The sequence below is a fragment of the Paenibacillus flagellatus genome, from assembly GCF_003217775.1.
GTDB classification, from domain to species: Bacteria; Bacillota; Bacilli; order Paenibacillales; family NBRC-103111; genus Paenibacillus_AB; species Paenibacillus_AB flagellatus.
Map to the genome: position 1 here is coordinate 1 of NZ_QJVJ01000004.1, position 461,373 is coordinate 461,373.

Here is a 461,373-nt window from a genome sequence, read left to right on the forward strand (position 1 = left end):
AGGGGGGAGTTATCCCCATGTGGATATTGGTTTCAAAATTTCGCTGGTCCCACTCCCACTTATTCACAGTTGTTGATCCGCTCCTGGATGATCGCCACCGCATTCTTATGCGCTTTCGAAATTCAGGTTGAAATTTTCTTATAAAAAGTGAAACCGTTGTCGAGGCTATTCGTAGAACAAGACGTAAGGCAAATTTTATAGGCACTAACAGGAGGGTAATGGGAATGAAAAAATGGATGCTGGTACTGATGGCTTGCCTGGTCGTCGTCGCTTTCAGCTCGCCGGAGCAAGCGGACGCGAAGCCGAAATCCGGCGGTTATAAGTCCGGCAGCAAGAGCTATTCGCCGACGACCCCGAATGACGGCGTGTCGAAAACCGATCCGGGCAAGACGACGTCGAATACGTCGACGCCGGCTACGGCGGGTACGAAAACCGGCGGATTTCTCGGCGGCGGCGGCGGTTTCATGAAAGGCTTGATGCTCGGCGGCTTGGCCGGCATGCTGTTCGGCGGTCTGTTCGGCGGTATGGGCTTCTTCGGCAATCTGCTCGGTCTGCTCGTGAACGTGATGGCGATCTTCCTCGTAATCGTGCTCGTCCGCTCCATCTACGTCTACTTCCGCGACCGCAATAAGATGAAGAAGAGATTCCAAGAATGATACTGAACGAACAAGAAATCATCAACGCGATTTGCGTCCATATGGCGGAGCGCAAAGGCGTTCAGCCGACGCAGGTCAACGTCCAGCTCGAGTGGGACGAAAATCTCGGGTTCTCCGCGGAAGTCGTGATCGACGGACGCTCGCAATATTTGGTCGAGGCGAACATGCTGGAGGCGATCGAGCGGTATGTGCTGAACACGTACAACCGCCGCGTCTTCCGAAGCGATTTGGAGCTCGATGTGGAAGACGAAATGTTTTGCGTTGTCAAAGAGTAAGCCGACAAGCGGCTCCTCTGCAAGAAGAACGTTCCGGAAGGCATGATCCGGGACGTTCTTTTTTTTGCCGCGCTCGCCGGCAGCGTCCGTCCGCATGCATGAACAAGACCCGGTTGGGAACAGTAACCTTAGCAACCGGAAAAAGGAGGCGACATGCCGGATGGCACGCGATTTACCGATCGGCAACGGCAACATCCATATCAATTTCGACAGCGGCTATCGGATCCGCGACATCTACTACCCTTACGTCGGCTTGGAAAACCATTCGCCCGAGCTCGTCTCCCGCTTCGGCGTTTATTGCGACGATCGCTTTCAATGGCTGGACGATCCCGCCTTCGCCCAGACCAAGTCGTATTGGGACGACACGCTCATTACGAACGTCGAGTGCGAGCATGCCGGGCTCGGCCTTTCGCTGCGCATCCAGGACGGCGTCGATTCGGAGAGCGACGCGATGTTCCGCAAGCTGACGGTGCGCAACCGGCAAAACCGCGAGCGGACGGTCAAGCTCTATTTTCATCTCAACCTGAACCTATACGGTTCGGCGTTCGGGGATACCGTCTACTACGATCCGGACTTGAAGTCGTTGGTGTTCTACAAGGGCGCCCGCTACATCTCGCTTTCGGGCCGCCAAGACGACGCCGGCGAAACGGGATTGTCCGGATACGCGGCGGGACAAAAAGGAATTCGCGGCCTGGAAGGCACATGGCGGGACGCCGAAGACGGGGCGCTCGGCGGCAACCCGATCTCGCAGGGGGCGATCGACGGCGTGGCCGAGCTTGTCCTGAAGGTGCCCGCGAACGGCGAGGCGAACGGCTGGTTTTGGCTCTGCTTCGGAACAAGCGTGAAGGATATCGTCCGGCTGGAGGCCGAGGTGCGGAGCGCCTCGCCCGTCGCCCTGTTCAAGCGGACGTACGACTACTGGCGGGGGTGGATCGCCGGCGACAAGCATACGTTCGAGCAAATCGAACCGGACCTCGTCTCCTTGTACAAGACGAGCCTGCTCGTGCTGCGAACCAACTTCGACAACCGGGGAGCCGTCATGGCCGCGAACGATTCGGACATTTTGAAGTTCGCCAAAGACACGTACTCGTACATGTGGCCGCGCGACGGCGCCTTGATCGCGCATTCGCTCGACCGCGCCGGGTTTCACCGGTATTCGCGCAAATTTTTTGATTTTTGCATCAGCTCGCTTTCGACCGAAGGGTTCCTCATGCACAAGTACAATGCGGACGGATCCGCCGGCTCCAGCTGGCACCCGTGGGTCAATGCGGCCGGAGAGAAGCAGTTTCCGATCCAGGAGGACGAGACGGCGCTCGTCGTATTCGCGCTGTGGCACCATCACCGGTTGGCGGGGACGACGGCCGATTCGCGCGACGATTACGACAAGCTCGTCGTACCCGCGGCGAGCTTCCTGCTGCAATACCGCGACGCATCGGGCTTGCCGCTCCCTTCCTACGATTTATGGGAGGAGCGATACGGCGTGCTGGCGTTTACCGTCTCCACCGTATACGCCGGCCTGCTCGCCGCCGCCGACTTTGCCGACACGCACGGCGACCGGCTTCGCCGCGAGCTGTACCGGGACGCCGCAGGCAAGATGAAGGAAGCCGTCGAAGCGCAAATGTATTGCGGCGACCGGCAGCGGTTCGTCCGGGCCTTGTATTGGAACGCGGACACCCGGTCGTACGAGCGCGACTATGCGATCGATGCGAGCATGTACGCCCTGTTCGACTTCGAGCTGTTCGCCGCGGACGATCCGCGCATCGAACGAACGATGCGGGAGATGAAGGAGAAGCTGTGGGTGCGCACCGACATCGGCGGCATGGCCCGTTACGAGAACGACTATTACCACCAGGTGAGCCGGGATATCGCGAACGTGCCGGGCAACCCATGGTTCATCTGCACGCTATGGTATGCGGAGTGGCTCATCGCCCGGGCCAAGACGGAGGACGAGCTGAACGAGCCGCTCGAGCTGATCCGCTGGGCGCGCCGACGGGCGCTGCCGACCGGCATCATGGCCGAGCAGATCGATCCGTATACGGGAGCTCCCCTTTCCGTTTCACCGTTGACTTGGTCCCACGCCTCGTTCATCAAGGTGCTCCAGGAGTACGACGCGAAACGGACCGCGCTGCGGGGCGGCGGCGGGTACAAGGAGTCGGAGCGGACGAAGAGCGACCGGGAGCTGCTCGTCACGTCGGGAACGGGAGGCGAAGCCCCATGAAGGCGATTGTCGCGAAACAAGTCAAAACGAAGCCGGAGCTTGCGCTGACCGACGTGCCGGAGCCGAAGCTCGGCCATCCCGGCGAAGCGCTTGTCCGGGTGCTCGCCGTCGGGCTCGACGGGACGGACCGGGAAATTTTGCAGCACGGATACGGCGAACCGCCGGAAGGCGAGACGGATTTGATTATCGGACACGAATCGCTAGGAGTCGTATTGGAAGCCGGCGCGGAGTCCGGGCTCGCCCCCGGCGATCTGGTCACCGCCCTCGTTCGCCGGCCGTGCCACGATCCGACGTGCGTCAACTGCCGCAACGGCCGGGCCGATTACTGCGAAAGCGGCCATTATACGGAGCGAGGCATCAAGGGCGCGAACGGCTTCCTGTGCGAAGCCTACAAGGAAGACGCCCGCTACTTGGTCAAAATCCCGCCCGAATGCGCGCCGTACGGCATGCTCGTCGAGCCTCAGAGCATCGTCGAGAAAGTATGGGACGAGGCGCAGCACATTCAGCAGCGGCTCGTCTGGGAGCCGAAAACGGCGCTCGTGCTCGGCTCCGGCCCGCTCGGTCTGCTCGCCGCCCTGACGTGCCGGACGCTCGGCCTCGAGACGTTCGTCTGGTCAAAGTCGCCGAACGACAGCTTGCCGGCGCAGCTCGTCCGCCGGATCGGCGCGTCCTACCGCCCGGCTTCGGACGACCCGTCCGATACGCTGACGTCGTTCGTCCGCTCGACGGGAAGACGCATCGACCTCATCATCGAATGTACGGGCTACAGCCCGCTCGCCTTCGAGGCGATCGAGACGCTCGGGCCGAACGGCGTCCTGGCGCTGCTCGGCGTCACGCCGGGCTCGAGGGAAATCCGGATCGGGGCCGATCTGTTGAGCCGCGAACTCGTGCTCGAGAACAAATGCGTCATCGGCTCGGTGAACGCCTCGCGCAAACATTTCGAGACGGCGATTTACCGGCTTCAGCGGATGGAACGGGCGTACCCCGGCATTTTCGAATCGATTTTGACCGAACGGGTGACACTCGACGAGCTTCCTTCCTTCGACTTCGCCTCGACGCGGATCAAAGCCGTTGTCGACGTCGTCCACCCGTCCGGATGGCCGGACGCAGGCTGCGAGCACGCGGGGGGCACCGGTACGGGCATCAAATACAGCTTCTCGGTATGACCGCAACCGTCCGATGACGGAAACGCACGCCCCGGTGGCGTGCGTTTTTCGCGTTTGCCGTCGGCGTCATTGCAGGCCGAGGCAGGTCAGCACGATCGCTTGCTGCACGACGAGCAAATGGCTCTTGAACGAATAGCCGACGAAGCGATCCGAATCGATCGCGTCCGCCGACACCTCCTCTCCCCGGAAAAACGGCGGGCACGGGTTCAAAATCGCCCCTCGCTTCGCCGCCTTCATCCGTTCCAGCGTCACTTGATAGTTGGCGACGTATTCGGGCGTGCGGTACGCTTCCGGAAGCGAATCGGTGAGCACGACGTCGCTCTCCGCCAAAGCGTCCTCCAGCTCCGTGCGGAACGCGTAATTGCGATCGTTCCCCCTCAGCTCGTTTCCGCGCTCGCAAACATGAATGAACCGGAGATTCAACACTTTCGCGGCACTCGCCCACGATCGGGCGATATTGCCGGCCGGGCCGATAAACGTGTAGACGAGCTCCCGGTAATCGGGCCGCAAGCGGCGGATCGCGTACAGATCGGACAATATTTCGCAAGGATGGCTTTGCGACGTCATCGCATTGATGACCGGAATCGGAGCGCCGCACGCCAGCTCCTCCACGATCGCGTGATCGGGATGCCGGACGACGACGCCGTCGGCCCAATTCGCCAAGTACGCGAGCGCGTCGCCGGGCTTCTCCCTCTTCTCCAGCGTTTCCGGAGGAAACAGCACGCAATCTCCTCCCAGCTCCCGGATGCCCTTCTCGAACGTCGTTCTCGTCCTCAAGCTCGACGCGGGGAAGAACAGAACGAACGTTTTACCGGCGAGCTCCCGCTCCTTTCTCCCGCTACTCAGCCGGTCGGCCGTCTCGAACAGATCCGTTACGAAATCCTCGGAAAGATCGCTTATATCCAGCACATTCATTTGTCGGCCCCCTTCCTTTTTCACTGTTAGATTTGAATAAATATTCATTTCTTTGAATGTTTATTACTATACTCGCCTATCCGGTCTCCCTCAACCTCTTTTTTGCGGCGCGGCGCCGGTTCTCTCCGCTTCGTTTCTCGACTCTCGCAACTATTTGCCGAAACCGTCGTCTGATAGTATGCGAGACTTCCGCTCAGAAAGAGGTTGAGAGATGAAAGGGACGAAATGGATCGCCGCGCTGCTCGTCTCGGCGACGCTGCTGACCGCGCCGGCTGCCGCCTATGCCGCCGCGAACAAAACGACGAAGTACCGCGTCTACCAGAACGAAACGGCGGTCGCCGAGTTTTCCGACCTGAAGCAGGCGATCGCCCGCGCGCAATGGTACGAGGACAGCTACGTCGAAGATATCGGCACCCGGCAGTGGGTATGGAACAACTTCCCCCGCTTCAAGCTGTATCAATACGACGTATCGCTGCCGGATTGGGAGTTCGATACGCTCGAGGAGGCGAAGGCGGTCGGCCGCTACTACGGGCATGCCGCCATCCGGGACATGCAGTCGACCGGGTGGGTATGGAACAATTACCCGAAATACCGGCTCTATCAAGGAGACATCACGCTCGACCGGTGGGAGTTCGCGGAGCTGAAGGACGCGATTGCCGAAGCGGCTTATTATTTGAACGCCCACGTCATCGACCTGTCTACGAACCGGTGGGTCTGGGACAACATTCCGGTGGCGGAAAAAGAACAGCGCCGGCAAGGCGAACGCATTTACAACGTGTACCAGAACGGAACCACGCAGGACGGCTGGTCGTTCGCCTATTTGGAGGACGCCGTCAACGAAGCGTTGAAATGGTCCAACTCGATTGTCGTCGACTCGTCGAACGGCGGCAAAACGGTGTACGCCAACGAAAAACGGTATAAAGTGTATCAGAACGACACGTTGATCAACGAATTCGTCGGCATCGACGAAGCGATCGCTTATGCGCAATGGTTTTTACATATCGCCATCAAGCTCGACGGCAAAGAAATATGGAATAATTACCCTTATTACCAAGTGTATCAAAGCAATGAGCCGGTCGCGGAATTCAAGACGATCGCCGAGGCGCTGCAATATGCGCAGTGGTACAAAAACATTTCCATCCGCACGTACCACGGCGAGCGGATCTGGAACAATTCGCGCAAGCTGCTGTTCTGGGGCTGGAACGGTTCGTCGGCGGCCGACACGATCAAGAAGCAGGCGCAGACGACCGTCGGCCTCGACATCGACTCCCCGACCTGGTTCCAGCTGGCGGACGCCTCCGGCAACTTGAAGGACATGTCGAGCAAGGAATCGGTCGCCTGGCTCAAAAGCCAAGGCTACGCCGTTCATCCGCTCGTGAACAACCAATTCGATTCGGCGCTTACGACGCAGTTTCTCGCCAACCCGGCCGCGCAGACGACGTTCATCCAATCGCTCGTGGGCAAGGCGAGCGCCCTCGGCGTCGACGGGCTGAACATCGACTTCGAAAATTTGTCGGGCAAAGACCGCGCCGCCTTCACGGCATTCATCCGCTCGCTGACCGAGGCGGCCCATGCGAAGCAGCTGCTCGTCTCCGTCGACCTCCCTCGCGGCAGCGTGAAGTGGAACCATCAGACGGCGTTCGATCACGAGCAGCTCGGCGCCATCGTCGATTACGTCATCACGATGACGTATGACCAGCATTATTCCGGAAGCGAGAAGCCCGGCTCGGTATCCGGCCTGTCTTGGGCCGAGGAGGGCGTCAAAGAGTTTCTCCAATACGGCATTCCCCGGGACAAGCTGCTGATGGGCATCCCGTATTACGTCCGGGAATGGAAAATCAATGCGGCTACGGGAGCGCTCGAAAGCAACCGCGCCGTCTACATGAAGGACATCCCGGCGCTCATCGCCGCGAAGAAGGCGGTTTCGACGTGGGACGCCCAGTTCCAGCAATACAAGGTCGAGTACGAGGAAGCCGGGTACAAGTACGTGTTCTGGATGGAGTCCGCGGAGACGGTCCAAGCGCGCGTCGAGATCGCCAAGAAGTACGACTTGGCGGGTGTGGCGATGTGGAGGCTCGGCTTCGAGACGACGGACGTCTGGAACGCCATTTTGCCGAAGAAGTGAGGAAACGGAGAAGCGATCGCGCCGGTGCGGTCGCTTTTTTTTGGCCGGACCTTGTCGTAACAATGGCGTACCCGCCATGCGGAATCGCTGTATAATCGAGCTAGTAGAATAAACCGAGGAGGTATTGCCCATGTATGTCTGTCGACCGGCGACCCGAGACGATTTTCCGATCGTCGCCGCCTTTCCGCAATCCGAGGACGAGCTGTTCTTCATGTTTCCTTCCGCCGATTACCCCCTTAGGGCCGAACAGCTGGAAGCGAACGCCCGCGATCGGCTGTTCCCTACGGTCGTAACCGACGACGCCGGAGCCGTGGCGGGGTATGCGAACATTTACGGCTATACGGAAGGGAGCCATTGCTCGCTCGGCAACGTTATCGTGTCGCCCGACCATCGGGGCCGGGGAGCGGCTCGCTTCCTGATCGAGACGATGATCGCGAAGGCGCGCGACGAGCTGCGCGTCCCCCGTCTCGTACTGACTTGCCATCACCCGAATACGCGGGGGATGCTGTTTTACGACAAGCTCGGCTTCAAGCCGTTCGGCCTGAAGAAGATCACGAACCGCCGCGGAGACGTTATCGTGGGCATTTTGTTCGAAATGCATTTGCACGAACGCATCTAGGCTCGGGAGGCCGGGCGACGCTTCTGCGAATATTTTTCCTGCCGTTGACCGAATGCTATTCGGGGATGGAACGAATGATCCAATCGCAGGAGGATAACCCACATGATCTTGTCAGGAGCCCGAACCGCCTTGCTCGCCCTGCTGCTTGCGGGGTGTCAAAGCGTACCCGCCTTGGCCGCGCCGGAGAGCGCGCCGCCCAAATCGGTCATCGAGCCGAACCGCGTCGCCTCGGTCCAATCGCTGGAGCGAGCCGCCGACGAAATCGTCTTCGGCCGGTTCGACAGCGCCGACCGCGAGCAGGAGACGGGCCGTAAAGTGAGAGGCGGACGGCTCGTCAATTTCGTCCAGACGCTCCATGTGAAGACGACGCTCAAAGGAAAGCCCGAACGGCTGCTCCGGGTCGTCACGACCGGCATCGAGCCGCTCCCCGACGTAACCCATCCGCTCAATTCGACTTATCCCGGGCCGTTGTTCGAGGGCGAATACGTCTGTTTTTTGAAGAAGCTGAAGGGAACGGACTACTACGCGCTCGTCGGCGGCTGGCAGGGCGTCTACCCGGTCGAGGAAGGCAAAACGTACGCGTTCGAGGAAGCCGGCTTCCGCGAGCTGGCCGGGTTGTCGCTGGACGATCTCGCGAAGAAGCTGAAACGGCAATAGCAAGACGGAGGGCGACCCGGCGTGGTCGCCCTTCGCTTATGGTGCGGACGCTTGGGCGAGGCGTCTTTTTCTATATGCGGTCGTCCTTCCATACCGGAAACAAGCCCGTCGCTTTCGTCCCGACGTCGCAAGTCGACGTTTGCGATCGTAGATGTCTCCGTTGAAAATAAAGGCGATAAAGAGGCTTCGATTTCTTCGCTTATGCAAGTTTCCATGATCGACGGCGACGGATTCAAATACAATGTAAATGTTGTCGTTGAAGGAACGAAAGGCAGCTTCGACGGAAAGGTCGCTGCCGGACGCAGTTTGCGGGGTGAAGTTGGTTTCGAGGTACCGCAGACCGCCAAATCGTTGGAATTTATTTTTAGCGATCCGTTCAAAAAAGGCGAGTTGATTTGGAAAGCCAAGTAATAAAAATGCGTCTGTCCTCCGGGACAAGACGCATTTTTATTACTCGCCGAGCAGCTCCTCCAGCTCTTCCGGGTCATCGGTCGGCGACAGACAAGCGAAGTTTTCGCAAACGTACGCGGTCGGACGGCCGCCGATGGCCGCTTTGTCCCGGACGAGCGGAATCGTCTCGCGCACACGATCGCCGCGTTCCCCGTTCGGGACGAGGATGACGACGGCGTTCGGCATGAAGCGGCTTCGGACCGACTCGAGCATCCGCCGCGCGACCGGATGGTCGGGATCTCCCGCGATGACGATCTCCGTCGGAGGCGAGACGGCGAAGTCGAGCGCCGTCAGCAGCATCGCGTGTCCGCTCGGATACCGTTCGGCCGCGCCGGCGAACGCCTGCAGCAGTTCGTCCGCTTTTTGCGCAAGCTCCGCGTCGTATACGTATTTGGCCAGACGCTGCAAGTTATAGGCCGCCACCGAATTGCCGGACGGCATCGCCCCGTCGTACGTTTCCTTCATCCGCGCGAGCAGCTGCTCCGCATCTTGCCCGTAGAAGAACAGCCCTCCCCGCTCCTCGTCCCAGAACAGACGAAGCATGTCGCGAGCCAGCGACGTAGCCTTGCGCAAATAGTCCGGCTCGAACGTCGCCTCGTACAGCTCGATCAGTCCCCACAGCAGGTACGCATAATCGTCCGCATAGCCGGGGAACGCCGCTTCCCCGTCCCGGTATCGCGCCAGCAGCCGTCCGTCTTCCCGGCGAAGCTTCGTCCATAGGAACGATTCGGCCTTGGCGGCCGCTTCCGCATAGGCGGGGTGACCGAGAACTTTCGCCCCTTTGGCCAGCGCCGCGATCATCAGCCCGTTCCACGAGGTCAATATTTTGTCGTCCTTGTGCGGCCGTACGCGCTTCTCCCGGTACGCGAACAGCTTCTCCCTCCACGCCTTTCGCTTGACGTTCAGCTCCGCGGCGGACATCCCTTTTCGCACCGCGAACGTTTCCGGCACTTGGCCGATCAAATTCGGGATGCTGTGCCCTTCGAAATTGCCTTCCTCCGTAATGTCGTACAGCTCGCAAAACAGCTCGCCGTCGTCGACGCCCAGCGCCTCCGCCACTTCGTCCGGCTTCCAGACGTAAAACTTTCCTTCGACCCCCTCGGAGTCGGCGTCTTCGGCGGAATAAAATCCGCCTTCCGGATCGGTCATATCCCGCAGCACGTAAGCGAAAATATGTTCCGCGACTTCGGCGTACAGCGGCTTCTCCGTCGCCTGGTACGCTTCCGTATAGGCGATCGCGAGCAGCGCGTTGTCGTACAGCATTTTTTCGAAATGGGGGACGAGCCACTTGTCGTCGGTCGAATACCGGGCGAAGCCGAAGCCGATATGGTCGTACAGCCCGCCGCGGTACATCCCGTCGAGAGACCGTTCGACCATTTCGAGCGCGCGCGTTTCCCCCGTCCGCTTATAGTAACGGAGCAGCAGCGACAAATTGTGGGCGGACGGAAACTTGGGCGCGGAGCCGAAGCCGCCGAACGTTTCGTCGTACAGCTGCGCGTACTGCCTGTAGGCGCGATCGAGCGACTCCGCATTCAGCTCGCCGTCGAGGTTGGACAGCAGCTGCCGCTTCGTCTCTTCGACGATTTGCTCGCCGATCTCTTCGATCTTGTCGCGCTCGTCGCGCCATTTTTCCGCCAGCTGCGGCAGCAGGTCCATCAAGCCGTAGCGGCCGTACTTGCGCGTTTTCGGAAAATACGTCCCGGCGAAAAACGGCTTCTTGTCGGGCGTCAATATGACCGTAAGCGGCCAGCCGCCTTGTCCCGTCATCGACTGGCAGACGGACATGTACAGATGGTCGACGTCGGGCCGTTCCTCCCGATCCACCTTGACCGATACGAAATGCTCGTTCAAGAGAGCCGCGACTTCTTCGTCCTCGAACGATTCGCGCTCCATGACGTGGCACCAATGGCAGGTTGACGTAAGCCGCACCTTTCATCCAGCTAGGAATAGCCTATGGACAAAAATACCGGCTTACTCTCCCTTGCCGCTTTGTTGAAGGCTTCTTCTCCCCAAGGAAACCAGTTCACCGGATTAAATGCGTGTTGCAGCAGGTACGGCGATTTTTCTATAATCAGTCTGTTTGCCTTCCGATCCTTGTTTTCAACAAACTCTCTCATGGTCGATTTCATCTCCTTACCTTTTTTCAACTCAAGTGTACCCTTATTTTTACAAAAATAATAGAGCCGTAATTTTCAGCTTTTTCCGGTTCTTGAGGTTTGAATGGATCGAAAAGCCCGTTGGATTTTCGATTGCGTTTCCTGATAGCTTCGTTACTCGGATTGTTTTGGTAAACCACGGTTCGCATCTCCATATCGGCGCATGCCGTCGTGATTTCGCACGGCTTTCGCCTTCGAAGCATAAAAGTCGTTTGGGGTTTTGGGGAATTAACCTGGCGGGCATGTGGTGCTATAATAGTAGGGCAAATCTACTACATAAAGGGGCAAGATACAGAATGAATTACGTTACGAGTGGTCTTTTCGTAATCTCCGTGATCGCATACGTGGCGGGTGCGGTCATCTTGGGTATCATCAAGGCCGTCATGTTCTTCTCCGGCAAGTCCGTATTCACTCCAAAAAAAAATGCCAGACGGTTCTTGGGATATGGGCTGGCGGTGATCGTGGTTCTCGCTTTGATCCGTATGCTCGTGGTGCTGGTTTAGGGCAACGAAATATACCCCTGTGCGCTAGATATGGCGGCAGGGGTTCATTATTGTTTCACCAATTCTATATTACCACAGAACACGACGTTCAAAATTTGATGGCCGCGGCAAATGGCGAAGACGCGCTTTTCACGCCGCGCATAATCTCGCGGAACCGCAGTAGCTCCAGCCGGTCGCGCTCAATGGGAAGGATCGACGTCCGGGCCGCCGGTGACGAGCAAGCCGTCGCTTCCCTCGCACCGACGGCGGACATCGTCCTCGCCCAAGTTGAACGGGACGACAAGCGGGAGCGCCCCCGCTCTCCGCACGCCGTCGGCAGCCGTGCCGATTCAGCGAAACGCTCTGTTCTCCTCGAGATTGGCGTCTTCGACGATTAACGGCTTCCAGGCTCGCCCCTTCGTCCGCGCCGAACGTGCGCAAGAATGCCGTCCGTCGTATACCACGGGTCGTCCCTGCCGATTGGCAGCTTCACGCGCTCGCCAGTCGATGCCGATTTGTATAGGGCCGTAATGACCTCAATCACTCTTCGCGCCTCGGCACCGTCGACATCCGGGCTGCTTCCTTCCTCGATTGCCCGGAGCAGATCGCCGATGCAGGCCGCATGTCCCTTCGGTCCGTCCCCGATCTCGTCCGCCATCCGTGCCAGCTCGCGGACGCCCTCCTCATCGGGCACCATATGGCCGCGTTCGTCTTCCCTCACCGCGTGAAAGGAAAGCGGAATGCCGACCGCTCTGGTCGCCCCGGACAGCTTCAACGACACTTCCGTTTGAACCGAGTTCGCCGTACACGTCACTTGCCCGAGCGCCCCGCTGCGGAACCGGATCGTCGCCGCCGCGAAATCTTCCACCTCGATGCCGCGGCCGAACGTGTCCATCTCCGCAAGGACGCTTTCCGCGTCGCCAAGCAGCCAGACGAAGATGTCGAGCGGATGAATCGCCTGATTCATCATGACGCCTCCGCTCTGCTTCTCCCACGTCCCTCTCCACGCCGCCTCGTAATACGATTCGCCGCGCCAATACAGCCCGTTCATTTGGGCAAACCGGATGTCGCCCAACAAGCGGTTGTCCAGCATATGCTTGAGCTGGCGGTAATCCCGCCGGAACCTCCCCTGCAGCGAAACGCCCAAGGCGAGACCGCGCGCTTCCGCTTCCCCGATCATTTCGTCGCAATCCGCCAGCGACGGCGCGAACGGTTTTTCGCACAGCACGTGCTTGCCGGCCCGAAGCGCGTCCAGCACCGGCTCCTTATGGGCGAACGGGGGCGTGCATACCGAGACGATATCGATATCGTCTCTCGCGAGCAGCTCCCGCATGCTGCCGCAGACGTCGACGCCGCCGCCCATCCATCGAACGAGCTCGTCGGCGCTTTCCCGCCGCACATCATAAACCGCCCTTACGTCGCACCGCTCCGGAAACGCCCGGTAGCCGTTCACATGCGCGCGCGATATCGCGCCGCAGCCGATAATGCCGATTCCCTTTTGGTTCATTCCGGACCCTCGCTTAGTATAAAATCGACCAGAGCGGGCCCTTCGCATTCAAGCGCCCGTCTCCATGCGGCCGCCGCCTCCGGCCGGTCCGACGCTCGAAAGCCTTTTACCCCATAAGCTTCCGCCAGCTTGACGAAATCGGGACTGGACCGTTCCTTCCGGCCGTTCCGATTGAGCACGACCATTTTGATCGCAATGCGGTGAATGGCGCAGACGGCCATCTCCTGCGCGCACATTTGCATGCCCGCATCGTCGCATACGGCGACGACCGGCCGATCCGGGTACGCCATCAGCGCACCGATGGCGGCGGGAAGGCCGAAGCCCTTCACGTCCGCACCGAAAGGAGAAAGGACCGAGCGGGGACTTCCCAACGGAACCGCCCGCGCGATTCGGCTTCGCAGCGTCGCGTCTTCCGTCGTCACGATGGCGTTCGCCGGAATCGTCTCCCGCAGCAGCTCGACGATCGAGTCCGCCGTCAGCTTGTCGTGTTCGGAAGCCTGTTCGGGGCGTCCTCTCTTCGGCTCGGCCGGATGGCCCAGCCAGTCCGGAACGCGGCAATCCCGCAGCTCGCGGGCGGCTTCGGCCAGCAGCCTGCTCAGCTCCCCATAGCCGCGATACGCGATAGGGCCCATTCGAACGGATGCCGAGGAATCCGTATCCCAATGGACGATCGGCGTTCCGGCCGGCGGCGGCTCTCCTTCGAGCCAGAACCGTTCGTCGGGCCCTACACCGACCACGACAAGAGCATCGCAACGGCGCACGGCGTCGTCGAAGGCGGATTGGCCGTATGAACCGCCGCTTCCCGAAGACAAGTCCCGGTCCGCCGGAACGGAGCCGGCACCCGCCTCCGTCGTCGCGACCGGCATCCCCGTTTGCTCCACGAGCGCGAGCAGCTCCCGGTGGGCGTCCCCCAGCACGACGCCTCCTCCTGCCAGGAGAAGCGGCCTTTTCGCGGAAGCCAGCACTCGCCGCGCCGTTTCCCAGCGATCTGCGCTTCTTTCCGTCTTGATCTCCCAATCCGCCAAGCCCGCTTGCTCCCCGTAGCGAAATACCGTTCGATGCGACGAAACGTCTTTCGGCAGATCGATCAGGACGGGGCCCTTCCGGCCGCTGACGGCAAGCCGGAACGCTTTGCGGACGATGCCGGGAATATCGCCCGCACGGGTTACGTAAAAGCTGTGCTTCGTGATCGGCAGCGTCATGCCGATGATGTCCGCTTCCTGAAAAGCGTCGGTCCCCCGGCTCGTCAACGCGACGTTGCCCGTCACGACGACGAGAGGAACCCCGTCCTTGTAAGCGGCCGCGATTCCCGTGACGAGATTGGTCGCGCCGGGGCCGGAGGTCGCGATGCAAACGCCGACCTTGCCGGAAGCCCGGGCATAGCCGTCGGCCGCATGAATCGCCCCCTGCTCGTGCCGGGCGAGCATATGACGCAGTCCCGCAAAATCGTAAAAAGCGTCGTACACGTACAAGACGGCTCCTCCCGGATAGCCGAACACGCATTCCGTCCCTTCCAGCAGCAGGCAGCGAAGCAAAGCTTCGGCCCCCGATACGGGATCGGGCCGAAGCAGCTTCTCCCGCAGCCGTTCATCCGTAAGCGCTCCTCCGGCGGCCATGTCTCTCTCCCCCTATCGTTACGTCTCAAAACGGAATCAGGACCCGATCGTCCGCCGCCTGTCTCGCCCGCAGGCACGCTTCCGTCACGTAAAACGAATCTTCGGCCGAAATTGAGTACGGCGCTTCCGGATTCGCGATATGGTCCATAAATTCGGCGAACATGTCCCGCCTTGGCGCAAGCGGAAGCGGCCGTTCGCCTTCGCCGTCCCCGAAGTCCGCCAGCACGCCCCGAGGTCCGATCTCGATCGTCCCTTTCGTCCCGACGATGCGCAGCCGATCGTCGCTGGCGGCCGAGGCGCCGTCCGGGCGCAAATAATCGATGCTGACCGTCCCGAACACGTCGCCCGTCATGACGAACAGGCACTGCGCGGTCAGCTCCAGCTCCCCGTGCCCGCGGTTGTGCTCGCTCGAATGCGCGGCGTATACGGAAGCGAACCGCTCCCGGCTGAACCAGTACAGCCAGTCGATCGCGTGGCTGCCGACCCACGGGATCGTCCCGCCGTAGGTCACCCTGCTCCGATACGGTGCGCCTCTTTCGTTCAAACGGTACGACTTCTGGGCTTGCAGCAGACGGATGCGGCCGATGGCCCCCCGATCGACAGCCGCCTTGGCCGCCTCAAAAGCGGGTATATACCGGTACGCCAGCATAGCCGACAACCGTTTCCCCGATCGGGCGTACGCCTCCTTCAGCCGCTCCAAATCGGCAAAAGTCGTCGCTGCCGGCTTCTCGACGAAGACGTGGCAGCCGAGATGAAGCGCTTCGGCCGCTACTTTGGCGTGATCGCCGAAATGACAGGCGACGACGGCAATGTCCGGCTTCTCCCGATCGAGCATTTCCCGATAATCCCCGTACTCGATTGGGTTATGCCCGGAGTTTGCGGCCAGGCGGGCCAACGGTCCGATCGTCTCTCCCGGCGAGCCCGGCGCGATGCCGGCCAGCTCCCCGCTCCCGCGCGTCTTCAATCCGTTAATCGTATAGTACGCGTGTCCCGTGCAGCCGATGATACACACTTTCAATGGAACCGTCCCCTTCCCGTTTGCGGATCGACCTGCCGGTTTCCGTGACGAGCGGTCCTTCCCATTGTAAGACGGCCGGGAAACGGCGATAAACGGGGCAAAGTAGACTTTTTATAGGCCACTTTTAGCCGGAATAAGAACGTCCCAGTAAAAAACGGATTTGTCTTATCGAACGGGAACCTTTCCACTGCTAGTATGAGAATAACGACATTGAAAGCGAAGGAGACTGCATATGAACAAACAGACGTTGACGCTCGGCCCCGAATGCGCCGACGCGACGGGCGACGCGCATCTCGCCATCCAAAGCGCCGTCGATTACCTTTCGTATATCGGCGGCGGAACGTTGACGCTGCAGGAAGGCGTGTACGAGCTCGGCACCACTCTCCATCTTCGGTCGAACATCCGATTGGAGGGCATCCCCGGCCGAACGATCCTGCGCAAAGCGGACGAAATCGTCTCGCCGTTGGCCGCCGACGCGGATTTGCACGAGCGCCGGGTCACCGTGGCTCATCCGGAGAAGTTTCGGATCGGGCAGACGGTCACCGTAAGGAAGGCGGCGGCAAGCATGGACTTCGGCGATACCGTCGCGACTATCGTCGGCACGGAGGGCAACGTTCTGTATTTGGACCGGGACATGTTCGCCACCGTCTTTATGGCGCAGGAAGGCATCGTCACGACGAATTGCTCGGTTATTAGCGGCTACGATTGCGAGAACGTCTCGATCCGGCATTTGACGATCGACGGCAACAAGGCGAACAACGCGGTGACGAACGGCTGCCGCAACGCCGGCATTTTCCTGTTCAACGCGCGCCGCTCGGTTATCGCCGATTGCACGGTCCGCGACTACAACGGGGACGGCATCAGCTATCAAGGCGGGGAAGATATCGAGGTCGTCCGCTGCGTATGCCGCGATAACGGAGGGAAAGGCGTTCATCCCGGAAGCGGCACGAAGCGCACACGCATCCTCGAATGCCGCTTCGTCGGAAACGGATTGGACGGCATCTTTTTATGCTGGAGGGTGCAGGACGGGCTGGTCGAGGGCTGCGTATCGGAACGCAACGCGCAAAGCGGGCTCTCGATCGGGCATAAGGATACGAACAACGTCATTCGCGGCAATCGATTCGCGGATAACGGCTATTACGGCATCTTTTTCCGCAACGAACCGGACCCGATGGGGGCAAACGATAACAAGATCGAGAACAACGTCATCACGGACAACGGCTCGGAGACGATGGGGTATGTCGGCATACGTATCCGGGGCTTCACGCGAAACGCGGAGCTGACGGGGAACCGGATCGAATTCGTGAAGCTGCCTCCCGACCGTACGATCGGCATTTGCCTGGAGGAGCATGTCGGGCCTGTCCGGATGGAGAACAACACGTTCGTCGGCTGCCGCAAGGAAACGCACTCGCATTGGATGATCGAGACCGAGGCGAACTTGGCCGAGTAAACGAAAAACGAATCGTCGGACTCCCGAACGGGTGGATCCGGCGATTCGTCTTTTTCAGTCGTGGCTTCAAATAAAATACGTTTCCCGCAGCGTCGACACTTCCAGTACGCCAACGATATCGTCCTCGGAGTTGCGGACCGGTACGTACACGCTTTCGCCTACCGGCCGCTTCCTGCGCGTCGGCAAGCCCGAGAACGCCCGGCGTATTTCCGCACCCAGCACGATAATGTCCGGCCCCTCGATCGGAAGCGCCTTCCCCGCGACCAGCACTTCGCCCTTGTCCGGATCGTCCGGACGGCGAACCCATACGGCCGCGATCGCCCCGCTCGAAGGATCGATCCGCTCCGTCAGCAGCAGCGTCCGCTTCACGGCGTTATAAGGGATCTCCTCGAAGTCGAGCTCGTCGCCGTTGGGGTAAGCGCGGTACTTCGGCGGGAGCGCCTCCTCGATCCAGTCTCCGCTAAGAAACAGCGCCCCGATCCTGGCGATTTCCATCAATCCGTACGATTGCGCCATCGTCCCATCTCCTCCCTACCCGATTCGGTCCCAAAGCTTGCCCGTGAATTCGAGGTAATTCTCGGGAGAACGCCCCTTGTGAAGATCGGACGGCGACGCATCGCTCAGCTTCTCGTTCGTCCATTCGTACGGCGGCGTATCGACAAGCGCGGGCCGCTCCGGCCAATCGAACGTACGGTCTCCGTCCAGCATCGAGCCGACGAGCTTCGTCATCTCGATCCGGCTTTCCTCCCCGTTCCGCTTGATCCATCGCTCCATGCATTCGGTCGCCTGCATCGCGTTGCGCAGCACCTTGAGCCGGATGGACGGAATCGGTCCTTCGATGCCGAACAGCCGGTCTCCGGGGTAGAACATCGTCGTTTTGCCGTTGTCGGCAGGCGTATGCTCCCAGGCGGGTCCCCAATCGACGTTGTTCCAATAGACGAAGCCGTCCACTCCCCGGGCGACGCAGGAAAGCGGGGTGATCGCCGTCCCGAGCAGGTTGTCGTCGATCGGCTGCGCTCCCAAGTAAATCCATACCGTACAACCGTTTCGGCGCAAATGCGTCAGCCCTTGCGGGTACCAGGAGAAGATGCTCCGGTTCACGACCCACAGGGCGATCATCTCGGCGTATTTCTCGTAGTGCAAGCCGTAACACCAGCTCGAATCGGTGCGGAACACGAAGCGGGCGCCGTCTTTCCGGTTCAGGACGTCCCGGACCATTCCGTAGTAGATGTCGTTGATTTTCTCGTCCCACACGAACCGCGTTTCATCCCCGTCGTACGGGAACAGCTTGTACCGCTTCTTGTGGTTCAAGAACAGCTCGAACGTCGTCGAAAGCCACCCCCGCTCCGTAAAATGGCGGTGAAACTGCTCGAAGATCGTCCGGAATTCCGTCTCGTAGCCTTTTAATCCGAAGTTCGCGTAATCCGCGGGCCAGTGAAAATTGTGAGGCAAGTACATGTACGGAATCGGAATCGGACCTCTCTTGCTGCCCTTGAAAGCCGAGCCGTCGAGATAAGGCCCGAAATGCTCGTCGAACAACGACCAGTCCTTGACGCGAATCGATTTTCCTTTCCCTTCCAGTACGGGGGCGAAGCTCTCCGGTATTTGCCCCGAATGCTGATAAGGCAAGTTGTGGAAGACGGCCCGGTGCTCGTGCGACATCCGGTAAAACTGTTTTTCGACCTCGAAGTACGATCCGTCGCGATACCGCTCCTCCCGCCCGTTCAAATAAGCGAATCGAGAGGAAATCGTATCCGCGTAATTGTTCAAATCGGCCGTAATCGTCGATTCGTTCGGGACGATCGTCGGCAGCGCCCGGAGCGATACGGTATGGCGATCGACTTCGGCGCCCTTGCGTACGATTACGGAGCCGCGGTACTCGCCGGGACCGATATCGGACGGCACGAACAAGTCGACCCATATGGTTGCAAAAGCCTGATCCGGCACCCCGTTCCGGCCAACAACCTCCGAAAGCCGCCGCTCCTCTTTCCCTTCCTTCATCCATGGGACCAAAGCGTCGGGGAAATACCGCCCCTTGATCGAATGGTACCATTGGACGAACAGCGTATATTCCTCCGCGGCGATATCCCCGCCGTCTCCCTGCAGCGGTTCCGCCCGTACGTCGATGTCGTCCGCCTCGCCCGGTTCAGCGCTCACGACGATTTGAAACGACACGTAAGCGTTGCGCGGCGAAATCAGACGGAGCGGCTCGTCCCCCGCCCGTTGCCGCGGCTCGGCTTCCGCTTCCAGCACGGTGCCGCTTCGCGGACAAATCCGGATCATGTCGTGCACAAGCCAACTATGTTTCATCGGCGCCCCTCCCCATCACTCGGTTCGAAACCCATTGTAGCAACCCGCTCCGGCCGTCGCCATTAGGGATCTTTGACGTTTACTTAGGCATTCGGATAGTGATGCGGCCGCATACGAAAAAACGCTTCGCGCGCTCGTAAGCGGCAAAGCGTCATCGTATCGCCGGGAGGGACGCGGCTCGTTCCGGGACAAGACGCCCGGACGGCGTTACGCGTCTCCGCTGCCCAAGTTCAGCTGCCAATGGATGCCGAACTTGTCCGTCAATTTCGCGTACAGCTTGCTCCAAAACGTTTCCTGCAGCTCCAGCTCCACCTTCCCGCCGTCGGTCAGCTTCGCGTAGACGGAACGAAGCTCCTCCTCGCTATCGGTGGCAAACACGAGGCTGATGTTGTTGCCCTCCACGAACGGCATACCCGGGAAGGTGTCCGAGAACATGACGTTGCTGCCGCCGATCGAAAGCCGGGCGTGCATGACCAACGGCTTCGCCTCCTCCGGCAGCGGGAAGTTCGGATTGGGCGGCGTGTCGCCGAACGTCATGATGTTCGGCTGCTCCGTTCCGAATACTTGCGCGTAATACAGGACGGCTTCGCGGCAATTTCCGTTGAAGTTGATATAAACGCCCACCGACATGTTCAACAGCTCCTTTGTCCATCACTATTTTGGGGATAATCGATCTTGTTCGCTTCAAGTGTAGCATGTCGGTATGTCATAATCAAAATCGTGGAGAATCCGTTCGGATTCAAGCTTGAAGATGACGCCGCGTCATGCTTTATAGTAGAGGAACGGGACGAGTGCCCAGGCGCAAAGGGGATGAAGGATGAAACGAACATGGAAAGTCGGGGAGCTGGCCCGGATGGCGGGGCTTACGATCCGAACGCTGCGCTATTACGATCAGATCGGCTTGTACTCGCCGTCCGGTCATTCCGCCTCCGGCCACAGGCTATATACGGAATCCGACGTCGAGCGGCTGCACCGCATATTGTCGCTGAAGGAGCTCGGCTTGTCGCTGGACGAAATCCGCGACGTCATGACCGGCGATCGGGTCGGCCTGTCCGATCTGATCGCGATGCAGATCGACCGGCTGAAGGAGCAGATCCGCAGACAGCAGAAGCTGCTCCGGGAATTGGAGCGTGCCTCGAGCCTGATGCGGAGCAGCCGGTCGCTGACCGCCGAGGACTTGACGAGCTTATTGGGGGCGATGCGGATGAACCACGAGCGGTTTATCGCCGAGCGTCGGACGAGCTGGGAACGGCATCTCGACCGTCTCGGCGATTATCTCGACGAGGATCATCCCGACGATCCGTCTCGCGGCGAGGATTAGCCTGCGGAAGCCGGCCGATTACCCTTCCCGGGTCGCCGATCCGATCGTACGCTCATACGTGATGTAATCTACATTGACCGGCTCAAGCGACTGTTGGCGCAGCGCGCGGTTGATCTGCCCGCGATGGTACTGTCCGTGAAGCGCCACTTGCAGCAGGATGTCGCGGACCGACGTCCGGAACGGGACACCGCTCATATTGCGGTACGTGACGATTTCGTCCAGACGCTGCTCGGTCAGGCGGGCTACATAGGCATCGTAGCCGTCGGCGTTATTGCGGGCAAGCTTCTTCAGCTCGGTCAAATCCGCCTCATCCGCCCAGAGGACGAAGCCGGAGCTGTCGTTCCCTTCCAACCGGGTCAGCCAAACCCGTTCGGCGATCAGAACGTGGCGAAACAGCTTCGCGTTTTCCGAATCGGCCGGGCTCTGCCGGTCGAGCGCGGTCAAAATGGTTTCGTCGGCCCATCGCATATGGCCGAACAGGCGGCGAATCGTTTCCATCGCTACCACTCCGTTTCCTGTTTGTTCTGCGAATATCCGTTCCAAAACGGCGGATTTCGAACAGCGCGGATTGCCGTCCCTCTTCCGCCGTTTTGGATATGATCCCATATTCGGAGCGTGTACGCAAGACGTCGGTCGCGAATCGTCTCGATTTCCCGGATCTTGTCCTCGATATCGCCGCCCTCACGCATGTCGGTCGTCCGTCCTAATGAACGACGTCAGTACGGAACCGAAACTCCCGTATACCTCACGATGCAGCCGTAACGTTCGCCCGACGCGACGCAGAGGCAATCCGCTTCACGATCGTACGCCAGCCGGGAAATGTAATGAATGCTCGCCCATTCCGTCTCTGCGTCGCGCAGCTCGATATTGTCCTTGACGACTCGCGGCCGTCCCAGATCGACGAAGCCGCCATCGCGGGAGAAATGGAACAGATGGCCGGCATCGTCTTCGCCGCCGTACACGCCCAGCACGTCGTCGTCACCGCGCTTGACGAAGCTCCGCAGCATTCCGGTGGAATGCAGCCGGCCGTACGCGGTCGCCTTGACGAGATCGGGCGTCAGCGCGAACAGCATGCCGTCCGACGTTCCCGCTACGACGGTCCCGTCCTGCAGAACGGCCCCACCGGTTACGGTTGCCTTGAACGCTCTCCCCCGGATGGAAGGAGCGTGGACCGTAAGCTTCGCGGATCGCATTGCGGCCATATCGTACACGAGCAGCTCGTCGTCCCGGGCGGACAGCAGCACGCGGCCGTCGTCCAGCTTCACCAATTCCGCCTCGGCCGATTCCAGACGAATATCCGGCAGCTTGCGCAGGAGGCCTCGTGCGGTGTCGCATACGTAAACGCTTCCGTTGCCGTCGCTCGCGAGCAGCCCGCTTCCGCCCAGCGATACGTGCAGTCTCGCAAGCCCGCTCCCGGCGGGAATCGCCGTGCGGATGCCGTCCGCACCCGAAGCGGGGTCGACGAGCAGGACGGCTCCGTCGGCCGCGAGCACGGCGATCGTGCCGTCGCCGACGTCCGCGCACGATACCGGCCCCGACGGCTCGTAGACGACCGAGAGGGTGCGCGGCCGTTCCTCGGCATAGTCGGACACGATCCAATACGTACGGTCTTGGCCGGCGACGGCGCAGACGAAGCCATTCGCCGCGCGGACGTAGCGGACCGCCGTATCTTTCCAATCCATATGGCGGTGAAGCGGCAGCGTACGCGTCGTCTTCGCGCGGATGTGCATGTAAGCCGCGCCGCCGACACCGTTCCAGTCCGGCTCGTTGTACGGCTTGAGCGGTGCGGGCGGCGCTTCCGGGCCCGGCGGCTGCAGCTTCTTCACGTCGACGGCCAGCACGTAAGGGGAAAACTCGCCGCAGACGTCGACCATGTGCAGCCAGCCGTCGTCGTCGAATATCATTTCGCATATGTACTGCGAATCTTTCCCTTGCGGCGAGACGATTCCGAGATTTTCCGGCTCGCCTCCGTTCAGAATATCCCACCGCACAAGCCGGATCGGACAATAATCGTCGTACGTCTTTAATCCGTAATACAGCACGAAGTTGTCGTCCGCCGCCAGTCCCCCGATTCCGTACGGATTGACCGGCACATGATCGCGGAGATGGATGGGGCCGTGCCTCGTTATTTCCAACGTTTCCGGATGCAGCTCGATCATCTCCCCGTCCAAATTGTCGACCATAAACAGCGTGCCCTGCGGGGAGCGAAGGGCGAAAATGAACTGTCTCCGATGCTTCGTCCCGTGCGGCGACGCGAAGCTCGCCTTCAAATCGTCGATCTCGTCCCGCTCGGGATCGTACCGCCATAGTCCGCCCGTGTAGGAGCTGCCGTAAAGGCGTCCCCTGTCGTCCTTCACAAGCCGGCATGAGGAAAATTCGGACACCTTGCCGTAATCCTTCACTTCGTTTGTCTCCAGATCGAGACGATAGAAATGTCCTCTCATATAACCGAGAAAATAATAATAGCGCGGGTCGTTCCCCAGCAAGCCGCCGTAAATGCTTTCCCTCGGAACGGGAATCCCCCTTACTTGAACGTCGTTCGTGTCGGGGTCGACGATCATCAGGATGGAGCCGGGGTAGCCTTCCCAGAAGTCCTCGTAATGCTGCTCGAACATCCACTGCTTATGTCCGGGAGCGGGAGCCGTGTTGTGCGTCGCCATGATGAGCCGGCCGTCCGGCAAAAAGTCGATGCTCGTATGAATTTTGCTCGGCGGCATTTGCCGCGGATGAACGATCCAAACGTCGGCCACGTCGAAGAGGAGGCGCAGCCCGCCCGTTTTCGGATCGTACTCGTACAGCAGCGCCGTCAGCGGCTTTTCGTTTTCGCCGCATACGCTGATGAAGAAACGGCCGTCGGGCGACCGCACGAAGTCCCACACCGCATTGTGTCCCGCCGCGTTAGGCAGTTGGGTGAAGCGGGTATGCCGTTCCGGTATGCCCGCCTGCAAATTAGGTATCATGTCCGTTCCCCTTTCGCATCGTATCGAAGGCTTGCGCTCTCCTCTCCGCATCGAACCGTTCGAGAGCGTGATGCTAAGATGAGTCTAGCTTTGCGTACGAGGATCGTCAATCCTTTTTTCTCCATATGTAAGTTATATTCACGTATATGAATAAATGCCAAAAATACGTCATTTCCGACATAATCGGACAGCCCGTACGCGTACGATACGAAAGGGAACGATTGAACCCGACACGGACAACGGAGGGGAACCCGCTTGAACATGGCTCCGATTCGAAAACGCAACATGGTCGTCGTCGTCGTCACGCTCGCCGAATTGAAGCGGTCGTTCCTGATCGACCTGATCGGCGGCACCGTCTGCTACGTCTTGCTTCGGCGCGCGCTCCATCACGAATCGATCGCCGTGCTGGGCAGTATGGCCGGTCCCCTCGCGATCAAGATGGCGCTACGGCTGTCCAAGCGGGCTCCCGGCCGCAAAGCCCCCGTATTCGTCGGCTCCGCCCGCAAGGAATCGGGTTTATCCTAACCCTCTTATTCGCGAGCGAACAAAAGAAAAACGGCCTCCGGAAAGGGAGACCGCGCTTATGGGAAACGGATGACCGTATATTGACGTTTTACGAAGGCGAGCTCTGCTCGGCTTGGCATTCCTCGCAAACCCCGTACACCTCGAAACGATGATTGACGATTTTGAACGACGAGGGCAGCCCGAGCGAGTGCTCCATCGGGCAATAGTCGAACGTCAGCGTCTTCTCGCAGTTGACGCAGATGAGATGGTGATGATGATGGTCCAGACAGCTTCCCTTGAACTTCAGCCCGCCGTCCATGAAATAAAACTGCTCGAGCGCCCCCATCTCGCTTAACAGACGCAAATTGCGGTACACGGTATCGAAGCTGACGCCGGGGTACTCGACGGTCATTTGCTCGTAGACGTCTTTGGGGGACAAGTACCCTTCGCTCTTCGCGAAAATGTCGGCCAACGTCCGGCGCTGCTCCGTAATTCTCCAGCCGTTGCTGGCCATAATATCGATCATTTGCTTAACGCGGTTATGGTCCGTCATGTCGGCATAGTCCTTTCGCTTGTCGCTTTCCCTCATAGTGCCTCAAATGAAGTCCGGCTGTCAAGACGACCGCGCGGGACAGGGCGCTCCGCCCGGGCAACCTTACGCCCCCCTTCGCTGTGAGGATGGGCCGAGCCCCCGTCTACGTCCATCAATGCCCGCCTGTCGGGGCGAGTCCGATCCGCTCGACCAGCTTCCGGCTTTCCTCGTTCAATCCGATCAGGTCGATGCGTTTTCGAGCTTGTCCGTATTTCGCGGCTACTTTGGCGATCGCCTTGACAGCGGATTGATCCCGGACGTGGGAGCCGGAAAAATCGATCCGTACCGTGTCGGGATCGTTCGCGACGTCGAACCGTTCGACGAATTGGTGGACGGTTCCGAAAAACAGCTGTCCGCTGATCGCGTACATTTTGACCCCTTCCGCCGAAACGGAGCTTTCCGCGCGAATCGAGGCCATGTTCCAGGCGAAAATAATCGCACTCAGGACGACGCCGGCGATAACGCCTTTCGACAAATCGTGCGTAGCGACGACGATCGCGACGGTTACGATCATGACGAACGCGTCGCCGCGCGGAATGCGCTTCAGGTCGCGAAGCGAGCCCCAATCGAACGTCCCGATCGAAACCATGAACATGACGCCGACGAGCGCGGCCATCGGAATACGCTTCACGACGTCGCCCAGAACAAGAATGAGAAACAGCAAAAACGCGCCGGCCACGAACGTCGACAGCCGCGTGCGTCCCCCCGACTTCACGTTGATGACCGATTGCCCGATCATCGCGCAGCCGGCCATGCCGCCGAAGAAGCCCGTGACGACGTTGGCGATGCCCTGCCCCTTCACCTCTTTGTTTTTATCGCTCCCGGTGTCGGTCATTTCATCGACGATCGTCGCCGTCAAGAGCGACTCCATAATGCCGACGAGCGCCAGCGAGAACGAGTACGGCAGCACGATCCAAAGCGTCTCCAGCGTAAACGGCACTTGCGGCAAATGAAAGACCGGCAGCGAGCTGGAAATTCGGCCCATATCGCCTACCGTCTTGACGTCGAAGCCGAAGCCGATCGCGACGGCGGACACGATCAGAATGGCGGCCAGCGCCGACGGGAACGCCTTCGTGAAGCGCGGCAGTACGTAAATGATCGCCAGCGTCAATGCGACCAAGCCGTACATCGGCCAGCCTTCTCCGACAAAGTGCGGCAGCTGCGCCATAAAGATGAGGATGGCCAGCGCGTTCACGAAGCCCGTCATGACCGAATGCGGCACGAACGTAATCAGCCTCCCGATCCGCATGACGCCCATCAGCACCTGCAGAACGCCCGTGACGACGGTCGCGGCGAATAAATATTCGACGCCGTGCTGCCGGACGAGCGTAACCATGACGAGAGCCATCGCCCCCGTCGCCGCCGAAATCATCGCGGGCCTTCCGCCGAAAAACGAAATCAGAATGGCGATGCAGACCGATGCGTACAGCCCGACCATCGGATCGACGCCGGCGATAATCGAGAAGGCGATCGCTTCCGGGATCAAAGCCAACGCTACCGTCATCCCGGATAGGATGTCGGCTCTTGCGCCCGAACCCGATACCTTCCATGTTGCTCCTATCAAAACCGAAACTCCTCCCAGCACTCCAAATTGGTGACTTTCCACTTTCAGAAAAGTCGGGGCCGATATTCGCAGCATGCATTATACACGAAAACCGGCAGCGTCGCCGATTCGGAAAACGGCCGTGGAAACGGTTAAAAGCCCAAAATGCTCGTCATTTCTTGCCGTATCGCAGTCATTCGTCCGGACTTCCGGAATGATCGGACCGCTTTTGCAAAGTTCAACTTACTGCAACGTTAAAAAACCGCAACGCGAACGTTGCGGTTGAACGAAGTGCCTCCCAAAGCCGAAAAACGTCAAGCGGCGCTCGTCTTTCGTTTGCCGATCCAAGCGTGGAGCGCGGAAGCGGCCACGAGCCCGACCGCCGTACCCGTCAACGGTGCAACCGGCAGCGCCATGAACGCGTGCGCTTTCAGATGGCCGTGATCCTGCACGGCGATTCCGGTCGCGGTGACGGCGAAAATCGCCAGAAGCACGATCAGCCAATACGACCATTTCATAGCCGGGTGAACGGCGGGCGCTTCGTTTTTCCAGCGAAGCCGGCGGATAACGAGAACCGTCAAGACAAGCAGCTCGAGTCCGATGCAGCCGGCGGAAAGAAAGAGCTGCAGCACCAAACTGCTCGGCGGCAGCCCCGGAGCCAGCCACTGCAGCGCCGCGACCGTGTACGGATACATCAACCCGCCCTTATGCGTGAAGCCGTCGAGAAACAGATGGCTGTACATGCCGATCGCGATCGAGAGCAGCAGCACGATCCACGCTTTCGCGCCCGATACGGTCCAGCCTTGGGCGGCGTACCGGTACAGCAAGCCGTTGAACGGAGCCGGCGTATGCAGAGCCATCGCCGGCAGCACGAGCCGATGAAACGCGAACGCGATCAGGACGGACGCCGGAAGGCCGATCGTCAGCATGCCGAGCGGCGAATGGCCGAAGTCGGTGTCGGTCGGGCGCAGCATGACGAAATTTTGCAAATCGGGCGCGATCGTCCCGATGACGAGACCGGTTTTATTGAAACGTTTCGGAAACAGCTTGTCGAGCACGACCGCCGTAATCGGATGCGCGGGCGTATACGGCATGGGGCACCTCCCGGAGATCAATGGAGCGTGTCGGTTTATGATACATATTGTATCCGACCGCATCATCGCTGTCAAATCTCCTGCCCCCGACCTCTCGCTCGGCCGTCCTGCAAAGGTCGCGTCGTTATACGGTCAATACGACCGGTCCGTTCTTCGTCGCGACGACCGTATGCTCGAACTGCGCGACGAGGCTGCGGTCCGGCGTCCGGATCGTCCAACCGTCTTCCTCCTCGACGATATATTCGGCGCCGGTCGAGACGAACGTTTCGATCGCGAGCGCGATCCCGTTTTTGAGCAGCCGGGCGTCCCGCTTGTCTTCGTAATTCAAAATGTCGGCGGGGCCCTCGTGAAGCCTGCGGCCGATGCCGTGTCCCGCCAAGTTGCGGATGACCGTAAAGCCGTCCGCGCGGGCGTTGCGCTCGATCGCCTTGCCGATCCGGTTCAGCTTTGCCCCGCCTTTCGCTTCGGCGATCCCCGCCTCCAACGCCTTCCGGGAGCTTTCCACGAGCTTGCGCTTCAGCGCCGTCTCTTCTTCGGGGCCGTCCACGACCGTCGTCGCCCCGGTATCGGCATAATAGCCGTTCAGCTCGGCGGAGACGTCCACGTTGACCATGTCGCCCGCACGAATTTTGCGCCTCCCCGGAATGCCGTGAGCGGCCACGTCGTTAATGCTGATGCACGTCGCCCCCGGAAATCCGTATTCCTTTCTCGGCGCCGGCGTCGCTCCGTGCTCGCGAAGCACCGCTTCCCCGATCGCGTCGAGCTCCGCGGTCGTCATGCCGGGCACGATCGATCGAATCATCGTATCCCGGGCCAACGCCACGATGCGGCCGATTCGCCGCATGCCTTCCCAATCTTGTTCGTTTTCCACCGTCATTTTGAATTCCTCCTCGTTAAACGTTATCGGTTGTCAGCAGCTGCCGCGCTTGCGAAAAAGCCGGTACCCTTTGCGTAACAAATTGAGCAGCGCGTGCGGAATCGGTATCGGAAACCGGTACAAAATCGGTTTGTACAGCATGTAATACGATTTTTTCAAATCGTCCCACATCGAGCAATATTCGTCCTTCAAAAAATCCGATACGTCCACGACGACGCCGCGGCCGTCGATCATCATCACGTTTTTGCCGTGGACGTCGTGCGGATTCAGCCCTTTGCCGCGGGCGTACTCGAGCGCCTCGTCGATATCGCGGATGACCCGCTCCGGTATCCGGATTCCTCTGCGCAGGCATTCGTACAGCGTGACGCCCGTCAGCCGTTTCAGGATGAGAAACGTCTCTCCCGAATCGTAGCATTCCGAGTAGGCCGGATGCCGGCCGAGCCGCCGGTACACCTCGATCTCGTCCCGCAAGCCGGGACGCCCTTCGGCGTATACCTTGACGACGCGTTCCCGTTCGTCCGGATGCGCGACGACCGCCGCATAGTTGCCGGCACCGATTAGACGCCACGGCTTCGGCACCGAGACGACTTCGACCGGGTCGCGAGGATTCGTGCTGCGGATTTCGAGCGCAGGCAGCAGCTCGGTTCGTACCCGCTCCGCGAACGACGGCATCGTTCGATCCCTCCCCCGTATCGTTCCGGTTGGTGCGCCGGAATGTTTTTTAATGATTTTCTAATAATCGGGCCGCATCGCTTGCCCCCGTAGGGATTGCCCGCCTCCTGGCAGATGCCGCCAACGAATCGTCTGGTATACTGGATTTCGGGTGGCCACCCCAAACCAGAATCGATCAGGAGGCACTAATGTTCGCACTACGGAAAGTGAAATGGTACAAGCCCGCCATATGCGCGGCTGTTGCGCTTACGATAGCATTATCCGGCAATCTCGGGTTCGCGTCAATGACGGCTCATGCCGAAACCGTTTCCGTCGCGTCGACTCGCGCCGACCGAATCATTTCCACCGGCTTGAAATATAAAGGAACGCCTTACCGTTTCGGAGCGCCGGCTGGACGTACCGACGTATTCGACTGCTCTTCGTTCGTTCAATATTTGTACAAAAAACAAGGCGTCTCGCTGCCGCGGGTTTCTCGCGATCAAGCGAAAAAAGGCTCCTACGTATCCAAGAGCAATCTCCGCAAAGGCGATCTTCTCTTCTTCTGGACGAGCAAATCGGGACGCGGCAAAGTAGGCCATGTCGCGATCTACATGGGCAACGGCAAAATGCTGCACACGTACAAAAAAGGAATCGGCGTCACGGTATCGAGCGTCAATTCCTCGTACTGGAAGTCGCACTATATTACCGCTCGTCGCGTCCTGTAAGTCTAAGCGAAGGCCGTGACGAATCCGTACGCATGCGAAGACCTTTCCGGCCTCGGAAAGGTCTTTTCGTCATGTCGGCGCCGGAAGCTCGTCGATCGGAAGCGTCACCGATACGATCGTGCCGACGCCCGGACGGCTGCGGATATCGATCGTTCCGCCGTGACGATTGACGATGCTTTTGGCGATCGACAGCCCGAGGCCGAATCCGCCGGTTTGGCGCGTTCTCGCCTGATCGACCCGGTAAAACCGGTCGAAGACGTGACGTTTCTCGTTTTCGCCTAACCCGACTCCCCGGTCGACGACTTCGAACCGGACCGATTCCGGCTCCGGCTTGATCCGGATTGTGACGGGCTTCGAGCTGTATTTGATCGCGTTGTCGAGCAAAATGAGCAGAAGCTGTCTCAGCTTTTGCGGATCTCCCGTCATCGGCACCGAATCCGCCGGGCTTTCGACCGCGACGTCGCGATGAAAGCCGACCTCCATATGTTTCGCCGCCGAACGGATCAGCTTCACGAGATCGATCCCCTCCGGCTTCAAGCTTTCCGCCCGTTCCGAATCGGCCAGCTGCATGAGCGAGCCGACCAGTCCTTTCAACCGGTTCGTTTCGGACAAAATCGATTCGACCGCCTCCTCGCGCAGCTCCGAATCGTCGAGTCCCCACCGCTTCAAAATGCTTGCATAGCTTTCGATTATCGTGAGAGGCGTCCGCAGCTCGTGCGACGCGTCGGCGACGAACCGCTTTTGCTTCGCCGCCAGCTCCTCGAGCCGTTCGATCATTTCGTTGAACGTGACGCCGAGCTTGCCGAGCTCGTCGGCTTTGGCCGTAAATTCGCCGTCCAGCTTCCGAAACGTGCCGCTCTGCTGAATCAGCTGCATCGTCGTATACAGCTGGCGAATCGGTTGAAACATAAAGCGGGAATAAAAAAAGCTGCCGATCGCCGACAGCACGACGGCGCCGACCGACGTCACGACGAGCGCGGACGTCAGCACGTCCATGTAATCGTTCCACCGGTGCAGCTCGCGGCCGATTTCGAGAACGCCGACTTGACCGTTCTTCGTCAAGATGGGCACGTCCACGTACAAAAACCGGATGCGATCGATCCGCTTGATCGCAAAGTACGGACGGTCGATGACGATCGGCGGCTTGCGCGCCACCTCGTTGCCGTCGTACAGCAGCTGCAGCTTGACTTTGCCGTCCATGCCGACGATCCGGATCATTTCGTCGCTGGTCAAATATTCCTCGAGCAGCTTCGGGCTTTTCCAATTTTGCGGTTCGACCACTTTGCGGTTTTCGAGTATCGTCCGGGCTTTGCCGAGCATAAGCTCCTTCTCGCTTTTCGTCGTTATGTTCACGACGAACCAATACAAGAACGTGTTGAACAGCACGAGGATGAAAACGAGCCACACCGACGACAGCACCATGAGACGTACGCGCAGGCTCATGACGGTTTATCGTCGGCGGCCGCGTCTTTCAAGTAATAGCCGACTCCGCGGCTTGTTTGGATCAGCTTCGTTTTGGCGCCTTCGTCGATTTTTTGACGCAAGTACCGTACGTACACGTCGACGAGATTCGTATCTCCGGCGAAGTCGTAACCCCATACGTCGGACAAAATTTGCTCTCTCGATAGGACGGTTCCGGCGTGCTTCATAAAGTAAAGCAGCAGCTCGTATTCCCGGGGCGTGAGCTCGATCGGCTCGCCGGCCCGCTGGACCGAGCGGGCCTTTTCGTCCAGCTCCAAATCGGCCACCCGGTATACGCGCTCTCCGCCGTCCTGGCGTTGGCGCGTCGTGCGGATCAAGCCGCGGATACGGGCCATCAGCTCCTCGATGGCGAACGGCTTCGTCACGTAATCGTTGGCGCCGAGGTCCAGTCCGCTTACTTTGTCCGTCACCGTATCCCGGGCCGTCAGCAAGAGGATCGGCACCGTCTTGTTCGACTCGCGGATTCGCTCCAGCACTTCGAGCCCCGTTAAACCGGGCAGCATAATGTTGAGCAGAATGATGTCCCAGCCGCCGTCCAGCGCCAGCTTCAGCCCTTCCGGGCCGGTCGTCGCCAGCGTAACGTCGTACTGCTCGTGACGCAGCTCCAGCTCCAGCACTCGGGCGATTTTGCGTTCGTCCTCGACGAGCAACACTTTTCCGCTCATAGTTCCTCCAACGGGAATAAGTAGGCTCCCCGTCCAAGGGGGATACCGCTATTATTCACCGGCGGAGTGGAACTTATTTCGGGAAGAGCTCTGTCGGGGGGTTACGAACGTTTCGCGGAAGCGGCGGCGCAAAGAAGCATCCAAGCCCCTCCGATCGCGTATCCGGCCACAATGTCGCTAGGGTAATGCACACCCAAGTAGACGCGGCTTACGCCGATCGATACGATAAGCGCAATGCCGACGACGGCGGCGGTCCACGCCGCGCCTTTGCGCCGCTTGCGCCAATGACGGTACAGGAGAAGGGCGATCAAGCCGTAAAACGACGCCGCCATGAGCGCATTGCCGCTCGGGAAGCTGTAGCCGAGCGCCTCGATCATCGGCTCGGACGGACGCGGACGTTCGAAGACGTTTTTCAACCCGCGGTACAAGCCGTACGCCACGGTGAGGTTGACGACGAGCAAAAGCGGCTCGAGCCGTTTCTTGAATGCGAACGCGAACAGCGCGGCGAAGGCGACGAGCAGGACGGCGAACACCGGCGAGGAGACGAGCGGCGACATCGCCTTGAACAGCGGCGTGAGCGCGTCCGAGCGCATCGCGCGAATCGGGTCGCCGAGCGCCTCGTCCAGAGCCGTCGGGCCGTCCTTGCGCATCGTTGCGGCCAGCGCGGCGAATACGAGCAGCAGGACGGCGGCGCCGATCGCGTATGTTCCTTTACCCTTCATGTTGGTCCAACACCTTTCCTTCGAACGGCTAATCCTTTTCAAACCTATGCTATCACAGAATGGCGGCGAAAGGTAGAAGCGATGCGGGTGGATATCGTTTGCTCCGATGTTGTAGAATAGAAGGGATACCGATACGAAAGAAGGACTGTCGCGCATGTTTTATGCCAACGATTGGAAAGATTACGAATTGATCGACACCGGGGACGGGGACAAGCTGGAGCGTTGGGGCGACGTCGTCCTGCGAAGACCGGACCCGCAAATCATATGGCCGATCCGCAAGGAGACGGGTGCCTGGAAGCAGGCGGCCGCCCATTACCACCGCAGCTCGTCGGGCGGCGGGCAATGGGAGGTAAAGCGTCAGCTGCCCGAGCGATGGGTGATCGGCTACGACAAGCTGTCGTTTTACATAAAACCGACCGGCTTCAAGCATACGGGTCTGTTCCCCGAGCAAGCCGTCAACTGGCGCTGGATGATGGACAAAATCGCTTCGGCCGGACGACCGGTGAAAGTGTTGAACCTGTTCGCCTACACCGGGGGCGCGACCGTCGCCTGCGCCTCGGCCGGCGCCGAAGTATGCCACGTCGACGCTTCTAAGGGGGTCGTGCAGTGGGCGAAGGAAAACGTGCAGCTGTCGGGTCTCGGCCAGCGCCCCGTCCGTTTCATCACCGACGACGTCTTCAAGTTCGTCCAGCGCGAGGAGCGCCGGGGCAACCGGTACGACGCCATCATCATGGACCCGCCCTCGTACGGACGCGGACCGAACGGCGAGACGTGGAAGCTGGAGACGAACCTGTATCCGTTCGTCGAGTTTTGTGCCGGCATTTTGACGGACAAGCCGCTTTTTTTCTTGATCAACTCGTACACGACAGGCTTGTCCCCGACGGTCATGCACAACATTTTGGCGATGACGGTCGGCCGCAAATTCGGCGGCAAAATCACGTGCGGCGAAATCGGGCTGCCGATTACGTCGTCCAAGCTGTTTTTGCCCGCAGGCATTTTGAGCCGCTGGGAAAGCGAATAAACGGTCCGCTCGGCGGACGCGAAAAAAGCGCAGGGAGCCCGTCTCTCTGCGCTTTCGTTTATTTCGTAGGGCAAGCGATCTTCGGATCAATTCGCGACTTTGCCGAGCAAGTAGACGAGCAGCTGCTGGTTGTGCGACGAGATCCGGTCGAGCTGGGAGTGAATGAACTCGTTGCGGATATCGACGCCGCGTCCGCACTCGGCTTTCCCTTTCTCCGTCGGGATGACCCAGACGATGCGGCGGTCCTTCTCGTCGCGCTGCCGGACGATCAGCTCGTTTTTCTCCATCCGGTCGAGCAGCGTCGTCACGGCGGCGGGCGTCGTATTCAGATGCTCGAGCAAATCCGACGGCTTCATCCGATCTTGCGTGAGCAGCACCTCCAGCACGTTCAGCTGACCTTCCGTCAACGTGGGTGCAAGCTGCGTCTCCATATGCGTTTTCAAGTCTTTGCTGATTTTGCTCCACAATTTGGCGAATTCTTTGGAATACATGAGGGACCTCCTAAGAGCTTTGCGAGAGCAAAGCTTGCTTCGAAAGGATACGCTTGAGCTTTGCGTAAGCAAAGCTTGCTTCGAAAGGATACGCTTGACTTCCGTCCGTTTCTTCCTGTTGATCCTATTATATCATTCGCCCATGTCGGATAAAAGGTTAATACTATTAATATTTTGCAACAGAAAACGGGAAAACGTTTAACGTTCTGCTAGCTTTCTACATATACTGCACTATACGATGCGGAACTTGACGAACAGGACCCGATCGAAGGAGGATGAACCGGATGGATCAAGCGCTCAAGGCGGAAATCGTGAAGAAAGCGTTGACCGAAGGCATAATAAACGACCCACAGTGGCTTCATAGGCTGGATGAGCCTATGCCTGTGTGGGCCGTTATCGAAATGCTCGTCAAGTTGCTCGAGAAGCTGGATCCGCCGTACGAAACGTACGACTGACCGCGATTATACCGGCGTCGGACGTTTCACGACGGCCGTTACGAGATCACCTTTGGCGAGCGGAATGACCGATTTGCCCGGCGACTTCCGGTCCTCGATCGACGCTTCCTCGGTCGAAAACGTATGCTGTGCGCCGCTTTTCATAATCGCGGTCAGCTGGAAGGCGTGCTTGACGAACAGCGCGTCCTGCAGCGCCGTTCCGTTCGGCTTCACCCGCTTGCCTTCCTTGAACTCGAACGTAATGATCCCTTTGCCGCCCCTTCCTTGCACGGGGTAGTCGAGAAGCAGCGAGCTTTTGGCGTAGCCGAGATCGGAGATGACCAGTATTTCGCCTTCCTCGCCTTCCACCCATGCGGCGGCGACGACTTCGTCCTCGTCGCGGAGCGAGATGCCCCGGACGCCGGCGGCGGCACGCCCCATCGGATTGACTTCCATTTCCTTGAAGCGGATGCTCATCCCGAGCCGAGTGACGATCAAAATCTCCTTCGTGTTGTCGCTCAGCGCGACTTCGACGACCTCGTCCTGCTCGGCCAGCTTGATCGCGACGATGCCTCCGGTCCGGTTCGTATAATACTCCTTCAGCTCCGTCCGCTTCACCTGTCCGCGCTTCGTCACGAAGACGAGCGATTTCCCGGGCTCGTCGAACGATTTGACCGGGATGACGGAGACGATCCGGTCTTCTTTGGCGATCGGGATGACGTTGACGATGGCCGTCCCGTTTTCTTTCCATTTGTATTCCGGCACTTGATGGACCGGCAATACGAAGGACAGCCCCTTTTGCGTACAGATGAGCAGGTTGTCGATCGTGTTCACTTCGAGAATGTGGCGGATGTAGTCGCCTTCCTTGACTCCCGAGCTTTCGATCTCGCCGCCGGAGCGGGTGTACGACATCATGCTCGTCCGCTTCAGGTAACCGTCGTTCGACAGCGTAACGAGGACGTCCTCCGGCGTCACCATCACTTCGAGGTTCACCTTCAGCTCCTCGACTTCCTCCTGGATGTCGGACCGGCGATCGATGCCGAACCGGCCGGCGATCTCCGTCATCTCCGTCTTGATAACGCCCATCAGCTTCCGCTCGCTCGACAAGATGCCGCGCAAGTAGTCGATCGTCTTGCGGATTTCCTTCAGCTCTTTCTCCAGCGTCGTAATTTCAAGGTTCGTCAGCCGGTACAGCTGCAGCGTCAAAATCGCGTCGGCTTGACGTTCCGTAAAGCCGAATTTGTCGATCAAGTTTTGCTGCGCATCTTGGCGGTTTTTCGACGCCCGGATCGTTTCGATGACCTGATCGAGGATGCTGAGCGCTTTGACGAGCCCTTCCAAAATGTGCGCCCGGTCTTCCGCCTTCTCCAGCTCGAACTGCGAGCGGCGCGTGACGACTTCCTTCTGGTGGTCGACGTAAGCGGACAGCATTTCCTTCAGCCCGAGCTGCCGCGGCGTTTTGTTGACGATTGCCACCATGTTGAAGCTGTAGGCGACCTGCAGATCGGTTTTTTTCAGCAAATACGTCAAAATGCCTTGGGCGTCCGCTTCCTTCTTCAGCTCGATGACGATCCGCAAGCCGTTCCGCCCGCTCTCGTCGCGAACCTCGGCGATGCCTTCGACCTTCTTCTCGATCCGGATCGTCTCGATCGACGTGACGAGCTTCGATTTGACGACTTGGTAAGGAATTTCGGTAATGACGATTTGCTGACGTCCGCCCTTCATCTCTTCGATCGCCGTTTTGGCGCGGATGTAGATGCGGCCTTTGCCCGTCCGGTACGCCTCCTTGATTCCTTCCGAGCCCATGATGATGCCGCCCGTCGGGAAATCCGGACCTTTGATAACCTGCATCAGCTCTTCGAGCGAGATGTCCGCGTTGTCGATCAGCGCGACGCAGGCGTCGATGACTTCGCGCAAGTTATGCGTCGGAATTTCCGTGGCGAAGCCGGAGCTGATGCCGCTTACGCCGTTGACGAGCAAGTTCGGATAGCGCGAAGGAAGCACGACCGGCTCCTTCGTCGTGTTGTCGAAGTTGTCCTTGAACTGGACGGTCCGCTTCTCGATGTCGCGCAGCAGCTCCATCGCGATCGACGACAGCCGCGCTTCCGTATACCGCATCGCGGCCGCCGGATCGTCGTCCATCGAGCCCCAGTTGCCGTGGCCGTCGACGAGCATGTGCGCCATTTTCCACGGCTGGGCCATCCGCACCATGCCTTCGTAGATCGAGGCGTCGCCGTGCGGATGATAATTGCCCATAACGTCGCCGACTGTCTTCGCGGACTTCCTATACGGCTTGTCCGGCGTGTTGCCCGCCTCGTACATGGCGTACAAAATGCGCCGCTGCACCGGCTTCAAGCCGTCGCGGACGTCGGGAATGGCGCGGTCCTGAATAATATATTTCGAATAGCGGCCGAATCGGTCGCCTACCACTTCTTCCAAAAACGCGGGAGAATATTGCTCCGGTACGCTCAAGTGTGACTTCACCTCGAATCGAAATTTAGCGCATGTCCCATACGCTTGTAAATAAGGTACATTCGCACGCTATTTCGACGATGCAGCCCCGTTTCGCGTCGCATAACGTACAAATGTACCTTATTTTGCGGCGGCGGCGCCGCGCCGCGTTACTCCGCGTACTCCGTAAAATCGACGTTCTCGATAATCCATCGCTTCCGCGGGTCGACTTTATCGCCCATCAGCGTGGAGACGCGACGCTCCGCTTTGGCGGCGTCCTCGATCTGAACTTGGAGCAGCGTCCGCGACTCGGGGTCCATCGTCGTTTCCCACAGCTGGTCCGGATTCATCTCGCCGAGCCCCTTGTACCGCTGCAGCTCGACCGATTTGCCCAGCTCCTTCATGACGGCGCCGAGCTGCTCGTCGGAGAACGCATACTTCGTCACCGAGTTTTTCCCGGCTTTTTTCGTCACCTTGTACAGCGGCGGCTGGGCGATATAGACCCGGCCCGCGTCGATCAGCGGCTTCATGTACCGGTAGAAGAACGTCAGCAGCAGCACCTGAATATGCGCGCCGTCCGTGTCGGCGTCGGTCATGATGATCACTTTGCCGTAGTTGATTTCCTCCAGCTCGAATTCGGAGCCGACGCCGGCGCCGATCGCCGCGATTATCGCCTTGTACTCGTCGTTTTTCAAAATGTCGCCGAGCTTCGCCTTCTCCGGGTTCATCGGCTTGCCCTTGAGCGGCAGTATCGCCTGATGGCGCGAGTCGCGGCCCTGCTTCGCCGAGCCGCCGGCGGAATCGCCTTCCACGATGAACAGCTCGTTGCGCATATAGTCTTTCGACTGCGCCGGAGTCAGCTTGCCGCCCAGGTTCGAGCTTTCGCTCTTGCCCTTCTTGCCGTTACGCACTTCCTCGCGCGCCTTCCGGGCCGCCTCGCGGGCTTTCGCCGACTGCACCGCCTTCTTCAGCAGCAGCTGGGCGACTTGCGGGTTTTCCTCCAGGAAAACCGCCATCTTCTCGGAGACGACCGCATCGACGGCGCTCCGCGCCGAGGCGCTGCCGAGCTGGTCTTTCGTCTGGCCGACGAATTCGACCTCGCCCATCTTGATGTTGATGACGATCATCATGCCTTCGCGCAAATCGACGCCCTCGAGATTTTTCTCTTTCTCCTTCAAGAGCCCCGCCTTGCGGGCATATTCGTTCATCACGCGGGTGTAAGCGGTTTTAAACCCCGTCTCGTGCGTGCCTCCGCCCCGCGTCGGGATCGAGTTGACGAACGAAGCGATCGTCTCCGTATAGCCGTCGTTGTACTGGAACGCCACTTCCACCTCGATGTCGTCTTTCTCGGCGACGAAATGGATGACGTCGTGCAGCACGTTTTTGTCCTCGTTCAAAAACTGGACGAACTGCTTCGCGCCGCCCTCGTATTCGAACGTCTCCTCGTTGCCCGACCGCTCGTCCTTCAGCGTCACCTTCAGCCCCGAATTCAGGAAGGCGATTTCCTGAAGACGCTCCGCCAGCGTGTCGTAATTGATCGTCGTACCGCTCTGGAAGACGCGCTTGTCCGGCTTGAACGTAATTTGCGATCCCGTCCGGTTCGTGTTGCCGAGCACCTCGAGACCGGTTACCGGCTCGCCGACGTGCTCCTTGCCGTCCTTGTCGACCCAATATTCGAACCGCTGCCGGTGCGTCTTGCCGTCTCGCCATATTTCCACCTCGAGCCATTCGGACAGCGCATTCGTGACGGATGCGCCTACGCCGTGCAAGCCGCCGGACTTCTTGTACCCCGCTCCGCCGAACTTGCCGCCGGCGTGCAGCACGGTGAAGACGACCTGAGGCGTCGGAACGCCCGTCTTGTGCATGCCGGTCGGAATGCCGCGGCCGTTGTCGCGCACCGTAACCGATTGATCTTTATGTATGATGACGTCGATTTTCGTGCAATATTTCGCCAGATGCTCGTCCACCGCGTTGTCGACGATTTCCCATACGAGGTGGTGGAGGCCCGAGGCGCTCGTGCTGCCGATGTACATGCCCGGCCGCTTGCGAACCGCCGTCAGCCCTTCGAGAACCTGAATGTCGTCCGCTCCGTAATCCGAGCCGGCTTCCGGCGAGGCCGGCGCGGCCGATTTTTGCTTGCCGTCGGGAGATTTGCCGCCGGCGGCCGTCCTGGCGCTGCCCGTCGGGCCGGCCGATTTTTTGCCGTCCGCAGCCGCGTGCTCCGCAAACAAGTCCAACTGCTCTGTCAATCCGCGTCCCCCTGTTCCGTGACAATGTTGTAACAACTATTATGCATTATACTCAAAGCGGATCGCTTTTACCATGCCCCCGTCGAGAAAAGCGCGATTCGGCCGCCTCCGTCAATTCAAAATGTCTTTTCGGGTGAACGCCCAAAACGACGCGATCAGCGAGGCGATCCCCCAAGCGGACAAGACGGCGAGCGAAAATCCGAGAGTCATCCCTTCGATCGGCGGTAGCCGCCCGGCCAAATAATCGGTCAGCGACAAGTTGACCATGAACAAATATTTCGCCGTCTGCCAAGACGAAACCATGTTCGTCAAAATGCTCCCGGCGATCAGGACGGCCAGCATGATCCCCATACCCGCCGCCGTGCTGCGGACGAGCACCGAAACCATGATCGACATGAGCCCGACGATGAGCGCGGCGAACCAGATGAGGCCGAGCTGCATGAGCAGGTACAGCCAAGCGGGAACCGGGTGAACGTAGGCCATGTCGACCTCCGCTCCGACGATTTTGAAGCCCGTAAACATCGGCAAGTCCCAGCCTCCGTAACCGAACACGAGACCGGATATCAAATACGCGAGCGCCGTCGTCGCGAACACCGTCAGCGAGATGTAAAAAACGAGCGCGATATATTTGCTCGCTAGCACTTTCCATCGTCGCACCGGCCTCGTCAGCAGCAGCTTGATCGTCCCCGACGAATGCTCGGACGAAACGAGGTCGGAGCCGATGACCATGACCATGAGCGGGATGAACAGGCCGATCGCGTTCGCCATGAACGTGGACGTGAACGTGACGCCGTTCGGCGCCTTCGGGTCGACGTTTTTGTCCAAATAAAATTGCAGCACCTTGACCTGCACCCGCATATATTTTTTCCATTCCTCGGGCACCCGGTTGCTGCTCAGCCGGTTCGTATAGTCGCGGATTTGCTGCTGCGTCTCGAGGCGCCAGTCTTGGGTGCCGAACTGCTTCTTGTTGTTTTGCGCCACCTTCATCTGCGCGTACGTGAACATCGGGATAAGCGCGGCGAGAATGAGCAGAATGACGAAAAACCGCTTCTTCTTCCATATTTTGACCGTTTCGTTATGAACCAACGGATAGAGGCCGACGTTATTCAATTTTTTCACCCTCCGTCACGCGCAGGAACAGCTCTTCCAGCGTCGGATTCGTAATCTGGATCGCGTAAACGCGAATCCGCTCGGCGACCATGCGCTCGTTCAGCTCCGGGATGCGCGCCTCGTCCATCTGCACCGTCACGGCCCGGCCGGGTGCCGACGCGTTCGTCTCGTCACCCGCCAAGCCGAGGGCGGCCGTTTCGAGCAGCTGCACGCCTTCCGTCTCGGCCAGCAGCGCCTTCGCCCGCTCGACGGGCTCGGCGTGCCAGACGACCGTGCTGCCCGCCTGCCGCAGAAGCTCGTCCACCTCGCCGACGGCGATGACGCTGCCGTGGCTGATGATCGCCACCCGATCGCACATTTGTTGAATTTCGCTGAGCAGATGGCTCGAGACGAACAAGCTCAGCCCTTCCGACGCCAGCCGCTTGATGAAATCGCGCATCTCCTTGATCCCTTGCGGGTCGAGCCCGTTCGTAGGCTCGTCCAGGATGAGCAGGCTCGGGCTGCCGAGCAGCGCCTGGGCGATGCCGAGCCGCTGGCGCATGCCGAGCGAGTACGTCTTCACCTTGTCGCCGATCCGCTGGCCGAGTCCGACGATATCCGTCACTTCGCGGATGCGCTCCGCGCCGACGCCGGGAAGCATGCGCGCGAAATGCTCGAGGTTTTCCAGACCGGTCATGTACGGGTACAGCTCCGGGTTTTCGACGATGCAGCCGACTTGGCGAAGCGCCTCGGTCGGCTGCTTGCGGATGTCGTAGCCGCCCAGCTCGATCGTCCCTTCGGTCGGCTTGATCAAGCCGACGAGCATCCGGATCGTCGTCGTTTTGCCGGAGCCGTTCGGCCCGAGAAACCCGAATATTTCGCCGCGCTTCACTTGGAACGAAATGCCTTTGATGATCAGCCGGTCTTTGATGCGTTTCTTCAATTGATGAACGGACAATACGATTGACGAGTCTCGGGTCATCGGGGCTCCCTCCGTTTATTCAAGCGCCTGAACGACGCGGTCTGCAATCCGGACATACCCTTCCTGATTCGGGTGGAAATGATCGCTGTACATATATTTCGCGAATTGGAGCTGGAACAGGTCGAACGTCGGGACGTACACCATGTTCGGGAACCGGTTGGCCACGTCGAACGCCCGGTCGTTCCATTCCTGGACGTGGACGGACGCGGGGCGCATTTCCGGAAGGTCGTAGAACGGATTGTACACGCCGACATAGACGATCTTCGCCTTCGGGTTCAGCTGGGCGAGCCTCGTCAATATTTGCTCCAGCCGATTCATCGGCTCCGGCAGCCGCTCGCGCACTTTGTTCGCGTCCAGCTCGTTCGTTTGGCTGTTCATGACGTCTTGTCCGACGGCGAACAAATCGTTGCCGCCGATCGTCAGCAGGACGACGTCCGCCTTCTCGATGCCGTACGGGACCCCGTTCGCTTTTTGCAAATCGTTCAGCAGCTGGTCCGTTTTGTAGCCGTTGATGCCGTAATTGCCGATCAGGTTCACCTGCTTTTTCGTCACGGCCGCCAGCTTCTCCCTGACGTTCTGCACGTATCCTTTGCCGCTGACGTCCCCGGTGCCGACGGTAAGCGAGTCGCCGAGCGCCACGATGTCGATCGTCGTCTTGTTCTCCTCTTCCGGCTGTGCGGGACTCGCCGTTCCTTCGTACGGGGCCGGCTTCGGATTGATGACGTCGTTGACGGCATAGACGAGTCCGCCGATCCACAGCGCCGTCGTCAGCAGCGCGGCGGTGCCGATCGTGATCCACAATGTTCGCGTCGAGTTCAAGTTGGTCCCTCCCCTTAATCGCCACGCTTTTAGAGTAAAGGTTCCGACCGCAATTTGCAAATGTTGGCCGGCTTCCCGTCCCGACGCAAAAAAACCTCTCCGGCAAGGGCCGAAAAGGCTTTGTTCAATGGGCCGCGTCCGGAGCGGCGCTCATTTGTATTTCTTGATATTGAAATTCGCTTCGAGCAGCGCCCAGTTTTGCGGGAAGCGTTGTCCGAGCACCCAATAGCTGATGCCGCGCAGGCCGTACTCCTTGATCAGGTCGAACTTCGCCTGCATGCTGCGCGCATCCTCGAACCAGACGATGTGCTGCCTTCCGTCGTTGTCGTAATACCGGAAGAACGGCGCTTGGGCCGTATAATCGTACTGGATGTACGCACCGACGTCGCGGGCGAGGTTGACCGCGGCTTTCGGGCTGAGCGTCGGCGCGAATTTGCCGCCGGGCGTGTACGGCAGCGTCCAGTTGTAGCCGTACAGCGGCGCCCCCATCATGATTTTGCCGCGCGGGATGACGGTTACGGCGAAATCGAGCACGCGCCGCACTTGGGGAATCGGCGCCACGGCCATCGGCGGCCCTCCCGACCATCCCCATTCGTACGTCATGATGATGACGAAGTCGACGATGCGCCCGTGCGCGGCGTAATCGTGCGCCTCGTACCAGGAGCCCGCCTGCGTCGCGCTCGCCTTCGGCGCGAGAGCGGTCGAGACGAGCTTGTTCTCCGCGTGAACCCGTGCGGTGATGTCCCGCAAAAACGCATTGTACTTTTCCCGGTCGGCCGGAAAGACGTGCTCGAAATCGATGTTGAGCGCGTAAAAGTTTTTGGCGCGCATCGTCGCGAGCACATTGTCGATCAGCTTGCTTCGCGTGTCCGGGTTGTCGAATACGGCGCGCGCCGTTTCCGCCGAAAACGTGCCGCTTTCGAAATTTGTAATGACCATCATCGGCACCGCGTTCGTCCCCCGGATCGCCGCCAGCGCCGCTTCGTCGTTCGGCGGCTGAAGCGTGCCGTCCCTTCGCACGATATATTGGAACAAGCTGAAATAGGTCAAAAATTCGGCCGTTTCGTTCACGATCGTACGGTCCGTCTCCGCATTGGCCGGCTGCAAGTAACCGTTCGTCTCGATCGTGCGCTTCGCCCCCTGGCGGGGAATTCGCAATCGCTGGCCGACGTACAGCTGGGACGGGTTCGCGATATTGTTCGCCCTCGCGATCTCGTCGACCGGAATGCCGTAGCGCCGCGATATCGACCAGAGCGATTCGCCTGGCGCGACGACGTGAACCGACTCGCTCGTCGGGATGACCAACGCTTGGCCGACCGCGAGCCGGGTCGGCTCGTCGATCTCGTTGACGCGCACGATATCGTCCACGGAAACGCCGTACCGTCGCGCGATCGCCCATAACGACTCGCCGGGATTGACCACTTCGATTTGCATAGTTCTCCTCCTCCGAAATTGCGGACGTTCGCGTTCGGCCGCAAGTTTCCGCTCTATTCCAATGGCTATTCGGAGGCCGGCCGCTATTTGCCTGTCCCGCGAAAAAAAGTCGCCGAACGCGAAAAAACGGCACCTCTTCACGGGAAGAGATGCCGTCTGAACAGGTGCCGTCCGGCCGATCGCCGGCGTCCCGGACTTTCGTTATACCGCTTCGCTCAAAAACTTGTACTGCGCCTCGACGAGGCCGAAGTAAATGCCGCCGCGGCGCATCAGCTCGTCGTGCGTTCCTTCCTCCATGATGGAGCCGTGATCCAGCACGACGATTTTGTCGGCGTTGCGGATCGTGGACAGCCGGTGGGCGATAATGAACGACGTCCGGCCGACCAAGAGCGTCTTGAGCGCCTCTTGGATTTTCAGCTCGGTCTCGGTATCGATGCTCGCCGTCGCCTCGTCGAGAATCAGGATGCGCGGGTTGGCGAGCAGCGCTCGGGCGAACGAGATCAGCTGACGCTGTCCCATCGACAGCACGTTCCCCCGCTCCTCCACCTGCGTGTCATACCCGTCGGGCAGCTTGCTGATGAAGTCGTGGGCATGGACCGCTTTGGCCGCGGCCTCGACCTCCTGATCGGTCGCTTCGAGCCGGCCGAACCGGATGTTGTCGCGAATCGAGCCCGAGAAGATGAACGTATCCTGCAGCACGATGCCGACTTGCGAGCGCAAGCTTTGCAGCGTCACGTCGCGTATATCGTAGCCGTCCACGAGGACGCGCCCTTCGACCGGATCGTAGAACCGGCACAGCAAATTGATGATCGTGCTTTTGCCCGAGCCGGTATGGCCGACAAGCGCGATCGATTGTCCGGCCTTCGCCTCGAGCTCGATGCCCTTCAGCGCCGGACGCCCCGCCTCGTATTCGAACACGATCCGTTCGAAGCGGACGTTGCCCTCGATAAGCGGCATCGTCTCCGGCTTCTCCCGTTCGCCGACCGTCGGCTTCTCGTCCAAAAACTCGAAAATGCGCTCCGAGGAAGCCATCGCCACGAGCAGCTGCTGGTACATTTGCCCGAGCCGGTTGATCGGCTCCCAGAAGTTGCCGATATAGTTCGCGAACGCGACGAGCATCCCGATCGTCAGCTCTTTCGACTCGATCAAGTGGGAGCCGTACCAGAACAAGATGCACGTGCCGATCGCCCCGGTCAATTCGATGATCGGGTTGAACGTCTGGTTGAGCATCGACGCTTTGTCCCACGACTTTTTGTTCACTTGGTTCATGTCGTTGAAATAGTTGATGTTTTCCTTCTCCTGCGTGAACGCCTGCGTCACGCGGATGCCTTGGATGCACTCCGACAAGTGGGAGTTGATCCGCGACTGCTTCACCCGTACGTCCTGCCACGCCCGGCGCATCCGCGTCCGAAGCGAGGTCGAGACGATGAACATGAGCGGCACCGTCAAGATGATGGCGAGCCCGAGCTTCGGGCTGAGCGAGAGCAGGATGACGACGATCCCGATCAGCTGTACGATGTCGATCATCAGGTTGACGACGCCGTGCGTCAGCAGCTCCTGCAGCGAGTTGACGTCGTTCGTCACGCGGACGAGGACGGACCCCGCCGGACGTTTGTCGAAGAACCGGAACGACAGCTGCTGAATATGACTGAAGAGATGATAGCGCAAGTCGTAAATGACTTTTTGCCCGATGACGTTGACGGAACGGATCCGGTAATTGTTGACGAGCCACTGTACGATATACAGCGCCAGCATCGTGCAAGCGAGAATCATCAGCTGGTTGCCGTCGCCGTTGAAAATCGCCTGGTCGATCGCCAAGCTGATCAAGTACGGTACGGCGAGCTTCGTAATCGTGCCGAGAATCATCGTGACGAGAATGATCGGCAGCAGCTCCTTGCGGTAAGGCTTCAAGTAGGAGCCCATTCGCTTCAGCTGGTTCCAGTCGAACTTCTTCTCCATCTTGTCGTCGTCTTGATAGACGAACCGCTCGCGCAGGCGGGCTTTGGCGTCGGACTGCGCTTGGGCTCCGCCGCGCTCCTGCGTATGGCTCTGCGCGGGATCTTCCTTGGACCGGCTCAATTGGCCACCCTCCGTTCTTCCGTTTGCTTCGCAAAATCGGGATGATCCGAATATTGGATTTTGTACGTTTCGAAATACGGCCCCGGCTGCTTCAGCAGCTGCTCGTGCGTACCGCGCTGAGCGATGCGGCCGCCGTCGAGCACGATAATTTCGTCCGCCTGCTTGAGCGACGAGATCCGGTGCGCGATAATGAACGTCGTCCGCCCTTTCATCAGCTCGCGGAAGCCGGCTTGGATCTCGTGCTCGGTTTCCATGTCGACGGCGCTCGTGGCGTCGTCGAGAATTAATATTTTCGGATCTTTGATCAGCGCGCGGGCGATCGCGATCCGCTGCTTTTGACCGCCGGAAAGCCCCATACCCCGTTCGCCGACGATCGTGTCGTACCCGAGCGGCAGCTCCATGATGAAGTCGTGCGCTTTCGCGAGCTTGGCGGCGCGGAAAATTTCCTCGTCCGTCACGTCCTTGCGCCCGTATGCGATATTGTTGCGGATCGTCGACGAGAACAGGAACGTCTCCTGGAAGACGAGCGCGATTTGCTTGCGCAAGCTTTCGATCGTGATGTCGCGAATGTCCCGTCCGTCCAGCAAAATGCGGCCTTCTTTAATATTGTAGGCGCGCAGCAGCAGCTGGATGACGGTCGACTTGCCGGCTCCCGTTCCGCCGAGCAGACCGATGACCGAGCCTGCCGGAGCGTCGAGATGGAAGTCGATGAGCGCCGGCTGCTTCTCGGGATACGCGAACGTCACGTGCTCGAAACGAACGCCTCCTTTCACCTGCTCCGGTTGAAGCGCGATCGCTCCATCCTTGTCCTTTACATGTACGTATTGGTTCAATATTTCCAAAACCCGCTCGCCCGACGCCTTCGACTGCGTATAGTTGTTAATATGGAAGCCGATGTCGCGCATCGGGGCGATGATGTACCAGATGAAGCTGAAGAACGCGACCAGCTCGCCGAGCGTCATCGAGCCATTGATGACGAACATGCCGCCGGCCGTCAGCAAAATGACGACGCAAACCGAGGACAGCAGCTCGAGGATCGGGAAAAATCTCGCCCACGTATGGGCCAAATTGATATGGCTTCCTTTATATTCTTCGCTCCGCAGCGCGAACTTCTTCACCTCGTGCGGCTCGCGCGCGAACGATTTGACCGTGCGAACGCCCGTAATGTTTTCCTGCACCGCGGTCGTCAAGTTGCTGACCGCCTGGCGGATCGAGCGGAACTCGGGATGAATCCGCTTCTCGAGACGTAGCGCCGTGAAGACGAGGAAAGGCATCGTGACGAACGTAATGAGCGTCAGCTTCCAGTTCATCGTCAGCATCATGATCGCCCCGAACGTAAACATGAGAAACACGTTCAAAATTTGCGCGAAGCCGAATCCGATAAACTGCCGGATCGCTTCCAAATCCGCGGTCAGCCTCGACATGAGGTCGCCCGTCTTGGCCCGGTCGTAATATTGGAAAGACAAGTACTGCAGCTTCTCGTACAGCGCGTTGCGCAGCGTGAAGGCGATCCGGTTGCCGAGCCTTCCTCCGGCGAACCCGTGACAAAACGCGAACGACGCTTTGACCGCGACGACCCCGACGACGAGCAGCGCTAGATAGGGCACCCATTCGAATTGTTCCTTCTTGATGACGTTGTCGATCAGGAAGCGGAGCAGGTGCGGGTACACGAGCCCCAGTGCGGTGGAACACATCAAACAGACGATCGAGATGAAGAGCAAGTACCGGTCTTTCCAGTAAAACTGCTTCAACTGCTTTAAAACGTTCATTTTCGCCCTCCTAGCCGGCTGCTTTCCAATTTCTTAATGAATCTTAACACCATACCCTGGTTCGAGCAATCGACCGAACCCGAAGAAACGATCAATATCCCCCTTATACCCACAAAATGAATCGAAAACGGAACGGAATCCATAAGATTCTTCCGTTTCATCGCCTTAACCGTCTATGGATGCGTTTTCACGAAACTTGTGAAAATTGGGTGACAATCCCCCGTACGACCGTCAAAAACTGCCTGTCCCCCCTCCCGATAAATGGAAATATACCGGGCTTACCGCCCGGTTTAGACGCTCATTCCGCGATCGCCCGCAATCGTTGCGCAACGATCTCAAATCGGTATCGGTTGTCGAAAAAAAGACGCCTTCGACCGATGCGAAGACGTCCTTCCGTTAGCGATTCACGCTTCATTCGCGAGGGACTGCAGCCGCGTGCGCGTCCGGACGAAGCCGTCCACGTCGACTTTCATTTCGAGCGCCGCCAGCATCCCTTCCGCATGCTCCTCGAGCAGCTCGGCCAATCGGCGGTGAACCGATTCGGCCCGCTCCCGGAATTGGCCGGCGTATTCGGCCTCGAACGCGGTTCCGTGCCGATCGACAAACTCGGCGATGACCGGCGTGAGCACCTTCTCAACCGCCTCGCGAAGCTGGCCTTTGCCCGGGCCCTCGAAAAACTGCTTGCCGTTCTTGTAAAAGCCGGCCAGCCACTTCTCGTCGGCGGCCGCTTCGATCGACTCGGCTACGGCGGGCGTCCGGAACGGGGCGGGCTCGTAGGCGCCCCCTTCGAACCCTTCGAGCAGCGCGGCGATCCGCTGTCGCTTCTCGTCGTGCCGCTTTGCGGCAAGCCGGTTCAACGCGTTCTCGATGCGCAGCGTCGTGGCGTACAGCTCCTGCGACAAATCGTAGGAGACGAGCCGAAGCAGCTCGAACCACGCCGCCCGCATCGAGCTGCGGATTGAGCCGGCGTCTTCGCGAAGCGCAGCCGGGTTGAACGCGTACTGGAACAGCTCGCCGAACCGGTACGTCAGCCGCTGCTTCACGTAGTAAAGCAGCTCCTGAATTTCCTTCCCCGCTTCCCGCTCCTCGGACGACGTATCGACGTCGCGCAGCAGCTCCTCCGCTTTCGCGCGGGACTCCCGGACTTGCGTCATTTTTCGGCTGCGCGCTTCTTCCCCTTCCTTGGCTCCCGCAATCCACCGGTTCAACAGCGACAGTGAACGCTCCAGCTCCTGATCGGCCGATCGGACGGCGATCCCGGCCAGTTCGCCGACGGCGAAGCGGACGAACTCCTTTTCGAAGCGCACGATGCCGCTTCCTTTGGCGACGGCTTCGTCCCGGCGCATTTTGCCTTCGAGCGCCATCAGGCTCGACACCGGATAAATGCGCGGATTGCGGATGCCGTAGCGAAGAAGATTGTCGGCCACGTGTCCGACGACGCCGTTCAGCTCCTCCTCGCTTGCGGCCAAATCGGCCGCGTTGACGAGGAAAAACATTTTATCGAGCTCGAAGCTGTCCTTCACCCGGCCGAGCTGGAGCAAAAATTCCCTGTCCGCCTGGGAGAACGCATGGTTGTAATAAGTGACGAACAAGACGGCGTCGGCGTTCTTGATATAGTTGAAGGCGACGCCGGTATGCCGGGCGTTGATCGAGTCCGCTCCCGGCGTATCGACCAAAATCATGCCCTGCTCGGTCAGCGGGCAGGCGTAATACAGCTCGATATATTCGACGAAGCACGATTTGCTCTCCTCGGCGACGTAGTCGCGGAACAAGTCGAGATCGACGCGAAGCTGCTCGCCGAGCGCCCCTTTCGCTTCGCCCCATCCTTTGCGGACGGCTTGCAAAAACGTATAATGCGGCTTCCCGTTCGGACCGACCCGGTCCGGCGACAGCCGGTTGATTTCGGCAAGCGCCGCTTCCATATCGGACGCTTGCGTGCCGAGCGCGTTCAAGGAGTAAAGAACGTCGTCGCGGATCGCTTCCGCCGACTTCATCTTCACCTTGACCGCGCCATGCGGCCAGTCGTCCGTCGGCGGCATGATCTTGTTGATCGCCGCCGTCGTCGGGTTCGGCGATACGGGGAGCACCGGCTCGCCCATGAGCGCGTTGGCGAACGACGACTTGCCCGCGCTGAACGCGCCGAATAAGGCGATCGTGAACCGGCTCTGCTCGAGCCGCTCGGCCTTCTCGCGCATCGAGCGGACGACCGATTGCATCGACGGAATCGGATCGAGCAGCGCGTACGCTTCCTTCAGCTTCGACGCCGTCCGCGCCATCGTCGCACGGAATCCTCCCGGCGCGTTCGCGTCGGCGCCGGATTCCGTCTCGGGCCGTGCGCCCGTTCCGGCGCGGTCGAGCGACAGCTGCCACCGCGACGACGTCTCGCCGGCGCCGGTTTCCGGTCGATAAACGGGGCTCGGCGTGTCGTCCCCTTTGAACGATCGAGGATCGGGAAGCGGTCCTTCGACGGACGGACCGTCGATGACGGCCTCCGCCAGCAGCTTTTCGATCCGCTCCCGCTCTTCGCGCTCGATCGCCTGAAGCCGTCGATACGCGGTCAGCCGCTCCTCCAGCCCGCGCCGCTCCTCTTCAAGCCCCGCCGCTTCGCGTTCCGCTTCCGCGGCAGAGCGCCGGACGATCTCGTCGATCCATTCGAACGCCGTTCGGCGGAAGACGCTTTTCGTCTCGGCGGCGATATGCTTCGAGTAATTGAGCGTGTATTCGTTCGAAGCGATCGCCCCGGCCTGCACCTGGTCGGCCAGCCAATCCGCCCCGACCGCGTTCCGCGCTTCCGCAAGGGCTGAATCGATCGCCGCCGCGTCCAAGCCGTACCGCTCCCCGGCTTGCAGCAGCATGGCGCGCATATGCCAGACGATGCCCGCTTCCACCTTCTCCGTGTAATCGGCGGCGAAATCCGATAGTCGGCTCTCGATTTCTTTCGCCGTCGCGGACGCCCGGGAGAAGAAGCCGACCTTGAAGCCGGGCTTGCGGCTTTGCAAATAATGGTGGGCTTTATCTCGCGTCGTCGCCGGCGTCACGTTGGCGTTGTCGAGCAATTGGGACGCTTCCTTGCGGAGGTCGGTCCGCAGCTTCTCGCCGGCTTGCCGGAGCTCGCCGATGCGCGCTAGGATCGCCTCGTACCGTTCCGGAAGCCGTTCCTCACCGTCCCGCTCGATTTGCGCCCGCAAGGACGCCTTCTCGTCCTCGTTCCGTTCGGCCAGCCATTCGCCGTGCTGGCCGATGACATGGCGCAGCGACTTCGCCAAGCTGTCGCGCCGAAGCGGCTCCGCCCGCTCGGTCAGCCGGCCGATCAGCCAGACGAGCTTCTCCCATTCGTCGTTCCGGTCGTCCGGCCGCTTCACCGACGTGAACAGCAAGCCGTCCGGCTCGATATGCCAGCTCTCGAACGAACGGACGACGCTTTCCCGGTACGCCTCGAACGGCAGCTCGCCCTCCCGGTGCTTGTCGATCATGTTGACGATCAGGTAAAGCGGCTTGCCCCATTCTTTCAGCTGCTTCGTAAACGCGAAGTTGATCTCCGACTGGACATGGTTGTAGTCCATGACGTAAAAGACGACGTCGGCCATATGAAGCGCCGATTCGGTCGCCGTTCGGTGCGCGTCGTCGGTTGAGTCGATGCCCGGCGTATCGAGCAGCGTCGCCTTGTCGCCGAGCAGCGGAATCGGATAGCGGATGTGCACCGATTCGATCGCCTCGCCGTTTTTGCAATAGGCGTCCAGTTCGTCCAAAAGCACTTCGACGAGCTCCGGCCCGCCGTCCGCCGGCCCCGCCTTCTTGACGACGGCGCCCGCCTCCCCGTTGCGAATCGTCACGACGTTCGCGCTGGTCGGGATCGGACTCGACGGCAGCAGCCGATGCCCGCACAATTTATTGATCAAGCTCGATTTGCCCGCCGAGAAATGTCCGCAAAAGGCGATATGCAAAGCCGGCTCGGACGCCTTCCCGGCCAGCTGCCTCAGTTTCTCCGCATGTTTCTTGTCGCCGGCCTCCGCCATTCGGCGGGCGACCGTTTCGATCGTCTCCCCCGCTTGCGTCGTTCCCCGGATGTCTACAGCATTCATGACTTCGCTCTCCCCAGCTCTGTTGAAAAATGTCCGATATAAAAGAAAAAAACCGAATTTCTCCGGTTTCTAGTGTATCACAAATTCATTTTCAGGTATAAATATTTCGAACACTTCCCCGTGCTGCAAAATCGTAATGTCTTTGTCCTTCACTTTCATGACGACGACGTCCGGTTTCGTGCGCATCCGGTCGATATAGTGCTCCGGAACGTCCCCGGACTCGCTGACCGTGACGCCCTCGATTTCCTTTTCTTCGTTCTCGGCGAGCGGGGTGCGGAGCACCTCCTCGTAAATGTCGGAAAACAATTCGAAATCGTTCGTATAGACCGCGATGCATTTCATGCCGGTTCCCACCTTCGATTATTGGCTGTTGTTGCTTTACTTGTTAGATTTCCTCTTTATGGGCATTTTCATACGCCGTTTTCCTTCCGGACATCGATCGACCAGCGGACACGCGCTGCATTGCGGGTTTTGCGCCTTGCAATGGTACCTGCCGAAAAAAATGAGCCGATGATGCGTGATCGTCCATTCGTCGCGCGGTACCTGCTTCATCAGCTTGTGCTCGACCTGCAGCACCGTATCGTCCGGGCCGGCCAAGCCGAGCCGCTTGGAGACGCGCTCCACGTGCGTGTCGACGGCGATCGCCGGTACGCCGAACGCGTTCGAGACGACGACGTTGGCCGTCTTGCGCCCGACGCCGGGCAGCTCGACGAGCTCCTCGTGCTTTTCCGGCACTTGCCCTCCGTGCTTGTCCAACAGAAGACGGCACAAGCTTTGGATGTTTTTCGCCTTGTTGCGGAACAGCCCGATGCGGCGAATGTCCTGCTCGAGCTCTTCGAGCGGCACCGCCAAGTAATCGTCCGGCGTTTTGTATTTGCGAAACAGATCGACGGTTACTTTGTTGACGGTCTCGTCCGTGCATTGGGCCGACAGCAGCACCGCGATCGTCAGCTCGAACGGGTTCGAGTGGTTCAGCTCGCAATGGGCGTCGGGAAACATGCCGGCGATCGTGTCGAGGATGTGCCGTACTTTTTTGCTCGTCATCCGTCATGCACCTCGCTAAAGGATCGTTGCCGTTTCGCCGCCAAGGTTCGATTATACGCTAAAAAACGCCGCCGGCGCAAGCGGTGCTTGCGGCCGGCGACGCGTACCAACCGAACGTAGGCCGGATGACGTTACGGCTTGGCGATTTCCACGATTTTATCGTTGATCAAATAGACGGTAACGACGTTGCCGCTGACGAGCGCGGTCGGCGCGATCAGCTGCGTGCCTTGGTGGATATACGCTTTGTCGTGCAGCGGGTACGCCAGCTTGTCGTTGACGGTGCGGCGCATCAGGTTCAGCACCTTGGTCGACGCATCGTACGATTGGACCGTGCGCTGCTCGCCCGGGATGATGAGGACGGTCGTGTTGCCCGACGTATCCTTCACCATCTCGACGCGGTCGTCCGGCTTCACCGACGCGAGCGACGGCAAGACGGTCGAGCCGTTACGCACGGAGACGTTCGTTCCGGTCTCGAACACGCGGGAAACGTTCGTATAATCCGTAACGGTCACCCGATTCGCCACCGCATCGACGCCCGTCACTTTGCCCCGGACGGCATCGAGTACCTGGACGCTCTCGATCGATTTGCCCATGAACGTAATTTGCAGCGGCTCGTCGACCGCAATGTCGTTCGTGCTGACCGGCTGCCCGTTCCGGTGTACCGGCAAGCCGGACAACGAATACGAGGACGTGTTGCCGGCCAAATCTTTCACCGTAATCCGGCTGTTCGACGCATCCTTCGATATCGTATGGACGAGCTGCGTCTCGCGGACGGATACCCCGACGACCGTCTGCTGCGTACCGTCGAAGAAGCCTCGCACGTAATCGCCCGTGCGCAGGTCGGTCAGCTTGGCCGACGGCAGGCTGTATTTATCGACGGACGTGTAGCTCAGCGTTTTGTACGTCTGGTAGCCGCCGGTCGGCGTCTTGATCGTCAATTCTCCGGTCGTCGTGCTGACGCTCGTCACGGTTCCTTCCATACGCGTCGCGATTTGAACCGACAGCAGCGTGCTTTCCGATGCGACGACGTTGACGCGCTTGCCCTTGACGAAGTTCGACTGAAAGTTGGCGAGCGTCAGCTCGGTGTTGTCATACAGGAACCGGGTTTTGTCGGTGACGAGATAGCTTTTCGGGTTGCCGAGCTCGTCCTTCACAAGCAAAATTTTGCTGTCGGCGATATACGTTTCGATCGTCGCCAGCGTGAAGTTTTGGATGCTCCGGCTTTGTACCGTCACTTTGTCGATTTTGTTCTGGTTGATTTCCAGCTTCAGCTGGTCGCCCGGCATCAAGTCGCGGATGGAGCCGAACGAGCCGTCTCCCATCACAACGAGCACGCGGTCGGACGCTTTGTACGACGCCAGCTCGTCGCCGGACTTTTGAATCGTAACGATCGTCTTGTCGTCGCTGAGCGAAAGAAGCTTCCCTTCGTCGCGCTTCTCGACAAGCTGCTGTACGACTTCCACTTTCACGACCTTGCTTTTCTTCACTTCGACGCGCACGATGTCGCCTTCGAACAAATTCGCGGGATCGAAATAGTTGTCGCCCTGCCAGAAAACGGACTTGTCGGTCACTTTGAACGCTTCCTCGGCGCCGGTCTGCCGGTCTTTCACTTTGACGGTCAAATTGACGGGGTCGAACGACAGGAACGCCGCGTCCACCGTCTTGTTGATCGGCATTTCCTTGACGACGATTTGCGAAATTTTCGCGTCTTGAATGAGCGCGTGCTTTTTCAGCTCGACGACGGAATCTTCCTGCAGCGAGCCCAAGCTTAAGCCGGCGCCGTTCAAGTCCCGCACCGATACGTTCGAAGCGAGGTCGTATGTATAATATTTGCCGTCCACCTCGATCGAGGCGGTCAATTCGTTCATATCGACGCTGACGAGCTTCCCTTCGACTCCGGTCATCGGAATTTCGTCGTTCGTCACTTCGATCAAATAGGCGGTACCCTGCTGATGCAGGACGTACACCTCGTTGTACAGCTTTACGTCGGAAGGCGTCAGCCGCGTCGTATCGTTTTTGTACGTGTAGAACGAAGCGTTCGTATGAAGCGTCACGTCTTTCGTCAAGCCGTTCTTGTCGCGAATCGTCAGCTTGGAGCCGTCGATCGCCATTACCGTGCCGACCAGCGCGCGGTCGGACAAGTTCGGCGAATATTTCTCGGCCCGGCTTAGGAACGTCGCCATCTGAGCCCGCGTCACGCCGTCGGCCGGCCGGAACGTATTGTCCTCGAACCCTTGGACGATGCCGAGCGATACCGCTTCGTTGACGTAGCCGGCGTTGCCGGACGAAATTTTATCGTTGTCGGCGAATGTGCCGGGGAATTCCGCTTTGGCGATCGCGTCCTGCTTTTTGCCGATGGCGCGCACGACGATTTTGGCAACCCACTCGCGCGGCGCTTCCTTCGTTCCCCACTTGGAGGCGGCGGCGTCATATTCCTCTTGAAGATCGATCAGCCCTTGATCGATCGCATACGCGATATAAGGCCGCGCGTCGCTTCTCACGTCGCTCCACGGAAGCGAAATCGTCGCTTTGTTCTCGAGCGCTTTGCTCTCGAGCCCCATCATCCGGATCGCCATAATGATGACGTCCTGCTGGCTCACTTTGCTATCCGGGTTATACCGGCCCATATCGTCGCCTTGGACGATGCCTTCAAGCAGCAGCTTGGAAATATGCTTGACGGCCCAATGGCTCGACGGTACGTCCGGGAAGCTGAGCTTGACATTGGCGGACGACGAAGCGTTCGTCGTCCCCGTCGTCGTGCTGCCTCCCGATACTTCCGCATAAGCGGGTGCCGCCAGCACCATCGACGATACGAGCGAGTAGGCGACGGCCATTGTTAACGTTTTTTTCATGTTGCGTTTCATCCCGTTTCTCCCTCCGCATTGTTTCCCATGATTGTCCTGTCGAAGCGCCGCTTCAGTTCCGTTTGATCGGATGCGGGAGGCTTACGTGGCCCATCAGGCTTTCGGTTTGCTTGCCTTCGACGAGCACGTCGATCGACTGCACTTCGGCGAACTGGAACAGCGACTTGCGGATCGACTCGACGAGCAGCTGTTCCCCCGGAGAACCGAGCCGTCCTTCGGCGGCGATCGCGAGATCGACGACGACTTGGCCGTCCTTGAACGCGGCCGAACGGTAATCGATCCCCTTGCTGAGCGACGACAACGAGGCGTCCGGCGACGTCTTCAGCGCGTTCAGCGCCGCTTTGTACTTATCGGAATCGCTCGCAAACGTTATCGTCGCTTCGCGCTCGATCAGCTTGTCGAGATTGTCGTCGGCGTAATACGTTTTGATCGTAAGCTGCTTGGCAGCAGGGGCACCGTCGTTCGGCTTCGCGCCATGCGTCGTGCCGGACGGCGCCGGATCGGTTTTCGTCTTCGCGTTGGCGCAGCCGGTTAACGCCAGGGCGACGGCGACGCCAACAACAATATGCTTGTAACCGAAACTTCGCTTCATCGAATCACTCCTAAGAACTTTGCCGTAGGCAAAGTTTACTACGAAAGCATACGCTGAACTTTGCCGAAGGCAAAGTTTACTTCGTAAGCCTAAGCCGAGCTTTGCCTAAGGCAACGGCTCGGCATATACCGGACCGATGCATCCGTTTATTTCGCGGGCGTGCCGGACTTCGCCGGCGCTTCCCCCGCCGGAATATCGGCCACTTTGACCGTCGACGCGCCGGCTGCTCCCGTCGCCGTTTCTTTGCTCGGCTGCTGTTCGTCTTTTCCGCTTTTCGCCTCTTGCTTGCTAATCGCAGCATCCTTTTTTGCGACCGATCCGCCGATCCGGAGCTGCTCTTTGATTCCCGCGACGATCGCGGCGGCGACCCGATCCTGGAACTCGTCCGTATACATGGCGGCCTCGTCGATCGCATTGGACAAATATCCGACTTCGAGCAGAACGGCAGGCATCGTCGTCTCACGGGTCACTTTCAGACTCGACTCCCGCACGTTGCGATCCGGAAACCCGGTCGCTTCGACCAGCCAACGATGCATCCGCTTGGCGAACGCTTCGCTGTCCTCGCGGGTATAGTACGTTTCCGTCCCCCGAATCGACGGATTATACGAGTTGCCGTGAATCGACACGAACAAGTCGGCGTTGCTGCCGTTGGCCAGCGCCACCCGCTCGTCGAGCGTCGGATACGTGTCGTCCGTACGCGTCATGATCGTCTTGATGGCGGGCTCCTGTTGCAGCAGCTTGTACACTTTATTCGCCATCGGGAGCGTAAAATCCTTTTCCGGACGCGAATTTATCGATTTCGCGCCGGGGTCCTTGCCGCCATGACCGGCGTCGATGACGACCTTGTACGTCTTGGCGTCGAACCGGACCGCCCATTGGTGCGCCGATTTCGTTTCCGTCAATTGGTAATCGGAGTTTTGCTTCATGTCGAGCACGATCCGGACGGTGGACGGCGAATCCGAGTATAGGGCGTACCGGATTTTTTCGACGTATGGATGATCGACGGTCATTTCGCCGACTTGCCCAGGTTTTCCCGGCTTGGCGAAAGCGCCGAGCGCCGTTCCGGGCAAGTCGATAACGATCCGGTACGGATCGGACAGCTCGAACGCCGTCGCTTTGACGTCCGCGCTCGTCTGGATGACGATTTGCCCGCCCGACGCCTCGAGCTTCGTAAGTGTCGGCACTCCGCCTTCGCTCGCGTTCGCGCCGGGCTGGCTCCCCGTTCCCGGCTTCGCCGCCCCTCCGTTCCCGGGCGTGGACGGCTTCGAGTCGGGCTTCGTTTCGCCGCCGTTATTGGCCACGGTTTCCGACTCCTGCGCCTTCATGACCATTTTGACGGACCGAGTCGAGTCGTCCCAGCCGACCGTATGGCCGAGCTGCTCGGCAATAAACCGGATCGGCACGAACGTGAAGTCCCCGACGAGCGCCGGCGCTTCTTCGAGCACTTCCTTTTTGCCGTCGACCGTCGCGGATTTGTCGCCGATCTTCATCTCGATCGTTTTCCCGCCGAATACGACCTTGACCCGCTGCTCCTTCTCGAACCATTCCACTTTCGCGCCCAGCCCCTCCGATACGATACGGACCGGCACGATCGTAACGCCTTGGCCGATAATTTGCGGCGGCACTTCGGGATTCAGCTTCCTCTCGTTCAAAAACAGCTGGATCGGGCCGTCCGCGGCGAAAGCTTGGACCGGCGCCAGCAGCATCAAGGCGACCAACAGGGCGGGCAGCAACCATTTTACGTACTTCATCGTTCACCTCTGAGCTTCATTCGATTTCATAACCGTTCGGGCAAATCCGGCAACGCCTCTCCCGCTCTATGAAAATGCGCCGCGATCGGACAAAGGTTGCATAGATTTGCCAGCATCAGACATAGGGTTAGACGATGAAAAACGGTCAAAAGTTGCGATTAAAATACAAATTATTCTATCATTCCGACAAAAAAACGAGAATCGGGCCGATAGAGCCCGATAGAATGCGAACGCTCCCGATTAAGCCGCAAATGCCCCGTTTTCGCCGTACCCGTCCAAGCTTGCTCGGACAAAAAGAAAAACCGCCCGGAACCGGGCTGCGATATGGTTCGCGTGCTGTAGCAGCTGTCGTTGGAGGAGCTGAAGGTCGCCGAAGACGCTGATCCGCATGCTGCGGAGCGTTTAATCGATGAACGTTTAGCCGGATATCGGTTTCCATTGGATTCGGACAGGTTTCGGGCTTTCCGTGGAAAAGAAAAAGGACCAGCTCATCCGGATTTTAAGGTGGAAGCCGTCCACCGTCGTGAAACGTAAACCGATTCGCAGCTGACAAAAAAACCGCAACGGGAACGTCCCGTGCGGTTTTTCGCTTCCTTCCTCCGGCTTCGATCAGCCGAGGCGGGCGGCGTGCTTCGCCTCATAAGCGGAGATCAAATCTTCATGCTGCAGCGTCAGGCCGATGTCGTCGAGACCGAGCAGCAAAAATTGGCGGCGGTGTTCGTCCAAATCGAATGCGATGTGAAGGCCTTGGCCGTCCTTAATCGTCTTGTTCTCCAAATCCACGGTCAGCTTGTAGCCTTCGTTCGCGGCCGTGCGCTGGAACAGCTCCTCCACCTGCTCCTCGCTCAGCTTGATCGGCAAAATGCCGTTTTTGAAGCAGTTATTATAGAAAATGTCGGCGAACGACGGCGCAATGACGACTTTGAAGCCGTAGTCCATAATCGCCCACGGAGCATGCTCGCGGGACGAGCCGCAGCCGAAGTTGGCGCGGGAAATGAGCACCGATGCGCCTTGGTAGCGCGCCTTGTTCATTTCGAATTCCGGATTGACGTCGCCCTTCTCGTCGAAGCGCCATTCATAGAACAGAAACTGGCCGAAGCCGGTCCGTTCGATTCGTTTCAAAAATTGCTTCGGAATAATCGCGTCCGTATCGACGTTAACCCGGTCCACCGGAGCTACGAGACCGGTATGCTGTTTGAATGCTTCCATCGGTTATCCTCTCCTTATCGGCTCCGCGGTTACACGCCCGCTTCGACTTTGAATTTCCAATCGCGCACGTCCACGAAATGTCCTTTGATGGCCGCGGCCGCCGCCATCGCCGGCGAGACCAGATGCGTCCGACCTCCGCGTCCTTGGCGTCCTTCGAAGTTCCGGTTCGAGGTGGAGGCGCAGCGCTGTCCCGGGCTCAATACGTCCGGATTCATCGCGAGACACATGCTGCAGCCCGCGTCGCGCCATTCGAAGCCCGCTTCGGTGAAAATTTTGTCGAGCCCTTCCTTCTCCGCCTGCAGCTTGACGCGGCCGGAGCCCGGAACGACGATCGCGTTCACGTGGGAAGCGACTTTGTAGCCTTTCGCAACCGCGGCGGCGGCGCGCAAATCTTCGATCCGGCCGTTCGTACACGAGCCGATGAAGACGACGTCCACTGTCAGGTCGGTCATCGGCGTCCCCGGCGTCAAGCCCATATATTCGATCGCCTTTTCGGCCGCTTTCCGTTCGTTTTCCGTCGCGAAGCTTTTCGGATCCGGCACGCGCGCCGTCACGTCGGTACCCATGCCCGGGCTCGTTCCCCAAGTCACTTGCGGGATGAGCGATTCGGCGTCGAATTCGACGACCGTATCGAACGTCGCGCCTTCGTCGGTGACGAGCTGCTTCCACGTTTCGACCGCCCGGTCGAACGCTTCGCCTTGCGGCACGTAGTCGCGTCCGCGCAAGTAGTCGAACGTCGTCTGGTCGGGAGCGATCATGCCCGCTCTGGCACCCGCTTCGATCGACATGTTGCAGACGGTCATCCGTTCTTCCATCGACAAATTGCGAATCGCTTCGCCCGTATATTCGATGACGTAGCCCGTTGCGAAATCGGTACCGTATTTGGCGATAATGCCGAGAATCAAGTCTTTCGCCGTAATGCCCGTCTTCAGCTTGCCGACGACGCGCACTTCCATCGTTTTCGGCTTCGCTTGCTGCAAGCATTGGGTCGCGAGCACGTGCTCCACTTCGCTCGTCCCGATGCCGAAGGCGAGCGCGCCGAACGCGCCGTGCGTCGAGGTGTGGCTATCGCCGCAGACGATCGTTTTGCCCGGATGGGTCAAGCCGACCTCCGGCCCCATGACGTGAACGACGCCTTGGTCGACATGGTTCAAGTCGAACAGCGTGACGCCGAAATCGGCGCAGTTTTTCGACAGCGTGTCGATTTGCTGCTTCGAAATCGGGTCCGCGATGTTGAACCGGTCTTTCGTCGGTACGTTATGGTCCATCGTCGCAAACGTCAAATCCGGCCTGCGCACTTTCCGGTTCGCGAGACGCAGCCCCTCGAACGCCTGGGGAGAGGTCACTTCGTGCACCAGATGAAGGTCGATATAAATAATGCTAGGCTTGCCTTCCTCCTGATGGATGACGTGATTGTCCCAAATTTTTTCGAACATCGTTTTCTTAGCCATAGGGTTCACCTCGTTACGTTCTTTGTACCGATCATACCACGGTCATCATCATTGCTCCAAGATATAATAGCTATAGCCTCGATAGGAAAAAACAATAGCCAATCACCTCGGCGATGCCCGACAATCCCTACCTTAACACAGTTCGATTCCCGAATCACCCGGTACGTTGCGGAAAAATCTTCGAGACTATCAACCAAATTTTGCCCCATCGTGAAAACCGCATAGATCCAACTAGATTCGGCCTGCATTTACTATAGCAATCCTTTGACGAAAAGAGGTGGATCTTCCATGAGTCGCGTACGCATACCCGCCCAACCCGATCTCGTCTTGATCGCTTGGATTCGCAACCCGCTCGTTCCCGGCTCCCGCCGTACGATAACGGCTGTTCGCGTTATCGGCAGCGCACGGCCGTGCGTCGATTTGCTCCGGCCGGGCAGACGGCTTTCCGCCGCGCTGCGCTGCTTGAGGCGCAACGGCTTCGTCGTCGTGGTCAGCGAAAGAACGTCGAACGTCAGCGGATTCGTGCTTCTGAAACGAAGCTGATGACGGTCGGGAAGGACGATTGCCGCATTTGCGACAATCGTCCCCCTACATAGGAACGGTATTGCACCCCGCTTCGGGTTTATCGCGAAACGGGACGGATCGGTCCCCCTGTCGGATTGCCCAGACGCAGGAGGAAAACGGGGGATCGCTGTCGAATTACCCCACTTTACGCGTGGTATGTCGTACTTTGGATACAGAGGTGAGAGCGTTATGAAGAAACGGACAGTGCTGGCGCTGTCGGCTTTTATTACGATCGGGGCTAGTTTTACGGCGGGCGTCTACGCTCAAGACGTCATTCAAAAGGTGGAGGCGTACTTGCGACCCGATTTCAAGGTCGTCTTGAACGGGCAGCAGGTGAATTTGAACGCCCCTCCTCTCGTGTACGACAACAGCTCTTATCTTCCGTTGAAGCTTGTCGGACAGCTGCTGGGGGCACAGGTGAACTGGGACAGCCAAAGTCAAACGATCCATATTGTCAATCGGATCTATAGCGAACAGGCCGAAACTCCGGAGGAAATTACGGACGAGGTTACGATGATAACGCCTCGTGTGGAGACAGTCAAATATTTGGGCAGAACTTATACGCTCTTGAAAATTTATGATAACAAGTGGACGACTTTGTATCGATTGAGCGACGCCCGGAAGATGGGTATCGATACGAAAGGACTTCGTTTGTCTAAGGAGAAGTATACGGAGGATATATATGTTAGCGAAGAAGAGCTGAAAAAAGCTTGGAAGGAGACGCCCGAGCCCTCCTATACATACGACTATACAAGCCCGGTTCCGATGGGTCAAATTTCAGATTTAAAAGTTATTGATGCTTTGAACGATTTCGCCAAATCAGTTTCCAAATATAAAATAGGTGACAAAGAGTATTACACCGAACCGATCCTTATGGAACCTGCTGAAAAGGTTAATCAGTTTTATTATTGGTGTCGGGTCAATGGGAAATTTTCCAAATATGTGATTACGCTGATTCCGTTCTCTGAGCTTCACGGAGGTCGGTTAGACCCCAACGGTGTTCAATACTTACCGAACGGGTATACTTATAAGCAACTTGAACCCGACGATCCCGAATATTATTCGTATTAAGCGAGGACTTGCCATGGAATTCAGGCAGCTGCTGTACGCCATCCAAATCGCCGCCGAAAAAAACTTTTCGCGGGCGGCCGAAAAGCTCCACATCGCCCAGCCTTCGCTCAGCCAGCAGCTGTCCAAGCTGGAAAAGGAGCTGGGCGTCCTGCTGTTCCACCGCAACACGAACTCGGTCGAGCTGACGCACGCCGGAGCCGTCTTCGTCGACAAGGCGCAAAAAATCGTCGACATGGTCGGCGAAATCCGCCAGGAGATGGACGACATTTCGCAATTGCGCAAAGGGAAGCTGATCATCGGCAGTATGCCGATTACCGGCGCCCATATGCTCCCGCTCGTCCTCCCCGTTTTCCGGCAGCGGTACCCCGATATCGAAATCGTGCTGATCGAAGAGACGTCCGCCAACTTGACGCAGCTGACGGCCGACGGCCGGACCGACCTCAGCCTGCTGTCGCTGCCGCTTCACGAGCAGTCGCTCGAATACGACGTGCTCGTGGAGGAGGAAATCCGGCTGGCGGTTCCTCCCGATCATCCGTTCGCATCGATGGCGTCGGGCGACGGGACCGTCGATTTGGCCCGCTTCGAACGGGAGCCGTTCGTCGTACTCAAGAAAGGCCAGGGCTTGCGCCAAACGGCGATCGACTTATGCCTTGCCGCCGGCTTCGCGCCCCGCATCGCCTTCGAGAGCAGCAACATCGAGACGGTCCAGTCGCTCGTGGCGGCCGGCATGGGCGTCGCCTTCGTGCCCGCCATGGTCGAGCGGGGCAAATGGAGCGAGAACGCCCCCGTCTACTTGTCCATCGCAAGCCGGCCGACGCGGACGCTCGTCATCGCGAGAAGAAAAGGCCGGTACGTGTCGAAGGCGGCGGAGGCGTTCATATCCACGGCGAGAGAACTGATCGGGCGGACACGGATAGAGAGAGGACCGGGATCGGATGGATGAATTGACGTTTTTGGGGACGGGCGATTCGATGGGAGTGCCGCGGGTATATTGCGACTGCGCCGTTTGTACGGAAGCGCGGTCGACCGGCCGGAACCGGCGATTCCGCTCGTCGGCCATACTCGATACGACCGACGGTCCGCTGCTCATCGATTGCGGTCCAGACTGGGTCGCGCAGATGGAGGCGATCGGCAGACGTTCGCTGGAAAACGCCCTCGTCACTCACCCTCACCACGACCATATCGCCGGGCTGCCGGAATGGCTCGACGCGTGCCGATGGACGAAAAGCAAAGGATCCGTGTACGCGCCGGCCGTCGTGTTCGATACGATCCGCCGGCAATATCCGTGGCTCGAACGGAAGCTGACGTTCGTCGCGAACGACGGCGGGATGCGGTTCGGCGGCTGGACGATCGTCCCCTGGGAAGTGTGTCACGGGAAAAACGGCACCTCATTCGCCTACCGGTTCGAAAAAGACGGATATGCCTGGGCGTACTGTTCCGACGCGATTCGGCTGTCCGAGCAACAAAAAAAGCCGCTTCACGGCTTGAACATGCTTGTGCTTGGCACCAATTTTTACAAAGAGGACGCTCCGCTCGACACGCGGTCCGTCTACGACATGACGGAGGCGTTCGACCTGATCCGGGAAACGAAGCCGAAGCGCGCGTTGTTTACGCATATGTCGCACGGCGTCGACGTCGATGCCGGCTACCCGCTGCCCGACGGCGTCGAATTGGCGGTGCAAGGCTTGAAAGTGCGTCTCGGCTGATCCGGCCGCTCGTCAGCCTTCGGTCCCGCTGCGGCGCTCGTAACGGTACCGGTGAACGACGTTCCGCCAGGCGAGATCGTGGCGCTCCAACGCTTTGACAAGCAGCTCCGCCGAGGCGATGTTCGTCGCGACCGGAATGCACTGTACGTCGCATAGGCGAAGCAGAGCCGTAACGTCCGGCTCGTGGGCGAGGGCAACGAGCGGATCGCGCAGGAAGATGACCGCGTCCATTTCGTTTTGGGCGACGAGCGCCCCGATTTGCTGATCGCCGCCGAGCGGCCCCGATTTCAGCCTCACGACGGGCAGCTTCGCTTCTTCGGCGATTTTTTGCCCCGTCGTACCGGTTGCAAACAACGTATGCGAGGCAAACACCTTTTCGTAAGCGATGACGAGGTTGACCAATTCCTCTTTCTTCACATCGTGCGCGATCAAGGCGATGTTCATGCGATCGGCTCCCTTCGTTAATCGTCATTTTATGTTATATTTTATAACAATCATTTAACCCTTGCTTGAATGATACAGCCAAATCGCCAGAAAATCAATACTGTATGTCATGTTTTCTAACACATAAATGATTTATTTTTTATGAATTCGCTTACACGTTAACATATCTGACACAAAATAAGGCCATCCCTCGTGGGACAGCCCTATTTGTATGCCGGTATAACGGAATAGAAGAAGTACGTTCAGTTCGTGCGATCCAGAAGCTTCGCGTTGTCGGCAAAGATTGCCCGTTTCGTCTCGTCTGGCAAGTCGACCATGTCGACGATCGCGTGCGTGCTTTTCAAGCAGTACAGCGGATGCTGCGAGCCGTAAACGATTTTGCCGGCGGGGACGTGCCGCAGCAGCTCCTCAAGCACGAACACTTTGTCCTTTAAACCCGACGTGTCGAAAAAGAGCCGGGGCAATTCGTTCGCTTCCGCTTCGAGCGCGACGATTTCCGCGAAACGGATATTGAGTACGACGATATCCAGGTTCGGACGGCTCCGGACGAACCGCCGCAGCGATTCGACGTCGAGCGGCTTCGGCTTGATCAAATAATCGAGCCGCTCGTCCTCCATCCGTTTCGTCACGAACAGCGGAAGCCCGAACTCCTGCAGCGCGTCGCACAGCTCCGATACCGGCTCGTCGTTCAAATCGTAATCGTGGTAGGTCGGATAAACGCGCACGCCGCGAATATCGAACCGCTTCAAGCCGTCCTCGATATCGCGCCGCCATCCCGGCAGCGTCGGGTTGACCGTCAGCACGTGCTTGTATTCCGTTCCTCCGATCAAAGCGTGGAGCTCCTCGTCGCCTTCGAACGGGTCGTTGTAAAAAATACTGTTCAACGAGGCGACGTACCCGCCCGAAATGCCGTTGGTCCGATGCACGTGCCGGAGATCGTCAAGCGTGTTTTTGCGTATTTTCCGAAATGGCCAATGGCCGAGCAGGGCGTTCACGTCCGTACTCATCCCGTTCCCCCTCCTATGCGCATGCAAAACGCCGGTTCAGCCGATTTTCAAGCTGCGGTCGAACAGTTCCAGCGCGTTTTTGTAATAGATCCGTTCCTTCTGCTCGGCGGTCAAATCCGCTTCCTCCACCTGACCGTAATTGACCAGGTACGTAATCGGCATGTCGGAGCCGAATACGATCCGGTCGACGCCCACCCGCTCGACCGCATAGTCGACGTCGTCGCGGCGGAACGGCGAGCCGGAAAAATCGTGCCAGACGTTGCGGCAATCCCGCACCGCCCGGATTCCGTGGTAGCAGTTGCCTCCGAAATGGGCCATCAATATTTTCGCGTTCGGGTACAGCCGCGCCAGATTGGCGACGTGCACGCCCGTCGTCTCGAATTCGAGCTGATCGACCGCCTTGTGAAACGCATGGATCAGAATCGGGATGTTGTAGTCGATGCACGCTTCCACGACGGGAAAAACCCGCGGATCGTCGCAAAACGTGGCGACCCACAGCTTCATGCCGCTCATCCCGTACTCCTCCACGCCCTTCTTCAATACGTCGAGCGCGTTGGAATGGGCCGGATTGACGTAGCAGTACCCTTCCACCATACCCGGCTGCTCCTTCATGAAGCGCGCGACGTCGGCATTCAGCTCCGCGACTTCCGCCTCGTCCGGATAGTGCGACTTCAAGCCGGACACGTGCAGCTTCGATATGCCGAACAGGTCGCACGCCCGCAGCAGTTCCCTTGTGCTTTCCCCATATTGCCCGCCCCAAATGTGCGTATGCGCGTCAATAATCATCGTCGTCCCCGCTTTCCTTTCCGCCTCGGCGGCCTCCTGGCCGACCGGTCATACGGCCGTTTCCCGGCAAGCTTGCTCGAGCCGCTCGAGCGCTTCCGCGATATCGGCGTCTTTGTGACTGTAATTGACATAGGAGATATTGTACAGCGACACGCCGTTCCGATACGCCGCCCGGAAAAAGCGGTCCCTGACGGCCGGATCGGCCCCCTCCTGCAACGTGAATGCGGGACAAGGGGCATAGCCCTTCAAACGAATGGGAAGGCCCGCGGCCGACAATCGTTCGTTCAAGCCGCCCCACAGCTTCTCTCCTTGCCGCCATAGATGCCCGACGACGTCTTGTTCCCGGTAAATCCGAATTGTCGCTCTGGACGCCGCAAGCGAAAGCGTTTCGCCCCCGAATGTGCTGGAAATGACCGCTCCGCCGCGATCGCATGCGGCCATCACTTCCTTCGAGCCCATATAGGCGGACAGCGGCATGCCGTTGGCGATTCCTTTGCTGAAGACGGCCATATCGGGCACGACGCCGAAATAGTGCTGGACGCCGCCTATCGCGATCCGGAAGCCGGTCACGATTTCGTCGTATACGAGGAGCGCGCCGTGCTTGCGCGTCAATTCGCGGAGAGCCGGGTAGAACGACGCTCCCTTCTCCATCTCGGCGTAATCGGCCGCGACGACGACGGCGGCGATCTCGGAGCCGCAATCGTCGAACCATCGCTCCACCGAGCCGATATCGTTCCAGCCCACGGCGTGGTGCAGCCCGCTGACGGCGGCGGGAACGCCCTTCGGACTTCCCGTCGCCCGCTGCCCCGGCAGCGACGGACCGCCTCCGGCCAGCGCATTGAGCCAGCCGTTGTACCCGACCTGCACGATGCGGTCGCGTCCCGTGTACGTGCGGGCGATCCGGATCGCCGCGGCGAGCGCTTCCCCGCCCGTCTTCAAAAACCGCACCCGTTCGGCGCACGGAACGAGCTCGCCCAACAGCTCCGCCACTTCGGCTTCGAGCGGATGCGGTTGGCCGAACACGATTCCGTTGTCCAGCTGGCGCCGGATCGCCTCGTCCACTTCCGGGAACCGGTAGCCGAGCGTAATCGGGCCGAGCCCGTTGCGAAAATCGATATATTCGTTGCCGTCCGCATCCCATACGCGGCAGCCGTCGCCCCTTACGATAACGGCCGGCTCTTCCGGCAGCAGCGACGGCGCCTTCGAGCATGTGCTCGATCCCCACGGAATCGCCTGCTCGAGACGTTCGTGCCATTGGCCCGATATTGTCATGGAAAGTTCTCCCCCATTCCGAATATACATGTCCCCGACCTGTCTATATCAAACCATATCCGGTTCCGGTTCGCAAGTACCGGATACGGCGGGTACGCAACCGGATACGCGGCTTTTCGACGCATTACCGCAGTCTAACGGGAGCTATCGCCGATTACGCCAAAAAAAAGAACGCCCGCTTATAGCGGACGCTCTTCCGAGCCGTACAGCTCCGGGCGCCGGTCCGCGAAAACCGGAATCGTCGACCGGACTTTATCCACGACGGCCAAGTCGATGGTCGCGGTCAAGATCCGCTCCGACTCGTCGCCCTCCGCGACGATTTCCCCCCACGGATCGATGACCATCGAATGGCCGAAAAACGACGTCGTACCGCTCGTCCCGACCCGGTTGCACGCGACGACGAACATTTGGTTCTCGATCGCTCTCGCCGTCAGCAGCGTCCGCCAATGATGCAGCCGCGGATGCGGCCATTCGGCGGGCACGATCAGCAGCTTCGCGCCTCCGAGCGCCAGACGGCGCGTCAGCTCCGGGAACCGGATGTCGTAGCAAATCATCATGCCCGCCGGCACGCCGCCGATATCGAGCCGTCCGACCCGCTCGCCCGCCGTCAAATATTTTTCCTCGTCCATCAGCCGGAACAGGTGGATCTTCGAGTAGTCCCCGATTTCGTTCCCTTCCCGGTCGAAGGCGAAAATCGTATTACGCACCGCCTCCCCGGACAGCTCCGCGACGGAGCCCGCGACGACGTTCACGCCGTGCTTCCGGCAAAAGCCGGATACGAACGCCTTCGTCCGCTCCCCGTCCCGGTCGGCGATGTCGCGGATGCGGTCCAGCGCGTAGCCGGTGTTCCACATTTCCGGAAAAACGATCAAATCCGGCTTGCGCTCGGCGGCCGCCGCCTTCTCCAGCAGCTCGGCCAGCTTGGCGAAATTGCGCTCGGGCTCCCCGATCGCGATATCCATTTGCAATAACGCTATATTCATCGTGCTGTCGGTCATCGTTCGTTCCAACCTCCGTTCGTCTGTTCCTCTTCCATATTAGACGAACGGACGGCGCTCGGCAACCGGCCGCCAAACGACGCTTTCGAAAAAGGATTGGAAAAACGGTCGATCGGCGGGTATAATCAAACTATTCGTCAAGTCTACCATTCGGAGTGAAATACGATGCATTTGCCAACCCATACGACTTCCGCCTTCCCGATCGAAGCGGCCGACCGGCTGAAACGGCTGCCGACGCAGTTTTTCGCCACGCTCGTCGGCAAAGCGAACGCGCGCATCGCCCAAGGGCACGATGTGATCAACCTCGGACAAGGCAATCCCGACCAGCCGACTCCCGCCCATATCGTGGCGGCGCTGCAGGAGGCGGCCCCGAACCCGCTCTATCACAAATACCCGCCGTTCAGCGGCTTCGGCTTCTTGAAGGAAGCGATCGCGAAGCGGTATTTCGACGACTACGGCGTCAAGCTCGATCCGGAAAAGGAGGTTGCCATTCTGTTCGGCGGCAAAACGGGCCTCGTCGAAGTGAGCCAATGCCTGCTGAACGCGGGCGACGTCTGCCTCGTCCCCGACCCGGGCTATCCCGATTATTGGTCCGGCGTCGAGCTGGCCGGCGCCGACATGGTGTTCATGCCTCTGCTGGAGGGCAACGCCTTTCTTCCCGATTATTCCGCCTTGTCGCCCGGCGACGTGAAGCGGGCGAAGCTGATGTTCATCAATTATCCGAACAATCCGACCGCGGCGACCGCCCCCGCATCGTTCTACGACGATACGATCCGCTTCGCCGCGGACAACGGCATCGTCGTGGCGAGCGACTTCGCTTACGGCGCGATCGGCTTCGACGGCAAACGGCCGGTCAGCTTCCTCGAACGGCCGGGGGCCAAAGAAGTCGGCGTCGAGTTTTACACGATGTCGAAAACGTACAACATGGCCGGCTGGCGCGTCGGATTCGCGCTCGGCAACGCCGACGTCGTCCGGTTGATCAATTTGATCCAGGACCACTATTACGTCAGTCTGTTCGGCGGCATCCAAGCGGCGGCGGCCGCCGCGCTGACCGGCCCTCAAGATTGCGTGCGCGAGCTGACCTCCATGTACGAAAGCCGCCGCGACGCGCTGTTCGGCGCACTGTCCCGCATCGGCTGGGAAGCGACGCCGTCGGCCGGCTCGTTCTTCGCCTGGCTGCCGGTGCCGAAGCGATATACGTCTGCCGAATTCGCCGACCTGCTGCTGAACGAGGCGAACGTCGTCGTCGCGCCCGGCATCGGCTTCGGCACAAGCGGCGAAGGCTACGTGCGGCTCGGGCTGCTCTCGTCGGAGCAGCGGCTGACGGAAGCCGTCGAGCGGATCGGCAAGCTGAACTTGTTCGGGTGAACGAGCCGACTCGAACAATTCCGCTTGCGCATACAAACAGAATGGCAGCCCGGCGTCCCGCCGGGCTGTTTTTTCGTCTCTCCCTCCGTCTCTACCCCCGATAAACCCGCGCCAATCCGGCCTGCTGTAAAGAAGTGCAGATGCGGAACAAAACTGCCGATGGACGATGAAAGCGTTTTATATTACCTTATACGGCGATGGGGCCCCATCCGCAACGCACTCGCATTTCCATTTACGGAAGGAAGGTGAATCGAATTTGAAACGCGTCCTGCCGGCGACCGCTCCGGCGAAAAGGACCGCGCGCGGCTCGCCCCTTGCGGCATCGATGCGCAAGCATTGGGACTTGTACGCGCTCTTGCTGCCGGTCGTCGTTTACTTCATCCTCTTTCACTACGTCCCGATGTACGGCGTCCAGATCGCGTTCAAGGAATTCGTCGCTTCCAAAGGAATCGGCGGCAGTCCGTGGGTCGGCTTCCAACATTTCGAACGTTTCTTCGACGGCTATTACTTTTGGCGGCTGATCCGGAATACGCTCGGCATCGGCCTGTACGAACTGGCCGTAGGCTTTCCCGTTCCGATCGCGCTGGCTTTGCTCATGAACGAGATCGGCTCGAAACGGTTCAAGAAAACGGTCCAAACCGTCACGTATGCCCCGCATTTCCTGTCGACCGTCGTTTTGGTCGGCATGCTGTTCATTTTTTTGTCGCCCCGTTACGGCATCGTCAATACGATGATCGAATGGTTCGGCGGCGAGAGGATCGCGTTCTTGACCGAGCCGGACTGGTTCAAAACGGTATACGTCCTGTCCGGCGTCTGGCAGCAAATGGGCTGGAGCTCGATCATTTATTTGGCCGCACTGACCGGCATCGATCCGCAGCTGCACGAAGCGGCCAAGGTCGACGGGGCGAGTCGGTTGCGGCGCATATGGCATATCAATTTGCCGGGCATTCGGCCGACGATCGTCATTCTCCTCATTTTGAACGCGGGAGCGATTTTGGCGGTCGGCTTCGAAAAAGTATTTTTGATGCAGAACAGCCTCAACATGGAATCGTCGGACGTCATCTCGACCTACGTGTACCGCAGCGGCATTCTGGAAGCGCAGTACGGCTTTTCCGCCGCCGTCGGCCTGTTCAATTCGCTGATCAATTTCGTCCTGCTCGTTACCGTCAACTTCGTTGCGCGAAAGGCGGGTGAAACGAGCTTATGGTAAAGCAATCGTTCGGCGACAAACTGTTCGGTTTCGTCGTGCACGCGCTGCTCGTCCTCGTGCTGATCGCGGTGCTGTACCCGCTTCTGTTCGTCGCCGTCGCCTCGATCAGCGACCCGGGCAAAGTCGTAAACGGCGAAATTTGGTTGTGGCCGGAGGACATCACGTTTCGCGGATACGAGAAGGTGTTCCGAAACGGCGATATTTTGAACGGCTACGCGAACACGATCGTATACACGCTGCTCGGGACCGCCGTCAATCTGGTTTTGACCGTATGCGCCGCTTATCCTCTTTCGCGCAAGGAGCTGTACGGACGCGGCGTCGTTACCGCCTTGTTCGTCTTCACGATGTTTTTCAGCGGCGGACTGATCCCGACATACTTGCTCGTCAAAAAGCTCGGCATGGTGAACACGATGTGGGCGCTCATTATCCCGAACGCCGTGGCCGTTTGGAATATCGTCATCATGCGGACGTTTTTCCAGCAATCCGTGCCGGCTGAAATTCAGGAGTCGGCCTACATGGACGGCTGCTCGAACGTCCAGACGCTGCTGCGCATCGTACTCCCGCTGTCGCTCCCCATCCTCGCCGTCATGACACTGTTTTACAGCGTCGCCCATTGGAACTCGTTTTTCGGCGCGCTCATCTATTTGACCGACCGCGACAAGTACCCGCTGCAGCTCATCCTGCGCGAAATATTGATCCAAAGCAATATGAAGGATATGGTCGAAACGAGCGAAGAATCGCTTGCCAAAAGCGTCATGGAAGCCGAATCGATCAAATACGCCGTGATCATTATCGCCAACCTGCCCGTCCTGATGCTGTATCCGTTTCTTCAGCGCTATTTTGTCAAAGGACTTGTCATCGGCGCGGTAAAAGGATGATCGTACGCGGACGGCGATCCGAATCCAAAGGAGGTCCGATCATGAAATGGAAGTCTTCTTGCGCCGCGACGCTGTCGCTGGCCCTGTCGCTCGGCTCGCTCGCCGCCTGCTCCGGCGGCGGCTCCCCGGAGGACGGGAACCCCGGAAAAACGGGCTTTAACGCATCCGGCATGCCGATCGTTCCCGAAACAATCAGCTTGAAGATGATCGCGGGCAAAGCGCCGACGACCGCCCCCGACTGGAACGCGACGATGCTGTGGCAGGAATACGAAAAAATGACGAACATCCATGTCGATTGGGAAATGGTTCCGACCGACAACTTGGCGGAGAAGCGCAACATCATGCTGGCCGGCGGCGATTATCCCGACGCGTTCTTCACCGCGGGAATTCCGCTGCCGGATTTGCTCAAATACGGTTCGCAGGGCGTATTCGTCAAGCTGAACGATTTGATCGACAAGTACGCGCCGAACTTCAAAAAGCTGCTCGATCAATATCCCGAGGTGCGCAAAGGGCTGACGATGCCCGACGGCAACATCTATTCGTTCCCGACCGTTTACGACCCGAAGTTCACGTCGGTACTGGCCGGCGGCAAGCTATGGATCAAGAAAGAATGGCTCGACAAGCTCGGCTTGCAGGAACCGCAAACGACCGAACAGTTTTACGAGATGCTGAAGGCGTTTAAGGAGAAAGATCCGAACGGAAACGGCCAGCCGGACGAAATTCCGCTGCAAAGCGTCGGCTTGCCGAACTTGATCCTTTATTTCAAGGGCGCATGGGGGCTCGGCACGCGGGGGTCCCGTCACGCCAACGTCGACGTCGACGCCGAAGGCAAGCTGAGATTCATTCCGGCCGATCCGCAATACAAAGAGATGCTGCAATATTTGCACAAGCTGTACGCCGAGAAGCTGATCTCGGAAGATCTATTCACGATCCAGGCCAATCAATATTACGCCACGGGCGCCAAAGGCTTGTACGGAGCCACGTTCACGACGAGCCCTTACACGCTGATGAACCAGACGGGCTACATCGGCGCCGGCGCGTTGAAAGGGCCGCGGGGCGAGCAGTTGTATTCGGCCATCGGCTCTCCGCTTGCGGTACCGGGAGCGTTCGTCATTACCGACAAAAATAAACATCCCGAAGCGACCGTCCGCTGGATGGACTATTTGTACGGCGAAGAAGGCAGCAAAATGTTTTTCATGGGCTTCGAAGGCAAGTCGTACGAGACGGCTCCTTCCGGCGAGCTGCAGTACACGAAGGAAATTACGGCCAACCCGAACGGCTTGACGTTCGAGCAGGCGCTCGTGAAGTACGTCGTATGGCCGGGCGGCGGGTATCCGAACATGGTGCAGCAAAAGTTTTTCAAAGGCGCCGAATCGCTGCCGGAGTCGGTCCAAACGGCGGAAAAGTTCGCGAAGCACATACCGAAGGAACTTTGGCCCGCCTTCTCCTACACGGCGGAGGAAAACCAGCGGATGGCCGCGCTGAACGCGGACATTACGACGTACGTCACGGAAATGAACGCCAAGTTCGTTTCGGGCAAAGCATCGTTTACGGAGTGGGACGGCTACCTCGATACGTTGAAAAAAATGAAGCTGGACGAATATATGGCCATTTATCAAGCCGCTTACGACCGGTACAAAAAATAATCGCCGCCCGCCGTCGGTGAAACCGGCCGGACGACGTTACGAAGCTTCGGCGAATCGGCGGTCTGTTCGGGAGGAGGGATGCGGTTGATCCGAAGCCAACGCTTTTACCATTTCTTGTTCTCCTACATTTTGCTTGTCGTCCTGCTTCTTGTCGCCGTAAGCGGCGTCGTGCACCGAAATTTTTTCGACACATTGCGCGGCGAAGTGGAGGAATCGACCGTAGCGTCACTCGCCCAATTTCGCGATGCCGTCGATTTGCGCATGCTCGAGATGAACCGGCTCGCCTCCCAGCTGTCCGCCAATCCGCTCTTGACCCCGTATGCGGCGGCGGACGGCGGGTACGGCCCGCTGCAGGCGGTCGCCGAGCTGAAGCAGTACTTGTCCACGAACCTGTTCATCGAAGACGTCGTGCTGTATTACAAATCGTCCGGCGTACCGAAGCTGTATGCGGCAAGCGGTACGTACGACGCCGACTTGTTCTTCGACAGCATTTACCGGTACCGCGATTGGAGCAAAGCCGACTTTCTGAGTACGGCCGGGACGTTAACGGCTCCGTTGATGAGACCGGTCGAGCCGGTCACGTTCAATCGGGTCGCGGAGCAGCGGTACGCCACGTATATGGCGCCGATACCGCTGAATGCGGAAATGCCGTACGGCGTCGCCCTGTTCCTCATCCGCGAGGAAGCGCTGGCGGGCGTCGCGCGGGGGGTGCTGACCGAAACGGACGGGTTTTTGTTCGTCATGAACGGGCGCGGAGAAGTCGTCTTCCGCCAGGCGAACGGCGTGCGGGAGCGAACGGGAGAACGGCTTCTCGAAGCGATTCGCGGCATGCCCGGACAATCGGGTGCCGGCAAAGCGACGGCGGACGGGCGCGACTATTCGCTGCTCAAGCTCCGGTCGGACGTACGGGACTGGTCGTATGCGGTCGCCCTGCCCTCGGATCAATGGATGAGCAAAGTGGACGATACCCGATCGATCTTCAATACGACCGTGGCGGCCGTCTTCCTGATCGGGGTCGCCGTCGCGATTTTGTTCTCGATCCGGCATTACCGGCCGCTGCACCGTCTGGCCGGCATCGTCAAAGAACGGCACCGGTCGGAGTCGCTCGGCGACACGCGCGACGAATTCGACTTCATCTCGCGCGCCGTCGGCCAAATGGCCGAGGAGAAGGAGAGCTTGCTGCATCGGCTGCGCAGCCAAAGCAGGGCGCTGTCGGAACAAGTGCTCGGTTCGCTGATCAAAGGGAAGTGGAAGACGAGGCAGGAGATCGACGACATGCTGCAATTTTCCAACTTGCGTCTCGATCTCCCTCACTATGCGGTCATGCTGCTCATGATCGACGATTACGCCACCTTCCGGCGGCAAAATTCCGGCCATATGCAGGAGCTGCTCACTTACGGCTTGATCAAGGCGGTCGAGGAGCTCTCCGCGGAGGCGGGAAGCGGATTCGGCGTCGAATTGATCGACGGGCGCAGCATCGTCTTTCTGGTCAATTTGAACGAAGGGTTCGATGATCCGGACGTGCTGCGGGAGCTGGCCGAAAAGGCAAGAGCCTTCTTCAAGCAATATTTTCGCTTGACCGTCACGATCGGCCTCGGCGGCATTTACGACGATATCGCCTCCATCCCGCGTTCGTACATGGAAGCGAGCCACGCCGCCCGCCACCGTTTCGTGAAAGGGTGCGACCAAGTGTTTGCTTTTCCCGACATCGCTCCGAGATCGGCGGGACAGTACGCCTACCCCGTCGATCGGATCGACCAGCTCGTGAAAGCGATCAAGCAAGGCGACGGCAGGCAGCTGGAGTCGGCCGTTCGCGGCTCGTTCGGCCATATCGTCGAGTCGGACGTATCGGTGGAAGCGGCGGAATGCATTTGCTTCGATATCGTCAACAGCATCATGAAGACGTTGATCGAGCTCGAAATCGAGGTGGACGACCGGCTCGGCGAGACGCTACAGCAGCTGTTCGTTCCGCGCTGCGAAACGATCGAGGAGCTGGAGCATCTCGTGATCGGCATTTGCCTCAACGTATGCAAATACGTCGAAAGCCAAAAAGAAAGCAAAAACGTCCTGCTGCTTGAAGCGATGAAAGCTTACGTCGATCAGCATTACCGAGAGCATTCGCTCGACCTGGAATCGATCGCCGGACGGTTCGGGCTTTCCCCCTCCTATGCGACCCGCTTCTTCAAAAATCAGACCGGCTGCTCGCTGATGCGCCATATCGATTCGAAGCGCATGGAGGAAGCGAAGCGGCTGTTGAAAACGACGGAGATGACGCTGAGGGAAATCATGACTGAAGTCGGTTACGTGGACTCGACGAACTTTATCCGGAAGTTCAAAAAAGCCGAAGGCGTGACGCCGATTCAATACCGCAATTTGGCCCGAAACGGTACGGCGTGATGCCGATTGCGACGTGTACGGCGCGATGTTCTTTACAAACGCCATCCCTCGTGGTATCCTAATCAGTAACAATTTCCGTAACGAAACGTAGTGACGGGACCAGTAGGAAAGAGCCCACGCGCCCAGAGAGTAAATTTCATCGGCTGCGAAAATTTACCGCGATGGCTTTGCCGAACCCACCCCCGAACGGTCAACGACGAGTTGAACAGCCCCCTGCTGTTATCAGGGACAACGAGGGATGACGTCCGCCGACCGGGCTCATCCGAATTAAGGTGGTACCGCGAAAGCCGGACTTTCGTCCTTACTGGACGAGAGTCTTTTTGTTTTTTTCGTTCATTACGTTGAAGCAGGGATGGGATCGTCATGAACCAGACAATCGTGGTCAAAATCGGCAGCAGCTCGCTCACCTCCGACGAGGGCGGGCTGAACCGGTCCAAAATCGACTATTTCGCCGGCGAGCTGTCCCGGCTCCAGGACGAGGGCTGCGACGTCGTGCTCGTCACCTCGGGCGCCGTCGCGGCGGGCTTCCGCCAAATCGGCTATCCGAAGCGGCCGAAAGCGCTCCACGAGAAGCAGGCGTCCGCCGCCGTCGGGCAGGCGCTGCTCATGCAATGCTATAACGAGGCGTTCGCCAAGCACGGCCGGACGGTCGCGCAAATTTTGCTTACGCGATCGGATTTCGCCAACCGCAAGCGGATCCATAACGCGCTCATGACGATGCAGGAGCTGATCCGTCACCGGGTCATTCCGATCATCAACGAGAACGACACCGTCGCGGTCGACGAGCTGAAGTTCGGCGACAACGACTCGCTGTCGGCGCTCGTCGCGAACTTGCTGAAGGCGAGCAAGCTCGTCATCGTCACCGACACCGACGGCTTGTATACCGAGGATCCGCGCAAAAACAGCAGCGCGAGCCGGATCGACCGCGTCATCGAAATCAGCGAGGACATTTATCGCATCGCCGGCGGCTCCGGCTCGTCGGTCGGCACCGGCGGCATGCGCTCCAAGATCGAAGCGGCGCGCATCGCCACGAGCGGCGGCGTACCGGTATTCGTCGGGAAGGCGAACGAGCCGGCGGACATCGTACGCGCCGCGCAAGGCGACGGAAAAGGCACCTACTTCGATACGAGCTCGCACACGCTATCCACGAAAAAGCAATGGATCGGCTTCCACTCCGATCCGCAAGGAAAAGTCCGGGTCGACGCCGGTGCGGAACGCGCGCTCGTCGACGGAGGCAAGAGCCTGCTTCCCGCGGGCGTCACCGAAGTCGAGGGCGACTTCCATCCCGGCGACGTCGTCGAGGTGGCCGACGCGTCCGGCCGGACGCTCGGAAGAGGCGTCGTCAATTACGCCTCGTGGCAGCTCAAAGCGGTGGCCGGACTGTCCACCGAGGAAGTGCGCAGACGTGTCGACGTGACGAGAATCGAAGTCGTCCATCGCGACGAGTGGATCGTCTTCGCCGGGAGGTGAGAGTATGCGACAATCGAATACGCTCGTTCCGACGCTGCGGGACGACCCGTCCGATGCGGAAACGGCGAGCCACCGCTACATGATTCGAGCCGGCCTGATCCGTCCGCTCGTTTCCGGCGTTTACTCGTACTTGCCGCTCGGCTATCGGGCGCTTCGCAACGTGGAGCGGATCATCCGGGAGGAAATGGAGAAAGCCGGCGCGATCGAGCTGCTTCTCCCCTCGCTTCACCCGGCCGAGCTGTGGCAGGAAAGCGGACGATGGGACGAATACGGCCCCGAGCTGATGCGGCTCGCCGACCGGCACGGCCGCGCCTTCGCGCTTGGCGCCACGCACGAGGAAGCGATCACGGCGCTCGTCCGCGACGAAGTGAAATCGTACAAGAAGCTGCCGCTGACGCTGTACCAGTTTCAGACGAAGTTTCGCGACGAGCGGCGTCCAAGGTTCGGCTTGCTGCGCGGGCGCGAATTTCTGATGAAGGACGCTTACTCGTTCGATGCGACGCCGGAAGGGCTCGACGCGAGCTACAAGCGGATGTACGACGCGTACGAAGCCGCTCTCGCCCGCTGCGGCTTGACGTTCCGGGCCGTCGAAGCCGATTCCGGCTCGATCGGCGGTACGGACACCCACGAGTTCGTCGCGCTGTCCGCCGTCGGCGAGGATACGATCGCGCAATGCGCCGGCTGCGGCTACGCCGCCAACGTGGAGCTGGCCGAATCGGCGCCGGAAGCGGCCGCACCGGATACGGCCTCGAGCGCTCCGGCCGGCGACCGCTTCCCTGGAGGGGCGATCGTCGAAACGCCGGGCGTCCGTTCGATCGCGCAGCTGTCCGCTTTTCTCGGCATCGAGCCGAAGCGGATCGTCAAGTCGATCGCCCTGCTTGCCGACGGCAAGCCGGTCGTGGCGCTCGTCCGCGGCGACCGGGAGCTGAACGAGACGAAGGCGAAGCGGCTGCTCGCGGCGGCAAACGTCGAGATGATGCCGGAAGCGGATATCGCCGGCAAGCTCGGCTCCGCGGCCGGCTTCATCGGCCCGGTCGGACTGAAAGCCGGCGTCGCGATCGTCGCCGACGAGGAGGTGCGCGGCATGGGCGGCGCCGTCGTCGGAGCGAACGAGCCCGGCCGTCACCGGGTCGGCGTCGCGGCGGACCGGGATTTCCGGGTCGACCGGTACGGCGATTTGCGCACGGCGGCGCCCGGGGACGGCTGCCGGCGCTGCGGAGGCGAGTTCCGCTTTCACAAAGGGATCGAGGTCGGCCACGTGTTCAAGCTCGGGACGAAATACAGCGAGCCGATGCGCGCGACGTTTCTCGACGAAACCGGCAAGCCGCGTCCGTATTGGATGGGCTGCTACGGGATCGGCGTCTCCCGCCTTCTCGCGGCGATCGTCGAGCAGCACCACGACGAAGCCGGCATCGTCTGGCCGGCCGAGGTGGCGCCGTACCGCGTCCATCTCATCCAAGCGAGCGCCCGCGATGCGGCCCAGACGGAGCTCGCCGAACGGCTGTACGCCGGGCTGCGGCAGACCGGCATTTCCGTCCTGTACGACGACCGGGACGAGCGTGCCGGCGTCAAATTCGCGGACGCCGACCTGCTCGGCCTGCCGCTTCGCGTCACGGTCGGCAAGCGGGCGGCCGACGGCGTCGTGGAATGCAAGCCGCGAACCGCGGCGGAGCCGTTCGAGCTGGAGGCGCCGGAGCTGGCGGCCTATGTTCGCGAACGTCTTTTCCGGTAACTCGCGATAGTCTATCACGAAGATCATCCCGAAATCGAATGGGATCAGGAGGAATCGAACATGAGCGAAGTTCGCGATAAAACGTTGCGGGCGAAAGCCGCAACCCGCGCGATGAACCGTCTGACGACGGAGCAAAAAAACGAAGCGCTGCTCGCGATGGCGGACGCCTTGATCGCCCGGAGCGCATCCATCATCGAAGCGAACGCGATCGACTTGGAGCGGGGCCGGGCAAACGGAACGTCCGCCTCCCTGCTCGACCGTCTGGCCTTGAACGGCCAACGCATCGAGGCGATCGCCGAAGGGCTCCGCCAAATCGTCGAGCTGGACGATCCGACGGGCCGGATCGTCGAGGAGACGACGCGGCCGAACGGCCTGCATATCCGCAAAATCAGCGTGCCGATCGGCGTCGTCGGCATCGTCTACGAGGCCCGTCCGAACGTCACCGTCGACGCGGCCGGGCTGTGCCTGAAAACCGGCAACGCCGTCGTCCTGCGCGGCGGCTCCGCCGCGCTCGAGTCGAACCGCCGCATCGTCGCGGTCATGCACGAAGCGCTGGCGCGCACGTCGCTGCCGCCCGAAGCCCTGCAGCTGATTGAAAGCTCCGACCGGTCGTCGGTCGACGAGATGCTGAAGCTGAACGGCCTGCTCGACGTCATCATCCCGCGCGGCGGACGTTCCCTTATCCAGAACGTCGTCCAAAACGCGACGGTGCCGGTCATCGAGACGGGCGAAGGCATTTGCCATACGTATCTCGACGATGAAGCCGATCCGGCCAAAGCCGAGCCGATCGTCATCAACGCCAAAGTGCAGCGTCCTTCGGTCTGCAACTCGATGGAGACGCTGCTCGTGCACGAGCGGTACGCCGGCGCCCACTTGGCCGATCTCGCCGCCAAGCTGCGCGATCTCGGCGTCGAGCTGCGCGGCTGCGCGAAAAGCCGTACGCTCGTTCCGTGGATGGGCGAAGCGACCGAGGACGATTGGCGCACCGAATACAACGACTTGATCTTGTCCGTCAAAACGGTGAGCGGCTTGGACGAAGCGCTCGACCATATCCGCGAATACGGCACGCTGCATTCGGAGTGCATCGTAACCGAGCATGCCGGACGGGCCGAGACGTTTTTGCAAGAAGTGGACGCCGCCGCCGTTTATCATAACGCCTCCACCCGGTTTACCGACGGCTTCGAATTCGGCTACGGCGCGGAGATCGGGATCAGCACGCAGAAGCTGCATGCGCGCGGACCGATGGGCCTCCCCGCTCTGACGTCGACGAAATACGTCGTGCACGGCAGCGGACAAATTCGCGGGTAAACCGCTCGGAAGGGGGATACGGACATGGACCACGCCACATTGGATAAACGCATCGTCTTCGTCGGAGCCGGTTCGATGGCCGAGGCGATACTCCGCGGCTTGATCGAACGGCGTATCGCCGATCCCGACCGGATCGTCGCCGTGAACCGGCAGGACGAAGCGCGGCTCGCCGACCTGCGGGACAAATACGGCATCCGCACCGCGCGGATGCCCGAGCAGCGCGACCGGTACATCCGCGAAGCGGACGTCGTCGTTCTCAGCATGAAGCCGAAGGACGCGCCGTCCGGCATCGCCGACATTCGCCGGCTGCTCCGCCCGGATCAGCTGATCGTCTCGGTCATCGCCGGTCTGTCGATCGCGACGATCGAGCGGCTGCTCGGCGGGCCGTACCCGGTCGTTCGCACGATGCCGAACACGTCCAGCACGATCGGTCTCGGCGCGACCGGCATCAGCTTCTCCGCAGCCGTTTCCGCCGGCCAGCGGGAAACGGGCTTGGCGCTGTTCCGCGCCATCGGCGAAGTGTGCGCCGTGGACGAAGAACGGCTCGACATCGTCACCGGCGTATCCGGCAGCGGCCCGGCCTACATCTATTACGTCATGGAAGCGATGATCGCCGCCGGCGTCGAGGGCGGCTTGTCCGAGGAGGAAGCGCGGCAGCTGACGGTCCAAACCGTACTGGGCGCCGCGCAAATGGTCAAAACTACGAACGAGTCGCCGAAGGAGCTTCGACGCAAAGTAACGTCGCCGAACGGCACGACGCAAGCCGCCATCGAGCTGATGGAGGCGAACCGCGTCGGCGAAGCCGTCTCCCGCGCCGTTCTGCGTGCGGCCGAGCGGGCCCGCGAGATGGGGGCGGCGATGGCCGAGCAATCTTTATCGCATGGAAAGCAGGTGTAACGTCTTGAACTCGTATTGTGTCGCCACATACCGTTGTTATGACGATAAAGCGGATTTTCACAAAAAAGCGCAGTCGATCGCCGTCGGACTGACGGTCGGCAGCTGGACGGACTTGCCCGCCGCCAAGCAAAAGGAAATGGAAAAGCATCTCGGCCAAGTGCTGTCCGTCGACGTGACCGAGCCGCCGGGCGGCGGCGAATCGGCGGAAGGCGGAACCGGCCGGTACGCGGACATCCGGATCGCCTACCCGGACGCCAACTTCAGCGCGGACATCCCCGCCCTGCTCGTCACCGTCTTCGGCAAGCTGTCGATGGACGGCAAGATCAAGCTGATCGATCTTCATTTCTCGCCTTCGTTCATGAGCCGTTTCGCCGGGCCGAAGTACGGCATCGAAGGCGTACGCGACCTGCTCGGCGTCCATGACCGGCCGCTGCTCATGAGCATTTTCAAGTCGGTCATCGGCCACGATCTGGACGAGCTGACCCGGCAGTTTTACGGCCAAGCGGCCGGCGGCGTCGATTTGATCAAGGATGACGAAATATTGTTCGAAAACCCGCTTACCCCGATCGAAAAACGGGTGGAGGCGTGCATGGAAGCGGCGCGGCGCGCCAAAGCCGAGACGGGCCAGCAGCTGCTGTACGCCGTCAACGTGACCGGCCCCGCCTCGAAGCTGGCCGACCAAGCGAAGCGGGCGATCGGCGCCGGGGCGAACGCGCTCCTGTTCAACGTGCTCGCCTACGGCTTCGATACGCTTCGCGAGCTGAGCGCCGATCCGGACATCCGCGTCCCGATCGCCGCCCATCCCGCGCTGGCCGGCGCCTTGTACCCGTCGCCGCATTACGGCATCGCCGCCTCCGTGCTGCTCGGCAAGCTGATGCGGCTCGCCGGCGCCGATCTCGTCCTGTTCCCTTCGCCGTACGGCTCCGTCGTCATGCCGAAGGAGGAAAACATGGCGATTCGCCACGCCCTCGTCACCGACCGGCTGGAAGCCGACTACGGCTACCGGGCTCCCGGTGACGACGGCGCCGTCCCCGTCTCCCCGCTTCGCGCGAGCTTCCCGGTCCCTTCCGCGGGCATTCACCCGGGACTCGTCCCGTGGATCGTCCGCGACTTCGGGACGGACGTCGTCGTGAATGCGGGCGGCGGCGTCCACGGCCATCCGATGGGAGCCGCGGCCGGCGGCCGGGCGTTCCGCCAGGCGATCGACGCCGTCGCGGCCGGCATCCCGCTCGAGGAGTACGGCAAATCGCACGCCGAGCTGGGTGCGGCCGTCGAACGGTGGGGGGCCAAATCATGAGGCGCCCCGTCGTTTTCTGCGACTTCGACGGCACGATCACGATGAGCGACAATATCGTCGCCATCATGCGGCATTTCGATCCGCCGGGCTGGCGCGAGCTCGTCGACGGCGTCGTCGACGGGTCGCTCAGCATCCGGGAAGGCGTCGGCCGCATGTTCGAGCTGCTCCCCGCCTCCCGCAAGGACGAGGTGGCGCAGTACGTCTTCGACACCGCCGGCATCCGGGCCGGCTTCGCGGAGCTGCTCGACTACTGCAAGACGCACGGGATCGAATTTCTCGTGACGAGCGGGGGAATCGACTTTTTCCTGCTGCCGCTGCTCGAGCCGTTTCCGATTCCGCGGGAAAACATTTACTGCAACGCCAGCGACTTTACCGGCGAGCGGATCCGCATCGTTTGGCCGAACCGGTGCGACGAGCATTGCACGAACGATTGCGGCATGTGCAAGACGACGGTCATCCGACGGTACCCGAAGGAGGACTATTTCCGGATTTTGATCGGGGATAGCGTAACCGACTTCGAAGGCGCGAAGCTGGCCGATCTCGTCTTCGCCCGGTCGCACCTGATCGCGAAATGCGAGGAGCTCGGCGTCGAATACGTACCGTACGAGACGTTCCACGACGTCATTCGCCATCTTCATACGCTCGAACAAGGAGGCGTCACCCCATGAACGAAACAATCTACACGCTGGAGCAGCGCCAGGACGCCTTTGCCCGGCTGAAGGATATCAAGACGGAGCTGGCTGCGCGCGGCTGGTTCCCGGCGACGAGCGGCAACTTGTCCGTCCGGGTCGGCGATTTCGCCCCCGACCGTTTCGCCTTCGCGATTACGTCGAGCGGAAAAGACAAATCGAAGCATTCGCCCGAGGACTACTTGATCGTCGACGGCCAAGGCCGCCCGACCGAGCCGACGAAGCTGAAGCCATCGGCGGAGACGCTCATTCATTGCGAAATTTACCGGCTGACCGGCTGCGGCGCCGTGTTCCACGTCCATACCGTGTTCAACAACATCGTCTCCGAGCTGTACGCGGATCGGGGCAGCGTGCCGATCGAGCGGGTCGAGCTGATCAAGGCGTTCAACATTTGGGACGAGGACGCGTCGATCGAAGTGCCCGTCCTGCCGAATTACGCCGACATCCCGAAAATCGCGGCGCTCGTCGAAGGCCGCCTCAATCCGGCCGTGCCGGGCATCGTGCTCCGCAATCACGGCATCTACGCATGGGGCGCCAACGTCTTCGAAGCGAAGCGGCATTTGGAGGCGTTCGAGTTTTTGTTCGAGTACGTCTACCGGTGGAAAATGATACAAAAATAACGCGAAAGGCGGCCCCGACAACGGGCCGCTTTTCGCTTGTTGCGTCGCGTCAAGAACGATCCACTTTACCGACGCCCAGCGCATGGTTGCGTTCGAGTATCGTTCGCACTTGCTCGAATTCCGAACCGATGCACCGGACGAGCAGGACGACTTCCGCCGCCGGTTTTCCGGCCTTCTTGCGGGGAAGCCGCCGCGCGTTCAAGAGCACGTCGAGTCCGAGGCCGAGCAGGAAACCGCCGAAAAAACCGATCAGCCCCCATATGATCGGCCCCCAACGGAGCGCGAAGCCGAAGCTCGCGCCGAGTACGGCGAAGACGGTGCCGAGAACCGCACCGCCGTCGAACAGGCTGATGCCGTCCGATCGATGCAGCGTATCGAACAGCGGCTGAGCGCCTAGCGACTGCTCGAGCGGTACCGCCATCATCCGCTCGCGATCGACGCCCAATTCCTCCAGCTCGCTCAGCGCGAGATCCACATATAACGAGTGCTCGAAAGCCGACAGCACGTACACGTCGTTTCCTCCCCCGATTCATAGCGGCATATCGAACGATTCGGACTGGTATTCGTTGCGCAGATGCTGGGCTTGCTCCCTACGGAACAAATTGTTGTACTCGACGGCCGTTACATACGATTCGTAAATCGCGTATCCGTAAAGCGAAGGCAGGAACAGCGCCCATTCCGCATCGATCACCGCGGTCGCCTCCCGAAACGAGCCGGTCATCGTGTAATAGAACGCCTCGAGAAAATGCGACATGACGACTTGAATGATCGTCCAGCACAGCAGCAAAAATCCGGTCGGAATCAAATGAAGATACAGATGGCCGAGCCCCGGCATGAGCATCGACCAAGCGACCGCCAAAAGCGGATTTCGCTTGTCCAAAAAATTGATCGAATACGCGCCGATTTCGAGCGATTGGATCGGCGATCCGGCACGCCGTCCGAGCCGGGTCAGCTTGTTCGTCTCGATCGTCAGCCGGTAGCTGTCCCATATCGAATGGATATAGACGGCGATATACAGCAGGAGCCACCGTTTGTTCAACGACGTGCGCGCCAAATCGAATTGCCCCGTGAACGAATACACCATCGCCTCGTTCAATTTCGAAAACGTATTGATGACGACTTCCCACAGGAGCAGCATGTAGCCCTTCAAATATTTGCCGAGCATCAGATGGCCGAAGCCGGGAAACGCCGCCGACCACCACGCGACGATCAGCGGGTTGCGCAGATGCATATAGTTCATGTTGAACGAGGTCAGATGGGATAAATACCTGCGGGGCAAATCGTTTTTCGATTGATGTTGGTTCATGAGTGGCTCCGTTCACCCGCCGTCTATGAAATGGCAGTCCGTCAAGCCGACTAGCCGGACATCATGCCGACCTGTGCGGTTGCTAGATTTGGTTATAGGGTTCGCCGCCGGGCCCGGTTTTATCCGAAAAACGCCGGAACGAACGGAAAAAGGGACCCTCATCGGGTCCCTCTGAACTTCTGCGTATATTCCCGAGCCTGCTCCGGCGTTTGCACGCGGTTCCGGCTCCATTCGAGCAATATCCGGTCGATGTATCGGAAGTTGATGACGCCCGCGAATACGGCCTCCTTCAAGGCGAACCGGATGAGCTCTTCCGGATGCTTGTCGCGGTCGAGCCATTGCGTGATCGTCTCGCACTCCATCGGCGTAAGCGGTCGGGCGAATTCCTTCTCGAATACGGTGAACATGTCGTCGGCATCCGGCTTCGCCGGCGCCGGCCGCTCTTTCTTCGCCGCTTGGGCGGCGGCCGCGTTCTGGCGCGACTCTTCGAGCCATGCCGCCGCCAGCTTCCGGTACATCGGCATCAGGTTGTACCGCTCGCCCATGACGCCCGTCACCGGGTCGGTATCCTCGTCGATTTGCAGCAGATCGTCCTTCATCAGACGCTGCAGCGCCCGGATCACCTGCTCGGGGGGCGCCGACATGCGGCTCTGCAGCTCTTCCGGCGTCGGAAACTCCTTGCCTTCTTTCTCCTTGAACGCGAGCAGCTGGATGAGCAGCATCGCTTCCGTATCGGACAGCTTCATCGCCTTGTACAGACGCAGCAGCAGGGCGGGAACGGATACGCCGCCTTCCCGCATCGCCGCCGCCACGCCGCGCTCGATCCGGCTCCAGTCTTCCCCTTTCGCCATCCGCCAGCCTCCTCTATCCGTTTACGGGTATAACCGGTACAGCAGCCGCGGGAACGGAATCGTCTCCCGTACGTGATCGAGTCCGCAAATCCAGGCGACCGTCCGCTCGAGCCCGAGGCCGAAGCCGGAATGCGGCACCGTCCCGTATCGGCGCAAATCCAAATACCATTTGTACGCTTCGTCGCCGAGCTCGTGCTCGCGGAACCGGTCCGCCATCAGCTCGGGATCGTCGATCCGTTCGCTGCCTCCGATAATTTCCCCGTACCCTTCGGGGGCGATCAGATCGGCGCACAGCACGACCTCCGGACGGTCCGGGTGCGGCTTCATATAGAACGCTTTAATCGCCGTCGGGTAATGCGTGATGAACACGGGCTTGTCGAACTGCTGCGCGATTTCCGTCTCGTGCGGCGCGCCGAAATCTTCGCCCCACTCGATCGCGTGCCCTCTTTCCTTCAGAAGGGCAATGGCGTCGTCATAGGTGATGCGCGGAAACGGAGCGAGCACGTTTTCCAGCTTCGAGACGTCCCGGCCGAGCGTCTCGAGCTCCCGGCGGCAATGCGTCAGCACCGATTGCACGACGTGGGAGACGAATTTCTCCTGAACGGCCAAGCTTTGCTCGTGATCGACGAACGCCATCTCCGGCTCGATCATCCAAAATTCGATCAGATGCCGGCGCGTCTTCGACTTCTCGGCGCGGAACGTCGGCCCGAACGAATACACCTTGCCGAGCGCCATCGCCGCCGCTTCCATGTACAGCTGGCCGCTCTGGGTCAAGTACGCGTCCTCGTCGAAATATTTCGTATGGAACAAGTTCGTCGTCCCTTCGCACGACGAAGGAGTCAAGATCGGCGGGTCGACCAAATAAAACCCGTTATCGTCGAAAAATTGCTGAACGGCGCGAATGATTTGCGCCCGCACGACCATGACGGCCCGCTGGCGCGGCGAACGGAGCCACAGATGGCGGTGGTCCATCAAAAAGTCGACGCCGTGCTCCTTGGGCGTAATCGGGTAATCGACGGCGATTTGGATAATGTCCGCCGCCGTCACGTTCAGCTCGAAGCCGCTTTGGCTGCGGGCGTCCTCCCGCACCGTGCCGGTCACGTACAGCGAGCTTTCCTGCGTCAGCCTGGACGCCGCTTCCCAGACGTCCTCCGGCACTTCGCTTTTGACGACGACGCCCTGTACGAAGCCGGTGCCGTCGCGCAGCTGCAAAAACTGGATTTTGCCGCTGGACCGTTTATTGTACAGCCAGCAGCCGATGCGCACCGTTTTCCCCACGTGGCTTTTCAATTCTCGAATCGTGACAAGCTCCATTCTCATTCCTCCGTCCATTCGTCATGGTGCCGCCGTTCAAGTCGACGGCTGCAGCGCAGCTCGGGACGCCTCGAACGTATCGCGCGCGATCATGAGCTCCTCGTTCGTCGGCACGACCCATACGCCGATCGCCGAATCGTCCGCCGAGATGCGGCGGTCGCCGCCGCCCGGACGCGCATTCGCCGCTTCGTCCAGCTTCACGCCGAAAAACGTCAAATTGTCGCATACCGTCTTGCGCAGCAGGGCGCTGTTCTCGCCGACGCCGGCGGTGAAGACGAGCGCGTCGAACCCGTTCATGGCGGCTGCATAGGCGCCGATATATTTGCGTAACCGGTATTCGTACATGTCGAACGCGAGCTTCGCGTTGCGATCGCCCTGTTCCGCCGCCTCGACGATTTCGCGCATGTCGCCGAGTCCCCCGGATACGGCGAACAAGCCGCTATGCTTATTCAGCATCGAATTGACCTCGTTCAGCGACAAATCCTCCTTGTCCATCGCGAACGGCACGATCGCCGGATCGATATCGCCGCTTCTCGTCCCCATCATGAGCCCTTCGAGCGGCGTCATCCCCATGCTCGTATCGTACGACCGTCCGTGCAGGATGGCGGTGACGCTCGCTCCGTTGCCGATATGGCACGAGATCATCTTCAGCTCGGAAAGCGGCCTGCCGATCAGCTCGGCGGCCCTTCCGCTGACGTATTGATGGGACGTGCCGTGGAAGCCGTACCGCCGGACGCGATGCTTTCGATAGAAAACGCCGGGTATGGGGTACAGAAACGCCTTCGGCGGCATCGTCTGGTGAAACGCCGTGTCGAACACCGCCACCTGCGGGACGTCCGGCAAATTCGCCTCGACGGCGAGTATGCCCGTGAGCGCCCCGGGATTGTGCAGCGGCGCCAAGTCGAACAAACGTTTGATTTCCCGTTTTACCTCTTCGTCGACCCGGACGGAGCCCGAGAACGTCTCGCCGCCATGGACGACGCGATGACCGACCGCGTGCACCTGCTCCATCGATTCGAGGACGCCTTCCTTCGGGTGGACGAGAATGCGCAGCACTTTGCGGATCGCCGCCGTATGATCCAATATTTCGCTCACTTCGCGAATTTCCTGCTTGCCGGCCGGCTCGTGCGTCAGCATCGCCGTTTCCATGCCGATCCGCTCCACCTTGCCCTTGGCAAGCACCGTTTCGTGCGTCATGTCGAACAGCTGATATTTCAGCGACGAGCTGCCCGCATTGATGACGAGCACGTTCATAGCCGGTCACCGTCCTTGTCGTAGCGGAAAAAGCCTTCTCCCGATTTGACGCCCAAATGTCCCGCCCGCACCATCTGCTTCAGTAAAAACGACGGGCGGTATTTCAAGTCGCCGTATTCCCGGAACATCCGGTCCATCGCCGCGAGAACGGCGTCGAGGCCGAACCGGTCGGCCATCTCGAGCGGACCGTAGCGGAAATCGTAGCCGATCCGCATCGCCGTATCGATATCTTCTGCGGATGCGACTCCTTCCGACAGCGTATGCAGCGCTTCATTGATCAGCGTACAGATGAGCCGCGTCGTGACGAAGCCGGGCGATTCGTACACCATGATGCCTTTCTTCTGAATCGTCTGCTCGACGAAGGCGCGCACCGTCTCGTACGTTTCGACGGACGTTCGAAGCCCCCGGACGATCTCGACGAGCGGCACTTTGCCGACCGGGTACAAAAAATGCAAGCCGATAACGCGCTCCGGCCGCTTCGTCTCCCCCGCCAGCTCGGTCAAGCTGAGCGTCGACGTATTGCTCGCGATGATCGTCCCGTCCGGCAGTACCGCGTCCAGCTTGCGGAAAACGTCTTTTTTCGTCTCCAAATGCTCGGTGACGGTTTCGACGATCATTTCGCAATCGGACAGCTGCTCGTACGCGTACGTTTTATGAATTTTGCCCAAGATGAGCTTCTTCTCGGCTTCCGTAATATCCCACTTTTCAAGCCGCTTGCCGAGGCTGATTTCGATCATCGCCCAAGCGTGCTCCAGTTGGTCCGGGCTTCGCTCCAGCAGCAGGACGTCGATTCCTTTGGAAGCGAGCATTTCCGCGATGCCTTGTCCCATCGTACCGGCGCCGATGACGCCGACCTTTGAAATTTGCACGGCCCCTTCTCCCCCCGATTCTCGATGCGCGACCTTTTACCGCTTCCGTACCTAAATCGATCATACACCGAAAGGAAAAAGATTTCATCCGCCGACACAAAAAAGTACCGATTCGCCGCCGGTCGCGCATGCTTCTCGAAAAAAACAAAAAACTTCAGCGTAAAACGCTGAAGTTTCGTCGCATCGGAAGGAATCGGCGTCATGCGGACGTCTTTTCCTCTTTCGCGTTTGCCAGTAGTATGCGAAATTGCTCGCCGGACAATACTTCCTCGCGGATCAGGATGTCCAGCGACTGCTCGAACACGTACCGGAATCGCTCCAGAAGCTCCCGCGTACGGCCGTGCAGCTCGTCCAAAATCGCCGCATTTTCCTTCATGAGCTCTTCCTTCGTCACCATCTGGCGATCGATAATGCCGAGTCCCGTCAAACCGGAATCCATCATCGTCCGAACGAGGTGCAGCGCCTGGTCGAAGTCGTTGCGCGAGCCGGTGCTGCGGCCGCCGTAGAACATTTCCTCGGCGACGGCGCCTCCGAGCGCGATCATGATCTGCTGCTCGAGCTCGGTACGCGTATACAGGTACTGGTCCTGCTGCGGGTTATGCCGCACGTAGCCGAGCGCCTGGCCGCGCGGGCTGAGCGACACCATCGACACCGAGCCGGGCTTGACGTTCTCCGCCGCGATGGCGTGTCCGAGCTCGTGCAGCGCGACGCGCTTGCGCTCCTCCATCGTCGACTCGCGGTCCGTCTTCTCGCCCATCATCACCTTGTCGATGGCGAGCGAGAAGTGACGCTGGCCGATCGACGTCTCGCCGTCGCGCATCGCGTAGATCGCCGCCTCGTTCATGACGCTCTCGAGCTGGGCGCCGGAAAAGCCGAACGTCTCGCTTGCCACCCGCTCCAAGCTCGCGTCTTCGGAAACCGGCTTGTTTTTGGCGTGAATTTGCAAAATGTGCATCCGCCCTTTTTTGTCCGGCAAGTCCACCTGGATATGCCGGTCGAACCGTCCCGGGCGAAGCAGGGCGCTGTCCAGCATCTCCTTCCGGTTCGTGGCCGCCACCATCAAAATGCGCGGCGTGTTCGCCGTATGGATGCCGTCCATCTCGGTCAGCAGCTGGTTCAGCGTCTGGTCGTATTCGCGATGCTGGCCGCCGTCGCGCTTGCCGCCGATGACGTCGATCTCGTCGATGAAAATTATCGCCGAATCTTTGCCTTCCTTCGCCGCACGAGTACGCGCTTCCTTAAACAGGTCCCGGACGCGGCTCGCGCCGACGCCGACGTACATTTCCACGAACTCGCTGCCCGAGGCGGACACGAATACCGAATTCGTATAATGCGCCGCGGCCTTCGCCATAAGCGTCTTCCCCGTTCCCGGAGGACCGGTCAGCAAAATGCCCTTCAACGGCCGAATGCCGAACTTGCTGATTTCCTCGTGCTTGATCAAAAAGTCCAGCGCTTCCTTCAGCTCGTTTTTCGCCCGGTCCTGGCCGCCGATGTCGTCGAACGTCAAATACGTCGGCGTTCGGCTTTTGCTTTTGCGCTCCGAGGAAGCGGCGCCCATACTATCCCGCATCCGCGTAACATAGAATAGAGAGAACAAAATAACGCCGGCCAATACGATCGGAACGACGTTCACGCCCATGAACACCAAAAAGGCGAGCAGCACGGGCACGAACCCGATCAGCATTTCTTTCCCGAGCTTACTCATTCGGCCACACCCCCATCTGCCGCGGCTTGCGGGGAAGCTGCAAAAACTTGTCGTGCTGGCCGTCCGTCAAGTGAACGTATACGTACGTATCGTCCATTTCGGTCGAGACCGACAGGCCCGGATACGTTCCTTTCTTCGCTTCGAGTGCGGCCGGTATCGCCGCGTACCGTTTGCTTTCCATCGCTTCCGCCACCTCGAACAAGGCGTTGGACCACCAGCGGTCCAGCTCCGGCGTGCTCGAATCGCGGACGATCAGCTCGACGTCGCGGTCGCCGATAATCGAGCCGCCTTGGTCGACGATCGATTTGTAAATTTCCCGGATGTTGGCGTCCGGCTTCGGTGTCAGCTCGACGGTTACCGCATCGCCGCCGATGCTCACTTGCGACTGCTCGATGCCCGGCTGCTCCGCGACGATGCGGGACAACGGGTTTTCCATAGCCAAACTATCATATAAGAACCATCCTCCGAACAACACGGCCGAAGAGACGATAACGCTCGTTAAAACAGGCAAGAGACGCAACTTCACGTGACGTCCCCCTTTCTAAACGTGTAATTTGATAGATCCGATCGATATATTCAAAGTATATCACAATAGCTATACGAATGCCGATGCAATGTGTGGAAACGTGCTTTTGCCGGAGCGAAAAAGGATTCGTTCGCCGTGTTTTCCGGGACATTGGCGCATGAAAAAAGGGAATCGCCGACCGGACGTCGAATGGCAGCTTGCTGGAAGATCGTAGGAACCGCCAATTTGATCGGGGAGGAAATGAACGTGGGAGCTCGATTTTTGAAAGTAGCCGTCGTCTATTTTTTGATCGGGGTCGTTCTCGGACTGGCGATGGGCATCGCCAATGCGTTCCAGTACACGTCGGCCCATGCGCACATCAATTTGCTCGGATGGGCGTCGCTCGCGCTTTGCGGCGTCATTTACACGCTTTATCCGGAGGCCGGGCGGGCGAAGCTCGCCGTCGTGCAGTTTTGGCTGCATAACGTCGGCTTGCCGGTGCTTGTGGTAAGCATGCTCTTTTTCGCGAACGGCATGGAAGCGGCGGGCATTCCTTGTGCGGCGATCGGGGGGTTGCTCGTCATCGCGTCGGTCATCCTGCTCGTCGTGAACGTGTTCGCGCGGGTGCAGCCGAAGTAACGTCGGCGAGCACGTCAAAATGACCGGCAGGCGATTCTTCGCCCGACCGGTCTTCTTTGCTTACTTATGCTTGCTCAGCCTCCACGTATCGAGTTCTTCGCCGTTATCGAACCGATAGTAGCCGTAATAGTACCGCTCGCCGTCGTCCTCCCGGCGCTTGTACAGCACTTCCCACAAGTACGTCCCGTTCAGTACCCCGGGGAGCGCCCGAAGCACTTCGTTGGCCGGATTTTGCCCGGTTACTTTCCGCTTCGCCTCGTCTTCCGAAATGCCCGCATCGGCGTACTCCATATGCGCTTCGCCGCCGTCCACCCACGCGATCGCGTCCTTGCCTTCGGCGTCTTTTCCGAAGGCGATCATATACGCTTTTTCGCCGACGAAGCTTTCGACGCGGTCGACCGACTTCATGTACGTGCTGGACGTGACGGTCGCGATCGCCGCGCTGCGCATGTCCCATTCCTCGTTATGGATCGTCCGGTAAAAGATGACGAGGGCGACGACCGACGCGACGAGCACCGCCGCCGCGCCCAGCGCAATCTTCTTCCACATGTCCCGGATTCTCCTTTCCTTGAATACGCGGGTCCGGTTCAATCGCGGCCGATCAGGTTTTCGAAGCGCGCCTGCGCCTCGTATTTGATCCGTTCTTCGTCAAGCGTCAGGCATTCGCCGTCTTTGACGAGCTGTTTGCCGTCGACGAACACGTCGGTAACGTCTTTGGCGGAGGCGGAATAGACGATGTGGGATATATAGTCGGATTTCGGTAAAAAATGAGCTTGATCGATATCGAGCGCGATGAAGTCCGCTTTGCTTCCGGCTTCGAGCGTGCCGACGCCGTCGAGCCAGATCGAGCGGGCGCCGTTCGCCGTCCCGAGCTTGAGCGCTTCCCGCGCCGGCACGGCCAGCGGATCGCCGCTGACGCCCTTATGGATGAGCGCGGCGAGACGCATCTCCTCGAACATGTCCAAATTGTTGTTGCTTGCGGCGCTGTCCGTGCCGAGCGAGACGAGGACGCCCGCCTTGAGCAGGTCCGGCACGCGCGCGACGCCGCTCGCCAGCTTCAAGTTGCTGCCCGGGTTATGCGATACGCGCACGTCGTGAGCGCGCAGCGTCTCGATTTCGGCGTCGGTCAGATGAACGGCGTGCGCGACGAGGCACGGCCGGGAGAAAACGCCGAGCTTCGCGAGATGGTCGACCGGCCGAAGGCCGTACTGCTTCTCGTTCTCGAGCACCTCGAACAGCGTTTCGGACATGTGCGTATGCATCGGCAGGTTCAGCTCGTGCGCCGCCTCGACGAACTTCTCGATGAAGTCGGGCGGGCACGTGTACGGCGCATGCGGCGACATCATCGTCGTGATGCGGCCGTCGGCTTGGCCGTGCCAATCGCGGGCGAACTGGATCGCCTCGCGGCGCTTCATCTCCTGCACGTCGGGCGGGCAATGGCCGATCGCACCGCGCGTCAGGCAGCCGCGCATGCCGGATTGCTCGACGGCGCGTGCCACCTCGTCCATATGGTCGTACATGTCGACGAACGCCGTCGTCCCGCCTTTGAGCATTTCGAGAATGGACAGGAGCGTCCCCCATCGGACGTCTTCGCCGGTAAATTTCGCTTCGTTCGGCCACATCTTCTCCTGCAGCCATACTTGCAGCGCGAGGTCGTCGCCGTAGCCGCGCAGCAGCGACATCGCGGCGTGCCCGTGGGTATTGACCAGTCCGGGCATGTACAGCTTCCGGGCACCGTCGACGATGTCGTCGAACGTTTCGGACGGGTCGGGAGCTTGTTCGCCGATATAAGCGATCTTGTCGTTTTCGATAATCATATTGCCTCGAACGATCGGCGCTTCGTCGGTTGCGGTGACGAATACGCCGTTTCGGATCAACGTCTTTGCCATGTGCGCGATCAGCCTTTCGATTTAAGAATAAGAACGGCTCCGTTTCTTTACGTTACCAATGTACCTCGACCGCCCGTCAAAATCAAGCGAGTCCGGCCGTTTCGTCGAATCGAGCAACAAAACGTCGAATGCGTGATTGCTTTTCCCCTTCCGGATATGATAATTTTAATTTTGTGTTAAGAAAGACCATTCTGCATTTCAACTCGCATTGGGGGTTATCGGCTTGATGATTTTCAATAAAAAGGGCGAGATCGACTTCTTGAATCTCCTCATCCAGAGCGCGGAGAATACGTTGAAGGGCGCGCAAATGTTCCGCAGCGCCATGATGGGGGACAAGCCTCCGGCCACTTACTACGACTCGCTCAAGGAAATCGAGAACGTCGGCGACTCGTTCACGCACGAAATTTTCAAAGGCTTGAACAAAGTGTTCATCACGCCGCTCGACCGGGAAGACATCATGGAGCTGGCCGTACGGCTGGACGACGTCCTTGACGGGATCGAAGCGTCGATCGCGCGATTCGACTACCTCAACATCGCGTTTACGAACCAATATATGAAAGACTTCTCCGAAGTGCTCGTGTCGTCCTGCGAACATCTTCTCGCCGCCTTCAAGCTGCTCGCCAAAAAGAAATATATCCAAATCCAAGAGCACACCGTACATATCAACAGCTTGGAGAACGAAGGCGACCGGCTGATGCGCGAAGGCATTCGCGAAATTTTCACAAGCCCCACCGATCCTTACCACGATTTCAAGCTGAAGGAGCTATACGAACGGCTCGAACAAACGACGGACTGCTGCGAGGACGTCGCGGATATTTTGGACAGTGTCGTGCTTCGCTACGCTTAATCCACCGGTTAGGAGACCATCATGCTTACTCTGATCATCTTTATCGTCTTCTTGGCGCTGTTGTTCGATTTCATCAACGGCTTCCACGATACGGCGAACGCGATCGCCACTTCGATCTCGACGAGGGCGATGTCCCCCCGCTTCGCGGTTTTGTACGCGGCGGTGCTCAATTTCGTCGGCGCCATCCTCTCGTCGGAGGTAGCGAAAACCGTCGGCGGCAAAATCGCCAACCCGGCGCAAATCGACAACGGCATCCAGGTCGTCATCGCCGCCCTGATCGCGGCCATCTTCTGGAATTTGCTCACCTGGTATTACGGTATTCCGTCGTCGTCCTCCCATACGTTGATCGGCGCCTTGGCCGGTGCCGTTATCGCCGGAGCGGGAACCGATTCGCTCAATTGGGGCGGCTTTCTGCAAATCATCTACATTTTGATTTTGTCCCCCATCATCGCGTTCGCGGTCGGTTTTCTCGTCATGGGCATTATCAAGTATGCCATTTTGCTCGGGGGCAACCGTTCCCGCTCGAAGCTGAACCGGGTGTTTCGCTCGTTCCAGATCGTCTCCGCCGGCCTGCTGTCGTTTTCCCACGGAGGCAACGACGCGCAGAAGGCGATGGGCATCATCGTCTTCGCCCTCGTCGCCGGGGAGTATCAGACGGGGCTGGACGTTCCGTTATGGGTAAAAATTTCGGCTGCGGCGGCGATGGGTCTCGGCACCTCGATCGGCGGCTGGAAAATCATTAAGACCGTCAGCAAAAAGATTATGAAAATCGAGCCGGTCAACGGATTCGCGTCCGACTTGACGTCCTCGATCATTATTCAGACGTCGACACATATCGGACAACCTTTGTCCACGACGCACGTCATTACGTCGTCGATCATCGGTACCGGCAGCGTCATCCGCTTCAAGGACGTCAAATGGGGTACGGTCGGTCGGATGGTCATCACTTGGATCATTACGATCCCGATCAGTATGGTGCTCGCTTTCTTGCTGTACAAGCTCATATTCGATTTGTTCTGAAAAACGAAGCAGGCTGTCCATCGGTCGTCTCAGACCGGCGGGCAGCCTTTTTCGTCTTGTCGGCCCTTCAGGTGCGCAGACCGTTTTCGGCCGGCGCCACCGTTTTGGTACGAAAGACGGCAAGCGACAGTCCTATGGCCGACAGCTCCAGCACGAGGTGGCTGAACCCGTAGCTGACAAAGGGAAGCGGAATCCCGACGATCGGCACGGCTCCCAAAGACATGAGCAGGTTGTACCCGGTCTGGATGCCGAGCAAGGCGGCCGCCGCGGTCACGAGCAGCCGGCCGTATCCGTCCCGGATTCGTCGGGCAGAACGGATCATCCACCAGCACAACAAAGCGAAGCCGCCCGCCAAAGCGATACCGGCCGCCCAGCCGAAACTATAGACCAAATAAGCGAATATGTAATCCCCGTGGATGTCCGGTACATTCGGCACCGGTACGGCAAACCCGTTTCCGAACCAGCCTGCGGCTCGAATCGACTTTTCCAGCTGGACGTTCATGTAGCCTGCGCCAAGCGGGTCCCGGTCGGGATAAAGAAACGCCGTCAGCCGGGTCAACCAATCGGCTCGATTCGGGAGAGCGACCGCAAGCATGAAGGCCGGGAAAAGCAGCGTTTGTCCGATCGCCTTCCACCGGCTTTTCGTTGCCGCCGCGCACAGAATCGTATAGACGGTCAAATACAAAGCCAAGCAGGGCAGCCGGGACAAGCCGGCGAATAAGAGCGTGGGCACGACCACCAGCGCGATTCCGGTCGTCGTCCAAAACCTCGGCTTGTCCCGCCATTCCATCAACAAACCCGCCGCCGCGACCAAGAGCAGGTAGGTGGCGAACCAAGCCCAATCGACCCCGAAGCTTCCGAACGCGAAGTAGGAAGGGCTTCCGTTTACCGTCACCCCGAACGGACGGCATACGATCAATCCGCCCACCGCCAACGCATAAATCGCCCAGGAATAGGACGACAGCTTCCGATAAGGAAGAAAGGAAAGCGTCAACAGGAGAGCGAAGCCTACGATAACGGAAACGAACTTGTGGGAAAACAGACTGTCTACGAGCTCCGGACGGTTATAGCGCATGCTGAGTCCGACCGCGTAGATGGCGAACAAACCGAACCCGGTAATCGCCGAAACGGCGGCGAGCAACCCTCCGTTCATTCGGGGTCGATGAATGCGATGCATCTGTTTGCCGATGTCGACAGGGTCCCCCATACAGGCGATCGCGTGACGAATCGCCTCGTCCCGGCTGTCGCCGAATGCCTCCCGCTCCGCCACAAGCTCTTCGATATGGCCTTCGAGCTCCCGGCGAATGTCGTCGTGCATCGCTTTCGCCTTGATTTGCGAGCAGACGGCTTGCAGAAAGCCTCTGACCGATTCATGATCGCGGATCATGTCCTTCCCTCCCTCAATACAAGGTCAACCGCGTTCCGGAACTCGGACCACTCCCGTTTTTTCTCCTTCAGGAGGCTCCGCCCGTCGTCGGTAATCCGGTAATATTTGCGCTTCCGGCCATTGGCCTCGCTCCAATACGCCTCCACCCAGCCCTCTGCTTCCATGGCGTGCAAGATCGGATACAACGTGCCCTCCTTCAAGGCGAACGCCCCTCCGGACTTTCGCTCGAGCTCCTTCAGCATCTCGTAGCCGTACAGGTCGCCGCGATTCAACAACGACAGCAGCATCGTTCCCGTGCTTCCTTTCAACAGCTCTTTGTTCAAGTCCATCCTCCTTCCATGATATAATACCTAGAATAACTATGCATAGGATTACTATGTATAAGAATAACCGATTGCGTTCCTTTTGTCCAATCCGCGATTGACTTTGTTCTCAGCCGTTATATTATAATAAATGTACGTTATAACGGACGTCAGTTTTTGAATTTCCGATTGTCCGCCCTTTACCATTATCTGATAACGAGGGATCGCTTATGAACGAAACATGGCGCGAAGCTCGCCCGGCGAGACGTGCGGATACGTTCGGGCAAGGCATCAGAGACTGCGTACCGACGCTGCTCGGGTATGCGAGCATCGGGTTCGCTTTCGGCATCGTAGGCGTCTCGTCCGGCCTCTCGATGCTCGAAGTCGCCTTGCTGTCCGTTCTCGTCTACGCCGGATCGGCCCAGTTTATTTTTTGCGCCCTTCTGGCCGCGGGGAGCCCGGCATCGGCCATCATTTTGACCACTTTCGTCGTGAACCTGAGACATTTCCTGCTCAGCCTGACCGTTGCGCCTTACTTGACGCACTATTCGCTGCTTCAAAACGTCGGCTTCGGCAGTTTGCTCACCGACGAAACGTTCGGCGTGGCGGCCAGCCGGATCGCGGAGCAAGGCCGTTTAAGCGACAGATGGATGAACGGCCTGAACGTGACCGCCTACCTGTCCTGGATCGCCTCCTGCACGCTGGGTGCGGTATTCGGCCATTGGATCGCCGAGCCCGAACGGTTCGGGCTCGATTTCGCGCTCGTCGCAATGTTCGCCGCCCTGCTCGTGCTTCAGCTCCAAAGCGTGGAGAAATCCAAGTGGACGCATTGGTTGTCCGTCGTACTTTACATGGTCATCGCCATGATCGTGTTCAGCCTGTTCGTACCGTCGTACGTCGCCGTGCTGCTGTCGACGGTCGTCGTCGCGACCATCGGGGCGGTGACCGAACGATGAATACGACCTTATCGATGATCGGGCTGATTGCGGGATGCGCATTCGTAACGCTTTTGCCTCGCGTCCTTCCCTTTTTGCTCGTCCGCACCGTCCGGCTGCCGCCTTTCGTGCTGAAGTGGCTGTCCTACATTCCGGTCTGCATTTTGACCGCGCTCGTCGTCGAGAGTGCGCTTCTCGAATCGGGACAAGGGACGGTTGCGATCGACTGGACGGTCGTCGTCGTCTTGATCCCGACTTTTCTCACGGCGATTCGCACGAAAAGCTTATCCGCGACTGTCGTCGTCGGGGCGATTGGCATGGCGGCAGCCCGCATGTTGCTCTGAGCGCTTCTCCTTCAATCGACGTCCGCTCCGACGATGCCGTCCAGCCGACTCGCCAGCACGGCCGGCGGAACGGTCCGCAGCATCCAATTCCGGACGGCGATGGCGATTCCGTTCTCCAGCTGCATCAGCTTGCCCATTCGTCGCGACTGCTTGACGATCGCGGTCGTGCGCGGGATCCGGGCCCGCTCGTACGCTTGCAGCGCTTTGGCGACGTCCGCCGTTTCCGGCCGCAGGCTTCGCGCCAGCACGATCGCGTCCTCGAGCGCTTGCGCGCCGCCTTGCCCCAAGTTCGGCATCATCGGGTGCGCCGCGTCGCCGAGCAGCGTCGCACGGCCGTACGACCAACGGGTCAGCGGCTTTCGATCGAACAGGTCGTGCGCCAATATGGCCGATTCCGCGGTCGCGTCGATAACGGCCCGGACCGGCTCATACCAGCCGCGAAAGTGGCGCTGTGCCGCTTCCTTGCGCTCCTTCGGCGACAGCCGGTCACCCGGCGGCGCGTTAATGGCGGCAAACCAAAAGACGCGCCCGCCGCCGAGGTGGGAAAAGCCGAACCTTCGGCCCGGGCCCAGCGCTTCGAAGCCTCCGCCGTCCTCGACGGCGTATCGTTCGTCGGCGTATTCGCATAGGCCGCGCAGCGCGGTAAATCCGCCGTACCGGAGCGGCTCCGGCCCGACGAGCCGTTCCCTCGCCGCCGACCGGACGCCGTCCGCTCCGACGAGCACGTGGCCCTCTACGCGCGTGCCGTCATGGAACAATGCGGCAACCGTCCGCGCATCCTGCTCGATCGCCGCAAGCTCCTTTTCCGTCCGGACCTCGCTTCCGCCCGCCTCCGCCCAACGCCGAAGCAAAATCGAACGCAGCTCCGCCCGGTGAATCAAGTAGCTGTGCGTCCCGTACCGGGCCGCTTGCCGCAAGGCCGGCAGCTCGACGAGCAGCTTGCCGTCCCATGTACGGATTTCGGCTTTGCCGACGGCGGCTCCCCGCTCGGCTACGGCTTCCGCCGCGCCGAGCTTCGCCAGCGCCTTCATCGCGTTGGCCGCCAAGACGATGCCGGCCCCGTTGTCCGCCGAGACGGACGCTTTGTCGAACACGTCGACGTCCCAGCCGGCCTCCCGCAACGCGATCGCCGCGCTCAAGCCGCCGATCCCAGCACCGATGACAATCGCTTTTCGCCTCATCCCGTTCCCTCCATTGGAAAAAAAACGGCGGGGAACGAATCCCCGCCGCGCTTCCGGTTTATAAATAGTAGGCGAGACTTTGCAGCTCGGTCGTAAAGTCCGCATGATGGACGCGAATCTCGCTCGGCACCTTGATGATGACCGGAGCGAAGTTCAGTATCGCCTCCACGCCCGCTTCGACGAACTGGTTGGCGACGACCTGCGCTTCGAACGCCGGCACCGTAATGATGCCGATGCGCACCTTCAGCTCCCGGATCGTCTCGACGAGAGCGGACATCGGCAGAACGGTCAAATTGTTGATCTGTACCCCGATTTTTTCCGGGGAGCTGTCGAATACGGCGACGATTTTCATATTGTCGCGAAGATACGCGTTATAATTGCACAACGCCCTTCCCAGGTTGCCGGCGCCGACGAGAGCGACCGGGATAAGCTGGTCGAGCTTCAAGATTTGCCGAATTTTTTCGATCAAGTAGCCGACGTCGTATCCGATTCCCTTCTTGCCGAACTCGCCGAAGTAAGCCAAATCTTTGCGAATTTGCGCCGGATTCAAGTCGAGCTTTTGTCCCAAGTCCTGCGACGATACCATCTGTACGTTGCGACGGCTCAATTCGTTCAAAAAGCGCAAATAAACCGGAAGGCGGCGAACGACCGCCTCGGAAATTTTCGGCGTCTTCATCCGTTCTCCCCTCCCATCCAATCGGAAATTCGCGATACGAGATGCTGCGTGCTCAAATGCTCGATTTTCGGTCCGGGCAGCGAATACAGGAAGTTGCGTCCGTACGACGTTTCCAGCACCCGCGTATCGTAAATGACGACGACGCCGCGGTCCTGCGCCGTCCGAACGAGACGCCCGAACCCTTGCTTGAACCGGATGACCGCCTGCGGCACCGACAGCGCGGTAAACGGATTGAGGTTGCTTTTCTTCAGCTGCTCGCTCTTCGCCTCGACGAGCGGATGGTTCGGAGGCTGGAACGGCAGGCGGACGATCGCGAGACAGGTGAGCGCCTCGCCCGGAATGTCGACGCCCTCCCAGAAGCTGCTCGTCCCGAGCAGGACGCTTGCCGACTGCGACCGGAACAAGCGGATCAGCTTGCTCCGGTTGCCGCTGTCGACGCCCTGTCCGAGCACTTGGATCGCGTGCGGCTTCAGCTTCTCCTTCAGCTCGGGATGAATTTGCTTGAGCATCCGATGCGATGTAAACAGGACGAGCATCCGGCCTTTCGTCTCGACGGCGACGTCGGCGAGCGAGCCGACCAGCGCATCGATGAAGGCGGCGTCGGCCGTCGCTCCTTTGACGCTCGGGAAATCTCTCGGAATGAGCACGAGCGCCTGCCGCCGGTATTGAAACGGCGACGGCAGCTGTACCGTCTTCACCTTCGTCTCGTCGGAAATCGGCTGCAAGCCGAGCTGCGCCGCGCTGTATTGGAACGACTTGTTCACCGTAAGCGTAGCCGAAGTCAAGACGACGCTGTCCTTCGTATCGAAGAAAAACTGCTTCAGCAGCTGGCTGACGTCGAGCGGGACGGCGAACAGCTGCACCGATTTGCTCTTGTAAAACGGCGACGCCTCGATCCAGTAGACGTAGTTCGGATCGGACATGCGCAGGAAGAAGCGCAAAATGTCGCGCTGGCGGACGAGCTGCTTCACCGATCCCGACAAGTCGGTCAGCACGCTGCTCGTCGTGAATTCGTCCGATTCCTCCTTCAGCTCGGAGACGAGCCGTTCCAGCTTTTTCGCGATTTCGGACGTTTCCAGATAGATGTTCTCCTCGATGACGAGCAGCGGCTCCCAATGCTTCGGAAGCGATTCCGGCTTCAGCCGCAGCACGTACTGCCCGCTTTCGCCGCCCGCCGCGTCGTTCCGTTCGGAGACGAGCAGGTACAGCAGCTCGGTCAGCTTATCCCATTCTTCCTTGATCCGGACGATGCGCGGATATACCGATTCGATCGTTTCGTTCCATTCCGACGCCTTCTCCTCCGCGCCCCGGTCGAGCCGGAATTGAAGCGAAGGAAGCTGGCCGGTCTTGGCGTCCTTATACATCCACAGCAGCGTATTCAGCATGGACGCATAGTGCAAATCCATGCCCAAATGCTTGCTGGCCACTTCCTCGAAATGGTGCGCCTCGTCGATGACAAGCTGCTTGTAGGCCGGCAGCAGCCGGTTCTCCGCTTGAATATCGGTGAACAGCAGCGAGTGGTTCGTAATGACGACGTCGGCGATGTTCGCTTCGTGGCGGGCCCGGTGATAAAAACATTTTTTATACCAAGGACACATCCGGTTCAAGCACGAATCCGTATCGCTCGCCACCGTGCTCCAAAATTCGGCTCCGCGGTTCGCGAAGTACAGCTCCTCGTCGTCCCCGTGCTCCGTCTCGCTCAGCCAGACGACCATTTGGGCGGCCGTAACGCGATCGTCCTTTTCGCTGGCGAAGTCGCGGTTGTACAGCTTTTGCTCGAATTTGCGCAAGCATAAGTAATGGCTTCGTCCCTTCAGAACGGCCGCCCGAAACGGAACGGGGAATATGTCCTGCAGCAGCGGAACGTCGCGCTGCCGCAGCTGCTCCTGCAAATTGATCGTGTGCGTGCTGACGATCACCTTTTTATTTTCCTTGACCCCGTGATACAGCGACGGAATCAGGTAGCCGAGCGATTTGCCCGTACCGGTCCCCGCTTCGACCATCAAGTGCCGGTCGGACGCGAACGAGGCTTCGACTTCCCGGATCATTTGCTCCTGCGCTTCGCGCTCCTCGAAGATGTCGAACTTCTCGCGCAAATTTTGCTTGATCTTCCCGTAAAACGGCTCGAAGGCGCCGATCCCGCTATCCGCTTCCCCGTCCTCGTCCTCGCGCGCCGGCTTCTCCTGCTCCCAATCGTTCACGTTCAGCACGTATTGGCGAAAATACCGATGCGTGTCGGGATCGAGTCCGACGTCGATCTCTTTGCGCAGCCGCATCTCCTGCAAAAACCAGCCGAGATCGCCCGGATCGTTCTCGAACAGCTGCGCCAGCTTTTGTACGGTCAACAGGGGCAGCGAATCGAACCGTTCGAGGCAGCGAAGCCAGACGAGCGCCGTCGCCTCGGCGTCGCTATCCGCCTGGTGGGGGCGATCGTGTTCGATGCCGAACGCTTGCGTCACCATCGACAGCTGAAGGCTCGTCAAGGTCGGGAACAGCATGCGCAGCACGGGTATCGTATCGAGCACGCGTCCGTCGAACGGCAAATAACCGCTCTTCTCGCACGCGTAGCGCAAAAACATATGATCGAAGCCGGCGTTGTGCGCGACTAGCGCACTGTCGGCCAGAAGCGGAAGCATGTCGGACAAGACGTCCTCGATGGCCGGCGCTTCCGCCACCATCTCGTCGGTAATGCCCGTCAGCTGCACGATAAATTCGGGAATCGGTTTGCTCGGCTTGACGAGGGAGGCGAAACGCCGGGTAATCGTTCCTTCTTCTATAACAACAAGACCAACCTGTATGATATCATCCGAAGGTTGGTCTCCCGTTGTTTCAAAATCGATAACCGCATATTTCATCCGGTGTCGTTCCATCCCTTCTTCGCGATTCCTTCTTAGCATACCAAATTCGAAACCGAAAAGGGAAGGGAAGAATGAAAACCGTTTAATGGATAAATCCTTGTCCGGCCCCCGTGTCGCCGTTGTGGGACATGCAGATGCCCATATTGATCATCGGCTCGACGCACGTCGGATCGGCCATGTAGGCGAGCTTGAACAGCTGCTGCGCCTGCTCCAGATTGGCGTTTTTCGCTTGAATGCATCCCATTGCGTTGAAGGAGATGGCCTTCATCTGCGCATGGTCGGTCAACGAGGTAATAAACCGGAAATGACGGTACGCTTCCGCATCGTTGCCTTTGCGCATATGGCCCATCGCCAAGTAAAGCCGTCCGAGCATGAAGTCGGGATGCTGCTTGACGACCTTCTCGAACTCGCGAATCGCATTGTCGTACATAAGCAGTTGAAAATAGCCTTGCCCTTTCTTGAACGACTCCGACGATAAGCTCGTCTCCGGCGGCTGCCCGGACAAATCGGCGGGAAACCCGTTCCAGTCGATGCCTTTCGGAACCGTCTCGAGAAACCGGGACATTTTCTCCTCGAAATTCAGCCACTCCTCGATGAACGAATCGCTCATCGTTTTCAACACTTCCAGCTTCTTGTGCAGATCCTGCTTCCTCATGACGTCCGCCGACGGATATTGCTTGATACATTCGTCCAGCACGTCGTGCATCGAGGCGAACAACTGTTTCAACATGACCTGATCCCACCTTAGCTGAGAAATCGCGGTGCTGTATAGACGAGCGGGCTTATAAAATGGTGGAATGCGTCTCGACGTTGACCGTGTCGATGACCCGGTTGTCGGCACCCATGATGGCGATACGCGGCTTGTGAGCCTTCGCCTCTTCGTGCGTCATCATGGCATAAGAGATGATAATGACGGTATCCCCGGGATGGACGAGCCGGGCGGCCGCGCCGTTCAGGCAAATGACGCCGGACCCTCTCGGCCCCGGAATGACGTACGTTTCGAGACGGGCTCCGTTGTTATTATCTACAACTTGCACTTTTTCATTAGGCAAAATCTCGACCAAATCCATCAGATCTTCGTCGATCGTAATGCTGCCGACGTAATTCAAGTTCGCTTCCGTGACGGTCGCGCGGTGAATTTTCGATTTCATCATCGTCAAAAACATGCGAATCCCTCCTCAGGCGAAAAATAGCCGATTGTCGATCAGACGGGTTTGGCCGAACTTGACGGCCAAGGCGACCAAAATCGGCTTGCCGCCGTTCCACTCGTCAAGCGATAAGACGGGCTCCATGTCCGGGTACGTGCGAATGTCGACATAATCGATTCGGGCCAGCGGCGCCGATTCGATCGTTTCCCGAATTCGCCGGTGCAATCCCTCGATCGTCATTCCTTCTTCCGCGACCCACCGTTCGACGTTCCGGAGCGATTGCGACAGGACGAGCGCCTGCCGGCGCTCCTCCTCGCTCAAGTAGACGTTGCGCGAGCTCATCGCCAAGCCGTCCGGCTCGCGCAGCGTCTCGCAGCGGACGATGCGCACCGGCATGTTCAAGTCCGCGACGAACCGCTCGATGACGGCGACCTGCTGCGCATCCTTCATGCCGAAGTACGCCCGGTCCGGCTGAACGATGTTGAACAGCTTCGTCACGACGGTCGCGACGCCTTCGAAATGACCGGGGCGCGACGCCCCGCACAGCACGTCCGTAAGGTCCCGGACGACGACGGTCGTTTTCGTCGGCGACGGATACATCTCGGCAACGCTCGGCACGAAGACGAAATCGGCTCCCGCTTCCGCGGCAAGCCGCGCATCGCGCTCGGGATCCCGAGGGTATTTGTCGAAATCTTCGTTTTGCCCGAATTGGAGCGGATTGACGAAAATGCTGATGACGACGATGTCGTTTTCTTCCCGCGCTTTCCGGATCAGACTCAGATGCCCTTCGTGCATATAGCCGAGCGTCGGCATAAAGCCGACCGTCGACTGCGGCTTCGTCCGCTCGATGTCTCGCCGCGCCTGCCGCAGCTTCTCTCGCAATTCTTGAATCGTCCCGACGATTTCCATGCTCATTCTCCTCTCCCCTTCGAACGACGCTTCATTCGCCGTCGACACGGCCGCCGTACAAATGGCCGGCGATTTCCAGGTCGGCGTGGAACGTATGCTCCTGCGCCGGGAAGCTGCGGCTTTTCACTTCTTTGACATATTGAGCGATGCCGTTACGTATAGCGTCCCCAATGTTCGCATACGTCTTGACGAACTTTTTGGGAACGACGGGCGACGCGTATTGAAGCAAATCGTGAAAGACGAGCACTTGGCCGTCGCAATGCGGACCGGCGCCGATGCCGATCGTCGGAATCGCAAGCTCCTTCGTAATCTGCTGCGACAGCTCGTCGGTGACGAGCTCCAGCACGACGGCGAACGCGCCCGCTTGCTCCAGCGCTTTCGCGTCGTCCAGCAGCTTTCGCGCCGAAGCGGAATTCTTCCCCTGCACCTTGTAGCCGCCGATTTGGTACACCGACTGGGGCGTCAGCCCGATATGTCCCATGACGGGAACGCCCGCCTTGACGATCGCTTCGACCGTCGGGGCGATTTCCGCGCCGCCTTCCAGCTTCACCGCCTTGGCCAGCCCTTCCCGCATCAAGCGGCCGACGCCGGCCAGCGTCGCGTCGATCGAGCCGTGATACGTCATGAACGGCATGTCGGAGACGACGAGCGGCACGGTAACGGCACGGGTGACCGCCTTCGTATGATAAATCATGTCGTCCAGCGTAACCGGAAGCGTCGATTCGTGTCCGGCTACGACGTTGCCCAGCGAATCGCCGACGAGGATGACATCGACGCCCGCCTCTTCGGCCAGCTTCGCCGACGGATAGTCGTAGGCGGTCATCATCGAGATCGGTTCGCCTTTCGCTTTCATCGCTTTCATTCGGGTCGTGCTCATTTTTTTCGGTTCCATCGTTCCCACCCGCTTTCGTTTGGTACCTGCGAACCGGAGAACGCAACAAAGCCCTTTCGGCCGAGTCGCCAAAAGGGCTTGACATGCAACGGAAACGAATCGTCAGATTCCTTTCTGTCTCGGTCCTTTCAGGCTCAGAGCAGAATTTCGTCGATTTGCGTACTTGCTTGCGGTCGTGCGTTCCGAGTGCAGTTCCTCGTAGGATACCGCCTCTACGCATGATTATACCAGATCGTACGCGCAAGCTGTATCTTTTTTCATCCTATTCCGCGGAGTACAGCTTCACGATCGCGCCGTCCGGTTGGCGGACGAGCAGCGCTCCCATCTCGTCGATCGACTCGGCGACGCCCTCGACGTCGCCTTTCGGCGTTCGCGCCCGAATCGGGCGCCCGATCGAAATCGTCTGCGCCTCCCAGGCGCTCCGGATCGGCTCGAACCCTTCCGCGTGGTACAGCTCGTACAGCGCCTCGAACTGCTCGAGAAACGTCCGGATCAGCTCGGCCCGGCTCCATTCGCGGCCCGACGCAATCCGCAGCGACGTGGCGACGGAGCGTAGCTCGTCCGGATAATCGTCCTTTTCCAGGTTGACGCTTACCCCCACGCCGGCGATAACGTACCGGAGCCGTTCGTCTTCGGCGTTCGATTCGAGGAGAATCCCGCTAATTTTTTTCCCTTCCACCAGCAAATCGTTCGGCCATTTGATCGCGACCGGCACGTCCGGTCCGAGCTTCCGCACGGTTCGGCAAAGGGCGACGGCGACGAGTAGCGTCAGCTGCGGGGTGAAATGGATCGGAATTTGCGGCCGCAGGACGAGGCTCATCCAGACGCCTTTTCCTTTCGGCGAATGCCAGCGGCGTCCCATCCGGCCGCGTCCCGCCGTCTGCTGCTCGGCGAGCACGAGCGTCCCCTCGGCGGCTCCCTGCTCGGCCAGCTTGTGGGCGATCGTCTGGGTCGATTCGACGGCGTCGAACAGCTTGATCGACCGCCCCATCGACCGCGTCCGCAAGGCGGCCAGCAGCTCGGCGGCATTCAGCCGGTCCGGTACGCCGATCAGCCGATACCCTTTGCGCGGCACCGCCTCGAACGTATAGCCGCGCTCGCGCAAGCTGCGAATATGTTTCCATACCGCCGTCCGGCTGCACTCGAGCAGCTCGCTCAGCTGCTCGCCGGAGACGTATTCGTTCGGCCGTTGTTCGAAGTAGGCCAGTATGCGTTGTTCCATCAGTTCGTTTCCCGCTTTGCTCTTGATTTCGCTTCGTTCAGCAGCACGTCCCGATCGTTCGGGAGCCGCCGCAAAGCCGCTTCCGTCAGCAGCTCGTACAGCAGCCGGCCGAGCCACGGTCCGGCGGGCTTGTCCAGCGCCCCGGTCAAGTCGGTTCCGTTCACGGCCAGCTCGGCGATCCGGTCGACGGGGACGCGCTCCAGCTCGGCGGCCCCTTCGGCGGCGAGACGTCGAAGCCCGTCGTCGCCCATCATCTCGACACGCCAGCCGGCTAGCCGCAGCCATTCCCGGACGACCGGCCTGCCGAATTCGACCGCGCCGAGCGCCACCGTCTCGAATACGGACGGCTCCGCTTCGACTCCGGTACGGCTGTCCCCGCCGTCCGCGCGGCTGCGCATCCATTCGTCGGCTCGCAGCAGCCGGTATACGGCGTCGGACTTTTTGCCGGCGAACTTCAGCCGCTTCATCGCCTCGCGCGCTTGCTCCGCTTCGCATTCCATCAGGATGAAGAGCCCGGCCCAACGGAGCGCGGCGCCGTCCAGCTTGGCCAGCGCCGATCGCTCCGTCGCCTCCGGGGCCCGTTCCCAGCGGGCAAGAGGCCATTCGACGGGCTCCTTGAAATGCCGCGGAAGCCCGCTCTCGACGAGCAGCGCTACGGCCCGGTCCGGCGATCGTCCCTCGATCATCCTGTCCAGCTCGGCCGTCACCCGCTCCGTCGCCACGTGCTCGAGCAGCGGGGCGTGGCGGACGAGCGCCCGCCACGTGCCGTCCTCCAGCTCGAAGCCGTATTCGCAGGCGAATCGGATCCCGCGCAGCATCCGGAGCGCATCTTCGCGGAACCGCTCCATCGGGTCGCCTACGCAGCGGACGATCCCTTTGTCCAGATCGTCCCGTCCGCCGAACGGATCGATGCACGAGCCGTCGGGCCCTTGCGCCATCGCATTGATCGTAAAGTCTCGCCGGCGCAAATCTTCATCGAGGTCGGAAATGAACTCGACTTCCTTCGGCCGGCGAAATTGTTCGTATTCGGACTCTTTGCGGTACGTCGTCACCTCGAACGTATGCGTCTCCATAATGACCGTCACGGTACCGTGCGCGAGCCCTGTCGGCGCGGTTCGCGGGAACAGCCGGACGACGTCCTGCGGCAGCGCCGACGTGGCGATATCGATATCCTTGAGCGGCCGGCCGAGCAGACGGTCGCGCACGCATCCTCCGACGAACACCGCCTCGTACCCGGCTTCCTCCAGCCGCCGCAGCACTTGGATCCCTTCCTGTATCATTATCGATTCCGACATATCGTTCGACTCCGTATCGTTATCCGCGGAATCGGCGGCTTAAGCTTGGCAAATCGCGCTAAAGTCGATTTCCGGAACTTGCCTGCCGAGCACCCGGTAATAAATTTGCTCGTATTGCGCCGTTATCAAATCGTTGCAAAACGTTTTGGTCGCGCGCTCCAGACAAGCCGTCACGAACCGGTCGTACAGCTCCCGATCGGTCAGCAGCCGGACGACGTAGTCCGCCATTTGCCGCGTGTCGCCCGTCGGCGCCAAAAACCCGGTTTCGCCATGCGTGATCAGCTCCGGGATGCCGCCCGCGTTCGAGCCGACCGTCGGGACGCCGCACGCCATCGCTTCCAGCGCAACGAGCCCGAAGCTTTCCTTCTCGGAAGGGAGCAGCATGACGTCGGCGAGCGAAATGACTTGGGCGACGTCGTCCTGCTTGCCGGCGAAAATGACCCGCTCGGTCAGTCCCATCTCCTTCACCTTGCAAATCGTCTTCGACAGCTCCGGACCTTCGCCAACGAACAACAGGCGCGACGGCACCTTCTCGCTCACCTTCGCAAACACGTCGACGACGTCGCTTACCCGCTTCACCGGGCGGAAGTTCGAAATATGGATGAGCAGCTTCTCCTCCGGCTTCGCAAAATCCCGGCGCAGCTGCGTCACCTCGCGCGGATAGTACACCCGTTTGTCCACGAAATTGTAGGCGAGGTCGATCGGCTTGTCGATCGCGAGCAGCTCGCGCGTCTCGCGGATCAAATCCTGCGACACGGCCGTGACCGCATCGCTCCGATCGATGGCGAGCCGGATCAGATCGCTCAGCGATTCATCCTGGCCGAGCACCGTAATGTCCGTGCCGTGAAGCGTCGTAATGACTTTCAGCTGGCTTCCGACCATCTCCTTGGCCAAAAACGCGCACACCGCATGCGGCACCGCATAATGGACATGGAGCAGGTCGAGATTTTCCATTTTGGCCACTTGCGCCATTTTGCTCGCGAGCGACAAGTCGTACGGCGGATATTTGAACACGTAATAGTCGTTCACTTCGACTTCGTGATAAAAAATGTTTTTATGAAACTTCCCCAGCCGGAACGGAACGCTATGCGTAATGAAATGCACCTCGTGGCCTTTTTCCGCGAGCAGCTTGCCGAGCTCGGTCGCAACGACGCCGGATCCGCCAAGCGACGGGTAACACGTAATCCCGATTTTCAGACGGTCGACTTCCATAACGTTCCTCCTCTCCTCACGTTCCTAAGATAAGTCCGTATCCCATTGTATTCCGGTGTTCAGGAAAATAGGTTGACGACGATCGGCAGCTTGGACACGAACCCTTCGGCGTAGCCAACCGCCCGCTTTTGCCCGAGCAGCCGGTCTCTCGCTTCGACCCGTTCCAGATAGCCTTGGTTCAGCGGCGTCGCCACATACCCGTTCCCGCCCGAAGCCGGATTGAACTGGCTTTGGTACGCCTCGAGCGAAGCGGTCTTGAGCGCGTACGATTCCGTCACATCCACCAGGACGTCCGGCTCGTAAACGTCGTTAATGAAATAAAAGAAAAGCTGCTCGACGGCGACGGGCTCCGTATCGGGCAAATACCGGCGAAGCTTCGCGTTGAACGCCGCCTCCTGCACGAGGTGGCTGCAGGCAACATGATCGGGATGCCGGTCCTGCCAATAAGGTGCGAATACGATTCGCGGCCGGTGCTTGCGTATGGCCAGCGTAACGGCGTCCACGTGCTCCTTCGTCATATACAGCCCGCGGTCGGGCAGTCCCAGGTTCGTCCGGACGGCGAGCCCGAGCAAGCGCGACGCCTCGTCGGCCTCCGCGCTGCGCGTCTCGACCGTACCGTTGGACGACATCTCCGCTCTCGTCAAATCGCATATGCCGACGCGGACCCCGGCCGCCGTATGCTTGGCGATCGTGCCGCCCATCCCGATCTCGGCGTCGTCCGGATGAGCGCCGAATATGAGAATATCGAGGTTGTCCGTCATGTTACATCACACCCGGCTTATATTTGTGCACCAGCTCGCGCCAGCCGAACTCTCCCCGGTCCAGCGAACGGACGAGCAGCTCCGCGGTCGCCACGTTCGTCGCCACCGGAATGCCCTGCACGTCGCACAGACGGAGCAGCGCGATAATGTCCGGCTCGTGCGGCTGGGCCATCAACGGATCGCGCAAAAAGATGACCAGATCCATCTGGTCTTGGGCGACGAGCGCTCCGATCTGCTGATCGCCTCCGAGCGGGCCGGACATAAACCGGTGCACCTGAAGCGACGTCGCCTCCATGATTCGGGTACCCGTCGTGCCCGTCGCGTACAATTGGTGATGCTTGAACACTTGCTCGTAGGCGATGGCGAAATTGACCATCTCTTCTTTTTTGCGATCGTGCGCGATCAACGCGATATTCATCGGGGTTCCCTCCACTGTGCGCTTTTGTCCGACGACCGGACGTTCAATCGATGAAATGCTCGAATCCGTAGACGATGCCGTGAAGCTCCATCGCTTTATGTATCGCCAGGTTGACCCCCGGCATGTACCCCGCGCGGTCGTACGAATCGTGGCGGATTTTGAGCGTTTGTCCGAAGCCGCCGAAGACGACTTCCTGTTGGGCGAAGACGCCCGGAAGACGGACGCTGTGGATGCGGAAGCCGTTGTAATAGCCGCCTCGCGCTCCTTCGATCGTCTCGTGCTCGTTCGGATTGCCTTGGCGGAGCTCCTGACGGTTTTGCGCGATGAGCTCGGCCGTTTTGATCGACGTGCCCGACGGCGCGTCCAGCTTCTGGTCGCCGTGGTATTCGATAATTTCGACGTGCGGCATATGTTTGGCGGCTTGGGCCGCGAATCGCATCATGAGGATGGCGCCGATCGAGAAGTTCGGGGCGATGATGCCGCCGATGCCGTTTTCTTTGCACAGCTTGTCCAGCTCTTCGATGTCGCCGGGACCGAATCCGGTCGTCCCGAGAATGGGCCGGACGCGGTGCCGGATCGCGATGCGGGCGTTGGCCATGACGGATTGAGGCGTCGTGAAATCGACCAGGACGTGGGCGTCCGCGCCTTCCAGCGCCGTCTCGAGATCCGTCGAGACCGTTACTCCGCAGCGCTCCGTGCCGACCAGCAAGCCGGCGTCGATCCCGCCGCTCGATCTCGCTACGGCGGCCACGAGGCGAAGTCCGGGATCGGCCAGCACCATCTTGACGACTTCGCGCCCCATCTTCCCGCTCGCTCCGGCTACGGCTACATGTATGATTTCGTTCATCGATCGTTCTCTCCTTTACGGTCTAAGGCTGCAAATAAGCTTTCCATTTCAGTCGGTATTCGTCCGCCATCCTGCTCGCCTCGGGGCTGTTCGGGTCGAGCTTCAACGCTTCCTTGGCGGCCTGCACGGCCGGTCCGTATTCCCGCAGCTCGCCGTATGCGGCGGCAAGCAGCAAGTACGCCTCCGAGGAAAGCGGGTCGAGCGCGATCGCGTCCTTCAGCAGCGCCACCGATAAGTGCGCCCGTTCGGTGCCGTCCAAATGCTTCTCGGCCTCCTGGACGAGCCGCTTCGATTCCAGCGTATCGACGTGGAACCGGTACGTCTCGTCGTCCGGCCTCAGCCGAAGCGCCCGTCTGGCGTGTTCGATCGCTTTGCCGAGACGGTTGCTTCTCGCATACGTAATCGACAGCTTGTAATGATAATCCGCATTGTCCGGATCCAGCTGAACGGCTTGCTCGAACCAGTCGATCGCCCGTTCAAAGTCGGAATCCAGTATCGAAGCATACGCCTTTTTGATTTCGTACTCGCCGTCCATCCCGTTCCTCCTTTGCGGGGAAGAGCGCGTCACACGTCGGAATCGTCTTCCCGGGCATGCGAACATGGCTTACGCTTTAGAAACAAAGCCTCGCCATTCGATGGTACAGCATATGTCGTCTAGCCGTTTTCGGTGTCCTTTTTCGTCCAACGGTTCGCGTCGCGGGTTTGGAATTTGTGCATGACCGCGTCGTGGGCTTTGCCCAAGTCGATGCCGAGCGAGTTGGCGAAGCATACCGTGATGAACAAAATATCGCCTAGCTCCATCTCGATCGAGTTGTCGGCTTCGTCCGGCTTTTTCGGCTTCGGGCCGAACCGGTGGTTCACTTCCCGCGCCAGCTCCCCGACTTCCTCGGACATGCGGGCCAGCATCGCCAGCGGGCTGAAGTATCCTTCTTTGAACTGGGAGATGTAGGCGTCCACTTCTTTTTGAATATCCTGTATCGATTTATTTGACATGTGGCACCCCTTTCGCATTCGGTCCGGCTGTCCGTTCTACTCTACAGAATAACGCAAAAGGCGGGATGAAAACAAATCCTTTTTTGCGGTCGCCCGTTTCAGACGAAACGATATAGCATACCGGCTCTTTTGCACAGACTATACGTATGGACGCATGACCGATACCTTATCACGTCCCAAGCAAGAACGGAGGAAACGATATGATCAAACCGATGGCGGAAGCGCTTCGCTCCTGGCTCCCGGTCGCGCTCGGCACGGCCGTTTACGCGTTCGGGCTCCATTACTTCGTCATCCCGAACGAATTGATGGAGGGCGGCTTGACGGGCATTTCGCTGCTGCTCAACTACGCGTTCGATTTTCCGGTATCGTATACGACGCTGCTGTTGAACGTTCCGCTGTTCGTCGTCGGTTGGAGAACGATCGGACGCACGGCCATGGTGCTTACGATTTTCGGAACGGTGATGCTCAGCTTTTGTTTATGGGCGATGGAGCTCGCGATTCATCGGGGCTGGATCGTGCCGTTCCGTTCGGAGCACGATTTCTTTTTGGCGACGTTGTACGCCGGCGTCACGATCGGCACCGGACTCGGCATCGTATTCCGGTTCGGCGGGACGACCGGCGGCACGGACATCGTCGCCCGCCTGCTCAACAAGACGAAAGGATGGAGCATGGGGCAGATCATTTTGTTCGTGGACGTGCTCGTCATCGGCTCTTCGCTGCTGTACATCCCGAAGGAAAAGGTGCTGTACACGCTCGTCGCCGTCTTCGTCGCTTCGAAAGCGATCGACTTCATCACCGAGGGCTCTTACGCCGCCGTCGCCTTTACGATTATGTCCGAGAAAGGAGAGGAGCTGGCCCGTACGATTACGCGCGAAATGGATCGCGGCGTCACGCTGTTTCCGGCCAAGGGCGCTTTTTCGAACGCCGACAAAACCGTCGTCTACAGCGTCGTGTCGCGCAACGAAACGCGCAAGCTGAAAACGATCGTCAAGCGGGTCGATCCGTACGCGTTTATGATCCTGTCGGACGTTCACGACGTGCTCGGAGAAGGCTTCCGAAGCCATTGACCGGCGGCCGCGCCGTCGAAGCGGCAGGAAAGACAAAAACACGGAGCGTTAGCTCCGTGCCGCTGCAACCGACTCACCTGAAACTGCCGCGCTCGAACCGGAAAATGCGCCAAGCCGCGAATCCGAGCACCGCCACGATAATCGAGCCGATGCCGAATACCCACGTGTACGGGAGCGGCCGTTCGACCATGACGGCGTACGCCGCCTTCTCGTGACGGCCGAACAAATCGTCGATCGCCTGCTCCATATGCTCGACGCCGCTGCCCGCCTGCTTCGGGTCAAGCTCCGGCTGCGACAGCTGCGACCGCATGAACGTGAACAGCGAGTCCATCTTCTCCACGTCCGACGGCTGCTTGCTGATCAGCAGCGAAGGCCGGATCATGTCGTATCGGCCGTACAGCTGCTGCAGACGTCCCGCCGCCTCCTGCTTGCTGCGCAGCTGGATCGCTTGTCCGAGCTGGTGGACGTTTTCTTTCATTCCTTTATAATATTGAAGCCACATCGGCTGATGATCGTGCGTCAAAGCGTCGGTGGCGAGCCGGATTTTCGCCGCAGCCGCCTGTGCATCCTCCCGGGTCACGCGAACGGACTGTAACGTACGCTTCGCTTGGACGACCGATTCCGAAAGCGCGCTTACGCCTTCGACCGTCGCCATCCCTTCGAATCGGATTTCCGTCAGCTTGCCCCCGATCTCGTCAAGCTTGTCCCGCGCCTTCTCGATCTCGCCTTCCATGACGTACCGGTACATTTGGTCGGCCGTATCGTTCAGCCGCTCCACTTGCCGGAGCTGCTCCGGCGAAGCCTCCTTGACGGCGGCCGGTTTGTCTTGACCGCACCCCGCGAGCAGCGCGACGGCGATCGCCACCGCAAAGCAAGCCGCCCCCATCCGCTTTGTCCCGAATACGAGCATCGGACATCCCCCCTCGTCATCATCTTATGGGGGGATGTCCGATTTTAGACCAGCGTATGACGAGCGCGACGAGCGCCGTGCTGACCAAGGTCAGCGTCCACGTGAACAGCTCAATGGCGGCCAGATCGTCCAAGAGCACGTCCCGCAGCCACGGGTAGATAAGCGCGTGATAATCGAGCCAATCGTTCAGAAGCAGGGCGAGCAGCGTGAAAACCAGGGGAGCGGCCCGGACGCGAAACCTCCCGATGAAGAGCAGCGCCTCCACCGCCATCCCAAGGTGGGAGGCGATGAGCATCCATTCCTCCCATACGAGCCGCTCTCCTTGGGCGGCGACGGCCGCGTTCATCGCAACGGCCCATACGCCGTATTTGACCGACGATACCGCGCCCAGCGCGGCAATCCACCCCGCCGCTGCCGAGCCGGCCGCACGCGGCGCAAACAGCAGTAACCCAAGCGATACCGTGAACCAGAGGCTGGCCGTCGGACTGTCGGGAACGAACAGGACGAGCCAAGGCGGCATCCGCGTCACCGTTTCGACGATTTGATCCCAATACCAGACGTACCCGTAAATCGTCCCGAGCACGTTGACGACGAACAGGGCGAGCAAAAACGACCGGTTGAACAGACATTCGCGGCTAAACCAATACCATAACGACAAACCCGCTCCCCCTTCTCGCGACTTCGGCCTTCGCCGGGTCGGCTTCAAAAAAAACCTGACCGGCGTATGCGGTCAGGCTTCGTTCGGATCTTGCGATTATTGCTTCTTCTGCTTCGCCAGCCAGTCGGCCAGCGTATCGATATCGGCCGCGGAAAGACCTTTCTGGATGTTGGCGTCATACTGGGCGGTCATCCCCGGCGGCTTGCCGTTCTTGATGATGTTCAAAATTTCTTCCTTGCTGTGCTTGTCGCCGATGCCGCGCAGAGCCGGCATGCCGCTTACGCCCTTCAAATCTTTGGCGTGGCAGCTGACGCAAGTCGCTTTTTGATAAATCTGATAGCCCGGATCGTCCTGAGCGACGATTTGGGCCGCGCCCGCAGGCTTCTGCGCGCCGCCGCCTTCGCCTCCGGCTTTCTTCGCCGCTTCGGCTTCCTGCTCGCGCTTGATATGCTCCGGAATGATGTTTTTGTCCGTCAGCTCTTTCTGATAGTGCATCCAAGAGACGACCGTCAAGTGGATGCAGGCGATCAGGGACAGAAACATCAAGCTGGACGCGATCGGACGTTTGTAAAACCGTCTTTCTTTCCCCGTATCGAGGAAAGGAGCGAGCATGAGCGCCCCGAAGAAAATGCCGGGAAATACGATCGAACCCATGAAGATTTTGAACGTATTGCCCGAAACGTACGGGTATTTCAAAAATTGGTACAAGAAGAGGAAGTACCAGTCCGGCATCGGAATGAAGCCGGTGTTGAGCGGATCCGCCGGATAGCCGAGCGGGGCCGGTTCCTGCATGACGAGCACGAGGACGCCGACAAGCACGACTGCGCCGACCATCCATTCCTTCAGCAGGAAGTTCGGGACGAACGCTTCCGACTTGCCCGGATAGGCCGAATAATCGGGCGGAATCATCGCATTTCTTTTGCGAACGCGGGAATCCCCGACGTAGACCACTTTTTCTTTAGAATCATGACCGTGTGCCACGCATTTGTCCTCCCTTCGATTATAGCGGTCCGGAAATGCCCTGCTTGCGGATCATGAAGAAGTGTCCGGCCAGCAGTGCAAGTAGAGCCCCCGGCAGGAAGAACACGTGCAGCGCGAAGAAGCGGGTCAACGTCTGGGCGCCTACGATCTCGCCGCCTTGCAGGAACGTGCGGATATAATCCCCGATGACCGGAATCGACGCCGCGATTCCGATGCCGACCTTCGTCGCGAAATACGCCTTGTTATCCCACGGCAGCAAGTAGCCCGTGAAGCCGAGACCGAGCATGACGAAGAAAATCAGCATCCCGACGACCCAGTTCATTTCGCGAGGGGCCTTGTACGAACCCGTGAAAAAGACGCGCAGCGTATGTAGGAACATCATGACGATGACCAAGCTGGCTCCCCAGTGGTGCATCCCGCGCACGATGACGCCGAAGGCGACCTTATGCTGCAAATAGTCTACGCTCGTGTAGGCGTTGATAATATCGGGAACGTAATACATCGTCAGGAACATGCCCGACAAAATTTGGATGACGACCAGGAAGAAGGTCAGTCCCCCGAAGCAGTATACGAACGCCGAGAAATGGTGCGCCGGGTTGACGTGCTCCGGAACTTCGTGATCCGCTACGTCTCTCCATAAAGGAGTGATGTCAAGACGTTCGTCAATCCAGTTATACATGCTTTTGAACATTTGATCGAAACGCCTCCTTATTTCGTGACGTGTTGGTTCGGTTGCACTTTGCCGAGATAAACGAAACCGTTCTCCAGCTTGACCTTATACTCGTCGAGCGGAGCCGGCGCGACCGCCATGTTTTTGCCGTCCTTCGTATAATGCGCTTCGTGGCAAGGACAGAAAAATTGGTTCGGATATCTGGGATCGGCGTTCCAGTTGACCGTGCAGCCCAGATGCTTGCATACCGGCGACAAAGCGTAAATGTCTCCTTTGTCGTCTTTCATGATCCACGCTTCCAGCTCGATGTCGCTCTCGTACCAGCCGTCGACTTGATGGATCTGGAATTTGAACGATTTCGGCTCGTTCGTGATCTTGCTTTCTTCCACAACCTTTACGAACGTGCCTTCGCCGGACGGCTGCAACATCGGATCGACGGCAAAACGGATCATCGGGATCGTGATGCCCGCCGCCATGAATGCGCCCGTACCGCCGAGGGTATACGATAAAAATTGACGGCGGGACATTTCGCGCCGCGTAATCGGTTTTTCGGAAGAGTGCTTGTTGTGAGCGTCATGCATTCGTCTTCTACCCCCTTTTATGCCATTTATCGTTACGCCGTAATACGACATTTCTTTGCACAACACACTAGGACATAAATATAATAGCCTACGTCATGTAGACCGTCAAGAACGGAGCCCGAGCAAATCCGAGCCGTTCCGAAACGTTGAAGGCAACATTTAACGAAATTGTCACAAGTTCGTCTCGAACTTATCCTTCGCAATTTTTCGCCCGATCATACGCCCGCTTGGCTTACGTTTCGCTCGATTCGCTCGGTTTCGCCGCTCCCGCCTGCCACATCGCCTGTACGTCCCGGTTGACGGCTTGGCGGAATGCCGCGGCATCCAATACCGTTCCGTCCGGCGCCTCGGGGCACAGCAGCAAATCGGCGTCGGGGATGCGGGCGGCGGCCGCCGACGGATGGCCGGTAATGACGATCACGTAACGGAATCCCGCCGCCTTCAATTTGCAGCATACCGCGTTGACCGCATCCGCTCCGTGCGGCCCTTCGATATAATGAAACGCCGGATACGTGACGATTCTTCCTTTAAACGGTCCTTCCACGCAATCCATCACGTCTCTCAAATATTCGAGCTCCTGCGTCGCCTCCCAAGGCTGCTCGAAGCCCGACAATCCCGTGACCGGCAGCAGGCACGTATCCAAATACGGCTTCAGCCCTTCCCAGGCGGATCGTTCGATGTCGCTGAATTTCAAGCTTGTCCTCTCCTTCGTCGCGAATGTTCCGTCCCTAACTTTACCCCTTTCCGGGGAGCGGAGTCAACCGGACGGTAAGGTGGAGCGAGCCGCAGCCGGCCAAACGACAAAAAGAAAGACGGTTGAACGCGGTTCACCGTCTTTCGGTCGACGTACCCGGGAGTACGATCACGAATGAAGCTCCTTCCACTGCTGCGCGAGGGCGATGAACGTCTGTTCGTCCCCCCTCGCCAGGGCGCTGTCGATTTCCCGGTAAAGCGTCTGTTCTTTTTGTTTGCGAATCGCTTCGTCCCATACCATTTCCGCGAAAAGTCCCAACATGGCCGCATAACCGGAAACGTCCATTTTTTCCAAAGGGCACCCCTCCCCGTCCAGAAAAGCCGGTGGCCGAAAAGCGGATGGCGCGCTTCATCCGTCAAGCGCCGCCTTCCCGGAATTCCGCTCTTTTGCGCACGTAGCTTTCCATCGTTCGTTTCATTCGCTGCAAATCCTGCTCCGTCAATTCCCGGACCACCCTCGCGGGCGAGCCGAGCGAAAGCGTATAGCCGGGAATCGACTTGTTTTCCGTGACGAGAGATCCCGCCCCTATTAAAGCATATTCACCGATGTCCGCACCGTTAAGTACGATAGCCCCCATGCCGATTAATGTGCCGCTGCCTATCGTGCAGCCGTGAATGATCGCACCGTGGCCGACCGATACTTCGTCGCCGACGAGAAGCGGCTGATCCGCGTTCACGTGCCCGATGCAGCCGTCCTGGATGTTCGTCCGGGCCCCGATGCGAATCGGCGCCAAGTCTCCTCTCAGCACGGCGTTGTACCAGATCGAGCATTGCTCTCCGATCGTCACGTCTCCGATCAGCTGGACGCCCGGCGCCACGAAGACGCTCGGATGTACCGACGGATACGACTCTTTGTACTTGTGCAGCATACGTCTCACTCCGTTCCCCGTATCGATTTGGAAATGGAGCGATTGTATCAGGGGAACGGCGCGTTGTCAAACGCGACCGGGATCGTCTCCTCGTCGGAGACGTACGTCCCGGCGATCACGCTCTCGCCCATCTTCGTCACGATAACCGTCTTCCCCGCCCGCTCGTCCTCTCCGATCCGGATCAGGCCGAGATGCATCATCATCTGCAGCACCCTCGCGTCGAAAATCGATTCGGGCGTATCGTAGTAGAACGGGCGAATGAGCCGGACGAGCGCGTTGCCGAGCGACTCGGCGCTCACCCAATCCGTTGCGAGCTTCCCGATCCAGAAGACGAGCGACTGCAGGTTCGGGATCGGTCCTTTGTACAGCTTGAGCCAAAACCGGTACACCTGCGCCAAATCTTCGCGCCGGCCCTCCAGCACCGTCTGCTCCCCTTTGTCGGTAAGGGCGAGACGTCCGGGCTGCTCCGTCAGCAAGTCCTGATAGTAGCAGTAATCGTAGATGAGCGAAAACCGGCTCGGCAAATCGCGAAATTTTCGCCCGTACCCGAAACGCCATCCCCCTTTCGGCACCGGCTCCTCCTTGACCGACAGCCGGTCGAGCAGCTGCTGCAAATGCCGCTTGTGGATCGACCCGTCCGACGTCAAGGCGACCTCCTGGTGGTACATATAATGAAGAACGTGGTAGACGTCGTCGACGATCAGCCGCTGCTCGTCGCGATAAACGGACGGCTCGTCGGCGTATTCGAGCTCCCGCCCGAACGAACGGGCGAGCGTGTCCGTGAACCGCTTCTTCAAATCTTGCGGCAGCTGGAACAAATATTTCGTATTTTGCGAGTATCCGTTGAACAGCCATCCCCGGTGCTTGAAGCCGGATATCATGTCGCGCGGATTCCGCGTCCCCGCCCCTTCTCCGAAATTCGACTGCTGCGCGCGGGCGAGAAGCTCCTCCAAGCTGAACAAATCGCGCCGCTCGAAGACGAGCGAATTGAGAAAACGGATGTCCTCGGTCGACAAGTCCCCGACTTGACGCTCGAACACCTCCCTCCGGTTCACGCGAGACAAGATCGACTGGATCAGCTCGTTTTTGGAATGACCGTTGCACTCGCACTCGTACGTATGGGCGATGTTGCTCAACTGTTGAATGTCGGCGTAGCAAAGCATGTCGGCCAAATTCATAGCGTTCCTCCGAATGGGTACTTACTACCCATTATCGCTGTTTTTGCGAAAAATAAACGCCGGTTGGAAAATTTCGCCGGTCGCCGTTCCACCCTTCGCAGCAGCGCGATCGAACGCAAAAAAAGAGCTCCGGAGAGCTCTTCGCAAGGCATATCGGTTCTAGTCAGGCGGGGAGATGGGACGTGCAATTGTACAGCGGGCACAGCCACCCGTCGTTTGTCCGTTCCAAAATGCTGACGGACGTATTGCGGAGCAGGCCGTCCGGCATGCGCGGCCCGAGCAGCCGTTCCATCACGACGCCGATGAAGGCGCCGTGCGAGACGACGAGCAGCCGCCTGCCTTCGAACTCGCGCAGCAGCTTCTCGATGCAGGCGTAGCCGCGCGCGAACAGCAGCTCGTCGCTCTCGACGCCGTGATCGAGCTCCTTCCAGTCCGGCCCCCAGGCGGCGATCCGCTCCTCCAGCGTCGTTCCGTCCAGCCGGCCGTGCGTCCGTTCGCGCAGTCCGGCTTCGAGCCGAACCGGGCCGATGCCGGCCGCTTCGGCCACGATGTCGGCGGTTTCCCGCGCCCGCGCCAGATCGCTGCTCGCGATCGCGTCCCACCGCTCCCGACGCAGCCGTTCGGCAAGCCGTACCGCCTGCCATCGTCCCGCTTCATTTAATGGAATGTCGTTTTGGCCCTGCAGCCTCCCCGTTACGTTCCAGTCGGTCGTCCCGTGGCGAATCAAGCCGATTGTCGTCATCGTCGATGCCCTCCCAAAAAAAGACCTCGCGCGGAGGTCTTCGGTTTCGTTATGCTTTTGTCCTCGACAGCCAGTTCATGATCAATATCGTCCCCGTCAATCCGAGCAGCGAGACGACGACCATATAGTCGGGGACGCTCCGGATCGGCCCCATCGTCACCATGTACGGGTCTTTCAAGCTGGCGGTCATCGTCGATACGGGGAGCGGCTTCGACTTGCCGGAACCGGCCTGCGCATCCGCCGAGACGCTCGCTACCGGCTTCAAGCCGTACTTGGGCGTTGCATCCTCCGAACCGCCTCCGACGCCCATGATCGACAGGACGAAGCCGAAGACGAACAGCGTCATGCAAAACGCCACGACGGCGGTCAAGTTTCTTCTCATTTTATAGGAGAACGCGTACAATCGCTGCGGGATCGGGATGCGCCACGATTCGTCGGCGTAAATGCGCTGCATCACCTGATGCGACACCGGCTTGTAGCCGATGGGACGTTCGGCCGTACCGACCGTATCGCGGATCAAGGCGGTGCTTTCCGCCCAAATCTCGAATTCCTCGCGGCACGCTTCGCACTGCCCGATATGTTCGTCGACGGCCCGGCGCCGCTCGTCGTCTTCGGGCAAATCCCAGTAGGCACCCAGCCATTCTTGAACGTCGTCGCATTTCATCGCTGATTCATCCCTTCGTACTCTTTAAAGATAGGCTCCATGTACGGTTCCAGCTGCATTTTTACGCTCGCGCGAGCCCGGAACAGCAGCGATTTCACCGAGCTGACCGTCTGGCCCAATATGTTGGCGATTTCCTGATAGTCGAGCTGGTCGTATTCGCGCAAAATAAGCGCAGAGCGCTGCTTCTCCGGCAAATTGTTGATGGCGTCGCGCACCATCGTCACTTTCTCGTTGCGCAAAATCGTCTGCTCCGGCGTATGCTCGCTGGAAGCGGCGAACGACATCGCCCCGTTCTCCTCCAACGAGACGTTGACGTTTTTATTTTTACGGAGCTCGCTGAGCACCGTGTTGCGGGCGATCGTATACAGCCAAGTCGAGAACGACGCTTCGACCTCGCGGAAGGAATGGAGGCTGCGGTAAGCCTTGTAAAACGTCTCGGAACAAAGGTCTTCGGCCATCGCTTCCATACGGGCGCTTTTCAGCATATGGAAAATGAACGAGAGAATTTTGCGCTCATAACGCCGCATCAATTCCTCGTAATATTGCACGTTGCCGTCCTTGATTTCCCGAATGAGCTGGGAATCGGTCATTACAAGCGCCCCTCCTCGCGTTCCGAGTGACGCTCCCTGCCGCTAGTCTACTTCCTTTTACTATGACGGGAGCAAAAAGTTGCGCACCATCCGCAAAAAAGTACAGGATGATTCGATACGCTTTAAGCTATAACAGTTCTGCAAATACTAGGAAAAATCCTTCTTTTTTTCGACACGAAATCGGATTTGTTGCCATTCGATCAGCCGGATCCCGTTCCGAACGCAAAAAAAAGACCACCGAAACCGGTGGCTGCACAAAGTGCGATATTTTCGGATAGGAGTGGAGAGAAACCATACTGTACTTTTATTATATGTATCCGTTTTCATGTTGTCAATACTTTTTTTGAAAACGGTTTCTCATCGATATTCGGTTGTCGGTCGATCATCTCTCCATTAGACGAATAAAGCGCCGAAACGGTTTCATCGTTTCGACGCTTTTTCGAAAAATTTTTCGGCTACTGCCGCACTTCGTACCGATGGCGCTTGAGCAGCTCGATCGCCGCCTCCAGATCGGTTTCGTTGCGGAACGACAACCGCAGGACGCCCGGCACGTCGGCCCGGCTCTCGATAATATGGATGTTGCTCAAATTGATCCGGCTGTTGCCGAGCAGCGTGGCGATTTGTCCGATGATGCCAGGATGGTCCGGCACGTCGACATAGACGTCGTAGATCGACGTGATGACGCCTTTGCGCCGCTCCGGCAGCTGGCTGCGAAACGCTCCCGCCCGCTTGAACTCGCGGACGATGCCGTCCCCGTCGCTTCGCTCCAGCATATCGGCGAACTTGGCGATCTCGGCGTTCCAGTCCCGCAGCAGTGCGAGGACGACTTCGCGGTTGTTGAGCAGAATATCCCGCCACATATCGGGGTGGCTGGACGCGATTCTCGTAATGTCGCGAAAGCCGCCGGCCGCCAAGCTTTGGTACAGCCCGTCGCGCTCGTTGTAGCCGGCGACCTGGTTGACGAGAGCGACCGCGATGACATGGGGCAGGTGGCTGATCGCGCCGACGATTTCGTCGTGCCGGTCCGCATCGACGCGCACGATGTGCGCTCTCGTATGGCGCAGCAGCTCCACGAGCCGGTCGTACGCCTCCGCGGGAGTCGCATCGTCGGGCGTCAGGACGTAATACGCGTTCTCGTACAAGTGCGAGCTGGCCGCCTCGACGCCCGACCTCTCCGAGCCCGCCATCGGATGACCGCCGATGAAATGGACGTACGGCACCGCCTTGCTTCTCGCATACTTCGTAATCGAGCTTTTCGTGCTGCCGACGTCGGTCACGATGCAGCCCGGCTTCAGCTTGCATCGGAGCAGCTTGTCCAAGTAAGGCTCCAAGCTTCCGACCGGCGTGCAGAGGAAGATGAAATCGGCGTCCTCCGCCACCTCCTGCATCGAGGTGCTCGCTTCGTCCACGACGCCGCGCTTCAAATATTTTTCGACTTGGGCCGGATTGTTGGAATGGCCGGCGACGCGGATGCCCGGCTTCCCTTTGAAGCAAAGCGCCAACGAGCCGCCCATCAATCCGACGCCGAATATGGCGACTTTGATCATTCGATTCACTCTTTACGGGTTAGATTAGGCTTGCACCGCCACCTCGTCCAGCACTCGCTCGAGCGCCTCCACGAACTTGGCGTTTTGCTCGGCGCTGCCGACGGTGACGCGGATTTTCGTCGGAAAATCGAGCGCGTGTCCGCCGCGCACGATCAATCCTTTGCGCAGCAGCCCTTCGAACACTTCCTTGGCCGGACGCTTCACGTCGACCATGATGAAATTGCCGTGGGCCGGATAGTAGGACAAGCCGAGACGATCGAATTCGCCGGTCAAGTAGGCGATTCCTTTCGCGTTCTGCTCGCGGCAGTAGGCGATGAACTCGCCGTCCTGCAGCGCCGCCTTGGCGGCCGCTTGGGCGAAGCGGCTCGTATTGAACGGCTCGCGCACCTGATTGATCGAATGAATGACGTCCGGGTGGCCGACCCCGTAGCCGATCCGCAACGAGGCGAGGCCGTAAATTTTCGAGAACGTGCGCAGCGTGATGACGTTTTTGTACTGCGGGAGCAGCTCGATGCCGTCCGGGAAGTCGGCGGAGTCGGTATACTCGATATACGCCTCGTCGAGCACGACGAGCACATGCGGCGGCACTTGGCGGAGGAAATCGTTCAGCTCCGCGCGGGTGACCATCGTGCCGGTCGGGTTGTTCGGGTTGCATACCCAGACGATTTTCGTCCGCTCGTTGATTTTCGCGAGCATCGCCGGCAAGTCGTGCTTGCCGTCCTTGAGCGGCACCTCGACGGAGACGGCCCCTTCGATTTCGCAGTTATGCTTGTATTGCGGAAACGTATGGCTTGCCATAACCGTTTCGTCGCCTTTGACAAGATAGGCGCGGGCGATCATGAGAATGACTTCGTCGGAGCCGGCGCCGAAGATGATCTGGTTCGGCTGGACGCCGAGCGAGGCGGCCAGCGCCGCGGTCAGCTCGACGGCTCCGCCGTCCGGATACAGGCTTGTCGATTCGACTTCCGCTTTGATCGCTTCTTTCGCCTTCGGAGAGCATCCGAACGGGTTTTCGTTCGAAGCGAGCTTGATGACTTCGGTCAAGCCCAATTCGCGCTTCACTTCTTCGATCGGTTTGCCCGGCTGGTAAACCGGCAGATGGACAATATTCGATTTCGGCTGCACGGAATTCACCTCTATAAAGGATGGGATGGACTGCGAACGTCGGAACGCTTGACGATCGTTACAGCAGTAAAGCGTCGATACGTTTCTCGAATAAAGCCGTCTTGCGCCCTTGCGCGCGGATTTCCGCGAGGGAGGCGGCCATATAAACAGTATTGTATCGCATTTGCACCCGGCTTTCCAGAAAAAAAAGAACCGGTCCGCCTGGACGGCCCGATTCCTGGCGCAAAAAAACGGAACCGGTCACGCTCCGCCGCCCCGGCTCCACGATTCGATTTCGGCGCACAGCGAGCGATCCGACTCGAGTCCCGCCCAATACAGCTTCAGCTCCCGGTTCAGACGGTAGAGCTCCTCCGCGCCGATGCCGAGCTCGGTGAAGAGGCGGAACCCCGGTATCGTCTCGCGGAACAGCGAGAAGCGGGACGGCCGGTACATCGTCTCCTCCCCTACCCACTCCGCCGCCTGCCGAAGCGCCGGCAGGCTGTACGTTTGCCGGCGGACGAACGTCTGCGCCTGCTTCGCAGTCAAATAGTCGAGAAGACGGGCGGCCGCCTCCTTCTCCTTCGGGTTCGACTGGCGGTTGACCGCGAGTCCGATCGCAAGCAGCAGCGACATCGGCTTGCCGAAATGAGGAACGGGCGCGACGTCGAACGGGACCGATTCGTTCTGCAAATAATTCAAATAAAAAAAGCTGGTGACGATCATCGACGCCTTGCCCTTCGCCAGCATCCTCTCCGGCTCGCCCGCGGGCACGCCCTCGGACAGGAGCGACAGGTCGCGCTTGATGTCGCGCACGGTCCGCAGCGTCTCCATCATCCGCGTCCCGTCTAGCCGGAACGAGCCGTCGGCGCGCCGCTCGAACGTCGCCTCCGACTGAAGCAGCAGCAGCGGCCACCGGTTCGCCGAGTCGAGGTCGAACAAAAAGCCGACTCGCTCGTTCGGAACCGCCAGCCGTTGGGCCGTCCGGATCAAATCGCGCCACGTCCAGCTGCTGTCCGGCTCGGAGACGCCCTTCTCCGCAAAATGAGCCCGATTGTAGGCGAGCAGCAGCGGCGAGAAGATGAACGGCTGGAGGAGCTGAAGGCCGTCGGAGGCAAACGCGTCGGATAAAAACGAATACAGCTCCGGATTGCGCGGGAGCGGTTCCAGCCAGTCTCGGCCGCCGCTCTCCAGACAATCGCGGAAATCGGTATAATTCATCATGACGGCGTCGAGGAGACCGCCTCCGAAGTATTGGCCTATATAATGAAAGCTCGAGCTCGTCATCGGGACGGGCTGTACCCGGATATGCGGGTTCGCCTCCTGAAACATGTCGATCAACTGCAGCAGGCTCGCTTCCCCGATGACGGAGGAGTGGAAGCCGAACTTGATCGTCGTGACGGAGCTTCGCTCCGGTGCGACCACTTTGTTGCCGACGCGCGGAATTTTTTCGATGCAGCCTTCCGCGACGAGTATATCCAGTCCTTTCCGTACGGACTGGTTGCTCAGCTCGAACTGTTCGGCCAGCGCTTTCTCCGACGGAAGAAACTCGCCGGCGCGTCTTTGACCCGCGGCGATCTCGTCGCGAAGCCGGCCGACCATGGCGTTCAGACGCTCGCGCGGGCTTTTGCGGCTTTTGGATGCATTCATGCGATACCCTCTTTTGCAGTCGATACGAACAGTACTATTATAGCAACCGGCCGACACGGCCTGTCAACCGTTGGAAGCTTGCTTTCGGCCGGAGAGCGGCGCTGCGCTTCCGGTCCGCGATATCCGTTCGATCGCGAATAAGTCCCGGGGGCGGCCCCCGGGACTTATTCGGACTTCTCCGACGGGGCGGCGGTGCGCTCGATCCGCGATCGCGCCCCCGCCCGTCCGCTCAATCAGATGACGATGTTGCCTTCGCTATGCTTGATCGTTACGTCCTCGGCGGGAAGCGACGAACGGTCGACGCCTTCCTCGATGATCGACGATAGGACCAAATAATTCGCGCCTCCGAACCCGCCGTTGGCGGCGACGTATTTGCCCCCCTTGAACCGGGAGCGGTACGCCCTCAGCTTATGGCTGCCGTTCTCGATATGGAAATGCGCCGTTTCGGCGTCCGCCGCAACGCTCGTCACGTCTCCGAACGTCCAATCGATGACGTTGCCGGCCGCCGTGCTTTTCAGAAACGCCTTCTCGCCGTTCGTCCCGCTGAACACCGCTCCCCCGTCGACCGTAATCGACTGGTTCGGCGTATTCGGCGCGTTGTTCACGTCGCCCGTCTTATCCCACGCGCCCGTAAACACGAATCCGCAGTTGATCAAGCCGCCGCCCTGCATGACGATCTCCCGCGTGCCGACCCGCACTTTCCCCGTCGTCGGCGACGATCCCTTGAACCAGGTGTTGATCAGCGTCAGCTTGTTGATGCTGCCCAGGTTGACGTCCTCGACGTTCGTGAACTCGCTGTTTACAATCGTCAGCTCCCCGTTGCTCGGCGTATAACCGACCGCCGTCGTCCCGGTCCGGATCGGACGCGCGATCTCGTAGCCGTTCAGCATGCCGAACGAGCAGCTGTCGATGATGTTCCGCCGCTTCGCGCGCGACGACCCTTTGCTGATCGTGATCATTTCCTGCGCCGTACAGCCTCTCATCTGCAGCCCGTCCATATTGACCCAGATCGAGCCCGAGTTCGCCATCTTCGCTCCCGGCTTCGTATACGTCACGACCGCATGGCAGTCTTCCAGCGTCAGATCGGTCAATCGCTTGTTCGCCACGATCCGCGATGCGATATGCTTTTTCACCGTAATCCGCTTCGCGCTGTCCCCCCAGGTCGTGCCGCTGTTCGCGAACGACAGCAGGCCGGAATTGCCGATATACGTCAAGTCGTGCTCGAATTGGCCGTGCGTAACGAACGGGCCGTATTCGTCTCCGTCACCGTGGCAGTTCTCGACCATGCAGTACGCCGCGCACGTAAAATCGTTCAGGTGGCGGGCGTTGCTCGTGTTGCAATCTTTGACGTGCCCGTACAGCACGTTGATTTGCTGCGTCAAGTACCCCGTTCCGCCCCAGTCGCGTTCCTCCGGATTCATCAGCTGGCACCGCTCCGTCAAGAAATGCGTATTGTACCGGCGCATGACGACCGGCCAGAACACCTTCGTCGCGTTAATGCCCGTCGCGTCGCATTCCACCGCGTATTCGAACGCCACCGGGTTCGATCCGATCATGTCCCAGTCCGGCGTCGGACGCGTGCTCGTTCCGTTGACCGGCACCGGCACGCCGACGAAGCTCATGTTCCGGACGTGACAGCGGAACGCCGGCTCGATCTTCGTATACGTCACCATGCGGCCCGCCGCCAGCTGCCAGCCGGACTTGTAGTTGAACCGCACGTGCGTCCCGTCGAACACCTCCGTCACCTTTACCAAGTAGTCGAGCTCCCGCTGCGCGCCGCCGCCCGGGTTGTTTTTGATTTGCGCATGCCACCAGCTGCCGATCTCGAATACAGACGAATCGCTTACCTCGAAAATGTCCGAATATTCCTCCACGTTCGCCGACAGCGTCACCGCCTGCACGACGCCCGTCTTCGTCCCTTGGAAAAACAGCACGGCGCCGAACGGGTTGTCGATCGTATTGCGCTCGATGCCTTCCGTCGTGACGGTATGGCCGAGAAAATCGACTTCGATGTCGCTGCGATGAAAGACGTGTCGCTTCGTAAAGTTCAAATCCGAATGCGCCTCGACCCGACGGATCGACGGATCGCCCACGAGCGCGTCGAGCGCCGCGTCCGCCGGCTGGGCCGGACCGAACAGGCCGAACCAGCGGAAATCCCCCACTCCGTTATGGACGACTTCGTACCGGCCGGCGGAACCGCCCGCGGCGTGCACCGTCCCGCCGTTGTCCGGCTTCGTGCTGGCCGCGTTCCAGCGGACGAGCTTGCCGCCTCCGTCGCCGATAGCGTTGTATCCGCTTACAAATATATGCTGCCCGTCCGCCAGCTTCGATGCGTTCAGGGAGAGCAGCTCGCCGACGTTGGCCACTTGCATCACTTCGCCCGCCTTGTTCGGATTGACATTCGATTCGGCCGCCCAAGCCAGCTTGGACGATAGCGCGGAGCCGGCCAGCGCCGCGCCGCCGATGCCCAACGTGCGAAGCACGTTTCTTCTGCTCATCGATTCCTTGTTTGCGCTTTCAGGTTTGTCCGTTTTGCTTTTTTCGTTTTCGCGGTCCATCGGATCACGGCTCCTTCGTTAGGTTGGATAAGAGAAGCTACTGCGGTCGATTAACGTCTGGCGCCCCTTTCTGATTTAAACCTGATTTGATTATCACGATGAAATTGTATGATTTTGCCCCGTTTCAGGTTTAAATCTAGTTTGTTTTTTATTATATCCTCCTTTCGGAAAAGCCGTCAACGACGCATTGCGAAAATTCGCCACCTGTACGGTCCATTTTGAAACGCGTATTTTTTAACCGAATGGGCAGGACGCCAAAAAGGCCACCCCGCGGTCACATCCGGACCGTCGGGATAGCCCCCTGCACATACGTTATGATTTGCCGTTACCCTCGCAGCTGGCGGACGAACTCCCGCACCTGCACCAAACCGTCCGAGCGCGACGATTCCGACAGCAGGAGCGGCGTCGCCTCCTCGATTTTGCGCACGATCGCGCTGCCGACGACGACGCCGTCGCACGATTGAGAGAAATGCTTGAACTGCTCGCCGGTCGAAATGCCGAAGCCGATCGCGATCGGCAATTCGGTCGAACGGCGTACCGTCGCGAGAAAATCGTCGATGCCGGCGAAAAAGTCGGAACGCATCCCGGTTACGCCGAGCGAAGAAACGCAGTAGATGAAGCCGGACGCCGTCGAGACGATTTTCGCGATCCGGTCCTCGGACGTCGGCGCGACGAGCGGGATGAGATGAACGTTGAACCGATCGGATAAGTCCTTGACCGGACCGTTCTCCTCGAACGGCAAATCCGGGATGATGACGCCGCTGATGTCGTGCTCGACGAGCAGCTCGAAAAAAGTCTCCAGTCCGATGCGAAGCACCGGATTGTAATACGTGAACAGGATGAACGGCAGGTTGACGTTATGCTCGCGCGCCTGCTTGGCGATCTTCATGCAGTCGAGAATCGTGATCCGATGCTGCAAGGCGCGCTCGGACGCCCGCTGGATGACCGGGCCGTCGGCCAGCGGATCGGAGTACGGAACCCCGAGCTCGACGATGTCGGCACCGGCCAGCTCCAGCTCGCGGAGCAGTGACAGCGAAACGTCGGGAGTCGGATCGCCCATCGTAATGTACGGGATGAGCGCGGTGCGCCCTTGCGCTTTCAGCTCGGCGAATTTCGCGTCAATGCGATTCATGCGCGCCACCTCCCAAGTAGCTCATGATCGATTCGACGTCTTTGTCGCCGCGTCCGGACAAGCTGACGACGATGATTTGATCCTTGCCCATCGTCGGCGCCACTTTGAGCGTATGCGCGACCGCGTGCGAGCTTTCGAGAGCGGCGATGATGCCTTCCGTCCGGCTGAGCAGTTGCAGCGCGTCGAGCGCTTCCTTGTCCGTGATCGGCACGTATTCGGCGCGTCCGCTGTCCTTCAAGTACGAATGCTCCGGTCCGATGCCCGGATAGTCGAGTCCCGCCGAAATCGAATGCGCCGGCATCACTTGGCCGTACTCGTCCTGCAGCACGTAGCTGAGCGAGCCTTGGAAGACGCCCGGGCTTCCCTTCGTCATCGTGGCGGCATGCTCCTCCGTATCGACGCCTCGTCCGGCCGCTTCAACGCCGATGAGCCGAACGTTCTCGTCGTCCACGAACGGGTAGAAAATGCCCATCGCGTTGCTTCCGCCGCCGACGCAGGCGATGACCGCATCGGGAAGACGCCCTTCCTTCTCGACAATTTGCGCGCGCGCCTCGTCGCCGATAATGCGCTGGAAGTCGCGAACCATCATCGGATACGGATGCGGTCCCGTTACCGACCCGAGAATATAAAACGTGTCGTGCACGTTGCTCACCCAGTAGCGGAGCGTTTCGTTGCAAGCGTCCTTGAGCGTCCGCGTCCCCGACATGACCGGCACGACCTCGGCGCCGAGCAGGTTCATCCGGAATACGTTCAGCTGCTGGCGCTTCGTGTCCTCCTCGCCCATGAACACTTTGCACTCCATCCCGAGCAGGGCGGCGATCGTGGCCGTGGCGACGCCGTGCTGGCCGGCTCCCGTCTCGGCGATCACTTTCTTCTTGCCCATCCGCTTGGCCAGCACCGCTTGTCCGATCGTGTTGTTGATTTTGTGCGCGCCCGTATGGTTCAGATCTTCGCGTTTCAAATAAATTTTCGCCCCGCCGAGGTGCTCCGTCAGCCGCTCGGCGTAATAAAGCCGAGACGGTCTTCCGGCATATTCGTTCAGCAGCGTCCGCACCTCGCTAATGAAGTCCGGGTCCTGCGAATAGCGGCGATACGCTTCGTCGAGCTCGATCAGCGCGTTCATTAATGTTTCCGGCACGTAGCGGCCCCCGAAGGTGCCGAACCGTCCGTGTTCGTCAGGCACTTGCATGCGACTCATGACGTTTCACCCTTTCGACAAAAGCTGTTATTTTCCCGACGTCCTTCGTCCCGTCCGTCTCCACCCCGCTCGATACGTCGACGCCGTCCGGCCCGTACGCTTCGATCAGCGAAGCGATGTTGTCCGGATTCAGCCCGCCCGCCACGAGCAGCGGGATGCCTTGGCGCCGCGCCCAAGCCTGGTAAGCCGGAATCCGGCTCCAATCGAACGCGACGCCCGTACCGCCGCCCGCCGTGTCCAGCAGCATGCCGTCGATGCGGCCCGCATACGGCTCCAGCGCAAGCGCGGCTTCCGCTTCGGCGTCGCCCCCGGACGAGCCGTCGCCCGTCACCGAAAATACGCGGTAGACGCGCACCCCGAACGCTTCCTTCACCCGGCGGCAAAAGTCGGGCGATTCCGAGCCGTGCAGCTGCACGATATCGAGCGGCGCGTCCCGCAGCGTCTCCTCGAGCTGCTCCAAGGTCGGGTTCACGAAAACGCCGACCGTAAAGGGAACCGCCTGTCCTCTCTCCCGCCGTTCGCGAACGAGCCGCGTCAGCTCGCCCGCCTGCTTCGGCGTCACCTGCCGCTTGCTTTTGGCGAAGAGGAAGCCGATATGGTCGATCGGCAGGTGGAGGATGGCGGACAGCGTCTCCGCGTCCTTCAATCCGCATATTTTGACCGTCGTCATCTTACTTCGCACCCCTCGCGGGCAGCGGGCCCATCAGCTCGTTCACCGCGTTCTCGATGACGGGCTTGCGCATGAACGTCTCGCCGACGAGCACGGCGCGCGCGCCGATCGATTCCAGGTACCCGATCTCGTCCGCCGTCGAGATCCCGCTCTCGCTGACGACCGTAATGCCGGCCGGAATATGGCGGATAAGCTCCTCCGTCGTCTTCAAATCGGTGACGAACGTGTGCAGGTTCCGGTTGTTGATGCCGATCAGCGTCGTGCCGAGCGTAAGCGCCCGCTCCAATTCGTCCCGGTCGTGCACTTCCACGAGAACGTCGAGCCCCAAATCGCGGGCCGTGGCGATATGGTCGCGCATCTCCGACGTCGTGAGAATGGCGGCGATCAGCAAAATCGCGTCCGCTCCAATCAAGCGGGCCTCGACGATTTGCCGGGCGTCGATCGTGAAATCTTTGCGCAAAATCGGCACGTTCACCGCTTGCCGCACCGCGCTCAAATAATCGTTGGCGCCCTGGAAATAGTCGACGTCCGTCAAAACCGAGATGCAATCCGTCCCGGCCGCTTCGTACGAGCGGGCGATGGCGACCGGATCGAAATCGGCGCGGATCAGTCCCTTCGACGGAGACGCCTTCTTCACTTCCGCGATCAACCCCATGCTCCGCTTGCGCTCCTGCGCGATCGCCCGCTCGAAGCCGAGACACGGGGGCAGCCCGGCGATCCGCTTCTCCGCCTCCGCCAGCGGCAATGCCGCCTTCAACCGTTCGACTTCCGTCCGTTTCGTCGCTACGATTTTATCTAGAAACATGGCTGAATTCTCCCGTTACGCGAACTAGCTGCTCCAGCTTCTCCGCCGCCTTGCCGGAGTCGATGACCGCTGCCGCTAATTTTACACCTTCCTGAAGCGTGGAGCAACGTCCCGTTACATAAAAGCACGCTCCCGCATTCGCCAGCACGATATCCCGGCAAGCGCCGGATGCGCCTCCGTAGACGGCGCGGATGATGTCCGCGTTCGTCTTGGCGTCGCCGCCGACGACGTCGCTCATCGGATACGCGCGCAGGCCGAGATCGTCCGGCGACAGGTCGAACGTCCGGATCGAGCCGTCCTTCAGCTCCGTCGCTTTCGTCGGCGCGGAGATGCTGATTTCGTCCAGCCCGTCGTAGCTCGCCACGACGAGTCCGCGCTTGATGCCGAGCGAGCCGAGCACCTCGGCGATCAGCTCCGTCCGGTTCCGGTCGAAAATGCCGAGCAGCTGGCGGTCGGCCCCGGCCGGATTCGTCAGCGGGCCGAGCAGGTTGAACACGGTGCGGATGCCGATCTCCCGGCGCGGGACGGCGGCGTGCTTCATCGACGGATGGTGCGCCTGGGCGAACATGAAGCAGATGCCGATCTTCTCGAGACAAGCCGACGCTTCGTCCGCGCTCAGCCCGATATGGACGCCGAGCGCCTCGAGCACGTCGGCGCTGCCGCTCTTGCTCGACATCGCCCGGTTGCCGTGCTTCGCCACGCGAATGCCGCCCGCCGCGGCGACGATCGCCGACGCCGTCGAGATATTGAACGTGTCGGCGCCGTCCCCTCCGGTACCGCACGTGTCGAGCAGATTGGCGCGCTCCGCCCGGACCGCGTTCGCCTTCCCGCGCATCGTCTCGGCGAAGCCGCCGATTTCGTCGGCCGTCTCGCCCTTCATCCGCAGCGCCGTCACGAGGCTGCCGATTTGCGCGGGCGTCGCCTCGCCCTCCATGATGACGTCCATCGCCGCCTTCGCCTCGTCGCGGGTCAAGTGCGCGCCGCCGACGACTTTGGCGATCGCCTGTTGAATCGTCATGCCGTTTGCCATCGTCCGTTCCCCTCCCGATTGCTGTTTCGCGCTTCGTCCGGTCGTCCGACTCAGTAATAATCCTGATTTGTCACGACCGGCTCCTTCGATTGGCCGAATATCGCCTCCGCCATGCGGACCGACTTCAGCATCCCCATCGCCTTGTTGACCGTTTCCTTGTACTCCATCTCCGGGACGGAATCCCACACGATCCCCGCCCCCGCCTGCACGTACGCGCGGCCGTGCTTGAAGATGAGCGTGCGGATCGTAATGCACGTGTTCAGGTTGCCGGAAAAGCCGAGGTACCCGATCGCTCCCGCGTAAGCGCCGCGCGCCTCGCGTTCGAGCTCGGCGATAATTTCCATCGCCCGCAGCTTCGGCGCTCCGGATACCGTGCCGGCCGGCAGGCACGAGACGAACGCGTCGAAGAAATCCTTGTCCTCCCGCAGCTTGCCGGAGACGTTCGAGACGATGTGCATGACGTGCGAATACCGTTCGATTTCCATGAACATGTCGCACTTCACGGAGCCGAATTCGGCGACACGGCCGATGTCGTTGCGCCCCAGGTCGACGAGCATGAGATGCTCCGCCCGCTCCTTCTCGTCGGCGAGCAGCTCCTTCTCGAGCGCCGCGTCCTCCTCCGCCGTCTTCCCTCTCGGCCGCGTGCCCGCGATCGGCCGGGTTTCGACACGGCCGCCGTCCACCTTGACGAGCGCTTCGGGCGACGTGCCGACGATAACCTCGTCGTCCATTTTCAAGTAGTACATGTAGGGCGACGGATTCATCGTGCGCAGGACGCGATAGACGTACAGCGGCGATATGTCGGTTTCGATATGGAACCGCTGCGACAGCACCACCTGGAAAATGTCGCCGGCACGGATATACTCCTTCGCCTTCTCGACGTTGCCGATGTACTGCTCCTTCGTCAGGTTGGAGTGCACCTCGCCGAGCTCCACGTCGGCGGGAATCGGATTTTGCCTCGTCCGCTGCGGCACCGGCTGCTGCATCCGCTCGATCGTGGCGTCGATCTTGGCGCACGTTTTCTCGTACGCCTCGGCGATTTGCGCGTCGGTCGCGTGCTTCTCGATGTGGACGTTGCCGATCACCTTCACCTGCTGCTTGAAATGGTCGAACACAATGACCTGATCGCAGAACATGAATTCGATATCGCTCATGTTCATATCGTCATGGCGGTGAGCCGGCAGCTTCTCGTAATGCTGCAGCAGATCGTAGCCGAAAAATCCGATCGCCCCGCCCGTAAACGGCGGAAAGTCCGGCAGCGCGGGGCTCGAGTAGCTGCGCAGCAGCCCTTTCAGCGTTTCGAGCGGCTTGTCGTCGACCGTCCGGCGGACGCCGTTCAGCTCGATTTCCATTTGCCCGTGCTTGCCCTTCACCATCAGAAACGGGTCGGTGCCGATGAACGAATATCTCGCCCATTTCGCGCCGCCCTCGACGCTTTCCAGCAGAAACGCGCGCGCATCGTTATAGAAATGCTGGAATACGCGGATCGGCGTCTCCGTATCGGCCAGCAAATGGCGCACGACCGGGATCAGGTTGTAGGTGCGGGCGAGGCGAATCACTTCTTTCAGTTCGGGCGTATACATCGTCATCTCTCCTCCGTAGATGGACTCGGGCAATAAAAAAACCTCTACCGAAGTAGAGGTTCGTCGTTTGCGGTTTGCAGTGATGCATCGAACATTCGTGCAAAAGCATACATAAAAATGCGGCGCATGCGTAAAAAAGACGCAACAACCGAATTGATATGGGCTCTTCACGACTCCGCTCCACTCTGCTCTCCGAACTCCAAGCTCGCTCTACTCGTCTCTCCGCTCCGGCTTCTACGCCTTCGCGCTCATCCGGTCGCTCCCGACCGGCTTTCCTATACTATACCAGAGCGCGGAAGCCGGAGTCAACCTCCAAATAAAGAAGCTCCGTTCGGCGCAGCGGCGCTTCCCGGAACCCTCTTCCTACCGAATCTCGATAAAGTAGGCGATATCATGCCATAAACGAAAGCTTCGTTACGCCCGGCTCGTCTCGGACAAGTCCGGACGCAGCTTCTTCGCGTCGTTCAAGTAGACGTGGTGAATTTCGTGCTGCGCCTTCTCCGTATTGACCGACACCATGAGCCGGATGCATCTCGGCAAGCCGCCCGGCACCGGAATTTCGAGCGCGCACATGAGCGGCACGAGCTCCCAGCCCGGCATTTGCCGGATCGCCTTCGCCGGAAACGCCGCGTCCAAATCTTGCGTCACGGTGACGAAGACGTGCGCGATATCTTCCGGCTTCACGTTGTTCTCGGCCACGATCGCCCCGAGCATCTCGATCGTCGCGTTCAGGATTTCCGCTTCTTCATTGCGCTCCACCGTGATGGCTCCGCGTATTCCCCTTACGACCATGTCGGCTCAAGCCTCCCCTTTCAATCGATCCACGATTTCCCTAACCCATTCGGACGGAACGTTCGGATTGATCTCCACCTGCCCGATCGCCGTCGGGACGATGAACACCATTTTGCCTTCCTTGAACTTCTTGTCGTGCATCATGGCGGACATGATCGCATCCGTATCGAAATGGGCGGGGATGCGTACGGGCAGCCCGAACTGCCGCAATATGCGCTCCGTCTCCTCCGCGATCGAAGGCGGATTGCCGAGCTTGGCCGACAGCAGCGCCGCGCCGACCATGCCGATGGCGATCGCTTCGCCGTGATGCAGCTCGTCGTAGCCGGCGACCGCTTCGAGCGCGTGCCCGATCGTGTGCCCCAGATTGAGGACGGCGCGCAGGCCGCCTTCCTTCTCGTCCGCGGAGACGACCTTCGCCTTCACGCCGCAGCCGATATAAAGCGCGTGCTCCAGCGCGGCCGAATCGAGCGCGAGCAGCCTGCTTGCGTTCGCGTCGCACCATTCGACGAACTCGCGGTCCATGATGAAGCCTTCCTTGACAAGCTCCGACAGCCCTTCGCGGACGACCCGGTCCGGCAGCGACTTCAGCGTCGCGATGTCGTACAGGACGAATTCCGGCTGATGGAACGCGCCGATGACGTTTTTGGCGAGCCGGTGGTTGACCGCCACCTTGCCGCCGACGCTGCTGTCGTGCGCGAGAATCGTCGTCGGAATTTGCACGAAGCGGACGCCGCGCATGTAGCTGGCGGCGACGAAGCCGGCCAAGTCGCCCACGACGCCTCCGCCGAGCGCGATAACGGCCGAATTGCGGTCGAGGCCGGCTTCCAGCGCAACCGTGATGATCTCTTCCATCACCGACAGCGACTTCGACTTCTCGCCGGGCGCGACGACGGCGTTCGCGACCCGATAGCCGTCCGCTTCGAGCAGCTCCGTCACCTTCGTCAAGTAATGCTTCGCGACGTTCTCGTCCGTAACGACAAGCAGGGGCGATTTGACGCCGATGCCGTGCTTCGCGAGCGTTGCCGCCAAACCGTCCAAAATGCCTTCGCCGATATAGATCGGATACGATCGCTCCCCGAGATCGACTTTCAGCTCTCGCATATTAATACCGCCCCACTTGAGCGAGGTAATTGTCGTAGTTGGCGCGAATTTCCTCCATCGAATCGCCGCCGAACTTCTCCATGAACGCTCGCGCCACTTCCCAAGCGACGACGTTCTCCATAATGACGCCGGCCGCCGGCACCGCGCACGTATCGGACCGCTCCACCTGGGCGGAGAACGCCTCCTTCGTGTCGATATCCACGCTCGCGAGCGGCTTATACAGCGTCGAGATCGGCTTCATGACGCCCCGGACGACGATCGGCTCGCCCGTCGTCATGCCGCCCTCGAAGCCGCCCGCGCGGTTCGAGCCGCGTCGGAAGCCGTGTCCTTCCTCATATAAAATCTCGTCATGCACCTTCGAGCCCCTGCGCTCGGCCGCCTCGAAGCCGATGCCGAATTCGACGCCCTTGAACGCCTGAATCGACACGACCGCCTGCGCGATCCGCCCGTCCAGCTTGCGGTCCCATTGCACATGGCTGCCGAGGCCGACCGGCACGCCTTCGACGATAACTTCGACGATGCCGCCGAGCGTATCGCCGTCCGCCTTCGCCTGGTCGATCGCGGCGATCATGAGCGCCTCCGCTTCCTTGTCGACGACGCGGACCGGCGACTCCTCCGTAATGCGGATCAAGTCGTCGATCGGCAGCTCCTGGCGCTTCGCCACGATTTCGCCGATGCGGATCACTTGGCCTGCGATCTTGATCCCGAACTGGGCCAAAAACTGGCGGGCGATCGCGCCGACCGCGACGCGAACCGTCGTTTCCCGCGCGCTCGAGCGCTCGAGAATGTTGCGCAGGTCGCGCTGGTTGTATTTCAGACCGCCGTTCAAATCGGCGTGACCCGGACGCGGCCGGTTGACGCGGCGCTTGCCCTCGCTGCCTTCCTCGACGTCCTCGATGCTCATGACGGTCGTCCAAGCTTTCCAATCTTTGTTCTCCACCACGAGCGCGACCGGGGCGCCTGTCGTCTTCCCGTGGCGAACTCCGCCGACGAGCTGCGCCGTATCCTTCTCGATCTGCATCCGCTTGCCGCGGCCGTGGCCCTTCTGGCGGCGCGCCAGCTGCTCGTTGATCGGTTCGCCGGTAAGCGGCAAATTGCTCGGCAGCCCTTCGACGATCGCCGTCAGCTGCGGGCCGTGCGTTTCTCCTGCTGTCAAATATCTCATGAACGGTTGTCCCCTTTCGTCCCATCCCATACATCGCAAGCGCCGATTCACGCTTTAGCGCTTTTATGTACCGAATTTCCTTTGCTAATTATAGTATAGACCCCCGGGTTTGACAAGAAAATGAACGGCCGTATCGATCGCTCATCCGCGCCGCGGCGCGCTTTCGCCCCCGTGCGGGACGTTGCTTTCTTCTATTGTAACGAGGCGAATCGGATAAATGAAATCGTATTTTTCAAGGATTGCCATAGAAACAATCTATATCATCGGAAAAATTGTGGAAATTCGAGAGGGAGAGGAGGGCGAAATAACATACAAAAAAGCCCGTCCCCCGAGGGACGAGCTTCCTAAATCATCCGTTCACCGACCGCGGAACGATCCGCGAAGGCTCCGACGGCTTCTGATCGTTCATCATGCCCATCACCTGCATCGAATCGATGCCGAGAATTTGCGCGCACTCCTGGATTGTGATAAATCCGCGCCGGTATGCCGTAATGACCTTTCGTTTATCCATTCGGGAAAGTACCTCCAACATTTCGGATGGCCGTACATCCCTTAGTATAGGAATATATGGAAGCGGTTATACATGAGCGGCCCGTTTTCGATAGATGAACGTGTCGGCCGGCTCGAATTCGTACTGCCCCGGCGAGAAAATTTGCTCCGTGCTGCCGACGAACAGCAGCCCGCCCGGCTTCAGCGCGCGGCTGAATTTGTGATACAGCTGATGCTTCGCTTCCTCGGTAAAATAAATCATGACGTTGCGGCAGACGATCAGATCGAACTGCGTGTCGAACGGGTCGTTCAACAAGTTTTGCTTCGAGAAGCGGACATGTTTTTTGAGCGAATCGACGACCGAGAACGTCATCTCTTTTTGCGTAAAATATTTTTTGACGTAAGCGGGCGGCACGTCGCGCAGCGAGCGGTCCGGGTAGACGGCCCGCCGCGCCTTCTCGAGCGCGCCTTCGTCGATGTCGGTCGCGAACAGCTGGGACGACTCGAGCAAGCCGAGCTCGGCCAAAATCATCGCCAGCGTATACGGCTCTTCGCCGGTCGAGCAGGCGGCGCTCCATACTTTGAGCCGGCGCGAGGCGCGGGCCAGCTCCGGAAGGAAGCGGCTCTCCAATAGCTCCCACCGGTTCGGGTTGCGCCAAAACTCGGACACGTTGATCGTCATCCGGTCCAAAAATTCGTAGTACAGCTCCTTGTCTTTCGCCATCGCGTCGAAAAACGCGGTGAACGACGAATACCCTTTTTTCGTATACAGCGTCGTCAGGCGCCGTTTCATTTGCGCTTCCTTATATTGCGCCAAGTCGATCGCCGAATAGTCTTTCACCTTTTTGACGAACGCCAAAAAATCTTTGTCCTCCACCCGAGTCACTCCCCAAGTCGCATTCCCCGGCAGCGGGCGGGACACGTACGAACAAGCCGTCGTCCCGTTCCGTCTTCAGGATAGTCGGGACAAAAAAATAATCCCGTATGCTCTTTATTTCCATGCATACGGGACATTTTCCTTCTTGGGAAGCGAGGATTTTGTCGAATGATCGATCAAATCCATTGCTGGACCGTTTTCGTATAGTCAAGCAGCTCGTGCGGCTCGAAAAAAATGTTGATTTCGCGCACCGCATTTTCCGGGGAGTCGGAGCCGTGGATGATGTTGCGGTTCGTATGGACGGCGAAATCGCCGCGGATCGTACCGGGCTGGGCTTCGAGCGTATTCGTCTTGCCCATCATGATGCGCGACAGCGCGATGACTTGATCGCCCTGCCAAACCATCGCGAATACCGGACCGGACGTGATGAAGTTCATCAGATCGTCGTAATACGGGCGACCGTGGTGCTCCGCGTAATGCGCGGCCGCTTTTTCCTTGGATACCATCATCAGCTTGCTCGCGATCAACGTAAACCCTTTGCGCTCGAAGCGGCGCACCACCTCGCCGATCAATCCGCGCTGGACGCCGTCCGGCTTGATCATCAGAAACGTTCTCTCCATGCTATCCCCTCCGCTTGATCAAAATGTATCAACCATTGTCGACCGATCGCGTCGTTTCCATACGCCGCGGACGGGCGGCTCGCGCCGACGGACGTCAATACGAACGGTCGCCTAAAAAATGCGCGATCTGGATCAAATCCCGCTTCGCGCGAATGTCCGGCAGTCCGGACAGCGCCGCGATCGCCCGGTCGATATACCGCGACGACAGCCTGTCCGCCGCCTCGATGTACGGCCCGTTCCGGATGATCCGGAGAAACGGCGAAACGTCCGTCTGCCCGTCGACGAGCCGGATGCGCTCGATTTCCGCGAGCAGCTCGTCCCGGACGAGCGGATCCCGCAGCGCGTACAGGACGGGCAGCGTCAAGTTGCCCTGGCGGATATCGCTGCCCGGCGGCTTGCCGAGCTCCTTCTCCGTCCCCGTCAAATCGAGAATGTCGTCGCGAATTTGGAACGCCATCCCGGCGTTGTAGCCGAAGGCGTACAGTCTGTCGCAGATGTCCTCCGGCGCTTCGGCCGCGACGGCGCCGAGCTGGCAGCTGATCGCGATGAGCAGCGCCGTCTTCCGCTTGATGCGTAGCAAGTAATGGCGCAGCGTCTGATCGGTCCGGAAAAAAAAGCGGACCTGCTCCATCTCGCCGATGCTCAACTCCACCAGCGCATTGGACAAAATTTGATGAATGCGCGGGTCGGACAGCTGCGTCGCCACCATCAACGCTTTCGCGAATATATAGTCGCCCGTATACATGGCGATCCGGTTGTCCCACTTCGACTTGACGGTCAGCTGCCCGCGGCGCATGTCGGCGTCGTCGATGACGTCGTCGTGGACGAGCGACGCCATGTGGATCAGCTCGAGCGGCACCGCGATATGCTTGATGCGCTGCAGGTCGTAACGGCCGAATTGGGCGGCGAGCAGCACGAACACCGGCCGAATGCGCTTCCCCCCCGCCTTCAGCAGATGCAGCGACGTCTCCTCCAGCATCGCGTGGTCGGTATGTATGCTTTCCTCGAGCTCCCGCTCGACGAAAGCGATATCTTTTCTCATTCGGGCATAAATGTCCAATAGTTTCATTCGGTCACCTGGTTACGGAATTGTCGGCCCACATATGAAGCGGGGCCGGTTCGGGCAGCAGTCCCATTTCCTCCGCGTAACGGAAATACAAGCTGAGCCCTCTGCGCTGATCGGGACCGAAGTCGTGGCTCAAGTTGCGGAAGTAGCCGCGCCAATACGCCTCCGTGCCTCCGATGACGCCCTGCGCCTTCCGGACGATCGGGTCCGGATCGCGCAAGCCGGCCGCCTTGCTCTCGAGAAACGCCTCGTGCACGGCCGCCACCAGCTCGGGATAAGCGCGGATCGTCTCCTTGCGGACGGCCCATACGGCGAACGTCATCCACTCGCCGGTATAACGCTGCCACAAGCCGCCCATGTCGGACACCTCGTACGGATGCTCCCGCCAGCTGGCGCGTATGGCATCGTCCCCGATCAACAGCGCCGCGTCCGCGTGTTTCATCATTGTATCCAAAGACGGAGCGGCGTACACGTAGTTCGGCGTCACGCCGACGAACTTGCCGAGCACGATTTTCAGCAAATTGACCGTCGTCGCCGACGTCGTCGGCAGCATGACCGTGGCGCCGTCCAGCTCCGAGAGCGGTTTTTTGTGAAACAGCAGCAGCGAATTGACGTTGCCGTAGGCGCTGACGGACAGTTCCGGATACAGCTCGTACCGATCGTGCGATTCCGCGTACGCGAACGAGGAAATCGCTCCCATGTCGACCTCTCCGGCCAGCATCGCCTTGTTCAGTCCGGTCGGCACCTGCTCGATCCATTCGAGCCGGGAGCCGAACCGTTCGTGCGGAAAATGATGGTAGATCGGCCACACGTTCGTATAATGGATTTTCCCGATGCGTATCCGCGAATCCTGCTGCATGTCAAGCATCTCCCCATCGTCGAAACAATTCGTTATCGATTCCCATGTAGTCCAACACTTTGCCAACCATGAAGTCTACCAGCTCGTCCATCGTCTGCGGCTTTTGGTAGTAAGCCGGCATGGCGGGGACGATGCCGACGCCGAGCTTCGCGAGCTTCAGCATGTTCTCGAGATGGATGGCGTGAAGCGGCGTCTCCCGCGGAACGAGAATAAGCTTGCGTCGCTCCTTCAGCATGACGTCGGCCGCCCGCTCGAGCAAGTTGCCGGAAGCGCCGTGCGCGATGCCGGACAGCGTACCCATGCTGCACGGCACGATCGCCATGCCGGCGGTGCGGAACGACCCGCTCGCGATCGCGGCGCCGATGTCGTTGATCGGATAATAACGCGGCTTCGTCTCGAACCGGGCGAACCGCTCCTCGATCGTCCTCTGACGATGCGCGGCGTCCCAGCCGAGCTCCTCGTGCAGCACGCGCCAGCCGGCGTCCGTCACGACGAGGTGGACGGGCAGCCTGCGCGCGAGCAGCTCCTCGCACAGCCGGACGCCGTAAACGGCGCCGCTCGCTCCGGTGAGCCCGACGACCCAGCCCGCGCTCCCGCTCGTCACCATACGTAACGCACCACCAGATCGATGAATGTGAAACAAAACACAACCACGCTCAAAACGCCGTTCATCGTGAAGAACGCCGTGTTCAAGCGGGACAAGTCGTTCGGCGACACGATGATATGCTCATAAAACATAATGGCGTACGCGACGATGAGACCGGCGAAGTACCACCAGCTCAGATCGGTAAGGAGAAACAGGCTCATGAGGCCGATCGCCGTCATGACGTGAAAAAGCCGGGCCAACAGCAAAGCCCGTCCGATGCCGAACCGGCTCGGGATCGAATGCAGCCCTTCCTTGCGGTCGTAGTCGGCGTCCTGGCACGCGTATATAACGTCGAAGCCGGCCGTCCAAAACGCCACGCTGACGTAAAGCACGAGCGAAGTCGTATCGACGGTTCCGGTAATCGCCACCCAGCCGCCGAGCGGCGCCAACGCGATCGTAAGACCGAGGATGAGGTGACACGTCCACGTGAACCGTTTCGTGTACGAATAAAAGACGGTCATAAAGACGGCGATCGGCAGCAGCTTCATCGCGAGCGGGCTCAGGTTGGCCGTCGCCACGAAGAGCAGCACGAACGAGATAATGATAAATAAGAGCACTTCGCCCGCCGACAGCAGCCCCGCCGGGATAGCCCGGTTGGCGGTGCGCGGGTTTTTCAGGTCGATCGCCTTGTCGATCAGCCTGTTGAGCCCCATGGCCGCGCTGCGCGCTCCGACCATGGCGACCACGATCCAGCCGATTTGCCCCCAAGTGGGCAGCTCGCCGAACCGGACGACCGAGCCGAGCAGCGCGCCCATGAAAGCGAACGGCAGCGCGAATATCGTATGCTCGAACTTGATCATTTCCAAAAAGATTTTGGCCTTACTCCACATCGCGCGTCTCCCCCTGCTGTCCTTTGGAACCGATATGCAGCGCGGCGACGCCGCCCGCAAACGTGTGTACGCGAACGTCCGTCAGCCCGACATCGCGGAAGATGGCGGCCAATTGCCGATGGTCCGGAAAATGAACGAGCGACTCGGGGAGCCACTTGTACTGCTCGTACCGTTTGGCGACGAATTTGCCGATCAACGGCAAAATGCGTTGAAAATAAAAATAAAAAATCGATTTGAACGGCTGCCAAGTCGGCTTCGACATTTCCAACGATACGACCAGCCCCCCGGGCTTGACGACGCGCCGCATTTCCTGCAGCACCTTCACCAGGTCCGGCACGTTGCGCAGCGCGAAGCCGATCGTGGCGTAGTCGAACGTATCGTCGTCGAACGGCAGCTCCATCGCGTTGCCGTGCACGAGCCGAATTTGCTTGTCCATGCCGAGCTTGGCGACTTTGCGTTCGCCGAACTCCAGCATGTTGCGGCTGAAATCGAGCCCGACCACTTCGCCCGTCCGGCTCGCCTCCGCCAGCGCGATCGTCCAATCGCACGTGCCGCAGGCGACGTCCAACGCCTTCGCGCCGGGCTTGACGGCCATCTGGCGCATCGTGAACTGCCGCCACGCCTTATGCCGGCGGAAGCTGATCAGATCGTTCATCACGTCGTACTTATGCGCGATGCTCTCGAATACGGAGTGCACGAACCGTTCTTTGCTCGTCTTCATTTCCACTTACGGTTCACCTCACACTTCTTCCAACGCCCTCGGGGCGCTTATCGCGCGCAGGAACGGCTCCCCGATCTGGTACAGCTCGGCCACCAGCTTCTCGGAGTCGAACTGGCGGATCTTGTCCGACAGCGTCTTGAACTGCGACTCGAGCATTTGGAACAGCGTCGCCTTGACGTTGTATTTATGAAGCAGCGCGCGCAGCTTGCCGGGATCCGTATCCTCGTTCTGCAGCTGGCGGCGCTCTTCCTTCGTACCGATTTGCAGCAAATGCCAAAACGCCCATCCGGAGCGAAAATCGCGATCCCGCTCGATGCGGCGCAGTTCGTCCAGCAGCACTTCGCAGCGCGTATATCCGTTGAGCATATCGTCCCAGCTGTTCGGCTTCATGCCTTCGAGCGCCCGGGAGAACGACAGATACAGCTGCGTCTTGATGCTGACGGAATATTGCATGTAATCGTCCGCGGTCATCTTCCATTGGCGCATCCGCGTATACAGGTTCATCTTCAGCCGGTTCACTTCGCAAATCGCCGTCGCCATCTGGCGGGTCATCTCCACTTGTCCGGCCTGCGCGAGCAAATGGTAAAACCGGCTGCTGAAATAGTCGCCGGCCAGCACCTTCAGCTGCCGCGACCGGGCCTCCGCCTTTTCCTTCCGTTCGTTCGTCACCGATACGAGATCATGCGTATCGAGGCCGAGCTGGGCGAGCGATACGACGAGGGCGAACAGCTCGCTCTGCTCGATGAAGGTCGAGCTTTTATGCAGAAACGTATACAAAAGCTGGGTGCGGAAATTGGGGAAGTCCGGAAGCTCGGTATGATTCCGGATCATATCATAGTCGGTATAAGGTTTTGCCGCCTCCGCAATCGAGTTACTGTTCATACATGCCTCCGTACCGCCGACAAGCGTCAATGTGCGTTAGTCCGATTAAAATCTAAACCATTATATCATAACCGGAACTCCCGCGCACATTTCTATTGTACATCTTCGTTAACGATGCCGGTCAAGCCACTTGTGGGTATAAGTTAGGCTAAAATGTGAACTCAAGAAATGCTCTTTCGAACTTTTCCGCTCGTCGACCCCTGCCGCGGAGCCCGAGAGATCGGTCCGCTTCGCGTCCATCGCGAGCAGCAGCTGCGTACCCGACGCCGCTCCTTCCGGCGTCTCCAAGACGCGGACGAGCAGCTGTCCGACGTTTTTCGTGCCGGAAAATCCGAGCCGGGCCAGTTCGTACAAATCGTCGTAGATCGATTCGGGCGGCGCGCCGCCCGGCTTCGCCTTCAAGTCGACGGACAAGATCGAATCGTTCCATTCCACGTGCGCGATATCGAGATGGAGGACGGGCCGGACGAGCACGTCGACCAGATTGCGGTCGGTCAATGTGACGGCCGTATCGGCGCGAAAGACGGGCGCGTCCGTCCCGCCCGGCCGCAGCGAGCCGTCCAGCTTCGGCACGAGCGACAGCGCCGAGGCGATTCCGACGGAGACTAGCGAGGCGATCATCAACCGGTACCACGATTTCACGACCAATCCCTCCCGAGGCAGCTCTTACCTCATTGTACAAAACAAAAAGGCAAGCTATGCCTGCCTTTTCGCGTCCAAGGAACCGGAATCGTCATTCGTCCGTGTCGACGGTGCCGTATCGCGTCATGACGGTCGCTTTGCCGCGAATTTTGACCGCGGACGTATGCTCCGTGAATTGGGCGATCATCACTTCGCCTTTGTCGAGCTTCTCCGTATGGTGAAACCGCGTATCGTGACCGCGGGTCAGCCCGATGACGTGAACGCCGTTCTCCTTCGCTTTGATGACGAAATAATCGCCCTGAACCGTGCCGTTTTCCGTGGCCATTCCTGTTCATCCTCTCCCGATCCCGCTCCCGCGCGGGTATGTAAACCGTTTGATCCTAATGATGCGGGAAAAAGGGACGGTTGTCAAATGGGGCGGGACACGCCGCCTCATTCCATGATGCCGTCGCCGACGATGGAGACGACGGGCGTCACGCGGATGTCCGCTTCGGCGAACGTTTCGCTCCAACGGTCCTCCACCTTCTTCCACTCGCGGTACTGATACGCTCTCGCGTACAGACCGAGACCGATCGGATCGACCCGATTCGTCTGCAGCTTCCGGACCAAGCTCGCAAATTGCTTGCCAAGCTCGTCCCGCACCATGGTCTCGAGCGACTTGGCGTTTTTTTTGATTTCGAAACGAAACATTCGTTCCGAAACGGCGACGTTCATATCCAGCCGGATATCGAAGACGAACCTGCCTTCCCGTACGGACGTTCGGACGCGCACCTTCCCTTTTTTGACGAAAAAGCTGACCCGGTTTTTCATCAGCCGCTCGTTCGGCGTATCGACCGGGATCGGCAGCGTAAGCGACATTTCATGCTGCAGCCCGCGCCGCAGCAATTGCAGCAAAGTCGATTCCTGGATGCCTAGAGAGGTAACGTACCGGCCGCGGTCGTCGAGCAAAGCCGTCCCTTTTACTTCGATCTCCCGGCGTTTGACCATCTCGGTGACGGAAGCCGTCATCCCTTTATCGTGCATTTGCCGGTGGAACTCCTGCAGCGTCGTCTTCACCGTAATGTTGCGCCGGCTCGCCGTATCGGTCAGCTTGACGAGATGGAGCGACAAGCGCGGCTTGTTCTCGGGGTAATACCCGATAATATCCGATACTTTGCCGTCGACGGCGATCACTCTCGCGTTCACCGTCATCTTCGCGTCACGGTACATGACGTCGAGCATTTGAAACCAATCCGGATGCTGCAGCACCCGTTTGCCGATCAGCACCTCCTGAATTTTGCCGCCCTTCGTCAACGCCGTCACCATCGCGTCGAACCGGCCGCGGGCTTGGCGGATCGTCGTCGATTTCACGCCGAACTCTTCCGTTTTGCGCTTCGCCTCCTTGCTGAATACCGGGCTTGACATGTAGACGATCGGCTCGTCATGCTCATCCAGGTCGATCCCCATCATGAGCGCGATCGTAATGTCTTCGAGCTCCGTCCGATCGTAGCAGCCCGCCGTCGCCGCTACAATCGTCGCGAGCGCGGCGGCTAGCCGGACCCATCGTTTGACCGTCTGCATGACCGCTCTCCTTTCCGACGGCCCGTTCAAGCCGTCTCTCCACCCGGTCCGCTCCTTCGGAATAGCCCGAATATTACCCAAAGGAGCACCGGCAAGCCGTAGGCGACGATGATGCCGACGATGGACCACAGGTTCTGCATGGCGACCAGATGGGTGAATTGAGGGAAGTAAAACCAGGATACCGCAATCGCGACGACGATCGTGAAGGCCAGATGCAGACTGTGGTCCTCGCGCCCCGTCAGCTGGCTCGTGCAGAACGCCGCGAACAGAAGCAGCGGCAGCCAAGTCGTCGAGAAGATGAACAGATAGAACGCCAAAAAGACGATGTCGAACCGTTCCAAAAAGCGAAACTCGATCACTTTCAGCAAGCTGAGCGTCGGCCACGTATATTCCGTAATTTCGTCCGGGCTGAAAAACAAGTTGCAGACGACCGTCACAAACACGAAGACGAGCATCGACAGCGTGTTGGCGATCACGATACCGACTCCGGCACGCTCCTTGCGGTTGAGAAAGGGATATAGAAAAAAACTCAATTCAAAGCCGAGAAACGACAAAACCGTCGATCGGGCCGTTACGAAGACGCGCAGCCACCCTTCCTTCAGGACGGGCAGCATGTGCAGCCAATGGGCGTTCGGCAGCGTGGCGAGCAGGACGAACGGCGAACCCGCCGCCAGAAAAAAAACGAGCTCCGAGTATCGTCCCAATATCCGGACGCCGCTGCGGGCGATGATGTAGCCCGGGATGAAAAACAGGATGAGAATGACGGAAGGCGGCGTTTGCGATAAAATCCATACGCGCGTAATCGAAATGGCCGTCGCGATGGTCGTCGTAAAGCCGAGAATCAAGTACAGCGCCATGACGATCGTCATCGCTTTGCCCGCGATTTTGCCGAACCGGTTCGTCACGAGATCGAGCAGCGTGCCGTCCGGATGCCGCTTCATTACGTTGACGATGGTCAGGCTGGCGGCTACGGCGATCCCCCACCCAATCAAGATCGAGATCCACCCGTCCGTCCCCGCCTTTTCCGCCAAGTCGCGCGGCATCGTCAATACGCCGATCCCTACTTGGATTCCATGGATGATCAGGATATACTGCATGAGCGTAATTTCGTTGAAGCCGTACTTTTTCATCGGGAACCGCCTCCCGGTTCGTAGGAGCCGCTTCTGTCCCGCTGCTTCGCCCTCGTCTCGGCCGGACGGCGCTTCATCTGCCAGAGGGGCAGCCGGATGAGCATATCTTTCCAATCCGCGAGCCGGACGGGCGCGAACGGGCTGCCGTAAGGGGTACCGAGCGATTCGAGCGCGATCAGATGGCCGATCAACGTCATTAAGCCGACCGCGATGCCGACAATGCCGAACATCGAGGCGACGATCATCATCGGGAAGCGGAGCAGTCGAATCGCCGAAGCCATGTCGTAGCTCGGCAAAATGAACGAAGCGATGGCGGTCGAAGCGACGATGATGACCATCATGTTGCTGACGATGCCCGCCTGTACGGCCGCTTGGCCGATAACGATGCCGCCGACGATGCCGACCGTCTGCCCGATCGGCGTCGGCAGCCGGATGCCGGCTTCGCGCAGCATCTCCAGCGTAATTTCCATGACGAGCGCTTCGATGATCGGCGGGAACGGCACCCGTTCCCGCGATTCGCCGAGCGAAATGAGCAGGTCGAGCGGAATGATCTCGTAATTGAACGAGATGACCGCGATGTAGACGGCGGGCAGCATAATCGCCACGATGAAGCCGAGGAAACGAAGCAGCCGCAAAAACGAAGCGATCAGCCAGCGCGTGCCGTAGTCGTCGACGCTTTGAAAAAACGAGCTGAACGTAACCGGACCGATCAGCACGCTCGGCGAGCGGTCGACTATCATGGCGATCCGGCCCTGCAGCAGGTGCGAGGAGGCGGCGTCCGGACGCTCGGTCGAGATGAACTGCGGGAACGGGGAGTACGGGTTGTCCTCGATATATTCCGCCAGCTCGCCGGAGCTCAAGATGGCGTCCACGTCGATGCCGCCGATGCGGGTTTCCAGCTCGCGCAGCACTTCGGCGTTGACGACGTCGGCGACGTACAGGATCGACACCTTCGCTCTTCCGCGCAGACCGACGTTCATTTCCTTGATTTTCAGCTCGCGGTTCGGGATGTAGCGGCGGATGAGCGCCACGTTCTGGCTCCCCGTCTCTACGAACCCTTGGTGGGCGCCCTTCAGCGACGCCTCCAGCTGCGGATCCTCAATCGCCCGCTGCGGCCACCCTTGCGTGCAAATCAAATAAGCTTCGCGCATCCCGTCGACGAACAAGACGCTGTATCCGTCGAACAAGGCGGCTTCGATCGCGGGCCAGTCCCGCCGTTTCGTGATCGGGCCTGCCGTAACGGGCAGCTCGCCGGACTCCTTTGTTTCTTCGAGGAGCGGCGTCATGACGTTGTCGTTGACCGATTTTTTGTCGACGAGCCCTTCCATGTAGACGAGCGCCGCCTGCTTTCCGGTTTTGCGGATGACGAGACGGCGTACGATCAGATCGGGCGTCATGCTGAACAAGGCGAGCAAATCCGCCAAATTGTCGTTCAAGCGCCGGCCGAGCGGCGACCGCATGATCGCCTTTTCCTCCCGCACCGTCGGTACCGATGCCGATCCTCGAAGCCATTGGAGCCATTTGTTCATGCGCGTCTCCCGTCCCTATCGTAATCTTCCTGAAATTAGGGTGAAGATCGGGGCCGTACTCTATGCGGAGCCGGCGCTTCCATATCGTTCCTGCCCATAAAGACGAAAAAGGAGCCGCCCCGCCTCGGGACGGCTCCCATCGTTCGTATGAAAAGGGGGAGGCTAATAGCCTCCATAATTGCAGCCGCAAGCGCCGCACTCGCATTGAATCCACTTGCAGCGGTAACAGATCAGGTGAGTGCGCGTCGTAATGTATTTCCGGCAGCGCCAGCAGTTGTCCGATCGATGGTTTTGTTTCAACCGCACCGCTTGTTCGGCCACCAGCCGGGCCGTCGTCTCCCGCTGAATCCGCTTTCGTCTCCGCTCCTCCTCGTGCCGGCGCTCCTCCTCCATCATGCGAGGCTTGTCCCCCCGGGCAAGCTCGGCCGCCATCGCCCTCACTCTCTCCACGGCAATGCCGAACGTAATGCCGAGCGTTACGGAGAACGATCCGTCATCCAGCTCCCGGATCCGGTATTTCGTGACGAAGCCGATCGGACGCAAGTCCGCCTTTTTGGCGCTCGCCGCGTAGTAATCGGCTTCTCTCGGCAGCTCGAACGACCCGAGCCCGTCGAGATGAGCGTAGGTGGCCGCATCCGTCTTGCCGGAGCGGCTCCATCTGCCGATCGACGCTTCCTGCAAGTAGCGGACGGGCGGCTTCGACGGGAACGAACGGCTGTATGTATCCAACGTGATCACTTTGTATTCGAGTTCTTTGCGGATCGACTCCGTGACCATGCGCTCCTGCCTGCGGATGGCCTCGGCGCGCTTTCGGTCCTCCTCCGCATCCTGCTTCATTCTGGGCGCCAAGGCGCAATCGAAGCATTTCGCCACCTTGGACGGCGTGTCGATCCGTTTTCCGCAGACGATACAAGTATACATCGGCTTCCTCCCCGAACGTTCTCGTGATGATCGATCGTCCGCGCGCCGAAGCGGGCAAGCAAAAGCCGCTTCCCTCGGACGCAGTAAATCTGCGTCGAGCAAGCGGCTTCGCCTTGACGATATGAAATCGGAGTAACAGGATTTGAACCTGCGACCTCACCCACCCCAAGGGTGCGCGCTACCAGGCTGCGCTATACCCCGATATGCGACGGCAATGAAATGCTGTCCGGCACGAGCAAACGGTTGTCCGGCGCGGATTACGCTCCTCCGCCTGCCCGCTTTTTCTCGGCGAACTTTATAATAACACGCGCGCGTCCCCCTTGCAAGTGTTTGAGACGCATCCCGGAAATATTTAGGACGGGAGCGAACGAGGCGGACGCGGGGCGAAACCGATGCGCAGCCCGCCCCGCCGCTCCCGCGCCGTCAGTCGCCGTACCCGTTCGGGTGACGGCTGTGCCATTGCCATGCCGTCTCGATAATCGTCGACAAGTCGTCATATCGCGGCTGCCAACCGAGCACGGCGCGCGCCTTCTCCGACGAAGCGATGAGGACGGCGGGGTCTCCGGCACGGCGCGGGGACACGGCCGCCGGAATCGGATGACCCGTTACGCCGCGGGCCAAATCGATCACCTGCTTCACGGAGAAGCCCGTGCCGTTGCCCAAATTGAATATGTCGCTGGCGCCGCCCGCACGCAGGTGCTTCAGCGCCAGCCAATGCGCGTTGGCCAAGTCCATGACGTGGATATAGTCCCGGATACACGTGCCGTCCTCGGTCGGGTAGTCGTCGCCGTAGATGCCGATGTGCTCGCGCTGACCGAGCGGGACTTGCAAAATGATCGGAATAAGATGGCTTTCCGGCTTGTGGTCTTCGCCGATCGAGCCGTCCGGATGCGCGCCGCACGCGTTGAAGTATCGCAGCGAGACGAACTTCAAGCCGTAGGCGCGTTCGCACCAGCGGAACATATTTTCCATCGCGAGCTTCGTTTCGCCGTACGGGCTTTCCGGACGAGTCGGAGCCGTTTCCAAAATCGGCACGCTTTCCGGCTCGCCGTACGTGGCCGCGGTCGAGGAGAAGACGATTTTGTCGACGCCGTTCGCCGTCATCGCCCGCACGAGCGAATGGGTGCCGAACAAGTTGTTGTCATAGTAGTCCAGCGGCTGCTGAACGCTTTCGCCGACCAGGGAGCTTGCCGCGAAATGGATGACCGCTTCGATCTCGTTGTCGCGGAAAACGCCGTTCAGAAAGGCGCCGTCGCGAATATCCCCCTCGTAAAAGCGGGCGTCGGGCGAAACCGCCGAGCGGTGCCCCGTTCTCAAATTGTCGACGACGACGACCCGCTCCCCTTGCGCCAACAGCTCGGCGACCGTGTGGCTGCCGATATAGCCGGCTCCGCCGGTTACTAGAATAGCCATGCCCGCTTTCCTCCTTCTATTGTGTTATACGTCCAGCTCTTTCGCCCCGTCGCCGATCTCGCATACGTAAAACGACGGCACGAGTCCCGTCTTCGCCGTATAGCGCTCGGCCACGAGACGCTGGAACGACTCGACCGCCTCGTCGCGGACGACGCTCACGCTGCAGCCGCCGAACCCGGCCCCGGTCATCCGGGTGCCGATGCAGCCGTCGATCGCGCTCGCCTCCTCGAACAGCGTATCGAGCTCGAATCCGGTCACTTCGTACAGATCGCGCAGCGACTCGTGGGACGCTTTCATCAGCTCGCCGAACGTGACGAGGTCGCCCCGCTCCAGACTGGCGCGAGCCTTCAAGACGCGGTCGTCCTCCGTCACGACGTGCTCGACCCGGCTGCGGATGACCGGATCGGCGACGGCGTCCTTCGCCGCCTCCCACTGCTCGAGCGACAGCTCTCCCAAGCTTGCGAGCGAGGGGATTTTTTCCTTCAACAATTGTAGCCCGTCCTCGCACTGTTGTCTACGCTCATTGTATTTCGAATCGGCGAGTCCCCGCCGCTTGTTCGTGTTCGTGATGACGAGCTTGCAGCCCTCGATGCGGAACGGGACGTACTGGTAGTCGAGCGTGTCGCATTTCAGCATGACCGCGTGGTCCTTCTTGCCCATCCCGACGGCGAATTGATCCATGATGCCGCAATTGACGCCGACGAACCGGTTCTCCGCGCGCTGCGACAGCTTGACGAGCTCGAGCGTCGGCAGCTCCACGCCGGCGACGGATGTGAAGGCGAGCGCCGTAGCCAGCTCGATCGAGGCCGACGATGACAAGCCCGCTCCGTTCGGAACGTTGCCGTAGTAAAGCACGTCGGCGCCCCGGTAGCGGCTCGCGTACGAGCCGCCGTCCAGCTTCAGCAGCTCCGACAGGACGCCTTTCGGATAATTGGCCCAATCGTCCTCTTTGCGGTACGATACGTCCGCCGCCGGCGTATCGGCTTCCGCCTCGAATTGAAGCGAGCGGAATCGGTATTGTCCGTCCGTGCGCGGCTTGATCAGCGCGTACGTGCCGAACGTCAGCGCCGCCGGGAACACGTAGCCCCCGTTGTAATCCGTATGCTCGCCGATCAGATTGACCCGGCCCGGGGCGAAAAAGACGCGCACCCCCTCGGCGCTTCCGAACTTCTCGGCGAATTGCCGCTTCAATCGGGTTAAGTCCACCGTTAGTGCCGTCATTGCAATCTCCCTTCCTTTCGCAAAAAGCGCTCGTACGCTTCGCGCATTTTCGGCGCCGTCTCCTCGACCGCCATCGGATTGGCCGCCGCCCAGGCGCCCATCTCCGAGGAGGCGTACCATTTGATTTTGTCTTTATCGCGCAGCGGCGGATAAAACTCGATATGGAAATGGTAAAACGGCTCGACGTCGTCTCCGTTGACCGGGCGCTGATGGATGACCATCATGTACGGGAACAGCCGGTCGAACAATTGGTCCATCGCCCCCGTCGTATCTTTCAACATTTCGGCGAGCGACCGTTTCTCCGCTTCGGTGAAGTCGGTAATCGCGGTCAGATGGCGTTTGCTGACGATGAAGACGCCGTACGGGAAGTCGGTGAAATACGGCAAGTAGCAAAGAAAATGTTCGTTCTCGATGACGATCCGCTTCGCGAATTCGACTTCATTCCGGTTCATGTCGCACAGCAGGCATGTGCCGTTCTCCGCATGGTGGATGCGGCAGCTTTCCAGCTCGGTTTTGATTTTGAGCGGCATTTGCGAGTACGCGTAAATTTGCCCGTGCGGGTGGGGCATCGTCACGCCGCATTCCTCGCCGCGGTTTTCGAAAATCATGACGTATTGATGGTGCGGGTCTTTCTCCAGCTCGGCAAACCGTTCCGTCCATAGGTCGATCACTTTGCCGATGTGATCGACCGACAGCTCCGGCAGCGTCTTTTCGTGATCCGGCGAGTAAAGAACGACCTCGCATTTGCCGAACGATTTCTCCGCCTTGTATAGCGACGTCTCGACCGGATCGGGCTCGGGCGGATTCGGGCTCAGCGCGGGAAAATCGTTCTCGTACAGATGAACGTCGTATTCGTCCGGCACTTTGCCGGAGCCGGGGCAAAACGGGCAGTAGCCTTTCGGCATATGCGGGCGGTTTTGCCGGTTCGAGGCGACCATGACCCAGTCGCGTAGCAAAGGGTTGAAGCGCAATTCTGCCATGCTGCATCCTCCTGGCCGTATTCGGCCGATACTTTGTTAATTATTTTAATAAAGTCGTTTGATTTTATCTTACTCTTTCCGATTCGCAAACACAACTATAATTTCGCATGTTTATATGTGCCGCATGCAATCGGCTGGTTTCGATTGCGTTCGGACCCTTAATTAGATATTCTAATAAAGATACGAAATTGAGACGAAGGACGGAAACCCGATGACGAAGCCGCTGATCGGCAGCTTTCAATTGATGAAATCGTTGAACCGCTCGCTCGTGCTGACGACGATCCGCAGCGCCGGACCGATTTCCCGTGCGGAGATCGCCAAACGGACCGCTTTGACGCCGCCGACGGTGACCAATATCGTGAACGAGCTGATCGAGGAGAAATTCGTCGTCGAGAGCGAAATCGGGGCGTCGAGCGGCGGGCGGAAGCCGATCCTGCTCAAGCTGAACGCGCAGGCGTTCTCGATCGTCGGCGTCGACGTCGGCGTCGGCGCGATCAAGACGATGCTGACCGATCTGGACGCGAACGTCATCGGCGAATCCCGCCGCCCCCTCCCTCCCCGTCCGGACGCGGAGACGTTCCTGGACGAGCTGAAGCGGGCGGTCGCCGAACGGATCGGGGAAGCCGGGCCGGATCGTCCCGTCGTCGGCATCGGCGTCGGCATGCACGGCCTCGTCAATCCGGAGGAGGGCGTCTCCGTCTTCGCCCCGAACTTGCACTTGCGGCAGCTGCCGATTCGGGATTCGCTCGAGGAGGCGTTCAGCCTCCCCGTCTACGTGGAGAACGACGTCGTCGCCATGGCGCTCGGAGAGCAATGGTTCGGCGGCGGTCGGGAGACGGACCACTTCATCTGCGTCAATATCGGTGTCGGGGTCGGCGCGGGCATCGTGCTGAACCGGACCCTCTTCCGCGGAAGCAGCTACTCGGCCGGCGAGCTCGGGCATACGACCGTCGATCTGAACGGCCCCCGCTGCAGCTGCGGCAATTACGGCTGCCTGCAGACGCTCGTGTCCGGACCGGCGATCGCCGAATGGGTGCAGAACGAAATCGCGCTCGGCCGGCGCAGCTCGCTTGAGCCGGGTGAAGCCGGCAGCCTGGGGGCGATTACCGGAGAGCGCGTTTACGAGGCGGCGCTCGCCGGCGACGAGCTGGCGCTCGAGGCGTTCCGCAAGGCGGGAAGGCTGCTCGGCATCGGCTTGACGAACATGATCCATACGATCAACCCGCAAAAAATCATTTTGGGCGGAGGCGTCGCGCAGGCGGGCCCGCTTCTGACCGAGCCGCTCGCGGAGACGGTTCGGGCGCGGGCGCTGGAATCGTCGGTGCGCCACCTGACCATCGAGACGTCCCGGCTCGGCGACCGGGCGACGGCGATCGGCGCGGTGACGATCGTCCTCTCCCGCTTGTTCGCGCAGCCGCATTTGGGTGCCGAAGGCGCGGCGCGGTGAAGCGTGGTGCGTTGAAGGTGTGGTGAAGGTGGCGGAGGTGTTGGTGGAAAAGGAAAGTTCTAGCAATGCCCCTCGCTTCTCTAAATTCCAAGTAGAATTAGACGCCCCGGGTCGGCGCGTGTTATAATCCGGATATGACGAAGAACGTCCTTCTCCCGCCTAGGGGTAAGGACGTTTTTTAGTTTTATGGCGAGGAGTGGGTCCGTTATGGATTTCGAACAAGCGCATGCCGCCTTTGTCGATCGTCATCTGTCGAAGCGTACCGGCGAACGTAAAGGCCGGCTGCTCCGCGGGCATTCATTTGCCGAAACGCTGTTTCTCCGCAATGTCTGGTGGCCCTTGTTCGGCACGCTGGACCACCTTCATCCCGAGTACGAAATATACGACTGGAACCGCAAGTCGCAGTTTCTCGACTTCGCGTTCCTCCCCGCTTACGGCCGGTTCGGTCTCGAGATCGACGGCTTTCAGAGCCATGTAAAGGAAATGGATCGCGACAAATTCAGCTACTCGCTGAATCGGGACACGTTCTTGACGGGAATGGGCTGGAACATGCTCCATTTCTCGTTCGACGACGTGCAGCAGCGCCCCGAAGTATGCCGCATGCTGCTCCAGCTGGCGCTAGGTCCCTGTCTGATGCGCGGTCCTGCCGTTCGGGCGGCCGACATTGCGGAAAAGGAGGTGCTTCGTTTGGCTTGGAGCTTGGGCCGGGCGATACGGCCAAAAGACGTGAGGGACCGGCTGGAGATCAACTTTCGCACCGCGCGTAAATGGCTCCGCGGCTTGACGGCTAAAGGGCTCTTGAATCCCGTTGCCGGCGGACGGGGCGTCCGGCACTACGAGTTGGCGGAAGGTACGCGTTCGTGGGAGGCGCTCATTTAGATGAGATAGGGGGGGCACCGGGGGGTCGCAGGGCGGCGGCGCCCAGGATTCCCCATGAGGCGCCGGTGCAGCAGTGCGATCCGGCGGCGCTCGGGCTTTTTCGGGCGTTCCAACGGCACTCTCTCGCGGAAATCAACTTGTTAGCATCAAAAGCGGCTCCCTCTCCGCCCCTTCCGATTGGATATTATCCAGCAGAATCATCCTTGAGGAAGCCTTTCGGGCTTTCTATTGGATTCCGTCCAACAGATAATGCCTGGAACGGACGATTCGGCGCTAGACATAGCCGATCTATTGGATGAAATCCAATCGGGGCATTCTTTGTCGCCCCATCCTTGCAATCTGCTGGATGTTTTCCAATTGAAGTGTCAGGTCGGGCTGTACATCCTCTCCAAGCCGATCAAACTGCCCGAACATTTCCCGATAGAGAGACACACTCGCCCCCCGCGAACCCGCGTCATCTCTTCCACATGTGGCTGACCACCGTCCTGTGACGTCGAACACCGCGCTGGGAGCTTCGCGCTGAGCAGAAACTTACCGTTTTCGCTCCCGCGAGCCCCCCCATATCCGCCTCGATACGCCGCCGGCACACGGACCCCGATTTGGCCGTGCACCATCCGGCAAAATAAAAAGTGCCTGCGCGATCGGACAGGCACTTCGGAGAAAGCGGTACATATATCCGGTTAAAGGACGGCGGAACCCGTTATTGCGCGCATACGTCGCGCAGCTGCTTGCCCGGCTTGAACGCGGGCACCTTGCTGGCCGGGATGTCGATTTCTTCGCCCGTCTGCGGATTGCGTCCTTTGCGAGCGGAACGTTCACGAACTTCAAAGTTACCGAATCCGACAAGCTGCACTTTGTCGCCGCTTTGCAGCGCTTCCGTAATCGCGTCGAAGACGGCGTCTACCGTTTTCGTAATGTCCTTTTTGGACAAGTCGGTCGTCTCCGCCACTTTGGCGATCAACTCCGATTTATTCATGCCATTCACCTCCCCCCACGAGCGTTTGCCGTTATTCTCTGTGTTCACCGTTTCGCGGGAAAATATACATGCCCGGCGCGCAAAATGTTGCCGGAAGCGGGAAATCGTCATCCTTCCGCCGCGCGGGCGACCGGTCGCCCGTCCGCAGACGAAAAAGCACCTCCTGCGAGGTGCTTTCCGATAGCGGCCGATCCGCCGCCGAACCCACGTTACAAAATGATCGCGATCAAGCCGCCCGACCCTTCGTTGATAATGCGGCCGAGCGTTTCCTGCAGCTTGTAGCGCGCGTTGTCCGGCATCATGGCGAGCTTGCCTTGAATTCCCTCGCGTACGATCGAGTGCAGCGAGCGGCCAAAAATGTCCGACTCCCATATCTTTAGCGGGTTTTCCTCGAAGTCCTGCATCAAGTAGCGGACGAGCTCCTCGCTTTGCTTCTCCGTGCCGATGATCGGAGCGAACTCCGACTCGACGTCGACGCGGATCATATGGATCGAAGGCGCGGTCGCCTTCAGCCGGACGCCGAAGCGGGAGCCTTGGCGGATCAGCTCGGGCTCGTCGAGCGACATGTCCTCGAGACTCGGAGGCGCGATGCCGTAGCCGGTCGTCTTGACCATCTCGAGCGATTCGGCGAACCGGTCGTATTCGCGTTTCGCATGCGTAAATTCCTGCATGAGCTGGAGCAGATGGTCTTTGCCGCGAATTTCGACGCCGACCACTTCCATCAATATTTTATCGTACAGCTCATCCGGCGCGTACAGGTCGATCTCGGCGACGCCCTGGCCCATGTCCATGCCGGCGAGTGCGGCCCGCTCGATAAATTCGTAGCTGTCGAACGCGCCGACGACGCGATCGACGTCGCGCAGACGGCGAATGTCCTTCACCGTGTTGCGGACGGAATTTTCGAAGTGCGACCGGAGCCAGTGGCTTTCGTCCAGCACCATGACCCAGCTCGGCAGGTTGACGTTCACTTCGTGAACCGGGAACTCGTACAGCACTTCGCGCATCACTTGCAAAATATCGTCTTCCGTCATCGAGGCGACGCTCGTCGCCATGACCGGGATATCGTATTTGGCGGCCAGCTCGTTGCGGAGCTCGATCGTTTCCGGCGCCGTCGGCTTGATCGAGTTGACGATCAAGATGAACGGCTTGCCGACTTCCTTCAGCTCGTTGATGACCCGCTCTTCCGCTTCCACGTAGGAGGAGCGCGGAATTTCCGCGATCGAGCCGTCGGTCGTCACGACCACCCCGAGCGTCGAATGCTCTTGAATCACTTTGCGCGTGCCGATCTCGGCCGCTTCCTGGAACGGAATCGGCTCGTCGAACCACGGCGTCGTAATCATGCGCGGACCGTTCTCGTCTTCGTACCCTTTCGCCCCTTGCACCGCGTACCCGACGCAATCGACGACGCGAACGTTGACGTTCAGCCCTTCCGCGACGTTCAGCCGCACGGCGTTGTTCGGCACGAACTTCGGCTCCGTCGTCATGATGGTCCGCCCGGCGGCGCTTTGCGGCAGCTCGTCGGTGGCCCGGACCCGTTCGGCTTCGTTTTGGATGTTCGGCAGCACCAGCGTTTCCATGAACCGTTTGATAAACGTAGATTTCCCCGTCCGGACCGCGCCGACGACTCCCAGGTAGATGTCTCCCCCCGTGCGTTCCGCGATGTCCTTAAAGATATCCACTTTCTCCAATGAGATCCCCTCCCAACAGGATGATGAACGAAGCAGATGTCGCAATCGGATTGTTGACGGCGCCGGCCGCAGACTTCACTCGCAGTGCGACGATACTCGTACATGCTTTGGACTAGTAAAAATATATGTACTAGGATTCGGATTATGACAGAGCTTTTTCGAATTTTGAAATCGAATCCGGACTCGCAATCTATCGATCTACCAATCCGTCGCTTCCGCCACCCCACAGACCAATATATGTCGCCCGCGGCGCACATATTCGGGCGGCTTCGAAAGGACGCGAAAAAGACGCTTCCCGGGGGAAGCGCCTTTCAATACGAATGAAGATACGGCTCTTGCCTATTCCGTCGGAATCGACGTTATTTTCGCCCCGGTGGCACGCGATGGACCGTAATCGCGTACGCGGTCGACGTACCGTCCGTCGCCGTGACGACGACTTCGATCGGATTGGCTCCGATCGCGAGCTTGATGTCCCGCGACGATTGCCCGCTCGCGACCGGCTCGCCGTTCACCGTCACCGTCGCTTGGCCGTCCGCGGCGATCGGGCTTACCCGGATTTTCGGCACGCCGGCGAATACGTCGACCGTATACGCGGTCCGCTCCGGGGAAAAGGAAGGCGCAAGCGTCCCGTCGCTAAGCGCGAGCCCGCTCAAGCGGGAGTCGGCCGTCCGTCTAACCGTGACGGTGTAGGATTTCGCTTGGCCGTTCTGGGCGACGCTCCGCACCTCGATCGGATTGTCGCCCACCTGCAGCGGTACGGGAGCCGACGGCCGGCCGCTTTCCGTCTCGACCCCGTTGACGGTCAGCTTGACGAACGGCTCCGCCGCCGTCGGCGTGATGCGGACCGCGTAGACGTCGTGCGTCACGCTCGCCCGATAATCGGAGACGTCCGGCGAGAAGGCGGGCTCGATCGAAGCCTCGCCCACCGCCAAGCTTTGCAATTGCGGGTTTTGCGACGGATTGACGATCAAGTACGGGCGGAACCCGGCATCGGCGTATTCTTTGGCGCGAAGTCGGACGACCGTATTCTTCGTGCCCGGATCGGTCAGCCGGAACGTCGCTTTACGGTCTCCGTCCATCCGGGATCGCACGAACCCGGTCACATCGACGGCGTACCATCCGGCGGATGAAACGGTGACCGTGCCTAACGGTACCGAGCCCGCTTTCGGCCGGTTGTTCCAATCGATCGTCGACTCGCTCCAGCTCGCTTGGGCATACCCGTCCACCGCCAACGTAACGGGCTTCATCAGCGCCTCGTCCACGTAAAACACCAATTTCGCCTCGTTCACCGCAGAACCCGCGAAGCTTCCGAAATCGGCCTTCATAAAGGCGATCCGATCCCCTCCGCCGAGCGAGCCGGGAATGTCGGCGACCTCAAGCAGCGGCGCGGCCCCGAACCGCTCGGTCGGACGCGTCTCGAACACGTGCGCGTCCTCCGTCATCGGGAACACGTTGACCGCCGGCTCGGCGCGGATGACCGTAACCGTATAGACGGTCACGGCGCCGTCGCGCTCCGTCACCTCGACGACGACGGGATTGCTGCCGACCGCGAGCGGTATGGCGGCGGAAGCGGAGCCGCTCGCGACCGGCGAACCGTTCACCGTAATCGCGGCGACGGGCGAGGCTGCCGTCGGCGTCACCGTTACGGCCTCGTCGGCATGGCCGGCCTGGACGGTGTACGTCGTCGCATGACGGACGAAAGGCTGATTCCAGGTTCCGACGTTAAGGGCGAGCCCCGTCAAGCCGGCACCTTCGTCCGGGTACACGGTGGCGGCCGGCGGCCGGTCGTACGCCTTCGCCCAGTAATGCCCCGGCGCATCGATGCTTCGCGGCATGAACCCGACCTGCCGCCCTGCGGCGATCGGTTCCGAGCTGGCCGTCGCCACGCCGTCCGGGTTCGTCGCGACCGTGACGAACTTGCCGCCGGAATAGGTGAACCGGCCGCCGACGGTCGCGGACGGAACGGCTTGACCCGTCGCGTAGTCGGCCACCTTCAGCGTAACGGTCGCACCGGTTCCGTTGTAAGCGACTTTCATGCCGTTCACGACGATCGGCGTGAGTGAAGTCGTCCCCGTTCGGGCCGATGCTTCGGCCGAAGCGGGACCGACGTTGCCCCGCACGTCGACCGCGGCGACCTTATAATAGTACGTCGTGTCGGCGAGAAGTCCCGTGTCGAGGAACGACACGCTTCTCGTCGTGCCGGCCAGATTGGACGGACTCGGCGCGAAGCCGCTCGTCGTGCTGCGATAAATGTTGTACCGGTCCACTTCCGTATTGTCGGACGCCATGCCGAACCGGATCGAGATTTGCTGATAATCGATCGCCGACGCGACCGGGGCGCGGCTGACCGCCGACGGCGGCACCGCATCCGGCGGCGGGCTCCACAGCGTCGCTTCCGGTCCCCAATAAGAAGGAAGCGCCCGGTACGAATCGTAATGATGAACGGCAACGCCGCCGAACGACGGGCTGCCTCCGAACGCCGCATACACTTTATCCAGCTCCCGCTCCATCTCCGTTCGTCCTTTTTGCCGGAACGTGACGGTGTACGGGTCGGCCGTGTTGGCAACGTCGAGCGTCTCGACGCCGACGACGACCGAGTTCGGCTTGCCGATCGACGCCGCATAATCGATTTCGCCTTGGGCGCTGGCGATAATGCCGTTCGAGCCGTCGGCGGCGTCCCGGTAGTCCATGATCGAGATATAATCGCTAATATCTTGAACATGCTCGGACAGCGGCTTCACCGCGCCGTTCCAATCGACGGCGCTCGTCGTAGGCGAGGTGTCGTACCATCTCGGGATCGCGGGACCGATGGCGAGTCTCGTGCCGGATACGTTCCGTCTTTGCATCAGTTTGCTCAAGCCGTCCAAGTACTCTTTTTGCAAAAATTGGTCGGGGCTCTTGAAATCGGGCGAAATGTACGGCTCGATATCGACGTTTACCCCATCGAAACCGGCCTCGGGCGCCGAAGAAAGATTGAAGTTGATGATTTTCTCCACTTCGCGCGTCGCCCTGTCGTGATAGCGCGCGTACGCCCCCAAGTACGGCGGAGACGTGCCTCCCGCGATCAGCGCATGCACCTGGTAGCCGTTCGCATGCGCCCAGGTGAGGAAATCCCGTGCCTTGTCGGGCTTGTCCTCCAAAATGTCGATCCCGTCGTATCCGCCCACGGCGATGTAAAGCGTCGTTACCGGCTCCGAGCCGAACGTGGCCGTATCTTTCGCGAAGGCGTCCAATACCGTTCTCGAACCGGGGTTCAAATACAAATTGTACGCGGCCGGCTCCCATATCCACATCGCCCGGTCTTGGCGCGGGACGACGACCGGCTCGCTCGTGCCGTTCCCCGTCTTCGCATACGTCGTCATGCTGAGTCCGGTATTGCCGAACGTGTCGGTCGCCTTCGCTTCGATGGCGACCGTCTTGTCGCCGAGCCCGGCGCTGTTCCACGGCGTTTCGTACTCCGTGCCGTTCCATGACGCCGTCTGCCACGGCCCTCCGCCGATCCGGACTTGTACGGCGCTCATCGGATTCGGGCTGTCGATCGCCACCCGTACGGGCACGACGCCGCTGACGGCGGCGCCGTCCGCCGGGCTCGTCACCGTCACGCGCGGCTTGCGGGAAGGGGCATGATCGACGCGAAGCGTGACCGGATCCGACCAGACGCCCGAGCGCGTCGCCGTATCCGACCCTTTCGCCCGCAGCACGACCTCCCCTTCCCCGCCGTACTGAGCCGTATTCAGCTCGTACGTCCAAGTGCCCGTCCGGTCGCCGTCCGGGTCGTTCGTCACGACGTCCGCCTGCCTTAACCCGTCGATGACGAGCTTGACGTCGTACAAGCCGGCGTACGTGCCGGATATCGTGACCGTTCCGCCCGTCACGGTCGTCCCGTTCGCCGGGGATTCGATCGTGATGACGGACGCGGCTTGAACGGGCTTCGGCCCGATCGCGGCACCCGTACCGGTCAGCAGCATGGCGGCGATGGCGATCAACGCCGATCGCGGGGGCCTTTTGCCGATCGTCCACATACATGCATCGCTCCTTCTCCTCGAATCGTTCGATTCACGTAACCGCTTACAAAAGATTGAACGCGTTCACTCGTTATCGTAGCAAAATTGCTCTATACTGGGTATGAACGATGTGCTGTCAAGATGAACGATCTGATTATATTGCCGGGAGGGATCGAATGGCGCCGGAAGCCGACCGCGTGCCGCAGGCGGATGTTCTTCATGCGGACTACGCGCACCATTACAAGCCTTTCGAAACGTCGAGAAGGAAGCTGAACTACTACTATTTTCGACTGCAGGTGGAGGGGCAATGCCAGGCGTACGTCAATGGGGAAATCGTCGCGGTTCATCCGGGAGATCTGCTGCTGTACCGGCCGGGGGACACGGCGTTTATCCGGTTCGAGCGGACGCCGGAGCAGCCGCTGGGAAAAGCGTTGATCAGCGGAAACTATTATATGTCGTGCAGGGGGGCGTGGCTCGACGAATGGTGGGACTGTTCGCCCAAGCCGACGAAGATCAACATACCGCTTGGCGAAAGCGTCCTCTCGATCTTCAAGGAAATCGTGCAGGAACAGCGGAGAATGAAGGAGAAAGATGCGGCGATATCGGACTACTTGCTGCGCGTCTTCTGTCTGTCGATCGGAAGGACGATCGGGGAGCTGCAGGAGCGCGGCCGATCCACGCCGCCGCTCGTTCACCGGATGAAGCAGTTCATCATGGAAAACGCCGCCTCCCCTTTCCGGCTCGAGGATGTGGCCAAGCATGCGGGCATCAGCGTGCCGAGGGCCGTGGCGCTGTTCAAGTCCGCCTGCAATCAGACGATTATGCAGTACGCCCTGGAAGTGCGTCTGTCCATCGCGTGCGACCGCATCAAATTTACGATGACGAACTTGGAGAAGATCGCCGAATCGACCGGCTTCGGCAGCTATACGTACTTTCACCGCGTGTTCCGCTCCCGATTCGGCATATCGCCCAAGCAGTACCGCGAACGGCAGTAACCGGCGCGGCATCGCTTTCCGGCGGACCGGCCGACGGACGGGCAATCGCGTCATGGGGCCGTAGCTTTCGGCTCGTTGTCGATCCAATAATACGGGAACGACTTGACGGGGACGTACGGCGCGCTTTCGACGAGCAGCTCGCGCAAATCGGTTTGGGCGTCGGCCGACTTCATCCCTTTGCGCTCCATCGCTTGCATAATTTCGGGCGCATAGTCGATCGCCACCGTACCGTTGCGGTCCACGAGGAAGCCCAAATATTGGCGCGAATAGGGACTCTCCTGCTGCTCCAGCTTTTTGCCGAGCTTGGCGAAATCGAGCCGGTACACGTTGGTGCCCGCAGGTTCGCCTTTCGGAATGTCGCCGCCGCGGGACGATTTGTACTCGTCGACCCATTTCTGGATATCGCCCGTTTTCTGATAGGCGGCCACGTCGAGCAGCTTCACCTCGGGCTTCGTCTCGGCGTGAACGAGCACGAACATGGACGAGCCGCCGTTCTCGAAGGCGATTCCGGGCATTTGCCCGAGATACGGTCCCTGCGTCAGCTTCTTCAAGTCGAGCACGTACTTCTCGTAAACCGGCGTCGACATCTCCGAGTTTTTGATCGGGAGAACGCCGTTTTTTTCTTTATATTGATCGACCGCGTTTTGCACGAGCAAGATGCTCTCTTTTGCGGTGATCTGGTTTTCTTTGCGCATTTCCTTCGGATACATGCAGCCGGCCATAACCGGAAGAAGCGCCGTCAAGGCGATCGCGCCCGCGATTCGCCCGAGCGCCCGTCTGCGGACCCGGCTTCGATGGGTGGTCAATCGATTCGTCCTCCTTCCGTTCCTGCGCAGCTGTCAGACGCTACAGCCAATCGTCTTCCCGCTGCTTCGCCAATTGGGCGCGCACCGCCGCCTTGAGCGGATCTTCGGGCACGGAAACGACGCAGCTCCCGATCGCTCTCGCCTGGCACGCCAACCGGACCCGCTCGTCGATCATGCTGCCGAGCTTCCGCACCTCGTTGTCCCCGGGAGCGGACAGCCCCGCCCCGTCGTCCTCCACCGTCACTTTGCACATGAGACACGAAGCGTTCCCGCCGCAGCGCGTGCGGATATGGACACGCGCTTTGCGCGACGCGTCCAGCACCGTCATGCCCGGCTTGACCCGAACGGTTTTGTCGTCGGGCAAAAAACGAATGTCAACGCTCATCCGTCGTCTCCTCCCGTTCGTCCGGCAGCGGCAGCAGCTCCCGCAGCTTCGAGACGGCGTCCGGTCCGATCCGATTGCTCGCCAGCAGCGCGAGCAGCGAAGGCCGATGAAGGCTCATATCCGTTCGCATCGCCGCCGCGATCGGCTCATACCGGTCCGGCCGGTCCCGGAGCACGTTGAACAGCAGCTCATGGGCGAGCGGCATGAAGCGGACCGGCACGCCGCCGATCGAACCCGATCTCGCAAAGCGGGACAGAACGTCTACGACGCGCACCTCGTATTCGGACTGCTTTACGCGCACGCTCAAGCTTCCGACGAGCTCGACCTGCACGCCTTCGATCTCATAGTGGCTGAGCAGGGAGCCGTACATGCCCGTCTTGCTGTACGCCTGCTCGTCCAAGGAAAAGGACTGAAGCCGCGCATGCGCGTCCTTGGCGCCGGAAGCGTCGACGTACACGTCCAAATCGCGCGGCACGGCGTCGAGCGCGACACCCTGGAGCAGCGCGCCGCAGCTTCCTCCGACGAGCCATACGGCCGGGCAATCGGCGAGAAGCCCGCCCATGACGGCCAGCGCCCGCGTAACCGGCACGGGAACGTTAGCCGTCAACGGCTCAAAAGTAAGGCTTGTTGCGAACGGCAATCGTTCCATCGGCTATCACCTTCGCTTGGCATCCGAGCCGGTACCCTTGTGCCAGCTCCTCGTCGTCCAGCCCGTCCAACTCCGCATCGGTCGGTTCGTTCAACAGCTCCATCCCTTCGCTGACGAGACAGCGGCAGCGGGAGCATGTCCCCCGCGTGCACGAGAATCCCCAATCGACGTCCGCCTTCAACGCCAGCTCCAGAATCGTCCATCCGGTTTCGGCTTGCGCCGCCGCCCGTTTCGTTCGGCCAATCAATTCGATCAACGCGGTTCCCTCCGTCACCTATAGTATCGACACTAGCATGTATACGACGGACACCAGCAAAATGACGAACGCGACGACCGACAGTACGCCGCGTATGACGCCCTTCGTCTTGATTCGGGCGAACGTGATCACGAACGAAGCCAAAATCATCAGCCCCATTCCGATAAACGACGCCCACATTTTATCCATGCTGCTCAAGTTCCATCACCCTATGGATTAGTTCTATCGCCCCTGATTATAGCATTCCGGTATCCGTTTGTGAAATCGGACGATAGAATAGGGCGGCGGCACGCTAGCGGCGGCGGCGGAGCTTGCCGGCGGCGAAGAGCAGCAAGGGCAGAAACAAGCCGAACGTCATCGAATAGGGCGTCCACATGCGCGACGCGAACACGTCGAAATATTGCCGGTTCGGGACGAACACGATCGCCATATTGAAGACGATCATCGCCAGCGGCCAGACGATCGGCCGATACTGTTTCAGCTTCAGCAGCTCCGCCAGCCCGTAGGCCGTGGCGAAAAAGCCGACGGTCGTCTTGACGTATACGGTAATGAACCAGGCGAACGCCATGACGGCTTCGATCCGTTCGAAGAAATGGCCGACCCTTATTTTTTGCGCCAGCGCATAGCTCGGGTACGCGTACATCGCCGCGAGCGCGGGACCGATGACGAGCACGGCGAAGGCCGTCAGCAGAGCAAGCACCGCGATGCCCGCCAGCATTCCCGTCAACAGCGCTTTGCCCGCTTGATCGCGGCGATCGACGAACGGAAGCAGGCTGACCAAAATAACGGTTTCCATCAGCACGCCGAAATATTTCATATTCCCGGTCCAGATCGGAAGCAAGCCTTCCCCGGCGACCGGACGAATGTTCGCGACGTCGAGCTGCGGCCAGACGAACAAGAGGAGCGTCGCAAACAGGACGATAAACCATGGCAGCAGCAGCTCGCATAAGCGGACGATCGTCTCGATGCCGTATCGGACTCCGACGACCATCGCGATGAGGAACAAGAGGATGATCGATTCGATCGGCGTGCGGGGGATGATCTGCGTCGTCAAAAAATCCCCGATCTCCATCGTCATCAGCGCCGTGTCCACAAAAAAATAAGAAACGAAGAGCGCGCCGGCCGCCGTCCCGAGCCAGGAGCCGAATACGCTGCGGCAGAGGCGGACCAACGTCGCCTCCGGGTACCGCTTCGTCAGTGCCATATAGAGCCAGGCGAGCAGCAGCGCTTCCGGCCAGCCCAGCACCGCCCCGAGCCAGGCGTCCTGCTTCGCCTCGCTTGCGAGCCATGACGGCACGTACAGCATCGCGTCCCCGACGACGAACAAAAAGACGACGAACGCGTATTGTCGGGCGCTTATCCTTTGCGTTATTCCCATTGTTCCAACACCTGACCTCTTGGATCGATTCGATGACCGGATCGTTTGCGGCGAACGGACCGCGCCTCGTTCGGCTACTTCATGCTCCCGTAAATCCAATCGCTCAGCGGCTTGTATACGTAGGCGATCCAGTCGAGCGGATTCGGAATGTCGGCCTGCATCGCCTGCGCCATGCTTAACCCGGTTCCGAACAGAAGCAGGAAGGCGAAAAACGCCGCATCCTTTTTCAGCTCGTTCCTCCAAAGCGACGGCAGCTCGAACGCGGCGATCGCGGCGGCGATCAGCAAGATGGCTAGTAGCGGCCACATGGACGAATGCCTCCTCCTACTTCATTTCCTGAATGAACGATTTGCCGATTTTCCCCGACCTCCGCAGCTTGACGTCGACCTTGGTCGATACGGAGACGGTCGGATACACCTTCTCCCAGTTCGGCTTCATCTTTTTCCATTCCTTGGGACGATCGCGATAAAGGGTTTGGCCGAAGCCGAATATGTCCGACTTGTATGTGTCGCGGGCCGCCTTCACGGCCATATCCACAGCATGCTTGATCGACTGCTCCGCCTTCCGTTCCAGCTCGTAGATCGACCGGGTCTTCGACAAGTCGATCCGGCATTCCACATCGCCTACGTTTCCTTCCGCCCATATCTCGACGATCATTTCCGGTTTGCCTCCGGCAACGCTTCCCGTCAACTTCGTCCTGCTGCGGATCGTTTCGATCGCGACTTGTCCGCCGCTCTCGCACGGAAGAACGGATACCGTCCCCTCCACGTCGTTCACGATGTAGTTATAGCCCGCGCTTTCCTCCTCGTTCAGCCAGCCGACCAGCCGGTCGTTACGGAATACGCCCAGCTTGCCGAATTTCAAATACGTGTCGGGCAGCGTCATCTTGATGTTGTCCGTCGTTTTCCCTTTCGACGGTTCGCCGGATATCGTGACGCCCTGCAGGACCGGCTCTACGCCTTCTCGAATGAGGTCGTCGACGAAATGATCCAGATGGACGCCGATCGCCGGCGCCCAATATTGCTGAGCCGTCTCCAGCGTCTTGAACAGCTTGTTCGCCGGAATCGGCTCGAGCGGGGACAGCACGTTCATCACTTCGTTCGCCCGGACCTCCTTCGTGACCAGCACGTAAAAATCCGGGCGAAATTGATAATCCCGCAAAAAAACGTCCAGCACGTCGCGCACCCCGTCCCGGGCCACCGATTCGCCGATCACGAGCGCGCGAATGTGCGAGAAGTACATTTCCCGGGGAGAGATGGTCGTCAGCTTGCGCATCGCTTTCATGACCGATTCCGCCCGCATCTCGAACGTATTGACGGTCGCCGACTGCCTGCCTCCGCCCATCGGCGATATCGCGCCGGCATTGGCCGCCTGCAAAGTAAGGAGATAGACTTCGTCGACTTTGTCGATGCCTACGCCGGTGATGATCTGAATTTCGTTGATCTCTTTGCGGCTCCAGCAGCCGGATAAGAGAGCCAGCGCCAAGATGGAAAGAAGCAGCGCTGTCCGTTTTGGCGGCATGCGTCAATCACCCGTCTTTCTGGATCGGTTCGGCTGCGGCGGATCCGGCTCGGGAGGCGGCGTCCGTTCCCGCACGACGTTGTCCCCGCCGATCCGGTTCGGCCGGGTGCTCATCCTCCATAGAGGCAATCGCAGTATCGTATCTTTCTGATCGTCCGCGTTCATCGGCGCGAGCGGCGACATGTACGGCACGCCGAACGAGCGGAGGCTGCACAAGTGCGCGCCGAGGATCATCATGCCGATGAATATGCCGTACAAGCCGAAGCTGGCTGCAAGCGCCATCAGGACGAACCGCAGCATCCGCACCGGAATCGACATCGAAAACGAAGGGAAAACGAAGCTCGCGATCGCCGTTATCGATACCACGATGACCATCGCGGGCGAGACGAACCCGGCCTGCACCGCCGCCTCGCCCAAGACGAGCGCCCCTACGATCGAGATGGCGGGACCGACCGCCCTCGGCATCCGGATACCGGCCTCCCGCAGCAGCTCGAACGTAAATTCCATCATATACGCTTCCACGGCCGCCGGAAACGGCACCCGCTCCCGCTGCGCGGCGATGCTCATCATGAGCGTCGTCGGCAGCATTTCCTGATGAAACGTCGTGACCGCGATGAACAAGGAAGGGGCAAGCAGCGTTATGAAAAACGAGACGACCCGCAGCATCCGCAGCAGTCCGAAGTCCGACCGTTGATAATAGTCCTCCGGCGACTGGAAAAATTGCGTGAAGATGACCGGCACGAGAAGGACGATCGGCGTACCGTCGACGAGAATGGCGACTCGGCCCTCCAACAGGTTCGCCGCTACGGCGTCCGGTCTTTCGGTATTGTAGACGGTCGGAAACGGCGTGATCGTCTCGTCCTGAATCAGCTCCTCGATATTGCCGCTTTCCAATATCCCGTCGATCTCGATCCGGCCGAGTCGGCGCCGGACCTCCTCCACGATGTCGTCGTTCGCGATCCCTTTCATGTACATGATCGCCACGCTCGTTTTCGTCGCCTCGCCGATCGGCCTCGTCTCGAGCCATAGTCTCGGATCGTTGATTTTGCGGCGGATGAGGGCGGTGTTGGTCCGGATGTTCTCCGTAAACGATTCGCGGGGGCCGCGAACGACCGTTTGGGCCGACGCTTCCTGAACCCCTCTGTCCTCCCAGCCCTTCGTCCCGACGGCAAGCGCGTAATCGTAACCGTCCACCAGAATGACGCTGTCCCCCGCCAACAGCTTGGCGAACAGCCCGCCGAAGTCGGAAATCCGGATAGGGCTGCCGAGCATCGGGACGAACCGGCTCATCCATGCCATGGCGCTCTCGGAGGACTCGTCCCCCGCTTCGGGAGCCGGTTTGCCGGCGTTTAGCAGCAGCGATTCCATAAACCGGTTGATCATGGCGTGATCGGCCAAGCCGTCCGTATACGCGATAGCCGCCCGGGCGCTCCCTGACGGTCCGATCCGAAACTCGCGCATCGTCAAGTCGGTGCTGTCGCCGAGCGCCGACCGGATTCTGGCCATATTATCCTGCAGCGAGACGCTTAACGTCCCGCCGCCCTGGCGGGCTCCGCCCGCGGCGGCTTGGTCGCAGGTTGCGCGAATCGGCCGTTCGCTTGTCGTTCGTTTCCAAAATCGCATCGCGCGTCACCCATATGACGGTATCGTTTTGATTACTTTTTCCTCCCGTGGCAGCATTTATCCGGCAAACGGCGCCGCAAAACGACGGGCCCCCTCTTCCGGCAGCCGGAAGGGAGAGCCCGCGTTCGATTTATTCGGACACGTACGCGTTGATTTCGAACGAGACGATCGCCGGGAAGGCGATATACTCTTTTCGTCCCGCGAACGGTCCCCGATTGTTGCCGTAACGGTCGAGCGGATAGACGGCCGGCCCGCTTCCGTTCGCCCGCGCCTCGTACCAGCCGGCGAAGCCGTACGCTTCGGCGAGCGGCAGGTCGTATTCCTTGACTACGCCGCCGCTCAATGTAACGGCCAGCAAGGCGCGGTCGGGAACGGGAGCGTTGGGCATCGCCGTCGCCGGAGCGCTCGGCCCGCTTTCGCCGGCCGCGTTGACGGCGGTGACGACGTAAGCGTACGTCGTGCCGTTCGTCGCCGTCCGATCGGTATAATAGCCGTAGACGCTCGTGGCGACAGTCGTGTAAGCGCCGCCCGGCACATTCGCGCGTTTGACGTTGTAGTAGACGGCGCCGGTGACCGTCTCCCACTGAAGGACGACTCGTCCGTCGCCGGGAACGGCGGACAAGCCGGCCGGAGCGGCCGGGGACGTTTGGACGGGGACGGCCGAGGCGACGGCCGAATTGGCGCTTTCGCCGAATTCGTTATACGCCGATACGACGTAGTAATACGGAACCCCCCCTGCGACGGCCGTATCCCGATATTCCGTCGCGTATACCGAGCCGATGACCGTATACGGACCGGTATACGAGGTCGATCGTTTGACCCGGTAGCCGATCGCGTTCGGGTCGGAGTTCCAATCGAGCTCCACCGCCAAACCCGAAGCGGACGCCGTCAAGCCCGCCGGAGCCGAAGGGACGACCGGCGCGACGGAGCCGTATACGTCGAGCTCATACACGCGCAGCGGCTGTCCCGGGACGGCCGACGTCACCCGTACCGACTTCACGCCCGACACTCCGATCGGGAACGGAGCGGACGGCGCCGTCGTCGACGCTCCGGCTCCCGCTACGCCGACGCCGTTCGCGTCGAACAGGTACAGCTGGGCGTCGGGCGAGTCGGCGACGAAGACGAAGCCGGTCACGTCGACGGGACGGCTGAACGTCCATATGACCGTATCCGCGCCCAGCGTCTCGTACGTTTGCAAATTGCCGTCGGTCATCCGCGCGTGCGTCCCCGCCGGCGATGAAGCCGGCTTGCCCCGGAGCAGTCCGGCCGCGGGCGATGTCGGCTCCGCAAAGGCGCTTACTCCCGAGAACAGCAAGCCGACGATCGCGAGTCCGATCCATCCGAATTTTTTCAACAATGGACATCTCTCCTTTATGGGATCCTTATGCTCGACAGTTCGAACATATGTTCCCATTATAGGGAGAAGACCACAATCGGACAACTTGACGAAACGGACATTCCGGACGTTTCGGACGCGGCGGAGAACGGGAATTGCTCCGCACCGGGAATCGCCGTTCTCCCCCACTCCGCCGCCTTCGCATCGACTTCCGCGCACGCCAAAAAAAGCGCGATCCCCGTTACTCGGGAAATTCGCGCTTCTTGGCGGCCGGCCGCGTCATTTTTTGCCCATCATCATCTTCATCAGCGATTCCATATTGTTCGGGTTCATCCCGCTTTTTTGGACCGCGCTAATAATTTCGTTGATCGTCGATTCCGACACCGGTACGTTCACCATGCCGGATACTTGCTTGATCAGCTGGCGAAGCTGCGCCTCGCTTTGGACGGTGGACGGTTTGACGCCGCTGGCCAATTTATAGATATCTTTCTCGGAGACGTTTTTGCCGGACTTTTTCTTGATCGTGTTCAACACGTCTTTCGAAATGTTCTTGCCGCTCATGCCTGACCTCCTCATACGTTGACTTACCGTATTGTATGAGGCCGGTCATGCGAACGTGTAGGCGCCGGCGGCGTCAAAACGTCCATTTCACGCCGGACGCTCCGGCGATCTCCTCGATTTCGTGGGTGCGGACGCGGCCCATCAGATGGCCGACGGCCACCTGCGGCTCCTTGCCTGCGAACAGCACCTCGTACAGCTGGTCCGTGATCGGCATCGACACCTCGTATTGACGGGCCAGCGCGTGGGCCGCCTTCGTCGTTTTCACGCCTTCGACGACCATCCCCATCGTCCGGAGCACGTCGTCGAGCGGCTTGCCTTGGCCTAGCATGTAGCCCGCCCGCCAATTCCGGCTGTGCCGGCTCGTGCACGTGACGACCAGGTCGCCGACGCCGGACAAGCCGGCGAACGTCAGCGCGTGGCCGCCCATCGTGACGCCGAGCCGGGCGATCTCCGCCAGCCCGCGCGTGAGCAGCGCCGCCTTCGCGTTGTCGCCGAAGCCGAGGCCGTCCGACAGCCCCGCGCCGAGCGCGATAATGTTTTTGAGCGCACCGCCGACCTCGACGCCGATCGCGTCGGGGTTCGTATAGACGCGAAAGTACGAGTTGATCAGGACGTCCTGCGCCCGTTCGGCCGCCGTCAGCTCGCCCGCGGCGACGACGACGGTCGTCGGGCAGCGCCGGATCACTTCCTCCGCATGGCTCGGACCGGACAGCACGACGACGCTCGCGGGATCGACGCCGGTCAGCTCTTCGGCCAGGACGACGCTCATCCGCTTCATCGTCTCGGGCTCGAACCCTTTCGTCGCATGGATGACGACGCTTTCGGGACTCAAGTACGGCGCCGCTTGCCGCGCCACCTCCCTCATGACCGCCGAAGGGGCGACGAACAGCACCGCTTCCGCCCCGCGCAGCGCCTCTTCCATGGAAACGGTTGCGGCAATGCGCGGCGAAAGCTCCGCGTCGTCCGTATATTTCAGGTTGCGCCGGTCGCGGTTGATTTCGTCCGCCTGCGCGGCGTTGCGCGTCCATATGTTGACGTCGAATTCGTTGTCGGCCAATACCGACGCGAGCGCCGTGCCCCAGCTTCCGGCCACGAGTACGGCCGCTTTTCGAGCGCTCATCCCGCCCTCTCCTTTCCGCCAGGCGCGGCGCCCGATTTTTGTCCGATTTTGCTCTCTTTCCCTTTCACCAGCTTCACGATATTCGTCCGATGGCGTACGAACGCGAAAACGCCGATCACGACCGTCGTCCAAAAGACGGACGCCTCCACGTTCATCCACCAGGCGAGCACCGGCAGCAGTGCCGCCAGCACGAGCGAGCCGAGCGAAACGTACCGCGTGGCGGCGATGACGACGATGGCCGCGATGCCCGCGAACAGCGTAGGCAGAAAGCAAAGGGTCGCGGCCGCACCGATCGTCGTCGCGATGCCCTTGCCTCCCCGGAAGCCGAAAAAAATCGGCCAATTGTGGCCGGCGATGGCGGCAAGTCCGGCCAACGCCGGAATGTAGGAGACGTCGGCTCCCGCTCCGAGCCATTTGCCGATCCAGACGGCGGCGACGCCCTTCGCCGCGTCCAGCAGCAGGACGGCGATCGCCGGCCCTACGCCGATGACGCGCAGCGTATTGGTGGCGCCGGCGTTGCCGCTGCCGTGCTTGCGGATGTCGATTCCTTTGAACCATTTGCCGTACAAAAAGCTGAAGCTGATCGAGCCGAGTAAATAGGCCACGATGACCGGGACGAACGTATGCACCGCTGAACCTCTCCCTTATTCGTCGTCTGATTTTTTTCGCGTAAACAAGCGGATCGGGGTACCTTCGAAGCCGAAGGCGCCGCGGATTCGGTTTTCCAAATACCGCTCGTACGAAAAGTGCATCAATTCCGGATCGTTGACGAAGAGCAATATGGTCGGAGGCTTGACCGAAACTTGAGTCGCATAGTTGATCCGAAGCCGCTTGCCTTTGTCGGACGGAGGCGGGTTGATCGCCACCGCGTCGGAGACGACGTCGTTCAGCAGATGGGTCTGTACCCGCATCGTATGCTGCTCGCTCACTTCGACGACGACCGGCAGCAGCTTATGGAGCCGCTGCTTCGTCTTCGCGGAGACGAACACGATCGGCGCATACGACATGAACAGGAAATGATCGCGAATTTTTTGCGAAAATTGCTGCATCGTCTTATCGTCCTTCTCGACGATGTCCCACTTGTTCACGACGAAGATCGCCGCCTTGCCCGCCTCGTGCGCATAGCCGGCGATATGCTTGTCCTGCTCGATGATGCCCTCTTCCCCGTTGATGACGACGAGTACGACGTCCGCCCGCTCGATCGCCTGCATCGCGCGCATGACGCTGTATTTTTCCGTCGTTTCGTACACTTTGCCCCGCTTGCGCATGCCGGCCGTATCGATGAGCACGAACTTTTGTCCGTCCTTCTCGAACGGGGTGTCGATCGCATCCCGAGTCGTTCCGGCGATGTCGCTTACGATGACGCGCTCCTCGCCCAAAATGGCGTTCACGAGCGAAGATTTACCGACGTTCGGACGGCCGATGAGAGCGACCCGGATCGTATCTTCCCCGTACTCCTCGTCCGGCTTCTCCGGCAGCTTGTCGGCGACCGCCTGCAGCAAATCCCCGATGCCGAGTCCGTGCGAGCCGGAAATGCCGATCGGATCGCCGAAGCCGAGCGAATAAAATTCGTAAATGTCGTCCTGTCGTTTCAAGTTGTCCACTTTATTGACGGCCAAAATGACCGGTTTTTTCGCGCGGTACAACATTTGCGCCACTTCCGAATCCGAGGGCGTGATGCCGGCTTTCGCATCGACCATGAAGACGATCGCGTCGGCTTCTTCGATCGCAAGCTCCGCTTGCATTCGGACCGACTTCAAAATTTCGTCTTCCCCGTCAATCTCGATCCCTCCGGTGTCGATGACGCTGAACGATCGGCCCATCCATTCCCCGACACCGTAAATGCGATCCCGCGTGACGCCGGGTTTGTCTTCCACGATCGCCAGCCGGTCGCCGATAATGCGATTGAATATCGTCGATTTCCCGACGTTGGGCCGGCCTACGATCGCCACGATGGGACGTGCCATGCGATTCAACTCCTAATTCAGCATAATGAAATGTTCGGGGTTCTTGACCCACCCCGGCATACTCACGAGTACCATCATAACAAATTCAACCAACAAAGTGAAGTTGCGTATGCGGGCGCGAACATGGCCGTCAGCGCCTTGTCGACGACAGCGTTCGACCGTTACGACTCCTTGTGATCGACCAAAATCATCGAGCCGTTTTTCAAATCGTGGGCGGACGCGTCCAATATTTTCTCGAGCAAAAACGCGACGTCCTGCCGTTCCTCTTCCGTTTCGACAATAAAAATCGGCGCTCCCCCTCCGACCCGTTCGCGGTTTGTCGAAACGACGGCTAAAATTTTCCCCATCGGTCAAGCGCCTCCTTTCTTCTGCACGCCGGCTTCCGAAGGCATCCGGACGGCGCTCTCGAGCAGCGGCACGCGCAGCAGCACCTGCCGCGCCTTCTCGGCATCCTTCTCCTGCGGGAGGACGAACAGCGCCAGCCGGCCGTCGCGAATGTCGAGCTTGCCGAGCGGCACGAGCGCGGGCTCGCCGGAATCGCGGAATACGCCAAGAATGGTCGACAAATCGTGGAGCATCGCTTGACGCTGCCCCAAGTTGGCGAGCGTTACCCGGCAATTGCGGTTTTTCGGCTTCAATATCAGTCCGATCGCCCGGTCGCGAATCACGTCCCGGTCGGCGGTCAACCCGACGTTCATAATATAAATGTCGCCGACGAACAGATCGGGGCCGTCCAGCACCACGTCCGCGATTTCGACGTCGGCCGCATGGGCGACCGACTTGCCCGTCTTGAACCATTGCGCCACGAGCAGCGCCGCGACGCCGGCCAGGACGCCCCAATACGCGTTGAACAGGATCGTAAACAGCGAAGCGACGAACGCCGTGAAGATGACCAAATAATTGCGGCCCTCGAACACCATCGCGATCCCTTCGATATACGTGCCCCCGCGGGGGACAAGCTCCATCTCGTCCATCTTCGTCAACGTATTGCGCTCCATGTTGCGCACGTCCCGGAACTGCTGGGCGGCGACGGTCAAGAAGGTGATGGCGGTGTAATTCCGGTCGAACAGCGACGGCACGGCCACCGCTCCGAGCGCCGCCGCGATGACGCCGAGCGAAATATGGATGATTCGCCCGTGCGGGTACGTCGGATATTGCCGGTAGTCGGTCCGGAGCATCGTCAACCGGGCCAGCACCCCGAAGACGACGCCTACCAGGATCCCCGCCGTATATCGGTGCTCGTACAAATGTTCCGTCATTTTTTCAACCCCTTCCACCGGTTTGCCAAGCTTTTCGACGCGTCCCTTACCGTACCGGCCGCCGTCTCTCCCGCGACGGACAGCAAGCGGACGGCGAAAATCGCCATCCACCAATCGTCCTGAAACGTCAGCCCTCCGAACGAAACGCCGTACCGCTCCCGATGGACTATCGCGTACAGGGCGCTGCCGACCAGCATGGCGAAGCTGATGCAGGCGATTTGGTCCTGCGGCCGCCGAACGAGCAGGGCGGCGATAAGACCGAGCACGCACGACGTGCCCGTCCCGCTTCGGTACGGAAGGAAGAACGGGTCCACTTCGCCCAGATGCTTCAGCAAATAATAGACCGATGCGAGGAACAGGCCGAACGATACGGCATGCAAGCCCGCGAGCGCCGTCCGCTGCCTCGCCCATACCGCCGCGACGACGACGGCGAGCAGCAATACGATGCCGTTCGCCTGTCCGTACCCCGTCAACGGAAGCTGAAGCCGGCCGAGCGCGCACCAGCCGACGAAGAAGAGCACGATCGCCGGATCGGGGATGTCGCGCAGCAGCGTCCGCTTCCAGCCGCTTGCGAGCAATATGAGCGAGATACAGATCAAGATCCAGCACAGGAAGCCCGGGTTCATGTCGCAATCACCTGCCGTAGACGATAGTCCGCTTTAGTATTTGTGAACCGGTCCCATTTTAGGCATGCAAAAAAGACGGCCCCCTCGGGAGCCGTCTTGTATAAAACGTCTTATTTGAATTTGCTCAGCTTGTCGCCGAACCGTTCGCCAAGCGTCATGTTCAAGCTTTCTCTCGGCGGGATCGGCTCGTTGTGGCCGCCCCCGCGGGAACCGCCGCGATCGGAGCGGCGCTCCGGCTTGGCCGGCGCTTCCGGCGCTTCCTCGGTTTCCTTGATGCTGAGCGAGACGCGCTTCTCGGCCGGATTGAAGTCGAGAACTTTCACGTTCACTTCCTGCCCTTCCTTCAGCACCTCATGCGGCGTACCGATGTGGCGATGGGCGATTTGCGAAATGTGAACGAGACCTTCTACGCCCGGCGCGACTTCGACGAAGGCGCCGAAGCTGACGAGACGCTTCACCGTACCCGTTACGATTTCGCCGGCTTGGAACTTGCCGGCCGCCTGCTCCCACGGACCCGGTTGGGTGGCGCGGATGCTCAGGCTGATCCGGTCGTTCTCCGGATCGACCTTCAATACTTGCACCTTCACCTTGTCGCCTTCCTTCACGACTTCGGAAGGCTGTTGGACGTGGTGCCAAGCCATCTCGGAAATGTGCACGAGGCCGTCGATGCCGCCGATGTCGACGAACGCGCCGAATTGCGTCAGGCGCTGTACGGTGCCGTCGAGCTGCTGGCCGACTTGCAGGCTGCTCATCACCTGCTTTTTGTTCGCCTCGAACTCTTCGTCGAGCACGTCTTTTTGCGAAAGAACGACTTTGTTTTTCTCGCGGTCGAGCTCCTTCACCTTCAAGCGGAGCGTGCGGCCTTTATAGTCGGAGAAATCTTCCACGAAGTGGCGCTCGACCATCGAAGCCGGCACGAAGCCGCGCAGGCCTACGTCCACGACGAGACCGCCCTTGACGACTTCCTTCACCTGCGCCTCGATCACGGTTCCTTGCTCGAGCTTCGTCTGCAGATCGCTCCACGACTGCTCGCTGTCGACCGCGCGCTTGGACAAGACGAGCTTCTCCTTGTTGTCGTCGAGCGTCAAAATTTTCAGCTCGAGCTCTTGGCCGATTTCGACCGCGTCCGCGGCGTTGTCCAGATTGACGTTGGACAGCTCCTTCAACGGGATGACGCCGTCGTATTTATAACCGATATCGACAATGGCCTGGTTATCTTCGATTTTGACGATTTTTCCTTTGACGGTGTCGCCTTTCTTGTAAGCGACCACATCGGAAAGATCTTGAGTGGCGTTCTCGGCCGCTTCCGCGGATTCTTGCACTTTGATTTCTTCTGACATTTGGATTACCCTCCTCGACTGACGACCCTAACTGATCTTCTAAACAGTTAGACATAGTATAATTCCAAGATACCATTTCCATACGCCCGAATCAACGTCGGAACGGATCGGGGGAGTCTGACGCTACGAATGGGAAGCGACCAGCTCGCGAATCGTCGACATGATATGCTCGGTCGCTTGCTCCAGCGAATCGGAATTCGCCGAATCCCGATAAGCGGCCAGGTCGATCGGTTTCCCGTAGACGACCTTCATTTTGCGAAACGGCTTGTATCGCCCGATAATCGCAACGGGGACGACCGCAGCCCCGGAGCGGAGCGCCAAGCTCGCCGCGCCTTTCTTGCCCATGCCTCCGCCTCCCCGCGTCCCTTCGGGGAAAATCCCCATCATGCCGCCTTCGCCGAGAAGCTGCAGCGCATAGCGGATCGACTCCTTGCTGACGCCTCCGCGCTTGACGGGAAAAGCGCCCAGCTTCCGGATGAGCGTTCCGAACAGCGGGATGTCGAACAGCTCCGCCTTGGCCATGAAATGCACTTTCCGTTCGAGCGCGATGCCGACGGTCGGCGGGTCGAACGTGCTGATATGGTTCGAGCACAGAATGACCGGTCCGTCGCTCGGGACGTTCGCCACTCCTTCCGCCTGAAAGCGGAACACGGTTTTAAAGAAGATGCGGCATACGAGCCTGCCGAATCGGTAAAGCGACATGTTATCGGGTCCCCTTGCCTGCGGCCGTATTCGATAGTTCCAAGATGCGGTCCACCACTTGCGGTACGGTCATGCCGGACGTGTCCACCAGAACGGCGTCGTGCGCCCGTACGAGCGGCGACGCTTCGCGCTGCTCGTCCAACCGGTCCCGTTCGGCGATTTCCCGTTCGAGCTGCTCGAGCGTCACGTCCTCGCCTTTCGCCTTCATCTCCAGATAGCGGCGTTCGGCCCGTTCCTTGACGCTTGCGGTCAAAAAGATTTTCAACTCGGCGTTGGGAAGCACATGGGTGCCGATGTCCCGCCCGTCCATGACGACGCCGCCCGCCTTCGCCATCTCCTGCTGCTTGGCCACGAGAAGCGCGCGGATGTCCGGAACGGCCGCCACGGCCGATACGTTCCGGTTCACCTCCGAAGAGCGGATGAGGCCGGTCACGTCTTGACCGTCCAGCACGACCTGCTGTCCGTCCTCCCCCGGATGAAGCTCGATGCGGAGTCCCGCGGCCATCCGGACGAGCTCGTCCTTGCGCTCGGGGGCGATGCCGATCTGAAGCGCTTTCCACGTTACGGCACGATACATGGCGCCGGTGTCGATATAGACGAAGCCCAGCGCCCGGGCCACGAGACGGGCTACGGTGCTTTTGCCGGCTCCCGCGGGTCCGTCGATCGCTATATTGAATTTTTCCAACGAAAAGCGTCCTCCTTGTGTCGCGGCGAGTGGATACCGGTTGAGCTGAAAAAAGCAGGCCATGCCTGCCGTCTGAAGGAAATTATACCATACCGTCCGAACCGTTGCAAAACAAGATGTCGTCGCGAAACGAATCGGAACGGCCTTTGCGCTCGACGGGGCTCGCCCGAGCCGGATCGCCGAAACGCCGCAACCGGCTGTCGTCGGCCGCTTCGGCCGTTCGTCCGATCAGGCGCGCCGAAAGCGCGAAGCCCCGGCCGCCTGGTCCGAGGCGCCGGGGCTTGCCGTATGTACGATGCGTCCGGGTCAACCATCCCGGTCAGCCCGCTCGAACGGCACTCCTTCGAGCCGTTCCACCTTGACCGCCCACTTGCGGACCGCGGGCACCGACAAGACGAGCTGAACGGCGACCAGCAGCGCCAAGCCCGTCCATATCGCCGCGCGGAGGATGCGCTCGACCCGTTCGGACAACCGAACGAATACCGTCTCGTACTCCGTCGGCTCCCGCGGGTCCGGGCCGGAATCGCGCTTTCGGCGGCTCCGCGTTAACGGCTCCGGCTTCCCGGCTGCGTCGGCCGTCCCGATCTCCCGCTCCTTCGGCGATTCGTCCTTCCCGACCATAACGATTCCCACCCGGCGTCCGATTTGTCAGCATTATACCCTGCCGACCGGACCTTTAAACGGAGAAGAACGTCACCTTTTGCGGAAGTCGAGCTGGCGCTCGAAGCAGTATCGGATGATGCGCTGACGCTCCACGTCGGCGATTTCGGTGAACTGCACCATGACGATCAGCTTGCCGTTCTCGAGCGTCTTGATCCGGACGATCTCGCCCTTGAAGTTGGCGTGCTCGATCGCGCCGTTGCGATACGGTACGAGCAGCCAGCAGCTCAAGACGTCGTGCGTCTTGATCGGCACCCGGCTTTCGCACAGAAACGAAACGCCTCCGCCGCCGACGTCGTCGGTTATCGCCGTGAACATGATCTGCTCGGTCGCCTTGACGGCGATTTCCAGCTCGGCCGGCACGCGAAGAAAGTTGCGCCGCTGCACCTTCGTAATGTGATCGGGCTCCGGCGGCTTGATCAGGACGAGGCGGATCACTTCTTCCTTGAACCCGAGCACGACCGTGTTGAAATAATTTTTGACGCCGCCCTCCGTCATGAAGTAGGCGTTGATCTGGTCCCCGGCATACAGCCGCTTCAGCCGCCCCGTACCGACGTGGATCGGCACCTCCATCGAAATATAGTTCGCATTGACGTCCGCGATGCGCGACTTGTATTCCTGCTGCGCCTCATCCGGATCGATGGAGTTGACTTGTATATATAAAATTTGGTTCACTTTCGGAAGCAAAGGACTGACCTCCCAGCGCTAGCTCGTACTTTAGACCTACCAAAAGCTGTCATGGTCCTATTATATCACGGCAGTCAACGGTTAGAACAACAAAAATGTTCTACAAAAAACGACGAAAACCGCCTTTATTTCCCTTTTGTCCCTCCGTCCCGAAAACACGCAAAACCAATCATAGTGCAAAAAAGAGAAAGCCGTCAAGCGGGCTTTCTCTTTCCTGGCGAACGCTTTGTCAGGAGGTGACGCCGGCTTCCGCCGCTTTCATCTCCTCGATTTTCTCCTCCGCTCCGTTGTCCCCGTTAATGTAAATCCGGTACACCGAGCCGTTCACCCGGCCGGTAAATTGGTAGCAGAGCACTTCTTGATCGATGTCGTTTTTGATCAGCGCCAGCGTCTCGCCGGCGATCTGGAAGTTCGGGTTGAGCGCCTGCTTCGCCTGATTCAGCGTAAGCGCCGGCGTTTTCAGCTCGCGTTTTTTGTGCTCGAACAAGTAGTCCGAAGCTTGCAGGCCGGTGACTTCCCCGTTATCCAGCGCCACTTTGACCGTTACCTTCTCCGGATAGACGACGACGTTGTCCCGCTTCGCCGCGAACAAAATGCTGGCGACGTTCCCGTACGCCTCGTACCCGACCGGCGTCATGTCGGCATAGCCGCGCGAATCCAAAAACGATTGCGCCGCATCGCGGGCCTGCTCGGGGCCGAGCTTCGCCTCCTTCACGTCGCGGGGTGACATGTACCAGATCAGCTGGCCGCCCTTCTTCGTGAAGTCCATCGTTACGTCGGCGCCGTTCTCGTCTTTCGCCGAGAAGCTGTAGGAGCTGTATTCGGTGCCGTTGCCGTTCTCGACGACCCGCATGTCCGACAGGGGCCGGCCCGCGAACTGGGTCGCCTTTTGCTTCACTTCCTCCTCGGTGACGTCGTTGCCGGACAAAGCCGAATACGTCCGCTTCTCGAACATGGCGGTCATCGACGGCCCCCAGTTCACTTCCTCGTACGCGCCCACCTTCTTGTCGACCGTCTGGAAGCCGTCGATGATCGTATTGTCGAGCGTCTTTTCCTCGGAGGCGATCGCCACCTCGACGTCCATCCAACGCAAGTTGTTGGCGATGACCTTGGACTGCACGTCGCGCAAATCGGTCGCGATTTCCTTGGAATGCTCGTACAGCGCTTGGAGCGTTTTCATCTCGTCCGCGTTCAGCGGCTCGTTGGTCAAATCCCGAACGGCGGCCCGGTACGAGAAGTTGGAAATGTTGCTCAAAAACTCCTCCGTCTTGTTGAACGGCAGCAGCGTGAGCGGAAGCTGGTTGATTTCGTTTTGCGCCTGGCTCGTCAGCCTCCAGACGTTGACGAGTCCTTTGCGCTGCGAGGCGTGCGAGGTCGCGTTCAGAGCGAGCGTGTTGCCGAGCTCGGTGTGCAGCTTGTCGATATGGAACGACAAGTCGTGGAACGCGCGCTGATATTGGTTTTCCGCCTTGATCAGGATCGAGTTTTTCTCCTGGTTCACCTGATATCCCCATAGTACCGCTCCGACCAGCAATACGGTCACGACCGGGAACAAGACGGCGCTCAGCCTTCTGTACATGGGCGGTTCGCTCCTTTCCTTTGCCAAAACTGAGATTAGTTTTCGTTTGAGGAGAACCCTTTATGCATCGGAAAAAGAAAGAAGCCTTGCACAGGCAAGGCTTCCGCGCGGAGCGTCACTCCAGCTCGATATCGAAGTCGTTTTGATTGTTGCACAGGCATTGCTTGAACCCGGTTTCGACGCGTTCCTTTTCCTTCTTCCCGCGCAGGATGAACCGTTCCCCGCAATGCTTGCAGCGGATCGTCACTTTCACTCTCGTCCCGTTCATGCCAACCTCCGTGGTCGTTCTGATACGACCAGTATGGCCCGATTATCTACAAGTTAATCTCTTCCTCGGGCCTTACCGCGCGAAAAGGCGATTTCGCGTTGGCGCGGTTGACGTTCCCCATGCCGCGAACCCACAGGAACACCATGAGCGGAACGATCAGCCAAACCCAGTACGTCTTCGTCTGCATCAAAATATAATCGAACAGCCCGTGCCAAAAAATCGGGATCCACAGCGACTTGAACAGAAGCTTCACGCGCTGCGACGGATCGCCGAATTTCGCTTTGCCCATGTAATAGCCCATCATGACGGCGAACAGCGCGTGACCCGAGACGGGCAGAAGCGCGCGGAACAGCAGCGCGGAGAACGAAAACGGATGAAGCATCGCGTAGATGACGTTCTCGAGCGTCGCGAATCCGAGCGAGACGGATACCGCGTAGACGATGCTGTCGTACGGCTCGTCGAACACCGTATGCTTATAAATCGCATAATATAAAATAAACCATTTGAAGAACTCCTCGACCGTGCCCGTAATCCCGAACGCGAACAGCAGCGGGCTCTCGCCCAGCCCGAGCACGAGCGCGCGCTGCAGCACCATGGTCGGAAAAACGAGAAGAACGCCGTACAGGAATACGCGGGCGACCATATGGACCGGCTCCGAGTCGTACAAATCCTTCAAGTAAAAATAGACGAGCAGCGCGATGCCCGGCGCCACGGCGGCCGTGATGACCGAAAGCCATTCCATCCTGCGTCGTTCCTCCTTTCCAATTCCTCCAAACATGGGAAAAAGCATCCGCAAAAACGTCCGTTTTTGAAGATGCTTCTCGTATTCGGATGCTTCGCTCGATCGGGATGCCGTTACTTATGAAAATGCTCGCAAAGGGTGCGGATCGCGTTCTCGGCGATGACCCGTTTGCCATACTCGTCCAACACCGCGGTCGTAACGGAAGTCGCGTCCCCGTACTCGGACAGGATGGCGATCAGCGCTTGCTCCTTCGCCTCTTCCATGTCTTCCGGGTCGATTTGCAAAATCCATTTGTTCTTATAGGAATAAAGTGCCCCTTCCGTGACGCCCGTTCCGGACGCGACGTGAGACGCCTTCAGCAAATGTTCGAAGTCGTGAAACGCGTAAGAGATAACGTCGGATTGCTCCAGCGTTACTTCCATCTCGTATACTTCCTCCGCTTCTTCCTCGTCGATCGGATCGGAAGCGTTCTGTACTTTTCCTCGGGTTACGATGACTACCATGCCTTGTGCGGGCAGGGCGAACACTTCAACAGCGAGCGGGCCGGTCGCGTCGAATCCGAGCTCGGTGTAGGCTTGCTCCATCATTTCGCTGAACAGTTCATGGACTTTCGGAATTTCGCGCCACATGTCCTCTTTTTGGATACCGCGCTCCGTCAGGTCGTCGAATGTCAGGAAAATCCTAATCTTATCCACACTCAAGCGTTCAATTTTCATGACAGGACCTCCCCTTCCACTTCTGTGATAACAGAGTATGATGCCATGCGACGATTGGTGAACCTAAGATACCGGGCTTGTATCATCATGTTACCATGTTTTTAGGGGGGATGCACTATAAAAGTTCGTTATAATCAACGTTGGCCCGACTCGATATCCGTTAGTATCAATATAGTCGGAACGATGGCGAAATAAGCCCTCGTCGGCAAAAAAAAGTTCACGCGGAACTATGTAGCCGCGGCAAAAAGCCCGGCCCCAGAAGCGAGCCGGACTTCGCGCGAACGTCATTGCGTCATGTAAGGGGAATCGGATTTGTCCAAAATCTCGTCGACTTGCTTCTTCACGGTCGGGTCTTGCTGGATCAGCTCTTCGACTTTATCCAGACCGCGGCTCGCGTCGGCGGATTTATCGAATGTCGTCGTCGTAGTCGAGGCGGGTTTGGCCGCCGACTTGACCACTTTTCCGACGACGTCGCCCGCTTGGGACGACAGGCCGGCGAACGACATCGTTCTGTTGCGGTTCCAGTATACGACGGCGGCCGCTCCGACGATTCCGCCCAGCAGGAATGCGCCCATTCTCATAGCTGTCCCTCCTGTTCATCATGATGGGGTTTCCTTAGTAGCTTAACCGATCGGCCCCCGCGCATGCGTGCAAAAAATAGGAAGGCGCCGCCGTTTAAGATCGCCCCGGTTATGCTACAATAGGGCGAGAACGAAACCATCAAGCGTACAGGAGTCGATAGCGGACATTCGAACGAAACGATTGCGCGCGTCGGCCGCCGTTTGGGCGTCGGCGCTTCTTTTGCTGGCGGGATGCGGGGCCGGCGGCGCCGCACAGGGGCTTTCGCCCGCCGGAGAAGGAACGGCGCCGAGCGAGACGACCGCTCCGGCCGACCCTCAGCCGGCGGTTACGCCGCCGCCGAGCGGCCCGACGGCCGGTGCCGGCTCCGGTGTAACGGGCGCGCCGCCCGCGGCCCAGGCGGAGACGCCGGGGAAGGACGAGCCGAAGCCGAAGCCCGCCTACCGGATGAACAAAAATTACGACTTCGTCCCGATCGATCCGGGCGGCAACAAAAAAGTCGTGCTGCTGACGTTCGACGACGGCCCGAAGGAAAAGGCGCAGCTCGAAACGATACTCGATTCGCTGGACAAGCATAAAGCGAAGGCGATCTTTTTCGTCAACGGCTACCGGGTGAAGCAAAATCCGGAGTTGCTGAAGCGGATTCGCGAGCGGGGCCAGACGATCGGCAACCATTCGTGGGATCATATCGATTTGAAGAAAGAAAACGAAGAAACGATCCGGAAGCAGATCGGGGACGTCCAACGAATCGTCCAAGACACGGTCGGCGCCGCCCCGCGATTTTTCCGGCCTCCCTTCGGCTCCTCCAACGATTTCGTCAAGAAGCTGGCGAAGGACGAAGGCATGCTGTTCATGACGTGGTCGAACGGCTCCGAAGACTGGCTCGCCTCGAACCAAAAACCGGAGGGCGTCGTCAAACGGGTGCTCGAGCAGCTCCACCCCGGCAGCAACATTTTGATGCACGAGCTTCCGTGGACCGCCGAGGCGTTGGACGATCTGTTGACGAAGCTCGAGGAGAAAGGGTACGCGTTCCTCGATCCGGACGCGATCGACACCTCCTACTGGCCGTTCGAGCAGACCTCGCATCAATGAAAGAAGAGCGGGTTCCCCCGCTCTTATTTCCATTCTCCCCCATACATTTGATACCAAAAGACGATTCCGGCCGCGAGCAAAACGAGCAGCACGACCAGACTCGCGTGGAAAATGCGCGTTGCCTTGGCGTTGTCCGACGAATGTATGACGCGCCTGGGCGGAAGACGCATATCGTCTTCGCTCGGCAGCTCCTGGGCCGCCTTGCGGGAAGATTTAGCGTTCTCCATCAACCTCATCCCTCCGGTAACGTATGATGCATCCCATAACGAAATCGATCAGGAAATGGGCCGCGATCGGTGCCCACAGCGAGCCGGTAAGCACGTACAGCTTGCCGAGCCCGTAGCTGATCGCGAACACCATCCCCGTCATAAGCCAATGCCGCAAATAGCGGATATGAATCGCCGCGAACAAAATACTCGTCCAGTACGGACCGAACGCATGCTGAATCGCTCCACGGAACAGCAGCTCCTCGCAGATGGCCACGACGAGCGAAATGACGGCGATATGCCATAGCGGACGGCGGCCGAACAGCTTCTGGTTGACGCCACCGTCGTCGGTGACGTCCTCCGGCACCCACCGGGCGATCAGCCAATCGAACGCGAGCACCGCGGCGGCGAAGACGGCCGCACACCCCCAAGCCGACAGCTTCTCCGGGAACCGGATCAGGTCGCTCCATTTTTGGGACTGAAAAAATACGATGCAAATGCCGACAATAAGAGTAATGGCTTGCGTCGCGTACAAATTGACCAGAAGCATGGTGTCGTCGAGCTCGCTCGGATCGACTTTGCGAATCCGGATGTCTTTGAAGTTTAGTTTTTTCATAAGTCCTCCGGTCTACACGGTTCACATTTCGGACGTAATCCCCTATACTTAGGTTCAGAAAAAAAGAAGCGTTTACGAGACAAGGAGTCATGGCATGGACAAGCGTCTTACCCGATCGGACTATGTGTTTTCCCTCATCTTCGTCTTTTTGCTCGTCTGTGTGGCCGGCGCCTTCTTTTTCGGCGTCCAAATCGGCTCGAGCCGGGCGGAGACGAAATACGAAGCGTTATTGGCTCAAAAAGAAGAAGCGTCCAAAATTCCCGGCGCTTACGATCAGCAGCTGCTCGTCTCGTTTTACCATACGATATACGCCCCGTACCGCGAATTTTCGAACCGCTGGTTCGACAAGCTGAAGGAGCTGGAGCTTCAGGCGGATTCGGTCGACGCCTCGGCGGTCATGAAAGATTTGGCGAAACTGGCGGACGAAAAATACGCGGAGCTGGCGAACGCGGCGACGCCGGAATCGTCCCCTCTGCTCGGCGAGGCGCACCAAAATTTGATGAAAGGCTTGAAGCTGTTCGCCGACACGTCGAAAAAGTTTCAGTCCAAGGCGAATGCGATGCACCCGGGCGTCGTCGCGACCGAAATCGACAAGGACGCTTTTTTCCAGGAAGCGAAAAAATTCGTTCTGCTCGGACAGCAGCAATATTACGCCTCCATCGTCAAGTGGAACGAGACGGTCGAGCAGCAGGTGAAAGGCGCCGCCCTGCTCGGCAAAAACGCGTATACGCTGGCGGATTGGAGCCAGATGGGGCTCAACGTCAAAAATACCGTCGTCGCCTCGATGCTGTTGAACGAGAAACGATTTATGCCGCTTTATCCGCAAGACATGACGGTGCGCATCGACGAAATGATCGCGAACGGCCAGGTGAAAAAGCTGAATTTGAACGACATCCAGTCGATCGTCGATATGCTCGGCGATACGAACGCGGCCCGCAAAGGGGACTTTATTCAACGCAAGGACAAATGGTATGCGGGCGAAACGATGCCGCAGCTCCCTTTCTTTTACGAAAACAAGTAGAAAACGTTACGGATGAACGGTCGGATCGATGGAGATCCGACCGTTCTTGCCGTTCGCTTCAATCGTACTCGAAGCCCCGGATCGCGGCGACCGCCGCCATCCCCCCCGTAACGTTGACGACCCGATCGTATCCGCGCTCGGCCAAGTACCGGCTGACCATTTCGCTTCGGACCCCATGGGCGCAAACGACGTATAGCGTCTTGTCGGACGGCAGCTCGTCAAGCCGTCCCGGTATCGCGTTCATCGGCAGAAGCACCGCTTCGTCCAGATGGTAATACTCCCACTCGTGAGGCTCCCGGACATCGACGATCATCTCGTCTTCGCCCAAGCTTGATAGCTTCGTCACGAGCTCCCGCGGATCGATATGCGTATAAGACATCGCTAACGCCCCTTTCCGACGGTTTTCGTGTACCGCCTTATAAGAACATAACGAAATTCGCCGGCAAGTTCAAGGGAAACAAGACGCATAATGAAACGGTCCGACGGGTCGAACCGTCAACTCGAACCGGACGAGCGTCAGTCTTCCGGCAAGCCTCGCTTTAGATGTGTCCATTTTTTGTCGGAAACCGTTTGCGGCCCGGTTTCGGTGTCACTAATGTGTCTCTAAATGGTTGACACTCGTCTCCTGCCATGATACAGTAGGAAAAAATGAATGCGTGAAAACGACGATGACGGAGACTAGCATGAACGAAGCCTACAGAAAGCCGGTGGCCGCTGCGAACCGGTGGCGCTCGCCATGCGATCCACTCCCGAGTCAGAGGCGCGAAGGCTTACCGCTCGAAGCGCAGCCGGCAGGAGACCGTTATCGCTCCGGGGTCACACGTTTGTTTCGTCTGACCCGGCAAGGCCGGACGCGCGAGCTTCCGGCGAACCTAGGGTGGCACCGCGAACCGAACTCTCGTCCCTATATACGGCACAATCCGTATGGGACGGGAGTTTTTTGCATTCCATTCACTCATACTGTAAGTAGACCAAAGGAGGAGCATCATCATGTTCAAAGTGTTGGTAACCGACCCGATCAGCGATTTGGGACTGCAGCAGCTGACGGATGCGAGCGACGTCGAGGTCGTTAAGAAAACGGGCATACCGGAGGACGAAATCGTCTCGATCATCGGCGGGTTCGACGCGCTGCTCGTCCGCTCGCAGACGAAAGTGACCCGCCGCATCATGGAAGCGGGCACGAGCTTGAAAGTAATCGGCCGCGCCGGCGTCGGCGTCGACAACATCGACACGGAAGCGGCGACGAGCCTCGGCATCGTCGTCATCAACGCGCCGGACGGCAATACGATCACGACGTGCGAGCATACGTTTGCGATGATGATGGCGCTCGCCCGCCATATTCCGCAAGCGTACATGAAGACGGTAACCGGCGAATGGGACCGGAAGTCGTTCGTCGGCGTCGAGCTCCGCAACAAGACGCTCGGCGTGCTCGGCTTGGGCCGGATCGGCGCGGAAGTGGCGAAGCGCGCGATCGCATTCGGCATGAACGTGCTCGGCTACGATCCGTTCATGACCGAGGAGCGCGCCGAGAAGCTCGGCATCAAGCTGGCGACGGTCGACGAGATCGTCCGCAACGCCGATTTCATGACGGTGCATACGCCGCTGACGAACGAGACGCGCCATATGATCGCGCGCCCGCAGTTCGAAGTGATGAAGAAAGGGATGCGCATCGTCAACTGCGCGCGCGGCGGCATTATCGACGAGCTGGCGCTTGTCGAAGCGATCGACCAAGGCATCGTCCACGGCGCGGCGTTCGACGTGTTCGAGCAGGAGCCGCCAAGCCCGGACCATCCGTTCCTGAAGCATCCGAAAATCGTCGTGACGCCTCACCTCGGCGCCTCGACCGTCGAAGCGCAGGAAAACGTGGCGATCGACGTATCCGAGCAAGTGCTCCACATTTTGCGCAACGAGCCGTTCAAAAACGCGGTCAACATGCCGCCGATTCCGGCCGAGCTGCTGAACAAGATCCAGCCGTACTTCAAGCTGTGCGAGAAGCTCGGCAACTCGCTCGCGCAAATGACCGACGGCGCCGTACGCGAAATTACGGTCAATTATTCGGGCGAGCTCGCCGACCTCGATACGAACCCGCTGACCCGCTACGTCCTGAAGGGAGTCCTGTCGCACCATCTCGGCGCGGAGCAGGTGAACGCGGTCAACTCGATGCATTTGGCGAAGCAGCGCGACATCAACATCGTCATCCAGAAGTCGACGGCAACGAAAGGCTTCACGAACCGGATCACGATCAGCCTGAAAACGAAGGACGAGGAGCGCTGGCTGTCGGGGACGCTGCTGGCCGGCTTCGGCGAGCGGATCGTCCAAATCGGTCCGTATCCGGTCGACGTTCCGACGGAAGGCTACCTGCTGCTCGTCTCGCATAACGACAAGCCGGGCATCATCGGCCGCGTCGGCACGCTGCTCGGCAACAACGACGTCAACATCGCGACGATGCAGGTCGGCCGTACTGACGTCGGCGGCTCGGCGATCATGGTGCTGACGATCGACAAGCAGGCGCCGAAGGCCGTGCTGGAGCAGCTCAATCAGCTGCCCGAAATCAAGCGGGTGCGCGAAATCGTGCTCGTCTAAGGCGGCGTGGAACGACATCGTCCGCAATTGTTTCACGTACAACAAGATTTGTCGTCAAATAAAAAGGTTTTTCCGCTTCGTTTGCGGAAAAACCTTTTTTTCAACCGGCCGAACGGTTCGGAATTTTGATGAAGAATGTCGTCCCTTGTCCGAGCTCGCTCTCGGCGTGGATCGAGCCGTTATGGGCGTCGACGATGTTTTTCACGATCGCGAGGCCGAGCCCCGTGCCGCCCGACGACCCGCGCGTCCGCGCCTTGTCGGCTTTGTAAAACCGTTCGAAAATATAGGGCAAATCTTCGCGCGGAATGCCTTGACCCCCGTCTTCGATCTCGAACAGGACGCTTTCGTCCTTCGGATCGGCCGGCCGCTTGACGCGAAGCGCAATCCACGAGCCCGAAGGCGTATGCCGCACCGCATTGTCCAGCAAATTCGTCAGCACCTGCTCGAGCCGGTCTTCATCGGCGCTGTAAAGCGTCATGTCCGGCTCCGCCGCCTCGACTTTCAAGGCGATGCCCCGCTCCTTGCACAGCGCGGTAAACTTGCGGTTGACTCGGGCGAGGAGCGGATCGAGTGCAAACCGGCGGAAATGAAGCTCGATATGCCCCGCCTCCATCCGGGCGAGATCGAGCAAATCTTTCACGAGCCGGCCCATGCGCAGCGATTCGTCGTGGATCACTTGGGCGAGCTCCCGCCGCTCCTCCGGCGTGGCCGCGATATCGTCGAGCAGCGCCTCGCTGTAGCCTTGCAGCATCGACAGCGGCGTCCGCAGCTCGTGCGAGACGTTGGCGACGAAATCTTTGCGCAGCTTGTCGAGCCGGTGCTCCTCGGTTACGTCGCGGAGCACCGCAACCGTGCCGCGCAGCCCGTCGGTCGAGTAGAGCGGCGCCATGACGACGGAATAGACGTTGCTGCGCACGTGCACGTTCGACGTCGTTTCCTTGTTGCTGCGGACGACCGTCTCGAACAGCGGCTGCAGCGGCTGCGGCACCGGCGAGCCTCCGTCCGTCTGGCCGCCGGCCCCGTCCTCCCAGCCGAGCTCCCTCCACTCCTCGACGAGCCGTTCCCCTTGCGGGTTCGTCAAGATGACGCGACCGTCGGCGTCCAGCGTCACGACCGCGTCGGTCATGCTTCGCAGGACGCTCGACAGGTGCTCCTTCTCGTGATTGAGGGCGTTGATCGTCTCGTCGAGCCGGCCGGTCATATGGTTGAAGGCGACGGCCAATTCCCCGATTTCGTCCGACGACGAGACGGGGACCCGCGTCTTGTACTCGCCGAGCGTGATGAAGTCGGCCGCCTTCTTCATCTGCAGCAGCGGCTGCGTAATTTTCGTCGACAGGAAGAAGGCGAACAGCGTCGTAAGCAGGAAGCCGATGACGGCGGCGATGACGAACAAATTTTGAAAGTACGCTTGCGTGTAGGCGAGCGTCAGCTGCGCCTGGTACAGCACGACGACGCCCCGGACCGGCGCGTCGGTCACGTTTTCCCGCTGCGGGACGGCTACGGCGAGAAACCGTTTGCCCGTCCCCGGGTCGTAATAAATGGCCGGGAAGATGCCGCCCGCCAACACCTGCTTCAGCGTATCCGCATCGAACAGGTCGGTGGCGAGAAGCCGCGGCACCTGCGATTGGTCGGGCGCCGGGATCGTCTCCTCCAGCCGCTCGTTCAGCACGATCAGCGCCGCGTCCTGCGCGTCGAGCAGCTCCGCCACGGCGGCGACATACGGAAAATCTTCGTGATGCAGGCTCAAGTCGCTCGACACTTTGAGCGCCATTTTTTGCAGGCTGCGTTCCTGATCTTTGGAGTTGGCGATATTCGTATTGAGAAATTGGCCCATAAAGACGCCGTTGATCACGAGAACAACGGCGACTAATCCGATTATGGTCATCCACAGCTTGCCGACGACGCTTTTCCACAGTTTCACGTTATTTGGGCACCTCGAGCTTGTAGCCGACGCCCCATACGGTCGTAATCATCGACGCCGCCTCCGGAGAAACTTTGTTCAGCTTCTCGCGCAGCCGCTTCACGTGCGTGTCGACCGTACGCAGGTCGCCGAAAAATTCGTAGTTCCAGACGTCCTTCAGCAAATCTTCGCGCGAAAACACTTTGTCCGGGGACGTAGCCAAATAGTGAAGCAGTTCGTACTCCTTCGGCGTCAGCGCCACCTCCTGCCCGCCGGCCGTGACGCGGTGGGCGTCGTGCTCGATGACGAGATGGGGGAAGACGATGTTGTTGCTCGCATGAATCGCGTCCTTGGCCAAGTACGCGGTCGCCGAGGACCGGCGCAAAATCGCCTTGACCCGGTAAATGACTTCGCGCGGGCTGAACGGCTTGACGACGTAATCGTCGGCGCCGACCTCGAACCCCTGCACCCGGTTCGTCTCCTCGCCCTTCGCCGTCAGCATGATGACCGGCGTCGCCTTCACCTGGCGAAGCCGGGCGCAAACCTCGGTGCCGTCGATGCCGGGAAGCATGATGTCGAGAAGGATCAAGTCGTAGTCGCCCTCGAGCGCTTTCGCCAGCGCCGATTCGCCGTCCTCCGCCTCGTCGATGACGAAGCCTTCCTTCTCCAAATACATCCGCAGCAATCGGCGGATGCGTTCCTCGTCGTCGACGACCAAAATGCTCGCTTTCATATCCACCATTACGGTTCAACCTCCTTCATGGAGCAGCGCTAATGGGCTAGACGCCCGCGTACGAGTGAAGCCCGGCGATGATCAGGTTGACGCCGATCAGCGTAAACATGACGACGACGAAGCCGATAACCGCCAGCCAGGCGGACTTGCGGCCCTGCCAGCCGCGGGAAAGCCGGAAATGCAGGTAAGCGGTGTAAAACAGCCACGTAATGAGCGCCCATACTTCCTTCGGGTCCCAGCCCCAAAACCGCCCCCACGCCTCGTGCGCCCAAATCATCGCGAAAATAAGCGCGCCGAGGGTGAAAATCGGGAAGCCGATGGCGATGGCGCGGTAGCTGATTTCGTCCAAATCCTCCGCGTCCATCCCGCTCATCGCCGGATGGATCGCCGCGCCGATCTGCTTGCGCAGAACGAGCCGCAGCAGCCCGTACAAGAGAAGGCCGGCGATGACGGACCAGATGAACGTGTTCAGCTTTCGTCCCGCGTTGACGCCGTTCATCCACGACGGCGCCGTGAACGGCGGTTCGGTCATGCCGAGGAACGGCTTCATTTCCACGACGGTGCTGTTGTACGGCTTGACGATCGGCGGAAGCACGTAATCGACGGTTCCGGTCTCGACGATTTCTTTGCCGCTCTGATCGATCCTCGTCGTCTCCTGCGAGAACGACGCTTCGTAGCCGAGCCCTTTGAACAGGAACACGCTGCCGACGAACGCCACGATGAGCAGGACGACGAAAATGACGAACTCGACGCCGCGACGCTCGCGACGGTCCGTCTTCGAAGTGCCCGAATAGTTGACGACGCGGATCAAATACATGAGCCCGCCGGCGAAGCCGACGGCGAAAAACGCTTCCCCGAGCGCCGCGGTCGTTACGTGGATTTTCAGCCAGTAGCTTTGCAGCGCCGGTATGAGCGGCTGAATATCCGGCGGGAAGACGAGCGCGTACGCCAGGATGATGACCCCGACCGGCATCGCGAACATGCCGAGCACCGACGTCTTATAGATCAGATAGACGACGATGAACGCGAGCACGATCATCATCGCGAGGAACGTCATGAACTCGAACATGTTGCTTGTCGGGATATGGCCGGCCGCCGCCCATCGGGTGAAGAAAAAGACGAGCTGCGAGGCGAAGCCGAGTATCGTGACGGAGAGTCCGATCGTCCCCCACCGTTTCGCGTGGCGCTCCGGGTCTCGCGAGCTCCACTTTTTGCCCGTGACCGCAATCACGAACGTAATGAACGAAAGCGTGTATAGAATGAATGCGATCAATAAAAACGTTCCGCTGACGGTTTCCGTATTCAATCCTTTTTCACCTCGTTGGCCAATTGCTTCGGTTCGACCGCGACGCCGAGCTTGTTCAGCATCGCCGCGACGTCATTCCGCAGCCCGTACCAGTTTTTGTTCGTATGGGCGCCGAGCGACAGGACGTCGCCGTCGTCGAATCGCAGCCAGATGCGCCGATGCTGCCAGTACAGTCCCATGACGACGCCGATCATGAAGATCGTCGCCCCGGCGAAAATATAGGGCAGCGCCGTATCTTTGCGAAGGTTCAAGTAGGTCGTGTAGTTGGCGATTTCGACGTCCTCCATCGAATTGACCGAAATGTCCCACTCGCTGCCGAACGCTCCGTTGATTTTGTCCTGGCTGAACTTCTCCTTGTCGATTTCCCGGGGGAAATAGAAGTACGGCTGCCCGCCTTCCGGCATCCCCGGTCCCGTAATGACGAAGACGAACGCCGGCGCGTTCGGCTCGTTGGATACCGTAATCGGCGTTCCTTTGTCGTTGACCGAGAAATCGGGGAAATATTCCTTCAGCGCGAGCTTGTACGGTCCCGCCTCGTAGGAGGAGGCCGGGTTTTTCGTACGAATTTCGATCGGACCGTACGACTGCCCGGTCTTTTTGTTTTTGAGCATCGCGTGAACCGCCAGCAGCCTCGGCGTCTCCGCGTAATCGAATTGATACGCGAGAAGCCCTTCGTACTTCAGCGGATGATTGACCGTGATGCTTTGACGCGTCAGCTCCTTCAGCTGCGGCTCGCGGTCCGGACTGTCGCAGTCGGCGACGCATTCGTACAGCACCGCCTTCGTCTCGTACAGCTTCGCTACCGTCTGCCCGCGCTCGCGGAACTGCTCGCTCATTTCGTTATCGTCGTAAAACGTGACGTTGAACTGCTCGTTTTTCAAATAGTAGTTCGTTTCGGGAATTTTCGCGGGCTCGCCTTCGAGGAAGCCGACATATTGGTCCAAGTACCAGCCGGGCAGCCCGCGCATGAGCACCGCGAGCAGGAAAATGATAAGCCCGATATGGTTCACGTACGGCCCCCATCGGCTGAACCGGTGCTTCTCCGCGAGCAGCGCCGACCCGTCGGTATGGACGCGGTACCCTTTCTTCCGCAGCTTCTCCGCCGCTTCGCCGACCCATTGCTCCGCCGTCTTCCGGCCCGACTCGCCGTCCAGCTCCACTTTGCCCTTGTACACGACCCGCTGCCGGAGCAGAAACGACAGATGCTTGCGGATTTGCTGCTTGCTGAGGGCGCGATACAGCGGCAGCACCCGGTCGAGGCTGCAGATGACGAGCGACGTCCCGATCATGACAAGCAAAGCGACGAACCACCAGGAGCCGTACGTATCGGACAAGCCGAGCTTATAGTACAAATCCCCCGTCCAGCCGTACGTTTCTTTGTAATATCGGGCCGGATCGACGTTAATGAACGTGTTTTCCTGCGGATAAACGGTGCCGAGCATGGCGCCGAGCAGGGTGGCCAAAATGAGGTAAATGGCGATTTTGACCGAGGAAAAAAAGTTCCAAACCCGGTCCAGCAAAGTCGGGTTCGCCTTCTGCGAACGCCGCGCGATGCCGTCGTAGCGCATCTCGAGGGGAGCCGTCCCGTCGTCGTCGACGAGCGGCTTGCCGCACGATTCGCACAAAACGGTTCCCACATGATTTTGGTGGCCGCATTCGCATTTCGTGTTCGCAATCAAGGGGGGTTCGCTCCTTTACGGTTTCAGCATCGACCGGACCGTAGCGTCGATGAACGGCTCGTCCATCTCGATGGCGGCGATTTTGACGATCTTGCCGTCCGGGTCGACGAAAAATGTCGTCGGATACGACCGGACCGCATAACGGTCCCTCATGCGAAGCTCCTTGTCGAACAGGACGGGAAACGTCACTTCGTTTTGGCGGACGAAGCTTTGGACGGTAACGGCGCTTTCGTCGAGATTCAGCCCGAGCACGACGAGGCCCTGGTCCTTCCATTTGTCGTACTGCCGCTGAATGGCCGGCATTTCGCGGGCGCACGGCTCGCACCACGTTCCCCAGAAGTTGACCATCACCGGCTTGCCGCGCAGGTCGGACAACCGGTATGTCTTGCCGTCCAGCCCCTGTAACGAAAAATCAGGAGCCGTGCTCCCTTCCCGCGGAATGTTCTCCTCGGCGAACAGGCTGCTCCCGATCGTATATCCGCCGATCAGCAGAACCGCGGCCAAGATGACGCCTTGGATCCATCTCCGATTATTGCGCATCGCGGATCACCTTCGCTTCGTATTGTCAATCCAACTACTCACATTATAAGCGAAAACGTTCGGTCAAATAGAGCCGTCATTGCGGCTTAATTTGAACATTATGTGACCGGACCGCGCTGTCGCGCAGCTCGGCGACTTCCGCCGCGGTGAGCGCCCGGTACTTGCCCCGCATCAGGCCGGACACCGTCAGCGGCCCGAACTGGACCCGTCTCAGCTTCTCGACCGGAAACTTGATCGCGTCGAACATGCGGCGCACTTGCCGGTTGCGGCCTTCGTAAATCGTGATCGAGACGATCGTCTCGTTCTTGTCCGGGTTGATGTCGACGTATTCGACCTCGGCCGGCGCGGTCATGCCGTCCTCGAGCTGGACGCCCGTACGAAGCTTGTCCAGCAGCTCGCCGTGCGGCACGCCTTTCACCGTCGCGTGGTACGTCTTCGGCACGTGGTGCTTCGGATGCGTCAGCAGATTGGCCAGCTCGCCGTCGTTCGTCAGCAGCAGCAGCCCCTCGGTGTCGTAGTCGAGCCTTCCGACCGGATACACCCGCTCCTTTACGCCGTGGAGATAATCGGCCACCACCTTGCGCCCCTCGGGGTCTTTCGCGCTCGTAATGACGCCTCGCGGCTTGTTGAACAGCAAATACGTTTTTTTCTGACGATTGATCGGACGCCCGTCCACCTTTATCGCGTCGACGTCGGGGTCGACCTTCACCCCGAGCGTCGTCACCGTCTCGTCGTTCACCTGAACCCGTCCGGCTTCGATATATTCCTCGCACTTGCGGCGGGAAGCTACGCCGGCTTGGGCGAGCACTTTTTGCAAACGTTCCATCATCTCTGGAGGTCACCTCAACCCTAATGATAACCATCCTTTGGCGAAATCACAAGTTCGGACCATGGAAAATAAGCCCCCGGACAGCCGTCGGTGTGCGAGATCAAATCTCCCGGGTCGAGACCGAACGTTTCCGCGAGCCGGAGCACGAGCTTCTGCACGACGAAAACCTGTTCCCGGGCCTGGCCGGAAGCCGCTTCCTCCGGGCGGGAGAAGTCGCCTTCGACGCAGATATGGATCCGGGACGCTTCGGTCGCATCCGCGGACGGAACGATCGTGCCGTCACGCGTGACGTAGAAGTCGTAGCCTCTGCCGTTAATCGACGAACAGACGGAATGATGAATCGTGATGCCGTTCGGACGCATGCCGGATCGCCTCCCCTTCTCGCTTGGCTCCATTGCGGAGTTGAAGCGGACGCGCATTCGCGCGAACGGCGATGCGGCCCGCTTCCAGCATTATATGGAGGCGAAAGGCCCGGGGTGCAAGCGGGGCGGGTTCAGGTTCACCGCTCGCATATCCGCTTCAGAAACGGCCGATTCCGGCTCATGGCGCAAATACGGAGTCTCATGTACAATGAGAGCGATTGCAAAGTCATATCCGGCCTATCAGCGCGTCGGCCGAAGGAGGGTCCCACGTTGCGCGGCACATCGAGAAAATCGTTCTTTTACCGGAGTCTCGGCTTCTATCTGCTCATCCTTTTCATCCCCTCGCTCTTTCTCGGCCTATCCGGCTACTCCGACATCGTCTCCGTCATGGAGAAGGAGGTGACGAGCGGCCATGAAGACATGCTCGTCCAAATCCGCGAGTCGATCGACACGAAAATGCTCGAGCTGAACCGAATCGCCGCGGAAATTTCGGCCAACCCCGATTTGACCCCCTACGCGCTCAAGCAAGGGTTTTACCATACGCTGCAAATCAAGCCGCTGCTGCGCTACCGGGTCGCCAATGAATTTTTGAAGGAAGTGCTGCTGTACGTCAAAGGAAGCGATTACCTGATATCGTCCGAAAGCACGTATCCGCTCTCGCTGTTCAACCGGTCCGTCTACAAATTCGAGTACTGGACGCCCGAGCAGCTCGCGCACGCGCTCGACGCCGAATCGAGGCCCGTGCTGCGGCCGGCCGAATACGTCTCGATGAACAACGGCACGCAGGAGCGGATCGTCGCGTACTCGATCCCGATCCCGATCAACAGCCGGGAGCCGCACGGCACGGTGCTGTTCCTGATCAGCGAAAGCTCGCTGCTCGGCTACATGAAGTACGACCAGACGGTCAAAACCGGCAACACCGTCGTGCTCGACGAACACAAAACGCCGATCGCCTCGCTGAACCGCCGTTATATGGACGATCCGTCGTGGATCGGGTTGCTGGCGGACGACGGCGGCGCCGGCACCCGTGTCGTCGACAAAGGCCGGGAGCGGCTGCTCGTCTCGCGAACCGTTTCCCCGCAAACCGGCTGGACGTACGTGACGTTCGTCCCGGCCGACGACGTGCTGCGGGGCGTCCATCAGGTCGGAAAAAAGTGGCTGAGCTTCGCCCTGCTCATCACGGCGGTCGGCATCGTCGCCATATTCGGGGTGATGCGGTTCAGCTACAATCCGATCCGCCGGCTCGTCAAGCTGGCCGAGACGAAATGGGCGCAGGCGGCTCAAGGCAAGCTGAACGAGCTCGAAGTCATCTCGGCGGCGCTCGACCAGATGGCCAAATCGAACGAGGAGAAGGACGCAAGGCTGCTGCAGAGCCGTTCGGCCGTCCGCAGCCATTTGCTGTCGCGGCTCTTGAAGGGCGAGTTCGACGGCGTCGACTCGTTCAACGCCGCGGCGCGCGAGGTCGGACTGGCGTTCCCGCCGGGAACGTACGGCGTCGTCGTGTTCGACGGCCCCGCACACGAACCGGCTTGGAAGGCCGCGCTGGCCGACGCCTTGGACGGACGCGTCGAAGGCGGCTTGACCGTCTACGGCCGGGAAAGCCTCGAGAAGCATCAATGGATCGCCGTTTACGGTGCCGATGAGGAGACGCCCTCCGGCGCCGATGCCGCCGGGCCGTTCGCCCGGGCAAAGCTCGAGGTCCAGCAGCGGTGCGGCGTCCCGCTGACCGTCGGCATCGGCAATCGTTATGCCGAGACGGCGCAAATCGGCAAATCGTACATCGAGGCGTCGACGGCCGTCGACTTCAAGCTGATCAAAGGACGCGGCGAAACGATCCGCTTCTCCGACGTCATGGAGCTCGACGCGATGCGGCCGATCCCCCATCTCGCCGACGAGCTCGAGCGGCTGAAATATGTAATCCGTCTCGGCGACGCGGACAAGGTGAACGCCGTCATCGCGCAAATATCGGATAAAATCAAGCGGGACGGCACGTCGCTCGTCATTGCCCGCTGCCTCTGCTACGACGTCGTCAACACGCTCGTCAAAGCTTTGTACGACGAGGACAAACGGCTGGCCGAATCGATGTTCCCGAACGTGGCCGCCCTGCTCCAATTCGAGACGGTGGAGCAGCTGTCCGAATCGCTCGCCGCCTCCTCCGCCCGCTGGTGCGACCTGAAGCGGACGAACGAGCGCGGCGGGGAGCTGCTCGACGCGCTCACGGGCTACATCGATCGCCACTACGAATCTCCGTCGTTTTCCGTACAGGCGCTGGCCGATTTCGTGTCGCTCTCCCCCTCCTACGTCAGCCGTTACTTCAAGGAGAAGACGGGCAAGACCGTAAGCGACTACGTGCATCAGCAGCGGATCGAACGGGCGAAGCGGATGCTCGAGACGCGCGATTATCCGGTGAAGGACATCGTGCAGCAGATCGGCTACTACGACGCGTCGAGCTTTATCCGCAAATTCAAAAACGCGGTCGGCGTCACGCCCGGCGAATACCGGAGGCAGGTCGAGCTGCGGGAGCGGGAGCGGGAGCCGGAACGGGAGCGGATGCCGCATATTTCGGAGCGGAATTGACATACCCCCGCTCCCTCGCCCGCCGGCCGAACGGACGCCGGAAGCCGGCGCTCCGCCGTTTTCCGCACAAAGACATTTGCCGCACATGCCGGAAACATCGGCTTATTTCCTCCGCTTTCGTCCCGCGTATATAGTGGGGTAGCCGGATACCGAGGGGGTGAACGACATATCGGCTAACGCAAACCGCGGCACGGCGCTCGCGGCCGGGGCCGATCCGGCGACGAAGCCTGCGGCCGGGACCGCACGACGCGGATTAGGAAAGCGCATACTGCGCAGCTACGAGCTGTACTTGTTTTTGCTGCCGACGCTCGTCTACTTCGCGGTGTTCCATTACGTGCCGATTTACGGCGTCCAGATCGCGTTCAAAAACTTCGTCGCCGTGAAAGGCATAGCCGGCAGCGCCTGGGTCGGATTCGACCATTTCGAGCGGTTTTTCCATTCCGACCGGTTCTGGACCGTCATCCGCAACACGCTGGGCATCAGCCTGTACGAGCTGCTCGTCGCGTTCCCCGCGCCGATCGTGCTGGCGCTGCTCGTCAACCAAGTCGGAAACGGCCGTTTCCGCCGCTTCGTGCAAACGATTACATACGCGCCTCACTTCATCTCCACGGTCGTCATCGTCGGCATGCTGTACTTGTTCCTGTCCCCGCGTTCGGGACTGGTCAATCAGGCGATCGTCGCGTTCGGCGGGGAGCCGGTCTTTTTCATGGCGAGTACGGGCTGGTTCAAGACGATTTTCGTCTTCTCCGGCGTCTGGCAAAACGTCGGCTGGGCGACCATCATCTACTTGGCCGCGCTTTCCTCGATCAGTCCGGACCTGCACGAAGCGGCCGTCATGGACGGGGCGACGAAGCTGCAGCGGGTGCGCCATATCGATCTGCCCGGCATTATGCCCACGATCGTCATTTTGCTCATCCTGAACATGGGCCATCTGCTCAGCGTCGGCTTCGAGAAAGTGTACCTGATGCAAAACCAGCTGAACATCGACTCGTCGGAAATTATCCAAACGTACGTGTACAAGGCCGGGCTCCTGAACGGTCAATTCAGCTATTCCGCCGCGATCGGGCTGTTCAATTCGGTCGTCAACTTCGCGCTGCTCGTCGCCGTCAACCAAGCGGCCCGCCGGATGAAGCAGCAAAGCTTATGGTAAGGAGGGAACCGCCATCATCGCGACACGAAGCACATCCGACAAATGGTTCGACGCCGTCAACTACACCCTCCTCTCCTTATTGGTCGTCGCCGTCCTGTACCCGCTCTACTTCGTCGTCATCGCTTCGTTCAGCAATCCCGACCTGGTCAACGCCGGGCGGATTTGGCTGCTGCCCCGCGAGACGACGCTCGAAGGGTATCGGCGCATCTTCGCCGACGAGACGATCTGGCTCGGCTACCGCAACACGCTGCTGTATACGGGGCTCGGCACGTTCCTCAACGTCGCGCTGACGCTGACCGCGGGCTACGCGCTGTCGCGCGCCGATATGCCGGGGCGCAACGGCTTCATGCTCGCCATCGTGTTCACGATGTTTTTCAGCGGCGGCATCATTCCGACGTATATTCTCGTCAAGCAGCTCGGCATGGTCAACACGATGTGGGCGATGATCGTTCCGAACGCGGTGTCGGCCTACAACCTGATCATCACCCGCACGTTTTTCCAAAACTCGATTCCGCACGAGCTGCTCGAGGCGGCCGTCATGGACGGCTGCTCCAATACGCGGTACTTTTTCCGCATCGTGCTGCCGCTCTCGATGCCGATCGTCGCCGTCATGGTGCTGTTCAGCGCCGTCGGCCATTGGAACTCGTATTTCCAGGCGCTCATTTATTTGAAGGATTCCGAGCTGTATCCGCTGCAAATCGTGCTGCGCAACATCCTGATCGCCAACGAGGCGTCCGGCGGCATGGTCGACGATCTGATCAACGTCTCCGAGCAGCAGCGCATCGCCGAGCTGATGAAGTACGGCGTCGTGCTCGTGGCGAGCTTGCCCGTTCTCGCGCTCTATCCGTTCGTGCAGCGGTATTTCGTCAAAGGGGTCATGATCGGCTCGGTGAAAGGGTAATCGGCCGGACTCCGGCTCGAACGCCATGCCGGGGACCGTGGGAAACAAGGCTTTATGATACGGGGGAGGGTTTCGATCGATGAAAAAGACGTTCCGTACCGCTACCGGCTTGACCGGCGCGGCCGTTACCGCCGCACTTCTGACGCTGACCGCCTGCGGCGGCGAGGCGGACAAACCGGCCGCCGACCCGTCGGGGAGCGACAAGCCGGCCGCCGGAGCGCCGGCCAATATGAACGCATCCGGGCTGCCGATCGTCAAGGAGAAGGTGACGATCAACATCGCGGGGTTCAAGGGCGCGGTCTCTAAAGATTTCGACACGCTGCCGTTTTTCAAGGAAACGGAAGAGAAAACGAACATCCATATCAAGTGGGATATGCATCCGGGCAGCAGCTGGAAGGAGAAGAAAAACTTGCTGTTCGCGAGCGGCGAGCTTCCCGAAGCGCTGTACGGGCACTATATTCTGGAAACGGACGAAGTGGTGAAGTACGGGTCGCAGGGCATTTTCATTCCGCTCGAGGGGCTCATCGACAAGTACGCGCCCAATTTCAAGAAGCTGCTCGACGACAACCCCGAGTACAAGAAGGAGCTGACCGCCCCGGACGGCCATATTTACTCCCTCCCGACGATCGACGAAGGGTATCCGGACTCGCGCGACGCGATGTTCATCAACAAGAAGTGGCTCGACAAGCTGAATATGAAAATACCGGAGACGACCGAGGAGTTTTACGCCGCTTTGAAAGCGTTCAAGGACAACGACATGAACGGCAACGGCAAAAAAGACGAAATTCCGTTCTCCTTCCGGGTGCATGCGAATACGGGCCTCTTCTCGTTTTTCGGCGCATTCGGCTTGCCGGACCGTCCGGACCATATCGTCATGAAGGGCGACAAGGTCGTCTATTCGGCGGTGCAGCCGGAATACAAGGAAGCGGTTCAATACATGAACCGGCTGTTCAAGGAAGGGCTGGCGGACCCGGAAAGCTTCACCCACGACGAGAAAGTGTATTACGCCAAAATCCGCGGCCAAGAGCAGACGGTCGGCGCGTTCAGCGCCTGGTCGATCAATACCGTGTTCGGCGCGTCGGCCGGCACCGACTACGTCCCGCTTCCGCCGCTCAAAGGCCCGAAGGGCGACCGCTCGTGGAACCGTCTCCCCGTCGGCATTTTGAGCAAAGGCTCGTTCGCGATTACGTCGAAAAACAAAAACCCGGAAATTACGATGCGCTGGATCGATTACATGTACGATCCGATGGTCAGCCTGCAGGCGGTGGACGGCGTGCTCGGCACGAACATCAAGCTGCGCGACGACGGCAAAATCGAATATTTGCCGGTGCCGTCCGGCATGAACTCGAACGAATTCCGCCACTCGACCGCGCCCGCTTCGACATCGGTGTTCGCCAAGACGAGAGCGATCCGCGACAAGACGATCCAGTCGGAGGCCAGCCTCGAGAAAAGCGCGCTCGACCAGCTGTATAAGCCTTATCTGGTGAAGGACATTTACCCGAACGTCTTCTTCACCGCCGAGGAAAACGACAACCGGCTCCGCTACTTCGTCGACATCGACGCCTACGTCAACAAAATGTACGCCAAATGGATGATGCAGGGCGGCCTCGACGCGGAATGGGGCGAATATACGAAGAAGCTGAACGAAATGGGCTTGGACAAAATGGTCGGCATTTATCAAGACGCGTATAACCGGTACAAATCGGTCAAGTAAGTGACGCGGCTAACGATCAAAAGGCTGTAACCCGCCGCGGTTACAGCCTTTTGATCGTCACCCCGCCGTGCCGAACACGATCAGGCAAATCGCCACGGCCGCCACGAAGCCGACGAGGTCGGAGAACAGCCCCACCTTCAGCGCGTAGCGCCCTTTGCGGATGCCGACGGCGCCGAAGTAGACGGTGAGCACGTACAGCGTCGTGTCGGTGCTGCCTTGGATCGTCGACGCGATTCGACCGATCATCGAATCGGGACCGAACTGGCCGATCAGGTCGGCCGTGTAGGCGAGCGACCCGGAGCCGGTTATCGGCCGCAAAATGGCGAGCGGGAGCACCTCCCCGGGTACGCCGACGCGAGCGAGAACCGGCTGCAGCCAGCCGATCAGCAAATCCATGGCGCCCGAGGCGCGGAAGACGCCGATCGCCACCATCATGCCGACGAGATGCGGAATGATTTTGACCGCCGTATCGAACCCGTCCTTGGCGCCCTCCACGAACGATTCGTAGACGGGCACTTTCCGGTATACGGCATAGAGCGGAATAAGCACGATCAGTACGGGAATGGCCCAGGCGGACACCACGGAGACGAGCGAGTACAAGCGCGATCATCCTTTCGGCACGGTTTTGGCGAGAAGCCGCCTTCGGCACCAGCGGTCCGCCGCGATGGCCGCGAATGTGGCGACGGCGGTGGCGAGCAGCGTCGTACCGACGATTTCGGCGGGATTCGCCGAGTTGTAGTTCATCCGGATCGCGATCAGCGTCGTCGGAATGAGCGTAATGCTGGCCGTATTCAAGGCGAGCAGCGTGCACATCGCCGGGCTGGCCGTCTCCTTGTCCGGATTGAGCGTCTGCAGCTCCTGCATCGCCTTGATCCCCATCGGGGTCGCCGCGTTGCCGAGCCCGAGCAGGTTGGCGCTCATGTTCGACATGATGTAGCCGACGGCGGGATGGTCTTTCGGCACGTCGGGGAACAGCAGCCGGACGATCGGCCGCAGCAGCTTGGCGATCGCCTTCAGCAGGCCGGCATCTTCGGCGATGCGCATCATGCCGAGCCAGAAGACGAGAATGCTGATCAGCCCGAAGCTGATCGTCACCCCGCTCTTCGCTCCGTCGAACACGGCCTGCGTCACCGCGTCGACGTTGCCCCGAGCCGCCGCCACGGCGAATCCCGCCGCGATAAACAACAACCAGATCCAGTTAACGATGGCGATCTCCTCCTTTGGCGCAGCGCGCCGACGCTACTCCCACAGCACGAACAGCCGCCGGACCGTTTCCTCGAGCTGCAGCCGCCAAAGCTCGAAGCGGGAGGCGTCGTACCGGTCGCTCTCGCGGTAGCCGAACGTCGACTGCTCCTTCGCGGCGAGCTGCGGACTGTTCTCGGCGTACAGCGGCACGGAGCCGATCGCTTGGTCGCCGAGCCGGAAGACGAGCTTCCCCCGCTCGCCGAGCCGGTAGGCGGCGGAGCCCGGCTCGAGCAGCACCGCTTCCTTGCGGACGGCTCCGGCTTCCTCCTTAAGCAGCGGATACGGGAACGATTGCCCGACGACGATCGGCATCGCCTCGAGCTTCTCCCCTTTTTGGACCAAATCGGTCAACGGGTAATTCGCGAACCCGTAATCAAGAAGCTTCGTATGGTCCAGCCAATCGTTCGGAGCGTTCAGCGTGACCGCCGCGAGCTGCTGACCGTTTCGCGTCGCGGACGAGACGAGACATCGCTTCGCCGTTTTCGTGTAGCCGGTCTTCACGCCGTCGGCCCCTTCGTAGATCGACAGCATTTTGTTTTTGTTCGTCCATTTATAGTCCCAATCCGCGTTCGGGTTCGGGGCGGTTTTCGTCTTCGTCTTGACGATGTCGCGGAACACCGGATTGCGCAGCGCGTAAGCGGTCAGCTTCGCCATATCCTCCGCGGTCGAATAATGCCCGTCCGCGTCCAGACCGTGCGGGTTTTTGAACTGCGTCGCCCGCAAGCCGATCAGCTTCGCCTTCTCGTTCATCATGTAGACGAACCCTTCGAGCGAGCCTCCGACATGCTCGGCGATCGCGGTCGCCGCATCGTTGCCCGATCGGAGCATGAGCCCGTACAGCAAATTTTCGAGACTCATTTCCTCCCCGGCTTTCAAGTAAAGCGAGGAGCCTTCTTTTCCGGCGGCGCTAGCTCCGACCTTCACTTGGTCGGACAGCCTGCCGTGCTCGATGGCGACGATCGCCGTCATAATTTTCGTCAGGCTGGCGATGCGCATCGGCTTGTCCCCGTTTTTCGCGACCAGTATTCGCCCGGACGTCACGTCGATGAGCGCTGCGGCTTCGGCGCTCGTCTGCACGCCCGACGGCGCCGCGGCCGAAAGCGACGGCAGCGCGAGCGCCAGGACGAGCGCCGCTCCGACGAGCCGCAGCGCGAATTTGCGATACCCCTTCATGTTCCGCTCCTCACCCCGTTCTTGGCGTAGCTACGCCGACTTGTACAAGTATATGCTTATCCGTACCCGATATGAACCGTTTCGGCCGATATCGCGGCAGGGCGGCTTGGAGCGGGGGGAGACGGGAGCGGAAGAGCCGACAGCGGCGATGGCGCCTCGGCCATTCTCGATAAATAATCGGGCCGATTCCTCTTGTATCGGCGAAGAAACCGGATTATAATGAAGGCGAAAGAGGTTGTGATTTTTTTCACATAAAAGGCATTCACATTCCGCCCATCGATCGCGTACACTGTTACCAATTCGAGATTATCGGGCTTGCATCGTCCTCTTGCACCCGCTTTGGCGAAACCGGGATCGCCCTTCCCGATCCGCGGGCGGCCGGTACGAATGCGAAGCTACCGGAACGGATACGGACGTGTCGGAAATCGATCGGTGCGGCAGGTCGTCGCCATGGTTTGTGAATTGTTTCACATCATCGCGCATGAGAAAGGATGGTTTCCCATGACCCACACTCCCATCGCTTCGAAAAACGGAACGCCGCGCATCGTCGTCCTCGGCGCCGGCTACGGCGGCATCGTCACCGTCCAGCGGCTGCAAAAGCTGCTCCGGCCGGGCGAAGCGTCCGTGACGCTCGTCAGCAAGCACGACTATCATTACGTGACGGCGCATCTCCATATGCCCGCGGCGGGGACGGACCGTCTCGAAAGCGCGCGCGTCTCCATCGCCTCGCTCATCGATCCGAAGCGGACCCGGTTCGTCCGCTCGGCCGTCCGGCGCATCGATCCGAAGCGGCGCGTCGTCGAGCTCGAATCCGGCACGCTCGAATACGACGTTCTCGTCGTCGGGCTCGGCGGCGAGCCGGAAACGTTCGGCATCCCGGGCGTCGCCGAGCACGCGATGAACATCCGCAGCTTGAATACGGTGCGCCGCATCCGCGAGCATATCGAGATGTCGTTCGAGACGTTCAAGCGGGAGCCGCACCGGACCGAGCTGCTGACGTTCGTCGTCGTCGGCGCCGGCTTCACGGGCACCGAATTCGTCGGCGAGCTGGCCGACCGGCTGCCGGTGCTATGCAAGAAGTACGGCGTCGATCCGTCGCTCGTCAAGCTGTACAATATCGAAGCGTCGCCGACCGCCCTCCCGCCGGGCTTCCCGCCGGAGCTCGTCCGCTACGGCATGAACGTGCTGTCGCGCAAAGGCGTCGTCTACAAGCTCGCCTCTCCGATCCGCGAATGCCGGCCCGACGGCGTCCTGTTGAACGGCGGCGAATTCATTCCGGCCGGAACGGTCGTCTGGGCGGGCGGCGTCCGCGGCAACCGGCTGCTGGAGGAGGCCGGCTTCGAAACGTCGCGCGGGCAAGTCGCGGTCGACCTGTATTTGCGCTCGCCGCAATTCGCGAACGTGTACGTCATCGGCGACTGCTCGCTCGTCGTCGGATTGGACGGGAAGCGCGTGCCGTCCACCGGGCAGCTGGCCGTCCAGCAAGGAGCTTACCTCGCGCGTTGCCTGGCTGCTTCCGTGCGCGGAGAAAAGGCCGAGCCGTTCGTCTACCGCCATCAAGGCACCGTCGCTTCGCTCGGCAAAGGCGCCGCCGTCGGCGTCGTCGGCAGCCGCATCCTGTACGGGTACGTCGCCTCGCTGCTCAAAAAGCTGATCGACATGCGCTACCTGTACCTCATCGGCGGCATTCCGCTCGTGCTGCGCAAGGGCGTGTTCAAGACGGACTGAGCCGCCGTCCGTTCATTCCTTCACGCTGCCGAGCATGATGCCGTGAATGAAATACTTTTGCAGGAACGGATAGACGAGCAGGATCGGAATCATCGACACCGCGATTTTGGCGGCGTTCAGCGTCTTGTTCGACAGCTTCGCCAGCATGTCCAGCTTGTTCGGATCGTTCGCGAGCTGCGTGACGTTCAATTGGACGACCAGCTGCTGAATGTACGTCTGGAGCGGATACAGCTCGACGCTGCGCATGAAGATCATGCCGTCGAAGAAGGCGTTCCAATGGCCGACGACGCTGAACAGCGTGACGGTCGCGAGCGCGGGCGCGGACAGCGGCACGTAGATTCGGAACAGCGTGAACCACGGCCCCGCCCCGTCCATATAGCCCGCTTCGTTCAGCTCCTTCGGGATGCTGCGGAAAAAGTTCATCAGCAAGATGACGTTGAACACCGGTACGGCGCCGGGCAGCACGAGCGACCAGATCGAGTTGAACAGGCCGAGCGACTTGACGACGATATAAAGCGGAATGATGCCTCCGCTGAACAGCATCGTAAAGACGAGAAACCACATATACCCGTTGCGCAGCCGAAACTCCTTCGGCTCCCGGGACAGCGGATACGCCATCAGCACCGTCAGCAGAAATTGGATCGCTCCGCCCAGCAGCACCCGCTTCACGGACGTGAGGAAGGCGTTCAGGAAAGCCGGATCGTCCAATATTTTTTCGTAGGAATAGACGTTGAAGCCTTTCGGCCAAAACGTGACGAAGCCCGCGGCGGCGGACGCCTTGTCGCTGAACGAGACGGCGAACGTATGCCAGATCGGCGCCAGCGAGCCGAGCGCGATGGCCGACAGCAATACGACCAGCGCGATCTCCCCGAACTTGTCGGTCATCGTCTTGCTTCGCACCATGGTGATCACCCGGTTTCTCTAGAAGATTCGGTAATTGGCGAATCGGCTCGCCAACCCGTAGGACAGCGCGATCAGCACGAAGCCGATCAGCGACTTCAGGAGCCCGATGGCGGTCGCGAGACCGTACTGGGCTTCGAGAATGCCGACGCGGTACACGTACGTGTCGATGACGTCGGCGGAATCGTACACGAGCGGATTGTACATATTCAAAATTTGGTCGAATCCCGCGTTCAGGATGTTCCCGATGCTGAGCGTCGCCAGCAGGACGATCGTCGTCGCCAGCGACGGCATCGTGACGTAACGGAGCTGCTGCGCCCTCGAAGCGCCGTCGATCGCTGCGGCTTCGTACAGCGACGGGTTGATGCCGGCGAGCGCCGCCAAGTAGATAATGGCGTTGAAGCCGAATTCTTTCCAGACGTCGCTTCCGATCAGGATGATCGGGAACCACCGGTTGTCGCCGAGGAACAGGACCGGCTCCAGGCCGATCGCTTTCACCGCCCGGTTGACGATGCCGTCGAGCATGAGCATATCCGTCACGATGCCGGACAAGATGACCCACGACAAGAAGTGCGGCAAGTAGACGATCGTCTGCACCCACCGCTTCATGATGCGGAAGCGCAGCTCGTTCAGCAGCAGCGCGAAGAAGAGCGGGACGATCAGGTTCGCGACGATTTTGCCGAGCGACAGGACGATCGTATTCGTAAAAATGCGCCGGCTGTCGGGCAGCTGAAACGCATAGGCGAAATTGTCGAGCCCGGCCCAGGGCGACCTCCATATCCCGAGGCCGATTTTGAAGTCTTGAAACGCGATGACCGCTCCGAACATCGGCACGACGCTGAAGACGATCAGCAGGACGATGCCCGGCAGCAGCATCAGATGGTAATGCTTTTCGAATCCTTTCACCTTCATCATGTCGGTCCGCCTTCCTCCGTCGAAGCAAGGGGCCCGCGCCGCGCGGACCCCGCTCCGAAGTCGGGCTGTATTGGAATGCTACTTCAGCTCGGCCTCGATCTCTTGCGCGATCGTATCGCCGCCTTGCGACTTCCAGTCTTGAACGAACTTGTCGAACGCGTCGAGCGGCTGCTCGCCGAGCACGATTTTGAAAAACGTCTCCGTCTCGAGCTTCTGCAGGTTCGCCCACCGCTTCTCCATCGTCTTCGTGCTCGACGTGAAGACCGGGAACACCTCGTTCACCTTCTTGCCGACGATCGCGCCCGCGCCGAATTGGTATGCGTACGGCGCCGACCAGTCGCCCGGATTCGCGCCGTGGTTGCTCAGGTCGCGCTGCCACCGGTCGTAATGGCCTTTCATCTCCGGCGTCAGCTTATCCGGGGACAGCTTTCCTTCGAGCGCCTGCTTCAGCATGTCGTGCTTCCGGTTGACCGTATCGGGATAATCGATCGTCAGATCGAGCGGCAGCATGCTGACGTACGTCTGGTCCAGCTTCTTGTCGTCGTCGGTCGGCGTCCGCAGGAAGCGGGTGTTGAAGTTCAAGTTGACGACGAGCGCTTCGGGATGGGCGAACCCTTTCTTCGCGACGAGGAAGCTGGCGCTGACCGGCACCATCGTGGCGTTGTACTGCCCGTTCGCGTCGGACAGGAGATACGGCTTCCAATCGGCCTTCGGGTTCGTCTTGATCGCGTCTCCGAGCGGGCTCCACGGCGCCCACCACGCCCCGAAAAAAATACCCGCCCGACCGCCGACGACGAGCTCGTCGGGGTTTTTGCGCAGCGCGAACTCCTTGTCGATCAAGCCGGCCGCATACCATTCGCGCACTTTGGCGATCGCCTGCTTCGCCTCCGGCGTCGTCGAGCCGTAGACGAGCTTGCCGGCTTTGTCCTTGTGCCAAATGCCGGGGAATGCGCCCAGCGCGTTGAACACCGCCTTGAAGTCGTGACCGCCCGTGTAGCTGCCCGATGCGAGCGTCGAGTTGTTCCCGGTGATGCCGACCGTGTCCGCCTTGCCGTTGCCGTCGGGATCGTTCTCGATGAACGCCTTCGCGATCGCCGCCAAATCGTCCAGCTTCTGCGGCGGCTTCAGGCCGAGCTTTTCGAGCCAATCTTGCCGGACCCACGCAAGCGCGTAGGAATCGGCCAGCGGCACGATGTTCGGAAGCGCCATCAATTTGCCGCCGATCGTCGCCTTCTCGAGCGCCTTGTTATTCGTCGCGGCGTAATATTCTTTCAGCTGCGGGGACGCGTACGTCTCGTACGCCTTGGACAAATCCTCGATTTGCCCGCCTTCGGCCATCGAGCGGAACGTCTTCTCGTCGACGATCAGCGCGTCCGGCAAGTCGTTGCTCGCGATGGCCAGCTTGTACTTTTGCTCGTAATCTTGACCGGAAGCGTACCACATCAGCTTGAAGTTGATATTCGTCTTCTCGGCCGTATGCCGGGAGAACAAGTTGTTCTCGACCGTATCGCCCTGCGGCAGCTTCAAATCGGGAAGCACCGCCTTCACGATCTTGACATCGACCGGCTTCGGCAGCCGGTACGGGTCGACCGCCGTTTGCGCCGGTTGGCCGTCGCTCTCCTTCTTGGGCTCCTGCGTATTGTTGTCCGAGCATGCGGCGATCAGCATCATGCCGGCGACCCCGACGGCAACCGCACTCCGTTTCTTCATCTTCAACCACCCTTTCTCGTTCGATATCGGAATCGTAACGTCCCGTTCGCTTTCATCATAAATGAAAACGCTCTCTTCGGAGTCAGAAACGGTCTTCGAAGAAGTGCGCTATCATCCGCGATTGGAGCCGGGTATCGCCGCGGAGGACGAAAGTGCACGAAGCCGGAGACGATTGATGACTTTCCGCCCCCCCTAAGGACAAAAAAACCTTTTTCGCGCGAAAAAGGTTGGAGTCGTCCTTCAGCCGGCCCGCTTCAAGACTTGAGCGCGCTTTTGCGGAACTCGCTCGGCAGCAGACCGGTCGCTTGACGGAACGCCTTGCAAAAATATTTTTCGTTCGGATACCCCGACTGCGCCGATACCCAATGGATCGGCCGTCCCGTGCCGACGAGCAGCGACTTGGCGCATTCGATGCGGCGTTCCGTGACGAACTCGTGGAACGTCATGCCGACGATATCCCGGAAGCACCGGCTGAAGTAGCTCCGGCTCATGTTGACCGCTTTGGCCACGTCCGGCAAATGCAGCTCCCCGGCGAACCCTTCGCGGATGAGGGCGACCGCTTTATGGACGCAGCCGAGCACCTCCTCGGAATAGCCCATCGCCCCGGACGATCGGCGTACCGACTCCCGGACTGCAGCCAGCCGCCCCACGCCGTCCTCGTCGGCGGCGAGCGGCCGGTCCCTCCATTCCGCGGGCAGCAGCTCCCGCCAATGCCCGCTCGCCAGCCGGTACAGCTCCGCGAGCCGATCCGGGGACAGGTCGAGCTCCCGCAATTCGTCCGCCATACGGCGGAACAGCTCGTCGTCCCACATCCAGCGGAGCGAGGACCAGCGCTCCGCCAGCTTGTCGATCGACGGGGCCTGCGGCGCAGGCTGCTCCGCGGCGATTCGTTCCGATATTCTCCGCAACATGTCCTCCATCCGCTCCTGCTCGAGCTCGACCTTCGTGATGTAATCGATCGCGCCGAGCCGCAGCGCCTCCTGAATCAGCTCGAAGTCGTGATGGAACGTCAGCACAACGAGCCGGACGTGCGGGTACGATTCCTTCACCTGCCGCATCAGCTCCATCCCGGACATGACGGGCATGGCCAAATCGGTGATGAGCAGGTCGGCTTCGCGTTCCGCCAGCATGTCGAGCGCCGCCTTGCCGTTGGCCGCTTCCCCGATAATCCGGAATCCGAATTTGTCCCACGGCATGATGCCGATAAAACCTTTGCGCACCAAATGATCGTCGTCGACCACTATCGTTCGGATCAAGTCGATTCTCCTTTCGTCTCCAGCGGAATCGTCAAGATGACCGCCGTTCCGGCGCCTTCCCGGCTTTCGATGCGGAATTCGGCGTCGGTCCCGTATTTGTGGGAGAGCATCCGTTTGACGTAGTTCAGGCCGATGCCGAGCCCGACCCGGCCGCCGCCGGAAGCGGGCGGGTCCGCAAGAAGCCGGTCCACCTCGTCTTGGCTCATTCCTTTGCCGTTGTCTTTCACCTCGATCCAAAGCCGGGACGGGTCGGCCTCGGAACGGCCGATGCCCACCTCGATGATGCCGCTCTCGTTCAAGCCGTGGTATAAAGCGTTTTCAACGATCGGCTGCAGCAAAAACCGCGGAATCGGAAGATCGAGCAGCCGTTCGTCCGCCTGTACCCGGACGTCGAAATGAAAATGGTACCGGACGCTTTGCAGCGCGGCGTAGTGCTTCACCGCCTCCAGCTCGTCGCGTATCGTCGTGCTGCCCGTTTTGCCCAGATTGTAATGGAGCAGCCGGTTCAGCGTCGAGACGAGACGGTCGATTTCGGCTTGCCCGTTCGCGCGCGCGATCCATCTCACCGTATCGAGCGTATTGTGCAGAAAGTGCGGATTGATCTGGTTCATCAGCTTCTCCACCTCCAGCTCCGCCTTCCGCCGCTCCTTCGCCTCGATTTCGCCGATCAGCTCGGCGATGCGTACCCGCATGTTTTCGAACTCCCCGTGAATGAGGTCGAACTCCAAATTGTTCGACTTGCGGGCGGGCGTCCGCCATTTGTGATGCTTCACGTCGCGAATGTCTCGGCTCAAGTTGCGCAGCGGCCGGTACAGCGTCCGCCAGATCGCCCAAGCGAACAAGCAGCTGACGGCGAGCGACAGCAGGGCGAAGCCGATGAACTGACGGCCCCAGCGGCGAATTTCGTAAGCGTATTCGGAAGCGGGCAGCGCGGCTGCGACTCTCCACGACTGATTGCTGTTTTCCTCGAACACGTAGTAATCGCCGTAGACGCTGTGCTCTTTGTCGAATGCCGGGAACGTCGCGCCGAGCGGAAACGGATCGGGGCGCTCGGTGTATACGACCTTCCCTCCCGGGTCCATAATGAAATGAGAGATGCTGTCGTCGAACGCCTCCGTCTGAATGATCGTCTCCGCCCATTTGAAATTCGTTTCGATGTAGATGTACAGGTCGTCGCGCTCCGGCAGCTCGACCCGGCGAATGGCGGAGAACACCATCGTGCCGTCCAGCGGATTGAGCGACTTGTGCGGGCCGAAGTAACGGATTTTGTTCGCTTCGAGCAGCAAGGGCAGCCGGTCGGGCGAAAACGACGCGTCCGCCTTATAATTTTCGAAGAGCGTCTGGTACGTGCCGCCGATATAATAAAACGTCAGCCCCATATTCGGGTTCGTGAAATTGATCAGGCTCAGCTCGTTCGTAATATCGTCCTGCAGCGACTTTTTCTCGTAAGCGTCCGCCAAAAAATATTTTTCCAAATTTTTGCCGACGCGCCCGTCGTACGCGAGCTGCTGCGAGACGTGGTTGAGCTGGCTCAGCGTATTTTCCAGCGAGAGCCGCACCTCGTGCAGATGGCTTCGCACGCCTCTCTCCGCCTTGTTCTCGAGTATGGAAGACATCGAATAATACGAGATGCTGCCGATCAGCACGAGGGGCATCAGCGCCGTCAGCGGCAAAATAATCAGCAGCCGCGTGCGGATCGAATACGGCAGCAGCCGTCCGAGCCGGGACAATCCGTTTCCGGTTCCGCTCAACCTCATCCCCCCTTTTGTTTCATCATAATGAGTTGAGCCCGGACGCGCAATGCGGAAAAAGGTCCCCGTCGAAATCCGGGGACCTTCGCAGCGATTCGAAAGCGGGCGGCCGTGCGGGGCGAAGGCCCCTTGCGGAGCGTCGAAAAAATAGTGCCGGCAACCCCCTCTTCTTATTGACTTTCCGGCGCAATCATGAATAAATAGTAATGGTGAAGACATTACCGGAAAGTGGGAACCTCTGTTGAACATCATCCGACTGGAACGCACCGGGCCGTTGAACGGCTCCGTCAAAATACAAGGCTCGAAAAACAGCTCCCTCGCCCTCATGGCCGCCTGCTGCCTGTCCGACTCCCCCGTCACGCTGTCGGGCATCCCCGACATTTACGATATACGCGTCATCTGCGACATCGCCGACGACATCGGCATGAAAACCGTCCGCCATCCGAACGGCGACATCACGCTCGATCCGCGGTCGATTCGCCATGCCGACATCGACAAGGAGAAAGCTTCGTCGTATCGCGCCTCCTATTATTTCGTCGGCGCGCTGCTCGCCAAATTCGGCAAAGTGAGCATCGGCTTCCCCGGCGGCGACAATTTCGTCTCGCGTCCGATCGACCAGCATATTAAAGGGCTGAAGGCGATGGGCGCCCGGTTCGAGTTCCATGAGGATCACTACACGGTCGAAGCGACCAAGCTGACCGGCGCGGACATTTATTTCGACATGATCACATCCGGCGCCACGATCAACTGCATGCTCGCCGCCGTCCTGGCCGAAGGCCGGACCGTGCTGCGCGGCGCGGCGAAAGACCCCGAGGTCGTCGACACGGCGATCATGCTCAACGAATTCGGAGCCAACATATCCGGAGCGGGAACCGATACGATCCGGATCGAAGGCGTCCGCTCGCTCGGCGGCGGGCATCATACCGTCATTCCGGACCGGCTCATCGCCGGCGCCTTCCTCATGTCCGCAGGCATCGCCGGCGGTTCCGTGACGGTGACGGACGTCATCCCGGACCATCTCGGCTCGTGCATCGCCAAGCTGACCGAGATCGGCCTCCAGTTCGAGCTGCGCGACCAAAGCATCACGGCGCATTCGACCGGCAAGCTGAAGGCGACGCGCGTGCGGACCTCGATGTACCCGGGCTTCGCCACCGATTTGCAGCAGCCGTTGACCGCCCTGCTCGTCACGGCGCCCGGCAAGAGCATCGTCACCGAGAAAATTTACCCGAAACGGTTCCAGCACGTTCCGCAGCTGCGGCGAATGGGAGCCGATATCGAATTGCGCGGCAGTACGGCGTTTATCCGGGGCGGCCAGCCGCTTGCGGGCAATTGGGTTCACGCCGCCGACATCCGCGCGGGCACGTGCCTCATGCTGGCCGGGATGGCCGCGGAAGGCACGACGTGCATTACCGGCGTCGAGCATATCGAGCGGGGATACGAGGACGCGATCGGCGCGTTCCGCTCGCTTGGCGCGAATATCAGCCTGGAGCAAGTCGACGCCGCCCATGCGGAGGAGAAGCTGCGGATCGGATCGGTGCAGCCGTAATCGTAATCCGTAATCGAACATAAAGAAGAAGCGCTTTCCGTCGGAAAGTGCTTTTTTCGTGTTGCGGGAGGAACACCCGAAGCTAAACGGCTTCCCGGAAGCGCCACGAATCGGCGGCGCCGCGACCGACCTCGAAACGACCGCGTTAGTGATCGGCGTCGGCAATCGCCTTTCTCAACACGGCTTCCACTTTCCCGAGATGCGTCATCATCGCCTCGAAGGCGGCCGTCTCGTCTCGCGCCTTTACCGCCTCGTAGATGTCGGAATGCTCACGCAGCAGCCGGCGCGCCTCGGCGCGCTCCCCGTAAAACCATAGTCGGCGCGATTCCTTCATGCTATCGTGCAGCCGCTGCGACATCGACTCCATCATCTGGATGAGCAGCGAATTGTGCGTAGCCGCCGCCAGCTTCAAGTGGAAGCGGACGTCCGCCTCCTCCCCCTTCGCCTCGTCATGCAAGTGCGCCTCCATCAGCGCCAGCTCGTCCCCGATCGACCGCATGTCGTCTTCCGTCCGGTTGCGGGCCGCGAGCGAGGCGCAGCCGGTTTCCAATATTTTGCGTACCTCGAGCAGCTCGCGGATCGACTGCGCGTTCGCGAACAGCGCCGTCCCGCCGGCCGCGGGCGGCTCCTTCGGCAGCTCCGCGCTGACGTATGTGCCGCCGCCCTGCCGGATTTCGACGAAGCCGATCGCCTTCAGCGCGCTCAGCGCCTCGCGAATCGTCGAACGGCCGACGCCGAACGTCGCCGCCAGCTCGACGACCGACGCCAGCTTCGCGCCCGGCGCCAGCTCGCCCGAGTCGATGCGGGCTTTGATTTGCTCCTTGACGAGCTCGTAGCCTTTTAACGGTTTCACCTGATTGAACGACATGTGCGCGCCCTCTCCTCCTCTACCTGCCACAATGCCGGGACGAAGCCGTTCGCCCCCATCCCGCGAAAAATCCGGTCCCTTTCATCTATACACACATTCTATAGTAAGCTATAATGAGAGAAAAGTCATCTGATGACCTGATTAATTTCATCATTTTTAGGAGGACTGGGCATGCTGGACCAATCAATCCGCGACAAGCTTCGCGACATCGTCGGCCCTACGTGGTTCAAGGACGATATGGAAGCGCTGGTCAGCTATTCGTACGACGCCACGCCGATGCAGCAGGCGCTGCCGGACGGCGTTATTTTTCCCGCCACGACGCAGCAGGTGTCGGACATTTTGAAAATCGCGAACGAGCATCGCATCCCGATCGTCGGCCGCGGCGCCGGCAGCAACCTGTGCGCCGGCACGGTACCGCTCGAGGGCGGCATCGTCATGGTGATGAACCGGATGAACAAGCTGCTCGAAATCGATACCGAAAATTTGACCGCTACGTTCCAAGCCGGCCTCAATACGAAGGCGTTCCATACCGAGGTCGAGAAGCTCGGCCTGTTCTACCCGCCCGATCCGAGCAGCATGATCATCTCCACGCTCGGCGGCAATATTATGGAATGTGCCGGCGGACTGCGCGGGCTGAAATACGGCACGACGAAGGACCACGTCATCGGCCTCGAGGCGGTGCTGCCGAACGGCGACATTATCCGCACCGGCGGGAAGCTGTATAAGGACGTCGCCGGCTACGACTTGACGAAGCTGCTCGTCGGCTCCGAAGGGACGCTCGCCATCGTCACCGAAGCGACGGTGAAGCTGATGCCCGCACCCAAATACCGCAAAACGATGGTCGCCATGTACAGCGACATTTACGCGGCGGCGCGGTCCGTCTCGGCCATCGTCGGCAACCGGATCATTCCCGCGACGCTCGAGTTTCTCGATAACGCCACGATCCGCGTCGTCGAAGGGTTTAACAAGATCGGGCTGCCCGTCGAGATGGAGGCGATTTTGCTGATCGAGCAGGACGGCCTCGACGAATCCGTCGTCGAGAAGGACATCGTCGAAATCGTCCGCATCTGCAAGGAGCAGGGCGCCGTCGAGGTGAAGATGGCGGCCGACGCCGCCGAAGCGGAGAAGCTGATGCTCGCCCGGCGCAGCGCCTTGTCCACGTGCGCCCGCATCCGCCCGACGACGATTCTCGAGGACGCCACCGTCCCCCGTTCCAAAATCGCCGACATGGTCATCGCGATCAACGAAATCGCCAAGAAGTACAACGTGCAAATTTGTACGTTCGGCCATGCCGGCGACGGCAATCTGCACCCGACGTGCACGACGGACGCCCGCGACCCGGACGAAATTCATCGCGTCGAGCAGGCGTTCGAGGAAATATTCGAAGCGGCGATCCGTCTCGGCGGCACGATTACCGGCGAGCACGGCGTAGGGGTCGTGAAGGCGCCTTATTTGGAATGGAAGGTGGGCGCGGCTGGCATCGAAGTGATGAAAGCGATCAAGCAGGCGTTCGACCCGAACAACATTATGAATCCCGGCAAAATTTTCGCCAAACATACGCGGAAGAGAGTGGTGATCGATCATGGCGGCCGCTAACGGTACGACGACTCCCGCACACGAGCATTCGGCGCCCTCCGGCTCGACGCCGGCGCGCAAGCCGCTGAACCCTCTTGCCCAAACGATGAAAATGCAGCTGAACTACGACGAGCTGACGAACTGCATGCGCTGCGGCTTTTGCCAGGCCGCGTGCCCGACGTTTATCGAAACCGGCCTCGAGGCGGCCTCTCCGCGCGGCCGGATCGCGCTGATGAAAGCCGTCGTCGACGGCATTATGGAGCCCGACCAGTCGTTTCGCGACCAGATGGACTTGTGTCTCGGCTGCCGGGCGTGCGAGCCGGTATGTCCGGCCGACGTCAAGTACGGCCACCTGCTCGAGGAGACGCGCGACTCGATCGAGCAGCATGTCGAGCACCGCTGGTTCATCAAGGCGGCGCGCAAGGTCGCCTTCAAGCAAGTGTTTCCGAAGCAGAAGCGGATGAGGCTCGTCGGCAAGCTGCTGCGCACGTACCAGAAGTCCGGCCTGCAAAAAGTCGCCCACGGCATCGGCGTCATGAAGCTGTTTCCGAAAAACATGCGGGATATGGAAGCGATTCTGCCCGAAGCGTCCGGCCAAGGCGTCGTCGAGACGTTCGGCACGCGGGTCCCGGCGAAAGGTCCCAAAATCGGCACGGTCGGCATGTTCCGCGGCTGCCTGATGGACGTCCTGTTCGCCGAGACGAACAAGAAGACGGTGCAGCTGCTGTCCGAAGCCGGCTTCGAGGTCGTCATCCCGGACACGCAAAACTGCTGCGGCGCGCTTCACGCTCATGCCGGGGAAGTGTCGCAGGCGAAGGAGCTGGCCAAAAACAACGTCCGCGCCTTCCGCGAAGCGAACGTCGACTACATCGCGTCCAATGCGGGCGGGTGCGGCGCTTTGCTGATCGAATACGACCATCTGCTGCACGACGAGCCCGATTTCAAGGAGGACGCCGAATGGTTCGCCTCGCGCGTCAAGGACGTCAGCCTGCTTCTGCTGGAGAAAGGGCGGCTCCCGGCTTTCGAGCACCCGGCCGACGCAACGGCCGACGGCGAGACGTTCACGATCACGTACCAGGACTCGTGCCATTTGCGCAACGTCATGCGCTCGGGCAACGCGCCCCGCAACTTGATGAAGCGGGTAGCGAACGTCAACTTTGTCGAGCTGCAAGGGGCGGACCGGTGCTGCGGCTCGGCCGGTATATACAATATCGTGCAGACGGAGATGGCGAACCAAATTCTCGAGCACAAAATGGAGCACGTCAAAGAAACGAACGCGCATATGCTCATTACGAGCAATCCCGGCTGCTTGCTGCAGATGAAGCTGGGGATCGAGCGCGAAAACCTGTCCGGTAAAATGGAAGCCGTCCACATTGTCGATTTCCTCTACGACCGGATCAAATCGTAACGCCTGTAACGAACGAAAACTGCCGCAGGGCTAACGCCGCGCGGCAGTTTTTTCGTTTCATGGGGATTAAACGATGACGTTCGTTTCATCGGTAATAATCGTCGTTCCGTTGGAGCCGGACATGCCGCCCGCTCCGCCCATTCCGCTTTGCGTTCCCGAGGCGTTTTTGTTCGTTTTCAGCATGCTTTGGATTTTGTCCACGACTTGCGGAGCCGAATCGATCAAACGCTCGTACAGATGCGTCTGGTTATCGAGCGGAACGACCTTCACGCCATGCTTGCCTACGACGAGAAAGGCGATCGGCGTAATCGACACCCCGCCGCCGCTACCGCCGCCGAACGGCAGCGATACGTGCGCGTTGTGCGCATCGGTCCGTCCGGCGTTGTTCCGTTCTTCCTCCGCCTCGACCGCAAATTCGCTTCCCCCGGCGGCAAAGCCGAAGCCGACCTTGGAAATCGGCATAATGACGCTGCCGTCCGGCGTCTCGACCGGATCGCCAACGATCGTATTGACGTCCACCATTTCTTTGATGTTTTCCATTGCCGTCTTCATTAATCCTTGAATCGGATGTTCAGCCACACCTATTCCTCCTTTTAGGCTAGTTCCAGCTTGATCGTGGATTTTCGGTCTTCCCCGTTAGCATTGCCCGAACGGTTCAAGCGTATGTAAAGGTCGAAGGCGAGTCACGAACTCCCATCGATAACGAAAAAAAGCGCAACGCGTCGGCAAAGAGCACGACGGATTGCGCCCGGTTGGCGTTCCATATGTACAAGTTCGACATTACTCCATGGTCGATAAAATGCCGCCGATAAACACGACCATGATTAGAATATAAAGGACAATGCCGATCAGCGCCCAAATTAATGCCGCCTTCGCGTAATTCGCCTTATTCGGATTCGTCCCGCCGCCGAACGCCCATACGAACAGCATAACGATGTTGACGACCGGTATGGCCAGCAGCAAGATGGTGATCATCCAATCTTTCATCGTCAGTACGGGCGCCGTCTGCTGCGGCGCGGCTTGATAATGCTGCGTCGGATTTACTTGCGTTTCCATGTGACCGCTCTCCTTGAACTGGAATAGGATGTCGGACCCGCCTCCTCTTGATCCTTTCGAATCAAAGAGCGATTTGTAAACGGTTCCACCAGTAAATATTAGTAGATTTTACCTAATAAATCAATACCAAATTTCATAAAATTGTCGAAATTGCAAAAAGGAATTCAAAAAGGAACCGCGGGCATCGCTGCCGCCACGGCTCCTTCCACAGTTTACGAAGGTTTGAACAGTACCTTTCGCCAAGTCTTCAAGCCGCCCTTGACGCGCAAAATACGGAACACTAGGAGAATGCCCGCGTACAAGGCGTAGCCGGCTTTTATTTTGGCCGTACAGACCGCCGCCGTCGAAAATTGCATCCGGTTGAATTGCGGCTGCACGCTCAGGACGGGCTTCGCCTCGAGCTTGATATAACGAAACAAGTAGCCGAGCACCGACGTCTTGATCCCCCATACGATGCCGGTCGTCACCGCCGTGTCGGCCGCATCGCCGAGCCCGATCCGCGTCGTCCAGCTGATTTCGGTGCAGGTCGTCCGGGCCAGAACCCCCTTGAGCCAGTCGATCAGCCGGTCGGTATGCGTCAGCAAATCTCTCGTTCGGCGAAAAAACAGCTCTACTTCGTCCCGAGTAATATTCATATGTTGGCCGCTCAGCAGCTCCTTCGCTTTACGGTCAACCTTCTCCGACTTCAAATGAAGTCCGCCGTCGCGCCATACGAGCACCGGAACGGCGAACCGAAAGCGGACGAACCCGTACAGTCCGCGAATATCGAACCAAAGCTGGTCGTCCCCTTCCATTCGTGTAAACCGGAATCGCATCTGCACGTCGCTTATCATAAAAAAAAGCAATCCCGCAACGAGAATGCCCGCGATCCACCATACCCATACCATGGCTCCCGCTCCCCCGTCATCGTCAAACTTCCGGCAATGGTATCCGCCCGTGTCAAAGTTTAGTATGACCCGTTCGCGGGACCGTATTCGTTAAAGCCCGGGCAAGACGAAGCCGGCTCTTATGATGACGGCGGGCGCCGTCTGCGCCACGACAAAAAAGCCGCATAGCCGCGGCTCCGCTTCGCCAACACATCCCCCATGCCGCATGATACGCGGCGAGCGCGCTCATCCGTTCATCTCGGCGTCGTCGATCGTCAGCTGGTGGCCGTCCAGCTTCTCGAACAGCATCCGCGTTTCCTCCTCCAGATCGTCCGGGTTTTGGAACAGCGTCGCCTCCGGAAGCTCGTGCAAGCCGGCCAGACCGAAATAGTCCAGAAACGATTTCGTCGTCCCGTACAAGATCGGCCGGCCGACCGCTTCGGCCCGTCCGACTTCCTCGATCAAGTTTTTCGCGACGAGCGTCTGCAGCGCGCGATCCGCCTTCACGCCGCGGATTTCCTCGATGTCGATCCGCGTGATCGGCTGCTTGTAAGCGACGATCGCCAGCGTCTCGAGCGCCGCCTGGGACAAGCTGGAGCGGGTCGGCGATTGCGCCAGCCTTTCGAAGTACGGCGCATGGGCCGGAAGCGTCGTCAGCTGGTAAGCGCCGGCGATTTCGACGATTTGGATGCCGCGCTCCTCGCGACGGAAATCTTCGACCATTTCTTTAATCAATCCGGAAACCGCTTGCGGCTGCAGCTCGACGACCTCGGCGATTTGCTTCGCATCGAGCCCTTCGTCCCCCGCCGCGAACAGCAAGCCTTCAATAATCGATTTCATCTGGCGGTAGTTCAACGTTGGCTTCCCCCTCTTTGGCTTCAATGACGATGTCGTCGAACAGACGGTTCTGGAAGCAGACGATCCGCTTCGTCTTCATCAGCTCCAGCAGCGCCAAGAAGGTGACGACGACCTCTTCCCTCGTCATATCGTAATCGAACAGCTTGGAAAACAACAGCTTGCCCCCGCGTTCGACGAGCAGCGTCATCACTTCGCCCATCCGTTCCTTGACCGATACTTCGTCGCGGCGAATTTTGGCGACCGTGCTGCGCGTCTTCGCCTTGCGGAGCGCCCGCTGGAAGGCGATGACCAAGTCGGCCACGTCGAGACCTTCGACGGGATTCGCTTCGATCTCGCGCACATAGGGCGTCAAATCCTCCGGCTCGCGCGTATAGATCAGGCTTCGCTCCAGCTCCTTGTCGCGCAGCTCCTCGGCGATCGCCTTGTACTTGCGGTATTCGAGCAGCTTCTGCACGAGCTCGGCTCTCGGGTCGTAATCTTCGTCCTCGTAAAACGTATCGTCCAGCTCAATCGGCGGCGGCTTCGGCAGCAGCATTTGGCTTTTGATCGCGAGCAGCGTGGCGGCCATGACGAGAAATTCGCTCGTCACCTCCAGCTCCAGCTCCTGCATCGTCGCAAGCACTTCCATATACTGTTCGGTAATGTCGCTGATCGGGATGTTGTAAATATCGATTTCCGACTTGTCGATCAGATGGAGCAGCAGGTCGAGGGGACCTTCGAACGTCTCCAATTTGTAATGCGGCTTCATTCCGGGTCCACCTCATCTTAAACGAATGCATGAATCGAAACGATGTTGAACGGCTCCACGGCGCGACGAGACGGACGCATAAGCGTCCGTCCGTATGCGGTCGACCGGTTCATGGGGAATGGAAGCAAAGCGGGAACGAGTCTTAACGCCTGTCGCCGCCGCGTTCGATCAAGCTTCCAGCTGCTTGGTCAAGTTGGCCATCTCGATCGCCGTAACGGCCGCTTCCCAGCCTTTGTTGCCGGCTTTCGTGCCCGCCCGCTCGATCGCCTGCTCGATCGAATCGGTCGTCAGGACGCCGAATACGGTCGGTACGCCCGTCTTCAGACCGATCGCCGCGACGCCTTTGGCCGCTTCGTTGCATACGTAATCGAAATGTGGCGTCGAGCCGCGGATGACCGCGCCGAGCGTGACGACCGCGTCGTACTTGCCGCTTTCGGCCATTTTTTGCGCGATAAGCGGAATTTCAAACGCTCCCGGTACCCAGGCGATGTCGATTTCCTCTTCCTTCGCTCCGTGGCGCTTGAACGCGTCGAGCGCGCCTCCGAGCAGCTTGGACGTGATGAATTCATTGAAGCGGCCGACGACGACCCCGTATCGATATCCTTGCGAAATCAAATTCCCTTCGAAATGTGCCATTGGTCAAGTTCTCCTTTGTCTTGTTGGTGTCCGCCGATTGCTCGCGTCGCGTCACTATGATCAAATGCCGGCTCCGCTTTCGTGTTCGAACTGGAGCATATGGCCGAGCTTTTCCTTTTTCGTGCGCAGGTATCGCCGGTTGTCCTCGTTCTCCTCCATTTGGATCGGAACGCGTTCGACGATTTCCATCCCGTAGCCTTCAAGTCCGCGAATTTTCCGCGGATTGTTCGTCAGCAGACGAATTTGCCGGACGCCCAAATCTTTCAAAATTTGCGCTCCGATGCCGTAATCGCGCAGGTCGGGAGCGAATCCTAATTTAACATTCGCCTCGACCGTGTCGAATCCCTGCTCCTGAAGCACATAAGCTTTCAATTTGTTGATCAGGCCGATGCCCCGGCCTTCCTGGCGCAGGTAGACGAGTACGCCGCTACCTTCCGCATTGATCCTCTCGAGCGCTGCCGCCAGCTGCGGTCCGCAGTCGCACCTGTGGGAGTGGAACACGTCGCCGGTCAAGCATTCCGAGTGCATCCGGACGAGCACCGGGCGGTCGGGATCGATTTTTCCTTTGACGAGCGCCACATGCTCCTGATTGTTCACTTCGTTCGAATACGCGATTGCGGCGAATTGGCCGAAGTCGGTCGGCAGCTTGATCTCGACCTCGCGCTTGACGAGCTTTTCCTTTTCGTTGCGGTAATGAATCAAATCCTTGATCGTGATCATCTTCAAATCGTGCTTCGCCGCGATGTCCGCCAAATCCGGAACGCGGGCCATCGTGCCGTCTTCTTTGATCACTTCGCAAATGACGGCGGCGGGGTACGAGCCGCACATCCGGGCGAGATCGACCGCCGCTTCCGTATGGCCGGCGCGGCGCAGCACGCCGCCCTTTTTCGCGATGAGCGGGAAAATATGGCCCGGCCGGCGGAAGTCTTCGGGACGCGTCTTCGGATCGATCATCGCCTTCACCGTATGGGCCCGCTCGTAAGCGGAAATGCCCGTGGACGTTCCCGTATGGTCGATCGATACGGTGAACGCGGTGCCATGATAGTCGGTGTTTTTGGCGACCATGGGCGGCAGATCGAGCTCTTGGGCGCGCTCCTCGGTAATCGGGACGCAGACGAGCCCGCGCCCTTCCTTGATCATGAAATTGATGACGTCCGGAGTCGCCTTGTCGGCGAGCGCGATGAAGTCGCCTTCGTTCTCCCGGTCTTCGTCGTCCACGACGATAATGACTTTGCCGAGCATCAAATCGTAAATCGCTTCTTCGATCGTGTGCATGCGTACCGGCTGCTGCATGGTTCTCACCTCTCCTATGCTTCGTATCTGTATCGGTTCGACCTTACATGAACCCGTGCTTGGACAAAAATTCCATCGTCAAGCCCCCGCCGCGGCCGGCCGCCCCTTCCGCCGCGCCTCCCCGGAACGATAGCAGTCTGTCGATATATTTGCCGAGCAAATCGTATTCGATATTGACCGTGTCGCCCGGCTGCTTATGCTGCAGCACCGTCTGGGCCAGCGTGTGGGGGATGATCGACACGGTGAACGTGCGCTCGTCGACGCTCACGACGGTCAAGCTGATGCCGTCCAGCGTAATCGAGCCGTGCGGAATGACATACTTCATATCGGAGAGACCGGTCGGCTCGATGCGGAACACGACCGCATTCTCCTCCGGCTGCCGCGAGACGATGCGTCCCGGCGTATCGACGTGCCCTTGGACGATATGGCCGCCGAACCTCCCGTTGGCCGGCATCGCCCGCTCCAGATTGACCCGGCTGCCCGGCTGCAGCTGCGAGAGCGTCGTTTTGCGGAACGTCTCGGGCATGACGTCGACCGTAAAGGACGCCCCGTCGAATTGCACGACCGTCAGGCATACGCCGTTGACGGAAATGCTGTCGCCCAAGCCGACGTCCTCCAGCACCTTGGCCGCTTCGATCGTCAGCACCATCGATTGGCCCTGCTTCGCGATCCGGCGCATACGCCCGACTTCTTCTACGATTCCGGTAAACATCCCGGCTCCCTCCTTTCCGTTCGCGGATATCCGGTTATGCAGCAATCGTCCCCGATCCGTTCCACGGTTACCCGGTCCAGCGCGATCGCATCGGCCATCCGCTCGAACCCGGCCATCGCGAACGCGCCCGGGGCGTCCGTCCCCCCGACGATTTTCGGGGCGAGGAACAGGACGATTTTGTCGACGAGACCGGCCTCGAGCATCGCTCCGTTCAGCGTGCCGCCGCCTTCGAGCAAAATCGAGCCGATTTCCCGCTCGCCGACGATCGCCATCGCCTTTCGTAAATCGACGCGGGGGCCGTCGCCGCATTTGATCACCTCGACGCCGAGCGCGTTCAACCGCATGATCTGCTCGATGGACGCCTGATTCGTCGTCAGCACGATCGTCTTTGCGCTTTCCCGGTCTTTCACGACCCGCGCGTCCAGCGGAATGCGCAGACGGGAATCGACGACGAGACGTACCGGCTGGAGCGCGGGCGCATCCATGCGGGCCGTCAGCAGCGGATCGTCGGCGATGACCGTATCGACGCCGACCATGATCGCCTGATGGCGGTGCCGCAGCATGTGGACCGAGGCGCGGGACGCTTCCCCGCTGATCCATTTGCTGTCGCCGGTTTTCGACGCGATTTTCCCGTCGAGCGTCGTCGCCGACTTCAACGTGACGAACGGCAGGCGCGTCACGATATATTTGTTGAACATTTCGTTCTGCGCTCTCGCCTCGGCTTCGAGCACGCCGACGTCGACCCGGATGCCGTGGCTGCGCAGCTTCTCGATGCCCTTCCCCGCTACCTGCGGGTTCGGATCGGTGCACGCCACGACGACGCGGCCGACCTTCTCCGCCACGAGCCGGTCCGCGCAGGGCGGCGTCCGCCCGAAATGGCTGCACGGCTCGAGCGTGACGTACGCCGTCGCGCCGGCCGCCTCGTCGCCGGCCATTTGCAAGGCGTGAACCTCCGCATGCGGACCGCCCCGCTGCAAATGCGTGCCGATGCCGACGATTCGGCCGTCCTTCACGACGACGCAGCCGACGACGGGGTTGATCCCGGTTTGTCCCGTCGCCTTCTCCGCCATTTGCAGCGCGAGCCGCATGTAATATTCGTCGTTCAACCATTCCACCGCTACTCACCGCCATCCCGCAAAAGTTTGCCGATTCGGGGATTTGTTACGCAATAAAGCCCCTTCCGCGCTTCGGGAGAAGCGAGGCAAGGGGCGGGAAGTCGAGAACAATGGGCGAATTGCGCGGCATGCAGCCATGCGCAAACAAACGTCCCCGATCGGCCCGTACGACAGCCTGCGGCGCGCGAGCGCAAACAGGACGCCGATACGCGGCACCGGTTCGCCTGCGCGAAGCGGATTGCCGATAAGGGCGCGGCAAAGGATGCGGTTCATGTGAAAAAATGCACATAAACCGTAACGAATTGCAGCCGTTTTGATATGCCCGATCCCTTCTCCCATCCAGACTATACTGTCGGTCCCGGAGTTGCACCGGGTCCACCGGACGGACGCGGCATGATGCGTTCACGCTCGTCGCGGGTCACGGACTGATCCGCCGCCTCGCATCGCGGCCGGAACTTGCATGTCGGCCGACGCCAAGCGCGGAATCACCGCCGGTCGGGAATTTCACCCGGCCCCGAAGGTAAATCGTTGGTTTGTAATGAATAGTATCATCGGGAAATGAAAAATGCAAGGTTTTTCAAGATCGCTTTCACGGCGGGACTCGCCGACGATCGCCCGGCGGCCGCTCGAGTCGGGTGACCGATCGGAGAGCGGGCGCATACATTGGTGGCAAAAAAGGACGATGCGCCATGTTCGGTACGATTCGCCCCTCCTTCCTCCCGCCTGCTCACGCCCATTACTTGCAGGCCGTCACTTCGCGCGAGCTCGGGCATTCCCATATCGTGCAGCTGTTTACGTATCCGGTCAACGGAAGCGCGCGAGACGGCCATGTCCACGATTTCCAAGGGCATACGTTTCTCGACCGCGACCACTTTCATCGCTTCTACGGAAAAACGGGTCCGGCCCTGCCGCTCCCGGACGGTTCCCATTATCACGATATTCGCATCGAAGTCGACGACGAGCCTTTTCAGTTTCAAGGCGGCAGCTACAAGACGGTGCTGACGATTCCGCGCCACGTCCATACGTTCGGAGGCGCGACCGGCAAGCCGCTCGGGTCGGATTCACCGTTCTGAAAATACGGGATACGGCCGACGAAAGCGACAAGCGCGTTTGCTCGCTTTGAAAAAGGGAAGATTTCGGTTACAATGAGAGAAGCTTTCGAGACGATAGGAGGAACGCGTTATGGCGAAAAAAGGAAGCATCGAGCTTGAAAACGGAGAAAAAGTGTTGATCGATTTTTATCCGGAGGAAGCGCCGAATACGGTCGCCAACTTCGAGAAGCTGGCCAATTCCGGCTTCTACAACGGACTTTCGTTCCATCGCGTCATCAAAGGATTCGTGGCGCAGGGCGGCTGTCCGCACGGCACCGGCACCGGCGGCCCCGGCTACACGATCGACTGCGAGACGGCGACGAACGTCAGCAAGCACGAGCGCGGCACCCTTTCGATGGCGCATGCGGGCAAAAACACGGGCGGCAGCCAATTTTTCATCTGCTACCAGCCGCAGCCGCACCTGAACGGCGTACATACGGTGTTCGGCCAAGTGTCCAAAGGAATGGAATACGTCGACGCCATCAAGCCGGGCGACAAAATGAAAGAAGTGAAGGTGTGGGACGAAGCGTGACGCTCGCCGTCCGCGAACGGGCCTCGCGCCTATGAAAAAGAGCCGGACCGTCAATGACGGCCGGCTCTTTTACTATTTTTCCCGATCGAGCTCAGCTTTTCGCGACCGCTTGCTTGCGCAGCCGCTCCGGGACGACGTCCTTGCCGGCGACGTCCTCGAACGTCTCGCGGCGGACGACGAGATCGGCTTCTCCGTCGCGGACGAAGACGACGGCCGGCCGGCGGAGCCGGTTGTAGTTGCTCGCCATCGAATAGTTGTACGCGCCCGTGCAGAACACGGCCAGCAAATCGCCGGGCTTCGTCTTCGGCAGCTCCAAGTCCCAAATGAGCATGTCGCCCGTTTCGCAGCATTTGCCGGCGATCGATACCGTTTCCTCGCTCGGATCGTTCGCCCGGTTGGCGAGAAACGCCTCGTACTTGGCGTCGTACAGGGCGGGACGAGGGTTGTCCGTCATGCCGCCGTCCACCGATACATACTTCCGGACGCCCGGAATGTCCTTCGTCGAACCGATCGTGTACAGCGTCGTTCCCGCATCGCCCACGATGCTGCGGCCCGGCTCGATCCAAATTTCCGGCATCGGATAGTCGTATTCGGCGAGCTTGGCCTTGATCGAATCCGTAATCGCCTGAACGTATTGACCGACGGGCAGCGGCGTGTCGCCCTCGGTGTAACGGATGCCGAAGCCGCCGCCCAAATTGATGACCGGAAACGTGACGCCGAGCTCCTTGCGGACGTTTTGGGCGAAATCGCATACGCGGTCCGCCGCCAGCTTGAAGCCGTCCGTCTCGAAAATTTGCGAGCCGATATGCGAGTGGACGCCCAGGATGTCCACGTTCGACAGCGACACCGCTTCGCGGATCGCCCGGAAAGCGGAGCCGTTGCCGATGTCGAAGCCGAACTTCGTATCGGTCTGGCCGGTGGAAATAAATTCGTGCGTATGCGCCTCGACGCCCGGCGTCACCCGGAACAGGATGCTGACGCGCGCGCTCTTTTCCTTGGCGATTTCGTTCAGCATGTACAGCTCCGTGAAATTGTCGACGACGATGCAGCCGATCTTGGCGTCGATCGCCATCTCGAGCTCTTCCGGCGTCTTGTTGTTGCCGTGAAAATGTATCCGGTCGGCGGGGAAGCCCGCGCGCAGCGCCGTGTACAGCTCGCCGTCGGACACGACGTCGAGCGACAGCCCTTCCTCCTCCGCGATCCGGCACATCGCCATCACGCAAAACGCCTTGCTCGCATAAGCGACCTGAAACCGAAGCCCGGTCGCCCGGAAGGCGTCCATAAATTCCCGGCAGCGCCGGCGAATGAGCGCTTCGTCGAATACGTAAAGCGGCGTTCCGAAGCGGGCGGCGAGCTCGGCCGTATCGCAGCCCCCGATTTCCAAACGTCCGGCCGCGTTGATTTGACTCGTACCGTGCAAATGCATCGTTCGTTCCTCTTTTCCTTCGTTCGATAGTAAAATGGCTTGAGCGGGTCGATTCTTTCTTCTAAGGTACCACAGCCCCGGTCATGCGGCAAGCCCGTGCAGGTCACGGGCTTGTCTCGGGGTCAGCGGATCGGCTGACGCGTATTGTCGTTCGACTTCGTGATGCTCGGCCGGTTTTTGGAAGCGAGGATCGGTCGCCGGAACAAAATCGAGACGAGCGCTTTCGCATGGAACGGGATGAACGGCCACATGTACGGCGTATTGTACGATCGGGTGACGGATAGAGCGATGAGCCAGACGGTCGTGCCGATGACGAGGCCCGGAATTTTGAAGACGGCGACGAGAATGAGCAGCGCCATCCGGACGAGCCGGTTGGCGAGCCCGAGCTCGTAGCTCGGCGTGGCGAACATGCCGACGGCGGCGACGGCCATGTACAGAATGACTTCGTTGATGAACAGGCCGGTTTTGACCGCGATATCGCCGACCAGGATCGCCGCCACCAGCCCCATCGCCACCGTGAGCGGCGAAGGCGTATGGACCGCCGCCATCCGCATCAGATCGAGCCCGAGCTCGACGGTCAAAAACTGAAACAGCATCGGCAGCTTGCCTTCCTTCTGCGGCCCGAGAAATTCGAGCCCTTGCGGCTTCAGCTCCGGGTTGTTCACGAGCAAAAACCAAAGCGGCAGCAAAAACAACGAAGCGAAAATGCCCAAAAACCGGACCCACCGCAAGTAGCTGCCGACGAACGGCGTCTGCCGGTATTCCTCGACATGCTGCACGAGGTGGAAAAACGTCGTCGGCAAAATCATGACACTGGGCGACGTGTCGGCGAATATGATGACGTGTCCTTCGAGCATGTGCGAGCAGACGACGTCGGGGCGCTCCGAATAGCGGACGGACGGATACGGGTTCCATCCTTTGCCGATGATCGCTTCCTCCAGCTGCTTGTCGCCGAGCGGGATGCCGTCGATTTTCACCTTGCCGATTTTGTCGCGCAGCGACTCGACCAGCTTCATGTCCGCAATGTCGTTAATATATCCGATGCAGACGTGCGTCTTCGTCCGGTCTCCGACGGTCATCAGCTCGAGCTTCAGCCTCGGGTCGCGGATCCGTCTGCGGACGAGCGTCACGTTCGTCATGAGCGTCTCGACGAAGCCGTCGCGCGAGCCCCGGACGACCCGCTCGAGATCCGGCTCCTCGATCGACCGGACCGGGAAGTTTTTGGCGTCGATGACGAGCGCGGTCCGCTCGTTCTCGATGAACATGACGGTCGATCCGATCAAGGCGAAGTCGACCGCCTTGTCGAAGTCGTCCTCCGGCTGAACCTGGATATGCGCCACGTACTTGGTCAGAAAGCTGCCCAGCGTATCCGGGACGAGCTGCTCCCGCGAAAGAAGCGACAGCCGCATGATGATGTCGGTCAGCACCGTGTCCTTGGCGAAGCCGTTCGCGTAAAAGAAGGCGGCCCGCTTCGTCCCGAATTCCATCTCGCGGAAGACGAGATCGAAGCTGACGGTGAGTCCGGCTTTCTCCTCCAGCGCCCGCTTGACGTCCTCGAGATTGTCCGGGATGTCCTTCGTTTCCTTCAGCCCGAGCTCCTCGTCCGTCATCAGGTCGCGCGCATCGATCTTGTCGCCGCCGGTTCGGCTCCGCCCTTCGCGGCGTTCTTTTCCCGCGGACGTATCTTTCAAGTCTGTGCCCATAATCGGTACCCCCCGTGATGTCGTTCGTTGCTGGCGTTCAGGTACGGAATACGATCCATTCGAAAAGCGAGCCGGCCACCTTGCCGAGCACCATCGCCATCAGCAGCCAAATGATATAACCGCCGAGCCCGAGACGCTTGGCCATAATCGGCAGCACGTTCAGTACCTCCGTGAGCGCGCCGGCGAGCATCCCGATGAAGCAGCCCGCCAGGAGCCCGATCGCCGCCGCCCCGAGCGGGCCGAGCCCGACCCGCCAATCGCAGAAGTCGGCGATCGTCCAGAACAGGACGCCGCACACGATCGCTCCTTCGAACGTATGGACGCGATCGAATGCCCTCGTCATTTGGGCGAGCCTCGGCAATATGTCGAGGACGACGAGAAAGGCGACCATTCCGCCGCCGACGGCAAGCCCCCCGGCGAGCCCGACGATCGCCGCGCCGATATGCGCGAGCAGTCCGTTCACGGCGAATCGCCGTCCTTCCGCTCCCGCTCGCCGTCGGGCTCCCCGGGGATGGCGGAGGCTTCCGGCTCGTCCCGCTGCAGTTTGCGGTATTCCTCGGTAATGACGTAATGATTGAGGCTTTCCTGATACGAGAACATTTCGACCTCGAGCGGGCTCGGCTCCTCGCTGAACCGTTTTTTGAACAATTGATTGAAGAATAGCACCATCCCCGCTCCCAGGCCGATCGAATACGGGATTTGCAGCCAATACGGATGGTCCACGCGCTGCCCCGTAATCATTTCGTACAGCCGCTGGTGCACCTCCATCATGCTGACGTCGACGTGAAAATTCATGATCGCGAGCCCGGAGCCGATAAACAGCAGCAACCAGACGATCGCCAAGGCGACCCGGCTCGGCGGCCTCGGCTTCGCTCCGATATCGATGAGCACGTGCGGCTCTCCGTACTGTTCGATCTGCACATGCGGGAAGGCGGATCGGACCGTTTTGACGATGTGCAGCATGTCGATCAGAATCACGGTTCCGTCACGCTCGGTCGGCGTGCAGATCGGCAAGTTCGCCAGCTCCCGTTCCATGTCGGGCTCCGTCAGCAGCTGCGCCAGCCGGCCGAGCGTGACCGTCTCGCCCGGCGCCGCCGACGCCCGCTTCCGCAGGCGGATGTACAAAGTCGGAGTGAACACGCGGTTCATCGAATCACTCCCTTCCCTACATCATCTTTCCTCTAGTATGCGGCGCGTGGAAAGGGGGTAACCGCTCTATTTTTTGGCAGACGCAAGTTCGAGACCGGAGCGCAGACGAAAAAACCGTCCTCCCGCCGCGCTTGGCGGCCGGAAGACGGTTTTGGCGACGATTGTCGCTCATTGCGCGATTTGCTCGCGAATCGACTGCAATATTTTTTTCTCCAGACGCGACACCTGCACCTGCGAAATGCCGAGCCGGCTCGCCACCTCCGACTGCGTCTGGTCGCGGAAGTAGCGCAGGTAGACGATCAGCCGCTCCCGCTCCGTCAACGTCCCGATCGCCTCGTTCAGCGCCAGCTTGTCGAACCATTTCTCCTGGCCTTCGTCGGCGATCTGGTCCATCAGCGTTATCGGATCGCCGTCGTTCTCGAACACGGTTTCGTGAATCGAGGAGGGCGGCTTGTTCGCTTCCTGGGCGAAGACGACGTCCTCCGGCGTGATGCCGAGCTCTTCGGCGATCTCTTTGATCGTCGGCATCCGGCCGTGCTTTTTGGACAGCTCGTCTTTTTTCTTGCGAACCTTGTTGGCCAGCTCCTTGAGCGAACGGCTCACCTTCACCGTCCCGTCGTCGCGCAGAAACCGCTGGATTTCGCCGATGATCATCGGAACCGCATACGTGGAAAACTTGACGTCGTACGACAAATCGAATTTGTCGACGGACTTGAGCAGTCCGATGCACCCGATCTGAAACAAATCTTCCGGCTCGTAGCCCCGGTTCAAAAAGCGCTGCACGACCGACCATACGAGACGGATGTTGCAATTGACGAGCGTCTCCCGCGCGATCGTATCCCCGGTCTGGCTGAGGGCGATGAGCCGCTTCACTTCGGTGTCGTCCAGGTACGTATGAGAGGCATGTTTCAAATCGACGTCCATATGGCAAAACTCCTAATTAAACAGCGCTTTTTTGGATTCGATGCGTTTGACCATGACGACCTTCGTCCCTTTGCCGGGTTCGGAGACGACGTCCACCTCGTCCATGAAGTTTTCGATGATCGTAAAGCCCATGCCCGACCGTTCCAGCTCCGGCTTGGACGTGTACAGCGGCTGGCGCGCCAGCTCCAAATCTTCGATGCCTCTGCCCCGGTCCTCGACGGTCAGCCGGAACCGGTCCCCTTCGATGCTCGCCGTAATCTCGATTTCGCCGTCCGGGGAATTGTCGTAGCCGTGGATGATCGCGTTCGTAACGGCTTCCGACACGACGGTTTTGATATCGGTCAGCTCCTCCATCGTCGGATCAAGCTGCGAGACGAAGGCGGCAACGGTTACGCGCGCGAACGATTCGTTCTCGGACAAGCTCGCGAAGCGAAGCTGCATATGATTGGCTCGGCTCATGAAACCACCTCCAGGCTGGAAAGGGCGAGCCTTTCGTTATCTTGGATCGATAAAATTTTGAACAGGCCGGACATTTCGAACAGACGGTACACGGCCGGATTGACGTCGCACACGACCATTTTGCCGCCTCTCGAGGTGATCAGCTTGTATCGTCCGAGAATGACCCCGAGACCCGAGCTGTCCATGAAGCTCAACTCTTTCAAGCTGAGCACGACATGGTTGACGTCGCCTCTTAAAATGGCTTCTTCCATCTTCACCTTGACCGTTTCGGCGGTGTGATGGTCGAGCTCTCCTTTCAATCGGACGATCAGCGTTCTTCGATGATGCTCCAATTCGATGTGCAAACTCAAGCCAGGCTCACTTCCTTTCGCGTTGTGCCGTAAGATTTCTACGAAATGGACGGAAATTCCTGCAAGCCGACAAAACTAGAAGAAAACTGCCACAATAAGTACATAGACGCTATGATTCAACAACTTTTGCCCGGATTCGCGGGAATTCGCCAATCGACGGCTCGAATAGGGAATGTTCCCGGACGCCGACGCCGGCATCCGGGAACGAATCGAAACGGGCGGTCAGTCCGCCATGAACAGCTTGAGCGACGTCCGCTTGAGCAGCTTCCACCAGCCCGCCTTGTTCACCTGCACCGGAGACTCGATCGGGAATTCGCCGACGATCTGATCGCCCTTGTAGACGACCAGCTTGCCGAGCGGCTGCCCGACCTCGATCGGCGCCTTCAAGTTCGGCTCGAGCTGCAGCACGTGTCGAATATCCGCGCCGGCATCGCCTTTCTTCAGCAGGACGCTGTACTGGTGCTTCGCCGTAATTTGCACTTCCGGCTGCTCGCCCTTCTCGACGCGGACGGTGCCGATGACGTCGCCGGTTTTGAAGATCGGATGGCTCGTATATTGCGAGAACGCGTAATCGAACATTTTCGTCACTTCGGCGTTTCTCGTCTTCGTATTCGGTTCGCCGAGGACGACGGCGATAACCCGGAAATTGTCGCGTTTCGCCGTAGCCGACAAGCAAAACTTCGCTTCGCTCGTATAGCCGGTTTTCAAGCCGTCCGCCCCCGGATAAAACCGGACCAGCTTGTTCGTATTGACGAGCCAGAACGGCTTTTCCGTATCTTTGCGCAGGTAGTCTTGGTACAGCCCCGTATATTTCGTAATTTCCTCATGCTTCAGCAGCTCGCGCGACATGAGCGCGATATCGTACGCGGACGTGTAATGGTTGTCGGCGGGAAGCCCGTTCACGTTCACGAAATGCGTGTTGTCCATGCCGAGCTCCTTCGCCTTGGCGTTCATCATCGCCACGAAGTTTTCCTCGGACCCGCCGATCTTCTCGGCCATCGCCACCGACGCGTCGTTGCCGGAGGCGAGCGCGATCCCTTTCAGCATCTCCTCGACCGTCATCTCCTCGCCCGGCTCGAGAAAAATTTGCGAGCCGCCCATCGAAGCGGCGTATTCGCTCGTCCGCACCTTCTCGTCGAGCTTGATCTTGCCTTGGTCGAGCGCTTCCATGATGAGCACCATCGTCATAATTTTCGTAATGCTCGCGGGCGGCTGCTTCTGGTTCGCGTTTTTCTCGTACAGCACCGTGCCGGTATCGGCGTCGAGCAGTACGGCCGAGTTCGCGTTCGGCGCCAAATCGACTTGCGGAGCGGCCTCCTTCGGTTTCCCCGTTTTCTCGTCGGCGTACGCCGCGGTCATGACGGCCAGCGACATGGCCAGCGTCGCGCACGCCAGACGCGCAAATCCTCGTTTGAACATGAGATTTACCCCTCCTGATCCAATGGTGAACGTTGTCCATTCCATCCAAGCGTCGGAAAACATGGAATCGCTTCTAACCATTGTTGACAGAAAGAAAGGAAAATAAACGAGCCGGGGCGCGGGGAAACGGTCGAGCGGCACAAAAAAAGCAGGGACGTCCAACGTCCCTGCCCCGCCTCTCGGCTCGGCGTCGCCTTGGCGCTCCCGCGCGCGGCCGCTTCGCTTATATGCGCACGAGCCGCGGCGTGTCCCGCAGCTTCCGCAAATCGCCGGCGCCGATGCCGAACATCGCCGCGCGCAGCTCGAACTCGATCCGCTCGAGCGTCTGCGCGGTTCGCTCCGCCGAGCCGACGGCGGCGCCGAGCAGCGAACGGCCGAAGCCGGCGATGTCCGCGCCGAGCGCGATCGCCTTCGCCGCGTCGACGCCGGTGGCGAGCCCGCCGCTCGCGATCAGCGTGCAGCCGGGCGCGGCGGCGCGGGCCTCGACGACGCATTCGGCCGTCGGGATGCCCCAGTCGGCGAAGGCGTCGGCCGCCGCCCGGCGGACCGGATCGGCGGAGCGGAACTTCTCGACCTGGATCCAAGACGTCCCGCCCGCTCCGGCTACGTCGAGAAACCGGACGCCCGCGTCGGCGAGCCGCCGCGCCGTATCGCCGGCGATGCCCCAGCCGACCTCCTTCGCCCCGACCGGCACGGGCATATCCCGGCACAGCCGCTCGATCCGCCCGAGCAGCCCCGCAAAATCGACGTCGCCCTCCGGCTGGAACAGCTCCTGCATGCCGTTCAGATGGAGGACGAGCGCATCCGCCTCGGCGAGCTCGACCGCCCGGCGGCATTCGTCGACGCCGTATCCGCAGTTGAGCTGGACGGCGCCGATATTGGCGACGAGCGGCACGCTCGGCGCGACGTCGCGGATGCGGAACGTCCGGGCGAGCTCGGGCTTCTCGACCGCGGCGCGCATCGAGCCGAGACCCATCGCCCATCCCCGCGCCTCGGCCGCTTCCGCCAAATGGCGGTTGATGCGGAGCGCCTCCTCCGTTCCGCCGGTCATCGAGCTGATCAGAAGCGGAACCCGAAGCCGCCTGCCGAGCCATTCCGCAGACGTGTCGATCCGGTCGAAGCCGAGCTCGGGCAGCGCTTCGTGACGAAACCGGTACCGCTCGAAGCCGCTGCCGATCGACCGGCTCCCGACGTCCTCCTCCAAGCAAATCCGGATATGCTCCGCTTTCCGTTGTTCCGTGCTCAAGCTGATGCCCCCTTCTATACGCCCGATGCCGGAATGTTATTCGATGACGGCATGCACGACCGGCACCGGCTCCGGCTTCTCCGCCCCGATCGTATAAGCGCGCAAAATCGTTTCCGCGATGTCCTGGTTCTGCTCGCGGTTGCTGCGGATGACCGCGAGGACGTCGCCGAATTTGACCGGATCGCCGACTTTTTTGCGCAGCGAAAGGCCGACGGCGTAGTCGATCGCGTCCTCCTTCTTCTCCCGTCCCGCGCCGAGCATCATCGCGGCTATGCCAGCCGCCTCGGCGTCGATCGACTGCACGTAGCCTTCCTGCTCCGCGCGCACGCTGACGGTGACCGCCGGCTGCGGCAGCAAGCCCGGATCGTCGACGATCGCCGGATCGCCGCCCTGCGCCTCGACGAACGTACGGAACGTCTCCAGCGCACGGCCGGTTTGCAGCAGTTCTTCGAGTCCCCGGCGGGCGGCGGCGACATCCGGGTAGGCGCCGCCGGCGACGGTCATGTACGCGGCGAGCGTCAAGCAAATTTCTTTCAGCCTCGGCTCCCCGCCCCCCCGCAGCAGCTCGATCGCCTCGGCCACCTCATTGGCGTTGCCGATTTCCGTGCCGAGCGGCTCGCTCATGTCGGACAGGACGGCGATCGTCCGGCGCTTCAAGCTTTTGCCGATCGAGACCATCGTCGAAGCGAGCGCCTTCGCGTCGTCCAGCGATTTCATGAACGCGCCGGAGCCGACTTTGACGTCGAGGACGATCGCATCGGCGCCGGAGGCGATTTTTTTGCTCATGATCGAGGAAGCGATGAGCGGAATCGAGTTGACCGTCCCGGTGACGTCGCGAAGCGCGTACAGCTTCTTGTCGGCCGGCGCCAAATTGCCGCTTTGGCCGACGAGCGCCATCTTGTTCTCGTTTACGTTGCGGACGAACTGCTCGTTCGGCAGCTCGATGCGAAACCCGCGAATCGACTCGAGCTTGTCGACGGTGCCTCCGGTATGCCCGAGCCCCCGGCCGGACATTTTGGCGACCGGCACGCCCGCCGCGGCGACCAGCGGCACGACGACCAGGCTCGTCTTGTCCCCGACGCCTCCGGTCGAATGCTTGTCGACCTTCACGCCGCGAATGCCGGCCAAGCTGACGACGTCGCCGGAATTGACCATCGCCATCGTCAAATCGGCGATTTCCTCCTCGTCCATTCCCCGGAAAAAGACGGCCATCGCGAAGGCCGACATTTGGTAGTCCGGGATGTCCCCCCGCGTAAAGCCTTCGACGGCGTAATAGATTTGCTCCCGCGTCAGCTTCCCGCCGTCGCGCTTCCGCTGTATGATATCGACCATTCTCATGGATCGTTCCCTCCTCGCCGCAGCCGCACCTTCCCGACCCGCATCGGTCCGATTGCGGTGCGCGATTCCATTATTCGCTAACAAAACCTCTTCCGTCAGCCGATATATGCTCTATCAACGACAACAGGTGATGCCTCATGATTTTGGAATTGATTACGAATATGTCACTATTGACCGCTTTCCTGTTCCTTTCCAACCAGTTCCACATCCGCAAGCCCGTTACCACGACGTCCCCCCTGTACATCCGCTTGGCGATCGGCGCCGCCTACGGTCTGTTCGGCGTCATGCTGATGTACTTCAGCGTTCATATCGCGGATCGGATCATTCTCGATTTCCGCACGCTCACGATTATGGCGTCCGCCTTTTTCGGAGGGTGGGTTTCCTCGATCGCGACGACCGTTCTGATCGTGGCCGGAAGAATCGGCTTGTTCGGCGGCATCACCGACTCGTCGGTCGTCGCCGCGTCCAACGCCGTCGCGGTCGGCATCGCCTGCGGCGTGTTCCGAGCCAAATTTCGCTCGTTTTGGCCGTACTGGCTGTCGGGCATCGCGGTTAATATGGTCGCCATCATCTGGAGCCTCATCTTCCTGCTCGGCTCGAGAAGCTTGGCGTACTTGCCTTTGTATTTGACGGTTTTGGCGCTCGGAGGCGTCTACGTCGCCTATATGATCGGCTTCCTGACGCGTACGAACGCCCTCTACGCCCAGTTGGCCAAATCGGCCGGAACCGACTATTTGACCGACCTGCATAACCACCGGTCGTTCGATACGATATTCAACGAGCTCTTCACGAGCGTCCAGCAGCAAAAGCTGGTCGTCCTGTCGCTGATCGCCGTCGATATCGACCATTTCAAAAAAGTGAACGACACGTACGGCCATGCCGCCGGCGACGCGGTGCTCCAGCAATTCGGCCAAGTGTTGAAACGAACGGCCCGTTCGTTCGACACGGCCGCCCGCATCGGCGGCGAGGAATTCGCCGTCCTGCTGCCGGACTGTCCGCACGACATGGCGCTGCAGGTCGCCGAGCGCATCCGCGCCGCCGTGGAGGCGCACCGGTACGCGCTGCCGGACGGGCGAACGATCCACATTACCGCCTCGCTCGGCGTATCGACGTATCCCGGCGTCCCCGCCGACGAGCTGCTGAACGGCGCCGATCAAGCGCTGTACGAGGCGAAGCGGACCGGACGCAACCGCGTATGCTCGGCGGCTTGCGGGACGGCCTGAACGAGTATGCCATACCGGAGCGCGGGACGAAGCGATCGATCGGCCCCCGCTCTTCGAAAAAAGCCAAGAACCGTCGGACGCGTTCTTGGCCTTTTGGCATTCAATCGTTCGCTTCGCGGACGAACGCTTTGACGAGCGCCGCGAATTTCGGCTTCGTCCGGTTGGCGACCTCCACGACCTGCTCGTGGCTGAGCGGCTCCAGCTCCTCGCCGATCGCCATGTCGGTGATGCACGAAATGCCGAGCACGTTCAAGCCGCAATGGCGCGCCGCGATCACCTCGGCGACGGTGGACATGCCGACCGCGTCGCCTCCGAGCCGGGCCAGCATCGTCAATTCCGCCGGCGTCATGTACGAGGGGCCGGAGATGCCGCAATAGACGCCCTCCTGCAGCTCCAGCGCGTTGCCGTCGTCGCCGCGGATTTGGCTGGACAGCCGGTGCGCCAGCTCGCGGTACGGCTTGCTGTACGCCTCGGACATGTCCGGGAAGCGGGGGCCGAGCTCCGGCTCGTTTTTGCCGATCAACGGGTGGTCGCCCGTCATGTTGATATGGTCGCAAATGAGCATCAAGTCGCCGGGGCGGAACGCGCGGTTCATGCCGCCCGCCGCGTTCGTGACGACGAGCGTCCGGACGCCGAGCTTGCGCATGACGTATACCGGAGCCGCGACTTGGCGCATCGAATAGCCTTCGTAATAATGAAACCGGCCTTGCATGACGATAACCGTCTTGCCTTCGAGCGTGCCGACGACGAATCGTCCGGCGTGCCCGGCTACGGTCGATACCGGAAAATGAGGCACGTCGCCGAAGTCGATGGCGACCGCGTCGCTCACGTCGTCGGCCAAGTCGCCGAGACCCGACCCGAGCACGAGGCCGATCTCGGGAGAGCGGCTGCCGATCCGCGCGCGAATCGCGTCGGCGGCTTGATTGATCTGCTCCAAATACGACAACTCCATGAAACTACCTCCTGCGCCTATTGAAGTCGTTGCTGCATCTCTGGGCCTGTGCGTTACAGCTTCGGGATGACGGCGGAGACGAAGCCGAGGAACGATTCTTTCACCCGCTCCGCCGTCTCCACCACTTCCGCATGGGATAAAGGCTGATCGAGAATGCCCGCCGCCATGTTCGTGATGCAGGACACGCCGAGCACGTCGATGCCCGCGTGGCGGGCGACGATCGTCTCCGGGACGGTCGACATGCCGACCGCGTCCGCGCCGATCGCGCGCAGCATGCGGATTTCGGCCGGCGTCTCGTAGCTCGGGCCGAGCAGGCCGGCGTAGACGCCCTCCTGCAGCTCCAAGCCGAGGCTCTCGGCCGTTTCCTTGGCGAGCCCGCGCAGCTTCGCGCTGTACGCCTCGGACATGTCCGGGAACCGGACGCCGAGCGACTCTTCGTTTCGCCCGATCAACGGGTTGCGGAACATGAAATTGATATGATCGCGAATGAGCATCAGATCGCCGGGGCGATACGACGTGTTGACGCCTCCGGCCGCGTTCGTCAGCAGCAGCGACCGGACGCCGAGCGCTTTCATGACGCGCACCGGAAACGAAACCGCCGTCACGTCGTACCCTTCGTACAGATGAAACCGTCCTTTCATGAGGACGGCTTTTTTGCCGCCGATCGTGCCGACGAGCAGCTCGCCCGCATGCCCTTCCACGGTGGACACCGGGAAGTGCGGAATTTCTTCGTAATGGATGACGGTGACGTCCTCCATCGCATCGGCCAGCACCCCGAGACCGGAGCCGAGAATAAGGCCGACCTCCGGACGGTACGGAATTTCCTCCTCGATAAACCGGACCGCGTCACCGATCTTCTCTTCCATCGAACGCTCGCTATCGCTCATGCCGTATGTACCTCCGCTTCCTTGCAGCTTCATTGCAAACCGGATAAAAAGCTCGTGCCGTGCGCGGGCGCCGGCAAGCCGAAATTGTCCGCGACCGTCGCCCCGACGTCCGCGAACGTCGCGCGTACGCCGAGCGACGCCGGCCGGCTAAGACGCGGGCTCCAGACGAGCAGCGGCACGTATTCGCGCGTATGGTCCGTTCCCGCATGGATCGGATCGTTGCCGTGATCGGCCGTGAGGATCAAGAGGTCGTCCCGCCCGATCCGGGCCATGATGTCGGGCAGCTTCGCGTCGAACTCCATCAAGGCGCGGCCGTAGCCCTCGGAATCGCGTCGATGGCCGTACAGCGAGTCGAAATCGACCAAATTCGTAAACGCCAACCCGCGGAACGGCCGGTCGAGCGTCCGGATCGTCTCCTCGATGCCGTGGGCGTTGCTTTTCGTCGGCGTCGCTTCGGTAACGCCTTCCCCGGAATAAATATCGTTGATTTTGCCGATGGCGATACAATCGAGGCCGGCGTCCTTCACCCGGTTCATGACGGTCGGCTCCGGCGGCTTGACCGCGTAATCGTGCCGGTTCGGCGTCCGCCGGAACGCGCCGGGCTCGCCGACATACGGGCGCGCGATGACGCGGCCGACCGCATATTCGCCGAGCGTCAGCTCCCGCGCGATGCGGCAGGCGCGATACAGCTCCTCGAGCGGAATGACGTCCTCGTGGGCGGCGATCTGGAAGACGCTGTCCGCCGACGTATAGACGATCCACGAGCCGGTCCGCATCTGCTCCGCGCCGAGCTCCTCGAGAATTTCGGTGCCCGAGGCCGGCTTGTTGCCGATGACGGCGCGGCCGGTCGCCTCCTCGAACTTGCGGACGAGCGCGTCCGGAAACCCGTTCGGGTACGTTTGGAACGGGATCGTCACGCGCAAGCCCATCAGCTCCCAGTGACCGGTCATCGTATCTTTGCCGACGGACGTTTCCGCCATTTTTCCGTAATAAGCGTCCGGCCGTTCGGCCGGAGAGATGCCGCGAAGCGGCGCGATGTTGCCGAGTCCGAGCTTGGCCAGGTTCGGCAAGGCGAAGCCGGGCACGCGCTCGGCGATATGGCCGAGCGTATGGGCGCCTTCGTCTCCGAATGCCGGAGCGTCGGGCAGCTCGCCGATGCCGACGCTGTCCAGGACGATCAGGGCGATTCGTTGAAAGGTCATGGTCGTCTATACCTCCGTTCGCACGGTACGTAGTCGGTGAAACGGTTTTCCATATTATCTCACGACGCCCGGGCGATTGCAAAAGGATACGCTTCGGCCGATTCCGCTCACGTTTCCGTACGAGAGCATGCGAAAAAATACCGGACCTGGAAGCGGTCCGGCGTCGTCCGTTTTATGTAATTTTCGCGCGCGGGTGCGTCCTGTCGTAAATTTCCTTCATCCGCGACTTCGTCACGTGCGTATAAATTTGCGTCGTCGAAATGTCCGCATGTCCGAGCATTTCTTGAACGGCGCGCAGATCGGCTCCGTTCTCGAGCAGATGGGTGGCGAACGAATGGCGAAGCGTATGCGGCGTAATTTCCGCGTCGATGTTCGCCTCGCGCGCGTAGCGCTTGACGATTTTCCAGAAGCCTTGACGCGTCAGCCGCGTGCCCAGATGGTTGACGAACAGCGCCTCCTCCGGCTTCGACCGGCGAAGCAGCTGGGGCCGCATCGTCCCGATATAGTCTCCGAGCCATCGCACGGCGATTCGTCCGAGAGGGATGATTCTCTCTCTGGACGCCTTGCCCGTACAGCGGACGAAGCCCATCTCCAGATTGAGGTTATCCACGTTGAGCGAGATCAGCTCCGAGACGCGTATGCCGGTCGCGTACAGCAGCTCCAGCATCGCCTTGTCCCGCATCCCGCCGGCGCCGGACGGCTCGGGCGCCTCGAGGAGACGTCCGACCTCTTCGACGGAGAGCACCTTCGGCAGCCGTTTCTCGAGCTTGGGCGCCTCCATGTCGACGGACGGATCGAGAGCGATCAGCTTCTCCCGGAGCAGGAACTGGTAGAACGCGCGAATCGAGACGATGTTGCGCGAGACGGTGGCGGGCGCGCGCCCGAGCTGCTTCAGCCGGAGCAAATACTGGACGATCGTCGATTTGGACGTATCTCCGAGCGAGACGACGCCCAGGCTTTCGATAAACGCCAGATAATGGTTCAAATCCCGCTCGTACGACTCGAGCGTGTTGCGCGCCAACCCGCGCTCTGCGGAGAGGTAATGGATAAACGTTTGCAGATGTCTCTTCATCGCGAATGGTCGGTCCCCCAGTATGTCGATCCTCATGTACAACACTATTCAACGCGGAGAACCGTTTTCCTGCCGAGACGAACAAAAGTTTGCTTTTTCACTCTCCATACCGGTAAAAAAACAGCAGCCGTTCCGCGATCGTCTCCGGCTCCCGCGCCGCGTCTCCGTGACGGAACGCTTTGACCGCCTTGCCGGTCGGCTCCTTGTACCGCTGCGCAGGCTCGATCCAGCCGCCCACGAACCGGAGCAGCTCGTAGAGCAGCACCGTCAAGATGACGAAAACGGCGACGAACTTGGCCCGAATCCACCATTTCCGAAACGATACGATCATGGCTTGTCCTCCGTATGAAGCGCCTCGTAATTTGTGCCCCTTCGTAACCATATGAGCGGGCAGGCCGAATTATGTCCCGTCCCCCGGATCGAGCGGGACGTACGGCATGCCGACCGCTTCGGCGACCGCCGGATGCGTCACGCGGCCGCCGTGCGTGTTCACCCCGAGCCGAAGCGCCGCATTGTCGCGCATCGCGGGACCGAAGCCTTTGTTCGCGAGCTCGAGCGCGTACGGCAGCGTCGCATTCGTCAGCGCGAGCGTCGACGTCCGGGGCACCGCCCCCGGCATGTTCGCGACCGCGTAATGGATGACGCCGTGCTTCTCGTAGATCGGGTCGCTGTGCGTCGTCACCCGGTCGATCGTCTCGATCGACCCGCCTTGGTCGATGGCGACGTCGACGATGACCGCCCCTTTCTTCATCTGCCGCACCATCGCCTCGGACACGAGCTTGGGCGCCCTCGCGCCCGGAATGAGCACGGCCCCGATAAGCAAATCCGCTTTTTGCACGGCGCCGGCGATGTTGTACGGATTCGACATGAGCGTTTTCACGCGGCCGCCGAATACGTCGTCGATGTAGCGCATCCGGTCGCCGCTCCGCTCGACGATGACGACGTTGGCGCCGAGGCCGAGCGCCATCTTGGCCGCGTTCGTGCCGACGATGCCGCCGCCCAATATGATGACGTCGGCCGGCGGAACGCCGGGCACGCCGCCGAGCAGCACCCCGCGCCCGCCGTAAAACCGCTCCAAAAAGTGCGCCCCGATCTGCACCGACATTCGTCCGGCCACTTCGCTCATCGGCGTCAGAAGCGGCAGCCCTCCTCCGGGCAGCTGGATCGTCTCGTAGGCGATGCCGGTTACGCGTCTGTCGACGAGCGCCTTCGCCAGATCGGCCGCCGCGGCCAGATGCAAATACGTAAACAGCAGTTGTCCTTCGCGAAAAAAGCCGTACTCCGACGGGAGCGGCTCTTTGACTTTCATGATCATATCCGCCCGCCGCCAGACGTCGGCCGCGTCCGGTACGATCCGGGCGCCTTCTCTCGCATATTCGTCGTCGGCGAAGCCGCTGCCGGCCCCCGCTCCCGCCTCCACGAGCACCTCGTGTCCGGCGTCCGCGAGCATCCGGACGCCGCCCGGCGTCAGCGCGATGCGGAATTCGTTGTTTTTGATCTCCTTCGGTACTCCGATGACGTACCGGTTCGTCGCTGTCATTTCGTTCACCCCAACCTGACGCTGCATCTTGATGTTGCCTGTATTAGCATGCGTTGGGAGCGGGCAATCTATCCGATCGCGCCGTCCGCCGGACGTGCGTCACTTCTTCAGCCGAACGACCGCCAAATCCGGACCGGTCGGCCGGACGCTGCCTCCTTTCGGCTCCGCGCTTACCGCAATGTTGTCCGCACTCGAGAGCGCCCCGCCTCTGTAATACATATGCGCCTTTCCGTTCGTCCAGCGCATGACGCCGATCGTCGTATGGGTACCGGCCGCCACCGACCAAACCTGATAGTCCTTTTCGTCGTCGAAGACGAGTCCTTCGACCAGCAGCATCACCTCGGACGAAACGTCGTTGACCCAAGCGACGCCCTTGATCCGCATCTCGCGGACCGGCATGACCTGCAGCTGTACGGTCCGCAAGTCGCGGACCATCGACATGTCGCGAAGGACCGTCTCCTCGGCGGTCGGCACGGCGCTTCCGGCCGATCCTCCCCGGTCGCTTCGCGGCACCGACCATACGCCGAGCGCCAACGCCAGCGCAAGCGCCGCGGCGATTACCGGCGCGCCGGGCGGCTTGATCCGCCGAAGCAGGGCGAGACCGGCAACCTTGAGCCGCAGTTTGCGCCGGAACGTCTCCGTCGGACGCTCGGCTTGAGACGGTTCCGCCGTGTCGGCCAAGAGCGCCGACCATTCCCGATACGCCGCCCGGCACGCCGGGCAACTCTCGGCATGGGCCGACAATTCGGCTCCCTCCGACTCGGGCATCGTCCCCCGTATCCATTCCACCCATTTCTCGTCCGGTACCGGGCATTCAATCCGATTCAACGCGGTCTCCTCCTTTCGGCGCCCCCGTCCAGCCTTTGGCGGCGAGCTGCTTCTTGATATTGTTCAACCCGTAGCGCACCAGCGATTTCACCGTGCCGAGAGGCCGGTTCAACCGTTCCGCCAATTCCCGGTGCGTCATCGACTCGAAATAAGCGCCGTACAGCGCCTCGCGCTGAAGCGCGGGAATGCCGCGCAGCGCGGAACGGACCGTCTCCGCCTCCGCCCGGAGCAGCAGCGCTTCCTCCGGTGCCGGCACCGTGTCGGCCGGCGCCTGCTCCCGGTGCGGCCCGAGCGGCACCGTGCGGCTTCGCTTTCGAAGCGCATCCAAGCTTTTGCTTTTCGTTTTGACCAGCAGCCACGCCTCCAGCGTCCCGCGCGACGGATCGTACTTCTCCGGCCGGCGCAGGACGTCCAGCAGGACGTCTTGCACGACGTCCTCCGCATCCATCCGATTGTCCGTCAGCCGAACGGCGACACGGTACATGATCGGGACGTACGTTTCATAAAACCGGTCGAACGCCTCCTTCGACCCCGTTCCGATTTCCAGCAGCAGCAGCCGATCGCGGTCGCTATGCCCCGACAACGCCATCTCCTCCCTCCGCATCCCCTGAAAGCCCCTTATTTTTTATTTATCAAATTTTTTTCGAATCGTAAATCCGCCGCCGCCTTTGCCGCGTATACGGATTGAACCAAACAAAACGGGAGGGGTTCTTGTGAAACGGACTTGGGCTTTCGTGACCGCGCTGCTGTGCCTGCTGATCGGACTGACGGCGGCTCCGACGGCCTCGGCGGCGGGCGGACTATCGCTGTACACGCCGTACGTCAGCATGTCGGTACAGCCGGGAGAGACGATCAATTACGGCATCGATGTCATCAACGATTCGGACGCCATCCAGACGGCGGACTTGTCCGTCCAAAGCGCGCCGGACGGATGGGAATACGAGCTGACCGCGGGCGGCCGCAAAATTCAACGGCTGTCGGTGAAGTCGAAGGAGAGCCAGAAGGTCGACCTGCGGATCGTCGTGCCTTTGAAGGTGGAAAAAGGAGCTTATTCGTTCCGGGTCGATGCGGCCGGAGCGGCCTCGCTGCCGCTCGTCGTCAACGTGACCGAGCAAGGGACGTACCGGACGGAGCTGGAGACGAAGCAGCCGAATATGGAGGGCAATACCGATTCCACGTTTACGTACAGCACGACATTGAAAAACCGGACGGCGTCGAAGCAGCTGTATGCCTTGAAGGCCGAGGCGCCGGAAGGCTGGAACGTCCAGTTTACGGTCGATTCGAAAAACGTAACCTCGGTCAACGTCGAGCCGAACGCGCAGCAGGACATCAGCGTGACGGTTCGGCCGCCGACCCAAATCAAGGCCGATACGTACAAAATCGCCGTCACCGCATCCGGAAGCGAAACTTCGGCGAAAACGGAGCTGGAGGCGGTCGTCAAAGGCACCTTCGACATGGAGCTGTCCACCTCCGACGGCAATCTGCAAGCCGACGTGACGGCCGGCGGCAGCCGAAACGTTACGCTCAAGGTGACGAACAAGGGGTCCTCCGCGCTGAACGACGTGACGTTATCCGCCTCCGCGCCGGTCAATTGGAAGGTCGATTTCAACCCGCCGAAAATTCCGGTGCTCGAGCCGGGACAATCCGCTGACGTGCAAGCGACGATCAAGGCCGACAAAAAAGCGATTGCCGGCGATTACGTCGTCCGGCTCACCTCGTCCTCGCCGTCCAAGTCGGCCGACGCGCAGCTTCGCATGACGGTGGAAACGTCCGTGCTGTGGGGCTGGATCGGGGTGCTGATCATCGCGGCCGTCGTCGCCGGAGTCTACTCGCTGTTCCGCCGCTACGGGAGGCGATAACCGATGGGCGAACCGATCATCGAGCTTCGTCAGCTGACGAAAAAATACGGGGAATTTACGGCCGTCGACAAGCTGACGCTGACGATCGAAAGAGGGGAGATATTCGGCTTGCTCGGTCCGAACGGCGCCGGCAAATCGACGACGATCCTGATGATGCTCGGGCTCGCCGAGCCGACGATGGGGATCGTCAAGGTGTGCGGGGTCGATCCGACGCGGCATCCGCTTCTCGTGAAGCGGAAAGTCGGCTATTTGCCGGACGACGTCGGCTTTTACGAGGACCGTTCCGGACTGGACAATTTGATCTATTCGGCCATGCTCAACCGGATTCCCCGCGAGGAAGCGCGGGAGCGGGCGCTCCGTCTGCTGGAGCGCGTCGGTCTCGCCGATGCCGCGAACAAAAAGACGGGCGCCTATTCCCGGGGGATGCGCCAACGGCTCGGACTGGCGGACGTCCTGATCAAGCGGCCGGAGATGATCGTGCTGGACGAACCGACGCTGGGCATCGATCCGGAAGGGGTGCGGGAGCTGCTGCAGCTGATCCGCTCGCTCAGCCGCGACGAGGGCATCACGGTGCTGCTGTCGTCGCACCATCTGCATCAGGTGCAGCAAATATGCGATCGGGTCGGGCTGTTCGTCAAAGGAAAGCTGATCGCCGTCGGCGATATCCCGACGCTGTCCCGGGAGCTGTTCGAGGAGGAGCTGATCGTCGTCGAGGCGGTCGTCCGCTCCGCCTCGGAGCGGCTTTCGTCGAAGCTCGGCGGCGTGGACGGCGTGCTCCGCGTCCAGAAGGAAACCGGCGGCGAATGGCGCATCGGCTGCTCCCGGGACGTGTCCGCGGAGCTCGCGCGCGCCATCGTGGAGGACGGAGCGGCGCTGCAGCGGCTGTCGATCCGCGAATACGGGCTGGACGAAATTTACCACCGCTATTTTGAAGGAGGGGAGTCGCGATGAACCGTTCGCTGCGCCATCCGACGCAATGGCTGCCTGCGCTCGCTTCCGGCCTCCGCCGGGTCGTTCGACCGGGCGGCGCGGAACGGAACGGGACGGCGCCGTCCAAGGTCGCCGTTCCGAACCCGTTCTGGGTCATCGTGCACAAGGAAATCGGCGATCACGTCCGCAGCTGGCGATATTCGCTGCTGCTCGGCCTCATGGCGCTCACCTGCATCGCATCGGTGTATACCGCTTCGCTCGGCATGAAGGACGCCATTTCGACCGAGGAGGAGGTGCGGTCGTTCTTTTTCCTGAAGCTGTACACGGCGTCCAGCAGCGGCATTCCGCCGTTCATGACGTTCGTCTCCTTCCTGGGGCCGCTCATCGGTATCGGACTCGGGTTCGACGCCGTCAACGCCGAGCGCAACAAGGGGACGCTCAGCCGGATGCTCGCCCAGCCGATCCACCGCGACGACTTGATCAACGCCAAGTTCGCCGCCTCGTTCATCGTGGTCGCCGTCCTGTTCTTCGCCTTGGGCTTCCTGGTCGCGGGCTTCGGCATCGTCGTGCTGGGCGTGCCTCCGACGCCCGAGGAGTTTTGGCGGATGGTCGGGTTTTTGCTGCTCAGCACCGTATACGTCGGCTTCTGGCTCAACCTGTCCATCCTGTTCTCGGTCCGGTTCCGCCAGGCCGCCACGTCCGCGCTGTCCGCCATATCGGTCTGGATTTTCTTCCTCGTCTTCTACGGCATGATCATCGATCTGGTCGCGAACGCCCTGCTGTCCGATAGCGCCGACCCGGAGTCGCTGATGCGCGATCAGGGGCTGCTTCTATTGCTGTCGCGCTTGTCGCCGAGCCAGCTGTTCGGCGAAGCGACGACGACGCTGCTCGTCCCGTCGGTGCGATCGCTCGGTCCGCTGACGATGGAACAGATCGTCGGCGCGATCCCGAGCCCGCTGCCGCTCGGGCAAAGCCTGCTGCTCGTCTGGCCGCAGCTGACCGGCCTGATCGCCGCCACCGTCGTCACGTTCGCGATTTCGTACGCATTGTTCATGAGACAAGAAATTCGTTCTCGCTGATCGGCGAACAGCCCAAAAAATCCCCGGAGGACGGTCGTTCCGTCCTGCCGGGGATTCGTTCGATCAGCGATCAGCTTCAAGCTTCCGAAGCGTCGGTTTTCTCCTTGTCCTTGCACCGGTGGCAAATGCCTTGAAAATCGAGCCGGTGGTCGAGCACCTTGAAGTTGTATTCCCGCTCCAGCCTCTCTTCCAGCGGAGTGAGCCAATCCTCCATGATTTCGTCGACCGCGCCGCATTGGACGCAGATGAGATGGTGATGGTGATGGTGGTTGCTGTCGTTGCGCAAGTCGTAGCGGGCGACGCCGTCGCCGAAATTCATCTTCTCCACGACGTGCAGCTCGCTCAGCAGCTCGAGCGTCCGATATACGGTAGCGAGCCCGATTTCGGGCGCTTTATCTTTCACGAGCATGAAGACGTCTTCCGCGCTCAGATGGTCCTCTTCGTTCTCCAACAAGACGCGCACGGTCGCTTCGCGCTGGGGTGTGAGCTTGTAGCCCTGGGATTGCAGTTGCTGCTTGATTTTCTCGATACGCGCTTCCATGTTCCTCCCCCTCCTGAGCGCATTGCCGCGAAACCGCCGACTGTCGGGCAACGGATGATGCCGACCGCGCGAAATCGCCGCCATTCTCATTATAGGGGGAGCCCGCTTGCAAAGTCAAACCTTTTAGAATCATTCTAAAAGGTCCCCGAAAAGGGACGCGATGCCCGCCTCCCGTTCATCCGCCCGTGACGGCCAGCATCGGGGCGACCCATTTGATCATGACCGGAGACAAGTACGCCTCGAACAGCGCCACCGCGAACAGAAGCGCCGCCATGCACAGCGAGAGCGACGTATAGCGCATGAAGGTCGGGTACAGCGCGCCGCGCTTTTGCATGAACCGGTTTTTGATCACGTATAGGGAAAAGGCGCACGCCGCCACGCTGCACATGACGAGCGCCGGAATGACGATCAAGTTTTGCGGGGCGATCGAGACGAAGGCGAACAGCATCCCTTTCCACGAGAGCTGCCCGACCAGGTAGCCGACCGAGAAGCCGACCAGCACGCCCTTCAAGAAATCCAGCAAAAAGATGAACGGAAGCCCGATAACGGACAAGCCGAGCACCCAGATGAGCCCGACCCATTTCAAGTGAAGCGAGAACGAGTCCCAAAACGTCGTCTTCCCGCCGAACGATTCGCCCTGGTTGACGATTTGGATAAAGCTGTTGACGTGTCTCGCCATCTCCTGCTTCTGTCCGGGCGACAGCGCCCCGACCATCAGCGCGCCGAAGACGACGCCCATGACGAACAGCACGGAGACGAACAAGTAGAGCGGCAAATGCTCCTTCATATACTGACGCATCCGGTAGTTCCCATTCATTGCGGCTTCCTCCCCTTGTCCAACTCGTTCCCATTATATGAACGGGGCAAGGAAGCTATGACTCCCGTCTAGCAAAAAGAGAGTCGCGCGATTCGCCTCATAGAGAAGGCGCGCGCGACACTTTCCCGTACCGGCCCCCTCCACCCGTCTCGAGGGAGAGGCTTCCGTCGCGGGCTTGTACGATATAGCGGGCGATATCCTCGCCGGCCGCCTCGGCCAGCTCGGCAGCAGGCACGCGGTGGAGGATGTTCATCTCGGTGCCGAACCGTTCGAGCAGAGCGGCCAGCTTTTTTTTGCCGAGGCCGGGGATGAACTCGAGCGGCACCTGAAACCGATACGGCGGGTGGCGGTCCGCCACCTCCGGCGTCTCCCGGTCGGCGATCGCCCGAATCCGGTCCATGACGCCGCGCACGATTTTGACGCTGCCGCAGTACAAGCACCGCTCGATCGTCGTCTCCGTCTCGTCCAATATCGATTCGCAGGAGTCGCAGTACGTGCGATGGTATTTCCCGAGCCGCGGGTTCAAGCCGTAGTTCGCCGCCACCCGCCTCCCGTCCCGTCGAGCGAGCGCAAGCCGCAGCTCTTCGAACGAAGGGGCCGCCATCTTCATCACATTGTATTCCCGGCCGATTTTGCCGAGCGAATGCGCGTCCGAGTTCGTGACGAACGAATACCGGTCCAGCTCCGACAAGCAGCTCGCCATCTCCGTGTCGGCGGACAGTCCGAGCTCGACCGCGGCGATTTTGTCCGGATCGAGCATGTTGGCGAGCCGGGTCGTGCCGCTCCCGAAGACGCTCTTGTACGGGGTGAAAATATGGGCCGGGATGAGAAGGCCGCCCCGTCCGTACACTTCGTCCTGGAGCTCGCGCGCCGGCACGTACAGCCGCTGGGAGCTGAGCTCCACATTTTTCATATGGCGCTTCATCCACCCGGTAAACTTCTTCATCTCCGCGAGCGTCGGCAAATACGCGAGCAAATGGGCGGCGCCCATGCCCGGGTCCTTCACCTCGATCTCGCTGCCGAGCAGGACGGTCGTCCGGTGGTAGCGGATGCCTCCGCCTTCGAGCTCCTCCATCTCCCCTTTGTCCAAATATGCGTCGATCTCGTCCTGGACGGCCGGGGAATGGCTGTCGATGATGCCGATAACTTCGATCCCTTTGCGCTCCGACGCTTCCTTCGCGATGTTGAAAAACGTCAGGTCGCGGCTTCCGCTTATTTTGACCGGCGCTCCTTTCTCGGTGCGGCCGATATGAATGTGCAGGTCGACGAAGTAGTCGTTCATGGCGCGTACGAGCCCGTCAGCCGGAACAATTGCCATGCGTATACGGCGGCGATCGTCTTCGCGTCGCGGATCCGTCCTTCCGCGATATACCGCTTCGCCGTCTCGAGCGTAATGGCTTCACAGTCGAGAAACTCGTCCTCGTCCGGGTTCGCGCTCCCTTCCGTCAGCCCTTCGGCCACGTACAAATGAAGAATTTCATCGGCGAAGCCCGGCGACGTATAGAACGAGCAGACGAGCTTCACGCCCTCGCACCGGTAGCCCGTCTCCTCCTCCAGCTCCCGCTTCGCCGCTTCCGCCGTATCCTCGCCCGGCTCGAGCTTGCCCGCCGGAATTTCGACCTGGCTGCGGCCGAGCGCCTTGCGGTACTGCTCGACGACGATCATCCGGTCGTCGCGGATCGCGAGCACGCCGACCGCGCCGGGATGCTTCACCACTTCCCGCGTCGCCGTCTCGCCGTTCGGCAGCCGTACGGTGTCCACCTGAAGCGAGATCACTTTCCCCTGAAAGATCGGTTCCGTACGGACCGTCGGTTCTTCGTACTTGTCGTTCGCCATTCTCCATCCCTCCGTATCTCTATGCATTCCGTTTCGTCATTCGTTAGTCGTCATAGCTTGTCCATGGTGCGCATACGTTGATAGTATAACAGACTTTCAATCGGAAGATGAGGACGGGATGAACGATGAAAAGCTACGTATCGGACAAGCATATCCGGATGGTCGGAAAAAGCTGGGAAATCCGCGAGCAGCTGCGCAAACTGTCGGCCGCGCACGACGGCGGGCGCGCCGAGCTGGCGGCGCTGCTGCCCAAGCTCATCGGCGCTCCCGCAAAAGCGACAGGGCATGCTGCGCCGCCGCGCACACGGCCGCAAAAAACGCCGGATCGTCGCGTAATCCCCTTCCCATCGTCGTAATCGGCACCGGATACGACCGCATGCGCTTCTCCGCCTCTTCCGGCGTCACGCCCGGCACGGAGACGAGCTCGTGGCGCTTCGCGACTCCGGACGCCTCAAGCTGGCGCTCCAGCTGCAGCCGCTGCCGCTCGTCCGGCCACTCGGGCAGCGGTACGATCGCGCGCGCCAGCGTCAACGTCCCGAGCGTCTCCAGCAGATGGTGGCTGATGCCGCGATGGCGTTCCCGCGCGTCCGCGAAGCTGATCCGCGGCATGACGATCGGGACGCCGCCGAGCGCGGCGACCGCGTGAATCAAGTCCGCCGTCTCCGTGCCGGTATGGCCGAACGGCGTCCCCGTTCCGACGATGCCGGGCCCCATGACCGCGATCGTCACGTCCGCCCGCTGGACGTGCTTCGCGGCAAGCAGCGCCGTATACCGGTTAACCGTCTCCAGCTCGCCTCCGTACGCGTGTCCGCACGTAATCGTGCCGTCGAGCCAGCCGAGCGACTTCAATTCCGCGGCGTGACGGCTGAGCGCAAGCGGCAGCGCCCCGCCGTCCGTCATGACGTACGATACGCGCGGACGCTCCGACGCAGACGGCTCCCCGAACATCCAGGCGAGCGCGATCGGCAGCATGCTGTGCAGCTCTCCGATCAGCACCGGCATCCGCTCGATCGTCCTGGCCCGGGCCATGACGCCATGGTGCGGACTGGCCGGCTCCTCCGCCGCCAACACGGCGCGCTGCAGCGGCGTATACCGCAGCTTCATGATATGGCCGCCGTGATCGGGAAGCGACTCGCCCCCTTCATCGGTGTCGCCGAACGCGTCATAGACGAAATGCGCTCCGCCGCTGCCGAGCGATAGCTCCGCCGCCGTCGCGTTCATCCGGACGCGGTCTCCCGGCCGAAGCGGCCGCATCGTGTCGGTATACCGGATCGCCCGGGACGTCGTCCCGCTTTCGTCCGCCACGTCGACGACCTGCACCGTCCCGCGAACCTCGACGATGCCGACGACCGTTCCCGTCTTCCATCGGATCATGGCGCACCTCCGCAAGCTTTTTCGGCTATCTTCCCCTACTTATGCTTATTCACCTTGTTTAAGCCAAAAACCATCCCTTTGCAAACGGGTAGGCCGGGGAAGCGACCTCTATGCCGCGACGATTGCCTCATTCCGCTTCCATTCGGCCGCTGCGATAAAATCCGCCTAACGCAAAAACGCCCGAACCGGGCGTTTTGCATGCGATCGCTTTAGGAAGCGGCGCTTTCCTTGATGATCGCCACGACGAGCTCCGCCGCCGCCACCAGCTCGGCGATCGGCATTTGCTCCTCGGTCGTATGAATTTTTTCATAGCCGACGGCGAGGTTGACCGTCGGGATGCCCATGCCGTTGAACATGTTGGCGTCGCTGCCGCCGCCGGTATGAAACGTCGACGGCTTGCGACCGATCGATTCGATCGCCTTCATGGCCAGCTTCACGACGGGGGCGGTTTCGTCGTATTTATACGCCGGGTAGATGACCTCGCTGATGAACTCCACCTTCGCGCCCATCTCCTCCGCGGCCGATTCGCACGCCTGCTTCATCGCCGCGAGCTGGCGGTCGAGCTTTTCCTGCACGAGGCTTCTCGCCTCCGCCGCGATATCGACCCGCTCGCAGACGATGTTCGTCGCGCCGCCGCCGGCGAAGCTGCCGATGTTGGCCGTCGTCTCGAAATCGATCCGGCCGAGCGGCATGCGCGAAATCGCCTTGCTTGCCACCTGGATGGCGCTCACGCCGTCCTCGGGGTTGACGCCGGCATGCGCCGATCGCCCTTTGAACGTAATTTGGATGCGCGCCTGCGTCGGCGCCGCGACGGCGATTTCCCCGACGCTGCCGCTCGAGTCGATCGCGTAGCCGTAGGCGGCCTCGAGCCGGTCCGGGCGGTTTTTGGCCATCGCCCGCGAGCCGAGCAGACCGGACTCTTCGCCGGTCGTAATGACGAACTGCAGCTTCCCGTGCGGGATCGACTGTTCCTTCAACACCTTGATCGCTTCGATCAAAGCGGCCACGCCCGCCTTGTCGTCGCTGCCCAATATCGTCGTGCCGTCGCTGCGGATGTAGCCGTCGTCGTCAATGCGCGGCTTGATCCCTTTGCCCGGCGTCACCGTATCCATATGGCACGTGAACAGAACGGCGGGAAGGTGCGTCTTGTCCGGCGTCGCCTCCAAGGTGAAGATCAGGTTGCCCGAGCCGTGTCCCGTAACGGACGCGGTATCGTCCTCGAATACGTCCAAGCCGAGCTCCGCGAACAGCCGCTTCAGCTCCTTGCTGATTTCCTGCTCATGGCGGGTTTCGCTGTCGATCCGGACCAACTGCATGAACTGCTCGATCAACCGTTCTCGTTGGATCATCTAACTTTCCTCCCGGCCGTGAATTAAGGTACAATACAAGTATGTCCCGCTATCGTAATTAACGTTCCCGTTAACCTTCATTTGCGAGGAGTGAATCGTTTTGTTCAGTAAAAGATTCGTCAAAGTCATGGTCTATCTCATGCTGTTCGCCATGGTGTCGTCCGTCGTGCTGTATGCCGTCGGCATGATCATGGGCTGATGCGCCAAGACCGGCCGTCCCGATGCGGGGATCAGTACAGCTTCGTGTCGAGCGAATAGCTCTCCAAGTTTTCCTTCACGCGCTGGAGGAACCGTCCGCAAATGACGCCGTCGAGAATGCGGTGGTCGAGCGACAAGCAAATGTTCGCCATCGAGCGGACGGCGATCATGTCGTGAATGACGACCGGACGCTTCACGATCGATTCGAACGTCAAGTTGACCGCTTGCGGATAGTTGATAATCGGGTACGACAAAATCGACCCGAACGATCCGGTATTGTTCACCGTTATCGTGCCGCCCTGCACGTCGTCGAGCCTCAGCTTGCCGGAACGCGCCTTGCGCGACAATTCGTCGATCTCGCGTGCGAGACCGGCGATATTTTTTTGGTCGGCTTTCTTGATGACCGGCGTAATGACGGAGTCTTCGGTGCCGACGGACAGCGAAATGTTGATGTCCCGCTTGACGATGATTTTGTCGACCGCCCATACCGAGTTCATGATCGGGTAATCCTTGATCGCGTTGACGACCGCTTTCAGGACGAACGCCAAGTACGTCAGGTTGATGCCTTCCTTCTTCATGAACTCGTCCTTGATCTTGTTGCGCAGGACGACCAGGTTCGTCACGTCCACCTCGATCATCGTCCAAGCGTGCGGAATTTCCGCCACGCTCTGGCGCATCCGCGTCGCGATCGTGTTGCGGATCGGGGTGACGTCGATAATATATTCGCCGCGGCCGTCGTCGATGCGGCTCTCCACTTCGATTTTCGGCGTAGGCGGCTCTTCGGACAAGTGCAGTCCGGTCGAGCGGACGGGCAGCTTCGGCGCTTCCGCCGCAATCGGGGCGGATTCCGCCGCACCCGGTCTAGCCGCCGGAGACGGTCCCTCCTCCAAGTAGCGGAGGACGTCTTTGCGCGTAATGCGTCCGCCCATGCCGGTGCCGGTCAGCGACTGCAGCGGAACGCCGTGCTCGGCCGCCAGCTGCTGAACCGCCGGCGAATATCGGCCGCGCATCGACGTATCGTCCGCCCCCGCCGCCGGCCGGACGGCGGCGCCCGGCGGCGAGACGCTCTCGGCGGCCGGCTCGGCCGCCTCGCTCCCGCTTCCCGCTTCCGCGATCAGGGCGACGGCCGTTCCGACCGCCACCGTCTCGCCTTCGTCGACGAGCAGCCGGAGCAGCGTCCCTTCCACCGTCGACGGCAGCTCCGCATTCACTTTCTCCGTAATCAGCTCGCAGATCGGCTCGTACTGCTCGACGTAATCGCCGGGCTTCTTGAGCCATTTCGCGATCGTCGCCGAGACGAGCGATTCCGCCAGCTGGGGAATGACGATTTCGGTCCCTTGCGCCTTCGTTTCTTTCATCTCAAAGCCAACCTCCCGGGAAAACGCGCCCTTGACGCGCCTGATCCGACTATTGCTACCGCTTCTCAATACAGCGCGAGGTTCCTCATCGCTTCTTTCACTTTATCCTTGTTCAGCATATAGTGCTTCTCGAGCACGGGGCTGATCGGCATCGCCGGCACGTCCGGGCTGCACAGCCGCATGATCGGCGCGTCGAGCTGATAGAGCAGTTCCTCGGCGATAATCGCGGACACCTCCGCGCCGACCCCGCCCGTCTTGTTGTCTTCGTGGACGACGAGCACTTTGCCCGTCTTGGCGGCGGCCGCCAAAATCGCTTCCTTGTCGAGCGGCTGGATCGAGCGCAAGTCGAGCACGAGGGCGCTGATCCCTTCCTTCGCCAGCTCCGTCGCCGCTTCCAGCGCGAAATGGACGGTCAGGCCGTACGTTATGACGGTAATGTCGGAGCCGTCGCGCTTCACGTCGGCTTTGCCGATCGGCACCGTGTAATCGCCCTCGGGCACTTCGCCCTCGGCGAGCTGGTAACATTTTTTGTGCTCGAAGAACAAAACCGGGTCGGGGTCGCGAATCGCCGCCTTGAGCAGCCCTTTCGCATCGTAGGGCGTCGACGGGAAGACGATTTTGAGTCCCGGCGTGCCGAAAAAGATCGATTCCGTGCATTGCGAATGATACAAGCCGCCGAAAATGCCGCCCCCGATCGGCGCACGGATCACGACCGGACACGTCCAATCGTTGTTGGAGCGGTACCGGATTTTCGCCGCTTCGCTGATGATCTGGTTCGTCGCGGGCAGCATGAAGTCGGCGTATTGCATTTCCGCGATCGGACGCATGCCGTACATGGCCGCCCCGATGGCGACGCCGGCGATGGCCGACTCGGCGAGAGGCGTATCCATGACGCGCTGCTCGCCGAACTTCTCGATCATCCCTTTCGTCGCCCCGAATACGCCGCCTTTATAGCCGACGTCCTCGCCGAGCACGAATACGTTGTCGTCGCGGGACATCTCCTCCTGCATCGCATCGCGGATCGCGGTCAAATAATTGACGACCGGCATCGGTTACACCCCTTCCTCTTCGGCATAGACGTGCCGGTACAAGTCGTCCGGCTGCGGGAACGGCGCTTTGTCCCCGAATTCGGTCGCTTCCTTGATTTCCGCGGTGACGCTGGCGACGAGCGCCTCGTCCTGCTCCTCGCTCCAGATGCCGCTTTCGATCAAGTACGATTTGAAGCGCGGAATCGCATCCTTGCCCCGGTGCAGGTCGATCTCTTCCTTCGTCCGGTAGGCGAGGTCGTTGTCGGACGTCGAGTGCGGCGACAGCCGGTACGTGACCGCCTCGACCAGCGTCGGCCCTTCGCCGCGGATGGCGCGCTCGCGCGCTTCCTTGACGACGCGGAACACTTCCAGCACGTCGTTGCCGTCGACCTTCACGCCCGGGAAGCCGTATCCGATGGCACGCTCGGCGATGGAGCCGGCGACCTGACGGTGGATCGGCACCGATATCGCGTATTGATTGTTCTCGCACATGAAAATAACCGGGAGCTTATGCACGCCCGCGAAGTTGCAGCCTTCGTGGAAGTCGCCCTGGTTGCTCGAGCCGTCGCCGAACGAGACGAACGCGGCGAGCGGCTCGCCCTTCATCCTCGCGGCGAGCGCGACGCCGACGGCATGCGGCACCTGCGTCGTGACCGGCGAAGATCCGGTGACGATGCGCAGCTTGCGGTGGGAAAAATGCCCGGGCATTTGCCGTCCGCCGCTGTTCGGGTCTCCAGCCTTGGCGAACAGCGACAGCATCAGCTCCCTCGGCGTCATGCCGACGGACAGGACGAACCCGTAGTCGCGGTAGTAGGGCAAAAAGTAATCGCGATCCCGATCGAGCGCGAACGCCGCGCCGACTTGGGCCGCCTCCTGTCCGATTCCGGAAACGTGAAAGTTGATTTTGCCGGCCCGCTGCAGCAGCAGCGCGCGTTCGTCATACTTTCTAGCGAGCAGCATGAACCTGTACATGTCGAGCGCTTGCTGATCGGATAGGCCAAGTTGCTTGTGCTTCGTCAATTGACCGATGGACATTGGGGCTTCAGCCTCCTGGTCGGCCGAACGTGTGGCGGGCGCCTGGCGCCCACGCTCGCCGTATATTTGGAATTGCCGTCCGCTGCCGACGCGGCAACGCTATAAGGCCGTCGATGGTTTTATTACCTGGTCCTAAGAGTTGACCTTATAACTATATTATAATCGCTTTTCCGGTCGATTACAATTTCGTTCCGCCTCTATCCGAAAAACGCCGTTACATCCCGATCGACAGCCCGTCCACCGCCAGCATCGCCTCGCCGAGCGCCTCCGACAGCGTCGGGTGCGGATGGACGACGCTGCCGACCTCCCACGGCGTCGCGTCGAGCAGCTGGGCGAGCGCCGCCTCCGCGATCAGGTCGGTCGCATGCGGGCCGATCAGATGAACGCCTAGCAGGTCGTTCGTCTTCGCGTCGGCGACGACTTTGACGAACCCGTCGTTTTCGCCGAAAACGAGCGCCTTGCCGAGCGGCTTGAACGGAAACTTCGCCGTCTTCGTCTCGAAGCCCCGCTCCTTCGCCTGCGCCTCGGTCCAGCCGACCGACGCGACCTCCGGCCGCGTATAGATGCAGCGCGGTATCCGGTGCGCCGGATGCGATAGCGGCGTCTTGCCCGCGGCGTGCTCGGCCGCGGCGATCCCTTCGTGTCCGGCGGCATGGGCGAGCTGAAGTCCGCCGTTCACGTCGCCGACGGCGTAAATATGCGGCTCGGTCGTCTGCAGGAAGCCGTTCACCTTGATGACGCCGTTTTCGACGCGGACGTCCGTATTTTCCAAGCCGATGCCGTCTACGTTGGCGACGCGGCCGACCGAGACGAGCATCGTCTCCGCAGCCAGCGACTCCGATCCTTTCGCCGTCTCGACCGTCATCGCGACGCCGTCCGCCCCGGAGACGACCGAATCCGTCACCAGCTTGGCACCCGTCAGGACGCGAATGCCGCGCTTCTTGAACAGTCTCTCCAGCTCCCGGGAGACGTCTTCGTCCTCCGTCGGGATGAGCCGGCGTTCCGCCTCGACGATCGTCACGTCCGCCCCGAATTCGTGCAGCATCGTCGCCCATTCGACGCCGATGACGCCTCCGCCTACGATGACGATCGACGCGGGAACGCTCTCCATCGCGAGCGCGTCGTCGCTCGTCATGATCCGCTTGCCGTCCGGCTCCAAGCCCGGCAGCGTGCGCGGGCGCGAGCCGGTGGCGATGACGAGCTGGTTCGGCACGAGCGTCTCGGTTTCGCCGTCCTCCAGCTCGACCGCGACCGAGCCGCTCCTCGGGGAGAAGATCGACGGCCCGATGATGCGTCCGTTCCCCCGCACGACCTCGATGTTATGCTTGCTCATCAAGTAGTGCAGCCCTTTGTGAAGCTGCTCCACGATATCCGTCTTGCGGGCTTGCGCCTTCGCCAAATCGAACGTAACCGGCCCGGCGATGACGCCGAAATCGTCGGCGCGCTTCATCGTCGCGTACACTTCCGCGCTGCGCAGCAGCGCCTTGCTCGGGATGCAGCCTTTGTGCAGGCACGTGCCTCCGAGCTTGTCCCGCTCGACGATCGCCACCGACTTGCCGAGCTGCGCCGCGCGGATCGCCGCGGAATAGCCGCCGATGCCGCCGCCGAGCACGACGAGGTCGAATGGTTTGGACATGGATCAGTTCCTCCCGTCTTGAGATGAATGCCTCTATTGTACCAAAAGCGAAATAGACATCAAATACAATTCGGGATAAGATAGAGAAAGACGATCAACCTAGCAAAGCGAGGATTTCCATGAAGGACAAGTTTCAGCGCTTCGTCGCCATCCTGCTGCTCGTCATTCCGGGCATCGCCGCCACGTACGGCTTCCTCGCCATGAAGGACGCCTGGTTCGCGCAGTTCGGACCGGAGGACGAAAACCCGCATATTTTATGGGGCAAGCTGCTCGTAGGCCTCGTCCTGTTCGCGGCCGGCGTCGCCTTTATCGGCGGCTGGATTTTTTTCCGGGACCGCAAGCGCAACTACGTCGCACCCCGTTTTCGGGCAAAAAAAAGACGGCCCTAGGCGCTATGCGCGGCCGAGCCGATCGAACCATCGAAGCCATTTGTGCCGCTCGATCCACGCCGTTATCGAGCCGGTCTCGGCCGTCCGGTGCATGGCGGCAAGGACGATCAACGCCCCCGTCTGCAGCCACCACGGCGCCGCGCCGGCGATCGAGCAGCCCAGCGAGAAGCCGAGCAGATTGGCGCCGCTGTCCCCGAGCATATGCTTCCCTTTCAGATCGCCGCCGAACAAAGCCGCTCCTCCGGCGGCGCCCGGCAGCAGCCAGACGCTGCGGCTCCACGCCGGATCGGCGATCGCGAGCAGCGCCGCCCCCGCATAAAACATTTTCCACGCCCGCCCCGGACGAACGTCGAGCAGGTTGAGCGCATTCGCCGACAAGACGATGGTCGCCCAGTCGACCGCCGCCTCCCACCAAACGGTCCCGCCGCGAACGATCCAAAGCGCCGCCAAGCCGACGCCGGCCGCCTTCAGCGCCCCCGTCGACAGCGTTCCCGTCTCGCGGAAGCTTCTCCAATGACCGCCGAACCCTTTCACCGACCGATCGCCGATCAAGTCGTCCGTCCATCCGACGGCGAATACGAGCATATACGCGGCCATCTCCGTTTCGACGCTTCGGAGTGTATCCGCCGAGACGAGCCCGATCGCGTGCAGAGCGGCGGCCGAGCCGTACAACGACGCCGCCAATACCGCCAATAGCGCCCCGGTGCCGGTCGGGATGACGTCCCCCGCATAATTCGTCGACGTCAGCCGGTGCCGGAGCAAAAACCGGATCGTCGCCGGAAGGGCCATCCGTCCGATCGCGGCAAGCGCCGCCAGCAGCGCCAGCCGCTCCGTCACGGCGCCGTCCTCCTCAGCCGGGACAGCATCGTCCGGCCGATGGCGAGCAGCTGTCCGCCGCGATGCACGAAGCCGCGCACCGTCCTGCCGGTCTCCCGATGGCTGAGCGGCAGCGGCACCTCCGCGATGCGGAATCCCATCCGGGCGGCGTCGATCGTCATGCCGACTTCGATGCCGAACCCTTCCGGCAGCCGGTTCATTCGCCCGAGCAGCTCGCTTCGGATCGCCCGTTGGCCCGACAGCGGCGCTTCGAGCCGCAATCCGGTCAGCCGGTAAATGCCTCCGCGGGCGAACGTTTTGACGAGCCCGAATCCGCCGTTCGCCGCCGGCGCCGAAAACCGGGCGATCGTCATGTCGGCTTCCCCGCTCCGGATCGGGTCGAGCAGTCCGGCCAAATAAACGGCCGAGTGCTCCAAGTCCGCATCGGCGAACAGGACGACGTCGCCCTTCGCCCGGCTCCATCCGGTGCGCATCGCCGCGCCTTTACCCATTCGCCGGTCGTGCTCGACGACAACGGTCGCCCACGGCGCCGCTTCCTCCGCCGTCCGGTCATCGCTGCCGTCGTCGACGACGATCAGCTCGCTCCACAGCGGCGCCCCGCCCGCATCCGCGCGAATGCGGTGCAGCGCTTCGAGCGTCGCGCCGATCGAGCGCTCTTCATTCCATGCCGGGACGACGATCGATACGGACAGTCCGCTCATCCTCCTCTTCCTCCTTCCGCAACGTTCGCCCTTTCCGGCACCCGATGCAGCAGCCGCTTCCTCGGCTGCAGCCATAACCCCGCTCCGCGCGCGTCCACCAGCTTGTCCCCGAGCAGCATCCGCACGAGCAGGGTGCTGGCCATTCCGCCGCGGCCTTTCTCCATGAAATCGATCGGGTGGACGTGCCCCCCGACGATTACGATCCGTTCGGCGTGATGCCCGTATGCGATCCGCATCGCCGCATCCTCGCTCGTCCCCGGCACCGCCACGGCATCGGCGTATAAGCCGAGCTCGGCGATCCGATCCATGCCGGGTGCCCGGCCGTCGGCGTATGCGTGTACGAGCAGCTGCGCCCCGCACCGGAGCGCCTCGTCCGACACGCTGTCCATATCGCCGATAATGACGTCGGGACGCAACCCTTGCTCCAGCAGCGCGTCGGCCCCGCCGTCGACGCCGAACAGGACCGGACGGGCTTCGGCGATATAATCGCGGAGCGCCGCCAAATCGTCCTTGTAGCCTCTCCCCCGCGATACGATCAGCACGGGCCGGTGCTTGACCGGCTTGCGCAGCTCCGGCATCGCGACGGGGGCGAGCAGGGACGCGAGCTCCCGTTCGGCGAATTTGATCGTATTGTGCGCAAAGTCGAATAGCGCGTCCGGGTAGTTCCGTTCGGCCGCCGACAAGCGGTCGGCCATCCGCTCGTATGTAAATGCCGCGCAAGGTATTACGATATGCCGGCCGACAAGAAGCCCGTCCCGGATCGAGACGACGGTTCCGTCGGGAATCGTTTCGAAATGGGCGTCGGCAATCTCGTAAATCGGCACGCCGGCGCGCAGCAAGCACATCGGGCCGTCATGCGGAAACGATCCCGTCAGCGTTTTCGCCGCATTGACGACGGCTTTCGCGCCGGCCTGCAGCAATCCTTCCGCGGCCGCATCGTCCAAATCCTCGTGGCGAATCAAGGCGATTTCGCCCGGCTGCAGCGACCGGAGCAGTCTTTTCGTATTGACGTCCGAGCGTACCGTTCCTTCGATCGCGACCGCGGCCATAACGGATGTTGCTCCCATAAACGGTCCCCCCGCATCGTTGATGGATTGTTCCATTTCCTATAGTCTGGTCAACTTGCTTCCCTCCCATGCGGACAACGCGAAAAACCCTCCGCATGCCGATGCGGAGGGTTTTTCCGGCAAACCGATGATCCGGCGATAAACTTGTATATGTACGCTTGCTTATTTGAGATCCAGCTGCAGCTTAATGAACTGTACCAAAAACTCGTCGAGCTGCTGGCTCATCTCAAGCACCGAATCGTCGGCGAACGTTCCTTTTTCCATCGCCAGCGCCACCAAATCGCAACGTAGCTGCTCGATCGCTTCCGCTTCCTCCAACAATACCGCGTTCATTCGATTTCATTCCTCTTTCCTTCCTAGGCTTTATCATAAGATACATTATAATACGATCGTTTCGTCGGTGTTTGTCACTTCTTGTCACGATCCGATCAATATTTTGTGAACATCGGACAAGATCGTTCATCATTCCACGCAAACCGATTAATACTCGCAGTAAACTTCGGGCCATCCTTGGATAAACCGACATCATTTTCCAGATCCCGCCGTCCCTGTCCGTTTTTTATCTGAAATTAAGGTTTCGGACCGGCATATCTGCTATAGTTTGAAAATCGGCACGAATTCAATCACCTAACCATAGCAGAGAGGGGTTATAGGAATGAAACAGAGCAAAGCGTGGATGGGGGTTTCCCTCGTTCTATTCGTCCTGCTGGCCGGCGTTTCCGTCTACGCCTTCACGAAAGGCGGCGGAGAAGGAAAGGACGTCGTCGTGGCGACGGTGAACGGCACCGATATCGGCAAAAACAAGCTGTACGACGAAATGATTTTGAACGGCGGCTCCCGCGTGCTGGACAACCTGATCAATGAGGAGCTCGTCAAGCAGGAGGCCGACAAAGCCGGCATCACGGTGACCGACGCCGATCTCGACGCCGAAATCGCATCGTTCAAGAAGCAGTTTTCGTCCGATGAAGAATTCCAGATGATGCTGATGCAGTACGGCATGACCCAAGACGATTTGAAAAAGCAAATGCCGATGCAGGTACGGCTGAAAAAGCTGCTGGAATCGAAAACCGACGTGACCGATGAGGAGATCCAGAAGTATTACGACGAAAACAAGGAAGCGATGTCGACACCCGAGCAAGTGAAGGCGTCCCACATCCTGGTCGCGACCAAGGAAGAGTCGGAAGCGATTTTGACCCAGCTGAAAGCCGGAGCCGACTTCGCCCAGCTCGCGAAAGAGAAATCGACCGATACCGGTTCGAAGGACAAGGGCGGGGATCTCGATTACTTCCCGCGCGGCGCGATGGTGAAAGAATTCGAGGACGCGGCATTCGCGCTGAACGTAGGCGAAATGAGCGGTGTCGTTCAATCGGAGCACGGCTTCCACATCATCAAAGTGACCGACAAGAAGGCGGCCGCTACCCCGACGTTGGACGAGAAAAAAGCGGACATCAAGGAAACGCTGGTATCGCAAGAAATCCAGGAGCTTGCCGGGCCTTGGATGGAAGAAATCAAAGGCAAGTCGAAGATCAACAATACGCTGCAGACGAGCTGATGCGGGTCCGACCGACGAAAAAAGCCGATTCCTTCGCGGAATCGGCTTTTGGATTTACAATCGTATTTTCACGACAGTTCCTTCGTTCATTTTGCTGCGGATCGTCATGTTACCGTCGTGATTTTGAATGATCTTTTGGCTGACCATCAGTCCGAGCCCGGTTCCTTTTTCTTTCGTGGTGAAGAACGGCTGACCGATTTTGGCTTGGATTTTGTCCGGAATGCCGTGGCCTTCGTCCCGGATGCCGATGAGGATCGAGGAATCGATCAATTCGGCGCTGATCGTTATTTTCCCGCCGTTCGGCATCGCTTCGATCGCATTTTTGACCAGATTGATGAACACCTGCTTCAACTGGTGCTCGACGCATCGAACCGTATACTTTTCCACTTCCAGCTGCTTCACGATTTCCACATTGTTGATGATCGCTTGGGTTTCGAGCAGGCTGCAAACGTCGCGGATGATCGAAATAATATTTTTATCCTCGAACTCGACCGACCGCGGTTTCGACAAAAACAGTAGCTCGCTGACGATCGTATTGATCCGGTCGAGCTCCGAGTCCATAATATCGAGGTAGGCCGAATTTGGCGCGCCCGCCTGCATCAGCTTATTGAACCCCTTCAACGCCGTCAGCGGATTGCGAATTTCATGGGCGATACCGGCCGCCAGCTGCCCGACCGCGGACAGCATCTCGGACTCCATCAGCAAGCTCTCGGTTTTTTTCCGATCCGTAATATCTTCGGACATGCGGAGGTAGTGAATGACGTCTCCATGCCGATCGGTAATAGGCAAAATCGTCACCCGTTCCCAGTACGGATCCCCGTTCTTTCTCGTGTTCTCGAGCTCCTCGATCCATCGTTCTCCCGACTTGACCTTCGCCCAAATGTTCGCATGAAGCTCGTTGAACGAATCGGGGTACAAATTTTCTAGCCGGATTCCGTACAGCTCGTCCTGCGTACGACCCGTTTGCTCGACCATTTTCGGGTTCACGTATTCCGCTTCGCCCTTGACGTTGAAGATGGCGATGCCGATCGGGCTTTGCTCGATCGCGTAGGAAAGCAGCTGAAGGTGCTGGTTCAAATGCTTCAGGTCGGTAATGTCGTTAAACGTAATGACGACGCCGTCCAAATGTTTCGACTTCGACAAATAAGGCAGCACTCTCATGGAATACCAGTGTCCGTCCAAGCTCTCGATTTCTTTCTCGATCGCGATACAATGGGTAAGGACTTACTGCGCATCGGTCATGAGCGAGCCGTATTTGAAATTGTGCGTAATATGGCCGATCGGGCGCCCGATGTCCACCTCGATCAAATTGATTTCCCGGGTGATCGTAGGCGTGAACCGGCGAATGCAGAGCTGCTTGTCCAGAAACACGGTCCCGATTTTCGTGCTGATCAGCAAATTGTCCATATCGTCCGTCAGCTCGGTCAATTGCTCGATTTTTTCTTGATATTCGTTGTTGACGGTCATCAATTCTTCATTCAACGACTGCAGCTCTTCGTTGGAGCTTTGCAGCTCTTCATTAGCGGCGATGAGCTCCTCGTTCGTCGATTGCAATTCCTCGTTGGACGTCTCCAGCTCTTCCCGCGTAATTTGCAAATATTCCTTCGTATGCTGCAGCTCCAGCTCCAGCTCGTCGATTCGCTTCATCAGGTCGCTGTTGGAATCGGAATGCTCCCGGATTTGATAATGGGCCGACTTCTGCCCGATTTCTTCGAAAAACAGAAGGATAAGATCGTGATGCCCGTTATAGCTGAACGGCTTCGCCCGAAGATTGATATATTTGACGCCGTTCGCGGAGTCGAACAGCTTGATATCGTGATAAAACACTTCGATTTTCTCGCGACGCACTTTATGAATGGCCGCGCGTACGGCTACCCCCAAATCTTCCGGCAGCAGCTTGAGGATATGATTGGTCGGCTCTCCTTGGGGCAGCCTTACAATATTGTTGATCGGGCCGCTGGAATAAATCATTTGATACTGTTCGTCGATTACGACGAGCGGAGAAATATATTCCCTCAAAATGGCCATGCCTATGTTATCGTACGTATGGTTCGGCATCCCGATTTCGGGAATGCTGCTTTTTTTCCGGATGACGTGAAGCCTATTGTTGATCGGGCCTTCAAAGTGGAGCATTTTCGACATGCTTTTGCTTTGCCGGTACCGGTATATGCTCCATCTTCGGTTGACCGAATGAAAGAGCTGCGACTTTCCGATCGTTTCGCTGGAGCCGAGAAACAAAAAGCCTTTTTGATTCAAGGCGAAATGAAACAGCGACATTAATTTTTGCTGGGATTCGGTTTGCAGGTAAATCAGCATATTTCGGCACGTGATCAAATCCAGGTTGATGAAGGGCGGGTCTTTCAAAATATTGTGCTGTGCGAAAACGATCATTTTTCGGATCGATTCTTTGACCTGATACCCGTTTTGCGTCTTCACGAAATAGTCGTGGCGAACGTCTTCGGGAACGGATTGAATCTCGTTTTCCGAGTACACCCCTTGGCTCGCTTGCTCAATGGACTGTTCGTCCAGATCGGTCGCGAAAATTTTGATATTGAACGTTTTTTTCGTTTTGTCCATGTAGCGCCTGAACAAAATCGCGAGCGAGTACGCCTCCTCGCCGGTCGAGCAGGCGGCCGTCCAAATGCGAATCTCCCGTTCTTCTTTTTTGTTTTCGGCTATGAGCGGAATGACTTCGGTCGCCAAATCTTCGAACGCCTCCGGATCGCGAAAAAACGAGGTGACGCCGATCAACAAATCCTTTTTCAGCTTCTGCGCTTCGTCCGGGCTTTCTTGAAGATAGCGGACATAGTCCTTCGTCGTATATATCCGGTTGACCGCCATCCGCTTCTCGATCCGCCGAACGATGCTGCTCCGCTTGTAAAACGTGAAATCGATATGGACGGACTCTTTCAGCTTCGATAAGATTGCCGCCAAATCTTCCTCGAATGGCTCGAACGGGTCGGCAAGCGATAAAAACTCGTGCCGATCCGCCCGGGCGATGCTTTGGATTTCTCGACCGATTCGGTCCGCCGATATGACGTAATCGACATGCCCGGTCGAAATGGCGTTTTTCGGCATCCCGTCGAATTTGGCCGACGACTCGTGCTGGACGATGACCGTCCCGTCCTTTTCCTTGATTCGTTCAATTCCTTTCGATCCGTCGCTGCCTGTCCCGGACAGGATGACGCCGATCGCTTTCGAGCCTTGGTCTTCGGCCAATGCGTAAAAAAAACGGTCGATCGGCATATTTTTCTTGGTGTCCTCTTGCTCCGACAAGATCAGCTTGCCGTTGCGAATGTCCAACGATTTTTTCGGAGGCATGACATACACTTTGTTCGGCTCGACCACGACGTCTTCCCGGATTTCGATAACTTCCATCGACGTATGCCGAGAAAGCAATTCGGCCATAAAGCTTTTGTGGTTCGGCGACAAATGCAAAATGACGACAAAGCCGATTCCGGTATTCGACGGGGTATGGTCCAACAAGGTGCCCAACGCCTCCAGCCCGCCTGCGGAGGCACCGATTCCCGCGATATATAAAGGTTGATCGGTTCCTTCTTTTACGATTTGACCCAAAACCCCCATGCTCCTCTCCGATGTCTTTTACGCCGCCAGTCTCGATAAGCGGACGCCGAATCGACCACAAAAATACCGCTCTTAATGGGTTAAGGAATCCCCACTAAGAAGCGGTATTGGTCGGTTCATCCATCCGTTCCCGGGCTTCAGCTCACCTTATGCTCGATACGCAGCTTGTCGGCCACCATGGCGATAAATTCGCTGTTCGTCGGCTTCGACTTCGAAATGTTGATCGTGTAGCCGAACAAGTGGCTGATGCTGTCGATGTTCCCGCGCGTCCAAGCGACTTCGATCGCGTGGCGGATCGCTCGTTCTACGCGGCTCGGGGTCGTTTTATATTTTTCGGCGATAGCGGGATAAAGCGTTTTCGTGATGGCTCCCAAAATTTCGATATTGTTGTACACCATCGTAATCGCTTCCCGCAAATATTGGTAGCCTTTAATATGGGCGGGCACGCCGATTTCGTGAATGATGCTCGTAATGTTGGCGTCCAAATTTTTGCCCTTCGTGATCGGCACGACGTTCGGCTTCGAAGCGATCGACGACGTCATCGGACTGGAATTCGAGACGAGCTGACGGATGCGGTTCGTCAAAATTTCCATATCGAACGGCTTCAAAATATAGTACGATGCGCCGAGCTGCACCGCTTTTTGCGTAATATTTTCTTGACCGAACGCCGTCAGCATGATGATTTTCGGCTGAGGGTTCAGGTTCATTTCGCGAAGCTTTTCCAAAACGCCCAATCCGTCGAGATGGGGCATAATAATGTCGAGGATGAGTACGTCCGGTACTTTTTTGTTTTGCTCGATGTACGACAACACTTCGTTGCCGTTATAGGCGACGCCTGCCACCACCATGTCGTCTTGCTCGGAAATGAATTCGGAGAGCAGGTTCGTAAATTCCCGGTTGTCATCGGCGAGTAGAACTTCAATCTTTTGCAACATCATATCCTCCTTCATTGTCGTACAGAAAGTGTTGGTAGATTACTCCACTCCTTAATGTTTTCGACACGACTTCTAATTTTCCTTCTGTCGAAAAATTTTTTTGTATCTTTTTTTGGATAAATCATCTATAATAAAAAATTTCTCCATAAAACCCAAACGTTCGACAAAAAACGAAAAACCTTAAGGCACCTTAACCGGCCTTAAGATTTTGTTTTTCGTTCGGATTCAGGACGACGCCCGCGTCTTGCAGCATCCACTCGATGAAGCAGCCGTACCCGGAGGTCGGGTCGTTGACGAAGACGTGCGTTACGGCGCCGATCATTTTGCCGTTTTGGATAATCGGGCTCCCGCTCATCCCTTGAACGATGCCCCCCGTTTTTTCGAGCAGACGGGGATCGGTAATTTTGATGACCATCCCTTTGGTCGCGGGGAAGTCCTGCTTCGAGACGTGGACGACCTCGATATCGAACTTTTCGACCTTCTGGCCCGAAACGACGGTATAAATTTGCGCCGGCCCTTCCTTCACCTCTTCGGCGAACGCGACCGGAATCGCCTCCTTCGCCAAGCCGTGATCCGGAGCGTCGTACATCTTGCCGAATATGCCGAACGACGTATTTTTCTCGATATTGCCCAGCACCTTGCTCTCGTTGAAGAAATGGGCGCGCTTCTCCCCCGGTTCGCCGTTCTGGCTTTTGGCGATCGACGTGACGTTCGAATGCACGATTTGACCGTCGCCCACCGAGATCGGCGTCTGCGTATCCATATCGGTAATGACGTGTCCGAGCGCGCCGTATACGCCTTGATCGGGCGCGTAAAACGTCAGCGTGCCGACGCCGGCGGCCGAGTCGCGAATATACAGCCCGAGCCGGTACGCTTTGTCGAACGTATCGAAAGCCGGCCGTATTTCCGCATCGATTTGTTGATTGTTGCGGCGAATTTTCAGCGCAAGCGGCTTGTTTTGCTCCCCCGCCTTTTTGACGATGTCCGCCACCTTCGTGACGTCGTTAATATAAGCTCCGTCGATGGAAGTAATCAGATCGCCGATTTGGATTTTCGCCTCTTCGCCGGGCGACACTTTTTTGTCCGGTGCGACCGTGACGAGGTGGTGGCCGACGACCATGATGCCGTCCGACTTGATTTTGACGCCGATCGTCTGTCCGCCCGGAATGACCTTCAAATCGGGCATGACGTTAACCCGAACCGTCTTCAGCGGAATTTTGCCGAACAGCCGAAGCTGCAGCTTCGTTTCGCCGCTATGGTTCGATTCGAGCGAAATCGGCCGGTTCAAATCGACCTGAAACGAATGGCGGGCGACTCCGTTCACCTTGACGATGTCCGGATCGACGGTTACCTGGGCGTGCACCGGCATGGACAGCCGAAGCTCGCGCCCTTGTCCGGTAAACAATCGTAATTCGTCGGGGAACGATGCGAAGCATTGAAAAGGAGTGGAAATGCAACCCAAACAAACGAAGAAGACGAGAATAAGACCCATCAATCTTTTTCTTTTGTCGGAACCCAATTTCGATCACGCTCCTTTACGCATAGCTGCCTGACTAGGCGGGTTCGCCGATTGCGTACCTATAAGGTAACCGTGCCCCATTCGTTTTATAACTGAAAATGATGCCACCGTAAGCCGGATCGTTCACGAATTGGCGTTCATTTTCTTTTCATCGGCCATTTCGATCATTTCCTTGGCATGGCTCAACGTCGTCTCCGTCACCTCGACGCCTCCGAGCATCCGAGCCAGCTCCCGCACGCGCTCGTCGCCTCGGACGTCCTCGACCGACGTGAACGTCCGCTTGCCCTGCACCTGCTTGCGGATCGCGTAATGCGAATCGGCCATGCAGGCCACCTGCGGCAAATGCGTAATGGAGAATACTTGGCAAAGCCGCGACAGCTCGGACATTTTCTCCGCGATCGCCTGCGCCGCCCGCCCGCTGACGCCCGTATCGACTTCGTCGAAGACGAGCACCGGAATCCGGTCGACGCGGGCGAAAATGGCCTTCATCGCCAGCATGATCCGGGACATTTCGCCTCCGGAGGCGATTTTGGCCAGAGGGCGCAGAGGCTCCCCCGGGTTCGCCGAGATGAGAAACTCGACGTCGTCGAGGCCCGATCGGGAAACCGCCGCTTCTCCCGGCTCTCCCCCGAGTCCGAGCTGGCGAAACTGCACCTCGAACCGGGTCCGTTCCATATGGAGCGCCTTCAGTTCGGCCTCGATTCCTTTCGCCAACCGCTTCGCGGCCTCCTGCCGCAGCTTGGACAGCTTGGCGCCGAGCGTAAGCAGACGCTCCTTCTCCTTGTCGGCCTCCGCTTCGATCCGGCGGATCGACTCGTCCTTGTTCTCGATCGATTGCAGCTCCTGCCGGATTCGCTCCCCGTACGCGATAATCTCGGCAACGTTGTCCCCGTACTTGCGGCGCAGCGTCGAGATCAGGTCGAGCCGGTCCTCGATGTGGGCGAGCCGCTCCGGATTGAACTCGACGCCGTCCCGGTAATCGCGAAGCTGGAACGCCGCATCCTCCAGCTGGTAATAAGCCGACTGCATCTGCTCGAGCAGCGGGTTCAACCGGGCCGGATCGACGCCCGCCACGTCGGTTAGCCGTTGAATCGCTTTCGATATCGCCGTCAGTCCTTTGGAACCGTATAAAGCGTCGTAAGAGTCCGCCACGTTCTGAAACAGCTTCTCAGCATTTGCTAGCTTGCGCTTTTCTTCCAATAACGATTCATCTTCGCCGATTTTTAGCTTGGACGAGCCGATTTCCTCGATTTGAAATCGATACAGGTCGGCCATTTGCAGCGCTTGCTTCGTCGATTCCTCGAGATGGCGAAGCTCCTTGCGCAGCTGCGCGTACCGGTCGTACGCCTGCTCGTACGCCGTCCGCACCGGCTCGATCCGCTCGGCGTCGAACAAGTCGAGCCAATGCAGATGCGCCTCCGTCTTCATGAGCGATTGATGCTCGTGCTGGCCGTGAATGTTGACGAGCCATTCGCCCGCCTCGCGCAGCATCGTCAAGTTGACGAGCTGGCCGTTGATCCGGCTCGAGCTTTTCCCCTGCGAAGACACCTCGCGGCGAATGATGAGCCGCTCGTCCTCGGACGACTCGATGCCGAGCCTCGCCAGCACGTCCCGTACCGGATGTCCGGCCGGCAGCTCGAACGCCGCTTCGATCTCCGCCTTCTCGCAGCCGTACCGGACGAGCTCGGCCGAGCCTCTCCCGCCCGCGATCAGCCCGAGCGCGTCGATAATAATCGATTTCCCCGCGCCGGTTTCCCCCGTCAATACCGAAAAACCGTTTCGGAACGAAACGGTTACGTGTTCGATGACGGCTAAATTACGAATGGTCAATTCCGTCAGCATGCCTTATCCCCTCCCGCCGATCGTCGGCAAAATGAGACTGCCGATCCGCTCCCGCTTGAATCGACAGCCGCTGTTCCCCCGTTAGCCGAGCATATCCCGAAATTGCTGGACGACGTCCGCGCTTTGCTTCTTCGTCCGGCATATGATCAAAATCGTATCGTCGCCGCAAATCGTTCCCATGATGGACGTCCATTCCAAGCTGTCGATGAGCGAGCCGAGCGTGTTGGCCGTTCCCGGCATACATTTCATGACGACCAGATTGTCCGTATGGTCGATGTGGACGAAATGGTCGGCCAGCGCCCGCTTCAGCCGGGGCAGCGGATTGACGCGCTGCTCGGCCGGCATCGAATATTTGTACCGTCCGTCCTCCAGCGGCACTTTGATGAGCTGCAATTCCTTGATATCGCGCGATATGGTCGCTTGCGTCACCGGATAGCCGGCTTTGCGCATTTCTTCGACCAGATCGTCCTGGGTTTCGATTTCCTGTCCGGTAATGATTTCCCTTATTTTGAAATGCCGTTGGGCTTTCATGAGGTTCCTCCCGTTTTTTATCCCGTTTCCCTTTCGATATCGAATGTAATCGTCCGGATGGAGCGCGTCTCCGGGTCGACGTACAGGACGCCGGCCGCTTCCGGGTAGAGCAGGCTGTAGACGAGCAGCCGGTCGCGGATCGCGCTCGCCGTCATTTCGAGCGGCTGCCGTTCCCGGGCGAGCTTGACGATGTATAGCTCGTCCCCCTTCATGACGTAGGCGTCGACGAACAAGCGGCTTTCGGTTTCCTCCCCGTCCAGCGTCACGTATACGGGCAGTCTCGTCTTGCCGGCCACGATTTCGTACCCTCTTTCGTTCAGCAGACGAACCGCATCCTCCGACGGCACGTAGATGTCGTCCTGCTGCGGAATCGCGAGCGACGGTCTCGGTTTATGATACCAATGCCGGCCGCGTATGTAAAACCACCAGATCGCGACACCGATCAGCAGCAGCACGACGAACGTATCTCCGGGTCTCATGCGTCATCCCTCCACGGGAACAATTCGAGTCGCGGGCGGAAAATCCTGTCGGACGGAGAGAAAAAGTAAGCAACAAAGTTGACGAAGATAAGCCGATCAAACGGCTTATCCAGTCCCCCGCCCCGCTCGAAGGAAAGTTCATGACGAAGTCATGAGCCGATTCCCTACTCGCGTGGAAGGAAACGCTCGCCCCTCCGCGCAGCCGGCGGGCCGTTCCATGGAACCTGCAACCGAAAGCGGGTATTCGAATGGGCTCGCGAAACGAGCCTATTCGAATACGGCAAGCGATCCACGGCTAAACGTGCCGCAATCCCGCCGATCCCACCAAATATGCCGGGGTCTTGGGGCGGCAGCGCCCAAGTCCTCCCCCTTGGCGAAGGGGGAAAGAGGGGGATCGATAATTCCTTTGATCAGGAATTAGGTTAGAAGCGCAAATAAACTCATCCCGTCCGATGAGTTCATGGCGTGCTTCGCCAGAAGCGGTAACCGATTTAAGCAAACGTCTCGCCGGCGGCCGCGACCGTCTCTTCGATCAGACGGATCCGATCCGTCGACGGTACGATCGCCGGGTCGGCCGGATCGACCGCAAACCAAGCCAAAAATTCGATGTTCCCTTCCCCGCCGGTAATCGGCGAGAAGGTAAGTCCCTTCAAGCCGAAGCCGGCCTCGGCGGCGAAGTCGAGGACGGTGCGCAGCACGTCCCGGTGGATGGCCGGATCGCGGACGACGCCGGTTTTGCCGACGTTTTCCCGCCCCGCCTCGAACTGCGGCTTGATCAACGCGACCGTCTCACCGTTCGCCGCAAGCAGAGCCCGCAGCGGCGGCAAAATAAGCTTGAGCGAGATAAACGACACGTCGATGGAAGCGAATGTCGGCACCGGTCCCTGCAAATCGGACGGCTGCGTATACCGGAAGTTTGTCCGCTCCATGACGATGACGCGCGGATCGTTGCGCAGCTTCCAGTCGAGCTGGTTGTAGCCGACGTCGACCGCGTACACGCACGAGGCGCCGTTTTGGAGCGCGCAGTCGGTGAAGCCGCCGGTGGAAGCGCCGATGTCGATCATGACCGCTCCGTTCAAGTCGATGCCGAACGTCCGGATCGCTTTCTCCAGCTTCAATCCGCCGCGGCTGACGTAAGGGTGGACGGCCCCTTTGACGACGATTTTCGCTTCCCGGGAAATTTTCGTCCCGGCTTTATCGATCCGTTCCCCGTCGGCCAGCACGAGACCGGCCATGACGGCGGCCTTCGCCTTTTCCCGGCTGTCGTAAAATCCTTGCTCGACGAGCAGCACGTCGAGTCGTTCCTTCGTGGAAGACATGAATTCGCTCCTACTGCGGCGGTTCGGGACCGCCGTCTTCATTCGTGCGGCATCAAGCCCGCTGCCGTTTGCGGGGAAGCATCGCCTTCAGCTCGGCGACGACCCGCTCGGCCGTAAGTCCGACCTCCTGCCGCTGCTCCTTCGGACTGCCGTGCTCGACGAAATAGTCCGGGATGCCGATCGGCTTCACCTTCACGCCGTAAAGGTCGCGCTCCGCGAAAAATTCCAGCACCGCGCTGCCGAAGCCGCCGCGGACGGCGCCCTCCTCCAGCGTGAGCAAGCTGTATCCGCCTTCGTAAAGCTCCATGAGCATGTTCTCGTCCAACGGCTTCAAAAATCTCGCATTGACGATGCGCGGCTGAATTCCTTCGGTTTTGAGCAGCTCGGCGGCGCCCGCCGCCAGCTCCAGCATCGGAGCGCCGGCCGCCAAAATGGCGAACCCTTCGCCGTCGCGAACCGTTTCCCACGTGCCGATCGGAATCGGCTTCATCGGTTCGTCCATCTTGACGCCCGTACCGTTCAGGCGCGGATAGCGAACCGCGATCGGTCCTTCGTCGTAGTCGATGGCCGTCTTCATCATATGCCGCAGCTCGTTCTCGTCCTTCGGCATCATCATGACCATATTCGGGATGCTGCGCATAAAGGCGATGTCGTACACGCCCTGGTGCGTCTCCCCGTCCGCGCCGACGAAGCCGGCCCGGTCGATGGCGAAGACGACGTTCGTATTTTGCCGGCATATATCGTGCACGATCTGATCGTACGCGCGCTGCATGAAGGTGGAATAAACCGCGAATACGGGCTTCATCCCATCCAGAGCGAGCGCCGCGCACAGCGTCGCGGCATGCTGCTCGGCGATGCCGACGTCGATCATCCGCTCCGGAAATTTGGCGGCGAACGGCAGCAAGCCGGAGCCTCCCGGCATCGCCGGAGTAACGGCGACGATCCGGTCGTCCTTCTCCGCAAGCTCGATCAGCGTTTTGCCGAACACTTCCGTGTACATCGGAGGGCCGACGACTTTCACGAATTGGCCGGATTCAATCTTGTAAGGACCTCCGCCGTGCCACGTATGCGAGTCGGCTTCCGCCGGCTGGTACCCTTTTCCTTTGACCGTAATGATGTGAATCAGGACGGGACCGCTTACTTTCTCGGCCTGCTTGAGCGTTTCGAACAGCTGCGTCAAGTTGTGCCCGTCGACCGGACCGAAATATTTGAACCCGAGCTCCTCGAACCAGACGCCCGAGACGAGCAAATATTTCAGGCTGTCCTTTACCCGCTCCGCGGTTTTCGCGAGCGTGCCGCCGATGGCCGGAATTTTTTTGAGCAGATGCTCGACTTCTTCCTTCGCCTTGGCGTAATGCTTGTCGGTACGGATTTTCGTCAAATAATTATGAAGCGCCCCGACGTTCGGCGCAATCGACATTTCGTTGTCGTTCAGGATGACCGTCATGTTTTTGCGCTCGTGTCCGATATGGTTCATCGCTTCGAGCGCCATCCCTCCGGTCAAGGCGCCGTCGCCGATAATCGCGACGATTTTATTGTTCTCGCCTTTGAGATCGCGGGCGACGGCCATGCCCATCGCGGCGGACAGCGACGTGCTGCTGTGGCCCGCCTCCCAGACGTCGTGCTCGCTTTCCGACATTTTCACGAACCCGCACAAGCCTTTGTACTTGCGAAGCGTGTCGAATCGGTTTTTGCGCCCTGTCAATATTTTATGAACGTAGGATTGATGACCGACATCGAATATAAACTTGTCCCTCGGGCTGTCGAAAAAAGCGTGAAGCGCAAGCGTCAGCTCGACGACGCCGAGATTGGGGGCGAGATGGCCGCCCGTCTTGGACAGCGTTTCGATGAGAAAGCCGCGAATTTCCTTCGCCAACGTTTCGAGCTGGGGAATGGTCAGCTTTTTCAGGTCGGCCGGGCTGTCAATTTGATTTAGGAGCACGTTTATGTCCTCGCTTTCCGTTCGACTTTTTCCTGCGTCCGTTGAATAGTCGGATGCCGAACCGACGCTCCAGGAAATGGAACACTTTGCCGACGGCAAGCACGATGTCGGTCGCGTAATGAATCGCGAACGATTTGCCCATCGCCTTGCCGCCTACGGTCGTCGCCGACACGAGCCCGGTGAACAGGACGCTCGTCACGGTTTTCCATATAGTATGGCCCGCTTCCATCGAATCCACCAATTTCAGGACGACGAGCGCGCTGGCTGCGCCGCTGATCACTCCTGCGATGTCTCCGATGACGTCGTTGCAAAAGTTGGAAAATTTATCGGCGTTGCGTACGATATAGATCGCCTGCTTCGAGCCCGGTACCCGCTCGGACGCCATCGCGTGGAACGGCGTTTCGTTCGCCGAAGCGGCCGCGAGCCCCAACATGTCGAACACGATGCCGACGAGCACGAGCGCAAGCACGATGAGCATGCCGACTCCCCAGGCGACGCCCTCCAGCATCGCCGTCGAAGCGACGGTGAACATGCTCGACAATATGTACGTCACGCAAAATATTAAAATACTCCATTTGACGGAGCTTTTCAACGAAAATTTCATATTTCGCGGCTCGGTTCCCTTCGTTACCGCTCGGATCCGCACTGCGACTCGGAACGAGTGGCGGCTTCTTGAGTAAACGCTGTGGCTTAGGTCCAGTAGGTTTTCCCAGGCGGAGCTCCTTCTCGTCGCCGAAAAGGCGGTTTCCCTTTACCCCCGCCTTGCTGCCGTCGCCGGTCATCAGACTGGATTACCACTTAGTCCACACTATAATCCCCAAGAAGCCTCGCTTGTCGGACGGGCGAACAGTCTAGGAGTTTTCCCCGGCAGTCCTGAAACCATTTCCTAGCCTCTTTTGCAGGACGGGTTTCGCACGGCATTGGGCTCCTGTTTTTTTGGCCTGAAAAACAAAAGCCTACTGTAGTTCTTGCCCGTCGGGGCAAAACCCTCTCCGCACTCCCCCCCGGCCCCACTCAAGGCAGGCTACGCTGCACACAAGTCGTTTTAGACGAATAACGGAATAACGATTCCATGTTAAAAAGTCAGGTGAGACTCGCCGTTGCAGGTTCATACCCCAAGCCGTGCCCCGGCGCACGGTGACGCATCCGGACACGAACTTGGGCCTCCGCGGAAGCAGGGTCAACGCCCACATGCCATTGTGGATCGCCCTACGACCTTAACTCCCAGCATCAGCCCCCGACTGGGCGTCGAAAGCCAACACCAGGAACTTCATCGATGTGCCCTTTGGCGAATTTTTAGGCCCGCCCTCGGAAATGGTAGACCGACTAGAATACTGCGCCACTCGCGTCTAGCCCTCATTATAGCATATACGCGATTCGCCCCTCAATGGAACCGTGCGCCTCGAATGGAAGAGCGCGGCGGGACGGGCGGATCGTCCGCCGCAGGTAAAGGAAGCCCAAAAAGACGGTACGCCATGCGTCCGCCTTCGTGCGCTTTCCGTTAATGGTCCCGCCGCATCAAAAAATCCGCCAGCTCGAGCAGCCGATCCGGCCGCGGGAAAGCCGCCCGCTCGATCGCTTCCTTGCCGATCGCCGTCAGCTCCTCCACCTTGCGGCGGGAAGCGTCGATGCCGAGGAAGTACGGGTACGTCACCTTCTGCATTTTCTCGTCGCTTCGGACCGCCTTGCCGAGCTTCGTCTCGTCTCCGACGACGTCGAGAATGTCGTCCTGAATTTGGAACGCGAGGCCGATATTCGTGCCGAACGTTTCCAGCGCCCGAAGCTGCGGCTCCGACGCGCCGCCGATTCGTCCGCCGGCCTTCAGGGCGAAGACGATCAGGTCGCTCGTCTTGTGCAGATGGATATAATCGAGCTCCTCGAGCTTCGTGATCCCCTGCTCGCCCTGCATGTCGGCGACTTGGCCGCCGACCATGCCGCGGGGACCGGCGAGGACGGACATCTCCTCGATGACGTCGAGCACCCGCTCCGCCGGTACGCCGTGCAGCCGGGCCGCCCGTACCGCCGCGTAAAACGCATGCGTCAGCAGCGCGTCGCCGGCCAGAATCGCCATCGCTTCGCCGTACACCTTATGGTTCGTCAGCCGTCCGCGGCGGTAATCGTCGTTGTCGAGCGCGGGCAAATCGTCGTGAATGAGCGAATACGTATGAATCATTTCGACCGCGCAGGCGACGGGCAGCGCCGCCTCGACCGACCCCTCGCACGCTTCGGCCGCGGCGAGAAGCAGAATCGGCCGCATCCGCTTGCCGCCGGCCATGAGCGAATAGCCCATCGCGTCGCGGAGCGCCTGCGGCACGTTCCATTCGCCGGGAAGGGAGCGCGCCAGCTCCTCCTCGACCCGCGCCGCCCGGCTCTTGATGTAGTCCGTTATGGACGGATAAGACATGAAGATCAGTTCTCCCTTTCGTCGGAGGCCGGCTGGAACGGCTTTTTCACGAAGGTACCGTTTTCCTCCAGCAGCGTTTCGATTTTGCGCTCCACCTGCTCGAGCTTTTGCCCGCACAAATGCGACAGCGCCATTCCTTCCTGGAACAGCTCGATCGCCTTCTCCAGCGGCACGTCCCCGCTTTCGAGCTTGGCGACGATTTGCTCCAGCTTGTCCATCGCTTCTTCGAAGCTGACCGCGTTGTCATCCTTTCCGCTGTTCATCCCCGTTCTCCTCCATTCCCCATACGTGACAGTCGAGCTTCCCGTCGGTCAGCCGGATGCGGACCAAGTCCCCCGGCTGCACTTGCTCGATCGACTTGATGATCCGCTTCTCCTTCTCGTCGTAGACGAGACTGTATCCGCGCTGCATCACCTTGAGCGGGCTGAGCGCGTCCAGCTGGCGAAGCTGCGCCGTCCACCGGTGGCGCGTCTCCTTGAAGATCCCCTGCATCGACTGCACCAGCTGATGGCGCGATACGTCGACGCGTTTCTTCGCGAAATCGAGCTGCTGCTTCGGATTGTGCGCCGCCAGCTTCCGCTCCAGCCTCATGGCGGATTCCCGGGAAGCGGACAGCCGCTGTCGCAGCCGGTATTCGAGCCGCTCGCGCAGCCGGTCGAGCCGCTGCGCGGGCTCGAGCAGCTGCCGGCGAGGCTGCGTCAGCGTCGGCGAGCGGCGAAGCCGGTTCAGCCGCTCCCGCTTCACCGTCAGCTGCGCGGACAAGCCTTTGACGAGCCGCTGCGACAAGTGCGCGATATGCTGCCTCAGCTCCAAATGGTGCGGCACGGCCAGCTCCGCGGCGGCCGTAGGCGTGGCCGCGCGCAAATCGGCGACGAAATCGGCGATCGTAAAGTCGGTTTCGTGGCCGACGGCGGAAATGACCGGAATCGTCGACGCATAAATGCTGCGGGCGACGATCTCCTCGTTGAACGCCCACAGCTCCTCGAGCGAGCCGCCGCCGCGGCCGACGATCAGTACGTCGACCTCGCCGTGGCGGTTCATCGCTTCGATGGCGCGGGCGATCGAAGCGGCCGCCTGCGCCCCCTGCACGAGTACGGGATAGAGCAGCACCGGCACGGAAGGGTGCCGGCGCCGGAGCGTCGTCAGCACGTCGCGGACGGCCGCTCCGGTCGGGGACGTAATGACGCCGACGGCGCGCGGAAACTTCGGAATCGGCCGCTTGCGCTCGGCCGCGAACAGCCCCTCGTCCCCCAGCTTCTTCTTCAACTGCTCGAACGCGAGGAACAGGTTGCCGATGCCGTCCGGCTGCATATGCGTCACATACATCTGATACTGCCCGTCCCGCTCGAACACGGATATGTTCCCTCTCGCGATCACCTTCGTCCCGTCTCGCGGGATAAAGGCGAGCCGTTGGTTGTTGGAGGCGAACATGATGCTCTTGATTCGGCTGTCCGCATCCTTCAGCGTGAAATACATATGACCGCTCGAATGATGCGTGAAGTTCGATATTTCGCCGCGCACCCAGACGTCCTGCAGCACCGAGTCGCCCTCGAGCTTCATCTTGATGTAGCGCGTCAAATCTTTGACGGACATCACTTTCTCTTGATTGCGCATCGAACCGCTTCTCCCCGTCCCGCCGCTTACTTCCGCAGCGCCTTCGCCGCCTGCACCGTATTCGCGAGCAGCATCGTAATCGTCATCGGCCCGACGACCCCCGGAACCGGCGTAATCGGCCCGGCCGTATCGACGACGTCGTCGAAATCGACGTCGCCGGCGAGCGAACCGTCCTCGAGCCGGTTGATGCCGACGTCGATGACGACCGCTCCCGGCTTCACGAACTCCTTCGTCACGAACTTCGGCTTGCCGATCGCGACGACGAGGATGTCCGCCTCGCGGCACAGCTCCTTCATGTTCGCGGTGCGGGAGTGACATATCGTGACCGTCGCATGCTCGCGGAGCAGCAGCATCGAGACCGGCTTGCCGACGATGTTGCTGCGCCCGATGACGACGGCCCGTTTGCCGGCGATCGTCACGCCCGTCCGCTTGATGATCTCGATGATGCCCGCCGGCGTGCACGGCAGCAGGCTCGGCTTGCCGATCGACAAATTGCCGACGTTGATCGGATGGAAGCCGTCCACGTCTTTCTCGACCGCGATCGCGTCGATGACCGCATCCTCCGAAATATGCTTCGGCAGCGGCAGCTGAACCAAAATACCGTGGATGTTCGCGTCGCGATTCAGCTTGTCCACCAGCTCGAGCAGCTCGGCCTGGCTCGTCTCCGCGGGCAGCCGGTGCACCTCGGAATAAATGCCGACCTGCTCGCACGCCTTCGCCTTGTTGCGGACGTAGACGGCCGACGCCGGATCCTCGCCCACGAGCACGACCGCGAGGCCCGGACGGAATCCTTCCGCCGCCAGCGCGTCGATCTCTTCCTTCAATTGCCCCCGTATATCGCTTACGATTTGTTTGCCGTTAATGACTTGATTCGCCACCGCTCGTTCCTCCCCATGCAAAATATACCGCTACAGGCGGCTACGTCGGCCGTTACCGGTTTTCGCCGGCCGTCTCGTATTCGCTCTTGATCGCGTCCAGCTCCTTGATCATTTTGCCCAGCACGCCGTTGACGAACTTGCCGGACTCGTCCGAGCCGAACCGCTTCGCCAGCTCGATCGCCTCGTTGACGACGACCTTCGGCGGCACTTCGGTGCCGAACAGCATCTCGTAGGCGGCCAAACGCAAAATTTGCCGGTCCACCTTCGACAGCCGATCCACCTTCCATCCGGTCAAGTAGACGCTGAGCGTCTTGTCGATTTGTTCGCGCCGGGCGTACGTCCCCTCCACCAAGTCCGTCAAATACGGCGTACTCGCCACGCCCCCGTCGCCGACGGCCAGCTCGGCTTCGTTGTCGGTTCTGGCCTCGTGCAGCACGGTTTCGATCGCCACCTGCGGAGGCACCTCGTTCATATCGATCGTATACAAGCTTTGCAACGCGATTTCCCTGGCCAATCTTCGCTTCATCGCGGGGATCATCCTCCTGACTTATGTCCGAACGTCTATGCGTACAATATTACCATAAAAGGGTGCAAACAAAACAGAAGAAGGCCGTTTCCGAAGGGAACCGCCTTCCGCCGTTACCGAAACCATTTCCAACGATCCGCCAGCCTGCTTATTTTGCCGAGCCACTCGTCCGCGTTCAGCCGGAAACGGCCCGCGTCGAACTTGCCGCCCGCGTAGAAGCATACCGCCACGATGAATGCGAAGATCAACATGTCCCAAAACCCGCTGATCAAATAAATGATGCCGAGCAACAACCCCGAGGCGACGCCGATCAGGCGGCCCTTATGCCGTTCCCACAGCTCGTTCCACATTGGCGCAAGCCACCTCTATTCGACTCTGCTTTTAAACGTGTGGGAGGACTGCATGACGTTGGCGATGAAGACGGACACGTTCGCGACGGGAATGCCGGTAATGTCCTCGATGTGGCTCTTGACCGAACGCTGCATCTCCTCCGACAGCTCCGGAATCGAGCTCTCCCCGTCCACGACGGCCCGCAGCACGATGTCGAGCCCCGCGTCGTTCACCGACACCCGCGCCTTCAAATCCTTGACGCCGCGCACGCGCCCGGCCGCCTTCAGCGACAAATTTTCGACCGTTTCGAGCGAGATGCGGATGTCGCCCACGTCGGTCCGCTGATCGATCGAAGGAACTTGACCGCGCCCGCGGCGCACCGAGACGTAGAAAAACCGGCACGTCGCCAGAAGCACGAACAGTCCGATCGCGATAGCCGGATAAGCGGTAGAGCCTTCGTAATACAAATTGCTCACGAAGTTTTCGGCCGATTCGATCGGCAGCCAGCCGAACGAGGCGACCAAAAAAAAGACGACGCCGATTCCGATAATCAGCGTATACAAAAAGAGCAGCAACCGGTCCAATACTTTGATCACGCTGGTCCGTCCCCTTCCGCGATTAACAGGAAAACGGGGTTGTCCGACGCCGGACAACCCTCTTCCCCGGTACGAGCGAGCCGTTACTTCACGCGCTGTACCGCCGTATCTTCTTCTTCTGGCAATTGTTTATCCGGCGCCTTGAACTGGACGTCGTGAATATGTACGTTCACTTCGACGACCGACAGCCCGGTCATCGATTCGATCGCTTGCTTCACATTGCGTTGGATGGCGCTAGCGACTTCGGGAATGCGATGGCCGAATTCCACGACGATCGATACGTCGACGGCCGCTTCGCGCTGACCGACTTCGACTTTCACGCCTTTGGACAAATTTTTGCGGCCGAGCAATTCGGCGATGCCGCCGGCGAATCCGCCGCTCATGCCCGCCACCCCTTGCACTTCGACGGTCGCGAGGCCGGCGATGACCTCGATCACTTCGGGAGCGATCTGGATCGTACCGATGTCCGTTTTCTCGTAATCCGTAGCCAACGTGCTCATGCGTGCTACACCTCCTAGACGTCTCGTCTATACTATTACTATACCATTTTGCCATTTTTATGACAAACGATACGGGACGCCGCAAAGGCCGTCACGAGGTCGGATCGTTCACGTCGTGCTCTTCCAAAAACTTGATGTCGAACGTACCGGCTTGAAACTTTTTATGTTCCAATAGTTTCAGATGAAAGCCGATCGTCGTATGAATGCCCTCGACGGCAAATTCGGACAGCGCCCGGCGCATGCGCGCGATCGCCTCGTCGCGGGTCGGCGCCCAGACGATCAGCTTCGCGATCATCGAGTCGTAGTGCGGCGATATCGTATAGCCCGGATAGGCGCCGCTGTCGACCCGCACGCCCGGACCGCCCGGCGGCAAATAAAACTGAATTTGTCCCGCCGACGGCATGAAGTTGCGCTCCGGGTCTTCCGCGTTGATCCGGCATTCGATCGACCAGCCGTCGAACTGGATGTCCTCCTGCTTGAACGGGAGCGGCTCGCCCTCGGCGACGCGGATCATCTCTTTAATAATATCGATGCTCGTAATCATTTCGGTAACCGGGTGTTCGACCTGGATGCGCGTGTTCATCTCCATGAAATAGAAGCTGCCGTCGGGACCGAGCAAAAATTCGAGCGTGCCGGCGCCGGAATAGTTGACCGCTTGCGCCGCCCGTACCGCCGCCTGGCCCATCGCCTCGCGCGTCTCCGGCGTCAGCACCGGGCAAGGCGCCTCCTCGATCAGCTTCTGTCTGCGCCGCTGCACGGAGCAGTCGCGCTCGCCCAAATGGACGACGTTGCCGTGCTTGTCGGCCAATATTTGAATTTCGACGTGCTTCATGCCCGTCAAATATTTTTCCAAGTAAACGCCCGCGTTGCCGAACGCCTTTTGCGCTTCCTGCTGCGCGGTCGAGATTTGCTGGATCAGCGATTCCTCGTCCTCGGCGATGCGGATTCCTTTCCCGCCGCCGCCGGCCGTCGCCTTGATGATGACCGGATACCCGATCTCCCGGGCGACGCGGACCGCTTCCTCCATATCCTCGATCAGACCGTCCGATCCGGGGATGACCGGCACGTTCGCGTCTTTCATCGTCTGCTTCGCCACGGCTTTGTCGCCCATCTTGCTGATCGCTTCCGGGGACGGTCCGATGAACGTAATGTTGCATTGCTCGCAAATTTCCGCGAAATCGGCGTTTTCGGCCAGAAAACCGTAACCCGGATGAATCGCGTCCGAGTCGGTCAGCGTCGCCACGCTGAGCAAATTCGTAAAGTTCAAGTAGCTGTCCTTCGACAAGGTCGGGCCGATGCAGTACGCTTCGTCGGCCAGCCGGACGTGCAGCGAGTCGCGATCGGCCTCCGAATAGACGGCCACCGTGTAAATGCCCAGCTCCCGGCAGGCGCGGATGATGCGCACGGCGATTTCGCCGCGGTTGGCCACCAAAATTTTATGAAACTTCATGTCGTTCGTTCCTCCAGTTATTCCGGCTTCACCAGGAACAAGGTTTGTCCGTATTCGACCAGCTGGCCGTTCTCGGCCAATATTTCCACGATTTCGCCCTTCACTTCGGCTTCGATCGGATTCATCAGCTTCATCGCTTCGAGAATGCAGACGGTCGTCTTCTCGTTCACGCGGTCGCCCACGTTGACGAACGGGGCGGCTCCCGGCGCGGAAGCGCGGTAGAACGTGCCGACCATCGGCGACGTAATTTTGTGGTAGCCGGCATCGGCTTCCGCTTTCGCGGCAGGGGCGGGCGCTGCGGCCGCTTCGGTAGGAGCGGCGGCCGTCTGGACGGGCGCGGACACCGGATGCGAAGCGACGGGTATGTACGATTGCGGAGCCGGTGCATGCGCGACGACGACGGATTCGGTTTTATTCGGTTTACGGATCAAAAGGCGCGAGCCTTCGTTTTCGATTTCGAGCTCTTGTACGGTGGTCGAATCGACCAGCTTGATCAATTCCTTGATTTCGCTTAATTTGAACATCGATTTCACTCCTTCGACGATTGTGAAGCGCTTGCCTGGACGAGCAACGTTAGTATTATATCACAACCGCCATTCGCACAAAACAAGTTTATCCGTCCGGCCCCGCCGGCGAATAAGCGACGAGGACCTCCGGATGGGCGGGGTCCTCGTCGTTTCCGGCTTGCGTCGGGCGCCGAACGCGAATGCGGGTCGGCTTATTGCACGTATTGCACGGTCACCTTGTCCGGCGTCACGTTCAGCTCTTTCATGACGAGGTCGACGATGCTGACCCCTTCGCTCTTCTCCAGCTTGGCCGCTTGGACGACCACCTTCCATTTGCCGCCTTCCTGCAGGACGATCGCGTTTTTGTAGCTTTGGGCGAGCTGGTCTTCGAGGCCGGTCACCTTCTCGTCCGTATCCTGCAGCTTGTTCAGCTCGTTCATCGCCTGCGTCACTTCTTCGGTCGACTTTTTCGAATCGAGGGAAATCGTCATCCACTTCTCCGTCTGCTTCGCCAGCTCTTCGCTGCGCTTCATTTGCAAGGAAGCGAAATAGTCGCTGCCGGTCGTCTCTTTCGCCGTAACCTGCTTCAGCACTTCTTCGTCCGTTTTCTTCGATGTCGCATCCGTTCCGCCGGACGTCTTGCCGGATGCGGCTTTGTCGGTCGATGCGCCTTGGTTCGCCGCCGCTTGATCGGCGCCCGCTTTGTCGGCAGCCGCTTTGTCCGCTGCGGCTTTGTCGCCGGCAGCCGCGTCCGTTTTCGCCCCGCCGCCCGTCGAAACCGCGTCGACCTTGATTTCGCTGCCGGACAGCTGCTGGGCCGTCAGGTCGAGCTCGTTGACGTCCTCGGTGAACAGGTAATAGGCGGAGAGCACCACCATCAAGCTGAGCATCGATACGAGCCATACCGTTTGTCTTTTCGTATTCATCGTTCGTTTCCTCCTCTTATTCCACTCGTAATGGTTGTTCGCTGCCCGTCGCGGTCATTGCTTCCGGGGCAACACGGAGATGCGATGCGCCGGGACGTCCAGTCCCCGTCCGACCGCCTCCGCGATCATTTGCTTCACCGTCAAGTTTTCGGCGCCTTTTGCGACAACGACGACCCCCCTTATGCGCGGCTTTATTTTTTTCAACACGATCGGAGATTGGCCGCCGGACGCTTCGTACAGGACGACTTCTCCGCTTCGCGTAATTTCCGTAATGTGTCGCGTCGATCCGTTCTGGTCTTTCTCGGTCGTCACCTGCTGCGACTCGTTCTGGTTCGAGTGGACGATCGTCTCCTCCGTCGAATCGATCGTCACGAGCACCTCCACGTCGCCGATGCCGACGACTTTCTGCAGAATGTCCCTGACGGCGCTTTCGTAAGCGTCCTCGTAGTCCCGGAAGCCGGACTTGTCGCCCGCCTCCTTGCCCAGAAACGTTTGCTGGGCCGGCTGGGGGGATGCCCCGGGATCATCGGGCGGTCCTATCGTCTTGACGTTCAGGAACGAGTTGAGAATCATGAAGGCGACGCCGAGCAAGCCGAGCAGTATGATCCAGCGGAACGCGCCGACCCGCTTCGGGCCTCCCGGCCCCCCTCCCACCCGCTGCTCCAGCCATTGCAGCCATTTGGCCATGAACTCACCTCTCTTTCCGCAGCTCCGTCTCGTACAGCAGCGTCACTTGATCCCGGCTCAACTGCCATTGCCGGTTCAGCGCGTCGTACAGCTTTTGCTTCGTCTGCTGGCGCTCCGGCGATATGGCGCCGGCTTCCGGCTTCGTCTCGGGCGTTCCGACCCGGATATCGATATGCACCGGCTCGACGGCCCCGATCGGCTTGCGTGCCGGCGGATCTTTGCCGGTGCCGGATCCCGGCGGGGACCCATCTATATCATCAAGGACCACCTGCATATGTTCGATGCTCGGCGTTCCGTTATTGTCGTATTTCATTTGAAGCTTCACTTGCTTGATCGCGACGTTCGCTTCGCTGCCGGCGGTGCGCTGCAATTCCGCGGCCAGCTCCCTCTCCATGATGCGCTGCGCCTCGTTGCGGTCGTCCTGCCGCCATCGCTCCGCGTTCCGCAATATCGCCTGCAGCGATTGGACCGAATTCGACGGCCCGCCCGCCTGCGGCTGCGATCCGAGCCGCTCGACCGAGGCCACGAGCTTCTCCGGGTCCCATTTCTCCTGGAACAGCGAGAGCAGCGGGGACAGGAGCGTCAGCAGGATGAACAGGCCGAGCACCGTTTTTACGTACCGCTGCAAGGCGTTGTTCGGCAGCAGCAAATCGACGAAGGCGGCCAACAGGACGACGAGGATGACGTCTTTCAGCCAGCCGCTGAGCCATGCGATCATGGGGAGCCTCCTTGCTTCAAGGTCGGTCAGCGCATCATGACCGAAACGTTGCCGGCCGTAATGATTACCGTGATGGCCAGAAAAAACATGAGACTGACGGCGGCCAACGCGGCGAACACGTAGATCAAACTTTTGCCGATCGTCTGCAGGCAGCCGATGATCGGATTCGTGCCGAGCGGCTGCATGACGGCGGCGGATACGTTGTAGATGAGCGCGAGCGCCAATATTTTCACGGCCGGGAACGCGCACAGGAACACGAGAATGACGACGCCGGCGATGCCGACCGCGTTTTTGACGAGCAGCGACGCGCCGATGACCGTATCCGAGGCGTCCGAGAACAGCCGTCCGACGACCGGCACGAAGTTGCCGGTAATGTATTTGGCCGTCCGGATCGTCACCCCGTCCGCCACCGCCCCCGTCCCGCCCTGCACCGAGATGACGCCGAGGAAGACGGTCACCATGATGCCGAGCGAGGCGACGCTGATCGTGCGGAGCATGTTGGCGAGCTGCGTCACCTTGTACTTGTCGCTGATCGAGCTGACGATGTGCAGAACGGCCGAGAAGAACAGGAGCGGGAAAACGACCGCGTATATCAGCGTGCCGACGGCATGGATCATGAAGACGATTAGCGGATGCAGCACCGTGACCGAAGCGACGTTGCCCATCGAGCCGAGCATCGTCAGCAAAAGCGGAATCATCGCGATCATGAACTGGATCATGCTCGTGATCGCCGACTTCGCGTAGCCGATCGCCACGCTGAAGCTGTTGACCGCGATGAGAAGCAGCACCATGTACGAGATCGCATAGGCGATCTTGCTGACGTTGTTTCGCTCGAACGCGCTTTGGAGCGACTCCAATATCATGCTGAAGACGGTCAGGACGACGATCGAGGCGAGCAGCTTGCCGTTGACCAGCACCTCGTGCAGCAAATATTTGCCGACGGCGGAGCCGATCCGCTTCAGACTGAGCCCTTCTCCGCCCGGCACGACCATTTCCATGAAGCTGGGCGGCTTGCTGTCGGGGAAATACCCCCCGTATTCGTTCATCAGCCGGTTCCAGTAGCCCTCGACCTGTTCCGTCGGCAGCCGCTCCGCCTGTTCCCGGATAATCGTCTCGGCCGGTGTCGCCGCCTGGGCGGTTCCTCCGGCGAGCGCGATCGCGAGCAGGATCAGCGCGGCGATCGCATGGCGCATACGTTGCTGGATCAAAGGTTTCATCTCCCGTCTCTGGCGCGGATCGTCCGTTCAAGCGGGCAGCAGCTTGACCACCGTTTCGATGATGACGCTGATGATCGGAATCGCCATGACCATGATCAGCACTTTGCCGGCCAGCTCGATCTTCGAGGCGACCGACTCGAGCCCCGAATCGCGCACGATTTGCGCGCCGAACTCGGCGATATAGGCGATGCCGATAATTTTCAGAATCGTCTTCAAAAACATCAGGTCGATGTTCGTTTGCCCGGCCAGCTGCTCCAGCACGCGAATGATGGCCGATATTTTGCCGAGCAGGAACAGAAAGATGTAGATTCCCGTAATGGCGGCGAGCAAAAAGGCGAACAGCGGCTTCTGTTCCTTCAGGACGAGCGTCAAAATCGCTACGACGAATCCGAGGCCGACGATTTGGATGATTTCCATCGCGCCCACCTACTGGAACAAAAAAATCGTTTTGATTTCTTTGAACAAATCGTCAAGCAGGCTCACCACCATAAACAGGACGACGACGAATCCGATGACCGTCACCCAATGCGCCATATCTTCCTTGCCCATCTGCTTCAGGACGGTATGGATCATCGCGATGATGATGCCGATGCCGGCAATTTGAAAGATCGCGTTCACATCCACGTTCATGTCAGGCACCCCTTCAGTACATCAAAATGACGACGAATGCTCCGGCCAGCACCCCCAGGCTTCTCCACATTTTCTCGTAGCGACGCTGCTCGTCCCAGGCGATTTGCTCTTCGGCCTGCAGCATGTGGACGGCCAGCTTCAAATGCTTCGCTTGATCGTCGCGGTCGCTAATGCCGAGCGTAAAGCCCAGCTGGCTCCAGATTTCCCGTTCATTCGATTGAAGGGCGGTATGTTTCCAGCATGCGTCGATCGCCTCCCGCCAGCTTTCGGCGACGGTAGCGCCCGCCGACGTCCGGAGCGGCTCGGCGGCCGTGCGCAGCAGGACGGCGAGCGGCGGCTCGAGCCGTTCGGCGATGCGCAGCAGCGCTTCCGGCAGCGGGGTGAAGCCGTACGTCATCTCGGTTTCGAGCCGCTGCAGCGCATGGACGAGCTGGCGAATCTGCCTCGGCCTGCGGGCGAACGCCGCCGCCTTGGAGAAGCCGATCAGCGTGCCCGCCGTCAAGATCAGCACCGCGCCGATCAGCTTCAGCATGGCGTACCTCCGGCTTCCCGCAGCCGTTCGGCTGCAGGCTCGGCCACTTTGTTGCCGTTCGCGTCCCATACCGTGAACCGCGCGCCCGCTTGCCGGTTTCGCGAAAGCTCGACGAGCCGGGCGAACATGCGCTCCTCCAGCAGACGTCTCATGACCGGCCGGTCCCGGACGTCCGCGACGCTTCGTCCGTGCGCGGTGGCGATGACGCGCACGCCGGCGTGCAGCGCTTCCTGGAGGGCGGCCGCGTCTTCCGGGCGGCCGATTTCGTCGACGACGAGCACGTCGGGCGACATCGAGCGGATCATCATCATCATTCCTTCCGCTTTCGGACATCCGTCGAGAACGTCCGTACGGGGACCGACGTCGAACGTAGGCACCCCCCGATAGCAGGCGGCGATTTCCGACCGTTCGTCGACGATGCCGACGCGCAGCCCCGATCGCGCAAGCTGCGATCTTCGCGCGTCGCGGCCGGAGACCGACTGCGAGCCGGCGCTGATCATTCGCGCCAAATCGCGCACGAGCGTCGTCTTGCCCTGCCTCGGCGGCGAGATGACGAGCGTCTGGTGGACGCTGCCGGCCGACTCGTCCCATATCGCGGGCAGCAGCGCCGCACCGACGCCGCGCACGGCTCTCGCGATGCGGATGTTGAAGCCGGCCACGTCGCGGATATGCTTCACTTCGCCGCGCTCCAGCACCGTTTTGCCGGCCAGGCCGACGCGGTGTCCGCCGGCGATCGTGATGTAGCCGCGCCGCAGCTCTTCCTCGAACGTGTAGAGCGAATGATTCGTCAGCAGATCGAGCAGCTTCGCGCAATCTTCCTTGGCGGGCTTGTAGCCCGCTTCCGGATCGACCGTCAGCGCCCCTCCCTCGGTCACGAACCGGGACTCCCCGTCGTGCACGATTTCGAGCGATCTCGCTTCCCGGATGCGGATTTCTTCCAGCGCGTCGAGCGCCGTCTTCGGCAGCTTCTCTATCATTTCGCGAATCCGAGCGGGCAAGAAAGGTAGAATCGGTTGCATCGCGGCACCTCCCCGGGTCGGGTTGTCCGGTCGTTTACTCCCATCTATATGCCCGGACAAGACGTTTATTCCTCTATTTTTTCAAAATGCCTATGAAAATGAAGGCGACGCCGATGCCAACCCACAGCATCTTCGTAAACGATAGCTTTTCCGCCAAACCTACCAATCCGATCGTCGTCGTCGTTAGAAGAATCAAAGGGCCGACGACCGCAAGCCCGGAATTGACGAGCAGCGCCTTGTCCACCTGATTCAGCCTCAGCATGACGAGCGCCGCGATAATTTCGAGACTCCCCGACATCAGCCGGAGGCTGGCCATGCTCATGACGATTTTGTTGATCATATCCGCCTCTTCCCTCCTTTCGCGTCCCGAATGCGGGTTTCGAAGGCGTTCGCGCGGCATGCCGCCGCTCCCGCTTCTTTGTCGCTCCCGATCTTGTCAGCCTCGTCCGAAACGCCTGCTTCCCATCTTATGCGGGCACGTCCCATTTTAGGCATGGCGGCACCAGCCCTCGGGCGAATGCATATATTGCTTCCAGACATCATACAAATCCTTTAACAGCGAGGAGACTTGTTTTATGGACGTAACTTCACAGCTGGAGTGGCACCCGCTGCTGCGGGATCCGACCGGACGGCGCACCGTCAAGCCGCGCACCCGCGGGCAGACGATGGTGATCGATAAAGGACTCGGGCTCCACGCTTTCGAAGACTTGCTGCAAACATCGGCGCCCTATATCGATTTGCTAAAAATCGGGTTCGGCACGACGCCGCTGTATCCGACCGGTCTTCTGAAACGAAAAATCGAGCTGGCCCGCCAGCATCAAATCGCGATTATGCCCGGAGGCACGTTTTTGGAGGTGGCCGTCTCCCGGCACACCGTTCCCGAATATTTCGACATGATCGGCTTGCTTGGATTTACGGCGATCGAGGTGTCGGACGGCACGATCGAGATGGAGCGCACCGTTCGCAACGAGCTAATCCGTCTCAGCCGCGAAGCGGGGCTGACGGTTTATACGGAATACGGCAAGAAGCTGTGGGGATCGACGATCGACGCGGAGGAATTGGTGGAGACGGTGCTGCTGGACGTCCAGCACGGCGCCGCCCTAGTCACGATCGAGGCGCGGGAATCCGGAGCCGGCGTCGGCATATTCGACGCCAATGGGGAATGCCGCGACGAGGAGCTGCTCGATATCGTCGGCAAGCTGCCCGAGCCGGATCTTCTCCTGTGGGAGGCTCCGCAAAAGCAGCAGCAGGTGCATTTGCTGAAAACGCTCGGATCGGGCGTCAATTTGGGCAACATTTCGCCGAACGACATTTTTTCGTTGGAATCGCTGCGCAGAGGGCTTCGATCGGATACGTTCGGATTGGAGCTGTCGCCGTAAGCCCGATTGCCGCCGCATCGGACGATCGGTTGAGACTGGACGCGTGAACGCCGGATCGGGGGCCCCTCCTAGGAGCCCCCGAACCCATTATTTCTATCGAAGCGAGGGATCGGACATGCAAGTGGACGTCATCTCGAGTGTCATCGAGGTCAGATCGGACGATTTCGTTCAGAAAACCGTCATCGCCATCGACGTGCTTCGCGCCACGAGCACGATCGTCACGGCGCTTGCGCACGGCTGCTCGTCGGTCGTGCCCGTCGAGACGGTCAATCAGGCGAAGCAGCTCCAGCTGCCGGAAGACTTGCTGGGGGGCGAACGGTTTTGCAAAAAAATCGCCGGCTTCCATTTCGGAAACTCGCCCTTCGAATATATGACCCCCGATATTGCCGGCAAACGGATCGTCCTGACGACGACGAACGGAACGAGAGCGATCCAAAAGGCGCAGCGCGCAAGCCACGTGCTGGCCGGCTCCCTGCTGAACGCTTCGGCTTGCGCAAGAGCGGCCGTCGCCTTGAAGCGGGACGTCGTCATTCTTTGCGCGGGAACGCAGGACGAATTTTCGCTCGAGGACGGCTTATGCGCGGGGCTGCTCATCCGCAAGCTGGAGGACGTGTCGAACGAATGTCCGGAGACGAACGATTTCGGCGCCGCCATGCGGCTCGCCTACGATTCGGCGAGCGACCGGCTGGAGGAGACGCTGCTGCAAGGCTCGAACGGCAAACGGCTGAGCAAGATCGGCTACCGCGAAGACGTCTCGTTCTGCTCGCAGATCGACCGGTTCGACCTCGTGCCGATTTTGCGGGATCAGGCGATGATCCGGTTCTAATCCGGTCGGGTGGGCTCATAGACTAAGGACGAAAAGAAAGGCGGACAGCCTTCGCTTGAAGGCCGGACACCGGATCGCATCGAAACCGACGTCGTCCGTCTTTCGCCATCCTGTAGGACAAGGGGCAATCGGAATGAACGGCGAACTGCTGCTCTTGTTGTTGATCATCATCGGCATGATCGGTCGATCGCCGATCATTACGACCGCGGCTTGCGTCCTGCTCGTCGTCAAGCTGATTCATTTGGAGCGGTATTTGCCGACTATCGAACGAAGAGGCCTCGAATTGGGCCTCTTGTTTTTGACGATGGGGGTGCTCGTTCCTTTTGCGAGCGAGCGTATATCGACGAAGGACATTATCGCCGTTTTCACCTCGTGGCCCGGTATCATCGCCCTGGTCGGGGGCGCCATCGCCACGTACATGAACGGCAAAGGGCTCGATTTGCTGAAAGTCGACCCGCAGCTGATCGTCGGTCTCGTCATCGGCTCGATATTCGGCATCGTCTTTCTGCGAGGCATCCCGGTCGGTCCGCTCATGGCGGCCGGCATCACCGCCCTGCTGCTCAAAATCGCCACGTTTTTGTTCGGGAAAATTCATTAGCCGAATGTCGAATTCTCGTTGAATCCGCCCCCCTCTTGTGGTAGTGTATCAAAAGAGACTGCCTTAGGAGGAAACGTCATGGGTTTGAAAGTATGCAAGTTCGGCGGCACCTCGCTCGCATCCGCCGAGCAGTTCCGCAAAGTTGCCAATATCGTGCTTGCCGACGATGAACGGAAAATCGTCGTCGTCTCGGCTCCCGGAAAACGGAACAAGCCGGACACGAAAGTGACCGATTTGCTTATCGCTTACGCCGATGCGACGCTGGGCGGAGCCGACGGCGAAGACGTGCGGCAGTCGATTTTGAGCCGGTTTGCCGAAATCGTGGACGACCTGGGGCTGCCGAGAGAAGAGCTCGACACGATCGCTTCGATCTTGACCGCCCGCAGCGCGGGAGACCGCAGCCATCGCGAACGGTATACCGATTCGATCAAAGCTTTGGGCGAAGAATTCAGCGCGCGCTTGCTTGCGGCTTACATGCGCAAGGAAGGCCACGATTTCATATATGTCGATCCGAAGGACGCGGGCCTCGTGCTGAGCGACGAGCCGGGCAACGCGCAGGTGCTGCCGGAATCGTACGAGCGGCTTCGTCCGCTCCGGGACAGCGCGTCGCGCATCATTTTCCCCGGCTTTTACGGGTACGCGAAGAACGGCAACCTCGTCGCGTTTCCGCGCGGCGGGTCGGACATTACCGGCGCCATCTTGGCGGCGGCCGTCCAAGCCGACGTGTACGAGAACTTCACCGACGTCGACAACGTATTCGCGGCCGACCCGCGCGTCGTCGAGCGCCCGGCGGCGATTCACGAGATGACGTACGCGGAGATGCGCGAGCTGTCGTACGCCGGCTTCTCCGTCCTGCACGACGAGGCGCTGCAGCCCGCGTTCAACGCCAAAATCCCGGTCCACATCCGCAATACGAACAACCCCGAATCGCGCGGGACGCTCATCTCGCTCGAGCGGCACAATCAAGAGCTGCCGGTCGTCGGTGTCGCCGGTTCGACGGACTTTTGCGCCATTTTCCTTAGTAAATATTTGATGAACCGGGAGAAAGGGTTCGGGCGCCGGCTGCTGCAAATTATCGAGGACGCCGGCTTGTCTTACGAGCATATGCCGTCGGGGATCGACCACGTCTCGGTTATTTTGAAAGAATCGACGTTCACGCCGGACGTGGAGGAGCGCGTGCTGAACCGCATCCGCGAGGAGCTCCAGCCGGATAAGCTGCTCGTCCGGCGCGGCATCGCGCTCATCATGATCGTCGGCGACGGCATGACGCAGCAGATCGGCATCGCCAAACGGGCGACGGGCGCGCTCGCCGACAGCAGCGTCAACCTGGAGATGATCAACCAGGGCGCCTCCGAGAACAGCATCATGTTCGGCATCCGCAAGGACGACTTGAACAAAGCGATCGTCGCCCTGCATAACGTCTTTTTCCATGAGTGATCCGAATCCGTCGGGGGGCGTCCCGGCGGATTTTTTATTTCCGCTGAGTGTTACTGCTTCGTGCGGACGTATCGAAAAACCCTCTCTTTTAGTTGCGAGGCGGCAATGGTTACATCCGTTGCCGTTGTATTCGGGGTCAAACTTTCAAAATCGGGAAATCTTTGGCGCAGTTCTTAAAGGCGCCCTTTACGATAAATAAGGAAGCTTGCTCTTTCCATTGGTCGCAACCTCCCCCTCTTCTTTTTACATGTATGAATCTCTCAAACGATATAAAGCTTCCTCAACTCCTCTTCTCCCCGCTTAACCGGTACGTCCGTATCCGAATCGTACCGGAAGAAGGAACGAGCCACTTTTTGTCCACCAAATCTCTCAAGAGCGCTTCCACTCTTCTGCGACCCAGTCCGAGAAATTGCGCCAGTCGCCCGGAGCGATACCTTCCTTCCGCAATGAAGCTAGGCGGAGCGTCTCCTTTTCCATAAAGGACAACCCGTCCGTCGTGTTTCGAAAGTCCGTGAACAGTTTCCCCATCAACTGCTGCAGCGTTTGTTGACAGTATCTCGGCGCTTTCGGACGTCGTCGTACGAGAAGCGGATCACTTTCCAACCGTCGATGACCAGATGATTTTGGCGCGTTCGCTCATCCGAAAATTTCCTTCGGTCGATATCCCGCTGGTGGGAACCGTATCCGTCGATTTCCACGCAAATGCGCACCGTCCCTCTCAAATAAGCGAAGTCCAGAAACCTCGTGCCGTCTTTGAAGTCGGATATCTCGTATTTCGGATGGAAATGATCGAACGTTTCGAACGCCGGCCACCATACCGTTTCCGCGAATCGTTTCTCGGCATGACCGTGTCCCTCGTCCAATCGTCGCTTTCGTTCCCCGCTTCTCACCTTGCGGTGCATAAGGAGCCACTGTTGGTATGCTTGCTCGAACATATCCCGCCTTTCCATCAGATTTAATGAAAACAACAAAAAGCATCCTTTCTCATGAAAGGATGCTTTCCTTATCTCGTAGTTGATTTCCGCTCGAACCTACATGAATAGCGTACAAACGTACACTATTTCCGCTTCGCACAGCCCAAAAGAGCGAAATAAGGTACAAATGCACCTTACTTCGCGGCTCCATCGGCTTAACCGGCCCTTTTCCCACGAAATAGCGTACAAACGTACGCTATTGTGGTCAAACGCGCGCCGCGAGTGCGAAATAAGGTGTAAACGTACCTTATTTCGCTCCTCCACCGGCTACGCGGCCCCACACAACGGATTATGCGCGGGAAATGTATTTGCCGTCGCTCGTGCTGATGAGCAGCACGTCGTTTTCGTTGATGAACAGCGGCACTTGCACGTTCAGGCCGGTTTCGAGCTTCGCGTTTTTGGACGCGCCGGTCGCCGTGTTGCCCTTGATGCCCGGCTCCGTCTCGACGACTTTCAGCTCGACGCTGTTCGGCAGGTTGATGCCGAGAATTTCGCCCTGGTAGCTGACGATATTGATCGTCATATTTTCTTTCAGGAAGTTGAGCTCCCATTCGAGCTGGGACGACGGCAGCGTAATTTGGTCGTACGTCTCGTTGTCCATGAACGTGTGCTCCTGGCCGCTCGCGTACAAATATTGCATCGCGCGGTTTTCCACGTGAGCGCGGCCGACGTCCTCGCCGGCGCGGAACGTCCGCTCCACCGTGTTGCCGTTGCGCAGGTTTTTCAATTTCGAACGGACGAAGGCGGCGCCTTTGCCCGGTTTTACGTGTTGAAAATCGAGAACGGTGAAGATGTCGCCGTCCACTTCAATCGTAAGGCCTGTACGGAAATCGTTGACAGAAATCACAATCGGTTCCTCCTAAACGGTTCGTTGTCGGTTATGTTCGACAAAAGTTTCACTAATCGAGTATGATAAAGTCTTTTGTCGATTGTGTCAATCTTTGGACGCCCGATTCGGTGACGACGACGTCGTCCTCGATCCGTACGCCGCCGAAGCCGGGCAAGTAAATGCCGGGCTCCACCGTCACGGTCATCCCCGGCTTGAGCACCGTATCGGCTTGCGTCGACAGCCGCGGCGCCTCGTGCACTTCCATGCCGAGCCCGTGGCCGGTGCCATGGCCGAAATGGTCCCCGTAGCCGTGCCGTTTAATAACGTCCCTCGCGAGCGCGTCCGCCTCCTTGCCGGTCATCCCCGGGCGGATGCCGTCCAGCGTATGCAGCTGCGCCTCCAGGACGATCTGGTAAATGTCGCGGTGCCGGTCCGTCGGACGGCCCAGCATGACGGTCCGCGTAATGTCCGAGCAATATCCTTTATAATACGCGCCGAAATCGAGCTTGACGAATTCGCCCGACCGCAGCACCCGGTCGCTCGCCCGACCGTGCGGCAAAGCCGACCGTTCCCCCGAGGCGACGATCGTATCGAACGATACCGATGTCGCCCCGTGCTGGCGCATGAAAAACTCGATCGTCAGTGCGACGTCGTTCTCCGTTATGCCGGGCTTGAGCGTCGTCAGCACATGGGCGAACGTCTTGTCCGCCAGCTCCGCCGCCTCGCGCATGATCGCGAGCTCCGTCTCGTCCTTCACCATGCGCAGCAGCTCGACGAGCGGCTCCGCCGGCACGAGGGCGATATCGCCCAAATCGGCCGCGTACGAAGCGTAGGAAGCGTACGTGACGTGCTGCTGCTCGAAGCCGAGCTTGCCGATGCCGAGCCCTTTCAGCAGCTCCTTGACCGTCTCCATCACCTTCGGCTTATGCTCGACGATTTCGAAGGCGGGCGCCTGCTCGGCCGCCTGGGTCACGTAACGGAAGTCCGCCAGCAAATAAGCCTTGTCCTGCGTAATGAGCAAATACCCCGCGGAGCCTACGAATCCCGACATATAAGCGCGGTTGTGCGAGCCCGTAACGAACAACGCCTCCAAACCGCGCTCCCGCATCAGATCGCGCAAACGGGCCAAACGAGTTTGATGCATCAAGCTTCGCCCCTCTCCTGCAAATGTCGATGCAAAGCGATAAGCCCCAGCTCGTAGCTGTGGGCGCCGAATCCGGCGATTTGCCCGACCGCCGTCGGCGCGATGACCGATACGTGACGGAACGGCTCCCGTTTATGAATGTTGGACAAGTGCACCTCGACGACCGGCAGCTGCACCGACGAAATCGCGTCGCGAATCGCATAGCTGTAATGGGTGAACGCCCCCGGATTGATCAAGATGCCGTCTTTCGTCCCGAACGCCTCGTGAATGCGGTCGATCAGGACGCCTTCGTGGTTGGACTGCAAACATTCGAGCCGGACGCCCAAGCTTGCGGCCGTCTCCGTCAGCCTCTCCTCGATCGCCGCCAGCGTAACCGTGCCGTAAACGCCGGGCTCGCGAACGCCCAGCATGTTCAAATTCGGGCCGTGCAATACCAAAATTTCGTACACTCTGCTTCACCACCCGAATCGGAAGAGTCGAACCGAAGCCATTTTACCATAAGTTTCCCCGCTTTGAGAAACTTTTTTTTGGCTCCGGGCGCCGTATCCGGCGGCATTTTCGACCGTCAAGAAATCGGCGAGGAAGGCTCCCGCTCGCGCTCGTCCGTAAACTCGAACGAAATCGAATACCCGATAAACAACCCCCATACGAGAAAGAAACAGAAGTCCGTCACGATCGTGTTCCAATCCAGCCGGTCGATCCGCCTCATCATCCCCATCACCGGTCCGAACAGCAAGTAAAGCAACGCCCACCAGGACGCCCCGTAGACGAGCCCCATCCACGGTCCTCTAATTTTGCGGAACAGCCCGGCGTACAGAAGCGCCGCCACGAGAGAGAACGCGATGAACGCGAGCCATCCCGTCCAAAAGCCGGCCGTCGAATTCATATAGGCTTGCGTAAAAAACGGTTTGGCGACGAAGCCCGAATTGATTCTTGTAAATTTGAAGTAGGACGCCCCGATCTTGACCGCCCCCCAGATCAATCCGGCGAACAAGCCGATTTGCAGCGAGAACGCCCATACGTTCGTCCGGGGGGCGGGACGTTCCCGTTCCCGATCGCGTTCCTGTTCCCGATGTCGATCCCAATCGCCCATGACGCTCGTCCTTTCCATGCCAAAGTTAGCCTTAGTATGCGCAAGTTGGCTCAAAGTAAACGAGTGGCGTTCGGCGCCGGAATTCGTTACAATAAGAGGTAGAAACGCAATTTTCCGTTGCTAGTCCAGTAGAAGGAGGGCGGCCTCATTGTCGCAAAACCAACAAGCCGTATACGGCGGCCAGGCGGTTATGGAAGGCGTCATGTTCGCCGGCAAAACCGTCAACGTTACCGCCGTCCGGCGCAAAAACGATCAAATCGATTTTTACGAGGTGCCCCGCAAAGAGATCGGCTGGGTCAACAAGCTCAAAAAAATACCGCTGCTGCGCGGCATCGTCGCCATACTCGAATCGAGCGCCAAAGGAGCGCAGCATCTCAATTTCTCCGCCGAGAAATATGCCGAGGACGAAGGCGGAGAGGAAGCCCAAGCGGACAAGAAACCCGGTCCGGTCGCCAATTTGTCGCTCATACTCGGCGTAGCCGTCGTAGGAGTGCTGTCGTTCGTATTCGGCAAATTCGTGTTCACGCTCGTTCCGGCCATAATCGAGCAGCTGCTGTTCCAAAACTTGTTCGACAATAAAATCGGCCACAACCTGCTCGAAGGTGTCATCAAAATCGTTCTGCTGCTCGGCTACATTTACGTCATCTCGCTTACTCCGCTCATCAAGCGGCTGTTCCAATACCACGGGGCGGAGCACAAAGTGATCAGCGCGTACGAGGCGGGCAAAGAGCTGACCGTCGCCAACGTGCAAAAGTTCAATACGCTGCATTACCGGTGCGGAAGCAGCTTCATCGTCTTCACCGTCATCGTCGGCGTGATCGTCTATTCGTTCTTCGAATACGATACGTTATGGGAGCGTCTCGTGCTGCGGATCGCGCTTCTGCCTCTCGTCATCGGCTTGTCGTACGAGGTGCTGCGCGTGACGAACTCGATGCGCGACATTCCGGTGCTCCGCTTCTTGGGCTACCCCGGCCTGTGGCTGCAAAAGCTGACGACGAAGGAGCCGGACGATTCGCAGGTCGAAGTGTCCATCGCTTCGTTCAACCGGATGCTCGAGCTCGAACGCGATTTGCTGGGCCAGCGCGGCGCCCGCGAGTCGGATCGGGCGGTTTCCTACTAAGGAGTTACCGAAAGGGGTTATGCCATGAAACGGCGAATGCATCCGCTGTTTATCGTCCTGCTCGCGCTGATGGCCATCGGCATCATCATGAGTTTGATGTCCAACCCGTTCGAGCTTGTCGTCGCGATCGTCATTTTCGGGGGCGTGTTCGTCCTTTGGAAATATCCGCCCGCCCGCTGGAGAAAAGCCCCCTCCCGCAAGCCGTCTTCCGCCTCGCGCACGAAGCCGAGGGAGAAGCGCAAAAACGTGCCGTTCCGCGTCATCCAAGGCAACAAGCGGGACGACGACGACAATCCGCATCCGTATCATTGACCGCTGTACCGCCATCATGCGGTTGCCGCAATCGAAAGCCCCCGGTCCAAGCAGGCCGGGGGCTTTCGCCTTCCATCGAGCGGCGGTTCAGGCGAGCAAGTTGCCTCCGCCTCCGCCGTTGCGGATAAACTGATTGAAGCAGCTGACGTAATGCTGGTGCGACCATTTTTGGAAATACGCCTTGGCCGACGCGTATCCCGACTCGTACAGCTCCAAGCTTTTTTCCGGCTTGATGTCGAAGTCGGTGACGCGGACGCCGAGCGTCGGAATTTTGATCGTCCGAAACCGGTATTTCTCCTCGATATACCGTTCGTCGTGCGCCTCCATCATCGTCGCGAACAGAGCTTGGAGCATCGACAGCGGACCGTAGATCGAACGCGGCGCGTTCGATTGCTTGCCGACGAGATGAAAGCCGAGCGTCGGCAGCTGCTCGTCTTCCGGGATATGGCTGTTCTCCTGATCGTAGATCCAGAGCGGGAAATTGCTCAGCAGCCCGCCGTCGACGATATAAATGAACTGATCGGAAAACGACTCTCCTTTGCGCCGCACCTTCGGCGCCTTCCGGATGACGACGGGATCGAAAAAATACGGGATGCTCGTGCTCATCCGCACGGCGCGGGCCACCGGAAACCGCTGCGGATCGATGCCGTAGGAGGCGATATCGTCCGGCAGGACGAGCAGCTTCCCTTGGGAAATGTCGGACGCGATAATGCGCAGCTTGCCCCGGGGCAAATCGGCGAACGTGCGTATGCCTTTCGCCGCCAGCTTCTCGGCGACCCATTGCTCCAGCCGCTGCCCGGAATACAGCCCTTTTTTGACGAACAGCCGGATGGCCGGTCCGACGAACCGCATTTCATGAAGCCACGATTTCGCCAAAAAATCGGTGAACGGCGTCTCCATGATAATCGATTTGAGCTCGTTAGCCGTGTAGCCGGCCGCGAGAAACGACGACACGATCGCACCCGACGACGTACCCGCCACCTGATGAAACCGGACATTCTGCTCCTCCGCCGCCCGGACCGCACCGACCAAGGCGATCGCTTTGACGCCCCCTCCTTCAAACACCCCGTTGACGATCATCGCTCCGTCACCCTTCCCGCTCCGTTGACACGATTCGCCGCGCGCCCGAGACGTAACCGCTTTCGTCGGGAGGGCGAAGCGTCTTAGTTCCTATGTATGCGGGACCGGTTTGTACGTATGTCTCGCGCGAAAGCGGGCATCCGAAAGCAAAGACGCTCCGTCGTCTCTTTCGAGGCGAACGGAGCGTCCCAAGGGGGAATCGGCGTTATTCCGATTCCAGCTCGCTGCGAATATTCATCAGTTCGGTGACGCGCTCCGGGTTGCGCTGAAAAAACTCGACCAGCACCTCGATGCACGTAATGGAGTCCCAGCTCAAATGATGCTCGATGCCTTCGACGTCCTTGTAAATGTTCTCCTCCTGAACGCCGATCAGCTTCAGGAAGCTCTCGAGCAGATGATGCCGGTCGACGAGCCGCTTGCCCATCTTCTTGCCTTTGGACGTCAGCACGAGCCCGCGATACCGCTCGTAAATCAAGTAGTTGTCTTTATCCAGCTTTTGGATCATTTTCGTAACGGATGAGGGATGAACTTCCAGTCCTTCGGCGATGTCGGACACTCTGGCGTAGCCTTTCTCGTCGATCAGCTTATAAATCTTCTCCAGATAGTCCTCCATGCTCGGAGTCGCCGCCATATGATCCCTCCCTGTTAGGCAAAATCGGAAAACCCTAATGTATGATACACTGTTTGAAGGGACAAAGCAAGTTTGCCGGCAAAATGTGTCGATTGCGCCGACCGCTATTTCGCCGTCCTTCGGGGAAGCTAGGTAACGTACCGATCCGAATCCACGAAAGGAGCGGAAAGACGATCGCCACCGAACTGCTCTCCCCGCCGCGCAAGCGAAGCACGCCGGAATTCGTTCCCGAGCTGGTCTATTTCGAGCCGAACGCGCTGGATTATCCGAAGGGACGGCGCATTCACGAATGGGCGCAGGCGCAAGGCTTGCCGATCCGCATGACGACGTCGCACAACCGGATTACGAATTTCCCCGGCGAATCGGAGCTCGAATCGTACAAAATCGCCAAACGAACGCTCGTCGTCGGCGTCCGCAAGACGCTTACGTTCGATACGTCGAAGCCGTCCGCCGAATACGCGATCCCGATCGCGACCGGCTGCATGGGGCATTGTCATTATTGTTATTTGCAGACGACGCTGGGCGCGAAGCCGTATATTCGCGTGTACGTCAATATGGACGACATCCTGCAGGCGGCCGAACGGTACATCGAGGAACGGGCTCCCGAATTGACCCGATTCGAGGCGGCGTGTACGTCCGATCCCGTCGGACTCGAGCCGATTACGGGCTCGCTGAAGGAATTGATCGAATTTATGGGCCGGCAGCCGCTCGGCCGGCTTCGGTTCGTCACCAAATTCCATCACGTCGACTCCTTGCTGGATGCCCGGCATAACGGACATACGCGCTTCCGGTTCAGCGTCAATGCCGATTACGTCATCCGTCATTTCGAGCCGGCGACGTCGACGTTCTCCGAACGGATCGAAGCGGCCGGCAAGGTGGCGAGGGCCGGCTACCCGCTCGGCTTCATCATCGCGCCGATCATTTGGCACGAAGGCTGGGAGGACGGCTACGCCGAGCTGCTGCGCAAGCTGCAGGAGTCGGTTCCCGCCGAAGCGACGAAAGATTTGACGTTCGAGCTGATCCAGCACCGGTTTACGAAAACGGCGAAAACGATCATCGAGCGCCGTTACCCCAAGACGAAGCTGGAAATGGACGAGGCGAAACGGAAATACAAGTGGGGCCGGTGGGGACAAGGCAAATACGTGTACCCGGACGAGCAGGCGAATGCGCTCCGCGAATATATTACCGAACGCATTTTCGAACGTTTTCCCGAAGCGAAAATCGAATATTTTACTTGAACGTCCCCGCCGAAAACATAAAACCCGCGAGCCCGGAAAGCCGGAGCGTGCGGGTTTTTGTTCGCTGCCGTCAAAACTTCAGCCAATCCGGCGTCCGTTCCTGCAGCCATATCGTGATCAGAATCATTTTGTCGAAATAGAGCAAAATCGCCATGACGATCATGAGCCCGCCGCCGATCTTCATGAGCGCCGACGAATACCGCAATATCCATTTCGTCGAGCCGATGAAAAAGGCGAGGATAAAGAAAGGAATCGCGAAGCCGACCGAATACGCCGTCGTCAGCTGGAACCAGGTTCCGGGCTCCGACGCGGCCAGCAGCAGAATCGACGACAAAATCGGTCCGACGCACGGCGACCACCCCGCGGCAAACCCCATGCCGACGACGAGCGAGCCGAGGAAGCCGGCCGGCTTCGACTTCACCTGCACCTTCCGCTCCCGCATCAGCCATTGCGGCTGGAAAACGCCCATCAAAAACAAGCCCATGAGCAAAATCAAAATCGCCGACAGCTGGCGGATCAAATTACGGTATTCGTTGAACCAATCGGCCACGAGCCCGACACCGAAGCCGAGCGAGTAAAAGATGATCGAAAACCCTAGAATGAAAAACAGCGTATGCGCCGTCGTGGCGAGACGCACTTCCTTCGTCGTCCGGTCGTCCCGGAGCCGTTGGACGGAAATGCCGGTTATGTAGGACAAATACGAAGGATACAGCGGCAGGCAGCACGGCGAGATAAATGAGGCGAAGCCGGCCCACAGCGCGATCCAGACGTTCACTTGACTCAAGCGGCTTCCTCCTTTCCTCCTAGGTTCGAGCGGCCGCCTACGACCGCTTCGCCCCGCGCACGAGCAGCGTGGCGACGAGCAGAACGATCAGCAGCAGGACAACGGTCGCGCCCGGCGCCCAGTTCCATACGCCGGCGGCGATCAATCCGGCGATAACGGCCGTTTCCGAGTAGAGCGCGGCGATCCAGACGGAATGGCGGAAGCTTTTCGCCACCGCCAGGCTGCACGCGACCGGGATGGTGATCAGCGCCGAGACGAGCAGCGCGCCGACGATTTTGATCGCGACGCCGATGACGAGCGCCGTCAGCACCGTCGTCAGCAGGTTCAAGGCGCGGAGCGGGATGCCGCTGACGGCCGCCGCATCCTCGTCGAACATGATGAGGAACATTTCTTTGAAAAAGACGGTCAGCATCGCGAGCACGACGACGGTTACGCCCAGCACGAGCCACAGGTCGGTCCAGCTGAGCGTATAGATGCTGCCGAACAAGTAGCTCGTCACGTCCATGTTGAAGCCTTTGCCCAGCGTGAACAAAAACGTGGCGAGCGCGACGCCTCCCGACATGATGATCGCGATCGACAGCTCGGCGTACGTCCGGTAGGCCCGGCGAAGACGCTCGATGGCGAAGGCGGCGACGATCGAGAAGAGCAAGCCGACGGCGAGCGGATAGACGCCGAGCAGGAAGCCGAGCGCCACGCCCGCGATCGATACGTGAGCGAGCGTATCCCCGATCATCGACAGCCGCCGCAGGACGAGGAAGACGCCGAGCAGCGGGGCCATAATCCCGATCAGGATGCCGCCGATCAAGGCGCGTTGAAAAAAGTATTCGGCAAAAATGTCCAAAGGCTATACTCTCCTATCGGGCCGCCGCCGGCTCGCCCGCCAGCCGAAGGTCGCGCAGGCTGTGCGCCAAATTCGTCTCGGCGCAATTGTCCGGCTCGTGCGTATGCTTGACGTAAAACTTCAGCTTGCCGCTCGTCTGCGCCGGCTCGTACCCCAGATAAGCGTGCATCATGTCCAAATCGTGCGATACCATCAAAAACGTGATGTTGTGACGCTGGTGCATATGGCGGATCATATGGAAAAAATGCTCCTGCGTCTCCGAATCGATGCCGACCGTCGGCTCGTCGAGAATGAGCAGCTCCGGGCCGTTGACGAGCGCTCGGGCGAGGAAGACGCGCTGCTGCTGCCCGCCAGACAGACGTCCGATGCGTCGGTCGGCCAGCTCCTCGATGCTGAGCGCGTGCAGCGCGTCGTCCACCTTTTTCTTGTCGTCGCGGCCGATGGGGCGGAACAGCTTTTTGCGCCCGTAGAGGCCGGATGTGACGACCTCCCGCACGGTCGCCGGGAACAGCGGATTGAACGCGTTTTTTTGCGGCACGTAGCCGATGCGCTCCCAATCGCGGAACTTGGAGAGGGGCGTCCCGAACAGGCGCACCTCGCCTTCGTCCGGCTTGAGCAGCCCGACGATCATCCGCAGCAGCGTCGTTTTGCCGGCGCCGTTCGAGCCGATGAGGCCGACGAAGTCCCGCTGCAAAATGTGAAAGTTCAATTGCTCGATAACGAGACGCTGCTCGTAATGAAACGAGACGTTATCCAAAGAAACGACCGGCAGGTGGCAACGTTCTCCCGCCGGTCGGGTCGATTGTGTCATTGCAAGGCTCCCCATTCGTGCTCGTAATGGCCGTGCACCTTTATTGTAATGCTTTCAGCAGATTTTGCAAATTGTTCTCCATCACCGTCACATAATGTTCACCCGCGTTTATCTGCTCCTCCGTCAGCCCCTCGACCGGGTTCAGTACGAGCGTTTCGATGCCGGCGTCCTTCGCGAGCGTCTTCGCCAGCTTGTCGGAGACGAGCTCCTCGAAGAAAATGTACTTCACTTGATGCTCCTTGACGAACTTGTTGATCTCCTTCAAATCTTGCGCGGTCGGCTCCGCATCCGGCGCCAGCCCCATGATCGGCATTTGCGTCAAGCCGTAGTCGCGGGCCAAGTACCCGAACGCCTGATGCGAGACGACGATCTCTTTTTTGCCCGCTTTGGCCAAGGCGTCCGTAAACTTCGCGTCCAGATCGCTCAGCTGCTTCTTCAACGTCTCGTAGTTCGCCTCGTAGTACGCTTGGTTTGCGGCATCCGCTCGGACGAGACCGTTTTTGACGTTTTCCGCCATTTTCAAGGCGGATTTCGGGCTGACCCAAACGTGCGGATCGACGTCCGAATCGTCCTCGTGCTCGTGCTCGTGACCGTGTCCGTCATCTTCATGCGGGACGCCGTGCAGCAGCTCGATGCCTTCGCTCGCCTCGACGACCGTCAAGCCGGAGTCCTTGTTCAAGCTGTCCAGAAAGTCGTGCACCCAGCCTTCGAAGCCGGCCCCGTTATAGAGGAACAACTGCGCTTTGCCCATGTTTGCCAAATCGCGGCTTTTCGGCGACCAGTCGTGCGGCTCGACGCCGGCCGGCACGAGGTTGACGACGTTGACGCGATCTCCCCCGATCCGGGAGGCAAAATCATACAGCGGATAAAAGGTCGTAACGACATTGACTTTTCCTTCGGAAAGCGTTACAGTCGATTTGCCGCATCCGGTCATGAAAACCGCGAGCAGCAGCATAAATAGTAGAATCGCATTGGAACGGGCGATCAAACGCATCGGTCGTGCTCCCTTCTTGTTCGGACGAAATGAATATATTGTAAATCGTAAATGTTTCTATTTACAAAATCGATTATAGGCTCGCCCCTGACGCGATGTCAACCGAAAGTTTTGTCGTTCCGTCCTTTTTATTCGTAAAAAATACGCCTCCACTTCCCCGGACGAGGAAAGGAGGCGTTTTTTCGTTATTTCACGATCGCGCCGACCGGAATGTCTTCCGCGACCGAGGCGAGCGTCAGTCGATCGCCTTCCGACGCCGCCAGTATCATCCCTTGCGACAGCTCGCCGCGCAGCTTCACCGGCTTCAGATTGGCGACGACGATCACTTTGCGGCCGATGAGCGACTCCGGCGAGTAAAATTTCGCGATGCCCGAGACGACCTGCCGCTTCTCGGAGCCGAGATCGAGCTGCAGCTTGAGCAGCTTGTCGGCGCCCTTCACCTGCTCGGCTTCGAGCACCTGCGCGACGCGAAGCTCCACCTTCATAAAGTCGTCGATGCCGATCTCCTCGGCGCTGTCGGCAGCCGCTGCGGCGGGCTTATCGGCGCCGCCTCCCTTCGGCTTGCCGCCTTCCGCCGCCTCCGGCTTCACGCCGTCCGAGACCGCCGGCGCGGACGCCGATGTTCCGCCCATCGACTCGACCAAATACGCCACCTCCGGCGCCACTTCGAGACGCGGGAACAGCGTCTCGCCTTTTTTCACCTTCGTGCCGGCCGGAAGCGCGCCGAACGTCCGGACGCTCTCCCACTCCGTCAATCGGCCGTCGCCGGCGATGCCGAGCTGCTCCCATATTTTGAGCGGGGTGCGGGTCATGAACGGCTGCAGCAGGACGGACGTGATGCGGAGCGATTCGGCCAGATGGTACAGCACCGATCCGAGCTTCGGCCGGGTCGCCTCGTCTTTCACGAGCGCCCACGGCTGCGTCTCGTCGATATATTTGTTCGTCCGTCCGATCAGCTGCCAGATGGCGCCCAGCGCGACGGAGAACTCCAGCTTCTCCATCGCCTCCTCCGTCTTCGCGACGGCTTGCCGGACCGTCTCCTGCAGCGGCGCGTCGAATTCGGTGGCGCCTTCGATCAAGGGCTGGATGTCGCCGTTGAAATATTTGTCGATCATGACGACGGTCCGGTTGAGCAAATTGCCGAGGTCGTTCGCCAAGTCGAAGTTGATTCGTTCGATAAAGCCTTCCGGCGTGAACACCCCGTCATGGCCGAACGGCACGTCGCGGAGCAGGAAGTAGCGGAGCGCGTCCAGACCGTACCGCTCGATGAGCAGCGCCGGGTCGATGACGTTGCCTTTCGACTTCGACATTTTGCCTTCCTTGGTCAAAAACCAGCCGTGCGCGAACACCTGCTTCGGCAGCGGCAAGTCAAGCGCCATCAGCATGATCGGCCAATAGATCGTATGGAAGCGAATGATGTCTTTGCCGACCAGATGGACGTCGGCCGGCCAGTACGACCGGAACTTCGCTTCGTCGGCCTTGTAGCCGATCGCCGTAATATAGTTGGACAGCGCGTCGATCCAGACGTAGATGACGTGCTCCGGATTGCCCGGCACCTTGATGCCCCAGTCGAACGTGTTGCGGGAGACGGCCAAATCTTCCAGCCCTTGGTTGATGAAGCTGATCATCTCGTTGCGGCGCGATTCGGGCTGGATGAAATCCGGATGGTCCTCGTAATGCTTGAGCAGCCGGTCGGCGTACTTGCTCAGGCGCAAAAAGTAGTTTTGCTCCTTCACCTTCTCCACGGGACGCCCGCAGTCGGGACAGTTGCCGTCGACTAGCTGGCGCTCCAGTACGTACGATTCGCACGGCGTGCAGTACCAGCCCTCGTACTCGCCCAAGTAAATGTCGCCCTGCTCGAGCAGCTGGGCGAATATTTGCTGGACGACCGTCTTGTGCCGGTCTTCCGTCGTCCGGATGAAATCGTCGTACGAAATGTCCAGCTTGCTCCAAAGCGATTTGATGCCGGCGACGATGCCGTCCGTGAACGCCTGCGGCGATACGCCCTTCTCCGCCGCCTTGCGCTCGATCTTTTGCCCGTGCTCGTCGGTGCCGGTCAAGTAGACGACATCGTAGCCGCGAAGCCGCTTGTACCGCGCCATCGCGTCGCCGGCCACCGTCGTATAGGCGTGCCCGATATGGAGCTTGTCGCTCGGGTAATAGATCGGGGTCGTCAAATAATACGTTTTTCGTGTGTCGCTCATCGCGCAACAGCCTCCTTGTAAAAATGGTTTGTCGGTTTGAAACGCAAAAAACTCCCGTCCACATGGGACGAGAGTCGAAGCTCACGCGGTACCACCCAAATTCCCCCGCGTCCGTACGGTTCGCAGGGATCTCCACAGTCCGTCTCGACGGACTACGCCCGTAACGCTGGCGTGCGTCGCGGTCTTACCAGCCGGACATCCGGCGCGAAGCTCGACGGCGATTCCTCCCGGACCATCTTCGGAAGCTGCACTATGCCGGCTTTCACCTGACCCGGCTCTCTGCGATAGGGCGCACCTCGTACTTATCCGTTCAACGGAAGCGGTATGGATTGAAGTTATTCCCATTCTAAGCAAACGGCATACCCGATGTCAAGTCGACGGATGTCCGCCCGGCTCGTTCCCGCTCTCCTCGCGGGGCGGGACGGGATCGAAGCCGCCCGGATGGAACGGATGGCATTTGCAGATGCGCTTCGCGGCCAGCCAGCTTCCTTTGGCCGCGCCGTGAACTTCGATCGCCTCCAGCGCGTAAGCCGAGCACGACGGGTAAAACCGGCACGTCGGCGGCTTCAGCGGCGATATCCAGCTGCGGTAAAACCGGATCGGCAGCTGCAGCGATCGGCGCAGGACCGACCGGCGAACGGCGCCTCGATTGCGATCCATACAAAAAAGCCCTCCCACCCGTCAACGGTTCTATTCTTCCATAATGCCGCAAAGAATAGTCCGCGTCAAACGGATGGGAGGGCCGATTTCAATCAACCGTTCATTTCGAAACCTCGTAAAACTTGTACAGCTCGTCGAGCAGAAGGTTCGCCGCTTTGACGCCGCCGGCCGTATTCCAGATCGTATCGTTCACTTTGAACGCCTTCTTGTTCTTGACGACGTTCAGGTTGTTCCACAGCGGATCCTTCGTCCAGTCCTCTTCCATCTTCGACGCCTTCCCGTCGCCGGTTTCGTACGTGAAGTAGAACAGCACGTCGCCTTCCATATCGGGAATGCGCTCCTTCGTCACGTCGTCGGCGAACGCGTCCTTGTTCTGCTTCTCCGGCCGCGCGATGCCGATTTGCTTGAAGATGATGCCCGCGAACGTGTCGTTGTAATAAATGCGCGCCGTCGACGCCATGAAGCGGACGAGCGACACTTTTTGCTTCAGCTTGTCGCCGGCCTTCGTCTTCAAATCGGCGACCCGCTTGTCGAAGTCGGCCATCACTTTTTCGCCTTCGGCTTTTTTGCCCAGCGCTTCCGCGTACAGCATGAAGTTCACTTTCCAGTCGCCGCGCAGCTCGGCCGAGTAAACCGTCGGGGCGATTTTGTTCAGCTGGTCGTATACTTTCTCGATCCGCATCTTGTTGCCGATGATCAGATCCGGCTTGAGCGCGGCGATTTCTTCGATATTCGGCTGCGACTCGGTGCCGACGTTTTTGACGCCCTGCATGTCCGCTTTAATATGCTCGTACCACGGGTCGCCGACCCACGATTTGACCGCTCCGACCGGCTTCACGCCGAGCGCCAGCAGCGCTTCGGTCCCTTCGTTCGTCAAGATGACGACGCGCTCGGGCTTCTTCGTAAGCGTCGTCTCCCCCATCGCGTGCTTCACCGTATAGCTCTGGCTTTGGCTCGGGGCCGCGCCTCCTCCCGCGCTGCCGCTCGAAGCGGGCGGCTGCTCCTGCTTGCCCGCGCATCCCGCCAGGACGACGGTCGCTCCGATGACGGCCGTCAGCATCGTCGCGGCGATCCGGTTCCGTTTCATGTTCATGGTGTGTTCGTTCCCCCTATATGGTGTACAATGTGTTCCGGTGCCGGCAAGCCGATCGGCTATGTAACGAAAAGCGGGCGGCACTCGATGTGAGAATGATTATCATTTCCAGAATCTTATGTTACACATCCCGCTTTTCCTTGTCAATACATAAACGATTTTCAGTGAGAATGAATATCAAATTCATTGACAGAACAAGCCCGATCCCATACACTGAACGATGTAGACAACATGCAGCTCTCATAAAGGAAAGAGGACGTTTATGCACCCGGTTTTGCGCAGCGCAACCGGCAAGCTGTTCGGGCTTGCGACCGCGCTCCTTCTGCTTGCGGCGGCCGTATACGCAAGCATCGTGTACGGCGTCATCGGTACGACTTGGCGTACCGCCATCGACGCTTATTTTCATTTTAACGGCTCCAACGAACATATCGCGATCAAAGAACTGCGCGTCCCTCGCGCCCTGATCGCCGCCGCCGTAGGCGCGAGCCTCGGCATCGCGGGAACGCTGCTGCAGGCGTTGACGAAAAACCCGCTCGCCGACCTCGGCTTGATGGGCATCAATTCCGGGGCGGGGCTCGCCGTAGTCGCCGGCGTCACGTTTTTCTCCGTCCAATCGTTATCCGAGATGACCTGGATCGCCTTTCTCGGAGCCGTCGCGAGCGGAGTCGTCGTCTATATGCTCGGATCGGTCGGCCGCGAGGGGCTATCCCCGCTCAAGGTGACGCTCGCCGGCGCCGCCGTCACGGCGCTCGCTTCGTCGATGATTCACGCGCTGCTGCTGATCGACGAACGCAAAATGGACGAAGTGCTGCTATGGCTCGCCGGCTCGGTGCAAGGGCGCAAACTTTCGATATTGATCGACGTGCTTCCTTATATGGCCGCGTCTTGGATCGTCGCCCTGATCGTCTCGGGTCCGATCAATACGCTGCTGCTCGGCGAGGACGTCGCCAAAGGTCTCGGCCAGCGGACGCTGCTCGTCAAAGCGGCGGCCGGTCTCGTCATTATGACGCTGTGCGCCGCTTCGGTCGCCGCGGCCGGCCCGATCGCGTTCGTCGGTCTCGTGACGCCGCATCTGTGCCGGTACCTGGTCGGCGGCGACATTCGCTGGATGACGCCGTATTCGGCCTTCGTCGGGGCGATTCTGCTGATCGCGGCCGACATCGCCGCCCGCTTCGTCGCCATGCCGGGCGAAATTCCGATCGGGGTCATGACCGCGCTGATCGGAACGCCGTTTTTCATTTTCGCGGCGCGCAAAGGGTGGTCGAAATCATGAGCAAATATATCCCTTTCCGCAGCAAATCGTTGAAGGCTTCCGGCCTGCTCGACAAACGGACGCTGCTCGTCGCCTGCATGCTGGCCGCCGTAACCGTCGCCGTCGCGATCGCGAGCTCGGCGATCGGCTCGATGCGCATTCATCCGCTGTCGGTCGTCCGCATCTTGTTCGGCGCCGGCGACGAAGCCGAAGCGACGATCGTGCTCCAATTCCGGCTGCCGCGCATCGTCGTCGCGCTGCTCGTCGGCATGCTGCTGGCGGCGTCCGGCGCCATCCTGCAAGGCATGATCCGCAATCCGCTCGCCTCGCCGGACATTATGGGCGTCACCGGCGGAGCGTCGGCGGCCGCCGTCCTTTTCATCACGCTGCTGCCTACGGCCAGCATCCGGCTGCTGCCGTTCGCCGCGATGGTCGGCGCGGTCGCCGCCACGGCGATCATTTACGCGCTCGCTTGGAAAAAAGGCGTAGCCGCCATGCGGCTCGTCCTGATCGGCGTCGGCATCGAAGCGAGCATGCGCGCGCTGACGACGCTGCTCATCGTGCGCAGCCCGTTCTACACGTCGAGCAAGGCGCTGACGTGGCTGACCGGCACCGTTTACGGCGCCAACTGGACCGACGTCGCGGCGCTGGCGCCTTGGGCGCTCGTCCTGCTGCCGGTCGCCTTCTTCGCGGGCCGGACGCTGAACGTGCTGCAGCTCGGCGACGACACCGCCTCGAGCACAGGCAGCCGCGTCAACCGCAGCCGGCTGCTGCTGCTCGCCCTGTGCGTCGGCTTGGCCGGAGCGGCCGTCGCCGTCGGCGGCGCGATCGGCTTCGTCGCCCTGCTCGCCCCGCATATCGCGCGCCGGCTCGTCGGGCCGTCGTTCGGCGGGCTGCTGCCCGTCGCCGTCCTGACCGGCGGCATCATCGTGGCGCTGGCCGACTTGATTGCCCGCACCGCCTTCGCGCCGCTCGACCTGCCCGTAGGCATTTTCACGTCGCTCATCGGAGCACCGTTCTTCCTGTATTTGCTGTACCGCAACCGGAACGCCTGACGGGCGTCCGTCGACATCATCCCCCGGGAGGCTGGAACGATGAAAGCACTCGAAACGAACCGACTGACGCTCTCCTACGGCGAGCAGCCGATCATCGAAAACTTGGACTTGTCGATTCCCCAAGGAAGCATCACCGTCCTGATCGGGGGCAACGGTTCGGGCAAATCGACGCTGCTCCGCTCGATGGCGCGGCTGCTGAAGCCCGAGTCGGGCTCGGTTTTGCTGGACGGCGACAACATCGCCCGGCTTTCTACGAGGGAGGTCGCCCGCCGGCTCGCCATTTTGCCGCAAGGTCCGACCGCTCCGGAAGGACTGACCGTCCTGCAGCTCGTCAAGCAAGGGCGTTACCCGTACCAGAGCTGGCTCAAGCAATGGTCGGAGGAGGACGAGCGCATGGTGACGCGCGCCCTCGAGGCGACCGGCATGACCGAGCTCGCGGAGCGGGCCGTCGACTCGCTGTCCGGCGGCCAGCGCCAGCGGGCGTGGATCGCCATGACGCTCGCGCAGGATACGCCGACGATTTTGCTCGACGAGCCGACGACGTATCTCGACCTGACGCATCAGATCGAAGTGCTCGACCTGCTGTTCGACCTGAACGAGAACGAAGGACGGACGATCGTCATGGTGCTGCACGACATCAACCTCGCGTGCCGGTACGCCCACCATATCGTCGCCGTCAAAAACAAAACCGTCTACGCGAGCGGAAGTCCGGAAGAGATCGTCAACGAGCAGCTCATCCGCCACGTGTTCGATCTCGAATGCCGCATCGTGCCGGACCCGATATTCGGTACGCCGATGTGCGTCCCGCTCGGCAAAGGCCGCGACGTGACGGCCCGGAGGAAAGCCCATGCCTACGCTTGACGCCCGACGTGCCGATTGGGAGGCGGAATACCGTTTCCGGCGCGCTCCGAATCCGGCGGCGCGGTACCGGTTCGACGCCTCGGACTTGGCGAAGCCCGACGTGCTGGAACACGTGCTGCGAACGCTCGACGGCAAATGGCGGTCGGCGTCGCCGGCGGCCGTAGGCTCGCTGTTCGTGAAGGCGTACGCCCGCATCCTCGTCGCGGCGCTCGACGCGATGAGCCGCGACGGAGTCGGCGTGCACGCTTCGGCCGGCGCCTGTACACTCGAGCTGGACGATCAATTGCAGCCGTCTATCGTCTGGAACGGCGACGACGCCGACATCGTCCCCTGCCCGGCCGACGAGCGCGTCGAATGGCGCAACCGAATCGGGAAATCGCTGTTCGGCGACCATTTGGAGCCGCTGTTTCGAGCCGTATCGGCCCATGCCCACGTAAGCATGTGCACGCTGTGGGAAAATGCGCTCGTCTACATTCATCACTTCTACAACGCATGGAGCGACGGAGAGACGGACGAATCGAAAAAAGCGGTCCTTCAAGACGACTACGCGTTCGTTACGAAATACGCCGGCTGCGACCTGTTCGGCGCCTGCCTCGACAATCCGCTCCGCATCGAGGGCAGCTGCGTCAGCCATCCGCTCAAGCCGGGCGAGACGATACGTGTGCGCAAAACGTGCTGCCTCCGTTATTTTTTGAAGGACGGACGGAACTGCACGGTTTGCCCGAGATTGACGGAAGAGGAGCGGCTCGCCGCCTTCGCCAACAAAAAATGACGTCCCGACGGCCGATGGGCCGAAAGGACGTCATTTGTTTTACGGATTCAATTAGAAATACACTTCTTTGCCGGTTTCGGCGGATTCGTAAATGCCGCACAACATTTTCATCATTTCCACGCCGTCCTCGACCGGGCTGATCGGCGTCGTGCCGTTCAAGCAGCTTTCGACGAAATGATTGATTTCGTTCTGGAACGCTTCGGTCACGTTCAGCTGCAGCGAGTTGACCTGCGGCGTCACGTTCAAAATCGTATCGTACTTCTCCGTAATGATCGCGAGCTCCGGCTCGATCTCGCAGCCGCCCTTGTCCCCGTACAGCTTCACGGATACTTCGTTCTGCTTCGCATGGAGCGTGAAGCTGACGTCGACCATAAGCGAGGCGCCGTTCTCGAAGCGGACGATCGCGTTGGCCAAATCTTCGACGGTGTTTTTGCTCGCGTCGTAGTCGGCCGCCTTGTAGAAGTTCAAGTTTTTCACGTTGGACCGGTTGCCGAGACGGTTGTACGTATTGCCGCTGACGGATTTCACCTTCGGCCGTCCCATCAAGTACCAGCAAATGTCGATCATATGGACGCCCAAGTCGATGAGAGGGCCGCCGCCGGAACGGGACTTGTCCGCGAACCAGCCGCCCGGATTGCCGAGACGGCGCAAGCACGACGCCTTCGCGTAATAAATCTCGCCGAGATCGCCGTTGTCGATAAATTGCTTCAGCATTTGCGTGTTCGAGCCGTAGCGGCGGACGTAGCCGACCTGTACGAGCTTCCCGGAGCGGCGAACCGCCTCCTGCACCTGCAGCGCTTCCTCCACCGTCGTGCTGAGCGGCTTCTCCACGAGGACGTGCTTGCCCGAGTCGAGCGCCTTCACGGCGAGGCTGGCATGCGTATTGTTCCAGGTGCAAATGCTGACCGCTTCCAACTCCGGATCGGCGAGCATCTCGTCGATGTTCGTGTACACCTTGGCGAAGCCGTATTTGTCGGCCAGCCCTTTCGCCCGCTGCTCGTTCAAGTCGCAGATCGCATACATCTCGACGTTCGGGTTGTTTTTATAGGAGCCCATATGCAGCTCGGATATCGATCCGGCTCCGATGACGCCCACCTTCAGCTTGCTCATGCTCCGTGATCCCTCTCTTCTCCAATATCGTCCATCCTTATCCATGATAACGGAGATGGGGGTGGGAGACAACCCGAAGTTGCTTCGTTCGCGACGAAAAAATAAACGGCGCTGCGGCCGTCACAAGTATCCCAAAATAACGCCCGCCGTCTCCTCGATCGCCTTGTCCGTCACGTCGATGACGGGACAGCCGAGCCGCTTCATAATATCGTGCGCGTACTCGAGCTCCTCGGATATACGCTGCAGCGTGGCATACTTCGCCCCGTACGGCAATCCGACGGCGCGAAGCCGTTCGGTGCGGATTTTGAGCAGCTGCTCCGCGTCCATCGTCAAGCCGACGATCCGGTTGCCCGGCAGCTGCAGAAGCTGCTGCGGCGTTTTCACCTCGGGCACGAGCGGGAAGTTGCCGACCTTGTACCCCTTGTGCGCCAAAAAAATGCTGAGCGGCGTCTTCGACGTGCGCGACACGCCGACGAGCACGATATGCGCCTGCAGCAGCAGGTTCGCGTCGCGGCCGTCGTCGCACTTGACCGCGAACTCGATCGCCTCGACCCGGCGGAAGTAGGCGTCGTCCATCTCGTGAAGCAGCCCCGGCTTCCGCTTCGGCGAATCGTTGAACGTGTCGATGAACGCCTGCATCATCGGGCCCATGATGTCGACGGCGCGCACGCCGAGCCGGATCGACTCCTCCTTCATCATCTCGCGCAGCTCCGGCTGGACGAGCGTATACGCGACGAAGCCTCCGCTTTGCGCCGCTTCCTCCATGATCGTGCGAATTTCGTCTTCGTTTTTAACATGTCCGATTCTTCGGATCTTCACCTGATGCGCGTCGAATTGGCGAATCGTCGCGCGCACGACCGCTTCCGCCGTTTCGCCGACCGCATCCGAGCAAATTGTTATGAGCTGCTGCCGCTCCTCGGTCATCCCCGCTCCCCCTTCGTTTAGCTTTCCACGGCGCCGGTCCAGCCGACCAGCAGCTTCGTCATCGTCGTTTTCGTAATGCGGCCGACCACTTCCCATTTGCCGGAATCGTCCGGGTGACGAACGACGACGGGGAGGCTGTCCACCTGGTGATGAATCATTTTGCGACCGGCCTCGAGCACCGTTTCGTCTGGCAGCGCGACGACGACGTTCGGGTGCCGGGTCATGACGAGTCCGACCGGCATCGTCGACGCGGCCGGATTGCCGAGCGTCACTTTGAGCAAATCTTTGCGCGAGATGACGCCGGCGAGCGCATTGGACTCGTCCGCGACGATCAGGCTGCCGACATTCTCCATGAACAGCGTAACGACCGCGTCGTGCACCGTCGCCGTTTCGCGGATGATGACGGGCAGCGCCTGCACGTCCTTCACTTTCATCTCGGCGAATGCCGCCGAGCCTTTGTCCTCTTGGGCGGCGGCTTGTCCCGGAAAATAGCCGACCTTCGGCTTGGCGTCGAGATGCCCGAGCATGACGAGCAGCGCAAGATCGGAACGGATCGTCGGCCGGCTGAGCCGGAGCGTCTCCGCGATTTGCTCGCCCGTAATCGGCGCATGCTGCTTGACGAGCCGGACGATTTCCAGCTGACGTGGCGATAACGGCACGTTCGTCTTCCTCCTTTCGAACGGAAGCCGAAAGCGATAGTCGCTTCCGGCTCATCCGAAACGTTCCTATTCTTCTATGTTAGCGCGGATTCGGGACAAAAGCCACTCCGGCCGGCAACATTTTTGCCCGCTCAGGAGACGCTGCTCCCGGCGGCCGCGGCGAGCGGCCGCGCATCGGTATCGGCATCGGCGCCGGCCTTCGGCTTGGGAGACGGCCCGTGCGCCAGTCGCGCCTGCGCCGCGGCGATCCGGGCGAGCGGGATCCGGTACGGCGAGCAGCTGACATAGTCGAGTCCGATCGCGTGACAGAACGCGATCGACTGCGGATCGCCGCCGTGCTCGCCGCATACGCCGGCCTTCAGATCGGGCCGCACCGGCTTGCCGTCGCGAAGCGCCCATTCGATCAGCCGGCCGACGCCGTCGCGGTCGAGCGTCTGGAACGGATTGGCGGGCAGCAGCTTCTGGTCGACGTAATGGGTCAAAAATTTCCCTTCGGCGTCGTCCCGGCTGCAGCCGTACGTCATCTGCGTCAAATCGTTCGTGCCGAACGAGAAGAAGTCGGCGCACTCGGCGATTTGCGCCGCGGTCAGCGCGGCGCGCGGCACCTCGATCATCGTGCCGACCTTGTAGCGGCACTTCGCGGCGTCGGCGCCGAGCACGCGCTCGGCCGTCCGGTCGATCCGCTCCCGCAGGAAGCGCAGCTCGTTGACGTGGCCGACGAGCGGCACCATCACCTCGGGCAGCACGACGACGCCGTCGCGCATGCAGTCGAGCGCGGCACGGAACACCGCTTCCGTCTGCATGTCGTATATTTCCGGGAACAGCACGCCGAGCCGGCAGCCGCGCTGGCCGAGCATCGGGTTCGCCTCGTGCAGCGACCGCACCTTGCGCAGCATCGTCTCGAGCTCCGCCAAGTCGCCGCGCAGCGGTTCGGCTTGAGCTTCGTCCGCGGAGCGCGCGATCGCGTCGGACAGCTCGGCCGCACGCTGGCGAAGCTCGTCGGCGTTCGGCAAAAACTCGTGAAGCGGCGGATCGAGCAGCCGGATCGTCACCGGCAAGCCGTCCATCGCCCGGAACATGCCGTCGAAGTCGCCCTGCTGCATCGGCAGCAGCTTGGCGAGCGCCCGCTCGCGCTCCTCGCGCGTCTCGGCGAGAATCATCTCGCGGACGGCCGGCAGCCGGTCCGGCGCGAGAAACATATGCTCCGTGCGGCACAGGCCGATCCCCTCCGCGCCGAATTCGCGCGCCTTCGCCGCGTCGGCCGGGTTGTCCGCATTCGCCGCGACGCGCAGCTCGCGGATGCCGTCCGCCCAGCCGAGCAGCCGCGCCAGCTCCGGCGACAGCTCGCCGGCGCGGAGCGGCACCTCGCCGCGGATGACGCGGCCGGTCGAGCCGTCGATCGAGACGGCGTCGCCCTCGCGGATGACGGCGCCGCCGACGCGAAGCTCCCGCGCCTCGGCGTCAATGCGCGCCTCCTCGCAGCCGCAGACGCACGGCTTGCCCATGCCGCGGGCGACGACCGCCGCGTGGCTCGTCATGCCGCCGCGGCTCGTCAGCACGCCTTCCGCGGCGAGCACGCCGTGGATGTCCTCGGGCGTCGTCTCCGCCCGGACGAGGATGACGCGGCGTCCGGCGCGCGCGCGCTCTTCCGCCGTGTCGGCGTCGAACACCGCTTCGCCCGTCGCCGCCCCCGGCGAGGCGGGGAGCCCCGTCGCCAAGACGTCGAGCTTCGCGTCCGCCGGAATGGCCGGATGCAGCAGCTGGTCGAGGTGGCCGGTCTCGATGCGCGCCACCGCCTCCTCGCGCGTCAGCAGCCCCTCGTCGACGAGGTCGACGCTAATTTTCATCGCGGCTTGGGCCGATCGTTTGCCCGTCCGCGTCTGGAGCAGGTACAGCCGTCCGTGCTCGACCGTAAACTCGATATCCTGCATGTCGCGGTAATGGCGCTCCAGCTTCTCCGCCGTCCGTCTCAGCTCGTCGTACACGTCCGGCATGTCGCGTTCCAGCTCCGCGATCGGCAGCGGCGTCCGGACCCCGGCCACGACGTCTTCGCCCTGGGCGTTCGTCAAATATTCGCCGAACAGCTTCTTCTCCCCGGTCGACGGGTTGCGCGTGAAGACGACGCCCGTTCCGCAATCGTCGCCCTTGTTGCCGAACACCATCGCCTGCACGTTGACGGCCGTTCCTTGGTGATCCGGGATCCGGTTCACTTTGCGGTACACGATCGCGCGCGGGTTATTCCACGAGCGGAACACCGCTTCCACCGCCAGCTCGATCTGTTCGTCCGGCCGCTGCGGGAACGGCTTGCCCCCCTTCGACGCGATCAGCTCCTTGTAGCGCGCCGCGAGCTCGATCCAGCCTTCGGCGGGCACGTCGCGATCGTTGGCGGCGCCGTGCTTCTCCTTCGTCTCGTGCAGCAGCCGCTCGAAACGGATCGGCTCGATGCCGAACACGACGTTGCCGAACATCTGGATGAGGCGGCGGTAGCAATCGTAGGCGAACCGCGCGTCGCCCGTCGACTCGGCGAAGCCGCGAACCGTCTCGTCGTTCAGCCCGACGTTCAAAATCGTATCCATCATGCCCGGCATCGAGTGCACCGAGCCGGACCGGACCGAGACGAGCAGCGGCGCGGCGGGATCGCCGAACGTTTTGCCCTGCTTGCGGGCCAGCTCTTCGATCGCCTTCGCCGTTTCGCCCATCAGCCCGTCGGGCAGCCGGCCGCCCGCTTCGTAGTACGCCCGGCACGCTTGCGTCGTAATCGTGAACCCCGGAGGGACGGGAAGCCCCGCCTTCGTCATCTCCGCCAAATTCGCCCCTTTGCCGCCGAGCAGCTCCTTCATGCCCGCGTGTCCGCTTTCGAAAGGCAAAATCCATTGGCCGTTATCGTTGCCGCTTATCGAACCGCGATGATTGCCGCTTCCGTTATCCATCGTTCATTTCCTCCCGTCTCGTCTTGCTCCGGCACGATTCGTCCCGGCACGCGCCGTACAGCACCGTCACCTTCTCGGTTTCGACTTCATCGATCCATGCGCCGCAATATTGGCATACGATAAGACCCAACTTGACGCTTTGACCGGCAGCTTTCATACGGAACGCCTCCCCATTTCGAATCGGACATCCTTCGCGTTTGGTACGTCGTGATGACCCTATATAATACATACCATATATTTATTTATGACACAATATATAAATGACTCGATCCGCAACATTTTCTTGATCGAAGCGGTTTCACTTCGCTCATAAGCCGGCTCGCGAAAAGGACGTCATATTCCCCCCATTCATTGTTATATGACGCGGCATCGCTCGGACGGTCCTCCGATTTTGCGCATGCCAAACAACCGGAGCGCACCCGCTCCGGTCTCGAATCGTCCCGTTTACAATCGGGAAGCGATCGACTTTTCCTCCGTCTCCGCCTCCTGGCCCCCGGCTCGCCCTTGCCCCGCCTCCGCGTGCATGCGCAGCTGGTTGACCGCGAACTCGCGGTACATCGGATGCGTCTCGAACAGCTCCTCGTGCGTTCCGATCCCCGTCACCTCGCCTTTCTCGATGAATACGATCCGGTCGGCGTCCACGACGGTGGACAGCCGGTGGGCGATGACGATCGTCGTCCGGCCGCGCATCAAATTGTCGAGCGCTTCCTGCACCGCCTGCTCCGACTTGCTGTCGAGACTCGACGTCGCCTCGTCGAGCATGAGCAGCGCCGGGTCGCGCAGCAGCGCCCGGGCGATGGCGATCCGCTGCCGCTGGCCCCCTGACAGCTTGATGCCGCGTTCGCCAACCTCCGTCTCGTAGCCGTCCGGCAAGCTGCGGATGAACGCGTCGGCGTACGCCGACCGCGCCGCGCGCTCGAGCTCCTCCCGCGACACGTCGCGGTCGGTTCCGTAGACGATGTTGTCCCGGATCGTCCCGGCGATGAGCGGGCTGTCCTGCGACACGTAGCCGATCCGGGCACGCCACTCCCGAAGCGACAGCTCGTCGATCGGATCGGCGCCGAACCGGATCGTCCCCGATTGCGGCGCATAATACCGTTCGAGCAGCGAGAACAGCGTCGTCTTGCCGCTGCCGCTCGGCCCTACGACGGCCGTCACCTTGCCCGGCTCGATCGCGAACCCGACGCCGCGCAGCACCGGCTCGCCGGGCTTGTAAGCGAACCGGACGTCCTCGAGCACGATCGGCCGCTCCTCCTTCGGCACCGGACGGCCCGTCCCGTAAGCCTCCTCGTCCGAGCGAAGCGCTTCGACGATGCGCTCCGTCGCCCCCATCGCCTTTTGGAACTGGGTGAAAAACGTCGACAGCTGCGTCGCCGGCATGACGATCTGGAACAAGTAGAGCAGAAACGCGACCAGCTCCCCGGCCGTCATCGCCCCCGACGAGACGCGGACGCCTCCGTAGCCGATCAGCGCGACGACGAGTCCCATCACCACGAGCATCATGACGGGCGCGATCATCGCCTGCACTTTGCCCTCCCTGACGCCGAACCGGTACAGGCCGGCGATGCCGGCTTTGCCGTTCTCGTATTCGCGGGGCTCCGCGTTCGACGATTTGACGAGCCGGATTTCCGACAGCACCTGGTTGAGCACCGACGTGAACCGGGCCGTCTCGTCCTGCATCCCTTTCGAGATGCGGTACATTTGCCGTCCGAGCGGCGCCATGACGGCGAACGTAACCGGAACGGCGATGAGCATGACGAGCGTCATTTTCCAATCCATGACAAGCAAAATGACGATCGAGCCGATCATCGAGATGATTCCGTTCAGCGAGCCGGACAGCTGCTCGGTAATGAGGCCGCGCACGATGCCGGTGTCGTTCGTCACCCGGCTCGTCAGCTCGCCCGTCTTGGTGTCGTCGTAATACGAGACCGGAAGGGCGAGCAGCTTGCGCCATAGCCGTTCCCGGATGCCCGCCACGATGCGGTGCCCGGTCCGGTTCAGCAAATAGATCGAGACGCCGGCGGCGACCGTCTGCGCGACGAACGCCGCGACGAGCAGCACGATATGGATCGGATCGAGCGAGTCGAGCGAGAAGCCGTCGACGAGGTTTTTCGTGAACAGCGGGATGACCAGACTGACGACCGTCCCGATCAGACTGAGGACGAGCGCGACGATCAGCTGCAGCTTGGGGGGCTTCGTCTCCCGGATCAGCGCGACGAAGTCGCCCCATTTGTTCCGGCGGGCCGCCGTGTTCGGTTTGGCATTCATAACGGTTTCGATCTCCATTCCTAGTGGGATATGGCTTCAGCTTAACAGCCGATCATGAACGGAATATGAACGGAAAACGGCGCATCGGCTCGAACGAACCGCAGAAGGCGAACGCACATATGCTGTATCGAACGAGCAAACCTTCGTACGGGAGCGATGCCATCATGAACGATAATCGAAATGGGCGCAAAGCGGCGGGAAGCGGGGGAGACGGATTCGACTGGAGCCAGTTCGACCGGTTGTTCGACGAGCTGTTTCCGAACGCGCTGCCGGGCGGCAAAAGCGATTCGTTTCGGCGCATCGGCCGATTCGTGCGCGACGTCGTGGAAGGCGCGGCGCCCGCCAATCGCGAGACGGCCGGGGCCCGCTCGGAGAAATCCGACTCCGTCCTGTTCCGCCCCGAGGTAACCGAGACGGAACGGTTCGTCAAAGTCCGCATCCCGATTCCGCATTCCATCGATCCGCGCAAGCTTCAACTGTTCGTCGACGGGACGACGCTGAAAATCGAAGGCCCGCTCGGCAACAAGCAGACGGTCCGGCTGCCCGCCCCGGTCGGAGTCCGAACGGGGCATGCGGCGTTCCGGGACGGCTCGCTGCACGTTCGGCTGCGCAAGCGAAGCGGTCCCGGGTACCGGGAAATTTACGTGGAATATCCTTAAACGGGGCGTGTCGTGCCGATCCGCTTCAGCGCGTGCCGCGCGGAGTGCGCGGAACCGAGGTCGTGACGTACGCGTCCCCGAGCTGATGCTTCGCCAGGTAGAGCGTCTGCCCGAGATGCTCGGAGAAATGGGAGGCGATCGTATGCATGATCTTGAATACCGTCATCGAACGTCCCCCCACGTCGATAACGCGCTCCCAATCGTCCGGGCGCAGGTCGTCGAGCGCCCGGTTCAGCAGCGCGAACGTGTCTCCGATCGTCGCAAGCAGCGTCTCCTTGCTCGCATGCACCGTCTCGTCGAACTCCGCCTCGCGGTCCCGCGTATCCGGCCCTCCGAACACGTTCGCAAGGATGCGCTGCTTCGCGTTGCCCGCGAGATGGACGATCAGGTTCGCGATGCTGTTGTCGCCCTCGGCGGGACGCCAGTTCAATTGCGCCTCCGACAGCTGGCCGACGGCCGCCGTCAGCCGTTTTTCGATGTCGGCATATTTTTCCCTCAAATACGAGATATTCATACCGTATAAATCCATCGTCCCATCCTCCTTCGCTTTTCCCGATTTTACCATATTCCGGACGCCGCCTGCCCGGGAAATTGCCGGGAACGGCAAAAAAGGAGCGCAATCCGCGCCCCTCATCCGCTATATTTCCCAATTGTGCCATTCCCGCTTCCGCTTCTCGTTGTACGTCAGCCAATGCAGCGTCTTGTCGTACAGCTCCCGCTTGCTCTCCCCGGAAGAAAACGTATGATCGGCCTGGAACAGCAGCTCCATGTCGCATTGGCCGAACGACCGCATCCAGAACAGCTTCTGATACAGCGAGCAGTAATCCGCGGGGACGACCCGGTCGGACGTGCCGTGCGCCAGAAATACGTCGCCCGCAAACTTGCGGAGCTGCGCGAACGGCTGATGCGCGGAGAGCGACTCGAAGAAAGCCGGGCGAAGCGAATAGCCCATATAGTCCGCCGATCCGTACCGGATGGCGTCGTCGTACGTATTCTGCCCGACGATGCGGACGATGTCGTTGAACGGATGCGCGACCGCCGACCAGAGCAGCAGCTGCTTCACGCGACGGTCCTGCGCCGCGGTCAGGAGCGCCACCGCCCCGCCCAGACTGTGTCCGAGCAGCGATACCCGATTCAGGTCGACGTAATCGATGTCGAGCGCGTAATCGAGCACGACGCGGGTTTGCTCGATCATCGAATCGAGTCCGCCTTCGCCGTAGTCGCCCGTGCTTTCGCCGCAGCCGGCGTAATCGAAGCGGAGCGTCATATATCCGGCGGCGGCGAATTTGCGGGCGGCGCCGACGAACAGCCGATCGACGCCGATCCGGTTGCCGACGAAGCCGTGGCAGATGACGATCAGCGGGCATTGCCCCCCTTGGTCGCCCTCGTTCGTCTTCGCCGCCTCCGGATAATGCAGCGTCGCCTTCAGCTCGATCGAGCCGTATTGAATCGTAATCGCCCTTTCCATCGGATAAATCCCCTCTCGTCAGCCGTTTTTGCGGATCGCATATTTCAAATAATTCCTATGTGTTTACTGTGTTATAAACTTACCATCGTTGCGCTTCGTCTGTCAATCCGTTCGCTCCAAAAACGCGAAAAAGCCGGGTTCCCCCACTAGCATAAGGAAACCCGGCTTCGCTTATTCGGCTTCGCCGTTCAATGTCCCGGCATCGACGCGTACGCCTTCGGCACGACCGGCCTCCCGGTTCGCGCCGACTCGAGCGCCGCGCATGCTAAAGCGACCGCCGCCACACCGTCCCATGCGCCGACGATCGGCTCCTCTCCGGTCCGGATGCACCGGACGAAATGCTCCAGCTCGAGCCGGTACGGATCGGCGCCTGCCGCGCTTCCCGGAATCGCCACGCCTTCCGCTCCGGCGGAGCCGGCCGATGCTGGCCGGGCGGCGGACGTCGGGTCCGGCGGCCCGTCCGTTCGCAGCAACCCGCCGGCTCCCGCCGCCTCCGCCGCCGCTTCGAACGGTCCCGGATAGCCCCACATCGCCTCCAGCGTGGCGATCGCCCCGCACTCGAACCGGATCGCGGCGGAAGCGCATTGCAATCCGGGGGAGCGGCGGACGTCGGCGTATACCGATGTCGCCTCGCCGAGCATCGATCGCATCCAGTCGATATCGTGGATCATCAGATCCATGACGACGCCGCCGCTCCTCGATTCATCGGCGAACCAGGCGTCCGCCTTCGGGTGAACGGTATACCGTTTCGCCCGGGCCAGCCCGACCGGACCGATCTCCCCCGCCTTCACCCGGTTCGCCATCGAGGCATACTCGGGAAAAAAACGGAGGACGTGCCCCGCGAACAGCCGAACCCCGTGACGATTGCATTCCTCGACCATGGCGATCGCATCGTCGACCGTAAGCGCGAGCGGCTTCTCGCAGATGACGTGCAGCCCTTTTCGGGCTGCGGCAACGGCGTATTCGCGATGCAGATCGGTCGGCAGCGCCAGCACGACCGCATCGAGCTCGGCGCCTCTCTCGAGCATCTCCCGGTAGTCGGCGTACCATCGGGCGCCGAGCTTCTCCGCCTCCCGCTCCGTGGCGGGCGAGGACGAGCAGATCGCCGCCAATCGGACGCCTTCCATGCCGGACAACAGCCCGGCGAACAGCTTGCCCATCGTGCCGTAGCCGACAACCGCCGCGTTCATCGCCGCTCCCCTCCCGACCGGCCGATCATCGCTTCGAGTCCGCGGCGCATCGACTCCTCGACGCTTTCGTCGAAACGTCCCGGCATGTGGAAATAGTAGGTGGATTCGACCGGTTCATAGCCGCCGCAGCCGATCTGCATCCGGGTCGGCACATACCCGATCATGCCGTTCGAATAAGGAACCGGCAGAACCGTTCCGTCCGAAAGCTTCTTGACGTACAGGCCGTATTCGACGACGACTTCCGCGTTCATCGCGAGCAGCGCCAATCCGTCCGCAATGTCCAGCGCGTTCATCTCGAGCGTCAGCCGCGTCGGGCGCTCGTCCAGCCTACGGAGCATCTCGACCGCCCACTCGTCGTACGGGGGCGCGCCTTTCGCCGCGATCGCCTCCAGCTCTTCCTTCGTCTCCAGCCGTTTCAGCGCGAGGGGAACGCCGCACGATCGGCCTGCGAGCCGAACCGGCTCCAGCTTGCGCATGGGGCGCTCCAGCACTCCCGCGACCGTCTCGGCCAGCTTATCCCCGAAGTAGTCGACGATCCCGTAATCGTCCTCGATATGCGGCGGCGCACTCTCTTTGAAAATATTGATATCCCCGCACGCCCCTTGCAAAAACAAGCAAACCGCGCCGTCGCCCAGCTTCCGCTCGAGCGTCTCCATCGCCCGTCCGGTAAATTCGGAGGAGACGAAATTGCGGCTCGTCGTAACGGGGTGGCAGGCGTAATGCGCGACGACCGCTTTCGTCCGGCCGGAAGCGGTCGTGAAACGGACGACCGTCACCTCGGGGTCCATCACCCCTTCCGGATCGTGCCCTCCGACCACCTTGCCGTCGGCGTAACGGCGCCGCTGCACGCCGATGCGCGATTCGCCTTCGCCGCGCTCGATCGTGACGGGCTCTGCGTTCGCCTCCGCCTCGGCGACCGCTTCGAGGAGACGGCGCTCCAGCTCGTCCACGTAAGCCGGATCGGCTTGTCCGAGCAGCCGATGGAAGGCGAAGCTCGCCTGCGGTCCGGAATGGCTGTGCGTCGCGTTCAGGATGACCGCCTCCGGCTCCAAGCCCCGTTTCTCCTTCAACTCCCGGTATAGCTTCGGCATCCGGTCCGATCCCCACCATAACAGATCGGCGGACACGACCAATGCGCGACGGACTGTCCCGTCCGCCTCCCGCTGACGCAAATAGAGCGCCCTCGCGTACAGCTTGCTGCGGATTCCCTCGAACGGCTCGTTTTGCCGTACCGCAAACCCGGCGAGCGGCACCGGCTTCGACGGCGTAATGTCCACTTTTGCGCAACCGATTTCCAGATTCATCGCGTACCGGCTCCTTTATCGATGCAGCTTCGTCGTTCTACCCCGATCGTACCGAACGGCCGCGAACGATGCATGCCAATTTTGGAACCGGGCAGGACACTTTTTGCACCCGGTCTCGTTGCGACGGCCATGTACGTTCGAGTACCGGAGAGAGGCGGCGGGCAGTCGGGAGAACCTATCCCGGACGGAGAAGGGGACTCCGCACCCGCTACAGTCCGACCTCTATCGAATGAGTCGCGGCGGATAAAGCATTCAGCGTCAGCAGCTTCGTCGACGCGTCGTACGCATATTGCGACGGCGCGAGCGCCACGCCGTCGACCTTCACCGATGCGACGGACGGCGCGTACAGCTGCGGCGAGCCCGGCGACGTCAGCGTCACCGTTCCCGTCCAAGCGGTCGCGGACGTTCGCCCGAGCGCGATGCCGCTGCCGGCGGGCGCGCTGACGAGCACCTGGGCGCCGTCGGTCAAGCTGGCGCCGGACACCGACGTATTGACCGCCGCGTACCGGTCGTAGCCGCCGGCCGCCGGCTTGCGCGCCATGCACTGCGTCGCCGAGCAGGCGATCGTCAGGTTGCCCGCCGACGTGACGGCCGCGTTCGTCGGATTGACGAACAGCTGGTCGGACGCCGCCGGCAGCGTTACGACGACGCCCGTCGCCATTCCGTTGACGGCCGTCGAGACCGGGTATGGAACCGCCTTGTCGATCGCCGTACCGGCCGGATTGAGCCGGATGTAGTCGAGCGCCATGGTGTAGCCGGCGCTTGCGGCGTTTTTGCCCGTCGACGTCAGCTTGAGCGTATGCGTGCCGGCCGCCAGCGTCCGGTTCGCGAACGCGAGCTCCAGCGTGTCGTAATACGTATCGTACAAGTCGATGCCGGTTTGCAGCTGGACGCCGTCCAGCTCGGCTTTGACCGTACCCGAGGCGCCGGTTTTGACGAACCCGAGCCGTACGTCGTAGCTGCCGGCCGACGGAACGTCGAAGCTGAACGTCACGAAGTCGTTCGCGCCGTTCGCCGCATACGTCGCGACCCGGTAAAACTTGTACATGCCGGCGCCGGCCGGCCGGCCGCCGCTTGCCGTAGCCGGGAGCAGCGTCTCCGCCTCGATGACGCCTTCGCGGTGCACCTTCGGCCGAAGCAGCGTGACGAACGACTCCTGCGTCACCGCCGACGAAGGCTTGACGCTGGCGTACGTGCCGAACTTCTCGGCTCCCGCGTACTGCGCATGCACCCTCGTCGCGCTCGCCGGGCGAAGCGTCTGTACGGCCACCGACGCCTTCGCCTTCTCGATCGTGAACGAGGAGGGCAGCGCGGCCCCGACGGCGAGCGGCGTACCGCCCGAGGCGATCGTTCCTCCCTTGTCGGTATGGAACAGCATTTCCGGCGTGCCGGCGGACGCGAGCGAGACGTTGTCGACGATCAGGTGATAGTCCCCCTTCACCGAGATGACGCGCCGTTTCCATTGCGAGACGTCGGGCGTCGTCGCATAGGAGCCGGTCGCGTCCCCGACGCCGAGATCGAAGACGGGCGAGGCGAAAAATCCGACCGCCGCTCCGCCAGCCTTCGACGACTGGCCGGCGCCGTTGACGAGCATCGCGTTATGCCCGACCGTGCCGGTCGTAAATTCGGTCGTCGCGGCCGTCGACGTATCGTTGTACCCCGGATCGGTCAGCAGCCATTCCCCGCCCGCGTTCAGAATGAAGCTGTTGTCGTCCTTATGGTTGTGCCCGAAATCGGAATTGTCCGAATAAAACGCCAGCAGCTGATCGATCGCGCTCCACCCCGTGCGGAACGCCTGATAGCCGATATCCGCGAACTGAGCCGACTTCGGCAGTCCGGCCGCGTCGGGGTCGGTATACCCGCCGGCATCGTTCAAATATACGAACCGCCCGAACGCCCCCGAATCCGACAGCTGCTCCTTCGCGTACCAGCCGGCCAGCCCGTCGCCGTTGCGGGCGAGGATGAGCGCCGGCGTCGCGATATTGCCCGCCGTGTCGGAATCGCTGAAGTTGGCGTTGCCCGTCCCCTGCGGCCCGTTGAAATAGACGAGCCACTTGCTCAGCCGGTCGGCGATGAACGGGTGCGCGAACGCGTCGCCGACGCCCGTCACCCGGCGTATGAAATCGTCCGCGGCGAAAATGCTGTTCAAGGCGACGCCCGTATACAAAAAGCCTTCCGTCTCGCCGGACGACTGGAGCCGGTCGAGGTAGTCGAGATGGATCTTGTACGCCTTGTCTATATAAACGTCGTAGCTTTCCCGCTCGCCGAGCCCCGCCGCCGCGGCCGTCGCCACCGCCCCGGAGACGGCGTAATAAATGTTTTGGTCCACGAACGTCTCCAAATCTTTTTTCGACGGCCGGATTCCTTTCTCGTACATCGCGTCCAGCAGCTTGTCCCGCTCGGCGGCGGACAGCAGATCGTAGACCATGTCATAGGCGGCCGCGACGCCGCGCATCAAGTAGCTGGAGTCGAGACAGGAAAACCCGCTCCCTCCGCCCAGACACGGATACGCCGGATCGCTCCAGACGTCCCAATCGGCGACCGACAGCGCGTACTGCTTCGCTTTGTTGCCGTAAGCGGCGTCGTTCGTGACGACGTACGCCAGCGCGAGCGTTTCGAGCCGCGTCTGGATGTTCGAGCCGACGGCCGACCAGAACGGATAATGGCCGCTCGTATAGCCGGGCGGATTTTCGTGCGGCTTCGGCTGAACCGGGGGCAGCGGGTACGACACCGTCACGCCTCCCGCGTAGTTGACGGAGAACGACGACTCGGCCATGTACGCGTCGGCTTGCGCCTTCACCTTTTGCCAAGTCGCGGCGTACGATTCGCCGTACGGGCCGGGCGACGTATCGGTCGCCTTCGCTCGCAGCGCCGGCACCTCGGATGCCGTGAAATACAGCCTAGGGTGCCCCGTCACGATCGGGGAGAACGGCTTCGAGGGCGGATCGTACGTTTGCTTCGCCGTTACGTCGTCGAAATAAGACGTTCCCGTATTCGCCGCATGCGAATAAGGCATGACGACCAAATAGTCGGTTCCGGCCGGTGCGGTACCCGAAACGGTCAACGATGTCCACCCGGTCGAGCCGCTGCTTGCGAAGAACGCGCCCACCCTCGTATCCGAGGCGTGATTGACGCTGCTCCGCCAAAATTCGAGATACAGCTGCGCCGTTCCGGAGACGCTGCGCACCCAGGCGCTCGCCTCGTACTTCGATCCCGCCGAGGCGGGCAGCTTGACGCTCCGCACGCCGTAGTTCGCCGTCGCGCTGCCGTCGATTATTTTCAAGCTTTTCGTCCCGCCATGGGCGTCGTCCGAGCTGACCGAAGCGGCGCCCGTCCCGTAAGCGGCCGTCCAATCGGCCGGCATGTTCGACGCATCCGCGCTTTCGAACGAGGCGTTCGCGACGGTCCCGACCTCGTCGATTCTCCGCATCGAGACGGCGTCGAAGTAGACGGCGCCCACGTTCCCCTTCGCGCTGTACATCATGACGCTCACCTTCGTCGTGCCTGCCGGCGCTTGGCCGCTCGCCTTCACATAATGCCATTCCCCCGCCGTCGGCGTGCTGCCGATCGCGTAGCCGAGACGCGCGTTGGTATCGTCCCAAAACTCCACATACAGCTGCCCGCCGCCCGATTCGGCATAGACGGAGGCGTAAGCCTCGTAAACGGAGAACGGGTGTGCCGCCATTTTGTCGCTCACCATGCCGTATGCGGCGGTGGCGGAGCCGTCGTCGATTTTCAAGCTTTTCGTGCCGTCGATGCTGCGCGCCGTCGATATCGTCTGCTGCGTTCCCCACGTGCCGCCGAAAACGGACCAGTTGGATGGCGGATTGCCGGTTTCGAAGCCCGGGTTCGCGACCGTCGTTTTCGCCGCTTCGCCGGCTTCTCCCGCCCGCGGAAACGAGACGACCGGAATCGTCAAGCCGACCGCGAGCAGCAGGACAAGCATAAGGCGTACAAACCGGTACTCGACTGGTATAGAGCGTTTCATCAAAAAACCTCCCATCGTTTGGTTTTATTCGTCGTCCGGCCGTTGCACGGATGCCGTCGTCGTTGCCGTCGCTGTTTTGACCGCCTCCTTTCCCATCGATTTTTAAAGCACTTTCATTTCGATTGCAAAGCCGATTATACCATGTCGCTCCGCACCGTGTCGGACCGATTCGTACATGGAGTGGACATCCGTTGATCCGGCGGCGAACCCGGCACCCCGTTGACACCCGCGAACGCGAAAAAGGCTCCCGGATGAACCGGAAGCCTCTTCCTTAAAGCCGCGCCGTCGATCAGTCGGACTTGAACTTGACCGTTTTGCCGAGCGCGTTCGATACTTGCGTCGCGTACGCTTCGAAAATGTCTTTCGCCTTGTATTTGACGAGCAAATCGTCCAAATATTTCGGCCAGTTTTTCGAATCCTTCTCCTCGAACAGCACTTTGACCTGCAGGGCGCGCATTTCTTTCCGGTACGCCCCGATGTCGAGGCCTTGCGGAGGAGCGACGTTCGTGCCGAGCGTATAAAACTTCAGCTTTTTGAACACCTCGAGAATGGCGCGGTCGTGATCGGTTTCGCGCGGGTCGATAATTTGCAGGCCGATCGCCGAAGGATCTTTTTGGTTGTACGAGAACACGCTGCCCCATACTTCCGTGAAGTTGCCGTTGGCGATAATGTCTTTTTGGATCGCGTCCGGAATCAGCGTTATTTTGTTGCCTTCCTTCTTGTAGTGGACGCCTTCCTTGCCGATGTTGGACAGCAGCCAGCCTTCCGGGCTCGCCAGCCATTCGAGAATTTCGATCGTCCGCTGCGCCTTCGCTTCCGACGTCTTGGCGTTGATCAGGAACGGGACGCCCGGCAGCGGCGAATACGTGACCGGCAAGTCGCCCGCGATGTGGAACGCTTCGAACGTCGCGTTCGGGTTTCCGGTAATTTCGCGCGTTTTCTTCTGTACGCTGTTGTTCGAATTGTCGAACGCGATGTCGCGGGTGCCGCCGAAGAAAATGCCCGCTTTGCCCTGCTGCACCTTGTTGATGTTCTCGCCGGCTTTGTTCAGGAACCAGTCGGGATCGACGATTTTCATGTCGAGCGTCTTTCGGATGTCGTCCAGCACTTTGGCCGTGCGCAAGTTCGTGCCGCTGTCGATAAAATTGTTGTCCTTGTCGATGAAGAAGCCCGGCGTCAAGCCGTTTTTGAACCATTCCGGGAAATCGTTCGGAATCGTCGTACCGGACCCGACGGTCGTATATCCGTACGTGTCGTTTTTGCCGTTGCCGTCCGGATCGTTGAACGTGAACGCTTTCATGACGGCGATCATTTCGTCGTAGTTCGTCGGCACTTTCAGGTTCAGGCTCGGATCTTTTTTGTTGAGCGCATCGATCCAGTCTTTCCGCACATAATAGACGCCGTAATAGTTTTTCGGGAACGGGACGGGGGCGCGCTTGAACACGTTTTGCACTTGATAGCGCTTCAGCTCTTCCGGCGTCACCCATTTGAAGTAGTTCGGCATTTTTTCCGGCGTTACGTATTTCGACAGGTCGGCAACCGCTCCGTCGATGATGTAGCCGTTCGATTTCGCGCCGTCCGCGTGGAACATGTCCGGTGCATTGCCGGAAGCGAGCAGCAGGTTCAGCTTGTTGGAAAACTCTTCGCCCATCGCCATGTAATCGAGCTTCAGCTCGACATTGAATTTCTCTTCGATCGTTTTTTTGATGAAATCTTTATCGCCCGACGGCAAGTTCGAGTTGTTCGTCGGCACCGCCGTCATCCAATACAGCGACAGCTTCTCTTTCTTTTGCTCCGCCGGATTCGTCGTCGTTCCCGTCTTGCCCGGATCGGCCGCCGGCTTGTCGTCCGATTTGCCGCAAGCGCTCAAGACGAGGGCGGACGCGACGGAGAGAGCCGCCAGTTGCTTCCATTGTTTTTTCAATGCGATGACCTCCCTGAGAGTCGTTGTGTGGGATGAATCGTGTAATCCCTTTCAGAAATCGCTTACAAAAATGTGCCGTTTTTGGGGCAAGCGCCCGGCTTCATCACCTCCGGCCGAAATCAGAAATTTCCAATAACTTACAGATAGCTGTAAAACACATGTATTTGTTTGTCATCAAACAATTCGGCGGAATATCGCGTTCTCCTGCCGGAGGCTCTGGCATTTTTTGCGGTTTGTCCCGCCGCACCATCCATTTTCTAAACTATAGCCTACGCGGGATTGTCTTAGCAAGTACTTGAAACTTCCATTCAAGAATCTGTATAAGACATGTATATAATACAATTAAAAAGACGTTTTGGGAAGAGGCAAACGGAAACAATTCGCCATGAAACGACCGCACGCCGCGCCGTCCGGCCGTACTCCGCCTCTCCCCTTCGCGTCGTTCTACCAAGCCTCCGGCCTCGGCCGCACGCCTCTTGCGTCTACCTGCTTCCCATGACCGCCCGAACCTGGGAAAATCCCGAACAAGACGCTTGTCCGTGCACGGCTTCGATTCGAATCTCCGTCACCGTCGCTTCGCCGTCGAACCGGCACCGGACGAACGACCGAGGGCCGTCCTCCAGCCCGAACCGTTCCACGCTCCCGCATGCCTTCCCCCCGTAGGCGATATGACCGACGGCGATGGACGCGGGTCTGCCGTAGCCCGGTATCGAAGCTCCCGCCCCTTCGTCCGTTTCCAGCTCGAGTCCTTGCGGGACGAGCGGGACGTCTTCCCATTGCGAAGCGTAATGCGCGGCCAGCGAACGGTAGCCGGCCCGGGACGGGTGCACGTCGTCGACGAAATGGGCCGGATTCACGCCGAACCCCCGGCTCCGGTCCATCGACCATTCGTAAAAGTCGAGGACCGCGGCGCCGTATCCGGGCAGCGTTGCGCGCATCCACCGGTTGATCCGGACGATCTGATCCCGCATGTCCGGAGTGGCCGCATCGTGCTCGCCCAAGTCGGAGAACAGGCAGACGATGCCCCGGTCGCGGGCGTCCCGCGCCATAAGCAGCAGATGCTCCTGGATGAACGCATCCTCTTTGAGCTGGAATACGTCGTTGATCCCGGCTACGACGAAGACGGCGTACGCTTGACCCGACAGCGTCCGGTCCCCTCGTCCGTCCGCCGGATCGTACGATTCCCCGAGCGCGTCCCGTCTCCATCGCCCCCATATTTGGTCGGTTCGTTGACCTCCGATGCCGTGGTTGAACCAATGCATGCCCGTCAAGGCGCCGAATTCGCCGGAAAGCTGACCGGGCACGTTCCGGCGTTCCGGGTCGAACCCCGGCTCCCCGTCTTTTCGCAGACGGCCGTGCGTTTCGGGCTTTCCTTCGGCGATGCTGTCCCCGATGACGACGCCGAACGGAAGCGCCAGCCGGATCGCGGAGCCCGCGTATCCGGCTTCGGATGACGAAGAGACCGGGACGACGAAGCCGCCGCCGGACTGTCCGAAGCTTCCCCCGTCCTCGTCCGGAACCCGCCCCGTCCGCTCCCAACCCGCTTCCTTCAAATGGACGATACGGCTCCTTTTCATTGGACGTTCCCCTCCCGTCTCCGAATATCGCTTCCTATCGTAACGGATCCGCCGGTGCCGCATCGGTCATTTTTTTATCGGAGCATGTCAATTGTTAACGGGAACCGCCTCTGTCCATACCGCCGCCGCTCCGATCGGGCCCGCGATCATCTTCGCGGCGTCCACGACGCGGCAGGCGTACCCCCATTCGTTGTCGTACCAGGCGAGCAGCTTGAGCTGCCGTCCCGCCGACGCGAGCGACAGCCCGTCGATCGTCGCCGATTTGTCGGAGCCGATATAATCCGACGAGACGAGCGGCTCGTCGCTCCAGCCGACATAAGGCGCGAACGCCGGACTCGCCGACGCCGTGCGGAGCGCGTTTGCCGCTTCCTCTGTCGTCGCCGGCGTACGGAGCTCAATCGTCATGTCGGCCAGCGATACGTTCGGAACCGGCACGCGGACCGATACGCCTTCGACGAGCGGCGCCAAATGCGGAAGGACGCCGGCCAGCGCTTTGCCGACGCCGGTCGTCGTCGGTACGATCGATTGCGTGCAGGCGCGGGCGCGGCGCAAATCCTTGTGCGGGTTGTCCATATGATTTTGATCGTTCGTATACGCGTGTACGGTCGTAATCCATCCGCGCTCGACTCCGAACAGCCCGTCGATCATATGGAGCAGTGGAGCCGCGCAATTCGTCGTGCACGAGGCAGCGGAGACGAGACGATGGAGGTCCGGATCGAAGCGGCCGTCGTTGACGCCCATGACGACCGTCAAGTCGAGGTTTTTGCCCGGAGCGGTGACGACGACTCGCTCCGCGCCTGCGGCCAAATGCTTCGACGCTCCTTCGCGGTCGGTGAACTTCCCCGTCGCGTCGAGCACGACGGCGCAGCCGTGACGGCCCCACGGAATGGCCGCCGGGTCGCGTTCCGCGGTTACGGCCACTCTTTTTCCGTTGATGATGAGATCGCCCCCGTCGCATCTCACGTCGGCGTTCCACCGGCCGTGAACCGTATCGTAACGGAGCAAGTGCGCGACCGATTCGACCGGATGCGTCGCGTTGACGGCGCGAATGTCCAAGTCCCCCTTGTCGAACGCCCTCCGGATGAGCAGTCTGCCGATGCGTCCCAAACCGTTGATGCCGATCCCTACCGAATTCGCGTTTGACATGATAAGCCTCCTAAATAAATGATGGCGATATATATTACACACTATATCACATTTTGATGTGTTTTAAATAGGTTTTTATTTATTTAATACATACTATATCGAGATGGATATGCCCTTCCGCTTCCTTCAAACGAATGCAGCCCGCGTATTCCGGCGCAAAAGAAAAACCCCGCGGACGCAGCCGTCCGTTTGCCGGACCGCCTGTCTGCGGGGGAGATGCGTTACGCCTGCCATTCGATATTCGAACCATCTTATTTCATCAGCTTGTTGACCGTAACGAGAAGCTCGTCGATAATGTCCCGGTCGCCTTCCCGGATCCGTTCGACGACGCACGACTTCAAATGTCCTTCGAGGAGCAGCTTGCCGACGCCGTTCAGCGCCGCCTGGATCGCGGCGATCTGGTTGAGCACGTCGTCGCAGTACGTATCCTTCTCGATCAATCCTTTAACGCCGCGGATTTGCCCTTCGATCCGGTTCAGCCGGGCGGTCAAATTGCTTTTCAGCTTGTCGGAATGATGGCTTTTGCGCTCGTCCGCGCCCTCCGTGTGGCAGCCGGCCTGCCCGCCGCCATGGGAATGTACCGCCGATTCGTCGTTCACTGGAAACCGACCTCCTTCTTCTCGTATGGTACCCTTCCGCCCTATCGGCGTCAAGCCGATCGCCGGCTCACCTCCCGACACCGGTACGCCGAACGCTCCAACCGCCCTTCAACGGCAAATCGATCCGACGGTGCCGGGGATAACGTTGACAAACCGGCGGGTTCCATGTAAGGTGAGTGTGAACGAAATATTCGATCACTGGGGGGGCCCGATCGCGGGCTGAGATGAAGGAATCGACCTTCGGACCCTTTGAACCTGATCTGGAGCGAAGCCAGCGTAGGGAAGTGGTGCGTACCGATTGTCGGCGTCCGACGGATGTCCGGCCATCCCATCGATCGTACCGCCGCCCGCGAGGGCGGCTTTTTTGCTGTCGGAACCGACTTTGAAAGGAGGCTTGATGATCCATGACATCCGATCCGCGCTCCGGCCGGTATTCCCGGCAAATGCTGTTTCGGCCGATCGGCCCCGAAGGCCAGCGCAAGCTCGGCGAGCGCTCCGTCCTGATCGTCGGGATGGGCGCGCTCGGAACGGTGCTCGCCAACCATATGGTGCGGGCCGGCGTCGGCTTCGTCCGGTTCGTCGATCGCGATTACGTGGAGGCGAGCAATTTGCAGCGCCAAATGCTGTACGACGAGGACGATGCCGCCCGCTCGCTGCCGAAGGCGATCGCCGCCCGCGAGCGTCTCTCCCGCATCAATTCCGAGGTCAGGCTGGAGGCGGTCGTCGCCGACGCGACGGCGGACAACGTCGAAGCGCTGCTGGACGGAATCGATCTCGTGCTCGACGGCACCGACAATTTCGATACCCGTTACCTGCTGAACGACGCCTGCTTCAAGCGCGGCATCCCGCTCGTCTACGGCGGCGCCGTCGCGTCGCGCGGGATGAGCGCCGCCTTCGTCCCCGGCGAGACCGCCTGCCTTCGCTGTCTCGTACAGCCGACCGAAGGATCGGGCGACACGTGCGACATGATCGGGGTCATCTCCCCGATCGTCGACATCGTCGCCTCCTACCAGTCCGCCGAGGCGCTGAAGCTGCTCGTCGGCGACGCCGGGGCGCGCCGCCCGACGCTCGTGACGCTCGACATTTGGCATAACCACTATTATGAAATGAAGCTGCCGGCTTCCCGGAGTGACTGCCCGGTATGCAGCGGCGAGCGGTACCCGTCGCTCGAGAACGCCGAGCCCGACGGCGTCGCTACGCTGTGCGGACGCGAGACGGTGCAGATCCGGGCGAGAAGCGCCTTCGATCTGGCGCTGTGGCGCGAGAAGCTGGAGGCGGTTTGCCGCGTCCAGGCGAATCCGTTTCTGCTGAAGGCCGAGCTGCCGGAAGGCGAGCGGCTCGTCCTGTTCCCGGACGGCCGGACGCTCGTGCAGGGCACCGAGGACTCCGTCCGCGCGAAAACGTTGTACGCCCGGTATATCGGGCTGTAATCCGCCATGAATGGGGAGGGATCGACTATGAAACCGTTCAAGCTGTATGCGATCACCGGCGAGCAGTTCCACCCGGGCCGGAGCATGCTGGACGTGATGGAAGAAGCGATTTTGGGAGGCTGCGACATCATTCAGCTTCGCGACAAGAAAAGCGCCAAGCGCGACGTGCTGGCGAAGGCGAAGGCGCTCCGCGAGCTGACCCGCAGGTACGGGGTGACGTTCATCGTCAACGATCATATCGACATCGCGCTTGCGGTCGACGCCGACGGCATCCATCTCGGACAGGACGACCTGCCGCTCGCGGACGCCCGTCGCATCGTCGGCGATAAAATCATCGGCATCTCGACGCACGCGATCGAGGAAGCGCGTCAAGCGGAGCGGGACGGCGCCGATTATATCGGTGTCGGACCGGTGTTCCCGACGAAAAGCAAGGAGGATGTCGTCGCGCCGGTGACGACGTCTTACGTCCGTCAGGTGGCGGACGAAATCCGCATCCCGTTCGTGGCGATCGGCGGCATCAAGCTGCATAACGCGGACCAGGTGCTGGAAGCCGGCGCGACCCGCCTGTGCGCGATCAGCGAAATCGTCGGCAGCGCCGACGTTCGAGGTACGTGCGAAGCGTTCGTCGCCAAAATCGATGCGGCCGCCGCCCGGCTTGCCGGCGGTGCAGCCCGGTAACACGACGAAGGATGGAGGAGCGGAATCGCCATGTTGAAGCTTATCGTGAATGGCCGGTCGCGCGAAGTGGAGGAAGGCACGGTCGTCGACCTGCTGCGCGGCCACGGGTTAGACAATAAGATGGTCGTCGTCGAAATCGACGGGTCGATCGTGCCGAAGGAAGCGTGGGCGTCGACGGCGCTCGCGGACGGCATGACCGTCGAGCTCGTTCATTTTGTCGGAGGAGGATGAATACCGCCATGTCCCAACATCAGCAAGATCGGCTCGTCATCGGCGGGACGGCGCTTTCGTCCCGGTTTTTTCTCGGTACGGGCCGCTATCCGAACCCTTTCGTGCAAAACGCGGCGATCGAGGCGTCGGGCGCCCAGGTGCTTACGTTCGCCATACGCCGCGTCAATCTCGACGCCCCGGAGGACGACGCGATTTTGCAGCATTTCGAGGGCAAGCCGTTTACGTACTTGCCGAATACGTCGGGCGCCCGCACCGCCGACGAAGCGGTCCGCATCGCCCGGCTCGCCCGGGCGTCCGGCATCGGCAGCTGGATCAAGGTCGAAATCAGCGCGAACGAGAAAACGCTGCTTCCCGACCCGATCGAGACGTTGAAGGCGACGGAGACGCTCGCCTCCGAAGGCTTCGTCGTGCTCCCCTACACCTCCGACGACCCGATTCTGAGCAAGCGGCTCGAGGAGGCGGGCGCCGCGGCCGTCATGCCGGGCGGTGCGCCGATCGGCACCGGTCTCGGCATTTTGAATCCGTACAACATCGGACTGATCGTCGAGGAAGCGAACGTGCCCGTCATCGTCGATGCGGGGCTCGGCTCCGCGCAGGACGTCGTCCAGGCGATGGAGCTCGGCGTCGACGGCATTCTCATGAATACGCCGGTCGCGAAGGCGAAGGATCCGGTGCGGATGGCGCTCGCCATGAAGCTTGCGATCGAAGCGGGACGTCTGTCGTACTTGGCCGGCCGCATCCCGAAGAAGCGGTATGCCTCGGCCAGCAGCGGTCTCGAGGAGCTCGTGTCGGCGCCGACGGGGAAGCCGGGCATATGAAGACGCCGCAACCCGATATTCTCGTCCTCGGCGGCGGCGTCATCGGCTTGTCGTGCGCCTTCGAGCTGCGCCGGCGCGGCCATCGCGTGACGGTGCTCGAGCAGGGCCGCTGCGGCGGGCAGGCGTCGGGCGCCGCGGCGGGCATGCTCGCGCCGTTCGCCGAGAACGGCGAGCAGCCGGACCCGTTTTTCCTGCTCTGTCTGCAAAGCTTGCGCCTGTATCCCGATTGGCAGCTGGCCGTCAAGGAAACGTCCGGGCTCGATTTCGAATACGCCCGGACCGGCAGCCTTTATGTCGTCTACCACGAAGCGGACTCGCTCGTGCTCGCCTCGCGCAAGCGATGGCAGGACGCGTACGGCGCCCGGAGCGAGCTGCTGGACGCGGCCGGTCTGCGCCGTCTCGAGCCGAACATAGCCCCTGAGGCCGCGGGTGCGCTTTTGTATCCCGAGGAAGCGCACGTATACGCCCCGGACTACGTGCAGGCGCTAGAGGAGGCGTGCCGGCGCACCGGCGTCGTGATCCGCGACGGTCTCGGAGCCGTCGAGGTGGCGCGCTGGCTGGACGGCGTCGAGCTGCGCGCTTCGGCGTCCGGCGAGACGTTCCGCGGCGACCGGCTCGTCGTCGCGAACGGCGCTTGGGCCGGCTTGACGGAGAGCGTCTTCGGCATGCGCATCCCCGTCTATCCGATTCGCGGTCAAATTTGCGCGTACGAGACGCCCGATCGGCCGGTTCGCCATATGGTGTTTTGCTCGCAAGGCTACGTCGTCGGCAAGCGCAACGGTACGCTCGTCTGCGGCGCCTCCGAAGACGTCGCGGGCTTCGATACGACCGTGACGCGGAAAGGAATCGCCCGTCTGGAAAGCTGGAACGGCAAGCTGTTCCCGTTTTTGTCCGGCCGCCGACCGTTCCACGAATGGGCCGGGCTTCGTCCCGCCTCGCAGGACGGCTTTCCGCTGCTCGGCGCGACGAGCCGTTCGGCGTCGGTCGTATTCGCCGCCGGCCATTACCGCAACGGCATTTTGCTCAGTCCGGCGACGGCGCAAGTCGTCGCGGACGCGATCGAAGGGCGGGAGACGGCCGGCTTGCCGCTCGGCGCCTTCGCGCCCGACCGGTTCGGCGATTGACGCCGGCCGACCCGCTTTTATGAAGGAGGCTCTCATTCCGTTATGACGAATGCGAATGCGAATGCGAATGCAATGGCAAATGGGAATGCGTCGTCGAAGCCGATTCCGAAGGCGATGACGATCGCCGGCTCCGACTCCGGCGGCGGCGCCGGCATCCAGGCCGACCTGAAGACGTTTCAGGAGCTCGGCGTCTTCGGCACGAGCGCGATTACGGCTCTGACCGCCCAGAACACGTTGGGCGTACAGGGCGTATACCCGATTCCGCTTGACGCGATCGGCCAACAGATCGACTCCGTCTTGTCCGATATCGGAGCGGACGCGGTGAAGACCGGCATGCTGTTCTCCGCGGACATTATCGCGCTCGTCGCGGACAAGCTGAAGCGGTACGGTCCGATGCCGGTCGTCGTCGACCCGGTCATGATCGCCAAGGGCGGCGCCCCGCTGCTGCAGGCGGAGGCGGTGGAGGCGCTCCGCCGCGAGCTGCTGCCGATCGCGGCCGTGCTGACGCCGAACGTGCCGGAGGCGTGCGCCATTCTCGGCATCGACCGGATCGACGACGTCGACGGCATGATCGAGGCGGCGCGGCGGCTCCATGCGCTCGGGCCGAAGCGCGTCTTCCTGAAGGGCGGCCACCTTGACGGCGACGAAGCCGTCGACGTGCTGTTCGACGGGACGGAAGCGGCGCTGTTCCGCTCGCCGCGCATCCGGACGAAGCATACACACGGTACGGGCTGTACGACCGCCTCGGCGATCGCCGCCGGCTTGGCGAAAGGGCTTCCCGCGGACGAGGCCGTCGCCGAGGCGAAACGGTTCATCACCGCGGCCATCGGCGCGGCGCTCCCGATCGGCGGCGGCATCGGCCCGACGAATCACGCGGCGCTGCGGCTGCAGGCCGCGCCAGTTCGGCCGTGACCGCGACGGACCGCGATGTGAGACGAGGCCGTGCGGCACGAAGCTGCGCTGCAGCCGCGACGCAAAGAACCCGCCGGAGCGTTTGAGCTCCGGCGGGTTCTTCGTACTGGCCGCGGCATCGGGCGCCCGGGACCGGGAGACGTCTCCTCGGCAAATTAGCGCACATTCGCACCACATGTCGCCTAACGAAACGTCCCGCCGCCGAAAACGTGCACGTTCGTACCTTTTCCGCGCCTTACCATTCGAGAATCGCCGTCAGCGCATTTCCTCCGCCGCTCCCGACACTTCCAGCTCGAGCTCGTACTTCGCCTGCTCGCCCGGCTCCAGGAAGACGAGCGTCCCGTCTCGACGCTCGTCCGCCCGTCCCCCCACGCGGCAATTTGCCGGCTCGATGCCGAGCACGTGCGTGCCGGCCGCAGGCATTTTCCATTGGACGAGCCGGGGCAGCCGGTCCGTGTTCCACGACAGCCTCACCCGGATCGGACCCGTTCCGGCCCCGCCGGCATACGGAAACCGCGGGTTGAACAGCCGCACCTCCGCGCGTCCGTCCGGCCCCGGCTTCACGTCGTGGTAATACACCCGCTCGGTATACGACGCGTCCGGCCGCTGCCACCGCTCCCAGCCGTCCGTGAGCGTCCCGGCCTCGCGAGGCGCGACGGACGTCGTATGCGGAGACTCGATCCGCGTATCGTCGTCCATGAGCGGGAAGCCGAAGTTGAAATGGTACAGCATCATATGAGGACTCGTCCGGAAGCCGGCGTTTTCCACCGTATCGCGGATGACGATCCGGTTGTCCCCGAGTCGGCTGACGATTTGGCGGGTCAACCGCAGGAAATCGCCGGCAACGGTCGCCTCCTCGATCACGCCCGACACGATCGTCTCGTAGTCGTCCCCCGTCCAGCGCCCGTGCGCCGCGACGTGTCTCGCAGGTAAATGGTGAGCCCGGCCGTGAAGCCCTTGCCGCTGGCCTACATCCACGTTCGGCGAGCCGGCTTGCGTCAACCCGCACGTCATCAGCAGCCCGCCGGTCGCGGTACGGAGCCATTCCGCACCTTCGGCGTCGTAATAGGCGGGGTGAACGTCCCCGTTCGGCGCCTGCCAGCTGATCGGCGTCCCGCCGAATTCCGCCAGCGAAATATCGAGCCCCTTCGAAAGCCCGACGTAATACGCAAGCCCCGCCCCCGTGCGGACTTGCGCCTGCTCGGAGCCGCTCTCCGCCCCTTCCGTCCACTGCAGCCGGCGAACGCCGCCGATTTGCTCGAGCCGGCCGACTCGCGCCTCCAATTCCCGTCTCGTCCACGCTTTCCCGTACAGATTCATCGGACCCTTCCCTTTCTTCGCCGCGAACCGTCTCTTCCTCCCGCCGGCCGCGCCCGTTTCGGCTATCAAGTCCGATTTTACCATGCCGGTTCCGCCGGCAGAAGCGCTTAACGGTTTCGCTTCGGCAGTCGGCGCCGAATGTCCCGCGTTCGTTCCGGACTTGTCACCCGCTCGTCCCCATCCCTACGCCTTTGCCGACTTCAAACGTTCGCGCGATGCAGTCTCAGCGAGTTGCAGACGACGGAGACGGAGCTGAGCGCCATCGCCGTACCGGCCATCCACGGCTCGAGTACGCCCGCAGCCGCGAACGGAATTGCCAGCACGTTGTAGACGAGGGCGAACATCAAGTTTTGCCGGATGTTCGCGATCGTCTTGCGTCCGATCCGGACGGCGGAGGCGACGCCGGTCAAGCTTCGCCGCATCAGCGTCACGTCCGCCGCCTCGATCGCCATGTCCGTCCCGGTGCCGACGGCGATACCGATGTCCGCCGCCGCCAACGCCGCGGCGTCATTCATGCCGTCGCCGACCATGGCGACCGTACGTCCCTCCCGCTGCAGCTTGCGGATCGCCTCCACCTTCTGCTCCGGCAGCATGTTCGCCTGGACGCGGCGGATGCCGATTTCGCCGGCGATCGCCTTCGCCGTCCGCTCGTTGTCGCCGGTCATCATGATCACCTCGATGCCGAGCCGCCCGAGCCGCTTGACCGCCTCCCTGGACGCGGCCGGAATCGTATCCTGCAGCGCCATGAACCCGGCGTACCGCCCGTCGACGGCGACGAACAGCACCGTCATCCGCCTCGCCTCGAGCTTCCCGATCCGCTCCGGATCCTCGCGCGCGGCGACGCCTTGCTGCTGAAGAAGCCGGCGCGTGCCGACCAGCACTTGCCGGCCTTCCACGACCGCCCGGACGCCGTAGCCCGGCATCGCTTCGAATCGGTCCGGCTTCGGGACGTCAAGCCCTGCGCTTACGGCCGCGCTTACGACCGCTTGGGCGAGCGGATGCTCCGAATTCCATTCGGCTCCCGCCGCCAGCCGGAGCAGCCGCTCCGCGCTTCCTTCCCGCGCTTCGCATTCGATGAGCTTCGGCTTGCCGTCGGTGATCGTGCCGGTTTTGTCGAGCACGACCGCGTCCACCCCGTGCATCCGCTCCAGATGCCGTCCTTCCTTGAACAAGACGCCGTGCTGCGCCGCCCGCCCCGTCCCGACGAGGACGGACGTCGGCGTGGCGAGCCCGATCGCGCAGGGGCAGGCGATCAGCAGGACGGAGATGGCGCGCACGAGCGCAATCGCCGTATCGCCCGACGTCGCCGCATACCAATAGACGAACGTCCCGGCCGCCAGCAGCGCGATCGCCGGCACGAAGACGGACGCGATCCGGTCGGCGACGCGCTGGATCGACGGCTTCGAGCTTTGCGCCTCCTCGAGCAGCCGGATCATTTTCGCCACCGTCGATTGGGCGCCGACGGCCAGCGCATGGACGCGCAGCGCGCCCGTCTTGTTGATCGTGCCGCCGATCACCCGATCGCCCGGCCGCTTGTCGGCGGGCTCGTGCTCGCCGGTGACGGCCGATTCGTCGACCGTCGATACGCCTGCGACGACGCGCCCGTCGACCGGTATTTTTTCGCCCGGCCGGATGACGACGACGTCGCCCGTCCGGACTTGCTCGAGCGGCAGCTGCGACTCGCCTTCGGCGCTCCAGACCGCGACCGTTTTCGGCTGCATGTCGTGCAGACGCCGGATGGCCGACAGCGTTTTGTTTTTGGCCAGCGACTCGAGCCATTTGCCGAGATGGACGATCGTAATGATCATCGCGCTCGTCTCGTAATAGAGCGTCGCATGCCCCGTACCCGCATGAGCGCCGTGGCCGGCCATCCCGCCGTGCGCGTACGGCCCCGTCACCGTCAAATAATGGCTGTAAAAAAACGCGACCGACGTTCCGAGCGCGACCAGAACGTCCATATTCGCCGTTCCGCTTCGCAGCGCCCGGAAAGCGCCGAAGTAAAACGTCCGCCCGAACCAGAATTGGACCGGCAGCGCGACGGCGAACTGGAACCACGGATCCATGAACAGATCCGGCATCCAGACGCCGGACGTAAATGACCAATGGCCGAACATCGTCCACAGCAGCGGCAGCGACAAAAGCGCGCACCATAGAAACCGGTTGCGGAGCCGGTTGCGCTCCTCGTCCCGGCTCCGTTCCTCCTCGCCTTCCCCCGCGATCGCCTGCAGCCCGTAGCCGAGCTGCGCGAGCTTGTCGCCGATTTGCGGCACGCCGATTCGATCCCGGTAAAACGCCACCGCCATACGTTCCATCGCCAAATTGACCGTCACGCCGTCGATTCCGTCCATCCGTCCGAGCGCCTTCTCGATCCGCGTCGCACAGGCGGCGCACGTCATTCCCGTCACCCGGAACGTGGATCGCTCGAGCGGCGAATGGGAGTTGCGGCTCATCGTCCTCACCTCGATTGTGACAAGCGTTATACACCCCATGTATATGGATCGGCCGGAACTTTCATGCTGGCCCGATCGGGCTAAGCGGCCGCATGGCGGTCACAAGTCTATCGATCTGTGCTACAATGATAGAGTCCATTTTTCATTGTCAGGAGACGTTACAGCATGGCGACCATATTGAGAAACGACTGGGCCCCGCTGCTCGAAGCCGAGTTCGGGAAGCCTTATTATGCGGAGCTTCGCCGCTTTCTCGCGGAAGAATACCGGAGCGGAACCGTATACCCGGATATGTACGACATTTACGCGGCGCTTCATTTGACCGGATACGACGATACGAAGGTCGTCATTTTGGGGCAGGACCCGTACCACGGCCCCGGACAAGCGCACGGGCTCAGCTTTTCCGTCAAGCCGGGCGTGCCGGCGCCGCCTTCGCTGCAAAACATTTTCAAAGAGCTGAAGGACGACTTGGGCTGCAGCATCCCGAACAACGGGCATCTGATCAAATGGGCCGAGCAAGGCGTGCTGCTGCTCAACACGGTGCTTACCGTCCGGGCGCACGCGGCGAACTCCCACCGCGGAAAAGGCTGGGAGTCGTTCACCGACCGCGTCATCGCGCTGCTGAACGAGCGGGAAAAGCCGGTCGTCTTCATCCTGTGGGGCAGCCCGGCCCAGCAAAAAATGCAGCATATCGACGCGACCCGCCATTGCATCATCCGCTCGCCGCACCCGAGCCCGTTGTCCGCGCACCGCGGCTTTTTCGGCAGCCGGCCGTTCTCGAAGGCGAACCGGTTTTTGCGGGAACGGGGGCTGGGCGAGATCGATTGGCAAATTCCGGATTTGTAAGCGGGCGCATGCACGAATATCATAAAAAAAGCCGGACTCCCGCGAGCCCGGCTTTTCTTCGTATCAATCGAACAACGCCAAAAAGCGGCCGTAGCCTTCCTCCTCCAGCTTCTCCTTCGGCACGAAGCGAAGCGCGGCGGAATTGATGCAGTACCGGAGGCGCGACGGCAGCGGACCGTCTTCGAACACGTGGCCGAGATGCGAATCGGCGTCCTTGCTCCGCACCTCCGTTCGGATCATGTTGTGCGTCAAGTCGATATGCTCCGTTACGCGCTTGTCGTCAATCGGCTTCGTGAACGACGGCCAGCCGCAGTTCGAATCGAACTTGTCCTTCGAGCTGAACAGCGGCTCCCCGGAGACGATGTCGACATAGATGCCCTCTTCCTTATGGTCCCAAAACGCGTTGCGGAACGGGGGCTCCGTGCCGTTGTTTTGCGTCACCTCGTACTGGATCGGCGTCAGGCGGCTTTTCAGCTCCTCGTCCTTCTTCTTGTCCTTCCACGTTTCCTTCAAAAACTTCGCCCGCCCGGAACCGGCATAATACGCCTGATACCGAACCGGATTCGTCTTGTAATACCCCTGATGATAATCTTCCGCCGGATAAAACGGCGCGGCCGGCACGATCGGCGTCACGATCGGCTTATCGAACGTCCCGCTGGCCTCGAGCCGCCGTTTGGACCGTTCGGCGATTTCGCGCTGCTTCTCGTCGTGAACGAAAATCGCCGTCGTGTACGAATGTCCCCGGTCCGCGAACTGTCCGCCCGGATCGGTCGGATCGATCAGCCGCCAAAACAGCTCGACCAGCTCCTCGTACGGGACGATGTCCGGGTCGTACGTAATTTGCACCGCTTCGACATGGCCCGTCGTATCCGAGCATACTTGCTCGTACGTCGGATTTTCCACATGGCCGCCGGTATACCCGGACACGACCCGGATAATGCCCGGCCTTTGATCGAACGGCTTCACCATGCACCAGAAGCAGCCCCCTGCGAAGGTGGCCAGCTCGTAACGCGAAACGTCTCCGCTCATCCTGATCCCTCCTATTGAAACGTTCTTCGAACGAACGATAGCGGTTCGGTTACATTATACCATACCGTGCGGACGGTCCCCAAAGACCGGCCCGTCCGATCCGGGAGCGAAGCGCAGCGGAAACATTCGTCCTAACCGATTTTGCCGTTTACTCCCCATTCGCGATATGATAGGGTGGACAAATGAACATCCGCGACGAAGAGGAGAAAATCATGCCCGCATCGGCTCCAATCGTGCAATATTATGCGGTGAACGGCGATCTCGAGATGTCGGCCGGCAAAATCGCCGCCCAGGCCGCTCACGCCGCATCGATCAGCGTCATCGACCTGCTTCGGGGCGACGGCTCGCGTTTTCCGGCGCCCGAATACGGCGAATGGCTCGCGGCATGGTATCGCGGCGGCATGGCGAAAATCGTGCTGAGGGGCACCGAAGACGACCTTCTCCGGCTCCGCGAGCAAGGCTTTTACGCGGTGCAGGACGGCGGGAAAACGGAAGTGCCGGCCGGATCGCTGACCGTCGTCTGTTTGCCGCCGATGCCGAAATCGAAGGCGCGAAAGTACGTCGGCGGGATGAAACTGCTGTAGGAGGCTGAACAACGCTCATGAAACCGATCCGCAATTCCGCCAAAGCGATCATCCGTCGCGACGGCAAGCTGCTGCTGACGAAAAACAAAGACGCCGAAGGCTACTTCTTCCTGTTCCCAGGAGGCGGCCAAGAGCCCGGCGAACAGCTGTCGGACGCGGTCGTCCGCGAATGCATCGAAGAAACCGGCCGAACGGTTTCCGTCGGCGAGCTGGTTCACGTACGGGAATATATCGGGAAAAACCACCAGTTCGCCGAATGGGACTCCGATATTCATCAGGTCGAGTTTTATTTTCTATGCGAGCTGACGGACGCAGAGGAACGCGCTTTCGACGGACACAATCCGGATTCCGCCCAAGTCGGCGTCGAATGGATCGAGATCGACCGGCTGGACGACATCCGGCTGTATCCGCAGACGTTGATCGGCTTGATCCGCGGCGGTTCGACCGGCCGCACCTATTTGGGGGACGCCAACTGACGGGGCGACCTTCGTCGAAACGAACGAAAATCCCGGCCGAAATCGGATTCGGCCGGGATTTTCGTTGTCGCTCGCGGCGATTAGCCTTGCGCGTAAATGTGCGGGTTTTGACGGCGGCATTCTTCCATGACCGCCATTTGCTGACGTACTTGCTGCGGCGTAATTTCGAGAGGCGCTCCCGTCGTCATCGACCGGTGCAGCATTTTATACAGCGACGCGGTGTTTTGGTCGAACATGTTATAGCCTTCCACCGGCGTATATTCCCACGAATCTTCGTACCAGGTGAGCGTCTCGTTGCAGTAGGCCGGCTCGCCGTTCGCGTTGAACAGCGGCGTGCGGGTCAGCTCCTGCTTCGGCGCCTCCTCCGGCTTGAAATATTTCCACTTCAGCTTTTCGGTGTTGCCGGTCAATCCGCCGTTCGTTCCTTGGATGGTGAACATCGCTCTCGGGAACGCGGAGCACGACGAAATTTCAAGGTCGATCGTCGGGCGGCCCGGACCGCGCATAATGATTTTGACGTAGTCTTCGGCGTCGCCGAACGTATTCGCCCGGTCCATGATACACGTAATATCCGGCATGATGTCCGTTCCGAACAGCTGGAGCGCTTGGTCGACCGGGTGCGGTCCCGTGTTCAGCAGGTTGCCGCCGTTGTTCGCCTGCAGCGTCTGCCAGTCCCAGCGGCGGGCGAAGCCGTTGTTCGTGAAGTCGACCTGCACGATGCGGCCGAGGACGCCCGACTCGATAATGTTGCGGATTTGCACGAATGCCGGCATATAGCGCGATTGCTGGAAGACGGCGAGAATTTTGCCCGACTTCTCCGAGGCGGCGATCAGTTGATCCACTTCCGCCGGCGACTTGGCGAGCGGCTTTTCGCACAGCACGTTGAAGCCTTTTTGGAGCAGGTCGAGCGAGATCGGGAAATGCAGGTCGCTCGGCGATGCGTTCACGACGAGGTCGAGGTCTTCGTTCGCCACCATTTCTTCGTACGTCGCGTACGCCTTGCAGCCGTATTCCTGCTCGGCGCGGATGCGGCGGTCTTCCAAGCCGTCGGCTACCGCCGTAATTTTGTACATGTCGGGCAGCCTGACCAACAAATGCCCGTGAATGTTGCGGCCGCTCCGGCCTTGACCGATAATGCCCACCTTCAAAACGCTCATCTTCGTTTCGTCTCCTTTGGAAATGCATGAATGAATAATAGCCGTTACACGTAATGATACCGTGTAGCGGCTATCGTCGCTTGCACTATTTTTTTAATGCCGTTGATTTATTTTTAGTTGTTCAGCACCGATTTTTTGTAATCCGTCGGCGTCATGCCGGTCCGTTTCTTGAACGTGCGGATGAAGTGGCTCAAATGACGGAAGCCGACCTGAAAACAAATTTGCGTCATCGTATGCGCGTTGAGACGGATCAGCTCTTTGGCCCGTTCGATCCGAACCTCGTGCAAATATTCGACGAACGTCTGTCCCGTCGTCTTCTTGAACAGGTGGCTGAAGTAAGCCGGCGTCATGTTCGCGATATAGGCGCCCTGCTCGAGCGGGATGTCCTGCCCGTAATTTTCGTGAATGTAGCGGATGACGTCCTGGAATTGCGGATTCGGGGGACGTTGGCCGGACGCCGCTTGACGCTGCCGCTCCGTTCGGCGGAACTCGCGGTCGATCAAAATCAGCAGCTTCACGACGTTGATCTGGACGGAAAACTCGTAGCCTTCCTCTCTCTCCGCCACTTCCTCCTGGATGTCCTGGAGCAGCTGCTCGACGAGAAGCTGCTTGTCTTGCGAAATGTGCAGCCACGGCTGAAGCCATTCGGACGACGTGCCGCTCTTCTCGTATTGAACGACGTGCTGGAACAGCGATCGTGAAAACGGCTTCAAATGGTCCCCGAGAAAGGCCGGCATGAAGTCGAGCAGCACGAGCTCGCAGTCTTTGTCGTCGACCGCGTTGATGCAGTGCGCCTGCCAAGGAGGAATGATGAACAGGTCGCCTTTGCCGACGGTAAGCGTCTTGTCGCAAAAATGATGGACGCATACGCCCCGGACGACATAAGCGATCTGGATGTAGTCGTGCATATGAAGCTGCTGCCGGATTTTTTGACCTTTGTGGCGAATGAACTTGAACTGAAAGTCGTCCGTCAGTTGATCTTTGAAATACAACAGATGGGCGCTCATGACGTTCCTCCCGTGTCGCGGCATGAAAGAATGATGGCGATGCCGCTTCTCCCCTTAGTCTATTACAAATCGCCTGGGCAAACAACAGAAGGGCGGGACGTCCGGTGTCCATAAAGTGTCGCTAATTCGCCGAACGTTCGGCGAAAAAACGGAACGCCCGATCGAGCAGCACCGGGTAAATGGCCGGGTAGGTCAGCCGTTCGGGGACGGCGTCGACCGGCATCGCTTCGGCCATCTCGAACGGGGGCATTGCACCCCGCTCCGTCACTTCCGCGGCATACAGCACGCCGAAGCTCTCCGGCGCTTCGCCTCGTCTTACCGCGAACAACGCGAGCGGCGTCAAATCGTAACGCAGCGCGCCGGTTTCCTCATACAGCTCCCGCGCCGCCGCCTCGTCGGGCGTCTCCCCCGGCTCGATCCGTCCGCCGGGAAATTCCCACGTCTCGCGCGCCGCGTGGCGGCATACGAGCCATCGGCCGTTCATTCTGCTTATGACGGCGACAAATTCCGGGGCAGCCGCCGGCGCTTCGTCCCATTCGTGAATCGTGACATGCATGCCGTTATGTTCTCCCCCTTCGCTTGCGAGTCGAGGCCGCTAGCCCCTCCCGGACGAAGCCGGCCAGCCGATCCTTCTCCCGCTCGGAGAGCCGCTCGTTCAGCCGGGCGGCGGCCGCCGGTACCATCCACGAGTCGATGTCCCCGTCGGTCAACCCGGTCCGCGCCTTGTAGCGGCTCCGATAGCGGGCCAAAAGCCCGGCGCGCGCGAGCTCGATCGCGAGCCTCCCCCGCGGCGGAATATGTTCCGGCAGCGCCGCGAATCGAAGCAGGACCGTTACCCGCGCGACGTCGGAGGCCGGATCTCCCCTCCCTGCCGTCATCCAATCGATCACTTGCGGCCCGCCGCCGCCCAGCACGATGTTGTCCGGGTGGAAATCGCCGTGGCACAGCTTCGTCCCGCCGGGCAGGCGGGCGAGCACGGCCAGCACCGCTTCCTTCTCGTCGTCGGACAGCCGGTCGACCCGGCGAATGTCGTGCGCGAACGACTCCTTCCGATCGGGCAGACCGGACGCCTCGATCCGATGCATGTCCGCATGCAGGTCCGCGAACGTTCGGGCGTAATCGAACAACCTCCATGGCTTGGACCGAATGCCGTCCAGCATCGTCGGTCCGTTCGCCCGCTCGAAGACGATTCCGCTTCTTCCTTCCTCGTCCAGACGGCCGCATGGCCGCGGCGTCGGCAGGCCGCAGCCGTATGCGATCGAGCTGGCTTCGTATTCGAAGCCGATCGAGCTGGCGTGCACCCAATCCCGGTACAGCTTCAACACGCATCCGTCCCCGTATTCGAACACTTCGGCCGTCAAGCCTTGCCCGATCCGTGCGCCTCTCATCGTCTATCGCTCCTCCCGGCCTTGGGCGGCCGTCAGCGTCCGAATACCGGGAGGCGTCCTTCCTCGACGCCGATCCGCCATCCTTCCGGGTCTTGTACGTCGAACCGGCACGTCGGGCCGGACCGCCGAATCGGGGACGTTTCGGCGCCCTCCCGCTCCAGCCGCGCCTTCGCCTGCTCCAAATCGGCCGCCTTCAACGTAAAATAGCTGAACGGTTCGCCCGTCGAAAGGTCGAGCCGCCCGATCGCCGCCGGCTCGATCTCGATCAGCGTGGCGATCGTCTCGCCGTCGCCGATGCGCAAATCCGCTCCGCCGCCCCAATGATGAACGAGGGTGAAGCCGAGCGTCCCGACGTACCAGCGGATCGCACGCTCCAGGTCGACCGCGGGGATGAAGACGGCGAGCACTTTCGTAAACAGCGGCGGCAGCAGCTCCGCCGACGGGACGAAATATCGGGACGTCGGCTTCTCGTAACAAATGCCGACCACATTGTCGTCGACGTCGTACATTTCGCAGCATTTCAATACCGGCGATTCCACCGTCTCCGTCAGACGGATCCCTCTCGCTCTCAAGTCGGCGAGACGCAAGTTCGCGTTCGGCGTGAACAGGTTGAAGTGCGGCGTATGTCCTTCCTTGCTAATATGGGGCAGCGGCCGGTGAGGATGCCGCTCGACGAGCGAGAGGAGCGTCTCTCCGTCGCCCACCTTCAACACCGCTTCGCCCGTTCCCGCTTCCCCGCCCGCAACCGCGAATCCGAGCTTGCGCACATACCATTCCGCAGCCGCGGAGGCGTCCCGCACCGGCAGCGAGACGCGCTCGATCCGTTCGAACATTCCCATCTTCCCTTAATGCCTCCCCCACCATTGAAGACGTCATCATAGGAACCGCCATTCTTAAAAAGAACCCGTTCAGGACGTGACCAGCAGCGTATTGCCCTCGGTATCGCGGAACGTAAACACGAGTCTGCCGGACATCGACTTGATGCCTTGAATGCGAAGCCCTTGGCCGGACAAGCCCAAGTAGGCGCTGTAAATCGCCTGCGGATCGCGGTTGCGGAACGCCTCGACCAACGATTCGAAATCGTGGCTGTGCGCGGGAAAGCACATTTTCCGGCCCCCGCCGCTCCGGTTCTCCTCGCCCCGCTCCCCGGAAAGCGCTTTAAGCTTCGTCCGCGCCCGGCTCAGCGTAATTTGCACCGCTCCCTCCGAGACGGACATCATGCGCGCCGTTTCTTTGGCCGTAAAGTCGAAGACGTCCATCATCAGCAGCACGACCATATATTTCGGCGAGAGCCGGTCGGCGAGCAGCTCCAGCAGCTCGCGCGTCTGGAACGCGGATTCGGGAGCGGCCCGCTGCTCGTGCCGGGTATCGAGCGGCTCTGAGGCGACCCGTTTTTTGCGCAGCTGATCGATCCACAGATTGGAGGCGATCCGATACAGGAACGCCTTGGACAAAGGCCGGTCCGGTTTCGCACCCAGCGAGCGGATGATGCGGATCGTCGTTTCCTGCGCCAAATCTTCGGCGTCCCACCGGCAGTTCGTAATTTTCAGGCAATACTTCATCAGCTCGGGCCGCAGCTTGTCGAGCCTCTCGAGTACGACGGCTTCCGTCCCGCCGATCCGTCCGATTTCCATCCGCCATCCCGCCTTTTAGCGTCGAGTCCGCACCAATATCTCCCATTATAGCGTACATACGTTCCCATTTCTACTGTTATTTTCGCGCCGCCGCTATTTCATGAACCGCCTCATAAACCGGTAGCCGAGCTTGGAGGACGGATAGCGGAACGGGATGTCGAACGCGGTCGTTTGCTTCAGGACGCTTTTGTAATGCGAAAACGCGCGGAAGCCGAACTCGCCGTGGTAGCTGCCCGTCCCGCTCTCCCCGACGCCGCCGAACGGCAAATACGGCGTCGCCAGATGCATGAGCGTGTCGTTGACGCATCCTCCGCCGAACGATACGCGGGACAGGACGCGCTCCTGGACCGATTCGTCCTTCGCGAACAAGTACAGGGCGAGCGGCTTCGGCTTCTCCAGCACGAAGCTTATCGCTTCGTCCACGTCGTCGTACTCGAACACCGGGAGAATCGGGCCGAATATTTCGTCCCGCATCGTCTCGCCGTCGAGCGGCACTCCCTCGAGCACCGTCGGCGCCACGACGAGCCGCTCCGGGTCGGTCTGCCCGCCGATGACCGCGCGGCCCTCGCTCAAATACCGGTTCAACCGGTCGAAATGCGTCCGGTTGACGATTTTGCCGTAATTCGGGTTCGATACGGGATCGTCGCCGTAAAACGATTCGATCGTCTCCCGCAGCCGCTCGAGCAGCTCGCTCTTGACGTCCCGGTGCACGAGCAAATAGTCGGGGGCGACGCACGTTTGCCCCGCATTGGAAAATTTGCCGTAGGCGATTCGCCGCGCGGACAAACGAACGTCCGCATCCCGGTGGACGATGCACGGGCTTTTGCCTCCCAGCTCCAGCGTGACCGGCACGAGCTTTCGGGCCGCCGCTTCCGCGACGATTTTGCCGACCCGCGTGCTGCCCGTAAAAAAGATGCAGTCGAACGGCTGCTCGAGCAGCTCGGCCGTCGCCTCCGGCCCGCCCTCGACGACGGCGACAAAGCGGGGGTCGAACGTGTCGCGCACGAGGTCCGCGATGAGCGCCGAGACGGCGGGTGTCAGCTCGGACGGCTTCAGCACCGCCGTATTGCCGGCCGCGATCGCGGCGACGAGCGGCGAAAACGCCAGCTGGACCGGGTAGTTCCACGGCGCGATCAGAAGCGCGCAGCCGTACGGCTCCGGCACGATCCGGCTTTTGCTCCCGAACACGAGCGGAGACGTCTTCACCTTCGTCGGCTTGGCCCATTTCCCGACATGCTTGAGCGCGAAACGGATTTCCCGGAGCAGGAAGCCGATTTCCGTCCCGTACGCCTCCGCCTTGGGCTTGTTCAGATCGCGGTGCAGCGCCGCGAGCAGCCGTTCCTCCGCTCCTTTCACCGCCTCCAGCAGCTTGCGGAGCATATCGATCCGGAATCGGACGTCTTTCGTGATGCCGCTGTCGAAATATTGCTTTTGCCGGCTGACCAGCTCTCGGACCGACGTTTCCATGGGTTCGTTCTCCTTTGCGGATCGATTGATTGTTGCCGCCGCTTCCATAATTCACTACAATGAGATAGACAACGAAGCGAAGGACGGTCGTATGGTAACGATTTACGATATAGCGAAGCGGGCGGACGTATCCGCGATGACGGTGTCGCGGGTCATCAACAACTCGGGGCGCATCAGCCCGAAGACACGGGAAAAAGTGAAGCGGATCATGGAGGAAATGAACTACGTGCCGAACTCGACGGCGCGCAGTCTCGTCAAGCAGGAGACGAAGATGCTCTCGCTGCTCATTACCGACATCATGAATCCGTTCTTCACGACGCTCGCCCGCGGAGCGGAGGACGCCGCCCTGAAGCTGGGGTACAAGCTGCTGTTCGGCAATAGCGACGAGAAGCTGTCGAAGGAAAAAGAATACGTGGATATGGTGCTGTCCACCCGCGTAGACGGCGTCTTGTTCGCCCCGGCGTCCGACGAATCGGCCGATCATCTCGCCGCGCTGCAGAGGCACCGGATTCCGTTCGTCCTCGTCGACCGGGACGTCCCCGGCATCGAGGCCGACATCGTCGTCGGCGAAAACCGCGAAGGGGCCGATCGGCTGACATCGCACCTCATCCGGCTCGGCCACCGGCGGATCGCGATCGTGAACGGCTTGTCCACCGTCTCGACCGCAAGGGAACGGTTCGCCGGGTATGTCGATGCGCTGAATCGGAACGGCATCCCGTTCGACGAATCGCTGTCGCTCGAATGTGGCTTCAACCGGTTCGACGACCCGGAGCCGCTCGACCGGATGCTCGCGCTGCCCGACCCGCCGACGGCGATATTCGCCGCCAATAACGTGCTGGCCGTTGGCGTCATCGGTTATTTGCGCGATAGAAACATCGGCGTGCCCGACCTTATGTCGGTCGCCTGCTTCGAGGACGTCGGACTCGCCTCCGCGCTCGACCCGTTCCTGACCGTGGCGATGCAGCCCGCGTACGAATTCGGCTATCAGGGGGTCAAGCTGCTGGTCGAACGAATCCGCAGCAAGGACACGGCGGAACGCCGCATCGTCCGGCTTCCGACGGACATGATCGTCCGCCGGTCAACCGGGCGGCCTCCCGTCTGACCCGATCCCAAAATCGCATCTACGCCATGTCCAAGATCAGCAGAAAGGAAGTCTTCGATGAACGTCGTCAACATTTCCGGCGTGGAGCCGGGCTTTTTCGCCACCGTAGCCATATTCCTCCTCTTCATCCTATCGATGCTGTCCATGGGCGTGCTTCGCCTGTTCCAGCTGCGCAAACGTTCCGGCGCCTATTACTTCGTCGCCGGAGCCGCCGGCATCGTCGCCTTCGTCGCGGTATTGTCCGTCTGGTACGCGTAGAAAGCGGACCGGCCGGCCGTCGTCGGGCAGGCGTGCCGATTCGTCCGTGCGTGCGCCCGGCGGATCGGCCGGGCGCCCCCTTCGCGGAACCGACGGCCGCAGTCCGCTCACTCTCGCGCGGAACCGTCCCCGGAAGGCGGCGTCCGCCTCCGGAAGGCGCTTTTCAAGCCCGCCCCGACGATAACCCCCGCGATAACGGCGATCAAAAGGAAGCCCGCGATGCCGAATATCCCGATCCATCCCGCTTTTTCCATAAACGATTCGATGAAACGATCTTTCGCGTACATAAGGCCTCCTCATGGCGGCATGCCGATAGGCAGCCGATTCGCTCCCTTCCGGCTGCGGCGCCGTCCGTTCCGCATCAGACGCCCTTCAGCCCGCTGGGCCAAATGACGAACGCGTTCCGATCCGCTTCCGCCCCGATCGCGCGGAACGAATCCGCCGCCTCCGTCAGCGCGGCGGCCGTCCCGTCCCAGCTGTCGACGACGATTTTGCGCAGGCCGGACAGCCGCATCATGATCCGGACCGCCTCCGATACGACTTCCGCCATCGCATGATCTCCTTCGCGCGCCCAGCGCCGGCCGTCCTCCATCGTGACGAACCGTTTGCCGTTGCTCTCGATCCAGAGCACCCACCGGCCGTCGCGGAAGACGAGGAAATTTCCCGCCTTGCGCGCGAACGAAGCGCCGGGGCGGTCCGGCCATTTCAACAGCGTGCCGTACGGGTTCGCCGGATCGACGGCGGACAGCACGATCGTCTCGCCTCCCCGTACCGGCGCCGGCTGCTTCAGCTTGTCCACCGTCTCCGCCGTCGACATTTGCATGTAGGGAACGCCCTTGATCCAGAAGCCCCGCACCAGCATGCCCCAATCCTCCAGCTTGCGGATCGTGTTCGGCAGCCGGTCCGCCTCGCCGGGCAGACGCGAAGCGAGCATGTCCCGCGTCACGATCCCGTAGCTTTGCACGAGCCGATGAATCCAGGCGACGATCGATTTCTCCGTCTCCCCTTCACCCGAGCCGGCGCTTGCTTGAGCGGAATGTCCGATCGGCGCCTCGGACACCGCGTACCAGCGCCCCAAGCCGGATTGAAACCCTTTCCGGCCGCCGGAACCGCTTTTCGCCCCCGATCCCGTCCCGTGCATCCGAATCGGCGCGAATTGATCGTTGGAAACGCGCCCTTCCCAGACGAGCCGCAGCAGCTTCTCCACGAGCCCGGACGGGGGCAGGCCGGTGTCGCGGCTTAGCGCGGTCAGGAAGCTGGCGCCTTTGGAGCGGAGAAGCGAGAGCAGCTCCGGCTCCGCCGAAGCCGTCTCCGGCGGCGCGGGCGGCTGCAGCCCTTGCGCGTCCGTCATGAAAAAGGCGACGCGTCCTTCCTTCTCGCCTTCGTCCTTCCTCCCGACCCAAATCGTCTCGCCGCCCGCGCACAGCAGGTCGAGCATGTCTTTCCGATAATCGGTCACCCGGGCCGGGAAGACGAACGACTCCCAATGCGACACCGGCAAAAACACCCCTTGCAGCACTCCGATCACTTGCCGCAGCCCGTCGATTCCGGACAATCGGGTGTCCGGCAGCACATGCTGCAGCCCGAACAAAAGCCGGCAATACCGGTCCGGCTCGGCCGGCTCGGACCGTCTGCGCATTTGGCCGACCGTGAACCGCAGCAAACGGGACGCCGCGCTCCGGCTCGTCCAGATCGGCTCTTCCGGCGACCGGGCGAACGGCGACCGCTCGATCGTGCCGTCCTCCGCCCACTGCCGGATCCACGCCGCGGCCCGATCCGCGCCGATCGCGTACCGCTCGTCGAGCTGCTCGGCGGTGAAGGCGATTTGCCGCTCCGCGTAACGCCGGAGCACGAAGGCGGCCGCATGCGAGTCGTCCGGGAACGCTTCGTACGTCGCCGCTTCGTCCGCGCATATCCAGCGCGGCTCGCCGCCGACCGTCGTCTCCCGGATCGTCCCGCGCCGCGCGAGCTCCGCGACCGCCTCCTTCGCGTCGGCCTCCTCGCCCAGCCGGGTGCGGATCTCGGCCGCGGTCAAGTCGCCCTGCCGCTTCAGCAGCCGGTACAGCCGCTCGGCGGGGCTCGGAGCGCGGTACGTACGGCCGGAGGCGGCCGTCCCTTCCTCGGCGTCCTCATCCGTCGCGTCACCGTCTCCCCCCGCCTCGCCGTAAGCGGAAGGGGACGCGTCCGACGATCCGGTTGCGTAGCCGCCGTCGATCCATGCCTGCGCTTCCTCGGCATCGATCATCCCTTGAAACGCGGAAGGCTCGAAATATTGCCCCGCCAGCTTCTTGCTGACCGACAACAGCCGATATTGGATATCTTGCGGGACCGCATCGGATTCGTACATGAGCGTATTGACCGTATCCCAGACGAATTGCGCGGCGAACGGGGACGGGAAAGCCGTGTTCCGGATATCGACCGCGATGTCGCCGGTCCGGATGCCCCGCAGCAGCTCCCGCACCCGTTCCGGCTCCAGCGAATCGCGCAGCACGGTGCGCATCGTCTCCCGGATGAACGGGAACCGGTCCGCATACGGAAGCGACTCCTCCAGCAGCCGCTCGCTGCGCATCCGCTGCTTCCAAAGCGGCACCCGGGTGAAGCCGCGGGCGAGCAGCAGCGACGTCTGGGCCAGGTGGCGGAACGTGACGCCGAACAGCGGGGATGACGGTATCGCCTCCGCCAGCAGCTCTTCGACGTTATCTTCGTGCACGTTCATCCAACTGCTGGCATAGGCGGGGTCCCACTCCCGAAACACGAACTCGATGCCGTTGTCGCGCACGTACGCGTACAGCTTCGCCGGAACGCGCGTCTCGAACCACCGCTGCATGGCGAGCAGCCACGTCCGGTTCGTCCGCCGGCCGAACATCGTATGCAGCACGAGGTGATGGCGCTTGACGTCGTCCTCGTAATGCTCCACGACGATTTTGCGGTCGTGCGGCAGCGCGCTCGCCGACAGCTGCGCTTCGACGTACGCGACCAGCGATTCGGCCGCCTGTCGGTCCAACCGGTATTCCGCCGTCAGCCAACTCGCCGTCGCCGCCGACGCCTCTCTCGCGATCCGCTTCTCCAGCTCGCGCAGCAGCTCGCCCACCAGGCGGGACAAGCCGAACGAGCGGCCCGGACCGTCTCCCCGCCAAAACGGAATTTCGCTGAACGCGTTCGCCTTCACCTCGGTCGCGTAAATGCGGTCCCCTTTGATCGATGCGATCCGGTAGGACGACGTGCCGAGCTGGAACACGTCGCCGATCCGGCTCTCGTGAACGTATTCCTCGTCCAGCTCTCCGATGTGGACGCGGCTGTCCGACAAGTAGACCGGGTAGGCCGAGCTTTGCGGAATCGTCCCGGCACCGGTCAGGACGGCCGAGGCCGTCGATCGGAGGCCGCGCAGGACGTTCGCGTCCCGGTCCCACTCGAGCAGCGGACGGCAGTGCGGGTAATAGCCGGACAGTACGTCCAGCGCCCCGACCAGCCGGTCGCGGGACGCGTTCCGGAAGCTGTCGCTGCGGGCGACGAGGGCGAGCAGCCCGTCGACGGTCCATTCGTCCGTACCGGCCATGGCGGCGGCATGCTGGCAGAACACGTCGATCGTCCCGTCGGGAATGCGGATTTCTTCGATGCGCCGGTCGGCGATTTCCCGGGCGAGGACGGCGCATTCGGCGAGCTGCCCGCGATGGCGGACGAGTATGACGCCGCGGCTGACGTCCCCGACCGAGTGGCCGGCCCGCCCGATTCGCTGAATGCCGGACGCCGCGGACTGCGGCGAGTCGATCTGGATGACGAGATCGACGTGGCCGACGTCGATGCCGAGCTCGAGCGACGATGTCGCCACGAGACAGCGCAGACCGCCTTCCTTGAGCGCCTTTTCCGTCTCGAGGCGGCGCTCCCGGGATACGCTGCCGTGATGGGATCTCGCCGTCTCGTAGCCGGCCAGATCGTTCAGATGAAGCGTAACCCGTTCGCACAGCCGGCGATTGTTGACGAAGACGATGACGGAGCGGCACCCTTCCATCAGCTCCATAAGCCTGGCGGCGATAACGTCCCATATGTCCGACCGCCGGCTCGACGCCGCCTTCATTTCCGCCAACGTCACCGTGATGTCGAACGTTTTGGCCATGTCGCTGCGCACGATCGTTACGGGCCGAGGACGCAATCCCGATCCGATCGAATCGGTTTCGCCGTCCTCGCCCTGCGGCGGCGCCGCTTCGCCTTCGCCCGGCTCGCCCCAACCGCCGAGGTAGCGGGCGACCCGTTCCATCGGATGGATCGTTGCCGATACGCCGATCCGCTGCACCGGCCTGCCGCACAATTGGTCGAGCCGTTCGAGCGACAGGGACAAATGCATGCCGCGCTTGTCCTCGGCCAAATCGTGGATTTCGTCCACGATCACCTGCCGGACCGTGCGAAGCGTCCGTCTCGCCTTCTCCGAAGCGAGCAAAATGAACAGCGACTCCGGCGTCGTGACAAGCACGTCGGGCGGATGGCGCAGCATCGACGCCCGCGTGCTCTGCGTCGTGTCTCCGGTGCGGACGCCGGCCCGTATGCCGTCCCACTTCTCGCCCGTCCGCTCCTCGTGCCGCCGGCCGTACGGCTCGAGCTCCCGCACGAATCCGAGCAGATGGTCGTGAATGTCGTTATTGAGCGCCTTGAGCGGCGTGACGTACAGCAGCCGTACGCCCGGCTCGGCCGATTCGTCCGTCCCGCTTCTCGCGCGCACGATCCGGTTCAAGCACGGCAGCAGCGCCGCCAACGTTTTGCCGGAGCCGGTAGGCGCCGCCAGCAGGACGTGCTCGCCTGCCGTGACGGGCTCCCACGTCCGGCGCTGGATGTCCGTCGGCCGCCCGAATTTGTCGCGGAACCATTCCGCCAGCACCGGATGGCAGTCCGTTCCCGGCGGCCCGTTCCGCATCAGTTGTCCGTCGTTCATGCTTCATCCGCCTTTCCCCGCGCCGCGCGGCCTTTTCTGTCGCCTGCGGCGCGGCTTCGAATCCGATCGAACGGTTGTTCCGATTATACCACGATTTTCCTCCTGCGCCCAAACGGCGGACGACAGCGAGTTCCTGCGGCATTCGCCCGATCGAGGCGGGAAGTGCACGCATTTGAGCCGGGCATCCCCTTCCGCCCCCCAAATGAGCAACTGTGCAAAAAAAGCGAACGATCGGATAAAGAAAACGCTTTCGGGACGAGCTATGATAACGCTATACACCTGGTGGTCGACTCCGATATCCCGATGAAGGAGTGAGGACGGTTGAACGAAACGGGTTCGAACGAAAAGAAAACGAATGGAAAGGGGCTGGCCATTGACGGAAAAAAATGGACGAGACGGAAGCTGCTCGGCACGATGGGCATGGCGGGGGCGGCCGCCATCGTATGCGGCACGGCGCTCGTGCAAGGAAACGGCCCGGCGCATGCGAACGGGGAAGCCGCCGCCGGCGCGGAGCCGCTGACGAATGCCGGTACGGCCTCTTCGACGGGTGCTACTACGACATCGCCGACGATCTCGGCGCTGGAAACGCCCGCCGCCCTCCAGCCGGACTACGTCCGGCTGCTGCGCGAGCATAACGAAACGGCGACGACGCTGTACGCCCGGGTAACCGGCAACCGGAAGGTGGAGGCGTTCATTCCGTTCAAGGGGAGCCGATGCGCCCAATATGCGTTCGAGAAAGACCCGAACGACGATTTCATCAAGCTGATGGGCGGCTCCGTCGCCGTCCTGGAGACGAGCTACGCTCCCGCGGGCGCCGTCGACTACGCGTCCAAAACCGGCACGTGGGTCACCGGGTTTCCGCCCAACGATTATACGACCCAGGTCGGCGCCACGTTCACGTTCGCGTTCGACGGTACGGGGTTCGACTTCCAGCATTTCACCGACGCGCGCGGCGGCGTATGGTCGTTCGCCGTGGACGGCGTCGCCGTCGCGACCGTCAGCACCCATATCGATGCGGTGCCGGCTTCGGAGCTGCGCGTCAATTACGGTGTACGGCCTGTCGTACGGGGGTTGGCGAACGGCACGCATACGGTCGTCGCGACGTTCCAGGGGGACGACCCGTCCCACGCCCCGTCCGGAGGGGCCGGAACGTCGAGAGGGTGGGTCCGGAACGCGGCCAATCTCGCGACCAAGGAGGACAAAAACCGGACGGCGCTGCTGTACGGCGCTTCCCAATCGCTCCTGCCGACCAAAAAGTTCGACGCGCTTCATTCGTGGAGCAACAAGGAATTCGCCCTGAACGTCGCGCCGGCCGGCTCCGGTCTCGCCCCGCAGTGGCTGCCCGAGCACGTCAATGTCGCCACCGTCTTCGCCGTTTCGCAGCGGATTTATTTCGACGACGACGAAATAACGGACTGGACGCCGGATTCGACCGTCCGGCCCGTCAAGTCGGTGAAAATCGTCCAGCAGCTGCTCGGCAAGCATCCGGGCGATCCGACCAATCCGCTCGCCGAAATCGACTGCGTCCACACGGTGAGCGCGCACGGCGTGTCCGTCAAATCGAAGATCAAATGGCTTCGGCCGGTTACGATCGCCGCCGGCTACGGCATGATGTTCCCCGTATTCGGCCCGTTCGCCGCGAAGCTGGCGACGAGCGCGGGCGGCTCGTACGAGGCGACCGCGACCGACGGGAGCAAAACCGATATGGCGGAGAACGACCGTTCGCTCAGCTATGCGTACGTTCACGGCTCCTCCGGCACGGAGGGCGAGCCGGATACCGTCGTCGCGATGACGGTCCACGATATCGCGAAAACGTTCCGGTACGGCCTCCCCGGCCGCCGCGCCGCCGGATCGGTCGTCTGGCTGCAGCACCGGGACGCCTCGATGCAGAAGCTGTATCCGCAGGTGTTCGAGGCGCATACCGCCGCCGACGGCGAAACGTACGAGGCGTCGGGCACCTACTTCATCGGCGAGCTGCCGCTCGCGTACCGTCTGCTCGTCTGAGCGCCGGACCAATCCGGCGATCATGCTCATCCGCCAGGAGCCCGGCGGACGGTCGGTCGGCTGAGTTTTTTCCGCTTCGCCGAAAAGCCGCGCACGCAACTTGCTGGAAAACATACCTTTAATCGCCGGCATTCGGCCTTCAAGATCAACTTTGCCGGAATTCCTCCTTCTTATTGGAAACGTCTGCGACAATCGTCGTATTTTCATGAGAATTAGATGGAGGAATTCCGGGTAATGATCCGGGGTCGGCACATTTCCTGAAATTAGCGCCAGGTTTTCCGGTTAACGCATGAAGAACCCGTCGCCTTTCGCCTTCAGCTCGCCGAAGTGTGACCAGGTGTCGCCGAAACGGGCCGTTGCGAGCTGTTGCGAGCTGTTGCCGGTGCCGGTGCGAGACGGTGCGAGACGGCGCGAGACGGTGCGAGACGGCGCGGGCCGTTGCGGGCCGTCGCGAAACCGTCACGCAGCCGCTGCCGCTGCCTTTGCGAGCCGTTGCCGGTGTGGGCCGCCGCGAGCGTTTCCGGCGGCCTCGGCAACATTTCGAACTGCGTGACCGGCTGGCAGCCGTGGCGGATCGATATTTGAGTAGAGCGAAAATAGGATTCGTCCGTCTTGGTCGAGAAATCCGAATCTTCGCTCTTTTCCTGACGAGATCTCCGATTGCCTGTCATCGAACGTTTCCGTCTGTAACCGAATTGAAATGTCCCTTTAACCTGTCTTTAAGGTTGTTCGCCTATACTGAATCTCGACCCCCTTTTTCATATATAAATCTGGAAGACCCGCGGCCCGTTGCTTGCGGGTCGATTTTTTTGCGCGCGGCGCCCTGACCGTCACCGCCATACGGACACGGCAAAGAAGCGGGCGCTTCCCGCCCGCTTCCCCTGTCCCGTCACGTCGAACGCCGCCGCGACGAAGCCGCTATTCCTGCAAATACGTATTCACCTTGTTTTGCACCGTCTTGGCGACTTCCTCGGCCGACTTCTGGCCGGTGAAAAACGGCGCGGCTTCCTGCTCGATGATCGACGTTACGCGCGGGTCCGTCTCGGCGTAAACCCGAACGGAAGACAAATACCCTTCGATTTTGTCGATGTCTTCCTGCTTCGGCGTCGTCGGGGAAAACTCTTTGCCGTCGATCATCAGCCTCATTTTGTTTTTGTTCGATTCGCTGCCGATCTCCTTCAGCTGCTCCTGGCGTTCCCGGCTCGCCTTCTTGTTGACCGCGAACCCGAACAGCTCCCTCGATTTCTGGATATCCTCGGAAAGCATGAATTTGACGAATTCCCACGCTTCCTTCTTATGCGCCGACTTCGCGTTGATCGACAGCAGCGTGTCCGACGTGAACGACAGCCCTTTCGCATCGGCCGCCGTCGGCAAGCCGTACATCGTCCCTTTGCCGTCGAATTTCATCTGCTGCACCATGATCAAATCGTCGTAGCCGAGCGGGTTGGCGCTTTGGAACAGGACGTTCGCCCGGTCGAGCTTCTCGGAGGTGACGAGCTTCGAGTCCGACATCGCCTTGCTCAGCTGGAGCAGCTCGGTAAACGTCTGCGTATCGAACTTCTTCGAGGCGGTATCGACGAGCTTGCCGAAGCTCGAGTTGACCATCAGCGCGAACAAAGCGGGCGCGTCGGTGCCGGCCAGCGCGTATGCGTCCGGCAAGCCGTCCTTGTTCGCGTCTTTCGCGAGCGGCTCGACCGCAGTGCGAAAATCGTTCCACGACCAAGTCTTGTCGTCGAACTTGGCGTTCGCGAGCGCCGCCGTATTGCCGTGCAGCATGTTAAGCGACAGCTTCGCGGGCAAGGCGTACAGGCCGCTTTTGTAGTTCATCGCGTCGAGCACGTTCGTGTAATAATCGTCTCGCTTGAACGACGGGTCGTTTTTCATCTGGTCGGCCAAATTTTCCAGCAGCTTCTTGTCGGCATATTTCTTGTACGGAAAGTTGCCGTCGGTCACGATGATGTCCGAGCCTTTGCCGCTCATCAGCTCGGTGTTGACGCCGGTCGTGAACTTCTCCAAATCTTTAGGGTCCGGCTTGGCGCCAGCCCGGACCATCACCTTGTTGCCGCCCTCCGGCTTCGGAGCGGCGACGTACTCCTTGATGTCGACTTTCACGTTCGGGTGGCTTTCCTCGAACTTTTGCTTCGCCAGCTCCAGCAGCCGGTTCGACGTCATGACCGACAGCGTGAGCGTCACTTGCCCGGAAGACTGGCCGGTCGCGACGCCCGCCCCCCCGTCCGGGGAAGCGCCTTTGTCCGCAGCGCCTCCCGACGCCCCCGTGCTTCCTCCGCAGGCCGTCAGCGCCGTCATCGACAGCAGGACGCCGCCGGTCAGCGCGGTTTGAATCGTTTTTTTCCACATGATTCGATCACCCTTTCGTTTCGATTCGATAATGGGGAAGCGGCGCTCCCCGTTCGTCCGCTTCCGTTTCCGCCGCCTCGTCCGCCGCAGGCGCCGCGTTCCGTTCGCCCGTCCCCGACCAGGCCGCGAGCGCGAACAGGACGCCGAAGGCGAGCAGATGCTTCGCCCCGAAGGCATAGTCGGCCCCGATCCAGCGGACCGCCGCCAGCGTCAGCAGCAGCGAGGCCGCGAAGCCGGCCGCCAGCCGGACGAGCCGGACGTCGGCCGCGACCCCCGCCGCCGACCAGCCGCGCACGCCGATCCACAGGAGCGGCAGTCCGGCGAACGCGCCGACGGCGGTAAGCCGGCCGACGAGCATATCGACCCGGTCGCGGACGAGCTCCCCCGGCGACGGGACGTAGCCCAATCCGCTCACTTGGCGTACCCAATAGTCGCGCCACAGATCGCGATAAAACGTCCAATCGATCAGCTCGTCGGGGACGAGGTCGGGCGGGACGTAATAGCGGTGGCGGATCGCTAGTCCGATCGCCGCCGCGCATGCCGCCAGAGCCGCAAGCGCGAGCGCGTCCGCCGCAAGCGGGATGCGGTGGCGCCGGACGACGTCGGGCCAGTCGGCGACGGCCAGTCCGCGGCGGAACAGGCCGTACGCCCGTCTGACGCGGACGATCGCGATTCTCGCGCACCAGATCAGTGCGGCGGTGCCGGCGGCGGCCAGCAGCAGCCGCGGCTTCTGGCCGATCCACAGGCGATCGGCGGCGTAGTTGACGATCTTGTAACGGGACGGTTGCTTGCCGATCGCGATCAGCGCGGTTCGAACGTCGGCCGTCCCCGTCAAGACGCCCGACGGGCCCGCCTCCAGCTCGACGGTCGCGATCCGTGACGTCGGCTCCAGATCGGCCAGCGCCGTCGCCGGCACGAGCATATCCGGCGTGCCGTTGTCGGTCATCCGGTCGAGCATCGAGCCGGAATCGCCGTATACGCCGACGATGCGGAACGTGGCTCCCATCGTACGGACCGTCATGCCGACGACGTTCCTCGTGCGGAACAGCTTCTCCGCGAGCTCCTCGCTTACGGCCGCTACGCGGCTCCGTTCCGCGACGGATTGGGGGGCGATGCCGCTTCCGGCGTACAGCCACGGCCGTCCGAACCGCTCGTACGATCCGCCGACGCCGATCAGATCGGCCTCGACCGCCGTATCGTCCGTCGCGACGCCGACCCGCTTCCGGGCGTAATACGCCGTCGGACGTCCCCACTCCTCGGCAAGCTCGTCGGCCTCCTCGATCGTCAGTCCCGCCGAGCCCGTCGGATCGGCGGCCGTGTCGACGTTGACGGACAGCTTGGTCAGCCCCGTCTCGCCGTTCGATCGGCTCCACTGGGCGACCAGCGACTCGGCTATTCCGCTGCCGGCGACGAGCAGCAGCACGCCGGCGAATACGACCCATGACGTCAGACGGTCCCGCCGTCTCATGCCGACTCCCCCTTCCTCATGGCGCCATCATGACGCGGTCTCCGTCCGCGATCGACTTGCTCGTCGAGACGATGACGGAGTCGAGCGGCCCGAGCCCGCTTTCGATCGACGATTTCGAGTCGTCCGCGTCGCCGATCGTCACGGCCGACCGCTGCGCGTAAAATTCGTTGCCGAGCGGTCCCTTTTTCTCTTTCAGGACGAAGACGTATTTGCCGTTCTCGTCTTCGCGGACCGCCGCGTTCGGCAGCAGCTGCCGGGACGGCGGCATCCGCTTCGAGACGGACAGCTCGCCCGGCTCCCCGCCCTTTAAGCGCGGATCCTTCAGCTCGACCTCGATTTCCTTGCGCGTCCCCGCGTTCACGGCGGCCTGTCCTCCGCCCGAGGCGGCCTCCGGATCGTCGATGGCGCTTACTTTCCCCTTCAGCCGGGCGTTGTTCAGCGACGGCATGATAATGTCGACCTCGTCGCCGACGGCGACGTATTTCGCTTTCGCGGTATCGACCGTCGTCGCGAACCGGAAGCCGGCCGCCTCGTCCGTAATCCGCGCGACCGGACGGCCGCCCGGCAGCGGTAGTCCGGCCGACGCATTCAGCTCGGTTACGGTGCCCGTCACCGGCGATTTCAGCTCGGCGTCCCGTTCGAGCTGTCCCCGCAGCTGGGCGATTTTCCGCTCCTGAATTTGCAGGTCCAGCTTGGCGCTGTCGATATCGCGCTGGATCGAGCGGCTTTGCAGCTCGTTGCCGCTTTTTTGCGCCTCGACGAATTGGTTTTGCAGCTTCTCGATCGCGAGCTTCTTCTGCTCGTAGCGGGCTTCCTCGTCCAGCAGCGTGCCGCGCGTTTCGGCGGTCCGGAACGTGGCGATCGTCTGTCCGGCCGTCACCTTGTCGCCTTTCTCGACAAACACCCGGTCGACCGTCCAACGGGTATCCGAGTTCAACTCGACCGTCTCCGCCACCGCGATCGTCCCCGAGCCGCTCACGTCGTGCGACAGCATGCCGGGGGCCGGCTTCTCGACCGTCACCTGCGGCAGCGAAACATGCAGCAGCGTATTGGAGAACAGCGTAAGCGACACCATCAGCAGCCCGAAAGCGAAGATCGCGTTGCGGACGATCCGTTTTCTCGCCGGCGTCGCGCCGCCGCGGTCCTTCGCGCCGTACATCCCCGGATGACCGGTCGTCTCCGTTTCCATCCCGTTCTCCCCTCCTTGTCTGTTGCGATCGTTCTCCCGTATGGTCCAAGAGCCTCACCCTTTGAGGCCCGACAGCTGGATCCCTTCGATCAAGTATTGCTCGGCGTACAGCATGACGAGCAGCATCGGCGCCATATAGATGGCGCAGGCGGCGAACGCGACGCCCCTCTCCCCTTCGCCGATCGCCGACAAATAGACCGACAACGGCTGCTTGATCGCATCGTCGAGAAACACGAGCGGCTGCTCGACCATGTTCCAGTTGTCGACGAATACGAGTATCGCGAGCGCGGCCAAGCCCGGCTTGCACATCGGCAGCACGATCTGCGCGAAAATGCGCAGATGGCCGGCTCCGTCCGCCCTCGCCGCTTCGACGTAGCCGTATGGGACGGCGCTCATGAACTGCCGCAGCAGGAAGACGCCGAACGCCCCGAATATGCCGGGCAGGACGATCGCCCCGAACGAGCCGAGCAGGCCGAGCTTCTCGGCGACGATGAAGTTCGGGACGAGCGTCACCTGGAACGGCATGAGCATCGTGACGATGTACGCGAAGAACAGCGGCTCCCGCAGCCGGAAGCGGAGCAGCGAGAACGCGTAGCCGGCGAGCGACGCGACGGCGAGCTGTCCCGCGATGATCGGAACCGTCATCCGGACGGAATTCCAGAACATCGTCAGAAACGGCTGTTTTTTGACGAGCACGTCGTAATATTGCGAAAGCGTCACCTTGTCCGGAATCCATTTCAAGTTCACGTACGAGCCGGTTACCCGCGGGTCCGACCGGTTCGCCCCGTCGGACGAGATGGCGGCGAAATTGACGCCGATTTCGCTTTCGGTCATGAGCGAATTCGTGAACGTAAGCGCGATCGGAAAGACGAACGCCGTCACGAGCGCCAGCAGCAGGCCGGTCAGCGCCGTTTTCTCGGCCGAGGCCGCCAGACGGACGATCCGGCTTTTCCATGTCGGCATGATCGCTTCCCCTCCCTTCGTCGTCCTTCACCCGAGCGAGTCGGAAATGCGCCGCTCGATCCGGAACAGCGCGAACACGAGCGCGACGACGACAACCGCCATCAGAAACGCCGCCCCGGTCAGCTTCGGATAATCGAGCGACTGGAACATGTTGTTCATGAAATGCTGCAGCATGTAGATGCGCTCTTGCGGGTAATCGCCCGCGATCATGTACGTTTCGCGGAACACCTTGAACGAGTTTACGATCGACATGATGAAGACGAAAAAAGCGGTCGGCGTCAAATAGACGATCGTGACGGTGCGCCACTTGCGGAACGGACCGGCGCCGTCGATCGATGCGGCTTCGTAGTAATCGGCCGGAATGTTTTGCAGACCGGCGAGGAACAGCACCATGTTGTAGCCGACGTTTTTCCACAAGTAGACGAGCACGACGACGCCGAACGCCGTCCCACTCTCCATCCAGTCTTTCGGCGCGAAGCCGCGGGACGCGAGCCAGCCGTTCAGGCTCCCGTTCAGGTCGAACAGCGTCTGCCAGACGAGGACGACCGAAGCGACCGGAATGACGAGCGGCGCGAGGAAGCCGATGCGGAACCAGCTCCGCAAGTAAACGCTCCGGTTCAGCAGCATGGCGAGCGCGAGCGACAGCGCCATGTTGAGCGGCACGCTGACGGCCGTGAACAGCATCGTGTTGACGGCGGCGCGGCGGAACGAGGCGTTGCCGAACAGCTCCACGTAATTGCGAGCGCCGACGAACGAGCCGCCCACCGGCGTGTCGAGCAGCGAATAGGTGAAGCCGACGCCGAACGGGATCAGGAAAAAAATCGCAAACCCGGCCAGACTGGGCGTCAAAAACAGCGCGGCGACCCACCCTTCGCGTATGTAGGGCCGGCTTTTCTTTCGTCTTCGAAACGCGAACATATAACCGAAATAGTCACCCCCTGACCGCCCCGAAAACGGGCCTGCAATACCGCGAACTTATCGTATCGGGTCAATGTGACAACCGTGTGACATGGTGCTACAATGGGGGCGGGAGCGTGGTACGATGATGGGCAAAACGATTTTGATCGTCGAAGACGAGCTCAAGATGCGCCGGCTGCTCGTCGATTACGTCAGTCACGACGGATACGCGGCGCTGGAGGCGGCGAACGGGCGGGAGGCGCTCGAGCGGCTGGACGGCGCGCGCGTCGATATGGTGCTGCTCGACGTCATGATGCCGCTGATGGACGGGTTTGAAGCCTGCGAGGCGATCCGGAGCAAATCCGACGTGCCGATCGTGCTGTTGACGGCCAAATCGGAGGAATACGACAAGCTGCAGGGGTACGGGCTCGGCGCGGACGATTACGTCACGAAGCCGTTCAGCCCGAAGGTGCTGATGGCCAAAATCAAAGCGCTGTTCAAGCGGATCGACGCGGCAAACGCGGAAGACGCGGGCGGGACGATCCGGCTCGGAGCGCTCGAGCTCGATCCGGACGGCCACGAGGTGAAGGTGGACGGGAGCGTCGTGCCGCTGACGCGCAAAGAGTTCGAGCTGCTGCTGTACTTGTACCGGAACAAGAACATTACGCTTTCCCGCGACCGCATACTGGACCAGGTATGGGGATTCGATTACGAAGGGGACGCCCGAACGGTGGATACGCATATCAAGCGGCTCCGGCAAAAGCTGGACCGGGAAGCCGAGCGGATCGCCACCGTGAAAGGCTACGGATACAAATTCCAGGTGAAGCGATGATCAAGCGCGCCCGAACGATATCGACGAAGCTGTTTTTGCTGACGTCGCTGTTTCTGATCGTGTTCTTGACCGTGCTCATGGTCGTACAATCGGCCTTTTTCGAATCGTATTACCGGAACAAAAAAAAGAACGAGCTGCAGGACGCGCTCGCCTCGTTCGCGGCGAGCCATTACAAGCAGGCCGGCGACGAGAACAAGCTTCCAGAGCTGTTCCCCGAGTTCGAGAAACGGTATGCGGCGACGATGGCGATCGGCCGGATGAAGGACGGATTTCTCGTGCTGGGCTCCCCTACGAGGATGAGGGTGATCCAGGTCGTCGACAAAGACGGCAACTTCATCCAGCGGCTGCCGCAGCTGCCCAGCATCAGCGTCACCGACAACGGGATGAAGTACGTCGTAAACGCGATGAATTTTTGGCATGCGAAGTCGGATCTCGTCCGCCGGGTGCTCGACTTGGGCGAGACGGTTTCGTTCGTCAACTCGTACGCCGATACGGAGCTGAGCACGATCGCGGCCGTCGCCCCGCTCAAGGGCGAGGGCGGTACGGAATACGTGCTGCTCGCGGCGTCGTCTCTGCAGCCGGTGGGCGAGGCGGCCGGCATTGTCAAAGACTTCTACGTCTACTTTCTGCTGCTCGCGGTCGGCCTGATCGTCGTGCTGACGTACGTCTATTCCCGCATGATCTCGCGGCCGCTCGTCCGGCTGAACGAGGCGGCCGGCCGAATGGCGAAGCTCGACTTCACCGCCCGTTGCGACGACGGCGCGCAGGACGAAATCGGCAGCCTCGGCAAGACGTTGAACTTTTTGTCGCAAAACTTGAACGACACGCTCGGCCAGCTGAACGCCGCGAACGAACAGCTGAACTCCGCGAACGAACAGCTGAAGGCCGACATCGAAAACGAGAAAAGGCTCGAACGGCTTCGCCGCGAATTCGTGGCGAGCGTCTCGCACGAGCTGAAGACGCCGATCAGCCTGATCGGCGGCTACGCGGAAGGGCTCAAGGACGGCATCGTGCAGGGGGAGCGGCGCGACGAATATTTGGACGTCATCATCGAGGAATCGGAGCGGATGGCGAGCCTCGTCCGCGACATGCTCGACTTGTCGCAGCTCGAATCGGGCAAATTTACGCTGAGCCCGCAGCCGTTCCGCATCGGCGCGCTGGCGGAGTCGCTGACCGATAAAATGTTCGTCGAGCTGCACAAAAAGCGGCTCGTCTGCGAGGTCGGCCTGGAGGACCCCGAGGCCGAAGTCGTCGGCGACGAGTTCCGCATCGGGCAAGTGCTGACGAACCTGCTCGCCAACGCGATCAAGCATGCGCCGGAAGGCGGCAAAATCCGCATCACGACGGCGGAGGGGCCCGGCGAGGGCGTGCCCGGCTCGAACGGGACGGTCTGGGTCGAGGTGTACAACGACGGCGACCCGATCCCCGACTCCGACATGAACCTGATTTGGGACGCGTTTCATACGGTCGACAAGTCGCGCAACCGCGAGCTCGGCGGCTTCGGGATCGGGCTCGCCATCGTCCGCAACATTTTGACGCTGCACGGCAGCGATTTCGGCGTCCGCAACGTCCAGGGCGGCGTCCTGTTCTACTTCTCGCTGCCGCTTGCGAGCGACGGCTGACCCGCCCGCCAAGCACGTCGCGGACGTGCCGCCGTCAGGCGATCGAAGTCGGGGCGCCGAACGGGCTCGCGTAATCCGGAACCGCCGCCAAAATCGCGGCCGCCTCCTCGTCGCTCATCGAGCCGTACGATTCGACGGCGGCGACGATGCGCGGAAACAGCCCGACGTCGCCCGCGCTCGCGAACGCGTTTACGCCGTCCGCCGACAGCGCGAAATGAACGCACGCTCCGATCGTGCGAGGGTCGCCGAACGGCTCGTACCAGGTCGCGTAGCCGCGGCTTTGTCCTTCGGCCCATGGCCCTTTCGCCACCGCCTTGATGACGCGCAGGGCGACGTTTTGCCGCTTCGTCTCCGCGACAAGCGCCTCGAACGACTCGCGGTAGGCCGGCAGCGAGTACAGGAAGAAATTGAGCGGCGTCAGCACCGCGTCGAACGGAAAACGGCGCAGCGCCTCGAGATGGACCGCCGGCGCCCGATGGCCGTGGCCGGTTATCCCGATATGCCGAACGAGCCCTTCCGCTTGCGCCTCCAGCGCCGCTTCGAGCGCTCCGCCCTCGGCCGTGCATGTGTCGAGCTCCTCGAACGTGCCGACGGCGTGAAGCTGGAGCAGATCGAGCCGGTCGGTGCGCAGACGGTCCAGCGACCGTTCGATTTCCTCCCTCGCCTCCCGTTTTCCCCGCTGCGTCGTCTTCGTGGCCAAAAAGACGCGGTCCCGAATGTCCGGCATCCGCCTGCCGAGCCGGATCTCGCTGTCCCCGTAGCTGGCCGCCGTGTCGATATGGTTCACCCCGCGCTCGAGCGCGAACTCGAGAGCCCGGTCCGCCTCGTCCTGCGTGACGCTGCCGAGCTTCGCGCCGCCGAACAGCAGCACCGAGCTGTCGAAATCGATTTTGCCCATATGGCGTTTCAGCATGAAATACGCCTCCCTTCCTCCCATTCGCCCTCACTATACCCCTTCGCCCGGCAAAAAGAAAGCCCTTCCATATCCGCACTTGCCGGAAGCGTCCAAAACGGTTACGATGAGAAGGAATCGGTCAATCCGTCACATTCGATACCGATAAACAGTCATCACTCAACAACATTCCAATAAAACCATACAGGAGGCTTACGAAAATGGATCATCGCGATGCGGGCCCCTCCGCTGCGACGCCCCTCTACCTGCAGCCGGACGCCCCGCTCGACGCAAGGGTGGACGATCTCGTCTCGCGTTTGACGCTCGAAGAGAAGCTGTCCCAGCTCGTTCACGATTCCGCGGAAATCGAGCGGCTCGGCATCCCGAAATACAATTGGTGGAACGAGTCGCTGCACGGCGTCGCCCGGGCGGGCACCGCCACCGTTTTCCCGCAGGCGATCGGGCTCGCCGCGACGTTCAGCCCGGAGAGGCTGCACGAGGTCGCCTCCGCCATCGCCGACGAAGGGCGCGCGAAGCACCACGAGTTCGTCCGCCAAGGCGACCGGGGCACCTACAAAGGACTGACGTTTTGGGCGCCGAACGTGAACCTGTTCCGCGACCCGCGCTGGGGACGCGGGCATGAGACGTACGGGGAGGACCCTTACTTGACGTCGAGGCTCGGCGTCGCTTACGTGCGCGGGCTGCAGGGCGACGATCCGCGCTATTTGAAGGCCGCGGCCACGCCGAAGCATTTCGCCGTCCACAGCGGACCGGAAGCGGACCGGCATTCGTTCGACTCGATCGTCGGGCCGAAAGATTTGCGCGAAACGTACCTGCCCGCCTTCCGCGCCTGCGTCGTCGAAGGGAAAGCCGTATCCGTCATGGGCGCCTACAACCGGGTGAACGGCGAGCCGTGCTGCGGCAGCAAAACGCTGCTGACGGACATTTTGCGCGGCGAATGGGGCTTCGACGGGTACGTCGTATCGGACTGCGGGGCGATCGAAGATTTCCATGAGCATCATCGAGTGACGGCGACCGCATTCGAATCGGCCGCCATGGCGCTCAACAACGGCTGCGAGCTGAACTGCGGCAGCATGTTCCGCCATTTGCCCGAGGCGATGAAGGCGGGGCTAGTCTCCGAGGAGACGGTGACGGAAGCGGTCAGACGGCTGTTCAAAGTCCGGTTTCGGCTCGGCCAGTTCGATCCGGACGAGCGGGTGCCGTACGCGTCGATTCCGTACGAGGTCGTCGATTCCGAGGAGCATCGCGCGCTCAACGTACAGGCGGCGCGGGAATCGATCGTGCTGCTCAAAAACGAAAACGGGCTGCTGCCGCTGTCGCCGGGCTTGCGCTCGATCGCGGTGATCGGACCGAATGCGGACGACCGTGACGTCCTGATGGGCAACTACCACGGTACGGCCTCGAAGCCGGTCACGCTGGTCGAAGGCGTTCGAGCGGCCGTCTCGCCGGCAACGCGGGTTTATTACGCCAAAGGGTGCGACTTGATCAATAAGCAGGGCAACGACCAAATTACGCGCGGCGACCGGTTTCTGTTCTCCGAGGCGATATCCGCGGCCGAGCGGGCCGACGCCGTCGTGCTGTGCCTCGGCTTGTCGCCGCGTATCGAGGGCGAGCAGGGCGACGCATTCAACTCCGAGGCGGCGGGCGACAAAGTGCGCCTCGACCTGCCGAGCGTGCAGCAGAAGCTGATGGAGGAGCTGCACGCGCTCGGCAAGCCGATCGTGCTCGTCCTGCTGAACGGCAGCGCCGTCTCGGTCAACTGGGCGGACGAGCATATCCCGGCGATCGTGGAGGCGTGGTATCCGGGCGGCGAAGGCGGTACGGCGGTCGCCGACGTTCTGTTCGGCCGGCATAACCCCGCCGGACGGCTGCCGGTCACGTTCGTCCGCTCGCTGGACGACCTGCCTCCGTTCGACGATTATGCGATGAAGGGCCGGACATACCGGTATTTGGAGCGCGAGCCGCTGTATCCGTTCGGGTACGGGCTCAGCTACACGTCGTTCGCCTACTCCGGCTTGACGCTGTCGGCCGAAGCGGTGGAAGCCGGCGAGCCGATCGAAGTCGGCGTTACCGTGACGAACGCGGGCGGCCTGGCCGGCGACGAAGTCGTCCAGCTGTACGTGGAGCGGCCGGACGCCACCGTGCCCGTCCCGCGCGCCGAGCTGCGCGGCGTCAGCCGGATCGGGCTTGCGCCCGGCGAGTCGCGGACGGTGACGTTCGCGCTGGACGCGGAGGCGCTCTCGATCGTCGGCGCCGACGGCGAGAGGCGGCTCGAGCCGGGGACGTTCCGCGTCCACGTCGGCGGCCGCCAGCCGGACGAGCGGAGCCGGGCGCTGACCGGCACGGAGACGCTGGCGGCGTCGTTCCGGGTCGCCGGCGGGCCGATCCGCTTGGCGCCGTAATCGCGGCCGCCCAAGAGCGGCACCCCGCCCGAGGAGCATCGGCGGGGTGCTGCCGTCGCCGGCGGGCGGCGCGCGGAAAACGGGGCATCCGCCCATGGAATGCAGGCGGGAGCCGCATATGCTGATCGCAGCGGCACCTATTCCCCGCTCGAAGGAGACTTCCGCATGTACCGCAATCGGAATGTCCCGCTTCCGTCGCGGTTCCGACTCCTGAAAGGAAGGGAGTCGCCTTTTTCCGTTTGTAACGGATCCCAGCCCCGCTATGTACGGAAATCATCAAGAGGCGCGATTCGCGAACCGCGCCTCTCCCCCTATACGTCGGCTTATGCTACCGCTCCGCGACCTTCACGTTGCGGAATTCGATGTAGCCCCCATGGTCCTGCAGGCCGATATGCCCTCTCCTCGGCCGATCGCGCCAGGCGTACTTGAACTTGTTGGCCGTCCCGTCCGGGTTCCGGCCGGGCTCCGTCCAGCGGTCGATGTCCGCCTCGACGACGACGGTTCCGTTCAGCGTCAGCCGGACGAGGCTGCCGTCGCATTCGACCGTCGCCTCGTTCCATTCGCCGGCCGGCCGAACCGCGTTCACGGACGGAGCGACGAGATCGTACAAGGCGCCCGAGCTGTTTTTGGCCATCTCGGTTTGGTCGTACGTGTCCCAAATTTGCATCTCCAAGCCGGTATGGACCGGGTCCGCCAAATCGGTCCACCGGAAAAAGATGCCGCTGTTCGTCTTCGGCGCCGTCCGGTATTCCAGACGCAGGACAAAATTTTCGAACGTGCCGGTCGTATGCAAGTACCCGTCGCTTTCGCCCTTGCACACCAGCAGTCCGTCACGGACGAGCCATCCTTCGGGGTGCTTGGTCGCGGCCCAGCCGTTCAGCGTGCTTCCGTCGAACAACAGCCGAAACCCATGCCGACGCTCTTCCTCCGTCAAAACGTTAAGTCCGTTCATCGTCGAACCTCCCTTTTCCCGCTTCCAGCGGAACTTTGCTATGGCGCCGATGGCGGTACGCGATCAGACGACCCGCAGCAGCTGCTTCCGGCTGCCCGGATCGAGCGCGTCCATGTCGGCGATTTCGCACCGGTTGCCGTCCATATCGGACAGTAGCAGCCGCTTCTCCCCGACCTGCTGGATATGCTCGTGCAAATTGCGCATCGACAGCTTGATCGGGCCGAGCGTCGTCTCGAGCTCCCATACCCACATGCTCGGAAACTGCTTGATTTTGTCGATGCGGATGACGCGCGGGACGAGGTAGCGGAGGCGAAGCTCCTTTCGCGCTTCCTCCGCGCTGTCCGGCTCGAGATCGGCCAGCCTCTCGACGATGCCGATCTCCTCGCCCTTCCCGTTCCTTACCGAGATGTAGTGCTCCTGCCGGGACAGCGGAAACGTCCGGTACAGCAGCACTTCCTCGTGCCGTTCTCCCGCATGGTCCATTTCCAGCAGCCCGCCTGCGCCCCGGCGAAACCGGACGTCCGCCGGGTCCAGCAGCCGGATTTCGTACGGCGAATCCGCCTCCGGCGCCGTAGCCTCGTCCGCAGCCGAGCGCGCTTCCGCCGGCTTGACCGGCAAGCTCGTATCCGTCTCCATATCAGCTCTGCACCCCCCGGATTTTGGAAATTTCCTTTTGCGCCTCGACGAGCTTGAAGTAGACGCCTTTCTTCTCCAGCAGCTCCTCGTGCGTGCCGGTTTCGGCGATGCCGCCCTTATCGAGCACAACGAGCCGGTCCGCCTCGCGAAGGGTGGACAATCGGTGCGCGATGGCGAACGTCGTCCGGCCTTTCACGAGTCGGGCGATCGCCTCCTGGATTTGGCGCTCCGTCTCGGTGTCGACCGAGGCCGTCGCTTCGTCCAAAATGAGGATGCGCGGATCGTGCACGATGGCGCGCGCGATCGCGATCCGCTGCTTCTCCCCGCCGGACAGCCGGTGCCCCCGCTCCCCGACCCGCGTATCGTAGCCGTCCGGCATCCGCACGATGAAATCGTGGGCGTTCGCGATTTTGGCCGCGCGCATAATGTCGAGCGGCGTGGCGTCCGGCTTCGAGTACGCGATGTTTTCCGCGACGGTGCCGTCGAACAGGAACGTCTCCTGCAGCACGACGCCGATCTGCTTGCGCAAATCTTCCTGATCGATGCGGCGCAGGTCGATGCCGTCCACCGTAATCGAGCCTTGATCCGGGTCGTAAAACCGGCATATCATGTTGATCATCGTCGACTTCCCGGCGCCGGAATGGCCGACGAGGCCGATCATCTCTCCGGGCTCGACGCTCAGGCTGACGTTTTTAAGCACCGGATGATGCTTCTCGTAGCCGTACGTCACGTTGTTCAGCTCGACCCGCCCGGCCACGCGGGGAATCGAGACGGCGTCGGTGGCGGTCGGCACCTCGGATTGCGTATCCATAATTTCGAAGACGCGATCGGCCGCGGCGAGCGCGCGACTCGTCCAGTTCATCGCCTGGCTGAACCATTGCAGCGGCCCGAAAAACATGCCCAAATACGCCGTAAACGCTACCAACGTGCCGAGCGACAATTCGTCGCGGATGACGCCCCAGCCGCCGAAATACCAGACGAGCAGCGCGCCGGACGTCGTAATGAGCGCGAAGAACGGAAAGACGCCCTGCCAAATGCCCTCCATCTTGATCGTCTCGTGGACGAGCGTCCCGTTGGCGTCCCGGTACCGGTCCTTCTCCGCAAACTCCTGTCCGAACGCCTTCACGACGCGAATGCCCTGCAGGGCGTCCCCGACGAGCATGTTGATCCGGTTGACCGCCCGCCATTGGCGGTACCACAAGTTGCGGATCGACGGCCATATCGTGACGGACGCGATCAGGATGAGCGGCGTCGGCAGCAGCGCCAGCAGCGTCAGCTTCCAGCTCAGGCTCGCCATCATGCTGATGATCGCCGCGAGCATGAGCACTTGGCCGGATATCCAGACGACCCCGTCGGTCAAAAACTGCCGCATCGCCTCCGAGTCGCTGTTGATCCGGCCGATGAACTGGGACGTCTGCCGCCGGTCGAAGAAGCTGAGCGACAAGCCCATAAGCGACTGGTACGTGTCTTTGCGGATGTCGCCCATCAGCTTGCTGCCGACCCATACGCCGATATAGCCGCGCAGCGTCTGCATGACCGACAGCATGACGCGCGCCCCGGCCAACCCGACGACGAGCCAGAGCAGCGCGTGCCCGACCGATTTCGGCTGGATGACGTCGTCGACGATCACCTTCGTCAAGTAGGGCGGCACGAGCTCCATCAAGGTGGCGAGCATGAGCAGGAGCGCCGCCGCGATCATATGCTTCTTGTACGGCTTCGCGTAGCCGAGCAGACGGACGATGACCTTGCCTTTGTCCATGCACGTCGGGCATACGTTCGTCCCTTCCGGCAGCCGGCTTCGGCACGTCGGGCACGTCTTCGGCTCGTCTTTGGCGGACGGGACGGGCGGCTCCTCGTCCTTCAGCACCGCCTGGATCATCTTGACGGCGAAGCCCATCTTGCCGTTCAGCGCGGACGTGTACCGGGCGAGCGCGACCGGGCCGCCATCGGTGTCCGCGACCAGAACGCCGCCGCCGACCGAGGAAACGATGCGCGCGTCCTTCACCGCATCGATGGCGATTTCCCGGATCGCGCTCCCGTCCGTCCCCTCCGTCTCGATCCGGTCCGCAAACACGCGGATCGTCCCTTTCGCCGGCCTTCCGTCCGGACCGATGTCGTAATCGACGGTCCATAACGGCTCCGTCCGCCTTTCCCGGACCTTCGGCCCGTCTTCCAATTGTCGTTCGGTTACGCTCAAGGCGTCCCCTCCTTTCCTGCGGAACAATTGTTCGCTTTCTCCATTGTATACCAAATGGTGGAAAAGAGGATACGATAAATTGAACTAAATCGAAATTCTCCGATATGCCTCGCATCGCTCGACGAACCGGCGCGCCATCTCCGGATTGGACGCGAAATGAACGTGAACGTAGCCCGCAAGCACGCTTCCCCGCGCGTATCCGTCGAACGACTCTCCCCGCAGCCCCGTCGTCCGGTAGGCGTAAGGAAAATCGTCGACCGACGGCGAGACGGCGGAATAATGGAATACGTGGCCGCGAACGGCGTCGCCACGCCCGAGCAGCAAATTCGGCTCGTTCGCGACCGCTTCCCGGTAGCCGAGAGCGGTCAGCTTGTCCTTCATCTCGAACGTCGCCGGAATGAGGCCGGCCATCGGATGCACGCGGCCTTCCCGGTCGCGGATCGATTCCGACAAGAACATATACCCGCCGCATTCGGCGTAAATGGGGAAGCCCCGTTCCGCAAGACGGCGCAAATCGGCCTTCAACGTCTCGAACCGGGACAGCGTCTCCGCGAATTCCTCGGGAAAGCCTCCGCCGATATAAAGCCCGTCCGCCTCCTCCGGCACGGTCTCCGACGCCAGCGGACTGAAGTAAACGAGCTTCGCGCCGAGCCGCTCGAGCAGCTCCAGATTGTCCCGGTAATAAAAGTGGAACGCCGCGTCGCGGGCGACGGCGATCGTCGGTCCGTTCGTCCCGGACGCCGTACCGGAGCCGCCTACCGACTCCGCGCCGCCGGCCGATGCGCCCTCGGCCCAGGCAAGCGCCCCTCCTTCGCCGGACAAGCGGACGATCGCGTCCAAATCGAAGCGCTCCTCCGCCTGGTCGGCCAGCGCCTCGAACAGCGGGACCAGCTCGCCGCGGCCGACGGCGGGCAGCAGGCCGAGATGGCGCTCGGGAATCGCGAGCCGCTCGTCGCGGCCGAGCCAGCCGACGACCGGCACGCCGCACACTTGGCCGACCGCCGCCTTGACCAGCTCGTAGTGCCCGCGTCCGCCGCATTTGTTGGCGATGACGCCGGCGATCCGGAGCCGCTCGTCCATCTTCTGGCAGCCGAGCACGGTGGCGGCGGCGCTTCGGGCGTTGCCCTGCACGTCGACGACGAGCAGGACGGGCGCGTCCAGAAGCGCCGCGACGTCCGCCGTCGAGCCGGCGTTCGAGAGCGGATCGCGGCCGTCGAACAAGCCCATGACGCCTTCGACGATCGAGAGGTCGGCGCCGGCCGAGCCTTTGGCGAACGTGCTCCGTACGGCCTCCTCTCCGCACATCCACACATCGAGGTTGCGCGATTCCCTTCCGGTGACGGCCGTATGATAAGTCGGGTCGATATAGTCCGGCCCGCACTTGAACCCTTGCACGCCCATCTTCCTGCGATGGAGCGCCGCCATCAGCCCGAGCGTGACGGTCGTCTTGCCCGCCCCGCTTCCGACGGCCGCGACGACGATCCGGTTTCGGCTTCCGCCGTTGTTCGTGTTCGTCCGTTCGTTCATTCGATCTCTCCTCGGTTCATCGTGTACTGCTTTCGGGAGGTAGTATAAGCGAAGGGCGATGCCGCGTCCATCATTTTCCGTATCGCCGAATAAAGGGGGTCTTTGCCGGTTTCCGCCCGCCGGCCGACTGGAAACGATTTCCTTGTCAAATTTTCATAAATGAAATTGCTGGCGGACAAGGGTACAATTGCTTCAGGAGGGGATGAAATGAAGAAGAGGATGATTAGTCTAATTTCCGCGGCGGCCATTACGCTTACGATGTCCACGAGCGCATGGGCTTCGCCCGGTACGGTAGAACGATCGGTAAACCTTCGTTCGGCACCATCCACCGACAGCAGCGTGTACCAGACGTTGAAGCCCGGTACCGCGGTCGACATCATCAGTCAGGTGAACTCGTATTGGTACAAAATATCGGTCGGCGGCAAAGTCGGCTACGCATCAACCGATTACATAAGCGGCTCCGCTTCCTCGGGCGGAACGACCGCCACGATCGAGCGAGGAGTCAACTTCCGGTCCGCGCCTTCCACCGACAGCCGCGTGTATCGGCTGTTGAAGGCCGGTACGCAGGTGCAAGTGCTGGAGAAGGTGAACAGCTACTGGCTCCATATTTCCGTAGACGGTCAAACCGGCTACGTCTCCACCGACTACGTCAGCGGCGGATCTTCGCCCGCTCCGGCTCCGAATCCGTCGCCGTCGGTTCCGTCTTCGGCGAAAGCCGACCGGATCATCGCCCACGCCCAAGCGCTGATCGGCAAGGTCCGCTACGATTTCGGCGTGAACCGCCCGACGTCCGTCATGGACTGCTCCGCGTTCACGAAGTACGTGTTCGGGTTGGAGGGCGTCTCGATGAAATGGGGTACCCGCTTCCAAAAAGACATGGGCAGCTTCGTATCGAAGAGCAGCCTGCAGAAGGGCGATCTCGTCTTTTTCTGGACAGGCACAAGGGGCGTCATCAGCCATGTCGGCATCTATATGGGCAACGGCCAGTTTATCCACAACAGCCCGTCGTTCGACGGCGTGGGCACTTCGTCGCTGAACTCGGGATATTGGGAAGATCATTACGTTACGGCGCGCCGCGTGCTGTAACGCCGTACACCCGCACGCTTTGTTCGAATTCGCCAAACGTCCGGCGCGCAGCCTTGCGCGTCGGGCGTTTTTTTCATGCGCGAGCGGCCTCGGGGAGCCAAGCCACGTCCGGCTATTCACACGCGGGCCGTCCAGCCCGCCGGTCGCCTCGACCACCCGGATTGCCATTCGCCGCCCCGTCTGTGCTACAATATGGAATGACTTGTTTTGTCGGATGGAGGACACTCGCATGGAAGTTACCCGTATCGCCGCTCGCAAAATCTATGAAGAAATCGCCGAGCAAATCAAGGAGCAGATCGTCGGCGGCAAGCTGCCGCCCGGTCATAAGCTTCCGTCGACGCGCGAGCTGACCGAGCGATATCAGGTCGGCCGATCGACGATGCGCGAGGCGCTCAGCATGCTGAAGGCGATGGGCTTGATCGAAATCCGCCAAGGGGAAGGCTGCTTCGTCCGCAGCGTCGACGAGCTGGAGATGGCGGTGCCCCGGTTCGAGCATCTGTTCACGAGCATGGAGGCGGTCGTCGAGCTGCTCGAGGCGCGCATCTCGCTCGAGGTGGCGAACGCGGGGCTCGCCGCGGCGAAACGGACCGACGATGACGTCGCCGCGCTCGAGAGCGTCCTGTCGGACATGGACAGCGAGCTCGGCACCGAGACGGTCGGCGAGAAGCAGGACATGCGGTTTCATATGACGCTGGCGCAAGCGACGCACAATTCGATCATGGTGAAGCTGCTCGAGACGATATCCGCCCAGGTCGAGCTGACGATCCGGGAGACGCGCCGGGTGCGGCTGTACGCGAACAAGGAGATCGCCCGCCAGCTGTGGCACGAGCATAAGGCGATCGCCGACGCGGTGGCGGCGCGCGACCCGGAGCGCGCCCAAGAGGCGATGCGCCACCACCTGAAGCTGGTCGAGAACGAGATCATGGCCGCGCTCAAGCGGAACGGCTGATGCGGCGGACGAAGCTTCTTCCTTCCGCGTCGCGGCCGCCGGCGCAGGAGTACGGCATAGGCCCGCACCCCAAAAAAACGGAACCGCTCCAGCCGCGGTTCCGTTTTTTGCGTTTGCGTATGCGGACCAAGCGCCTGCCCTCGAGAGCGTCAACGGTTGACGACGTTGACCGGCGCACCGGCCACAAACGCGGCTACGTTGCCGACGGCCGTATCCATGAGCCGCCGCCTCGCCTCCAGCGTCGCCCATGCGATATGCGGCGTCACGAGGCAGTTCGGCGCCGCGAGCAGCGGGTTGTCCGCCTCCGGCGGCTCCTTGGACAGCACGTCGACGCCCGCCCCCGCGATCGTGCCCGCTTCGAGCGCCTCGGCCAGATCGCGCTCCGCGATCAAGCCGCCGCGCGACGTGTTGATCAGAAACGCGGTCCGCTTCATCAGCGCCAGCGTCCGGGCGTTGACGAGCCGCTCCGTCGCCGGCGTAAGCGGACAGTGCAGGCTGACGACGTCCGCCGCCGCGAAAACCTCGTCGTTGGAAGCCATCCTCACGCGTTCCAGGCCGGCGACGGTCTTCGGCCGGGTCGCGGAGGCGATCACGTCCATGCCGAACGCCTGCGCGATTCGCGCCACTTGCTGGCCGATCGCACCGAAGCCGATAATGCCCATCGTTTTCCCGGCAAGCTCGGTAAGCGGCGCGCGCGTGAAGCAGAAGTCGGGGCTGCCCGCCCATTCCCCCGAACGGGCCGCGTCGCTGTGCAGGCGCACGTGCTGGCACAGCTCGAGCAGCAAGGCGAAGACGAGCTGCGCGACCGAATGCGTGCTGTAATCCGGCACGTTCGCGACGGGAATGCCCCGCTCCGCCGCGGCCGCGATGTCGACGACGTTATAGCCCGTCGCCAGCACGCCGATAAAGCGCAAGTCGGGAAGCGCTTCGATCGTTTCCTTCGTAATCGGCGTCTTGTTCGTCAGCACGACGTGCGCGCCGGACGCCCGCCCGACGATATCGCCCGCTGACGTGCGATCGTAGACGACGACGCTGCCCAGCGCCTCTAGCCCGTCCCAGCTCAAGTCGCCCGGATTGAGCGTGAAGCCGTCCAATACGACGATGTTCATCGTTCAGTTCCTCTCCTTCGAATCGAAATAAGCCGCTGTCTCCGTCCGGAGGACGCGGGCGGCGTGACGGCGCCGCAAGGCGCTTTCGTCATACTCTACCACAATGTGCGGCCGAAAAAAAACCTTTTCATTTCTCCACATGTCTGATAACCTGATAATAGGATAACAAACCCATGTTCAACGAAAAACATTCGCGAAAAGGGTGGACATCGACGATGAGAGTTTCGCTCTTCATTACTTGTCTGGCCGATCTCATGTATCCCGAGGTCGGCGAAAGCGTCGTGCGGCTGCTGCGCCGCTACGGCTGCGAGGTCGACTTCCCCGAGCTGCAGACGTGCTGCGGCCAGCCCGCCTACAACAGCGGCTATCAGGACGAAGCCCGGACGGTCGCCCGGCAATGGATCCGCGCGTTCGAGCACAGCGATTACGTCGTCTCCCCTTCCGGCTCGTGCACGGGGATGGTGCATCATTACTACCCGGACCTGTTCCGCGACGAGCCGGAGTGGCGGGCCAAAGCCGAAGCCATTATCGCGCGGACGTACGAATTTTCCCAATTTCTCGTCCAAGTGCTGGGCGTTACCGACGTCGGCGCGACGTTTCCGCACAAGGTGACGTACCATCCGTCCTGTCACGCGATGCGGCTGCTCGGCGTCCGGACGGAGCCGGGCACGCTCATGGACAACGTCCGCGGCATGGAGACGATCGAATTGCCGCGACGGGACGATTGCTGCGGCTTCGGCGGCACGTTCGCCGTGAAGATGGCCGACATGTCCGAGGCGATGGTGTGCGAGAAGGCGAAGCACGTGCTGGAGACGGGAGCCGAGGTGCTCGTCGGCACCGACATGGGCTGCCTGATGAACATCGGCGGCCGGCTGAACAAGGAAGGCAAGCCCGTCAAAGTGATGCACCTCGCCCAGTTGCTGGAAGAAGGGAGTGCGGGCCGATGAGCGGAACGGCACAGCATGAACGGGACCCGGTCTTGTCGAAAATCGGCAGCGGGCTGAAAAAGAGAACCGAGCTGGCGCTCGAGGACGATTTTTTGCGCAAGGCGGTCGCCTTCACGACGGATAAGCTGAAGACGGGCCGGCTGAAGGCGATGGACGACTTCGGCGATTGGGAGACGTGGCGGGAACGGGGCCGCGCCATCCGCGAGCACGTCGTGTCGCACCTCGACTATTATTTGACGCAGTTTTCCGACAATGTGGCGAAGGCGGGCGGTCACGTCCACTTTTGCCGGTCGGGCGAGGACGCCGTGCGCGCGTTTCTCGATATCGCCAACAAGGCCGAGGCGAAGCTCGTCGCCAAAGGCAAGTCGATGGTGTCGGAGGAAATCCATCTGAACGAGCGACTGGAGCAAATCGGCATCGAGGCGGTCGAGACCGATCTCGGCGAATACATCCTGCAGCTGGCCAAGGAGACGCCGTCGCATCTGATCATCCCGGCCATTCATAAAAACAAGCGGCAAATCGCCGATTTGTTCTCCGACCACGCCGGGGAGCCGTTTCCGGCCGAGACGAGGCCGCTCGCCGATTATGCGAGGCGGAAGCTGCGCAGCATTTTCCTCGAAGCCGACATCGGCTTGACCGGCTGCAATTTCGGCATCGCCGAATCGGGCACGATTACGCTCGTCTCGAACGAAGGGAACGGACGGATGGTCTCGACGATTCCGAAAATTCACGTCGTCGTCATGGGCATGGAGCGTCTCGTGCCGACGTTCGCCGACGTCGAGGTGATGCTCAACCTGCTCGCGCGCAGCGCGACGGGGCAAAAGCTGACGACGTACACGTCGTTCATCACCGGCCCGCGCCGCGAGGGCGATCTCGACGGGCCGGAGGAGCTGCACGTGCTCGTGCTCGATAACGGGCGGTCGTCGCAGCTCGGCGACCCGCAGTTCCAGGAGGTGCTTCATTGCATCCGCTGCGCGGCGTGTCTGAACGTCTGCCCCGTCTACCGTCACGTCGGCGGCCATACGTACGGCTCCGTCTACAGCGGACCGATCGGCGCCGTCCTGACGCCGCTGCTTCAGCAGGATTACCAGGAGGCGGGCCAGCTCGCCTACGCGTCCAGCCTGTGCGGGGCGTGCTACGAGGCGTGCCCGGTCAAAATTCCGCTGCACGACATGCTCGTGCAGCTCCGCCACCGCAAGGTGAAGCTGAAAATGACGCCGGCCGCGGAACGGCTCGCCTTCAAGACGTACGCGACCGCGTTCGGCAGCGTCACGCTGTACCGGATGGCGAACAAGGCGGCGTACTGGATGCAGCGCCCGCTTCTGAAGGGCGGCGCGATCCGGCGCGCGCCCGGACCGCTGGCCGGGTGGACGCAGTCGCGGTTTCTCCCGATGAAGCCGAAGCGCTCGTTCCGCGAGCGATGGGCCGAGCTGCAGCGGGAGCTGGCGGACGCGCCGCCGTCCGCGAATGCGACCGCACCCGCCGACGCGGCAAGAAAGGAGGAGCGCCCATGAGCGGCCTGAACAACGGCAACGGCAGCGGCATCCCCGCCCCCGCCGCCGGCACGATCGCCGGCCGCGACGACTTCATGCGCCGCATCGCCGGGCGGCTCGGCCGGCAGACGCCGCTGGCGGCACCGCCCGCGCGGCCGTTCGCCGGCGTGCCGGAGGCGTACGCGGCGGTCCGGACGACGCCGCAGGAGCGCTACGACCAGTTCGCGGCGAACTGGTCGGCGCTCACCGGCACCGTCTGGACCGTCCGCGCCGCCGACGCGGCGGACGCCGTGCCCGCGCTGGCGCGGCGCATCTGCGCGGAGCGCGGCATCGATCGGGCGATCCGGATGGATCACCCCGATCTCGCCGCGCTGCCGCTCGACGCCGCGCTTGCCGCGGACGGCGTCGCCGTCGTGCCGTGGCGCGCGGACGGCGCCGACGGCGCGGACGGGTTCGCCGCCGACGGCGCGGACGCCGCGGGCCCCGGCTCCGCCTGGAGCCGGCGCAGCCCGCTGCTGCGCGCCGCCGAGCGGTGCCGGCTCGGCATCGTCTGCGCCGACTACGCCGTCGCGAACACCGGCACGCTCGTCGTGCTCGCGCACGGCGGCCGCGGACGCTCCGTCAGCCTGCTGCCCGACACGCTGTTCGCCGTCGTCCGGGCCGACCGGCTCGTGACGCGGATGGGCGAAGCGTTCGAGGCGATCCGCCGGGACTATCCGGACGCGGCGACGATGCCGTCGTCGATCACGCTCATTACCGGACCGAGCCGAAGCGCCGATATCGAGAACGATTTGACGATCGGCATCCACGGTCCCGGCAGCGTATACGCCGTCGTCATCGAGCCTTGACGAACGTTCGGGCGGCGGCGGGTACACGGCCCGCCCGGACCGCACATTTCATCCCATATTTCCGAGAGGAGCATATCCCCCGTGAAGCTGTTAACGATCCAAACCGCGAACGGTCAACGCCTCGGTCTGCTGACCGAACACGGCGTTCTCGACGTCGAGGAGGCGCTGTCCGTCCTTCCCGCGGACGGGCAAGCCGCCCCCCGCACCGTTCATGCCGCCATCGAGGGCGGCGAATCCGCCCTCCAGGCGCTGCAGCGGCTCGCCGACCGGGCGGCCGCCTCGCCCGAAGCGAAGGCGAAAGCGTTCAAGCCCGAAGCGGACGTCCGTTTCGGGCCGTGCGTCCCGAATCCGGGCAAAATCATTTGCGTCGGCTTGAATTACCGTAAGCACGCCGAAGAAACGAACGCCCCGATTCCGGAATATCCAATCCTGTTCAACAAGTTCAACAACACGCTGAACGGCCACGGCGGCGACGTGCCGCTGCCGAAGGTGTCGTCCAAGGTCGACTACGAGGCCGAGCTCGTCGTCGTCATCGGCCGCAGCGCGAAATACGTGACCCGGGACGAAGCGCTCGGCCGGGTATTCGGCTATTGCGCCGTCAACGACGTCTCGGCGCGCGACTTGCAGCTCCGTACGCCGCAATGGCTGCTCGGCAAAAGCTGCGACGGCTTCAGCCCGCTCGGCCCGTATCTCGTCACCGCCGACGAGGTCGGGGATCCGAACGATCTGGACATCAAGCTGACGCTGAACGGCGAAGTGCGCCAGCAGTCGAACACGGCGGACATGATTTTCCGCGTCGACGAAATCGTCAGCTACATTTCCCAGCATATGACCCTGCATCCGGGCGACATCATTTTGACCGGTACGCCCGAAGGCGTCGTGCTCGGTTTGCCGGAAGCCGAACAAGTATGGTTGAAGGACGGCGACGTCTGCACCGTCGAGATCGAGAAGCTCGGCGCGCTGACGAACCGTTTCGTCAAGGAAGCGTAACGTCGTCCTGCATCCTCGCCCGTCCCCGGGACGCCGCTCCTTTCCGAAGGTGCGGCGGCTCCCGGGTTTATTGGTTTCTCGCCTTCGCCGTTTTCCGCTTGCTCCTTCCCTTCTTCATGACATGCACCGCAAACAGCACCCCCGGAATAAACAGGCCGAATAACATGTCCATTTCGATCCAATACGGAAACATCGAGCTGAAGAAGACGACGTTCGGCGATACGATATAAGCAAGCCCGAACAGCAAAACGCCGAACGGCACGGCCAGCGCTCGGACGTCCCGGAGCCCCAGCAGCTCGGATATGCCGATCAGGAAGGCGTAGCCGTTCAGCATGCTTTTGAAATAGGTGGAAATGATCCAATTGATCGCGAGAATCGGTTCGACCCGCTCGACGAAATGGCCGATGCTGATCTTTTGCGCCAGAACGTACGAGGTGTACCGATAATGCGCCGACAAGTCCGCCCCGAGCACGAGAATCGACAAGGTTGCGATCGCGAAGACGGCAATCCCCCCTATGGAGGAGGCCAATACGAAGTCTCTGGCCGCATGCCGATTCCGGACGACGCTCGGCAAAATCATCAGAAACAGGCACATCTCGCAAAACGAATACGTAAACAGGTACATCGACCCTCTTACGATATTCGGCAGCCCTTGCCCCATGATCGGCTGAACGCGCGAGAACTCGACCTGCGGCATCAAAAAAACGAACAGCGAGGTCAGCAGGAGGGCGAAAATCGGGAAAAACACTTCCCCCGTCCGGGCGATCGTTTCAAGCCCGCTCTTGAACCCCCATACGAGAATGAATACGACCATCAGATGAATGACCTGAATCGGCGTATTCGGGAAAAACTGCGTCGTCGTAAAATCTCCGATTTCCCTCAGGATGACCGATGCGTTTATCAAAAAATAACACAAATACAGGACGACGACCGCTCCCCCCGCCCAGCGCCCCAGAACGTCGCGAGCGAACCCGACCAGCGTCGAATCCGGCTTCAGGCGCCCGAACCGGAACAGGAACCAAGCGGCGCCTAGTCCCAGCATAATCCCAAGCAAGCCGGACAGCCAAGCGTCCTGCTTCGACACCGAGGCGGCGATGGACGGATAGACGAGCAGATTGTCGCCGATGACGAAAAACAACACTAACGCCGCCAGCTGTTTGACGCTGATGCGTCCGTTGTCGATCACGGGCTCCACCCTCTATTCAAAAAAAGATCGTGTATCGGTTTGAACACCATTTGCATGAACAGGAGTGGACTCGGGACGTCGGCTTCCAGGACGGCCGCAATGCTGATCGCGATGCCCGCTGCAAGAAGCAGGGCGTATGCCGCCGCTTCCTTCCGCCACCGTTTCCGCCACATCGCCGGGAGCTCGAACGCCGCCGCCGCCCCCGCCACGGCCAACACCAGCAATATTCGAATCATGACGCTCTACTCCCTCATCTGCGATTTGATCGAATTGTTCGTCAAGCCGATGTTGCGGAAACGGACCTCCGCCTTGTACGTCACCTTCAGCTTCGCGAAGTGTTCGGTCCAGTCCGCCTTGAGCCGGCTCCACGCTTTCGGATCGGCCCGGTAAAGGGCCTGCCCGAAGCCGAAAATATCGACTTTGTATTTGCGGGTCACCAGCTCGACCGTGGACCTCATCATCGTTTCGAGCCGGTTTTCGGCCAATTTTTGAAATTGCTCGATTTGCGCGGGATCGGTCAAATCCGTCTTGCAGTTCGCCTCGGAAATATTCATTTCGTTGTGAAGACGAATGTCGATCGCCGGCCGGCCCTTGTCGATCCGCCCTTTCATCTCGGTTTTGCTGCGCGTCGCTTCCACGGCAAGCATCCCTCCGTCCGGACACCGCTGGTGCCCCACGCCGCTTTGTACCCGATCGGTTATGAAGTTGAACCCCCGGCTTTCGTAGTCGCCGAGCCAGCCGATCAGCTTGTCTTTCCGGAACACGCCCAAGCCGGAATAATGAAGCCTCACCGCCGATTCGATCTGCTCCTGGTTTTCCTTCCGCTCGCCCTCCTCGGGGTTTCCCAAAATTTCGACGCCGGTCAATACCGGATGCGTGCTCTCGCTGAACAGCTTCTCGACCAGCTGATCGAGCGTGACCGTCGTCGTGGGCGCCCACGCTTTCGCCGACGTATCGAGCGATTTGAACAGCTTGTTCGCCGGGATCGTTTCGAGCGAGGTCAATATTTTCAACACGTTTTCGGCCGACGTGCGGCGCGCGATCATCAAGTAAAAATCGCTGCGGACTTCCGAATCCCTCTCCAGCAAATCGAGTACGTCGGAAATGCCTTCGCGCGCCATCTCCTCGCTGAAGACGAGCACCCGAATGTGCGAGCCGTAAATGCGGCGCGGACTGATCTCCGTCAGCTTCCGAAACGCCTCGTGCAGCGTCGGCGCTTCCGCCTTGTACATCGTGACCGGCACCCGGTTGCCCCCGCCCTTTTTCGGCGACACTTCCGAGGGGATGACGACTTGAACGGAGATGCGGTAGTTGTCTCCGGCTTTATCGATGCCGGTCCCCACTTGGATGCCCAAATCGTTCAGCTCGCGCCGGTCCCAGCAGCCGGTCGCCGTCGCCAGCGCCAGCAAAGCCGTCGCGACGCGCCATACGACCCGCTTCAATCGCCATTCCTCCTTTGGCCGGCTTGGGGTCCTTTTTGCCGTTTGACGGCGCGCTCGCTCGGAATGCCGACCGGCCTTTTCCGCATGAACGGCCAAGGCATCCGAAACATCGTATCCTTCTGGTCGCGGAGCGAGAACGGGCCGAACGGGGTCATGTACGGGACGCCGAACGAACGCAAGCCGGACAGATGAAGCATGATCGGCACGAGTCCGACGAGAATGCCGAAAAAGCCGAATGCCGCGGCCAGCACCATCAGGACGAACCGGATCATCCTCACCGATATCGACATGCCCGGCGCCGGAATGACGAAGCTCGATATCGCCGTAATCGAGACGATAATGACCATCGCGGCCGAGACGATGCCGGCTTCGACGGCCGCCTGTCCGATGACGAGCGTGCCGACGATCGAGACCGCCTGTCCGACCGTTCGCGGCATCCGAACGCCCGCTTCGCGCAATATTTCGTACGTCAGCTCCATCAGGATCGCCTCGATCAACGCCGGGAACGGTACTCCTTCCCGTTGGGCCGCCAAGTTGATCAGCAGGCTGGTCGGGATCATTTCCTGGTGAAACGTCGTGACGGCGATGTAAAACGACGGGGCGAGCATGACGATGAAAAACGATAAAAACCGGATCATCCGAAGCAGCGTGCTGATGTCCGCCCGCTGGTAATAGTCTTCGGCGGATTGAAAAAAATGGACGAACAAGGCGGGAACGAGCAGCACGAACGGCGTCCCGTCCACGACGATGGCGACCCGCCCCTCCAGAAGCCCCGCTGCGATCGTATCCGGCCGCTCGCTGTTGTAGACGGTCGGAAACGGCGAGAGCGTCCGATCCTGAATGAACTCTTCGATGTAGCCGCCTTCGAGAATGCCGTCGATCTCGATCCGATCGAGTCTTCGGTGAACTTCCCGCACGATGCTCGGGTCGGCCACCCGATCCACATAGACGACGGCTACCTCGGTATGGGTAATCGAGCCGATTTGCCGCAGCTCGATGCGCAGCGCCGGATCCTTGATCCGACGCCGGAGGAGCGACGTATTCGTGCGAATGTTCTCGGTGAAGGCATCCATCGGGCCGCGGACGACCGATTGCGTCATCGGTTCGCCGACCGATCGGGTTTCGCCGCCGGCGGCGCCGATTCGCAGCCCTTCCTTGCAGCCTTCCATCAGCACGATCGCGTCCCCGGCCAACAAATAGTGGCAAAGCGCATCCGTATCGCGTATCGTGCCGACGTCGCCGGCGGACAGCACTTCTTCCCGCAATTGGCCAAGACGATCCGGGATGGCGTCGGTTTCGCGCTCCCGTTCGCGACTCCGCTCGAGTCCGCCGCCGCGTTCGCGATCCGATTCGTCCCCTCCGCCGTTCCGGCCTCCCCCGTTTTCCGTCTTTTTTCGCAGAAACGGAGTCAGGATGGCGGAGTGAATGAAGTCGCTGTTGACCAATCCTTCGATATACATCAGGACGATTCGCCATTCGCCGGACGAGGCGTATTTCCATATCAAATCTTCGCTGTTTCCGAAAGCCCGGCGCACGGCCTCGACGTCATCGGCCAAATCGCCGCTCAGCGGGGACGGGGGACACGACGTCCTTCGATCGGTTTCGTTCATGGCGACTCCTCGACTCGGTGGATTGATTTTCCTATTGTAACCCGCATGCGATGGGATTATGAGGAAACCGCCGGAACCGTCGAAACGATCAACCCCACAAAGTGGGATACTTTGCGGAGAACTGTAATGCAAGTAGCGGCAAGTTTTTCGCGAAGAATCTCGAAGGAGCCTTCAAACGCTGGGAAGGACCGGGATCAGCGGAAAAGGCGGACGTACTGTCAGCAAGTTGTCAAAAAGAAATGGACTAGCGTAATATCGAACGCTAGTCCGTTTTGGTTTGTTCATTTTTCTCCCTTATGAGCTGCTTTCGCTCGATATGGGCCACTCCCCATTGATGCAAGGTTTCCAACACCGGAGCCAGGCTCATGCCGTATTCCGTTATGGAGTATTCCACTTTCGGCGGGATTTGCGGATAGATGACCCGTTTAACGATCTCTTCCTCCTCCAATTCGCGCAGATGGAGCGTAAGCATCCTTTGCGTGATATCGGGCAGCAATCTTCTTAGCTCATTGAAACGCAAAGGTTTGCCTTGAAGCAAATGATAAAGGATAATCGGCTTCCATTTGCCGACAATCGAATCCAGCGCCGCAACGAATTGACATTGGGCAGGGTTCTTTTGCATACGTTTGCCCCCATTACAGTACCTTTTTCAATACTATACCACATTATTGTGCCTACTTAACATAAGTAAGTATATATTATATGCTCAAACCTGAACGTGTACTTCAAATAATTACAGAAAGGAAGTTTTGAGTATGGCAACTGTACTGTACATCACCGCGCATCCCCTTGATCCTCAGGAATCTTTTAGCCTCACGGTAGGCAAACAATTTATTGAAGCGTATTGCGAGGCAAATCCAACTGATAACGTTGTTCATTTGGATACGTATAAGGAGGATATTCCACCATTCGATGCCGACGTTTTACGCGGTTGGGGAAAGCTTAGATCGGGTTCGTCATTCGAGCAGCTGTCGGATACCGAGAAAGTAAAAATAACTCGTCTTGAGGCTATTGTTGATCAATACGTAGCAGCCGATAAGTACGTGTATGTTTCCCCCATGTGGAATTTCTCGATCCCGCCGGTTTTAAAGGCATACACGGATGCGACTTCAATTCCGGGCAAGACGTTCAAATATACCAAAAACGGTCCTGTAGGTCTGTTATCGGGCAAGAAAGCTTTACACATTCAAGCCAGTGGTTCCGTTTATTCGGAAGGTCCTCTTGCTTCAATAGAAATGGGATACAGCTATCTTACTAAGGTATTGCAGTTCTATGGGATTCAATCTATCGGGTCCATTTTTGTTGAAGGAACGGCATCATTGGAGCAAGCTCCAGCTATTAAAGAAAAAGCAATTGCCCGTGCTAAGGAATATGCCAAACGTTTCTAAATAAAGGGCATCGTTCTCGAACCGCAACTAGTAAAGTAATGCTTCGAGACGGATTCCGATTACTTTTTGGAGAGCCCCGGAATATATAAATTCTTTATCCGCGAAAAAGCCGCGCGGTCGCCCGCACGGCTTTCGGATTCGGTGATTCGGTTATCGTCCGGCGAACTCGTGCGCTTGCGCGACCGCTTAACGGACCGCAGCGGCCGCGCCGACGGTTTTCAGCCAGGCGTCGGCGATCAGCGCATGGCCGGCCGGGGACGGGTGCACGCCGTCCGGCGCCCAATACGCCGCCGAAGCTCTCGTGGACGCCTGGGCGAACAAGCCGTCGAGCGGGACGAGCAGCGCGCCGATTTCCCGCGCCAGCTCGCGAACGACGTTGATTTTCGGATCAAGGTCCTCGCGCCACGTCTTCCGGTCCTCCGGTACGGGCAGCACGAACGGCTCGACCAGGATGAGGCCGGCGTCCAGCTCCTCCTTCGTGCGGACGATCAGCTCGCGGTAGCTCTGCTCGAACTGCTCGGCCGACGTCGGGTCGTTCCGGTCGAATTTTCTCCACGTATCGTTGATGCCGATGTAGATCGACACCCAGTTCGGCCGAAGGCCGATGCAGTCGTCCTGCCAGCGGTCGACCAAATCTTTCGCCCGGTTGCCGCTAATGCCGCGGTTCAGAAACCGGACCTGCATCTCCGGATACGCGGCCGAGAACAGGCCCGCCGTCATGAGCGCATAGCCCTTGCCCAAATCGTGCGGCTGCTCGCGAACGCGCCCCGCGTCCGTAATGCTGTCCCCCTGAAAAAGGACGACATCCCCCTGCTTGATCCGCAATTCCATCGTTTCATCCTCCCCAATCCGTCACGTTATCCCCTCGACACGCTGCGGCAGCCGACATCCGCATTCGAATTCGCCGCCGCCGTCCCAAAGCCCATTTTATTCCATTCGATACCGGTTGTAAACGATGAGTTCGGCTTCGGGAAGCTTTCCGCGTCAGGCGTTTTTGCCGAACACGACGCCGCCGTCGATGTAGAGCGGAGAGCCCATCATGAACTTCGATTCGTCCGAAGCGAGGAATACCGCCGCGTTCGCGACGTCGTCCGGGCGCCCGAGCTCGCCGCTCAGCTGCCGCTTCTTCAGCGACTCGATCGCCGCCGCCGGATCGTCGTACGACGTCTTCAAGTAGTTTTCGACGAAAGGCGTCATGATCGTGCCGGGCAGCAGCGCGTTGACCCGGATCCCGTACGGCGCGTAGTCGACCTGCATCGACTTCGTCAGCGACAGCACCGCCCCTTTGGTCGCGGCGTAGGACGCTCTCCGCGCCAAGCCGATTTCGGCGATGCACGACGACATGTTGATGATCGAGCCGGACCGGCGCTCCATCATAGGCGGAATCGCGTACTTCGACGGCAGGTAGACGCCGCGGATGTTGACGTTCATGACGCGGTCCCATGCGTCCGGCTCGATTTCGTGCAGCATGCCGACGCCGCTGATGCCGGCGTTGTTGAACAGCACGTCGATGCGGCCGTACAGCCGAATCGTCTCGTCGACCATCGCCTTGGCCGACTCCGGATTCGTCACGTCCGCGTGGACGAAGACGGCCCGTCCGCCCGCGGACGCGATCGCCTGCGCCGTCTCTTCGCCCTTCTCCCGGTCGATGTCGGCGACGACGACGATCGCCTGCTCGGCGCCGAACCGGACGGCGGCGCTTTGGCCGATGCCGGAGCCCGCCCCGGTAATGATGCATACTTTATCCAGAAGTCTCATAACTCGTTCCCTCCCGTTTCCATTCGTCCCGTTATCCGGATACTATGATGATATTCGCGTAAGGAGCCGAATCTCCTGTTCGGACGACGGCGCGGGATTCGGGGCAAATGTGCTTGAACCGGACGTGCGGCACTTGCATGAACGCGATATGCGGATAGTCGGCCAGCAGCTTGGCGTACCGCTCCGGACTCGCCTCCGCCATCTCCTCGGCGACGATAATCCGGTCGATCACAAACTCCCGGTCGATCGCCGACAGCACGTCGAGCACCGTCGGCACGTCGTCGACGAGCGCGAGATCGAGCCGCTCCGGCCCGGCCGGCACCGGAAAGCCCCGATCGCAAATCGTGATCATGTCCGTATGGCCCGTCTCGGCCAGCAGTCGGCAAAGCGACGGATTCAAAATGCCGCTTTTTTTCATCCGCCGCTCCCTCCTTCCGATGCCGCATCCAGCGCGTGCTTGCGCTGTTCGAGCGTAATTTGCTCGCGAAGCGACGGAAGAGGCCGCTTCAAATAAAAGCGCTCGCCTCCGCCCGGCTGCGCCGTCACGCCGACGAGCTCCCAGCCTTCCGCGCCGAGCGCGTTCAGCTCCTCCGCCTTTGCTGCGATCGCATATTCCCATCGATGGAAAGCAGACACGCTCATCCCTCCGTCCGAATCGCCACGACGCGCGCCGGCGCGCCGCTCGAATCCCTGATTTTGACCGGCATCGCGAACACGTGCCAGCTTCCTTCCGCAAGCTCCGGATCGTTCAGCTGGAGCCCTTCCGCGACCCAGATCGACGCGCCGAGCAGAATGCGGTGCGTCTCCCGGTTCTCGTCTCCCGTGCCGCCGATGCTGAAATGGTCGATGCCGACGCCGCGCACGCCGCCTGCGACGAGCAGCCTCGCCGCCTCGTTGGACAAATACGGCGACCCGTACACCCATTCCTTGGACCAGCTTCGCTTCTCGCCCCAGCCGGTGTATAGCAGGACGACCGTTCCGTCGTGCATCCGCTCCCGGTACGGCTCGAGATCGGCCGCCGTAATCGGCTCGCCCTCCCGTTTGCCGTTCAGCGGCACGAACAGCGCTTCCCCCTGGAACCGCTCGACCGGGATGCGGTCGAGCGTCAGCGAGAAATCGCCCAAGTGCGCCGGAGCGTCCATGTGCGTGCCCGAATGCAAATTCATCGTGACGCGCTCGAGCGTCCATCCGTCGCGGGCCCCGACGAGCAAATAGTCCAGCTTCGGCGGCTCGAATTCCGGCAGGACGGGACAATTGTGATACAGCTCCTGCGACAGATCGATCATGTTGGCGATGCGCATGCCGTACGCCTCCTTACCGGTCCATATGATCGTCCGGCTGCGCCGCTTTCACGGTCAAGCCGCCGTCCACCATGAGCAGATGACCGTTCACCTGCATCGCTTCCTCCGAGGCGAGAAAGACGACCGCGTCGCCGATCTGCTTCGCCGTGCCGAGCCGCTTCATCGGGTTCGCCTCGACTTCCTTGCGGCGAATGTCCGGATCGGCGAGAAAATCGGTGCACATGTCGGTGTCGACGGTGCTCGGGCCGACCGCGTTGACGTTGATGTTGTAGCGGCCGAGCTCGATCGCCATCCCTTTCGTCAGCATGTGCGCCGCCGCCTTCGACGACTGGTAGTGCGGTATGACCGGACTCGTCACCATCAGGCTCGCCGTCGAGAGGACGTTGACGATTTTGCCGAAGCGTCTGTCGACCATGCCCGCCGCCGCCCGCTGCGAGCAGAGGAAGATCGATTTGACGTTCGTATTGTACGTGCGGTCCCACGTCTCCTCCTTCACCTTCAAAAACGGCTCGAACGGAGCGATCCCCGCATTGTTCACCAATATCTCTACCGGTCCGAGCTCGGCCTCGACTTCCTCGAACATCGCCTCGACCTGCGCCTTGACCCCGACGTCGGCGCGAACGACGATCGCCTTGACGCCGTGCGCTTCGGCCCGCTCCTTCACGCCCTCCGCCAATACGCGCGACTTCTCCGACGTGTAGTTGATCGCGACGTGCGCGCCTTCCTCCGCGAGCCGGAGGACGATCGCTTCGCCGATGCCCCGGCTTCCTCCGGTGACGAGCGCCACCCGGTTTTCCAAACGTTTCATATCGCTTGCCCCTCTCCCTTCGATAACCGATCGTTCCGCCGTTCCCTGCCGTTCCGCGCCGATTGCCGCGCGCTTACAAACTCGGGCCGATCCGGTTGATGCTGAATTCCTGGTGACCGAGAATTTCCGCCTTCGTCAGCTTCCCTTCGCTCACTTCGCGAATTTCCCGCCAAATGCGCGCCCCCGCCTCTTCCAGCGAAAGCGTGCCGCTCAGCATGTCGCTCACGTCGACGTCCATATTGTCGGACATTCGCTGGAACATCGCTTTGTTTCCCGTAATTTTGATGACCGGAATAACCGCCGCCCCCGTGGGCGTGCCGCGGCCTGTCGTAAAGCAGACGAGATGCGCCCCGCCCGCGGCCATGCCGGATACGCACTCGATGTCGTTGCCCGGCGAATCCATGAAGTACAGCCCTTTCGCCGGAATCGCTTCGGCGTACTCGATGACGCCTTCGATCGGAGCCGTGCCGCACTTCGAAATGCAGCCGAGCGACTTCTCCTCGATCGTCGACAAGCCGCCGGCGATGTTGCCCGGACTCGGGTTGCCGCCGCGCATATCTTCGCCCATCCGCTCGACTTCCTTCTCGAACCGGTCGACGATATGGTACAGCTTGTCGGATACTTCCGGCGTCCGGCACCGCCCGGCAAGCACGTGCTCGGCGCCGATGATTTCCGTCGTTTCGCCGATGACGACCGCCCCGCCCTCGCGGATGAGGCTGTCGGCCGCCACGCCGAGCGCCGGGTTGGAGGCGAGACCCGACGTCGCGTCGGAGCCGCCGCACTTCACGCCGATTTTCAGCTCGCCGAACGGAATGTCCGTCTTCTCCATCCGGTCCAGCTCCGCTCTCATGCGGCGGGCCAGCTCGACGCCGTGCTGAATCGCCTTGACGGAGCCGCCGACGGATTGAATATCGAACACCTCGACGGGTTTACCGGTAACTTTGATCGCCTCCGCAAGCGCTTCCGGATCGACGACTTCGCAGCCGAGGCTGATGACGATGACGCCCCCGACGTTCGGATTTTTGCCCGTGCCGGCCAGCACGTCGAACGTCCGCTGCTTGTCGGCGCCGATCTGGCTGCAGCCGTGCTGATGCGGGATCGCCACCGTATCGGGGACGAGCTGGGTAATGCGGCTGCATACTTGGTTGGCGCATATGACGGTCGGGATGATCAACAGATGATTGCGGATGCCGACCTCTCCGTTCGGTCTGCGGTATCCGGGAAACGTGCCGCTCATGACGCATTCGCTCCTTTCGCCTTGTCTCCGCGTCCGCGGATGCCTTCCAAATTGTGGACGTGCACGTGACGGCCCCGGGCGATCGCCGTCGTCGCCCGTCCGATCACTTCGCCGTACTTGCGCACCTTCTCCCCCTCGGGGATGTCCGTTACGGCGATTTTGTGACCGAACGGGATCGGCTCCAGCGCCGTCAGCGCCGTGCGGCTGCCCTGCACGACGTATTGGATCGTCTCGCCCGCCGCGATATCGCGGATCGCGGTCGCGACGTGGTCGGCCGCGTCCATGACGAGCGCGTCCGCGCCGGCTTCGATGTGTCCTGCCATAGGTTCTCCACCTTTCGACAAAATTAAGTTTACCGATAACCCCAACATAACAAGCAATCGATCCGCTGTCAATCGTTTTATTGTCTCCGGCCGGGCTGTCCGCTGCGGCAAACGGCTCGGACGCGCGTGTCCGGTGTTTCGAACCAGTTTCTGCGCCCATTGCCGGCCTGCGGAAGAAGCCGACGCGCATGGAATTAGCGGTAACCTTTGGTGGACGAGCTTTCCCTTGCCGTCGTTCGCCCCGATCCTGTACAATGGTCAATAGTTACGTAAACTTTGCGGACAGAAGGAAGGAACGCGTTGGTTACCATTTACGATATCGCCAAGCAAGCGAACGTATCCGCCATGACCGTCTCCAAGGTCATCAACAATACGGGCAAAATTAGCGAAAAAACGCGGGCGCGCGTCAAAAAGATCATGGAAGAGATGAATTACGTCCCGAACTCGATGGCCCGCAGCCTCGTGCTGCAGGAGACGAAAATGCTGTCGCTGCTCATTCCGGACATCACGAACCCGTTCTTCACGACGCTCGCGCGGGGGGCGGAGGACGCGGCGATGCGGCTCGGCTACAAGCTGCTGTTCGGCAACAGCGACGAAAGCTTGACGAAGGAAAAAGAATACGTCGACATGATTTTGTCGACGCGCGTGGACGGCGTCTTGTTCTCCGCGGCCTCGGATTTGTCCGAGCCCCACCTGCAGACGCTGCGCAAGCACCGCATTCCGTTCGTGCTGCTCGACCGCGAAGTGCCCGGCGTGGAGAGCGACGCGGTGACGGGCAACAGCCGGGAGGGCGCGAGGAAGCTCGTCGAGCATCTCGTCGGGCTCGGCCACCGCAGAATCGCGCTGGTGAACGGCTCGCTGTCCGTCTCGACCGCCCGCGACCGGCTGGACGGCTACAAGGACGCGCTCAAGCTGAACGACATTCCGTTCGACGAGTCGCTCGCGTTCGAGTCGAGCTATAAGCATTTCGAGGACGAAGGGATGCTGCGGCGCATGCTCGAGCTGCCCGACCCGCCGACGGCCGTCTTCGCAGGCAACAACTTCCTCGCCGTCGGCTTGATCCGCAAGCTGCTCGAGCTCGGCGTGAAGGTGCCGGACCGGATGTCCGTCGTCTGCTTCGACGACCTCGGCGCCTCGGTCATCGATCCGTTCTTCACCGTCGCCTCCCAGCCGGCTTATCAATTCGGCGCCATGGGCATCCAGCTTCTCGTCGACCGGATTAAAGGCGCCACGACTCCGGAGTGGAAAAAGCTCGTGCTGCCGTCCGAGCTGATCGTGCGCGGCTCTTCGGGGCGGCCGCCGGCTTGATCGGGTACGTACGTCCGTTACCGGCACGGCTTCGCCCGTCGATACGTTCGAATTAAGGTGCTGGCTCGCTTCGATCCCCGCACCGTCAACCGATCGCCTTGTCGATCGGCGTGAAGCTCCCCGACCACGCCTTCATCGCCGTCCAAGGCCGATCTTCGCCGCTCCAGAACGGGTCGGACGCGGGCAGCCCGAGCGGCAGGAACACGGCTGTACACAAGTAGAGACTGCCGGTCGAGATGTACGACTCCCCGAGCTCCGGCTGATGCCCGCACAGTCCGATGCGCAGCCATCCCCCATCGTCGAACGTCCCCGGAGCCTCGATCACCCGGCGGATGACGGCGGTCAGCGCGCACCGAACCTGGGCCGGCTCGACCTCCTCCGGCAGCTCGCCGCGCAGCGCCGATTGCGCGAGCAGCTGGAACGCGCCGAACCGGTACGCGATCGACCGGCCGACGACCGGAAACGTCCCTTCCGGCGAAATCGACCGCTCCTGGATCGCCGCATACCGGCGCGCCCGTGCCGCGATTCGTTCCCGCGCCGTATCCCAATCCGCGTATTCGCCCCGCACCTGCTCCGTGACATCGACAAGCATCGGATGGATGACGAAGCTGTTGTAATAATCGGCATGATGCTGCGGGCCGTCTCCGTACGTGCCGTCGCCTACATACCATTGCTCGTGCTGCTTCAGCGCATAGTCGACGCGCATCGGATCCCAATCGTCGCCCATGCGGCGCAATGCCGCTTCGATCGTCGCCGCGAACAGCAGCCAATTGTTGAAAAACGGCTTGCGCGTCCGCGTGCGCTTCAAGGCGGCCGCCAAGTTCGCCCGCACGCGCGGCTCGAGCTTCTCCCACAGCTCCGTCGGCGCCCGCAAAACGGCTTGCGCGAGGAAGGCGGCGTCGACGATCGGCTGGAAGCCCTCCTCGAAATTCAGCCGGTCCGGCGAAGCCGGGTCCGTCCCCGCATCGATCGCCTCTCGCGCGAGCCCGGCGAACCGTAGCCGCAGCCGCTCCTCCTGTTCGTCCGCACCCCTTCCTTCCAGCCAAGGCGCCATGCCGGCCAGCGTCCGGCCGAGCGCCTCGAGATGCGTATACGCCGGCCGGTCGTCCGTCTTGCCCTCCACGGGCATCGTAGCTTTCAACCGCCGTTCCGACAGCGCTTCCAATACCGGCCCGGCGATTCGAATCAACACGCTCGCCCAATATCGGCGATGCTCGAGTCCGTCCGCCATCGTCCCCACTCCTTCCTGATTCCGTTCGCAAACCGTTTACTCCCGCTCCTCGACGATCGGGATAAATCCGCCCTTCTCGATCGCCTTCCGGCCGTCCTCGCTCGAGACGATCCAGCTTAACATTCTGGCCGCCGGTCCGTCCTCCGGATCGCCTTCCCTCGTGACCGCATACAAAACGGCGGTAAACGGGTACCCTCCGGAACGGATCGTGTCCTTCGTGCAATCGACGCCGTTCACGGCCAAAAACTTGACGTGTTCGCGCTTGTGCATCTCGTTCGCGAAATAATAAAACGAATAGCCGAGCGAATGGCGCGCGTTCGAGTACGCCGCCACCGTATCGATCAATCCGCCCATGCCGTATATTCTCCGTTCCATCGGCGGCTCGGCCAGCTTGGCGCCGGCCATTACCTTCGTCTCCATGTACGTCTGGCTGCCCGAGTTCGGGTCCCTCTGGTACGCGGCGATTTCCGCGTCGTCGCCGCCGACTTGGTTCCAATTCGAGACGGCTCCCGAATAAATGTCGCGGATTTGCCCGACGGACAGCCCGTTAACCGGGTTGTCCCGATGGACGAGGAAGACGAACGCGTCTTTGCCGACGGGCGTCAGCTTCAATCGGACGCCCCGCTGCTCCGCCAGCCTGCGCTCCTCGCCGGACGGCCCCGCTGCGAAAATAATGTCCGCCTTGTTCTCGATCAAATGGACGTACGCCTGATGCGTCGTGTTGAACCGGACGAACATTTCGGCTTCCGGACGGCTGACGCCGGCGAGCCGGTGCGCCAGCTCCTTGCCGAGCGGGACGGCCGCCGTCGCCCCGTCGACGCGCGGATAGGCGCTTCGCTCGAACAAGTAATCCCGCGGAAGAAAGGCCGACAAGGCGAAGCAGACGGCCAACGCCGCGGGTACGGCCGCGATGACGCCGGCGAGCCGCAGCTTGCGCGCCCTCGACCGCGAAGCCCACGGAACGAGCGCCGCCCCGGCCGCCGCAAACGCGGCCGGTACGAACGAAGCGGCCAAAGCGATATACTTGACCGTGAAATCGGGAACGTAATGCCGGACGTAATCGAACAGCGGGGCGGCCCAAAACGCGTACGCCATGTAGCCGAACCAGACGAAGCCTCCGAAGCCGGCCATGGCGCCTTCGCTGCTTCGGTAACAAAACGTCCATACGATCGGGCCGAGTAACGTCAGCGGCACGAAGGCCAGCAGGACGAACCTCGTCCGTCTCCGGCTCCGCACGGCGATGCCGCAGCCGGCCGCGGCGAACAAAAGTCCGATCGCGAACAGGTAAAACAGATGAACGGCCGCCAGCGCGCCGTCGCCGAGCCGGCCGGCCGCTCCGCGGGTAAAGGCGTGGGCGTCGGACACGATGCCGGCGACGATCGACACGATCAAATAAACCAACGCATAAACGATGGCCCAGCCTGCCGCGGCGAGCAAGCTGGCGGCGATTCCGCCGCGCGACGGCGGCCGTACCGAAGAACGTCCGTCGTGCGCCTCGTCCTTGTCGTTCATGAAGGCTCTCCCCTCCTTGCGCTCCCGGACGCCAATCCCGTTACTCGTCCGCGAGATGCTTCGTGCAATTGTACAAATCGCATTCCCACCGGCCGTCTTCCGTCCGGCGGACGAGCGATAGCGACGTGTTGTCCAAAAACGCGGACGTATCGACGTGCGGGACGAGCCGCTTCAACGTCAAGCCGAGCAGCCCGCCATGGCTGACGACCAGCACGCGCTGGCCCGGATGCCGGTCGGCGATTTCGGCGATCGCCTGCGCGCCACGTTCGGCCACCGCGTCGCGGGGCTCCGCTCCCAAATCGAGCGAGTGCCAGTTTTCGCCCCATTTGTTCACCCTTTCCTCGATCGTCATCCCTTCGATTTCCCCGAGAAACACTTCGCGAAGCCTGACGTCCGTCTCGATCTCGAGGCCGCGACCCGCCACCGCCTTGCGCGCCGTCTCGAGCGCCCGTCCCAGGTCGCTGCTGTAAACCGCATCCCACGCATCGCCGCGCAGCCGTTCGCCGAGCCGTTCCGCTTGCCGTCTGCCCGTCTCGTTGAGCGGAATGTCGGTATGCCCTTGCGCCCTCATCTGCGCGTTCCAATCCGTGACGCCGTGCCGTACCAAACCGATTATCGTCATGTCGACTCTCCATCCTCTCCGTTGTCCGTCTGAATGTGTACGTCTTCCATACCCAACACTATACCAAACAAAGGGGGGCGCGGATATGCAAAAGAGACGTTTCCGAATCGGCCGCGAACCGGAAGAAGCGAAAATAGATAATTAGACCTACGACCCGATTCTTATAAACAAAATGCGGGACTTTTGTAGTACAATGGTAACGGAAGACATCAGGGGAGGGTATCCAGGCATGAGCGAAACGTCGCTTCTTCCGATTCGGGAAAATAGGAGGTACGGTTATATAAACAGGAAGGGGAGCGTCGTCATTCCCCCTCAATACGAATATGCGGGATCTTTTGCGGAAGGCCTCGCGAACGTCCGGCTGTCCGGCAAACACGGGTTTATCGATACGACCGGACGAATCGCGATTCCGCCCAAGTTCGAGGAAGTGCACTTCGGCTTCAAGGAAGGGGTCGCCATCGTCGAGGACGATTTCTATCAATACTGCATCGATACTACCGGGAAAGAAGTGCTCGGCGCCGGTCTGGAGCAGGTGAAGCCGTTCGTCGACGGATTGGCCGCCGCTTGCGTGGACCGGCTGTGGGGGTTTATGGACAAATCCGGCTCGTTCGTCATTCCCCCGGCGTTCGAGGACGTTCGCGGCTTCTCCTGCGGCTTGTCGGCCGCGAAGCGGAACGGCCGGTGGGGATTCGTGGACAAGTCCGGCCGGTTCGCGATCGAGCCGCAATACGCTCTCATCGACAGCTTCTCCGGCGACGGGCTGGCGTGCGTCAGCCAAGACGGTCGAACGGTCGAATATATTAACGTCCGCGGCGAAACCGTCATCGGCGGCGGGTATGCGATCGCCAACCCGTTCTGGAAGTCGCGGTTCTCGGAAGGGCTGGCGGCGGTGTTCATCGACGGGAAATGCGGAGCGATCGATACGAAGGGCTTGCTCGTCATCCCGCCGATCTACGAGGAGATCGGACTGTTCTCCGAAGGCTTGGCCGCGGTCAAAATCAACCAGCTGTGGGGATACGTCGACAGAACCGGCCATGTGCGCATCCCGGCCGTCTATCGCTATGCGGCGCCGTTCTCGGGCGGTCTTGCCAAAGTGACGATCGAATACATGCAAGGGGGATCGGATCATAAGGAAGCGTACATCGATTCGCGCGGCGAGTACGTATGGACGAACGGCTAGCCGGGCCGGCTCGTTCCGGTTCGGTATCGCCGTAAGCACGCGCCGACGATAGCCCGGCGCCACGCAAACAAGCGGTTGCCTTTCCTCAAGGAAAGCAACCGCTTGTTTGCGTCTATTTTACGAGCAGGATCGGCACGACGACGAGCAGGACGGCCAATACGGCCAAACCCGCGTAGGCGACGCGCCGGCCGGACAGCCGCTCCTTCCATCGGCCCCACAGCTTGCGGCGAACGTCCGTCCCCCAGCCTTCGTACCGGCCCGCCAACGAGCTCGCGAGCTCGTGCAGCTCGGCGACGGCGTCGTTCATATCGCCGATCGCGATCGGCTGGTGCTTGCTGAGGACGAGCGTGTGCGGCAGCGCCGGCATCTCCGTATCGTACTCGGCGTTGACGACGATGTAGCCGAGACGTTTGGCGTTATCGGATGCCTTCCGCATCTCGTCCTTGCTGCCGAACCGCAGCCAATGGTAAACGTCCCGCGCCATGTCGAGCCGGTCGCCCTTGTCCGACAACGACTGGAGGAGCACGTTGTTTTTGGCGTACAGCTTCTCGACGTCGCTCGGCCTCAAATAGTCGTAGAACGACCAGTCGGCGTCGTCGCGCTCCGCGGCGATCCAACGGTACTTCGGATAAGCGGTCATGATCTGGCCGGCCAGCTTCTGGTGCGAAGGTCCGTCCGGCTTGGCGTAATAGTAAAATTCGAGACGCGATTCCGTATTGATCCGGCCGACGTAAACGGCTTGCAGCCGTTCGGCGAACGTGCGCTCGAGCCGACGCTCGATTGCCCCGAGCTTCGCCTGGGCGCCGTCCCGCTCCTCTTTATCCGTCGCGATCGCGTACAGGTTGACGACGACGGACAGAAGCCGGGTGAGCCCCGATCGCGGGGCGTCCGCCGCGTAGGTCGCGTCGACGAGCACGCTCATGTGCTCGCGCTGTTCGGTTGTCCGGTGAAAGTAGTCCCACTGCTTCCCCATATCGTTCATCCCCTGTTGCGCCCGGATCCGGCCGCCGGCTCCGCTTTTGTGTATTCAATTCTACGTCGGGACCGGCATTCCTGTAAATCGCGAAAAAAAATGGCCTTCCCCGGCAATAATAGTGGCGGACCGAACGCGCTGGAAACCGCTTCTAGCGACTAAACGAAAAAAAGGGGATGTCGCCTATGGAACCGCATATCGAACCGATCGTCGACCGGATTCGGCGGGATTCGTTCCGGCTGAACGGCCCGGACGATCTAGACCGGATCGTCGAAGCGGCGGGGAACGCCAAGTATGTGCTGCTCGGCGAGGCGTCGCACGGAACGAGCGAATTTTATACGCTCCGGACGGAGCTGACGAAGAAGCTCGTCGAGCGGAAAGGATTCCGGTTCGTCGCCGTGGAGGGCGACTTTCCGTCGTGCCAGGCGGTCAACCGGTACGTAAAGGGCGCCTCCGGCAAGCCCGATTGGTTGGCGTCGTTCGACCGGTGGCCGACCTGGATGTGGGCCAACCGCGAGATCGTCGCGCTGGCGGAATGGATGCGCGGCTTTAACGAAGCGCGCGGGTTCGCCGGTGCGAGCTCGCCTTCGGGAACCGGAGACGTCGGGTTTTACGGCATCGACGTCTACAGCTTGTGGGAATCGATGGAGGAGACGATCCGGCACCTCGAATCGACCGGAGCGCCGGAAGCGGAGCTGGCGAGACGGGCGTTCTCGTGCTTCGAGCCGCATTTGCGCGACGGCCAATCGTACGGCGTGGCGGCGGCGTTTTTCTCGGAGACGTGCGAGGACGAGGTCGTGAAGCTGCTCGCCGCGCTGCGGACGAAGCGGGCCGCCGCGGAGAACGGGGACGAAGGGGCGCTCGGCGCGGAGATCAACGCGCTCGTGGCGGTCGACGCGGAGCGGTATTACCGCTCCATGGTGCGCGGCGGCGAGGAGTCGTGGAACATTCGCGACCGCCACATGGTCGAGGCGCTGGAGCGGATCGCCGCCTTTTACGGCCCCGATGCGAAGGCGATCGTCTGGGAGCATAACACGCATATCGGCGATGCACGGGCGACCGACATGGCCGACGAAGGGATGGTCAACGTCGGTCAACTGCTCCGCGAGCGGCACGGCGAGCGCGATGTTTTCGCCGTCGGCTTCGGCACGTACGAAGGAACCGTCATCGCCGCCCGCGCCTGGGGCGCCCCGATCGAAACGATGCGGGTGCCGCCCGGCGTCCCCGGCAGCTGGGAGCATTGCATGCATCTCGCCGGAGCATGGGACAAAGCGATCGTATTCGGCGGCGACCAGCCCGAATTCGAACGGCCGATCCCGCATCGCGCCATCGGCGTCGTCTATGCGCCGGAACGCGAGCGGTACGGCAACTACGTGCCTTCCGTCATGGCGGACCGGTACGACGCGTTTGTCCATGTCGAGACGACCCGGGCGCTGCAGCCGCTCGAAGCCGAACCGGCCGCAGGCGCGAGGTAAGCGGCGGCGGCGGCCGCATCGGAGCCGTCCGTGCCATGAACAACAAGCTTCCGGCGAAACGGTATCGCCGGAAGCTTGTTGGTTTACTCCACCCGAATGGCGTCGCGCTGGGCGATGAGACACAGCTCGGCCGCCTTGAACGCATGCGCCTGCGTCATCGCGTTCTCCGTCCGGTTCAAGCAATCGAGGACGAGCTCGCCGAAAAACGGATAGCCGATTTGGCCTCTCACCGAAAAGTGCTTCTCGCCTTCGTGATTGACGAGGAACAGATGATCCCCTTCCTTCGTACGGGCGATATCGATATATTTGCGCAGCTCGATATACCCGTCCGTGCCGAGAATGATCGTCCGCCCGTCGCCCCATGTGCCGAGGCCGTCCGGCGTCAGCCAGTCGACGCGGAAGTAATTCGTCGCGCCGTTGTCCCCGACGAGCGTAGCGTCGCCGAAATCCTCCAGCTCGGGGTAATCTTTGTTTTTATAATTGGCCACCTTGCTCTGCACCACTTTGGCGTCCTTGCAGCCGGAGAAAAACAAAAACTGCTCGATCTGATGGCTGCCGATGTCGCACAAAATACCGCCGTACTTCTCCTTGCGGAAAAACCAGTCCGGCCGCGAAGGCGCATTCAGCCGATGCGGACCGGTGCCGATCACTTGCACGACGCGGCCGATGACGCCTTCGGCGATCAGCTGGCCGGCGTATACGGCGCTCTCCACGTGAAGCCGCTCGCTGTAGTACACCATATATTTGCGCCCGGTCCGTGCCGTCGCCTGGCGGGCCGATTCGAGCTGCTCCAGGCTCGTAAACGGGGTTTTGTCGGTAAAATAGTCTTTGCCCGCCTCGATCGCCCGCAAGCCGAGCGCGCACCGCTCCGACGGGACGGCCGCCGCCGCGATGAGCCGAACCTCCGGATCGTCGAGCACCTGCCGCTCCGACTCGGCCGCCCGCGCCTGAGGGAACTTGGCGAGAAACGCGCTAACTTTCGCCGGATCGGGGTCGTACACCCATTTCAACGTCGCACCGGCTTCGGTCAAGCCGTTGCACATCCCGTAAATATGACCGTGGTCGAGCGCGATCGCGGCAAAAACGAATTGTCCCGGCTCGCATACCGGCTTCGGCTTCCCTTGCGGCGCGTAGTTCATGCCGTCGTTTTTTTGCATCGGTGTTCAGGTCCTCCTCCTCGCTTCCGGTCGCGGAAGCTTTATCGTCCCCATGCTACCACGATTAGGAAGGAATGTCTTTATCGTAATTAAGCAAAGGGCGGCGGACATTTGACTGTCGTTGGCGTTCCCGACACCAAAAGCGCCCGTCAAGGCGCTTTCGATTCGCTACGACACGCTTTCCAGGAAAAGCTTGCCGATTTCCTGTTGCGGCATCGGTTTATGGAAGTAATACCCTTGGATCCGGTCGCAGCCGAGCGATTTCAAAAATTCGTACTGCGCCTGATCCTCCACGCCTTCCGCGACGATCGTCAGCCTCAGGCTCGTCGCCATCGCCACGATCGCCCGAACGATGCCGGCCAAGCTCTCGTTCCCGGATACGTCGCGGATGAACATCTGCGATATTTTCAACGTATCGACTCCGAACGACTGCAAATACCCGAGCGAGGAGTAGCCGGTCCCGAAGTCGTCCATCGCAAGCCGGATGCCGAGCCGCTTCAGCTCGGCCAGCTTTCGCTCGGCGTCGTTCGTCTCCTCGATCGCGACACTCTCCGTTATTTCGAGCTGCAAATCGTGCGGGTCCATGCCGGTTTCGTCCAAAATCGCCTTCACCCTCTCCACGAAATCGTCCTGACGAATTTGCCTCGGCGACACGTTGACCGCCATCTCGACACCCGGCTTCCCCCGTTTTTTCCACGTTACCGCCTGCCGGCAGGCGGTCCGCAGCACCCATTCGCCGATCGGCACGATCAAGCCCGTCTCCTCGGCGATCGGGATGAACTCGGCCGGACTGACGATGCGGCCGTCCTTCGCATGCCAGCGGATCAGCGCCTCGACGCCGACGATCGCCTGCCCTTTCGCCTCGACCTGCGGCTGATAGTACAGCACGAGCTCGTCGCGCTCGAGCGCGCGGCGCAGCTCGTACTCCAACGTCCATCGACGGTACATGTCGCCGTTCAACCGCTCCGTATACGCCTCGTACCGGTTGCCGCCCAGCTCCTTGGCGCGGTACATGGCGGCGTCCGCGTTTTTCATGAGCGTAAACGTATCCGTCCCGTCGCGCGGGTAAACGGCGATGCCGATGCTGGCCGTCATCCGCACTTCGTGCTCGCCGATCCGGATCGGCTCGGCCGCCGCTTCCGCCAGCAGACGTGCCATACGGCACACCCGCTCGGGGTCGCCGGCTTGGCGAAGCAGCACCGTAAACTCGTCCCCGCCTTGACGGGCGATCAGGTGCGGCTCGACCACGATCGCGCGGAACCGGTCGGAGACCATCCGGATCAGCCGGTCGCCAGTCAGATGGCCAAGCGTATCGTTGACGTACTTGAACCGGTCCATGTCGATGAACATGACCGCCATCTCCGATCGGTCGTTCCCGGCTTGCGCGATCGCCTCCGACAGCGACAGCTCGAAGCACCGGCGGTTGGGCAAATTGGACAGCGTGTCGTGATGGGCGAGAAACCGGGTCCGCTCCAGACTCGACTCGAGCTTGCGGAACAAAACGTCGTTCTCGATCAGGACGACGACTTGCCGGACGACGATGCAGACGATCGTCGCCACGCAGCCGAGAAACAGCAAGTCCCACGAGCCGATCCGGATCACGAGAAGCAGCAGCAGGACGAACAGCACCGCATACGGGACGAACACTCTCATCCATTCCGCGGCCGTACCCCTGCCGCCGGAGTCGCCCTCGGCTTTCGCCCGGTGCTTCACGGACAAGATTCCGGCCAGCCCGACGGTGAACATGCCGAGCGACCAAAGCGGGTCGACCCACGATCCGATCTCGAACCGGTTCGTCGCCAGCATGGCCAAGTAGCCCGTATCCGCCGTTACGGTCATCATCATCCCGATCGTCAGCGCCCTCATCACGTATGGATGAAAAATGTTCCCGTAGGCGAAATGAGCGAGAAACAAGCACCCGACGATGCCGAGGTCGGCTACCGGATAACCGACGACGGTCGCCGTCATCGCGTACGAATTCGTTTCGAGCATCGTCGAAACGTTCGGCTTGATCAAATATTCCCAGCTTAACGTCCCCGCCGACAGCAGCAAAATCGCCGCATCGAACGCGAACCGGATACCTTGAAAAACGCTTTTCTCCTTGAAAAGCTTGTAGCCTAGCGCGAGGACGACGACGCCGCTCTGCACGTTCCACAACAAATCGGCGATGCTCGGAACCGGGGCGGGCTTGTCCAGGAACCATTCGTAGCCGTTCCATATCATTTGCGCAAGCGCATACATGAAATTGCTGACCGAGAGCATCCGCCAGAACAGCCGCTCGCTGCCGTCATGCCGCCGCGACACCGCATACAGGACCGCGCACGAGACCAGCGGAGGAACCGTCTCCGCGGCGAGCACGATGTCGATCCGTTTCGGGACCGCGTAGATGAGGACGTACTCGAAAGCGGCGTACAAGACGACGAATGCGATATAAGGATTACGGATACGGTGCATGGATCCAACCATCCCTTCCTCTGGGCCGACCGACGGTGTCTCGGTTTGGTTTTGCTTCCCGCGTCGCCCTCCGGATCGGGGAAGACGACATCATGACGAATTATAACGATTTTTGTCGAATGGTTCTTTGTGCCTATTATACCAAACGATTCTGGATTCGCCTACACCAAATATGCCGGCCCCTCTTCCGCCCCCCGAAATCGTATCGACCGCCCATGTATGTTACAATGAACCTGAATCGTTTATGAACCGCGGGAGGTCAGACATCCTATGGAACAGGTCGTCATCGTAGGCGCGGGGCCTTGCGGCTTGTCCGCCGCGTTGGAGCTGCAAAACGTCGGCATCGATCCGCTCGTCGTCGAGAAAGAGTCGATCGTTCACTCCATTTACTCGTACCCCACCTATTTGCAATTTTTCAGCACGCCGGAACTGCTCGAAATCGGCGGCATTCCGTTCTCGACGCCCAACGATAAGCCGACGCGCGCGGAGGCGCTGCACTATTACCGGAACGTGGCGCTGCGGCGCAACGTCCGGATCCGCTCCTACGAGCGGGTAACGAGCGTCGTCCCGACCGAATCGGGCTTTCGGGTCGGAAGCGTCGACCGCGCCGGCCGGGAAGCGAGCCGCGAAGCGCGATACGTCGTCATTGCGACGGGCTATTTCGATCACCCGAACATGCTCGGCATTCCCGGCGAGCAGCTGTCGAAGGTGAGCCACTTTTTCCGGGAAGCCCACCCGTACACGTCGACGAAGGTCGCCATCATCGGGGGCAACAACTCCGCCGTCGACGCGGCCATGGAGCTCGTCCGGGTCGGCGCGGAAGTGACCGTCGTTTACCGGGGAGACGCGATCTCGCCCAGCGTCAAGCCATGGGTGCGCCCGTTGTTCGAAAGCTTGGTGAACAAGGGCCGAATCCGGATGCTGTTCGGATCGCGGGTCGTCGCCATCGACGAGACGCACATTACGATCGATCGCGGAGGAACCGTCGAAACGGCGGAAAACGACTTCGTCCTGGCGTTGACGGGCTTCCGTCCGGACCGCGAATTTCTGAAGTCGACCGGCATCCGGATGGAAGGCGAGCGCGAGAAGCCGTACTTCGACCCGGAGACGATGGAGACGAACGTGCCGGGACTGTACTTGGCCGGCGTCATCGCGGCGGGAGCCGAGGCGAACGAAATATTCATCGAGACGGGACGCCATCACGGCGCCGCGATCGCGAAGCATATCGCCTCCCGGCCGCTCCGATCGTAACGTCTCTCCACCGATCGCCGTTCGCGGTCGCGCAAACGGCCGCCGGGGCGATTCGGCGGCTTTTTTCCGCCGCTTCGCCGCTTCGCCGCTTCCCGTACGTTCCTCCCGAGCGCTATTCCCGTCCCGTTCCCGAATTTTTCCCGAACCGGCGGCGCGATTTCCCGAACCGTTCGAAGCGGCGGTATGGTATCGTTGCATCATGAGAACGCCAATGAACTGGAGAGAGATTCGGATGTGGACATGGAAGGAAATCGATCGGTTTATCGCCGGTACGCGAGACGGGAACGAGGATGTGGAGAAATGCGTCGACTTTTTGCACGACATGCAGCAATCGTGCAAAGCCCGTTCCGTTCCGCCCGTCGGCGAGCTCGTCGCGGTGCTGAAGGTCGAACGGCCGCTCCTCTTCCTGCATGTAAAGCAGCGTGTACAAAGCAAGCCGGGCCTTCGGCTGCTGTTCGACCTGACGCTCGATTACGAAGCGGCGAAACGAAGGCTGCAGCTGAAATGAATAGGGGCGCTTCCGCTCCCTCCGCCGGCAAGTCGATCCGAACGGGTCGGCTTGTTTTTTGTTTAACGGACAGGCTGCGGGAACTTTGTTACAGGCTGAGGGAACTTTGTTTCGTCACCCGCTTTACAAACGTAACAATGTTATGTTACACTCTTTTTCGTCAGGAGGTGCCGATGTGGATCAAGAGCTTATTTCCAAAAAAGAGCTTCTCGAGCTGACGGGCATATCGTACGGCCAGCTATACCGCTGGAAGCGGAAAAATTTGATTCCCGAAGACTGGTTCGTGCGCAAATCGACGTTTACCGGACAGGAAACGTTTTTTCCAAAAACGCAAATATTGGCCCGGATCGACAAAATCAAAAACATGAAGGACGACTTGTCGCTCGACGAGCTGGCCGACGTCTTCTCCCCCGTCGGAACGGATTTGTCCATGGGCAGACAGGAGCTGCTGGAACGTAACATTGTTTCAAAATCATCGATGGAGCTGTTCGCCCGAACGTTCGGGAACGGCCCGGTTTACCCGTTCACCCGGATTTTGTACGCTTATCTGCTCGACAAGCTGCTTCGGGCGGGCGATATCAATCTGGACGAAGGCGCGATGATGCTCCAGACGATCAAAGATCACGAAGCGAAATTCGAAAACAAAAACTGGGAGCTCGTCTTCATCCGCAAAATGGGGATATCGTCGTTTCTGATGATCGTCTCCCCGGGCGAATATGCGATTGAGGCCGGATCGAAAATCGTCGTCCGGCTGAATGCCGCGGCGGTCATCGAAGAATTGAAGCTCAAGCTGAGCTGACGGAAGGAGAAAAATCGGATGACGATCGGGACACGGCGCAATTTGACCATTACGGGGAACGGCGGCTCCGGAGGCGGACTGTACAAGGACGTCAAAGTCGTCGGGGAAGCGCAATTCAACGGCGACATGGACTGCTTGGCGTTTCGGTGCAACGGATCGGCTACCGTGTACGGCACCTTGAAAAGCACGTCGTGCCGCATTAACGGCACGCTGGGCGTCAACGGCGACTTCGATACCGGCGAAACCAAAATCAACGGCAAGCTGGACGTCAAAGGGAGCATGAAGGCGCAGGAAATCAAATCGTACGGCGAAACGAGCGTGCACGGCAACGTCGCCGGCGAGCAGGTCGTGCTGGAAGGCTACTTCAACATTAAGGGCCATTGCGAGGCCGAGCAAATCAAGATCAAGGGTCTGTTCCGCATCGGCGGTCTCGTCAACGCCGGCACGGTCTCCCTCCTGCTGCACAGCCGCTGCGAGGTGAAGGAAATCGGCGGCGAACGGATCGACATTCGCCGGGCGGAAGGCAACGTGCTGAAGAAGCTGCTCGGCTCGCTGTTTCTCCCTTCGGACTTTTATGAAGGGACGCTTGAGGTCGACACGATCGAAGGCGACGACATCTACGTCGAGCACGCCTCGGTCCGGACGATCCGCGGCGCCAACGTCGTCGTCGGTCCGGGGTGCCGGATCGGACGCGTGGAGCATACGGGCCGCTTCGAGAATGAATTCGGCTCCGTCGTAACCGAGCGGGAGCAAATATGAGAGGAATGGGAGCGAAGGCGATGACTGCGAACCTACGAAGAGACTTGAACATTTCCGGCGTCTTGGGTGGCGCCGGGGGAGGCGAATTCAACGTCGTCTCCATCAACGGGCACGGTACGATCGACGGCAGTCTCGACTGCATCGGCTTCGTGTGCAACGGAAGAGCGACCGTAAACGGCCCTCTTTTGTCGGAAACGGTGGAAGTGAACGGTTCGACTTCATTTAACGGCAAGCTGGATGCCGGTCGGATGCGGGTCAACGGCAAATCCGACATTGCCGGACCGATGGCCGTGCGCGATTTCCGCGTCGACGGACATGCGAAGGTCGGCGGCCATTTGTCCGGCGAAGAGATCGAAGTGAACGGCTACTTGACCGTCAAAGGAAACTGCGACGCCGAGTCGTTCCGTTCCCACGGCTGCTTCCGCATCGACGGGCTGTTGAATGCGGGAACGATCGAGGTCAATTTGATGTTCGCCGAATGCCGCGCCAAGGAAATCGGCGGCGAGACGATCACGGTTCGCAGAACCGGCAACGGCAGCGCGATCGGCAAGCTGGTCAAGGCGCTCGTATTCTCCCAAGACGCGCTCGTGGCGGACGCGATCGAAGGCGACGACGTCCGGCTCGAATATACGAAAGCCGGCGTCGTCCGCGGGACGAACGTCGTGATAGGTCCCGGCTCCGAAATCGGCTTGGTCGAATACAAGGACAACCTCAGCGTCCATACGGACGCCAAAGTATCCGCGAGCAAGCAATTGTAATCCGGCGGGCCGATCCCGGCGCAAGCCGAAAACGTGAATAGCGAAGGAGAATCCAAATGACGGCAACAAGCAATACAAGCAAATTGGGCTTCGTCGTCGCCGGACTACTCATCGGCATCCTGGTGGCGGCGATGGACAATACGATCGTGGCCACCGCCATGGGGTCGATCGTCGCGGACTTGGGCGGGTTGGACAAATTCGTCTGGGTCACGTCCGCCTACATGGTTGCGGAAATGGCCGGCATGCCGATATTCGGCAAGCTGTCCGACATGTACGGACGGAAGCGGTTTTTCATTTTCGGCCTCGTCGTGTTTCTGCTCGGCTCCGTCCTGTGCGGAACGGCGCAAACCATCGTGCAGCTCAGCATTTACCGGGCGGTGCAAGGCTTGGGCGGGGGAGCGCTCGTGCCGATCGCATTCACGATCGTCTTCGACCTGTTCCCGCCGGAGAAGCGGGGCAAGATGGGCGGCTTGTTCGGGGCGGTATTCGGTCTGTCGAGCATATTCGGCCCGCTGCTCGGCGCTTACGTGACCGATTATATCGATTGGCGTTGGGTCTTTTATATCAATTTGCCGCTCGGGCTGCTCGCGTTCGTATTCGTCGCGTTTTGTTACAAGGAATCCGTCCGCCACGCCAAGCAGCGAATCGACTGGGCCGGCGCGTTTACGCTCGTCGGCGCGATCGTCTGCCTCATGTTCGCCCTGGAGCTGGGCGGCAACAAATACGACTGGGACTCGGCCGTCATCCTCGGCCTGTTCGCCGGCTTCGCCGTCTTGTTCGTATCATTTCTGCTCGTCGAGCGGAAGGCGTCCGAGCCGATCATCTCGTTCCGCATGTTTCGGGTACGGCTCTATTCGTCCAGCACGCTGATCGGCTTGTTCTCCGGCGCCTCGTTCATCGTCGCCACCGTCTACATCCCGATCTTCATTCAAGGCGTACAGGGCGGCTCGGCCACTAATTCCGGCCTGCTGCTGCTGCCGATGATGCTCGGCACCGTCGTCGCGAGCCAAATCGGCGCCTTGTCGGCGATGCGCACGAGCTACCGCAACGTCATGTTCGTCTCCGGCATCGTTCTGCTCGCCGGCATCGGCCTGCTGACGACGCTTACGACGGATACGTCCCGCTTCGCGGTTACGCTGTTCATGATCGTCGCCGGACTCGGCGTCGGCGCCTCGTTCTCGGTGCTCGGCATGGCCGCCATCCATCATTTCGACGAGACGCAGCGCGGCGCCGCCAATTCGACGATTGCGTTTCTCCGTTCGCTCGGCATGACGGTCGGCATTACGATATTCGGCATTTTGCAGCGCAATTTGTTAACCGGCCGGTTGACGGAGCTGTTCCAAAACGCCGGAGGCGCCTCCACCGCTTCCGCGGGAGGCCCCTCAGCGGGTAATCCCGCGATGCCTTCGGCCGAGCTGCTGCGGGACCCGCGCGCGCTGCTGTCGCCGCAAGCCCGCGAGGCGATTCCGCCTGAGGTCTTGAACCATATTACCGATGCGCTGTCGTCCTCGATTTCGCAAACGTTCGTCTGGACGTTGATCCCGGCGGCGCTCGCACTGCTCAGCGTCTTCCTCATGTCCAAGGAGCGGCTCGTCGTTCATCGGAAGCCCGAACCGGCCGTCGAGGCGGGCGCCGGGACGCACAGCAAGTAAGTCGCCGTGACCGTCGCTTCAGGCCGGCCCTTCGGGGTCCGGCCTTTTCGCTTGGTACGGAAATTCCTCGATCCGGCGGCAAATGTCGTGCTGCCATTCGGTGTCCCGGGTCATCGAAGCGAGCAGCGACGCGTTGTCGAGCGCCGCCCTCTCCCAGCACAGCTTCGCGTTCACCTGCAAGCACTGCTCCAGCTCGTGCCGTTCGGCTTCGGTCAACGCCCGCTTGCGGCCGAACGTCCACAGCTCCGCCATCCGCAGGTGAACCGGGTGTAACGTATGTCCCATCTGGATCCCTCCATAGGAGCCAGTGTAACCAAAAGTCGGACGAACTAGAAGGGACGCGGTTCGCAGGTGAAGTCCAATAAAAAAGGAGATGACCGGTCGATATCGAAACGTTAGACGAGGCGGAAGCGATCGGAACTACCCGATCCCCCAATCCAAAGCGAGGTGGAACCGATGATATTCAGGACTTTGGGTCGCACGGACGTTCGAATTCCGGCGATCGGCCAAGGGACGTGGAAATTCGGCGAGCGAAAAGAGAAGGAGCGGGAAGAAATCGAGGCGATCCGATTCGGCATCGAAAACGGACTGACGCTGATCGATACGGCCGAATCGTATGCGGACGGCGGCGCCGAAAAGGTGGTCGGCCAAGCGATCCGGGGCGTTCGGGACGACGTCTTTCTCGTCACGAAGGTATCCGCGTCGAACGGCTCGTACGACGGCGTATTGCGGGCGGCCGAGGCGAGCCTGGCACGGCTGCGGACGGATCGGATCGACTTGTACTTGCAGCATTGGCCGAGCGAGAAGTTCGACGTCGCGGAGACGATGGAAGCGATGGCCGAGCTCGTCCGACGCGGGTATGTCCGGTTCGTCGGCGTCAGCAACTTTGACGTCGATTTGCTGGAGAAAGCCCGTGCCGCGCTGGACGGCGTCCCGCTGACCTGCAACCAGGTCGCCTACCATTTGAAGGACCGGCATATCGAGCGTTCGATTTTGCCCTACTGCATGGAGAACGGCATCACCGTCATGGGCTATTCGCCGTTCGGCTACGCCCCGCAATTTTTCGGCAAGCCCGGCTTTCCGGAGACGGGCTCGGCGGAACGTGCCGTTCTCGACGAGATCGGACGCAAGTACGGCAAGACGGCCCATCAAGTCGCTTTGAATTGGGTGCTGCGTCAGGAATATGTCGTATCCATCCCGAAAGCGGCACGGCTTGAGCATATAACGGATAATTTGGGCGCGCTGGGCTGGGCGTTGGACGAAAACGATGCGGCCCGCATCGACGACGTCTTTCCGGCAACCGGGAAGCCTCGGGCCGATTACTAGCATCTTCGGCCGGTTATCCAAAAAAGCCCGACCGGCCGGAACGTCGCGTTCCGGTGCGGTCGGGCTTTTCGAATGCGAACGATTTGCGGCGCATCGTCGTCTACCGCTGCTCGGTAGGAACGGTGCCGCCCCTTTGCTGGACGACGTGGGTCAGCTCATGCCCGAGCAGCTCTTGACCTTGGCGGCTGTCCGGGTTGTACTGCCCTTGGCGGAAAAAGATGTCGCTTCCCGTCGTAAACGCGCTGGCGCCGATCGATTGGGCCATGTCGTCCGCTTGCGGGCCGGTATGGATGTTGACGTCCCCGAATCCGGTTCCGAACGCGGATTCCATCTTCGCCTGGATGCGGGTGTCCATCGGCGCACCGCCGCCCCGGCTTTGCTCGATTTGCCGCTCGAGCGAGACGTCGGCGTCGAACCCTTCTCCCGAGCGCTTCAGCTGAAGCTCCTCCTCGTCCTCCGGTCCGCCCATTCGCTGGATGGCTTCGGGTGCCCGCTTCAGCTGAAGCTCTTCCTCCTCGATCGCCGACCGTTGAACGCCTTCGGGGGCGCGCTTCAATTGAAGCTCCTCTTCGTCCTCCGGTCCCCCCATTCGCTGGATGCCTTCGGGAGCCCGCTTCAGCTGAAGCTCCTCTTCGTCCGCTTCGCGCTGGACGGACGAACCGCCGTCCGGCGCGGACGAAATCCGGTCGGCGACGAGCCGGCCGACTTGATCCGCTTCCTGCTCGAACGAATCGCCGGCCGGGCCGACGGTCAGCTTCGTCTGAACGCCGGCGGGCAGCGCTCCCGGTCCGGCGCCCGACAGCATATCGCCGAGCGCCCGGTTGCCGACCGTGCGCTGCAGCTGCATCATCGGGTGCGCGGACGCCGACCGTGCCGGTTTGGCGGCCCGTTTCGCGCCGGCGCTCCATTCGCCGTCCGGCTTTCTTTGCATGCTCGTATGACGGGTACTCATGCGTACGACCTCCTCGTATCAATGAACGGGAATACGAATCCGATGCCGATCCCGATTTCCGTCTGTCCGTTCATCCGGTCCGTATATCGCTTCTCCCTGAACTATACCACAAAATCGGGACGTGAAGACGGATTTTTTCGGATGTCCAGCTCCACGACCATGACGGCGATATCGTCCGATTGCAGCGCACCCGCCGCGAACGCGTCGACGTCGGCGACGACCGTCTCCGGCAAGCCGGCCCCGGGCTCCCCGCGAAGCCGCACGAGAAGCTCCCGCAGCCGGCCGGAGCCGTACTGACGCCCCGATTCGTCCTCCGCTTCGGTAATCCCGTCCGTGTACAGCACGATCCGGTCTCCGGCGGCGAGCGCCGTTTCCTGATCGGCGTACGCCGTATCGTCCATGACGCCGAGCGGCACGTTTTTGCGTCCGGCGAGCGGCTCGACGGCGCCGTCGCGGCGCAGCACGTACGGCGTGCAGTGTCCGCCGTCGCTGAACGTCAGCGTCCCGGTCGCCACGTCGAGCACGCCGCAAAAGATCGTGGCGAACATCGTCGAGTCGTCCTTGTAGAGCTCCCGGTTGACGACCGTCAGCAGCCGGCCGGGCGTCATTCCTTCGGCCATCCTCCCTTTCAGCAGCGTCATCGTCATCGCCATAAAGAGCGCGGCGGGGATGCCTTTGTCCGAGACGTCGCCGAGCGCGAAAAACAGCTCCGATTCGCCGATGCGGAAATAGTCGTAAAAATCGCCGCCGACTTCGCGCGCCGGCCGGAGCAGCGCGTGCACGCCGGCGGGAAACCGGTCCGCCGCCTCCGGCCGCGCATCGCCGCCGACTCCGGCCTCCGCTGCCGCCCCCCTATCGCCGGCCTCTTGCCAGAGCGCCGCGGCGGTGCGCTGCCGCGACAGCTTCGTCGGCAAAAAGCCCATTTGGATTCGCTGGGCGATCCGCAGCTCACTTTCCATCCGTTCCTTGGCCGCCACCGTCTGTTTCAACGCTTTCATCGATTTTTCCAGCGCGTCGTACAGCATCGCGTTTTCAAGCGAAACCGCCGTCGGCGCGGCGATCGATTCGAGCAGCTTCACGTCGCGCTCGGTAAAGGCGCGGCCTCCCCGCTTGTTGAGCACCTGCAGCACGCCGATAACCGTCCCTTTGCTGAAAATCGGCACGCACAGCAGGCTGCGGGTCGGGTAATCGACCCGGCTCGCCACCTTGGACGACCAGCGTTCGTCGAGCGCGGCGTCGTCGATTTTGACCGGCTTGCCGTTGTCCGCCACCCAGCCGGCGATGCCTTCGCCTTGCTTCAACCGGATTTCGCGCACTTCGTCGCCCTTCGATCCCGTCGCCAGCTCGAAGTACAGCTCTCCCGTCTCCGGATCGACGAGGATGACCGAGGACGCCTCCGCGTGCATAATGCGGGCGCTCGTCTCCATGATCCGCTCGAGCAGATCTTGCTTGCGGATCGTCGCGTTCATATCGAGGCTGACCTCGAACAGCTGCATTGTCCGCTTCAGCTCGCGTTCCGACGCCCGGCGCCGACGCTCGCTCCATAACCAACCGCCTATACCCGCGGCGGCCGCAATCGCCAAAGCGATCGTCGTCGCGTCCATCGTCCGTCCCCCCTTCCCGAATACGGATCCGGACGCCCATGCCCGGCGTTGCCGCCATGCCGATCTTCCATCCGGGGCCCCGTCGTCAACGGACGGCTTGCAGCGCTTCGTCCTCGGTAGCGCACAGGGTGAAAATGGCGCTGAACCCGGACATGTCGAACACTTCCTTGACATGCTCGTTCAGGTGCGCCAGCGCGAGCCTCCCCTGAATCGACTTCGTCTTCTTCGCCGCCAGCAGCAGGCTGCGCAAGCCCGCGCTGCTTACATAGTCGAGAGAAGCCAAATCGAATACGAACCGGCTCGCTCCCCCCTCGACAAGCTGCAAAAACCGGCGCTCCAGCCCTCCCGCCGAATTCGCGTCCAATCGGCCGCCGATCGCCAGCACCGCAACGCCGTCTATCGTCTTCTCCGTGATGTTCATCCCGTTCGCTCCTCGTCCGGCATAAGCCGTTTGATCGTCAGACGCAATACGTTCCGCTCCCCTTCGCGCGTGTACAGAGCCGCGTCGGTCAACGTTTTGGCGAAATGGATGCCCAAGCCGCCGATGCCGCGCTCGTCCACGTCCGCACTCAAATCCGGAGCGGGGCGGGACAGCGGATCGAAAGGAACGCCGTCGTCGGCGATCCGGATTTCGACGCCGTCCGGACGCCCGGTCAAGCTGACCTCGATCCGGCGCGTCCCTTTTTCGCCTTCCCCGTAGCCGTACGATACGATGTTCGTGACAAGCTCGTCGCAGATCAGGTTGAGCCGGTACAGCGTCCGGTCGTCCAGCGAGTACGCCCCCGCCGAGTCGGCCAAAAACGACCGCAGCCTGTCGAGCTCCTTCAGCTCGTTGACCAAATGCAAGCTTCTCGTCGTCAATCCGATGCCCCTTTCCCCGCGCGCGGGTCGCTTCGCCGTGTCGTTTCGCTACGCCATTTTCATCAGCATGTTTTCGAGCAGCCGAACGCGCGCGCTCGTCGCATGCAGCAGTCCGATGCCGATTTCCGGATAAAGCCGGATGAGCCGCGACAGCTGCTCGCCCTGGAGCGCCAGCAGCCGGGCTTCGTCGAAAATGACCTCCGCCGTGACGGACGACGGCGCCCCGTCGAACGCCGACGTCTCGCCGAACGACTGCTTCGCGCCGAGGACGCCGATCGTGCCTCCGCCGCCGCCTTCCGTATCATGGCTCAGCTCGACCGTGCCTTCGATCACAATGTACAGAGTCGGCGATGCGGCGCCGCGGCGAAGCAGCACCGTCCCTTCCGGATGCGCCACTTCCTGCGAGATGCCCGCCAAATGCCCAAGCTCGTCGACGGATAAATGGGAAAACAGCGGCACCTGCTTCAAAAAGATGACTTTGTCGAGCATCGACAGCTTGCTCCGTTCTTCCTTCACGTTCGTCCGCTCCCCTTCCTGCAGCGCATGCAAGGCGATCCGGCTCAGCCATTCGTCCGGCCACGACGTCGCGTCCTCGACGATCGCCTTCGGATGGCCCGAGCCGCCGTCGGCGGCGCCGTCCTCCCGCTTGAGCAGCGCGAGCAGCGCGCCGGACAGCCTGCGATCGCCGATCCCTTCGGCCAGTACCTCCATGCCGTTCTCCCGCACTTCCTCGTTGTCGTCCTTCACCGTATCCCGGAGGGAAAGGACGACTCGTTCGTCGGCCAATTGACGCAGCACCGCCCATAGGCCGTCGGCAAGCGCTTCTAAAATTTCGACGCGCCGCTGGGCGGCCAACTCCGCCAGCTCCGGCTTGCCGAGACGGCGCAGCGCCTCGGGAAGCGCCCCTTCCCGGCTCGAGGCCGACAGGCGGGCGAGGCACGGCTCGACCAGGACGGCGCGGATGCCGTCCTCGTCCAGCAGGCGGGCAAGCGCCGACACGGTCAAGTTCCAGACGAACGGATCGCCTCCCGACGCATGCTGCGTCAGCAGAGACACGCACGACTCCCCGATGTCGACGAACGCGTCTTCGATCGCCTTGCGCAGCTCCTTGTCGGCGGCGGGCACCATCGCCAGCAGCGCCGGCACGGCGTCCGCATGGCGAAGCTTGCCGAGGCCGTGCACGGCGGCGACCTTGACCGCCGGCTTCGGGTCCTCCAGCAGCGTCACGAGCCACGGTGCGTAACGGTCGAGCTTCAGATCGGCAACCGTCCGGCAGCCGTATATCGTCCACTCGCCCCCCCGGTCCAGCATCGTTACCAGCGCTTCCTCGCAGGCGGGATAGCTTTCCTCGCTTTCAAGCGCGTACAGCGCCTTGATCCCTTCGTGGACGACCTGCGGCTGCGAATCGAGCAGCTTCACCCGCAGGAAGAAGTGCGCCTGGCTTCTCAAATGCTTCGCCCTGCCGAGCAGCTTGACGCATTCCGCCCGCACCTCCTCGTCCGCGTCCTCCAAAAACGCCGCCACCTGGACCAACTCCTGGAGCGTCGCGCTTTGCAAATTCATCGCCCGGAGAGCGGCAACGCGGATACGGGCGCTCCGGTCCCCGATCAGGCCGACGAGATGCGGGAAAAACGACGAGTCTCTCCCTTTCCCGATCAGCTCGAGCGCCAGCTCCCGGACGTAATCGTCCGGATGCTTCAAATAACCGACGACGGCGGACAGCGCCTTCGAATGACGCATCGCGCCGAGGAACGAAGCGGCGCTTTCGGACAAGTCCGAAAACAGCGACTGGACGCTGCCGACCAGCTCGCGGATGTACAGGTGCCGTCCGTACCAGGCGACGAGCATCAGCACGACGCTCAACGCGATCCCGGTCCAGGCGAGGGCGTTCAGCCCCACCCCTTGCATCGAATGCGTCAGCGACAATAACGAGCCGAGCAGGATGCCCCCGGAAGCCGCGATGCCTTGCGCGAAATAACGGAACCCGTCGCGCTCGGAAATCGGCATCATTTTGAAAAACAGCTGGTAGCACGGCTCGGCGATGTAATACAGCAAAATGTACAGCACCGCGTAGGAGACGGATACCGCCCCCAGTCCGAGCGGTCCGTTCATGAGCAGCGACACGAGCCCGAAGGCGCAAAGAAAGACGACCGAAATCGACAGCAGCACGTTGCTCGCGCCGAGACGGTCCATCAATCGGCCGGATACGGTTTGCAGGCCCAAGCAGAGCGTAAATTGCAGCGACGTGATGAGCCCGTAAAAGGAGGTCAGCTCGCTTTCGCTCGCGAAGCGCGCCTCCGCCGCGTTGAAGTATTGGTATTCCATCGCGAAGTACAGCGTCGGCATGAGCGTCATGAGCGCGATCGCGGTAAGCAGGAACGGGCTCGCGAACGTTTTTTTCCAATAGCGGCTGTTCGCCTTCCCTTCGCCGCGATCCGCCGGCTCGCCCTGCCTGCGCGAAGCTTCCTTGATCATGAGCGGCGTCAAGTAGCGGGACAGCGACTTGCGGAAAAACCGGTACCCGATCAACAGAAGCATCGGCGCCAACGCGTATACCGCTTCGGTGCCGAACCATTTCCCGACGAAGTAGGCGATGACGCCGGCCGTAATGCCTCCCGTCGTCGTCGACCCGACGAAGATCGGCATGAGCCGCTTCGCCTGCTGCGTCGGGCACAAGTCGAAGGCGGTGCTCCACAGGAGCAGCGTCAGCTGACGGACGACGAAGTTCGACGAGAGGAACAGGAGCGGATAGTAGTAGTCGAAATCGACGCCGCCGAGCTTGAAGCCGAGGAGAACGAGCGCGTTCAGCAGCAGGACGCCGAGCATGATCAAGTACAGCATCTTCATGAACCGGTCTTTGGCCGTCCGGCTTGCCAGCTTCGACAGGAGCCACCCTTCGACGGGCATGATCGCCGCTTCCGCCATGTAGACGTACGGCAAATAGTGAACGCCGAACCGCTGGTTGAACAGCGCCATGAAAGCCGTATAGTTGAGCGACTCCGCGATCCCCCCGCAATAAAAAACCGGCAGCATCGTCATCAGCTTGCGGGCGTCCTCGCCGCGCAGCCCGAACCACCGAGATAAAGCAGCCTGCATGCAATCAAGTCCTATCCGTATGGTGTGAAGGATCTCTTTATTCGGTCAGCTTTTTGCAAAAGGCGATCCGGTCCTCGCCCTCGTAGTAGTAGTTCGGGTAGCGGCCGATCAGCTCGAACCCGCGCTCCTTGAACATGCGCTGGATCGGAACGTATTCCGGCAAATCGCACGTATACGTCAAAATGTAGCGACCGCCGATCGAGCGGATATACGACTGCAGCGCCTCGAACAGAAGGCCCGCGATGCCGTAGCGCCGGTACTGCCGATGGACGGCCAAATAGTCCCACAAGAAGCCGCCCGTCCGGTGCTCGTTCTCCTTGCAGCTCGTCACGCCGACGATGTCGCCCGTTTCGTTTTCGACGTACCAATACAGGTGATGCTCCTGGCTCAGGCTGTTCGCCGGCCCGTGGCGGAAATGCTCGATCTCGCCCGGCGTGTGCCTCCGATCGTCGAACGACCATTCGGACAAAAAAAACTCGCTGATTCGGCGGGCGTCCTCTTCGGTCTTCATTAGCCTGACCTTCGCTTCGAATCGCGAAAGGGGTTGCGGCTCGGCGCTCATCGTCGCTCTCTCCTTCGTTACCGTCTCTCGTCAAGATACCGACAGCGTACCGTTCCAGTCCTCGGTCGTGCCGTTCTGGAAATATTCGTCGCACAGGTAGAAGTACAGCTGCGCCGCCTTATCCTGCCGGTTCGCCTTGATGACCATCAGGAACGCCTCGCGGGCGTCGTAGAACCGGCCGACCTGGTAGTAGGTGACGGCCTCCTCGAAGCGCGCCTTCGTCCGGTCCTTCAGCGCCCGGATCGTATCCGGATCGCCTTGGTAAACGTCGTACAAATGAAGCGGCTCCTTCATGCCGCCGACCTGGACGAGCCCCAGGTTCCGGTATTGGAACTTGGAGGCGTCCTCGAGCGAGCGGACGACGCTGTCCGTCATGAGAATCGAGGCGCCTAACGGATCGGTGAGCCGTTCCAGCATCGTGGCGATATTGACGTTGTCCGAGATGACGTTGCTCTCGAGCCGCTGCTCCTCTCCGATGATGCCGAGCCGGAGCGGTCCCTTGTGCAGGCCGACGCCGATGTCGACGGGCTTGTAGCCGGAATTGTCGCGGTGCGAGTTGTATAGCTCCACTTCCTTGCGCAATTCGACCGCGGCGCGCAGGGCGTCGTCGGCGGAGGCGGGGAACAGCGCCATGAAGCCGGCACCCAAATATTTGTTGATCATGCCGCCCCGGCTGCGAACGTACGGCCCGAACCGTTTCAGGAACGAGTTGACGAAGTTGAAGTTTTCCTCCGGCGTCATTCGTTTGGACAGCATGTAAAACTGGCGGATGTTGCATATCATCGTGCTCATGTTTTGCTCGACCTGATCGCCGAGCTCGACGTCCAGAATCGTATCTTTGTGCAGGAAGCGCAAAAACTGCTGCGGCACGAACCGGTAATACGCCTGGCTGAGCGACTCGACCTTGCGGATATATTCGCGGATGCGGGCGGCCATCGTGTTGACGCTTTCCCCGAGATCGGCGATTTCGTCCCGGGTGCGGATGTTGACGACCGTGTCCCAGTTGCCCCTCGCGATGTCGCCGACGCTGCGGCGGAGCTTGCGCAGAGCGGACAGCTGGATGAACGTCATGAGCAGCAGCACGAAGAGCAGGCCGACGGAAATGATGACGATGTTGCGGACGATTTCCTGCAGGACGCCTCTCCGGTGGGCGAGCAGCGTTTCCATGTTTTTGCTCGTCTCGAAAATGCCGACGATTCGGCCCGACGAGTTGTAGATCGGCGCGATCGCGTAATTCCAGACGCCCGTATCGTCCTTCCAGCCGCCCGTCATCACCTTCCCTTCGCGGAAAACCGGCCCGTTCACCTCGGTGATCGGGAACGGGTTGAACATGTGCATCTCGTCGTCGTCCTCGAGAATCCGGTAAATGATGCCGTTCTCCACCTTGTACACCGCCTTGTAAAACCCGCGGTTGGCGGAATCGGCGTTGTTGTCGAAAACGCTTCTGATTTTGGTCCGGAACTCGTTGAACGCCTCGCCCCGGTACTCGATCGGGGACGAGATCGCCTCCAGCTTGTCGCCGTCGACCAAATTTTGGCCGTTGGCGGCGAGCAGCGACAGCTCGCGGAACGTTTCCTCGTCCATCTTGGCGACGAAATTGTTGTAGATGACGGCCGACAGCAGTATCATCGCCGCCGCCACCGTCGGAACGAAAACGAACGCCTGCTTGACGAGCAGCGACACGCGCCGCTTCATGACGTCGAAGTAGAGCAGCTTGATCGCCCACAGGAGCAGCAGCGCGCCCGCGGCGGCCGCCGCCCAGACGGTCCAGCGGCGGAGAACGTAGCCGTCCGAATACCGCGCTTTGTCCATCGTGGGGGCGAAGCTTCCGTCCGGCATCCGCCGGTTCAGCCGCGTATCGTCGACGATGATGACGTCGCCGTCGGGACCGACGCTGATGTCCGTCTTCTCGTACGGGATGTCGATGCCGCCCGCCTGCGCCTTGGCCGGGTTGACGAGCTCTTCGATGATGTAGGGCTGCGCCGGATCGAGACGGCTGATCGCCTTCGAATTGTAGTCGATGAAGACGAGCCGTCCGGCCGTATCGATCCGCAAGCTTTCGGGGAAGTTGCGCCTCGTCCGGTCGAGGCCCGGGAGCGGATAGACGAGCGTCGACGCGCCGTCCGCGCCGGCGCGATACACTTCCCCGCTGCGCGCGGAGTAGTAGATCGAGCCGGGCGCGAGGCCGTCGATTTCGGCCAAATATTTGTTCCCGGGCAAATCGAAGCCGAACACCGGCTTCGGCTCCGTCTCCCCGGCCCCGAGCCGGTACTGCGTCACCCGCGCGCCTTCGTCGTTGAAGAAAAACAGCTCGCCCTGTTTGATTTGCGGACTTTTCAGCCCGCCGATCCGGTATCGGCGGTTTTTCGGATCCGGATAGTCCTGGCTGAAAATGACCCGCTCGAACTTGCCGTCCGGACCGTACCGGACGATTTGCTCCGACCGGACCGTCAAGCCGAACGGATCGAGCAGCGTCCGGACCGCGTACACCCGGTTCAGCTCGTCGACGGCCATGTCGTTGAACCGGAACAGCTCGCCGGTTTTGCCGGCTTCGCTATGGATCGAATATTGGAGCGTCCCTTCCTTGTCGAGCTTCAAAATCGTTTTTTTGGCGTTGTCGATCAAGTACAGGTTGTCTCGCCGGTCCGCGATCGCCTTCGACAGGCTGACGAACGGCAATTCGCGGTTCAGCGGATTTTGCGCGAGCAGATGCCGCTCCCGGAACGTGAACGTTCCGGCCAAGCCGGCAAGCAGGACGACGAGCAGCAGCGCCGCTACGGACTTCTTCATCGGTTCGTTTCCTCTCGTTTCGATCTACTTGCGCCTTGCGCTTGATCTCATTCGTAGAGCGCGATCGTTTGGGCGCCGTCGTTCCAGACGACGTCCAGTCCTAGCGATTCGGCCAAAAACCGCAGCGGCACGTACGTCCGTTCCGCGATCAGCTCCGCCGCCCGCTCCAGCTCGACCGGTTCGCCGTTCAAGTAAGCGACCGGCTGTCCGATCGTGCACTCGATCGTCCCGTACTCGGCGCTTACCGTCGCCGTCATCGTCTCCTCGTTCCATTCGACGGCCGCCCCGAACGATTCGGACACCGCCCGAAGCGGGATGAACGCCTGGCCGTCGAGCATAATCGGCGGCGCGTCGAGCCGGAACGGGATCGTCGGCGAGACGAGCCGCTCGGGGGGCAGCGTCGTCGCGGCTCCGCCGGTTTCGGCCGCGATGTCCGCGGCGACTCCGGCGAGCGACTGCAGCTGCTCCTCCGAGTACGCTTCCTTCCGCTTCGCGACGATCGCGGCGAGCCGCTCGGCTTGCTCGCTCGCGAGCCGCTCGGCGACCGCCGCCTGCGCGGCTGCGGCCGCGCCGCCGGGCGCGGGGGCGGGCTCCGCCGCCGCGAGCGCCTCGAGCAGCGCGCCGACGCCGTCCATCTCCGCGAACAGCAGCTCGGTCTCGAGCTGCTTCGCGGACGACTCGACGGCGGCGAGCGTCGTCGCGATCGCGTCGGCTTGGGCGGCGTCGCCGGCCGCCTCGGCGCGCTTCCGCTCGGCGCCGAGCGCCGCCCGCGACTCGGCGAGCACGGCGTGCGCCTCCGGCACGCCGCTCGCGGCGGCCGCCGCCTGCGCCATCGTCGCGAGCAGGCCGTCGGCCGCCTTCAGCGCGGCTGCGGTATCGCCCGCGGCGATGGCGGCCTGAACGGCCGCTTGCCGCTCGGCGGCCTGCGCCTCGAGCTGCTCGGCGCTCGGCGCGGGGCCGCCGGTCGCTCCGTCTCCGCCGCCGGAGCCGTCTCCTTCCCCGCCGCCCGGGTCTTCCTCGCCTCCGTCCGGGTTTTCCGACCACTCGGCGAGCGATTCCAGTATCGCTTCCGCGTTGTTGACGAGCGCCATTTTGTCCAGCGCCGTCTTCGCGTCGCCCTTCTTGAGCGCTTCCAGCATGGCGATGCGCGCCTTCGCGTCCTCGACCTGCGTCGTCAGGCCGGCGATCCGGTCCGATTGGCCGCCGTCGGTCGCCGCCTGCTTGTCGGCTTCGAGCTTCTCGAGCTCCGTTTTGAGCGTCGCGATCTCCTTGTCGAGCTGCTCCGGCGTTTGCAGCGATTTCAGCTCGCCCGGGGCGCTTACCTCCATCGTCACCTTGAGCGAGGCCAGCTCGTCGGGGGCGACCGCCGCCTTTCCTTGCGGGTCGTCGAGCGCTTCCGCGTCGGCGACGCGGTCCATGCCGAACCAGACCGCGCCGTCCGGGCTGTAATAGATGCCCTGGCCCGACGATTTCATCGTGGAGGCCGCCGCATTGTACAGCTCGGGCGTCAGCGCATCCAGCCTCGCCTTCGTCGTCCCGATCACGATGACGGCCGGCTTTCCTTCCGGCGGCTCGGGCGGCGCCGCGACCGGCGTGCCCCCCGCGGGAAGCGAGAACGTCCCGAGTGTCGCGCTTCCTACGAGCGGCGCCTCTCCGACGACGTCCGTTCCTCGGTACAGGACGATTTTCAATTGATCCGGCTGAGCGAAAAAGATCGACAGCGCCCGGAGCGGCTTCCCCACCTTCGTTCGTTTGCCGATCGGCTTCCCTTTGGCGTCGAACAGCGCGTAGTCGGTCGCCTTCAGCTTTTTGTCCGGCGTCGCCGTAAAGTCGCTCAGCAGCTCGCCGACCGAAGGCTTCACCGTCCATTTGCCGCTCGCCGGCTTCTCCGGCGCCGTCTTGACCGGACTCAGGCCGTCGTCGATTCCCTTATAAGGAAGCAGCCCGCGCTTGTACGTCTTCTCGAGCGCCCCGCCGGTTTCGACGTTCAGCTTGCCGATCGCGCCCATGTAGGCGATTTGCGCGGATAGTAACGCCTTACCCGTCTGCTCGTACGCCTCCTTCGCCAGGGCGACCTCCTCGGCCGGCGCGAGTCCGAGCTTGCGCTTGCTTTCGGCTTTGCCGATCGCCTCGAACGCGGCGTCCCGCATTCGCAGCGCCTGGGCGTAGCTTTCCTCCGCCCCTTTCGCGTCCAAATACGACTGCCGGACGGCCGCGATGACGGCGCTTCGGCTTTCCTTTTCTTTGAGCGCGGCTTTGCTCTGCTCCATCGTCGCGATCGGCAAGCCGTTGCGCAAGTCGTCCAAATAACGGAGGCCGTCGAACTCGCCCTGGAACAGCTTTTTCGGAATCGGAAAGATAATGAACCAGAAGTAGCCCTGCCAATCTTTGCGAACCTGTTCGAGCAGCGCCTCGTATTGGGTCGTGAACAGGTCCATGTCGATGTCGGCGCTCTTGAACATCCGGTCGAACACCTTCATCCGCCCGGCGCCGAATTTCGAGCTGTACAAGTTGCGCGTCGTGTTCAGCTTCTCGTCGGCGAGCCTTCGCGTCTGCACGTCTTGGATCAGTCCGACGTTCGTCCGCAGGGCGGCGTCGATGTAGCCGGGCAGGGCGCGCTGGGACAAGTCCGCGTACACCGGCTCGAACGTCATCGCGAACGGCCGCTCGAGCGCCGACCCGACTTTCTCGCCCAAGGCGAGCCTCGCCCCCTTCGCCGCCAGCTGCGCCTGCTTATAGGCGGAAGACGCCTGCTCGAGCGCTTGCTCGGCGGCTTCCCGATCGGGCTGCTTCGCCAAGCCGTAATTCAGCTTTTGTCGAACCGCGTCGAGCGCCTTCTGCGCTTCGTCGCGCTTCGCCAGGGCCAGCTGCTCCGCCTGCATCGCCTGATATACTTGCAAGTACGACTTCTCGGCGTCGGCTTTGACCTCGACCGATTTTTGCCGCAGCGTCTCCTGCGCGATCGTCAGCTGCTTTCTCGCCTCGGGCACCTTCATCTTGATTTGCAGCTGCTGGCTTAAATTTTTCGGCTTGGCGAACAGGCTCGACGCCTTCTCTTCTTCGCTTTTTTGCGAATAATACGCCTGCTCGAGCTCCACCTGCTTTTGCCGGACGTCGTTGCGCGCATCTCGCAAGGCCGGGCTTCGCTTCAGCGTCATGTCGACCGCCTCCGGCATCGACATCGACTTCGGATCGGCGGCGTACGCCCGGGTCGCGGCCGCGAGCGGCGACGACAGGGCGAGCAGGACGGCCAGCCCGAGCTTCATTCGGCTTGCGACGTTCAAGAAAGCGCCTCCTCACTTGTTCGGCCCGATCGTCGCGGCGGCGACGGGACGCCCGCTTCATGCGGCTGGGCCGGCCTCGGCCCGTCGTTTTGCGCTTTCGCGTTTCGGACGTATCGTCGGACTTCGGGCATATTGCCGGTACCGTTTTTTTCTAGTACTATGAAACTAATTATATCATTTCTTTTTCCAAAAATGAGCAAGAAGATTGGAAGAATGTCGAATGGGAAACGTCGTATGCGGCGGCGCGATGCTGCAATGCAGCTTCGGCGCGGCTCCTAGCACGCTGATGGTGCTGCCGGCCAACCGGGTCGTCACCTCGATGCCGATCGCCAACATTATGGACAACAAGCCGATGGTCAACATTTTGCCGTTCGGCATGTGTCAGTCGATGGCCAACCCGGTCGTGGCGGCCGCGACCGCGGCCAAATTCGGCACGCTGACGCCGATGCCCTGCGTACCGGTAACGGCCGCGCCGTGGGCTCCGGGGTCGCCGACCGTACTCGTCGCCAACATGCCGGCGCTGAACAATACGTCCAAATGCATGTGCAACTGGGGCGGCGTCATCCAGGTCGTCCAGCCGGGTCAAATGACGATTCAGGTGCCGTGACGCGGACATGCGTGACGCGTCCCGCGCGGTAATCAAACGCCTCTCCTATACATACGTATGAACGATCGGGCCTAGTTCGCACATTTATTGCGCCGAAAGTCCGGATAGCCGCCGCACGGGTCGGCCTCCGCGAGAGGCGCCTCCCGAAGCCGGTTAAGCCGGGTCCCGGTCGGCTTCGGGGCCGTACCGTTCGTCACACCCGCACCGCTTTCGCCCCCGCGCTGACCCGTTCGGCGCCGCCGGCCCGACCGTAAACGAAATCGCTGTAGACGAGGAAGTGACAAGCTTGGCGTTCAATCCCGTGAAGACGCTGGAAACGGTATTCAAGCCGATCGTCAGCCCGATGGCTTTCAAGCTTTTGAAGCCTTTGCGGGAAGCGAAGAAGCTCCCCGGCATTTTGATCAAAAAGTTTCAAGCCGCCGTCAAAACGATACTCGGCACGAAAGAAACGTCGCTGCGCAACTATGTCGCGATCGGCTCCTACTATGTGTCCAAGCGGCTGCTTGTCGTCATCGCCTTGATCATCCTCGCGCTCGTCTACTTTCTGTTCGTCAAACCGCCCGCCTTCGTCAACAAATGGTTCAACCGCGTCCCCGTCGTCGTGGAAAACACGCCGAAGGCGATGACGTTTTCCGGCAACGCCAAAGTCGTCGATACGACGAAGAAGCAGCCCCGCTACGTAGGCGGTTTGGCCGACGGGCTTTATATGGGCGCCGGAAAGCTGTACGACGAGACGGGGGTGCTCCGGTACGAGGGCGAGTTCGACAAGGGGCTCAAGCACGGCGCCGGCACGCTGTACGACGATAAAGGACATCTCGTGTACAAAGGTCAGTTCGCCGCCGACCGATACAACGGTTCCGGTACGCTGTTCAGCAGCGATCGGCGCATCCGCTACGTCGGCGAATTCCAGAACGGCAAATTCGGCGGTGCGGGCAAGCTGTACGACGAGCTCGGCGGCCTCCTGTACGAAGGCGCCTTCCTCGAGGGGACGTATCACGGGGCCGGCAAGCTGTTCGGCGCGAACGGTCAAGTCGCGTACGAGGGCGAATTCGCCGCCGGCGAGTTCAACGGTTCGGGAAAAGCGTACGACGCGCAAGCCCGCCTCCTCTACGAAGGCGCGTTCAAAAACGGCCGCTATTCGGGAGAAGGTACCGAGTATTATGCCGACAAAGGACTGGTCAAGTACAAAGGAACGTTCGCCGCGGGGGCGTACGCCGGCACGGGTGAGCTTTACGACGACAAAGGCGTGCTGCGCTTCAAGGGCACGTTCCGCAACGGCGTGCTCGCAGGCCAAGGGGAAGCGTTCGACGAAGCCGGCAAACCCTCCTATAAGGGCGAATTCGCGGACGGCCAATACCAAGGCATCGGCACGCTGTTCGATCGGGACGGAGGCGTCGTGCTGAAATCGTATTTCGACAAGGGCCGGGTCAGCCTGCAATCGTTCATCGGCCTGCCCAGCAAAAAGGTCGAGGAGCTGCTCGGCAAGCCCGGCGAAGTGGCGCTGCTCGACCAGCCGCAGCCGCTGACGGAAGCGGATGGCGCAGCGTCAACCGCCGATGGCGCACCGTCGGCGAGCGACGCGGACGGAGCCGGAAGCGCCGAAGCAACGGCCGCGGCACCGCCGCCGGACGCCGCTTCGGCGGGGGCCGCATCGGGGAACCCGGCGGCGTCCGACGCTTCGGCCGCTACCGCAGCCGGTCTGAAGTTCCAAATGATATACCCGGACCTCCAATATACGTTTCTTGTGGAGACGTCCAAATCGAATCCGAAGGAAGCCGTCGTCACCGAGCTTAGCGTATGGGGCAGCAAGCCGTTGTCCGCGCTGCAGCCGGCGATCGAAACGTTCAAGCCGGACGAGAAGACGAACGCCGAAGGGTTCGCCGTGCTGGAGCTGCAATCGCCCATGCCCGGCGGGTTAACCGTCAACCGGTATTACAGAGGCGATTACCTGTACTCGCTGACGTTTTTCGCCGGCAACAAGTCGGCGCACCGGCTCGATATCGTCGCCATCGAACGGATCCGGCCTTAAGGCGCGGAACGTCTCGCAAGCGTCGATTCCGCTTCGGACGCCCGGCTCGAACACGAACGGAAATGAGCGGACCGGAACCAAGCAAAAACAGCCCGAGCAGGGCTGTTTTTTGCTTGAAAGGGAATCCGGACGTCCGCCGCCGACGCATAAGCCGGAAACGGGCACACGGCATCTCTTGCCATGCAATGTCTTGCCTATCGGGTCCGGCACGGCCGTTAAGCGCCCCTGCCGCCCCGCCGTCACTCCGGTGCTCTCTCCGCGCCTGCGGCCGCTTCGCCGCGCGACGAAACGTCGGGGACGCCGGTCAAGCAGTCGTCGTCCGCTTCCTGCTCCCGGCCGTTGCGGTACGCCCACCAGCGGACGCGGACGGTTCGGGGCTCGCCGATTTGCCTCAGCTTGATGCCGACGCGGAACGTCCCCTTCCGCGGATACGACAGGACGCCGAGCTCGTACTCCGGCAGCGTCGATTCGTACTCGCTGCCCGCGAATACGTCGGCCGAGCCGAAGTATTCGCGCTGTCCGCCGTCCAGCATGTCGGCGATCGCGTCCGGCGTACGCTCCTCCACGCTCGTCACGATCAGCACGTGGCCGCCCCCGAGACCGTGCTCGATTTCGGGCGAGACGAAGCTTTTGACCGCCTTGCCGAACGACAGCGCCGATTTCGCAAACGGGGACACCGCGATGTCGACATACCCGGATTGAATGTCGGCCGCTCCGGGGATCGAAGAAGCGGACCGTTCGGCCGGCTCCCCCGCCGCGGGCCGATCCGCTTCGTTCGGCTTCGGCGGCTCCGGCCGCTTTTCAACCGCGGCCGGTTCCGCAGCCGACGGCGAGCTTCGCCGACGCCGCGAGTCCGCCAGCGCAAGCCGGTACGCGGCAGACGGGTTGTAGACGAACTCCTCGAACGGCACCTGCTCCACCCGTTCGATGACATAGGTCGGCCCCATTTGCAGCAAGCCGATCTTGGCCAAGTACAAGCACGGATCGGACGGGGAATCGAGCGCCGTCTCGAGCGGCTGCTTCAGAAAATCGTCCATCAGCCGCTCCTGCACCGGGTCCGGAATAATGAGCACCGTCGCCGCATCCCGCGACAAATCGTCCGTCTGCTTGTCGCCGACGCGCAGGAAGCCCGAGCCGGCCTGCAAGCCGACGTGCGCCTTGCCCGAGGCGATGCCGTCCGCGCGAAGCGTCACCCGAAACTCGTATTCGGTCTCCTGCGCGTCCTGCGGCTCGACGAACCGGACGGTACGGCCTTCGAGCGGTTCGAGCCGTTCCGTCGCAAGCGCGTACTCCAGCTCGATTTTGCCCGCCTGCAGAGTCTTCTCGATCCGGATCGACGCTTCGAACGTCTGGCCCGGATTGACGTACTTCGGCGTCGACTGCAGCACCCGGACTTGCGCATCCTGGTACAGGACGACCGTCTGCTCCGTCAGCCCGCTCATCGGCAGAGACGACGGGTCCGGCGCCTCCTCCCGGATGAATAGCCGGTAGCTTTCGAGCACCCGGTTGTATTCGCTGACTTCGTCCGAGCGGACCGTCGAGTTGGCGATCGAGTGAACCGGCTCCTTGCCTTTCTCGTCATAGGCGATGCACAGATAGACGTTTTTGGCGTATTCGTTGTTCGTAAACCCGTCCATCATCGACAGCTTCAGCGTGACCGGAGCGGGGACGACGATTTCGCGGCCGAGCGCGTCGATCGCGACGCCCATCTCCACCGAAACAGACTTGTCGTCGACGGCGATAACCTGCAGCCCCGTCACGACGCCGCTTCCGAACAGAAGCCGGTTCATCATGCGGCGCTTGTCGTTGAAATATTTTTGCTCCGATTCGAAATCCCGTACGGTCAACAGCTTGCCATAAAAATACCGGTTTCGCTCGAACGGATAATACCGCGATTTTTTCATGGGATCCCCTTCCCTTCGGTTATTCCAATTCCGAATCCAGCTCGAGACGGGTATGGATATCGATCCGTTTGTCCCGGTCCACGTCGATCAGCACCGTATGGTGCGGCATTGACGATTGCTCGTCGAGCGTCAGCAGCGTCGGCTCCGACAGCACCGTATTGATGCCCAGGTACGTGTGCATGTCCGCATGCATCCACGGCTGCAGCACGACGAGCTTGCCTTCGGCGTAGGCGGGCTTCTGATCCTCGATGATCCGCTCGACCATCAGCCGCTGCTTGTCGGTGCGGACGCATTCCGGCGGCAGCATGACGCAGAACGTATACGGATCGTCGCCGTACAGCCGCTGGAACATGAGGCGAAGCTCCGACGTCTCCTGCATCGTTTTCAACTGATGGTGCTCGACGATATATGGCTCCACGCCGGTATACAAATGCAGCATCCGCGCCAGACCTTGCCTCGTGCCGCGAAGCTTATACAGCTCGGGCGCCCGCTTCAGCAGCGTCCGCAGCTTGTGCTCCTCCCAGCCGTCCGCGACGTCGAGCGCCAGCCAGCCGCCGAGCCAGCTCAAGTAACGACCGGCGACCGCATCCGCGTCGAAATTCGAGCTGACCTTGTCGATCTTCTCCTCCATTTCCGCGAGGAAGGAACCGAACAAGGCGAGAAACCGTTCCAAAAATCGGGTTCCGTCCGGATCCTCCTGATAGATGGACGGCAAATGGACGATCGGCGACTGCCGGGGAAAAAACACCCGCATCCGGCGTATCGTCGGCGCCGTCCGGTCGCTGCCGACCCATTCGATCCGCAGGCGCAAATACCGGCCTTTGGCGTTCGGAAGCAGGGCGTCCTTCGGATTGACGATCGGCTCGGACCACAGGTGCGCGCTCTCCCGCCATTTGCGCTCGTTCGGCACGTCCGGATCGGCGAAATAGTCCGAGTAATCGACGACCCGCCCGCCCAGCACGCCGAACGTCTCGTCCGTGGCGAAATACGATACGCGAAGCTGCGTCTCCTCCGGGATGTCCGCCAGCAGCTCGATTTTGTGCCACTCCGTCTCGTCCTCCGCGCTGTCCAACTCGCCCGACCAATACCATCCTTCCGGCAGCCCGGTTTCGGCCGAGGCGTTCACCCGGGATTGCAGCTCGAGAAGCGCGATCGCGCCCTGCTCCGCATCCAGCACGTACATCCGGCCCCGGTCGTCGTGCAGCAGCTTGTCGGCCCTCTCGCGGTAGCCGGACACTTTGGCCGTCAGCTCGCCCTGCATCGTATATTGCAAAATAAATCGCTCGTCCCGAGCGTTGCCCGGACTCGAATCCCCTATGTACAGCACGCCTCCGCCGCCCGTCGACAGCCCGGCCGGTTTGCCGGCCTCCGGGGCCAGCCCGAAAGCCGCCCGGGCCGCTCCGTCGGGCCGGAACGCGATCGTCGTCCCGGTCGCCGCATCGAGCAGCACCGGGCTTCCCGGCTCCGCCGCCGTCACATAAAACCGGCCGCGCAGGGCGTGAACCGCGCAAGGCTGCTCGAGCCGAAGCGAATCGTGCTCGTACAGCTGCGTCACTTCTCCGGAAGGGCTCCATTGCAAAATGACGATCCGGCCGCCCTGCGGCACCTCCGGATGGCCGAGCGGTCCGACTTCGCAATCGAGCGGCACGACCGTATACAGGTTCCGTCCGGCGTCCGCCGCCGTCGCGAGCGGGAACAGCTCGAGCCCGTTCCATTCCTGAGCCGCCCACAGCAGCTGGCCGTTCGAGGGGGAGACGGAAAAGACGCGCCGCTCTCCGACGGGATCGGCGATATAAAGCGCATCGCCGCGCGACGCCAGCAGCGCCCGGTGCGAGAACAGTCGGTGTCCGGGCGAATATAGCGGCTCGGAGTGCCGGTTTTCGTAATCGTGCACCCACAGGCTCGCCCGCGCATCCAGCACGTACAGCTTGCTGCCGGGACCGACGGCAAAATCGGCGACGGCGTCGGCCCCGTCGATGTCGGCGGCATGCACGATCCGGTAAAGCGAATATTTCTCCGTTCGGCTAACGGTGACGCCGTCCTCGCGAACGGTCAAGTTGGCCGAGGAACCGGCTTCCCAGTCCGACGGCTTGTTAAATGAAAAAAATCGAGCCGGCCGCTGCATCGGTTTCCCCCCTGTCCGTATGGCCGCATGGCGGTTACAAATCGGTCACGCCGATCAGCTCGATTTCGTGCTCGCCCGAGTAGACGAGCCCGAACGGCGGGAGATGGATGTCGCCGCCGCCGTCCTTTCGAACCGACGGCCCTTCGGCGTCGATCCACAAATCCTGCACATAGACGACGCCCTTCAGCTTGCTGATCGCCCCGTAAATGTCGCCCTTGTGGACGGAGCGCCCGAAGCGCCAGCCTTCGTCTTCGCTTTCACCGTGCCCGATCGGCCGAAGCAGCCGCCGGAGCACGCCGGCTATGGCGGCCCCGTCCTCTTTGCGTTCCGGCTCGACGACGACGACGGCGTGCACCGTAATTTTGATATAGGCGGCCGGGATGACATGAAGCTCGGTCGCAAGCAGGCGGTGCCGATCGAGATGCCGGCGCACCGTCTCGAGGAAGCCGGGACCGGCGGTCGGCTTCTCCCGTTCGCTGTACGGCACGACGACGACGGTCATTTGTCCCGCCGCCTTTTCCCGCGGATAATCTTTCATGCCGGGCCGGTACAGCGGAATCGCCTTCACGCGGGCGACGCGCAAACCGGGCGTATCGCGGGCGATCGCTTCGTAATCCTCGACCGTCACGGCCCGGGTCGGGGCGCTCAGCTCGCGCTGCACCCGAAGCTTCGCTTCCTCGATCGTCTCCTCCTCGGCGCCGCCGGTCGCGGCCGCCGCATTCGCGACCTTCAGTCCGGCCCATTCGGGGACGTCGGCGGCGATCGTGTCGACCATGCCGACTTTCACGTTCCCCCGTTGGCCGCCGCCCGCCGTCAGCGAGACGAAGCGGATGTTCGGGACGTCCGATTTGGCGGGAATGCGGCCCTGCTCGTTGTTGCCGAACCGGAGCAAGCCTTCGGTCCGGTCATACACGTAATGCCGGTCGGTCGGGAGCGAACGGTCGAAATCGTCGACCCGCTCCCAGTCTTCCCAGCTGCGCTCCCCCGTCCCCGCGACGGGAACGGCCACTTGCAGCACCATATCCCGCTTCCGGAACGGACCCGACCGGGAGAGGTCGAACTGCTGCTCCGGCAGCCCGTCGCTTCGCCCGACCCACAGGCGCGCCTCCTCCTCCGGATCGATCGCGACGATCCGGATCCGGTCGCGGCCGGGCTGCGGGATGCGTCCGTTCGTACCGTCGCCGAAGCGGATGCGGACGGAGCGGGCGGCAAGGTCGCGCTCGGCGGCGCAGCAGGCGTCGTCCGGCCCGCAGCGATCCAGGCCGGGCACGATTTGCCAATCCCGCCATCGGTCCCGATCGTCGCGCACTTGGACGGTCAGCTTGCCCGCGTAAGCCCAATATCCGCTCATTTCGCATACGAGACCCGGCTCTCCGTTCGAGTGGAAAAGGGCGAACTCGCTGTACGTGCGCCGTTCCACCGCCCGTACCGCATTCATGCACAAGCTGTCCAGCTTGGGCGACAGCTCGTAGCCTTCACGGTCGAGCGAGCAGCATATCCAGTACCGCTTCCGGTCGTCCGCCGGATACATCGCGAGCGGCCTCATCGGACCCGTTACCCGGAACGTCAGCCGTCCCGACCGGGACAGCTGGGAGGTCGTGTCGGATACGGTTTCGACCGGCGCCCAGCTTTCCCCTTCCTCCCGGTCGCACGCATACGTCCACGATACGGCCGAGGTCGCGATCGGCTCGGGCGGCTCCTCGGAGCCGTAGACGTCTCCGCCCCGTCCGACGGGAACGGGATACCGCTCGGACAGCCGGATCGACAGGACGATGTCCGTATTCTGCGGCAGCTCCCGGTCGAAGCCGATGAACAGCCGGCTCCCCCGGGCCGCCTCCGGACCGAACGCGTAGAAGGCGATGCCGGATTTCAAGTTCGAGGTGAAATCGCCGACCGCCGTCGCCGTGCGGACGATCACCTTTTCCAGCGACGCCGGCACGAGCCGCAGCGTCTCGTCCGTCTCGAACGTCTGGTCGTACGCCCGCATCGGCGTGCCGCGAGGAATCGTAAGCGGCCGGTCCGTCCCGGTAAACGCCACCTCGCACGTCGCGGATAACGCCTCCCGGGGGCTTGCGCCGAGCAGCTTCAAAAACTTCAGCTCGTTTTTCGCCGTAATCCGGTTCAAGTAATATTGCTGCATCTCGGTCATCCAAGCCAGCAGCTCGATCATCGTCATGCCGGGATCGTGGGCGTTCTCGTCGGTCCATTGCGGAAGCAGCTTCGGGATCGCCTGGCGGGCTTCCCGGACCATTTGCTCGTACATGCGGTCGTCCAAATCGGGCAACGGCAGCATCGTCTTCACCTCTCCTTCGCAGCCTTGGCGGCCAAAGTGATGATTCTCATCAGAGCGCGCGTACCGTCACTTTATGCTTGCCGCCGGCGATGACCCCGTGCGGGATGTGCAGCGGCCGGTTGCCGTCGATTTCGGTTCGGCGGTCGTCCTCCAGCAAATGGACGGTCATGTACAGCTTCTCCACGTATTGAATCGGGCGGATCGTCTTCAGCAGCGCGTAAAAGACGGAAGGGTGCACCGTCTGTCCGATGTCCCATCCTTTGCCGTCGAAGTTGCCGGTCAGCGGGTCGAGAAACCGTTCCAGCTTGCGGATCGCCTCCAGCTCGACCGGCAGCACCTCGTCCAGCTGCTCCACCGTCACGACCGCCGCGACCGATATTTCAAGGAACACCGGCGGCACGGCCCGAATGTTTTCCGGCCAAGCGACGAGCCCGGAGGCGCGCTGCAGCAAATACGACTCGACCTTCCGCTTGAGCTCCGGGAAAGCCGGCAAGCCGGCCCTTCCTTCCTTGGGCAGCACGACCAGCGTCATCGAGCCCGGCTGCTTCTCCATCCGCGCATTGCGGTTCGCCATGCATTTCACTTTGGCGATGTTCGGATACGCTTCCCGCGCCAGCCATTCGTAATCTTCCACCGTTACGGCCCGGCCGCGGTGCTTCAGCACGTGCGGCCCCCGTTGGACCGCCGAATCCGTCGTCTCCGGATCGCAGCCGCCGGCCGCCGGCTCGACATTGGTCACACCGCCGACGAAGGCGATCGAATTTTGCAGCGACGCGATCGTGCCCGCCGCCGTATTGCCTCGCCGTCCGAGCGTAACCCGATAGGAGACTCGCACCTTCTCCAGCCCGTCCTGCGGCGGCTCCATGCCGTGAATGCCGTCTCCGAACCGAATCCGGCCGAACGTGCGATCGATCGCATAGTGGCGGTCTTTCGCTCCGGAATCGGCGAAATGGGCCGTTTCGCTCCAACGCACCCACAGCTTCTGCAGATGGCCGTCGCTGTCGCGAATCGCCTCGTACGGAGGCGCGCCCGCCTCCTCGAAGGCGGCGACGTCCTCCTCGGTCGCGCGCCCCGTCTCGTCCACCCACACTTCCTCGGACACGATATTGCGGCCGGCAAGCTGATACGCCCCGCCGTCCGCCTCCCGGCTCTCCGGGTATTCCGCCGCAACCGATTCCTGCTGCACCGCCCGGACGGTATTGATCAAGAGTCCGCGCGCCTTCGGCAGCGAAGCCGTGCCGGCGAGATCGTCGTACCGGTCGTCGCGGTTGACCGCCCGGATCCAGCAGCCTTCGACGCCGAACACGGAATGCGCCGCGAAATCGCCGGGACCGGCGAACTGCAGCGTGCCGCTTTCCGTCAACCCTTTCGTCCCGTCGATCAGCTTGAGCGGCGCCCATTCCGGCTTGACGGCCCCGGGCGTCGCCGGCGTCCGCAAATATTCCCATTCCAGCCAGGGCGGCGATTCGCCCTTCGTCCGCTGCGGAACGATCGACGCGTAGATCGAGAGCGGCCCGCGCACCGGCGGCCGGTCGAAGCCGACGTACAGCGTCGGATGGCGTCCGTCGATCGGCGCGAACGGCTCGAACCCGCCGAGCTCGGAGCGGCTGTGCCGCGTCCGGTCCTCGTACACCGTATTGTTGAGCGTCACGCACCGGTCGGGCGCGTAAGCGCCGTCTCCGTCGAATTCGTACCGGATCCGGACATCCTCCATCCACGGGGACAAATAAACCGGCATCGGGGCGTACGCGTTCTCGATTTGTACGATGCGCCCGCGAATCCAGTAATTGGCGTGGCCGTTCACGTATACCGGCTCCAAGTCGTTCGGGCAGCGGAACGCGAGCCGCCGCCGCTTCCCTTCGTTCCCGGGATGGTAGAACAGCTTTTCCGCCGCCTTGCCGGCTTCGAGCCGCACCCAGGAGCCGCCGTTCCAATATTCCCAAACGACTTGCGCGATCGACACCTTCGGCGGATCCGGTCTTTCGAACTGCGCCTTCCGCATGATCGGCTTCCAGTCGATATTCGGCTCCTGCTCGGGCAAAAACCGGTTCTCGATCGCCTTCAGCGTAAAATCGATCGCGATGCGGCCGTCCCGCTTCGTAAGCGCCTCCCGGCTCGCCACGTAAAAGGAGCCGTACTGCGCAAACTGGTCGCCGAACGGATAAAAGCCGTCCGGGTCGGCCTGGAGGTCGTTGTAAAACATCAGGTCCGGCGTCAAGCCTCCCCGGTCCGACACGTCGAGATAGTCGGTCTTCACCGCCAGGCGGTCGACCGCGATGCCGCCGTCGGCAAGCGACCGGGCGCCCGGCTCGCGCGGCTTCAGCCGGCATTGGATCCATCGGCCGGTCGTCCCGTTCACTTCGCGCTCCGCCAGTTCTCCCGGCGTCGACTTCGTCAATACGATCCGGTTGTTCCGGGCGTGCACCCGGTCGAACGGCACCCATCCTTCCGCGGCGGCATACAGCCATTCCGTCAGCGACGGGTCCGCAAGCAGGCTGCTCATGCCCGTCTCGTCGAAGCGCCGGGCGGCGTTGCCGATCTCCACCTCGATGACCGCCGTCTCGTAAACGGTGAACAGCAGGTCGTGCGCCAAATAGAAGGCGTGCACCTGCAAGTTGTCCGCGCCGGCGATCCGAAACAGCGGGGTCGGCTCCGCCAGCCCGGAGGCGGCATCGGCCAATAACGGCTGCGGGAGCCGTATAATCGCGTCGTGCGTCTTGCTCGCCAAAAACGCCGCATGAAGCCGCGCCGGCGTCAGCAGGACGGTCCGCTCCGTCTCGAACGGAATGTCGCCGTCCGGTCCGCTCGAGTTGATGCGCGTTCCGGCCGGAATGACGACAGGCTCGCGCGTCCCCTCGTTCAGCGAGAACGTGACGTAGCCGGCCGACGGCCGGGCCGGCAGCAGCGACACGTCGAACAGGTTCAGGAAGGCGACGAGGTTTTTCGCCGGAACCCGGTTCAGCCGTTTGACGTTTTCGTGGTACATGTCCGCGAACAGCAAAAACAGCGCCGTTCCGGGATCCGGATCATCCGGATTGAATCTCCATTCCGGCGTATAATAAGGCGCCAGCTCCTTCATGCGGGCGACCAGATCCGCCATCGTGCGCGCGTCGAGCTGCGGAGGGTTCACGACGATGCCACCTCCTCTCCGTTCGGTTATGTATCGTTAAGTCGTACCCTCGTACAGGTAGAACGGGTATACTTGGTTGAACAGGTTGTTCGTCGTCCGCACGACGTACCGGACGCGGACTTGAACTTTACCCGGGTTGTCGCGGTCCGGTATGGCGGCGACGTCCACGTCCTCGACGCGCGGCTCCCAGACGCGGATCGCCTCGCGAATGTCGCCCTCGAGCAGCCGCAGCGTCGTGTCGTCCGTCGGGCCGAACGCGAATTCGCGCACGCCGCAGCCGAACCTCGGCCGCATGACCCGTTCTCCCTGCGTCGTGCCGAGAATGATGCGGATCGCTTCCGCGATGTCGTCCTCGTATTCGGACATTCGGATGCGGCCCGTCGCCGGGTCGACTTGAACCGGGAACTTCCACCCCCGCCCCAAAAATTCGCTAGACACTCGCTTTGACGCTCCTTCCGCGAAGCGACGCCGGATGCGTCCGGCACCGCGCTTCCTAGTTGATTTTGACCAACGTTCCTTTGATGTTGATCACGCCGTCCGACTTCAAGTCGAGCGAGGCGCCCGCCTTGAGCGCCATCGTCGCCGACGCCTCGATGTTCACCTGCGTCGACTTGATTTTGACTTCCTTCGCGCTTTCGATGGCGACGCTGCCTTTCGCGTCGATCGTTATTTTCGTCGAGCCGCTCGTGATCGAAATTTCGTTCGCCGAGCCGCCCTTGATCAATATCGTATTGTTGCCGCTCTGGTCGGCGATTTTGAGCGAATCGTCCTTGTCGGCCAGAACGACCGTCTGCCCTTTTTTCGTCTTCACCGTAATCGTCTCTTCGCCGGATTTGTCGTTGAATACGATCGTGTTGCCGGAACGCGAAACGATTTTGCGCTCGTCGTTTTTGTCCGCGAACGGAGGCGGCGTCTGCTTGTTGTTCCACAGCATGCCGATGACGATCGGGTAGCGGATTTGGCCCAAATGGAACGCGACGAGCACCTCGTCGCCGACCTCGGGGATGAACAGGCTGCCCATCTCCTTGCCCGCCATCATCGTGGCGATGCGCACCCAATCGGTTTCCGCCTTCTCGTCGTGCAGCGGCAAGTGCAGCTTGACCCGGCCGAGCTTGTCGGGATCGTTGTTGTTGGTGACGATGCCGATCATGACGCCGTCGATGCGCGGGTTGAGCGCGTCGGACATCCGGTCCGAGGGAAATTCCATCATATGGCGTTTCCTCCCAGCTTGAATCGCGTGATGTAGCCGTCCGAATCGAGCATGTGGCTGACCGACGTCAAATAATACGGCTGGTTGAATTTGGCGCCCGCCCCGTCCAGCTTCAAGTAGCGGCCCGCCCGCAATTCCGGTATGCCGTTGCATTCGCCCGTGCCGCTGACGAGCTTCATCGCCCGGTTGGCCAGATAGGCGGTCGCGTAATTTTTCGCTTCGTCCGCCGAGCTGGCGTTCATGTACAGCGTTTCGGTATAGTCGCCGATGGCGGCCAGCACGTCCTTGCCGGTTTTCGAATTGGAGCCGAGCTTCGTAATGGCGCCCGCCTCGCCCGTAGCCACTTTTTGGTCCTTGTCGTCCCAATGGCGGATTTTGACCGCGGTCAGCTGCTCGGCCAAATTGTGCTCGATGGACAGCGAGCGCAGCTCCGATCCCCATTTGAGCGTGACGACGGGCGTCGTCTGGGTGAGCGGCTTGCGGAAGTACAGATGCTTGCCGACGACGAAAAAGTCGTAGTTCATCAGTCGGGCCAAATGCTGGACGAAATGAAAATCGTCCATCATGTTTTGCGAGATCGTCGGCAGCTTGTCGGGCGTGTCGTCCACATGGGGTGTCGCTTTATGCCGGGAAGCGATCTCCTTGACGATGTCGCTGTATTTTTTCTCGTTCCACGTCTGCATTCGCGTCCCTTTCATCATGAAGAAGCTGAGGTCCATCCCCCTGACGAGCAGGACGGCACCCTCCCCCTCTTGAAATTCGACGGTCACCGAGGTGATGTAGCCGCTGAATACCGGGGCGAACTTGTCGACGTAGCCGAGCTTGATGTCGATCGGCGTGCCGACGGCGAACAAGTCGAGCCAGTTCCACTCGCTTTTCTGCCAGTCGAAGGCGTTCGAAATCCGGATCGCGAACGAGTCCGCGGTCGGCTCGACCGTCGTGTCGACGCGTACGAAGGAGACCGGGATGCCGTCCGGAATTTTGTTGCCGTTGACCGTAATTTCGGCCGCGGGCGCGAAAAAGTTTTTATAGGTTTTGGCCAAATCGGCGTAGGTGAACGAATCGGTACTCAATTCCAGCTGCGCCATCGTCTTAGTCCAACCTCGGAACGATTATTCGTCTGCCGGTTTGCAGCCGGGCCGGATTGTCGATCCGGTTCGCCTTGGCGATTTCCCGCCACAAGCCGGGATCCTGGTATTCGTGGGCGGCGATCATCCACAGCTCGTCGCCCTGCTTGAGCGTCGTCTGCTTCGTCCGGTCGGCGGAATGGCGCGGAATGTTCTGGAGCTGCTCCTCCTTCGTGTACCACGAGCGGAACGACACCTTCAGCTTCGCGCGCACCGGAATGCCGGATTCGAGAAACATCGTGAACGATTGCGTCACCTTCTCGACGACGCCCTTGAAATCGATCGAGCCCCACACGAAACGGCAGACGGGCGGAGCGTGCAGCTCCTTTTCCACGTCGAGCAGGCCGGAAATTTTTTTCGTATAGTCGCGGACGTCCGTTCCTTTCTCGTACGTGTCGAAGAACAGGTCCAGCGACAGCGTCGTCGTATTGCCGCTGACGAACTGGCCGACCGGCATCGACAAGCCCGGTACGTTTTCCCAGTCGTACTTGTTGCTCGAATCCAACGAATATTCGCTCGGGTTGAACAGCACCTCGACGTTTTCCTTGCTGTTGCCCCGGTCCACGATGATCATCGCTTTTTTGAGCGGCACTGGCACCCCCGCCTTTCGGTTTTACAAGCCTCGCGTCTGCCGGTCGAACTTGAGCTTCCGCTCGATCTCGCGATAGACGCGGTCGGCGATTTTCTTGATGTCGAATTGCGGCAGCTTCTTGACCATTTCCTGCAGCTCGGCCATGTCGATGGAGGCCGCGGACGTCTCCGGAACGGCCGCGGCGGCCGGCGCATCCGTCCTTGCGGCGGCGCGCCGGAAGTCGAGCTCGGCCGGCTCGTCGGCGAGCGCGCTCGGCGCCGCCGAGGCGGCCGGCTGCTTATGCTCGAGCGCCGCCGCACCGGCGGCCGCTCCGGCTGTGCCGGCCGCGAGCGGCGGGCGGCCGTGCGCCGGCAGCGCCAAGGCGAGCGCCGCCGTCGGCGGAAGCGCCGGCCGCAGCGCGGCCAGCGGCTCGCCGCCGCCCGGCACGGCGGGCCGCCATGCGGCTGCGGCGCCCGGCACGGCGCCCGGCGGCTCGCGGCGCAGCCGCAGCGTCGCCGGCGCTGCCGCGAGCGCGGCCGCCCGCGGGGCGGCGCCGGCCGGGCGCTCCGCGCCGGGCGTGCGGACGATGACGCTGCGCATCGTCCGGACCGTCTCGCGGAGCGTCCGCGCGAGCGACGGCCCCGCCGGTCCGGCGGGGGCCGCGACGCTTCGCGGCGCGATGCCGGCGGCGCCGATGCCTGCGCGGCCGAGGGCGCGCGAAGCGCCCTCTCCGCTTCCGCGCGCCGATCCGGCGGACAGCCGCGCAAGCTCCGTCCGGGTCCAATCGTCGCGGAAGCGGCGGTATACCGTCGCGCTTGCGCTTGCGGACGCCCACGGGCGCCCCGCCGACGCGACGTCCGCCTCGCCCGCGCGTGCCCGCGCCGGAGCGGCCGCTGCGGCAAAGGCGCCGGCGGCGCCGCCATCGCCGGCGTCGGCGTGCGCACGGCCGTCCGCGTGCGCGAACCGGACCGCCGCCGTCCGGCGGGGCGGCATCGCGTCCGCGCCCCGGCCGGCGGCCGGCGCCGGGCTTGGCGCCGCGGTCGCGAGCGCCCCGTGCGGTCGCAGGCCGTCCGCCGCGAACGGCGACGCCGCCCGCAGCGGGACGCGGCCGATCGGCCCGCGCGCCGGGACGCCCGCTTCGGGCGGCGCAGGCTCGGCCCGGCCCGCCGGGCGGCGGCGCAGGACGACGGCCGCGGACGCTTGCCCGGCCGCTCGGGCCGGCGCTCGCGCCGCTTCCGGCTCGCCGCCGGGGTCGCCGCCCGCCGCGCGGTTCCCTTCGCGGACGGCCGAAGCGGTCGGGGCCGGGCCGGCGGACAGGCCCCGACCGCTTCGGCCAAGCCGGTGACCGAGAGCCGCCGTCGCCGGCGGCTCCTCGCCGAAGCCGGGTCGCCCGGCCGGAAACGCGCGGTCCGGCACTAGCGGCGGCTCAACTGCGAGGAATCGGCCGACCGTGCCGAGAGGCGCCCCCTCCGCGCCGAATGTCATACTCTTGGCGGCTCCGTCGGAAACGTGTTGCCGCCCCCAGCTTCTGCGAAGGAAGGACCGGGCGTTCGTCGGTCCTGGGCCCCGCATCGCTTCGGCACTACCGGCCGAAGCCCCGCGCCGATCGCCGTTCATTCCGAGTCCGTAAAGCGAGTTGCCGTCCGATCCGTTGCCGACCGGCGCCGACCGCCCCCGCACGAGCGTTGACGCCTGCAACCCCGTGCCCGCCAGACGCGAGCTCGTCACCCTCATATTCGCATGCTCGAGCAGACGCGCGGCGAGCCTCGACACCGCCGGCGGGATGCCGCGCGCGCTCGCTTCCCACGGGCCCGCGGGCAAGCGCCCCGTTGCGTTTCCGGCCGCCGTCCGAACGCGATAGGCCCGTGCGTCGAGACGTTCCGCCGTTTCCGCGCTTCGCCGGAGCGGAGGCGGGACGACTGCGGCGTCGGGCGCCGAGTCCGCCGGAGCGTCCGCTTCTTGGCTGTACGCCCGTTTCGTCCGCCGTCCCGTCCGCGCGGCTTCGTTCGGCTCCGCTCCGGCTTCGGCGCTTATTGCCGCGCCGCGTCGGAGCGTCAGCCGAAGCGTGGCGCCGCCGTTATCGCGAGCGTCCGCCCCGCCCTCGTCCGACGCGCCGAACAAGCCCGGCGCAGCTGCGGACAGATCGAGCGCGCGCCGAAGCGCGAACGAGCGCAGCAGCTCCGACGTCTCCCGCTCCAAGGAAGGCTCCGACGAAAGCTTCGCCGCGGCTTGCCGCCCTTCCGCTCCTAGGGCAGATGAACCCTCGCGCCGTCCGTGCGCCGCCGATTCACGGCCACTCCCGGTTCGTTCGGGATTCGATACGGCCGTCTCTGGCACTCCGCCGACTGCGGCCTCGGTCCGCGCGGACCGGATCGTCGGCCTCGCCGCCGGCATCCCGGGCCGGCTTCGTACTTCGCCGGCTCTCCCCCGTCGGTTCGGGCGGGCTTCCTCGTTATTCTCCCCCTTGTCGGACGATGCCGGCGGCAGCCGGCGAACCGGCTCGGCCTGGCCGTCGGCGCGCCCCGCATAAGAAAGCCGTTCCGTCTGTCCGCCGCTCTTCGGCGCATGGCGCAGCCCCGCAGCCCGGCCACGAAACGCCGCTCCGCTCGCCGTATAAGCCCCGGTCGGGCCCGGCCGCTCGTCCGGAGCGGCTCCGGCGCGCGACAGAAGCCGCTCCGCCGCTTCCGCGTGCCTACTCCATAATGCGAGCGCTTGGCGCGTCGTCCGCTCCGGAAGCGACGCCTGCGCGCGCGGCGGCGGAAGTTCGCCGTCCGGTCCGCCGACATTCGCCGCCGCGCGTCGGACAATCGCGCCTCGTCCGCGGCCGCGCAGCAGCGGCATCCCCGTAACGGCCGGCGGAAAAGCTTCCCCGCCGTCCTCCGGCTTTTTTCGCCCGGAAGCATCCGCAGCGGCGAATCGGTCCGCCGAAGCGCCCATACGCCGCACGGACGCATTCGCCTGAGGCCGTTCGGGCGGCGCGTCCTCGCGGAGCGGCTCCCCCGGAGCGGCGGCCGACTGCCGCCTTACGAACGCCGTCGTCGCTTCCTCCGCGCCCGCCCGTTCCGTGCGGGCCGCCTGCATCGCCGCATGCGGCGTACCGGCCGGCTCCGCATACCGTCCGAGCGCGAGCCGGAGCGTCTGCGGGACGTACGGCCGATGAACCAGATGCCGCGAAGCTTGGGTCACCCCTTCCGGCCGCAGCCGTATCGGCCCTACGCCTTCCGCGCCGAGCCGATGCCCTCGTTCCCGTCGGCCCGCTTCATCTCCGCTTCGCGGAGCGTGGCGAAGCGAACCCCAAAACATCCGCCGCGCGGCCCGTTCCTTCCTCTCCCGTTCTCCCGAAGCGCCGGTTGGCCCCCCGTCCCCGGAAAACGGTTCCTGATCCGGCCTTGCCGGCGCGAACGATGCGCCGAATCGCAACATCGTCCGAGCCGTTGCCGTATATGTCAGCGGGATCGGTTCCCGCGATCGAACGGACGCGCCCGCTTGCTCCCGGACCGCGTTTCCCGCTGCCCGCTGCCGCCGCCGTCCGTCTTCGCCGGAATGTCCCGCGCCGATTTCGTTGGTTGACGCCGCGCCCGCCTCGATCGTGCGAACGGACGCGCCCGTTTGCTTGCCCTGGGTCGCCAAAAGCTCGATTCCGTGGTTCTTGCTCGCATGCGCGAACGTTTGCGCATGCGGATCGACGATGCTGTTCAGAAAAGTCCGGTTGCGGATAAAGGGCGTCCGGTACCGGTTGCGATGAATCAACAGCCGTTGTTGCCCCGGCGCGTTCCCGCTCCCGAAACTCGCTTGACTCGTTCCGTCTTCGCGGCTTCCCGCCCATCCGTCTCCGTAAACCGGGTAACGGACCGGCTTCAACCGGACGACCGCTGCGGATACGGGACGGTTTGTTTCGTCCGATCGGGTCCCGCCGATTCCGGTATCGTCGGCTTTCGCCGCGTCTGCCTGGCGCCCTCCCGTTTCGCGCTTCCCTCGCCGTCGTCCCGGCTTTCCGTCCGCCGGCTTCGATCCGCCCGACTCCGGGGCGCCCGCTCCCGCACTCGCTCCGGCTTCGCTTTCTTCGATGGCCTGTTTATTCGGCCTCGTCTTCGGTTCCGGCTCCCGTTCCTTCCCGGCGCCCCGCTTTCGCCGCCCGCGTCCGCCTTCGGACCCGTTGTCCGCCGCGCGCTTCCCGCCATCGGCCGAATCCGGTTTCCCGGCGGCCGCCTTCGCATCCGGAGGAGCATCCGTCCGATTGTCCGAGCGGGTGCCCGGGCCGGCAAGCTGCCGCTCCGTCACGACGCGTTCGGTCAGCCGGACCGTTTCGCGAACCGCAATTCGTTCCGGCGGCGTTGCGGCCATCGCCTGCTGCAGCTGCTGCAGCCGGGTCAGCCATTGCACCGTCATGACGTCGCCGCCTTTGCCGCCGCGCATCGCTTGCGCGACCAGCTCGCGCTGAAGCTTGAATACGAGCGACAGACGACCCCAGCGGCCGTCGCGCGTAAAGCCGTACTTGCCCATGATGTCCGCGGCGAACCGTCCCGCCTCCATCGCCGCACGTCCGGCCGACGCCGAGCCGCCGCTGCGGATCGAGACGGGTAGCGGCGCCTGACGATCCAAACGTCGGATTCGCGCTCGATCTTGTTTTCGGGAAGCCATGTCGAATCCCTCCGCCTTGCCGCTACTTGCTCTACTTGCTGAATATCGCCTTCAAGCCGTTGTGGACGATCTCGACCGATTCCACCGCCACGTTGCCGCCCGTCGCGTTCAGGTCGGGGCCGTGCCACTTGACGGGGAACGCCTCGAAGAAGTTCCACCGGCATATTTCTTTCCCCGCGTGGTTGTACAGGATGACCGCACCGTTTTTGCGCTTGATTTTGCCCGCGGCCACTCCGTCGTACCAGTCCCACAGCTCGCTCGACGAGGTCATTCCCCGCTTGAGCACGATGCGCGGGTATTTCGTCTGCTTCGGCAAATAATGGATGTGCGTGTTCAGTCCGCCTTCGGCGAATTCCATCACTTCGGTTTCGGACTGGATGCCCGTCACCTCGGAAAATCCGGCCACCAGCAGCCCGTCCAGCTCCACCTTGAAGCGGAAAGCGCCGCTTACGTCGTTGGTCCGTTGCACGGTCACCGGATCGATCACCTCTTGTTAAAGACGTCGAACGGATTGTTCGGCTTTTCTTTGCCGTCGTCGTTCAAATTGCGGTTGATTTTCGATATTTCCTCGCACCAGCGGCGGCGCTCCCGATGCTCCATCGACATGATCTGCTCGTGGGGCCAATGGAAGTAATACGCGATAAAGCTGGCCTCCTCGTAAATTTTGTCGATGGGATATCCGGTTATGCCCCCGCCGTCTCGTCCAAAAAAGACACGTCCACGCTGAACTCGTGCTCGCATTTCGGGCATACGCAGTGCACCTTCGGCACTTCCGCTTCATTGATCGTGCGGTACAAATTTTGCAGGTAAGCGAGATCCGCCGTGAACATCCGTTCGATGACGCGGGTGTCGATGGCGCGCAAATCGCCCAGCTTGATGATGACGCGGGCCAGCAGGATGATGCTCAGGTAGCCCGGATTTTGCTGTACCCGCTGGTCGCGCATCGGCAAAATTTCGTCGGCCGCCGTCGCCAGCCGCATGACGCCGCGCCGGTGAAGCGTGCCGCTTTCGTCCACGTAACCCCGGGGAAGCTCGAATTCGTATTCGGTCTGAAATGCCATGTTCTTGTCCTCCTAAGGTTCATCCGGGTGCGGACGGCGAGGGAACGCCGAACGCGATCGGCGCCCCGCCGCCACCGCCGCCTTTATTTCGTGCGGGTCATGCCTTCGTGGGCGAGCTCCAAGTTTTCGATCGCCACTTCGTTGCCGGAGCCGTTGAAGTTCGGCGCCGTATATTTGGACGGCCACGCCTCGATCACTTGCCACGTCGCCACGTCCTGGCCTTCCTCGTCGATCGCGATGATCGTCACCGTCTTGCGCGAAATTTTCCCCTGAATCGACTCGGCCATCCAGTTGTACATGTCGAGCGAGTCGGTGACGCCCCACTTCAGCGTAATGTTGCCGTATTTCGCGAGCCCCGGCAGCTTGCGGGGCGTAATCGCCTGGTTCCCCTCCCGGTATTCGATTACGGACAAACTGGCGTCGAAGCCGGACACCTCGCTGAAGCCGGCTTGCTGAATGCCTTCCACTTCGATACGGAACCTAAAATTGCGGTACGGATCTTTGCGTTCGCCTGCCATACTATACCCCTTCCCCTGACATTAGGTTGATAGCGGATCTAGATTTGCGTCTTGCGCCGCGCCGAAGCGAGCGATTATTCTTCTCTCGTCTTCTGCGTAATCCGGAAGATGACAAATTCCGCCGGCTTCACCGGCGCCACGCCGATCACGCAAATGAGCCGTCCGTTGTCGATATCGTCCTGCGTCATCGTGCTGCGACCGATATTGATGTAGAACGCCTCGTTCGGACTGGCGCCCACGAGCGCCCCGTCTCTCCATACCCGTGTCAGGAAGGCGTCGATCGTGCGCTGCACGCGGGCCCACAGCTGTTCGTCGTTCGGCTCGAAGACGACCCAGTTCGTCCCGTTGCGGATCGATTCCTCCAGGAAAATGAACAGGCGGCGTACGTTGATATATTTCCAAAGCCCGTTGGACGAGCAGGTGCGCGCGCCCCATACGCGGATGCCTTGGCCGGCGAATTGGCGGATCAGATTGACCCCTTGCGGATTGAGGATGTCCTGCTCGCCTTTGTTGTACTGGCAGTCGAGGCCGACGACGCCGCGCACGACTTCGTTCGCGGGCGCTTTATGGACGCCGCGCGAATTGTCGGAGCGGGCGTAGATGCCGGCCATGGAGCCGGAAGGCGGTATGTAGATGTTGCGTTTGTCGAGCGGGTCGAACACTTGCAGCCACGGGTTGTACATGGCGGCGTATTGGCTGTCGAAAATGTTGCGGTGCGTCATGACGTCCGCCACTTTCGTCTTGTCGCGAGGAATGTCAAGGATGGCGAAGCGGCTTCCCAAATTTTCGCAATGCGCGACGAGGGCGAGCTGGACGTTCGGGTCGGTGACGCCCGGCACGGCCATGATGCTGACGAAATCGTTGTCGATGAACGCCTGTATGCCCGTGCGCTTGCCCGGTCCGCGGTCTTGACCCATAAAGTCGGACGCCGCCAAGTTGGCGACGGAACCGTCGCTTCCGCCGGATAGCGCGATTTGGAATTTGCCGGCCGATTCGTTTAAACCGGAGATGACTTCGAAGGGAGCGACGGCGCCGAAATTGCCGCCCGATACGTCCTGGACGACGACGATGTTGGAGCGCGCCATCACTTTCTCGATATGGTTCGCCGCGGCCACGTTCAGCGACATTTTCTCGAACGTTTCCGCTTCGTCCCCATAATAGACGTGGAAGGTGAATTCGCAGGTGGTCAGTACTTTCGCCGGCAGCAGGTTGGCGTCGATCACGTCTTCTCCGCCTTCGAGCGCCGACTCCAGCTCGATGATGTTGTCTTGCGAGGATACGATTTTGTTATACTGCTTTTGGCCGTTCGCCTCGAAAGCGACGACGTCGCCTACGTTGAAGCCGGCGTTGCTTTTCACACGGTATTGCTTCGATTCGGAGGCGTCGCCCAAAATTTCGTAAATTTGCGTTTTCGCCTTGCTCGACGGGACGACCGCGATGCGTACCTGATTGCCCCAGGCGCCCGGGTTTTTGGAGCGGATGTTCAAGACCGCCGCTTCCTTATTCGTCTCGGCTTGGTTGCCGGCCGGCTTCGCGTCGGAAGGCGCTACGCGCATAATGAAAGCGCGGGAGCCGCCGTTCAGGAAAAAATGCTCGACCGCGTAAGCGAGATATCGGTATTCGCCGAACGCGTTTTCCGACAAGTAGCCGCCGAAAATGCGGTTAAAATCGGCCACGCTCGTGACGAGCTGGGGTAATCCCTCGATCTCCCCCCGCTGCGCCAGCCCGATAAATCCGGCCGTACTCGTGCTTGCCCCTTCCAGCGGTTGGGCGCCGCTGTCAAACTCCTCCACATACACCCCTGGCGATAAATACTCAGCCATTGTTTCCCGGTCGCGTTTGCCGCTTCGGCTTCTTGGCGAAGCCGTTCGTGCCGCAAACCCGTACCAGTTCTCTCCTTTCAGCTTGGGTTTTTAGTATGCAAAATGGATTGGGATCCATCCTACTACACGATCCACGTACCGATATTCGTCGTGGCGCCTTCCGTCACGACGATTTCCTTCGCGGCGGTCTTTCCTTCGCCGCCCGGAATGTCCAAGCTGATCCGCAGCGGGTATGCGGACGTCCTCCCGCCGGCTATCGCCACCGCCAGCTCGCCCCGTTCCGTCGTCCGGGCCCGGTATACCGGATACACGAGCGATCCTCTCGCATAGGCGGAGGAAAGCGGAATATCGAGCCGGAATCGCTTCCGGTGCTCGATCGCCCCGCTCACGACAACCCGCTCGCGTCCTTGCTTCGCGGCGCGGCCCGCCAGCTCCAGCGCATCTCTCGGGTCGATCCGCCCGATCAGCGACGCGATCGAGATTTCGTCGCTTCCTTTGCCCGCCTTCTCGTCGGCGACCCGTCCGACGGCGCACTCCTCGGAAAGCGGCGTCGCGGTCGCTTCCGCTCCTCCGATCGGGCGTCCCGCGGAATCGGTCACCATCGCGCGGACGAGCGTATCGTTCGGGCGGAACGGGTACGACGGAAGCGGAACGAGAGGAAAATGGACGATTTCGTTCGCGTTACCCACCGAAACGTCCAGCGTCTCGCGAAAGTAATAAGTGGAGGCGACGGCGAGCTTGTAATCGCCCGGCTCCAAATCGTTGAATACGTATGTACCGTCCGGCTTGCCGATCGGCTTTCTCGGAAATCCGAGCAAGCGGACCTCGATGTTTCGGTCCGTCGGCGGACCGGAGCCGAAGCCGTCGCGCAGCCATACGACGAGCGACACTCTCGTCCGCATCCGGACGATCCGCAGCTGTTCCATATCGGTCTCCCCTTAGCCTTGGATGCTGACGTCGCTCGACAGCACGCGCTTCGTCGACTTGATCCGGGTCGAGTCGATCATGACGGGGCCGACGACATAGCTGACGGACAGCCGGTACGGCGTGTCGGCATAGTTCCACATGTTCAGCATCGCTTCCCCGGACACGTTCTCCATGACGACGCGCAGCTCCTCGCCGCTCTCCGCCAACGTCCCGACCACGTTCGGCCCGCGGAGCACGGAATGGTCGTAGAGCACCTGCATCGCGCGGCCCAGAATGCGCTGCTCGTCTAGCGCCCGCGACTGGAGCTCGGCCGGAGATTGAACCGTCATCAAGTAATGCAAATCGACCGTCATCGGCGGGTACTGGATCTCTCCCGCCCCCCGGGACACCATCTGGGTTTTCCGATTGTCTCCGCTTTCCCGGACGCTGTACAGAAACAAGGACAAATAAAAGTCCCCTTTGTCGACCGGACTGCCGAGACCGATCAGCTCGGGCTGCGGAATCGGGTCGGGCGTCATCTTTTCCCGCAGCAGCCTAAGAATGGAAGCGCTAACATCAGCTATGACGGAATAATCCCCTATAGGTATTCCCTCCCAACCGCTGCGAAAATATTGTCGAATACGATGGCCGGAAGCCGCGAATGACATTTTCCGACTCTGTTATATTATACTGGCAATCGATCGGACTGACTATATGCTTTTTCGGACAATCGACACGATCGGGACTTCTTTAATAGTCCTCCCAATCGGTTCTGGATATGATTTTCCCCGATTTTTGCAGCTCGTGCCTGA

At 60.9% G+C, this 461,373-nt stretch carries 433 protein-coding genes, 1 tRNA gene, 2 pseudogenes and 2 riboswitches (1 of these 438 only partly in view); of the genes and pseudogenes, 107 read left to right on the forward strand and 329 right to left on the reverse strand.

Features of this window, described 5'->3' with window-relative positions; genetic code table 11:
• The first annotated feature begins 224 nt into the window (after positions 1-224).
• The 4 genes from DLM86_RS09570 to DLM86_RS09585 all read left to right on the forward strand — a co-directional run bounded on the left by DLM86_RS09570 (position 225) and on the right by DLM86_RS09585 (position 4,315).
• Entirely contained in the window at positions 225-656 is a 432-nt protein-coding gene (locus DLM86_RS09570; protein ID WP_110839791.1) for a hypothetical protein, read from the forward strand.
• Entirely contained in the window at positions 653-931 is a 279-nt protein-coding gene (locus DLM86_RS09575; RefSeq protein WP_110839792.1) for a YxcD family protein, read from the forward strand. Before DLM86_RS09570 ends, DLM86_RS09575 begins: the two co-directional genes overlap by 4 nt.
• Before the next feature lie 160 nt (positions 932-1,091).
• Entirely contained in the window at positions 1,092-3,149 is a 2,058-nt protein-coding gene (locus DLM86_RS09580) for a glycoside hydrolase family 15 protein (RefSeq protein WP_110839793.1), read from the forward strand.
• Complete coding sequence (locus DLM86_RS09585; RefSeq protein ID WP_110839794.1) at positions 3,146-4,315, forward strand: glucose 1-dehydrogenase; 1,170 nt, start codon at positions 3,146-3,148, stop codon at positions 4,313-4,315. The genes DLM86_RS09580 and DLM86_RS09585 overlap by 4 nt, the downstream gene beginning before the upstream one ends.
• Before the next feature lie 66 nt (positions 4,316-4,381).
• Here the strand turns inward: DLM86_RS09585 and DLM86_RS09590 are convergent, their stop codons facing one another.
• Positions 4,382-5,230 carry an ornithine carbamoyltransferase gene (locus DLM86_RS09590; protein WP_110839795.1) on the reverse strand — a complete coding sequence of 283 codons (849 nt, stop codon included), beginning with the start codon at positions 5,228-5,230 and terminating at the stop codon, positions 4,382-4,384.
• 211 nt (positions 5,231-5,441) lie between these two features.
• Here DLM86_RS09590 and DLM86_RS09595 point away from each other — a divergent pair, with 211 nt between their 5' ends.
• The 4 genes from DLM86_RS09595 to DLM86_RS09610 all read left to right on the forward strand — a co-directional run bounded on the left by DLM86_RS09595 (position 5,442) and on the right by DLM86_RS09610 (position 9,042).
• Complete coding sequence (locus DLM86_RS09595; protein WP_110839796.1) at positions 5,442-7,355, forward strand: glycosyl hydrolase family 18 protein; 1,914 nt, start codon at positions 5,442-5,444, stop codon at positions 7,353-7,355.
• Between the two features lie 130 nt (positions 7,356-7,485).
• Positions 7,486-7,974 (forward strand): GNAT family N-acetyltransferase, encoded by a 489-nt coding sequence (locus tag DLM86_RS09600; protein WP_110839797.1) that lies wholly within the window; start codon positions 7,486-7,488, stop codon positions 7,972-7,974.
• A gap of 102 nt (positions 7,975-8,076) precedes the next feature.
• Entirely contained in the window at positions 8,077-8,631 is a 555-nt protein-coding gene (locus DLM86_RS09605) for a hypothetical protein (protein ID WP_146250188.1), read from the forward strand.
• 21 nt (positions 8,632-8,652) lie between these two features.
• Positions 8,653-9,042, forward strand: a complete 390-nt coding sequence (locus DLM86_RS09610; protein ID WP_110839799.1) for a DUF4352 domain-containing protein — start codon at positions 8,653-8,655, stop codon at positions 9,040-9,042.
• Between the two features lie 39 nt (positions 9,043-9,081).
• Here the strand turns inward: DLM86_RS09610 and DLM86_RS09615 are convergent, their stop codons facing one another.
• Both DLM86_RS09615 and DLM86_RS33080 read right to left on the reverse strand, forming a co-directional pair.
• Positions 9,082-10,974, reverse strand: coding sequence for a thioredoxin domain-containing protein (locus DLM86_RS09615; RefSeq protein ID WP_342773067.1), 1,893 nt, complete (start codon positions 10,972-10,974; stop codon positions 9,082-9,084).
• Positions 10,975-11,021: 47 nt separating this feature from the next.
• Positions 11,022-11,198 carry a DUF255 domain-containing protein gene (locus tag DLM86_RS33080; protein ID WP_342773068.1) on the reverse strand — a complete coding sequence of 59 codons (177 nt, stop codon included), beginning with the start codon at positions 11,196-11,198 and terminating at the stop codon, positions 11,022-11,024.
• A 335-nt stretch (positions 11,199-11,533) separates the two neighbouring features.
• Between DLM86_RS33080 and DLM86_RS09620 the strand changes: the two genes are divergently transcribed.
• Entirely contained in the window at positions 11,534-11,740 is a 207-nt protein-coding gene (locus tag DLM86_RS09620; RefSeq protein WP_110839800.1) for a hypothetical protein, read from the forward strand.
• Between the two features lie 47 nt (positions 11,741-11,787).
• On the opposite strand, the pseudogene DLM86_RS33180 reads toward DLM86_RS09620, so the two are convergent.
• The 4 genes and pseudogenes from DLM86_RS33180 to DLM86_RS09645 form a co-directional block, all read right to left on the reverse strand.
• Positions 11,788-12,048 (reverse strand): annotated as a pseudogene (locus DLM86_RS33180) (gamma-glutamyl-gamma-aminobutyrate hydrolase family protein).
• A gap of 65 nt (positions 12,049-12,113) precedes the next feature.
• Positions 12,114-13,226 (reverse strand): Gfo/Idh/MocA family protein, encoded by a 1,113-nt coding sequence (locus tag DLM86_RS09635; protein WP_158289413.1) that lies wholly within the window; start codon positions 13,224-13,226, stop codon positions 12,114-12,116.
• Entirely contained in the window at positions 13,223-14,842 is a 1,620-nt protein-coding gene (locus DLM86_RS09640) for a thiamine pyrophosphate-binding protein (protein ID WP_110839803.1), read from the reverse strand. The genes DLM86_RS09635 and DLM86_RS09640 overlap by 4 nt, the downstream gene beginning before the upstream one ends.
• A 25-nt stretch (positions 14,843-14,867) precedes the next feature.
• Positions 14,868-15,854 (reverse strand): Gfo/Idh/MocA family protein, encoded by a 987-nt coding sequence (locus tag DLM86_RS09645; protein WP_245954527.1) that lies wholly within the window; start codon positions 15,852-15,854, stop codon positions 14,868-14,870.
• 238 nt (positions 15,855-16,092) lie between these two features.
• Between DLM86_RS09645 and DLM86_RS09650 the strand changes: the two genes are divergently transcribed.
• On the forward strand, positions 16,093-17,310 hold the full coding sequence (locus DLM86_RS09650) for a right-handed parallel beta-helix repeat-containing protein (RefSeq protein ID WP_110839805.1): 1,218 nt from the start codon (positions 16,093-16,095) through the stop codon (positions 17,308-17,310).
• A 66-nt stretch (positions 17,311-17,376) separates the two neighbouring features.
• On the opposite strand, the gene DLM86_RS09655 is transcribed toward DLM86_RS09650, so the two are convergent.
• The 3 genes from DLM86_RS09655 to DLM86_RS09665 form a co-directional block, all read right to left on the reverse strand.
• A complete protein-coding gene (locus DLM86_RS09655) occupies positions 17,377-17,826 on the reverse strand; it encodes a hypothetical protein (RefSeq protein WP_110839806.1) in 450 nt (149 codons plus the stop codon).
• Positions 17,827-17,841: 15 nt separating this feature from the next.
• On the reverse strand, positions 17,842-19,620 hold the full coding sequence (locus DLM86_RS09660; protein WP_110839807.1) for a glycoside hydrolase domain-containing protein: 1,779 nt from the start codon (positions 19,618-19,620) through the stop codon (positions 17,842-17,844).
• A gap of 207 nt (positions 19,621-19,827) precedes the next feature.
• Entirely contained in the window at positions 19,828-20,250 is a 423-nt protein-coding gene (locus tag DLM86_RS09665; RefSeq protein WP_110839808.1) for a VOC family protein, read from the reverse strand.
• 187 nt (positions 20,251-20,437) lie between these two features.
• Between DLM86_RS09665 and DLM86_RS09670 the strand changes: the two genes are divergently transcribed.
• Entirely contained in the window at positions 20,438-20,941 is a 504-nt protein-coding gene (locus DLM86_RS09670; RefSeq protein WP_110839809.1) for a MerR family transcriptional regulator, read from the forward strand.
• An 18-nt stretch (positions 20,942-20,959) separates the two neighbouring features.
• On the opposite strand, the gene DLM86_RS09675 is transcribed toward DLM86_RS09670, so the two are convergent.
• Together DLM86_RS09675 and DLM86_RS09685 are read right to left on the reverse strand one after the other, a co-directional pair.
• Complete coding sequence (locus tag DLM86_RS09675) at positions 20,960-21,439, reverse strand: DinB family protein (RefSeq protein ID WP_110839810.1); 480 nt, start codon at positions 21,437-21,439, stop codon at positions 20,960-20,962.
• Between the two features lie 218 nt (positions 21,440-21,657).
• On the reverse strand, positions 21,658-23,901 hold the full coding sequence (locus DLM86_RS09685) for a WD40 repeat domain-containing protein (protein WP_146250189.1): 2,244 nt from the start codon (positions 23,899-23,901) through the stop codon (positions 21,658-21,660).
• A gap of 261 nt (positions 23,902-24,162) precedes the next feature.
• Here DLM86_RS09685 and DLM86_RS09690 point away from each other — a divergent pair, with 261 nt between their 5' ends.
• Positions 24,163-24,426: a hypothetical protein gene (locus DLM86_RS09690; protein WP_146250190.1), complete on the forward strand. Its 264-nt coding sequence runs from the start codon at positions 24,163-24,165 to the stop codon at positions 24,424-24,426.
• Positions 24,427-24,514: 88 nt separating this feature from the next.
• Here DLM86_RS09690 and DLM86_RS09695 read toward each other — a convergent pair whose 3' ends face one another.
• The 5 genes from DLM86_RS09695 to DLM86_RS09715 all read right to left on the reverse strand — a co-directional run bounded on the left by DLM86_RS09695 (position 24,515) and on the right by DLM86_RS09715 (position 29,183).
• The gene (locus DLM86_RS09695) at positions 24,515-24,958 is read right to left on the reverse strand and encodes a Fur family transcriptional regulator (protein WP_110840231.1); all 444 of its coding nucleotides are present in this window, start codon (positions 24,956-24,958) and stop codon (positions 24,515-24,517) included.
• 151 nt (positions 24,959-25,109) lie between these two features.
• Positions 25,110-26,561 (reverse strand): SulP family inorganic anion transporter, encoded by a 1,452-nt coding sequence (locus DLM86_RS09700; protein ID WP_281272111.1) that lies wholly within the window; start codon positions 26,559-26,561, stop codon positions 25,110-25,112.
• A gap of 293 nt (positions 26,562-26,854) precedes the next feature.
• Complete coding sequence (locus DLM86_RS09705) at positions 26,855-27,634, reverse strand: DUF4184 family protein (protein WP_158289414.1); 780 nt, start codon at positions 27,632-27,634, stop codon at positions 26,855-26,857.
• A 124-nt stretch (positions 27,635-27,758) separates the two neighbouring features.
• Positions 27,759-28,511: a type I methionyl aminopeptidase gene (gene map / locus DLM86_RS09710; protein ID WP_110839816.1), complete on the reverse strand. Its 753-nt coding sequence runs from the start codon at positions 28,509-28,511 to the stop codon at positions 27,759-27,761.
• Positions 28,512-28,544: 33 nt separating this feature from the next.
• Positions 28,545-29,183: a serine/threonine-protein kinase gene (locus DLM86_RS09715; RefSeq protein ID WP_110839817.1), complete on the reverse strand. Its 639-nt coding sequence runs from the start codon at positions 29,181-29,183 to the stop codon at positions 28,545-28,547.
• A gap of 188 nt (positions 29,184-29,371) precedes the next feature.
• Here DLM86_RS09715 and DLM86_RS09720 point away from each other — a divergent pair, with 188 nt between their 5' ends.
• Positions 29,372-29,887, forward strand: a complete 516-nt coding sequence (locus DLM86_RS09720) for a C40 family peptidase (protein WP_110839818.1) — start codon at positions 29,372-29,374, stop codon at positions 29,885-29,887.
• Positions 29,888-29,956: 69 nt separating this feature from the next.
• On the opposite strand, the gene DLM86_RS09725 is transcribed toward DLM86_RS09720, so the two are convergent.
• The 3 genes from DLM86_RS09725 to DLM86_RS09735 form a co-directional block, all read right to left on the reverse strand.
• Entirely contained in the window at positions 29,957-31,330 is a 1,374-nt protein-coding gene (locus tag DLM86_RS09725; protein WP_110839819.1) for a sensor histidine kinase, read from the reverse strand.
• Positions 31,327-32,034, reverse strand: coding sequence for a response regulator transcription factor (locus tag DLM86_RS09730; RefSeq protein WP_110839820.1), 708 nt, complete (start codon positions 32,032-32,034; stop codon positions 31,327-31,329). The genes DLM86_RS09725 and DLM86_RS09730 overlap by 4 nt, the downstream gene beginning before the upstream one ends.
• A 101-nt stretch (positions 32,035-32,135) precedes the next feature.
• Complete coding sequence (locus DLM86_RS09735) at positions 32,136-32,756, reverse strand: phosphatase PAP2 family protein (RefSeq protein ID WP_158289415.1); 621 nt, start codon at positions 32,754-32,756, stop codon at positions 32,136-32,138.
• 154 nt (positions 32,757-32,910) lie between these two features.
• On the opposite strand from DLM86_RS09735, the gene DLM86_RS09740 reads away from it, so the two are divergent.
• The gene (locus tag DLM86_RS09740; RefSeq protein WP_110839822.1) at positions 32,911-33,777 is read left to right on the forward strand and encodes a class I SAM-dependent methyltransferase; all 867 of its coding nucleotides are present in this window, start codon (positions 32,911-32,913) and stop codon (positions 33,775-33,777) included.
• A gap of 86 nt (positions 33,778-33,863) precedes the next feature.
• Here the strand turns inward: DLM86_RS09740 and DLM86_RS09745 are convergent, their stop codons facing one another.
• Positions 33,864-34,268 carry a MarR family winged helix-turn-helix transcriptional regulator gene (locus DLM86_RS09745; RefSeq protein WP_110839823.1) on the reverse strand — a complete coding sequence of 135 codons (405 nt, stop codon included), beginning with the start codon at positions 34,266-34,268 and terminating at the stop codon, positions 33,864-33,866.
• A gap of 284 nt (positions 34,269-34,552) precedes the next feature.
• Between DLM86_RS09745 and DLM86_RS32340 the strand changes: the two genes are divergently transcribed.
• A complete protein-coding gene (locus DLM86_RS32340) occupies positions 34,553-34,723 on the forward strand; it encodes a hypothetical protein (protein WP_170143704.1) in 171 nt (56 codons plus the stop codon).
• 6 nt (positions 34,724-34,729) lie between these two features.
• Here DLM86_RS32340 and gyrA read toward each other — a convergent pair whose 3' ends face one another.
• From gyrA to leuC, 16 genes are all read right to left on the reverse strand, one after another.
• Complete coding sequence (gyrA, locus tag DLM86_RS09750; protein ID WP_110839824.1) at positions 34,730-37,174, reverse strand: DNA gyrase subunit A; 2,445 nt, start codon at positions 37,172-37,174, stop codon at positions 34,730-34,732.
• A gap of 149 nt (positions 37,175-37,323) precedes the next feature.
• Positions 37,324-39,402, reverse strand: coding sequence for a DNA topoisomerase IV subunit B (parE, locus tag DLM86_RS09755; RefSeq protein WP_281272112.1), 2,079 nt, complete (start codon positions 39,400-39,402; stop codon positions 37,324-37,326).
• 111 nt (positions 39,403-39,513) lie between these two features.
• On the reverse strand, positions 39,514-40,512 hold the full coding sequence (locus tag DLM86_RS09760) for an ABC transporter permease (RefSeq protein WP_110839825.1): 999 nt from the start codon (positions 40,510-40,512) through the stop codon (positions 39,514-39,516).
• A complete protein-coding gene (locus DLM86_RS09765) occupies positions 40,505-41,473 on the reverse strand; it encodes an ABC transporter ATP-binding protein (RefSeq protein WP_110839826.1) in 969 nt (322 codons plus the stop codon). Before DLM86_RS09765 ends, DLM86_RS09760 begins: the two co-directional genes overlap by 8 nt.
• A 15-nt stretch (positions 41,474-41,488) precedes the next feature.
• A complete protein-coding gene (locus DLM86_RS09770) occupies positions 41,489-42,292 on the reverse strand; it encodes a GDSL-type esterase/lipase family protein (protein WP_110839827.1) in 804 nt (267 codons plus the stop codon).
• A 150-nt stretch (positions 42,293-42,442) separates the two neighbouring features.
• Positions 42,443-43,726: a glycoside hydrolase family 18 protein gene (locus DLM86_RS09775; RefSeq protein ID WP_110839828.1), complete on the reverse strand. Its 1,284-nt coding sequence runs from the start codon at positions 43,724-43,726 to the stop codon at positions 42,443-42,445.
• Positions 43,727-43,927: 201 nt separating this feature from the next.
• On the reverse strand, positions 43,928-45,805 hold the full coding sequence (locus DLM86_RS09780; RefSeq protein WP_425453954.1) for an ABC transporter ATP-binding protein: 1,878 nt from the start codon (positions 45,803-45,805) through the stop codon (positions 43,928-43,930).
• On the reverse strand, positions 45,802-47,574 hold the full coding sequence (locus DLM86_RS09785) for an ABC transporter ATP-binding protein (RefSeq protein ID WP_110839829.1): 1,773 nt from the start codon (positions 47,572-47,574) through the stop codon (positions 45,802-45,804). The genes DLM86_RS09780 and DLM86_RS09785 overlap by 4 nt, the downstream gene beginning before the upstream one ends.
• 404 nt (positions 47,575-47,978) lie before the next feature.
• Complete coding sequence (locus DLM86_RS09790; RefSeq protein ID WP_110839830.1) at positions 47,979-51,656, reverse strand: dynamin family protein; 3,678 nt, start codon at positions 51,654-51,656, stop codon at positions 47,979-47,981.
• Positions 51,657-51,725: 69 nt separating this feature from the next.
• Positions 51,726-51,998: an NAD/NADP transhydrogenase alpha subunit gene (locus DLM86_RS09795; RefSeq protein ID WP_110839831.1), complete on the reverse strand. Its 273-nt coding sequence runs from the start codon at positions 51,996-51,998 to the stop codon at positions 51,726-51,728.
• A gap of 36 nt (positions 51,999-52,034) precedes the next feature.
• Positions 52,035-52,700 carry an endonuclease III gene (nth, locus tag DLM86_RS09800; RefSeq protein ID WP_110839832.1) on the reverse strand — a complete coding sequence of 222 codons (666 nt, stop codon included), beginning with the start codon at positions 52,698-52,700 and terminating at the stop codon, positions 52,035-52,037.
• Between the two features lie 131 nt (positions 52,701-52,831).
• Entirely contained in the window at positions 52,832-55,564 is a 2,733-nt protein-coding gene (locus tag DLM86_RS09805; RefSeq protein WP_110839833.1) for an S-layer homology domain-containing protein, read from the reverse strand.
• A 52-nt stretch (positions 55,565-55,616) separates the two neighbouring features.
• On the reverse strand, positions 55,617-56,156 hold the full coding sequence (locus DLM86_RS09810; RefSeq protein ID WP_110839834.1) for a GerMN domain-containing protein: 540 nt from the start codon (positions 56,154-56,156) through the stop codon (positions 55,617-55,619).
• 146 nt (positions 56,157-56,302) lie between these two features.
• Positions 56,303-57,907: an N-acetylmuramoyl-L-alanine amidase family protein gene (locus DLM86_RS09815; RefSeq protein WP_110839835.1), complete on the reverse strand. Its 1,605-nt coding sequence runs from the start codon at positions 57,905-57,907 to the stop codon at positions 56,303-56,305.
• 609 nt (positions 57,908-58,516) lie between these two features.
• Positions 58,517-59,116 (reverse strand): 3-isopropylmalate dehydratase small subunit, encoded by a 600-nt coding sequence (gene leuD, locus DLM86_RS09820; protein WP_110839836.1) that lies wholly within the window; start codon positions 59,114-59,116, stop codon positions 58,517-58,519.
• Positions 59,117-59,145: 29 nt separating this feature from the next.
• A complete protein-coding gene (gene leuC / locus DLM86_RS09825) occupies positions 59,146-60,567 on the reverse strand; it encodes a 3-isopropylmalate dehydratase large subunit (RefSeq protein ID WP_110839837.1) in 1,422 nt (473 codons plus the stop codon).
• A gap of 288 nt (positions 60,568-60,855) precedes the next feature.
• On the opposite strand from leuC, the gene DLM86_RS09835 reads away from it, so the two are divergent.
• The 4 genes from DLM86_RS09835 to DLM86_RS09850 all read left to right on the forward strand — a co-directional run bounded on the left by DLM86_RS09835 (position 60,856) and on the right by DLM86_RS09850 (position 63,908).
• Positions 60,856-61,110, forward strand: coding sequence for a hypothetical protein (locus DLM86_RS09835; RefSeq protein WP_110839839.1), 255 nt, complete (start codon positions 60,856-60,858; stop codon positions 61,108-61,110).
• A 210-nt stretch (positions 61,111-61,320) separates the two neighbouring features.
• Positions 61,321-62,202 (forward strand): stalk domain-containing protein, encoded by an 882-nt coding sequence (locus DLM86_RS09840; RefSeq protein WP_158289416.1) that lies wholly within the window; start codon positions 61,321-61,323, stop codon positions 62,200-62,202.
• Positions 62,203-62,215: 13 nt separating this feature from the next.
• Positions 62,216-63,145, forward strand: coding sequence for a LysR family transcriptional regulator (locus DLM86_RS09845; protein ID WP_110839841.1), 930 nt, complete (start codon positions 62,216-62,218; stop codon positions 63,143-63,145).
• A complete protein-coding gene (locus tag DLM86_RS09850; protein ID WP_110839842.1) occupies positions 63,138-63,908 on the forward strand; it encodes an MBL fold metallo-hydrolase in 771 nt (256 codons plus the stop codon). Before DLM86_RS09845 ends, DLM86_RS09850 begins: the two co-directional genes overlap by 8 nt.
• A 12-nt stretch (positions 63,909-63,920) precedes the next feature.
• On the opposite strand, the gene DLM86_RS09855 is transcribed toward DLM86_RS09850, so the two are convergent.
• The 5 genes from DLM86_RS09855 to DLM86_RS09875 form a co-directional block, all read right to left on the reverse strand.
• Complete coding sequence (locus DLM86_RS09855; protein WP_110839843.1) at positions 63,921-64,352, reverse strand: methylglyoxal synthase; 432 nt, start codon at positions 64,350-64,352, stop codon at positions 63,921-63,923.
• A 242-nt stretch (positions 64,353-64,594) separates the two neighbouring features.
• Entirely contained in the window at positions 64,595-65,359 is a 765-nt protein-coding gene (locus tag DLM86_RS09860; RefSeq protein ID WP_110839844.1) for an amidohydrolase family protein, read from the reverse strand.
• Between the two features lie 36 nt (positions 65,360-65,395).
• A complete protein-coding gene (locus DLM86_RS09865; RefSeq protein ID WP_110839845.1) occupies positions 65,396-66,145 on the reverse strand; it encodes an amidohydrolase family protein in 750 nt (249 codons plus the stop codon).
• A 48-nt stretch (positions 66,146-66,193) separates the two neighbouring features.
• Positions 66,194-67,417, reverse strand: coding sequence for an aminotransferase class III-fold pyridoxal phosphate-dependent enzyme (locus DLM86_RS09870; protein ID WP_158289417.1), 1,224 nt, complete (start codon positions 67,415-67,417; stop codon positions 66,194-66,196).
• Positions 67,418-67,596: 179 nt separating this feature from the next.
• The gene (locus DLM86_RS09875; protein WP_110839847.1) at positions 67,597-68,415 is read right to left on the reverse strand and encodes a carbon-nitrogen family hydrolase; all 819 of its coding nucleotides are present in this window, start codon (positions 68,413-68,415) and stop codon (positions 67,597-67,599) included.
• Between the two features lie 165 nt (positions 68,416-68,580).
• Here DLM86_RS09875 and DLM86_RS09880 point away from each other — a divergent pair, with 165 nt between their 5' ends.
• The 12 genes from DLM86_RS09880 (at position 68,581) to mtnB (ending at position 83,927) form a co-directional block, all read left to right on the forward strand.
• Positions 68,581-69,783, forward strand: a complete 1,203-nt coding sequence (locus tag DLM86_RS09880; protein WP_110839848.1) for a pyridoxal phosphate-dependent aminotransferase — start codon at positions 68,581-68,583, stop codon at positions 69,781-69,783.
• Positions 69,784-70,108: 325 nt separating this feature from the next.
• Positions 70,109-70,993, forward strand: a complete 885-nt coding sequence (locus DLM86_RS09885) for an ABC transporter permease (protein ID WP_110840234.1) — start codon at positions 70,109-70,111, stop codon at positions 70,991-70,993.
• Positions 70,987-71,871, forward strand: a complete 885-nt coding sequence (locus DLM86_RS09890; RefSeq protein ID WP_110839849.1) for a carbohydrate ABC transporter permease — start codon at positions 70,987-70,989, stop codon at positions 71,869-71,871. Before DLM86_RS09885 ends, DLM86_RS09890 begins: the two co-directional genes overlap by 7 nt.
• A gap of 41 nt (positions 71,872-71,912) precedes the next feature.
• Positions 71,913-73,517 carry an extracellular solute-binding protein gene (locus DLM86_RS09895; protein WP_110839850.1) on the forward strand — a complete coding sequence of 535 codons (1,605 nt, stop codon included), beginning with the start codon at positions 71,913-71,915 and terminating at the stop codon, positions 73,515-73,517.
• Between the two features lie 84 nt (positions 73,518-73,601).
• Positions 73,602-75,914, forward strand: a complete 2,313-nt coding sequence (locus DLM86_RS09900; RefSeq protein WP_158289418.1) for a helix-turn-helix domain-containing protein — start codon at positions 73,602-73,604, stop codon at positions 75,912-75,914.
• A 363-nt stretch (positions 75,915-76,277) separates the two neighbouring features.
• On the forward strand, positions 76,278-77,384 hold the full coding sequence (gene proB, locus DLM86_RS09905) for a glutamate 5-kinase (RefSeq protein ID WP_110839852.1): 1,107 nt from the start codon (positions 76,278-76,280) through the stop codon (positions 77,382-77,384).
• 4 nt (positions 77,385-77,388) lie between these two features.
• Positions 77,389-79,116, forward strand: coding sequence for a proline--tRNA ligase (locus DLM86_RS09910; protein ID WP_110839853.1), 1,728 nt, complete (start codon positions 77,389-77,391; stop codon positions 79,114-79,116).
• Positions 79,117-79,176: 60 nt separating this feature from the next.
• A complete protein-coding gene (locus tag DLM86_RS09915) occupies positions 79,177-80,424 on the forward strand; it encodes a glutamate-5-semialdehyde dehydrogenase (RefSeq protein WP_110839854.1) in 1,248 nt (415 codons plus the stop codon).
• Between the two features lie 24 nt (positions 80,425-80,448).
• Positions 80,449-81,321 (forward strand): pyrroline-5-carboxylate reductase, encoded by an 873-nt coding sequence (gene proC, locus DLM86_RS09920; protein WP_110839855.1) that lies wholly within the window; start codon positions 80,449-80,451, stop codon positions 81,319-81,321.
• A 4-nt stretch (positions 81,322-81,325) separates the two neighbouring features.
• Positions 81,326-82,618, forward strand: a complete 1,293-nt coding sequence (locus DLM86_RS09925; protein WP_110839856.1) for a 2,3-diketo-5-methylthiopentyl-1-phosphate enolase — start codon at positions 81,326-81,328, stop codon at positions 82,616-82,618.
• A complete protein-coding gene (locus DLM86_RS09930) occupies positions 82,615-83,286 on the forward strand; it encodes a 2-hydroxy-3-keto-5-methylthiopentenyl-1-phosphate phosphatase (protein ID WP_110839857.1) in 672 nt (223 codons plus the stop codon). The genes DLM86_RS09925 and DLM86_RS09930 overlap by 4 nt, the downstream gene beginning before the upstream one ends.
• Positions 83,283-83,927, forward strand: coding sequence for a methylthioribulose 1-phosphate dehydratase (mtnB, locus tag DLM86_RS09935; RefSeq protein WP_110839858.1), 645 nt, complete (start codon positions 83,283-83,285; stop codon positions 83,925-83,927). Before DLM86_RS09930 ends, mtnB begins: the two co-directional genes overlap by 4 nt.
• A gap of 49 nt (positions 83,928-83,976) precedes the next feature.
• Here the strand turns inward: mtnB and DLM86_RS09940 are convergent, their stop codons facing one another.
• The 8 genes from DLM86_RS09940 to DLM86_RS09975 form a co-directional block, all read right to left on the reverse strand.
• Complete coding sequence (locus tag DLM86_RS09940; RefSeq protein ID WP_211326504.1) at positions 83,977-84,438, reverse strand: hypothetical protein; 462 nt, start codon at positions 84,436-84,438, stop codon at positions 83,977-83,979.
• An 18-nt stretch (positions 84,439-84,456) separates the two neighbouring features.
• Positions 84,457-85,233, reverse strand: a complete 777-nt coding sequence (locus DLM86_RS09945) for a hypothetical protein (RefSeq protein ID WP_110839860.1) — start codon at positions 85,231-85,233, stop codon at positions 84,457-84,459.
• A 158-nt stretch (positions 85,234-85,391) separates the two neighbouring features.
• Positions 85,392-86,084 carry a DnaD domain protein gene (locus DLM86_RS09950; RefSeq protein WP_110839861.1) on the reverse strand — a complete coding sequence of 231 codons (693 nt, stop codon included), beginning with the start codon at positions 86,082-86,084 and terminating at the stop codon, positions 85,392-85,394.
• 21 nt (positions 86,085-86,105) lie between these two features.
• On the reverse strand, positions 86,106-87,404 hold the full coding sequence (asnS, locus tag DLM86_RS09955) for an asparagine--tRNA ligase (protein ID WP_110839862.1): 1,299 nt from the start codon (positions 87,402-87,404) through the stop codon (positions 86,106-86,108).
• Between the two features lie 30 nt (positions 87,405-87,434).
• On the reverse strand, positions 87,435-88,652 hold the full coding sequence (locus DLM86_RS09960) for an acetate/propionate family kinase (protein ID WP_110839863.1): 1,218 nt from the start codon (positions 88,650-88,652) through the stop codon (positions 87,435-87,437).
• Complete coding sequence (locus DLM86_RS09965; protein WP_110839864.1) at positions 88,649-89,521, reverse strand: 3-hydroxyacyl-CoA dehydrogenase family protein; 873 nt, start codon at positions 89,519-89,521, stop codon at positions 88,649-88,651. Before DLM86_RS09965 ends, DLM86_RS09960 begins: the two co-directional genes overlap by 4 nt.
• A gap of 199 nt (positions 89,522-89,720) precedes the next feature.
• Positions 89,721-91,079, reverse strand: coding sequence for an AAA family ATPase (locus DLM86_RS09970; protein WP_425453960.1), 1,359 nt, complete (start codon positions 91,077-91,079; stop codon positions 89,721-89,723).
• A 139-nt stretch (positions 91,080-91,218) separates the two neighbouring features.
• Positions 91,219-91,662, reverse strand: coding sequence for a hypothetical protein (locus tag DLM86_RS09975; protein ID WP_110839866.1), 444 nt, complete (start codon positions 91,660-91,662; stop codon positions 91,219-91,221).
• A 336-nt stretch (positions 91,663-91,998) separates the two neighbouring features.
• On the opposite strand from DLM86_RS09975, the gene DLM86_RS09980 reads away from it, so the two are divergent.
• Complete coding sequence (locus tag DLM86_RS09980) at positions 91,999-92,370, forward strand: cytochrome-c oxidase (RefSeq protein WP_425453955.1); 372 nt, start codon at positions 91,999-92,001, stop codon at positions 92,368-92,370.
• Positions 92,371-92,430: 60 nt separating this feature from the next.
• On the opposite strand, the gene DLM86_RS09985 is transcribed toward DLM86_RS09980, so the two are convergent.
• Together DLM86_RS09985 and DLM86_RS09990 are read right to left on the reverse strand one after the other, a co-directional pair.
• On the reverse strand, positions 92,431-92,919 hold the full coding sequence (locus tag DLM86_RS09985; protein WP_110839867.1) for a cell wall elongation regulator TseB-like domain-containing protein: 489 nt from the start codon (positions 92,917-92,919) through the stop codon (positions 92,431-92,433).
• Between the two features lie 38 nt (positions 92,920-92,957).
• Positions 92,958-94,259: an amidohydrolase gene (locus tag DLM86_RS09990; protein WP_110839868.1), complete on the reverse strand. Its 1,302-nt coding sequence runs from the start codon at positions 94,257-94,259 to the stop codon at positions 92,958-92,960.
• A 226-nt stretch (positions 94,260-94,485) separates the two neighbouring features.
• On the opposite strand from DLM86_RS09990, the gene DLM86_RS09995 reads away from it, so the two are divergent.
• Together DLM86_RS09995 and DLM86_RS10000 are read left to right on the forward strand one after the other, a co-directional pair.
• Complete coding sequence (locus tag DLM86_RS09995; RefSeq protein ID WP_110839869.1) at positions 94,486-95,106, forward strand: DUF47 domain-containing protein; 621 nt, start codon at positions 94,486-94,488, stop codon at positions 95,104-95,106.
• Between the two features lie 21 nt (positions 95,107-95,127).
• Positions 95,128-96,126: an inorganic phosphate transporter gene (locus DLM86_RS10000; protein WP_110839870.1), complete on the forward strand. Its 999-nt coding sequence runs from the start codon at positions 95,128-95,130 to the stop codon at positions 96,124-96,126.
• 67 nt (positions 96,127-96,193) lie between these two features.
• Here the strand turns inward: DLM86_RS10000 and DLM86_RS10005 are convergent, their stop codons facing one another.
• Positions 96,194-97,513 (reverse strand): FtsW/RodA/SpoVE family cell cycle protein, encoded by a 1,320-nt coding sequence (locus DLM86_RS10005; protein ID WP_110839871.1) that lies wholly within the window; start codon positions 97,511-97,513, stop codon positions 96,194-96,196.
• A complete protein-coding gene (locus tag DLM86_RS10010; RefSeq protein ID WP_110839872.1) occupies positions 97,510-97,842 on the reverse strand; it encodes a PadR family transcriptional regulator in 333 nt (110 codons plus the stop codon). Before DLM86_RS10010 ends, DLM86_RS10005 begins: the two co-directional genes overlap by 4 nt.
• A 203-nt stretch (positions 97,843-98,045) precedes the next feature.
• Between DLM86_RS10010 and DLM86_RS10015 the strand changes: the two genes are divergently transcribed.
• Positions 98,046-98,771, forward strand: coding sequence for an AzlC family ABC transporter permease (locus DLM86_RS10015; RefSeq protein WP_110839873.1), 726 nt, complete (start codon positions 98,046-98,048; stop codon positions 98,769-98,771).
• Positions 98,768-99,094 carry an AzlD domain-containing protein gene (locus tag DLM86_RS10020; RefSeq protein ID WP_110839874.1) on the forward strand — a complete coding sequence of 109 codons (327 nt, stop codon included), beginning with the start codon at positions 98,768-98,770 and terminating at the stop codon, positions 99,092-99,094. Before DLM86_RS10015 ends, DLM86_RS10020 begins: the two co-directional genes overlap by 4 nt.
• Positions 99,095-99,105: 11 nt before the next feature.
• Here the strand turns inward: DLM86_RS10020 and DLM86_RS10025 are convergent, their stop codons facing one another.
• From DLM86_RS10025 to DLM86_RS10095, 15 genes are all read right to left on the reverse strand, one after another.
• Positions 99,106-100,275, reverse strand: coding sequence for an FAD-dependent monooxygenase (locus tag DLM86_RS10025; RefSeq protein WP_110839875.1), 1,170 nt, complete (start codon positions 100,273-100,275; stop codon positions 99,106-99,108).
• A 58-nt stretch (positions 100,276-100,333) separates the two neighbouring features.
• On the reverse strand, positions 100,334-100,951 hold the full coding sequence (locus DLM86_RS10030) for a redox-sensing transcriptional repressor Rex (RefSeq protein ID WP_110839876.1): 618 nt from the start codon (positions 100,949-100,951) through the stop codon (positions 100,334-100,336).
• On the reverse strand, positions 100,948-103,806 hold the full coding sequence (gene dinG / locus DLM86_RS10035) for an ATP-dependent DNA helicase DinG (RefSeq protein WP_110840236.1): 2,859 nt from the start codon (positions 103,804-103,806) through the stop codon (positions 100,948-100,950). Before dinG ends, DLM86_RS10030 begins: the two co-directional genes overlap by 4 nt.
• Positions 103,807-103,891: 85 nt before the next feature.
• Positions 103,892-104,539: a tetratricopeptide repeat protein gene (locus DLM86_RS10040; RefSeq protein ID WP_110839877.1), complete on the reverse strand. Its 648-nt coding sequence runs from the start codon at positions 104,537-104,539 to the stop codon at positions 103,892-103,894.
• Between the two features lie 52 nt (positions 104,540-104,591).
• A complete protein-coding gene (panD, locus tag DLM86_RS10045) occupies positions 104,592-104,975 on the reverse strand; it encodes an aspartate 1-decarboxylase (RefSeq protein WP_110839878.1) in 384 nt (127 codons plus the stop codon).
• A gap of 12 nt (positions 104,976-104,987) precedes the next feature.
• On the reverse strand, positions 104,988-105,866 hold the full coding sequence (gene panC / locus DLM86_RS10050) for a pantoate--beta-alanine ligase (protein WP_110840237.1): 879 nt from the start codon (positions 105,864-105,866) through the stop codon (positions 104,988-104,990).
• Between the two features lie 31 nt (positions 105,867-105,897).
• Positions 105,898-106,758: a 3-methyl-2-oxobutanoate hydroxymethyltransferase gene (panB, locus tag DLM86_RS10055; protein ID WP_110839879.1), complete on the reverse strand. Its 861-nt coding sequence runs from the start codon at positions 106,756-106,758 to the stop codon at positions 105,898-105,900.
• A 262-nt stretch (positions 106,759-107,020) separates the two neighbouring features.
• Complete coding sequence (locus DLM86_RS10060; protein ID WP_110839880.1) at positions 107,021-107,980, reverse strand: biotin--[acetyl-CoA-carboxylase] ligase; 960 nt, start codon at positions 107,978-107,980, stop codon at positions 107,021-107,023.
• The gene (locus tag DLM86_RS10065) at positions 107,980-109,275 is read right to left on the reverse strand and encodes a CCA tRNA nucleotidyltransferase (protein ID WP_110839881.1); all 1,296 of its coding nucleotides are present in this window, start codon (positions 109,273-109,275) and stop codon (positions 107,980-107,982) included. The genes DLM86_RS10060 and DLM86_RS10065 overlap by 1 nt, the downstream gene beginning before the upstream one ends.
• Before the next feature lie 39 nt (positions 109,276-109,314).
• Entirely contained in the window at positions 109,315-110,487 is a 1,173-nt protein-coding gene (gene bshA, locus DLM86_RS10070) for an N-acetyl-alpha-D-glucosaminyl L-malate synthase BshA (RefSeq protein WP_110839882.1), read from the reverse strand.
• Between the two features lie 59 nt (positions 110,488-110,546).
• A complete protein-coding gene (bshB1, locus tag DLM86_RS10075; protein WP_110839883.1) occupies positions 110,547-111,248 on the reverse strand; it encodes a bacillithiol biosynthesis deacetylase BshB1 in 702 nt (233 codons plus the stop codon).
• A 1-nt stretch (position 111,249) separates the two neighbouring features.
• The gene (locus DLM86_RS10080) at positions 111,250-111,666 is read right to left on the reverse strand and encodes a methylglyoxal synthase (protein WP_110839884.1); all 417 of its coding nucleotides are present in this window, start codon (positions 111,664-111,666) and stop codon (positions 111,250-111,252) included.
• A 43-nt stretch (positions 111,667-111,709) separates the two neighbouring features.
• Positions 111,710-112,513 carry a 4-hydroxy-tetrahydrodipicolinate reductase gene (gene dapB / locus DLM86_RS10085; protein ID WP_110839885.1) on the reverse strand — a complete coding sequence of 268 codons (804 nt, stop codon included), beginning with the start codon at positions 112,511-112,513 and terminating at the stop codon, positions 111,710-111,712.
• A gap of 22 nt (positions 112,514-112,535) precedes the next feature.
• On the reverse strand, positions 112,536-113,048 hold the full coding sequence (locus DLM86_RS10090; protein WP_110839886.1) for a tetratricopeptide repeat protein: 513 nt from the start codon (positions 113,046-113,048) through the stop codon (positions 112,536-112,538).
• Between the two features lie 119 nt (positions 113,049-113,167).
• Positions 113,168-113,506, reverse strand: a complete 339-nt coding sequence (locus DLM86_RS10095; protein ID WP_110839887.1) for a nucleotide pyrophosphohydrolase — start codon at positions 113,504-113,506, stop codon at positions 113,168-113,170.
• Between the two features lie 200 nt (positions 113,507-113,706).
• Here DLM86_RS10095 and DLM86_RS10100 point away from each other — a divergent pair, with 200 nt between their 5' ends.
• A complete protein-coding gene (locus DLM86_RS10100; RefSeq protein ID WP_110839888.1) occupies positions 113,707-114,573 on the forward strand; it encodes a YitT family protein in 867 nt (288 codons plus the stop codon).
• A gap of 73 nt (positions 114,574-114,646) precedes the next feature.
• On the opposite strand, the gene DLM86_RS10105 is transcribed toward DLM86_RS10100, so the two are convergent.
• From DLM86_RS10105 to galT, 44 genes are all read right to left on the reverse strand, one after another.
• On the reverse strand, positions 114,647-115,483 hold the full coding sequence (locus DLM86_RS10105; RefSeq protein ID WP_110839889.1) for a sporulation protein YpjB: 837 nt from the start codon (positions 115,481-115,483) through the stop codon (positions 114,647-114,649).
• Between the two features lie 19 nt (positions 115,484-115,502).
• Complete coding sequence (locus DLM86_RS10110; RefSeq protein WP_110839890.1) at positions 115,503-116,141, reverse strand: DUF1405 domain-containing protein; 639 nt, start codon at positions 116,139-116,141, stop codon at positions 115,503-115,505.
• Positions 116,142-116,237: 96 nt separating this feature from the next.
• Positions 116,238-117,122 (reverse strand): c-type cytochrome, encoded by an 885-nt coding sequence (locus DLM86_RS10115; RefSeq protein WP_110839891.1) that lies wholly within the window; start codon positions 117,120-117,122, stop codon positions 116,238-116,240.
• A 19-nt stretch (positions 117,123-117,141) separates the two neighbouring features.
• Positions 117,142-117,813: a menaquinol-cytochrome c reductase cytochrome b subunit gene (qcrB, locus tag DLM86_RS10120; protein WP_110839892.1), complete on the reverse strand. Its 672-nt coding sequence runs from the start codon at positions 117,811-117,813 to the stop codon at positions 117,142-117,144.
• A 17-nt stretch (positions 117,814-117,830) separates the two neighbouring features.
• Positions 117,831-118,373, reverse strand: coding sequence for a Rieske (2Fe-2S) protein (locus DLM86_RS10125; RefSeq protein WP_110839893.1), 543 nt, complete (start codon positions 118,371-118,373; stop codon positions 117,831-117,833).
• A gap of 232 nt (positions 118,374-118,605) precedes the next feature.
• Positions 118,606-119,067, reverse strand: a complete 462-nt coding sequence (locus DLM86_RS10130; RefSeq protein ID WP_110839894.1) for a DUF2487 family protein — start codon at positions 119,065-119,067, stop codon at positions 118,606-118,608.
• A 168-nt stretch (positions 119,068-119,235) separates the two neighbouring features.
• Positions 119,236-119,412 carry an IDEAL domain-containing protein gene (locus DLM86_RS10135; RefSeq protein WP_425453961.1) on the reverse strand — a complete coding sequence of 59 codons (177 nt, stop codon included), beginning with the start codon at positions 119,410-119,412 and terminating at the stop codon, positions 119,236-119,238.
• 70 nt (positions 119,413-119,482) lie between these two features.
• A complete protein-coding gene (locus DLM86_RS10140; protein ID WP_110839896.1) occupies positions 119,483-119,995 on the reverse strand; it encodes a gamma carbonic anhydrase family protein in 513 nt (170 codons plus the stop codon).
• A 47-nt stretch (positions 119,996-120,042) separates the two neighbouring features.
• The gene (locus DLM86_RS10145; RefSeq protein WP_110839897.1) at positions 120,043-121,173 is read right to left on the reverse strand and encodes a hypothetical protein; all 1,131 of its coding nucleotides are present in this window, start codon (positions 121,171-121,173) and stop codon (positions 120,043-120,045) included.
• Between the two features lie 163 nt (positions 121,174-121,336).
• Entirely contained in the window at positions 121,337-121,915 is a 579-nt protein-coding gene (locus DLM86_RS10150) for a histidine phosphatase family protein (protein WP_110839898.1), read from the reverse strand.
• A gap of 49 nt (positions 121,916-121,964) precedes the next feature.
• Positions 121,965-122,579, reverse strand: a complete 615-nt coding sequence (locus DLM86_RS10155; protein WP_110839899.1) for an anti-sigma factor family protein — start codon at positions 122,577-122,579, stop codon at positions 121,965-121,967.
• Entirely contained in the window at positions 122,576-123,169 is a 594-nt protein-coding gene (locus tag DLM86_RS10160; protein WP_110839900.1) for an RNA polymerase sigma factor, read from the reverse strand. The genes DLM86_RS10155 and DLM86_RS10160 overlap by 4 nt, the downstream gene beginning before the upstream one ends.
• 455 nt (positions 123,170-123,624) lie before the next feature.
• Positions 123,625-124,716: a prephenate dehydrogenase gene (locus tag DLM86_RS10165; protein ID WP_110839901.1), complete on the reverse strand. Its 1,092-nt coding sequence runs from the start codon at positions 124,714-124,716 to the stop codon at positions 123,625-123,627.
• Between the two features lie 24 nt (positions 124,717-124,740).
• Positions 124,741-125,841 carry a histidinol-phosphate transaminase gene (hisC, locus tag DLM86_RS10170; RefSeq protein ID WP_110839902.1) on the reverse strand — a complete coding sequence of 367 codons (1,101 nt, stop codon included), beginning with the start codon at positions 125,839-125,841 and terminating at the stop codon, positions 124,741-124,743.
• A 240-nt stretch (positions 125,842-126,081) separates the two neighbouring features.
• Positions 126,082-127,467 (reverse strand): extracellular solute-binding protein, encoded by a 1,386-nt coding sequence (locus DLM86_RS10180; protein WP_110839904.1) that lies wholly within the window; start codon positions 127,465-127,467, stop codon positions 126,082-126,084.
• Positions 127,468-127,700: 233 nt separating this feature from the next.
• Entirely contained in the window at positions 127,701-130,025 is a 2,325-nt protein-coding gene (locus DLM86_RS10185; RefSeq protein ID WP_211326505.1) for a hypothetical protein, read from the reverse strand.
• Positions 130,026-130,350: 325 nt separating this feature from the next.
• Positions 130,351-131,157, reverse strand: a complete 807-nt coding sequence (trpA, locus tag DLM86_RS10190; RefSeq protein WP_110839905.1) for a tryptophan synthase subunit alpha — start codon at positions 131,155-131,157, stop codon at positions 130,351-130,353.
• Entirely contained in the window at positions 131,144-132,355 is a 1,212-nt protein-coding gene (trpB, locus tag DLM86_RS10195; protein ID WP_110839906.1) for a tryptophan synthase subunit beta, read from the reverse strand. Before trpB ends, trpA begins: the two co-directional genes overlap by 14 nt.
• On the reverse strand, positions 132,333-133,025 hold the full coding sequence (locus tag DLM86_RS10200; RefSeq protein WP_110839907.1) for a phosphoribosylanthranilate isomerase: 693 nt from the start codon (positions 133,023-133,025) through the stop codon (positions 132,333-132,335). Before DLM86_RS10200 ends, trpB begins: the two co-directional genes overlap by 23 nt.
• A gap of 1 nt (position 133,026) precedes the next feature.
• Positions 133,027-133,830: an indole-3-glycerol phosphate synthase TrpC gene (gene trpC / locus DLM86_RS10205; RefSeq protein WP_110839908.1), complete on the reverse strand. Its 804-nt coding sequence runs from the start codon at positions 133,828-133,830 to the stop codon at positions 133,027-133,029.
• A complete protein-coding gene (trpD, locus tag DLM86_RS10210) occupies positions 133,817-134,860 on the reverse strand; it encodes an anthranilate phosphoribosyltransferase (RefSeq protein ID WP_110839909.1) in 1,044 nt (347 codons plus the stop codon). Before trpD ends, trpC begins: the two co-directional genes overlap by 14 nt.
• A 50-nt stretch (positions 134,861-134,910) precedes the next feature.
• The gene (gene trpE, locus DLM86_RS10215; protein ID WP_110839910.1) at positions 134,911-136,443 is read right to left on the reverse strand and encodes an anthranilate synthase component I; all 1,533 of its coding nucleotides are present in this window, start codon (positions 136,441-136,443) and stop codon (positions 134,911-134,913) included.
• 414 nt (positions 136,444-136,857) lie between these two features.
• Positions 136,858-137,235, reverse strand: a complete 378-nt coding sequence (gene aroH / locus DLM86_RS10220; protein ID WP_110839911.1) for a chorismate mutase — start codon at positions 137,233-137,235, stop codon at positions 136,858-136,860.
• 6 nt (positions 137,236-137,241) lie between these two features.
• The gene (gene aroB / locus DLM86_RS10225) at positions 137,242-138,336 is read right to left on the reverse strand and encodes a 3-dehydroquinate synthase (RefSeq protein WP_110839912.1); all 1,095 of its coding nucleotides are present in this window, start codon (positions 138,334-138,336) and stop codon (positions 137,242-137,244) included.
• A 1-nt stretch (position 138,337) separates the two neighbouring features.
• Positions 138,338-139,501, reverse strand: coding sequence for a chorismate synthase (gene aroC, locus DLM86_RS10230; protein WP_110839913.1), 1,164 nt, complete (start codon positions 139,499-139,501; stop codon positions 138,338-138,340).
• 349 nt (positions 139,502-139,850) lie between these two features.
• Positions 139,851-140,012 carry a hypothetical protein gene (locus DLM86_RS32345; RefSeq protein ID WP_170143705.1) on the reverse strand — a complete coding sequence of 54 codons (162 nt, stop codon included), beginning with the start codon at positions 140,010-140,012 and terminating at the stop codon, positions 139,851-139,853.
• 66 nt (positions 140,013-140,078) lie between these two features.
• Positions 140,079-140,867 (reverse strand): CheR family methyltransferase, encoded by a 789-nt coding sequence (locus DLM86_RS10235; protein ID WP_110839914.1) that lies wholly within the window; start codon positions 140,865-140,867, stop codon positions 140,079-140,081.
• Positions 140,868-141,043: 176 nt separating this feature from the next.
• Positions 141,044-141,487, reverse strand: coding sequence for a nucleoside-diphosphate kinase (gene ndk / locus DLM86_RS10240; RefSeq protein WP_110839915.1), 444 nt, complete (start codon positions 141,485-141,487; stop codon positions 141,044-141,046).
• Positions 141,488-141,581: 94 nt separating this feature from the next.
• Entirely contained in the window at positions 141,582-142,556 is a 975-nt protein-coding gene (locus tag DLM86_RS10245; RefSeq protein WP_110839916.1) for a polyprenyl synthetase family protein, read from the reverse strand.
• A gap of 4 nt (positions 142,557-142,560) precedes the next feature.
• Positions 142,561-143,412 (reverse strand): menaquinone biosynthetic enzyme MqnA/MqnD family protein, encoded by an 852-nt coding sequence (locus DLM86_RS10250; protein ID WP_110839917.1) that lies wholly within the window; start codon positions 143,410-143,412, stop codon positions 142,561-142,563.
• Position 143,413: 1 nt separating this feature from the next.
• Entirely contained in the window at positions 143,414-144,019 is a 606-nt protein-coding gene (locus DLM86_RS10255) for a UbiX family flavin prenyltransferase (RefSeq protein WP_110839918.1), read from the reverse strand.
• A complete protein-coding gene (locus DLM86_RS10260) occupies positions 144,013-144,888 on the reverse strand; it encodes a UbiA-like polyprenyltransferase (RefSeq protein WP_110839919.1) in 876 nt (291 codons plus the stop codon). The genes DLM86_RS10255 and DLM86_RS10260 overlap by 7 nt, the downstream gene beginning before the upstream one ends.
• On the reverse strand, positions 144,878-145,609 hold the full coding sequence (locus tag DLM86_RS10265) for a demethylmenaquinone methyltransferase (RefSeq protein ID WP_110840239.1): 732 nt from the start codon (positions 145,607-145,609) through the stop codon (positions 144,878-144,880). Before DLM86_RS10265 ends, DLM86_RS10260 begins: the two co-directional genes overlap by 11 nt.
• An 18-nt stretch (positions 145,610-145,627) precedes the next feature.
• Positions 145,628-146,491, reverse strand: a complete 864-nt coding sequence (locus DLM86_RS10270; protein ID WP_110839920.1) for a heptaprenyl diphosphate synthase component 1 — start codon at positions 146,489-146,491, stop codon at positions 145,628-145,630.
• 108 nt (positions 146,492-146,599) lie between these two features.
• Positions 146,600-147,133: a hypothetical protein gene (locus DLM86_RS10275; protein ID WP_110839921.1), complete on the reverse strand. Its 534-nt coding sequence runs from the start codon at positions 147,131-147,133 to the stop codon at positions 146,600-146,602.
• 91 nt (positions 147,134-147,224) lie between these two features.
• A complete protein-coding gene (mtrB, locus tag DLM86_RS10280; protein ID WP_110839922.1) occupies positions 147,225-147,458 on the reverse strand; it encodes a trp RNA-binding attenuation protein MtrB in 234 nt (77 codons plus the stop codon).
• Between the two features lie 107 nt (positions 147,459-147,565).
• Complete coding sequence (locus DLM86_RS10285) at positions 147,566-148,693, reverse strand: Ger(x)C family spore germination protein (protein WP_110839923.1); 1,128 nt, start codon at positions 148,691-148,693, stop codon at positions 147,566-147,568.
• 26 nt (positions 148,694-148,719) lie between these two features.
• Entirely contained in the window at positions 148,720-149,823 is a 1,104-nt protein-coding gene (locus DLM86_RS10290; RefSeq protein ID WP_110839924.1) for a GerAB/ArcD/ProY family transporter, read from the reverse strand.
• Positions 149,820-151,352, reverse strand: coding sequence for a spore germination protein (locus DLM86_RS10295; protein WP_110839925.1), 1,533 nt, complete (start codon positions 151,350-151,352; stop codon positions 149,820-149,822). The genes DLM86_RS10290 and DLM86_RS10295 overlap by 4 nt, the downstream gene beginning before the upstream one ends.
• A gap of 162 nt (positions 151,353-151,514) precedes the next feature.
• A complete protein-coding gene (locus tag DLM86_RS10300; protein ID WP_110839926.1) occupies positions 151,515-152,273 on the reverse strand; it encodes a hypothetical protein in 759 nt (252 codons plus the stop codon).
• A 127-nt stretch (positions 152,274-152,400) separates the two neighbouring features.
• A tRNA-Pro gene (locus DLM86_RS10305) sits at positions 152,401-152,474 on the reverse strand.
• A gap of 222 nt (positions 152,475-152,696) precedes the next feature.
• On the reverse strand, positions 152,697-153,686 hold the full coding sequence (gene galE, locus DLM86_RS10310; RefSeq protein WP_110839927.1) for a UDP-glucose 4-epimerase GalE: 990 nt from the start codon (positions 153,684-153,686) through the stop codon (positions 152,697-152,699).
• 24 nt (positions 153,687-153,710) lie between these two features.
• A complete protein-coding gene (locus DLM86_RS10315) occupies positions 153,711-154,907 on the reverse strand; it encodes a galactokinase (protein ID WP_110839928.1) in 1,197 nt (398 codons plus the stop codon).
• Positions 154,904-155,887, reverse strand: a complete 984-nt coding sequence (galT, locus tag DLM86_RS10320) for a galactose-1-phosphate uridylyltransferase (RefSeq protein ID WP_110839929.1) — start codon at positions 155,885-155,887, stop codon at positions 154,904-154,906. The genes DLM86_RS10315 and galT overlap by 4 nt, the downstream gene beginning before the upstream one ends.
• Positions 155,888-156,098: 211 nt before the next feature.
• Here galT and DLM86_RS10325 point away from each other — a divergent pair, with 211 nt between their 5' ends.
• The gene (locus DLM86_RS10325; protein WP_110839930.1) at positions 156,099-157,334 is read left to right on the forward strand and encodes an ROK family transcriptional regulator; all 1,236 of its coding nucleotides are present in this window, start codon (positions 156,099-156,101) and stop codon (positions 157,332-157,334) included.
• A gap of 207 nt (positions 157,335-157,541) precedes the next feature.
• A complete protein-coding gene (locus DLM86_RS10330; RefSeq protein WP_110839931.1) occupies positions 157,542-158,213 on the forward strand; it encodes a hypothetical protein in 672 nt (223 codons plus the stop codon).
• A gap of 700 nt (positions 158,214-158,913) precedes the next feature.
• On the opposite strand, the gene DLM86_RS10335 is transcribed toward DLM86_RS10330, so the two are convergent.
• From DLM86_RS10335 to DLM86_RS10345, 3 genes are all read right to left on the reverse strand, one after another.
• The gene (locus DLM86_RS10335; protein WP_110839932.1) at positions 158,914-159,189 is read right to left on the reverse strand and encodes an HU family DNA-binding protein; all 276 of its coding nucleotides are present in this window, start codon (positions 159,187-159,189) and stop codon (positions 158,914-158,916) included.
• A gap of 209 nt (positions 159,190-159,398) precedes the next feature.
• Positions 159,399-160,877, reverse strand: coding sequence for a stage IV sporulation protein A (gene spoIVA / locus DLM86_RS10340; RefSeq protein ID WP_110839933.1), 1,479 nt, complete (start codon positions 160,875-160,877; stop codon positions 159,399-159,401).
• Positions 160,878-161,236: 359 nt separating this feature from the next.
• Entirely contained in the window at positions 161,237-164,899 is a 3,663-nt protein-coding gene (locus DLM86_RS10345; protein WP_110839934.1) for a cadherin-like beta sandwich domain-containing protein, read from the reverse strand.
• A 158-nt stretch (positions 164,900-165,057) separates the two neighbouring features.
• On the opposite strand from DLM86_RS10345, the gene DLM86_RS10350 reads away from it, so the two are divergent.
• Entirely contained in the window at positions 165,058-165,876 is an 819-nt protein-coding gene (locus tag DLM86_RS10350; RefSeq protein ID WP_158289419.1) for an AraC family transcriptional regulator, read from the forward strand.
• 50 nt (positions 165,877-165,926) lie between these two features.
• Here DLM86_RS10350 and DLM86_RS10355 read toward each other — a convergent pair whose 3' ends face one another.
• The 27 genes from DLM86_RS10355 to DLM86_RS10485 all read right to left on the reverse strand — a co-directional run bounded on the left by DLM86_RS10355 (position 165,927) and on the right by DLM86_RS10485 (position 187,323).
• Complete coding sequence (locus DLM86_RS10355) at positions 165,927-166,682, reverse strand: DUF3939 domain-containing protein (protein ID WP_245954497.1); 756 nt, start codon at positions 166,680-166,682, stop codon at positions 165,927-165,929.
• A gap of 40 nt (positions 166,683-166,722) precedes the next feature.
• On the reverse strand, positions 166,723-167,067 hold the full coding sequence (locus DLM86_RS10360) for a 2Fe-2S iron-sulfur cluster-binding protein (RefSeq protein ID WP_110839936.1): 345 nt from the start codon (positions 167,065-167,067) through the stop codon (positions 166,723-166,725).
• Positions 167,057-167,716, reverse strand: coding sequence for a hypothetical protein (locus DLM86_RS10365; RefSeq protein ID WP_146250191.1), 660 nt, complete (start codon positions 167,714-167,716; stop codon positions 167,057-167,059). The genes DLM86_RS10360 and DLM86_RS10365 overlap by 11 nt, the downstream gene beginning before the upstream one ends.
• Complete coding sequence (locus tag DLM86_RS10370) at positions 167,679-167,972, reverse strand: 2Fe-2S iron-sulfur cluster-binding protein (RefSeq protein WP_110839938.1); 294 nt, start codon at positions 167,970-167,972, stop codon at positions 167,679-167,681. The genes DLM86_RS10365 and DLM86_RS10370 overlap by 38 nt, the downstream gene beginning before the upstream one ends.
• Positions 167,973-167,990: 18 nt before the next feature.
• Positions 167,991-168,161 (reverse strand): DUF2768 family protein, encoded by a 171-nt coding sequence (locus DLM86_RS10375; RefSeq protein ID WP_342773077.1) that lies wholly within the window; start codon positions 168,159-168,161, stop codon positions 167,991-167,993.
• Positions 168,162-168,264: 103 nt separating this feature from the next.
• Positions 168,265-169,350 (reverse strand): GerAB/ArcD/ProY family transporter, encoded by a 1,086-nt coding sequence (locus tag DLM86_RS10380; RefSeq protein WP_110839940.1) that lies wholly within the window; start codon positions 169,348-169,350, stop codon positions 168,265-168,267.
• A 74-nt stretch (positions 169,351-169,424) separates the two neighbouring features.
• Complete coding sequence (locus tag DLM86_RS10385) at positions 169,425-169,658, reverse strand: hypothetical protein (RefSeq protein ID WP_110839941.1); 234 nt, start codon at positions 169,656-169,658, stop codon at positions 169,425-169,427.
• 16 nt (positions 169,659-169,674) lie between these two features.
• Positions 169,675-170,871 (reverse strand): Ger(x)C family spore germination protein, encoded by a 1,197-nt coding sequence (locus DLM86_RS10390; RefSeq protein WP_110839942.1) that lies wholly within the window; start codon positions 170,869-170,871, stop codon positions 169,675-169,677.
• Between the two features lie 3 nt (positions 170,872-170,874).
• Positions 170,875-172,494: a spore germination protein gene (locus tag DLM86_RS10395; RefSeq protein WP_110839943.1), complete on the reverse strand. Its 1,620-nt coding sequence runs from the start codon at positions 172,492-172,494 to the stop codon at positions 170,875-170,877.
• 130 nt (positions 172,495-172,624) lie between these two features.
• Complete coding sequence (locus DLM86_RS10400) at positions 172,625-173,848, reverse strand: fibronectin type III domain-containing protein (RefSeq protein ID WP_146250192.1); 1,224 nt, start codon at positions 173,846-173,848, stop codon at positions 172,625-172,627.
• A gap of 261 nt (positions 173,849-174,109) precedes the next feature.
• Positions 174,110-174,391 carry a stage VI sporulation protein F gene (locus DLM86_RS10405; RefSeq protein WP_110839945.1) on the reverse strand — a complete coding sequence of 94 codons (282 nt, stop codon included), beginning with the start codon at positions 174,389-174,391 and terminating at the stop codon, positions 174,110-174,112.
• A gap of 73 nt (positions 174,392-174,464) precedes the next feature.
• Entirely contained in the window at positions 174,465-175,511 is a 1,047-nt protein-coding gene (locus DLM86_RS10410; protein ID WP_110839946.1) for an NAD(P)H-dependent glycerol-3-phosphate dehydrogenase, read from the reverse strand.
• Complete coding sequence (gene plsY, locus DLM86_RS10415; protein WP_110839947.1) at positions 175,508-176,140, reverse strand: glycerol-3-phosphate 1-O-acyltransferase PlsY; 633 nt, start codon at positions 176,138-176,140, stop codon at positions 175,508-175,510. Before plsY ends, DLM86_RS10410 begins: the two co-directional genes overlap by 4 nt.
• Before the next feature lie 15 nt (positions 176,141-176,155).
• A complete protein-coding gene (gene der, locus DLM86_RS10420) occupies positions 176,156-177,478 on the reverse strand; it encodes a ribosome biogenesis GTPase Der (protein ID WP_110839948.1) in 1,323 nt (440 codons plus the stop codon).
• 161 nt (positions 177,479-177,639) lie between these two features.
• Complete coding sequence (locus DLM86_RS10425; protein ID WP_110839949.1) at positions 177,640-177,825, reverse strand: capping complex subunit for YIEGIA; 186 nt, start codon at positions 177,823-177,825, stop codon at positions 177,640-177,642.
• A gap of 3 nt (positions 177,826-177,828) precedes the next feature.
• Positions 177,829-178,737, reverse strand: coding sequence for a YIEGIA family protein (locus DLM86_RS10430; RefSeq protein ID WP_110839950.1), 909 nt, complete (start codon positions 178,735-178,737; stop codon positions 177,829-177,831).
• The gene (locus DLM86_RS10435) at positions 178,734-179,363 is read right to left on the reverse strand and encodes a YphA family membrane protein (RefSeq protein ID WP_110839951.1); all 630 of its coding nucleotides are present in this window, start codon (positions 179,361-179,363) and stop codon (positions 178,734-178,736) included. Before DLM86_RS10435 ends, DLM86_RS10430 begins: the two co-directional genes overlap by 4 nt.
• A 110-nt stretch (positions 179,364-179,473) precedes the next feature.
• Positions 179,474-180,703 (reverse strand): 30S ribosomal protein S1, encoded by a 1,230-nt coding sequence (gene rpsA, locus DLM86_RS10440; RefSeq protein ID WP_110839952.1) that lies wholly within the window; start codon positions 180,701-180,703, stop codon positions 179,474-179,476.
• Between the two features lie 123 nt (positions 180,704-180,826).
• Positions 180,827-181,405: a lysophospholipid acyltransferase family protein gene (locus tag DLM86_RS10445; protein WP_110839953.1), complete on the reverse strand. Its 579-nt coding sequence runs from the start codon at positions 181,403-181,405 to the stop codon at positions 180,827-180,829.
• A gap of 1 nt (position 181,406) precedes the next feature.
• Positions 181,407-182,090 carry a (d)CMP kinase gene (cmk, locus tag DLM86_RS10450; RefSeq protein WP_110839954.1) on the reverse strand — a complete coding sequence of 228 codons (684 nt, stop codon included), beginning with the start codon at positions 182,088-182,090 and terminating at the stop codon, positions 181,407-181,409.
• 306 nt (positions 182,091-182,396) lie between these two features.
• Positions 182,397-182,711: a hypothetical protein gene (locus DLM86_RS10460; RefSeq protein ID WP_110839956.1), complete on the reverse strand. Its 315-nt coding sequence runs from the start codon at positions 182,709-182,711 to the stop codon at positions 182,397-182,399.
• A 72-nt stretch (positions 182,712-182,783) separates the two neighbouring features.
• Positions 182,784-183,437, reverse strand: a complete 654-nt coding sequence (locus tag DLM86_RS10465; RefSeq protein ID WP_110839957.1) for a flagellar brake protein — start codon at positions 183,435-183,437, stop codon at positions 182,784-182,786.
• A 229-nt stretch (positions 183,438-183,666) separates the two neighbouring features.
• Complete coding sequence (gene ypeB / locus DLM86_RS10470) at positions 183,667-185,016, reverse strand: germination protein YpeB (RefSeq protein ID WP_110839958.1); 1,350 nt, start codon at positions 185,014-185,016, stop codon at positions 183,667-183,669.
• A gap of 115 nt (positions 185,017-185,131) precedes the next feature.
• Entirely contained in the window at positions 185,132-185,284 is a 153-nt protein-coding gene (locus DLM86_RS32350) for a hypothetical protein (protein WP_170143706.1), read from the reverse strand.
• Positions 185,285-185,330: 46 nt separating this feature from the next.
• On the reverse strand, positions 185,331-186,026 hold the full coding sequence (gene prsW / locus DLM86_RS10475; protein WP_110839959.1) for a glutamic-type intramembrane protease PrsW: 696 nt from the start codon (positions 186,024-186,026) through the stop codon (positions 185,331-185,333).
• Between the two features lie 113 nt (positions 186,027-186,139).
• A complete protein-coding gene (locus DLM86_RS10480) occupies positions 186,140-186,742 on the reverse strand; it encodes a genetic competence negative regulator (RefSeq protein WP_110839960.1) in 603 nt (200 codons plus the stop codon).
• A gap of 284 nt (positions 186,743-187,026) precedes the next feature.
• Positions 187,027-187,323: a hypothetical protein gene (locus tag DLM86_RS10485; protein ID WP_146250193.1), complete on the reverse strand. Its 297-nt coding sequence runs from the start codon at positions 187,321-187,323 to the stop codon at positions 187,027-187,029.
• Positions 187,324-187,504: 181 nt separating this feature from the next.
• Here DLM86_RS10485 and DLM86_RS10490 point away from each other — a divergent pair, with 181 nt between their 5' ends.
• Positions 187,505-188,413 (forward strand): polysaccharide deacetylase family protein, encoded by a 909-nt coding sequence (locus DLM86_RS10490; RefSeq protein ID WP_245954499.1) that lies wholly within the window; start codon positions 187,505-187,507, stop codon positions 188,411-188,413.
• Positions 188,414-188,436: 23 nt separating this feature from the next.
• Here DLM86_RS10490 and DLM86_RS10495 read toward each other — a convergent pair whose 3' ends face one another.
• Together DLM86_RS10495 and DLM86_RS10500 are read right to left on the reverse strand one after the other, a co-directional pair.
• Positions 188,437-188,640, reverse strand: coding sequence for a hypothetical protein (locus tag DLM86_RS10495; RefSeq protein ID WP_110839962.1), 204 nt, complete (start codon positions 188,638-188,640; stop codon positions 188,437-188,439).
• Positions 188,627-189,235, reverse strand: a complete 609-nt coding sequence (locus DLM86_RS10500) for a CPBP family intramembrane glutamic endopeptidase (protein ID WP_110839963.1) — start codon at positions 189,233-189,235, stop codon at positions 188,627-188,629. The genes DLM86_RS10495 and DLM86_RS10500 overlap by 14 nt, the downstream gene beginning before the upstream one ends.
• A gap of 94 nt (positions 189,236-189,329) precedes the next feature.
• Here DLM86_RS10500 and DLM86_RS10505 point away from each other — a divergent pair, with 94 nt between their 5' ends.
• Positions 189,330-190,256: a hypothetical protein gene (locus DLM86_RS10505; RefSeq protein WP_110839964.1), complete on the forward strand. Its 927-nt coding sequence runs from the start codon at positions 189,330-189,332 to the stop codon at positions 190,254-190,256.
• Positions 190,257-190,314: 58 nt separating this feature from the next.
• On the opposite strand, the gene DLM86_RS10510 is transcribed toward DLM86_RS10505, so the two are convergent.
• The gene (locus DLM86_RS10510) at positions 190,315-190,635 is read right to left on the reverse strand and encodes a rhodanese-like domain-containing protein (RefSeq protein ID WP_110839965.1); all 321 of its coding nucleotides are present in this window, start codon (positions 190,633-190,635) and stop codon (positions 190,315-190,317) included.
• 611 nt (positions 190,636-191,246) lie between these two features.
• Between DLM86_RS10510 and serA the strand changes: the two genes are divergently transcribed.
• Complete coding sequence (gene serA / locus DLM86_RS10515; protein WP_110839966.1) at positions 191,247-192,839, forward strand: phosphoglycerate dehydrogenase; 1,593 nt, start codon at positions 191,247-191,249, stop codon at positions 192,837-192,839.
• Between the two features lie 100 nt (positions 192,840-192,939).
• Here serA and DLM86_RS10520 read toward each other — a convergent pair whose 3' ends face one another.
• From DLM86_RS10520 to DLM86_RS10550, 7 genes are all read right to left on the reverse strand, one after another.
• Positions 192,940-194,760 carry an ATP-binding protein gene (locus DLM86_RS10520; protein WP_110839967.1) on the reverse strand — a complete coding sequence of 607 codons (1,821 nt, stop codon included), beginning with the start codon at positions 194,758-194,760 and terminating at the stop codon, positions 192,940-192,942.
• A 1-nt stretch (position 194,761) separates the two neighbouring features.
• Positions 194,762-195,481 (reverse strand): response regulator transcription factor, encoded by a 720-nt coding sequence (locus DLM86_RS10525; RefSeq protein ID WP_110839968.1) that lies wholly within the window; start codon positions 195,479-195,481, stop codon positions 194,762-194,764.
• Positions 195,482-195,518: 37 nt separating this feature from the next.
• A complete protein-coding gene (gene ccsA, locus DLM86_RS10530; protein WP_110839969.1) occupies positions 195,519-196,778 on the reverse strand; it encodes a cytochrome c biogenesis protein CcsA in 1,260 nt (419 codons plus the stop codon).
• Positions 196,775-198,457: a cytochrome c biogenesis protein ResB gene (resB, locus tag DLM86_RS10535; RefSeq protein WP_110839970.1), complete on the reverse strand. Its 1,683-nt coding sequence runs from the start codon at positions 198,455-198,457 to the stop codon at positions 196,775-196,777. The genes ccsA and resB overlap by 4 nt, the downstream gene beginning before the upstream one ends.
• Before the next feature lie 15 nt (positions 198,458-198,472).
• A complete protein-coding gene (gene resA / locus DLM86_RS10540) occupies positions 198,473-198,997 on the reverse strand; it encodes a thiol-disulfide oxidoreductase ResA (protein WP_110839971.1) in 525 nt (174 codons plus the stop codon).
• 76 nt (positions 198,998-199,073) lie between these two features.
• The gene (locus DLM86_RS10545) at positions 199,074-199,823 is read right to left on the reverse strand and encodes a pseudouridine synthase (RefSeq protein WP_110840242.1); all 750 of its coding nucleotides are present in this window, start codon (positions 199,821-199,823) and stop codon (positions 199,074-199,076) included.
• A 23-nt stretch (positions 199,824-199,846) separates the two neighbouring features.
• Positions 199,847-200,188 carry a peptidoglycan recognition protein family protein gene (locus DLM86_RS10550; RefSeq protein WP_110839972.1) on the reverse strand — a complete coding sequence of 114 codons (342 nt, stop codon included), beginning with the start codon at positions 200,186-200,188 and terminating at the stop codon, positions 199,847-199,849.
• Positions 200,189-200,458: 270 nt separating this feature from the next.
• On the opposite strand from DLM86_RS10550, the gene DLM86_RS10555 reads away from it, so the two are divergent.
• The 4 genes from DLM86_RS10555 to DLM86_RS10570 all read left to right on the forward strand — a co-directional run bounded on the left by DLM86_RS10555 (position 200,459) and on the right by DLM86_RS10570 (position 206,530).
• A complete protein-coding gene (locus tag DLM86_RS10555) occupies positions 200,459-202,765 on the forward strand; it encodes a helix-turn-helix domain-containing protein (protein WP_158289420.1) in 2,307 nt (768 codons plus the stop codon).
• A 166-nt stretch (positions 202,766-202,931) separates the two neighbouring features.
• Positions 202,932-203,915 carry an ABC transporter permease gene (locus tag DLM86_RS10560; protein WP_110840243.1) on the forward strand — a complete coding sequence of 328 codons (984 nt, stop codon included), beginning with the start codon at positions 202,932-202,934 and terminating at the stop codon, positions 203,913-203,915.
• 13 nt (positions 203,916-203,928) lie between these two features.
• Positions 203,929-204,816, forward strand: a complete 888-nt coding sequence (locus DLM86_RS10565; RefSeq protein ID WP_110839974.1) for a carbohydrate ABC transporter permease — start codon at positions 203,929-203,931, stop codon at positions 204,814-204,816.
• Positions 204,817-204,895: 79 nt separating this feature from the next.
• On the forward strand, positions 204,896-206,530 hold the full coding sequence (locus DLM86_RS10570) for an extracellular solute-binding protein (protein WP_110839975.1): 1,635 nt from the start codon (positions 204,896-204,898) through the stop codon (positions 206,528-206,530).
• 57 nt (positions 206,531-206,587) lie between these two features.
• Here DLM86_RS10570 and DLM86_RS10575 read toward each other — a convergent pair whose 3' ends face one another.
• From DLM86_RS10575 to DLM86_RS10585, 3 genes are read right to left on the reverse strand one after another with little or no spacing between them, the layout of a single operon-like run.
• A complete protein-coding gene (locus tag DLM86_RS10575; protein WP_110839976.1) occupies positions 206,588-207,130 on the reverse strand; it encodes a spore maturation protein in 543 nt (180 codons plus the stop codon).
• A 6-nt stretch (positions 207,131-207,136) separates the two neighbouring features.
• Positions 207,137-207,736 (reverse strand): nucleoside recognition domain-containing protein, encoded by a 600-nt coding sequence (locus tag DLM86_RS10580; protein WP_110839977.1) that lies wholly within the window; start codon positions 207,734-207,736, stop codon positions 207,137-207,139.
• 33 nt (positions 207,737-207,769) lie between these two features.
• Positions 207,770-208,948: a D-alanyl-D-alanine carboxypeptidase family protein gene (locus DLM86_RS10585; RefSeq protein WP_110839978.1), complete on the reverse strand. Its 1,179-nt coding sequence runs from the start codon at positions 208,946-208,948 to the stop codon at positions 207,770-207,772.
• A 501-nt stretch (positions 208,949-209,449) separates the two neighbouring features.
• Here DLM86_RS10585 and DLM86_RS10590 point away from each other — a divergent pair.
• Entirely contained in the window at positions 209,450-210,676 is a 1,227-nt protein-coding gene (locus tag DLM86_RS10590; protein ID WP_110839979.1) for an NAD(P)/FAD-dependent oxidoreductase, read from the forward strand.
• Between the two features lie 12 nt (positions 210,677-210,688).
• Here the strand turns inward: DLM86_RS10590 and DLM86_RS10595 are convergent, their stop codons facing one another.
• The 5 genes from DLM86_RS10595 to DLM86_RS10615 form a co-directional block, all read right to left on the reverse strand.
• Entirely contained in the window at positions 210,689-211,579 is an 891-nt protein-coding gene (locus DLM86_RS10595) for a carbohydrate ABC transporter permease (protein WP_110839980.1), read from the reverse strand.
• An 18-nt stretch (positions 211,580-211,597) separates the two neighbouring features.
• On the reverse strand, positions 211,598-212,488 hold the full coding sequence (locus tag DLM86_RS10600; protein ID WP_110840244.1) for an ABC transporter permease: 891 nt from the start codon (positions 212,486-212,488) through the stop codon (positions 211,598-211,600).
• A gap of 81 nt (positions 212,489-212,569) precedes the next feature.
• Complete coding sequence (locus DLM86_RS10605) at positions 212,570-214,201, reverse strand: type 2 periplasmic-binding domain-containing protein (RefSeq protein WP_146250194.1); 1,632 nt, start codon at positions 214,199-214,201, stop codon at positions 212,570-212,572.
• A gap of 254 nt (positions 214,202-214,455) precedes the next feature.
• A complete protein-coding gene (locus DLM86_RS10610) occupies positions 214,456-215,457 on the reverse strand; it encodes a response regulator (RefSeq protein ID WP_158289421.1) in 1,002 nt (333 codons plus the stop codon).
• Positions 215,454-217,208 carry a sensor histidine kinase gene (locus tag DLM86_RS10615; protein ID WP_158289422.1) on the reverse strand — a complete coding sequence of 585 codons (1,755 nt, stop codon included), beginning with the start codon at positions 217,206-217,208 and terminating at the stop codon, positions 215,454-215,456. The genes DLM86_RS10610 and DLM86_RS10615 overlap by 4 nt, the downstream gene beginning before the upstream one ends.
• A gap of 241 nt (positions 217,209-217,449) precedes the next feature.
• Here DLM86_RS10615 and murA point away from each other — a divergent pair, with 241 nt between their 5' ends.
• Positions 217,450-218,754, forward strand: a complete 1,305-nt coding sequence (gene murA, locus DLM86_RS10620) for a UDP-N-acetylglucosamine 1-carboxyvinyltransferase (RefSeq protein WP_110840245.1) — start codon at positions 217,450-217,452, stop codon at positions 218,752-218,754.
• Positions 218,755-218,899: 145 nt separating this feature from the next.
• On the opposite strand, the gene DLM86_RS10625 is transcribed toward murA, so the two are convergent.
• Positions 218,900-219,622, reverse strand: a complete 723-nt coding sequence (locus tag DLM86_RS10625) for a FadR/GntR family transcriptional regulator (RefSeq protein ID WP_110839984.1) — start codon at positions 219,620-219,622, stop codon at positions 218,900-218,902.
• A 171-nt stretch (positions 219,623-219,793) separates the two neighbouring features.
• On the opposite strand from DLM86_RS10625, the gene DLM86_RS10630 reads away from it, so the two are divergent.
• Together DLM86_RS10630 and DLM86_RS10635 are read left to right on the forward strand one after the other, a co-directional pair.
• Complete coding sequence (locus DLM86_RS10630) at positions 219,794-221,218, forward strand: FAD-binding oxidoreductase (protein WP_110839985.1); 1,425 nt, start codon at positions 219,794-219,796, stop codon at positions 221,216-221,218.
• Entirely contained in the window at positions 221,205-222,605 is a 1,401-nt protein-coding gene (locus DLM86_RS10635) for a (Fe-S)-binding protein (protein ID WP_110839986.1), read from the forward strand. The genes DLM86_RS10630 and DLM86_RS10635 overlap by 14 nt, the downstream gene beginning before the upstream one ends.
• A 66-nt stretch (positions 222,606-222,671) precedes the next feature.
• On the opposite strand, the gene ytfJ is transcribed toward DLM86_RS10635, so the two are convergent.
• The 9 genes from ytfJ to ribD all read right to left on the reverse strand — a co-directional run bounded on the left by ytfJ (position 222,672) and on the right by ribD (position 229,889).
• Positions 222,672-223,184 carry a GerW family sporulation protein gene (gene ytfJ / locus DLM86_RS10640; protein WP_110839987.1) on the reverse strand — a complete coding sequence of 171 codons (513 nt, stop codon included), beginning with the start codon at positions 223,182-223,184 and terminating at the stop codon, positions 222,672-222,674.
• Positions 223,185-223,385: 201 nt separating this feature from the next.
• Positions 223,386-223,661, reverse strand: a complete 276-nt coding sequence (locus DLM86_RS10645) for a hypothetical protein (protein WP_110839988.1) — start codon at positions 223,659-223,661, stop codon at positions 223,386-223,388.
• Between the two features lie 212 nt (positions 223,662-223,873).
• A complete protein-coding gene (locus DLM86_RS10650; RefSeq protein ID WP_110839989.1) occupies positions 223,874-224,548 on the reverse strand; it encodes a DUF2953 domain-containing protein in 675 nt (224 codons plus the stop codon).
• A 225-nt stretch (positions 224,549-224,773) separates the two neighbouring features.
• Positions 224,774-225,382 (reverse strand): SMC-Scp complex subunit ScpB, encoded by a 609-nt coding sequence (gene scpB / locus DLM86_RS10655; protein ID WP_110839990.1) that lies wholly within the window; start codon positions 225,380-225,382, stop codon positions 224,774-224,776.
• On the reverse strand, positions 225,351-226,133 hold the full coding sequence (locus DLM86_RS10660; RefSeq protein WP_110839991.1) for a segregation and condensation protein A: 783 nt from the start codon (positions 226,131-226,133) through the stop codon (positions 225,351-225,353). Before DLM86_RS10660 ends, scpB begins: the two co-directional genes overlap by 32 nt.
• Positions 226,134-226,301: 168 nt before the next feature.
• Entirely contained in the window at positions 226,302-226,769 is a 468-nt protein-coding gene (gene ribH, locus DLM86_RS10665) for a 6,7-dimethyl-8-ribityllumazine synthase (RefSeq protein WP_110839992.1), read from the reverse strand.
• Between the two features lie 60 nt (positions 226,770-226,829).
• Positions 226,830-228,062 carry a bifunctional 3,4-dihydroxy-2-butanone-4-phosphate synthase/GTP cyclohydrolase II gene (locus tag DLM86_RS10670; protein WP_110839993.1) on the reverse strand — a complete coding sequence of 411 codons (1,233 nt, stop codon included), beginning with the start codon at positions 228,060-228,062 and terminating at the stop codon, positions 226,830-226,832.
• 43 nt (positions 228,063-228,105) lie between these two features.
• Positions 228,106-228,774: a riboflavin synthase gene (locus DLM86_RS10675; protein WP_110839994.1), complete on the reverse strand. Its 669-nt coding sequence runs from the start codon at positions 228,772-228,774 to the stop codon at positions 228,106-228,108.
• A complete protein-coding gene (gene ribD, locus DLM86_RS10680; RefSeq protein ID WP_211326506.1) occupies positions 228,756-229,889 on the reverse strand; it encodes a bifunctional diaminohydroxyphosphoribosylaminopyrimidine deaminase/5-amino-6-(5-phosphoribosylamino)uracil reductase RibD in 1,134 nt (377 codons plus the stop codon). Before ribD ends, DLM86_RS10675 begins: the two co-directional genes overlap by 19 nt.
• Before the next feature lie 323 nt (positions 229,890-230,212).
• Positions 230,213-230,415, reverse strand: a riboswitch (FMN riboswitch).
• Positions 230,416-230,578: 163 nt separating this feature from the next.
• Between ribD and DLM86_RS10685 the strand changes: the two genes are divergently transcribed.
• Together DLM86_RS10685 and DLM86_RS10690 are read left to right on the forward strand one after the other, a co-directional pair.
• Positions 230,579-230,962, forward strand: a complete 384-nt coding sequence (locus DLM86_RS10685; protein ID WP_110839995.1) for a YmaF family protein — start codon at positions 230,579-230,581, stop codon at positions 230,960-230,962.
• Between the two features lie 109 nt (positions 230,963-231,071).
• Positions 231,072-231,512: a peptidylprolyl isomerase gene (locus DLM86_RS10690; protein ID WP_110839996.1), complete on the forward strand. Its 441-nt coding sequence runs from the start codon at positions 231,072-231,074 to the stop codon at positions 231,510-231,512.
• A gap of 91 nt (positions 231,513-231,603) precedes the next feature.
• On the opposite strand, the gene lysA is transcribed toward DLM86_RS10690, so the two are convergent.
• From lysA to DLM86_RS10740, 10 genes are all read right to left on the reverse strand, one after another.
• A complete protein-coding gene (lysA, locus tag DLM86_RS10695) occupies positions 231,604-232,938 on the reverse strand; it encodes a diaminopimelate decarboxylase (RefSeq protein WP_110839997.1) in 1,335 nt (444 codons plus the stop codon).
• Positions 232,939-233,060: 122 nt separating this feature from the next.
• A complete protein-coding gene (locus DLM86_RS10700; RefSeq protein WP_110839998.1) occupies positions 233,061-234,641 on the reverse strand; it encodes a spore germination protein in 1,581 nt (526 codons plus the stop codon).
• Between the two features lie 37 nt (positions 234,642-234,678).
• On the reverse strand, positions 234,679-235,104 hold the full coding sequence (locus tag DLM86_RS10705; protein ID WP_281272114.1) for a stage V sporulation protein AB: 426 nt from the start codon (positions 235,102-235,104) through the stop codon (positions 234,679-234,681).
• On the reverse strand, positions 235,101-235,790 hold the full coding sequence (locus DLM86_RS10710; RefSeq protein WP_110839999.1) for a stage V sporulation protein AA: 690 nt from the start codon (positions 235,788-235,790) through the stop codon (positions 235,101-235,103). Before DLM86_RS10710 ends, DLM86_RS10705 begins: the two co-directional genes overlap by 4 nt.
• Positions 235,791-235,958: 168 nt before the next feature.
• Positions 235,959-236,714 carry an RNA polymerase sporulation sigma factor SigF gene (gene sigF / locus DLM86_RS10715; RefSeq protein ID WP_110840000.1) on the reverse strand — a complete coding sequence of 252 codons (756 nt, stop codon included), beginning with the start codon at positions 236,712-236,714 and terminating at the stop codon, positions 235,959-235,961.
• A 12-nt stretch (positions 236,715-236,726) separates the two neighbouring features.
• Positions 236,727-237,173, reverse strand: coding sequence for an anti-sigma F factor (spoIIAB, locus tag DLM86_RS10720; protein ID WP_110840001.1), 447 nt, complete (start codon positions 237,171-237,173; stop codon positions 236,727-236,729).
• Complete coding sequence (gene spoIIAA, locus DLM86_RS10725) at positions 237,170-237,523, reverse strand: anti-sigma F factor antagonist (RefSeq protein WP_110840002.1); 354 nt, start codon at positions 237,521-237,523, stop codon at positions 237,170-237,172. Before spoIIAA ends, spoIIAB begins: the two co-directional genes overlap by 4 nt.
• Before the next feature lie 222 nt (positions 237,524-237,745).
• Positions 237,746-238,942, reverse strand: a complete 1,197-nt coding sequence (locus DLM86_RS10730; protein WP_110840003.1) for a D-alanyl-D-alanine carboxypeptidase family protein — start codon at positions 238,940-238,942, stop codon at positions 237,746-237,748.
• A 223-nt stretch (positions 238,943-239,165) separates the two neighbouring features.
• Positions 239,166-240,188, reverse strand: a complete 1,023-nt coding sequence (gene fni, locus DLM86_RS10735; RefSeq protein WP_342773071.1) for a type 2 isopentenyl-diphosphate Delta-isomerase — start codon at positions 240,186-240,188, stop codon at positions 239,166-239,168.
• A 36-nt stretch (positions 240,189-240,224) separates the two neighbouring features.
• Entirely contained in the window at positions 240,225-241,526 is a 1,302-nt protein-coding gene (locus tag DLM86_RS10740) for a pyrimidine-nucleoside phosphorylase (protein ID WP_110840005.1), read from the reverse strand.
• Between the two features lie 137 nt (positions 241,527-241,663).
• Here DLM86_RS10740 and DLM86_RS10745 point away from each other — a divergent pair, with 137 nt between their 5' ends.
• Positions 241,664-242,749: a GGDEF domain-containing protein gene (locus DLM86_RS10745; RefSeq protein WP_110840006.1), complete on the forward strand. Its 1,086-nt coding sequence runs from the start codon at positions 241,664-241,666 to the stop codon at positions 242,747-242,749.
• Between the two features lie 100 nt (positions 242,750-242,849).
• Here the strand turns inward: DLM86_RS10745 and DLM86_RS10750 are convergent, their stop codons facing one another.
• The 8 genes from DLM86_RS10750 to DLM86_RS10785 all read right to left on the reverse strand — a co-directional run bounded on the left by DLM86_RS10750 (position 242,850) and on the right by DLM86_RS10785 (position 249,819).
• Complete coding sequence (locus DLM86_RS10750; RefSeq protein ID WP_110840007.1) at positions 242,850-243,701, reverse strand: purine-nucleoside phosphorylase; 852 nt, start codon at positions 243,699-243,701, stop codon at positions 242,850-242,852.
• 53 nt (positions 243,702-243,754) lie between these two features.
• Positions 243,755-244,567 carry a purine-nucleoside phosphorylase gene (locus tag DLM86_RS10755; RefSeq protein ID WP_425453962.1) on the reverse strand — a complete coding sequence of 271 codons (813 nt, stop codon included), beginning with the start codon at positions 244,565-244,567 and terminating at the stop codon, positions 243,755-243,757.
• Between the two features lie 50 nt (positions 244,568-244,617).
• Positions 244,618-245,790, reverse strand: a complete 1,173-nt coding sequence (gene deoB / locus DLM86_RS10760) for a phosphopentomutase (protein WP_110840008.1) — start codon at positions 245,788-245,790, stop codon at positions 244,618-244,620.
• 172 nt (positions 245,791-245,962) lie between these two features.
• Positions 245,963-246,862 (reverse strand): site-specific tyrosine recombinase XerD, encoded by a 900-nt coding sequence (xerD, locus tag DLM86_RS10765; protein ID WP_110840009.1) that lies wholly within the window; start codon positions 246,860-246,862, stop codon positions 245,963-245,965.
• A gap of 97 nt (positions 246,863-246,959) precedes the next feature.
• A complete protein-coding gene (locus DLM86_RS10770) occupies positions 246,960-247,193 on the reverse strand; it encodes a DUF4227 family protein (RefSeq protein ID WP_110840010.1) in 234 nt (77 codons plus the stop codon).
• A gap of 69 nt (positions 247,194-247,262) precedes the next feature.
• Positions 247,263-248,402, reverse strand: coding sequence for an alanine dehydrogenase (ald, locus tag DLM86_RS10775; RefSeq protein ID WP_110840011.1), 1,140 nt, complete (start codon positions 248,400-248,402; stop codon positions 247,263-247,265).
• 99 nt (positions 248,403-248,501) lie between these two features.
• Positions 248,502-249,230, reverse strand: coding sequence for an anti-sigma factor domain-containing protein (locus tag DLM86_RS10780; RefSeq protein ID WP_110840012.1), 729 nt, complete (start codon positions 249,228-249,230; stop codon positions 248,502-248,504).
• Positions 249,217-249,819 carry an RNA polymerase sigma factor gene (locus DLM86_RS10785; RefSeq protein WP_158289423.1) on the reverse strand — a complete coding sequence of 201 codons (603 nt, stop codon included), beginning with the start codon at positions 249,817-249,819 and terminating at the stop codon, positions 249,217-249,219. Before DLM86_RS10785 ends, DLM86_RS10780 begins: the two co-directional genes overlap by 14 nt.
• A 124-nt stretch (positions 249,820-249,943) precedes the next feature.
• On the opposite strand from DLM86_RS10785, the gene DLM86_RS10790 reads away from it, so the two are divergent.
• From DLM86_RS10790 to DLM86_RS10800, 3 genes are read left to right on the forward strand one after another with little or no spacing between them, the layout of a single operon-like run.
• Positions 249,944-251,089, forward strand: coding sequence for a COG1470 family protein (locus DLM86_RS10790; RefSeq protein WP_110840014.1), 1,146 nt, complete (start codon positions 249,944-249,946; stop codon positions 251,087-251,089).
• A 3-nt stretch (positions 251,090-251,092) separates the two neighbouring features.
• Positions 251,093-252,040 carry an ABC transporter ATP-binding protein gene (locus DLM86_RS10795; RefSeq protein ID WP_110840015.1) on the forward strand — a complete coding sequence of 316 codons (948 nt, stop codon included), beginning with the start codon at positions 251,093-251,095 and terminating at the stop codon, positions 252,038-252,040.
• Positions 252,037-253,098, forward strand: coding sequence for an ABC transporter permease (locus DLM86_RS10800; protein WP_110840016.1), 1,062 nt, complete (start codon positions 252,037-252,039; stop codon positions 253,096-253,098). Before DLM86_RS10795 ends, DLM86_RS10800 begins: the two co-directional genes overlap by 4 nt.
• Before the next feature lie 76 nt (positions 253,099-253,174).
• Here the strand turns inward: DLM86_RS10800 and fur are convergent, their stop codons facing one another.
• The 4 genes from fur to DLM86_RS10820 all read right to left on the reverse strand — a co-directional run bounded on the left by fur (position 253,175) and on the right by DLM86_RS10820 (position 256,292).
• Entirely contained in the window at positions 253,175-253,639 is a 465-nt protein-coding gene (fur, locus tag DLM86_RS10805) for a ferric iron uptake transcriptional regulator (protein WP_110840017.1), read from the reverse strand.
• A 175-nt stretch (positions 253,640-253,814) separates the two neighbouring features.
• Positions 253,815-254,456, reverse strand: a complete 642-nt coding sequence (gene spoIIM, locus DLM86_RS10810; protein ID WP_110840018.1) for a stage II sporulation protein M — start codon at positions 254,454-254,456, stop codon at positions 253,815-253,817.
• 97 nt (positions 254,457-254,553) lie between these two features.
• Entirely contained in the window at positions 254,554-255,738 is a 1,185-nt protein-coding gene (locus DLM86_RS10815; RefSeq protein ID WP_110840019.1) for an endonuclease Q family protein, read from the reverse strand.
• A complete protein-coding gene (locus DLM86_RS10820) occupies positions 255,735-256,292 on the reverse strand; it encodes an NUDIX hydrolase (protein WP_110840020.1) in 558 nt (185 codons plus the stop codon). Before DLM86_RS10820 ends, DLM86_RS10815 begins: the two co-directional genes overlap by 4 nt.
• Positions 256,293-256,417: 125 nt before the next feature.
• On the opposite strand from DLM86_RS10820, the gene mciZ reads away from it, so the two are divergent.
• Positions 256,418-256,648, forward strand: coding sequence for a Z-ring formation inhibitor MciZ (mciZ, locus tag DLM86_RS33185; RefSeq protein ID WP_110840021.1), 231 nt, complete (start codon positions 256,418-256,420; stop codon positions 256,646-256,648).
• Here the strand turns inward: mciZ and DLM86_RS10830 are convergent.
• Positions 256,548-257,666: a DUF3866 family protein gene (locus DLM86_RS10830; protein WP_110840022.1), complete on the reverse strand. Its 1,119-nt coding sequence runs from the start codon at positions 257,664-257,666 to the stop codon at positions 256,548-256,550. The genes mciZ and DLM86_RS10830 overlap by 101 nt on opposite strands.
• Positions 257,667-257,875: 209 nt before the next feature.
• A complete protein-coding gene (locus tag DLM86_RS10835) occupies positions 257,876-259,015 on the reverse strand; it encodes a M20/M25/M40 family metallo-hydrolase (RefSeq protein WP_110840023.1) in 1,140 nt (379 codons plus the stop codon).
• Positions 259,016-259,115: 100 nt separating this feature from the next.
• Between DLM86_RS10835 and prli42 the strand changes: the two genes are divergently transcribed.
• On the forward strand, positions 259,116-259,214 hold the full coding sequence (gene prli42, locus DLM86_RS10840) for a stressosome-associated protein Prli42 (protein WP_110840024.1): 99 nt from the start codon (positions 259,116-259,118) through the stop codon (positions 259,212-259,214).
• A 31-nt stretch (positions 259,215-259,245) separates the two neighbouring features.
• Here prli42 and DLM86_RS10845 read toward each other — a convergent pair whose 3' ends face one another.
• The 4 genes from DLM86_RS10845 to lpdA form a co-directional block, all read right to left on the reverse strand.
• Positions 259,246-260,571, reverse strand: a complete 1,326-nt coding sequence (locus tag DLM86_RS10845; protein WP_110840025.1) for a dihydrolipoamide acetyltransferase family protein — start codon at positions 260,569-260,571, stop codon at positions 259,246-259,248.
• 65 nt (positions 260,572-260,636) lie between these two features.
• On the reverse strand, positions 260,637-261,620 hold the full coding sequence (locus tag DLM86_RS10850; protein WP_110840026.1) for an alpha-ketoacid dehydrogenase subunit beta: 984 nt from the start codon (positions 261,618-261,620) through the stop codon (positions 260,637-260,639).
• 3 nt (positions 261,621-261,623) lie between these two features.
• Positions 261,624-262,634 carry a thiamine pyrophosphate-dependent dehydrogenase E1 component subunit alpha gene (locus tag DLM86_RS10855; RefSeq protein ID WP_110840027.1) on the reverse strand — a complete coding sequence of 337 codons (1,011 nt, stop codon included), beginning with the start codon at positions 262,632-262,634 and terminating at the stop codon, positions 261,624-261,626.
• A 214-nt stretch (positions 262,635-262,848) separates the two neighbouring features.
• The gene (gene lpdA, locus DLM86_RS10860) at positions 262,849-264,270 is read right to left on the reverse strand and encodes a dihydrolipoyl dehydrogenase (RefSeq protein WP_110840028.1); all 1,422 of its coding nucleotides are present in this window, start codon (positions 264,268-264,270) and stop codon (positions 262,849-262,851) included.
• Positions 264,271-264,389: 119 nt separating this feature from the next.
• On the opposite strand from lpdA, the gene DLM86_RS10865 reads away from it, so the two are divergent.
• Entirely contained in the window at positions 264,390-264,659 is a 270-nt protein-coding gene (locus DLM86_RS10865) for a DUF2627 domain-containing protein (protein ID WP_110840029.1), read from the forward strand.
• A 3-nt stretch (positions 264,660-264,662) separates the two neighbouring features.
• Here the strand turns inward: DLM86_RS10865 and DLM86_RS10870 are convergent, their stop codons facing one another.
• The 4 genes from DLM86_RS10870 to DLM86_RS10885 form a co-directional block, all read right to left on the reverse strand.
• Complete coding sequence (locus DLM86_RS10870) at positions 264,663-265,496, reverse strand: hypothetical protein (protein WP_110840030.1); 834 nt, start codon at positions 265,494-265,496, stop codon at positions 264,663-264,665.
• On the reverse strand, positions 265,493-266,197 hold the full coding sequence (locus DLM86_RS10875) for a glycosyltransferase family 2 protein (RefSeq protein WP_110840031.1): 705 nt from the start codon (positions 266,195-266,197) through the stop codon (positions 265,493-265,495). Before DLM86_RS10875 ends, DLM86_RS10870 begins: the two co-directional genes overlap by 4 nt.
• Positions 266,194-267,264: a putative cytokinetic ring protein SteA gene (gene steA, locus DLM86_RS10880; protein WP_146250196.1), complete on the reverse strand. Its 1,071-nt coding sequence runs from the start codon at positions 267,262-267,264 to the stop codon at positions 266,194-266,196. Before steA ends, DLM86_RS10875 begins: the two co-directional genes overlap by 4 nt.
• A gap of 162 nt (positions 267,265-267,426) precedes the next feature.
• Positions 267,427-267,597, reverse strand: a complete 171-nt coding sequence (locus DLM86_RS10885) for an aspartyl-phosphate phosphatase Spo0E family protein (RefSeq protein WP_110840033.1) — start codon at positions 267,595-267,597, stop codon at positions 267,427-267,429.
• A gap of 322 nt (positions 267,598-267,919) precedes the next feature.
• Here DLM86_RS10885 and DLM86_RS10890 point away from each other — a divergent pair, with 322 nt between their 5' ends.
• The gene (locus DLM86_RS10890; protein WP_110840034.1) at positions 267,920-268,816 is read left to right on the forward strand and encodes a foldase protein PrsA; all 897 of its coding nucleotides are present in this window, start codon (positions 267,920-267,922) and stop codon (positions 268,814-268,816) included.
• A 54-nt stretch (positions 268,817-268,870) separates the two neighbouring features.
• Here DLM86_RS10890 and DLM86_RS32980 read toward each other — a convergent pair whose 3' ends face one another.
• The 29 genes and pseudogenes from DLM86_RS32980 to DLM86_RS11030 all read right to left on the reverse strand — a co-directional run bounded on the left by DLM86_RS32980 (position 268,871) and on the right by DLM86_RS11030 (position 295,841).
• On the reverse strand, positions 268,871-269,560 hold the full coding sequence (locus DLM86_RS32980; protein ID WP_342773078.1) for an ATP-binding protein: 690 nt from the start codon (positions 269,558-269,560) through the stop codon (positions 268,871-268,873).
• Positions 269,534-272,401 (reverse strand): annotated as a pseudogene (locus DLM86_RS10895) (CheR family methyltransferase); the annotation flags it as partial. The pseudogene DLM86_RS10895 and the gene DLM86_RS32980, both read right to left, overlap by 27 nt.
• Before the next feature lie 137 nt (positions 272,402-272,538).
• Positions 272,539-273,333, reverse strand: a complete 795-nt coding sequence (gene spo0A, locus DLM86_RS10900) for a sporulation transcription factor Spo0A (protein WP_110840249.1) — start codon at positions 273,331-273,333, stop codon at positions 272,539-272,541.
• 193 nt (positions 273,334-273,526) lie between these two features.
• Positions 273,527-274,855: a SpoIVB peptidase gene (spoIVB, locus tag DLM86_RS10905; protein ID WP_425453956.1), complete on the reverse strand. Its 1,329-nt coding sequence runs from the start codon at positions 274,853-274,855 to the stop codon at positions 273,527-273,529.
• A 123-nt stretch (positions 274,856-274,978) separates the two neighbouring features.
• Positions 274,979-276,697, reverse strand: coding sequence for a DNA repair protein RecN (recN, locus tag DLM86_RS10910; protein WP_110840035.1), 1,719 nt, complete (start codon positions 276,695-276,697; stop codon positions 274,979-274,981).
• Between the two features lie 81 nt (positions 276,698-276,778).
• Positions 276,779-277,228 carry a transcriptional regulator AhrC/ArgR gene (gene ahrC, locus DLM86_RS10915; protein ID WP_110840036.1) on the reverse strand — a complete coding sequence of 150 codons (450 nt, stop codon included), beginning with the start codon at positions 277,226-277,228 and terminating at the stop codon, positions 276,779-276,781.
• A 17-nt stretch (positions 277,229-277,245) separates the two neighbouring features.
• Positions 277,246-277,707 (reverse strand): hypothetical protein, encoded by a 462-nt coding sequence (locus DLM86_RS10920; RefSeq protein WP_110840037.1) that lies wholly within the window; start codon positions 277,705-277,707, stop codon positions 277,246-277,248.
• A 491-nt stretch (positions 277,708-278,198) separates the two neighbouring features.
• Positions 278,199-279,026, reverse strand: a complete 828-nt coding sequence (locus tag DLM86_RS10925; protein WP_110840038.1) for a TlyA family RNA methyltransferase — start codon at positions 279,024-279,026, stop codon at positions 278,199-278,201.
• Positions 279,027-279,078: 52 nt separating this feature from the next.
• Positions 279,079-280,968 carry a 1-deoxy-D-xylulose-5-phosphate synthase gene (gene dxs, locus DLM86_RS10930; RefSeq protein WP_110840039.1) on the reverse strand — a complete coding sequence of 630 codons (1,890 nt, stop codon included), beginning with the start codon at positions 280,966-280,968 and terminating at the stop codon, positions 279,079-279,081.
• Positions 280,949-281,572, reverse strand: coding sequence for a hypothetical protein (locus tag DLM86_RS10935; RefSeq protein ID WP_110840040.1), 624 nt, complete (start codon positions 281,570-281,572; stop codon positions 280,949-280,951). Before DLM86_RS10935 ends, dxs begins: the two co-directional genes overlap by 20 nt.
• An 897-nt stretch (positions 281,573-282,469) precedes the next feature.
• Positions 282,470-283,372, reverse strand: a complete 903-nt coding sequence (locus tag DLM86_RS10940; protein WP_110840041.1) for a polyprenyl synthetase family protein — start codon at positions 283,370-283,372, stop codon at positions 282,470-282,472.
• Positions 283,373-283,377: 5 nt separating this feature from the next.
• Complete coding sequence (gene xseB / locus DLM86_RS10945; RefSeq protein WP_110840042.1) at positions 283,378-283,635, reverse strand: exodeoxyribonuclease VII small subunit; 258 nt, start codon at positions 283,633-283,635, stop codon at positions 283,378-283,380.
• The gene (gene xseA, locus DLM86_RS10950) at positions 283,616-284,986 is read right to left on the reverse strand and encodes an exodeoxyribonuclease VII large subunit (protein WP_110840043.1); all 1,371 of its coding nucleotides are present in this window, start codon (positions 284,984-284,986) and stop codon (positions 283,616-283,618) included. Before xseA ends, xseB begins: the two co-directional genes overlap by 20 nt.
• Before the next feature lie 26 nt (positions 284,987-285,012).
• Complete coding sequence (gene folD / locus DLM86_RS10955) at positions 285,013-285,864, reverse strand: bifunctional methylenetetrahydrofolate dehydrogenase/methenyltetrahydrofolate cyclohydrolase FolD (RefSeq protein WP_110840044.1); 852 nt, start codon at positions 285,862-285,864, stop codon at positions 285,013-285,015.
• Between the two features lie 52 nt (positions 285,865-285,916).
• On the reverse strand, positions 285,917-286,390 hold the full coding sequence (gene nusB / locus DLM86_RS10960) for a transcription antitermination factor NusB (protein WP_110840045.1): 474 nt from the start codon (positions 286,388-286,390) through the stop codon (positions 285,917-285,919).
• 113 nt (positions 286,391-286,503) lie between these two features.
• Positions 286,504-286,740: a DUF2273 domain-containing protein gene (locus tag DLM86_RS10965; protein WP_110840046.1), complete on the reverse strand. Its 237-nt coding sequence runs from the start codon at positions 286,738-286,740 to the stop codon at positions 286,504-286,506.
• A gap of 15 nt (positions 286,741-286,755) precedes the next feature.
• The gene (amaP, locus tag DLM86_RS10970; RefSeq protein ID WP_110840047.1) at positions 286,756-287,316 is read right to left on the reverse strand and encodes an alkaline shock response membrane anchor protein AmaP; all 561 of its coding nucleotides are present in this window, start codon (positions 287,314-287,316) and stop codon (positions 286,756-286,758) included.
• A gap of 83 nt (positions 287,317-287,399) precedes the next feature.
• Entirely contained in the window at positions 287,400-287,816 is a 417-nt protein-coding gene (locus DLM86_RS10975; protein ID WP_110840048.1) for an Asp23/Gls24 family envelope stress response protein, read from the reverse strand.
• A gap of 91 nt (positions 287,817-287,907) precedes the next feature.
• Entirely contained in the window at positions 287,908-289,266 is a 1,359-nt protein-coding gene (gene accC / locus DLM86_RS10980) for an acetyl-CoA carboxylase biotin carboxylase subunit (protein WP_110840049.1), read from the reverse strand.
• Positions 289,267-289,283: 17 nt separating this feature from the next.
• Positions 289,284-289,790 carry an acetyl-CoA carboxylase biotin carboxyl carrier protein gene (accB, locus tag DLM86_RS10985; protein WP_110840050.1) on the reverse strand — a complete coding sequence of 169 codons (507 nt, stop codon included), beginning with the start codon at positions 289,788-289,790 and terminating at the stop codon, positions 289,284-289,286.
• Positions 289,791-289,984: 194 nt separating this feature from the next.
• Positions 289,985-290,698, reverse strand: coding sequence for a SpoIIIAH-like family protein (locus DLM86_RS10990; RefSeq protein WP_110840051.1), 714 nt, complete (start codon positions 290,696-290,698; stop codon positions 289,985-289,987).
• Between the two features lie 54 nt (positions 290,699-290,752).
• Complete coding sequence (gene spoIIIAG / locus DLM86_RS10995) at positions 290,753-291,385, reverse strand: stage III sporulation protein AG (protein ID WP_110840052.1); 633 nt, start codon at positions 291,383-291,385, stop codon at positions 290,753-290,755.
• Between the two features lie 4 nt (positions 291,386-291,389).
• Positions 291,390-292,103, reverse strand: a complete 714-nt coding sequence (spoIIIAF, locus tag DLM86_RS11000) for a stage III sporulation protein AF (RefSeq protein ID WP_110840053.1) — start codon at positions 292,101-292,103, stop codon at positions 291,390-291,392.
• Between the two features lie 26 nt (positions 292,104-292,129).
• Positions 292,130-293,320: a stage III sporulation protein AE gene (gene spoIIIAE, locus DLM86_RS11005; RefSeq protein WP_110840054.1), complete on the reverse strand. Its 1,191-nt coding sequence runs from the start codon at positions 293,318-293,320 to the stop codon at positions 292,130-292,132.
• Between the two features lie 27 nt (positions 293,321-293,347).
• Entirely contained in the window at positions 293,348-293,737 is a 390-nt protein-coding gene (gene spoIIIAD / locus DLM86_RS11010; RefSeq protein WP_110840055.1) for a stage III sporulation protein AD, read from the reverse strand.
• 9 nt (positions 293,738-293,746) lie between these two features.
• Positions 293,747-293,950, reverse strand: coding sequence for a stage III sporulation protein AC (spoIIIAC, locus tag DLM86_RS11015; protein WP_110840056.1), 204 nt, complete (start codon positions 293,948-293,950; stop codon positions 293,747-293,749).
• 13 nt (positions 293,951-293,963) lie between these two features.
• Positions 293,964-294,482 carry a stage III sporulation protein SpoIIIAB gene (gene spoIIIAB, locus DLM86_RS11020; RefSeq protein ID WP_110840057.1) on the reverse strand — a complete coding sequence of 173 codons (519 nt, stop codon included), beginning with the start codon at positions 294,480-294,482 and terminating at the stop codon, positions 293,964-293,966.
• Entirely contained in the window at positions 294,476-295,501 is a 1,026-nt protein-coding gene (gene spoIIIAA / locus DLM86_RS11025; protein WP_110840058.1) for a stage III sporulation protein AA, read from the reverse strand. Before spoIIIAA ends, spoIIIAB begins: the two co-directional genes overlap by 7 nt.
• Positions 295,502-295,574: 73 nt before the next feature.
• A complete protein-coding gene (locus DLM86_RS11030; protein ID WP_110840059.1) occupies positions 295,575-295,841 on the reverse strand; it encodes a YqhV family protein in 267 nt (88 codons plus the stop codon).
• A 235-nt stretch (positions 295,842-296,076) separates the two neighbouring features.
• Between DLM86_RS11030 and comA the strand changes: the two genes are divergently transcribed.
• The 4 genes from comA (at position 296,077) to DLM86_RS11055 (ending at position 299,741) form a co-directional block, all read left to right on the forward strand.
• Positions 296,077-296,880: a phosphosulfolactate synthase gene (gene comA / locus DLM86_RS11040; protein ID WP_110840061.1), complete on the forward strand. Its 804-nt coding sequence runs from the start codon at positions 296,077-296,079 to the stop codon at positions 296,878-296,880.
• Between the two features lie 115 nt (positions 296,881-296,995).
• Positions 296,996-297,706, forward strand: a complete 711-nt coding sequence (locus tag DLM86_RS11045; protein ID WP_110840062.1) for a 2-phosphosulfolactate phosphatase — start codon at positions 296,996-296,998, stop codon at positions 297,704-297,706.
• A gap of 133 nt (positions 297,707-297,839) precedes the next feature.
• Positions 297,840-298,304 carry a DUF441 domain-containing protein gene (locus DLM86_RS11050; protein WP_110840063.1) on the forward strand — a complete coding sequence of 155 codons (465 nt, stop codon included), beginning with the start codon at positions 297,840-297,842 and terminating at the stop codon, positions 298,302-298,304.
• A gap of 84 nt (positions 298,305-298,388) precedes the next feature.
• Entirely contained in the window at positions 298,389-299,741 is a 1,353-nt protein-coding gene (locus DLM86_RS11055; RefSeq protein ID WP_110840251.1) for an aspartate kinase, read from the forward strand.
• Between the two features lie 527 nt (positions 299,742-300,268).
• On the opposite strand, the gene DLM86_RS33085 is transcribed toward DLM86_RS11055, so the two are convergent.
• The 5 genes from DLM86_RS33085 to DLM86_RS11080 form a co-directional block, all read right to left on the reverse strand.
• Positions 300,269-300,676 (reverse strand): DUF559 domain-containing protein, encoded by a 408-nt coding sequence (locus DLM86_RS33085; RefSeq protein ID WP_342773073.1) that lies wholly within the window; start codon positions 300,674-300,676, stop codon positions 300,269-300,271.
• A 328-nt stretch (positions 300,677-301,004) separates the two neighbouring features.
• Complete coding sequence (gene efp / locus DLM86_RS11065) at positions 301,005-301,562, reverse strand: elongation factor P (RefSeq protein ID WP_110840064.1); 558 nt, start codon at positions 301,560-301,562, stop codon at positions 301,005-301,007.
• 52 nt (positions 301,563-301,614) lie between these two features.
• Positions 301,615-302,688, reverse strand: coding sequence for a M24 family metallopeptidase (locus tag DLM86_RS11070; RefSeq protein WP_110840065.1), 1,074 nt, complete (start codon positions 302,686-302,688; stop codon positions 301,615-301,617).
• Entirely contained in the window at positions 302,688-303,137 is a 450-nt protein-coding gene (aroQ, locus tag DLM86_RS11075; RefSeq protein WP_110840066.1) for a type II 3-dehydroquinate dehydratase, read from the reverse strand. The genes DLM86_RS11070 and aroQ overlap by 1 nt, the downstream gene beginning before the upstream one ends.
• A gap of 116 nt (positions 303,138-303,253) precedes the next feature.
• A complete protein-coding gene (locus tag DLM86_RS11080) occupies positions 303,254-303,799 on the reverse strand; it encodes a YqhR family membrane protein (protein WP_245954502.1) in 546 nt (181 codons plus the stop codon).
• A 130-nt stretch (positions 303,800-303,929) separates the two neighbouring features.
• Between DLM86_RS11080 and DLM86_RS11085 the strand changes: the two genes are divergently transcribed.
• Positions 303,930-304,901, forward strand: a complete 972-nt coding sequence (locus DLM86_RS11085; RefSeq protein ID WP_211326507.1) for a DUF1385 domain-containing protein — start codon at positions 303,930-303,932, stop codon at positions 304,899-304,901.
• Positions 304,902-304,925: 24 nt separating this feature from the next.
• Entirely contained in the window at positions 304,926-305,213 is a 288-nt protein-coding gene (locus DLM86_RS11090; protein ID WP_146250197.1) for a hypothetical protein, read from the forward strand.
• Positions 305,214-305,300: 87 nt separating this feature from the next.
• Here DLM86_RS11090 and DLM86_RS11095 read toward each other — a convergent pair whose 3' ends face one another.
• Both DLM86_RS11095 and mntR read right to left on the reverse strand, forming a co-directional pair.
• Positions 305,301-306,293 carry a patatin-like phospholipase family protein gene (locus DLM86_RS11095; RefSeq protein ID WP_110840069.1) on the reverse strand — a complete coding sequence of 331 codons (993 nt, stop codon included), beginning with the start codon at positions 306,291-306,293 and terminating at the stop codon, positions 305,301-305,303.
• Positions 306,294-306,498: 205 nt separating this feature from the next.
• Entirely contained in the window at positions 306,499-306,924 is a 426-nt protein-coding gene (mntR, locus tag DLM86_RS11100) for a transcriptional regulator MntR (protein WP_110840070.1), read from the reverse strand.
• A 173-nt stretch (positions 306,925-307,097) separates the two neighbouring features.
• Between mntR and splB the strand changes: the two genes are divergently transcribed.
• Positions 307,098-308,162 (forward strand): spore photoproduct lyase, encoded by a 1,065-nt coding sequence (gene splB / locus DLM86_RS11105; RefSeq protein ID WP_110840253.1) that lies wholly within the window; start codon positions 307,098-307,100, stop codon positions 308,160-308,162.
• Positions 308,163-308,232: 70 nt separating this feature from the next.
• Here the strand turns inward: splB and DLM86_RS11110 are convergent, their stop codons facing one another.
• From DLM86_RS11110 to DLM86_RS11140, 7 genes are all read right to left on the reverse strand, one after another.
• A complete protein-coding gene (locus DLM86_RS11110) occupies positions 308,233-308,946 on the reverse strand; it encodes a cytochrome c biogenesis CcdA family protein (RefSeq protein ID WP_110840071.1) in 714 nt (237 codons plus the stop codon).
• Between the two features lie 37 nt (positions 308,947-308,983).
• Entirely contained in the window at positions 308,984-309,787 is an 804-nt protein-coding gene (locus DLM86_RS11115) for a metal ABC transporter permease (RefSeq protein ID WP_110840072.1), read from the reverse strand.
• Between the two features lie 13 nt (positions 309,788-309,800).
• Positions 309,801-310,598 carry a metal ABC transporter ATP-binding protein gene (locus DLM86_RS11120; RefSeq protein WP_110840073.1) on the reverse strand — a complete coding sequence of 266 codons (798 nt, stop codon included), beginning with the start codon at positions 310,596-310,598 and terminating at the stop codon, positions 309,801-309,803.
• Positions 310,599-310,638: 40 nt separating this feature from the next.
• A complete protein-coding gene (locus tag DLM86_RS11125; RefSeq protein ID WP_211326508.1) occupies positions 310,639-311,592 on the reverse strand; it encodes a metal ABC transporter substrate-binding protein in 954 nt (317 codons plus the stop codon).
• Positions 311,593-311,777: 185 nt separating this feature from the next.
• A complete protein-coding gene (metG, locus tag DLM86_RS11130) occupies positions 311,778-313,796 on the reverse strand; it encodes a methionine--tRNA ligase (RefSeq protein WP_110840074.1) in 2,019 nt (672 codons plus the stop codon).
• Positions 313,797-314,165: 369 nt separating this feature from the next.
• A complete protein-coding gene (gene yidD / locus DLM86_RS11135) occupies positions 314,166-314,456 on the reverse strand; it encodes a membrane protein insertion efficiency factor YidD (protein WP_110840075.1) in 291 nt (96 codons plus the stop codon).
• A gap of 100 nt (positions 314,457-314,556) precedes the next feature.
• Complete coding sequence (locus tag DLM86_RS11140) at positions 314,557-315,549, reverse strand: ABC transporter substrate-binding protein (protein ID WP_425453957.1); 993 nt, start codon at positions 315,547-315,549, stop codon at positions 314,557-314,559.
• Between the two features lie 262 nt (positions 315,550-315,811).
• Between DLM86_RS11140 and DLM86_RS11145 the strand changes: the two genes are divergently transcribed.
• Genes DLM86_RS11145 through DLM86_RS11160 form a run of 4 tightly spaced genes read left to right on the forward strand, consistent with a single transcriptional unit; the run spans position 315,812 to position 319,489 of the window.
• On the forward strand, positions 315,812-316,822 hold the full coding sequence (locus DLM86_RS11145; protein ID WP_110840076.1) for a FecCD family ABC transporter permease: 1,011 nt from the start codon (positions 315,812-315,814) through the stop codon (positions 316,820-316,822).
• Positions 316,819-317,856: a FecCD family ABC transporter permease gene (locus tag DLM86_RS11150; RefSeq protein WP_110840077.1), complete on the forward strand. Its 1,038-nt coding sequence runs from the start codon at positions 316,819-316,821 to the stop codon at positions 317,854-317,856. Before DLM86_RS11145 ends, DLM86_RS11150 begins: the two co-directional genes overlap by 4 nt.
• 39 nt (positions 317,857-317,895) lie before the next feature.
• The gene (locus DLM86_RS11155) at positions 317,896-318,717 is read left to right on the forward strand and encodes an ABC transporter ATP-binding protein (protein WP_110840078.1); all 822 of its coding nucleotides are present in this window, start codon (positions 317,896-317,898) and stop codon (positions 318,715-318,717) included.
• Positions 318,704-319,489: an IucA/IucC family C-terminal-domain containing protein gene (locus tag DLM86_RS11160; protein WP_110840079.1), complete on the forward strand. Its 786-nt coding sequence runs from the start codon at positions 318,704-318,706 to the stop codon at positions 319,487-319,489. Before DLM86_RS11155 ends, DLM86_RS11160 begins: the two co-directional genes overlap by 14 nt.
• Positions 319,490-319,540: 51 nt before the next feature.
• On the opposite strand, the gene DLM86_RS11165 is transcribed toward DLM86_RS11160, so the two are convergent.
• The 6 genes from DLM86_RS11165 to DLM86_RS11190 form a co-directional block, all read right to left on the reverse strand.
• Complete coding sequence (locus tag DLM86_RS11165; RefSeq protein WP_110840080.1) at positions 319,541-320,599, reverse strand: Gfo/Idh/MocA family protein; 1,059 nt, start codon at positions 320,597-320,599, stop codon at positions 319,541-319,543.
• Between the two features lie 120 nt (positions 320,600-320,719).
• Positions 320,720-321,523 carry a pyruvate, water dikinase regulatory protein gene (locus DLM86_RS11170; RefSeq protein WP_110840081.1) on the reverse strand — a complete coding sequence of 268 codons (804 nt, stop codon included), beginning with the start codon at positions 321,521-321,523 and terminating at the stop codon, positions 320,720-320,722.
• Between the two features lie 17 nt (positions 321,524-321,540).
• A complete protein-coding gene (locus tag DLM86_RS11175; RefSeq protein ID WP_245954505.1) occupies positions 321,541-322,182 on the reverse strand; it encodes a helix-turn-helix transcriptional regulator in 642 nt (213 codons plus the stop codon).
• Between the two features lie 131 nt (positions 322,183-322,313).
• Positions 322,314-325,112, reverse strand: a complete 2,799-nt coding sequence (gene ppdK / locus DLM86_RS11180) for a pyruvate, phosphate dikinase (protein WP_110840082.1) — start codon at positions 325,110-325,112, stop codon at positions 322,314-322,316.
• Entirely contained in the window at positions 325,105-325,269 is a 165-nt protein-coding gene (locus tag DLM86_RS11185; RefSeq protein WP_245954507.1) for a GapA-binding peptide SR1P, read from the reverse strand. The genes ppdK and DLM86_RS11185 overlap by 8 nt, the downstream gene beginning before the upstream one ends.
• Before the next feature lie 287 nt (positions 325,270-325,556).
• Complete coding sequence (locus DLM86_RS11190) at positions 325,557-327,380, reverse strand: ABC transporter ATP-binding protein (protein WP_110840083.1); 1,824 nt, start codon at positions 327,378-327,380, stop codon at positions 325,557-325,559.
• 164 nt (positions 327,381-327,544) lie between these two features.
• Here DLM86_RS11190 and DLM86_RS11195 point away from each other — a divergent pair, with 164 nt between their 5' ends.
• On the forward strand, positions 327,545-328,039 hold the full coding sequence (locus DLM86_RS11195) for an Hsp20/alpha crystallin family protein (RefSeq protein WP_146250198.1): 495 nt from the start codon (positions 327,545-327,547) through the stop codon (positions 328,037-328,039).
• Between the two features lie 25 nt (positions 328,040-328,064).
• Here DLM86_RS11195 and DLM86_RS11200 read toward each other — a convergent pair whose 3' ends face one another.
• The 9 genes from DLM86_RS11200 to DLM86_RS11240 form a co-directional block, all read right to left on the reverse strand.
• Positions 328,065-328,568, reverse strand: a complete 504-nt coding sequence (locus tag DLM86_RS11200) for a DinB family protein (protein ID WP_158289424.1) — start codon at positions 328,566-328,568, stop codon at positions 328,065-328,067.
• A 108-nt stretch (positions 328,569-328,676) separates the two neighbouring features.
• Positions 328,677-329,507, reverse strand: coding sequence for an alpha/beta hydrolase family protein (locus tag DLM86_RS11205; RefSeq protein ID WP_110840086.1), 831 nt, complete (start codon positions 329,505-329,507; stop codon positions 328,677-328,679).
• Between the two features lie 188 nt (positions 329,508-329,695).
• Positions 329,696-330,697 (reverse strand): Gfo/Idh/MocA family protein, encoded by a 1,002-nt coding sequence (locus DLM86_RS11210; protein WP_110840087.1) that lies wholly within the window; start codon positions 330,695-330,697, stop codon positions 329,696-329,698.
• Positions 330,694-332,001 (reverse strand): neutral/alkaline non-lysosomal ceramidase N-terminal domain-containing protein, encoded by a 1,308-nt coding sequence (locus DLM86_RS11215; RefSeq protein WP_110840088.1) that lies wholly within the window; start codon positions 331,999-332,001, stop codon positions 330,694-330,696. Before DLM86_RS11215 ends, DLM86_RS11210 begins: the two co-directional genes overlap by 4 nt.
• A gap of 208 nt (positions 332,002-332,209) precedes the next feature.
• A complete protein-coding gene (locus DLM86_RS11220) occupies positions 332,210-335,989 on the reverse strand; it encodes a heparinase II/III domain-containing protein (protein ID WP_158289425.1) in 3,780 nt (1,259 codons plus the stop codon).
• Positions 335,990-336,278: 289 nt separating this feature from the next.
• The gene (locus DLM86_RS11225) at positions 336,279-337,913 is read right to left on the reverse strand and encodes a type 2 periplasmic-binding domain-containing protein (protein WP_110840090.1); all 1,635 of its coding nucleotides are present in this window, start codon (positions 337,911-337,913) and stop codon (positions 336,279-336,281) included.
• A 482-nt stretch (positions 337,914-338,395) separates the two neighbouring features.
• Positions 338,396-339,490 carry an SGNH/GDSL hydrolase family protein gene (locus DLM86_RS11230; protein WP_158289426.1) on the reverse strand — a complete coding sequence of 365 codons (1,095 nt, stop codon included), beginning with the start codon at positions 339,488-339,490 and terminating at the stop codon, positions 338,396-338,398.
• An 87-nt stretch (positions 339,491-339,577) separates the two neighbouring features.
• Positions 339,578-340,636, reverse strand: coding sequence for a type I glyceraldehyde-3-phosphate dehydrogenase (gene gap, locus DLM86_RS11235; protein WP_110840092.1), 1,059 nt, complete (start codon positions 340,634-340,636; stop codon positions 339,578-339,580).
• Between the two features lie 251 nt (positions 340,637-340,887).
• Positions 340,888-341,235, reverse strand: coding sequence for a metal-sensitive transcriptional regulator (locus DLM86_RS11240; protein WP_110840093.1), 348 nt, complete (start codon positions 341,233-341,235; stop codon positions 340,888-340,890).
• Positions 341,236-341,425: 190 nt separating this feature from the next.
• Positions 341,426-341,535: riboswitch (TPP riboswitch) on the forward strand.
• A 104-nt stretch (positions 341,536-341,639) separates the two neighbouring features.
• On the opposite strand from DLM86_RS11240, the gene DLM86_RS11245 reads away from it, so the two are divergent.
• The 6 genes from DLM86_RS11245 (at position 341,640) to thiD (ending at position 346,428) form a co-directional block, all read left to right on the forward strand.
• Entirely contained in the window at positions 341,640-342,665 is a 1,026-nt protein-coding gene (locus tag DLM86_RS11245; RefSeq protein ID WP_110840094.1) for a ThiF family adenylyltransferase, read from the forward strand.
• Between the two features lie 27 nt (positions 342,666-342,692).
• Positions 342,693-343,343: a thiamine phosphate synthase gene (gene thiE / locus DLM86_RS11250; RefSeq protein WP_110840095.1), complete on the forward strand. Its 651-nt coding sequence runs from the start codon at positions 342,693-342,695 to the stop codon at positions 343,341-343,343.
• Positions 343,344-343,373: 30 nt separating this feature from the next.
• A complete protein-coding gene (thiS, locus tag DLM86_RS11255) occupies positions 343,374-343,574 on the forward strand; it encodes a sulfur carrier protein ThiS (RefSeq protein WP_110840096.1) in 201 nt (66 codons plus the stop codon).
• Between the two features lie 8 nt (positions 343,575-343,582).
• Positions 343,583-344,392, forward strand: a complete 810-nt coding sequence (locus DLM86_RS11260; RefSeq protein ID WP_110840258.1) for a thiazole synthase — start codon at positions 343,583-343,585, stop codon at positions 344,390-344,392.
• The gene (thiO, locus tag DLM86_RS11265) at positions 344,389-345,516 is read left to right on the forward strand and encodes a glycine oxidase ThiO (protein WP_110840097.1); all 1,128 of its coding nucleotides are present in this window, start codon (positions 344,389-344,391) and stop codon (positions 345,514-345,516) included. The genes DLM86_RS11260 and thiO overlap by 4 nt, the downstream gene beginning before the upstream one ends.
• Before the next feature lie 72 nt (positions 345,517-345,588).
• Positions 345,589-346,428 (forward strand): bifunctional hydroxymethylpyrimidine kinase/phosphomethylpyrimidine kinase, encoded by an 840-nt coding sequence (thiD, locus tag DLM86_RS11270; RefSeq protein WP_110840259.1) that lies wholly within the window; start codon positions 345,589-345,591, stop codon positions 346,426-346,428.
• 255 nt (positions 346,429-346,683) lie between these two features.
• Here thiD and DLM86_RS11275 read toward each other — a convergent pair whose 3' ends face one another.
• Together DLM86_RS11275 and DLM86_RS11280 are read right to left on the reverse strand one after the other, a co-directional pair.
• Complete coding sequence (locus DLM86_RS11275) at positions 346,684-347,832, reverse strand: aldose 1-epimerase family protein (protein WP_245954509.1); 1,149 nt, start codon at positions 347,830-347,832, stop codon at positions 346,684-346,686.
• 116 nt (positions 347,833-347,948) lie between these two features.
• The gene (locus tag DLM86_RS11280; protein ID WP_110840098.1) at positions 347,949-350,198 is read right to left on the reverse strand and encodes a heavy metal translocating P-type ATPase; all 2,250 of its coding nucleotides are present in this window, start codon (positions 350,196-350,198) and stop codon (positions 347,949-347,951) included.
• A 165-nt stretch (positions 350,199-350,363) separates the two neighbouring features.
• Between DLM86_RS11280 and DLM86_RS11285 the strand changes: the two genes are divergently transcribed.
• On the forward strand, positions 350,364-351,041 hold the full coding sequence (locus tag DLM86_RS11285) for a uracil-DNA glycosylase (protein WP_110840099.1): 678 nt from the start codon (positions 350,364-350,366) through the stop codon (positions 351,039-351,041).
• Between the two features lie 63 nt (positions 351,042-351,104).
• Here DLM86_RS11285 and msrA read toward each other — a convergent pair whose 3' ends face one another.
• Positions 351,105-352,070 carry a peptide-methionine (S)-S-oxide reductase MsrA gene (gene msrA, locus DLM86_RS11290; RefSeq protein ID WP_110840100.1) on the reverse strand — a complete coding sequence of 322 codons (966 nt, stop codon included), beginning with the start codon at positions 352,068-352,070 and terminating at the stop codon, positions 351,105-351,107.
• Positions 352,071-352,252: 182 nt separating this feature from the next.
• Here msrA and DLM86_RS11295 point away from each other — a divergent pair, with 182 nt between their 5' ends.
• Complete coding sequence (locus DLM86_RS11295) at positions 352,253-352,654, forward strand: aminoacyl-tRNA hydrolase (RefSeq protein WP_245954511.1); 402 nt, start codon at positions 352,253-352,255, stop codon at positions 352,652-352,654.
• Positions 352,655-352,671: 17 nt separating this feature from the next.
• Positions 352,672-353,130: an NUDIX domain-containing protein gene (locus tag DLM86_RS11300; protein ID WP_110840101.1), complete on the forward strand. Its 459-nt coding sequence runs from the start codon at positions 352,672-352,674 to the stop codon at positions 353,128-353,130.
• A gap of 80 nt (positions 353,131-353,210) precedes the next feature.
• Here DLM86_RS11300 and DLM86_RS11305 read toward each other — a convergent pair whose 3' ends face one another.
• From DLM86_RS11305 to DLM86_RS11335, 7 genes are all read right to left on the reverse strand, one after another.
• Entirely contained in the window at positions 353,211-354,287 is a 1,077-nt protein-coding gene (locus DLM86_RS11305; protein ID WP_110840102.1) for a Gfo/Idh/MocA family protein, read from the reverse strand.
• Between the two features lie 113 nt (positions 354,288-354,400).
• Positions 354,401-355,294: an AraC family transcriptional regulator gene (locus DLM86_RS11310; RefSeq protein ID WP_158289427.1), complete on the reverse strand. Its 894-nt coding sequence runs from the start codon at positions 355,292-355,294 to the stop codon at positions 354,401-354,403.
• Positions 355,295-355,415: 121 nt separating this feature from the next.
• Complete coding sequence (locus tag DLM86_RS11315; RefSeq protein WP_110840104.1) at positions 355,416-355,850, reverse strand: NUDIX hydrolase; 435 nt, start codon at positions 355,848-355,850, stop codon at positions 355,416-355,418.
• 4 nt (positions 355,851-355,854) lie between these two features.
• Positions 355,855-356,682: a phosphotransferase family protein gene (locus tag DLM86_RS11320; protein ID WP_110840105.1), complete on the reverse strand. Its 828-nt coding sequence runs from the start codon at positions 356,680-356,682 to the stop codon at positions 355,855-355,857.
• 32 nt (positions 356,683-356,714) lie between these two features.
• Entirely contained in the window at positions 356,715-357,521 is an 807-nt protein-coding gene (locus DLM86_RS11325) for a VOC family protein (protein ID WP_110840106.1), read from the reverse strand.
• A gap of 69 nt (positions 357,522-357,590) precedes the next feature.
• Positions 357,591-358,316 carry an RNA polymerase sigma factor gene (locus tag DLM86_RS11330; RefSeq protein ID WP_110840107.1) on the reverse strand — a complete coding sequence of 242 codons (726 nt, stop codon included), beginning with the start codon at positions 358,314-358,316 and terminating at the stop codon, positions 357,591-357,593.
• Between the two features lie 93 nt (positions 358,317-358,409).
• Positions 358,410-359,783, reverse strand: a complete 1,374-nt coding sequence (locus DLM86_RS11335; RefSeq protein ID WP_110840108.1) for an aldehyde dehydrogenase — start codon at positions 359,781-359,783, stop codon at positions 358,410-358,412.
• Between the two features lie 91 nt (positions 359,784-359,874).
• Between DLM86_RS11335 and DLM86_RS11340 the strand changes: the two genes are divergently transcribed.
• Positions 359,875-360,885: a LacI family DNA-binding transcriptional regulator gene (locus DLM86_RS11340; RefSeq protein ID WP_110840109.1), complete on the forward strand. Its 1,011-nt coding sequence runs from the start codon at positions 359,875-359,877 to the stop codon at positions 360,883-360,885.
• A 57-nt stretch (positions 360,886-360,942) separates the two neighbouring features.
• Positions 360,943-361,143 carry a hypothetical protein gene (locus DLM86_RS11345; protein ID WP_110840110.1) on the forward strand — a complete coding sequence of 67 codons (201 nt, stop codon included), beginning with the start codon at positions 360,943-360,945 and terminating at the stop codon, positions 361,141-361,143.
• A 107-nt stretch (positions 361,144-361,250) separates the two neighbouring features.
• On the opposite strand, the gene DLM86_RS11350 is transcribed toward DLM86_RS11345, so the two are convergent.
• Together DLM86_RS11350 and DLM86_RS11355 are read right to left on the reverse strand one after the other, a co-directional pair.
• The gene (locus tag DLM86_RS11350) at positions 361,251-361,430 is read right to left on the reverse strand and encodes a hypothetical protein (RefSeq protein ID WP_110840111.1); all 180 of its coding nucleotides are present in this window, start codon (positions 361,428-361,430) and stop codon (positions 361,251-361,253) included.
• Between the two features lie 74 nt (positions 361,431-361,504).
• Positions 361,505-366,067 carry a DEAD/DEAH box helicase gene (locus DLM86_RS11355; protein ID WP_245954513.1) on the reverse strand — a complete coding sequence of 1,521 codons (4,563 nt, stop codon included), beginning with the start codon at positions 366,065-366,067 and terminating at the stop codon, positions 361,505-361,507.
• Between the two features lie 321 nt (positions 366,068-366,388).
• On the opposite strand from DLM86_RS11355, the gene DLM86_RS11360 reads away from it, so the two are divergent.
• Complete coding sequence (locus DLM86_RS11360; protein WP_110840112.1) at positions 366,389-368,071, forward strand: hypothetical protein; 1,683 nt, start codon at positions 366,389-366,391, stop codon at positions 368,069-368,071.
• Positions 368,072-368,989: 918 nt separating this feature from the next.
• Here the strand turns inward: DLM86_RS11360 and DLM86_RS11365 are convergent.
• From DLM86_RS11365 to DLM86_RS11385, 5 genes are read right to left on the reverse strand one after another with little or no spacing between them, the layout of a single operon-like run.
• A complete protein-coding gene (locus tag DLM86_RS11365; RefSeq protein ID WP_110840113.1) occupies positions 368,990-370,429 on the reverse strand; it encodes an ABC transporter substrate-binding protein in 1,440 nt (479 codons plus the stop codon).
• 7 nt (positions 370,430-370,436) lie between these two features.
• On the reverse strand, positions 370,437-371,897 hold the full coding sequence (locus tag DLM86_RS11370) for an ABC transporter permease (RefSeq protein WP_110840114.1): 1,461 nt from the start codon (positions 371,895-371,897) through the stop codon (positions 370,437-370,439).
• Positions 371,898-371,913: 16 nt separating this feature from the next.
• Positions 371,914-373,086, reverse strand: coding sequence for an efflux RND transporter periplasmic adaptor subunit (locus DLM86_RS11375; protein WP_110840115.1), 1,173 nt, complete (start codon positions 373,084-373,086; stop codon positions 371,914-371,916).
• Positions 373,087-373,140: 54 nt separating this feature from the next.
• Positions 373,141-374,049, reverse strand: a complete 909-nt coding sequence (locus DLM86_RS11380) for a carbohydrate ABC transporter permease (RefSeq protein ID WP_110840116.1) — start codon at positions 374,047-374,049, stop codon at positions 373,141-373,143.
• Positions 374,050-374,076: 27 nt separating this feature from the next.
• Positions 374,077-374,967: a carbohydrate ABC transporter permease gene (locus DLM86_RS11385; protein WP_110840117.1), complete on the reverse strand. Its 891-nt coding sequence runs from the start codon at positions 374,965-374,967 to the stop codon at positions 374,077-374,079.
• Between the two features lie 127 nt (positions 374,968-375,094).
• Here DLM86_RS11385 and DLM86_RS11390 point away from each other — a divergent pair, with 127 nt between their 5' ends.
• Positions 375,095-375,778 (forward strand): response regulator transcription factor, encoded by a 684-nt coding sequence (locus DLM86_RS11390; protein ID WP_110840263.1) that lies wholly within the window; start codon positions 375,095-375,097, stop codon positions 375,776-375,778.
• Positions 375,775-377,400, forward strand: coding sequence for a sensor histidine kinase (locus DLM86_RS11395; protein ID WP_110840118.1), 1,626 nt, complete (start codon positions 375,775-375,777; stop codon positions 377,398-377,400). The genes DLM86_RS11390 and DLM86_RS11395 overlap by 4 nt, the downstream gene beginning before the upstream one ends.
• 34 nt (positions 377,401-377,434) lie before the next feature.
• Here DLM86_RS11395 and DLM86_RS11400 read toward each other — a convergent pair whose 3' ends face one another.
• Entirely contained in the window at positions 377,435-378,313 is an 879-nt protein-coding gene (locus DLM86_RS11400) for an aldo/keto reductase (RefSeq protein WP_110840264.1), read from the reverse strand.
• Between the two features lie 200 nt (positions 378,314-378,513).
• On the opposite strand from DLM86_RS11400, the gene DLM86_RS11405 reads away from it, so the two are divergent.
• Positions 378,514-380,715 carry a glycoside hydrolase family 3 C-terminal domain-containing protein gene (locus tag DLM86_RS11405; protein ID WP_110840119.1) on the forward strand — a complete coding sequence of 734 codons (2,202 nt, stop codon included), beginning with the start codon at positions 378,514-378,516 and terminating at the stop codon, positions 380,713-380,715.
• Between the two features lie 328 nt (positions 380,716-381,043).
• Here DLM86_RS11405 and DLM86_RS11410 read toward each other — a convergent pair whose 3' ends face one another.
• The 4 genes from DLM86_RS11410 to DLM86_RS11425 form a co-directional block, all read right to left on the reverse strand.
• On the reverse strand, positions 381,044-381,667 hold the full coding sequence (locus DLM86_RS11410) for a 3-keto-disaccharide hydrolase (RefSeq protein WP_110840120.1): 624 nt from the start codon (positions 381,665-381,667) through the stop codon (positions 381,044-381,046).
• A 63-nt stretch (positions 381,668-381,730) separates the two neighbouring features.
• Positions 381,731-382,303 (reverse strand): DUF1854 domain-containing protein, encoded by a 573-nt coding sequence (locus DLM86_RS11415; RefSeq protein WP_110840121.1) that lies wholly within the window; start codon positions 382,301-382,303, stop codon positions 381,731-381,733.
• Position 382,304: 1 nt separating this feature from the next.
• Complete coding sequence (locus DLM86_RS11420) at positions 382,305-384,500, reverse strand: ABC transporter ATP-binding protein (RefSeq protein WP_110840122.1); 2,196 nt, start codon at positions 384,498-384,500, stop codon at positions 382,305-382,307.
• Between the two features lie 84 nt (positions 384,501-384,584).
• Positions 384,585-386,027, reverse strand: a complete 1,443-nt coding sequence (locus tag DLM86_RS11425; protein WP_110840123.1) for a cobyrinic acid a,c-diamide synthase CobB — start codon at positions 386,025-386,027, stop codon at positions 384,585-384,587.
• Positions 386,028-386,234: 207 nt separating this feature from the next.
• Between DLM86_RS11425 and DLM86_RS11430 the strand changes: the two genes are divergently transcribed.
• Positions 386,235-387,113, forward strand: a complete 879-nt coding sequence (locus tag DLM86_RS11430) for a C40 family peptidase (RefSeq protein WP_158289428.1) — start codon at positions 386,235-386,237, stop codon at positions 387,111-387,113.
• Between the two features lie 229 nt (positions 387,114-387,342).
• A complete protein-coding gene (locus DLM86_RS11435; protein WP_110840125.1) occupies positions 387,343-388,062 on the forward strand; it encodes a FadR/GntR family transcriptional regulator in 720 nt (239 codons plus the stop codon).
• A 149-nt stretch (positions 388,063-388,211) separates the two neighbouring features.
• Here DLM86_RS11435 and DLM86_RS11440 read toward each other — a convergent pair whose 3' ends face one another.
• A complete protein-coding gene (locus DLM86_RS11440) occupies positions 388,212-389,171 on the reverse strand; it encodes a D-2-hydroxyacid dehydrogenase (protein ID WP_110840126.1) in 960 nt (319 codons plus the stop codon).
• A 215-nt stretch (positions 389,172-389,386) separates the two neighbouring features.
• On the opposite strand from DLM86_RS11440, the gene DLM86_RS11445 reads away from it, so the two are divergent.
• The 4 genes from DLM86_RS11445 to DLM86_RS11460 all read left to right on the forward strand — a co-directional run bounded on the left by DLM86_RS11445 (position 389,387) and on the right by DLM86_RS11460 (position 393,449).
• Complete coding sequence (locus DLM86_RS11445; protein ID WP_110840265.1) at positions 389,387-390,118, forward strand: (Fe-S)-binding protein; 732 nt, start codon at positions 389,387-389,389, stop codon at positions 390,116-390,118.
• Positions 390,115-391,632 carry a LutB/LldF family L-lactate oxidation iron-sulfur protein gene (locus tag DLM86_RS11450; RefSeq protein ID WP_110840127.1) on the forward strand — a complete coding sequence of 506 codons (1,518 nt, stop codon included), beginning with the start codon at positions 390,115-390,117 and terminating at the stop codon, positions 391,630-391,632. The genes DLM86_RS11445 and DLM86_RS11450 overlap by 4 nt, the downstream gene beginning before the upstream one ends.
• On the forward strand, positions 391,629-392,459 hold the full coding sequence (locus tag DLM86_RS11455) for a LutC/YkgG family protein (protein ID WP_170143709.1): 831 nt from the start codon (positions 391,629-391,631) through the stop codon (positions 392,457-392,459). The genes DLM86_RS11450 and DLM86_RS11455 overlap by 4 nt, the downstream gene beginning before the upstream one ends.
• Positions 392,460-392,540: 81 nt before the next feature.
• Complete coding sequence (locus DLM86_RS11460; RefSeq protein ID WP_110840128.1) at positions 392,541-393,449, forward strand: fumarylacetoacetate hydrolase family protein; 909 nt, start codon at positions 392,541-392,543, stop codon at positions 393,447-393,449.
• Positions 393,450-393,516: 67 nt separating this feature from the next.
• On the opposite strand, the gene DLM86_RS11465 is transcribed toward DLM86_RS11460, so the two are convergent.
• The 5 genes from DLM86_RS11465 to DLM86_RS11485 form a co-directional block, all read right to left on the reverse strand.
• Entirely contained in the window at positions 393,517-394,635 is a 1,119-nt protein-coding gene (locus tag DLM86_RS11465; protein ID WP_158289429.1) for a GerAB/ArcD/ProY family transporter, read from the reverse strand.
• Positions 394,632-394,871, reverse strand: coding sequence for a hypothetical protein (locus DLM86_RS11470; protein ID WP_110840130.1), 240 nt, complete (start codon positions 394,869-394,871; stop codon positions 394,632-394,634). The genes DLM86_RS11465 and DLM86_RS11470 overlap by 4 nt, the downstream gene beginning before the upstream one ends.
• Before the next feature lie 6 nt (positions 394,872-394,877).
• Positions 394,878-396,077: a Ger(x)C family spore germination protein gene (locus DLM86_RS11475; protein ID WP_110840131.1), complete on the reverse strand. Its 1,200-nt coding sequence runs from the start codon at positions 396,075-396,077 to the stop codon at positions 394,878-394,880.
• Positions 396,074-397,687, reverse strand: a complete 1,614-nt coding sequence (locus DLM86_RS11480; protein ID WP_110840132.1) for a spore germination protein — start codon at positions 397,685-397,687, stop codon at positions 396,074-396,076. Before DLM86_RS11480 ends, DLM86_RS11475 begins: the two co-directional genes overlap by 4 nt.
• 262 nt (positions 397,688-397,949) lie before the next feature.
• Complete coding sequence (locus tag DLM86_RS11485) at positions 397,950-398,309, reverse strand: winged helix-turn-helix transcriptional regulator (RefSeq protein WP_110840133.1); 360 nt, start codon at positions 398,307-398,309, stop codon at positions 397,950-397,952.
• Positions 398,310-398,442: 133 nt separating this feature from the next.
• Between DLM86_RS11485 and DLM86_RS11490 the strand changes: the two genes are divergently transcribed.
• Entirely contained in the window at positions 398,443-399,075 is a 633-nt protein-coding gene (locus DLM86_RS11490) for an NAD(P)H-dependent oxidoreductase (protein WP_110840134.1), read from the forward strand.
• A 186-nt stretch (positions 399,076-399,261) separates the two neighbouring features.
• On the opposite strand, the gene DLM86_RS11495 is transcribed toward DLM86_RS11490, so the two are convergent.
• The 8 genes from DLM86_RS11495 to DLM86_RS11530 form a co-directional block, all read right to left on the reverse strand.
• On the reverse strand, positions 399,262-399,906 hold the full coding sequence (locus DLM86_RS11495; RefSeq protein ID WP_110840135.1) for an SGNH/GDSL hydrolase family protein: 645 nt from the start codon (positions 399,904-399,906) through the stop codon (positions 399,262-399,264).
• Positions 399,907-400,059: 153 nt separating this feature from the next.
• Positions 400,060-400,833 carry an SDR family NAD(P)-dependent oxidoreductase gene (locus tag DLM86_RS11500; RefSeq protein ID WP_110840136.1) on the reverse strand — a complete coding sequence of 258 codons (774 nt, stop codon included), beginning with the start codon at positions 400,831-400,833 and terminating at the stop codon, positions 400,060-400,062.
• 31 nt (positions 400,834-400,864) lie between these two features.
• Complete coding sequence (gene rbsD, locus DLM86_RS11505) at positions 400,865-401,251, reverse strand: D-ribose pyranase (protein WP_110840137.1); 387 nt, start codon at positions 401,249-401,251, stop codon at positions 400,865-400,867.
• Positions 401,248-401,469, reverse strand: coding sequence for a hypothetical protein (locus tag DLM86_RS11510; RefSeq protein ID WP_425453958.1), 222 nt, complete (start codon positions 401,467-401,469; stop codon positions 401,248-401,250). Before DLM86_RS11510 ends, rbsD begins: the two co-directional genes overlap by 4 nt.
• 2 nt (positions 401,470-401,471) lie before the next feature.
• On the reverse strand, positions 401,472-402,134 hold the full coding sequence (locus tag DLM86_RS11515) for a cyclase family protein (RefSeq protein ID WP_110840139.1): 663 nt from the start codon (positions 402,132-402,134) through the stop codon (positions 401,472-401,474).
• 13 nt (positions 402,135-402,147) lie between these two features.
• Positions 402,148-402,942: an SDR family NAD(P)-dependent oxidoreductase gene (locus DLM86_RS11520; RefSeq protein ID WP_110840140.1), complete on the reverse strand. Its 795-nt coding sequence runs from the start codon at positions 402,940-402,942 to the stop codon at positions 402,148-402,150.
• Between the two features lie 73 nt (positions 402,943-403,015).
• Positions 403,016-404,179 carry a UxaA family hydrolase gene (locus tag DLM86_RS11525; RefSeq protein ID WP_110840141.1) on the reverse strand — a complete coding sequence of 388 codons (1,164 nt, stop codon included), beginning with the start codon at positions 404,177-404,179 and terminating at the stop codon, positions 403,016-403,018.
• On the reverse strand, positions 404,176-404,502 hold the full coding sequence (locus DLM86_RS11530) for a UxaA family hydrolase (RefSeq protein ID WP_110840142.1): 327 nt from the start codon (positions 404,500-404,502) through the stop codon (positions 404,176-404,178). Before DLM86_RS11530 ends, DLM86_RS11525 begins: the two co-directional genes overlap by 4 nt.
• Positions 404,503-404,802: 300 nt before the next feature.
• On the opposite strand from DLM86_RS11530, the gene DLM86_RS11535 reads away from it, so the two are divergent.
• Positions 404,803-405,810, forward strand: a complete 1,008-nt coding sequence (locus DLM86_RS11535) for a LacI family DNA-binding transcriptional regulator (protein WP_110840143.1) — start codon at positions 404,803-404,805, stop codon at positions 405,808-405,810.
• 85 nt (positions 405,811-405,895) lie between these two features.
• Here the strand turns inward: DLM86_RS11535 and DLM86_RS11540 are convergent, their stop codons facing one another.
• Genes DLM86_RS11540 through DLM86_RS11550 form a run of 3 tightly spaced genes read right to left on the reverse strand, consistent with a single transcriptional unit; the run spans position 405,896 to position 409,175 of the window.
• Positions 405,896-407,041 carry a DUF2264 domain-containing protein gene (locus DLM86_RS11540; protein WP_110840144.1) on the reverse strand — a complete coding sequence of 382 codons (1,146 nt, stop codon included), beginning with the start codon at positions 407,039-407,041 and terminating at the stop codon, positions 405,896-405,898.
• A 36-nt stretch (positions 407,042-407,077) separates the two neighbouring features.
• Entirely contained in the window at positions 407,078-408,553 is a 1,476-nt protein-coding gene (locus DLM86_RS11545; RefSeq protein WP_110840145.1) for a PstS family phosphate ABC transporter substrate-binding protein, read from the reverse strand.
• 40 nt (positions 408,554-408,593) lie between these two features.
• The gene (locus DLM86_RS11550) at positions 408,594-409,175 is read right to left on the reverse strand and encodes a histidine phosphatase family protein (protein ID WP_110840146.1); all 582 of its coding nucleotides are present in this window, start codon (positions 409,173-409,175) and stop codon (positions 408,594-408,596) included.
• A gap of 229 nt (positions 409,176-409,404) precedes the next feature.
• Between DLM86_RS11550 and DLM86_RS11555 the strand changes: the two genes are divergently transcribed.
• The gene (locus tag DLM86_RS11555) at positions 409,405-410,355 is read left to right on the forward strand and encodes a WG repeat-containing protein (protein ID WP_158289430.1); all 951 of its coding nucleotides are present in this window, start codon (positions 409,405-409,407) and stop codon (positions 410,353-410,355) included.
• A gap of 112 nt (positions 410,356-410,467) precedes the next feature.
• Here the strand turns inward: DLM86_RS11555 and DLM86_RS11560 are convergent, their stop codons facing one another.
• Positions 410,468-411,328: a DUF695 domain-containing protein gene (locus DLM86_RS11560; RefSeq protein ID WP_158289431.1), complete on the reverse strand. Its 861-nt coding sequence runs from the start codon at positions 411,326-411,328 to the stop codon at positions 410,468-410,470.
• A 185-nt stretch (positions 411,329-411,513) separates the two neighbouring features.
• On the opposite strand from DLM86_RS11560, the gene DLM86_RS11565 reads away from it, so the two are divergent.
• Positions 411,514-412,803, forward strand: a complete 1,290-nt coding sequence (locus DLM86_RS11565) for an erythromycin esterase family protein (protein ID WP_245954516.1) — start codon at positions 411,514-411,516, stop codon at positions 412,801-412,803.
• A gap of 83 nt (positions 412,804-412,886) precedes the next feature.
• Here the strand turns inward: DLM86_RS11565 and DLM86_RS11570 are convergent, their stop codons facing one another.
• Positions 412,887-413,960 (reverse strand): Gfo/Idh/MocA family protein, encoded by a 1,074-nt coding sequence (locus DLM86_RS11570; RefSeq protein WP_110840150.1) that lies wholly within the window; start codon positions 413,958-413,960, stop codon positions 412,887-412,889.
• Between the two features lie 168 nt (positions 413,961-414,128).
• Positions 414,129-416,414: a putative bifunctional diguanylate cyclase/phosphodiesterase gene (locus DLM86_RS11575; protein WP_158289432.1), complete on the reverse strand. Its 2,286-nt coding sequence runs from the start codon at positions 416,412-416,414 to the stop codon at positions 414,129-414,131.
• A gap of 270 nt (positions 416,415-416,684) precedes the next feature.
• Between DLM86_RS11575 and DLM86_RS11580 the strand changes: the two genes are divergently transcribed.
• From DLM86_RS11580 to DLM86_RS11605, 6 genes are all read left to right on the forward strand, one after another.
• A complete protein-coding gene (locus tag DLM86_RS11580) occupies positions 416,685-417,665 on the forward strand; it encodes a YpdA family putative bacillithiol disulfide reductase (protein ID WP_110840152.1) in 981 nt (326 codons plus the stop codon).
• Positions 417,666-417,897: 232 nt separating this feature from the next.
• Complete coding sequence (locus DLM86_RS11585) at positions 417,898-418,173, forward strand: hypothetical protein (protein WP_110840153.1); 276 nt, start codon at positions 417,898-417,900, stop codon at positions 418,171-418,173.
• 175 nt (positions 418,174-418,348) lie between these two features.
• Positions 418,349-418,972: a YhbD family protein gene (locus DLM86_RS11590; protein ID WP_110840154.1), complete on the forward strand. Its 624-nt coding sequence runs from the start codon at positions 418,349-418,351 to the stop codon at positions 418,970-418,972.
• Between the two features lie 18 nt (positions 418,973-418,990).
• Positions 418,991-419,731, forward strand: coding sequence for a polymer-forming cytoskeletal protein (locus tag DLM86_RS11595; RefSeq protein WP_110840155.1), 741 nt, complete (start codon positions 418,991-418,993; stop codon positions 419,729-419,731).
• A gap of 20 nt (positions 419,732-419,751) precedes the next feature.
• Positions 419,752-420,489 (forward strand): cytoplasmic protein, encoded by a 738-nt coding sequence (locus DLM86_RS11600; protein WP_146250199.1) that lies wholly within the window; start codon positions 419,752-419,754, stop codon positions 420,487-420,489.
• A 56-nt stretch (positions 420,490-420,545) separates the two neighbouring features.
• Positions 420,546-422,141 carry an MDR family MFS transporter gene (locus DLM86_RS11605; protein WP_110840157.1) on the forward strand — a complete coding sequence of 532 codons (1,596 nt, stop codon included), beginning with the start codon at positions 420,546-420,548 and terminating at the stop codon, positions 422,139-422,141.
• An 18-nt stretch (positions 422,142-422,159) separates the two neighbouring features.
• Here DLM86_RS11605 and DLM86_RS11610 read toward each other — a convergent pair whose 3' ends face one another.
• Entirely contained in the window at positions 422,160-422,426 is a 267-nt protein-coding gene (locus DLM86_RS11610) for a DUF7667 family protein (RefSeq protein WP_110840158.1), read from the reverse strand.
• Positions 422,427-422,597: 171 nt separating this feature from the next.
• On the opposite strand from DLM86_RS11610, the gene DLM86_RS11615 reads away from it, so the two are divergent.
• Complete coding sequence (locus DLM86_RS11615; protein ID WP_211326509.1) at positions 422,598-423,467, forward strand: aldo/keto reductase; 870 nt, start codon at positions 422,598-422,600, stop codon at positions 423,465-423,467.
• Positions 423,468-423,567: 100 nt separating this feature from the next.
• On the opposite strand, the gene DLM86_RS32705 is transcribed toward DLM86_RS11615, so the two are convergent.
• The 8 genes from DLM86_RS32705 to DLM86_RS11655 all read right to left on the reverse strand — a co-directional run bounded on the left by DLM86_RS32705 (position 423,568) and on the right by DLM86_RS11655 (position 436,616).
• Complete coding sequence (locus DLM86_RS32705) at positions 423,568-424,419, reverse strand: eCIS core domain-containing protein (RefSeq protein WP_110840160.1); 852 nt, start codon at positions 424,417-424,419, stop codon at positions 423,568-423,570.
• 101 nt (positions 424,420-424,520) lie between these two features.
• Entirely contained in the window at positions 424,521-426,023 is a 1,503-nt protein-coding gene (locus tag DLM86_RS11625) for a PP2C family protein-serine/threonine phosphatase (protein WP_158289433.1), read from the reverse strand.
• A gap of 85 nt (positions 426,024-426,108) precedes the next feature.
• Entirely contained in the window at positions 426,109-426,444 is a 336-nt protein-coding gene (locus DLM86_RS11630; protein WP_110840162.1) for an STAS domain-containing protein, read from the reverse strand.
• The gene (locus DLM86_RS11635) at positions 426,441-426,884 is read right to left on the reverse strand and encodes an ATP-binding protein (RefSeq protein ID WP_158289434.1); all 444 of its coding nucleotides are present in this window, start codon (positions 426,882-426,884) and stop codon (positions 426,441-426,443) included. The genes DLM86_RS11630 and DLM86_RS11635 overlap by 4 nt, the downstream gene beginning before the upstream one ends.
• Before the next feature lie 48 nt (positions 426,885-426,932).
• The gene (locus DLM86_RS11640; RefSeq protein ID WP_110840164.1) at positions 426,933-429,980 is read right to left on the reverse strand and encodes a HEAT repeat domain-containing protein; all 3,048 of its coding nucleotides are present in this window, start codon (positions 429,978-429,980) and stop codon (positions 426,933-426,935) included.
• Positions 429,981-430,017: 37 nt separating this feature from the next.
• A complete protein-coding gene (locus tag DLM86_RS11645; protein ID WP_158289435.1) occupies positions 430,018-430,491 on the reverse strand; it encodes a GNAT family N-acetyltransferase in 474 nt (157 codons plus the stop codon).
• Positions 430,492-430,572: 81 nt separating this feature from the next.
• Positions 430,573-433,332, reverse strand: coding sequence for an adenylate/guanylate cyclase domain-containing protein (locus DLM86_RS11650; RefSeq protein ID WP_110840166.1), 2,760 nt, complete (start codon positions 433,330-433,332; stop codon positions 430,573-430,575).
• A 47-nt stretch (positions 433,333-433,379) separates the two neighbouring features.
• A complete protein-coding gene (locus DLM86_RS11655; RefSeq protein WP_110840167.1) occupies positions 433,380-436,616 on the reverse strand; it encodes a stalk domain-containing protein in 3,237 nt (1,078 codons plus the stop codon).
• Between the two features lie 220 nt (positions 436,617-436,836).
• On the opposite strand from DLM86_RS11655, the gene DLM86_RS11660 reads away from it, so the two are divergent.
• The gene (locus tag DLM86_RS11660) at positions 436,837-437,223 is read left to right on the forward strand and encodes a DUF4280 domain-containing protein (protein ID WP_110840168.1); all 387 of its coding nucleotides are present in this window, start codon (positions 436,837-436,839) and stop codon (positions 437,221-437,223) included.
• A gap of 286 nt (positions 437,224-437,509) precedes the next feature.
• Positions 437,510-439,252 carry an MORN repeat-containing protein gene (locus DLM86_RS11665; protein WP_110840169.1) on the forward strand — a complete coding sequence of 581 codons (1,743 nt, stop codon included), beginning with the start codon at positions 437,510-437,512 and terminating at the stop codon, positions 439,250-439,252.
• Between the two features lie 239 nt (positions 439,253-439,491).
• Here DLM86_RS11665 and DLM86_RS11670 read toward each other — a convergent pair whose 3' ends face one another.
• The 17 genes from DLM86_RS11670 to DLM86_RS11750 form a co-directional block, all read right to left on the reverse strand.
• Positions 439,492-441,156 (reverse strand): hypothetical protein, encoded by a 1,665-nt coding sequence (locus DLM86_RS11670; protein ID WP_110840170.1) that lies wholly within the window; start codon positions 441,154-441,156, stop codon positions 439,492-439,494.
• Positions 441,157-441,175: 19 nt separating this feature from the next.
• Positions 441,176-443,281 carry a phage tail protein gene (locus tag DLM86_RS11675; protein WP_110840171.1) on the reverse strand — a complete coding sequence of 702 codons (2,106 nt, stop codon included), beginning with the start codon at positions 443,279-443,281 and terminating at the stop codon, positions 441,176-441,178.
• Between the two features lie 34 nt (positions 443,282-443,315).
• Positions 443,316-445,574 carry a putative baseplate assembly protein gene (locus DLM86_RS11680; RefSeq protein ID WP_110840172.1) on the reverse strand — a complete coding sequence of 753 codons (2,259 nt, stop codon included), beginning with the start codon at positions 445,572-445,574 and terminating at the stop codon, positions 443,316-443,318.
• Positions 445,575-445,623: 49 nt separating this feature from the next.
• Positions 445,624-448,704 (reverse strand): putative baseplate assembly protein, encoded by a 3,081-nt coding sequence (locus tag DLM86_RS11685; RefSeq protein ID WP_110840173.1) that lies wholly within the window; start codon positions 448,702-448,704, stop codon positions 445,624-445,626.
• 36 nt (positions 448,705-448,740) lie between these two features.
• Positions 448,741-449,142 (reverse strand): GPW/gp25 family protein, encoded by a 402-nt coding sequence (locus DLM86_RS11690; RefSeq protein WP_110840174.1) that lies wholly within the window; start codon positions 449,140-449,142, stop codon positions 448,741-448,743.
• Positions 449,143-449,197: 55 nt separating this feature from the next.
• Positions 449,198-449,914 (reverse strand): phage baseplate assembly protein V, encoded by a 717-nt coding sequence (locus DLM86_RS11695; protein WP_110840175.1) that lies wholly within the window; start codon positions 449,912-449,914, stop codon positions 449,198-449,200.
• Positions 449,911-451,002 (reverse strand): phage late control D family protein, encoded by a 1,092-nt coding sequence (locus tag DLM86_RS11700; protein ID WP_110840176.1) that lies wholly within the window; start codon positions 451,000-451,002, stop codon positions 449,911-449,913. Before DLM86_RS11700 ends, DLM86_RS11695 begins: the two co-directional genes overlap by 4 nt.
• A 4-nt stretch (positions 451,003-451,006) precedes the next feature.
• Positions 451,007-451,633, reverse strand: coding sequence for a CIS tube protein (locus DLM86_RS11705; RefSeq protein WP_211326510.1), 627 nt, complete (start codon positions 451,631-451,633; stop codon positions 451,007-451,009).
• 21 nt (positions 451,634-451,654) lie between these two features.
• Positions 451,655-456,253: a hypothetical protein gene (locus tag DLM86_RS11710; protein ID WP_110840177.1), complete on the reverse strand. Its 4,599-nt coding sequence runs from the start codon at positions 456,251-456,253 to the stop codon at positions 451,655-451,657.
• A gap of 31 nt (positions 456,254-456,284) precedes the next feature.
• Positions 456,285-456,728 (reverse strand): phage tail protein, encoded by a 444-nt coding sequence (locus DLM86_RS11715; protein ID WP_110840178.1) that lies wholly within the window; start codon positions 456,726-456,728, stop codon positions 456,285-456,287.
• A gap of 8 nt (positions 456,729-456,736) precedes the next feature.
• Complete coding sequence (locus DLM86_RS33090; RefSeq protein WP_342773074.1) at positions 456,737-457,003, reverse strand: DUF6760 family protein; 267 nt, start codon at positions 457,001-457,003, stop codon at positions 456,737-456,739.
• Entirely contained in the window at positions 456,937-457,314 is a 378-nt protein-coding gene (locus DLM86_RS11725; protein WP_110840179.1) for a phage tail assembly protein, read from the reverse strand. Before DLM86_RS11725 ends, DLM86_RS33090 begins: the two co-directional genes overlap by 67 nt.
• An 83-nt stretch (positions 457,315-457,397) precedes the next feature.
• Entirely contained in the window at positions 457,398-457,832 is a 435-nt protein-coding gene (locus tag DLM86_RS11730) for a phage tail protein (protein ID WP_110840180.1), read from the reverse strand.
• A gap of 74 nt (positions 457,833-457,906) precedes the next feature.
• Positions 457,907-459,655 (reverse strand): phage tail sheath family protein, encoded by a 1,749-nt coding sequence (locus DLM86_RS11735; protein WP_110840181.1) that lies wholly within the window; start codon positions 459,653-459,655, stop codon positions 457,907-457,909.
• A 122-nt stretch (positions 459,656-459,777) separates the two neighbouring features.
• The gene (locus DLM86_RS11740) at positions 459,778-460,581 is read right to left on the reverse strand and encodes a hypothetical protein (protein ID WP_110840182.1); all 804 of its coding nucleotides are present in this window, start codon (positions 460,579-460,581) and stop codon (positions 459,778-459,780) included.
• Positions 460,582-460,593: 12 nt separating this feature from the next.
• Positions 460,594-461,229: a Pvc16 family protein gene (locus tag DLM86_RS11745; protein WP_110840183.1), complete on the reverse strand. Its 636-nt coding sequence runs from the start codon at positions 461,227-461,229 to the stop codon at positions 460,594-460,596.
• 82 nt (positions 461,230-461,311) lie between these two features.
• Positions 461,312-461,373 carry the end of an AAA family ATPase gene (locus DLM86_RS11750; RefSeq protein WP_158289436.1) on the reverse strand. It continues 2,131 nt past the right edge of the window, so 62 of the gene's 2,193 nt are visible here — the last part of the coding sequence; its start codon lies off the right edge, out of view; the stop codon is at positions 461,312-461,314.

Bases quoted from the DNA above. Each gene is read 5' to 3' on its own strand.
- DLM86_RS10000 (WP_110839870.1), top strand. From the start codon at position 95,128: ATGCTTACTCTGATCATCTTTATCGTCTTCTTGGCGCTGTTGTTCGAT.
- DLM86_RS10820 (WP_110840020.1), bottom strand. From the start codon at position 256,292: ATGGCGAACGACAAGTACGAAGAACCGACGGTCCGTACGGAACCGATC.
- DLM86_RS11500 (WP_110840136.1), bottom strand. From the start codon at position 400,833: ATGAGACTTCTGGATAAAGTATGCATCATTACCGGGGCGGGCTCCGGC.
- DLM86_RS10750 (WP_110840007.1), bottom strand. From the start codon at position 243,701: ATGGAGTTGTCGTATTTGGAGCAGATCAATCAAGCCGCCGACGCGATT.
- spoIIIAF (WP_110840053.1), bottom strand. From the start codon at position 292,103: ATGATCGCATGGCTCAGCGGCTGGCTGAAAGACGTCATCCTCGTCGTC.
- DLM86_RS11405 (WP_110840119.1), top strand. From the start codon at position 378,514: ATGGATCATCGCGATGCGGGCCCCTCCGCTGCGACGCCCCTCTACCTG.
- rpsA (WP_110839952.1), bottom strand. From the start codon at position 180,703: ATGTCAGAAGAAATCAAAGTGCAAGAATCCGCGGAAGCGGCCGAGAAC.
- DLM86_RS10830 (WP_110840022.1), bottom strand. From the start codon at position 257,666: ATGATCCGATGGAAGACGGGAACGGTCGTCGGCATCGTCGAGGTTCGC.
- DLM86_RS10855 (WP_110840027.1), bottom strand. From the start codon at position 262,634: ATGTCCATCGGTCAATTGACGAAGCACAAGCAACTTGGCCTATCCGAT.
- DLM86_RS09845 (WP_110839841.1), top strand. From the start codon at position 62,216: ATGGAATTCAGGCAGCTGCTGTACGCCATCCAAATCGCCGCCGAAAAA.
- DLM86_RS10390 (WP_110839942.1), bottom strand. From the start codon at position 170,871: ATGCCGCCAAAACGGACAGCGCTGCTTCTTTCCATCTTGGCGCTGGCT.
- DLM86_RS11660 (WP_110840168.1), top strand. From the start codon at position 436,837: ATGGGAAACGTCGTATGCGGCGGCGCGATGCTGCAATGCAGCTTCGGC.
- DLM86_RS10300 (WP_110839926.1), bottom strand. From the start codon at position 152,273: ATGTATACTTGTATCGTCTGCGGAAAACGGATCGACACGCCGTCCAAG.
- DLM86_RS10635 (WP_110839986.1), top strand. From the start codon at position 221,205: ATGGCGGCCGCTAACGGTACGACGACTCCCGCACACGAGCATTCGGCG.
- steA (WP_146250196.1), bottom strand. From the start codon at position 267,264: ATGGGAGCAACATCCGTTATGGCCGCGGTCGCGATCGAAGGAACGGTA.
- DLM86_RS10140 (WP_110839896.1), bottom strand. From the start codon at position 119,995: ATGCTGCACAAGTACAAAGAGTCGTATCCGTCGGTACATCCGAGCGTC.
- DLM86_RS11365 (WP_110840113.1), bottom strand. From the start codon at position 370,429: ATGTGGAAAAAAACGATTCAAACCGCGCTGACCGGCGGCGTCCTGCTG.
- rbsD (WP_110840137.1), bottom strand. From the start codon at position 401,251: ATGAAAAAAAGCGGCATTTTGAATCCGTCGCTTTGCCGACTGCTGGCC.
- DLM86_RS09970 (WP_425453960.1), bottom strand. From the start codon at position 91,079: ATGGGCGCCGCTTCCTCGGAGCGCAAAAGCAAAAGCCGAACGCCGACG.
- prsW (WP_110839959.1), bottom strand. From the start codon at position 186,026: ATGGAATGGCTTTCGGTCATCACGGCCGCCGTGGCGCCGGGCATCGCG.
- DLM86_RS10090 (WP_110839886.1), bottom strand. From the start codon at position 113,048: ATGGACGGCGAGTACGAAATCAAAAAGGCGTATGCTTCGATACTGGAT.
- aroB (WP_110839912.1), bottom strand. From the start codon at position 138,336: ATGCGAGAGCTGAAAGTCGATCTCGGGGAGCGATCGTATCCGATCTAT.
- DLM86_RS09740 (WP_110839822.1), top strand. From the start codon at position 32,911: ATGTTTTATGCCAACGATTGGAAAGATTACGAATTGATCGACACCGGG.
- DLM86_RS32705 (WP_110840160.1), bottom strand. From the start codon at position 424,419: ATGAGTACCCGTCATACGAGCATGCAAAGAAAGCCGGACGGCGAATGG.
- DLM86_RS10550 (WP_110839972.1), bottom strand. From the start codon at position 200,188: ATGCGTCCGAACGGCATCACGATTCATCATTCCGTCTGTTCGTCGATT.
- DLM86_RS32980 (WP_342773078.1), bottom strand. From the start codon at position 269,560: ATGTCCGAAGATATTACGGATCGGAAAAAAACCGAGAGCTTGCTGATG.
- DLM86_RS10590 (WP_110839979.1), top strand. From the start codon at position 209,450: ATGACCCACACTCCCATCGCTTCGAAAAACGGAACGCCGCGCATCGTC.
- DLM86_RS09855 (WP_110839843.1), bottom strand. From the start codon at position 64,352: ATGAACATCGCCTTGATCGCGCACGATGTGAAGAAAGAGGAATTGGTC.
- accB (WP_110840050.1), bottom strand. From the start codon at position 289,790: ATGTTCAAATTAAGCGAAATCAAGGAATTGATCAAGCTGGTCGATTCG.
- DLM86_RS10145 (WP_110839897.1), bottom strand. From the start codon at position 121,173: ATGAATTTGGCCGACATGCTTTGCTACGCCGACATTCAACAGTTGAGC.
- nusB (WP_110840045.1), bottom strand. From the start codon at position 286,390: ATGAAGCGAAGATTGGCCAGGGAAATCGCGTTGCAAAGCTTGTATACG.
- bshB1 (WP_110839883.1), bottom strand. From the start codon at position 111,248: ATGACGGACAACCTCGATATTCTCATATTCGGCGCTCATCCGGACGAC.
- DLM86_RS11545 (WP_110840145.1), bottom strand. From the start codon at position 408,553: ATGAACGACAAGGACGAGGCGCACGACGGACGTTCTTCGGTACGGCCG.
- DLM86_RS11450 (WP_110840127.1), top strand. From the start codon at position 390,115: ATGAGCGGAACGGCACAGCATGAACGGGACCCGGTCTTGTCGAAAATC.
- gap (WP_110840092.1), bottom strand. From the start codon at position 340,636: ATGTCAAACGCGAATTCGGTAGGGATCGGCATCAACGGTTTGGGACGC.
- DLM86_RS09915 (WP_110839854.1), top strand. From the start codon at position 79,177: ATGAGCGAAGTTCGCGATAAAACGTTGCGGGCGAAAGCCGCAACCCGC.
- ypeB (WP_110839958.1), bottom strand. From the start codon at position 185,016: ATGTACAGAAGGCTGAGCGCCGTCTTGTTCCCGGTCGTGACCGTATTG.
- DLM86_RS10850 (WP_110840026.1), bottom strand. From the start codon at position 261,620: ATGCCGGTCGTCAATTATTTGACCGCGATCCGCGATGCGATGCAGGAG.
- DLM86_RS10510 (WP_110839965.1), bottom strand. From the start codon at position 190,635: ATGTCTTATACGCATATCGATCCGCGGGAGCTCGTGACGAAGCTATCA.
- DLM86_RS09995 (WP_110839869.1), top strand. From the start codon at position 94,486: ATGATTTTCAATAAAAAGGGCGAGATCGACTTCTTGAATCTCCTCATC.
- DLM86_RS33080 (WP_342773068.1), bottom strand. From the start codon at position 11,198: ATGAGAGAGTTTGTTGAAAACAAGGATCGGAAGGCAAACAGACTGATT.
- DLM86_RS11330 (WP_110840107.1), bottom strand. From the start codon at position 358,316: ATGGAAATCGGACGGATCGGCGGGACGGAAGCCGTCGTACTCGAGAGG.
- DLM86_RS10345 (WP_110839934.1), bottom strand. From the start codon at position 164,899: ATGTGGACGATCGGCAAAAGGCCCCCGCGATCGGCGTTGATCGCCATC.
- DLM86_RS11320 (WP_110840105.1), bottom strand. From the start codon at position 356,682: ATGAGAGGCGCACGGATCGGGCAAGGCTTGACGGCCGAAGTGTTCGAA.
- DLM86_RS10845 (WP_110840025.1), bottom strand. From the start codon at position 260,571: ATGAAAGAAACGAAGGCGCAAGGGACCGAAATCGTCATTCCCCAGCTG.
- DLM86_RS10315 (WP_110839928.1), bottom strand. From the start codon at position 154,907: ATGACGGCACTAACGGTGGACTTAACCCGATTGAAGCGGCAATTCGCC.
- DLM86_RS32345 (WP_170143705.1), bottom strand. From the start codon at position 140,012: ATGGATAAACGAAAGGTCATTACGGCATACCGGCGCGGATTTATCACA.
- DLM86_RS10350 (WP_158289419.1), top strand. From the start codon at position 165,058: ATGGCGCCGGAAGCCGACCGCGTGCCGCAGGCGGATGTTCTTCATGCG.
- DLM86_RS32350 (WP_170143706.1), bottom strand. From the start codon at position 185,284: ATGAACGGGACGAGAGTGAAAGTGACGATCCGCTGCAAGCATTGCGGG.
- DLM86_RS33090 (WP_342773074.1), bottom strand. From the start codon at position 457,003: ATGCCCGAAATGCGAGCACGAGTTCAGCGTGGACGTGTCTTTTTTGGA.
- galE (WP_110839927.1), bottom strand. From the start codon at position 153,686: ATGGCTATTCTAGTAACCGGCGGAGCCGGCTATATCGGCAGCCACACG.
- DLM86_RS10095 (WP_110839887.1), bottom strand. From the start codon at position 113,506: ATGTCAAATAAATCGATACAGGATATTCAAAAAGAAGTGGACGCCTAC.
- DLM86_RS11595 (WP_110840155.1), top strand. From the start codon at position 418,991: ATGACGATCGGGACACGGCGCAATTTGACCATTACGGGGAACGGCGGC.
- spoIIIAE (WP_110840054.1), bottom strand. From the start codon at position 293,320: ATGAAACCTTTGATCCAGCAACGTATGCGCCATGCGATCGCCGCGCTG.
- DLM86_RS10325 (WP_110839930.1), top strand. From the start codon at position 156,099: ATGACGAAGCCGCTGATCGGCAGCTTTCAATTGATGAAATCGTTGAAC.
- dinG (WP_110840236.1), bottom strand. From the start codon at position 103,806: ATGAAATATGCGGTTATCGATTTTGAAACAACGGGAGACCAACCTTCG.
- spoIIIAG (WP_110840052.1), bottom strand. From the start codon at position 291,385: ATGGCCAAATGGCTGCAATGGCTGGAGCAGCGGGTGGGAGGGGGGCCG.
- DLM86_RS10160 (WP_110839900.1), bottom strand. From the start codon at position 123,169: ATGACCGATTCCCAGCTCATTCGGGAAATCAAGGACGGCAACGTGCAA.
- DLM86_RS11670 (WP_110840170.1), bottom strand. From the start codon at position 441,156: ATGAAAAAATCGCGGTATTATCCGTTCGAGCGAAACCGGTATTTTTAT.
- DLM86_RS10710 (WP_110839999.1), bottom strand. From the start codon at position 235,790: ATGAACCGCGTGTTCACTCCGACTTTGTACATCCGCCTGCGGAAGCGG.
- DLM86_RS10100 (WP_110839888.1), top strand. From the start codon at position 113,707: ATGATCAAACCGATGGCGGAAGCGCTTCGCTCCTGGCTCCCGGTCGCG.
- DLM86_RS10410 (WP_110839946.1), bottom strand. From the start codon at position 175,511: ATGAGCGCTCGAAAAGCGGCCGTACTCGTGGCCGGAAGCTGGGGCACG.
- DLM86_RS09835 (WP_110839839.1), top strand. From the start codon at position 60,856: ATGAGTCGCGTACGCATACCCGCCCAACCCGATCTCGTCTTGATCGCT.
- DLM86_RS10460 (WP_110839956.1), bottom strand. From the start codon at position 182,711: ATGGTCGGGAAGGACGAATCGCCGAAGGAGCGGGAGATCGGGACGGCC.
- DLM86_RS09585 (WP_110839794.1), top strand. From the start codon at position 3,146: ATGAAGGCGATTGTCGCGAAACAAGTCAAAACGAAGCCGGAGCTTGCG.
- DLM86_RS11540 (WP_110840144.1), bottom strand. From the start codon at position 407,041: ATGGCGGACGGACTCGAGCATCGCCGATATTGGGCGAGCGTGTTGATT.
- DLM86_RS09640 (WP_110839803.1), bottom strand. From the start codon at position 14,842: ATGGCCGCCGGAGGAGCGCTTACGGATGAACGGCTGCGGGAGAAGCTG.
- DLM86_RS10185 (WP_211326505.1), bottom strand. From the start codon at position 130,025: ATGGACCGCGAAAACGAAAAAAGCAAAACGGACAAACCTGAAAGCGCA.
- DLM86_RS10920 (WP_110840037.1), bottom strand. From the start codon at position 277,707: ATGAGACCCGGAGATACGTTCGTCGTGCTGCTGCTGATCGGTGTCGCG.
- DLM86_RS09745 (WP_110839823.1), bottom strand. From the start codon at position 34,268: ATGTATTCCAAAGAATTCGCCAAATTGTGGAGCAAAATCAGCAAAGAC.
- DLM86_RS10360 (WP_110839936.1), bottom strand. From the start codon at position 167,067: ATGAGCGTTGACATTCGTTTTTTGCCCGACGACAAAACCGTTCGGGTC.
- DLM86_RS10155 (WP_110839899.1), bottom strand. From the start codon at position 122,579: ATGAAATGCGACGACGTTCAAGAATGGCTGGGTGCCTACTGGGATTTG.
- DLM86_RS32340 (WP_170143704.1), top strand. From the start codon at position 34,553: ATGGATCAAGCGCTCAAGGCGGAAATCGTGAAGAAAGCGTTGACCGAA.
- thiE (WP_110840095.1), top strand. From the start codon at position 342,693: ATGAAACCGTTCAAGCTGTATGCGATCACCGGCGAGCAGTTCCACCCG.
- DLM86_RS10135 (WP_425453961.1), bottom strand. From the start codon at position 119,412: ATGGACGTTTCCGGTTATGCGGCCATGTTGGGACTTTTCGCGGAAATG.
- DLM86_RS09730 (WP_110839820.1), bottom strand. From the start codon at position 32,034: ATGAGCGGAAAAGTGTTGCTCGTCGAGGACGAACGCAAAATCGCCCGA.
- proB (WP_110839852.1), top strand. From the start codon at position 76,278: ATGAACCAGACAATCGTGGTCAAAATCGGCAGCAGCTCGCTCACCTCC.
- DLM86_RS11215 (WP_110840088.1), bottom strand. From the start codon at position 332,001: ATGAATCTGGAAATCGGTTGCGCAAAAGTGGACATTACGCCGTCGAAG.
- DLM86_RS10295 (WP_110839925.1), bottom strand. From the start codon at position 151,352: ATGAACAAATGGCTCCAATGGCTTCGAGGATCGGCATCGGTACCGACG.
- DLM86_RS11610 (WP_110840158.1), bottom strand. From the start codon at position 422,426: ATGGGACATACGTTACACCCGGTTCACCTGCGGATGGCGGAGCTGTGG.
- asnS (WP_110839862.1), bottom strand. From the start codon at position 87,404: ATGAGAATGGAGCTTGTCACGATTCGAGAATTGAAAAGCCACGTGGGG.
- ppdK (WP_110840082.1), bottom strand. From the start codon at position 325,112: ATGGATAACGGAAGCGGCAATCATCGCGGTTCGATAAGCGGCAACGAT.
- mtnB (WP_110839858.1), top strand. From the start codon at position 83,283: ATGAACGAAACAATCTACACGCTGGAGCAGCGCCAGGACGCCTTTGCC.
- proC (WP_110839855.1), top strand. From the start codon at position 80,449: ATGGACCACGCCACATTGGATAAACGCATCGTCTTCGTCGGAGCCGGT.
- DLM86_RS10700 (WP_110839998.1), bottom strand. From the start codon at position 234,641: ATGGGCACAGACTTGAAAGATACGTCCGCGGGAAAAGAACGCCGCGAA.
- DLM86_RS09720 (WP_110839818.1), top strand. From the start codon at position 29,372: ATGTTCGCACTACGGAAAGTGAAATGGTACAAGCCCGCCATATGCGCG.
- xseA (WP_110840043.1), bottom strand. From the start codon at position 284,986: ATGCGCAATCAAGAGAAAGTGATGTCCGTCAAAGATTTGACGCGCTAC.
- DLM86_RS11710 (WP_110840177.1), bottom strand. From the start codon at position 456,253: ATGGCTTCCCGAAAACAAGATCGAGCGCGAATCCGACGTTTGGATCGT.
- qcrB (WP_110839892.1), bottom strand. From the start codon at position 117,813: ATGTTCAAAAGCATGTATAACTGGATTGACGAACGTCTTGACATCACT.
- DLM86_RS10755 (WP_425453962.1), bottom strand. From the start codon at position 244,567: ATGGAAGAGAAGATCGGTGACGCGGTCCGGTTTATCGAGGAGGAAATT.
- DLM86_RS11160 (WP_110840079.1), top strand. From the start codon at position 318,704: ATGCCTACGCTTGACGCCCGACGTGCCGATTGGGAGGCGGAATACCGT.
- DLM86_RS09775 (WP_110839828.1), bottom strand. From the start codon at position 43,726: ATGCAAATCGAAGTGGTCAATCCCGGCGAGTCGTTATGGGCGATCGCG.
- DLM86_RS10525 (WP_110839968.1), bottom strand. From the start codon at position 195,481: ATGGTGGATATGAAAGCGAGCATTTTGGTCGTCGACGACGAGGAACGC.
- DLM86_RS09880 (WP_110839848.1), top strand. From the start codon at position 68,581: ATGCATTTGCCAACCCATACGACTTCCGCCTTCCCGATCGAAGCGGCC.
- DLM86_RS11555 (WP_158289430.1), top strand. From the start codon at position 409,405: ATGAGCGAAACGTCGCTTCTTCCGATTCGGGAAAATAGGAGGTACGGT.
- DLM86_RS09675 (WP_110839810.1), bottom strand. From the start codon at position 21,439: ATGGAAACGATTCGCCGCCTGTTCGGCCATATGCGATGGGCCGACGAA.
- DLM86_RS11155 (WP_110840078.1), top strand. From the start codon at position 317,896: ATGAAAGCACTCGAAACGAACCGACTGACGCTCTCCTACGGCGAGCAG.
- map (WP_110839816.1), bottom strand. From the start codon at position 28,511: ATGACGGTGGAAAACGAACAAGATTGGGAAGGCATGCGGCGAATCGGC.
- DLM86_RS09840 (WP_158289416.1), top strand. From the start codon at position 61,321: ATGAAGAAACGGACAGTGCTGGCGCTGTCGGCTTTTATTACGATCGGG.
- fur (WP_110840017.1), bottom strand. From the start codon at position 253,639: ATGGAAGCGCGTATCGAGAAAATCAAGCAGCAACTGCAATCCCAGGGC.
- DLM86_RS09685 (WP_146250189.1), bottom strand. From the start codon at position 23,901: ATGATACCTAATTTGCAGGCGGGCATACCGGAACGGCATACCCGCTTC.
- xseB (WP_110840042.1), bottom strand. From the start codon at position 283,635: ATGAACAGCGGAAAGGATGACAACGCGGTCAGCTTCGAAGAAGCGATG.
- DLM86_RS10625 (WP_110839984.1), bottom strand. From the start codon at position 219,622: ATGTCGTTCAATCAGGTGAAACCGTTAAAAGGCTACGAGCTCGTCAAG.
- DLM86_RS11640 (WP_110840164.1), bottom strand. From the start codon at position 429,980: ATGCAGGCTGCTTTATCTCGGTGGTTCGGGCTGCGCGGCGAGGACGCC.
- DLM86_RS09895 (WP_110839850.1), top strand. From the start codon at position 71,913: ATGAAATGGAAGTCTTCTTGCGCCGCGACGCTGTCGCTGGCCCTGTCG.
- DLM86_RS11145 (WP_110840076.1), top strand. From the start codon at position 315,812: ATGCACCCGGTTTTGCGCAGCGCAACCGGCAAGCTGTTCGGGCTTGCG.
- DLM86_RS09875 (WP_110839847.1), bottom strand. From the start codon at position 68,415: ATGACCGACAGCACGATGAATATAGCGTTATTGCAAATGGATATCGCG.
- DLM86_RS11675 (WP_110840171.1), bottom strand. From the start codon at position 443,281: ATGCAGCGGCCGGCTCGATTTTTTTCATTTAACAAGCCGTCGGACTGG.
- DLM86_RS11245 (WP_110840094.1), top strand. From the start codon at position 341,640: ATGACATCCGATCCGCGCTCCGGCCGGTATTCCCGGCAAATGCTGTTT.
- yidD (WP_110840075.1), bottom strand. From the start codon at position 314,456: ATGGATCGCAATCGAGGCGCCGTTCGCCGGTCGGTCCTGCGCCGATCG.
- DLM86_RS11400 (WP_110840264.1), bottom strand. From the start codon at position 378,313: ATGCTGAAACGCCATATGGGCAAAATCGATTTCGACAGCTCGGTGCTG.
- DLM86_RS11165 (WP_110840080.1), bottom strand. From the start codon at position 320,599: ATGAGCAAGCTGAAGGTGGGCGTCATCGGAGCCGGATCGATATCCGAG.
- DLM86_RS10495 (WP_110839962.1), bottom strand. From the start codon at position 188,640: ATGGAGAACGCTAAATCTTCCCGCAAGGCGGCCCAGGAGCTGCCGAGC.
- DLM86_RS11390 (WP_110840263.1), top strand. From the start codon at position 375,095: ATGGGCAAAACGATTTTGATCGTCGAAGACGAGCTCAAGATGCGCCGG.
- DLM86_RS10885 (WP_110840033.1), bottom strand. From the start codon at position 267,597: ATGAACGCGGTATTGTTGGAGGAAGCGGAAGCGATCGAGCAGCTACGT.
- DLM86_RS11695 (WP_110840175.1), bottom strand. From the start codon at position 449,914: ATGATGGAATTTCCCTCGGACCGGATGTCCGACGCGCTCAACCCGCGC.
- trpD (WP_110839909.1), bottom strand. From the start codon at position 134,860: ATGGCAAACGGCATGACGATTCAACAGGCGATCGCCAAAGTCGTCGGC.
- DLM86_RS10965 (WP_110840046.1), bottom strand. From the start codon at position 286,740: ATGTGGAACGAGCTGTGGGAACGGCATAAGGGCCGCCTGATCGGCGTC.
- DLM86_RS10365 (WP_146250191.1), bottom strand. From the start codon at position 167,716: ATGGAACGATTGCCGTTCGCAACAAGCCTTACTTTTGAGCCGTTGACG.
- DLM86_RS10605 (WP_146250194.1), bottom strand. From the start codon at position 214,201: ATGAAGAAACGGAGTGCGGTTGCCGTCGGGGTCGCCGGCATGATGCTG.
- ribH (WP_110839992.1), bottom strand. From the start codon at position 226,769: ATGGCACATTTCGAAGGGAATTTGATTTCGCAAGGATATCGATACGGG.
- DLM86_RS11080 (WP_245954502.1), bottom strand. From the start codon at position 303,799: ATGGAAAGGACGAGCGTCATGGGCGATTGGGATCGACATCGGGAACAG.
- lysA (WP_110839997.1), bottom strand. From the start codon at position 232,938: ATGCATTTGCACGGTACGAGTCAAATCAACGCGGCCGGACGTTTGGAA.
- DLM86_RS10815 (WP_110840019.1), bottom strand. From the start codon at position 255,738: ATGAACGACTACTTCGTCGACCTGCACATTCATATCGGCCGCACCGAG.
- DLM86_RS10330 (WP_110839931.1), top strand. From the start codon at position 157,542: ATGGATTTCGAACAAGCGCATGCCGCCTTTGTCGATCGTCATCTGTCG.
- DLM86_RS11375 (WP_110840115.1), bottom strand. From the start codon at position 373,086: ATGGAAACGGAGACGACCGGTCATCCGGGGATGTACGGCGCGAAGGAC.
- DLM86_RS10285 (WP_110839923.1), bottom strand. From the start codon at position 148,693: ATGCAGACGGTCAAACGATGGGTCCGGCTAGCCGCCGCGCTCGCGACG.
- DLM86_RS10785 (WP_158289423.1), bottom strand. From the start codon at position 249,819: ATGGCGTTGTCGGGGCATAGCGACCGCGATCGGCTGCTGCTGCTGGAA.
- DLM86_RS11280 (WP_110840098.1), bottom strand. From the start codon at position 350,198: ATGAGCCGCAACTCCCATTCGCCGCTCGAGCGATCCACGTTCCGGGTG.
- DLM86_RS11740 (WP_110840182.1), bottom strand. From the start codon at position 460,581: ATGGAACAGCTGCGGATCGTCCGGATGCGGACGAGAGTGTCGCTCGTC.
- galT (WP_110839929.1), bottom strand. From the start codon at position 155,887: ATGGCAGAATTGCGCTTCAACCCTTTGCTACGCGACTGGGTCATGGTC.
- DLM86_RS11490 (WP_110840134.1), top strand. From the start codon at position 398,443: ATGGCAACTGTACTGTACATCACCGCGCATCCCCTTGATCCTCAGGAA.
- sigF (WP_110840000.1), bottom strand. From the start codon at position 236,714: ATGGACGTCGATTTGAAACATGCCTCTCATACGTACCTGGACGACACC.
- DLM86_RS11525 (WP_110840141.1), bottom strand. From the start codon at position 404,179: ATGAGCGGCACGTTTCCCGGATACCGCAGACCGAACGGAGAGGTCGGC.
- trpB (WP_110839906.1), bottom strand. From the start codon at position 132,355: ATGAGTCGCATGCAAGTGCCTGACGAACACGGACGGTTCGGCACCTTC.
- DLM86_RS10505 (WP_110839964.1), top strand. From the start codon at position 189,330: ATGGACAAGCGTCTTACCCGATCGGACTATGTGTTTTCCCTCATCTTC.
- DLM86_RS10375 (WP_342773077.1), bottom strand. From the start codon at position 168,161: ATGGATAAAATGTGGGCGTCGTTTATCGGAATGGGGCTGATGATTTTG.
- DLM86_RS11600 (WP_146250199.1), top strand. From the start codon at position 419,752: ATGACTGCGAACCTACGAAGAGACTTGAACATTTCCGGCGTCTTGGGT.
- DLM86_RS10380 (WP_110839940.1), bottom strand. From the start codon at position 169,350: ATGGGAATAACGCAAAGGATAAGCGCCCGACAATACGCGTTCGTCGTC.
- DLM86_RS10600 (WP_110840244.1), bottom strand. From the start codon at position 212,488: ATGAAGGTGAAAGGATTCGAAAAGCATTACCATCTGATGCTGCTGCCG.
- DLM86_RS09695 (WP_110840231.1), bottom strand. From the start codon at position 24,958: ATGACGGACCATAACCGCGTTAAGCAAATGATCGATATTATGGCCAGC.
- DLM86_RS10010 (WP_110839872.1), bottom strand. From the start codon at position 97,842: ATGGACTTGAACAAAGAGCTGTTGAAAGGAAGCACGGGAACGATGCTG.
- DLM86_RS11435 (WP_110840125.1), top strand. From the start codon at position 387,343: ATGGAAGTTACCCGTATCGCCGCTCGCAAAATCTATGAAGAAATCGCC.
- thiD (WP_110840259.1), top strand. From the start codon at position 345,589: ATGGCAAATGGGAATGCGTCGTCGAAGCCGATTCCGAAGGCGATGACG.
- serA (WP_110839966.1), top strand. From the start codon at position 191,247: ATGTTCAAAGTGTTGGTAACCGACCCGATCAGCGATTTGGGACTGCAG.
- DLM86_RS09765 (WP_110839826.1), bottom strand. From the start codon at position 41,473: ATGACCCGAGACTCGTCAATCGTATTGTCCGTTCATCAATTGAAGAAA.
- DLM86_RS10150 (WP_110839898.1), bottom strand. From the start codon at position 121,915: ATGACGACAATCGGCTTGATTCGCCACGGGACGACCGACTGGAACGTA.
- DLM86_RS11260 (WP_110840258.1), top strand. From the start codon at position 343,583: ATGTCCCAACATCAGCAAGATCGGCTCGTCATCGGCGGGACGGCGCTT.
- DLM86_RS10245 (WP_110839916.1), bottom strand. From the start codon at position 142,556: ATGAAACTATTGGACATTTATGCCCGAATGAGAAAAGATATCGCTTTC.
- DLM86_RS11515 (WP_110840139.1), bottom strand. From the start codon at position 402,134: ATGCGCATCGCCAACATGATCGATCTGTCGCAGGAGCTGTATCACAAT.
- DLM86_RS10745 (WP_110840006.1), top strand. From the start codon at position 241,664: ATGATTTTGGAATTGATTACGAATATGTCACTATTGACCGCTTTCCTG.
- DLM86_RS11530 (WP_110840142.1), bottom strand. From the start codon at position 404,502: ATGGCAGGACACATCGAAGCCGGCGCGGACGCGCTCGTCATGGACGCG.
- DLM86_RS09725 (WP_110839819.1), bottom strand. From the start codon at position 31,330: ATGAGCCTGCGCGTACGTCTCATGGTGCTGTCGTCGGTGTGGCTCGTT.
- DLM86_RS11200 (WP_158289424.1), bottom strand. From the start codon at position 328,568: ATGGATTTATACGGTATGAATATCTCGTATTTGAGGGAAAAATATGCC.
- DLM86_RS10975 (WP_110840048.1), bottom strand. From the start codon at position 287,816: ATGAGCACGTTGGCTACGGATTACGAGAAAACGGACATCGGTACGATC.
- thiS (WP_110840096.1), top strand. From the start codon at position 343,374: ATGTTGAAGCTTATCGTGAATGGCCGGTCGCGCGAAGTGGAGGAAGGC.
- DLM86_RS11645 (WP_158289435.1), bottom strand. From the start codon at position 430,491: ATGAAGACCGAAGAGGACGCCCGCCGAATCAGCGAGTTTTTTTTGTCC.
- DLM86_RS11585 (WP_110840153.1), top strand. From the start codon at position 417,898: ATGTGGACATGGAAGGAAATCGATCGGTTTATCGCCGGTACGCGAGAC.
- DLM86_RS11220 (WP_158289425.1), bottom strand. From the start codon at position 335,989: ATGAAACGCTCTATACCAGTCGAGTACCGGTTTGTACGCCTTATGCTT.
- DLM86_RS11680 (WP_110840172.1), bottom strand. From the start codon at position 445,574: ATGCTGCCGTTGCCCGATTTGGACGACCGCATGTACGAGCAAATGGTC.
- DLM86_RS10865 (WP_110840029.1), top strand. From the start codon at position 264,390: ATGAAGGACAAGTTTCAGCGCTTCGTCGCCATCCTGCTGCTCGTCATT.
- DLM86_RS11625 (WP_158289433.1), bottom strand. From the start codon at position 426,023: ATGGACGCGACGACGATCGCTTTGGCGATTGCGGCCGCCGCGGGTATA.
- DLM86_RS10025 (WP_110839875.1), bottom strand. From the start codon at position 100,275: ATGAGGCGAAAAGCGATTGTCATCGGTGCTGGGATCGGCGGCTTGAGC.
- accC (WP_110840049.1), bottom strand. From the start codon at position 289,266: ATGAAGTTTCATAAAATTTTGGTGGCCAACCGCGGCGAAATCGCCGTG.
- DLM86_RS10040 (WP_110839877.1), bottom strand. From the start codon at position 104,539: ATGTTGAAACAGTTGTTCGCCTCGATGCACGACGTGCTGGACGAATGT.
- mtrB (WP_110839922.1), bottom strand. From the start codon at position 147,458: ATGGCCACGGAAAACGGCACGGTTCAGGGCGATTATTTCGTCATCAAA.
- DLM86_RS09870 (WP_158289417.1), bottom strand. From the start codon at position 67,417: ATGACAATATCGGGCCAATGGCACGAACGTCTCGAGCAGGCGATTCCG.
- ahrC (WP_110840036.1), bottom strand. From the start codon at position 277,228: ATGAAAGCCCAACGGCATTTCAAAATAAGGGAAATCATTACCGGACAG.
- DLM86_RS10730 (WP_110840003.1), bottom strand. From the start codon at position 238,942: ATGTTCAAACGAGGATTTGCGCGTCTGGCGTGCGCGACGCTGGCCATG.
- DLM86_RS11205 (WP_110840086.1), bottom strand. From the start codon at position 329,507: ATGGAAAGGGCGATTACGATTCAATACGGCTCGATCGAGCTGAAGGCG.
- DLM86_RS11430 (WP_158289428.1), top strand. From the start codon at position 386,235: ATGAAGAAGAGGATGATTAGTCTAATTTCCGCGGCGGCCATTACGCTT.
- DLM86_RS10105 (WP_110839889.1), bottom strand. From the start codon at position 115,483: ATGCTCGTATTCGGGACAAAGCGGATGGGGGCGGCTTGCTTTGCGGTG.
- DLM86_RS10800 (WP_110840016.1), top strand. From the start codon at position 252,037: ATGAACCGTTCGCTGCGCCATCCGACGCAATGGCTGCCTGCGCTCGCT.
- DLM86_RS11210 (WP_110840087.1), bottom strand. From the start codon at position 330,697: ATGAACGCGGCGGTTGTCGGCTACGGCACGATGGGCAAGCTGTTCGCC.
- DLM86_RS10065 (WP_110839881.1), bottom strand. From the start codon at position 109,275: ATGTCGGAATCGATAATGATACAGGAAGGGATCCAAGTGCTGCGGCGG.
- DLM86_RS11410 (WP_110840120.1), bottom strand. From the start codon at position 381,667: ATGAACGGACTTAACGTTTTGACGGAGGAAGAGCGTCGGCATGGGTTT.
- DLM86_RS09715 (WP_110839817.1), bottom strand. From the start codon at position 29,183: ATGCCGTCGTTCGCGGAGCGGGTACGAACCGAGCTGCTGCCTGCGCTC.
- DLM86_RS10770 (WP_110840010.1), bottom strand. From the start codon at position 247,193: ATGATCGTATCGTTTCGGAAATGGTGGATTCGGGCCAAGTTCGTCGCC.
- spoIIIAD (WP_110840055.1), bottom strand. From the start codon at position 293,737: ATGGAAATCATCCAAATCGTCGGCCTCGGATTCGTCGTAGCGATTTTG.
- aroH (WP_110839911.1), bottom strand. From the start codon at position 137,235: ATGGTCGTAAGGGGAATACGCGGAGCCATCACGGTGGAGCGCAATGAA.
- DLM86_RS10690 (WP_110839996.1), top strand. From the start codon at position 231,072: ATGGCGAAAAAAGGAAGCATCGAGCTTGAAAACGGAGAAAAAGTGTTG.
- DLM86_RS11445 (WP_110840265.1), top strand. From the start codon at position 389,387: ATGAGAGTTTCGCTCTTCATTACTTGTCTGGCCGATCTCATGTATCCC.
- DLM86_RS10125 (WP_110839893.1), bottom strand. From the start codon at position 118,373: ATGCATGACGCTCACAACAAGCACTCTTCCGAAAAACCGATTACGCGG.
- DLM86_RS09910 (WP_110839853.1), top strand. From the start codon at position 77,389: ATGCGACAATCGAATACGCTCGTTCCGACGCTGCGGGACGACCCGTCC.
- DLM86_RS10675 (WP_110839994.1), bottom strand. From the start codon at position 228,774: ATGTTTACCGGAATCGTAGAAGAAGTCGGGCGTATGCGCCGGATCGCG.
- DLM86_RS11070 (WP_110840065.1), bottom strand. From the start codon at position 302,688: ATGCATCAAACTCGTTTGGCCCGTTTGCGCGATCTGATGCGGGAGCGC.
- DLM86_RS11050 (WP_110840063.1), top strand. From the start codon at position 297,840: ATGAACGGCGAACTGCTGCTCTTGTTGTTGATCATCATCGGCATGATC.
- DLM86_RS09805 (WP_110839833.1), bottom strand. From the start codon at position 55,564: ATGAAACGCAACATGAAAAAAACGTTAACAATGGCCGTCGCCTACTCG.
- DLM86_RS11345 (WP_110840110.1), top strand. From the start codon at position 360,943: ATGAACGTCGTCAACATTTCCGGCGTGGAGCCGGGCTTTTTCGCCACC.
- DLM86_RS11650 (WP_110840166.1), bottom strand. From the start codon at position 433,332: ATGAAGAAGTCCGTAGCGGCGCTGCTGCTCGTCGTCCTGCTTGCCGGC.
- DLM86_RS10395 (WP_110839943.1), bottom strand. From the start codon at position 172,494: ATGCGATTTTGGAAACGAACGACAAGCGAACGGCCGATTCGCGCAACC.
- DLM86_RS09790 (WP_110839830.1), bottom strand. From the start codon at position 51,656: ATGAATGCTGTAGACATCCGGGGAACGACGCAAGCGGGGGAGACGATC.
- DLM86_RS10255 (WP_110839918.1), bottom strand. From the start codon at position 144,019: ATGGTGACGAGCGGGAGCGCGGGCTGGGTCGTCGGGCTCACCGGAGCG.
- DLM86_RS11735 (WP_110840181.1), bottom strand. From the start codon at position 459,655: ATGGCTGAGTATTTATCGCCAGGGGTGTATGTGGAGGAGTTTGACAGC.
- DLM86_RS11125 (WP_211326508.1), bottom strand. From the start codon at position 311,592: ATGCGTTTGATCGCCCGTTCCAATGCGATTCTACTATTTATGCTGCTG.
- DLM86_RS11520 (WP_110840140.1), bottom strand. From the start codon at position 402,942: ATGAAACGTTTGGAAAACCGGGTGGCGCTCGTCACCGGAGGAAGCCGG.
- DLM86_RS09860 (WP_110839844.1), bottom strand. From the start codon at position 65,359: ATGAGTACGGACGTGAACGCCCTGCTCGGCCATTGGCCATTTCGGAAA.
- DLM86_RS11355 (WP_245954513.1), bottom strand. From the start codon at position 366,067: ATGAACGACGGACAACTGATGCGGAACGGGCCGCCGGGAACGGACTGC.
- DLM86_RS09650 (WP_110839805.1), top strand. From the start codon at position 16,093: ATGAACAAACAGACGTTGACGCTCGGCCCCGAATGCGCCGACGCGACG.
- DLM86_RS10585 (WP_110839978.1), bottom strand. From the start codon at position 208,948: ATGAAGGGGTATCGCAAATTCGCGCTGCGGCTCGTCGGAGCGGCGCTC.
- leuD (WP_110839836.1), bottom strand. From the start codon at position 59,116: ATGGAAGCATTCAAACAGCATACCGGTCTCGTAGCTCCGGTGGACCGG.
- DLM86_RS09985 (WP_110839867.1), bottom strand. From the start codon at position 92,919: ATGTGGAAGAAGATTGCGCTGGGCGCGGCGGCGGTGCTCGTCGCGTCG.
- trpE (WP_110839910.1), bottom strand. From the start codon at position 136,443: ATGTATACGCCCGAACTGAAAGAAGTGATTCGCCTCGCCCGCACCTAC.
- DLM86_RS09785 (WP_110839829.1), bottom strand. From the start codon at position 47,574: ATGAACGTTTTAAAGCAGTTGAAGCAGTTTTACTGGAAAGACCGGTAC.
- DLM86_RS10890 (WP_110840034.1), top strand. From the start codon at position 267,920: ATGAAACAGAGCAAAGCGTGGATGGGGGTTTCCCTCGTTCTATTCGTC.
- DLM86_RS10250 (WP_110839917.1), bottom strand. From the start codon at position 143,412: ATGCAGCAGGATTCGCGGATACGCATCGGGAAAATCCATTATACGAAC.
- DLM86_RS11300 (WP_110840101.1), top strand. From the start codon at position 352,672: ATGAAACCGATCCGCAATTCCGCCAAAGCGATCATCCGTCGCGACGGC.
- trpC (WP_110839908.1), bottom strand. From the start codon at position 133,830: ATGTTTCTAGATAAAATCGTAGCGACGAAACGGACGGAAGTCGAACGG.
- DLM86_RS11140 (WP_425453957.1), bottom strand. From the start codon at position 315,549: ATGAACATGAAACGGAACCGGATCGCCGCGACGATGCTGACGGCCGTC.
- DLM86_RS09570 (WP_110839791.1), top strand. From the start codon at position 225: ATGAAAAAATGGATGCTGGTACTGATGGCTTGCCTGGTCGTCGTCGCT.
- lpdA (WP_110840028.1), bottom strand. From the start codon at position 264,270: ATGTCCAAACCATTCGACCTCGTCGTGCTCGGCGGCGGCATCGGCGGC.
- DLM86_RS09890 (WP_110839849.1), top strand. From the start codon at position 70,987: ATGGTAAAGCAATCGTTCGGCGACAAACTGTTCGGTTTCGTCGTGCAC.
- DLM86_RS11310 (WP_158289427.1), bottom strand. From the start codon at position 355,294: ATGAGCGCCCATCTGTTGTATTTCAAAGATCAACTGACGGACGACTTT.
- DLM86_RS11700 (WP_110840176.1), bottom strand. From the start codon at position 451,002: ATGGCGCAGCTGGAATTGAGTACCGATTCGTTCACCTACGCCGATTTG.
- DLM86_RS10430 (WP_110839950.1), bottom strand. From the start codon at position 178,737: ATGACGGAACATTTGTACGAGCACCGATATACGGCGGGGATCCTGGTA.
- DLM86_RS09670 (WP_110839809.1), top strand. From the start codon at position 20,438: ATGAAACGAACATGGAAAGTCGGGGAGCTGGCCCGGATGGCGGGGCTT.
- DLM86_RS09590 (WP_110839795.1), bottom strand. From the start codon at position 5,230: ATGAATGTGCTGGATATAAGCGATCTTTCCGAGGATTTCGTAACGGAT.
- DLM86_RS11150 (WP_110840077.1), top strand. From the start codon at position 316,819: ATGAGCAAATATATCCCTTTCCGCAGCAAATCGTTGAAGGCTTCCGGC.
- panC (WP_110840237.1), bottom strand. From the start codon at position 105,866: ATGGAAATCGTCGGGACGATTCAAGAATTGCGAGAGAAGCTGCGGCAG.
- resA (WP_110839971.1), bottom strand. From the start codon at position 198,997: ATGCGCAATAATCGGAGATGGATCCAAGGCGTCATCTTGGCCGCGGTT.
- DLM86_RS11425 (WP_110840123.1), bottom strand. From the start codon at position 386,027: ATGAACGAACGGACGAACACGAACAACGGCGGAAGCCGAAACCGGATC.
- DLM86_RS09850 (WP_110839842.1), top strand. From the start codon at position 63,138: ATGGATGAATTGACGTTTTTGGGGACGGGCGATTCGATGGGAGTGCCG.
- panD (WP_110839878.1), bottom strand. From the start codon at position 104,975: ATGTTTTTGACGATGATGAAATCGAAAATTCACCGCGCGACCGTCACG.
- DLM86_RS10335 (WP_110839932.1), bottom strand. From the start codon at position 159,189: ATGAATAAATCGGAGTTGATCGCCAAAGTGGCGGAGACGACCGACTTG.
- DLM86_RS11725 (WP_110840179.1), bottom strand. From the start codon at position 457,314: ATGGCATTTCAGACCGAATACGAATTCGAGCTTCCCCGGGGTTACGTG.
- DLM86_RS33085 (WP_342773073.1), bottom strand. From the start codon at position 300,676: ATGTTCGAGCAAGCATACCAACAGTGGCTCCTTATGCACCGCAAGGTG.
- DLM86_RS09575 (WP_110839792.1), top strand. From the start codon at position 653: ATGATACTGAACGAACAAGAAATCATCAACGCGATTTGCGTCCATATG.
- DLM86_RS10630 (WP_110839985.1), top strand. From the start codon at position 219,794: ATGCTGGACCAATCAATCCGCGACAAGCTTCGCGACATCGTCGGCCCT.
- DLM86_RS10795 (WP_110840015.1), top strand. From the start codon at position 251,093: ATGGGCGAACCGATCATCGAGCTTCGTCAGCTGACGAAAAAATACGGG.
- DLM86_RS11190 (WP_110840083.1), bottom strand. From the start codon at position 327,380: ATGAATGCCAAACCGAACACGGCGGCCCGCCGGAACAAATGGGGCGAC.
- DLM86_RS11730 (WP_110840180.1), bottom strand. From the start codon at position 457,832: ATGGCAGGCGAACGCAAAGATCCGTACCGCAATTTTAGGTTCCGTATC.
- spoIIIAC (WP_110840056.1), bottom strand. From the start codon at position 293,950: ATGAACGTGGATGTGAACGCGATCTTTCAAATTGCCGGCATCGGCATC.
- DLM86_RS09930 (WP_110839857.1), top strand. From the start codon at position 82,615: ATGAGGCGCCCCGTCGTTTTCTGCGACTTCGACGGCACGATCACGATG.
- DLM86_RS10020 (WP_110839874.1), top strand. From the start codon at position 98,768: ATGAATACGACCTTATCGATGATCGGGCTGATTGCGGGATGCGCATTC.
- xerD (WP_110840009.1), bottom strand. From the start codon at position 246,862: ATGAAGAGACATCTGCAAACGTTTATCCATTACCTCTCCGCAGAGCGC.
- DLM86_RS11335 (WP_110840108.1), bottom strand. From the start codon at position 359,783: ATGGAAACGTCGGTCCGAGAGCTGGTCAGCCGGCAAAAGCAATATTTC.
- DLM86_RS10685 (WP_110839995.1), top strand. From the start codon at position 230,579: ATGTTCGGTACGATTCGCCCCTCCTTCCTCCCGCCTGCTCACGCCCAT.
- DLM86_RS10595 (WP_110839980.1), bottom strand. From the start codon at position 211,579: ATGGTGCGAAGCAAGACGATGACCGACAAGTTCGGGGAGATCGCGCTG.
- DLM86_RS10500 (WP_110839963.1), bottom strand. From the start codon at position 189,235: ATGAAAAAACTAAACTTCAAAGACATCCGGATTCGCAAAGTCGATCCG.
- nth (WP_110839832.1), bottom strand. From the start codon at position 52,700: ATGACGAGCAAAAAAGTACGGCACATCCTCGACACGATCGCCGGCATG.
- DLM86_RS11370 (WP_110840114.1), bottom strand. From the start codon at position 371,897: ATGAGACGGCGGGACCGTCTGACGTCATGGGTCGTATTCGCCGGCGTG.
- DLM86_RS11605 (WP_110840157.1), top strand. From the start codon at position 420,546: ATGACGGCAACAAGCAATACAAGCAAATTGGGCTTCGTCGTCGCCGGA.
- DLM86_RS11480 (WP_110840132.1), bottom strand. From the start codon at position 397,687: ATGAACGAAACCGATCGAAGGACGTCGTGTCCCCCGTCCCCGCTGAGC.
- DLM86_RS10435 (WP_110839951.1), bottom strand. From the start codon at position 179,363: ATGAACCCGGGCTTCCTGTGCTGGATCTTGATCTGTATCTCGCTCATA.
- DLM86_RS09655 (WP_110839806.1), bottom strand. From the start codon at position 17,826: ATGGCGCAATCGTACGGATTGATGGAAATCGCCAGGATCGGGGCGCTG.
- DLM86_RS11745 (WP_110840183.1), bottom strand. From the start codon at position 461,229: ATGTCATTCGCGGCTTCCGGCCATCGTATTCGACAATATTTTCGCAGC.
- ald (WP_110840011.1), bottom strand. From the start codon at position 248,402: ATGACAGCGACGAACCGGTACGTCATCGGAGTACCGAAGGAGATCAAA.
- bshA (WP_110839882.1), bottom strand. From the start codon at position 110,487: ATGGAAGTCGACCGTCTGAAAATCGGGATTACGTGTTACCCGTCGCTT.
- DLM86_RS11045 (WP_110840062.1), top strand. From the start codon at position 296,996: ATGCAAGTGGACGTCATCTCGAGTGTCATCGAGGTCAGATCGGACGAT.
- DLM86_RS11195 (WP_146250198.1), top strand. From the start codon at position 327,545: ATGAACGATAATCGAAATGGGCGCAAAGCGGCGGGAAGCGGGGGAGAC.
- DLM86_RS09885 (WP_110840234.1), top strand. From the start codon at position 70,109: ATGCGCAAGCATTGGGACTTGTACGCGCTCTTGCTGCCGGTCGTCGTT.
- DLM86_RS09735 (WP_158289415.1), bottom strand. From the start codon at position 32,756: ATGAAGGGTAAAGGAACATACGCGATCGGCGCCGCCGTCCTGCTGCTC.
- spoIIIAB (WP_110840057.1), bottom strand. From the start codon at position 294,482: ATGCTGAAGCTGATCGGCGCGGTGCTGATCTTGACGGCGGGCACGCTG.
- DLM86_RS10200 (WP_110839907.1), bottom strand. From the start codon at position 133,025: ATGACGACGGTCAAAATATGCGGATTGAAGGACGCGGAGACGCTGTCC.
- DLM86_RS09660 (WP_110839807.1), bottom strand. From the start codon at position 19,620: ATGAAACATAGTTGGCTTGTGCACGACATGATCCGGATTTGTCCGCGA.
- DLM86_RS11090 (WP_146250197.1), top strand. From the start codon at position 304,926: ATGAAACGGCGAATGCATCCGCTGTTTATCGTCCTGCTCGCGCTGATG.
- DLM86_RS10485 (WP_146250193.1), bottom strand. From the start codon at position 187,323: ATGAGAATGGGCGCATTCCTGCTGGGCGGAATCGTCGGAGCGGCCGCC.
- DLM86_RS09600 (WP_110839797.1), top strand. From the start codon at position 7,486: ATGTATGTCTGTCGACCGGCGACCCGAGACGATTTTCCGATCGTCGCC.
- DLM86_RS11455 (WP_170143709.1), top strand. From the start codon at position 391,629: ATGAGCGGCCTGAACAACGGCAACGGCAGCGGCATCCCCGCCCCCGCC.
- DLM86_RS10385 (WP_110839941.1), bottom strand. From the start codon at position 169,658: ATGTGGCCGCTACTAGCCATCTTGCTGATCGCCGCCGCGATCGCCGCG.
- DLM86_RS11415 (WP_110840121.1), bottom strand. From the start codon at position 382,303: ATGGAGACGGATACGAGCTTGCCGGTCAAGCCGGCGGAAGCGCGCTCG.
- DLM86_RS11305 (WP_110840102.1), bottom strand. From the start codon at position 354,287: ATGAGCGTTTTGAAGGTGGGCATTATCGGTCAAGGCCGGAGCGGCCGC.
- DLM86_RS09810 (WP_110839834.1), bottom strand. From the start codon at position 56,156: ATGAAGCGAAGTTTCGGTTACAAGCATATTGTTGTTGGCGTCGCCGTC.
- DLM86_RS10445 (WP_110839953.1), bottom strand. From the start codon at position 181,405: ATGTCGCTTTACCGATTCGGCAGGCTCGTATGCCGCATCTTCTTTAAA.
- DLM86_RS10650 (WP_110839989.1), bottom strand. From the start codon at position 224,548: ATGGTATGGGTATGGTGGATCGCGGGCATTCTCGTTGCGGGATTGCTT.
- DLM86_RS10480 (WP_110839960.1), bottom strand. From the start codon at position 186,742: ATGAAAATTGAACGCTTGAGTGTGGATAAGATTAGGATTTTCCTGACA.
- DLM86_RS09595 (WP_110839796.1), top strand. From the start codon at position 5,442: ATGAAAGGGACGAAATGGATCGCCGCGCTGCTCGTCTCGGCGACGCTG.
- DLM86_RS11580 (WP_110840152.1), top strand. From the start codon at position 416,685: ATGGAACAGGTCGTCATCGTAGGCGCGGGGCCTTGCGGCTTGTCCGCC.
- DLM86_RS11230 (WP_158289426.1), bottom strand. From the start codon at position 339,490: ATGAAAAGGAGCCGTATCGTCCATTTGAAGGAAGCGGGTTGGGAGCGG.
- DLM86_RS11550 (WP_110840146.1), bottom strand. From the start codon at position 409,175: ATGACGATAATCGGTTTGGTACGGCACGGCGTCACGGATTGGAACGCG.
- DLM86_RS10570 (WP_110839975.1), top strand. From the start codon at position 204,896: ATGAAAAAGACGTTCCGTACCGCTACCGGCTTGACCGGCGCGGCCGTT.
- DLM86_RS11470 (WP_110840130.1), bottom strand. From the start codon at position 394,871: ATGATTCGAATATTGCTGGTGTTGGCCGTGGCGGGGGCGGCGGCGGCG.
- DLM86_RS11275 (WP_245954509.1), bottom strand. From the start codon at position 347,832: ATGGTAAAATCGGACTTGATAGCCGAAACGGGCGCGGCCGGCGGGAGG.
- comA (WP_110840061.1), top strand. From the start codon at position 296,077: ATGGACGTAACTTCACAGCTGGAGTGGCACCCGCTGCTGCGGGATCCG.
- DLM86_RS10405 (WP_110839945.1), bottom strand. From the start codon at position 174,391: ATGAGCGGCAAGAACATTTCGAAAGACGTGTTGAACACGATCAAGAAA.
- DLM86_RS11615 (WP_211326509.1), top strand. From the start codon at position 422,598: ATGATATTCAGGACTTTGGGTCGCACGGACGTTCGAATTCCGGCGATC.
- DLM86_RS11185 (WP_245954507.1), bottom strand. From the start codon at position 325,269: ATGAAAGCTGCCGGTCAAAGCGTCAAGTTGGGTCTTATCGTATGCCAA.
- DLM86_RS10425 (WP_110839949.1), bottom strand. From the start codon at position 177,825: ATGGGGAAAATTTTAGCCGTCGTTTCGACAAACCGCGAACGGGTCGGA.
- DLM86_RS11380 (WP_110840116.1), bottom strand. From the start codon at position 374,049: ATGCCGACATGGAAAAGCCGGATCGTCCGTCTGGCGGCCTCGGCCGAG.
- DLM86_RS10645 (WP_110839988.1), bottom strand. From the start codon at position 223,661: ATGGAAACGCAAGTAAATCCGACGCAGCATTATCAAGCCGCGCCGCAG.
- deoB (WP_110840008.1), bottom strand. From the start codon at position 245,790: ATGACCTTTCAACGAATCGCCCTGATCGTCCTGGACAGCGTCGGCATC.
- DLM86_RS10875 (WP_110840031.1), bottom strand. From the start codon at position 266,197: ATGAGCGGACTGTCCGTATCGATCGTCGTCCCGGCATGGAATGAAGAG.
- DLM86_RS11340 (WP_110840109.1), top strand. From the start codon at position 359,875: ATGGTAACGATTTACGATATAGCGAAGCGGGCGGACGTATCCGCGATG.
- DLM86_RS10835 (WP_110840023.1), bottom strand. From the start codon at position 259,015: ATGATCCAACGAGAACGGTTGATCGAGCAGTTCATGCAGTTGGTCCGG.
- DLM86_RS11395 (WP_110840118.1), top strand. From the start codon at position 375,775: ATGATCAAGCGCGCCCGAACGATATCGACGAAGCTGTTTTTGCTGACG.
- metG (WP_110840074.1), bottom strand. From the start codon at position 313,796: ATGAGCGACACACGAAAAACGTATTATTTGACGACCCCGATCTATTAC.
- DLM86_RS10180 (WP_110839904.1), bottom strand. From the start codon at position 127,467: ATGAATGCATCCAAAAGCCGCAAAAGCCCGCGCGAGCGTCTGAACGCC.
- DLM86_RS09635 (WP_158289413.1), bottom strand. From the start codon at position 13,226: ATGAACCAAAAGGGAATCGGCATTATCGGCTGCGGCGCGATATCGCGC.
- DLM86_RS09950 (WP_110839861.1), bottom strand. From the start codon at position 86,084: ATGGCGAAAGGGGAAGACTGGAGCCGGATCGAGCGCGGCGTGGCGGCG.
- DLM86_RS11325 (WP_110840106.1), bottom strand. From the start codon at position 357,521: ATGGGAATGTTCGAACGGATCGAGCGCGTCTCGCTGCCGGTGCGGGAC.
- DLM86_RS11630 (WP_110840162.1), bottom strand. From the start codon at position 426,444: ATGAACATCACGGAGAAGACGATAGACGGCGTTGCGGTGCTGGCGATC.
- DLM86_RS10015 (WP_110839873.1), top strand. From the start codon at position 98,046: ATGAACGAAACATGGCGCGAAGCTCGCCCGGCGAGACGTGCGGATACG.
- DLM86_RS09815 (WP_110839835.1), bottom strand. From the start codon at position 57,907: ATGAAGTACGTAAAATGGTTGCTGCCCGCCCTGTTGGTCGCCTTGATG.
- DLM86_RS10740 (WP_110840005.1), bottom strand. From the start codon at position 241,526: ATGAGAATGGTCGATATCATACAGCGGAAGCGCGACGGCGGGAAGCTG.
- ndk (WP_110839915.1), bottom strand. From the start codon at position 141,487: ATGGAGAGAACGTTTCTGATGATCAAGCCGGACGGCGTCCAGCGCGGA.
- DLM86_RS10545 (WP_110840242.1), bottom strand. From the start codon at position 199,823: ATGGAACGTTTGCAAAAAGTGCTCGCCCAAGCCGGCGTAGCTTCCCGC.
- DLM86_RS09605 (WP_146250188.1), top strand. From the start codon at position 8,077: ATGATCTTGTCAGGAGCCCGAACCGCCTTGCTCGCCCTGCTGCTTGCG.
- trpA (WP_110839905.1), bottom strand. From the start codon at position 131,157: ATGAATCGCATTGACGCGAAATTCGCCGAGCTGAAAGCGCAAGGGCGC.
- DLM86_RS10080 (WP_110839884.1), bottom strand. From the start codon at position 111,666: ATGAATATCGCGTTGATCGCGCACGATCGCAAAAAAGAAGAGATGGTC.
- DLM86_RS11295 (WP_245954511.1), top strand. From the start codon at position 352,253: ATGAACATCCGCGACGAAGAGGAGAAAATCATGCCCGCATCGGCTCCA.
- DLM86_RS09795 (WP_110839831.1), bottom strand. From the start codon at position 51,998: ATGAAATGCATCGCGGTCTATACGAACGATTTCGAATTGTTTTCCGAC.
- mntR (WP_110840070.1), bottom strand. From the start codon at position 306,924: ATGGCGGCGACTCCGAGCATGGAGGACTATCTGGAGAAGATTTATAAG.
- DLM86_RS09865 (WP_110839845.1), bottom strand. From the start codon at position 66,145: ATGATTATTGACGCGCATACGCACATTTGGGGCGGGCAATATGGGGAA.
- DLM86_RS11495 (WP_110840135.1), bottom strand. From the start codon at position 399,906: ATGGAATTGCGGATCAAGCAGGGGGATGTCGTCCTTTTTCAGGGGGAC.
- DLM86_RS10660 (WP_110839991.1), bottom strand. From the start codon at position 226,133: ATGAAGCCGCATTACAAATTGGAGACGTTCGAAGGTCCCCTCGACCTG.
- DLM86_RS11120 (WP_110840073.1), bottom strand. From the start codon at position 310,598: ATGACACAATCGACCCGACCGGCGGGAGAACGTTGCCACCTGCCGGTC.
- DLM86_RS11315 (WP_110840104.1), bottom strand. From the start codon at position 355,850: ATGCATGTCACGATTCACGAATGGGACGAAGCGCCGGCGGCTGCCCCG.
- DLM86_RS10165 (WP_110839901.1), bottom strand. From the start codon at position 124,716: ATGATCAAAGTCGCCATATTCGGCGTCGGATTGATGGGCGGCTCGTTG.
- msrA (WP_110840100.1), bottom strand. From the start codon at position 352,070: ATGAGCGGAGACGTTTCGCGTTACGAGCTGGCCACCTTCGCAGGGGGC.
- DLM86_RS11565 (WP_245954516.1), top strand. From the start codon at position 411,514: ATGGAACCGCATATCGAACCGATCGTCGACCGGATTCGGCGGGATTCG.
- DLM86_RS11485 (WP_110840133.1), bottom strand. From the start codon at position 398,309: ATGCAAAAGAACCCTGCCCAATGTCAATTCGTTGCGGCGCTGGATTCG.
- DLM86_RS11575 (WP_158289432.1), bottom strand. From the start codon at position 416,414: ATGCACCGTATCCGTAATCCTTATATCGCATTCGTCGTCTTGTACGCC.
- DLM86_RS11440 (WP_110840126.1), bottom strand. From the start codon at position 389,171: ATGAACATCGTCGTATTGGACGGCTTCACGCTCAATCCGGGCGACTTG.
- DLM86_RS10265 (WP_110840239.1), bottom strand. From the start codon at position 145,609: ATGAAGACGAGCAAAGAACGGTTCGTGCACTCCGTATTCGAGAGCATC.
- DLM86_RS09975 (WP_110839866.1), bottom strand. From the start codon at position 91,662: ATGGAAAACCCGTTGTCCCGCATCGTCGCGGAGCAGCCGGGCATCGAG.
- DLM86_RS11030 (WP_110840059.1), bottom strand. From the start codon at position 295,841: ATGATCAACAAAATCGTCATGAGCATGGCCAGCCTCCGGCTGATGTCG.
- DLM86_RS09945 (WP_110839860.1), bottom strand. From the start codon at position 85,233: ATGAACCAACATCAATCGAAAAACGATTTGCCCCGCAGGTATTTATCC.
- DLM86_RS09620 (WP_110839800.1), top strand. From the start codon at position 11,534: ATGAATTACGTTACGAGTGGTCTTTTCGTAATCTCCGTGATCGCATAC.
- DLM86_RS09705 (WP_158289414.1), bottom strand. From the start codon at position 27,634: ATGCCGTATACGCCCGCGCATCCGATTACGGCGGTCGTGCTCGACAAG.
- DLM86_RS09580 (WP_110839793.1), top strand. From the start codon at position 1,092: ATGGCACGCGATTTACCGATCGGCAACGGCAACATCCATATCAATTTC.
- DLM86_RS10935 (WP_110840040.1), bottom strand. From the start codon at position 281,572: ATGAAATTTTCGTTGAAAAGCTCCGTCAAATGGAGTATTTTAATATTT.
- der (WP_110839948.1), bottom strand. From the start codon at position 177,478: ATGGCACGTCCCATCGTGGCGATCGTAGGCCGGCCCAACGTCGGGAAA.
- DLM86_RS09990 (WP_110839868.1), bottom strand. From the start codon at position 94,259: ATGGCAAAGACGTTGATCCGAAACGGCGTATTCGTCACCGCAACCGAC.
- DLM86_RS10925 (WP_110840038.1), bottom strand. From the start codon at position 279,026: ATGTCTTCCACGAAGGAACGACTCGACGTGCTGCTCGTCGAGCAAGGA.
- DLM86_RS11285 (WP_110840099.1), top strand. From the start codon at position 350,364: ATGGCGACCATATTGAGAAACGACTGGGCCCCGCTGCTCGAAGCCGAG.
- DLM86_RS11095 (WP_110840069.1), bottom strand. From the start codon at position 306,293: ATGATCGTCAACGGGGTGTTTGAAGGAGGGGGCGTCAAAGCGATCGCC.
- DLM86_RS09665 (WP_110839808.1), bottom strand. From the start codon at position 20,250: ATGTCGGTGGGCGTTTATATCAACTTCAACGGAAATTGCCGCGAAGCC.
- DLM86_RS11570 (WP_110840150.1), bottom strand. From the start codon at position 413,960: ATGCAAAAAAACGACGGCATGAACTACGCGCCGCAAGGGAAGCCGAAG.
- DLM86_RS10990 (WP_110840051.1), bottom strand. From the start codon at position 290,698: ATGAATACGAAAAGACAAACGGTATGGCTCGTATCGATGCTCAGCTTG.
- mciZ (WP_110840021.1), top strand. From the start codon at position 256,418: ATGAAAAGCTACGTATCGGACAAGCATATCCGGATGGTCGGAAAAAGC.
- DLM86_RS10290 (WP_110839924.1), bottom strand. From the start codon at position 149,823: ATGAAAAAGTACGGCTTCAACGAAATTACGCTCATGCAGTATATCCTG.
- DLM86_RS09960 (WP_110839863.1), bottom strand. From the start codon at position 88,652: ATGAACGTGCTCGTCATCAATGCGGGCAGCTCGTCGCTGAAATATCAG.
- DLM86_RS11385 (WP_110840117.1), bottom strand. From the start codon at position 374,967: ATGTTCGCGTTTCGAAGACGAAAGAAAAGCCGGCCCTACATACGCGAA.
- spoIIAB (WP_110840001.1), bottom strand. From the start codon at position 237,173: ATGAGCCGAGCCAATCATATGCAGCTTCGCTTCGCGAGCTTGTCCGAG.
- DLM86_RS11170 (WP_110840081.1), bottom strand. From the start codon at position 321,523: ATGACCGAGGAGCGGCAGCAGCTCATAACAATTTGCTCGGATGCGGTC.
- recN (WP_110840035.1), bottom strand. From the start codon at position 276,697: ATGCTGACGGAATTGACCATTCGTAATTTAGCCGTCATCGAACACGTA.
- DLM86_RS10005 (WP_110839871.1), bottom strand. From the start codon at position 97,513: ATGATCCGCGATCATGAATCGGTCAGAGGCTTTCTGCAAGCCGTCTGC.
- DLM86_RS10260 (WP_110839919.1), bottom strand. From the start codon at position 144,888: ATGTGGAGTAAGGCCAAAATCTTTTTGGAAATGATCAAGTTCGAGCAT.
- DLM86_RS10270 (WP_110839920.1), bottom strand. From the start codon at position 146,491: ATGAACAGTAACTCGATTGCGGAGGCGGCAAAACCTTATACCGACTAT.
- spoIIIAA (WP_110840058.1), bottom strand. From the start codon at position 295,501: ATGCAACCGATTCTACCTTTCTTGCCCGCTCGGATTCGCGAAATGATA.
- DLM86_RS10030 (WP_110839876.1), bottom strand. From the start codon at position 100,951: ATGAAGACGCCGAAAATTTCCGAGGCGGTCGTTCGCCGCCTTCCGGTT.
- DLM86_RS11350 (WP_110840111.1), bottom strand. From the start codon at position 361,430: ATGTACGCGAAAGATCGTTTCATCGAATCGTTTATGGAAAAAGCGGGA.
- DLM86_RS09690 (WP_146250190.1), top strand. From the start codon at position 24,163: ATGGCTCCGATTCGAAAACGCAACATGGTCGTCGTCGTCGTCACGCTC.
- DLM86_RS10670 (WP_110839993.1), bottom strand. From the start codon at position 228,062: ATGCAGCAGCCGGTACGCATGCACACGATCGAAGAAGCGATTTACGAT.
- DLM86_RS10940 (WP_110840041.1), bottom strand. From the start codon at position 283,372: ATGTCTTATCCGTCCATAACGGACTACATCAAGAGCCGGGCGGCGCGG.
- spoIIM (WP_110840018.1), bottom strand. From the start codon at position 254,456: ATGAATGGGAACTACCGGATGCGTCAGTATATGAAGGAGCATTTGCCG.
- aroC (WP_110839913.1), bottom strand. From the start codon at position 139,501: ATGAGATATTTGACAGCAGGAGAAACGCACGGCCCGCAGCTGACGGCG.
- dapB (WP_110839885.1), bottom strand. From the start codon at position 112,513: ATGAACGAAATCATACATGTAGCCGTAGCCGGAGCGAGCGGGAAGATG.
- DLM86_RS10060 (WP_110839880.1), bottom strand. From the start codon at position 107,980: ATGGAACAACGCATACTGGCCTACTTCGAACAACGGCCGAACGAATAC.
- DLM86_RS09615 (WP_342773067.1), bottom strand. From the start codon at position 10,974: ATGGAGCGCGAATCGTTCGAGGACGAAGAAGTCGCGGCTCTCTTGAAC.
- DLM86_RS11560 (WP_158289431.1), bottom strand. From the start codon at position 411,328: ATGGGGAAGCAGTGGGACTACTTTCACCGGACAACCGAACAGCGCGAG.
- thiO (WP_110840097.1), top strand. From the start codon at position 344,389: ATGAAGACGCCGCAACCCGATATTCTCGTCCTCGGCGGCGGCGTCATC.
- panB (WP_110839879.1), bottom strand. From the start codon at position 106,758: ATGGAACCGAAAAAAATGAGCACGACCCGAATGAAAGCGATGAAAGCG.
- leuC (WP_110839837.1), bottom strand. From the start codon at position 60,567: ATGGCTAAGAAAACGATGTTCGAAAAAATTTGGGACAATCACGTCATC.